The organism is Streptomyces sp. NBC_00038, from assembly GCF_026343635.1.
Taxonomy (GTDB): Bacteria; Actinomycetota; Actinomycetes; order Streptomycetales; family Streptomycetaceae; genus Streptomyces.
This window is the reverse complement of record NZ_JAPELQ010000001.1, coordinates 4,411,181-4,872,553: the sequence shown is the minus strand read 5'-3', so window position 1 is coordinate 4,872,553 and position 461,373 is coordinate 4,411,181. Positions and strand designations below refer to the sequence as shown.

Here is a 461,373-nt window from a genome sequence, read left to right as displayed (position 1 = left end):
AGTACCGGCACCGAGGCCGCCTCTGACAGCCGGCCCGAGACCGAACACGTACGTCGCCGCGAAGCCGACGGCGTAGCCGGTCAGCAGCCCGCCCGCGTAGATCGCCGCCGTCATCGCCAGTCCCCCGCTTCCTGCCAGCAGTGGGAACAGCGCCCACCCCGACGGCCCGATCGCCGTCGACCCCACCTTGTCCCCGAGCATCGCGAAGAAGCCGACGAAGGCGCCGCCCGCCGCCCCGCCCGCGCAGGCCGTCAGGAACGGGCGGCCGAGGGGGAGTGAGACGCCGTAGATGAGGGGTTCACCCACGCCCAGCAGCCCCGCCGGGAGCGCCGACTTGATCGTCGTACGCATGGAGTGGTCGTGGCGGAGGCGGACGTAGACCGCCAGGGCCGCGCCGACCTGGCCCGCGCCCGCCATCGCCAGGATGGGCAGCAGGACCGTGTAGCCCTGCTGCTCGATGAGGGTGGTGTGGATGGGGATGAGGGCCTGGTGCAGGCCGAGCATGACGAGGGGGAGGAAGAGGCCGCCGAGGATGAGGCCCGCGAAGGCGCCGGTGGTGGACAGGAGCCAGTTCGCGGCCGTGCCGATGGCGGAGGACAGCTCGCCGGCCGCGTACATGAGGGCGTACAGCGTGACCAGGCCGGTGAGCAGGACCGTGAGGGTGGGGGTGAGCAGGACGTCCAGGGCCTCCGGGACCCAGCTGCGGCACCACTTCTCGACGTACGTGCCGAGGACCGCGGCGGCCAGTGCGCCGAGTACGCCGCCCTGGCCCGGCGCCAGCGTCATCCCGAACACCGTCACCTTCGCGACCCCCGCGTACACGATGACCGCCGCCACAGCGCCGCCCAGGATCGGGGTGCCGCCGAACTCCTTCGCCGTGTTGTAGCCGACGAAGACGGCGATCAGCGCCATGAAGCCGGAGGCGATGGCGGCGAGGGCGGGGGTGATCGCGTCCAGTCGGCCCAGGTTGATCAGCAGGCCGTTGAGGCCCGCGATGATTCCGCAGCCGATGAGGGCGGGGATCAGGGGGACGAAGATGTTCGCGACGCGGCGCAGGAGGAGCTTGGTGGGGGTGGCGTTGCGCTGCCGTCTTGCTTCCTTCAACTCGGCGCCGTGTGACGCCAGTTCATCGGCCGTGGTGACGTTGACAGCCGTCGCCGTCGCCAGCAGTGCCTCGAACTCCGGGGTCACGCGGGCGACCGTGCCCGGGCCCAGGACGATCTGGTACGTGTCGTCGTCCGTGACCAGGCCGAGTACGGCGGGGAGGGCTCGCACGGCCTCGTCCTGGACCAGGGTCCGGTCCTGCAGGCCCACGCGCAGGCGGGTCATGCAGTGGGCCACGGAGGTGATGTTCGCGGGGCCGCCGAGGAGGGGGAGCAGGGCTGCCGCGGTGGCGGTGGGGTCGTTCGGTGTGCGCACTCCCCGAGGGTGCTGGTCAGCGGGGCGCCGCCGCGAGCGCCGCGCGCAAGTGGCCGTGGCTCTCCTCCAGAAGGCGGGCGGCCGTCGGCCCGTCGACGCCGCCCAGGATGGTGAGGATCGCGTTCTTCACCTCGTCGTCCGTGGCGGCGAGGGCGCGCTCGATCTCCTCGTCCGTGGCGCCCGTCGCGAGTGCCACGATGCGGCGGGAGCGGGCGCGGAGCTTCTCGTTCGAGGCGCGTACGTCGACCATCAGGTTCCCGTACGTCTTGCCCAGGCGGATCATCGTGATCGTCGAGAGCATGTTCAGGACCAGCTTCTGGGCCGTGCCCGCCTTCAGGCGTGTCGAGCCCGTCAGCAGCTCCGGGCCGACGACGACCTCGATGCCGTGGTCGGCGGCGGCTGCCAGCGCGCTGTCCGCGTTGCAGGACAGGCCGATCGTCAACGCGCCCTGTGCGCGGGCGTGTTCGACCGCGCCGATGGCGTACGGGGTGCGTCCCGAGGCGGATACGCCGACCACGGTGTCGTCGGAGGTCAGCGCGAGTTCCGTGAGGTCACGCGCGGCCAGCTCCTTGGAGTCCTCCGCCCCCTCGATCGACGTGACCATCGCGCTCGGGCCGCCCGCGATCAGGCCCACGACCTCGGACGGGGCGGTGTTGAAGGTGGGCGGGCACTCGGACGCGTCCAGGACACCGAGGCGGCCCGCGGTGCCCGCGCCCGCGTAGACCAGGCGCCCGCCGCGGGACATCCGCTCCGCGATGTCGTCGATCGCGGCGGCGATGAGCGGGAGCCGCGCGGCGACGGCCGTCGGCACGGTCGCGTCCTCGCCGTTCATGAGCCGGGCGATCTCAACCGTCGGCAACTGGTCGATCTCGGCAAGCTCGGGCCGAAACGCCTCGGTGGTGAGGGTCTCCAACTCGGAACGCAGGTCACGGTAGTTGGCGTTGGAGGTCATGGGCGGCGGCTCTTTCCGGTGCAGGGTGCTGAAGGCGCCCCTTTTAGGGGCGCGGGGAACTGCGCGACCAGCCACTGACGGCCCGCAGTCTTCCTACGACATCGAGTGTCGCGTTAGCGCGTACGCCCCCGAGGGCTGTGTCGGTGGGCAAGCGCCTCGTACGACGCCGACAACGCGGGCGCAGCCTTCTCGTACGTCCGCTGGGCGACCCCCACGAACAGGCAGTCCACCACCAGCAACTGACTCGTTCGGGACGACATCGCCGCGGGCCGCAGCTCGCTCTCGCGGGCCGTCGAGGTGGTGAGGATGTGGTCCGCGTACTGCGTCACGGGCCCGTTCGGGCGGCCGGTGATCGCGACCGTCGTCGCGCCGTGTTCGAAGGCGACCCGGAGGGGTTCGATGACGTCGCCGGTCGAGCCGGAGTGGGTGATGGATATCGCCACGTCCTTGGCGCGCAGCTGCACCGCGTTGGTGACGGCGAGGTGCGGGTCGCTGTGCGCGTGGGCTATGAGCCCGATGCGGAGCAGCTTCTGGGCGAGGTCCTGGGCGACCAGGCCGGACGCCCCCTGCCCGTAGATGTCGATACGGCGGGCCGTGGAGAGCGCGGTGACCGCCGCGCTGAGCTGGGCCATGTCGAGCCCGGCCGCGGTGTCGGCGAGGGTCTGCTGCTCGTCGTACGCGAGCTTGGCGACCACGTCGGCGATGGGGTCGTCGACCGCGATGTCCGCGGTGACGGCGGGGGCGCGGCCCGACTGCTGCTGGGCGGCGAGCCCGGCCAGGGCGAGGCGCAGGTCGCGGTAGCCGGGGTAGCCGAGGAGGCGGGAGGTGCGGACCACCGTCGCCTCGCTGGTGCCGGTGAGCTCGGCGAGGCCGGTGACCGTGAGGGCCGCACAGCCCGCCGGGTCGCCGGCGACGGCCTCCGCGACCCGCTGCATGGAGCGGGTCATCGACGGGGCGAGCGTCCGTACCTTGGCCGCCAGGGCGGCCGGGGCGGGCGGCGCCTCACCGGCGAAAATTTCCTTCACGTCACGGGTCACATCTGAAAGATATTTTCCATTGGGGCATACGGTCAAGGGTGCGCACAATAGGTGCATGAACCCCACCAGCGGCCCCGTCAGCCCCTTGGAGCAGGCCCTGCACGCGGCTCGCGCCCTCGTCCTCGCCGATCTCGCCGCGCGCGAGGTCGCGGACGCCGACGTGGTCTCGCTCGTCGAGGAGTCGGTGGTGCAGCGCCGCTGGTGGGTCGAGCAGTGGCCGGAGGGCGTGGAGTACGTGGCCGGGCTCGTCGCCCAGGACGTACAGGACGGCCTCCTCGAACGGCACGGGCGCTGGCCGCTGTGCCCCGTCTGCGGCTCCGGCGACCCGCACGCCCTGGAGGTCGAGCCCGAGCTCGGTCCCGACCCGCACTGGGTGTGCCACCAGGCGGGTGTGAAGGTGGCCTCGGTGGGGGCGCTGGGGGCGGCCGGCGGGACTCCGCCCTCGTGACCGTCTACATCGATCCGCCCACCTGGCCCGGGCACGGCCGCCTGTGGTCCCACCTGATCAGCGATGTCTCGTACGACGAACTGCACGCCTTCGCCGAGGAGTTGGGCGCCCCGCGGCGCGCCTTCGAGCGCGACCACTACGACATCCCCTCGCACCGGTACGAGGACGCCGTGCGCGCGGGCGCGGTGGAGGTCGGGAGCCGCGAGGTGGTGCGGCTGCTGCACGGGGCGGGGCTGCGCCGGCGGAAACGGGTCGGTCCGTGAAACCGGTCGGTCGGTGAAGGGGGTCAGTCGGTGAAGACCGGGTCGAGGCCGTGCCACCAGTTGGTGAGCGCCTCGGGGTCGGCTCCGGTGACCTGGAAGAGCGCGGGCCGGTCGTAGTACGTGCAGAAGATGACGTACTCGGTGGCGCTGCTGGCGTAGCAGGCCATGTCGCCGTCGGGAGTGGTGGAGTCGTTCTCGTACCAGCTGCCGCGGACGTTCTGTTCGTCGTCGCAGTTGCCCTCCGGGAGCCGTGCGGCATAACTCCAGTACACCTCCTGGAGTTTGCTCTTGGACGGGTACATCGCGATGCCCGCCTTGGTGGTGACGGTGCCGAGGTCGACGTCGTCCGTGGTCACCGTGCAGCGCAGCCCTGCGGTGGCGCCGGGGACCGTCACGTGTTCGCAGCTCTGCGGCTGCCACTGGTCGGTGTTGAGCGAGTCGCGCAGTTCCCGGTCGGCGGCGGTCAGGCCGTCGCCGTCCGGGTCGGCAGGGTCGTCCGGGTTCTCCGCGGGCGTCGTGACCTCGCTCGGGCTCGGGCTCGGACTGGGGCCGGGGCCCTGGCTCGTGGTGGAGTCGCTCGGGCCTGTGCCGCCGGCCGAGACATTGGTGTTGGACGCCTGCCGCCACTGCGTCACCAGGGGCAGCGCCCCCAACGCGGCGGTGACCAGCACGCCGATGATGGTCCAGCGCACGCTCTTGCGGGCCAGCAGATGAGCGGGATCCGGATTCGGCGGCCGGGGTGGCCCGGGCGGGCCCGGATGTCCGGGCGGCGTTGACGGGTCGTACTGGCTCATCGTGTTCCCCCGATCCACGATTTCACCGCGACGTGAAGCACCGCGGTGAAGGCATTATCGGGAGCGCGCGGGGCCCGAGGAGGGGAAACCTCCGGGGTTGGGCCGCGGGTACGTCGGAGCGCCGGGCGCGGCTGCGTCGTTGGGCGGGGCGGTCCCGGAGCGGAAGGGAGCCGGTCCCGGGTAGGTGGGCGCAGGGTCAGCCCTGCCGGGCGGGCGACAGCAAGGACCGGTCCGTCCCGCGAAGCTCGTACGCGAACTGCTCCCCGTCCTCGCTCACCCGCGTGAACCCGGCGCGTGAAATGACGCCCTGGGAAGGGGCGTTGTCCCGGTCGACGGCCGCGAACAGCACCTTCACGTCCTCGTGCGCGAGAGCCCGGCCGGCCAGGGTGCGCAGGGCCTCGGTCGCATAGCCGTTGCCGCGGGCCTTCTCCGCCAGGTCGTAGCCGACCTCGGCGCGGCCCTCGCCGTCCGGGGCGCCGTGGAAGCCCATGCCGCCGACCGCGCGGCCGTCCTCGGTGCGTACGAGGACGAAGAGGCCCCACTCGGGGCGGTGCACCCCGGCCTCGTACGCCTTCACGACCATCCCGGCGGCCTCCCGCGTGCCCTCGAAGGGGCCGCCCTCCACCCATGCGAAGCCGCCCGTGCCGCCCGCCCGCAGATCGGCGGCGGCTGCCGGAGTGACTCCCTGGAGCGTGAGCCGCTCGGACCCGATCACCAGGTTGTTGCTCCAGCGCCACTCGGTGACCGGGGCGCGGCCGGGCAGTTCGCCGCGGCCTGTCGCCCAGAGCAGGGTGCGCCAGTGGTCCGGGCCGGGCCTGACGTGCGGGAAGATCCGGGCGAGTGCGTCCTCGCAGAGCGCGGCCGCGGGCTCGTACGGGACGCCGAGGCCTTCGGCGATGTCGTGGGTGTGCAGCAGGACTTCGGCGACGCCCATCGCGGCGAAGCCCTCGCGGTTCGCGCTGCGGAAGGGGTACGGGTGGAAGGCGCGTACCTCGCGGGGTGTCGTGCGGACGGTCGCGGCGAGCAGGGCGCCGGTCGTCTCGATCACGTCGACGACGCCCGCGTTGTCCGTACCGTCCTCAATGGCGATCTCGAACGGGACGTACGCCTTGGTGGCCCGCCCCGCCAACTGTCCCGCGTACGCGATGAGATCGGAGCAGATGTGCACGGCGGTTTCGCGGCAACTCCACGCCAGGCGCCCCGCCTTGACCCCGTCCCAGTCCCGCTCGCTCACCGTCCGCAGCAGCGTCGCGCTGCTCGCCACGGCCTCCGACACCTGGTCCCCACCCATGTCTCCCATGGGGGTGAGGGTAGGCGCGACCACGGTCGCGTACGTACCCGATTTTTCAGCCGGGGGCGCTGCCGAGCTGTGTCAGCTCCGTCCGCAGGTTCTCGCGCGCCCGCTGTTCCCACTCCCGTTCGCCGTACGGGGTCCTGAACAGTCTCGGCAGGTCGAGGAGTTGGCGGAGGATCGCCGCTCTGCCCTCGCGGAACGCCTCGGCGGGGACGAAGGCGTACTCCTCGCGGACGGCCTTCGTGTAATCCGCGTACGCCGGTGCGGGCGCGGCCAGGATCGCCAGGTCGGCGTCGCAGAGGACCTGGCCGTTGCGGTCGTCGTCCGCGGGGGCGTGGGTGACGGTGAGGCGGACCAGGCGGGCGACCTCCGCCGTGTCGGGGGCGGTCAGCCCGGCTTCGGGGAGGGCGCGTTCGGCCAGGTGGGCCGAGCGTTCCTCGTTCTCGGAGCGGTTCGGGAGGTAGACGGCGTCGTGGAACCAGGCGGCCAGGCGCACCAGGTCGGGGGTGTCGGCGTGCTTCTCCAGGACGTCGATGTGGTCGAGGACCGCGGTGAGGTGGGTGAGGGTGTGGTAGCGGCGTTGGGGCTCCTGCCAGCGGGTGAGGAGGTTGTCCGCGTACGGGGTGGGGTCGGGGCCGCCGGGGGAGCGGGACCCTTCCAGGGCACGGGTCCAGCGGGGGCGGAGGGCGTCTGGGGCGGGGTCGAGGTGGTCGGGCATGGGCTCATTGTGCGGGTGCCGGGTGGGCTGGGTGGGGGTTGTTCGCCCCCTCCGCCCCTTCCCGTCCCGTTTCCGGGGGCTGCGCCCCCGGACCCCCCTGTCGCGCTGACGCGCTCGTCCTCAAACGCCGGACGGGCTGAAGATGCCGCCCCTGTGGGTGGGTGGGGGATCGGGATGGCGCCGCCTCGCCCGCTGGCGCCGGAGGGGCTGAAAGATCTCCTGACGGGCTGGAAGGTCTCCGCCCGGCTGGAGCCGGGTGCCCTGATCGCGGCGCCCGACCCACCGGCGTACGCTTTGATTGGACTAGACCTGTAGCCGCCCAAGGGAAGAGGTCCGATGAGTAAGCGTAGGCGCGCAGTCCTGGAGGTGATCGCCCTCGGTGTGGAGGACGCGGTCGCCGCTGAGGCCGGAGGCGCGGACCGCCTTGAGCTGGTCACCGACATGGCCGCGGACGGGCTCACCCCGGCCGTGGAGACCTTCGCGGGGATCCGGGCCGCTGTCGACGTCTCGCTGCGTGTGATGCTGCGGCTCGCGGACGGCTTCGCCGCCGGGGACGTCGACGCGCTGGTACGCGTCGCCGGTGAGCTGCGGACCGCGGGCGCCGACGAGTTCGTGCTCGGGTTCCTCGACGAGCACGGCGGCGTGGACCTGACCGCCGTGGAGCGGATCGTCGCCGAACTGGACGGCTGCCACTGGACCTTCCACCGCGCGATCGACCGCGCCGCCGACCGCGACGCCCTGCGCAAGCAACTCGCGGACCTGCCGGGCCTCGACGCCTACCTGACCGCCGGCTCCCCCGTCGGCGTCGACGACGGCCTGCCCACCCTCGTCGCCGAGGCCGCGCGCCGCGGTGAGCCCGGCTACGAGCCGCAGATCATGGTGGGCGGCGGACTGCGGCTCGACCACGTTCCGCAGCTGCGCGCCGCGGGCGTCGACGCCTTCCACATCGGCGGCGCCGCCCGGCCCGGCGGCTGGACCGGGCCGGTCTCGGCGGAGGCGGTAGGGGAGTGGCGGCGGGTGCTCGACGCGTAGACGGGCGGCCTCAGGGCCTGTCCGGCTCTAGTCCAGTTGGGCCGGCAGCGGTGCCGCGTGTGTCACGGTCAGGCCCGAGACCGCTCGGGTGAGGGTGACGTACAGGCGGCGCAGGCCCGTGCGTTCGTCGGGTTCGCCGTCGACCACGGCCTGTGGTTCGTCGAGGACCACGTAGTCGTACTCGAGGCCCTTGGCGAGCGAGGCCGGTACCAGGGTGAGACGGGTGTCGAGGGTCGTCTCCTCGCCCGGAGCGAGGTAGGTGATCCCGGCCTCCGTCAGCGCCTCGGCGAGGGCCGGGATCCGGGCGTCCGCGGCGATCAGGCCTGTCGAGCCCTCGTTGCGGAGCAACTCCTCGCAGGCGGCGACCACTTCACCGGTGGCCGTGATCGGGCGTACGTCGAAGAAGCCCGGGTTCTCGCGCACCGACGCCACCGGGGTCAGCCCGGGCGCGATGTGCGGCAGCAGCCTGGACGCGTACGTGATGACGTCCGTGGGGACGCGGAAACCGGCCGTCAGCTCCTCGACGACGGCGTCCCCCTTGCCGAGGTGGCCGAGCGCCTCGGCCCAACTCCGCGTCGCCCAGGGGGTCGTACCCTGCGCCAGGTCGCCGAGCACGGTCGCCGAACCGGTCGTGCAGCGCCGCCCGACCGCCCGGTACTGCATGGGGGAGAGGTCCTGCGCCTCGTCGAGCACGACGTGCCCGAGCGAGTGCGTCCGCTGGACGAGATCGGTCGCCTCGTCGATCAGCACGGCGTCGGCAGGGGCCCACTTGGTGGCCTTCACCGACCGCGCCGGCTTCTGCCAGAGGATCTCCTTCTGCTCGTCCTCGTCGAGGATTCCCGCCGCGTGCACGGCGAGGAAGTCCGCGTCGGTGAGCAGCCGGAGCACCAGCTTGGCGGGGTCCACGGGCGGCCAGATCGCCTTGACCGCGGCCTTCACGGCGGCGTTGCGGGCGACCGCGTCCTGCACCCGGTCGTCCGGTGCCTCGCCCGAGCGCTCCATCTGGACCAGCACCACATGCGCGATCCGCTGCGGAAGGGCCTCGCGGGCGGCCCCGTACCGGATGTCGCGGTCGAGCAACTCCCTGACGATCTCCTCCAGTTCGTACGCCGGGACACGCCAGCGCCGCGACCCGCGCACGACCATGACCGGCTCGGTCGGCAGCGTCACATGCGAACGGACGGCCCTGCGCAGCACCTCGGCCATCCGGGCGTCGCCCTTGACGACCGCGGCGGTGGCGCTGTCCGTGCCCCGGACCTCCACGTGGGCGACGAGGTCGTCGACCGTCGCCTGCTTGACCTCCAACTCGCCAAGGGCGGGGAGTACTTGCTCGATGTAGTGCAGGAAGGACTTGTTCGGCCCGATGACGAGGGTGCCGGTGCGGGCGAGCCGCTCGCGGTGGGCGTACAGCAGATACGCGACCCGGTGCAGGCCCACGGCCGTCTTGCCGGTGCCGGGACCGCCCTGCACGCAGACGGAGCCGGAGAGCCCCGCTCGTACGATCTCGTCCTGCTCCGGCTGGATGGTCGCCACGATGTCGCGCATCGGGCCGACGCGCGGGCGCTCGATCTCCTGCTGGAGCAGCTTGCTGGTGGCCGCGGTCTCTGTCGGGTCGGAGAGGTGCTCGTCCTCGTACGCGGTGAGGTCGCCGCCGGTGTAACCGAAGCGGCGCCTGAGCCCGACGTCCATCGGGTCCCGCTTCGAGGCCCGGTAGAACGGCTGCGACACCGGCGCGCGCCAGTCGATGACCATCGGATCGCCGTCGGCGTCGTGGACGTGCCGCCGCCCGATGTAGAAGCGCTCGCCCTCCGCACCCTCCGCCTTGTCGGCGCCCGGAGCGTGCAGGTAGTCGAGCCGCCCGAAGAACAGCGGGGTGTGGCTGAGGTCGGCGAGGGCCTTGATGCGCTCGTCGATCTGGTGCTGGAGGACCGCCGCGTTCACCCAGTTCGCGGTGACGTCCTTGATGTCGAGGTTCTCGACGTCCTCGCGCATCGCGCGCAGGGCGGCACGGGAGTCGCCGAGGTGGGTGCGTTCGCGGGAAAGGGGGTCGTAAGGGTCGTCGGACGGGCTGGACAAGGGGGTGCCTCCGGGAGACCTGATGCGTGGGTGATTCCTGGATGCCGTCCGGTTTCCGTCCGGGCGGCGGCGCTCCGTGCGGGGAGGCGGGCAAGAGCGGAGATTCTAGGCGAGCGGGGGATGCCGGGGCCAACTGTTTTTCGCGGCTCAGCGGTACGCCCGTTCTGCGCGGCTCAGGGGTACGCCCGCAGGACCCTAGGGGTCGGGGTCCGTCGTGAGGCGTACGAGGGGCGGCCTGCAGGCGTACGAGGGGGCCGCCGGGGTTCGGTCCGGAGGGCGACGCCATTCGGGGCCGCGAGTTCCACCATGGATACATGAGCGCAGCTACCTTCACCCCAGGCCCCCCTGTCCGCACCGGCGCGACCGCCGCCTCCGGCACCCACCACCGCCACCGCGTGGGCGACGCCCTGCGCGCCGTCAAGGTGTTCGCGGGCGCGGCCCTCAGCGTGGTCCTGCTCGGCGAGTACGGAGAGGAGGCGGGCGTACGGCGACGGTGAGCCGTATGCCTGGCTCGCAGCGGTGAGTCGTACGCCCGGCCCACAGCGATGAGCCGTCCGCCGGGCCGAACTGCCCGGACAGTAGGGTCACTCCGTGCTTCAACGGAAAGTGATCCGACGCTCACCCAGTGAAGTCGCCTCCGTGCGAACCCTGCTGATCGTCTCCCTCGCCGCCTTCTCCGCGCTGTGCGTCGTCACGCACGCCCCCATGGCCGACGTACTGGTCTACCGGGCCGAAGGCCAGGCCGTGGCGAACGGCACGGATCTCTACGGGTTCACCGTCACCGAGTGGCGGCTGCCCGCGACGTACCCGCCCTTCGCGGCGCTCCTCTTCGTACCGACGACCTGGCTCCCCGTCGGCGCGCTCAAACTGGCCTTCGCCGCAGGGAACGTGGCCCTGCTCGCCACGCTGGTCCGGCTCTCCTGCCGCCTCGCGGACCTGCCCGTGCGAGCCCCCGTCGTCTGCGCGGCCACCGCGCTCGCCCTCTGGCTCGAACCCGTCTTCCAGACCGTCCTGTTCGGCCAGATCAACCTCGCCCTCGCCTGCCTGATCCTCTGGGACCTGACCCGCCCGGCCGGCGCCCGGGGCAGGGGAATCGCGCTCGGCATCGCCGCCGGGGTGAAACTCACGCCGGCCCTCTTCATCGCGTACCTGCTGCTCAGGGGGAGACGACGGGAGGCGGCCACGGCCGCGTCGGCCTTCGCCGGGACCGTACTGCTCGGAGCTCTCGTACTTCCCGCCGCCAGCGTCGACTTCTTCACCCGGCGCCTTTACGAGACCGGCCGCGTCGGCAAGGCGTGGATCGTCGACAACCAGTCGCTCCAGGGGCTGATCGCCCGCGCACTGGGGGAACGGGAGCCGGGCCTCGCCTGGGCGCTGCCCGCGGTGGCCGTCGCCTGCGCGGGCCTCTGGCTCGCCCGCCGCGCCCCCCAGGAACGCTGGGGCATCCTGATCACCGCCACCACGGCCCTGCTCGTCTGCCCGATCAGCTGGTCGCACCACTGGGTGTGGTGCGTACCGCTGATCGCCGTGCTGCACGCCGAGAACCGCCCGCGCCTGGCCGCGACCGTCCTGCTGGTCTTCACGGCCCGTACTCTCTGGCTGGTCCCGCACCAGGGCGACCTGGATCTGCAACTCACCTGGTGGCAGCAGTTGTTGGCCTCGCCGTACCCCCTGCTGGGGCTGGCGGCCCTGCTGGCGGCTCAGCCGTCCTTGTCCGCCGCCAGCAGCTCATCGGCGTCCATGATCCGGTAGGCGTACCCCTGCTCCGCCAGGAACCGCTGCCGATGGGCGGCGAAGTCCTGGTCGATGGTGTCGCGGGCGACTACGGAGTAGAAGTGCGCCTGGTGACCGTCGGCCTTCGGCCGCAGCACCCGGCCGAGCCGCTGGGCCTCCTCCTGCCGCGAACCGAAGGTCCCCGACACCTGGATGGCGACGGTCGCCTCGGGCAGGTCGATGGAGAAGTTCGCGACCTTGGAGACGACAAGGACGCTGATCTCGCCCTCGCGGAACGCGCCGAACAGCTTCTCGCGCTGCGCGTTGCTCGTCTCGCCCTTGATGACAGGCGCGTTCAAGTGCTCGCCCAGCTCGTCGAGTTGGTCGATGTACTGGCCGATCACCAGGATCTGCTGCCCCGCGAACCGCCGTACCAGCGCCTCCGTCACCTTCCGCTTGGTCGCGGTCGTCGCACAGAAGCGGTACTTCTCCTCGGTCTCGGCGGTGGCGTAGGCGAGCCGCTCGGTCTCGGTGAGATTGACGCGGACCTCGACGCAGTCGGCGGGCGCGATGTACCCCTGCGCCTCGATCTCCTTCCAGGGCGCGTCGAACCGCTTCGGCCCGATGAGGGAGAAGACGTCCGACTCGCGGCCGTCCTCGCGTACGAGGGTGGCCGTCAGACCGAGACGGCGGCGCGCCTGGAGGTCGGCGGTGAACTTGAAGACGGGTGCGGGCAGCAGGTGCACCTCGTCGTAGAGGATGAGTCCCCAGTCGCGGGAGTCGAAGAGCTCCAGGTGCGGGTAGATGCCCTTCCGCTTCGTCGTCAGCACCTGGTACGTCGCGATGGTGACCGGGCGGATCTCCTTGCGCGTACCGCTGTACTCGCCGATCTCCTCCTCGGTCAGCGACGTCCGCTTCACCAGCTCGTGCTTCCACTGCCGGGCGGAGACGGTGTTCGTGACGAGGATGAGGGTGGTGGCCTTCGCCTCGGCCATCGCCCCGGCGCCGACGAGGGTCTTCCCGGCCCCACAGGGCAGTACGACGACCCCGCTGCCGCCGTGCCAGAAGTTCTCCACCGCCTGCCGCTGGTAGGGCCGCAGCGCCCAGCCGGTCTCGTCGAGGTCGATCGCGTGCGCCTCGCCGTCGACGTACCCGGCGAGGTCCTCGGCCGGCCAGCCCAGCTTCAGCAGCGTCTGCTTGATCTGCCCGCGCTCGGAGGGGTGCACGAGGACCGTGTCCGGGTCGATCCGGGCGCCGACCAGCGGCGCGACCCGCTTCGACCGCAGGATCTCCTCGAGGATCGGCCGGTCGGTGGTGGTGAGCACCAGGCCGTGGGCGGGGTGCTTGCTGAGGGTGAGCCGCCCGTAGCGGTCCATGGTCTCCGCGATGTCCACCAGCAGCGCGTGCGGCACGGGATAGCGGCTGAACTCGACGAGCGCGTCCACGACCTGCTCGGCGTCGTGCCCGGCCGCCCGCGCGTTCCACAGCCCGAGTGGTGTCACCCGGTAGGTGTGGATGTGCTCGGGCGCCCGCTCCAGTTCGGCGAAGGGCGCGATGGCCCGACGGCAGGCGTCGGCCTTCTCGTGGTCGACTTCGAGCAGGAGTGTTTTGTCGCTCTGGACGATGAGAGGTCCGTTCACGCCCGTACCTTTCTGCGCGGCGGCACCCACGCGCGGGTGCTCGGCCAAACGTCCAGTGTGCATCACCGGCGGACGTTCACGGCGGGGCGCAGCTCACACCCGACGAGCCCCGTGTGCAACCCCGGACCCCCGACGGCTGTCTTGACCTGCGGGAGCGGCGCAGGCGTGCGGCGCGGGGAGGAGCTCGCAGTGATGTCGGTACGCAGGTGCGGGGCGGGTCTGGGAGCCACCGCGGTGCTGGTGGCGACGGGCGTGTGGGTGCTGTGGCCGGCGGACGTCGACGCCCGTCTGTGGGGCGAGGTGCGGCCGGTGATCGAGGCCCGGCTCGCGGCCGACTCGCGGGGCAGCGGGTACGGCGAGACGGTGCCCGGTCTCGGGGCGCGCTGGTTCTGCCGGGCGGAGGCGGTGGACCTCACCGAGCGCGAGGGCCTCGTACGGGCGGGCGTCACCACGCTGTGCATGGAGTACGGGGTGCGCGGCGGCGCTCTGGTGGAGTGCGGCGGCTCCAGATACCCGCAGGTGGTCCGGCTGAAGCGGGAGACGGACGGCGGCTACCGCGTCGTGTCGCGGGAGGAACCGCCGGACGGCGCGGGCTACGCGCAGTGGGAGAAGGACCACTTCGGCTTCTTCACCGAATCCGAACTCGACGGCGCCATGTCGGACACCCCCCTGAAGACCGCCGCCCGCGCCCACTTCGGCCTCCCCGCGGACGCCCGGGTCACGGACTGCTGACCGGGTCCGCCGGTCAGCCGGCGTCCTCCGCGAGCTCGGCGACCCCCGTCACCCGGTGCAGCGGATACGTCCGGACCTCGTCCGCCGTGTGGTCGTACGCCGTGACGAAGCCGCCCTCGACGCGGATCGGGGCGATGACGCGCTGGGTGGCGGAGCCCTCGGCGTTGACGTAGCCGATCCAGAGGGCCTCGCCGGTGAGGACGGCGGCCTGCACGGTGGCGAGGGTCTCGGCGGGGCTGGTGCGGGGGAGGTCGGCGCTGCCGGGCCGGTCGTCGGCGTTGGGCTTGCGGGGTGTCGTGGAGGCCAGGTCGCCGGCGCGGATGGCGCGCACCGCGGCGCCGAGGAGGGTGGCGTCGGGGACCGGCGGGCCGTCCGTGACGGGCGCGGGTGCGGTCCGCGGCGGGGTGCGGTGGGCGTGCGCCCGGGTGATCAGGACGTCGCCCTCCGCGGACTCGGCGGCGGGCGCGAAGCCCATCGCGCGCAGCCCCTCCAGGAGGGCGGCCGGCTCGGCCTGCGCGGCGAGCACGGTGGGCGCGAGGCGTCTCAGGCGCAGCCCCTGTGACCGCTTGTCGGCGAGGATCTCGTTCAGCATCGAGTCGTCGTCGCACCGCACGTACGCCGACGCCGAGCCGATCCGCAGATGGCCGTGCCTGCGCGCCACGTCGTCGATCAGATAGGTGAGCGGCTGCGGGACCGGCGTCCGCGAGTGCGCGGCGAGGAACGCGTGCAGGTCCGATGCCGACCGGCCCGCGTCCAGCGCCCGCCGCACCGACCCCGGCGTGAAGCGGTACACCGTCGCCCCGCCCTTCGACTCGACGTCCGCGAGGACGCCGAGCGTGTCGGCGAGCGGGCGGTCCAGCGGGCCCGGCGCGACCGCGGTCAGGTCCGCCTGGAGGAGGACGTGGTCCAGGGGCTCGGGGAGCAGCGGGGCGAGGAGCCGGGCCGCCCGGGTGGCGGCCGCGGCCTGCTCGGCGGGGGAGTGGGCGGACTCGGGCGCCGGGTGCGGGCGCTTGTGGACGGGCAGCTTGTCGCCGGGGCCGACGGGCTCCGCGTCGTGCGGAGTCGCCGGCGGCAGGCCGAGCAGCGCCCGCCCCTGCGCCGACAGCGCCCCCCGGCCCGTCACGCCCAGCGACTCCGCCTCGGACAGGGTCCATCGGGCGAGGCGGGTGCGCAGGTCGTCCGTCGACTGGGGGCTTCTCAGGGGGCGTTCCCACTGGAGACGGGCGAGGACGGAGGCCTCGGTGGGGGAGGCGCCTTCGGGAAGGGCGGCCAGCAGGGCGAGGACGCGGTGGCGGACCTCGGCGGCCGCGGAGCGGTCCAGACCGGGGCCGAGCGCCGACAAGGTACGGTCCTTCGCGTCCCGCCCGCCGACCAGACCCGGCGTACGGGTGGCCGCCAGCCACGCCGAGGCGAGCCTGACCCAGCGCTCGGCTGCGGGCAGCTCCAGCCACTCGTCGTACCTGGGCGTCGCCGCGTACCGCTCCTCCGCCGCACCGTCCGACGCCAACAGGCCCGCCGCATAGGCGAGTTCGACCCAGAACGCGGCCACCGGCTCCGACACGTCCAGTGCCACCGCCGTCCGCTTCAGATCCCGCACACTCAGCCCGCCCGCGCGCAGCACGGCGGGACCACCCTCGTGCCAGTCCTTCAGCAGCTCCTCGACGGTGGCGAGGGCCGTGTACGCCTGGCCCGCCGCCGTGGTGTCCACAACCTGTGGACGGTGCGTCGCCGCGTGCGCGTGCTCGATGGATGGCCCCATCGGCTCCGTGACCCGGTGCGCGCGGCCCGCCCGCAGGTGCAGGGCCACCTCCCGGGGCAGTACGACCGTGCCGGGCGCCGTCGGCAGCAGCAGCCCCCGGCCGATCAGCCAGCGCAGATGGCGTGCCGGGTCGGCGGTCACCTGCCCGTACGGCGGCCCCCACACCAGCCGGGACAGCACGTCCACCGACTCGGCCGGGGCCTCGTCGAGAAGCGCCGACATCCTGGCGCGATCCGTGAACAGGCCGGTCAGGGACGCCACGGCCGACACGGAGTCATGGGTGCTCGGCAGCCCGGCCGCGGTCACGATCTCCTGGATCCGGCCCGGCGACATGCCCGCCGTGGCCTCCGCGACCGTCGGGCCGAGACCCGTCGGGGACGGGTGCTGCGGGGACGGCGCGAGCAGCTCACGGGCCGTGCGGACGAGCCGCAGCCGGTCGTCGGGCCCCCAGACGAGGGCCTGCTCGCGGAGCGTGCCGAGGGCCCGCGGGAACGCCCCGGTGACCGCCGGATCGCGGTCGTCGCCCGCCATCAGGGCGAGCAGCTCGTCGTACGCCGCCGGTTCGGGCGCCACGGCCAGCGCCTCCGCCGTCTGCAGGGCGAACCGGTCCAGACGCTCCAGGGCGCGGACGACCGAGGCGCGGGTGCCCGCCCGGGTCGCCAGCTGCGTGAGGTCCGTGGGGACGGGGGTGATCAGGTCGGGGCGGCTGCGGAGGAGGGCGGACAGTGAGGCGTCGTCGCGTGCGCGGAGGGCTTCCGCCAGCGAACGCGGAGCGTTCCCCGCGGGGGCGGGGTCCGTGGTGGGGTGCTCCTCGGTGCTCATCCGGCCAACGGTAGCGGGTTTCACCTCCTGCGCCCCTGACCTCCCCGGCCCGGGGCTCCGGTCCCGACCCCGTTCCGCGCGCGCCGGAAGGGCCCGAACCCTCGGGAGCGGCGGGTATGCAAAACCCGGTACCGTCGTGACCACGAGGTATCCAACGCGCGCCCCTCGGAGGGGACTTCGTGGGAATTGAGAGCGACCAGCTCGTCTTCGACTATCTGAGCCGGGTCGGAGACCTGGCCCAGCAGCGCCAGGTGCCGTCCGCCACGCGCATGCGGCTCGTGTCGGAACTGCGCAACGAGATCGACCGCCGCCGGGCGAAGGCCACCGCCGACAGCCCCGCCGCCGTCCGCCGGATCCTCGACCGGCTCGGCACCCCCGACGAGATCGTCGCCGCCGCGGGTGCGGGCACTCCGGGGGAGGCGGCCGGGACGGGGACCTGGGCCGCCGTCCCCACCCAGCGTCACACCGACGAACCGGCGCCCCGCCCCAAGGGCCTGCGCCGTGTCGTCCCCCGGCCGCGGCCCCCGGAGTCCGGTGCCGCCTCGGCGGCCGACGACGATGCTCCCGCGCCGCCGCATCTGGCGAGTGCGCAGGAGCTGGGGGACAGCGCCATGCAGCCGGACTGGTGGCGGGTGGGGACCACTCCGCTCGGGCTGGGGGAGAGCGTGCCGGGGTTTGTGGGCGGTGTGGAGATTCCGGAAATACTGAAGCCGCCGCCCGAGAAGGACGAGGCGGTTGTGGCCGGGGGCAAGGGCAAGGCCGCGGAGGCCGTCGCCGAGCCCGAGCCCGAGGTCTCGACCCCGCGCCGCCGTCTCGTCCGCCTCCCTCGCCTCGACGGCTGGAGCAACCCCCTCCTTCTCCTGGCCGCCGCTCTCCTCGTCGCGGGCGCCGCCCTCGGCAACTGGTTCGCCCTCGTCCTCGGCTGGCTCATCGCCTACGCCTCGCGGCGGCTGAGCCCCGCCGAGTCGAAGGGTGCCGTCCTCGTGCTGCCCGGCCTGGCGGCCGCGGGCGGAATCGTCTGGCTGTGGGGGCGGATGAACGACCGCTGGGGCGAGCCGATCGCCGAGGGGCACATGAACGAGGCGATCGGGGAGACGTGGCCGTGGGTTGTGCGGGGGGCGGCGGTGGGGTCGGCGCTGTATTTGGTTTGGCGGTCGCAGCGGCGGAGGGGGTGAGTGGGGGGCTGGGGGTGGGTTTTTTCGCCCCCTCCGCCCCTTCCCATTCCCGTCCCTTGGGGGCTCCGCCCCCAAACCCCCGCTCCTCAAACGCCGGAGGGGCTATCTCCAGCTCGTCCGGCGTTTGAGGACGAGGCCGTTCAGGCCGATGCGGGGGTCTGGGGGCGACAGCCCCCAGGTACGGGACGGGAAGGGGCGGAGGGGGCGAAAAACCCTCCCGCCACCCCCCTCGGCACAATGGCCCACATGACACCGCGCCCCCTCGCCCCCCTCACCGTCGGCTTCGACCTCGACATGACCCTGATCGACTCCCGGCCCGGGATCCACGCCTGCTACCAGGCGCTTTCGGCGAGGACGGGCACGTACATCGACTGCGACCTGGTGGTGACGCGGCTCGGGCCACCCCTGGAGGAGGAGCTCGTCAACTGGTTCCCGGCGGAGGAGGTCGCCGCGACAGCGGACGTCTACCGCGAGATGTACCCCGCGTACGCGATCACGGCCACGCCCGCGATGCCAGGCGCCCGCGAGGCCGTCGCGGCGGTCCAGGCCGCAGGCGGCCGCGCGGTCGTCGTCACCGCGAAGTGGGAGCCCAACGCCAAGCTGCACCTCCAGCACCTGCGCATCGAACCGGACGCGGTCGTCGGCAACCTGTGGGCGGAGCAGAAGGCGGAGGCGCTGCGCGAACACGGCGCGAGCGTGTACGTCGGCGACCACACCGGCGACGTACGCGGCGCGCACACCGCGGACGCGTACGCCGTCGCGGTACCCACCGGCCCCTGTGACGCGGAGGAACTCCGCGCGGCGGGCGCGGACGTGGTCCTCGCCGACCTGACGGAGTTCCCGGCCTGGCTGAGGGACTACTGCGGGACGCGGGCGGCGCGCGCCTGACGGCGTCCCGCGGCGAGCGACTGGAACACCCCCGCCCCGGCCATCAGGAAGCCGACGCCCATGAACATGCTCAATCCGAACATGTACGTCGGGAATGGCGTCGTATCGAGCAACAGCGGGGCCACGGTGACCAGAGTGGCCACGGCGCCGATGAAGAACACGATGGCACCGGCACGGATCAGCCGGTCGCCGGGTTCGGCGGAATTCGCTTGGGTTTTGTCACGCACCCGACCAGGGTAGTTCCCAGCGCGAAGGAACAATCCGGCGACGTCTTGTCAGCAGCCGCCGGACCATTAGCCTTGGTACCGGCGGGTCCGACGACCCGCTGTAGTGCTATCCAGAGCAGTTTCCGAGCAGTTGCCGTGCACGAGCCGAGCAGTTGCAAAGCGCTACCCAGCAAGTTTCCAGAGCAGTTTCCGACGAGTACGAGGACGAGGACAGACGTGCCTACCGGCAAGGTCAAATGGTTCAACAGCGAGAAGGGCTTCGGCTTTCTCTCCCGCGACGACGGCGGCGACGTCTTCGTTCATTCCTCTGTCCTGCCCGCCGGAGTCGAAGTCCTCAAGCCCGGCCAGCGAGTGGAGTTCGGCGTCGTCGCCGGCCAGCGCGGCGACCAGGCGCTTTCGGTGATCCTCCTGGACCCGACCCCCTCCGTCGCGGTCTCGCAGCGCCGCAAGCCGGACGAACTGGCCTCCATCGTCCAGGACTTGACGACCCTCCTCGAAAACATCACGCCGATGCTGGAGAGGGGCCGCTACCCCGACAAGGCCTCCGGCAGCAAGATCGCGGGCCTGCTGCGAGCGGTCGCCGACCAACTCGACGTATAGCCGACCGAGTCACCGACTACGGAAAGTTCAGCGCATCCGGCCCGAGGGGCGGCACCAGCCCCTCGGCCGCCGCCCGCGTCAGCAGCCCCCGCACAGCTGCGTATCCGTCGTCGCCAAGACCGGCCGTGAACTCGTTCACGTACAGGCCGATGTGCTGGTCGGCGACGGCCGGGTCCATCTCCTGGGCGTGTTCCAGGACGTAGGGGCGGGAGGCCTCCGGGTCGTCCCAGGCCATCCGGACCGACGTACGGGTCGCCGCTGCGAGCGCCGTCAGCCGCTCCTCGCCCAGCGAGCGCTTGGCGATGATGGCGCCCAGCGGAATGGGCAGCCCGGTCGTCCGCTCCCAGTGATCGCCCATGTCGGCGAGCTTGTGCAGCCCGTAGTTCTGGTACGTGAAACGCGCCTCGTGGATGACGAGTCCCGCGTCGACCTTCCCGTCCCGTACGGCGGGCATGATCTCGTGGAACGGCATGACCACGATCGAGCCGACCCCGCCGGGGAGCGTGTCCGCGGCCCAGAGCCGGAAGAGCAGATACGCCGTCGACCGCTCGCTCGGCACGGCGACCGTACCGCCCGTGAGGTCCGCGTTCTGCTCCCGGGCGAGCACCAGAGGGCCGCAGCCCCGGCCCAGCGCACCGCCGCACGGCAGCAGCGCGTACTCGTCGAGGACGTACGGCAGCACGGCGTACGACACCTTCAGCACGTCGAACTCGCCGCGCTCGGCCATGCCGTTGGTGATGTCGATGTCCGCGAAGGTGACGTCGAGCGCGGGCGCGTCCGGCACCCGGCCATGGGCCCAGGCGTCGAAGACGAAGGTGTCGTTCGGGCAGGGCGAGTACGCGATCTGCAGGGGCTCAGTGAGTGCGGTCATGTGGGTTCCAACTCTCCAGGACGGGCGCGAGCTTCCCGAAAGCCTCCGTGAGTGCCGCGAGGGCCTCGCCGATGCGCCAGGCGGCGCGGTCGCGCGGGCCGACGGGGTTGGAGACCGCGCGCAGCTCAAGGACGGGCACGCCGTGCGCGGCGGCGGCCTCGGCGACCCCGAAGCCCTCCATCGCCTCGGCGAGGGCGCGGGGGTGGCGGGCGCGCAGTTCGGCGGCGCGGGCGGCCGTGCCGGTCACGGTGGACACGGTCAGTACCGTCCCGGCGCGTCCACCCGTGGCCGCCGCGAGGTCTCGTACGAGTGTTTCCGGCGGACGGTGGCTGACGACCCCGAAGCCGAGTTCGGTGACGGGCACGAACCCGTCCGCGGTCTCCGCGCCCAGATCCGCCACCGTGATCTCGTCGGCGACGACGAGTGAACCGACGGGCGCGTCCGGCTGGAAACCGCCGGCGATGCCCGCCGAGACGACGAGGTCGTACGGGGTGTCAGACAGGGCGGCCGCGGTGAGGGCGGTGGCGGTCGACGCGGCGGCGAGGGCGGGGCCGACACCGGCGGTGAGCAGATCGTAGGCACCGGCCCGGTGGAGGGTCGCCCCGGGCATCGGGACCTCGACGAGGGGCCGGTGCGCGAACGCCCGGGCCACCGCGTCCCGTTCGACGGAGACCGCGGTGGCTACGAGGACGCGTGCCGCACGTACGGAAGACGTGGTCAGGAGTCCTTCTTGAGCGTGAAGGACCACAGACCGCTGACCGTCGTGTCGCCCTCCTTGATGGAGACGAGCGTGGAGGTGCCGCTCGCGCCGTACTGCGCGTTGAAGAACACGCTGCCCGGGATCGTGCGGTACGTCTTCTTGCTGGAGTCGGTCAGCGGCTGACCGTTCATCAGGATCGTCCAGCCCTTTTCGGCGATGTCGGGGTCCACACCGAACCGCACGGTCTCGTCGGGGTCGACCTTGATGGACTTGATGTCCTTGGCCTTGAGGCACTTGGCCAGGTCCGCGGCCTTCACCTCCTTGCCGTCGTTGTAGCAGTCGGTCTCGGAGCTGACCGAGTTGTCGCCGACCGTGATGGTGGCCAGCGGCGTCGGCTTGTCGCAGGCGGACAGCGTGAGAAGTCCGGCGGACACGGCTCCGACAACGGCAACGGCGCGACGGCGGCGCGCGGCGCTGAATCCAGAAGATCCATCGGATCCGGGAACAGATCCGGGAGCAGATTCATTAGCGGCTCTGCCGCGGGGCAGGGAGGTCATGGGCGAAGGCTATCGGGCAGGCCCACCGCTCCCCCCACCTGGGGTACGGCGTGCCGCACCCCACCTGAGCGCGTGCCGCGTCATGCCACGCGTGTCCGCGGACGACCCCCGTGCCGGGCCACCCCGATCAGCCCCCGCACGGTGGTGAGCCAGCCGGTGGCGACGATCGCGGCGGCCACGGAGAGGCCGAGCGTGCCGTTCAGGGGCAGCGCCATGCCGATGCCGCCGCCGATGACCCAGGCCATCTGCAGAATCGTCTCGGAGCGCGCGAAGGCCGACGTACGGACCAGCTCGGGCACGTCCCGCTGGATCAGCGCGTCCAGGGACAGCTTGGCCAGGGCCTGCGCGAACCCGGCGACCGCAGCCAGACAGGCCACCACGACCGCCCCGAAGAACACGGCCGCGGTGATCGCCGCCCCCAGCACGAACCCGACGACCGTCACGATGATGATCTCGGGAGCGCGTGATTTCAGCCAAGCTCCGACCGCTGTGCCGAGCGCGTTGCCCACCCCCGCCGAGACACCCACTATCGCCAGCGAGGCCGCCGCGCTCGCCCCGGCCAGCGGGTGCTCGCGCATCAGGAACGCGAGGAAGAAGATCAGGAAGCCGGACAGACAGCGCAGCGACGCGTTCGCGGCGAGCGCGTGCGTGACGGCCGTGCCGACCGTGCGCAGCCCCGGGCGCTTGACCTTCTTCAGGTGCGGCCCGTGCAGATGCTCCGGATCCGCCGCGAGGAGCGCCTTGTCCTCGCCCTTGGCCGAGTCGACCTTGGGCGGCAGCGAGAACGACAGGAACATCCCCGCGATGAAGATCACGAAGGCGCCGTAGAGCGGATAGCGCGGGCCGAGCGCCTGCAGCCCCGCCCCGATCGGCGCGGCCACACCGGTGGCGAGCAGACCGCCGAGGGTGACCCGGGAGTTCGCCTTCACCAGCGAGAACCCCGGTGGCAGCAGTCGTGGCACCACGGCGCTGCGCACCACCCCGTACGCCTTCGACGACACCAGCACGCCCAGCGCGGCGGGATACAGCTCGATACCGCCGGTCACCACCGCGCCCGACAGCAGCAGCGCGAGGAAGGCCCGGGCGAGCATCGCGCCCGCCATCGCGGCGCGGCGGCCGTGCGGGAGGCGGTCCAGGAGCGGCCCGATCACGGGGGCGAGGAGGGTGAAGGGCGCCATGGTGATGGCGAGGTACAGCGCGACGCGGCCTCGGGCCTCGTCCGTGGGCACCGAGAAGAAGACGGTGGACGCGAGGGCGACGGTGATCATGACGTCACCCGCGCCGTTCACCCCGTGCAGCTCGATCAGCTTCCCGAGCCCGGACTCGCCCGCCCCGTGCGCGTGCGTCGCCTTGCGGATGCCGCGCGCCGTCCCCGTCACCGGGAAGTGCAGGGCACGGCCGACCGCACGGACGGACCCGGTCACCCGGGTCGATCCGCCACTCCGGCTACTCCCCTTGGTCCCACCGATCCCGGTGGCTCCGTGGGGCGACCTTGCGGCTGCCACTCCGTCATAGTGCCCCGAGATGGGGGTGCGTAGTGCGGTTACCGCGCGTATGGGGGCCGAGTGGGGGGCTTGGGGGGTGGGGGGGCTCGGGCGGGATTTTGGCGGGGGCGTCCCCGGGCGGGATGCTTTCCGGTGCGCTGGCGGCGGCTCCGGCGCAGTCGGGTTTCTCGGTGCTTTCCAGCCGACCGAGACGGGCGGGTGGGTGGGAAAACCCGGCGCGGAGCGGCGGGAATCTGGCCGTGGAGCGGCGGGGAGCCGGGGCCGCGGAGCGGCGAAAAAGCTGGCGCGGAGCGCCGAAGAGGCCCGCCGGTGTGGGCCCAGGGGCCAGGAGAAGGTAGCGTGCGTAGCGCGCTAGTGGCGATTGTTCTCGGCCGCGCGCCTCTCGGCCATCCCGCAGAATGGATGACGTAGGTGCGCCCGAGCGCGATCGGGCGCGGACGTCGACGCGGTCCCCTGGTCCGCTCCGTCCGCACCCCCGCCGAGCAATGGCGCACCCGTGAGACGGCGTAGGAGAGAAGCGATACCTGTGAGCGCAGCGACCACGCGAAGCCGCACCCCCGACCGCCTGTGCGCCGAGGCAGTCGACCTCGCCCGCGCCGCCGCCGAGGAGGCGGCCGCACCCGGCGTCGTCGGCGAGCACGTGGAGATGGTCTCCGAAGGGGACCGCGTCGTCACGCACTTCTTCGAGTGCAAGGAGATGGGCTACCGCGGCTGGCGCTGGGCCGTGACCGTCGCCCGCGCCTCCCGGGCGAAGCTCGTCACCCTCGACGAAACCGTGCTGCTGCCCGGCCCGGACTCCCTCCTCGCCCCCGAGTGGGTGCCGTGGAGCGAGCGCCTGCGCCCCGGTGACCTGGGCCCGGGCGACCTGCTGCCCACCGACGCCGAGGATCTGCGCCTGGAGCCGGGTTACACCGGCGAGGACGAGCCCCCGCCGAACTCGCCCCTCTCCGAGGACATGGCCGAGCTGGTCGAGGCGGAGGACGCCGAGGTCTCGGGTGTGACGCCCGCGGGCCTGCTCCTCTCGCCGATGCGCGGTTCGATCGCGTCCGTCGCCGAGGAGCTGGGGCTGCGGCGTGCGCGCGTCCTGTCGCGGTACGGACTGCATGTCGCGGCCGACCGCTGGGAGGAGTCGTACGGGCCGAAGACGCCCATGGCGCAGGCCGCGCCGGCGTCGTGCGTCAGCTGTGGCTTCCTCAACCGGATCGGGGGGTCGCTCGGTCAGGCGTTCGGAGTCTGCGCGAACGAGTTCTCGCCGGCCGATGGGCACGTCGTCTCCCTCGCCTACGGATGCGGTGGCCACTCCGAGGCCGCGGTCATGCCCGCACCGCCGCGTCCGGCACCCCACGTGATCGACGAAACCAAGGTGGACCCCTTCCCGCTCCGCCCCGCCCCGGATTCCGGTTCGGTCTCGGTTACGGCGGACGAGTCTTCGGCGGAGCTGGGGCACTCGTAGGCGGGGCGGGGAGTTTTTCGCCCCCTCCGCCCCTACCCGTCCCTTGTTCCTGGGGCTCCGCCCCAGACCCCGCTCCTCAAACGCCGGAGGGGCTGAATCTTTCCCCGGCCGGCGCTAGAGATTTTTAGCCCGTCCGGCGTTTGAGGACGAGGCCGTCCAGGCCGATAGCGGGGGTCTGGGGGCGGCAGCCCCCAGGAACAAGGGACGGGTAGGGGCGGAGGGGGCGAAAAACTCCCCACCCCCGCACCAGCGCAGGGCGCCCCTCCGCCTCGCGGTACCTTCATGCGGCGACGGTCGACCCCAGCGTGCAGTCGCGGTACCGCAAGAGGAGAGTGACCACCGTGAGCAAGTTCGTGCGGCCGGCAGCCGAGGGCGCGGACCCGTTCGGGACGGCGCGCCTGCGACGCGGGGTGCTGGACGCCTGGGCGACCAGCCCGGCGAGGTTCCGCGAGGACGCCAACGCCGAGGAGGACCTCGTACTCGGCGGGTACCGCGACCGCCTGGTCGTCGAGCTCGCGCAGAACGCGGCCGACGCCGCGGCAAGGGCCGGAGTCCCGGGCCGCCTCAGGCTCACCCTCCGCGACGGAGTACTCGTCGCGGCCAACACCGGCGCCCCCCTCGACGCGACGGGCGTCGAGTCGCTCTCCACCCTCCGCGCCTCCGCGAAGCGGGACGCCGCCGACACCGCCGTCGGCCGCTTCGGTGTCGGCTTCGCCGCCGTCCTCGCGGTGACCGACGAGCCCGCCGTCGTGGGCCGGCACGGCGGCGTCCGCTGGTCCCTCGCCGAGGCCCGCGAACTGGCCTCGGACACCGCCCGCCACAGCCCGGGCCTGGGCGACGAGATCCGCCGCCGTGACGGCCATGTGCCCCTGCTCCGGCTGCCGTTCGCCGCCGAGGGCACCGCCCCGGACCCGTACGACACGGCCGTGATCCTCCCCCTGCGGGACCCCGCCGCCGAGGACCTCGCCGAACGCCTCCTGCAGAACCTCGACGACGCGCTGCTCCTCGCGCTGCCGGGCCTGGAAGAGGTCGTCGTCGAGATCGGCGACGACGAGGTCCGTACGCTGCGCCGCCGCGCCGACGAGCACGGCGCCGTCATCGAGGACTCCCGCGACGGCACCACCCGCTGGCGTACCGTCGCCCGCCACGGTGCCCTCGAACCCGCCCTGCTCGCCGACCGCCCGGTCGAGGAACGGCTGCGTCCGCACTGGTCGGTGACCTGGGCCGTCCCCGTGGACGCCGACGGCGCCCCGGCCCGCCCCCGCACCAGCCCCGTCGTGCACGCGCCCACGCCGAGCGACGAACCCCTGGGCGTACCGGCGCTGTTGATCGCCTCCCTCCCGCTCGACACCACCCGCCGCCACGCGGCGCCCGGCCCCCTCACCGGCTTCATCGTGGAGCGCGCGGCCGACGCGTACGCCGAACTGCTCGCCGCCTGGCGCCCGGTGGACGCGGGGATCATCGACCTCGTGCCCGGCCCGCTCGGCAAGGGCGAACTGGACGGTTCCCTGCGCCAGGCGATCCTGGAGCGACTCCCGCGCACCGCGTTCCTGCCGCCCGCCGCCCCGCCGGACACCGCCGTCCCGGAGACCCCCGTCGACTGGCCCGACGCAGGCACCAGCAGCGCGGAGAACCCCGCCGCGCTGCGCCCCCGCGACGCCGAGGTCGTCGAGGGCGCCGGGGCCGAGACCGTCGGTGTGCTCGCCGAGGTGCTGCCCAGCCTCCTGCCCGCCGGGCTCGAACGCCGGGCGGAGCTGCGGACGTTGGGCGTGGCCAGGGTCCCGCTCACCGAGGCCGTGGACCGGCTGGCGGGCCTGGAGAAGGACCCGGGCTGGTGGCGGCGGCTGTACGACAGCCTCGCCGGTGTCGACCCCGACCGGCTCTCCGGGCTGCCCGTGCCGCTCGCCGACGGCCGTACGACCATCGGCCCCCGGCAGGTCCTGCTGCCCGTCCCCGACGACGACCGGACCGCCGCGTCCCCCGACACCCTCGCCCGTCTCGGCCTCAAGGTCGCCCACCCGGACGCCGCCCACCCGCTCCTGGAGAAGCTGGGCGCCCTCCCGGCCACCCCCCGCGCGGTCCTCACCACCCCGCAGGTGCGTGCCGCCGTCGCGGCCTCGCTCGACGACGAGGGCGGCGGCTGGGACGAGGACGCCCCGGACACCGAGGAGCTGGCCGACACCGTCCTCGCACTCGTCCGCGGCGCCGGTCTCGAACCCGGCGACGAGCCCTGGCTCGGTGCCCTCGCCCTCCCCGACGAGGAGGGCGAGTTGGTGCCCGCGGGCGAACTCGTGCTGCCCGGCAGCCCGTTCGCCCAGGTCATGCGCGAGGACGAACTGGCCTTCGTCGACGCCGAACTGGCCGAGCGCTGGGGCGAGCAGCCGCTGGCCGCCTGTGGAGTCCTCGCCAACTTCACCCTCGTACGCGCCACCGATGTCGTCCTCGACCCGGACGAACTGGAGCCGCGCGACTCGGACTTCGCGGAGCCCGATGACGCGGGGCTCCTCGACGCCGTCGACGTGTGGTGCGAGGACGTCCTCGACCGGCTGCCCGACACACCTGTGCCGCCCGTCGCCACCGAGATCGTCGCCGTACGGGACCTGGATCTCGTGGACGACGAGCGCTGGCCGCAGGCCCTCGCCCTGCTGTCGCAGCCGCCCCTGCGGGACGCGCTCACGCAGCCGGTGCGGCTGCTGCTGCCGGACGGCACGCACGAGACCGTACGGCCGTACACGGCCTGGTGGCTGCGCGGTCACCCCGTCCTCGACGGACGTCGCCCGGCCGGGCTGCGGTCGGCCGGCGGCGACCCGCTGCTGCACGGTCTCTACGACGCCGCCGACGCGAGCGGTTTCGAGGACGAGCAGGTACTGAGGGCGCTGGGCGTACGGACCTCCGTGGCCGCCCTCCTCGACGAACCCGGCGGCGCGGCCGAGCTCCTGGACCGCCTCGCCGACCCCGACCGCGAGGTCTCCGGAGCCCAACTGCACGCCCTCTACGGCGCCTTGGCCGACCTCGACCCCGAGCAGGTCACGCTGCCGGACGAACTGCGGGCCGTCGTCGACGGGCAGGTCACCGTGGTGGACGCGGCCGACGCCATGGTCGTGGACTCGCCCGACCTGCTGCCCTTCACGAGCGGCGTGCCGCTGCTCCCCGTACGGCCTGCGCGGGCCGCCGAGCTCGCCGAGCTGTTCCAGGTGCGGCGGCTCAGCGAGTCGGTGACGGGCGAGGTCGACTCGGAGGGAGCCGAACACGACGTACCGGAGCCGGTGCGGGTGCTGCTCGGTCCCGCCACCCCGGCGTCGTACATCGAGCACGAGGAACTGATCGTCGACGGCGTGGAGTTGGACTGGCGCCGTACCCGGGACGGGGTGCTGCACGCCGCCACCCTGGAGGGTGTCGCCGCCGCCCTCGCCTGGGCGGCCGGGCAGTGGCCGCGCCGCTTCGAGGTCGCGGCCCTGCTCGAGGATCCGTCGCGGACGGAGGAGCTGGAGCGGGACCGCTGGTTCGACTGAGTCCTGGCCGACTCCCGCGGCGCGTACGGGAGTCGTCGAAAACGCACGCACGAAATCCGCACATCCGCACAACCGCTCGCCCCCGTCGCACATCTGACCACTTGAGTCATCAGACTCCACGATCGCTTGGGCCCCGTGTGACGACGAGCCGTCAAGGACGACCGCGCCAGGGGCCCCTGTTTTCACTGGGGGAAACTGTGCGGAAGCGCACCACCACCGTCGCCCTGCTCGCCGCCTTCACGGTGGCCGGCGCCGCGCTGGCGCCCGCGGCCTTCGCGGACGGCGGCGAGGGCGACACCGAGATCACCAAGGTCGTGGTGAACGGCGGCAAGAGCGTCGTCGTCGGCGCGGCGACCGTCAAGAAGTTCACGGTGTCCGTCACGGCGACGGACGACCAGGGCATCGACAGCGCCGAGATCGACCTCATCGGTCCGAACTCCGGCCTTCTCATCACGTCCGCGGTGAAGTGCGTGGTCTCCAGCACCAGCGCCACGACCTCCACCTGCTCGGCCGCCTTCACCGTGGACCCGCGGGTGTACGACGTCATCAACGGCGAGGCGGGCACCTGGTACGTCGACGCGTTGGTCAACGCCAAGGGCGACGACTCCAACTACGTCTGGAAGGAGAAGGCGGGCAGCTTCAAGGTCCAGCGCGCCTCCCAGGTGACGGTCAACGCCGCCCCCGAGCCGGTGAAGAAGGGCAAGACCATCACGGTCACCGGCAAGCTGACCCGCGCCAACTGGGAGACGGGCAAGAACGTGGCCCTCGCCAACCAGTCGGTGGCGCTGCAGTTCCGCAAGGCGGGCACCACCACCTACACCAACGTCAAGGGCATCAAGTCGACCTCGACGGGCGCCCTGAAGACCACGGTCAAGGCCTCGGTCGACGGCTTCTACCGCTACTCCTACGCGGGCATCACGACGACCGCGGGCGTCAGCGCCGCGGGCGACTACATCGACGTCAAGTAGGCGGAGTCGCGACCCGGTCGACCTTGCGGCAGACGCGGCCGAACTCGCAGTAGACACAGCCGAGTTGGCCGAACAGCAAGTAGCCGGACGTGAAGCGGAAGTGCCTTGCCGATGGCCCCCGGGTTTCCCCCGGGGGCCATTCGCCGTGCGCGACAAAAATCCGCATCACCCGTACAACCTTCACCCCATGTCGCGCATCTCCTCATGTGAGCCAACAGGCTCCGCAATCATTTGGGTCCCGCGCCGACTACGAGCCGTAGTAACGACCAGAGCCCGGGGCCCCTTTCACGTGGGGAACACATGCGCATACGAGCCACTGTGGCCGCCGTCACCGGCGCCCTGGCCCTCTCCGCCCTGGTCATCCCGGCGGCGCAGGCCGACTCGCAGGGTGCCACGAGCCTGGACCGTCCGAGCGCCGCGGAGCATTTCGGCGCCCCGTCCGCCAAGTCGGGGTTCAGCGCGGCCGCCGCCGCCCCGTTCACCATCTCCAACGTCACGGTGAACGCCGGCAAGGATGTCGTCGTCGGCACCACCGCCGCCAAGACCTTCACCGTCTCCGTGACCGCCAGCCACGCCAGCGGCGTCGTGGACGCCTACATGGACCTGTGGCACGGAACGAACGTCGAGGAGGGCCTCGACGGTTACCTCCCGCCGAACCAGGAGGCGGCCAGCTGCACGGCCTCCAGCGCCACGACGTCGAAGTGCACGCTCACCATCACGGCCACCCCCGGTCTGAACAGTGACAGCGGGATCGGCGACCTGTACGCCAACGCGCTGGCCGGTACCTGGCACGTCACCGTGGCCGTCCTGTCCGGTGACGGCGAGGTCTACGCGAACGACTTCTACAAGACCCAGAAGGTCCAGCGGCTGTCGAAGCTGACGGTCAACGCCGCACCGGAGCCGGTGAAGAAGGGCAAGACCATCACGGTCACCGGCAAGCTGACCCGCGCCGACTGGGAGACGAAGAAGTACGTCGGCCTCAGCGGCCAGTCGGTGGGCCTGCAGTTCCGCAAGGCGAGCAGCAGCACCTACACGAGCGTGAAGGGCATCAAGTCCACCACGGGCGGCGCCCTGAAGACCACGGTCAAGGCGTCCGTCGACGGTTTCCACCGCTTCAGCTACAAGGGCATCGCGAGCACCGCCGCGGTCACCACCGCCGGTGACTACGTCGACGTCAAGTAACCACCTGCAGCACCTGCACCACCTGCAGTACCGCTAGGCCGGAAAGCGGCGGTCGACCCATTTCCACATGAGCTCCAGGGCGGCCGCCGCCACCGCCGCGATGCCCACCGCGATCCACGGCATCGTCACCCCGACCAGCTTCAGCGCGAAGAAGTCCTGCAGCCACGGCACGACGAGCACCAGCAGGAACCCCGCGCCCATCGTCGCGACCAGGGCGACCCGCCACCAGGTGTACGGCCGGGCGATGATCGCCAGCACCCACATCGAGATCAGGAACAGCGTCAGTGTCGCGGCGCTCGTCTCCGCGTCCAACGCGCCGGTCCCGGTGTAGTGATGACGGGCGATCAGGTACGTGATGAACGTGGCCACCGCCGCGATCACGCCCCCCGGGATCGAGTACCGCATGACCCGGCGTACGAAGTGGGGCCTGGCCCGCTCCGTGTTCGGGGCGAGGGCGAGGAAGAACGCCGGGACACCGATCGTCAGGGTGGACAACAGGGTCAAGTGGCGGGGCAGGAACGGGTATTCGACCTGCCAGCACACCACCAGAATGGCCAGCAGCACCGAGTAGACCGTCTTCACCAGGAAGAGGGTCGCGACCCGGGTGATGTTCCCGATGACCCGCCGCCCCTCCGCGACCACCGAAGGCAGCGTCGCGAAGCTGTTGTTGAGTAGCACGATCTGCGCCACGGCGCGGGTCGCCTCGGAGCCCGAGCCCATGCTGACCCCGATGTCGGCGTCCTTCAGGGCCAGTACGTCGTTCACGCCGTCGCCCGTCATCGCCACGGTGTGCCCGTTCGACTGCAGCGCGCCCACCATGTCCCGCTTCTGCTGCGGGGTGACCCGCCCGAACACCGTGCCCTTGTCCAGCGACTTCGCCATCTCCGCCTGGTCGGTGGGGAGCTGGCGCGCGTCCACGACCTTCCCGCTGAGCCCCAGCTTCCCGGCCACCGCGCCCACCGACACCGCGTTGTCGCCGGAGATGACCTTGGCCTTGACGTTCTGCTCCTCGAAGTACCGCAGGGTGTCCGCCGCGTCGGGGCGCAGCCGCTGCTCCAGGACGACCAGCGCGGTGGGCTTCGAGCCCTCCTTGACGGCAGGATCGTCGAGGTCCCTGGTGACCCGGGTGAGCAGCAGCACCCGCAGCCCCTCCTCGTTGAGCCGCTCGGTCTCCGCGAGCGCCGGGTCCCCCTCGGACAGCAGCACATCGGGGGCGCCGAGGAGCCACGTGCTCGTTTCCCCGTTGCCCTCGCTGAACGACGCCCCGCTGTACTTGCGGGCCGAGGAGAAGGGCAGCGACTCCGTGCAGCGCCAGTCCTCGCTGTCCGGGTAGGCGTTGATGATCGCCTTCAGGGACGCGTTCGGCCGAGGGTCCGACTCACCGAGCGAGCCGAGGACCTTCCGTACGTAACTCTCGTCGCTGCCGCCCAGCGGACGCACCTCGGTGACGTCCATGCCGCCCTCGGTGAGCGTGCCCGTCTTGTCGAGGCAGACGGTGTCGACGCGCGCGAGCCCCTCGATGGCGGGCAGTTCCTGCACCAGGCACTGTTTCCGGCCAAGCCGGATGACCCCGATCGCGAAGGCCACGGAGGTGAGGAGCACCAGGCCCTCAGGGACCATCGGCACGATCCCGCCGACGGTCCGGGCGACGGAGTCCTTGAAGTCGTTCTGTTTGACCACCAGTTGGGTGATGACCAGGCCGATCGCACTCGGGATCATCATCCACGTCACGTACTTGAGGATCGTGGAGATGCCCGTCCGCAGCTCGGAGTGGACGAGCGTGAACCGTGACGCCTCCTCGGCGAGCTGCGCCGCGTACGCCTCCCGGCCCACCTTCGTCGCCGTGAACGCGCCGCCGCCCGCGACCACGAAGCTGCCCGACATCACCTGGTCGCCGGCCTGCTTCACCACCGGGTCGGCCTCACCGGTGAGCAGTGACTCGTCGATCTCCAGGCCGTCGGCCTCCACGCACGCGCCGTCGACGACGATCTTGTCCCCGGGCCCGATCTCGATCAGGTCCCCGAGCACGATCTCCGACGTACTGACCTCGGCGGCGATCCCGTCCCTGCGCACGGTCGGTTTCGCCTCGCCGATCACCGCGAGCGAGTCCAGGGTCTTCTTGGCCCGCCATTCCTGGATGATGCCGATCCCGGTGTTGGCGAGGATGACGTACCCGAACAGGCTGTCCTGGAACGGCGCCACGAACAGCATGATCAGCCAGAGCACGCCGATGATCGCGTTGAACCGGGTGAAGACGTTGGCGCGGACGATCTCGCGCACGGAGCGGCTGCTGCGCACCGGGACGTCGTTCACCTCGCCGCGCGCCACCCGTTCGGCCACCTCTGCGGCGGACAGCCCCAGCGCCCGCTCCGAGGGGGAGGCGGGTATGGGCACGGGGTGAACGGGATCGAGTTCGGCGCCCGCGTCGATGTGCGTCATGCGTTCGACGGTACGTGCGGATATACGGCTTCACCCGCTGAGTGCCCGAAAGATCCGACCAGGGGAGGACGGGGGAGGGCGGTCAATGATGCCGTGGTTGTAGGCGGGGCCTGGTTACTCCCCAGGAGAGTCGGCGGCGGCCTTGAGTGCGGCGTCCCGCTTCAGCGCCGCCTCCCGCCCGCGGACGTACCAGATGCCGATCAGGCCGAGACCCGCGCCGGCCAGGCAGGTCCACACCCACCAGGTGTGCCCGTGGTCGTCGAACCAGCCGTAGAACGGCAGCTGCACCAGGAAGAGGACGAACCAGAGAATCGTGAGGCCCGTGATGGTGGCGACAACGGGCCCCTCAAGGGGCTCCGGCGCCTCGTGCTTGGGGGTCCACTTCGCCATGGGGACAGCTTACGAGCACCCCGCGCGGGTTTCCGCGCAGGTCGGCACGGCCCTTGTATACCAAGGGTCTACGCGCGGAGATGGCGATTTATGACTCATATGTTCATACTGAAACCGCCTGAGTCTGGCTCTTTCTGTTCGTACGAAACAACAACGGAAACCTCCGGGAAACCCGTTGGTGATCACGCGCCAGCCAGACTCGATCAAGTTCCCAGCCCGGCGCCGTCCCGCCCGGCGCCCACTGGCCACCTGGCCCCCGCACGTATGAGGTCACGCATGTCCACCTCGGCCGCCACCAAGGCCCCCACCCCGGAGCAGCCGGAACCCCGGCCCGCGCAGGGTGCCCTCGACCGCTACTTCAAGATCTCCGAGCGGGGCAGCACGCTGCCGCGCGAGATCCGCGGCGGCTTCGCCACCTTCTTCGCGATGGCCTACATCATCGTGCTGAACCCGATCATCCTGGGCAGCGCGAAGGACATGTACGGGCACCAGCTGGACAACGGCCAGCTGGTCACCGCGACCGCGCTGACCGCGGCGTTCACCACGCTCCTGATGGGTGTCATCGGCAACGTGCCGATCGCGCTGGCCGCCGGTCTGGGTGTGAACACGGTTGTCGCGCTGCAGCTCGCGCCGCGGATGTCCTGGCCGGACGCCATGGGCATGGTGGTCCTCGCGGGCTTCGTGGTGATGCTCCTGGTCGCCACCGGTCTGCGTGAGCGCGTCATGAACGCCGTGCCGCTGGGCCTGCGCAAGGCCATCGCGATCGGTATCGGCCTGTTCATCATGCTGATCGGCCTGGTCGACTCCGGCTTCGTCTCGCGCATCCCGGACGTCGCGCAGACCACGGTCCCGCTCCAGCTCGGCAGCGACGGTCACCTCAACGGCTGGCCCGTCCTGATCTTCATCCTCGGCACGCTGCTCACGCTCGCGCTGATGGTGCGCAAGGTGTCCGGCGCGATCCTCATCTCGATCGTCTCGATGACCGTCCTCGCGGTGATCATCAACGCCGTCGCCGACATCCCGTCCTGGGGGCTGACCACCCCGGAGTGGCCCGGCAACCCGGTCTCCACCCCGGACTTCGGGCTCGTCGGCGAGGTCAGCCTCTTCGGCGGCTTCGGCAAGGTCGGCGTGCTGACCGGCGTCCTCTTCGTCTTCACCGTGCTGCTGTCGTGCTTCTTCGACGCGATGGGCACGATCATGGGCGTCAGCGACGAGGCCAAGCTGACCGACGCCCAGGGCAACATGCCCGGCATCAACAAGGTCCTCTTCGTCGACGGCATCGCGGTGGCCGCGGGCGGCGCCAGCTCATCCTCCGCCACCACCTGCTTCGTGGAGTCCACGGCGGGCGTCGGCGAGGGCGCGCGCACCGGCTTCGCGAACGTCGTCACCGGCGCGCTCTTCGCCGTGGCGCTCTTCCTGACCCCCGTCGCCACCATGGTCCCGTCGCAGGCGGCCACTCCCGCGCTGCTCGCGGTCGGCTTCATGATCCTGGCGGGGTCGATCAAGGAGATCGACTGGGCGGACTACACGATCGCCATCCCGGCCTTCGTCACGATGCTGATGATGCCGTTCACATACTCGATCACGAACGGCATCGGCTTCGGCTTCATCACCTTCGTGGTGCTGCGCCTGGCGGCGGGACGCGGCCGTGACGTGCCGGTCGCGATGTACGTGGTGGCGGCGGTGTTCGGGTTCTACTACCTGATGCCGGCGCTCGGCCTCACGTAGGCGGCCGTACGGGGCCGCTCACGTGACCCCGTAGAACTTCTCCGTCTCCTCGACCGCGGTCTGGAACCGCTCGTCGAAGTCGTCGCGAATGAGCGTCCGGACCACATAGTCCTGGACGCTCATTCCGCGTTTGGCGGCGTGGTGTCGGAGCCGGTCGAGCAGCTCCCCGTCTATCCGCAGGCTGAGCACGCTGGTCCCCATGGAGTCGAGGGTCGCCGTACCCCGCCGGGCGAGGGGTCACTTTCCGGATCCGGCTCACTCATATGAGTGACGTAAAGATTCAGTTTGCCGTTTCGCGGGCACTCCGGTGGTCTTTAGGGAGAGTAATGAGTTACGCTAAGGAACATGCCTGACCTCACCCATGGCGACGACGTTGCCGCCGTGAACTCCCTCCGCTCCGCAGTCATGCGGTTGTCGCGCCGGCTCAAGCACCAACGGGTCGACGAGTCGCTGAGCCCCACCGAGATCTCGGTGCTCGGCACCCTCGCCCGCTGTGGCAACGCCACGCCGGGCGAACTCGCCCGCAAAGAGCATGTGCAGCCGCCCTCGATGACCCGCATCGTCGCGCTGCTCGAAGCGAAGGGACTGGTCAGGCTAGAGCCGCACCCCGACGACCGGCGCCAGAAGGTCGTCACACAGACCGAGCAGGCCGAGGCCATCCTCGAAGAGAGCCGCCGCAAGCGGAACGCGTGGCTGGCCGGCCTGGCCGAGGGTCTCGACGAGGACGAGTGGGCCAAGCTCCGCGAGGCCGCTCCCGTCCTGGAGAAGCTCGCACAGATCTGACCCAAGCCGCAGTGACAGGACGTCGTCGTCCTGCACGCCACAGGACGACGACGTCCGACGTACGCCTAGGAGGCGAGCCCTTTTGAGTTCGGGACCCGGAGCAGACTCCGCCCCCGCACCAGCCACCCACGACTCCCCGCCCGCCCCCGACACCCACTCGTCGATGTTCAGCTCGCTGAAGGTCCGGAACTACCGCCTGTTCTTCATGGGCCAGGTCGTCTCCAACACCGGCACCTGGATGCAGCGCATCGCTCAGGACTGGCTGGTGCTGAGCCTGACCGGCTCCTCCGCCGCGGTCGGTTTCACCACTGCGCTGCAGTTCCTGCCGATGCTGCTGTTCGGGCTGTACGGCGGCGTCCTCGTCGACCGCCTCCGCAAGCGCCCGACCCTCCTTGCCACCCAGACGGCCATGGGCATCACCGGCCTCGCGCTCGCCTTCCTCACCCTCTCCGGACACGTCCAGGTCTGGCACGTCTACCTGGCCGCCTTCGTCGCGGGCCTCGTCACGGTCGTCGACAACCCGGCCCGCCAGTCCTTCGTCTCCGAGATGGTCGGCCCGGACCAGCTGCAGAACGCGGTCAGCCTCAACTCCGCCAACTTCCAGTCCGCCCGCCTGATCGGCCCCGCCGTCGCGGGCCTGCTGATCACCGGCGTGGGCACGGGCTGGGCGTTCCTCTTCAACGGCCTGTCGTTCGTCGCCCCCATCGCGGGCCTGCTGCTGATGCGCACCCGCGACCTGCAGTTCGTCAAGCGCGCCCCGCGCGCCAAGGGCCAGCTCCGCGAGGGCCTGCGCTATGTCGCGAACCGTCCCGAGCTGATCTGGCCGATCGTCCTCGTCGGCTTCATCGGCACCTTCGGCTTCAACTTCCCGGTGTTCCTATCGGCCTACGCCGACGACATCTTCCACGCGGGCGCCGGCGCGTACAGCCTCTTCAACACGCTGATGGCGGTCGGTTCCGTCGCCGGCGCGCTGCTCGCCGCCCGCCGCGGCACGGCCCGCCTGCGCGTCCTGATCGCGGCGGCCCTGGCCTTCGGCATCCTGGAGGTCGTGGCGGCCGCGGCCCCCTCGCTCTGGCTCTTCGCCCTCCTCATGGTCCCGATCGGCGTCTTCGGCCTCACGGTCAACGTCACCGCGAACACCTCGGTCCAGATGGCCACCGACCCCGCCATGCGCGGCCGCGTCATGGCCCTGTTCATGATGGTCTTCATGGGCGGTACGCCCCTGGGGGCGCCCCTCGTCGGCTGGGTCACCGACGCCTACGGCCCACGTGTCGGCTTCGCCCTCGGCGGTCTGATCTCGACGCTCTCCGCGCTCACCATCGGCCTGGTCCTGGCCCGCCTCGGCGACCTCCGCCTCTCGATGGGCTGGAACCACGGCCACCCGCACGTCCGCTTCGTACCGAGGCAGGAGCGGGAACAGCTGGCCACGGCGGTGTGACCCGGCGCGTGGCGCCGGGTCAGGTGACCACCTGTATGCGCTCCAGGGCCAGTCGGAACGCCGTCGGGCCGACCTTGAGCGCCCCGCTGAACGGGTAGTTGAACTCGTAGACGATGAGGAGCATGACGCCCACGGTGAAGGTGAGGGAGAAGACCACGCCCGCGTGGGCGCGCAGGCTCTCCATCCCGAAGAGGTAGACGAAGCCGATGGTGACGAGGGCGCCCATCAGGAGGGCGATCCACAGGAGGGTGGGGACTCCGGCGGTGGCCGCCTCGTTCACCCGCTCGCGGCGCGCGTCGCCGAGCTGTGCCACGGCGTCGAGGGCGCCCCCGTAGCGGACCTCGTCCGCGCTCGTCCCCGGCTCCAGCGTGTTGATCGTCTCCCGCATCTCGGTGAACTGCCGCCAGGCCACCGGATCGTCCCGCTGCACGGCCATCAGCGGCCACTCGTCGTCGATCACCCTGCCGGTGTACTCCTCGACCAGAGCGCCGAGCCGGCCGCGGTCGGGCTGCGGGAGCGTACGGCTGTACCAGGCGATCTGGAGCAGCGCGTTGGTCTCCGTGTACGTGTTCTCGTGCGCCTGCGAGCGGGTCTCCCACACCCCGACGACGACCATCGCGAGGACGACCGCGTAGATCACCCCGACCTGCGCGTAGACGAACCCCATCGCGTCGTTGTTGGCCTTGCGTTTCTCCAGCGGCACCGCCCGGGCGACGCCGAACACCGCCGCCGTCGCCACCACCGAGCCGGCCAGCAGCAGCAGGATTCCGAGCACCGGCATGTGGACGTCCCCCAGGTCGACGTGCGTATCTCCATCGTCCGGGAGGGTCGCCGGATGATCCATTCCCTGGAAGGGTGACGTCATGAGACTCTTCGCGGCTGTGCTGCCACCCGAGGACGTGGTGAGTGAACTCGGCTCGGTGGTGGACGAGTTGCACGGGCTGCCGGGGGCGGATGCGCTGCGCTGGAGCGGCCGCCCGGGGTGGCACGTCACGCTCGCGTTCTACGGCGAGGTCGACGAGGACGTCGTGCCCGACCTCTCGGAGAGGCTGGCCCGCGCGGCCCACCGTACGGACCCGTTCGCCCTCGCTCTGCGCGGCGGTGGCCACTTCGGCGGACGGGCGCTGTGGGCGGGGGTGTCGGGTGACGTCCCCGTCCTGCGGCTGCTCGCCGACCGGGCGGAGGCGGCGGCCAGGAAGGCGGGCATCCCGATGGAGAACCGCCGCTACCGGCCCCACCTCACGCTGGCCCGCAGCCGCGCCGACGCCGACTTCGAGGCGTACGTCACCGGCCTGGACGCCTTCGCCGGGCGGGCGTGGACGGTGGGGGAGCTGTGCCTCGTCCGCAGCAACCTGCCGAAGTCGGGCGTCCCGGGCGAGCAGCCGCGTTACGAGGTGGTCGCCCGCCGGCCCCTCGGCCCGGCCGGTTAGGCTCAAGGCGTGGACCCGAAAACCCGGAACCGGATCATGGCCGGTGTGCTTGTGCTGATGTTCCTCGTCGTCGCGGTGGCTGCCGCGGTCGGCGGGTAGGGCAGCGCCCCTGGTCGGGGCGCTGCCCTGACGTGCTCAGTTGGGCGGATCGATGTCCACCTTTAGGCCGTCGTCGCCGTAGAAGGTCACGTTGCCCCACTCCAGATCGCCTCTGCCGTGGTACTTCGCGATCTGGGCCATCTCCCATTCCGTGGAATGCCAGGGCTTGCCCGGTTGTCCGTTCGCCACGGCGAGGTCGAACCTCTGTTGATACGTGGTGCCGGTGAAGCCCTTCAGGCTCACGGCGATCTTGCCGTTGTTCCGCATCACGTCGGTGACTCCGGCCATCCACCCGGTCATCGGTGTGCCGTCGGGCAGATAGGCCTGCACCTCGTCCAACTTGGGATCCATGAAGTTGTACCCGTTGAGGCGGGTGGTCTCGTCCGCGGCGTGCTCGCGCACCGCAAGGACCAGGACCTTGCACTCGGAGTTGTGGACGAGGACCGGGGTGTCTCCGGCCAGGACGTAGAAGGAGTGCAGTCCCGCGACGGTGAGGCTGTAGGTGACGGTCGTACGGGTGTAGGCGCGGTTGGCGAGCACCGTGGCGGTTTCGCCGCTGTCCGTGCGCAGGGTGTCGCCCGGCCGCAGGTCTTCCGCGGGCACCCAGGACCGGAGGCTGGTGCTCCAGAAGGGGTGCTCGTAGGTGGCCGAGAGGTCGGCGCGCTCACCGGTCGGCCCTCGGATGGTCAGGGCGGCGAGGTGTTTGTCGTCGTCCGGGGTGACGATCTGCTGCGTGACCCGCCGGGCCGCGGTCTCGCCGGTGACCGGGTCGGTGGCCCGGACCAGGTCGCCCGCCCGGACCTTCTCGATCGGCAGGCTGCCGCCGTCCGCCATGAGGACGCGGGTGCCGGGCAGGAAGCACTGGGTGCAGCCGCGCTGCAGCGCCAGTAGCGACTTGTACGCGATGCCCACCATGCGGAACTTGGAGTTCATCACCATGTCGCGGCCCAGTTCCCAGCACGCTTCGAGATCGCCCTTCTGGGCGCAGTTCTCCAGCTGGGTGAGGCCGGTGACGGCCTGGACGAACTCGTTGAGCTGCTTCATGCTCGCCTCGAGGGCGGGCCCCTGGGAGAGGATGTCGCAGTAGACCTCGTTGTGCTGGCACCACCGCCCGGGGTTCTCGACCGCCTCGCAGCCGAGGATCCCGCACCGGTAGAGCTCGGCGGGCGTGAGGCCCTCCTTCTCCTGGGCCTCCTTCGCGGCGACGGCCGCGCGGCGGCGGGCTTCCTCCTCCTCGCGGTACTTCTGGATGGTGACCACGAACGCCTCGGTCGCGGCCTGGGCCGCTTCCGCGGCGCTCTTGCCGGCCCGCTCCGCCGAGGTCTGGGCCGCCGTGGCCGAGGCCCACGCGGAGGACGCGGAGTTCTGGGCGAGTTCCGCGGACACGGTCGCGTCGCTGGCGGACCTGGCGGCGTTCTGAGCGGCCGTGTCCGCCCTGTTCGCCGCGGCCCGCGCCGTCTTCGCCGACTCCGCGGCCTGCTGCGCGGAGGCCTCGGCGTCATCGGCGTACTGGTCGGCCTGGGTGGAGTAGTCGGCCGCGTCGTCGGCGGACGCCTTCGCCGCCGCCGCCCACTGCTGGGCCTTCTCCGACTCCTTGCGGGCCGTTGCCGCGGTGGCCTGGGCCTCGGCGGCGTCCTCCTGTGCCTTCGCGCCCACCTGGGCGGCTTCGGACACGAGCTGCTGGACCTGCAACTGGTGGGTCAGCGACAGGAGGTCCTGGCGCTGGGCGGTGTACCGCCCGGACACCACGAACCGGTGCAGCAGGTCCGCGGGACCCTCCAGGGCGATGCGCGCGGCGGCGCTCAGCTCCGGGTCACCGCTGTCGACCAGCTGGGCGGCGGTCACCCGGTCGTCCTGGACCTGGGCCTCGGCGAGGGTGCTGGTGAGGAAGGTGCGGTAGGCGTCGGTGGTACCGGCGCTCAGCGCGGCACGCGCCTTGTCCTGGACGTTCGGGCCTCCGGTGTCGGCCGCCTGGGCGACAGCGATCCGGAACGCCTCCCGGCCGGCCTCGTACTGTCCCTCGCGCAGGAACGCGCCGACCGTGGCCGCGACGCCGTCGAGTGCCGTCTCGGCCGCGTCGCGGACCTCCTTGACGGAGCTCTCCTCGGCGAGGCGTTCCACGTCCGCGCGGTCGTCCTGCTGCTGGGCCTCGGTGCGGCCGGTGCGCACATAGGCGACGACTCCGGCGGTGTCGTCGCCCAGTGCCTCCTGGGCGGCGGCGCGCAGCCAGGGCTTGCCGTCCTGCGTGTCGAGCAGGGCGAGCTTGCGGCCCTGCGCGGCGATCTCCTCGTCGTCGGTGCCGGACTGGGCCTGCTGCGCCAACTCCTCGGCGGTGGCCTGCCGTTCGGCGGTCTCGGCGGCGTCCTGCTCGCGCTGCTGCGCCGCGGCCGTCTCCTGGGCCTTGAGGTCGCGGGCGTTCTCGATGCCCGCGTTGGTGCGGCCGAGCAGTTCTGCCGCCTCGACCTCGCGGGCCAGCGTGTAGACGGTCTGGGCCTGCTCGGCGGCCTGCGTGGCGGCGTTCGCCGCTTCGGTCGCCGCGTTGGCGTGGGCGGTGGACTTCGCGGCTGCGGTGGCCGCGTCGCCCGCGCTGTCGGCGGCCTCCAGCGCGGCCGTCGCCGCGTTCCTGGCGTGTACGGCGGCCGACCGTGCGGAGTCCCGGGCATCCCCGGCCGCCGTGGCTGCCTTGCGGGCCAGTGATTCGGCCTGGCCTGCGGCCCGGTTGGCCTCCGCGGCCTGCCGGTGTGCCGAGGCCGCGGCGGCCCGGGCGTTCGCCGCGGCGGAGCTGCCCGCGCCGGCGTACTGGCTGGCCAGTACCGCCGCGTCGGCCGCGGCGGCGGCGTTGGTGCCCGCGCCGGCGGCGGACCTGGCGGCGTCACCGGCGGCGGTGGCGGCCTTCACCGCCTGGTCGGCGGCGTCCGCCGCCCGGTCGGCTCCCTTGGCCGCGTCACTGGCCTTGGTGGCTGCCTTCCTGGCCGCGTCCGCGTTGGCCGCGTCGGTCGCAGCGGCGGCGGCCGAGTTGCGCGCGTCGGAGGCCGCGTTGGCGGCGTTGACCGCCGCTGCCGCCGCCTGGGCCGCTGCCGCCGCCGCGGTCCGCGCGGACTGCTCGGCGGAGTTGGCCGCGGAGATGGCCCGCTGCGCGGCCTTCGCCGCCCCGGACGCGGCGCTCGCCGCCCGGTTCGCGGCGCGTGCCGCGTCGGCGGAGTCCTGCTGCGTGGCCTCGGCCTCCGCGGCCGCCTCCTGCGCGGCCTTCTTGGCCTGCGCGGCTGCCTCGACGGCCTCCGCGGAGGCGTCCTCGGCCTTCGCGGTCTCCTCCGCGGCGAGCTTTCCGGCCCGCTCCGCCTGGTCCGCGAGCTCCGCGATGCTCGCGTACTCCTGGTCGCGGTTGCGGGCGACGAACTGTCCGACGTCCAGGAACTCCCGTACGTCGTCGATGGTTCCGCTCAGTGCGAGCCGCCCGGCGGCCCGCACATTGGTGCCGCCTGCGGCGATGATCTGGGCCAGCAGAACCCGGTCGTCCTGCTCCTGGGCCTCCGTCATCCCGGTGCTCAGGAACGTCTGGATGTCCTCGGCGGTGCCGGCGAGTGCCGCCCGGCCGCGCTCCTGGACCTCGGGGCCGCCCGCGTCGATCGCCCGGGCGACCAGGACCCGCTGGTCCTGTTCCAAGGGCTCCTGCCAGCCCGACTTCATGAACAGGGCGAGGTCGCCCGAGTCGCCGGCCAGCGCGGTGCGGACGGCGGCGAGCGTGTTCTCCCCGCCGATGGCGGCCAGTTGGGCGGCCTCGACGCGGTAGTCCTGTAGCTGCTGGTCCCCGTAGGTCGTGAGGAAGGCTGCGATGTCGTCTGCGCTGCCGACCAGCGCGGCCTCGGCGGTCGACCGCACCTCGGTGCCCCCGGACGCCCAGAGGTCCACCGCCTGCTGACGGAGGGTGCGGGATATCGGTACGACGGTGTCGTCGGCCGTGTCGTCGGCGGCGGCCGGGTACGTGGCGAGCAGGCCGGCCAGCACGGCCAGGGCCAGGGAGCTCGCTGTGCGTCTGCGGGCGCTTCCGCGTTTCCCGGAGCGCCCGGGTGGCTTTCCTCTCATGGATGTCCTCGGTTCGTCGAAGGGCCGCGCGGCCGGCCGGACTTCGCGAGGACCGGAGGCTGCGTGCGGCGGAACGGGTCGGCTCCGTCCGGCAGCCGCGGACGTCGTCGACCGACGACCGACCGCTCCTTTTACCCCGGGAAATCAGCCGTACCAGGCTGCGACCCTTTTATCGAACGCCGGACATTGCCACCGGAGAGCATAACTGGATGGCCATGGAAAAGGGAGTGGAATTGGGAAGTCAATTCCTTGCCCAGCCATCCCGTCATCCCGTCATCCCGGAAAAGGGTATTGCGGAGAATTTACCGGGCCATCCCGTTCAGGGGTCGACATTCGTACGGTCAGTCGGACCCGTCGGGGTGCCCCGCGACGGCCGGACCGACGGAGTCCGGGAGGTTCGCCAGGGCGAGCGCCACCGCCTCTTCCACGGTGGGGGTCTCGCCGAGCAGTCCGGTGTTCGTGTGCCGCAGGACGATGTACCGTCCGCCGCCGTACTGCGGGCTGATCGCGACCTCGGTCCGGTAGCGGCGCCCGGTGCAGGAGCTGAAGGCGACCGTCCAGTGGCTGGTGAAGGGGAAGAGCTGCCGCAGTCGGGGTTCCGCGTGCGCCGCCTCAAGGAGCAGGCCGAACTCGGGGAAGCTCGGGGTGTCGGCAGCCAGCTCCTTCAGCCGGTCCCACTGCGCCTCGACCGCCGCGGCGGGTCCCCGCTCGTGGGCCTCGGCGATCGCGTCGTACAGGAGGGAGGGCAGCGCCTCACGCATCCGAGGCACGGGCGTGCCCGCCGCCCAGAGCGCACCCGCCTCGACCACGTCCCGGAGCTCCGGCACCTGCCCGGTGACGATGTCGACCTCCCTTGCCCGGCCGATGACGTGGAAGCCACGGGCGTCGGCGTCCGGGAACACCAGGAGCGGGAGCCGGCCGGGGGCCGTGGTGGCGATACCGACCGAATCGGGAATTTCATTTCGGCCAGGAACGAGAATGAGAGGGACACCGAGGTCGGCTGCCGATCGCTCCAGCGCGGCGGCCAGGCCACCGGCTTCGATCAGGTCCGGATAGAATTCGGAATTCACCTGGACATTGTGGCATTACGCGACCTGGAAATGAACCGCAGTTCTCCTTTCGGTCCTGTGACGGTCGGTGGTGGCGGGCGGCGGGCGCCCCGCGGTCTCCCGGGGGTGCCCGCCGCCCACACCTGCGGTACGGCGGAACAGGCCTACCGCGCCGCGTATCCGAAGCTGACGTCCGCGGCCGGGAGACCGCCCGCGCCCGGCTGGTACGTCGTGACCGCGGCGACCGTGCCACCGGCCGTCACGTTGGACAGCGGCAGGGCGTACAGCGAGCCGTAGACGGACGGACCGTAGGGCAGACCGACGTACAGGCTGGTGCCGGTGAAGTGGATGCTCCTGCCCAGGTACTGGTTGGCGCCCGGGGTGCCGGGGATGCCGTCGCCGTCGCCCGCCTCGATCCAGCGGTCGCTCGCACCGGGCGTGCCCAGGAGCGAGAAGGTGCTGATCGCGCCCGCGTTCGCCACCGTACCGATGGCCTCGCCCGGGGAACCGACCGCGAGCCTCATCGTCGCCGCGGTGCTCACCGCGCGCGGCGCGGTGTTCACGGCGGTCACGGCCGAGCCGAGCAGGTCGCCGGCCTCCGCGGTGCCGGACACGTCGTCCTCACCGCTGCCCGTCGTGTACGAGTTGAGCTGGCTGTAGGTGCCCGCGGCGGCCACGTGGAAGGTGAGAACGGTGCCCGTGTCGACCTTGTTGACCTCGTCGACGATCAGGTCCTCACCCGGTGAGCCGACCACGAGGATCGAGTCCGTGGCGGCTGCCGCGCCCGAGGTGCGGTAGGGCACCAGCGCCAGGGAGGTGCCGAACAGGTCGCCGGCCTCGGCGCCGCCGGAGACCGTGTCCAGATCCTGGTCGAGGCCGAACAGCGGGGTGGGCCTGCTCTCGGAGTTCAGCGTGTTGGGGTTGAAGACCGCCAGGTTGCCGGCGTCCGCGTCGGTGCCGATGGTCTCGTCGGGGGCGCCGACGGCGACGTGGTTGGCGTCGGCCGCGAGGACACTGCCGAAGCCGTCGTTCGCCTCCACCGCGCCCGGCACGTCCGTGCTGTCCTGGCTGATGGAGACATTGGTGGTGCCGTGCACGTAGAAGACCTGGCCCGCCTTGGCGACGGAGCCGATGGCCTCGCCGGGCGCGCCGAACACCACGAACGGTTCGCCCGCGACGGTGGTGCCGGCGGTGACGGCGTGGCCCAGACGGTCGCCGCTCTCGTTGGCGGACGCGCCCAGGGAACCGGTGCCGGCGGCCTGCTCGAAGTGGGTGTCCTTCGTCGTCCCCGTGCCGAGGCCGCCCGGGGCCCCGTGCAGGATGTCGGCCATGCCCGCGTCGGTGGCGGTGCCGAGGTCCTCGGCGGGGGTGCCGACGACCAGATCGGTGCAGCCGTCCTGGTCGTAGTCGACGGTGTCGATGGCCTCGCCGAACCCGTCGCTCGCCTCGGCGGAGCCGGAGACCCAGTCGAGGGCCTGGTTGATCTCGGCGGTGCCCTTGCCGCCGCCGTACACGATCCGCACCAGACCCGCCTTGGCGACCCCGCCGACGGTGCCCTCGGGATCGGAGACGGCGATGTCCTCGGTGCCGTCGCAGTTGAAGTCGCTCACGGGCGCCGCGCCGGTGGTGGCGGACACCCAGGCGGACAGGTCGTCGGAGCGGGCGGCGACCGCGCCGGTGCGGGTCTCCGTCTCTCCCAGGCAACCGCCCTGCCAGGACCGGCTGCCGACACCGACCAGCTGGGCGGTGCCGCTCGTCTCACGCAGCAGGGGGCCGCCGGTGTCGCCCTGGCACAGTGCGCCGTCCAGGCCGGTGACGGTGAGGTCGTCGGTGCCGACGGCGTCCACGCCGAAGGCGGTGGTGTGCGCGGTGTCCGTCACCCAGTCGGTGGCGGTGCGGCCGTAGCCGACCGCTCGCAGTTGCTCCCCCGCGGTGGGTGCGGTGGACGCGACGGTCACGGGGGTGACCCCGGTGACGGGCCGCGCGAGGCGGGCAAGGACCAGGTCACGGCCGGCCCGCGGCACGAGCTGCACCACGGCGCTGGTCTTGCCCGCGACGGTGGCGGTGGCCGACAGGGCGGGCTTGCCCGCGGCGACGGTGGGCACCTCGGGGTCGGTGGCGAAGCAACTCGCCGCGGTGAGGATCCAGTCGGAGGCGACGAGGGCGCCGCTGCAGGCGCGGGCCGTGTCGTCGGCGCCGAGGGACACCTTGGCGGTGAAGGCGTAGGAGCCGGCGGACACGGGGTCGCCCGCGACGGCGTGGGCCGGGACGGCGAGCAGGGCTCCGGCGGTGGCGACGGCCGTCACCAGCGCGGCGCCCGCGGAAGAACGCAGGGAGGTCACGTTTCTCGATTCCTTGACGCTGGGCACGGCCGGGTCAGCCGGTGACACGGATCTCGACGAGGACGGAGCGGGCGCCGCCCACGGTGCCCTCCCCGACGCTCTCGAAGCCGCCCTCGGCGACGGCGACGGTGGTCGTCGCGCCGTTCGCGGTGAGGTCGGCGCTGATCGGGTGGTCACCGGTCTCCAGGGCGAAGACCCGGGGCAGTTCGAGCGTGAGGTAACCGGACGCGGCGGTGGCCTTGAAGCAGTAGTCGCCCCTGCGGCCCGCGGTGCTGTCCGCCACGGTGTAGACCCTGATCTGGTCGGCCGAGCCGTCGCAGGTGACGAGCACGATGTGGCCGTCGCCCTTCTTCAGCAGGATGCCGTCGGACGCGAGGATGCCTGCCGCGCCGGGATAGGCGAACTGCTCCACCGCGACGGGCGGTGTGTCGGCCGCGGTGACCGCGGAATCGTCGGCGACGGCCATCGGAATTCCTACTGCCGCCCCCAGGATTCCGATGAGTCCGGCGAGACCGGCGAAAACTAGACTACGAGCGCGGAAATTCACCGCACCCTCCTTTCGGGTGCGGCATTTCCATGCCGAAAGCCGCGCCCCCCGCGAGCACTGAGTTAACAAAGATCGTCCACAACTTAACCACAAGTTCGCCCGCCGTCAATCTGTTTTCAAGGTGTCCAATCCGCTCCGTTCTGAGGTATTTGGCTGTGCTGGAATTGGGGAAATGGGCCATGAAGGATAATGATCGGCAAAATGCATAAATGCCGGGATCATGCACCGTCCACGCATCGCCGAGGGCCCGGTGAGGTGGCGAGAGCCCGCTCCCCGGTGCGACAGGCGGATGAAGCGCCGAGCGGAACCCTTGCTTCGAGCGGACTCGAAGGCGTTGGCTGGGGACTCATGAAGTACACGCAGCTCGGACGCACGGGACTCAAGGTCAGCCGGCTGGTCCTGGGGACCATGAACTTCGGACCGCAGACCGACGAGGCCGACAGTCACGCCATCATGGACGCCGCGCTGGACGCGGGACTCAATTTCTTCGACACGGCCAATGTGTATGGCTGGGGCGAGAACAAGGGCCGTACCGAGAGCATCATCGGCAATTGGTTCGCGAAGGGCGGCGACCGCCGCGACAAGGTCGTTCTCGCCACCAAGATGTACGGGAACATGGGCCCCGAGGGCGAGGCCTGGCCCAATCACGACCTGCTCTCCGCCCTCAACATCCGGCGCGCCGTCGACGCCAGCCTGAAGCGGCTGCAGACGGACTACATCGACGTCTACCAGTTCCACCACGTCGACCGCCGCACTCCTTTCGAGGAGATCTGGCAGGCCATCGACGTGCTCGTGCAGCAGGGGAAGATCCTCTACGTCGGGTCCTCCAACTTCCCCGGCTACAAGATCGCCCAGGCCAACGAGATCGCCGCCCGGCGCGGCGGCACCATCGGACTCGTCAGCGAGCAGTGCCTGTACAACCTCGCCGAGCGGCGCGCCGAGATGGAGGTGATCCCGGCGGCCCAGGAGTACGGGCTCGGGGTCATCCCCTGGTCGCCGCTGCAGGGCGGGCTGCTCGGCGGGGTCATCAAGAAGGAGGTCACGGGCGGGCGCCGGGCGAGCGGCCGGGCCGCCGACACCCTCGCCGACCCCTCCGCACGCGCGCAGATCCAGGCGTACGAGGACCTGCTCGGCAAACACGGGATCGAGCCCGGCGAGGCGGCCCTGGCCTGGCTGCTGACCCGGCCCGGCGTCACAGGACCGATCGTCGGTCCGCGCACGGCCGAACAGCTCGACTCCGCACTGCGCGCCCTCGAGCTGGAGCTGAGCGACGAACTGCTGGCCGGCCTCGACGAGATCTTCCCGGGTCCCGGACCGTCCCCGGAAGCGTTCGCCTGGTGATGTCCTGAGCGGGCGGCCACACCCGAGAGGGCTCGTGGCCGCCCGCTTTGTTTTGCGTTTTCCGGGAAGGTGTGGGCAAGAATATTCCGCACCCCTCCAATTCCCTTGAGATCACACTTCGGGCGGGAAATCAAACCGGATCAAAAACGGATCCCGATGTCTCTCGGGGTGTGTGCTCACAGTCCAGAGGCGTTCGTCAAGCGCGATAATTGCCACACCGGTGAGGTGCCCCTTGTGTGGCCGCCCGGGCGAAAATGGCTGGTAGGGTCGAGCTTCGTCCCGAGCCCCGTTGCGCCGTATCGGCGCCGAACCTCGGATTGCACCATGGGCGTTCCGTCTCGCCGGATCGATTCCGTTCGCCCTGTTTCTCTCGCGCAATGGAAGTTGACTCTTCGGGTCTTTTCCGTTCTCCGGGGAAATGCTTTCAATCCGCCTCTGGGTTTCCCGCCCGCCTTTGGAGTACTCCCATGTCTGCTGACAGCACCGCTGTCGTCGCCCCCGCGGGGCCGGATGCCTCCGGCCCCGGTCGCGTGTCCGGTGGACCGCATCTCGGACTCGCCCTGGTGGTGATCGCCGCGGCCCAGCTGATGGTGGTCCTCGACGCCACGATCACCAACATCGCCCTGCCCGCCATCCAGACCGACCTGGGCGTCTCCGACTCCAACCTGGCGTGGATCGTCAACTCGTACGCGCTGGCCTTCGGCGGACTCCTCCTGCTCGGCGGCAAGGCGGGAGACCTCTTCGGGCGCCGGAAGATGTTCCAGGCGGGCATCGCCGTCTTCACGCTCGCCTCGCTCCTTGGCGGGCTGGCCCCCAACGAGGGGCTGTTGATCGGCGCGCGCATTCTGCAGGGTGCGGGGGCGGCGCTGGCCGCGCCCAGTGCCCTGGCGCTGATCACCACCACGTTCCCGGCGGGCAAACCGCGCAACACGGCGATGGGCGTGTACGCCGGGATGGCCGGCATCGGTGCCACGGTCGGGCTGCTGATGGGCGGCGTACTCACCGACCTCCTGGACTGGCGGTGGGTGTTCTTCGTCAACATTCCCATCGGGCTTGCCGTGTTGGCCGGGACGCGGACCCTCGTCGAGGCCGAGCGGCACGCGGGACGGCTGGACGTGCCCGGCGCGATCACCGGCACCGGTGGGCTGATCGCCCTGGTCTACGGCATCACGCGGGGCGGCGAGCACGGCTGGACGGGCGGCCTCACGCTGGTCTCCTTCGGCGCGGCGGCCGTACTGCTCGCGGTCTTCCTGGTGGTCCAGGCCCGGACCACGCACCCGATGATGCCGCTGCGGCTGTTCAAGGACCGCAGCCGGTGGGGGAGTTACGCCACGATGCTGTTCATCGGCGCGGGCATGTTCGCCACCTTCTACTTCCTGACGCTGTACATGCAGCTGATCCTCGGCTACAGCCCGGTGAGGACCGGCTTCGCCTATCTGCCGTTCAGTTTCGGGATGGCGGCGGCCGCGGGTCTCAGCTCCAAGCTGGTCGCCCGGTTCGCCCCGCGGGTCATCGCCGGGCCCGGGCTGCTGGTCGCGGCCGTGGGCATGTGCTGGTTCGCGACCCTGGAACCGGACTCCTCGTACGCCGCACATCTGATGCCCGCCATGTTCGTCACGGCGCTGGGCCTCGGCGCGAGCTTCGTGCCGATGACGCTCGGCGCGGTCAGCGGTGTCTCCCACGAGGACACCGGGATCGCCTCCGCGCTGCTCAACACCGCCCAGCAGATCGGCGGCGCCCTCGGCCTCGCCGTCCTGTCGACGATCTCCACATCGGCCGCGAACGACAAGCTGCCCGAGGCGGCCACCGCTCTCTACCGTGGCCTGGCCACAAGGGACTTCGCCCTGACCGCCCGGGCGGGCGAGGCCGTGACCCACGGCTACACCATGGCGTTCGTCGCCGCCGCCGGCATGTTCCTGGCCGGCCTCGCCGTCACCGCGTTCGCCGTCAAAGCCGGGAAGCAGCAGCACGCCGAAGGCGCGGCTCCGGTCCACCTGGGCTGAGTTGCCTCAAGCGGAGGCGGAGTAGGGCTCGCCCAGGTCCCAGGCCTGGTACATCGCCTCCGCGAAGGCCTCCGCGATCCTGTGCTCGCCGCTCTCGTTCGGGTGCGTGCCGTCGTACGTGTCGAGGTGGACGTCGTACGAGGCCGGAGGCGACGCCAGGAGTAGGGGGGAGCGGGGTTCGTCGAGGTCGGCGACGGTCTTGGCGAGGAGTTCGTTGAACGCGGTGACCTCGGTGGCGAAGGGGGCGTCGGACTCGGCGCGGACGTTCGGGATCACCGGGAGCACGACCATGCGGACGCGGGGGTTCGCGGCGCGGGCCTCCGCGATGAAGGCCCGGGCGTTGTCGGCCGTCTGCACCGCGTTCGTGTAGAAGCCCAGGTCGATCAGGCCCAGGGTGACCAGCAGGATGTCGGCGCGCTGCGTGCGGACCGCCTCGCCGATCAGCGGGGTCATGTGGAGCCAGCCCTCGCCCCAGCCCGCGAGGTGGGCGCGGGGGAAGTCCGGGTCCGCGTACTCGTAGGAGTCGGGGGACTCCGTCGCCTTGTCGTAGAGCGTCTCGCGCGGGCCGACGATCCGGAACGGGCCCGCGTACGTCTCGCGCAGGTGCTGCCACATCCGGTAACGCCATGTGTGTTCGCCCGCGCTTCCGATCGTCTGGGAATCGCCGACGGGCATGAACCTGAGCATCCGCTCATCATGAACGATCGGCAGGGATGGCATGGGCGGTGCGGGTGTGAGGCTGGACACGCCTCGTGACCGGTCGGCCGGCCGGTCACGAAGGCCGATGTGAACGCCTGTCCGGGATGGCAGGCTTGGGGGCATGCGCCGACCGCTCGTGTTTCTCGCCGGGGTCCTTCTCGTGGGTGCGTTCGCCGCGCCCGCCTTCGCCGCCGACGGGGACGAGGACTTCACGATCAAGGACCCTCGCATCACGGAGTCCAGCGGCCTCGCCGCCTCCCGACAGCACCCCGGGATCTACTGGACGCACAACGACCAGGACAACGGCGCCTACCTCTACGCCGTCGACAGCAGCACCGGCGAGACCGTCGCGACGATCACCATGACCGGAGTGGGCACCCCGCGCGACGTCGAGGCCATCCAGATCGGCCCGGACAACCAGATCTACGTCGGTGACATCGGCGACAACGACGGCGTCGTCTGGGACTACGTATGGGTCTACCAGCTGCCCGAGCCCAAGGAGCTCAAGGACCAGACGATCCGCACCACGCAGTACGTGGTCAAGTACTCCGACGGACCCCGCGACGCCGAGTCGCTGATCGTGCACCCCAAGACCGGGCGGGTCTACATCATCGACAAGCAGGAGGACGGCGGGCACCTGTACGAGGGGCCCGCCAAGCTCTCCGCCTCCGGGACCAACGTCTTCAAGCCCGTCGTCCCCGTCGACCTGTGGGCCACCGACGCCGCCTTCTCCCCGGACGGCACGCAGCTCGCCGTACGCGGCTACTTCGGCGGGATCTCGTACGACTGGAACGACGGGAAGATCAAGAAGCTGGGGCGGATCAGTGTGCCCCTCGGGCAGGGGGAGTCCGTCAGCTACTCCACCGACGGGACCAAGCTCATGCTCGGCAGCGAAGGGGCCGGGAGTTCGGTCGTGGCCGAGGATGCCCCCGGGGACGCCGGCGAGGCATCCAAGTCGCCGTCCGGGAGCGGGAGTTCGGCACAGGGCGGCGATGGCGACAGCAACGGCTACAAAGTCGGCGCCCTGGCCCTCGCCATCGGTCTTGCCGTCGTCATCGGGTTCAAGCGGCTGCTGCGGCGGTCGTAGCCGAAGGTCAGTCTTCGGTCTTCTTCTCCTCCTCCACCGGCCGCACCTCGTAGTGCAGCGTCGGCGTCCGCATCACCTTGTGGGCCAGCGGCACGAACACCCCATGTGCGAAGGGGTACTTCTTCCGCAACAGCTGGGCCGCGTGCTTGTCCTCCGGGCTGCCGAGGTCCAGCAGCCGCGTCCGGGCGTGGATCTCGGGTCCTGTCGGGGCGCCGCGGACGGTGGAGGGGGCGATCTCCACCTCGGGGTTGTTGCGCAGGCGCTTGGCCTTCCAGGCGCTGCCCGGGGTGCGGAAGTACGCGTGGTCCCCCTCCACGGCGATGTTGACGGGGGTGCCGACGCCTGTGCCGTCCTTCTTGTGGCTGGTGAGGAGGACGGCCCATTGCTTGACGAAACGGGTGAGTTCGGGGCTCGTACTCGGAGTACTCATGCCTCCATACAGGCACTGATCGCTCGGTTTGTCACCCTTTGGCGCGCCGGGAGACGAACGTTTCGAGCCCGTCGAGGATCCGCTGCAGCCCGAACTCGAAGTGGTCGAATTCGGTACCGAAGGCGTCCTCGCTGAGGGAGGCGAGGAAGGGGTGGTTGCCGTCGGCCATGACCTTCTCGAAGACGGGGATGTGGGCCTGCCAGAACTCGGCGTCGGTCAGACCGGTCCTGCGCTCCGCCTCCTCCTGGTACACCTGCGTGCGGGCGGCCCCGACGACGTATCCGTCGATCATCACGATCGCCGAGACCAGCTCCGGATCGGACAGGCCCATCGGCTTGATGCGCGAGAGCATCTTCTCCATGCCGTCGAGCGCGCTCGGGCCGAGGATCGGGCGGGACTGGTTGACCTGGAGCAGCCAGGGGTGGCGCCGGTAGAGGGCGAGGGTCGCCCGGCCCAGGGCCTCCAGGGCCGAGCGCCAGCTCCCGTCGCCGAGGTCGGCGGGGTTCTCGGACGGCCTCTGGACCCGGTCGAGCATCAGGTCGAGCAGCTCACCCTTGCCGGGGACATAGCGGTAGAGGGACATCGCGCCGGTGCCGAGTTCGGTGCCGACCCGGCGCATCGAGACCGCGTCAAGGCCGTCGGCGTCCGCGACCAGGATCGCCGCCTCCACGATCCGCTCCAGCGTGAGACCCGGCTTGGGCCCGCGGCTGGGGCGCTTGCCGGTGTCCCACAGCAGTTCGAGGGTGCGCCGGATGTCGCCGCTGCCGCTGGTCTCCGTGCTGCTTGTCATGGGTGCAGCTTAGTTCCGTGGCGAAAAACTGGGTACGTCGTACGCGTAATCGGGTACGGTGTACTCAGTTAAGGGGAAGAGGGAGAAGGGGGAACCATGAGCGAGGGTTACGCGGTACGGGCCGAGGGCCTGGAGAAGCGGTACGGGGAGAAGCGCGCGCTCGACGGCTTCGATCTGGCGGTGCGGGAGGGGACGGTGCACGGCCTGCTCGGGCCGAACGGCGCGGGCAAGACCACCGCCGTCCGCATCCTGTCCACGCTCCTGCGGCTCGACGGCGGGAGTGCGACGGTGGCTGGCCTCGACGTGGCACGGCAGCCGCGGGAGGTGCGGGCGCGGATCGGGCTCACGGGGCAGTACGCCGCCGTGGACGAGGTGCTCACCGGGCGGCAGAACCTGGAGATGTTCGGCCGGCTGTTCCATCTGGGCGGACGCAGGGCGCGGCTGCGGGCGGGGGAGCTGCTTGAGCAGTTCGACCTCGTCGAGGCCGCCGACAAGGGAGTCGGGAAGTACAGCGGCGGCATGCGGCGCCGGCTCGACCTCGCCGCGTCGATGATCCTCACCCCGAGCGTGCTGTTCCTGGACGAGCCGACGACCGGGCTCGACCCCCGTGGCCGGGGTGAAGTCTGGGATTCCGTACGGGCGTTGGTGACCGGCGGTACGACCGTCCTGCTGACCACGCAGTACCTGGAGGAGGCCGACAAGCTCGCCTCGCACATCACCGTGATCGACCAGGGCCGGGCCATCGCGGACGACACTCCGGACGGGCTGAAGGACACGGTCGGCGGCGACCGCATCGAGGTCGTGGTGAGCGAACGCGCTGACATCCCGCGGGTGGTGAAGGTGGTGGCCCGGGTCGCGGACGGCGAACCCGAGTCGGACGAGACCGAACTCCGCGTCCACGCGCCGGTGACCGACCGGGTGGCCGCGCTCACCGACGTGGCGCGAACCCTCCAGGACGAGGGCGTCGCCGTCGAGGACATCGGACTGCGCAGGCCGAGCCTCGACGACGTGTTCCTGCGCCTGACCGGACACCGTACGGAGAGCTCTCCCGAGGACGAGGAAGTGGCCGCATGAGCGCGCTGGAGCTGACCGGACCGGGCGATCGCGGTCGTACGTACTGGGCACTTGTCGACTGCTGGAACGTCGTCCGGCGCGGACTGACCCACTATCAGCGCCAACCCATCAACATCGTCTGGCAGTTGGGCTTCCCGATCCTTTCCGTGCTGCTGTACGGGTACGTCTTCGGCAGCGCGATGAAGGTGCCGGGCGGCGGGGACTACAAGGACTTCCTGATGCCGGGCATGTTCGTGATGACGATGGCCTTCGGCTTCATCAACACCGCGACCGTCGTGGTCTACGACTCCACCAAGGGTGTCATCGACCGGTTCCGCTCGATGCCGATGGCGCCGTCCGCCGTGGTCGCCGGGCGCGGAGTCACCGATCTCATCGTCGCCTGCGCGGAGTTGACGATCCTGATGCTCACCGCGGTCGCCATGGGCTGGCGCCCCGACGGCGGATTCGGCTTCCTGGCGGCCTTCGGACTGCTGCTCTGGCTGCGCTTCTCACTGATCTGGCTCGGCGTGTGGCTCGGCCTGATGGTCCCCAACCCGGAGGCGGCGGGCGGGCTGTTCGCGGTCGCCTTCCCGCTGACGATGATCTCCAGCATCTTCGTCGCACCGCAGCTGATGCCGGACTGGCTCGGCTTCGTCGCGGCCTGGAACCCGATCTCGTCCACGGCGGCGGCCGCGCGCGACCTGTTCGGCACGCCGGTCGGCAGCGGGGACTCATGGGTCGAGCAGCACGCCCTGCTGATGGCGGGCGTGTGGCCGCTGGTCCTGACGCTGATCTTCCTGCCGCTCGCGGTGCGGCGGTTCAGGAAGCTCAGCCACTGACTCGGCACATGAGAAAGGGGCGCCCGGCGAGTGCCGGGCGCCCCCATCCTCGTACGAACGGTTACAGCTTCTCGATCACGTAGTCGATGCATTTCGTCAGCGCCTCGACGTCCGCCGGGTCGATGGCCGGGAACATCGCGACACGGAGCTGGTTGCGGCCCAGCTTGCGGTAGGGCTCGGTGTCGACGATGCCGTTGGCGCGCAGGACCTTGGCGACGGCGGCGGCGTCGATCTCGTCCGCGAAGTCGATCGTGCCGATGACCTGCGAGCGCTTGGCCGGGTCGGTGACGAACGGGGTCGCGTACTTGCTCTCCTCGGCCCAGGTGTAGAGGCGGGTGGAGGAGTCCTTGGTACGGCCCGCGGACCAGTCCAGCCCGCCCTGGCCGTTGATCCACTCCAGCTGCTCGTTGAGCAGGAAGAGAGTGGCGAGGGCCGGGGTGTTGTACGTCTGGTTCTTGCGGGAGTTGTCGATCGCCGTGGGGAGCGAGAAGAACTCCGGGATGTGACGCCCGCTCGCGTGGACCCGCTCGGCGCGCTCGATCGCGGCCGGGGAGAAGACGCCGATCCACAGGCCGCCGTCGGAGGCGAAGGACTTCTGCGGGGCGAAGTAGTAGACGTCGGTCTCGGCGATGTCGACCGGGAGGCCGCCGGCGCCGGAGGTGGCGTCCACCAGGACGAGGGAGCCCTCGTCGGCGCCGGCCACGCGCTTGACGGGGGCCGCGACGCCGGTGGAGGTCTCGTTGTGCGTGAAGGCGTAGACGTCGACGCCCACCTCGGCCTGCGGCTCGGGGTGCATGCCGGGGTCACTGCTGATCACGGTGGGCTCGGCGAGCCACGGCGCGAGCTTCGCGGCCTTCGCGAACTTCGAGCTGAACTCACCGAAGGTGAGGTGCTGCGACTTGTTCTCGATGAGCCCGGCGGCCGCGACGTCCCAGAACGCGGTGGAGCCACCGTTCCCGAGGACGACCTCGTACCCCTCGGGCAACGAGAACAGCGAGCTCACACCCTCGCGCACCTTGCCGACCAGGTTTTTCACCGGGGCCTGGCGGTGGGATGTCCCGAGCAGGGAACTGCCGGTCGCCGCGAGGGCGTCCAGCGCCTCCGTCCGCACCTTGGAGGGGCCCGCGCCGAAACGTCCGTCGGCGGGCTTGATGTCAGCGGGGATCTGGATATCAGCCACGATCGGGAGCCTAGCCGCTTCCGGAAACGTGGGTGAAACCTCGTCCGTCGGGTGAGACGGGGGTGGGGGTGACGCGGGGGTGTTTTTCCGCCCCCTCCGCCCCTTCCCGTCCCGTTCCTGGGGGCTGCCGCCCCCAGACCCCCGCTATCGGCCTGAACGGCCTCGTCCTCAAACGCCGGACGGGCTGGAGATAGCCCCTCCGGCGTTTGAGGAGCGGGGTCTGGGGCGGAGCCCCAGGAACAAGGGACGGGTAGGGGCGGAGGGGGCGAAAAAACTACGGTGCCGTCAGCCGCACCGGCAGCCCGAACAGATCATTCTGCGTGACCACCGGCTTGTTGCGGAGTTCGGTGGGCGGGACTGCCAGGTCGAGGGCGGGGAAGCGGTCGTAGAGGGCAGGGAGGGCCACGCCCGCCTCCAGGCGGGAGAGTGCCGCGCCGGGGCAGACGTGTGGGCCGTGGCCGAAGGAGATGTGGCGGTTCGTCGAGGTGCGGGCGATGTCGAAGTCGCCGGCGGTCGGACCGTGGGCGGCCTCGTCGCGGCCGATCGCTCCGTACGACACGATCAGCGCGTCCCCCGCGGGGATCACCTTGTCGCCGACGGGAACGTCCTCCGTCGCGAAGCGGATCAGGACGTGCGAGGTGGGCGTGGAGTAGCGGAGCGTCTCCTCGACCACCGCGGACCAGTCGGCCTCGCCGGAGAGGACGAGGGCGCGCTGGTCGGGGTGGAGTGACAGGTTGACCACGGCGTTGACGATGAGGGAGATCGTCGTCTCGTGGCCCGCCGCGACCATCAGCTGGAGGGTGGAGACGATCTCCGCGTCGGTGAGGTGGTCGCCGTCCTCGGAGGCGAGGATGAGGGCGGACGTCAGGTCGTCGCCGGGCTCGGCGCGCTTCGCCGCGACCGTCTCGGCCATGATGCCCGCGAGTTCCGTGAGCGTGGCGATGACCTCCGCCGGCGGCGTCTGCGTCGAGAAGAACTTCTCGAAGAGCTCCTTGAGGCGGGGGAGCTTCGACTCGTCGATGCCCATGAGGTCGGCGATGACGAACATGGGGAGCGGGTAGGCGAAGTCGGCCTTGAGGTCGACGACATCGGCGTCCGTCGGCAGGCCGTCGAGCAGCCCCTCCGTCAGCTTGGCGATCCGCTCCCGCATCTGCTCGACCCGGCGCGGGGTCAGCGCCTGCGCGACCAGCGTGCGCATCCGGCGATGGTCCGCACCGTCCACCGTGAGCATCGAACGGCCGGGGTTCGCGAGCCCGATCAGCGGCCAGTCCGGGGCTATCTCGCCGCGCTGCCAGGCACCCCAGACGTTGATGTCCTTCACCAGCCGGGGGTCGGTCAGCAGCTTCCTCGCCTCGGCGTGATGGGTGACCGCCCACACCGGGACACCGCCGGGCAGCTCCACGGCGGCGAGCGGACCCGCCTCGCGGAGGCGGGCGCTCTCACCTTCGAGGTCGGTGACGAACGGGTCCAGCGCGATACGAGTGGTCATGCGGGCGAGCCTCCCAGGGCCGGAGTCGGTGTGAATCTCACAGGCAGTTCGGTCAGCCCCCGCAGCCACGGGGAGGGCCGCCGGGTCAGCGACCCGGCGTCCACGGCGAGGTCGATGTCCGGCAGCCGGTCCAGTACGACCTCGATCCCGGTCCGCGCGATGACCTCCGCGACCTCCTGCGCCGGGAACGGACAGCGGTGTTCGCCGTGGCCGAAGGAGAAGTGGGCGTTGTTGCCGCCGGTGAGCGCAGAGCCGTCGGTGCGGACCTGGGGGTCGGAGTTGGCGCCCTGGAGGCCGAGGATGAGCAGGTCGCCGGAGCGGATGCGGCGGCCGCCGAGCTGGGTGTCGCGGGAGGTCCAGCGGCCTGCGATGTTCTGGGAGGGGGTGTCCTCCCACAGGACCTCGTTCATGGCCTCGGCGACGCTGTGCCGGCCGCCGAACAGCGAGGCCGCGAAACGGTCGTCGGTGAGCATCAGGCGCAGCGAGTTGCCGATCCAGTCGGCGGTCGGCTGGTGGCCCGCGGCCATCATGACCATCAGGTCCTGGGCGATCTCCTCGTCGGTGAAGCCGGAGGTGTCCTTGAGCATGCGGGACACGACGTCGTTCGAGGGCGCCGCCTTCCGGTCGGCGAGCAACTGCCCCATGGATGTGGCGAGATGCTGCTGACCTGCCAGCGCCCCCTCCCGCCCGTTGATCATGTCGTTGAGGGCGGTGACCAGGCCGGGGCCCTGCTCGTCCGAGAAGCCGAAGAGCGTCGCGAGGACGCGGACGGGCAGCAGCGCCGCGTAGTCCCCGACGAGGTCCGTCTCGCCCTTGGCGCACACCGTGTCGATGAGCTCGTCGGCGAACTTCTCGGCGTGGCCTCGCAGTTCGAAGGGGTCGACGGCTTCGAGCGCGTCGCTGATCATCGCGGCGCGCTCGCGGTGGCGTTCGCCGACCGTGTAGAGGATGGAGGGCTGCTTGCGGCCGATCATCGGAAGGAGCGGCCAGTCGTCCGGGATGTTCGGCCACTGGCTCCACAGGTCGGAGTCCCGGCTGAACAGCACGGGATCGCCGGTGACCTGGTGCAGTTCGCGGTAGCCGAGCACCAGCCACGCCGGTACGTCACCGTCGAGCACGACCGGCACCACGGACCCGTGGTCGCGCCGCATCTCCCGGTACAGCTCGGCGGGTTCGGTCTGGAACCGGGGCCCGCTGAGGGGCACGGGGACGGGGGTCACAGGGCCAACTCCGGGGATTTGAGGGGGGTTTTGCCGACGGCTCCGGGTGCGTTTCCAGCGGCGTACAAGCTCTGTATGTGCTCGATCAGCGTGATCAGCACCCGCTTGCCGGACTCCCGCGAGCGGGCGTCGCAGTCGAGCAGCGGGATGTGCGGGTCGAGGTCGAGGGCCTCGCGGATCTGGGCGGGGGTGTGTGCGGGACCGCCGAAGTCGTTGCAGGCCACGATGAACGGCATGCCGTGGTGCTCCAGGCGGTCGATGGCGTACCAGGAGTCGTCGATGCGCCGTGTGTCCACGAGCACGACCGCGCCGAGCGTGCCGGAGAACAGGCGGTCCCAGAGGAACCAGAACCGCTCCTGCCCGGGCGCGCCGAACAGGTACAGCACATTGCGGGCATCGAGTGTGATGCGCCCGAAGTCGAAGGCGACGGTGGTCGCGGACTTGCCGCGCACCTCGCTGATGTCGTCGATCGCCTCGCCCGCCTGGGTCATCGTCTCCTCGGTGTTGAGGGGACGTATCTCGCTCACCGAGCGGACCAGCGTCGTCTTGCCGACGCCGAAACCGCCGACGACGACGATCTTGAGGCCGTTGTCCGCCGACGCCGCGAGGGGCGTACGGGCGTCGGAGGCCGACACCGTCACCGGCGTACGGGCGTCAGAAGGCACCGACGGCGCCGATGGCGGCGTACCGGCGTCAGAGGTTACGGAGTCCAACGAGCACCTGCTCCAGGATGTCGGGATCGGGGAGGCCGGAAGAAGCGGCGGTGTGCGGGTGACGGGCGCTGACGCGGCCCGCGGCGAGCAGGTCGGCGAGCAGGATCTTCATGATGCTCACCGGCAGCCGCAGTTCGGCCGCGAGCTCGACGACCGCCGTGGGCCGCTGGGCGAACCGCAGGATCGCGGCGTGCTCCGACTGCATGCCCGCCACCGGATCGCACTCGGCGACCACCAGCGTCACCAGGTCGAACGGGGCGTCGGGACCGGACCGGCTGCGTCCTCCCGTGAGGGTGTACAGCCGGTCGGGCGAGTCGTCCCTGCCGGGACGGCTCATGACGAACGGGGCTGCGCGTTCAGGTGTTCGCCGAGTTGTTCCACCAGTTCGGTCATGTTGTGCCCGACCAGACCGGCGTCCGCGTCCTCGGTCGTGACCACCGCCAGGTGGGCGCCGTCGCCCGCCTCGACGATGAACAGGACTCCGCCGTAGAACTCGGCCATCGCGGACCGTACGCCTCCGCTGCCGTCGCCGAACTCCATGGACGCCCCGTGGGAGAGCGACTGGATGCCGGCGGCGATCGCGGAGAGCTGGTCGGCCTGGTCGACCGAGAGCTCCGGGGTGCGGCACAGCTTCAGGCCGTCGCGGGAGAGTACGAGCGCGTGCCGCGCGCCCGGGGTGCGCTCGAGGAGGCCCTCGATGAGCCAGGAGAGCTTCTCGTCGGCGGTGGTGGTGCCCGTCATGGGGTGGTGTGGCCTTCCGGGTGCGAGTGGGAGTGCGGGGACGGGGACACGGCGGCGGCCGTGTCCCGTACGGCTTTGCTGTCTTCAGCGGCTTCAGCGGCTTCAGCGGCTTCAGCGGCTACGGGGTCTCCGGGGTCGGGATCTCCGGCGTCGGCTGCAGTGGCGCGTACCGCCTGGCGGAAGCTGCTGAAGCGGTCGGCCCTGGCCTTGGCTCTGTCCGGGGTCCCGGGAGCGGGCGTACGGGCTTCCGCGTCGGCCGCCTGGCCGGTGGCGTGCGCGCGGCTGCGTTCGGCGTGCGCGAGGGTGCGGCCGCGGCGGCGCTTGGGGAGGCCGCCCGTCGACGGGGAGTCCGGCTCGTGCCGGGGCGAGTCGTGGGTGGGTACGGGGTCCGGGTCGAGGTCGTCGGCGGCGCGGGCGGCGGCGTACGACACCTCGGGGACCGGCACGGTCTCGGCGGGCTCGGGCTCCGGCTCGGGCCCGGACTCCGCGGGCAGTGGGACGGCCGGGAGAGTGGGGAGATTCGGCAGGGTGAGGAGGTCCTGGGGGATGAGCATCAGGACGCCCGTGCCGCCGCGTGCGGAGGGCCGGAAGGACACCTTCAGGCCGTGCTTGCGGGCGAGCCGGCCGACCACCGCGAGGCCCAGCCGGGTGCCGGTGAGCCCGCCCGGTTCGGCGCTGTCACCGGACACGGCACGTTCGGCGCGGCGCAGCTGCACGTCGCCCATGACCAGGCCGCTGTCCTCGACGGAGACGATGACTCCGGCCGGTACCTCCTCGACGTACACGTGTACTTCGGCGGTCGGCGGCGAGAAGTTCGCGGCGTTGTCGAGGAGTTCGGCGAGCGCGTGCATCACGCCCTCGGCGGCGTGCCCGGCGACGGCGGCCTCGCTGGCGGAGTGGACGCGGACGCGCTGGTAGCCGCCGATGCGGCCCATCGCGCCGCGCAGGATCGACTCCATGACGATGGGCCGCGCCCAGCGGCGGCCGGAGCGTGCGCCGGAGAGGACGGCGACGGAGTCGGCGAGGCGGCCCGCCTGCGCGGTGCGGTGGTCGAGGTACAGCAGGTCGGCGAGGACCTCCTCGTCGGAGTGCCGCTCTTCCATGGCGCGCAGGTCGGCGAGCATGCCGGTGGACAGCGCCTGCATCCGGCCTGCCGCGTTGGCGGTCGAGGCGAGCGCGGCGGCGCGGTCACCGATGGCCTGCCGGGCGCGCTCGGCCTGCCGGGTGTGCTCCTCGGTGAGGCGGTCCAGTTCTTCGGTGAGCTGCTGCCGCTCGGCGGCGAACTCCTCGGTGAGGCGCGTGCGTTCCCGGGCCGCGGACTCGGTGAGCCGTACGCGTTCCTGGGCAGCGGACTCGGCCAGTCGCGCCCGTTCACGGGCGACGTCGCCGGTCAGCCTGGCCTGCTCCTGGTTGAACTCCTCGGTCAGCCGGGCCCGTTCCTGGAGGAGCCGTCCGGCGTCCTCGGTCACGGCGTCGAGCCGGCGGCGTACCAGCTTCGATGTCTGTACGGAGTACGCGGCCACCGCGACGGCCGCGCACAGCAGTACGGCGGCGGCGCCCGCGCCCCAGGCGAGGGGGGCGCGCACCGAGTCGTCCGCCAGGTAGACCGCTTCGACGACCGCGGCGGCGGCCAGGACGGCGGTGATCAGGGGAGCGGGCGCGACGGCGCGGAGCGTGGGTCGTTCGCCGGAGGGGATGGGCGCGGTCATGAATCGTGTCCTCGGTCGTGTCCTGGGCGAGGTTCCTGTGCGCGGTTCCTGGTGCGAAGTTCCTGGGTGAGGTTCCTGCGCGCGATTCTTGTGCGCGGTTCCTGGGCGAGAAGCGACACCTGGTGCTCAACTCGCCGTCACTATATGAGAGTTCGTGATCAAATTGGGAAGGTTCCGGTTCTTGGCCTCATAATCCGACCATGATTCGGCCAGTCGAACACGGTCACTGTGCGGTGGCGTACGATCACTGTCAGTGCCTGGGGGCATCCTGGGGTGCATGACTGATCTCGGGGCACTGCGAGCGGGGTTGCGGAAGGCCGTGCGCGGCGAGGTGGCCTTCGACGCGACCGCGCGGGCGCTGACCACCATGGACGCGTCCAACTACCGGCGCGTCCCGCTCGGCGTGGTGTCCCCGCGCGACGCCGACGACGTGGCGGCCGCCCTCTCCGTGTGCCGCGAGCACGGTGTGCCGGTCGTGCCGCGCGGCGGCGGCACGTCGATCGCCGGGCAGGCGACGGGCACGGGCGTGGTCCTGGACTTCACACGCCACATGAACCGGATCGTGTCCCTGGACCCCGGATCGCGTACGGCGGTGGTCCAGCCCGGTGTCGTACTGGACCGCCTCCAGGACGCCGCCGCCCCGCACGGCCTGCGCTTCGGCCCCGACCCCTCGACCCACAGCCGCTGCACGCTCGGCGGGATGATCGGCAACAACTCGTGCGGCTCGCACTCGGTCGCCTGGGGCACGACGGCGGACAGCGTGCGGGAGCTGTCGGTCGTCACCGGGCAGGGGGCCGCCGTGCGCCTCGGGCAGGACTGGGCGGGCGCCCCCGACGGCCTCCGGCCCCTGGTGGAAGCCGAGTTGGCGCGCCTGCGCACCGGCTTCCCCGACCTTCCCCGCCGTATCTCCGGGTACGCCCTCGACGCCCTTCTCCCCGAGAGGGGCGCGGATGTCGCCCGGTCCTTCTGCGGCTCCGAGGGCACCTTGGGGGTGCTGACCGAGGCGGTCGTGCGACTGGTCGAGGCACCCCCCGCGCGGGCGCTGGCCGTGCTGGCGTACCCGGACGAGAGCGCGGCGGCGGAGGCGGCCGCCGGACTGCTGCCGCACGGCCCGCTGACGGTGGAGGGGATGGCCGCCGATCTCGTACGGGCCGACGCGGGGCTGCCGCGGGGCGGGGCCTGGCTCTTCGTGGAGACGGGCGGAGCGGACACGGGGGAAGCACGCGCGCGTGCCGACGCGATAGTGCGGGCCGCCGACGTGACCGGCTCCCTCGTGGTCACCGACCCGGCCGGACAGCGCGCCCTGTGGCGGCTGCGCGAGGACGCCAGCGGCACGGCGACCCGGATGCCGGACGGCAGCGAGGCCTGGCCCGGCTGGGAGGACTGCGCGGTGCCGCCGGCCCGGCTCGGACCGTATCTCCGCGACTTCCGGGCCCTGTTGACGGCCCACGGGCTGCGCGGCACACCGTACGGGCACTTCGGCGACGGCTGCATCCACGTACGCATCGACTTCGACCTGATGACGGGTGACGGCATCGGCCGCTTCCGGCGCTTCTCGGAGGAGCTCGCGGAGGTCGTCGTGTCCCACGGGGGCTCCCTGTCCGGCGAGCACGGGGACGGGCAGGCGCGGGCGGAGCTGCTCCCCAAGATGTACGGCGAGGAGATGGTCGGGCTCTTCGAGCGGGTCAAGGGCGTCTGGGACCCGGACGACCTGCTCAACCCCGGGATGCTGGTGCGGCCGCACCGGCTGGACGAGAACCTGCGGTTCGCGGTGCTGCCGAAGGAACCGGTGGACGTGGCCTTCGGGTATCCGGCGGACGGCGGGGACTTCTCGGCGGCGGTGCGCAGGTGTGTGGGGGTCGCCAAGTGCCGTACTCCGGTGGGGTCTTCGGCGGACGTCATGTGTCCGTCGTTCCGGGCCACCGGCGAGGAGGAGCACTCCACTCGGGGGCGGGCGCGGCTGCTGCACGAGATGCTCGCGGGCGAGGTCGTGACCGGCGGATGGCGTTCGACGGAGGTCCGCGACGCGCTGGACCTCTGCCTCTCCTGCAAGGGATGCAGGTCCGACTGCCCGGTCGGCGTCGACATGGCCACGTACAAGGCGGAGTTCCTCCACCACCACTACGAGGGGCGGCGGCGCCCCGCTGCCCACTACGCCATGGGGTGGCTGCCGCTCTGGCTCGGGCTCGTCGCCCGGACCCGTACGGCGCGGGCCGTCAACTACCTTGCTTCCGTACGGCCGTTGGCGGCGCTGGCCAAGAAGGTGGGCGGGATCGCGCCCGAACGGGGGCTTCCGGTGGTGGCCCGGGAGACCTTCAGCCGGTGGTGGGCGCGGAGGTTCCGGGCGCGGGTGCGGGGGTTCGTGCGGGATGTGAAGCGGGGGGTGCGGGGGCCGTTTCCGGGGTTTGGTTCCGGGGCCGGAGCCGGCTCGGGCTTCGGCTCCTCCGGCGAGGTCGTCGTCCTGTGGCCGGACACCTTCACCGAGCACCTCTCACCGTCCGTGGGCCGGGCCGCCGTACACGTCCTGGAGGCGGCGGGGCTGACGGTACTGCTGCCGCCGACGAAGGAGATGAGGTTCACGCCGGCGGGCGAGGGGGTGGGGGCGAGGGTGCCCAACGGGCCGATCGGGGACGGGACGTCACGTGGCCCGATCGGGGACGGCGTGACGAAGGGACCCATCGGTTTCGGCGCGTTCCTGCCGCGTCGCCGCCACCGCGTCTGCTGCGGCCTGACGTACGTCTCGACGGGCCAACTCGACCGCGCCCGCACCGTGATGCGCCGCACGCTGGACCTGATGGAGCCCTACGTGGAGATGGGCACCCCGGTCGTCGTCCTGGAACCGAGCTGCGCCGCCGCCCTCCGCACCGACCTGCCCGAGCTGCTGCACGACGACCCGCGAGCGGCGCGTCTGGCGGCGACGGTGACCACGTTCGCGGAAGCCCTGGAACGGCACGCCCCGCACTGGACCCCGCCCCGGCTGGACCGCCCGGCCGTCGGTCAGACCCACTGCCACCAGCACGCGGTCCTGGGCGACGCCGCCGACCGCCGCCTGCGCGAGGCAGCGGGTCTCACCGGCCCCCTCGCGAGCGGCTGCTGCGGCCTCGCCGGCAACTTCGGCTTCGAGAAGGGCCACTACGAGGTCTCGACGGCCTGCGCCGAGGAACAACTGCTCCCGGCCGTACGGGCGGCCACGGACGACACGGTGGTCCTGGCGGACGGCTTCTCCTGCCGCACGCAGCTGGAGCAGTTGGCGGGGACGAGGGGGAGGCATCTGGCGGAGGTGCTGGCGGAGGGGTTGAACGGAGCGTCTACGCGATAGGCGAACAGCGGGGCGGAGGCGGTGTGCGCGACGCGCTGGAAGCCGTCCTGGCCGAACCGGACGTTGCCGTCGACCCGCCGTAGCGCGTCGGGCACCGCGTCCGGGCGGCGGTGCTGTGTCAGCCGAGTGCGCGGTCGAGGTTGAAGGCGGCGCTGATCAGCGAGAGGTGGGTGAAGGCCTGGGGGAAGTTGCCGAGTTGTTCGCCGGTCGGGCCGATCTCCTCGGCGTACAGGCCGAGGTGGTTGGCGTAGGTGAGCATTTTCTCGAAAGCGAGCCGGGCCTCCTCCAGCCGGCCTGCGCGGGCCAGTGCCTCGACGTACCAGAAGGAGCAGATCGAGAACGTGCCCTCCTGGCCGTGCAGGCCGTCGGGGCTGGTGGCCGGGTCGTAGCGGTGGACAAGGGAGTCGGAGACCAGGTCTGCGGTGAGGGCGTCCAGGGTGGAGAGCCACTTGGGATCGGTGGGCGAGATGAACTTGGCCATCGGCATCATCAGCAGCGAGGCATCCAACTCCCCGTCGTCCAGGGACTGGACGAACGCGCCCCGCCGGTCCGACCAGCCGCGCCGCATGATCTGCCGGTAGATCGCGTCCCGGGACTGCCGCCAGCGGGGCAGGTCGGCCGGAAGGCCCCGGCGGTTCGCCATGCGTATCGCCCGCTCCAGTGCCACCCAGCACATCAGCCGCGAGTACACGAAGTTCCGCCGGCCCGCGCGGGTCTCCCAGATGCCCTCGTCGGGCTGGTCCCAGTGCTCGCAGAGCCAGTCCGCCATCGCACCGACCTCGTCCCAGTGGGCGCTGCTGATCGGCTGTCCCCACTTGTCGTACAGGTAGATCGAGTCGATCAGGGCTCCGTAGATGTCCAGCTGGAGCTGGCCGGTGGCGGCGTTGCCGACCCGGACCGGTGCGGAGCCGAGGTAGCCCTCCAGGTGCGGCAGCTCGTACTCGGGCAGCTCGCTCCGCCCGTCGATGCCGTACATGATCTGCAACGGACCGGTCGCACCGGTGCCGCCCGTGATGCCGCGCTCGCGGAGGAACCCCATGAACGCCTCGGCCTCCGAGGTGAACCCGAGGCGCAGCATGGCGTAGACGCAGAAGGCGGCGTCCCGGACCCAGACGTAGCGGTAGTCCCAGTTGCGCTCGCCGCCGATCTGCTCGGGCAGGCTGGTGGTCGGTGCGGCGACGATCGCACCGGTCGGCGCGTAGGTGAGCAGCTTGAGCACCAGAGCGGAACGGTTCACCATTTCCCGCCACCGCCCGTGGTAGCGCGAACCGGCCAGCCACTGGCGCCAGAACCTGACCGTCGCGTCGGCCTGCTCCTGCGCCTCGGCGCGTGGGCAGGACCGAGGGGCCACGTCGTCGCCGACCTGGTCGAGGGCGAACACGTGGGACTCGCCCTCGACGAGCTTGAAGTGCGACCACGCGTCCAGGCCGTCGCTCTCCAGGGGTGCGGTGGCGGTCAGCGCGAGCGTCAGTGACGGGGACCGGAACACCGCCTCGTTGCCTTCGAGTCGCGTGGTGTGTGCTTCGGCGCCGTAGCCGAAGCGGGGGGCGATCCGTGCCCTGAAGGGGAGGGTTCCGCGGACGCAGAGCACCCGCCGGATCAGCCGGTGCCGGGCCGCCTCGCGCGACTCGTCGACCACGGGCATGAAGTCCTGTATCTCGGCCACGCCGTCCGCGGCGAAGAACCGCGTGATCAGGACGTTCGTGTCGGGGAAGTAGAACTGCCTGGTGCGGGTCGGGACCTCGGCGGCCAGCTCGAACGAGCCGCCCCGGTCGGCGTCGAGGATGGACCCGAACACGCTGGGCGAGTCGAAGCGCGGGCAGCAGTACCAGTCGATGGTGCCGTTCGTGCCGACCAGGGCGGTCGTTCGAAGATCGCCGATCAGGCCGTGTTCGGGGATCGGTATGTAGCGGCCGCTGTCGGTCTGCCCGAAACCAGTCGTGTCGAACGCCATGCCGGCCTCCCTGCCGCTGCGGCGCGGGCCTGGGGATGAAGCATTGCCTTTCATGCTAAACCGCTACTCGATTACTCGATTACTCGATTACTCGATTACTCGATGCGAGGTGCCGGCCTGACGACCGGCCTGCCGGGTCGTCGCCCGGCGCACGCCGGTGGGTACGCGGTCGATCGAGCTAGGAACCGGGTTCGGCGACGTCGCACGGGGCGGATGTGGCGTCGCCGGGGGCAGCGGTCAAGTCCATGTCCCGGACGTCGCAGGCGATCCGGCTGAGCAGAGTCCGGAACGCTTGGCGCTCAGGCTCATCGAGCGTCTCAAGGAGCCGGTCTTCGACTTTCCGTACCCGCTGCCGCAGGTCCTGGAGGGTGATGACACCCCGGGCGGTGGCGACGATCTTGCGCTGGCGTCGATCGGCGGGGTTGAGCCGGCGCTCGACCAGGCCGGCCGTGACGAGGTCGTCGATCAGGTAGGTCATCACCGTGCGGTCGATCCCCAGGTACGTGGCCAGGGCGAGCTGATTCTGCTGGTCACCTCGGACGACGACGGCGAGTGTCTGGTAGCCGCGGGCGCCCTGCGGGACGTCATCGAGGGCCGATGCGACGACGGTCCGGTACGCGCGCGTCAGGACGAGGAGGGCGAGACCGAAGTCCCCCGCGAAGTCGACACCGTCGGCGCTCGGCGTGGCCGGTGTCTCGGTGCTCATAACAGGAATGGTACCCGTCCACCCGTTGTTGAACAGATCATCTGCACAGCAGGTGATCTGCTGGACAACCTACTTCCGTGCCGAAGCGCCGCAGATGAGAAGGCGAACGTCATGCTCGAGATCGGCAGCATCGCCGGCAGCACCCGCCCCAACCGCAATGGCGGCTACGTGGCCAAGCCCCAGATGGCACAACCCGGAACGGGCACAACCCGGATCGTGGACGACAGGAGTTCGACATGAGCGAAGCACTCGACCGGAACGCGAAGACCATCGCGGAGTTCCGGGCGAACGAGGGCAGGGTCGGCGGGGTCTTCGAGGGCGCTCCGCTGGTCCTCGTCCATCACCGGGGTCGCAAGAGCGGGCAGGAGCACGTCAGCCCGATGATGTACCTCCCGCACGACACCGCCCCGGACATCGTCTACGTCTTCGCGACCAAGGGCGGAGCACCCACCAACCCGGATTGGTACCGCAACCTGACCGCCGCCGGTGAGGGCACCGTCGAACGCGGCACGGAGACCTACCAGGTGACCGTCCACGAACTGACTGGCGCCGAACGCGACCGTGTCTACGCCGAGCAGGCGCGGCGTTACCCCGGCTTCGCCGAGTACGCACGCCGGACTGCCGGAATCCGCGTGATTCCCGTGCTCGAACTCCGGCGGGCGTAGGCCACACCCCTGTCAGCTTCGGCGAGTCGAAGGAGAGAGATCATGCCCAAGGCGGTCAGGTACGACGAGTTCGGCGGGATCGACGTGTTGCGGGTCGACGAGGTGGAACGCCCGGTGCCGGGGGACGGGCAGGTCCTCGTGCGCGTGAAAGCGGCCGGTATCAACCCCAGTGAGGCGGCCATCCGCACGGGGGCGGTGGCGGACCTGTTCCCGTCGACGTTCCCGTCCGGGCAGGGCAGCGACCTCGCCGGGGTCATCGAGGAGGCCGGCGCCGGGGTCGCCGGATTCTCGCCCGGCGACGAGGTGATCGGATTCAGCCAGAAGCGGTCCTCCCAGGCCGAGTTGGTCCTGGTCGAGGCCGGTGACCTCACGCGCAAGCCGGAGAAGGTCTCATGGGAGGTGGCCGGCAGCCTGTACGTCGTCGGCGTCACCGCATGGGGGGCGGTACACGCCGTCCAGCCCGAGGAGGGCGAGACCGTTGTCGTCTCCGGAGCCGCCGGGGGAGTCGGCTCGCTCGCCGTCCAGCTCGCGCGCCGTACGGGGGCCACGGTCATCGGCCTGGCGAGCGAGAGCAACCACGAGTGGCTGAAGAGCCACGACGTGATCCCGGTCGCCTACGGCGAGGGAGTCGCGGACCGCATCAGGGCCGCCGCGCCCAGCGGCGTGGACGCCTTCATCGACACCTTCGGAGACGGGTACGTCGAGCTGGCCCTCGCCCTCGGTGTCGCGACCGACCGGATCGACACGATCGCCGATTTCGCGGCCGCCGCGAAGTACGGGGTGAAGACCGACGGGGGCAGCGCGGCCGGGCCGGGCGCCGAGGTGCTCGCCGAGCTTGCCGGCCTGATCGCCGCCGGACACCTCGATGTGCCGATCGCGAACGTCTACCCGTTGGCGCAAGTCCGCGAGGCCTACACCGAGCTCGAACGCCGCCACACCCACGGCAAGATCGTCCTCAGGCCCCAGGTGCACTGACCCGCGAGGGTGGGGACCCGACAGAGCCGCGTGGTGGGGCCGGCACGACACGCTGACCGGGACCGGGGCGGCGAACTCCGTAAGTACGCTGGCAGATCCACCCACCACAGGGAGTGCCGCGTATGAGTCTCCGCCTGCAGGCGATCACCCGCGAAGAACATCTGGCGTTCGTCAGGACCCGCCCGTCCGCGAGCCATATGCAGGTGCCGTCCTGGGGTGACGTGAAGCCGGACTGGCGGGCGGAGAGTCTGGGCTGGTTCGACGGGGACGGGGGGCTCGTCGGGGTGGGGCTGGTGTTGATGCGGCCGCTGCCCAAGGTCAAGCGGTATCTCGCCTACCTGCCCGAGGGGCCGGTCATCGACTGGCACGCCGCGGATCTGGAACGCTGGCTCGATCCGATGCTGGGGTACCTCAAGACGCGGGGCGCGTTCTCGGTGAAGATGGGGCCGCCCGTGGTCGTACGCCGGTGGAACGCGGACGCGGTCAAGGCGGCGATCGCCGATCCGGCGGCGCGGCGGCTGGGGGACGCGGCGGCGACGACGTACGAGCCGAGGGCCTTCGAGATCGCGGAACGCCTGCGGCGGATGGGCTGGCAGCAGACCGAGCCGGGCGGTGAGGACGGGTTCGCGGCCGGGCAGCCGCGGTACGTGTTCCAGGTGCCGTTCGCCGGGCGGTCGCTTCAGGAGATCCACCAGGGCCTCAACCAGCAGTGGCGGCGCAACATCAAGAAGGCCGAGAAGGCCGGCGTGAAGGTGGTGCGGGGCGGTTACGAGGACCTGCCCGCCTTCTACGAGCTGTACGCGGAGACGGCCGGACGCGACCGTTTCATCCCGCGACCGCTGCCCTACTTCCAGCGCATGTGGACCGCGCTGACGGCCGAGGACCCGGACCGTATGCGCCTCTACCTCGCCCACCACGACGGCGACGTCCTCGCCGCCGCCACGATGCTGACCGTCGGCGGACACGTCTGGTACTCCTACGGCGCCTCCACCAGCCGCAAACGCGAGGTCCAGCCGAACAACGCCATCCAGTGGCGCATGATGTCCGACGCCCATGAACTGGGCGCCTCCGTCTACGACTTCCGCGGCATCACCGACACCCTGGACGAGACCAACCACCTCCTCGGCCTCCTCCGCTTCAAGGTCGGCGCGGGCGGCGAGGCAGCCGAGTACCTCGGCGAGTGGGACTTCCCCCTCAACCGCGTCCTCCACAAGGCGCTGGACCTGTACATGGCCCGCCGCGGGTGACTCATCGCCACCGCGGGTGACCCATTGCCGCCGCGGGTGACCCATCGCACCTCTCACGCCCTGCGGTAAGTGGTAAAAGAGGTTCACAGCCCTGACGTAGTCCATTACCCTGGACTGGAAAGTGCAGCAGGATAGACGAACAGCAGCGAACCCCCACCTGAACTTCCTGGACGGACCCCGTGAACCTCCCCAGCGCCGACGTGGCCACGACGGCGACCGAACCCGCAGTCGGCACAGCCGCAGTCGCGTCCGCAGCCGCTTCCACGGCGGGTTCGGGGCGATGGGGCGCTCTCGGCCCGCTGGGCCTGGTCCTCGCCGGGGGAATCTCGGTGCAGTTCGGCGCCGCGGTGGCCGTGACGCTGATGCCGCGCGTCGGGGCGCTCGGGGTCGTCGCTCTGCGCCTCGCCGTCGCCGCGATCGTGCTGGTCGCGGTCTGCCGGCCCAAGGTGCGCGGATACTCGCGTGCGGACTGGGGCACCATCGTCGTCTTCGGCGTCACGATGGCCGCGATGAACGGGCTGTTCTACCAGTCGGTCGACCGCATCCCGCTGGGCACCGCCGTCACCCTCGAGGTGCTCGGCCCCCTCGCGCTCTCCGTCCTCGCCTCCCGCCGCGCCGTGAACCTGGTCTGGGCGGGCCTCGCCCTCGGTGGCGTCTTCCTGCTCGGCGGCGGAGGCTTCACCAGCCTCGACCCCGTCGGCGTCGCCTTCGCCCTGTCGGCGGGCGCCATGTGGGCCACGTACATCGTCTTCAGTGCCCGTACGGGGCGACGCTTCCCCCAGGCCGACGGCCTCGCGCTCGCCATGGTGGTCGCGGCGGTGGTGTTCCTGCCCCTGGGGATCATCGAGTCCGGCTCGAAACTGCTGGCCCCCACGACGATCGCCCTGGGCGCCGCGGTCGCCGTCCTCTCCTCCGTCCTCCCCTACACCCTCGAACTCCTCGCCCTGCGCCGCCTCCCCGCCTCCACCTTCGCCATCCTCATGAGCCTAGAACCCGCCATCGCCGCAACCGCCGGCTTCCTCGTCCTCAACCAGGCCCTGTCCCTCACGGAGGCCTGCGCGATCACCCTCGTCATCGCGGCGAGCATGGGCGCGGTACGGACCCAGGTGGGGCGGGGGAAGGCGAGGGGGCTGGGCGCCGACTGAGGCCTGTCCGGCGGATCATGGTGATGTCAGAGTGTGTCCGTGAGTTACAGCATCTTCCTGCTCCGGTTCGTGGACGGCGAGGTCGTCGCCCTGGACGCCGAACGGCTGCGGCAGGTGACGGAGCCGTACGTGGTGGTGGGCGGCCCGGAGGAGGGCTTCTCCCAGCTGCGCGCGGAGGACGGGGGCGAGGCGGACATTTACCACGCGTCCCAGGACGAGGACGGGATGTCGTGCGTGACGGTGACGCACTTTGCCCTTGGTGCGATGAGCGGCGTGCTCGCCCGGCTGGCGGCAGTCCTCGGGGCCTCGATCGTGCCCCAGGACGGTGACGCGCTGATCTTCCACGAGGACGATCGGCGTCATCTTCCTGCGGACCTCCAGGGGAAGGCGGTTGTCATAGCCCCCACGGGGGACGCGCTCCAGGCGGCACTCGACGCGCTCTGAGCCTCTTCGCCGCGACAAGTGCGCTAGGTGTTCCGTCCGGCGGATCATGCCCTAGTCCGTGGCGGCCGGTTCCGGCAGGACGCCGCCCGGACGCGTACCGGGGACGGCCGGCTGTCGTTCCTCGCGCCTGGTCAGCGCCGCGAGGGTCAGGGTCACGGTGACCGATGCGGCTGCCATCAGGGTCATCGCCGTGGCCGGGGAGGTCAGTTGGGCCAGGGTGCCCGCGAGGACGGCGCCGACGCCCTGCAGGGCCGCCATGCCGGTGGCGTGCAGGCCGAGGGCCTGGCCCGTGAGGTCGTCGGGGGTGAGTGACATCAGGCGTTCCTGCAGGACCAGGCTCGCGGCGAAGCCGACGGAGGCGACGGTGACGGCCACGGCCGACAGCGCGACTCCCGGGCGGAGGAAGAAGAACAGGTAGGGGGCTGCGAGGAGCAGGCGCAGCGGGGTCGCGAGACGGGGGCGCAGCGCGGGCGGTACCAGGCGGCCCACCGCCATGTCGCCCACGAACATGCCGAGCGCCCCGCACGCGTACAGCGTGCCGGCGGCCCCGGGATCGTAGGAGACGTAGAGCGAATCGCTGCCGACGATCAGGCCGTTGGGGACCCACAGGCCCAGGTACACCAGGCGGCGGGGGCGTGAGGACCACAGGAGGGCGTTGGTCCGCCAGGTCGCCGAGACGGACGGGCGGCCCGCGGAGCGCGGCGCGCGGGCGGTGAGGCCCAGGCGGGTGACGAGGGCCGACACCACGTACAGCGCCGCGGCGAGGAGCAGGCAGGTCCGTGGGGACAGGAGCGCCAGCAGCGCGCCGCCCGTCGCGAAACCGGCCATCTGCGTCAGGCCCCAGAGCATGTTGTAGACCGAACGGCCCAGGACATATCCGTCCTTGGACAGGACCTCGTTCAGCAGCCCCCCGCGCACGCCGCCGCCCAGCGACGCGACCAGGCCCTGCAGGAGTACGACGGCGAAGACCGCCCAGATGGGCAGGCCGGGCAGCGCAAGCACCGCCGTGCCGGCCGCGAAGGCGAGGGCGAGGGCGGACAGGATCGCGCGCGGGGGCAGGCGGTCGGCGCCCGAGAGCAGGAACGCGCCCCCCAGCAACTGCGCCAGCTGCGGGCCGAACATGCTCACCGCCGACAGGAACGGGGAGCCGGTGGCCCGGAAGACCAGCGTGCCGAGGGCCAGACCGCCGATCGTCTGCGCCGCGGCGAAAGCGGCGAAGGACAGCAGGAACGGGGTGAACTCCGGGGTGCGGAACAGGGTCCGGTAGCTGCGCATGCGCCGAAGTCTCCGAGCCGCCCGGGGCCGTGTTTACTGTTTCGCCGACGCGCGAAAGGTCGCAGGCGTGGGCCTGTCGTACGCGTGGGCTTAGTGTCGCGCGCGGGTGGGCTTAGGGTCGCGCGCATGGGCTTATGGCAGATCAACACCGACACCCTCGCCCGCAGCCGGTTCGTCCTCTCGCCGTTCGCCGAGACCTTCGCGAGCCTGAAACTGCTGCACGCGGGGACCGGTGCCCATCCCGGCGAGGAGGCCTGGCTGCGCGCTCATCTGCCCGGCTACCGCGCGCGCCTCACGGCCGACCCGGTGGCCGCCCCGCTCGTTCAGGCGGCACTCGGCACGTCCTGGATCGCCGACTTCTTCTGCCCCACCTCGTGCGTCGGGGAGAGCTTCGAGGAGACCGTGGCCCGGGTGCGGACGGCCGGGGCCGGAGAGGCGCGCGCCAACCTCCGCGTGTCCCTCCGGGGCCCGCTCCCCGCCGCCCTGGAGCGCGACGACCTGCCCGAGCGGGCGACCGCGCTCCTGACGTACGTCTGGGAGGAGACCGTACGGCCGTACTGGCAGCGCCGGCGGCGCGTCCTGGAGGCCGACATGGTCGCGCGGACCGCGCGGGTGAGCCAGGGAGGCTGGGCGGCCGTGCTGGACTCGCTGAAGCCGGGCACACGTTGGCTCGGGGAGAGCCGGTTCCAGGTCAACGCGAACGCCTATCCGCCGCGGGAGATCGCCGCCGGGGCCGAGCTGCTGTTCATGCCGGTCACACCGAGGACCAGTTGGGTGTCGTGGGAGGGACGGGAACGGTACGCCGTCGTCTACCCGTGTCTCGGGGTACTCGCCGAGGACCACCACCGGCGACCCGTCCCGGCCGGACTCGGGGCGCTCATCGGTACCGCACGGGCCGCACTGCTGGCGCTGCTCGCGACTCCCATGAGCACGACCCAGCTGGTCGCCGTGACCGGGCAGGGGCTGGGTTCGGTGGGCAGGCATCTGCGGGTGCTGCTGCACGCGGGTCTGGTGGAGCGGCGGCGGGCCGGGCAGTCGGTGCTGTACGTGCGGACGGCGGCCGGGGGTGTGCTGGTGGAGGCGTCGGGGGGCGGTGCCGGTGACGGGGAGCCGGAGCCGGGGATCCACTCGGCGTCTTGAGCTGACGCCTGGGCCTGACGGGATCGGCCGAGCGGAACGGGCAAACCGGTCCGCGAGGGATTTCGGTGAACGCTAGAGTCGGGCTCAGGCTTGGACCTCCTCCGTGGCAGGCGAGAAAATGGAGAAGGGCAAGCCTGTCACTGGTACCGATGCGACGAAGGGGACGGCAGCGTGAGCGTTCAGCACGCCGAAGCGGCAGGCGACGGACCGCTGATCCCCCGCCCGGAGCGCACTCCGGCAGCACTCCGCGCTGCCTGCGCCGTCGTCGCTCCCCAGCTCCTTGCCGCCTACGACCAGGCCAAGGACCAGGCCCTCGCCGAGGCTGTGGAACACGGTTCCATCAAGCCCGTCCACGCGTACCTCCTCCACTGGGCCGCGCTCATCGAGATCGAGCGACACCCGGAGACGGCCAAGGCGTTTCACCGTGCCGAATACCTCGCTCATGTCGCGACCGAGCCGGATGAGGCTCGAAAGCATCTGACCACGACCAGTGGCATCTACCGCGACGCGGCCAAAGCGGTGCACGACGCGTGACCTGGCAGTGGGAAGACGTCCCGGACGAGGAGACGGTGGCTGCCGGTGCCCCACCCGCGTTCATCCACGAAGTGGAGAAGAAGGCGGACGAGCTGGTCAAGGCGGCTGAAGCCGTCCACCTCCACGGGCCTGCCTATCAGGGCGCGGATGAGGGAGCGAAGCATGCGTTCGTGGACGGCGGCTTCTTCGTTTACATGATCACGCCGCGAACGGAACTCGTCTCCATCTGGCAGATCACCGTCGACCCCCTTTCGTAGGGACAGCGGCGCCTCCTGCAAGAGCCCGTACACCACCTGCGCCCGATAGGTGGCGATGTTTTCGCCCTGGCCGCCATCTCCGCATACGGCTAGACCAATACGGCAGATGACTCCGCGGCACCAGCCCCATCAGCCCCACCAGCCGCGAGAACACCCCGCCTCCTTCAGCCCCGCCGACTCCCGAACGCGACTCGCGTGCGCTGCGTGGCGCCGCGCGGCGTGAATCAATAATGCAAGCACGCTTGCTTGTTTCTGTGGGCGCTGCCATGCTCCAGAACGCACCGCACCACCCCGCACACCGTCGTGCCCCGAGGGGAGCGCCATCGTGTTCGACCCGTCGTCCTTGATCGATGACATGCACCGGGAGAGCGAGGAACTCGACCGGTTGGTCGGGGAGTTGGGGGAGGACGGCTGGGCCCTTCCGACGCCCGCCGAGGGGTGGAGCATCGCCCACCAGATCGCGCATCTCGCCTGGACCGACCGGGCGGCACTGCTGGCCGTCACGGACGCGGAGGCGTTCGGACGGGAGACCGAGAAGGCGTTCGCGTCGCAGGGCTCCCTCGTGGACGAAGGTGCCGAGGAGGGGGCGCGCACGGCGCCCGCGCGGTTGCTCGCGACCTGGCGCGCAGGGCGCGCGGAACTGGAGCGAAAGCTGCGCTCCGCGCCCCCCGGCACGCGCATCCCCTGGTACGGGCCGCCCATGTCCGCCGCCTCCATGGCCACCGCCCGTCTCATGGAGACCTGGGCGCACGGACAGGACGTGGCCGACGCATTGGGTGTGATGCGCACACCCACGGACCGGCTCCAGCATGTGGTGCGCATCGGTGTGCGGACGCGGAACTTCGCCTTCGGGGTACGGGGACTCAGCGCGCCGAGTGAGGAGTTCCGAGTCGAACTCGTCGGACCCTCGGGCGAGTTGTGGACGTACGGCCCCGAGGGCGCCGCCCAGCGCGTCACCGGCCCCGCGCTCGACTTCTGCCTGCTGGTCACCCAGCGGGCGAACCGCGCCGACCTCGCCGTACGGGTGGAAGGCCCCGACGCCGACAAGTGGCTGGACATCGCGCAGGCGTTCGCGGGGCCGTCGGGGGCCGGGCGCGCACCGAAGGGGGCCGCACGGTGACCGTCGCGCCACTGCGCATCGGCAACGCCTCCGGCTTCTACGGCGACCGCTTCGACGCCATGCGCGAGATGCTCACCGGCGGCCCGCTGGACGTCCTCACCGGCGACTACCTCGCCGAGCTGACCATGCTCATCCTCGGACGGGACCGGCTGAAGGACCCCGGGCGCGGCTACGCCAAGACCTTCCTGGGTCAACTGGAGGAGTGCCTCGGCCTCGCGCACGAGCGCCGCGTACGCATCGTCGCGAACGCCGGCGGCCTCAACCCGGCCGGACTCGCCGACGCCGTACGGGAGTTGGCCGACCGGCTGGGCATCCCGGCGCGGGTCGCCCACGTCGAGGGCGACGACCTCACCCGGAACCACCCGAGGAGCCTCGCCGCACACGCCTACCTCGGCGGCGCCGGAATCGCCGCGTGTCTGCGCGAGGGCGCGGACATCGTCGTCACCGGGCGGGTGACGGACGCGGCGCTGGTCACCGGCCCCGCGGTGGCCCACTTCGGCTGGGCCCCGGACGCGTACGACCGGCTCGCGGGCGCCGTGGTCGCCGGGCACGTCCTGGAGTGCGGCACCCAGGCCACCGGCGGCAATTACGCCTTCTTCGCGGAGCACGACCCGGCGAGGCTCCGTCACCCCGGCTTCCCGCTCGCCGAACTCCACGAGGACGGCACGAGCGTCATCACCAAGCACGACGGCACCGGCGGCCTCGTCGACATCGGCACGGTCACCGCGCAGCTCCTGTACGAGACCGGGGGCGCCCGGTATGCGGGGCCCGACGTCACCGCCAGGCTCGACACCGTCCGGCTCACTCAGGAAGGCCCGGACCGGGTCCGGATCGAGGGCGTGCGCGGCGAGGCCCCGCCCCCCACCCTCAAGGTCGGCCTCAACCGGCTCGGCGGCTTCCGCAACGAGGTCGTGTTCGTGCTGACCGGGCTCGACATCGAGGCGAAGGCCGCGCTGGTCCGGGACCAGATGGAGGCAGCGCTCGACGCCGCCAAGTCCCGCCCGGCGGACGTCCGCTGGGACCTCGCCCGCACCGACCACCCCGACGCCCCCACCGAGGAGACCGCGAGCGCGCTCCTCCGGCTCGTCGTACGGGACCCGGACCAGCACGCGGTGGGGCGGGCGTTCAGCGGTGCAGCCATCGAACTCGCCCTCGCCAGCTACCCCGGATTCCATGTGATGGCGCCACCTGGAACGGGCGCGCCTTATGGGGTCTTCGAGGATGTGTACGTCCCTCATGGCTCCGTGGACCATGTGGCTGTCCTCGATGACGGACGCCGTATCCCTGTGGCTCCGGCCGGGGACAGCCTTGTACTGGAAACCCTGGAAGCGCCGCCGTTGCCCGAGCCTCTGCCCTCCGGGGCGCCCACCCGTCGGGCCGCCCTGGGGCTGGTCGTTGGCGCGCGCAGCGGGGACAAGGGCGGGAACGCAAACGTCGGGGTGTGGGCGCGGACGGACGAGGCCTGGCGGTGGATTACCCACGAGCTGACAACTGACAGATTTCAGAATCTGATATCTGAAAGTTGTCATCTGAAAGTTGTCCGTCACCTACTGCCCAACCTCCGCGCCCTGAACTTCGTCGTCGAAGGAATCCTCGGCGAGGGCGTCGCCTCGCAGGCCCGCTTCGACCCCCAGGCCAAGGCGCTGGGCGAATGGCTCCGCTCCCGCCACCTCGACATCCCGGAGTCCCTCCTGTGACCGTCATCTCGTCGTCCCTGGACACCAGGAGCCCCGACTACGCCGCCAACCGCGAAGCCATGCTCGCCAAGCTCACCGAGCTGGACGCCGAGCACGCCAAGGCGCTCGCGGGCGGCGGCGAGAAGTATGTCGCCCGGCACCGCAAACGCGGCAAGCTGCTCGCCCGCGAGCGCATCGAACTGCTGCTGGACCCCGACACACCGTTCCTGGAGCTGTCCCCGCTCGCGGCCTGGGGAAGCGACTACGCGGTCGGTGCCTCGCTGGTCACCGGGATCGGTGTCGTCGAGGGAGTGGAGTGCCTGATCACGGCGAACGACCCGACCGTGCGGGGAGGAGCCAGCAACCCGTGGAGCCTGAAGAAGGCCCTGCGGGCCAATGACATCGCCCTCGCCAACCGGCTGCCCTGCATCAGTCTCGTCGAGTCGGGCGGGGCCGATCTGCCGTCCCAGAAGGAGATCTTCATTCCCGGGGGCGCGATCTTCCGCGACCTCACGAGGCTGTCGGCGGCCGGAATCCCCACCGTGGCCGTCGTGTTCGGGAACTCCACCGCAGGCGGCGCGTACATCCCCGGCATGTCCGACCACGTGATCATGGTCAAGGAGCGGGCGAAGGTCTTCCTCGGCGGGCCGCCGCTGGTGAAGATGGCCACCGGCGAGGAGAGCGACGACGAGTCGCTGGGCGGCGCCGAGATGCACGCGCGCGTGTCGGGGCTCGCGGACTACTTCGCCGTCGACGAGCAGGACGCGATCCGGCAGACGCGACGGGTGGTGGCCCGCCTCAACCACCGCAAGGCGCACGTCGATCCGGGCCCGGCCGCCCCGCCGAAGTACGACGAGGACGAGCTCCTGGGGATCGTCCCGGGGGACCTCAGGCACCCCTTCGACCCGCGCGAGGTCGTCGCCCGCATCGTCGACGGCTCCGACTTCGACGAGTTCAAGCCCCTCTACGGGACGAGCCTGACGACCGGCTGGGCGACCCTCCACGGCTATCCCGTCGGCGTGCTGGCCAACGCCCAAGGAGTGCTGTTCAGCGCCGAGTCGCAGAAGGCGGCCCAGTTCATCCAGCTCGCCAACCAGCGCGACATCCCGCTCCTCTTCCTGCACAACACCACCGGCTACATGGTCGGCAAGGAGTACGAACAGGGCGGCATCATCAAGCACGGCGCGATGATGATCAACGCGGTGAGCAACAGCCGCGTACCTCACCTCTCCGTGCTCATGGGCGCCTCCTACGGAGCGGGCCACTACGGCATGTGCGGGCGCGCCTACGACCCGCGCTTCCTCTTCGCCTGGCCCAGCGCCAAGTCCGCCGTCATGGGCCCCCAGCAGCTCGCCGGCGTCCTCTCGATCGTCGCCCGGCAGTCGGCCGCCGCCAAGGGACAGCCCTACGACGATGACGCCGACGCCGCGCTGCGCGCCATGGTGGAGCAGCAGATCGAGTCCGAGTCCCTGCCGATGTTCCTGTCCGGGCGGCTGTACGACGACGGGGTCATCGATCCGCGCGACACCCGCACCGTGCTCGGCCTGTGCCTGTCCGCGATCCACACGGCGCCCTACGAGGGTGCGCGCGGTGGCTTCGGCGTCTTCCGGATGTGAGAGACCCAATGAACCCAGTGAAGCCAATGAATTCAGTGGACCCGGTGGACTCTGTGATTTCGACGCTCCTTGTCGCCAACCGTGGCGAGATCGCCTGCCGCGTCTTCCGCACCTGCCGGGAGCTGGGCATCCGAACCGTCGCCGTGCACTCGGACGCCGACGAGAACGCCCTCCACGCGCGCGTGGCCGACGCGGCGGTACGCCTGCCGGGCTCGGCCCCCTCGGAGACCTATCTGCGCGGCGACCTGATCGTGAAGGCGGCCCTGAGCGCGGGCGCGGACGCCGTGCACCCCGGGTACGGCTTCCTCTCCGAGAACGCCGACTTCGCGCGCGCCGTGATCGAAGCGGGCCTCATTTGGGTCGGGCCGCCGCCCGAGGCGATCGAGGCGATGGCGTCGAAGACGCGCGCCAAGAAGCTGATGGGGCTCGAACCCCTGTCTACGGTGACGGCCGGGGATCTCCCCGTGCTGGTGAAAGCGGCCGCGGGCGGCGGCGGGCGCGGCATGCGCGTCGTACGGGAACTCGCTGAACTCGACGCCGAGTTGACGGCCGCCCGCGCCGAGGCCCTGAGTGCCTTCGGTGACGGGGAGGTCTTCGTCGAGCCCTACGTGGAGGGCGGCCGGCATGTCGAGGTGCAGATCCTCGCCGACACGCACGGCACGGTGTGGGCGCTCGGCACCCGCGACTGCTCGCTGCAGCGGCGCCACCAGAAGGTGATCGAGGAGGCTCCGGCGCCCGGCCTCGCCCCCACGCTCGTGGAGGAACTCCACACGCTGGCCGTACGCGCCGCGCGCGCCGTCGACTACGTGGGCGCCGGGACGGTCGAGTTCCTGATCGCGGACGGCAGGGCCCACTTCCTGGAGATGAACACCCGCCTCCAGGTCGAACACCCCGTCACGGAAGCGGTCTTCGGCATCGACCTGGTGGCACTCCAGCTGCAGGTCGCCGAGGGTGCGGCACTCGAAAACGACCCTCCACGCGCGCGTGGGCACGCGATCGAGGCCCGCCTGTACGCCGAGGACCCGGCCCGCGCGTGGGCCCCGCAGACCGGCACCCTGGACCGCCTCGCCGTCCCGGAAGGCGTCCGCCTGGACACCGGCTACACCGACGGCGACCCCATCGGCATCCACTACGACCCGATGCTCGCCAAGGCCGTTGCCCACGCCCCCACGCGCGCGGAAGCCCTCCGTAAACTGTCGGGCGCCCTGGAGAGGGCCGAGATCCACGGCCCGGTCACCAACAGGGACCTTCTCGTACGGTCCCTGCGGCACCCGGAGTTCACCGGCGCCCGCATGGACACGGGCTTCTACGAGCGTCACCTGGAGGAGCTCACCCGGGCGACCCCGGACCCGTACGCACCGCTCGCCGCGGCCCTCTCCGACGCGCACGGCCGCTCCCGCTTCGGCGGCGGCTGGCGCAACCTCCCCTCCCAGCCGGTGACCAAGCGCTACCTCATGGCCGGCACCGAGCACGAGGTCCACTACCGCCATACCCGCGAAGGCCTCACCGCCGAAGGCGTACGCGTCGTACACGCCGACGCCCGTCTCGTCGTACTCGAAATCGACGGCGTACGCCGCAAGTTCGAGATCAGCCGCTACGGCGACCAGCTCCACGTGGGCCCCACGACCCTCACCGCACTGCCCCGCTTCCCCGACCCCACCACCCAGCAGGCCCCCGGCTCCCTGCTGGCCCCCATGCCGGGAACCGTCGTCCGGGTCGCCGAGGGACTGACCACCGGAGCCACCGTGACGGCCGGACAGCCCCTCGTCTGGCTGGAGGCGATGAAGATGGAACACAAGATCTCAGCGCCGACGGAGGGCATCCTGAGCGCCCTCCACGCGGCCCCCGGCCAACAGGTGGAGGTCGGAACCCTTCTGGCGGTCGTCCAGCCGAACGAGCCCCTTTAGGGGCGCGGGGCTGCTCACATATGCGGCTCCGCCGCGTGGGCGCGACCAGCCACAACGAATCCGCACTTTCCAGGAGACCCCATGACCCCCGTCACCGAATCCGACGAACACAAGGCCCTCCGATCAGCCGTAGCCGCCCTCGGCACCCGCTACGGCCGCGACTACATCAACAAGGTCATCGCCGACGGCACCCACCCGAACGAACTCTGGTCCGAGGCAGCCAAACTCGGCTACCTCGGCGTCAACCTGCCGGAGGCATACGGCGGCGGAGGCGGCGGCATCTCGGAACTCTCCATCGTCCTGGAGGAGTTGGGGACCGCAGGCTGCCCCCTGCTGATGATGCTTGTGTCGCCCGCGATCTGCGGCACGGTGATCGCCCGCTTCGGCACGGACTCGCAGAAACAGGAGTGGCTCCCCGCCCTGGCGGACGGCACCCGCATCATGGCCTTCGGCATCACCGAACCCGACGCGGGCTCCAACTCCCACCGCATCACCACCACCGCCCGCCGCGACGGCGACGAGTGGGTGCTGAGCGGCCGCAAGGTGTTCATCTCCGGAGTCGACATCGCCGACGCGACGCTCGTCGTCGGACGTACGGAGGACGCGCGGACCGGCCGCCTCAAGCCCTGCCTGTTCATCGTCCCGCGCGACGCCGAAGGTTTCGGGCGGCGGCAGATCGACATGGAACTCCACGGCGCGGAGAAGCAGTTCGAGCTCACCCTGGACGACGTACGGCTGCCCGCCGACGCGCTCGTCGGCGACGAGGACGCGGGCCTGCTCCAGCTCTTCGCCGGGCTCAACCCCGAGCGTGTGATGACGGCCGCGTTCGCGATCGGCATGGGCCGGTACGCCCTCTCCGTAGCGATCGGTTACGCCAAGGAGCGCACCGTCTGGAAGGACCCCATCGGCGCCCACCAGGCCATCGCGCACCCCCTCGCGCAAGCCCACATCGAGCTCGAACTCGCCCGCCTGATGATGCAGAAGGCGGCCCACCTGTACGACGTGGGGGACGACGCCGGGGCGGGGGAGGCCGCCAACATGGCCAAGTACGCGGCCGGTGAGGCCTGTGTGAAGGCCGTCGACCAGGCCGTGCAGACCCTCGGCGGCAACGGTCTGACGCGCGAGTTCGGCCTCGCCTCGCTGATCACGGCCTCGCGCGTGGCCCGTATCGCCCCGGTCAGCAGGGAGATGATCCTCAACTACATCTCCCACCAGACCCTGGGGCTGCCCAAGTCGTACTGAGCCGTGCTAGGCAGTGCGCCAGACAGTGCGCCCAGTGCGCCAGTCAGCGCGCCAGTAGTTGCCCAGCCGCCCCAGTCGTGCCAGTCGTGCCACTCGTGCCAGTCGTGCCAGGAGGAACCATGTTCCGCAGCCAGTACGCAGATGTCCCGGCCGTCGAGGAACCCATCCACGACGCGGTCCTCGGCCGCGCCGCCGAGCGCGGCGACCTGCCCGCGCTCATCGACGGCGTCGACGGCACCACGCTCACCTACGGCCAACTCGACCTGTTCCACCGCCGACTGGCCGCCGCGTTCGCCGAGGCGGGCGTCAACAAGGGCGACGTACTGGCCCTGCACAGCCCGAACACCATCGCCTTCCCGACGGCGTTCTACGCGGCCACGCGCGCGGGGGCGTCGGTCACCACCGTGCACCCGCTCGCCACGGCCGAGGAGTTCGCCAAGCAGCTGCGCGACAGCGCCGCCGGCTGGATCGTGACCGTCTCGCCCCTGCTGGACGTGGCACGCCAGGCCGCCGAACTCGCGGGCGGCGTAAGGGAGATCTTCGTCTGCGACAAAGCGCCCGGGCACCGTTCGCTGATGGACCTCCTCGGCACCACCGCGCCCGAACCGCAGATCGACATCGACCCCGTGGAGGACGTCGCGGCCCTCCCGTACTCCTCCGGCACCACCGGCATCCCCAAGGGCGTGATGCTCACCCACCGGTCCATCGCCACCAACCTCGCGCAGCTCTCGCCGCTCATGCCGACGGGCCCCGGCGACCGCATCCTCGCCGTGCTGCCCTTCTTCCACATATACGGGCTGACCGCCCTCATGAACGCGCCGCTCAGGCAGGGCGCCACCGTCGTCGTACTGCCCCGCTTCGACCTCGAAACCTTCCTCGCGGCCATCGAGAAACACCGCATCAACGCCCTCTACGTGGCCCCGCCGATCGTCCTCGCCCTCGCGAAGCACCCGGCCGTCGCCCAGTACGACCTGTCCTCCCTGAAATACATCATCTGCTCGGCGGCCCCCCTGGACGCCGCCCTGGCGACCGCCTGTTCACGGCGGCTCGGCCTGCCGCCCATCGGCCAGGCGTACGGCATGACGGAACTGTCGCCCGGCACACACGTCGTCCCCCTCGGCACCGAGAACCCGCCACCCGGGACCGTCGGCAAGCTCATCGCCGGCACGGAGATGCGCATCCTGTCCCTGGACGACCCCTCCAAGGACCTGGAAGTCGGAGAAGCGGGCGAGATCGCCATCCGCGGCCCCCAGGTCATGAAGGGCTACCTCGGACAGCCCGACGCCACCGCCGCGATGATCGACCCGGACGGCTGGCTGCACACCGGAGACGTCGGATACGTGGACGACGACGGCTGGCTCTTCGTCGTCGACCGCGTCAAGGAACTCATCAAGTACAAGGGCTTCCAGGTCGCCCCCGCCGAACTCGAAGCCCTGCTGCTCACCCACCCCGGCATCGCCGACGCCGCCGTCATCGGCGTCTACAACGAGGACAAGAACGAGGTCCCGCACGCGTACGTGGTGCGCCAGCCGTCCGCGACCGGCCTCTCCGAGGGCGAGGTCATGATGTACGTCGCCGAACGCGTCGCCCCGTACAAGAGGGTCCGCCAGGTCACCTTCATCGGCGATGTGCCGCGGGCCGCCTCCGGGAAGATCCTTCGCCGCCGGCTCCGGGAGCTCGCGTGACCCTTGTCCACACGGCGCACGACCGCGCCGTCACCACCCTCACCCTCGACTCGCCCGGCAACCGCAACGCCCTGTCGGCGGCACTGGTGGGCGACCTGGCGGACGCCCTCACGCGCTGCGGCAAGGACGGCGACGTACGCGCGGTCGTCCTCACCCACACCGGGAACACCTTCAGCGCGGGCGCCGACCTCCGCGACCCACCGCACCCCGACGCGCTCGTCGGGCTGCTCCGGCAGATCGTCGAACTGCCCAAGCCGGTGGTGGCCCGGGTGACCGGACACGTACGGGCGGGCGGCCTCGGTCTGCTCGGCGCCTGCGACATCGCGGTCGCTTCCCTGGACGCCACCTTCGCCTTCACGGAGGTACGCATCGGAGTCGCCCCCGCCGTCATCTCGCTGCCCCTGCTGCCCCGCACCGACCCCCGCGCACTCGCCCGCTACTACCTCACCGGCGAACGCTTCGACACCACCGAGGCCGTACGCACCGGGCTCCTGACGGCGGCGGGCGACGACGTCGACGTAACCCTGGCGCCCGTCCTCGACGGCCTGCGCAGGTCCTCCCCGCAAGGCCTCGCCGAGACGAAGTCGCTGCTCACGGCTAAGGTGCTGGAGGCCTTCGACCGGGACGCGGCCGATCTGACCGCGCTCTCGGCCCGGCTGTTCTCCTCCGCGCAGGCCCGCGAGGGAATGACGGCCTTCCTCGAAAGACGGGATCCCGCATGGGTGGTGTGACCGCCACGGACGGCACGACGGACGGCACGACCGGCGACGTGGCGGAAGCCACCACGGAGCCCGCCGCGCGTCCGCCGCACGTCCCCAAGCAGGACCGCAGCCGGGCCACCCGGCAGCGGCTCCTGGCGGCCGCCCTGGCCTGCCTCGCCGAACACGGCTGGGCGGGCTCCACCGTCTCCGTCGTCGCCGAACGCGCCGGCGTCTCCCGGGGCGCCGCCCAGCACCACTTCCCGACCCGCGAGGACCTCTTCACCGCCGCCGTCGAGTACGTCGCCGAAGAACGCTCCACCGCCCTGCGCGCCCTCTTCCCCCAGGGCGCCGCCGACCGCCGCGAGGTCGTGGCCGCCCTGGTCGACCTCTACACAGGACCCCTCTTCCGCGCCGCCCTCCACCTCTGGGTCGCCGCCTCCAACGAGGAACAACTCCGGCCCAGGGTCACCGAACTGGAAGCCCGCGTCGGCCGCGAGACCCACCGCATAGCCGTGGAACTGCTGGCCGCCGACGAGTCCCGCCCGGGGGTACGGGAGACCGTCCAGGGACTCCTCGACATGGCACGGGGTCTGGGTCTCGCCAACCTGCTCACCGACGACGGGGGACGGCGGGAGCGGGTGGTGACCCAGTGGGCCGTACTGCTGGACGAGGCGCTGGGGACCGGGTTCAGGGACTGAGCCGCTCCACCGTCCAGCTGCCGTCCGCCTCCGCCACGTACCGCAGCCGGTCGTGCAGCCGGTTCGCGCGCCCCTGCCAGAACTCGACCGTCTGCGGGGCGACCCGGAAGCCGCCCCAGTGAGGGGGGACCGGGACCTGCTCGCCCTCCGGGTAGCGGGCGCTCAACTCCGCGTACGAGGCGTCCAGTTCGGCGCGGGAGCGGATCACCGAGGACTGGGCGCTGGCCCAGGCACCGAGCTGGGAGCCGTGCGGCCGGGTGCGGAAGTACGCGGCGGTCTCGTCGCGGCCGGTGCGCCGTGCCGTGCCCGTGACGATGACCTGGCGGGCCATCGGGTGCCACGGGAAGAGCAGTGACACGTACGGGTTGGCGGCCAGGTCGCGGGCCTTGCGGGAGCCGTAGTTGGTGTAGAAGACGAAGCCCTGCTCGTCGTACTGCTTCAGCAGCACCGTGCGCGAGCTGGGCCGGCCCTCGGAGTCCGCCGTGGAGACGACCATGGCGTTGGGCTCGTACACCACACCCTGCGCCGCGGCCTGCGCGGCCTGACCGAACCAGCGCGCGAACTGTTCCATGGGGGTGGCGGCCAGCTCGCTCTCGGCGAGTCCCTCGGCCCGGTAGTGCTCGCGCATCGCGGCGGGGTCGAGGGTCGGGTCGAGGGCGGGATCACGATCATTCACATCGTCATCCTGCCGTATGGGCGCCCCGCGCCGCGGGGGTGTGCATCATCACTGAGGCGCACTTTGAGTGGCACTGAGTGCCGTGCACTCTCCCCAAAGGTGGCACTCAGGGATATCGTGCTGGTTCCGAAACGGTTGGGCGACCGGCCGGACGGGGCATCACCGGGGTGACGTACCGGACCGCGAGTCCACGAGGAGACCGCGGAACCGGACGTACGCCCCCCACCGCACACATATGGTCACGAGAGCCACCGAACCCCCCATAAGCATCTGTCGAACACATCATGAGGAGCCGCCTGATGTCCGACTTCGTACCCGGACTCGAAGGAGTCGTCGCTTTCGAGACGGAGATCGCCGAACCGGACAAGGAGGGCGGCGCCCTCCGGTACCGGGGCGTCGACATCGAGGATCTGGTCGGCCACGTCTCCTTCGGAAACGTCTGGGGACTGCTCGTCGACGGAGCCTTCAACCCCGGTCTGCCGCCCGCCGAGCCCTTCCCGATCCCCGTCCACTCCGGCGACATCCGCGTCGACGTCCAGTCCGCGCTGGCGATGCTCGCCCCCGTGTGGGGCCTGCGCCCCCTCCTCGACATCGACGAGCAGCAGGCCCGCGAGGACCTCGCCCGCGCCGCCGTCATGGCCCTGTCGTACGTCGCCCAGTCCGCCCGCGGCCAGGGCAACGCGATGGTCCCGCAGCGCGAGATCGACAAAGCGCATTCCGTCGTGGAGCGCTTCATGATCCGCTGGCGCGGCGAGCCGGACCCCAAGCACGTCGCCGCGGTCGACGCCTACTGGACGTCCGCCGCCGAACACGGCATGAACGCCTCCACCTTCACCGCCCGCGTCATCGCCTCCACCGGCGCGGACGTGGCGGCGGCCCTCTCCGGAGCCGTGGGCGCCATGTCGGGCCCGCTGCACGGCGGCGCCCCCTCCCGAGTCCTCGGCATGATCGAGGAGATCGAACGCACCGGCGACGCCGACGCGTACGTCAAGCAGGCCCTCGACAAGGGCGAACGCCTCATGGGCTTCGGCCACCGCGTCTACCGCGCCGAGGACCCACGCGCGCGCGTGCTCCGCCGCACAGCCCGCGAACTCGGCGCCCCCCGCTTCGAGATCGCCGAAGCCCTGGAGAAGGCCGCCCTCGCCGAACTCCACGCCCGCCGCCCGGACCGCGTCCTCGCGACGAACGTCGAGTTCTGGGCCGCCATCGTCCTCGACTTCGCCGAGGTCCCGGCACACATGTTCACCTCGATGTTCACCTGCGCCCGCACCGCCGGCTGGTCCGCTCACATCCTGGAACAGAAGCGCACCGGCCGCCTCGTACGCCCCTCCGCGCGCTACGTGGGCCCCAGCACCCGCGGCCCGCAGGAAATCGTGGGCTACGAGGACATCGTGCACTGACCGCACCGACTGCACCGACCCCTGAAAACGCAGGCGACCCGCGAGCTCTGGTCCCTCCGCCGTGCGGCGAAGGAGCCGGCCGGACGTACCGGCGAGCCCGCGGGTCGGGTGACTGCTGGAGATTGGGCCGGCTGCGCGTACAGATCACGCGCTGGTCCGGCACCGCACTGGGTGTGGTGACGGGCTACTAGCCCGCAGCCACCTCGCTCGTCCGGTTGCCATACATCTGCCGGATCACCTCCTTTCGTAGCGTGCGGCCCACCCTAGGAACCGATCGAGCGGGACTCAACCGGTTTTTCGAAAAGGCCCGGGCAAGGCTGCGCCGGACAGGGTTTCGCTTCTCGTTCGCTGCTCATGGGGCGCGCGGGGCGGAAATCCGGCGTACAACGATTTCGTCCAATCTTTGGGGAACCAGGTGTGGGCTGGGTCACGTTCGAGTTGAATGATGGTGAGTGAACGAACTGTCACGCCGTACGTGCGGACGCAGCCTGCAGGGGGTTCAGGTGAGTGCTTCCAGGCGTAGTGGGACTACCGATGAGCTGGGGCCGGACGAGCCCGAGCGGGATGGTTCGGATCTTCTTGCCGCGCTGCTTGACGGGATGGACGCGGCGTTGTGCGCCTTCGACGCCGATGGGGTCGTGACGCACTGGAACCGTGAGGCCGAGCGGATTCTCGGGTGGACGGCCGCCGAGGCAGTCGGGCGGCAGGGGTTCGCCGGGTGGGCCGTGCGGACCGCCGACGCCGAGGAGGTCGAGGGGCGGCTGCTGTCCGCCATGGAGGCTCCGGGGCGGCAGGTGAACGAGTTCGCCCTCCTCACCAAGGACGGCGGGCGAGTGCTCGTACGGACCCAGTCGGCTGCCGTGCGCGGCCCGGACGGGAAGCCCGCCGGGGTGTACTGCGCCTTCAGCGAGGTGCACGCGCAGATCGATCTGGAGCGGTCCATCGCCCTGAGCGAGGCGTTGTTCGAGGACGCCAGCTGGGGTGTGGTCCTGGTGGACGCCGATCTGCGGCCTGCCGTGGTGAACGCCCATGCGGCGCGGGCGCTGGGGATCGGGCGTACGGCGGTTCTCGGGCGTCCGCTGGGGGAGTTGCTCTCGCAGGGCGTCGAGGAGCTGGAGAGCGCGCTCACGCATGTGCTGGCCGAGGGTGCGCCGCCCGCTCCCGCCGAGATGTGGGTGAGCGTGCGGACACCGGAGGGTGAGTCGCGGAGGTGCTGGCGGAGCGGGTTCCTGCGGCTCTCCTCGCCGCTCACGGAGGAGCCCGTGCCGCTGGGTGTGGGGTGGCTCTTCCAGGATGTGACCGAGGCCAAGCAGACCGAGCAGGAGGCGGCGCTGCTGCGGTTCCGGGCCAACCAGCTGCACCGGGCGGCGCGGGCCGCTGCCGAGTGCGAGGACCCGGGCGAGGCAGCCACCGTACATCTGGACTTCTCGCTCGCCGGGTTCGCCGATCACGCGCTGATCGACCGGGTGGCGGGGGGTTCGGTGGTCGACGGTGACACGCCGGTGCGGCTCGTACGGGTCGCCGCCACGCCCTCCGGGGCGCCGGGGCCGAGCATGCCGACCGGGAAGGCCGGGCTGCCGGTGCGGTACGTGGACGGGCATCCGGCGCTGCAGTGCGTGGAGCGGGGCGGGGCCGTGCGGGCGAGTGCGCGGGAGTCCGACCCGGCGCGGGCGCGCGAGTGGGCCGTGGCGCGGCAGTGGCCGCCGGACTCGGTGCACGCGCTGTGTGCGGTGCTGCGTAGCCGGGGGCGGACGCTGGGCGTGGTGACGTTTCTGCGGGGTGCGGGGCGCAGCCAGTTCGAGCGTACGGATGCGACGTACGCGGAGGATGTGGCCGTACGGATCGCCATGGCGCTGGATCTGGAGGATCTGCGGGGACTGGCGGGGCGCCCCTGAGGGCTTGTGCGGGGCGACCCCAAGGGTGTGCCGGCTCAGTGCTGGTAGAAGATCCGGTCCCCGTACTCCGTCATCACGCGGTTGTTCCACTCGTGGCCGCCGTCCACGTTGCCCGAGCGCAGGAGCGGGGGCTCGATGCCGCGGTCGGCGAGGGCGCCCGCGGCCGTGGCCATGACGGCCTGGAGGAGGGCCGTGGTGACGACGGTGGAGGCGGGGCCGAAGGGGGCCTGGACGGTGTCCTGGGTGAGTTCGGCGTCGCCGATCGGGATCCTCGAGTCGAGGACGATGTCGCAGTGGTCCTTGAGGTAGGTCCCCGAGACGTGCCGGGACTGCGTTTCCGTGGTGTACGCGACCGAGGTCACGCCGATGACCTTGAGGCCGAGGGCGCGGGCGCTCATGGCCATCTCTACGGGGAGCGCGTTGCGGCCGGAGAGGGAGATGATCACGAGCAGGTCGCCGGAGCGGGCCGGGCTGGACTCCAGGACGACGCTCGCGAGGCCGTCGACCCGTTCCAGGGCCGAGCCCAGGGTCGCCGGCATGACGTCGACGCCCACGACGCCGGGTACGACGAGCAGGTTCATGAGGGCGAGGCCGCCCGCGCGGTAGACGATGTCCTGTGCGGCGAGGGAGGAGTGCCCGGCGCCGAACGCGAAGAGGCGTCCGCCGCCGGCGACGGTGTCGGCGATCAGGGTTCCGGCCGCCTGGATCTCTCCGGCGTCCTCGTCCCGCACCTGTTGCAGCAGGCCGATCGCCGCGTCGAAGAACTGTCCGGCCAGCTTGCTGTCGGTCATCGGCGAAGCCCCTTCGAAGTCTTGTCGAAGTCCCGTCGAAGTCTCGTCAGCGTCGACGCGTCGCGGATCACGTTGCGGTCTGGACCAGCGTGCTGTCAATACGGCGAGCAGTATGGCGAGCAGTACGTGGTGCAGGGCGGCGGGGCTCGCGGGCGGGGCTTGTATACGGGGCTTTCGCCCGGGTCGGGACCGCCGCTGAGGGTGGTCGGAGGCACTTGAAACCACATGGTTTCAACGGCGAGGCACGCTTGTCAGTGGTATGCGTCAGAATTGAGTCCAGGGCCAGCGCACAAGCCGGTGAGCCACGGAGCCTCCGGCAGAGCTAATCGAGGGGCACACATGTCCGGACTGATCGACACCACGGAGATGTATCTCCGCACCATCCTCGAGCTGGAGGAGGAAGGCGTCGTCCCCATGCGCGCCCGGATCGCGGAGCGGCTGGACCAGAGCGGGCCGACGGTCAGCCAGACGGTGGCGCGCATGGAGCGCGACGGCCTGGTGGCGGTCGCCAGCGACCGGCACCTCGAGCTGACCGACGAGGGGCGGCGGCTGGCCACGCGTGTCATGCGCAAGCACCGGCTCGCGGAGTGCCTCCTCGTCGACGTGATCGGTCTGGAGTGGGAGCAGGTGCACGCCGAGGCGTGTCGCTGGGAGCACGTGATGAGCGAGGCCGTGGAGCGCCGGGTGCTTGAGCTCCTGCGCCACCCGACGGAGTCGCCGTACGGCAACCCCATCCCGGGCCTGGAGGAGCTGGGCGAGAAGGACAGCGCGGACCCGTTCCTGGACGAGGGCATGGTGTCGCTGGCGGAGCTGGACCCGGGTGTCGACGGCAAGACCGTGGTCGTACGGCGTATCGGCGAGCCGATCCAGACGGACGCGCAGTTGATGTACACGCTGCGGCGGGCGGGCGTGCAGCCCGGCTCCGTGGTGAGCGTGACGGAGTCCGCGGGCGGGGTCCTGGTGGGCAGTGGTGGCGAGGCCGCGGAGCTGGAGTCGGACGTCGCTTCCCACGTGTTCGTCGCCAAGCGCTGAGGCGTCGGCGGGCACGTCAACTACCGCGACGGCAGAGGCAGTTGTGACACCTGCGTGACCTCACCGAAACCAAGATTCAGTGTGCCGAATCGCAGCGCTGGGACCATTTGCGTGCGAGGCTGTCGCGTGAGGCATATGACCTGAGAGCTCTTGACCGTGTCCGAGAGCGACGGCGCGCGGTCGGGGAGGGGGCGGAAGGATGTGCCGCAGTTGTGGAGAGGGCCCCGGCGCCGATTGGCGCCGGGGCCTGTCCTCCCCTTGTGCTGACCCGGAGCCCCGAGCTCCCAGGGTCATTCCCTTCGGACCGGTTTCCCCGAGCGGCCCGCCCCCCGCTGAAGATCTCCCCTCGGCGACGGCGGTCAATCCTTGAGCATGGTCACTCGAACGAGGGGTGTTGCCGCCGAGAAAGGCATTCTCGAAACCCCATTCGATAACGTGGCGGCGTAGCCGGGGTACCAGGGGTACTCGCAGGACAGCAGTCGGCAAAATCCCAGCATCGGTCGGCAGAATCCGGCACCAGTCGGCAGAATCCGGCATCAGTCAGTGGCAATCCAGTGCAAGCAGGCAGCAGGAGCAGCGGTACGACGAGGTAGGAAGCGGTAGGAGTGGACCGGCCGGCTCGAGCGGGAGCGAGGCGGTCCGAGCGAGCTAGGGGGGTGCCATTACCTGTGGTGCGGCGCATCGACGTGACGGGAGCGGGTGGCGTACGCCTCGCCGCCTGGGAGTTCGGTGATCCTCCCAAGACCGAGGAGGTCTCACGCGCGCCCGGCGTTCTCTTACTGCACGGCCTCATGGGCCGCGCCTCCCACTGGGCCTCCACCGCCCGCTGGCTCTCCGAACGGCACCGCGCCGTCGCGCTCGACCAGCGCGGCCACGGCCAGAGCGACAAGCCGCCCGAGGCCGCCTACACCCGCGAGGCCTACGTGGAGGACGCCGAGGCCGCTCTCGAACAGCTGGGCCTGGGCCCGGCCGTCCTCATCGGCCATGCGATGGGCGCGCTGACCGCCTGGCAGCTCGCCGCCAAGCGCCCCGATCTCGTCTCCGGCCTGATCATCTGCGACATGCGGGCGTCGGCGCTGGGCGCCGCCTCGCAGCGGGAGTGGGAGGACTGGTTCAAGGCCTGGCCCGTTCCCTTCGCGACGCTCGCCGACGTACGCAAGTGGTTCGGTGAGGACGATCCCTGGGTGGAGCGGCCGAATCCGTCCCGCGGCGAGTTCTACGCCGAGGTGATGCACGAGTCCGCCGACGGCTGGCGCCCGGTCTTCGAGCCCGCGCAGATGCTCAAGTCCCGCCAGACCTGGGTGTACGACGCCCACTGGGAGGAGCTCGCGCAGGTCCGGTGCCCCGCCCTGGTCGTACGGGGTCTCGACGGCGAACTCGGCCGGGCCGAGTCCCAGGAGATGGTCCGCGTCCTGCCGCACGGCCAGTACGCGGAGGTGGCCGACGCCGGCCACCTCGTGCACTACGACCAGCCGGACGCGTGGCGCGTGGCGATCGAACCGTTCCTGGACGGCGTCCTGACCCCCTGACCGGCTGACCCCGTGAGCGTCAGCCCTTGCTCACGGCCGTCAGGATCTCGGGCAACCGCGCCGCCGTCCGGGGCGCCGCCATCCGCAGTCCGCACCACGTGATCAGGGTGCCGTACACGGCGCCCAGCGGCAGCAGCAGCCACATCCACCTGTCGCCGTCCGCCGACGTGTTCAGCCAGATCGTGAGAACGATGACGGGAGCGGACAGCAGCGCGGCCGAGACCATGCCGCCGAAGATCGCGATCCAGGCGAGGCCGGCCTGACCGGGGGCCACGTTCTTGTAGCCCTCCTGAGGGATCGAGTACGGGAAGCGGGCCGAGGACCACGCGCCGGTCGCCAGCATCGCGCCGAGCAGCGCGAAGGAGAGGCCGAGCACCTCGGGCAGCGCGCTCCAGTCGTCGAGCATCGCCGTCGTCAGGACGGTCACCAGGGCCGTGTACGGCAGGGTGATCATCAGCAGTGCCAGCGCGCGCCCGCGCAGTTCGACGTACGCGTCCCGGGTGGACGAGATCGTCATCGCGACCATCCAGAACGCGGACGTGTCCTGCCCGAACTGGTTGTACATCTGGATGCCGAGCATCCCGGCCGCGAAGCACGCGAAGTAGATCGAGCCGGTGCCCTGCAGGGCGTTGAACACCGGCACGATCAGCCCGATGGCGAGTGAGGTCACCCACGCGGCCTTGGTCTTGGGATCGCGCCACACGTAGCGCAGGCTGCGCTCCATGACGGTCCCGGTGCGGCCCGCGGGCAGCAGCCGGCGCAGGCCGGAGGAACCCCGTTCCCGCGCCTCGGGCTCGTCCGCCCGCAGTGTCGACCCGTCCGGCGAGGTCATCAGCCGGGTCAGGTGATGGGACCAGAGCGCCAGCAGTCCCACCAACGCGGCCGCGCTCAAGGCGAGTTGGGCGGCTCCGATCCCGTACGACCCCTCACTCACCGCATGCACCGCGCCGATCGCCGACGCGGGCGGCACCCAGCTCAGCACATTCCCCAGCGTGTCGAGTTCGGACAGTCCGCCCGCCGAATTGAGCCGCTGGGCACCGAAGTTGACCACCTGCGCGCCGATCGCGATGAGCAGGCCGCTGAGCACCGCGAGGTCGCGGCCCCTGCGGCTGGTCAGCAGCCGGATGTTGGCGGCGGCGACGGCGCGTGCGAGGGCCACGCAGACGAGGAGCCCGAGGGCCGCGGCGAGGACGGCGGTGACGTACGCCGCCGTACCGTGGGCCACGGAGATCACGGATCCGGTGAGCACGCACAGCGTGAACAGCGGTCCGATGCCGACGAGTGAGGCCGCGAGCAGCGCCCGTACGAGCGGGCGTGGCCGCAGCGGCAGCATGACCAGGCGGGTCGGGTCGAGCGTCTCGTCGCCGCTGGCGAAGAAGAGCGGCATCACGGCCCAGCCGAGCGCCAGGAGCGCCACCAGCAGTGCGGCGACGGCGGTGGCGTGCGCGTTGCCGCGCAGCGCGATCAGGCCGAGCAGTTGGAGGGCCCCGAAGAGGAGGGCGAGGACGGCGGAGGCGACGTACGCGGCCCGCCGTCCGGACGACTGCCGCAGGCCGTTGCGCAGGAGCGACAGCTTCAGTCGTACGACGACGGGTGTGATCGACGCGGCGGAGACACCGGCGTTCGCGCTCATCGTGCCCCGCCGCCCAGCCAGTCCAGGTCGGCACCGGCGGCGCGGCCGTTCGCGCCGACCAGTTCCAGGAAGGCCTGCTGGAGGGAGGGGGCGCTGCCGCGTACGTCCGCGAGCGGGCCGTGGGCGCGGATGCGCCCCGCGGCCATCACGGCGACCCAGTCGCACAGCGACTCGACCAGTTCCATGACGTGGGAGGAGAAGACGACCGTGGCGCCCGATCCCGTGTACCGCTCCAGGACGCCGCGGATGATCTGGGCGGAGACCGGGTCGACGCCCTCGAACGGCTCGTCGAGGAAGAGGACTTCGGGGTTGTGGAGGAGGGCGCAGGCCAGGCCGATCTTCTTGCGCATGCCCGTCGAGTAGTCGACGACGAGTTTGTGCTGGGCGCCCGCGAGGTCGAGTACGTCGAGGAGCTGGGCGGACCGTTTGTCGACCTCGGCGCCGGGCAGGCCGCGCAACCGTCCGGTGTAGCCGAGGAGTTCGCGTCCGGAGAGCCGCTCGAAGAGCCGGAGCCCCTCGGGCAGGACACCGATCCGCGCCTTGACCTCCACGGGGTCGCTCCACACGTCGTGGCCGACGACCTCGACGGTGCCCATGTCGGGCCTGAGCAGCCCGGTCACCATCGAGAGGGTGGTGGTCTTGCCGGCCCCGTTCGGACCGACGAGCCCGATGAACTGCCCCGCGGGCAGCTCCAGATCGATCCCGGCGACGGCGACCTGCTCCCCGAACCGCTTCCAGAGCCCCCGCACACGCACGGCGGGCACGCCGCCCCTTGATCCCTCGGTCATACAGGCACCCTAGGGGCAACGCCCTGCTTTTAGGGGCGCGGGGAACTGCGCGATCAGCCACAGCGAAGCCGCGGAATATGAACGGAGCCGCGGAGGCTTACGAACGGCCTGCGGGCTGCATACGGCCTGCGGAAGCTATCGACGCCCTTCCCGCCCGCAGGCGTAGGCGAGCGGCGAGATCAACTCCTCCGCATCCGGCAGCCACCGGTTCGCGGGCGTGGGCCGACGCGCCCACTGCACGGCGCCCTGCGACCCGTACCGGGTGGGCGGCCCCGCCACGTACGACCCCTCGCCCAGGGCGACCAGGTCGAGCGAGGCCGGCGGCCACCCCAGCTTCCGTACAAGGTCGGAGACCTTCGCGGAGGCCCCCGGAAGAACGAAGAAGTGCATCCGCCGGTCCGGCGTGCAGGTGACCGGCCCGAGGGTCAGCTCCATCCGCTCCATGCGAGCGAGCGCGAGGAACCCGGCCGTCTCGGGCACGTCGATCGCGTCGAACGTACGCCCGGTCGGCAGCAGGATCGACGCCGTCGGCTGCTTCGCCCACAGACGGCGCGCGACGGTCGCACTGCCCGTGGCCTGCGTCGCCCAGTCCTCGCGCGCCGGGTGCGCGCCGGGTAGGGGGCACGCCGCCTCGCCGCAGGAGCAGCGCTGCACCCCGTCGACGGCTTCCAGCCAGGTGCCGGGGAACACGTCCCAGTGGCGCTCCTCGGCATAGCGCACGGCGGTGTCCTGCAGCGATTCGCCGCGCTGCTTGGGGATCTGTGCGGTCTCGGTGCCTGCGATGGTCTCGTCCACGTGGAACTCAACTCCCGCGTCCACCTCGGGTTACGGGGGACGCGCGCGCGGGGGAGGAGCATCGATTCCGCACGTGGGGCGCATGGATGCACGGGTGGGGGCGCGCATGGGGAAACGCGGCGGGGGCTGGGTAACCCACGTGAGGGGTGGGCCACTGCCTTTACCCCGGCAATCCTCACATGTCTCGCATCTTCGGTATGTCTGCGGGGCATTGATCTTCTTGGCCGAGTTCTTTCGCTGTTCTTCACTGGGTTCGGCCGCTGAGGACACGTCAACTCGGTGCGTGGGCAGGCACCGCAGCCACAGGGGGTACGCCAATGGCCGCAAGGCCGCTCGTCGCGCGGCAGCCGAACGAACGACTGCAGGCGCTCATCCAGGAAGCGGGTTGCTCGAACGCCGGGCTGGCCCGCCGGGTCAACATGTGCGGCGCGGAGCACGGTTTGGATCTGCGCTACGACAAGACGTCCGTGGCGCGCTGGCTGCGCGGACAGCAGCCGCGCGGGCGGGCGCCGGCGATCATCGCCGAGGCGCTCGGCCGCAAGCTCGGCCGTACGGTCACGATCGACGAGATCGGCATGGCCAACGGCAAGAACCTCGCGTCCGGCGTCGGTCTCCAGTTCTCGCCGACCGTACTGGGGGCCATCGAGCAGGTCTGCGAGCTGTGGCGCAGTGACGTCGGCCGCAGGGACTTCCTCTCCGGCTCGTCCGTCGCCGCCTCCGCGCTCGTCGAGCCCAGCCGCGACTGGCTGATCTCCTCGCCGGACTCCCAGGTGGCGCGCTCGGCGGGACCGCGGGTCGGCGTCTCGGACGTCGCGGCGGTCCGCGCGATGACCCAGGCGCTGGTGGACCTGGACCACCAGTACGGCAGCGGGCATGTACGCCCGGTCGTCGTCCACTACCTGAACAGCGTGGTCTCCGGGCTGCTCGCGGGCTCCTACCGGGAGGCGGTCGGGCGTGAACTGTTCGCCGCCGTGTCCCGGTTGACGGAACTCGCGGGCTACATGGCCATCGACACCGGTCAGCCGGGCCTCGCCCAGCGGTACTACATCCAGGCGCTGCGGCTCGCCCAGGCGGCCGGGGACCGGGCGTACGGCGGGTACGTACTCGCCGCGTCCATGAGCCACTTGGCGGCGCAGCTCGGCAACCCGCGCGAGATCGCGCAGTTGGCGCGTGCGGCGCAGGAGGGGGCGCGTGGGCGGGTGACACCGCGCGCGGAGTCGATGTTCTACGCCGCTGAGGCGCGCGGGCACGCGCTCCTCGGCGACGCGCGCGCCGCTCAGGTGGCGTCCGGCAGGGCCGTCAGCGCCCTGGAGTCGGCGGACGCGGCCTCCGGTGACGACCCGACGTGGATCGCGCACTTCGACGAGGCCTATCTGGCCGACGAGTTGGCGCACTGCCACCGGGACCTCGGACAGGCGGAGGCGGCCGCGCGCTGCGCGGAGGAGTCCCTCGCCGGGCTCCCCGAGTCGAAGGCCCGTCGGCGTGCGATCGGCTATGTACTGCTCGCCACCGCGCAGGTCCAGCAGCGCGAGGTGGAACAGGCGTGCCACACCGGGCTGCGCGCCGTCGAGTTGCTCGGCACGCTCCGTTCCAACCGGGGCGCCGACTATCTGGAGGACTTCCAGCAGCGCCTGGAGCCGTATCAGGACGAGCCGGTGGTACGGGAGTTCGGGGCGCGGATGGAGTTGCAGGCCGCGGCGTGAACGGCTGGTGCTCCAGGGCGTGAACGGAAGGGAAACGATCAAGAGGGGTGTGAGGAGAGGCATATATAGCGCAATGGGGAGTGGATCTGTTACCGCGGTCACAGAGGCGGAGGTCACGCCCTGTGCTGCGTGGCACGGGGTTGTGGGGACCCGGTAGCGTGAGCCGATGATTCCGAAGGTCCCCCATTCGTAGGAGTCCCGGTGACGCAGAGTGGACAGGGCGAAGAGCCCTCGCCGCGACCCGCGCGCGAAGGCATCGTGCTGCCCTCCGACGGCGGCGCGCCCCTGCTGCCGGGTACGACGGGCGACCGTACGACCCCGGCGGGCGGCCAGGCATGGGACCGGCCCTGGGGCCCCGACCAGCAGGCGGCCCCCGCCCCGCAGCCGGAGCAGCAGCCCGACCAGGGCTGGGGAGCGCCGGTGAACGGCACCCAGACCTGGGGAGCCGCCCCGGCGGCCGACTGGGGCACGCCCGACGCGTCCCAGGGCTGGGCTCCCTCGGAACCGAGACCGGGTTGGGGTGACAACCCGGCCCAGCAGCAGCCGATGCCCGATGGCGGGCAGCAGTCGCCGGGTGCGCATGCGGGGCAGCAACTGCCTGGAGCGTATGGGGCTCAGGAGCTGCCGGGCGCGTACGGGGCTCAGGAGTTGCCGGGTTCGCTGCCGGACTCGCGTGGAGCGCAGCAGCCGCAGGGTTTCGCGCCGCAGTCGCAGTCGCAGTCGCAGCCGGCGCCCGGTGCCGGGCCGCTGCCGCCCGAGGGCGCGTCGGCTCCGTCGTACGGGAACGCCCAGGCTCCGTCGTACGGGGGCGCTCAGGCTCCGTCGTACGGGGGTCATGACGGCGGTGTTCCGCAGGGACCCGCCGCCGCGCAGCCGCTGCCACCCGTGGACGCGGGTGTCGGTGGAGGCGCCGGTGCGGGGTCGAGTGTGCCGCTGCCGCCTACCGTCGAGGATGGTGCGACGCAGTACATACCGCACATACCGCCCGCCCCGGGCGCAGTCGAGGGTGCGACCCAGTACATCCCGCACATTCCGCCCGCCGCCTCCGTGCCCGCGCCGGCGGCCGTGCCCGATGAGGGTGCCACCCAGTACATCCCTCCGGTGGGCCCGGGGGCGCTGCCGCCCGAGGTGCAGGCCGACGCGACCCAGTTCCTGGGGCGGCCGCCGCAGGCCGGTGCCGGACCGCTGCCTCCCGCCGCGCACCCGGACGCCCAGGCCACGCAGTACATCCCGCCCGTGCCCGCGCAGTCGGGCGGGACGCCCTACGGGGTACGTCCGGGCGGGCCGGAGGACAGGCAGCCTCCGGCGGAGTTCGACAACCTGTTCCGCAGTGAGCCGGCGGCGCCCGCGTCGACGCAGCAGTTGCCGCGGTTCGACCCTTCGGCTCAGCACGGCGCGGGAGCCCCGCAGGGGGCGCACGCCTCGTACGGCGCGCAAGCTCCGGGCGGGTACGGCGGACAGAACCCGGGTGCCTACGGCGCGCAAGCCCCGGGCGCGCCCGGAGCGCCGGGCGGACGGGCTGCCGCGCGGCGCGGGGGCGCGAGTGACGGTGGTGGCGGACGCGGGGGGCGCGGCGGCTCGCGTGTTCCGCTGATCGCCGCGGTCGGCATCGGCATCGCCGTGCTCGGCATCGGCGCCGGTGCCCTGCTCAGCAGCGGCGGAGGCGACGACAGCGACGACAACAGCACGACCGTGTCGGCGACGTCCCCCGCCACGGAGGGCTCGAGTTCGGCGTCCGCCGCCGACCCCGCCAAGGCGCAGGCCGTCGAGCTGGACAAGCTCCTGGCGGACGCCAATGCCAGCCGCGACTCGGTGATCAGTGCCGTGGCGAACGTGACGGCGTGCAAGAACCTGGCCCAGGCGGCCAGCGATCTGCGGGCCGCGGCCAATCAGCGGGGTGAGCTGGTCACCCGGCTCGACGCCCTCTCGCTGGACAAGCTCCCGAACCACGCCGAGCTGACCACCGCGCTCACCAACGGCTGGAAGGCCTCCGAGTCGGCCGACAACCACTACGCGGCCTGGGCCGACCAGGCGGCCGGCAAGAAGGGCTGCAAGAACGGCCAGGCCCGCGGCACGGGCCAGAGCCAGGCGGCCGTCAAGGACAGCGGCACGGCGAGCACGGCCAAGGAGAAGGCCGCGAAGCTGTGGAACTCCATCGCATCGACCTACGGCCTGACGGAACGCACACGGACCCAGCTGTGAGCGCCGGTTCGCGCTGAGCCCCGTAAGGGGCGCGAGGCTGTGACATATATGCGGCTCCGCCGCGTGGGCGCGACCAGCCACGACGGACCCGCAGACGATGCACCGGACCCAGCGGAGCTAATCCGCACTCTCCAGCGTCTTCGACATGCTGACGAACCCCTTGCGCGCCGCGACCAGTTGGCCCTTGCTCACGACCTGGAAGGTGACGTCGGCGTTGATGAGGCGGGGGAAGTCGACGGCTGCGATCATGTCCTCGAAGCGCCAGCTGAGGGTCGGGGTGAGCCCGCCGGTGGTCACCTTGAGGCCGTTGTCGAGGGCCCGCCGGATCGTGAGCGCGGACACCTCGCCGTCGCCGAGCGAGTCGACGACCTTCTCCAGCACGGTGTAGGCGATCCAGGTCGTCTGCACTCCGGCGTCCGCGGGGTCGATCCGGTTGTCGCCGAAGGCGTACTTCTCGATCACGTTGCGCAGCGGGTCCCAGCCGGCGTCGCTCGCGGGCGGGTACCAGCCGGTGACGTACGCACCCTCGTACGGACTCGACGTGCCTCCGGTGGAGTTGATCACCGACTGGTCGACGCTGCCGAGGACCGTGCCCACGCCCACCTTCGAGTAGGCCTCGCGGTCGCGCCGGAAGGAGTCCATGAAGGTGTCCGTACGGTCTCCGAGCGCGGGCACCACACAACCGTTCTTGTACGGGTCGGAGGTCGCGTTCTCGAGGGACGTCTGTGTCTGCCGCGAGTACTCGGTCGCGTCGTCGGCGGCCCGCTGGTCGTTGGCGGACTCGTGGCCGGCCGCCCGCAGGCCGGAGTCGAGCAGCACCGGGAGTTCGTCACCGGCGATGGTGTCCGGACGTATCAGCGAGACCGGGCCGCAGGTCCTGCCGAGCTGCTCGCCGAGGCCGGCCAGCAGTGCGGGCTCGCCGCCGTTGACGGGGTAGGACAGGGGGCTGGTGAACTCGTCGTCGGTGACGCCGTAGCCGCCGATGTACGGGATGCCCGCGCCCTCCAGCGGGGCGAGGAAGGAGCGGCCGTGCTGGCTGTAGGAGCCGACGACCGCGACGACGTCCTCGTCGACGGCGCGCCGGGCGCAGTTGGCGGCGTCCACGCTGTCGTTGTGGTCGTTGCAGGTGAGAATGGTGAGCTTGCGGCCGTTGATGCCGCCACGGCTGTTGACCCAGCGGGCGTAGGCCTTCGCCATGGCCGGCATACCCGGCTTGTTGGTCGCGGCGGTCTGCTCGGGAGCCCACGTCATGACGGTGATGGAGTCATCCCCGGAGCCCCCCGTGGCACCAGGGATGACCCCACATCCGACGGCGATCGACGCACACGCCACCAGCGCGCCCGCGGACAGCAACGTGGCCTTGAGAGGCCGGGGGAGGACGGGAGAGACGGTGCGCGTGCGTCGACTGCCGGTCATGCTCACGCACGATTCCGTCACACCGCTAACCCGGGAGTGACCCCCGGTCAACATCGGGTGACTCAGAGGTGAATTGCGGGGGTGGACGATCTGCTTTTCGCGGGGAACGTACGATCGGTGACCGTGCAAGGTTCGGAGAACTCTTCCCGTCGCGGCCGTCGCTCGTCCACCATGGGCGACATGCCACTGAACGACATGCCGTGGTGGCGCTGGCGCAGCAATGTGCGCTCCGCGCTGCACATGCTTTCCGACACCGACTTCCAGCGGGGCGTCTGGCTCGCAGGCGTCGACGGGTACGGGGACGTCACCGACGCCGTGTACCGCCTGGTCGAGGACACCTGGCTGGACAACTGGTCCGCCGAGAAGTACGTCGGCACGATCTTCCGGGACTCCCAGGAGGCGGCGCTCGTCGACACCGCCGTGCTCCGCGTCCTGCGGATCATGCACCAGGTCGGACCCGACGCTCTCGTCTCCGCGTACCTCGACCACGACGGCTGGCCGGACGCGGTGCGCGCCGCGCGCGACGCGCACGTGCGCCTCGCGGTGAGCGACGGGGAGGACCCCGACATCCCACCGCGCACGCTCGAGGTGCTGAAGATCCTGACGCGGTCGGCGTAGACCCCGGCTTCCGGGCACGACCTCGGCTCCCGGCGACGACCCCGGCTCTCGGCCGCGGGTGGCCGGGCCCGTCCCGTGTCCTGACCTGGTCCGCCTGGCGGGACGGGCGCCCGTCGTGGGTGGGCGGTATGGGACCCTGTCCTGCATGAATGAGCAGTCCGTCCGCGGGGCCGCGCCCGCCGCCGAGCAGTACGTCCTGACCCTCTCCTGCCCGGACAAGCAGGGCATCGTGCACGCCGTGTCGAGCTACCTCTTCATGACCGGCTGCAACATCGAGGACAGTCAGCAGTTCGGCGACCACGACACGGGACTGTTCTTCATGCGCGTCCACTTCTCGGCGGAGGCGCCGGTGACCGTGGACAAACTGCGCGCGAGCTTCACGGCGATCGGCGACTCCTTCCACATGGACTGGCAGATCAACCGCGCCGAGGACAAGATGCGGATCGTGCTCCTTGTCAGCAAGTTCGGGCACTGCCTGAACGACCTGCTCTTCCGTGCGCGGACCGGAGCGCTGCCGGTCGAGATCGCGGCCGTGGTCTCCAACCACACGGACTTCGCCGAGCTCGTGGGCTCGTACGACATTCCCTTCCACCACATCGCGGTGACGAAGGACACGAAGGCGGAGGCCGAGGCGCAGCTCCTGGAGCTGGTCCGGGCCGAGAACGTCGAACTCGTCGTCCTCGCCCGCTATATGCAGGTGCTGTCGGACGACCTGTGCAAGCAGCTCAGCGGGCGGATCATCAACATCCACCACTCCTTCCTGCCGAGCTTCAAGGGCGCGAAGCCGTACCACCAGGCGCACGCCCGGGGTGTGAAGCTCATCGGTGCCACCGCGCACTACGTGACGGCCGACCTCGACGAGGGGCCGATCATCGAGCAGGAGGTCGAGCGGGTCGGGCACGGTGTGACGCCGGACCAGCTGGTCGCCATCGGGCGGGATGTCGAGTGCCAGGCGCTGGCGCGGGCGGTGAAGTGGCACGCCGAGCGGCGGATCCTGCTGAACGGTCGCCGGACGGTGGTGTTCGGGTAGGGCTGGAGATCTTTTAGCCCGTCCGGCGTTTGAGGACGAGGCCGTTCAGGCCGACAGCGGGGGTCTGGGGGCGGCAGCCCCCAGGTACGGGACGGGAAGGGGCGGAGGGGGCGAAAAACCCTCACGCCCACCCCCACCGCGTCCGGTCTACATCCGGCTCAACGACGCCGCCGCGAACAGCACATCCCTGATCGCCTCGCGGTCCCCGTCCTGCCCCGCGGCCGCCTCCTCCGGCGACACGTGCCCCGCCGCCAGGCGGCAGAACTCCACGCCGTCCAGCGCGACATGCGCGACCTCGCGCTCGGCGGACGCGACCGCGCCGGGCGAGTCGAGCGGGATGAGCCACTCGCCGCCGCCGGAGCCCTCGATCTCCAGACGGAGGCTGCGCCCGGGCGCGCCCGCCGTGACGAGATGGCGGGACGGCGCCGCGGAGAGCCCCGCCCGGCGCCGCTCGGCCAGCGAGCCGGGCAGCATCCGGGCGGCCAGATCGATCATGCCGTGCAGATGGCGCGGGGCCGGCGGCTCGTAGGGATAGTCCACCGCGTCCGCGATGTCCCCCGCGTGCACCCAGCACTCGAAGGCCCGGTCCAGCATTGAGTCGCTCAGCGGCAGCTCGAAGGCGCCGTACGGCACGGGCAGTCGCCCGGAGCCGCCGCCCGCGAACGACACCGTGCGGACGAGGTTGTGGCTCTGTTCCCGCCAGGGTCCGCGCACGGACCGGGTGGGCGGGAAGTGCGAGGCATTCCAGTACGCCTCCGTGCGGGCCGCCGGAGTCGCCTCGGCCGAGGGCGAGGCGAGCGGGTCCTCCAGGCCGAGGGCGACGGCGACGAGGCCGTCGACGCTCAGCAGATGGGCGATGACCCCGGCGACGGTCGTACGGCGGCTGGTGGGCACGTCGCCCTCGAACCAGCGCAGCCGCACGGGCGCGTGCCACTCGGCGTCGCCTATGTCCTGGAGGAGTGCGTCGAGCCGTGCGGCCTCCGCGTCGTACGGAGTCGCCCACTCGGGCACCGGAATCCGGGGCGGGCGCCGGCCGAGGCAGCCCTCCAGGACACGGGTGCGCAGCGCCGGGTCGAGGTCGAGGCTCTCGGCCGGGTGCAGCAGCCCGACCGCCTCGCGCAGCCGCAGCGCCTCGTCCGCGCAGGAGCCGCAGTCCCCGAGGTGCTCCTCGACGGCCACCGTCTCCTGCGCCGAGCAGGCGGCCAGCGCCCACGCGCCGAGGAGCGACTTCAGTACCGGGTGTTCCAGGACGAGGGGCGGGGGAGCGGGGGCGGGTACCGGCGTGGGCAGCGGCAGTCCGGTGTCCTCGACGGAGGAACGCGGCAGCGGTATGCGCGGTGGCCCTCCGGGCACGTCTTCCCGACCGCCCTCCGGCCGGTCGGGACCTTGCGGCCCACCAGGGCCCTCCGGCCCGCGACGATCTCCCGGCCGACCGGGCTCGCCGGGCACGCTGGGTTCCCCGGGCTCGCTGGGTTCAGCGGCGGCCGCACCGCCACCCTCGACACCTCCGACGCCCTCCTCCCGCTTCTCGTCCCCGTCCTTCCCCTCGTACCCGTCCTCGTTCTGGTCCCGCTCGTCGAACGCCTCGTACCGGTCCGCCCCTCCGCTCACCGGGCACCCCCGTATTCGGGCGGCGCCCCGGAGGTGCCGCCGGTGTCGTGGGCGGTGGACAGGAGCTGGAGGCCGAGGCGGAGCCGGCGGCGGGCCTCGTCCTCGGTGACGCCGAGGTCGGCGGCGGCCTGGCGGTAGTCGCGGCGCTGGAAGTAGGCGAGCTCCAGGGCGGCCCGCAGCGGGGCGGGCATGGACGTGACGATGTAGTCGGCGCGGGCGGCCACGGAGGCGCTGCGCACCTTGTGCTCCAGCTCCTCGGTGGTGCCGAGGCCGCCCCGGGCGAGCGCGGCGGTCTCCGTCGCGCGCAGCCGCTGGACGGCGAGGCGGTGGGTCAGTGTGGCGACCCAGGAACGCAGCGGGCCCTGCTTGGGGTCGTAGGCGTCGGGGTTCTCCCAGACGTGCGTGAACACCTCGCGTGTGATGCCGTCGGCGGCCCGCTCGTCCCCGAGCACGCGGTGGGCGAGTCCGTGCACCAGCGAGGCGAACCGGTCGTAGAGCTCACCGAGCGCGGCCGCCTCCCCGCGTGCGAGCCGCTGTTGCATCTTGCGGTCCCAGCGGGGCGGTGCGTTCTTCGTCGCCATGCGGCCCCCTCACCCTGGTCGTGCCCGGCGCCTGTCCCTGTGTCCAGCCTGCGTGTCCGCGTGCCCGTGCCGTGTCCAGCCTGCGCGCACCCGCTGTCTCGAATGTAGTCGGCACGTCTGTGAGCGCACGCCCCTTTGTGTCAATGTGCGCCCCCGGACGGTCCAGGAATGGTAGGCGCCTGCCCTGTACTGAACACATTGGAACGTACGCGACCGAAATGACTCGGTCATCGCGCGCTTTCGACCTTAGATCGACGTTTCTTCGGTCCCGGACCGGTGTTTCATGGAACGACAGTCGGGCAGTCGCGGGGAAGGGAAGCGTAGGAATCCCTTCCGTTTCCAGTGGGCGAGGCGAGCGAGAGGCGTGGCGGTGACACTCAAGGTGACCGACGGCGAAGAGGGCGAGTGGGCCGTGCTGCGGGTGTCCGGCGAGTTGGACCTCGTGACCTCGCCGGAGCTGCGCCAGCGGGTGCACGAGGCGGTGGCCGACGGCCGCCGCAGCCTCGTCCTCGACCTCTCCGAGGTCCTCTTCTGCGACTCCAGCGGCGTCGGCGTCCTCATCGCCACCCGCCGGCTCATCCGCTCCTGCCAGGGCCGCCTGCGCCTGATCCTGCCCGCACAGGGGGCGGTCGACGGTTCGCACGTCAACCGGGTCCTCGCGGCCCTCGGCGTCCGCCGCCTCTTCGACGTCTACCCGGACGTCGCCGCGGCCGTCGGCGAGGAATCGACCCCCTTGTCGGCCTGACGCCCTTGTCGGCCCGACCTTCCCGTCGGCCTGACCTTCCGTCCCGGCGGTGTGACTTTCCGTCACATGATCACGTGACGTGAAGAAGCCCTCACCCGGCGGGAGCGCCGCGCCACACCGTTGTCCCGGAATTCCCGCAGTCTTGGTACAAGCGTCGTTTTCCCGCTCCCCGGGCGCCTCTGACGTCGTACGCTCCGTTCCGGATGCACCCTCACGTGACGTAAGGCGGCCCGAAGGCAATGGCCAACAGCGAGTACGAGCGCAGGATCGCGGCCCGGTTCTCCGGCTTCGACCAGGACGGCAACGGCTACATCGACCGGGAGGACTTCAACGCCGCGACCAAGGCGGTCCTCGCCGAGTTCGGTACGACGGCGCGGTCGGACAAGGGTCAGGCCCTGTACGTCGGCGCCGAGGCCTTCTGGCAGGGCATGGCGGGGATAGCGGACCGTGACGGCGACCAGCGGATCACGCGTCAGGAGTTCGTGAACGGCGCGGTCAAGCGGCTGCGCGACAACCCCGAGCGCTTCGCCGAGATCGCCCGCCCCTTCCTGCACGCGGCCCTCGCCGTCGCGGACACCGACGGGGACGGCGCGGCCACGGTCGACGAGACCGCGCGCGTGCTCAAGGCCCTGGGCGCCCCCGAGGACGTCGCCGCCGCCGCGGCCGGAACCCTCGACGCGGACGCCGACGGCCGGATCGGCGAGGCGGAGATCGTGAGCGCCTTCGCCCGTTACTTCACGGTGCCTGAGTGATCCCCGCTGCTTCACGGTGCCCGAGTGGCACCCGAAGGCCGTGAAAAGCGCTCGCGCAGCTTGTACTTGAGCACCTTCCGCAAGGCCTCGTTGCGCGGAAGGGCGTCCACCACCTCCAGCTGCTCCGGCAGCTTGTGCACGGACAGCCCTTCCGCACGCAGGTAGGACGTGATCGCGGAGAGGTTCAACTCGTCCGCCCCGGGCGGCTGTTCGGCCGCTTCGATCACGGCGCAGACCCGTTCCCCGCGTTCGGCGTCCGGCAGTCCGATCACGGCGGCGTCCCCGACGGCCGGGTGCCGGTGCAGCAGATCTTCGATCTCCTTCGCCGAGATGTTCTCGCCCTTGCGGATGATGACGTCCTTCAGGCGGCCGGTGAGCACCAGGTGCCCGCTCTCCGTCAGATGCCCGACGTCACCGGTGATCAGGAACCCGTCCGCGTCGAAGGCCTCCGCCGTCTGCGCCGGGTCCAAGTACCCCTGGCAGACGGCCTCCCCGCGCAGCCGCACCTCCCCGTCCACGATCCGTATCTCCATGCCCTCGGGGGGCCGTCCCTCCGTCGTCGCGAGGTTCTCCACCGTGTCGTCCGGCGACCCCATCGTGATCATCGGGACCTCGGTCATCCCGTACCCATGGGTGAGCTGGACCCCCATCTCACGTACGACGCTGTGGTAGACCTCGGGCGGCTTCGGCGCCCCACCGCCCGCCAGGAGCCGCAGAGTCGGTATGAGCGGTTCCCCCGGCTGCTTGCGCTGCTCGGTGAGGAACATCGAGTAGAAGGCCGTCGAACCGCCGGCCACCGTCACGCCGTGCTTGCGGTATCCCTCCAGGGCGGCGGGCAGCGCGAACTGCTCGAACATGACGGCCGGGAAGCCGTACAGCAGCAGCATCACCGTGTAGTCCGGCCCGGCGATGTGCGCGTACGGGAAGGCCATCGAGCCCACGTCGTCGGCGGACAGATGCAGCGCGTGCGCCAGGCAGGAGCCGCCCGCGATCAGTGAACGGTCGGTGTGCAGAACGCCCTTGGGGTCGGAGGTGGTGCCCGAGGTCCAGTAGATCCAGCGGACCGAGGTGCCGTCGGAGGGCGGGGCGGGGAGTACGGAGGGATCGCCGTCCGGCAGTTGGTCGTACGCCTCGAAGACGCCCTTCGCGCCGAGCCGCCGAGCCATCGCCGTGTGGTCGAAGCCGCGCCACTCACCCGGTACGGCGAAGAACTCGGCCTTGGACTCCCGCAGGGCGAAGCCGACTTCACGGTCGCGGTAGAACGGGATCACCGGGGACTGCACGGCACCGAGCCGCGCCAGCGCGAAGGACAGCACGGCGGTCTCGATACGCGTGGGCAGCTGCCAGGCGACGACCGTGCCGGGGCGTACGCCCATGTCGTACAGGCCGGCCGCCACCCGCTCGGCGCGGTCGCGCAACTCGCCGAAGCTCAGGGAGCGGTCGTCCTGGAGGAGGACGGGCCGTTGGGGGGTGAGATCGGCGCGGCGGGCGACCAGTTCCCAGAGGGTGCGGGAGGAACCCAGGGCGTGTGCGGTGTCGTTCACTTCGGCCCCCTGGCTGCGGTTGGCGGACCTGACGGACAGTCAGATCGTGCGGAGAGCGTAGGGCTCACCGCCTTGTCGGTCCATAGGTGCGGGGCTAGCCTGCTTTCTGATGACCCATCAGATTCCAGTAGCGGACGGGGTTATGGATCTCGCCTACACGGAGGAAGAGGAAGACTTCCGCGCGCGGCTGCGCGAGTGGCTCGCCAAGGTGCTCCCCTCGCTGCCCCCGAAACCGTCCCCCGACGACTGGCCGGGGCGGCGCGCGTACGACCTCGGCTGGCAGCGGACGCTGTACGACGCCGGGTACGCGGGGCTGCACTGGCCCGTCGACGCGGGCGGCCGGGGCGCCACCCCCACGCAGCACCTCATCTACCTGGAGGAGACGGAAAAGGCGGGCGCACCCTACGTAGGGGCCAATTTCGTCGGACTGCTGCACGCCGGACCCACCATCGCGTCGGAAGGCACACCTGAGCAGCGGGCGCGCTGGCTGCCGCCCGTGCTGCGCGGCGAGGAGGTCTGGTGCCAGGGGTTCAGCGAGCCGGACGCCGGTTCGGACCTCGCGGCGCTGCGCACGCGCGCGTGGCGGGACGGCGACGACTACGTGGTGAGCGGATCCAAGATCTGGACCTCCCACGCGGAGGTCGCCGACTGGTGCGAGCTGCTGGTCCGCACCGACCCCTCGGCGCCCAAGCACCGGGGGATCTCATGGCTCGCGATGCCCATGGACGCCCCCGGGATCACGGTCCGGCCGCTGCGTACGCTCGCGGGCTCCACCGAGTTCGCGGAGGTCTTCCTCGACGAGGTGCGGGTGCCGGTCGCCAACCGTGTCGGCGCGGAGAACGACGGCTGGCGCGTGACCATGGTGACGCTGTCGTACGAGCGTGGCACCGCCTTCGTCGGAGAGGTCGTCGCCTGCCGCCGCGTGCTCGGCGAACTCGCCCGCGAGGCACGCGGGAACGGCCGCTGGGACGACGACGTGCTGCGCCGCCGCCTCGGCAGGCTGAACGCCGAGTTCCGCGCCCTGTGGCGGCTCACCCAGTGGAACGTGAGCGAGTCGCAGCGGACCGGGGGAGTGCCCGGCGTCGGCGGCAGCGTTTTCAAGCTGCGGTACTCGCATGCGCGGCAGGAGTTGTACGACGCCGCCGCCGAGGTTCTCGGTCCCGAGGCGCTCGACCTCCGGCACGAGTGGACCCTCGACCGGCTCTCCTCCCTCTCGTACACCATCGCGGCCGGTACCTCGCAGATCCAGTCGAACATCGTGGCCGAGCGGATCCTGGGCCTCCCGAAGGGACGGTGACGACCTCTCCGTGGACTTTCAACTCAACGAAGACCAGCGGGCGTTGAAGGCGGGCGTGCGTGAGCTGCTGACCGCGCGCTTCGGACACGAGGGCCTGCGGGCCGCCGTGGACAACGGGCCGGCGCTCGACCGGACCCTGTGGCGAGAGCTCGGCGAGGCGGGCTTCTTCGCGCTGCGACTGCCGGAGGCGGACGGCGGCGTCGGACTCGGCCTTCCGGAGTCCGTACTGGCCTTCGAGGAGGCCGGACGGGTGCTGCTGACCGGGCCGCTGATAGCCACCCACCTCGCGGCCGGCACGGTGGAAGGGGCTGCCACCGGTGAGACCGTGGTGGCCGCCGTCGACGGGGAACTGGTGGAGTGGCTGGCGGAGGCGGACGCCGTACGAGGGGACGCGACCGGCGCGGAGCCGCTGAGGTCGGTGGACCCGCTGACCCCACTGCACCGCGTGCCCGCCGCCGGAGCGCCCGACCCGGCGGCCGTACTCCCCACCTCCCTCCCCACCTCCCTCCTCACCTCGCTCTTCACCGCCGCCGAACAGCTCGGTACCGCCGCCCGTGTCTGTGAGCTGGCGGTGCAACACGCCCGGACGCGCGAGCAGTTCGGGCAGCCGATCGGGGCCTTCCAGGCGGTGAAGCACCTGTGTGCGCAGATGCTGGTGCGGGTGGAAGTGGCGCGCGCCGCCGTCTACGCGGCCGCCGTGACCGCCGACCCGCTGGACGTCGCGGCGGCCCGGCTGCTCGCCGACGAGGCCGCCGTACGCGGCGCCCGGGACTGCCTCCAGGTGCACGGCGGCATGGGCTTCACCTGGGGGGCAGACGTCCATCTGTATCTGAAGAGGGCGTGGGTTCGGACGCAGCGTACGGGTGGCGCGACACAGAGTGAGGACGCGTTGGCCGAGGATCTGCTCGCCGGAACGGCCCAGTAGGGCTCTGTGCAGGAACGGTTCGGGAAGCACCCGAAACGGATGTCGCGGATCGTGGCATACCGGAATTACGGAGCGTTGATACCGGGTTGTGTCCTAGGCGTGACTTGTCACGGCCTGGAGTCGGAGCCGTGCTCCGGTACCTTGTGTGGGATGCGAGTGGTTCTGAGCTTGAGCCATGCCGGTGTTGCCTCTGAGGCGGCGCCGGACCCGGCGATGCACGCCGCTCGCGAGGCAGGGCGGATCCCCGCGCCTGCCTGTTCGACTCCCCGTGGCGAGCGTCGCACAGTATCCCGCACGCGTACTCCTTCGCGCTGGAATATGCCCGAAGCGCTTGTTGGGGTGACTGTACGTCAACCATGCTGTCTCGCAAGGGAATCACGTTCCGTGATCCTTGTTCTGGCCATGCAGAAAATGGCTACGATCGTGGCCCTTGTGAGGCGCGAGGCGATGTGTCCGCCGGTTCGGATGGTGTGAGCGGTGCAGGTGCTTCAAGTGCAGCTGGAGATTCGGCCCGACCCCGCAGAGGTGGGGCGAGCCCGGAGGTGGGCGCGTTCACGGCTCGCTGGGTCCGGGATAGGTGTCGATGAGCCGCTCGCCGAGACGCTGATCCTGCTCGTCTCCGAACTCGTCACCAACGCCGTGGTGCACACCGGCTGTCCTGCCGTGGTGCGGATCTCCCTGCCGGGCGGGGCGGAGGCCACCACCGTCCGCCTGGAGGTGGCCGACTCCAGCACCCGGCCGCCGATCCCTCGGCATGCCGAGGGCGACGAGACCAACGGCCGCGGCCTGGAGCTGGTCGACGGCCTCGCGGACCGCTGGGGCTGGAGTCCCGAGGGCGCCGGCAAGCGCATCTGGTGCGAGGTGGACCGCTGTTCGCCGACCGCGACGACGGGGGCCGCGTATCCGGCGTACGAGGACTTCGCGTACGAAGCCGTCTGAAAGGCGCCTGAAGGTGCCCGAAGGCGTTTGGCCTTGAGGTACGGGTTCGTGCATTTATGCACGAACTCTGTTTCCGCGGCTTCGGATGTGGCTGAATGCGCCGGGCCGTGCTTCTGTGCGCGCCATCATGAATGGGACATAAGCAGTAAATCCCCGAGCAGGTGTTGACGTGGCGTGTCCGTTTGATCACGCTTATGTCCAGCGATTCGCCGCGAGGGGACGCCGAGGGTTCCGGTGACGGGAGCCCTCGGCGAGAGCGGGTCGCGACTCGGCGTCGGCTCCTGCGGGGCAGCGGGAGCGGGGCGGGAACGCCGGAGCCGGATGGCGGCGCGCGATGCCGTGCTCGGGGCGCGCAGTGGCGCGCCGCCAGCCGACGCCAGGTCACAGCAGGGCGACCGGGGCCACCGGGGTTCCCGTGCCGCCGACGAACGGCTCGGGCATCGCGGACAGCAGGAACGCGTAGCGCCCCTCTTCTCCACAGGCTGTGGACAACTCTTCGAGATTCCAGTTCTGTCCCTGCAGCATCCCCATTTCGACCAGATCGAGTGCATGCACGGGCAGCCAGAGGTCCTCGATCTCGGGCGGAAAGATCTCGAAGGTGAGGGTGTCGTTGGCGACGGCGGCGACATCGCGCGCGTGGAACCACTCCGGGGTACGCACGGAGAGGCCGGGTGACGGATACCCGTATCCCTGTTTGTCGCCCGCGAGACACACCTGGATCTGCCCCGTCCGTACGAGCACGATGTCGCCCGCCCGCACCCGCGTACCCGCCAACTCCTCGGCCGCTTCCAGGTCTTCGGGTGTCACGGCGTGTCCGCCGTCGAGCCGGTCCTTGCCCCGCGCGCGTGCGACGTCGAGCAGTACGCCCCGCGACACGATGTGCCGCGGCTTGTCGATGCCGCTGAACTGGGCACCGCCATGCGGGGTGATCGTGCCGGCCGGGCGGCCGTTGTAGAGCTTCCCGGAGTGCGAGACATGGGTGAGGGCGTCCCAGTGGGTCGCTGCCTGGAGCCCCATCGTCACGGCGTCGTCGCTGCACGCGACCGTGCCGGGGCCGAAGAGCTCCTGGTTGATCTGCACCATGACGTGCAGGGGGTTGACCCGCCCGGGGATCATGCCGGTCTGCACGCCGTCCTGCTGGAGGGGGAGGGCGAGGGGCACGCGCCGCCCGGTGCGGACGGTGGCGGCGGCCTCGCGCACGACCTCGTTGGTGATGAGATTTAGGGTTCCGATTTCGTCGTCGGTTCCCCAACGCCCCCAGTTGTTCACGCGCTTGGCGATGTCGTGGAACTCGGCCGGCAGTGACATGAGTCCTCCCCGGGGGCTTGTCTCCAGGTATCTGACGGGTCGTAGAATCCGAGTTGAATCTAACGGACCGTCAGAAACCGCGGGAAGGGGCCGGGCGTGGGGAACTTCCTGGCAGGCAAGGTCATCGCCGTCACGGGGGCGGGGCGGGGCATCGGACGTGCGGTCGCGCTGGCCGCGGCGGCCGAGGGCGCGCGCGTCGTCGTCAACGACTACGGGGTGTCCGTCGAGGGCGCCCAGCCGACGAGTTCGATCGCCGAAGCAGTCGTCAAGGAGATCGAGGCGGCGGGCGGCGACGCGGTCGCGGTGGCCGACGACATCTCGGCGATGGCGGGCGGCCAGCGGGTCGTCGACGCGGCGCTGACGTCGTACGGACGTATCGACGGCGTCGTGTGCGTCGCCGGGATCCTCCGCGAGCGGATGCTCTTCAACATGTCCGAGCAGGAGTGGGATCCGGTCCTCGCGACCCACCTGAAGGGCACGTTCACCGTCTTCCGGGCCGCGTCGGCGGTGATGCGCAAGCAGGGTTCGGGAACACTGATCGGCTTCACCAGCGGCAACCACCAGGGGTCCGTCTCCCAGGCCAACTACAGCGCCGCCAAGGGCGGGATCATCTCGCTCGTCCGGAGCGCGGCGCTGGGGCTGCACAAGTACGGGGTGACGGCGAACGCGGTGGCGCCCGTCGCGCGTACGCGTATGTCCGCGGGCGTTCCCATGGAGCTGACGGAGATCGGCGAACCGGAGGATGTGGCCGCGCTCGTCGTCTACCTGCTCTCGGACCGGGCCCGGGAGGAACGGATCACCGGGCAGGTGTACACCATCGCCGGGCCCAAGATCGCGGTGTGGGCGCAGCCTCGGGAGCTGCGGGCCGCGTACGCGGAGGGCTCCTGGACTCCGGAGCGGATCGCGGACTTTTTGCCGGGGACTGTGGGGGTGGATCCGATGCCGTTGCTGGAGCGGGTGGAGGAGATGGCTCGGGCGGCGGCGGAGAGGGCGCGGCCTAATGGGTGACGGGGGCTGTGGTGGGGGTGGGGTTTTTCGCCCCCTCCGCCCCTACCCGTCCCTTGTTCCTGGGGCTCCGCCCCAGACCCCGCCAAGGGGCTCCGCCCCCTGGACCCCCGCTCCTCAAACGCCGGAGGGGCTGAACACCTTCAGCCCGTCCGGCGTTTGAGGACGAGCGCGTCAGCGCGATACGGGGGTCTGGGGGCGGAGCCCCCAGGAACGGGACGGGAAGGGGCGGCGGGGGCGAGAAAAACCCACCCGAAACAACGTGAGGCGGAAACCGTGGAGTTCGGATTCGGTCCGGAGGACGAGGTCTTCCGGGGTGAGGCGCGAGCCTGGCTGGAGGAACACCTCGGTGGTCGCGACGTGTCCCGTCGGGAGTGGGAACGGGAGCTCGGCCGAGCCGGCTGGATCGGACTCGGCTGGGACGAGGACGGCCATGGCAACCGACGGGCGAGCCTGACCCAACAGGTCGTCTGGGCGGAGGAGTACGCCCGGGCGAACGCACCGGCCCGCTCGGGCCACATCGGCGAGAACCTGCTCGCGCCGACCCTCATCACCCACGGAACGGTCGAGCAGAAGTCCCGCTTCCTCCCTCCCGTCGCCCGAGGCGAGGAACTCTGGTGCCAGGGTTACAGCGAGCCCGGCGCGGGCTCGGACCTGGCGGCCGTACGGACAACTGCCGTACGGGACACGGGTGGTGCACCCGGGGACTCGTACCGCGTCACGGGCCAGAAGATCTGGACCTCGCTCGCCCACGAGGCCGACTGGTGCTTCGTACTCGCCCGCACGCAACCGCAGTCGCTCCGCCACCACGGCCTCACCTTCCTCCTCGTCCCGATGGACCAGCCGGGCCGGATCGAGGTCCGCCCGATCCGCCAGCTGACCGGCACGAGTGAGTTCAACGAGGTCTTCTTCGACGGAGCGGTGGCGCGTGCCGAGCATGTGGTGGGCGGCGAGGGCAACGGCTGGCGCGTCGCGATGAGCCTCCTCGGCTACGAGCGGGGCGTGTCGACGCTGGCTCAACAGATCGGCTTCGCCGAGGAGTTGGGGCGGGTCGTGGAGGCGGCTGTCGCGAACGGCGCCGTCGACGATCCCGTCGTACGCGATTGCCTTGTACGGCTGTGGGCGGAGCTGCGGACGATGCGGTGGAACGCGCTGCGGACGTTGGGGAGTTCGGCCGATCCAGAAGGTCCGGGGGGTCACGGGGGGCCAGGGGGCTCAGGTGACGCGGGGGCGCCCAGCGTGGCCAAGCTGCTGTGGGGGCGGTGGCATCAGCGGCTCGGGGAGCTGGCGGTGCGGGTGCGGGGTGTCGCGGCCGCGGTGGGGCCGACGGACTGGACGACCTCGTCGCCGTACGAACTGGACGCGTTCCAGCACCTGTTCCTGTTCAGCCGGGCCGACACGATCTACGGCGGTTCGGACGAGATCCAGCGCACGATCATCGCCGAGCGTGTGCTCGGCCTGCCGAAGGAACCCAGGGGATAGGGAGGCGGAGCGATGCCGGGACCGATGCGGGGCGTGATCTTCGACGGCAAGCAGACCCAGGTCGTGGACGATCTGGAGGTACGGGATCCAGGGCCCGGCGAGGTGCAGGTCGCGATCTCCGCGGCCGGGCTGTGCCACAGCGACCTGTCCGTGGTGGACGGGACCATACCCTTCCCCGTTCCTGTGGTGCTCGGCCATGAGGGCGCGGGGATCGTGGAAGCGGTGGGTGTGGGCGTCACCCATGTCCAGCCCGGTGACCATGTGTCGCTGTCCACGCTCGCCAACTGCGGGACCTGCGCCGAGTGCGACCGGGGGCGGCCGACGATGTGCCGCAAGGCGATCGGGATGCCGCAGCAGCCGTTCGCGCGGGGAGGCCGGCCGCTGTACCAGTTCGCGGCCAACTCGGCTTTCGCGGAACGGACGTTGGTGAAGGCGGTCCAGGCGGTCCGTATCCCCGAGGACATTCCCCTGCCGTCGGCCGCGCTGATCGGCTGCGGAGTGCTGACGGGGGTGGGGGCCGTGCTCAACCGCGCGCGGGTGGACCGGGGCGACACCGTCCTGGTGATCGGCACGGGCGGCATCGGCCTCAACGTCATCCAGGGCGCGCGGATCGCGGGCGCACTGAAGATCGTCGCGGTCGATTCCAACCCGGCGAAGGAGGAGGTGGCCCGCCAGTTCGGCGCGACCCACTTCCTGACCTCGACGGACACCGTCAAGGACATCCTCCCCACCGGCGCGAACCACGCCTTCGAGTGCGTGGGCCGCGTCGAACTCATCCGCCAGGCCATCGACCTGCTGGACCGCCACGGCCAGGCGGTACTCCTCGGCGTACCCCCCTCGACCGCCGAGGCCTCCTTCCTCGTCTCCTCCATGTACCTGGACAAGTCGATCCTGGGCTGCCGCTACGGATCCTCCCGCCCGCAACGCGACATCGCCCTGTACGCGGAGCTGTACCGGGAGGGCCGCCTGCTGCTGGACGAGCTGGTGACGGAGACGTATCCGGTGGAGGACTTCGAGAAGGCGGTGGCGGATGCGCAGGGGGGGAGGGTGGCGCGGGCGGTGCTGACGTTCTAGACGCCGATCCCGGCACGGAAGGTGCGGCGGTACGCGGTGGGGGTGACGCCGAGGGCTGTTTGCAGGTGCTGGCGCATCGACTGGGGTGTGCCGAAGCCGGCTTCGTGGGCCACCTGGTCGATGGACAGGGTGCTGGACTCCAGTAGGTGGCGGGCGCGTTCGACGCGTTGCTGGGTGAGCCACTGGCCGGGGCTCACACCCACCTCCTCGCGGAAGCGGCGCGTGAAGGTGCGTACGGACATGGACTCCTGCTCGGCCATGTCGCGGAGCTGGAGCGGTTCGGCCAGGCGGGCGAGGGCCCAGGCGCGGGCGGCGGTGGTGGTGGCCGCCTGCGCTTCCGGGACCGGACGCTGGACGTACTGCGCCTGACCGCCCTCGCGGTGCGGCGGTACGACGGTGCGGCGGGCCACGTCGTTGGCGACGGCGACGCCGTGGTCGCGGCGTACGAGATGGACGCACAGGTCGATACCGGCCGCGACCCCGGCGGAGGTGAGGACGTCGCCGTCGTCGACGAAGAGGACGTCGGCGTCGACCCTGACCTTCGGGAAGAGCTCCTGGAAGTGCTCCGCGTGCATCCAGTGCGTGGTGGCCGGGCGGCCGTCGAGATAACCGGCCGCGGCGAGGACGTATCCGCCGGTGCAGATGGAGACGAGGCGGGTGCCGGGGCGGATGTGGGCGAGGGCGGCGGCCAGCTCGGGGGTGAGTACGCCTTCGTCGTGGACGGGGCCGAGCTCGTACGAGGCGGGGATCACGACGGTGTCGGCGGTGGCCAGCGCCTCGGGGCCGTGTCCGACGAGGACGGCGAAGTCGGCGTCCGTCTCGACGAGGCCGGGCGGGCGGATCGAGCAGGTGACGATGTCGTACAGGCTCCTGCCGTCCGCATCGCGCGCCTTGCCGAAGATGCGCTGCGGGATGCCGAGCTCGAAGGGCAGCAGGCCGTCGAGGGCGAGGACGACGATGCGGTGCCTGGGGGAGGGCTGGTGGTGCGGGGCGGGCTGGTGCTCGGGTGCCTGCCGGTCGGACGTGTGCCGCGGGGGTGCCTGCTCGTCGGACGTCTGCTGCGGAGGTGCCTGTTCGTCGGCCATGGCCCGATCCTAACGAATGCTGTCCTTCGGGCCACTCGTTCGCGGAGATCGCAGGACCGAAGCTCTATGACGTGACCCAGACGACCGAAGCCGCAGAGGCCGTTCAGAAGCCCCGTACCAGCAGACGGCACCGCATCCACCGCGCGTGGTTCGTCGCCGCAGTCACCTTCGTGACGATCATCGGCGCGGCGGCCTTCCGCTCGCTGCCGGGGCTGCTGATCAACCCGCTGCACCAGGAGTTCCACTGGTCGCGCGGCACGATCGGCCTGGCGGTGTCGATCAACCTCGCGCTGTACGGGCTGACGGCGCCGTTCGCCGCCGCGCTGATGGACCGCTTCGGGATACGGCGGGTGGTCGCGATCGCCCTGATCGTGATCGCGCTCGGTTCGGGTCTGACGGTGTGGATGACGGCGGTCTGGCAGCTGCTGCTGTGCTGGGGGCTGCTGGTGGGGCTCGGCTCCGGCTCGATGGCGCTCGCCTTCGCGGCGACGGTCACCAACCGCTGGTTCACGACGCGGCGGGGCCTGGTGACGGGCATCCTCACCGCGGCCTCGGCCTCCGGCCAGCTGATCTTCCTGCCGCTGCTGTCGTGGATCGTCACGGAGCACGACTGGCGGCCCGCGGCCGTGACGGTGTCCCTCGCGGCCCTCGCGGTGGTCCCCTTCGTCTGGCTGCTGCTGCGGGACCACCCGGCGGACGTGGGCCAGAAGCCGTACGGGGCAACGGAGTTCGTCGAGAAGCCGCCCCCCGTGCCGGGCGCCGCCCGCCGCGCGGTGACGGTCCTCCTCTCCGCCGTCCGCACCGGCCCCTTCTGGCTGCTCGCCGGAACCTTCGCGATCTGCGGCGCCTCCACGAACGGCCTGATCCAGACGCACTTCGTGCCCGCCGCGCACGACCACGGCATGCCGATCACGGCGGCGGCCTCGCTCCTCGCGGTCATCGGCGTCTTCGACGTCGTCGGAACGGTGGCCTCCGGCTGGTTCACCGACCGCTTCGACCCGCGCCGGCTGCTGGCGGTGTACTACGCCCTGCGCGGCGTCTCGCTCCTCTTCCTGCCGATGCTGCTTGCCGAGACCGTGCACCCGCCGATGATCTTCTTCATCGTCTTCTACGGCCTCGACTGGGTCGCCACGGTCCCGCCCACCCTGGCCCTGTGCCGCGAGCAGTACGGCGAGGACAGCGCCATCGTCTTCGGCTGGGTCCTGGCCTCGCACCAGATCGGCGCCGCCCTCGTCGCCTTCCTCGGCGGCGTCGCCCGGGACACCTTCGGCTCGTACAACGTGGTCTGGTACGCGTCGGGAGCGCTGTGCGCGGCGGCGGCGCTGATGGCGCTGGTGATCCGGCGCCGACGGCCGGCCGCTGCGGTGCTCGCGGTCTGACGGCACCCGGTGCGCTCAGGCGAACCGGCCCTTGTGGAACAGCAGCGGGGCCGCGGCGTCGTCGCCTGTGCCGAGCGCCTCCACCCGTCCCACCACGATCAGATGGTCCCCGCCCGTGTGCACCGCGTGGATCGTGCAGTCGATCCAGGCCGTGGCGTCCGCGAGGCGGGGGGAGCCGGTGACGGGCGCCGCGTCGTACACGACCCCGGTGAACTTGTCCCCGCCGCGCACCGCGAAGCCGCGGCACAACTCGCCCTGGTGCGCCCCCAGTACGTTGACGCAGAAGACGCCCGCGCGAGCGATCCGCGGCCATGTCGTCGACGTACGGCCGACCATGAAGCAGACCAGCGGAGGGTCGAGCGAGAGGGAGGAGAAGGACTGGCAGGCGAAGCCGGCGGGGTCGGCTGGGCCGGCGGGGCCGGTTCCTGAGCCCGAGCCCGAGCCCGGGCCTTCGCCGACGCCGGTGGCCGGTGCCGTCACGACCGTCACCCCGGTCGCGAAGTTCCCCAGTACGCGGCGGAATTCGGCCTGGTCGACGGGTGCCCGTTCGTCCTCGCCGACCGCCCGCAGTTCCGGGCGCGGCAGCGCTTCGACCGGCTCCGCGACCGTGGGTGCGCCGACCGACCTGAGGTATCGGACGGCGGTGGCCGCCATCCCTGCGTGTCCCATCACAGCACCCATTGAAGCTGACGGATCGTCAGAAGTGAATGCTGCCAGCCGTTTTGGTCGGAACCTGCGCCAGCGTCCTCCGTACCTCAACGCCCCCGGTACTTCGGATCCCGCCGCTCCACGAAACTCGCGACCCCCTCGTTCGCGTCCGCCGTCGTCATGTTGATCTCCTGCGCCGCCGCCTCCGCGGCGAAGGCGGTCGCGCGGTCACTGTCCAGGGACGCGTTGACCAGCTGCTTCGTGAGAGCGAGCGCGCGGGTCGGGCCGGTGGCCAGCCGCTCGGCCCACTCGCGCGCGGTCTTCTCCAACTCCTCAGGCAGTACGACCCTGTTGACGAGCCCGAACCGCTCCGCGTCCGCCGCCGCCAGCGCGTCGCCGAAGAACATCAGCTCCTTGGCGCGCTGCGGGCCGATCAGACGGGGGAGGAGGTACGCCCCGCCGCCGTCCGGGACCAGGCCCCGGCGTACGAACACCTCGATGAACCTGGCCGAATCCGCCGCGAGCACGAGGTCGCACGCGAACGCGAGGTGCGCGCCGATCCCGGCCGCCGTGCCGTTCACCGCCGCGATCACCGGCTTCTCGCAGTCGAGGACGGCGGAGACGAGCCGCTGGGCGCCGAGCCGGATCGTACGGGCCACGTCGCCGGGCACCCGATCCCCGGCCGACGGGCCCCCGCGCAGGTCCGCGCCCGCGCAGAAGCCGCGGCCCGTCCCCGTGATCACGACGGCCCGTACGTCCGGGTCGGCGGAGGCTTCCGCGAGCAGTCCGATCACGCGTTCCCGCTGGTCCCAGGTGAGGGCGTTCATCGTCTCGGGCCGGTTGAGGGTGATCCGGGCGACCGCGTTGTCAGTGGCGTGAAGTATCAATGAGTCGAGGGACTTTTCGGGAGATACATGGGGGGAGTCGGACATGGGGGTACTCCGTTTCGTACGAGGAGTGGTGGGCCCTTTCGTACGAGGGGTGGTGGGCCTTTTCGTGCGAGGAGCAGTGGCTCTCCTGCGAGGAGCAGCGGTTTCCGTACGAGGAGCAGCGGTTTCCGTACGAGGACCAGCGGTTTCCGTACGAGGACCAGCGGTTTCCGTACGAGGACCAGCGGTTTCCGTACGAGGAGCGGTCGGCCTCCTGGGCGGGAGGTGCGGCCGCTCAGCGGCACATCACCAGCGCGTCCAACGCCACCGCCCCCTGCCCCCGGGGCAGCACCATCAGCGGATTGATGTCCAGCTCCGCGATGTCGTCCCCGAGTTCGAGCGCCATGCGCTGGACCCGGATGACGACCTCCACCAGCGCGTCGATGTCGACGGGCGGAGCCCCGCGGACCCCGTCGAGCAGCGCCCGCCCGCGCAGTTCGGCGAGCATGGCGCGGGCCTGGTCGTCACCGAAGGGCGGCACGCGGACGGCCGCGTCCCGGAGCACCTCGACGAGGACGCCGCCGAGACCGACGGTCACGGTCGGCCCGAAGAGCTCGTCGTGCGTGACGCCGACGACCATCTCGACGCCCCGTTCGACCATCTGGCACACGAGGACCCCGTCGAGCGAGATCCCCTCGTAGCGCGCGATGTCGGTCAGCTCGCGATAGGCGTCGCGGACCTGGCTCGCGGAGGTCAGAGGGAGCTTCACCAGGCCGAGTTCGGTCTTGTGGGCGATCTGCGCGCCGGAGGCCTTCATCACGAGGGGGTAGCCGATCAGGCTCGCCGCGCGCACGGCCGCCGCCGCGCTGGTCACCAACTGCTCGCGCGGCACCCGGATCCCGTACGCCCGCAGCAGCTGCTTCGCCGCGTGCTCGCTCAGCTGCTGCCCGGGCCGCATCAGCGCCTGCGCCTTGCGGAAGGAGGGCGAGGGGGTGCGGGGCGCCTCGTCGAAGGGGGAGCGGTAGGAGGCGGCGAACCGGTGGTGGTCCAGATAGGCGCGTACGGCGGTGATGCAGTTGGCGAACGTACGGAAGGTGGCTACCCGGGACGACCCGAGCAGCGTCTCGCGGTACGCGGCCTCCGTGCCGACCGGCGACCCCCACACCACGCAGACCAGCTTGTCCGTCTGCTCCGCCGCGTCCACCAGATCCTGCGCCAGCTTGTCGCTCATCGGCGGGAAGGGCCCGGTGATGGGGCAGATAAGCACACCGACGGAGGGGTCGGCGAGGATCGCGTCGATGATCTTGCGGCCGCGCCAGTCGCCCACCGGGTGACCGCCGTTGTCGACGGGGTTGGCGACGTTCAGGTACTCGGGTATCCACTCGTGCAGCTCGGCCTGCTTGTCGGGCGACAGCGGGGGCAGGGAGAGTCCGGCCTCGCTCGCCAGGTCCGCGAAGTGCGCGCCCGTGCCGCCCGAGATCGAATACACGACGACCCCGTCGGCCTGCGGGGCCCGGGCGCGGGCCAACAGGGCCGCGGTGTCCTGGAGTTCGTCGAGTCCGTCGACGCGGATCACGCCGAACTGCCGCATCGCCGCGTCCACCACCGTGTCGGCGCCGGTCAGTTTGCCGGTGTGTGAGGCGGCCGTGCGGGCGCCGGTCTCGGTGCGGCCGACCTTGACCGCGACGACGGGTACGCCGCGCCGGGCGGCGCGGTCGGCGGCGAGCAGAAAGGAGCGGCCGTCCTTGAGGCCCTCGACGTAGCAGGCGATGGCACCGACCTCGGGCCGCTCGGAGAAGTAGGAGATGAAGTCGGCGGTCTCCAGGTCGGCCTCGTTGCCGGTGGGCGCCCAGTGGGAGAGCCGTACGCCCAACTCCTGCATCGCGAACACCGGCCGGCCCTGGTGCCCGGACTGCGTGATGAGCGCGATCGCCGGACCGTCGAGGTCGTCGCGGAACTTCTCGAAGGCGTTGAGGTTGGTGTTGGGCCCGAGCAGCCGCAGCCCCGAGCCGGCGACGGCCGTGGCGAGCCGGGCCTGTGCGAGGGCGCCCTCGGCTCCGGTCTCGGCGAACCCGGAGGCGAAGGCGACCGCGAACTTCACCTTGGCCTCGGCCAGCTTCTCGATCACGGGAAGGGGGTCGCCGACCAGCAGCACGGCCAGGTCGACCTGTTCGGGCAGGTCGGAGATGGAAGGGAGGCACGGTATGCCGAAGACGGACTGACGGGTGGGGTGCACCGGGTGCAGCCGCGCGCCGACCCGCTCGGCCCAGGCGATCAGCTGTCGCGTGATGCCGGTGTTCGGCCGCCCCTCGGCGTCCGAGGCGCCGATCACGGCCACGGACTCGGGACGGAAGAAACGGTCCAGATCGGGTACGCCCGCATAGAGCGGACGGCCGCTGACGTCCAGGTCGTGGACCTCGGCCGGCCGGCCGTGCACGACGGGTGAGGGTTGCTCGCCGCAGGCGATGACCCGGGCCCGGCGGGAGTCGGTGGTGAGGGTGCCGTGGGTTGATCCAAGCATCGGTCCGCCCGCTCCTGTGTGACAGCCAATTAACTGACGCATAGTCAGATTACTTAACTGACGCCGTGTCAGGAACCGTTGTGCACGCAAAGACACGTGGAGGATGCTTGGTTGTGGGTTCTCAACGCTGTCGCCCGGTCCTCGGCAGAGGCGCCCGGCGCCCACCCGCAGTCTCAGGTGTACCCGCGTGAGTCATGACCTGACCCCTCCGTCGTGTGGCAAACCTTCCGGTGACGCAAGGGGAGATATTTGTCCCGTCAAGCATAGCGCTTGACGCGTCAAGTAAGTATGGTGATGCCTGTGTCCAGCGCCGAGCAGCCCGCTGCAACCTATGTCCGCACCGATTAGGGCCCTCACCGATTAGGGCCTATGCCCGCCCGCTCGCAGCCGTCGCGTCGCGCAGGTTGCGCAGCCGCCTCGGTTCGGCGGTGACGATGACCAACTCCGATGCTCCCGTCCGCGTCTTCCAGTGTTTCGCCACTCTCGGCGCTGTTCCCGGCGACCGGTGCGGGTTTTCCTGACGGTACGAGTCGGGGCTTCCGCTCTCACGGGCTCCACGATTGAAAGGCTATTGAGATGAGTCTGCCGTTTCGTGACGACCAGGATCCGAATTATCTGAAGAGTGGAGCTTTGTACGTCCCCGCGGGAGGGGGGCCGAGTAAATGGTTCTCCGGGGATACGTACACGATCAAGGCGTCAAGTGAGACCACGAATGGCTCACTCGGACTCGTGGAAGCCACGGTTCCCCCGGGCAATGGACCGGTCGCTCATGTCCACACCAAGACTGACGAGGCGTTCTACGTTCTCAACGGAGAAGTGGAGATCCTGGACGGTGAGCGAACGTTTACGGCCGGCACGGGCGACTTCGTTTTCGTCCCGCGAGGAACGCGGCATCGGTTCAAGAATACCGGCGTGCACGCTGCCAGGATTTTGTTCATGTTCACTCCGCCCGGCGAGGAACGCGTATTCATGTACGGCGACGAAGCGCAGCCCGGTCAGTCGCCGATCCGCTGGACGCTGGAGCGTTTCGCCACTCCGGAGATTCTGAAGTTCAACGAGGAATCCGGTGTCGTCATTCTCCCTGAGGTCGACTGAACCCCGGCGAGCACGATTTCAAAGTCATGGCGATCACGGATGCGTCCTGGCGCTCTGTCCACAGCTTTGCCGCGTGTGATCGTCGAGCGAAACAGATTCTCCAGTCGCGAGAGGAATGAACGCAATGGGAATAGATGCCAGGGGTCTGGCCGAGGGACTTTTCCAGATCCTCGTGACGGGTGATCCGGCGCTGGCCGCCGACGTGGTGGGCGACGACTTCCACAACCGCGAAGCGGCCGTGTCGCCCCCGGCCTGTTCACTTCCCGGGCCTGCGGGGGTTCTCGCCTCGGGTGCATGGATGCGGTCGGCCTTCAGTGACCTGCGCTTCCCCGTCGTCGGTATGACCGGCAACGACGACCAGGTCTGGGTGCGGCTGCGTATGCAGGGCCACCACACCGGCCCGTTCGTCCGCTTCCGCGACGGCGCCCTCGACCAGGCCATACCCCCCACGCGGCGCGAAATCGACTTCGAGCAGATTCACGTTCTCGACATCCGCGACGGCAGGGTGGTCCGACATGAAGCGGTGCGCGACGACATGACCATGCTGGGCCAGCTCGGCATCTTTCCTCCAGCACCGGCCACCGCGCTGAGCATGCTCGCCTGGCGGGTGTCCGGACGAGCCGCTCGCGCGGCCGCTGACGTCACGGCACAGGCGGCCGAAGCGGCCGCCCTGCTGCGGCGAAACCAGATCTGACTGGCCGATCTCGTCGAACCGGCGATTCCCCTCAGCCCGCAGATCGCCGGGTCACAGACGTCCTTGCGGCGCCCGGTCTCCGGCGTCGTGCCCGGCCGGTCGATGCTGGTCGTGAACGTGGCGACCAGCCGACACCGCGGTCAAAGGCCAACGGGGGCGAGGGAATTCGGAAACAGCGGCCCTCAAGGCTCGGACGCCGACCGACATCCAGCGGGACCTCGCCCTCACCTCACAGGGCGTGAGCTCAGCCGGCGCGCAGCGGGGCCAATGTCTGACTCCATGCCACGACCTGGTCCAGCGTGGTGGTGAGTGCGTTGCGCTGGAAGTCGGTGGGCTTGAACACGCTGAAGTTCTCGAAGTCGGTGAACAGGGACAGTGCGACCTGGGCGCGCACGTCGGCCATCTGGAGTTCGCCGGCTATCAGGCGCAGGTGCTCCACGGCGCGGGTGCCGCCGGCCGAGCCGTAGCTGACGAACCCGACGGCCTTGTTGTTCCACTCGGCGTAGAGGAAGTCGATGGCGTTCTTCAGCGCACCGGAGGTGGAGTGATTGTACTCCGGCGTCACCATGACGTAGCCGTCGAACGAGGCGATCTTCTTGGCCCAGCTCAGGGTGTGCGGCTGCGTGTACTGGCCCAGCGACGGCGGGTACGCCTCGTCGAGGTGGGGGAGCTTGTAGTCGAGCAGGTCGACGAGCTCGAACTCCGCGTCGGTGCGCTGTGCGGCGACCTCGTGCACCCACTGGGCGACGGCCGCCCCGTTGCGTCCGGGGCGGGTGCTGCCGAGGATGATCCCGATCTTGGTCATAGCGCTACGCCTTCCCATTGATCCATCCGCGAATATGCTTGTTCCGTCAAGTAATCACATAGCCCTTGATTCGTCAAACAAGTAAGATGGGAGGCATGCCGACCTCCGAGCAGCCACTGCAACCCATGAGTACGGACGAGGAAGCCCTCGTGCGCGAGCTCAGCCGGGTGATGATCGCCCTTCCTCGCGTGGTCGACGCCGACATGATGCGAGAGCAGCACATGCAACTCTCCGAGTACACGACGCTGATGTTTCTGTCCGAGGCCCCGCACCGGCTGATGCGCATGAGCGAGCTCGCCGCCACCGGCACCCTCTCGCTGAGCGGGATGACCCGCATCGTCACCCGCCTGGAGAAACAGGGGCTGGTCGAACGGGTCAGGTGCGCCGAGGACGCCCGAGGGTGGAACGCCGTCCTCACGGATGCGGGCCTCGCCCGGCTGGAACAGGCATGGCCCGCCCACCTGGCCAGCGTCCGGCGCCACATCCTCGACCACGTCGAGGGCGCCGACCTGACCCAACTCATCAGCGCACTGCGGCACTTCGCGACCTGACCCGCCTGCTGATGCGCGCCGGCGCGAGAACCCGAGGAGCACGACCATGACCGACCACTCGATCGACCGAACCGGTGACGGAGACATCACGCTCGGCCTTGACACGTTCGGTGACGTGACGAACGACGCCGACGGCGCACCGCTCACGCACGGCCAGACCATTCGCGGTCTGGTCGAGGAAGGTGTCCTCGCCGACCAGGTCGGCCTGGACCACTTCGCCATCGGCGAGCACCACACGGAGTCCATGCCGCTGTCGGCCGCCGACATCGTGCTCGCGGCCGTCGCGGCACGCACGTCACGTATCCGCCTGGGCTCGGCGGTCACGGTGATCAGCTCCGACGACCCCGTCCGGGTCTTTCAGCGCTACGCCACCCTCGACGGCGTCTCCGGCGGTCGCGCCGAGGTGATCCTCGGCAGGGGATCGAGCACCGAGTCCTTCCCGATCTTCGGCTATGACCTGAACGACTACGAGGAGCTGTTCGAGGAGAAGCTCGGCCTCTTCGCCGAGTTGCTGCGGGAGAAGCCGGTCACCTGGTCGGGCAGGACCCGCGCGTCGCTCGACGGCCTCGCCATCTACCCGCACAGCGAGTCGGGAGCGATCCCGACCTGGGTCGGCGTCGGCGGCAGCCCCCAGTCGGTCGTCCGAACAGCCCGGTACGGGTTCTCGCTGATGCTCGCGATCATCGGGGGCGACACGGGCCGGTTCGCGCCGTTCTCCCAGTTGTTCCAGCAGGCGTTGGAGAAGTTCGGACAGCCCCGGCGGCCCGTCGGCATTCATGCGCCCGGCCATGTCGCGGCCACGGACGAGCAGGCGCAGGAGGAATTCCTGCCCGCCTTCGAAGCCGTGATCCGTAGCGTGGCCGCGCAGCGCGGTTTCCGCACTCCCACCCGCGAGAGCCTCCTGCGCGACGTGGGCCCCGGCGGCGCGCTGCATGTCGGATCCCCCGAAACCGTGGCCCGCAAGATCGCGGCGACGCTCAAGGAACTCGGCGCTACGCGCTTCGACCTGAAGTACGGCATGAACGGAATGCCGCACGACGCGCTCATGACCAACATCGAGCTGTACGGCACCCAGGTGGCACCTCTGGTGCACGAGATGATGGGCTCCTGACGCCTCGGCGTTCATTGGCCCTGCGGCGCGGTCTGCCCCGACTTCTACATATTCGGCGCGGTCCGCACCCTGCACGCCGCGGATGAACTGGTACACAGCCTGTCCGGACGCGTCCTCGCCGAGCGCACCGTGTCCTGACCGGTCGCGGACGTGGTGCCCGCCGGGCGCAGACCGCTCGGCGGGCACCACGTGGCTCGCCGCTTCACTGGCAGAGAGACGCTCATGGGCAGACGCTCATGAGTATCCGGGGCCGTCCGAAGTGCCCGTCAGAGCACCGCCAGGATCTCCTTCGCCACCCGCTCGCCGGAGCGGACGGCGCCGTCCATGTAGCCGTTCCAGTAGGTGGAGGTCTCGGTGCCGGCCCAGTGGATGCCGCCGGTGGGGCGGCGGAGGGCGGGGCCGTACTGGGTGAGGACGCCGGGCGGGGCGTAGGCGACCGGGCCGCCGCGGGAGAAGCCCTCGTTGTCCCAGCGCTGGAGTACGAAGGAGGTGGGGGACTTGGCCTTGTCACCGAAGTAGGTGACGTAGTCCTTCAGTACGGCCGCTTTGACCTCGTCGGCCGTGGCCGAGTCGAACGCGCGCATCTCGTCGGCCTCGATGAAGCCCATCAGGGCACCGTAGGAGGCGTCCTGCGGTGAGTTGTCGAAGGTGGAGCGGACCGCGCCGGTGTCGCTGACGACCTGGCCGTTGAGGCCGTCGGCGCGCCAGAACGGGGTGTCGTACACGGCCACGGCCTTCCCGACCGAGCCCATCGGCATCCGCTGGCTGAGCTGGTCGCGGTCGGCGGGCAGTAGCGGGTCGTACGAGATGCGCGAGGCCAGCGGCGGTGGCAGGGCGACGACGACGCGGCGGGCGCTGACACTCACTCCGTCCGCCGTCACCGTGTACCGGCCGCCGGAGAGGGTGATGGAGCGGACGGGCGCGTTCAGGACCACGCGGTCCCCGAGGGTGGCGGCGAGCTTCACCGGGACCTGGTGCGAGCCGCCGACGAAGCGGGTCTCCTGGGCGCCGTTCGCGGTCTCGGTGAGGCGTTCCAGGGTGCCGGGGGTCGAGGCGTTGCCCGCGGAGGCGATGTAGAAGAGGACGTAGAGGAGGGAGAGTTCGCGGGGTTTGGCCGAGAAGAGGGAGGTGCAGGCGACGTCGAGGAGGAACTTCGCCGAGGGGATGACGGCGTTGGCCTTCAGCCAGGTCTCGAAGGTCTGCTGGTCCCACTCGACGGCTTTCTCGGCGGTCCAGGGTGCGTCGACGGGCACCTTCGTGGCCATGTCGTCGAGCATGGCCTGCAGGGCGGCGGCGTTGGCGAGCCCGGCCAGGTCGACGGGCGGGACCGAGCCGAGGAGGCCGTCGGTGGCGTACGGGGTGCGCTTGCCGTCCTTGTAGAGCACGTTCTTGCCGGTGTTGTACGTGGCGAAGGTCGCCACGCCCAGGTCGTCGGCGAGGGCCTTGATGCGGTCCTGGGTGGGGCCGATGAACTCGCCGCCGCCTTCGGTGACACCGCCGTTCGCCAGTTTCAGGTTGACGACCCGGCCGCCGACGCGGTCGCGGGCCTCCAGGACGACGACTGTCCTGCCCGCCGCCACCAGGTCACGGGCTGCGGTGAGTCCGGCGAGCCCGCCGCCGACGACGGCGACGTCGGCTTCGCGGGTGGCCGCGGACGCGGTGCCGGCGGCTGCACCGGTGAGGGCGACACCGGTCGCGGCGGCGCCGCCGATCAGGGAGCGCCGGGAGAGCTGTCTTTCTCGGGCCACGTTCATCCTCCGTCGAATGCGCGAGGTGGATGGAGCTGGAAAGTGAGCAGGGCTCGCATTCTGGCCCCCGTGGCTGGATCGGTACAGCACTCTCGCCACATCTGACGCACCAGTAACACCCCGGGTACATCAGGAAGTTGAGAGTCCCTACGTCAGGGAGGTGATCGGGTCAGTGTGCGGCCGAGGACGGTTTCCGGGTCGGGGAGTTGCGGGCGACGGCCTTCGCGATCTTCTCCGCGTCGATCGACAGTTCGCGGAACATTCCGGAGATGGGGTTGGTGAAACCGCTGAAGTAGAGGCCTGGTGCGTTCCTCGGGGTGCGGGCGCCGTGGACGACCGGGCGGCCGCGCGCGTCCAGCACGTCGAGGTGGCCGACGAGACCCTCCAGGGCGCGGACGTAACCGGTCGCGGCGATCACGACGTCCGGGCCGATCCGGTCCCCGTCGGCCAGGGCGACCTTGCCGTCCTCGAAGCCGTCCACCGCGGCCACGATCTCGACCCGGCCCTTGCGGACGGCGTCGATGAGACCGACGTCCTGGACGGGGATGGAGCCCTCGTTGACGCGCGAGTAGAGGCCGGTGTCGGGGCGGGGCAGCCCCTTCTCGGACAGGTCCGGGACGCTCAGCTTGGCCATCGGTCCTGCGAGGCGGTCGACGAGGCCGACCGGCAGCCGCCGTACGGCGATGCCCGTGAACTGGGCGGCCCACCCGGCCGTCGAGCGGCGCACGATGTGCGGCGCGGTGCGGACGGACAGGCGCACGCGGGAGGCGCCGCCCTCGATCAGGTCCACGGCGATCTCGGCGCCCGTGTTGCCGATGCCGACGACGAGGACGTCGCGGCCGGTGTAGGGGGCGGGGTTGCGGTAGTCGCCGGCGTGCAGGAGTTCGCCGGTGTAGCCGTCGCGGCCGGGCCAGTCGGGGATGTGGGGCGTGTGGTTGTAGCCGGTGGCGACGACCACCGCGCTGCCCGTCAGCTCACGGCCGCCGGTGGCGTGCAGCAGCCAGCCGTCGCCGCCCGGGGCGGGTTCGATGCGCGAGACCTCGACGCCCGTCACGATCTCCAGCTGGTGGAACTCGGCGTACTTCTCCAGGTAGCGCACCACGTTGTCCCGCGACACCCACCGCCCGAACGCGCGCGGCATCGCCAGCCCCGGCAGCGAGGACAGCCGCCGGGTGGTGTGCAGGTGCAGCCGGTCGTAGTGGCGCCGCCAGGACGCCCCGACCCGCTCGGACTTCTCCAGCACGACGGCGCGTACGCCCTGCGCGCGCAGCGCGTACGCCGCGGCGAGTCCGCCGGGGCCGCCGCCGATGACGTACACGGGGCGGTCTTCGTGGGACGGCACCGGGTGGGGCGTCGAGGAAGCAGTGGAGTCGGCCATGAGCGCGAGCGTAATCACGTGGTCAATTGATAGGTCTCGGTCAAGCCCGGAATCGGTTGCGAACTGATCACGGCTGTAGGAGGAGTGGGTGGGGCTGGTGGCGTAGGTCACCTGGTTGTGTGCGGGGTGTGGAGGGGGACACTCGCGGCGGAGTGTGGGCGTGGGTGTGTACGCCTCTTGCGTAGGTGCTCTCCGATGCGTTGAACTGACGTACCGTCAGATGCGTCTTGTCGGCAGGAGGTTCGGGCATGGACACGAACTGGCTCAGTGGGGCGGAGCGGCCGGCCGTGCTCCGTATCGGGTTCGGGCTGTTCTCGTGAGTGGCGCGCGCTTCGATCTGCCTGAGGTGGACGCCTTCACACGGCCGTACTGGGACGCGGCGGCGGAGGGCCGGCTGCTGGTGCGGCGCTGCGGGGGGTGCGGACGGGCCCACCACTACCCCCGGGAGTTCTGCCCGCACTGCTGGAGCGAGGACGTGGAGTGGGAGCGGGTGAGCGGCCGCGCCACGCTCTACACCTGGTCCGTCGTCCACCGCAACGACCTCCCGCCGTTCGGCGAGCGCGTCCCGTACGTCGCAGCGGTCGTCGATCTCGCGGAGGGTCCGCGCATGATGACCGAGGTCGTGGAGTGCGGGGAGGGGGCGCTGCGGGTGGGGATGGGGCTGGACGTGACGTTCCGGGGGGTGGGGGGCGTGTGCGTGCCGGTGTTCCGGCCCTGGGGGTGAGTCGTGCGCGGGGTGGGTCGTAGGCGTGTGCACGGCAGGTGTTGCGGCCCCTTGTGTGGGTGAGTGCGTGGTCGATGGTTGCGCCCCGGGTGGGGGTCGTACGGGCTGAGGGGTTTCAATGGGGTGATGGCCGACGTCCACGAGCATTACGCCATCCATCCCTTCCCGGAGCAGCGCGGGCACGGGCTTCGGCTGCGTTCCTGGAACGCGGAGTCCGACGTCGATGTCGCGGCGTGGCTGCGCGGGCTGTCCGACCCGGAGTTCCAGCGGTGGAACACGCCGCTGAGGATGGTGCGGGACATCGACGGCGCCCGTGAGTCGCTGCGTGCGCGTGCGGGGGCCGCGGTGGACGGGAGCGGGGTGTCGTTCTGTGTCACGGAGGCGGACACCGGCGAGCTGCTCGGGCACATCGGCGTCAACGAGATCGACCACGTCGTGCGCTGCGCCCGCGTCGGCTACTGGGTCCTCCCCGAGGCCCGCGGCCGCCAGGTGGCCACCCGCGCCCTGCTCCTCGCCACCCGCTTCGCCTTCACCGACCTCGGCCTGCACCGCCTGGAACTGGGCCACGCCCTCGGCCACGACGCGTCCTGCCACGTCGCCGAGCGCTGCGGGTTCCGGTACGAGGGGACGCTGCGGGGCGCGATGTTCGAGGCGGGGCGGCATGACGCGTTCCGGGATGTGCATCTGCATGGGCGGATCGCTTCGGATGCGGAGCCGCCGGGCGTGGCGTAGGTACGAGCCGGCGGCCCCGCACCGCCTGTGCCCTGGAATTCGGAGGCGCTGAAGAGGCGCGTGCGGGAAAATAAGACATGCGCCCTGCTGAGCGAGAACTCACCGCAGACTGGACCCTCACCGAAGACCTCGAAGCTTTCCTGGACCGCGCCGGAGGCTTCCTCCGCTCGCATCCCGCGCGGCACACCGTGCCGCTCACCGTGACCGAGACCTTGCGCAGGCTCGGGCCACATGCGTACGGGGACGGGGTGCCGGTCTTCGGTCTGCTGGAGCGGGCAGGTGCCGTGCGGGCGGCCTTCTTCCGTACGCCGCCGCGCAGGCCGAACCTCACGTCCCTGTCCGGGCAGGACGCGGACGCGCTCGCCGACCGGCTGGCGGATCTCGGGCACAGCCTGCCCGGTGTCACTGCCGACCGCGAGACCGCCGCGGCCTTCGCCGAGGCTTGGGAGCGGCGCACGGGAGCGGCGGCAGTGCTGCGACGGCGGGAGCGCCTGTACCGCCTCGGCACGTTGACGGCGCCGGAGCCCGCCCCGCCCGGCCGGGCCAGGGTCGCGAGCGAGGCGGATCGGTCTCGACTCACAGCCTGGCACGGAGAGTTCGCCGAGGCCGTCGGTGAACACGGGCCCCGCGACAGCGGCACCTGGGCCGACGACCGGATCGCCTACGGCGGCATCACGCTCTGGGAGACCCCCGACGGCACCCCGGCCGCCATGGCCGGTGCCACCCGCCCGATCGCCGGGCAGCTCCGCATCGGCCCCGTGTACACCCCCGCCCACCTCCGTGGCCGCGGATACGCCGGTGCCGCAACCGTGGAGGTCAGCCGCGCCGCGCTCGCCTCGGGCGTCGACGAGGTGCTGCTCTTCACCGACCTCGCCAACCCGACCAGCAACGGCCTCTACCAGCGGATCGGTTACCAGCCGGTGGCGGACTTCGCGACGTACGAGTTCACCGCGCACGACATCACGGCCACAGCAGCTCCTTGATCCAGCCGGATGGCGAACCGGGCTCTGTTCGGCGGTAGTTGAGGCGTACGTGGCGTCTACGGGCGTCTCCCTGGAAGAACTCCGCCTCGTCCGGGCGGAGGTGGTAAAGGGTCCAGGTGGGGACGGGGGTGGTGGGTTCGCGCTGGGCCTGGGACCAGGCCGCGTCCGAGCGGCGTTCCAGCTCCTCCTGTGATGGGAGGACTTCGCTCTGGTGGCCGACGAGGGCGGCGGCCAGTGCGCCGGTGGAGCGGGCGTGCAGGTCCGCCTGGCCCGCCTCGGCCGGGGCGACGGTGACTGGTCCGCGGAGGCGGATCTGGCGTCCCTGCGAGGGCCAGTAGAAGCCGAGGGCGGCGTACGGGCGGGCCGCCAGCTGCCGGCCCTTGCGGCTCGTCGCGTGGGACGCGAAGGACCAGCCCTCGGCGTCCGCCCCGTGCAGCATCACCGTACGGACGTCCGGCAGCCCGTCCTCGTCCGCCGTGGCGAGGGACACCGTGTGCGGCTCGGTCTGGCCCGCCGCCACCGCCTCCGCGAACCACCGCTCGAACAGCGGCAGCGGCTCGTCGGGTGCCGCGCCCGGATCGAAGGGGGGCAGCTCGGTGTCCCAGACCCGCTGGGACCGGAGCAGGCGGACGAACTCGGATGACGCGTCGGCACTCATGGCCTGATTGTCACGTGCGGTCCACCTACCCCGCTCGCACCCCTACTCACCGGGAGATCTCACAACGAGCCGAGGTCGGACGAGACCCAGCGCTCCGGACGCATGCGGACGACGACCTGCGCGCCGTGTTCCTTCCAGGCGGAGTCGACGTAGGCATCGACCTTGTCGGCCGGGAGGTAGCGGGCCGAGATCTCCTGGAGCTGTTCGCGGGTGGCGGGGGCCGTGTCGACGACAGGCCCCTCGACCGACACGTACCGGATGGTGGGTTCGAGCCGGTCGACCATCAGGGAGAACCGGCCCGCCGTCTCGATCAGCTCGTTCTTGCGGGAGTCGAGCCCTGTCATGATCCAGACGGTGCCGTCGGGTTCGTACTGGTACCAGATCGGCACGGTCAGCGGGGCCCTTCCCGCCCCCGCGTCGACCGAGAACGCGGCGACGTGCGGCTCGGCGAGAAAGGCTTCGCGCTCTTCGCGGGGCAGGGCCATGTCGGTCTCCTCCTGGCTGCGAACAGTTGATGTCCGATTCAGCGTGACCCGTACCTCTTCGTATTCCGGAATCGATGGGTGCCCGGCGGGGTTGGCCTCTAACAGGAACTTCTCGGGTGACCCCCGGCCCATGGTGGGGCTAGCTCCACCAAGGGTTCGGGAGTCCGCCTCCTCGTGCTGAGGAGCGGGTGACGACATCGTTGAACCCAGTTGATCCCGGCTGAATTCAACTGAACTCAGCTGAACGCAACTGGTCCCAGAGGTTCACGGTCCCCGGAAGGAATCCCCCATGACAGCGCTGCTCCTGTCGAAGCCGGAGACGGCGTTCGCGGCGCGGGGTTCCGAGCCGGCGGAGAAGACCGGCCCGAGCGTCGTACGCCGGCTCCCGGTGACCTCGGTGACCCCGGTCGCCCCGGCCCTCCACAGACCGGGACCGCTCGCCTCCTTCGCGCGGTTCGTCCTGTTCGGCGGCGGTGTCGGGGTGCTCTCCAGCGCCGCCGTGGCAGGGCTCGCCGGGGTGCTGCCCTGGGCCCTGGCGAACGCGGTGATCACCGTCGCCTCCACCCTCCTCTGCACGGAGTTGCACGCACGCTTCACCTTCGGGGCCGGGCGGCATGCCGGATGGCGCCAGCACTGGCAGTCCGCGGGATCGGCCGCGGCCGCCTTCGCGGTGACCTCCGCGGCGATGCTCGTACTGCACCTGGTGCAGGCCTCGCCCGGGATGCTGACGGAGCAGATCGTCTACCTCAGCGCCTCCGGGCTGGCCGGAATCGGACGCTTCCTGGTGCTGCGCCTGTACGTCTTCGCAAGCGGCCGGAACCGGACCACGGAGCCGGGCGGGACTCCCGCCGTCAGGCGGCCGCGACTCACCTCCATCAGCCGGCCGCGACTCACCCCCGCCCCAGCACCACCGTCGCCGAAGAGCAGAACCAACCGCCCGTCCCGGAGGCGACCGCCAGCTCCGGCAGGCGCCCGCCGGCCTTCCGTACCTGGCGTTCGCCGGCCTCTCCGCGCAACTGCCGTACCGCCTCCACCAGGAGGAACAGTCCCCGCATCCCGGGGTGTTGGGCGGACAGCCCGCCCCCGTCCGTGTTGACCGGCAGCTCCCCGCCCACCAGCAACCGGCCCTTCGCGGCGTCCACGAACGAGCCCCCCTCGCCCTTCTCGCAGAAGCCGAGGTCCTCCAGCGTGACCAGCGTCATGTACGTGAAGGCGTCGTAGATCTCGGCCAGGTCGATCTCGTCCGGGCGGACCCCGGCGCGGGAGAAGGCGAGGCGGCCGCTCACCGCCGCCGGGGAGACGGTGAAGTCCGCCCACTCGGACATGGTGGTGTGCGAGACGTGCTCGCCGGTGCCGAGGACCCAGACAGGGGCGGTACGGCAGTCCCGTACGTACTCCTCGGCCGCAAGCAGGACCGCCGCGCCGCCGTCGGAGCGGATACAGCAGTGGAGCTTGGTGAAGGGGTCGGCGATCATCGGGCCCGACAGGACGTCGTCGACGGTGACCGGGGTGCGGAACATCGCCTCCGGGTTCGCCGCCGCGTTCGCCCGGGCCTGCACGGCGACCGAGGCGAGCTGCTCCAGCGTCGTGCCGTACTCGTGCATGTGGCGGCGGGCGGCCATCGCGTACTTGGCGATGAGGGTGTGGCCGTAGGGGACCTCGAACTGGAGGGGACCCCGGGCGCCGAAGGACAGGTTGCCGGTGCGGCGGCCCGCCTTGATGTCGGCGCGGGCCGTGGAGCCGTAGACCAGCAGGACGGCGTTCGCGTGGCCGGCCGCGATCGCGTCGGCCGCGTGGGCGGCCATGACCTCCCAGGTGGAGCCGCCGACGGAGGTGGAGTCCACCCAGGTCGGGCGCAGCCCCAGATACTCGGCCACCTCGACGGGCGGCAGCGTGCCGAGACCCGCCGACGCGAAACCGTCGACCACCTCGCGTCCGAGCCCCGAGTCTGCCAGCGCGCGGCGGGCGGCCTGGGCGTGCAGGGCGTACGGCGTCGCCTCCTCCATGCGGCCGCAGTCGGAGAGGGATATGCCGACGACGGCGACCTTGCGTCTGCCCTTACCGGAAGTCCTTGGAGTTCCTGGCGTCATGAATCTGACGGTACATCAGACAATGTGGGCGGGGGAGGCCGTCGCGGGCCTGTGCATCTGGCTGCCGCAGCCCTAACATGACGCTCCGTCAGATCCGGAGGAGCCCCCCATGGATGCCAGCTTCACCGCCGAACAGGACGAGATCCGCCGCACCTTGCGGGAGTTGCTGCTCAAGCGCTGCGGTCCGGAAGACCTGCGGGCGGCCGTGCTGACGCCCGCCGGGTACGACCCCGCGCTCTGGGAGGCGCTTGCGCGACAGCTCGGGCTGCCCGGGCTCGCCCTCCCCGAGGCGTACGGCGGTGTCGGCTGCTCGGCGACCGAACTGGCCCTCGCCTGCGAGGAGTCGGGCCGCTCGCTCGCTCCCTCTCCACTCCTGGCCACGGCCGTACTCGCGGCCCCGCTGGTGCTGGCCCTCGGCACCGTGACCCAGCGCGCCGAGCTGCTGCCCCGCCTCGCCTCCGGCGAGCTGACCGCCGCCCTCGCGGTGCCGGGCGCCGCGCTCGCGACGGCGCTCGGGCTGGTGGGCGACAACGGCGGCGACTGGGCAGGGGGAGGTCGCGCGGGTGGCGTACAGGCGCGACGGGTCGATGGCACGTGGCGTCTCTATGGGCAGGCGGCACAGGTGCTCGACGGACATAGTGCGGGGCTGCTTGTGGTGGCTGCGCACACAGGGGGGTTCGCACGGTCGCGGACACTGCTGTATCTCGTACGGGACGGGGGCGCAGGGCTCGTACGGGTGCGGCAGACGTCCCTGGACGAGACGCGGCCCCAGGCCCGGATCGAACTCCGTGATGTGGAGGCCGAGTTGCTGGGTGACGAGGACGCCGATGTGACCGGCGCGCTCGCCGGTGTCGGGGACATGGCCGCCGCCGTGCTCGCCACCGAGGCCGTGGGCGCCGCCGACCGGGCACTGGAGAGGACGGTCGAGTACGTGCGGCAGCGGGAGCAGTTCGGGCGGGCGATCGGGTCGTTCCAGGCGGTGAAGCACCGGCTGGCGGATGTGTACGTGGAGGTGCAGGCGGCGCGGTCGGCGGCGTACTACGCGGCTTGGGCGGCCGGTACCGGTACCGACGGAGGTGCCGGTGGTGAGCGGGTCGGCGGGCTCGCCCTCGCGCAGGCCCTGGAAGCGCTGCGCCGCGCGGCAGGGGAGGGGATCCAGCTGCACGGCGGCATCGGGTTCACCTGGGAACACGACGCCCACCTGTACTTCAAGCGGGCGGCGGGCGACGAATCGCTCTTCGGGCCGGTGCATCGGCTACGGGGGTACGCCGCCGAAGTGGCACGCCTGTTCGATTGTGATGATGGCGGCCATGGCGGTCGCGCGGAGGTGACCGTCTGATGGCCGCGCGCAGGGTTCCAGGGGTTCGGCTGGTGCAGAAGGTGTCCTCGACCCCGATGTTCGCGCGGATCGCGCCGCATCTCATCCCCGCCCTGGACCGGGTGGTGCACCGGCTGACGCGCGGCAAGGTGCTGCTCAGCGCGCAGATGCTGCCGGGGGTCGTCCTCACGGTGCGTGGCGCCAGGAGCGGGGTGGAGCGGCGTACGCCGTTGGCGTGCATGCCCGAGGACTCCACAGGCGCCGGAACCTCCGGAGGCGGTGCCGGTCCGGTGAGCTGGATCCTCATCGGCTCCAACTTCGGGCGGCGGGATCACCCCGCCTGGACCGCCAATCTCCGCGCGCATCCGGACGCTGAGATCAGCTGGAAGGGCGAGGACATCGCCGTAACCGCCCATCTCCTCGACGGGGAGGAGCGGGACGCGGCGTGGAAGGCGGCGGTGGCGTTCTGGCCGCCGTACGTCACGTATCAGGAGCGGGTCGACCGGGAGATCCGGCTGTTCCGGATCGTGCGGCGCTGAGCCGAGCCCCCCGCCCGCACCCTCCGCCCAAACAGCGCAGCAGGCGGCAGCCCGCATCGGTGGACTGCCGCCTGCATGACAGGAGTTGCAAAATAGGTGTGGGGTGCTACTTCGTCGGCTTCTTGCCGGTCACGCCGAGGTGCACCAACAGCGCCAGATTCGGCTTGAGTTCAGCCTGTTTGACGCCCCACGACTGGAACCCCTTCTGGTGCGAGGCCACCGCCGCGAGCATGGCGACGAGGGAACCGGCCATCGCCGCCGGGTTCACGTCCTTGTCGACCTTGCCCTTGGACTGGAGCTCGGTGACCGTGTCCGTAAGGGAGTTGTTCACGGAGTTCAGGATCTTCATACGGATTTTGTAGAACCGCTTGTCGCCCTCGGCGGCGCCCAGATCGACGACCCTGAGGATCGCGTCGTTCCGCCGCCAGAACTCCAGGAAGCCGTCGACGAGTTCCTGCGCGGTCTGCCAGCCGGCCTTGCCGACCCAGGAACGCCCGTCGAGCAGTTGGGTCAACTCGGCGCCCTCCGCGGCCATTTGCTCGGCGATCTCCAGGACGGCGCCTTCGACGTCCGGGAAGTACTGGTAGAAGGTCGCGGGTGAAGTGCCCGCCTTACGGGCGACATCAATGACTTTGACGTCACGGTAGGGCGAGGAGCTGAGCATCTCGCTGAGGCATTCCAGCAGCTTCTGCCGGGTCGCCTGCCCACGCCGCCCGGCCACGCGGCCGTCGACGGTACGTACTTGTCCTGTCATGCCGTCAGCTTACCGAGGGGTGATCGGAGCGCGATTCGGCCGACTGCAAATGGGGTGCGGCTGCTCATCACAGGGGTGCGTGTGCCTGTTCACACAGGGTGCGGGTCGCCCTTTCGCGCGGGGGCCCGTGTGCCCGTGCACAAAGGGATGCGCATGCTCTGCGGGATGCGTGAAGGCCCGTTAGCTTGGCCGCATGGCCGAATCCGCCGCTTTGCCCGAGGGACCCGCCGCTTTCCCCGAGGGCGTCCCCTGCTGGGTCGACGCGCAGCTCGCCGACGTCGCGGCGGGCAAGCGCTTCTACGGCGAGCTGTTCGGGTGGACCTTCGAAGGGGGCCACCACCCGGACGAACCCGGGGCTCGGGCGGTGGGGGCCGTGCGGGCGCACCGTGACGGTGAGCCGGTCGCCGCCCTGGTACCCAAGCGGGACGGCCGGATGCCCACCGTATGGACGGTGTACTTCGCGACGCCGGACGCCGCCGCGCTCGCCGACCGGATCAGGGCGGAGGGCGGCCAGGTGATCACCGCGCCGACGCCGGTGCGCGACTTCGGCACGAGGGCTCTCGCGGCCGATCCGGAGGGCGCCGTTTTCGGCCTCTGGCAGGCCGGCACCCACCCCGGCTTCGGCAAGCGGTACGAGCCGGGCACCTTCTGCTGGGCCGAGCTGTACGCCCGCGACATGGCGGCCGTCGACCAGTTCTACGGCACCCTCTTCCTGGAGGCGCTCTTCGGCGCCGACGCCTCCCCCGACTTCGGCCGGGCCCCGGTGTCCGACGTCTTCCCGGCCGAGATGCCGCCGCATTTCCTCGTCCACTTCGGCGTCGAGGACTGCGACGCCGTACTCGGGACGGTGAACCGGCTCGGCGGCCGTGTCCAGGCTGCACCCTTCGACACGTCGTACGGACGGGTGGCGGTGGTCACCGACAATCAGGGGGCGTCGTTCGCCGTACTTCAGCGGTCCTAGCCGTGGCGCGGCGGTTGTAATAGACGTGGAGCATCGGCTGTAGGCCGTTCCTGACCGGGTCCTGACCGGGCCATGGGCTGGCGGTGCCCGAAACGTGCGGTCATTTTGCCCCAGGACACCCCGATCCGCCCCCGGGTTCGCAACCATCGGCTCGGACAGGAAGAATCGGGGTGCGTGCCGCCATGGCGGTGCGGTGGTGAGACGCTGCACGGGGCCGCGTTCATTACGTGGATGACGTGGCTCGTACGGGGAGGTGGCAGGCAAGTGGTGGATCAGCTGACGCAGCACGATCCGCGTCGGATCGGGCCGTTCGAGGTGCTGGGGCGGCTGGGTGCCGGCGGCATGGGGCTGGTCTATCTCGCGCGCTCGGCTTCCGGCCGGCGGGTGGCGATCAAGACGGTCAGGACGGAGCTCGCCGAGGACCAACTGTTCCGGGTGCGCTTCTCGCGTGAGGTCGAGGCGGCCCGGGCCGTGTCCGGCTTCTACACGGCGGCCGTGGTCGACGCCGACGCGCGAGCTGCCGTGCCGTGGCTGGCCACCGCTTACGTGCCCGCGCCCTCGCTCGAAGAAATAGTGAATGAGTGCGGGCCGATGCCGGCCCAGGCGGTGCGCTGGCTCGCGGCGGGCGTGGCGGAGGCGCTGCAGTCCATCCACGGCGCCGGGCTCGTCCACCGCGACCTGAAGCCCTCGAACGTCCTGGTTGTCGAGGACGGACCGCGAGTGATCGACTTCGGTATCGCCTCTGGCGTCTCGAACACCCGTCTGACCATGACGAACGTCGCCGTCGGTACGCCCGCGTACATGTCGCCCGAGCAGGCGAAGGACTCGCGCAGCGTGACCGGCGCGAGTGACGTCTTCTCGCTCGGTTCGATGCTCGTCTTCGCCGCCACCGGCCACGCCCCCTTCCACGGTGCGAACCCCGTCGAGACGGTCTTCATGCTGCTCAGGGAGGGCCCCGACCTCGAAGGCCTGCCCGACGAGCTGCGCCCGCTCATCGAGTCCTGCATGCAGATGGAGGCGACCGGCCGCCCCAACCCCGCCGACCTCCAGGCCCAGCTGGCACCGCACCTCTTCGGCTCCGGATCCGACGACAGCGGTACGGCGTCGGCGTGGCTGCCCGAGCGCGCGGTGAGCCTGATCGAGGCGCGCCGCGGAGGCCGTCCGCCCGCGAAACCGTCGTCCGGCGGCCGTAGCGGGGGGCGCGGAGCGGTCCCGCCCCCGCCCTCGCACGCCCCCGTGCCCGTCGGGGCGCCCGACACGGGCCCCGTGCGCCTCGCGGGCGGCCAGGTGCCCATCGGCCCAGGTCCGCGCGTCGCCGACGCCCGCGCCGCCGCCGTCAAGGCACCCCCTCCGGAAGCGGGCCTCGCCGCATCCTGGTCCCGGCCGCGCGCCGGCGTGAACGGCGCGGACCCCGCGCCCGTCGCCGCGCCCCCCGCGCCGGACTCCCCGGCCGGCTGGCGGCCGTGGCGCTTCCGTATGTCGAACGACGTCTGGGGTACGCCCGCGGTCGCCGACGACCTCGTCTACGTCACCTCCTTCGAGGTGCACGCCCTGGACGTCGCGACGGGCCGGCGCCGTTTCAAGACGCGGGACGTGGCCTGGTCCATGTCGGTGGCGGACGGACGTATCCACGCCTCCGACGGCCCCACCCTCTTCGCCCTGAACGCCCGGGAGGGCGGTGACCTGTGGCGTCTGTCGACCGACGCCTGGGTGTACTCCCTCAAGGCCGACCGGGGCACCGTCGTCACCGGCACGCGCGGCGGCGGCGTACAGGCCTGGGAGGCCGCCAACGGCCACAAGCTGTGGGAGATCAGCGGCGCCCAGACCGACTTCGAGTCCCCGGAGGCCGGGCCCGCCGTCCACGACGGCACCGTGTACGTCTGGCAGGACGCCCGGCTGCGTGCCCTGGAGGCCCGTACCGGCGAGGAGCGCTGGTCCTATCCGATCGGTGACGCGGCCTCCTGCGGGGGTGTGCCGGTGCGGATCGCTTCGGCGCCCGACGGATACGTGTACGTCTCCGCGGGCACCCGGGTCCTCGCCATCGACGTGGCGAACGGGCACGTCCGCTGGCACTTCGAGGCCCCCGCGGTCTTCCTCTGCCCGCCCGCCTTCGCGCCCGGTCCCGCCGTCACCGGCGGTGGCGTCTACCTCGCCGACTACCTCGGCACCGTGTACGCCCTCGACGCCACCGACGGTCGCGACCGCTGGCGTATCGCGACCGAGTCCCGCGCCTCGATCGAGCCGGTCCTCGTCGCCGCCGGTCACGTCCACGTCGGCAGCGGCAAGGGTCTCTACACCCTCGACGCCGTCACCGGCACCCCCAAGTGGCGCTTCCAGGCGGGCGGCGACCTCGTCGGCGCCCCGGCCGTCGCCGACGGCCGCATCCACTTCGGTTCCACCGACCATCTGCTGTACACGCTGAAGTCGGACGACGGGCGGTTGCGGTGGAAGCTCGCCACCGGGGGTGAGATCACCGGGGCTCCGGTCGTGAAGGACGGGGTCGTGTACGCGTGCAGCAAGGACCGGTGCGTGTACGCGTTGGACGCGGAGAAGGGGACGGGGACGGCGAGGACGGTGTAGGGGTTTGTTCGCCCCCTCCGCCCCTACCCGTCCCTTGCTTCCTGGGGGCTGCCGCCCCCAGACCCCCGCTGTCGGCCTGAACGGCCTCGTCCTCAAACGCCGGACGGGCTGGAAATAGCCCCTCCGGCGTTTGAGGAGCGGGGTCTGGGGCGGAGCCCCAGGAACGGGACGGGTAGGGGCGGAGGGGGCGAAAAAACCCACCCCCAGCCCCCGCCCATCAGCGGGTCCTGAAAGCCGATCGCCGGGCGGTGAACAGGCTCGCCTGGTGTTCGTTCGGCAGGTTGCCGAGGGAGACGAGGTACGGGGCGTGGGCGAGGGCCTGGGTGCGGGCCACCTCCGTCGCCGACCACAGGGCACGCACGGTGCCCTGCACGGCCTCGGCCGGATACGAGGCGATGACGGCGGCGCACGACACGGCCGCCGCCAACGCCCCACCGGACGCGGTGAGTTCCGACACCAGCCCCACCTCGTACGCCCGCCGCGCGGACACCCGCTCGGCGGTCCCCATCAACGCCATCCGCGCCACCTCCCCGAACGGCATCCGCTGCGCCATGTAGATGGACTCGTACGCGCTGACCATGCCGTACGTGGTGTGCGGATCGAAGAAGGTAGCCGTCTCGTCCGCGACGACGAACTCCGACTCCCCCAGCAGATAGAAGGCACCCCCGCAGGCCATCCCGTTCACGGCGGCGATCACCGGCTTCCACAGGTCGTTGGCCTTCGGCCCGATCGCGACGAGCGGATCGTCCACCATGTAGGGGGAGTTGGGCTGCGGAACGTCGGCACCCCGATCGAGCCCCGTGGAGAAGGCCCGCTCACCCGCCCCGGTGATGACCAGGGCTCGTACGGAGTCGTCGAACCGGAACTCCCGCCACGCCGAGGCGAGTTCCGCCGCCAGTCCGAGATCGATGGCGTTGAGCTTCTCCGGCCGGTCGAGGGTGAGGACGGCGACCCCGGAGTCCTTGTCGACGCTGACGCGCAGACCACCGCCGCTGCCGCTCATGACCGCTCCAGAACCCACCGGGGCACGGACACCCCGGCGAGGTCGGTGACCTCGGTGAACACGGCCTGCACGCGCGCACCGATCCGAATCCGTTCCACTGCAACGGAGTTGAGCGGCGCGCCGGGCCCGCTCACCAGATTCCCCACGAGCCGTATCCGGGGGGCCTCCACGAGCTCAACTACGATCGCGTTGTACGGGGCCTGCGCGGCGTAGGCGGGAAGCAGCGGCGGATGCGGGACGACGTACGACCAGACCCGCCCCCTCCCGATCATCTTCCGCCACTCGCTGGCGAAGGAGTGGCAGTGCGGGCAGCAGGGTCGGGGCGGGAAGCGGAGTTCGCCGCAGTCGGCGCAGGCCTGGATCCGGAGTTCGCCCTGGGCGGCGTACTGCCAGAAGGGGGCGCCGTCGTCGTCGGGGACGGGGGAGAGGAGGGTGGTCTCGTCGTCGTTCATCGTCGGTCAACTCCTCAGGAGGAGAGCGGAAGTCGGGACACCTTCGCCGGCCGTGACCAGACAGGTGGCGGCGCCCGGCACCTGGGCGGTACTCGTGCCCCGCAACTGCTTCACTCCCTCATTGATGAGGTTGAAGCCGTGCACGTACGCCTCGGAGAGACCGCCTCCCCCCGTGTTCATCGGCAGCCGCCCCCCGATCTCCAGCGCCCCGCCCTCCGTGAACCCCGCGCCCTCGCCCTTCCCGCAGAAGCCGTACCCCTCCAGGGAGAGCGGTATCAGGGGCGTGAACGCGTCGTAGATCTGCGCGACGTCCACGTCCTCCGGCGTGAAGTCGGCGTGTTTCCACAGGTGTCGGGCGGCGGTCCAGGCGGGCCCTGTGAGGGGGTCGTCGTTCCAGTAGTTGACCATGCCGTGGTGCTGGGCGGGCAGGCCCTGGGCGGCGGAGTGGACGTACACGGGCCGCCGCCGGCAGTCGCGTGCCCGCTCGGCGGAGACGACGACGCACGCCAACGCCCCATCCGTTTCGAGGCAGTTGTCGAAGAGGCAGAGGGGTTCGCTGATCCAGCGGGAGGTCATGTACATCTCGCGGGTGAGGGGCCGCTCGTACATGATCGCGGCCGGGTTCTGGTTGGCGCGGTTGCGGCAGGCGAGGGCGACGTTGAAGAGGTGGTCGCGGGTCGCGCCGTACTCGTGCATGTAGCGGCGCGCGAGCATGCCGATCTCGTCGGCCGGCCTGAGCAGCCCGAAGGGGCGGGTCCACTGGGCGGGGGTGGGGAGTTGGACGGTGGTGTTCTTCCACGGGCGGGGACCGGAACCCCGCTTCCGTGACCGCCAGGCGACGCCGACCGTGGCCTGCCCGGTGGCGACCGCGGCGGCGAGATGCGCGACGGTGGCGCACGAACCCCCGCCGCCGTACCCGACCTTGCTGAAGAAGCTGAGGTCACCGAACCCGACGGCCTTCGCCACCTCCACCTCGTCCGTCTCCTCCATCGTGTAGGAGGCGAGCCCGTCGACCTCCGCGGGCGCGATCCCGGCGTCGTCGAGGGCGGCGAGGATCGCACGACAGGCCAAGGTCTTCTCGGACTCGGGGAGTTGCTTGGCGAAGTCGGTCTGGCCGATCCCGACGATAGCCGTGGCGTCCTTGATCCCCGGCATCGTCCTGGGGGTGGCCCTTTTCGTTGCTCTTGTCGCGGTCCTTGCCATGTGCGCGCACCTCCGCACGGAGTCCCGACTGCTGACAGGGCGTCAGGCTACAGCTAATCTGACGGTCAGTCAGCTAGTGGGTTTCGGGTGCAGGGAGGCGTGAGATGCGCGGAGACCTGGAGTGGGGCAGCATCCCGGGACTGGTCCGGTCGGCGGCCGAACGGTACGCCGACGTCGAGGCGGTCGTCGACGGACGTACGCGCATCTCGTACGAGGAGCTGGGCGCCCGCGTCGAACGCGCGGCCGCGGCCTGTCTCGCGAGCGGGGTGCGGATGGGCGACCGGGTGGCCATCTGGGCTCCGAACACCCTCGACTGGATCGTCTCCGCCCTGGGCGCGGTGTCGGCGGGGGCCGTCCTGGTCCCGCTGAACACGCGCTTCAAGGGGACGGAGGCGGCGTACGTACTGGCCCGCAGCCGGGCCCGGCTGCTGTTCGTGACGGGCACTTTCCTCGGCACCTCGTACGTGGCCTCGCTGCGGCGGGCCGCGGGGGAGGGGGAGGGCGCGGGCCCGCTCCCCGGCCTCCCGCACCTCGAACAGGTGGTCGTGCTCTCGGACGACGCCCCCGCCGACTTCCGTACCTGGAAGGACTTCCTCGCGGGCGGGGAGGGGGTGGGAGCGGCCGAGGTACGGGAGCGCGAGGCCGCCCTCTCCGGGGCCTCCCCCTCCGACATCGTCTTCACGTCCGGGACGACGGGCCGTCCGAAGGGCGCGGTGATCACCCACGCGCAGACGCTTCGCGCGTATGCCGTGTGGAGCGAACTGTCGGGCCTGCGCGAGGGCGACCGCTACCTGATCGTGAACCCCTTCTTCCACACCTTCGGCTACAAGGCCGGGATCATCGCCTGCCTGATGCGCGGCGCGACGATGGTCCCGCAGCCGGTGTTCAACGTCGACACGGTCCTCGCCAATGTCGCCTCGGAACGAATATCGGTCCTCCCTGGCCCCCCGACCCTCCACCAGTCCCTGCTGGACCACCCCTCCCGCGACGCGCACGACCTCTCCGCCCTCCGGCTCGTCGTGACGGGCGCGGCCGTGGTCCCCCTCCGCCTCGTGGAACGCCTGAAGTCGGAGCTGAAGATCGAGACCGTCCTGACCGCGTACGGGCTGTCCGAGGCGAGCGGCATCGTCACGATGTGCCGCCGGGGAGACGCCCCGACGGTGATCGCCTCCACCTCGGGGCGGGCGATCCCGGACACCGAGGTACGGGTGGTCGGGCCGACTGGGGCGCCTCTTGAGCCGGGTTCCCCCGGGGAGATCCTGGTCCGCGGCTTCAACGTCATGCAGGGCTACTTCGAGGACGCGGAGGCGACGGCCGCCGTTCTGGGAACGGACGGCTGGCTGCGGACGGGGGACGTGGGGGTGATCGACGGCGCCGGCAACCTCCGCATCACCGACCGCATCAAGGACATGTTCATCGTGGGCGGCTTCAACGCGTACCCCGCCGAGATAGAGCAGCTGCTGGGGCTGCATCCGGACGTTGCCGATGTGGCGGTGATCGGGGTTCCGGACGGGCGGCTGGGGGAGGTGGGTAAGGCGTATGTGGTCCGCCGGCGGGGTTCTGTGGTCACCGGGGACGACCTGGTCGCCTGGTCGCGGCGCGAGATGGCGAACTACAAGGTGCCGCGGGTGGTGGAGTTCGTGGGGGAGCTGCCTCGGAATGCGAGTGGGAAGGTGGTGAAGGGGGAGTTGCGGGGGCGGTGAGGGGTTATACGGGCCAGGGGGTGACCTGGGGCGAGACTTTTCAGCATGCCTCACAGAGGGTGTGGAACGCGTAATACGGTCCTGGCCATGGGCAGTCACAGGGAAATCCCGCTCCGGGATCTCAGCCGGCAGGCCTCGCGGGTCATGGCCCGGGTCGAGGCGGGGGAGACCGTCACCATCACCAAGGACGGCGTGCCGATAGGGGACATTGTTCCCCACGGTTTGCGTGACGGGGTTCGTACGGGGCGGCCCGTGTACGCCTTCAGGACCGACCCGATGGGGCTGCTGGACCTCCCCGACCTTGGTGGACCGGCTATTGGTGACGACGCGATCAACGACACGTTGCGAGGGATGGGCGCAGGCGGCGACTGAGCCCATGCCGAGCAAGGGGAAGCTATGTTTCCGTGCTTCCTGAGCCGGGGAACGCGCGGATCTCGGGGAGCGTGCCGAGCTTGATGAGGGCGGCGTGGATCTCCTCGATGACTTGGGCGGGGCGTCCGAAGACGTCCGCCGCGGTGTATCGGAGGAGGAGACGGACCTCCGGGCACTGGAGGACCTGGTTGTAGCGGGCGATGTCCCGGTGGTGGGACTCGCGGGTGCCGTGATAGGCGTGTCCCTCGATCTCGACGGCCAGACCTTCGGCCCGGAAGAGGAAGTCCAGGAGGCAACGGCGGCCGCCGGGGGTGAGGAGTTCGGCCTGGGGCTCCGGACGGAGGCCCGCGTCGTGCATGCGCAGACGTGCCATTGTCTCTGCGGGTGAGCCGGCGTACGGGTCGGCGAGCTTCAGCCGACGGCGGGCCCTGGCTGCCCCGAGCAGAGGAGCTTCCAACGCGGCTGCGATCACGTCGCGAGTGTGAGTGGTGCGCGGCGGATTCCGTCGACCCTGCGCCAGGTGAGGGCCGACTCTGTGGCGACGAGCGCGTCGTCCCTCGGCCCGGCTCGCAGCAGATCCGCGAGCGTGCGGCCGATACCCGTGATCCGCAGGCTCCCTAGCTCCACCACATCGCCCCGCGTGAGGGGCAGCCGGTACACGCGCACTCCTTTGCCCTCCCGCCGGATGGACAGACTCGGGTCGCAGAACTCCAGGGCTGTTTCTTGCGCCGCCCCCTGTGGAGTCGTCCCCCGTGCCGTCGTCCTCTGCGTCGCTCCTTGGGGCAGGTTCAGCACCTCGATTCCCCACAGCGCGGCCGCCGAACGATGGCTGATCACGAGCTGCGGTTTGAGTAGCTGCATGGCGCGGAGCCGGGTGGAAAGATCCACGCTTCGCCCCGGCTCGGCCCAGGCCCCGGCCCGAACCCGGGTCCACCCCTCCGCCCCAAGCTTCCGGAAGAGACTCTGCCTAGGCCACCCACCCTCAAGAGCACGCGAGACAAGCAAAACCCCGTCATCAACAATCCCACCCAACGCCACCCGCTCCACACCTCCACTCTCCCGCATCACCCCCACCCCCACTCGCCCCTGTGGATAACTGAGGCCGGGCCGGGTGTTGAGGGGATTGGCAGATGTGTCCCAGGGGTGGGATGCGCCACCAGGCGTTTTCGCGACGGTAGGTGGGACGAATCTGCCAATCGTCTACGCGTGGCTTGTGGGGTGGTGTTTCAGGGTTGAGAGGAAAGGGGTCCAGGCTGTGGCCGAGAAGAGGAGTACGGGGCCCGTCTGGGACTTGGAGTCGCGGACGGGGATTACTCCGGGGAGGCCGGGGGCGACCTCGACGCAGTTTCCGCCGTCGCCGTTGCTGTAGCTGCTCTTCCTCCAGCGCGCGGTGTTCAAGTCAAAGTCGGTGCTGGCCATTTCGGTAGTCCTCAGCCGCTTGCTCGATCAGGGTGAGGGACGCCTCTGGCGGCAGTGCGGCGGCCCTGAGCCGATCGTATGCCTTGCGGTACTGCTTCACGAGGGCCGGATCGTCGACGGTATCGCCGCTGTAGGACGACTCCGTGTAGACCAGTGGCGGGGCGTCGGGGAAGGCCAAGACCGTAATGGCACCGAGCATCAGGGGATGCGCCCCGCAATTCCACGGAAGAATCTGTGGCGTGATCCGGCGTCGACGGGCCAACGAGGCGATGTGATCGAGCTGCTCGGCCATCTCCGCCGACGGGAGGATGGGGAGCCGGAGCAGGGACTCGTGCAGGACCGCCCAGTACTCGGGTGTCGTGTGGTCGCCCTCGAGGAGGTGAGCGCGCGCGAGCCGGGCGTAGACCTTCGTGTCCGTCTTCTCCTGCGGTTCCAGGGGATGTGAGGACCGGACGACGGCGTGGGCGTACGCCTCGGTCTGGAGGAGCCCGGGGATGAGGGTGGGGCACCACTCCTCGATGACCTCGGCGTGCTTCTCGGCCTCCAGGACTTTCTCGAAGTACCAGGCGTGACCTGCCCTGCGGGCCTTGCGGACGTCCTCGCAGCGGCGCCCGAAGAAGCCGTCGGTCTTGAGGACTTGGTCCACGTGCTCTGCCAGGTCGCGCGGCATGCGACGCTCCCCGCGCTCGATCTCGCTGAGGTGACTCTGGCCGTAGAAGCTCCCCTCGACCAATTGCTGAAGGGTGAGTCCGGACTCCTCCCGCTTCCACCGCAACTCCTTGCCGTAGAAGGTAGGGACGCTTTCCGAGCCGTCGATGTCCTTACGCCGAACCATGGCTTTCCGCCCATTCCACAACTGCCGTGCCCAGTTCCACAGTTCGCGCCAGGGAGCCCAAACCCCTTTTACGGTACGCAACTTCACGTCACCGTGTGACTGGTTCATCACGGAACGTACGGACGCACGCACCGGAGGCGTATCCCATGCAAGACCCCCAACCCGCCGATCCCCCCCACCGCCGACGACGTGGAACGCCGCGTGGACGAACTCCGCGCCGCCCTCGCCGCCCACGGCATCACGCTCCCCTCTCTGCGCGTGGACCTGCCGAGCTTCGCGGGTACGTATCCGTCTCCGGCGGGACTGGTCGCACTCGGCAACTGCAGCACGGCCACCGCGCTCACGCTCACCGCGGTGCTCCGGAAGGCGGCCGAACGGTGAACGCGCCGCCGCATCTTGAGCTCGACCTGCTCGCCTTCCCCAAGGCCGTTCCCGACCTGCGTCGTACCGTGCGCCAGTACCTGGACGCGCCTTGTGTCGATGTTCAGCTGTGCGTCACCGAGCTGGTCGGCAACGTCATCCGGCACCTGGGGGAGGGCACGCCGGTCCGCGTACGGGTGGTGCGTGCGGAAGGCCGGACGCGGGTCGAGGTCGCCGATCCCGACCCGCGAGCCCTTCCCGTCCTCGTGTGCGCCACGGGCGACGACGAGTCCGGGCGAGGCCTGGCGCTGCTCGACGCGGTGGCGCTGCGGTGGGGCGTGGAGCAGGGGGCTGCCGGCAAGATGGTGTGGTGTGAGCTGGAGGAGGCGTAGGGGTGCGCTTTTGCTGTCGCGTCTCATCGCGCTGTTTGCCCGCCCCTACTAACGCGCGGCGGAGAGGCACTGACTCCAGCGCGCAGCCGTTTGGCGCTGGAGGGGGTGGAGCCGGGGCCTGCGGTCATTCACGGCGTCCCTGCTGCCGGGGGACCGGGCGGCTGGTTGCGGGAATAGAGAGGCCTTGCGCCGGTGGGGCTGGAGGCGGCGATGGGGCCGAGCTTGTTCGGCTCGGCCCCATCGGGGAGTGGCTGAGTTACGGGGCGTGGTTGTCCAGCGGGGCCACGACGGTGTCCTGCGGGCTCACGGGTGCGTGGTTGTCGGCCAGTGCCGGGCTCGCGGCGGCGGCGGTGGCGCCGAGCACCAGGGCGATGGTGGCGACGATCTTCTTGGTACGGGTCATTCCAGCTCCTGTGGGAGAGGGGACTGCCGGACACCAAGTGACGCTAGCGGCAGGGGGGGCGATTGTTCGAGGGGCTCGAACGGTTCCCGCCATGGATTGGCTTGAACCTCTGCTGGGCGTGTCCTGGACATGCCTCGGCCGCGGTGGCTCCCCCTCCGCGCCACCGCGGCCGATCCCCGTCGAGATGAAGGTCTACTTGTTGTCCAGGTCCAGCGCTGGCGGGGCGGGTGAGTGGCTGTCAAGTGTGGTGATGTCGCTCGGCGGTGCGGGCGAGTGACTGTCGAGTGTGGTGATGGTGTCGTCGCTCGGCGGAGCGGGTGAGTGACTGTCCAGCGTGGTGATCTCTTCATCGCTGGGCGGGGCAGGCGAGTGGCTGTCCTGCGTGGTGAGGTCCTGGTCCTTCTTGGCGTCACTCATGGTTGAGAACTCCTGTGGAATTGACGGTCCGCGGGTCGGGAACGCCCGTTCAGCAACTCCCCCGAGGGCTGCCGAACGGGCGTTCTGTGAGGCCGTCCACCTTATCCGTGGGGCCCGTGTGATCCGTCTGCCCCCCGACGCGACGGATCGATGGGATGAGACTGGCAGGACCTCATAAACGTTCGATGAACGACGTCCAGCTTCGCTTCAGGCAGCTGCGAGGGGCGTCAACAGGGCCCGTACAGAATCGGCTTCAGGTGCGGATGTGCTTTCGTAAATCGCCAGTGCTTCACGCCAGCAGGCACGAGCCCGATCGGATTGGCCGAGCGCCTCCAGCGACCTGCCCAGGAGTGTGAGTGCGTTGGCGCGCATCCAGTCGCCGCCGATGCATCCTGTCGCAAGTGCCTGCTCCGCGTGCTGTGCTGCCTGCGCAGGGCGACGCGCCAGAAGGTGCACCTGGGCGATGCGGAAGTGCGTGGTGCCCTCCCAAAGACGCTGACGGTTCTCCGCGAAGATTCGCACCGCCTCGGCGAGCTCGCCCATGGCCTCGGAGAGCCGCCCGGACTGCGTAAGGGCGATGCCCAACGCGTACCGGGCATTCGCCAGGCGAACGGTCAGGCCCAACTCGTCGTAGATGCGGGTCCCTTCCCGCGCCAGCTCGACGGCGCGTGACAGATTCCCCATTGGAGCGAGAACCCGGGAGAGGTTGCACAGCGCGCTGGCCTCGCCAGGGCGGTTGCCGTCAGCGCGAAAGGCGTCGATGGCCTTGAGCAAATGAGCTTCGCCATCGGCATAGCGGTTGGTGCAATTGGCGATGATCCCCAGCTCGTTCGGGGCGTTGCTGCTGGTCCATGGGTCATTGGCTCTCAAACCAAGTGCCGTCGCTCGCAGGGCTTCCGCCTCGGCGGTGTCGAAACGCCCCGCGTTGCTGTGCACCTGGGTGAGAGTGACCCGGGCACGCCCCTCGGCATGAGCGTCACCCGCGGCTTGAGAAGCCTTGCAGGCTGCCAAGGTGGCCCCTTCGTACCTGCGTGAACTCGCACCCGACTCGGCCAGGTCCTTGGCGGCCAGCAATAGGTCCACCGCCCGACGTAGCGTCGGTCCTTGGAGCGACTGGTGGGCGCAGGCCAACAAGCAGTCGGCCTCTGTATGCAGCCAGTCCAAGGCTTCGGCATCATTGATGAACTCTCGGCCCGGATACCGGGTTTCCTCCAGGTGCGAGACTGTTCGATCCCCCGGACGCTCAGTCGCATAAACTTCCGCAGCCGTAGCCAGGTAGAAGTCCAGCAGTCTCGACATGGCCGCATCCCGCTCACTCGGCGGTTGTTCATCCCTCTCCGCACAAGCACGCGCGTAGAGCCGCACCAGGTCGTGATACCGGTACCGACCAGGCGCCGCCGACTCCACCAACGACGTGTCGACGAGGGACTCCAGCATGTCCTCCGTCTCCTCCACCGGAAGATCCAGCACGGCCGCAGCAGCAGCCAGCGAGATATCCGGCCCATCCGCCAGCCCCAACAACCGGAACGCCCGAGCCTGCGCCGGCTCCAACTGCCCGTACCCCAGCTCGAAAGTCGCCTTGACCGCGAGGTCGCCCGCCTGGAGCTCATCCAACCGCCGCCGCTCGTCCCCGAGCTTCGCCGCCAGCACGGACACCGTCCACGTACGCCGGGCGGCCAGCCGCGACGCGGCGATGCGGATCGCGAGCGGCAGGAATCCGCAAGCCGCCACCACATCCAGCGCGGCCTCGCGTTCGGACTCCACCCGCTCCCGCCCCACGATCTTCGTGAAGAGCTGGAGGGCCTCCTCGGGGGACATCACGTCCAGGTCCACGAGATGCGCGCCCGCGAGGTCCACCATCCGCACTCGGGAGGTGACGAGGGCCGCGCAGCCCTCCGTCCCGGGGAGCAGTGGACGCACCTGGGCGGCATCCCGGGCGTTGTCCAGCAGGACCAGTACCCGTCGCCCGTCCAGTGTCGAGCGGTAGAGCGCCGAGCGCTCCTCCAGGGAGTCCGGGATGGCGGAGTCCAGTGTCCCCAGCGCTCGCAGGAACGCCCCGAGTACCGTCTCCGGCTCGGCAGCCCGCGACCCCGCGCCCTGCAGGTCCACGTACAACTGCCCATCGGGGAAGGCGCCCCGAGCCTGATGGGCCACGTGCACGGCCAGGGTGGTCTTCCCCACGCCGCCGATCCCCGCAAGCGCCGAGACGGCCATGACCCGGCCCTCGCCTTCGTTGGAGGAGGCGGAGGCGAGGACCTCGCTCAGCTCGTTGACGAAGGAGACGCGGCCGGTGAAGTCGGTGACCGTGGCGGGGAGTTGGTGGGGGCGGACCGGTGCCGTCGCGGGCTCCGCCGCCGGAGCGGAGGGTTCCGCGAGCCCCGGGTCCGCCTGGAGGATGCGCTGCTGGAGTTCCTTCAGACCCGCCCGGGGGTCCACGCCCAGTTCGTCGGCCAGCAGGCGCCGCGTGTCCGCGTACACGGCCAGGGCCTCCGCCTGCCGCCCGCTCCGGTACAGCGCGAGCATCAGCAGCTCGCGCAGGCGCTCCCGGAGCGGATGCGCGGCGGTGAGTGCGGTCAGCTCCGACACGGCCTCCGCGTGGCAGCCCTGTTCGAGGTCCATGTCGAGGCGGGATTCCAGGAGTTGAAGCCGCAGCTCGTCCAGCCGCGCACGCTGGGTGTCCGCGAACGGACCCGGCACGCTCGCCAGCGGCTCCCCTTCCCACAGGCTCAGCGCGCGCCGCAGTACCTCACGGGCGTGGCAGAGATCCCCGGCGCTGCGGGCCTTCTCGGCGTCGGCCGCGAGTTCCTGGGCCTGCGTGAGGTCGAGCGTGCCGCCCGTGCCGGACAGCCGGATCGCGTAGCCGCCGGCCTCGCCGACCAGGATCTCGGGGCCCAGCGTCTTCTTCAGCCGTGAGGCGTACGTCCGTACCGTGGCCAGGGCCTGGGCCGGGGGCTCGTCGCCCCACAGGGCGTCGATCAGCTCCGAGGCGGTGGCCGTACGGCCTTCGCGGAGCAACAGGGCCGCCAGCATGGCGCGTTGCTGCGGGGACCCCGCCGGAAGGAGATCCTCCCCGCGCCAGGCGCGCACCGGACCGAGCACGCTGAAGCGCAGAGTCGCCGATTCCTCGCGACGCCACTGCTCCGGTACTCGCGGCACACCGTCCATCGCTGCCCCCTGCCGAACTGTCAACACTAGGAAGCCAGTTTGCCTTGTTCATGGCGGATGCGTCAGCTTCGGGAGACGTCGATCACAGGCCGCCGTGCCAAGCCCCGCAGGCTCTCACAATGCCCACACGTAGCCCCCGCAATCCAGCAGTCTCTCACCAGGGAGCTGACGGACCGTCAGATCAGCGCTACCGTAAAAGACATGGAGACCCTCCCGACCTTTCCGAAGATCATCTCGGTGGACGACCACACGGTGGAGCCCCCCGACGTCTGGCGGGACCGGCTCCCGTCCAAGTACCAGGACCGAGGCCCTCGCATCCTCCGCGCACCGCTGCGGGAGATGACGTTCCTCGGCGGCAAGTTCGCGCCCGTCATGGGCAATCCGGGCGACGACGGGCCGATCGGGGACTGGTGGGTGTACGAAGACCTCCACCGGCCCCTCACCCGTCTCGACACCGCCGTCGGGTACGACAGGGACGAGATCAAGCTCGAGGTCATCACGTACGAGCAGATGCGGCCCGGTTCGTACGACGTGCCGCTGCGTCTCGCCGACATGGACGTCAACCATGTCCAGTCCGCGCTCTGCTTCCCGACCTTCCCCCGCTTCTGCGGACAGACCTTCACCGAGGCCAAGGACCGTGAGCTGGCCCTGCTGTGCGTGCGGGCCTACAACGACTGGATGGTGGACGAGTGGTGCGGGCCGCTGGCCGCGGGACGCCTGATACCACTGACCCTCATCCCCCTCTGGGATCCCCGGCTCGCCGCGGCGGAAGTGCGCCGCAACGCCGCCCGTGGCGTACGTGCCGTGGCCTTCTCCGAGATCCCGCCCCACCTCGGACTGCCCTCCATCCACACCGACGAGTGGGACCCCTTCCTCGCCGCCTGCGACGAGACCGGCACGGTCATCGCCATGCACATCGGGTCCAGCAGCAAGATGCCCTCGACGTCCGCCGACGCCCCGCCGGCCGTCGGCTCCACCATCACCTTCGCCAACTGCTGCTTCTCGATGGTGGACTGGCTGATGAGCGGGAAGTTCGAGCGCTTCCCGAATCTCAAAGTCATGTACGCGGAGGGGCAGATCGGGTGGATCCCCTACATCCTCGAGCGCGCCGATGTGGTCTGGGAGGAGAACCGCGGGTGGGGCGGCGTCGCCGACAAGGTCCACCGGCCGCCGTCCGAACTCTTCACCGAGCACGTGTACGGCTGCTTCTTCGACGACGCCTTCGGGCTCAGGAACCTCGATGACATCGGGGTGGGCAACGTCCTGTACGAGACCGACTACCCGCACTCCGACTCGACCTGGCCGAAGTCCAGGGAGGTCGGCGAGGCCCAGATGGGTCACCTCGACGCGGACGTGGTCGACCGGATCGTACGGGGGAACGCGATCCAGCTCCTCGGGCTCACGGAGGACGGGTTGTGGGCCGGTCCGGGCGGTGCGCGTTCTGGTGGTGCACGTTGAGCACGGGCGGGTCTCTGCTGTACGGGATGCAGCTCCCGATCCAGTCGCAGAGCACCATCTACGCCGAGCCGTGGGAGGCGGGCGCGGGCCCCGGCGACCTCGTCGAGATCGCCCGCGCCGCCGACCGCTCCGGGTTCGCGTATGTCGCGAGCTGCGACCACGTCGCCATCCCGCGCCGGCTCGCGAGCGCCATGAGCACCGTCTGGTACGACCCCGTCGCCACCCTCGCCCACCTGGCGGCCGTGACCGAGCGCGTACGGCTGCTCAGTCATGTCGCGATCGTCGGGCTGCGGCATCCGCTGATCACCGCCAAGCAGTACGCGACCCTCGACCATCTGAGCGGGGGGCGGCTGATCCTCGGCGTCGGGGCCGGGCACGTACAGGAGGAGTTCGAGGTGCTCGGGGTGGACTTCGAGCGGCGGGGGGCGGTCCTCGACGAGTCCATCGACGCCCTCAGGGCCGCGCTCGGGCCGGATGAATTCCCCGTACATCACGGCAAGTTGTACGACTTCGAGGGGCTCGGACAACTGCCCAGGCCCGCGCAGGAGCGGGTGCCCGTCTGGGTCGGCGGGTCCTCGCCCGCCGCCGTGCGCCGGGCCGCGCAGCGCGGCGACGGGTGGCTGCCGCAGGGTGATCCGCGCGACCGGCTGCCCGAGCAGATCGACCGGCTGAAGCGCCTGCGGGAACAGGCGGGCGTCGAGGAGCCCCTCACCATCGGTGCCATCACCGAGACGCTGTACGTCGGTGAGCCCGGCTGGGATGTCGGGCGGCGCACGTTGCACGGGGCGCCCGAGGAGCTCGCCGAGTCGCTGCGGGCGTACCGCGCGATGGGCGTGCACCAGATACAGGTGCGGTTCCGCAGTCGCAGCCGCACCGAACTCACCGATCAGATGGCCGCGTTCGGCACGGAGGTGGGACCGCTGCTGGGGGAGGCGTAGGCCGACCGGTGAACCGGCGGGAGCCGTGGGCCGACCTGTCAGACAGCCCGGCATTTCTTTCTTGAACCTTTGAACATGTCCACGCCGAGTCTCGTATGTACGGACGTACGGACGTTATGGCTCCGGCGGAAGGACCCCAGAAGTGCGATCCTCCCAACGACTCTTAGTCGCCCTGGCCTCCGCCGGGGGCACCTGGCCGCACGACGACTGGCCGGCCCCTGACGATCCGTACGTGGGCCGGGTGCTGCCCGTCTCCCCGCCCTACCGAGGGCTGCGGGAGACCGAGGCGGACGTCGTCGTGCTGCACTGCGAGGATCCGGGGGCTTCCTTTCCGGGGCTGCTGGAGGCTCTCCGTGCCCGGAGTGTGCCGGTGCTCGTGGTGAGTCCACGGCAGGACACCGAAGCGGTGGTCGAGGCGTTCCGGGAAGGGGCGGGCTATCTGGTCGAGGGCGACCACTGCGAACAGATGTTGTCCTCGGCGGTCATGGCGGCCAAGGTCGGGCACACCTACCTCTCGCCGTCCGCGTGCGCCGCCCTGCGGGAGGGGGCCCGGCGGATGCCCGCGACCGGTGACGGTGGCGCGACGGGGCGGCTGCGGGGCCTGCTCTCGCCGCGCGAGAAGCAGATCATGGAGCTGCTGTCGACCGGCCTGTGCGCGCAGGAGATCGGGCTGCGGCTGCGGCTGAGCGAGAAGACCGTCCGCAACAACCTCAGCAACATCTACGCCAAGCTGGATGCCAGGGGCGGCACGGACGCGGTCCTGCGGTGGCTGGGAGCCACGCCCGTGCTTCGCACCTGAGAACGGATCGGACCTCTTGCCGCCGCTCCCCTTCTACGGGATCAGGGGGCTGGAATCTCCGTCAGCGGGATTTCCACGTCGCTGACGTTGCCGCCGCCCTCACCGAATCCGGGTTCTGTCCGGATGCTGTTCCCCGAGTTCTGGATTCCGGATGCCTCGGCGGTTCCGCATTTCACGTTGCGCAGCCACAGTCGCCCGTCGGGAGTTCCGTTCTTCAGGATCTGCGGATAGAAGACGTGCACGGTCGCGCCGCCCTCGCTCGGGGAGAAGAACACCGTCTGGCCGTCCTGCGCCTCCTTGTACGTGGCCTTGAGGAATCCGCTCACGTCGGTGCGTTTGTGGGACCACATGAAGAAGGCGATGCTGTCCGCCTGCACGGTGTCCGTCCGGGTGAACTCCAGGCCGGTCGCCGTGACGTCACGCGAGATGTTGTATTCCGTGGTGCTGAACTTCGCGCCGATCTCGAAGAACGAGTTCCCCAGTTTCGAGTCCGCCGAGGCGCTGAATCCGTCCTCCAGCTCAATGGTTCTGGTGACGCTCGCGCTCACGCTGAAGGACTTCGACGCGGTGCCCGTCGAACCGCAGTTGTCGGTCACCGCGGAAACGCGCTCGTTGGGTCCGAGGCTGTCGGCCTTGAACTGGACGTCGACGAACTCACAGTTCTCCAGCTTGTCGGAGTCCGCGGCGCAGTCGGCGGTCACCTCGGAGGGGGTGGCGGCACCCGCCTGGTTCATCAACGGGACGATCACCGCGAGCGCCGCCACGGGGGCCAGGGCGAGGGTGATGCGCTTCTTCTTGCTCCGGTGGCTTCTCGTGCGGCTGGTCCCGGTCATTGGTGTCTCCTGTGTGGTGTACGAGTGTTGACCTGCGGCTTCAGTGCGTTCGTGCGGGTCGGTCGGAGGCTCAGCAGTCCTCCAGGACCGCCTTGGAGGTGCCGTCCGCCACACCGGGAGCGCCCGCGGCGCCCGGCAGGATGACGGGTCCCTCGACGACTTCCGGAGCCACGAAGTTCTGCTCGGGGGAGGGGTTCACGGCGAAGCTGCCGGGATCGGCGTCGATACGCACCCGCCATTCGCCGGTCATGCGCTGGATCTTCGGCGTGAACTCCATGTGGAGCACCTTGCCGACCGGTACCTCCCGCTGTTCCGTGTCGCCCGCCGTCGCGGACTTCACGGTCATGTCCAGGGTTCCCTTGTGCTTGACCCAGGACCCGCTCAGGAATCCGAAGAGGCCACCGCCGGCGCCCTGTTGGGTGGAGGTGTACTTGCCCTGTCCCTGGGCGGCCGTCGCCGACCAGGTGATGGAGACCGTGGCCGGTTCGGTGGCGTTCGGCTCGCAGTTCGGGAAATCGATGGACGACTTCTCGGTGGGGCCGTCGAAGGTCTCGAAGTTCGTCTCGACGTAGTCGCAGTTGTCGGCCTGGAAACCGTCCGCGAAGGCGCCCCCGAAATCCTCCACCGACCGTTCGTCGCCGTTGACCACAGCGGACCTTTCGCACATGGTCATGATCTGATCGGGCGTTTTCGCGTCGGCCGCGTTCGCCGACGGTAGCAGGGCGACGACCACTCCGCCGGTGGCCAGTGCCGCGCCGACCGCGACGAAGCGGATCTTCTTGTTCTTCAGTCTCCTCTTGGCCATGTCTGCTCCATCCTTGGGGGTGGCTTTACCTCGCCGTGAAGGATTATTGGGTTTCACGGAGGATGCGGACAGAGTCAAATGTCCCTACTTGCCGGTCACTTGGTATGTGCTGATGCAACGCCCCGACCGGTATCTGACGTGTAGTCAGATATGGCGGTACGATGCTGAACTCCATCGATGCCAAAGGGGGCCCGCATGGGCACGCTCGACGGACGTGTCGTCCTGATCACCGGAGCGGCGCGCGGTCAGGGGGAGCAGGAGGCCCGGCTGTTCCGGGCGGAAGGGGCCGACGTCGTGGTCGCCGACGTCCTCGACGATCAGGGCGAGGATCTCGCCAAGGATCTCGGCGCGCTGTACGTCCATCTCGACGTGGGCCGCGAAGCCGACTGGACGGCCGCGGTCGCCGCCGCGAAGGAGGCGTACGGGAAGGTCGACGGGCTGGTCAACAACGCGGGCATCCTGCGGTTCAACACCCTCGTGGACACCCCGCTCGACGAGTTCATGCAGGTCGTGCAGGTCAATCAGGTCGGCTGCTTCCTCGGAATCAAGGCGGTGGCCGGGGAGTTGGCGCAGGCCGGCGGCGGCACGATCGTCAACACCGCCTCGTACACGGCGGTGACGGGCATGGCGGCGGTGGGCGCGTACGCGGCGAGCAAGCACGCGATCCTGGGGCTCACCCGGGTCGCCGCACTGGAGCTGGCGCCCAAGGGGATACGGGTGAACGCCATGTGTCCCGGGGCGATCGACACGGCCATGAGCAACCCGGCGCAGCTCGATCCGAACGCCGACACCGAGGAGATGGCGCGGGCCATCGACGGCCTCTACCGCAAGCTCGTGCCGCTCGGGCGGATCGGCAGGCCCGAGGAGGTGGCGCGGCTCGCGCTCTTCCTCACCGGTGAGGACTCCTCGTACATCACCGGGCAGCCGTTCGTGATCGACGGCGGCTGGCTCGCGGGCGTCAGCGTCTTCTGACCTCCGACTCCCCGATGACCCCTGTTTCTGACTGAACGTCAACTATTGACGCTCAAGGGGCTCGGTGGAACAGTCGACTGAGTGGATCTGACGGTTCGTCAGATCGCTTCGGAAGAGACTCTTGGGGACGGTGAACCTCCTTGGAATTCGGGCTCTTTGTACAGGGATACGTGGGTAAGCGGGCCGAGACCGACCCGCTCGCGGAGCACAAGGCGCTGATGGAGGAGACCGAGTACGTCATCCAGGCGGACAAGTCCGGCTTCAAGTACGCCTGGGCGTCCGAGCACCACTTCCTGGAGGAGTACTCGCACCTCTCGGCCAACGACGTCTTCCTCGGCTACCTCGCGCACGCCACCGAGCGCATCCACCTCGGCTCCGGGATCTTCAACCCGCTCGCCCAGGTCAACCACCCGGTGAAGGTCGCCGAGAAGGTCGCCATGCTCGACCATCTCACCGAGAACCGCTTCGAGTTCGGCAGCGGGCGCGGTGCGGGAAGCCACGAGATCCTCGGCTTCCTTCCGGGCATCACGGACATGAACTACACCAAGGAGATCTGGGAAGAGACCATCGCCGAGTTCCCGAAGATGTGGCTCCAGGACGAGTACGTCGGGTTCCAGGGCAAGCACTGGCAGCTCCCGCCGCGCAAGGTGCTGCCCAAGCCGTACGGGAAGTCGCACCCCGCGATGTGGTACGCCGCCGGGTCGCCGCCCTCGTACGCGATGGCCGCCCGCAAGGGGCTCGGGGTGCTCGGGTTCAGCGTGCAGAAGGTCTCCGACATGGAGTGGGTCCTGGAGCAGTACAAGACGGCGGTCGTCGACGCGCAGCCGATCGGGGACTTCGTCAACGACAACGTGATGGTGACGACGACCGCGATCTGCGCGCCGACGCACGAGGAGGCGATACGGATCGCGGTCAGCGGCGGGCTGCACTACCTCCCCTCCCTCGTCTTCCGCTACCACGACACCTTCCCGCGGCCCGAGGGCTTCCCCGTGTGGCCCGAGACGCTCCCCGAGTACAACGAGGAGTTCGTCGAACTCCTCATCGAGGAGGAGCTGTTGATCTGCGGTGACCCGGACGAGGTGCTCACCCAGTGCAAGCGGTGGGAGCAGGCGGGCGCCGACCAGCTCTCCTTCGGCCTGCCGGTCGGGGTCGCGCGCGATTACACGCTGCAGACGATCAAGCTGATCGGCGAGCACGTGATTCCGAAGATCGACACGGATCCGGTGCACCGGACGACCCGGTTCCGTCAAACCGTCTAGGGGGTTCCTCCTCGATGCTCGACCATCTGATCAAGGGCGCGACCGTCGTGGACGGCACGGGCGCCCCCGCGTACACCGCCGATGTGGGGATACGCGAAGGCCGTATCGCCGTCATCGGCGAGGTGACGGAAGACGCCAGGACGAGCGAGGACGCGCACGGGCTCGTCCTCGCCCCCGGGTTCGTCGACCCGCACACGCACTACGACGCCCAGCTCTTCTGGGACCCGTACGCCACCCCGTCCCTGAACCATGGGGTGACGACCGTCGCGGGCGGCAACTGCGGCTTCACGCTTGCTCCCTTGAACCCCGACCGGCCCGAGGACGCCGACTACACGCGCCGCATGATGTCCAAGGTCGAGGGCATGTCCCTGGTCGCCTTGGAGGAGGGCGCGCCCTGGAGCTGGCACAGTTTCGGGGAGTATCTGGACGCCCTTGAGGGGCGGATCGCCGTCAACGCGGGCTTCATGGTGGGGCATTGCGCGCTGCGGCGGTACGTGATGGGCGCGGAGGCGGTGGGCGGGCAGCCGACCGAGGAGCAGTTGGGCGAGATGCTCGCCCTCTTCAACGAGGCGATGGCGGCGGGTGCTTGGGGCCTGTCCACCACCCAGTCCTCCACGCACTCCGACGGCGACGGTAAGCCGGTCGCCTCCCGGCATGCGAAACCGGCGGAGCTGCTGGCGCTGAGCCGGGCCGTCGGCGAGCACGAGGGCACCCAGATCGAGGCGATCGTCGCGGGCTGCCTCGACCAGTTCAGCGACGACGAGATCGATCTGTTCGTCGAGATGAGCGCGGCGGCCGGCCGTCCCCTGAACTGGAACGTGCTCACCATCGACGCCGCCGTCCCCGAGCGCGTCCCCCGGCAACTGGAGGCGAGCGAACGCGCCCGCAAGTCCGGCGGCCGCATTGTCGCCCTCACCATGCCGATCCTAACCCCGATGAACATGTCGCTCGGCACCTTCTGCGCGCTGAACCTCATCCCCGGCTGGGGCGAGGTGCTCGCCCTCCCCGTGCCCGAGCGGATCGCCCGCCTGCGCGATGCGGACGTACGGGCCGAGATGCTGCGGAGAGCCACCAGTAAGGAAGCCGGCGTCTTCCGGCGGCTCGCCAACTTCGGGCGGTACGTCATCGGGGACACCTACAGCGCCGCGAACGAGGGCCTGACGGGGCGGGTCGTGAAGGACATCGCCGCCGAGCGCGGCCAGGAGCCGTTCGAGTGCCTCGTGGAGATCTGCGCGGCCGACGAGATGCGGACGGTGCTGTGGCCTATGCCGACCGACAATGATCCCGACTCGTGGTCGTTGCGGCAGGAGACCTGGCGGCACGAGGACGTCATGCTCGGCGGCTCCGACGCGGGCGCGCATCTGGACCGCATGTGCGGGGCCCCGTACACGACCCGTTTCATCGGTGACTGCCTGCGCGGGCGGAAGCTGGTGACGCTGGAGCAGGCCGTGAAGATGCTGACCGACGACCCGGCGCGGCTCTTCGGGCTGCGCGAGCGGGGGCGCCTGGAGGTGGGCTGGCATGCGGATCTCGTCCTCTTCGACCCGGAACGGATCGACGCCGGCAAGGCCACCCTGGTGCACGACCTGCCGGGTGACAGTCCGCGCCTCGACTCGAAGGCGATCGGCATAACGGCCGTGTGGGTCAACGGCGTTGAGGCGATCCGGGGCGACGAGGTGTCGGGTGCGGTGCCGGGGAAGGTGCTCAGGTCCGGACGGGACACGCGGACGGTGAGCACCAGGTGACCGACCCAGTGCCCGAGGAGCAGCGGTTGTTCATCGGCGGCTCGTGGGTGGTGCCCGACCACGGGTTCTACGAGGTGACCGACCCGGCGAGCGAGGGTGTCGTCGGGCTGGCGCCGGAGGCCTCGCGGGAGCAGGTGCGGGCGGCCGCCGCCGCGGCCCGCGAGGCCTTCGGGCCGTGGTCCCGCACGCCCGCCGAGGAGCGCGCCGCCGTCCTCGGCAGGGCCGCCGGGATCATCCGGCGCAACCTTCTCCCGTACGCCGAACTTGCTCAGGCCGAGAGTGGTGCCACCACCGGGACGGCGCGCGCGATGCAGGTGGGCGTGGGCATGGCCCGCTTCCACCGCTACGCGCGGGTCGAACCGGTCGAGCAGCCGCTGCCGCCGCAGATCAACGAGGCCGGGCCCTTCGGCGGAGCGGCCGTGATGGGCGCCCTGGCCGTACGCCAGCCCGTCGGCGTCGTCACCTGCATCACCTCGTACAACAACCCCTGGGCCAACCCGGCCGGCAAGATCGCCCCGGCCCTCGCCATGGGCAACACGGTGGTCGTGAAGCCCGCCCCGCAGGACCCCCTCTCCGTGTACCGGATGGCGGAGGCCCTGGAGGCGGCGGGCGTCCCGCCGGGGGTCGTGAACGTGGTGAGCGGAACGGGGGCGGAGGTCGGCGAGGCCGCGGTCGACTCCCCGGACGTCGACATGGTCAGCTTCACCGGCTCGACCGCCGTCGGGCAGCGCATCGCCGAGGTGTGCGGGCGCGGGATGAAGCGGCAGCTGATGGAGCTGGGCGGAAAGGGCGCGGCGCTCGTCTTCGACGACGCCGACCTGGAGTCTGCGGTGTCGGGGATCGGGACGACGTTCTCCTTCTACAGCGGGCAGATCTGCACGGCGCCGACACGGGTGCTGGTGCAGCGGGGTGTGCACGACCGTCTGGTCGAGCAACTCGCCGCGTATGCAGGCCACTTGAAGGTCGGGGATCCGCGGGAGCCGGGGACGGTGGTCGGCCCAGTCATCTCCGCGGCCCATCGCGACCGGGTCGAGTCCTACGTCGAACTCGGGCGGAAGGAGGGGGCGCGGGTGGTCGCGGGTGGTCAACGGCCGCCGTACGAGCGCGGGTTCTACGTCGCCCCCACCCTCCTGGCCGACTGCACCCCGGACATGCGGGTGGTCCGGGAGGAGATCTTCGGCCCCGTCGTCGTGGTCGTCCCCTTCGACGACGAGGAGGAGGGCATCGCCCTCGCCAACGACAGCGACTACGGGCTCATCGACTACGTCTGGTCCGGCGACATCGCCCGCGCCTTCCGCGTCGCCCGACGGCTCCGCGCGGGCGGCGTCGGCGTCAACACCGTCGGACGCAACATGGAGGCGCCGTTCGGCGGCTTCAAGAAGAGCGGCGTGGGGAGGGACGTGGGGTCGTACGCCCTGCACGCGTACAGCGAGGTGCAGGCGATCGTTTGGCCGGGGTGAGCTGCCCGTAGCGGTGTTACGGCTGCCGGGCACTGCATGGGTAGCGTTGCTACCGTTTTGGTGTTAGCGTTGTTCCTGTCGGGGTGCGAAAGCCGCTACCCCAGTCGGGACAGGGAGCAACGTCATGAGTGAGCAGTCGAGTGCCTCCACTCGCCGTGTGGCCGTCGTCACCGGCGGTTCGCGCGGGATCGGCCGCGAGACCGCCGAGCGTCTTGCCGCCGAGGGATTCGCCGTCGTCGTCAATTACGCGGGCAATGAGGCGGAGGCCGACAAGGCCGTCGCCGCGATCACCGAGAAGGGCGGGGCGGCGGTCGCCGTGCGTGCCGACGTGGCCGACGAGAGCGAGGTCGCGGCCCTCTTCGACGCGGCGGAGAACACGTACGGCGGGGTCGACGTCGTCGTCCACGCGGCCGGTGTCATGACGCTGGCCCCGCTCGTCGACCTCGACCTCGACGCCCTCGACCGGATGCACCGCACCAACATCCGCGGCACGTTCGTCGTCGACCAGCAGGCCGCGCGCCGGCTGCGCGCGGGCGGCGCGATCATCAACTTCTCCAGCTCCGTGCTGGCGCTCGCGATCCCCGGATACAGCGCGTACGCCGCCACCAAGGGCGCCGTCGAGGCCGTCACCCTGATCCTCGCCCGCGAGATGCGCGGCCGGGACATCACCGTCAACGCGGTGGCGCCAGGACCGACCGCCACCGCCCTGTTCCTGGACGGCAAGGACGAGGAGACCATCGCGAGGATGGCCGCCCAGCCGCCGCTGGAGCGCCTCGGCACCCCCGAGGACATCGCCGGGGTCGTCTCCTTCCTCGCCGGTCCTGCCGGCCGCTGGGTCAACGGCCAGGTGCTCCGGGCCAACGGCGGCATCGTTTAAGTCACTTGAATCACTCAGGAGTTCAGTCATGAACAAGGTGATCGTCATCACCGGCGCCGGTTCCGGTTTCGGCGCCCTCTCCGCCCGCGCACTCGCCCGCGCCGGGCACACGGTCTACGCCGCGATGCGCGACATATCCGGCCGCAACGCGGACCGGGTCGCGGAGGCCGAGGCGTACGCCGCCGAGCACCAGGTGGACCTGCGTACGGTCGAACTGGACGTCCTCTCCCAGGAGTCGGCCGACGCCGCCGTCGCCACGATCCTCGCGGAGGCGGGCCGCCTGGACGTGCTCGTGCACAACGCGGGCCACATGGTGACCGGCCCCACGGAGGCCTTCACACCGGAGGAACTCGCGGCGGTGTACGACACGAACGTGCTGGGCACCCAGCGCGTCAACCGGGCCGCACTGCCGCACCTGCGGGCACAGGGCCACGGCCTCGTCCTGTGGGTCGGCTCCACGTCCAGCAGGGGCGGCACCCCGCCGTATCTCGCCCCGTACTTCGCCGCGAAGGCCGCGATGGACTCGCTCGCGGTGTCGTACGCCGCCGAACTCGCCCGCTTCGACATCGAGACCACCATCGTCGTGCCGGGTTCCTTCACCTCCGGCACCAACCACTTCGCCACCGGCGGACACCCCGCCGAGCAGACCGTCGTTCCCGCCTACGAGGAGCGCTACGCGGGCCTGATGGACCAGGTGTCCCAACGCCTGGCCGCCCTCGCGCCCGCCGACGCGGACGTCTCCCAGGTGGCCGACGCGATCGTCGACATCGTCGGCACCCCGCACGGCGAGCGGCCCTTCCGGGTCCACGTCGACCCGGCGAACGACGGCTCCGAAGAGGTCAGCCGGGTCGCGGACCGCATCCGCGCCGAGTTCCTGAAGCGGATAGGCCTGGAAGACCTGCTCGCCCCGCACGCGGAGTCCGTGTGACCTCGGATAGCGTCGCTACCGTGAGTACGAAAACGCGCATCCTCGAAGTGGCGGCCGCGCTGGTCGCCGAGTCCCCGGACGGGGACGTCTCGACCCGGGCGGTCTGCGAGGCCGCCGGGGTCGGTGCCCCGGCGCTCTACCGCCACTTCGGGGACAAGGAGGGCCTGCTGTCGGCGGTCGTCGACCACGGCTGGGACAAGTACCTGGCGACCAAACGCCACCGCGACCCCGGCACGGACCCCGTCCAGGACCTGCGCGACGGCTGGGACACCCACACCGAGTTCGCCCTCCAGAACCCGAACCTCTACCGCCTGATGAACTCCCCGGCGATGCGCACACCCCCCGCCGCGGCCCTGGAGGCCCACCAGATCCTCACCTCGGACCTCCAACGAGCCGCTGAACAGGGCAAGTTGCGCCTCGCTCCGGAACTCGCCGCCCAGATCATCATGTCCGCCAACGTCGGCATCGCCCTGATGCTGGTCTCGCGCCCGGCGACCTTCACCGACAAGACGGTGTCGCGGCGGGTACGGGACGCGGTGCACGCCGTGGTCTTCATACCGGAGGTGATGACACCGAGCGCGTCGCCCGAGGCCGAACAGGAGGTACGGGTCCCTGCCACGGCCGCCCGCCTCAGCGCCCTCCTGAGCCAGTCCACGCCTCCCGGCCTCACCCCCGCCGAAACGACTCTCCTGACGGAGTGGCTGAACCGTCTCTCGAACGAGTAGCGAGTAACGAGTAACGAGTGAGGGTGCGGGTGACGGGGGAGAGGCGTCAGATGACACAGTCCACGTTTCGTATCGGCGGCGACCTGACCGTGGGGAGGCTCGGGTTCGGAGCGATGCGCCTGCCGACCGAGCCGGGACCGGACCGCGAGGCCGCCATCGGAGTCGCCCGGCGGGCCGTCGAACTGGGGATCACGCTGATCGACACCGCCCACCTGTACGGCGGGGGAGCCAACGAGGAACTCCTCGCCGAGGCCCTTCACCCCTACCCGGACGGGCTGTTGATCACCACCAAGGTCGGTGTCGCACGCTCGGAGGCGACGGGGGAGTGGGGTCTCGACGGCCGCCCCGCCGTGCTGCGCGCCCAGGTCGACATGGCCCTGCGCCGGCTTCGCGTCGACCGGATCGAGCTGCTCCAGCTCCACCGCATCGATCCGGAGACCCCGCTCGCCGACCAGCTCGGCACGCTGCGGGAGCTCCGGGCCGAGGGCAAGGTGGGCCGGATCGGCCTCTCCGAGGTGACCGTCGCCGAACTCGAACGGTCGCGGGAGATCGTCGACATCGCCACCGTCCAGAACCGCTACAACCTGCTCGACCGCGAGCACGAGCCGGTGCTCGCGGCCTGTGAGGCCGCGGGGATCGCGTTCCTGCCGTGGCGGCCGGTCGCGGCGGGAGACTTCGGCGCGCGGGCCGAGGTCGCCGCCGTGGCGTCCGAACTCGACGCCACCCCCACGCAACTCTCCCTGGCCTGGCTCCTGGCCCACTCGCCGGTCGTCCTCCCGATCCCGGGCACCGCCCGCATCGACCACCTAGAAGAGAACCTCGCCGCCACGCACCTCCAACCAACCCCGGAGCAACTGGCCCGCCTCGACGGGCTGTTCGAGCAGGGATAGGCGCTGCTTCGGGCAGGGGCAGCGGCTACGAGGCCACAACGAGGGTGCAACGAGTGGGCGGCGGCGCCGCGGCTCGACGCGGGCCGTCCCTACCATCGGCGGTCAGGGGGTACCAAGCGCGGTTCCCTCGGGCAGGGGGATTCTGTGCGGTCGACCGTTTCATGGCCGGTGTTCCGGCGTTTCGTCGGCGCCGTCGCGACAGGCGTGGCCCTGGCCGCAAGCTCGGGGTGCACGGTGCCCGTCGATGCCGTCGCCGGCATCTCCGTGACCGACGACGGCAAGCTGCTCGGCGTCATGATGGTCTGCGGGCATCAGATCGACGGCGCGACCCTCTACGTGGACAGCGCCGACGCCGACAGCGAGGAGACGGTCGGTTCATGGACCGCCGACCGGTCCCTCAAGGCCGGTCTCACCACCTGGCCCCTCGAATCCCCTTCCGCAGGCTGGACCGCGACCACATCTCTCAAGCCGCTCACCGCCAAGACCACCTATGCCCTCTACGGCTGGACCAAGGACGACTCGTCGTCATCGAGCAGCGTCTCCTTCACTCTGACCGACCGGGACCGGCTCGCCCCGGGAACGGTCCGCTACTACGACGCCTCGGGCGCCGGCGACGGATCCGCGATCACCGTCCCCCTGGCGGAGTTCAAAGCCAGGGCCTGCGACGACAGTTGATACCGTCCACGAGGTTCAGCGCCGGGTTCTCGACCAGCCGCAGGAGCCACCACAGAGATGATCTCTCTCCGCGAAGTGCGTGACAGCGACCTGTCCACTTTTTGGGAGCACCTGTCCGACCCCGCGGCGCAGCAGCTTGCCGCGTTCACCGGGAAGTACCACTACGACCGGGGGCTCTTCGACAGCCACTGGGCGAAGATCCGATCCAACCCCGAGAACCTGATACGCACCGTACTTGCCGACGACGAGGTGGTCGGCCACGTCTCGGTGCACGGGCCGCCGGACGAACGCGAGGTCACGTACTGGATCGCCCAGGCGCACTGGGGACGCGGAATAGCCACGGCGGCCCTCAAGGCGTTGCTCGAACTCGACGACACCCGGCCGTTGCACGCTCAGGCGGCAGCCGACAACACGGGCTCGATCCGCGTACTGGAGAAGTGCGGCTTCGTCATCACCGGGCACGGCAGAGGCTTCGCCCTGGCGCGCGAGGGTGAGATCGACGAAGTGCTTCTCACCCTGAACTGAAGGAGGTCTGTAGGGATGGGGTCTGAGGCGGAGTGGTACGTGCTTGTCGAGCGCAACAAAGGCTCGAGCGACACGGAGTGGACGCTGAGGGAGAAGATCCACGCGGAGGGCGGGCGTGATGCGGCCTTGGTCAAGGCGGAGGAGCTGACCAGGTCCTATCTCGAACGCGGCTTCTATAGTCTCGGCGACACAGGCCGCAGCGTGTTCCGGATCTCCGAGACCAGCTGGCTGGTGGAGGTGTCCTACTCGCGCTGGCCCGAGGGGGCGATGAGACCCGTGACCTCCTCGTCGCACATCCGCATCTCCGTAGCAGAACTCGTGTACTTCAAGGAAACGCCCCCCGTCGAGCCGCCGCCCGCGACGGGCGGCAGTCCGGGCCGCGCGTTCAGGCGGGGCTGACGGGTGTGCCGTCCGTCAGATCCACCCGTACCGTCAGCAGGTTCGTGCCGAGCGCGCGCACCGCGACGCTGTTGAGCCGGGGCAGGGACCTGAGCCGTTCGCCGGCGTCGTCCTGGGTCAGCAGGTGGGCCGTGCCTTGGTGCCAACGCCCCTTGACGCGGACCCGGACGCGCGGGTCGGCCTTGATGTTCCGCACGTACTGCGACTTGTCGCCGTACTCGGACACGATCCAGAACTCCCGCCCGACTCGCCGCCCGCCGACCGGGGTCCGGCGCGGCAGCCCCGACTTCCGCCCCGTGGTCTCCAGGAGCGTCTGGAACGGCAGCAACTTGGTGACCGGGTTGCCGATCCGCCGCTGGAACGACGTGACCAGCCGGAACTTGAGGTCGTGATCGCGGGGCATGTGGGGGCTCTTCCGTTGGGGGACGGGGTCGACAGTATGGCTGGCGGTGGTCACCCCGCCTTCGCCGGGTCGATCCCGTACAAGGCGGCGGCGGACACGGCCTGTTGCACAGCGCAGGCCTTCTGCTCGTCCGCCGGGGCGGCCCACAGCGGTATCAGGCGGGACGCGGAGGACGAGGAGTCCATCCGCAGGTAGTGGCAGGCACCGTTGATACGCAGGGCGACGACGTACACGTCATCGCCGTCGGCCTTGCCGGAGACCTTGTCCACGGTGTCCCCGGCGGCGACCAGCCCCTTGTCCTTCAGGAAGTCCGTGGCGCCCTGCGGGGTGTGCGGATATCCCGACGTCGACATTGCCCGGTACGCGTTCGTGCCGGTGGGCTGCTGTGAGAGCAGTACGCCCAGCTGCGCCGCGAGGCTGCCGGGTGTGCCGTCGGCGCGCGTGGCCGGGCAGGTCATGGGGGACTGTTCCACGCTGTGTGAGCCGAGACTGAAGGTGTAGCGGTAGCAGCGGACGGGGTAGGCGTCGGCGGCGACGGTCTCCTTGCCGGGCGGCACCAGGCCCAGCATCACCGTCGCCGTGTGCACGCTGAGGCTGCCGGGCTCGCCCTTCGCCGTGCCGGAGCTCAGCACCGCTCCGCCGTGTGCCTCGACTTGAGCGACGATCGTGCCCTCGGTGAACTGGCCCCCGTAGGTCCCACCCCCCGAGTAAAAACCTGCGTTCAGGTCCTGCCGCAGGGCCTCGGCGACATCGGCGGCCTGTCCGTCGACGGCGGACGTGTCCGGAGCGTCGCCTCTCTGGTAGAGCAAGGTGCCCCCCACTCCCGCGGATCCGGCGACGAGCGCCGTCACCGCGAACAGCAGGGCCCGCAACCCGGCGCCGCGTCTGCGCGCCGCCCCGGAACCGGGCGGCCGGTCCTGCTGAGCCTCCACAACGTCCGTCGCCATGTCTTCCCCCTGCCGGTTGGCCGCCTCAACTCGCGTGCTGCCGCCGAATACTGCCAGTTGCCGGTGCCACCCAATTTCTTTTTTACTGATCGTTTCAGAATGCTTTTCGGAGCCGCCCAAGGCAGCTCATGCACGGCGGCGGTACTTGTCCACAGGCCTTCCGGTAGCTGATCAACTGGGCGTAATCTCCATGCCACACAAGATCTTCACGCCACGGTCAGGGGGAGGCCGGATGCAGCGCAGTTCCACGCCACTCGCAAGGACTCTGGGGGCGACGGCCCTGTTGTCGACAGCCGTCGCATGGGGCGCGGCCGCCTTCCGGTACGACCTGCACGGCCCCCGCTGGGACGTTCTCGTGCCGCTGGTCCTGGCGGCGGTGTCCGTCGTGGGCTGGCTGCTGGTCTCTCGGTCGGCACCACCCGCGAAGTTGCTGCCGACGACCGCTCCTCCTCGGGCGACGATCCCCGGCAAGCTGGGAGTGCTGCGCCGTGACTGGGGGCTGATCGCGACGGCCTACGTCATCGTCTGGACGCCGTACGTGGCGGCCAACAGCGCCTACGACGGCCGGGGTTCAAAGCTCGGCGCCGTGTACTGCCTGCTCACCTTCATCCTCGGCGCCGTGTTGTCCGTGGTCAATCTCATCCTGGTTCAGGGCAACCTCGGCCGTATGCAGCGCATGCTCAAGGAGGACGCCGCCGCGGGCGGTGTCCACGCGGTCCGCGTCCGGTTCGGTACCCCGGTCCTTGAGACGTACCGGTACCCGACAGGGCAGGGTGTCGGCAAGATCGCCGCCGCCACCACCTACGGCGTCGATCTGGTGCACGAGGGTGCCACCGGCACACAACGGACCGTCCGGCTCCAGGCCATGACGGGGGCCGGCCACAGCAACACCGTCGGCGACAAGCACCTCGTCCATGCCGCCGCCCGACTCGTGGGCCACGAGGGCTGGTTGTGCTGGCCGACCCGGTGGCGGGACATCGCGGGCACGAACAAGGAGCGCACGGTCTCCGCAGCCTTCGTCTCCGACTCCGGTCACGTGGTCTGGGGCATGACGCAGGAGGACGACTACTCGTACTACCTGCGCGCCGATGCCGCACCCCTGTGCGAGACGGACCCCTCGGTCGCCGTCGCACCGATTCCCCGTCCGTCCCGGTACCTCCCGAACGAGCATGCCTCCCACCTGCGCGTCGCGGCGGTCGGCGTCCTCCTCGCCGTACCGTTCCTGCTGGATGTCGTCCCGTACTGGGCCGCCCTGCTGCTGGGCGTGCTCTCGGGGGCCGTGGGGCTCCTCGCGGGAGCGACGATGGACAGCGTCAGCATGGACAAGGAAGGGTGGACCGTGCGCGAGAAGTCCCATCCGTCGCTGCGGTGAGCATGACGGCTCCCGACTGCTACGTGTGCGCCAAGGAAGCGCGGTTCCACGAGCTTCCGCCCCGCGAGTGCGTCGCATTCGACGAGCACTGGCGGGTGGCCCATGTGTTCGACACCGCGTTGCCCGGCTGGCTGGTGCTGCTGCCCCGGCGCCACGTCACGGCCGTCCATGAACTCACCGATGCCGAGGCGGCCGCCCTGGGAGCCTGGCAGGTCAGGCTCTCCCGGGCGCTGCGCGGCGTGACCGGTTGCGTCAAGACGTACGTCGTGCAGTTCGCGGAAGCCGAAGGCTTCGCCCACGTCCACTTCCACATCGTGCCGCGTATGGCGAATCTGCCGGAAGGCCAACGTGGGCCGGGTGTCTTCGAGTTGCTTCGGGGCCCGGAGCACGAGCGGGTGCCGGCCGACCAGGCTGACCAGCTGGCCCATGCTCTTCGGGCCCAGCTTCTTCGTCCCGCCACCAGGCCCCAGTCACCTTGACATTGCGTCGGGACGCGGAGTCATGCTGGAGGGGTGACCGAACCAGCCAGGCGGGTTCTGCTGGCGGCCGTCGCCGGGGCGGCGGCCGCTGTCGCGGGCTGTACGAGCGGCGCCAAGGAGCCCACGCCGACGGGGAGTTCGCCGGATACACGGCCTCCCAGTACTGGTAACAGCCCCTCTCCGCCCCCGCCCGACCCCCTCCCCACCGCATCCCCCTGGCCCTTCGTCCGTACCGAGGTCGAACCCCAGGCCAAAGGGGCGGCCGTACGACTCCTGGAAGCACTCGGCACCTGGCCGCGCGGGCAGGAAGGGGTCGCCCCGGCGAAGGAGCGGGCCGCGGCGCAGGACGTGCCCGCAGGTTCGGTCCCGCACCTCGTCACGCAGGCACAGCCCCTGCTCGACGCCGGGCCCGAGGCCACCACCCGTGTGATCGCCGCCCAGTACGGAGGACTGCTGAGCGCGCGGGCCAGTGTCCTGGTCGCGCTCCGGCAGTGGGGGAGGGCGGCGGACGGGACGGTCGAGGACGGCGGGGTCACCGTCGACGTACGGCTGACCCGGGCGGCGTCCGGGTGGGAGGTCAGCGAGCTGTATCCGTCCCGTGCCGCGAAGCCGCTCGCCCGGCCCGGCACGCTGATCGAGCAGGTCGTCGGACACGACCGGATCCGGCTGCCGCCCGCCGCCGAGGCCGACGTCCGGGCCGGGCAGCTGCGTCCCAAGCCGCTGCGGGCGCTGCTGACGCTGGCGGAGACGTACGAGATCGACGTGAGCGTCGTCCACACCGGGCACCCGCGCAACGTCTTCGGTACGGACCGGCTCAGCGACCACACCCGTATGCGCGCCTTCGACGTGTGGGCCGTCGACGGGCACGCGGTGATCGACCCCGCGACCTCCGACGCGCTCGTCGACGGCTTCATGCGGGCGGCGGCGAAGGCGGGGGCGTACAACGTGGGCGGGCCGCGGCAGCTCGGGCTTCCGGGGTTCTTCTCGGACCGGGTGCATCGAGATCATCTGCACGTCGCCTTCGACAGTGACGTGTAGGGGTACTTCGGTCGTTCGCTGACTGCGGGTCGGTTGTGGTTGCTCGCGCAGTTCCCCGCGCCCCTGACGGGGCACTCCCTATGGGGTGTTGTAAGGCTCGCCGCTTGTTCGCCACACGTCGGCCAGGATCTCGCGGGCCTCGCTGCCGGCCGGATCCAGGAAGTACGGCACGTGTCGCGCCCCGATCGCCACCGGCAGCAGCTGGGCCGCCATCGCCTTCGCTCCCCAGAACACCAGCTCAAGGACCACCCCCTGCTGGACCTCGCGGGAGAAGGTCATGTCGAAGACGAAGTTGCCCAGTGAGTGGGCGACGAGTGAGCCCTTGTACAGCTCCATGCCCTGCACCCAGTGCGGATGCGAGGCGATGACCGCGTCGGCGCCCGCGTCGACGAGCCGGCGGGCCACCGTGTGCTGGGCGGCGACCGGGCTGTGCGTGTACTGCTCGCCCCAGTGCGGGCAGACGACCACCACGTCGGCGCGGGCGCGCAGGGCGCGGACCGAGGTTTCCAGGGCGGCCAGGTCGGAGGCGGAGAGGGGACCGGTGCGGGGCGGCATCCGCAGCCGGACCGCGCCCGCGCTCGTGGGGCCCGCCGCCGGGGTCTCGCCGATCGCGTTGAAGGCGAGGATTCCGAAACGTACGGCTCCCACGCGGACGACGGCCGGTTCGCGGGCGGCGGTCAGGTTCTCGCCCGCCCCGACGGTCGTGAACCCGGCGGACCGGGCGCTGCTCACCGTGCGCCGCAGGGCCTCCGCGCCGAAGTCGCCGAGGTGGTTGTTGGCCAGCGTCAGGACGTCGAAACCGGCCTCGCGCAGGCCGGAGAGAGCGGCCGGGTCGGCGGCGAAGGAGTCGCCGCCCTGGGTGGCGGGCCCCGCCCGGGACAGGGTGCACTCCAGGTTCCCCACGGTCAGGTCGGCCGCCGCGAGGCGACGCGCGGTCCGGGAGAAGGGGAGCACCGGGTCACCGGACGCGGCGATCTCGGTGCCGACGCGCCGGCCCAGCATGATGTCGCCGGTCCAGAGGGTCGTGGCGACCGCGCCCGGACCGGCCTCGGCGTCGACCGTCACGGGGTAGCCGCGGGGGTCCGTCACGGGGTCATGGCCGTCGACGGGCAGCGCCGCTACGCCGGGGCCGAGTGCGTCCGCCCGTACGACGGCCACGGTGTCGGGGTCGCGCTGTACGGCCAGTACGGCGTCCGTGTCGGAGGAGGCCGCGGATCCCTCCGCGTGCGGCCCGCGTACGACCCGCGCGACTCCGCCCGTGCCGCCCAACTGCTCCCAGGTGAGCCGCAGTCCGGACCGTACGTCGTCGAAGAGCGCCCGGTCGGCGGAGAGTCCGACGGCCCGCGTCGGGTGGACGGCCAGGACGAGCGGGAGACGGGGAGTGGCCGAAGGGGACGGGGGCGCGGGCGAGGACGTACTCGGTCGTGGCCGACGGTCCTGGGAACCGTCGCCGCACCCGGCCAGCGCGGCGGCGGCCCCCAACGCCAGCAGTTCCCGCCGGGACCGCACTCCCGCGCCACCTCCTCATACAGTCAGGTTCAACGCCCCAGAAAGATCGGATTGGTGAACGCCGCCAACGCCCCCGGCAGCGGCGCGAGCACCACCTCGTGGCGCAACTCGGCCCGTACGTACGCCGCGTACGAAGCCGTCGTGTGCCACTCGACCGTGCCGGAGCCGTCCACAGGCAGGGGGTCGCTGGTGAACAGGACGCCCTGGTCGGTGACGAGGCGGACCGTGCAGCGGGGGGCGCCGGTGGCTTCCAGGCGGATGGTGACCGGGGTGTCCTTGTCGACCTTCAACCGTTCGCCGATTCCCGCGTGTTCGCCCTTGGAGCCGGACGCGGTGAAGGCCAGCGACACCGACTGGGACTCGGCCACGTAGGAGCGGCCGGCCCGGATGCCCTCCTGGACGGCCTCGCGGGTCAGGTCGTCGGCGAGGACGACCGTCTGGGGGCGGCCGACCGGGTCGGGGTCGCGGTGGGCGTCGCTGTTGCCCATCGCCGGGATCCAGTCGCGGCCCTCCCGCACGGAGGCGACCAGCATGCCGTCCCAGTCCGCGAGGGCGACCTCGTCGTCGGGGGTGTACGCGCCGTTCCACACCTCGACCGCGTCCGCCTCCCCGAACCCGAACTTCCAGTTGCAGCCGATGCAGGTGGCGTGCGGGTGGGCGGGTACGACGAGGCCGCCGGAGCGGCGGATCTCCCGCGCGTACTTGCCGAAGCGGTTGTCGCGGGCGCGGTAGCGCCAGTCGATGAAGGTGCCGGGGTCGGTGCCGAGGGCGAGGACGTGACCGTTGCGCGTCGTGACCTCCTCGCCGAGCATGATGAGCAGGTCGTCGCCCGCCTGGTCCGCCCAATGGGCGTGCGCGGAATGGGTGTTGTGCTCGGACGTGTTGATGAAGTCCAGGCCCGCGGCACGGGCGAGGGCCGCGATCTCGGCCGGGGTGCGGCGGCCGTCGGAGTACCAGGAGTGCAGGTGGCAGTCGCCGCGGTACCAGGCGCGGCCCCTGCCCTTCGCGCGCGAGGGCGGGTACACCGGCTTCACGGCGGGACTCGGCTCCCCGTAGGCGAGCGTGATCGTGATCTCGTACGGCAGTCCCTGCGGAGCCACCGTGTACGGGCCGAGGGCGATGTGCCAGGTGCCCTCGCGGACCGGTCCGGGGAGGTAGCCCGGCGTCGCGTCGTCCGCGCGGATGAAGAACTCCGTGCGGGCGCCGCCCGACCAGCCGCGGAAGCCCTTGCCGCCCAGTGCGGTGCCGCGTTCGTCGAAGATGCCGATGTCGAGGGCGTTGCCCTGGGTGCCGAGGGGGACGGACGGTCTCTCGTAGGTGTACGCGACCTTGATCTCCCGTACGCCGGACGGGACTTCGACGGGCAGGTACACGAAGTCAGGCGAACCGGTGGGCAGCGTGCCGCGCACCGTCCTCGTCTCCAGCTCGCTCGCCGCTTCCGCGTCGTACCCGGGTGAGAAGGTCACGCTTCCCAACGTAAGCGCAGCGGTCGCTCCCGTCACGATCAGAGCGCGTCTGCCCATGACATCCATGCCGTGGTCGTCCTCACACATGCTGCTGCTCCCAAGACGTCGTGAATGACATGAGGGGTGGGGGATGGCGTGCAGGTGGCATGTACAGGTTCGTATCCGGCCGTGAACTGCGGTGCAAGGGAAGGGGATGGGCAGCTTTCGGTCAGACGCAGAGGGAGTGCTCTCAGCTCTGCGTGCCCTTCCAATAGGGCGGGCACTCGGTCTTGGCTGCCTCGGCCCAGTTGCTGTCGATGATCTTGCGCATGCGGGTGAGCTCCGTCCCGCTGGACGCATCCGCCTCCAGGTCCTCGCGGACCGGGACCACGAGGAGCAGATGCTGTCCTTTGCTGAAGGGCTCCTCGACCGCTGCCACGGTCGGGTCGACCAGGTCGAGTTCGACCGTGCTCTCGCCCTGGCCGGGCTTGATCCAGTCGTCCACGGCGAAGGTGAGCAGGACCCGGCCCGCCTGCGGAGCCTGACGCACGTCGAGTACGTCTCCCTCGACGATGAGGCGGGCGCAGGCGATGCCCTCGGCGTAGGTCTGGCCCACGCTGCCTTCGTCCTCCGCGGGACCGGTCGTACGGGTCGCACCGGACTGCGTGTCGCGGAACCAGGTGTCGTTGGTCAGCAGGGCCGCCGCGCACAGGACCGCGGCGGCCAGCGCGCCGCCGACGAGAGCGAGGCGCCGGCGCGGGAGGGACGCGCGCCCGGGCGGCCGTACCGGGGGCGGGCTCGCGGACGACCGTACCGGGGACGAACTCGCGTGGGGCGCGGGTGGCCGTACCGGGTCGAGACCGGTGGGGCCCGCGGTTGCGGCTGCCGGGTCCGGGCCCGCGGCGGCGTCCCCGATCAGCGCGAGGGCGGCACGGAGCCGCTCCTCCTCCCGTGCCGTCGGCTCCGCCATGTCAGATCCCCTCCACGTCGAGCAGTTCGGTTCGCAGCGCCGCCACGGCGTGGTGCAGCCGGCTCTTGACGGTGCCCTCGGGCACATCGAGGAGCCGGGCGATGTCGCGGACGGTGAGGTCCGTGTAGTAGCGCAGCACCAACGCCTGGCGCTGCTGGGCGGGCAGCCGCTCCAGACCCTCGGCGACCACCTGGGCCAGGAGCACCTCTTCCTCCGGGTGTTCCACCGGGGGCCGTACGGACCAGAGGAGGGACAGACGTTCCCGCAGACCCATGTCCCTGGCCCGCCCGCGATGCCAGTCGACGGCGATCCGGGAGGCGACCACCGCGGCCCAGGCCTCGGGGTTGCGGATCAGCGGCTGGCCCGGCTTGGAACGCTCCTCCAGGAGTTTCAGCCGCACCTGCTGGACGCCGTCCTCGAGTTCGTTCCAGGGAACCCCGCCCATGAGCAGGATGGCGCGCAGCTTCTCGGTGTTCACCGTCTCCTGCACCGGCACAGGCTCACCGGTCGGCCCTCCAGCCATCCAAGCCCGCCCTTTCTCGTCATCTCTACGACGGAGCCGCCGCCGGCAACGTTCACCCGGGGGCGGGGTCATGAGGCCTATGCGCCCGGAGCCGCCCGTTCCAGTGACACCGTGTAACGACCTGCGGTGCGGGACGAACCGGGCACTCAAGTCGGCCCTGATCGCCTCGAACGTATGCTCAATGGATGACGACTTCCGCGACCTCCGGAACCGGTCCCACCGAGAACTCGCTGCGTCGCGCCCTCAAACGTGCTCGTGACGGCGTCGCCCTCGACGTCACCGAGGCCGCGGTGCTGCTCCAGGCCCGCGGCGCCGACCTCGACGACCTCACGGCGTCCGCGGCCCGGGTGCGGGACGCGGGCCTGGAGGCGGCGGGGCGCCCCGGTGTCATCACGTACTCCAAGAGCGTCTTCATCCCGCTCACCCGCCTGTGCCGGGACAAATGCCACTACTGCACCTTCGTCACGGTCCCCGGCAAGCTGCGCCGGGCGGGCCACGGGATGTTCATGTCCCCGGACGAGGTCCTCGACATCGCCCGCCGCGGCGCCGAACTCGGCTGCAAGGAAGCGCTGATCACCCTCGGCGACAAGCCCGAGGACCGCTGGCCCGAGGCGCGTGAGTGGCTGGACGCGCACGGGTACGACGACACGATCGCGTACGTACGGGCCATCTCGATCCGCATCCTGGAGGAGACGGGGCTGCTGCCCCACCTCAACCCGGGGGTCATGTCCTGGACCGACTTCCAGCGCCTCAAGCCGGTCGCGCCGAGCATGGGCATGATGCTGGAGACGACCGCGACCCGCCTGTGGTCCGAGCCAGGCGGTCCGCACTACGGCTCACCGGACAAGGAGCCCGCCGTACGGCTGCGGGTGCTGGAGGACGCCGGCCGGTCCTCCGTGCCGTTCACCAGCGGGATCCTGATCGGGATCGGGGAGACGTACGAGGAGCGCGCGGAGTCGCTGTTCGCGCTGCGCCGCGTGTCCCGCTCGTACCACGGCATCCAGGAACTGATCATCCAGAACTTCCGCGCCAAGCCGGACACGGCGATGCGCGGCATGCCGGACGCCGAGCTGGACGAGCTGATCGCCACGGTCGCCGTCGCCCGGCACATCATGGGGCCCGCCGCCTGCCTCCAGGCGCCGCCGAACCTGGTGGACTCCGAGTACGGGCGGCTGATCGGCGCGGGGATCGACGACTGGGGCGGGGTTTCGCCGCTCACGATCGACCACGTGAACCCCGAACGCCCCTGGCCGCAGATCGACCTTCTGCGTGAGCAGTCCGCCGAGGCCGGCTTCGAACTGCGTGAACGCCTCTGCGTCTACCCGGAGTTCGTGCAGCGGGGCGAGCCGTGGCTGGACCCGCGGCTGCTGCCGCACGTACGGGCGCTGGCGGACGCGGAGACGGGGCTGGCGCGTGAGGACGCCGTCGTCGAGGGGCACCCGTGGCAGGAGCCCGAGGAGGCGTTCACGTCTTCGGGGCGTACGGATCTGCATGTGTCGATCGACACCGAGGGCCGTACCGGCGACCGCCGCGAGGACTTCGACCTCGTGTACGGCGACTGGGAGTCGCTGCGGGAGGCGGCGGCGCCCGGGATGGTGCCCTCGCGCATCGACACGGACGTCCGGGCCGCGCTCGCGACGGCGGCCGACGACCCGACCCGGCTGACCGACGACGAGGCACTGGCGCTGCTGCACGCGGACGGCCCCGCCCTGGACGCCCTCTGCCGCATCGCCGACGACGTCCGCAAGTCGGTGGTCGGCGACGACGTCACCTACATCGTCACCCGGAACATCAACTTCACCAACGTCTGCTACACCGGCTGCCGCTTCTGCGCCTTCGCCCAGCGCCGCACGGACGCCGACGCGTACACGCTCTCCCTCGACCAGGTCGCCGACCGGGCCCAGCAGGCGTGGGACGTCGGCGCGATCGAGGTCTGCATGCAGGGCGGGATCCACCCCGACCTGCCCGGGACGGCGTACTTCGACATCGCACGGGCGGTGAAGGAACGCGTCCCCGGGATGCACGTGCACGCCTTCTCCCCCATGGAGGTGGTGAACGGCGCCACCCGCACCGGCATGTCCATCCGCGAATGGCTGTCGGCGGCGAAGGAGGCGGGCCTCGACTCCATCCCCGGCACCGCCGCCGAGATCCTCGACGACGAGGTCCGCTGGGTCCTGACCAAGGGCAAGCTGCCGACAGCGACATGGATCGAGGTCGTCACGACGGCCCATGAACTCGGCATCCGCTCCTCGTCCACGATGATGTACGGCCATGTCGACCAGCCCCGCCACTGGCTCGGCCACTTCCGCACCCTGTCCCGGATCCAGCAACAGACCGGCGGATTCACGGAGTTCGTGACCCTTCCGTTCATCCACACCAACGCGCCGGTGTACCTGGCGGGGATCGCACGCCCCGGCCCGACCATGCGGGACAACCGCGCGGTCGTGGCCATGGCCCGCCTCCTCCTCCACCCGCACATCCCCAACATCCAGACCAGCTGGGTGAAACTGGGCACCGAGGGCGCCGCGGAGATGCTTCGCTCCGGCGCGAACGACCTGGGCGGCACGCTGATGGAGGAGACCATCTCCCGTATGGCCGGGTCGAGTTACGGCTCGTACAAGTCCGTCAAGGACCTGATCGCGGTGGCGGAGGCGGCGGGGCGTCCGGCGAAGCCGCGTACCACCCTGTACGGCGAGGTGCCGGAGGAACGGCAGCGGGCGGCGGCGGCTTCGGACGGGCATCTGCCGGAGCTGTTGCCGGTGTTGGAGTAAAAGGAGGGGCGGCGGCGGGGGGTCAGTCGGGCAGCCGGTCGAGTACTTCCGCCATCCGCGGCGGGACCTCGGCATCGGCACTCGTGCCGACCTCCACCGCATCGCCCAGACCCTCCTTCCACCAGTGCACGCCGGAGATGCCTGTGACGGAGTTGTCGAGGGGGTGTCCGTCCGGGCTCAGGTCCCGGAGCGCGTTCAGCGTGCCCAGGGCCCGCGTGCGGCGAACGATCCTGTGGAACGCGAAGAGGTCGGGCGATCCGAGGATTCCCACCAGCACCCCGTGCGGGGCCGGCCCGTCGATCAGTTCGCCGAGCCGGACCAGGTGGCCCATTCCGAACCGGTCGTCCGAGGAGACGAAGGTCAGCTCCGCCCCCGCGGCCACGACGGTGTTCAGCCGTACGGGTTCGGAACGCAGGTTGTGCAGGGCGGAGTCCCACAAGGTCACGGGATCCACGCCGAGGTTCCTCGCCTCCTGGCCGGTGACCATTCGCGTTCCCTCCGGCGCCCGTGCGGCCAGCACCGTCACCACCCCGTCCGACCACCTCCGGACCAGGATGTCGACCATGCCGGCGGTGTCCTCCAGGGGCACCGGGACCGGCAGCAGGAGCGGGCGCAGGAGCTCCTCGCTCGTCGTGGCGCGCAGCATCCGGGGTGCGCGTTCGGTCTGGAACGCGAGCTCCCGCCTGATGGCCTTGACCCACATGCCGGGATCGAGGAGACAGGTGTCGTACAGCAGCGGGCCGACGTGGAGGTCGATCCGGCGTCCGGAGACATGGGCGTAGCTCAGCGGGATGCGTCCGGTGCGCCGCCATCGGATGTACCTGCCGTCGCCGTACTCCCCGAGCACCTGCTGCACACACCGTGCACCCAGGGCCCACTGCTCGGCACTCAACTCGTCACACCACCGGGGTACCCGCCCCCGCGCGAACCAGCTCACGTACGGCTCCCCCCGCTGCGTGGCCCATGAATCCAGCATCGGCCCTGGGCCATCCCTTGGCCAGCGTGCTGTCGGCGGATCCTCGCGGCTCGCGATGAAGCCGGAAACTCACTCGGAACCGTTCACCGTCCGTTGCTACTCTCCTGCGGCCCGTCGAAGATCGGCGGGTTCGACAGGGGAGGGAATCAACTTGGCCAGACACAGCCGAGTGAGACAGGCCCTGGTGGCGGCATTCGCCGCCGCCACGGCCTTATCGGCACCGGGAACGGCCGCGGCCGCGGACAACACGCCGCCCGCGCGACCGCTCGTGAAGGACCTGCTCACGGGGAGCAAGGCGTGTGCGGCGGGGGAGGAGGCGCGGCCGTACGTCAGGTTCGCGCCGCAGCTGAGCGCGGTGTTGTACGACCCCGACGGCACCCAGGTCAGTGGTGAGTTCGAGGTCTGGTGGACGGACGCCGAGGGCGCCGAGCAGCGCCGGACGTACACGACCAGCGCGAAGCGCTCGGGCAGCACGTTCACCGTGCAGCTTCCGGCCGACATCGCGTCGGCCACCGTCGTCTCCTGGCGGGTGCGCGCCAACGACGGTACGGCTGCCTCTCCTTGGAGCTCCGAGGGTGACGGCGGTTCGGCCTGCGAGTTCGTGTACGACACCGTGGCTCCGCAGAAGGCCGTCGTCAGCTCCGCCGATTACCCCGACAACGGGGAGTGGACGGACGGTGTGGGTGTGTACGGCGGCTTCACGCTGGACTCGCCTTCCGACGACGTCGTGATGTACCAGTACCACTTTCTGGGCGGCACTCTCCAGACCGTGCAGCCCGAGGAGCCGGGCGGCGCGGTGACCTTGCGGTATCTGCCGCTCAGGAGCAGCGTCGACCGCATCACCGTCCAGGCGTTCGACCGTGCGGGCAACGGCAGCCCCTCGACCGACTACACCTTCAAGGTGCAGTCCGGCCGCGCCCCGGTCGCCCACTGGAAGCTCGGCGACGCGGCGGGCGCCACCAGCGCGGCCGCCGAGTCGGGCACCGACGCGCGGGCCGGCTCCGGAGTGACCTTCGGGGGAACCGCCCCGGCCGGCACCGGCCTCACCACCACGGCCCACCTCGACGGCGGTGACCAGGCGTTCCTGACGCCCGACTCCCCGGCCGTCGACACCGGCGGAACCTTCGCGATCGGCGCGTGGGTACGCCCGGAGCGCACCGACCGGGACATGGCGGTGGCGGGCCAGGGCTCCGGCACGGGCGCCTTGCTCGGCCTGCGGAGCGGTGGGGAGGGCCCGGCGTGGTCGTTCACCGTCGCCGGTCAGGAGGTCTCGGGCGGCGCTCCGGAGAGCGGCGAGTGGGCCTACGTCCTGGGCCTGTACGACGCCGAGACCGGCTTGGCGCAGCTGTACGTCAACGGCTACGAGGCCGGTACGAAGACGGCGGCGGCGCCGGCGCAGACCACTGACGCCTTCCGGATCGGCCAGGGCGCCGGGGTGTCGGCGTGGCAGGGCGAGATCGGCGGCGTACGCGCCTACGACCGCGTGGTGGTACCCGCCGAAGCCACTGAACTCGCTCTCCGCAAGCCGCAGTTGCTGGGCCACTGGTCCCTGGAGACGGCGTCGGACGGCGTCAGCCCCGAGCAGAGCGGCGGAGTGCCGCTGAAGCTCGGCGCGGGTGCGGTGATCCACCGCGGGCCGGACAACTCCTGCCTGCCGGAAATCGACCCGGACTGCCCGGACGTGCCGTACGCCCTCGTCGGTGACGGTCACCTCCAACTGGACGGCGACACGGCCTACGCGGCCACGGACGCCGCCCTCCTGGACACCTCGGACAGCTTCACCATCGGCGTCGTCGTACGGCTGACGGACTCCGAGCCCGCCGGCCCGATGACGGTGCTGTCGCAGGCGGGCGAGCACACGGACGCCTTCAAGGTCCGCTACGAGCCCTCCGCGCATGCCTGGCAGCTGGTCGTGCCGGAGAAGGACGAGGCGGGTGCCGCCGAGACCGTGGTCTCCCAGATCTCGGTGGCGGACGGCGGCGAGGGGCAGGGCCACCGGCTCGCGGTCGTCTACGACGACGCCACCGACCGGATCAAGCTCTACCTGGACGGCTGGACCAACGCGGACGCGACCGCGACCCTCCCGAACGGCTGGCACAGCTCCGGCCCGCTCCAGGTGGGCCGCGCGCATGTCGGCGACGGTTGGGGCGAGTATCTCCACGGCGATGTCGACGAAGTCCACGCGTTCAGCGGGGTCTTGAGCGACAGCAGCATCCGGCAACTGGGCGGAGGCGCCGAGCCCTGCCTGTGCTGAGCCCGGCAGGGCGTTGAACCTGGGCCCGGTCGTCCCCGTTCTCGTGAACGGCGGGGGCGACCGGGTTCCGTGGATCAAGGATCCGGTCGCCGGCGCCTTAAAGCCTTAAAGCCTTAAAAAGGAGCGCCCCAGTACAAATATTCGCATTATGGTCAAGTCACGGCAAACTGTAGGAGTGCATGTGCCGCTGGCCCCCTCCGTGGCACGGGTCTCGCGTGGGTGAGAACGGTCGTGATCGTGGATCGAATCGTGTCGCCGCAGGCAGGCAGCAGGACCGGCATTTTCATCGTTCTGCTCGTCTACATCGGGCTGCTCTCGATTGCGCAGATCCCCACGTCACAGGGCGGGGTGACCAGGCTCGGCGGCTTCTCCATCCTGGCCCCGCTCGTGGCGAGCGCGCTCCTGTCGTACCGGCGGACGCTGATCGTCTGCGGTGTGACCATGGCGGCGCTCCTGTTCCTCTACGGAGGCGTCGTCCCAGGACTTCCGGTTGTGCAACGCGTGGTCACCATCACCCTGGTCTCGCTGGGGACGGCCGCCAGCCTCCTGGTGTGCCGTGTCCGCATCCAGCGTGAGGAACGCATCAGACGGCTCATGATCGCCCGGGACCGGCTCACCCTCCTCACGGAGGCAGGAGAGCGGGTGGGCTCGACCCTCGACGTCTCCCGCACCGCCCAGGAGCTGGCCGACATCGCCGTTCCGCGGTTCGCCGACCTTGCTGCCGTCGACCTCTTCGACACCATGCTCTCCGGCAACGAACCGCCCACGCTGCCCACCACGGAACCGGTCACCCTGCAGAGGATGGCCTGCACCGCATCGAGGGCGCAGTCCACCCCGGATACCGGTCCGCGCCCCGGCGACCTGCACGCCCACCCGCTCGATTCCGTGCCCGGCCGGGCCCTCGTCTCGGGCCGTCCGGTCCGCGCCTCGATCACGGATACGGCCGACGCTGCGGCCGGGCTCGGTGCGGCGGGTCCACGGGCGGAGGGCCCACAGGCGGAAGGTCCGCGGGCGGACGCTCTCACCACCGGACCGGGTCTGGACCCCGGACCGGGTCTGGATCCCGGTCTCGGTCTGGATCCCGGTCTCGGTCCGGACCCCGGCCCCGGCTACGGCTCCTGCATCGCCGTGCCCCTGCGCGCCCGCGGCACCACCCTCGGAGTGGCGATCTTCGCCCGGGAGACGCACCGCGAGCCGTTCGACGCCGACGACCTGCTGCTGGCGGAGGAGATCGGGGCACGCTCCGCCGTGTGCGTGGACAATGCTCGTCGCTACACCCGGGAACACCTCACGGCCCTGGCCCTCCAGCACAGCCTGCTGCCGCCCGGCCTGCCCGAACAGAGCGCCATCGAGGCCGCGTACCGCTATCTGCCCGCGAAGCTGGGGGCCGGCGGCGACTGGTACGACGTCATCCCGCTGTCCGGCGCCCGTGTGGCGCTGGTCGTGGGGGACGTCATGGGCCATGGCCTGCATGCCGCCGCCACCATGGGGCGACTGCGCACCGCAGTGGCCAACTACGCCGCCCTCGACCTTCCGCCCGAGGACCTGCTCGCGAACCTCGGCGATCTCGTGGGCCGTTTCGGCCTGGAGGACTACTTCGCCACCTGTCTGTACGGGGTGTACGACCCGGTGGCCCGCCTCTGCACCTTCGCCAGGGCCGGCCATCCGCCGCCCGCCCTGGTGCTTCCCGACGGCACGGTGAAGTTCCCCGACATCCCGGCCGGGCCGCCGCTCGGCGTGGGCGGCACGCCCTTCGAGTCGGTGGAGGTGGCGGTTCCCGAGGGCACCCGGCTGGCCCTCTACACCGACGGTCTTATCGAGCTGCGCGACCGCCAGATCGACACCGGGATGGACATGCTCCGCAGTGCCCTGGCCGACCGGCCGGACCGCTCCCCGGACGAGATGTGCGCGGCGGTGATGGAGACGATGCTGGACGGCCACTCCCGGGACGACGTGGCTCTGCTCATCGTCCGTACGCAGGGCCTCGACGCCGACCGGTGGACGGACTGGGAGGTGCCCGACGATCCGGCGGCCGTCTCCGGTGCGCGTGACAAGGCACTCAGGAAGCTGGAGGAGTGGGGTCTGACGGAACAGGCGTTCAGCACCGAGTTGATCGTCAGCGAACTGGTGACCAATGCCATCCGGTACGCCGGCCCGCCCATCTCCCTGCGGTTGCTGCGCGACGACCATGCCCTGATCTGCGAAGTGTCGGACGGCAGCAGCACCTCGCCCCGCCTGCGCCGGGCCGACGTGGCGGACGAGGGCGGCCGCGGCCTGTTCCTGATCGCCCAACTGGCCCAGCGCTGGGGCACCCGCTACACCCCGAAGGGCAAGATCATCTGGACGGAGCAGCAACTGAGCGACTGACGCAGACACCCGCAGCGCGCCGCCCGCCTCCACGAACTGGAGCGGAACGTGGATGCGGGCGGGCAGGAGCCGGCCGGGGCCATCGCTGAGATCTGTGCGCTGCAGGTGGCGGTCGAGGCGGAGACGGGGCCTCGGCCTCCCCGACGTCACCTGGTGCGACCGACCGTCAGCCAGAACTCCCCGTACGGCTCTCCTGCGTGCCCGTTCCGAACGGCAGGTGGATGGCCAGCAGCACGATCCCGCTGAGCAGGAACACCCGCATGGCGGCGTCCAGTCCGTTCCAGTCGCCCGACTGCCACATGACGAACCACTCGCCGCCGATGCCGATGAAGCCGGCGCCGAAGAGGAGCAGGAGCATCAGCAGGCCGAGGGTGGAGACGGAGCGGGCTCGGGTGTGGTCGGGGCGGGTCCAGAGGTAGGTGGCGGCGAGGAGGACGAGGGCGGCGAGGGTCTCCCACGCGATGATCGCGATGTAGGCCGCGTCCTGCCAGGTGCGTGACGTGATGGCCCGCCACATGAGGTCGTCGTCCTTGAACGTGGTGTCCATCGCGAGGACATGGCGGACGAACTGCTGGTTGGTGCCGAAGTCCGTGATGTTGCTGAAGGCGACGAGGGTGATGTAGAGCGCGACCGTTGCGGTGAGGAGGGTGGAGGTGAGGCGGAGGACGGTGGAGTGGGGGGTTCTGGATACAGGCATGATCCCAATATGGCCCCGTGGGACGGTCAACAACCATGCCTCTTCAGGTGGGTTGGGCCAGACTGGAGCCCGGTCCGGGCAGGCGATTGCGGAGGAGACGGGCGGATGGTGCGGGCGCGGCCTTCGATGCGGGACCTGATCACGGGCCGCACGCGGCGCGGGTTCGTCGGGCGGGGTGCGGAGCGCGCCGCGTTCCGGGAGAACCTGGAGCTGGCGCCGGAGGACGAGCGGCACCGGTTCCTGTTCCATGTGCACGGTAACGCCGGGGTCGGAAAGACCTTTCTCGTACGGGAGTTGGAGCAGCTCGCGCGAGAGCGCGGGGCGCTGACCGCGTACGTCGACGAGAGCGTGGGCAGCGTGCCCGAGGCGATGGCCGCCATCAGCGACCGGTTCGCGCGGCAGGGGCAACGGTTCAAGGAACTCGACCGGTTGCTGGCCACTCATCGGGAGCGGCGGCACGAGGCCGAGTCGACGGTCGTGGAGACCGTCGAGATGCTCGAACCCCAGCCGTCGCAGGCGAGCATGACCGCCGCCCGCGCGGGCCTCGTCGGGCTGGGACTCGTGCCCGGCGTCGGTGCGTTCGCCGGGGCCATCGATCCGGCCCAACTCGCCCAGGGAGCCGACCGGTTGCGTGCGGGTCTGAGTGCCCGCTTCCGCAACCAGGAGGACGTACAGCTGGTGCTGTCGCCCGAGCGCGTCCTCACGCCCGTCCTGCTCAACGAACTCGCCGACGCCGCCGACGCGGCCCCTTGGCTCGTGCTGTTCTTCGACACGTACGAGCGGACCGGACCCTTCCTCGACGGCTGGCTGCACGACGTGATGACGACGGACCGGTACGGCGGCTCACTGCCGGCCAACACCGTGGTCGTGACGGCCGGTCAGCGGGACTTCGACACCGCCCGCTGGGGCGGCTTCGCGGACTTCGTGACGGACCTCCCGCTGGGGCCGTTCACGGAGGCCGAGGCGCGGGGGCTGCTGGCCGACAGGGGCGTGGTGGCCGAGCCGGTCGTGGAGGAAGTGCTGCGGCTCACGGGCGGGTTGCCGGTGCTGGTGTCCACGCTGGCCGAGGCGCGGCCCGCCGACCCGGACGATGTGGGCGACCCGAGTGCCACGGCCGTAGAACGCTTTCTGAAGTGGGAGCAGGACCCGGTGCGCCGGGCCGCCGCCCTCGCCTGTGCGTTGCCCCGGCGCCTGGACGCGGACGTCTTCCGGGCCGCGGTCGGCTGCCCGGAGGAAGAGGCCGACGCGCTGTTCGGCTGGCTGCGGTCACTGCCCTTCGTCAGCGACCGCGGCGACCGGGTCCAGTACCACGACGTCGTACGCGCCCCGATGCTGCGGTTGCAGCGGCGGCACTCCCCACGCGGGTGGGCCGAGCGGCACGCGCGGCTCGCGGAGACCTTCGGAGGGTGGCGGGCCGAGGCCGAAGGCGGCCTGGACACAGATGAGTTGTGGGCGGACGCGGCATGGCGCGAGCTTCGGCTCGCGGAGTCGTACCACTTGCTGTGTGCGGGGGCGCGGGCCGCGCTGCCCGTGGTGCTGCGGGACTTCGTCGACGCCTGCGACAGCGGTGACGTCTCCGCCCGTCGCTGGGCCGTGGCGATGGCGGAGGCGGGCGAGGACACGGACGCGGAGGCCGTACGGAAGTGGGGGCGGGACCTGCTGGGGTCGCTCGGCGAAGGCGGGGTGGTGACCGCGCTCGGGCTGCTCCTCGACCGGGCCGGAGGGCTCGACGAACCGCGACAGGCTCTCGCCCGGGTGGTGCGGGGCCGCGCGCTGCGGCACGGCGGCGCGTACGAGGAGGCGGTGGCGGAGTGTGGCCGGGCCATCGCGCTCGATCCGGAACTGGCGGGGGCCTACCGTGGCAGGGCGTTCAGCCGCGGCGGCCTGGGCGACTACGAGGCGGGGATCGCCGACCTGGACCGGGCCGACACGCTCGCACCCGACCATGCCGCGACCGTCTCCGTACGAGGCGAGTATCGCCGTGTCCTGGGGCACGGCGCCGAGGCGATCAGGGATCTGGACCGGGGGATCGAGCTCGACCCGTCACACCATTTCGCCTGGGCCTCCAGGGGTGCCATCCGTCAGACACTCGGACGGCTCGACGACGCTCTCGCGGATCTGAACCGTGCGCTGGAGATCAGGCCGGACTACCCGTTCGCGCTGATCCGCAGGGCCCGCGTGTGGCGGGCTCTCGGCGAGCATGAACGCCAGATCGCGGACCTCGATCACATGGTCCGCCTGGATCCCGACGGGACCTGGGGCTTCGGCGAACGGGGAGACGCCCTCTGCTCCGTGGGCCGCTACGAGGAGGCTCTCGCCGACTTCGACCGGGCCATCCAACTCGACAGCGACTACGCGTCGGCCCACGCGAGCCGGGGTGCCTGCCTCAGTGAACTGGGCCGGCTCGACGAGGGCCTGGCCGACCTGGACCGGGCCGTCGCACTCAGGCCCGGGTACCCCTGGGCGCTGTGGAAGAGGTCGGAGATCCATCTCCAACAGCATGACTACGTACGGGCGTTGGCCGACACCGACCGGGCGGTAGCGCTCCAGCCCGACGACGCGGAGATCCTCGTATGCCGGGCCCGGGCGCTGATCGGCGTGGAGCGGTTCGCCGAGGCCCGTGCCGACCTGGATCGCGCGGTCGAACTCATGCGGTCCATGTCGTCGGACTGGGCCGGCCTGGCTCCACTCCTGGACCGGATCGACGCGGCGCGACGGGACGCGCGGTAGTCCTCGACCCACCTCCGCACACCGGAAAACCCCACCGAACGCCGGTCAAAAGTGATCAGTAGGGCCACATTTCGCATAACGTTCCGCCTCTAAACCGACCGTTCCCGTTCGATTACAGTGCTGACCAGTCGGACGTACGGACGGTGCCTGGGAGGTCTCGGTGGGTGCGACAGCCGGTGCCGTCTGGGGCCGTGCCGAACAGCAGGACTTCCGTAGCCGGGTGCGCGGGACGCTGCTGGGTACGGCCGTCGGCGACGCGCTGGGTGCGCCGCTCGACGGGCTCACCCTGGAGGAGGTCCGGGAGGCGTACGGCGCCGAGGGCCTCACCGACCTGGCCTTCGGGCACGGCAGGCGCGGCGCGGTCACCCACCTCACACAGCTCACGCTCTTCACCCTCGACGGGCTGATCCGCGCCCAGGTACGCCGTGACACCGGCGCCTGGCACCCGCCCACCGACCTCCACCGGGCCTACCGCCGCTGGGCGGCGACCCAGAGCGACTGGGGGCCCGACGAGCGCCGCAAGGACGACGGCTGGCTGGCCCGCGAGGAGTGGCTGTACGCCCGCCGCGACCCGGCCCGCTCCTGTCTGCTCGGCTTCGGCGACGAGACCATGGGCACGCTGGACGCCCCCAAGAACCCGGGCGAGCCCGGCCCCGAGGCCGCCGCCCGATCCGCGCCCTTCGGGCTCCTCGTCGGCTGGGAGCCGCAGCTCGTGATGCAGCTCGCCGTCGAGTGCGCCGCGCAGACCCACGGGCATGTGACGGCGTACCTGTCGGCGGGCGCGTACGCCGTCATCGTGCACGGCCTTGCCCGCGGCGAGAGCCTCGACGGGGCCGTGCAGCGGGCCCTGGGGATGCTCTCCGCGCGTCCGGGGCAGCAGGCGGTCACCGAGGCGCTCCAGCACGCCCTGGGCGCCGTACGGCAGGGGATGCCGACGCCTACCCGGGTCGAGGAGCTCGCCGGGGACGGTACGGCGGAGGGGCTGCTCTCCGTTGCCGTGTACTGCGCTCTGGTCGGTGAGGACGTTCGGCACGGGCTGTGTCTTGCGGTGAACCACGGGGGGCCCTCGGGTGCCGCGGGTGCCCTCACCGGGGGGCTGCTGGGTGCCCTGCACGGCGAAACGGCCCTTCCGCCGGCCTGGCTGGCCGAGCTGGAGGGCCGTCCCACGATGCTTGTCCTGGCGGACGACTTCGCGATGGAGATGACTCAGGGGCCCGCGTTGCACGGGCCCGGGGGGTCGTCGCCCGGGTGGCTCGGGCGGTATCCGCGGGGGTGAGGGGGGAGGGTTTTTCGCCCCCTCCGCCCCTTCCCGTCCCGTTTCTGGGGGCTGCCGCCCCCAGACCCCCGCTGTCGGCCTGGACGGCCTCGTCCTCAAACGCCGGACGGGCTGAAACCGGGCGTAGCCCGGAAGTGCGGGACGGGTAGGGGCGGAGGGGGCGAAAAACTCCCCACCCCCACCCGCCCCCGGATCACCAGGGCCGCCCCTAAAGACTCCCCGCCCCCGACGGGCTCCCCGCGTCCGCCTGCGCCGGGATCGCCGCCGCTGCCGACCCCGAACCGCCGTCGTCGCTGTTGATCTTCGCGATGAGCTCGTCCCGTTCCGGTGTGTCCTCCGGCTTCACGTAGCCGATGAGGATGTAGAGGACGAGCGAGACCGCCAGCGGGATCGACACCTGGTACTGGAGCGGGACTCCGCCGTCGACGTTCCAGCTGATCGGGTAGTTGACCAGCCAGAAGGTGAGCAGGCCGAGGCCCCAGCTGATCAGGGCGGCGGTGGGACCGCTCTTGCGGAACCAGGGGAGCAGGCCCAGCATCAGCGGGATCGCGATCGGGCCCATCAGCCCGGCGACCCACTTGATGACCACCGTGATGATGTCGCCGAAGAAGTCGGAGTTGACCTGCGTCGCGATGGACATCGAGAGACCGAGGAAGAGCAGCGTGCTCAGGCGTGCGGCCAGCAGCCCGGCCCGGGTGTCCCACTCGCGTGCCTTCCGCGAGACGGCTGGCATGATGTCGCGGGTGACGACGGCGGAGATCGCGTTGGCGTCGGAGGAGCACATCGCCATCGTGTGGGAGAAGAAACCGACGATGACCAGGCCCAGCAGCCCGTGCGGCAGCAGCTTCTCGGCCATCAGCGCGTACGAGTCCGACGGCACGTCCGTCTTGATGATCAGCGGCGCGACCCACATGGGGAAGAACAGCACCAGCGGCCAGACCAGCCAGAGCGAGGCGGACAGGACGCCCGAACGCGTGGCGGACTTCGCGGAGTCGGTGGCCATGTAGCGCTGGGCCTGGTTCCACATGCCGCCGTTGTACTCGAAGGTCTTGATGAAGAGATAGGCGATCAGGAAGACCATCAGGTACGGGCCTGCCAGCGGCTTGGTGTGGCCGTCGAGCGCCGGAGCGTCCCAGACGTTCCACAGCTGGCTGAAGCCGCCCAGCTCGGCCAGGACCGCGACGAGCATCGCGATACCGGCGATGAACTGGATGATGAACTGGCCGAGTTCGGTGAGCGCGTCGGCCCACAGCCCGCCCACCGTGCAGTAAATGGCGGTCACCGCACCGGTGATGAGGATGCCCATGTTCAGCGAGACGCCCGTGAACACGGACAACAGGGTCGCGATGGCGGCCCACTTGGCACCGACGTCCACGATCTTCAGCAGGACGCCCGACCAGGCGAGGGCCTGCTGGGTGGGCAGGTTGTAGCGGTTCTTCAGGTATTCGAGCGGCGAGGCCACGTGCAGCCGTGAGCGCACCCGGTTGAGCCGCGGGGCGAAGAGCTTCGCGCCGATCGCGATGCCGATGGCGATGGGGAAGGACCAGGTGACGTACGAGGTGATGCCGTAGGTGTAGGCGATCGCCGCGTACCCGGTGAACATCACCGCGCTGTAGCCGGACATGTGGTGCGAGATGCCGGACAGCCACCACGGCATCTTTCCTCCGGCCGTGAAGAAGTCGCTGACGTTGTCCACCCGCTTGTGGGACCAGACACCGATCGCGACCATCACACCGAAGTAGCCGATGAGCACGGCCCAGTCGAGACTGTTCATATGCCCCCTCCCAGGGTCCGCCTTGTGAACTGCGATGACGTGCACGGCACTTCGCCGACGCAGCCCAAGGAGGCCGCGAAGTGCCCGCTCATCGTGAGTTCGCTGGCATGGCGGCGACAACAGCCCGTAGGGTCAAGAGGGAGTAAAAATGTTCTGGTTGTTGACCTCGGTTCATATGTGTGGACGGCTGGAGGGGGTCACATCGGCGGCTAACGCATCAATTCGCCCGCGTTGACCAGCAGCGACTGTCCCGTGATCGCCCGGGCCCGGTCGGACGCCAGGAACACCGCGGCGTCCGCGACGTCCCCGTCCGTGGCCAGCTCAGGCAGCGCCATCCGCTCGGTGAGCCGCGCAAGGACCTCCGCCTCCGGTACGCCCTCGGTGTGCGCGGTGAATTGGACGAACGCCTGGACCGGCGGGCCCCACATCCACCCCGGCAGCACGGTGTTGACCCGTATCCGATGCGGGCCGAGCTCCCGCGCGAGCGAGTACATCGCACTCGTCAGCGCGCCCTTCGACGCCGCGTACGCCGCCTGCCACACCTGCGACGGCGCGGCCACCGCCGACTGCGTCCCGATGATGACGACCGAACCGCCGCCCGCCTTCAGCGCGGGCAGGCAGGCGCGGGTCATCCGCAGCGTCCCCAGCAGATTGACGTCGATGATCGACTGCCAGGTGGCGAAGTCGGCGTCCTCGAGGCCCCCGAAGTAGCTGTCCCAGGCGGCCACATGGACGACGCCGTCGATCCCTCCGAAGCGCTCCACGGCGAGCGCGGCGAGTTCCTCGCACTGGCCCTCGTTCGTGATGTCCGTCGCCCGGTACGCCGAGTGTGCGCCGTCCGGATCGAGTTCGGCCGCGCACTTGGCGAGATTCGCCTCCGTACGCGCCCCGAGGACCGCGTTGCCCCCGTCCCGTACGACGGCCGCCGCGACCTGATGGCCGAGCCCGGCCCCGACTCCCGACACGACGACGGTCTTGCCCGTGAGCAGTGACATCCGAGGCCTCCCCGGCTCTGGCGCATTGTCTGACGGGGCGTCAGAGTATTTGCGTCGACCGGAGGAAGGAAGGGGAGCGACGTGAGTGAGGAGACCCGCAGTGAGGTGTACGCGGAGCTGGCCGCCGTCGGCCCGTACGGCGTCCACCCGGGCCATGCGCTGATCACGATGGTGGAACCGCACCCGGGCCACGAGTACGCGTACAACCGCTGGTACGAGGACGACCACTACTACGCCGGCGCGATGGCGATGCCCTGGATGTCCGCGGGCCGCCGCTGGGTCGCCACCCGCGACCTCCAACTCCTGCGCCACCCCGAGAAGTCGGCGGTCGCCCAGCCCGTCACCGCCGGCTGCTACCTCTCCACGTACTGGGTCACCGAAGGCCGCTACGACGACCACATGAAGTGGACCGTCGGCATCAACAAGCGGCTCAACCGCGACGGGCGCGTCTACCAGGACCGTACGCACGTCTTCACGGCCTTCCAGGACCACGAGGCGACGGTGTACCGCGACGGAGCCGCCGGGCCGCGCGACTTCCACGCCCTGGACCACCCGTACGCGGGCCTCGTGCTGGAGGTCATCGACGCCGAATCCCCCGAACAGCGGGCCGAGTTGCTGGAGTGGCTGCGCTCCCGTCACCTGCCGAAACGGCTCGCGGGCTCCCCGTCCGCGATGGTCACGATCTTCCGCCCGACGCCGCTGCCCGGCGACCGCATGACGTACGTCAAGCAGGTCGAAGGGGTGGACACGCGCCTGACGCTGCTGTGGTTCCTGGAGGCGGATCCGCGGGACTGCTGGGAGGGGTACTTCGCGGGGCTGGACGAGGCGGTCGCCGAAGCGGGCCTGGGGAAGGTCGAGTTGTTGGCGCCGTTCATTCCCACGGTGCCGGGGACGGACAAGTACGTGGACCGGCTCCGCTAGCGGAGTGGCAAGTGGCAACCGGGTATCCGGGTATCCGGGAAAAAGCCGAGCCCCCTCGGCTAGGACGGCGGGCCAGTCGAGAGGGCTCTGTCGGTGGTGCGTATGCGGTTGGTCGGTGCAGTTGTGGTGGTGGGCGGTATCTGTGCATCAGGCGAGGTGGGAAGCCCCCCGGCTCACCTCTGCCACGAAGGCGTTCCACGAGTCCGTGGGAAACGCGAGCGTGGGACCCTCGGGGACCTTGGAATCCCGTACGGCCATCGCCGCCAGAAGAGGGGACTTGACCTCGACGCATGCGCCGTTGCCGGTGGAGTACGAGGACTTGGTCCAGGTGTTCAGGGCGCCTTGCTGGATTGCCATGTTCGCTCCGGTAGCCAGTTGTTGAGTTGCTGTCACCGCACGGCGGGTTCCTTGTGGAACCCGCGGTTCGGTTTGCGCCAACGTTGTTGCTCGATGGCGTGATCGACGCTACTCGCCAACATCGGCGGGCGAATGAAGTATTCACTCGACCGGATGGCATATTCCCCTGGGTCTTCCGCTCCGCTGTGACGAAGGTGTACAGTCCGGCACCCTCGCGACGGAGGTGGCTCCCTGAGTCTCAGCGCGCGTACTCTTTGGCGATATCCGCGATGAATTGCCGCGATTGCTCCACGTTGAGGGCCTGTGCCCGCAAATGCTCGTACATCACGCTGTACTTCTGGACGTCGTTCGCCTTCTCCAGGTACAGGTCGCTGGTGACGCCCTCGATGTAGACGACGCTCGAGTCCGCCGCGTCGGGGAACTCCAGGATCGCGTACTGCCCGTTCAGTCCCGGATGCGCGCCCATCTCGAACGGGATCACCTGCACGGTGACGTGCGGAAGCTGCGACTGCTCGACGAGGTGCTCCAACTGCTCACGCATCAGGGAGCGGTTGCCGACGACCCGGCGCAGGGCGGCCTCGTCCAGGACGGTCCACAGCCGGAGCGGGTTCTCCGGGGCGGAGATACGTTCCTGTCGGCGCAGTCGTACCTGGACGCGCTTGTCGATGTCGCCGGATGCCGTCTCCGGCAGCGCACCGGAGACCAGGGCCTCCGCGTACGGCCGGGTCTGCAACAGGCCGGGGACGACCTGGGGGTCGTACACGCGCAGGCTCGCGGCGTCGGTTTCCAGCCCGATGTAGACGCTGTACGGGATGTCGCCGAAGGAGTGCCACCAGCCCTGCTGGCGCGAGTCCTTGGCCATCTGCATCAGGGAGTCGACGATGCGGACGTCCTCGACCTCGTAGACCCCGCACAGGTCGCGGACGTCGCGCTGGCTGATGCTGCGCCGCCCGTTCTCCAGGCGGCTGATCTTCGACTGGGAGACCAGCAGTCTCTCGGCGACCTCTTCGGCCGTCATGCCCTTGAGCTCGCGGAGCCGGCGCAGCTCCTGGCCCAGCCGACGTCGCCGGACTGTGGGATTGACACTTGACGCCACGGGACGTGCACCTCCGGCTGCGGGGCCTGTACTTGCCACTATGCGTATCTGCTGTTGAGCAGACTGCCACCAAGGTGCTTTCTACCGCTGGGAAACAGTGGATATGCGCTGCGCAGGCGCCAGTTCGGGGTTCCGGCCGGTATCTGGCTGGTAAGAGCGCCTGCATGTGGGGCCGCGGCAGGTCATGGTTGAGTCCTGCATAGGGACCCTGCATATGCGGGTGCGAGGTCCTGAGATCGCAGATCCTGAAAATCGCAGGTCCTGACATCGCAGGTCCTGAAAATGCGGCCGCGCGGGGCGGTGGGGCCGTGTCGTCGTCCGGACGTACGGTCTCATCGCCCCGCGCGAGCCAGCGGCTCCCGAACCGGATCCTGGGGACTGCGGTGCGGCGCTGGTGGTGCGGTCCTGCGGGCCCTGCGGTCCTGCTGTTGTGCCGTGGAACTGCGGCTCAGTGGGCCACGGCGCGCGCCATGGAACTGTGGCGCGGTTGCATCGGAACACCGCGGGCGGGTTCCGGTGCGGACCTGACTCCGGCGGTGGCCGGACGGCCTGCCGGTGCCGGGCTGCGGCGTGGCTGAGCGGCCACACCGTTCTGGACGTCCATGACCGCGTGTGCCACGAGGCCGCCCATGGGGTCGTGCCTGATCAGATCCCGTAGCCGGGAGCGGGACGAGCGCCCCTCATTACCCGGATACAGGTGCTTGCCGAGTCCGACCGCGTGGGCCAGTGCGGCGAGCGCCGCGGTCCGCGGGTCCGGCGGGACGCCGGTGCGGATCGCGCTGTCCAGCCGGGCCTTGATCTCCCGGCTGATCGCCGTGTCCGTCGCTTGGTAGCGAGTCGTCGGCAGCACCCCGCACATCTGGCCGGCCACGGCATGGACCATGCCGCACCTCTCCAGATGCGAGAGATAGGTCTGGCGCAGCCCCAGGCGGGGTCCGCCAATCCAGTTCACTGCGCGTACGGGTGCTCCGCGTCGGCGAAGCAGTTCCAACGCACAGTCCAGTGTTGGATCTCCAGTCGGCCGTGGTACTACCACAGCGATACGATCCCCGTCCGGGGCTATCCGTCCGGCCAGTGCCAGCTCCACTAGCTGTGCTCCGGCCAGACCGAGGTCGAGCGACTGCGGCTGTGCGGTGGTACCCGTGGTCGGGTCCAGCGCCAGCAGAAGAAGCTCTTCCGGAATTGATCTGCGGCTCCTGCCCATCCATGCCTCCCCGCGTGGATGAATGACAGGGTGACCCCTCTCACATTGGTCTGTCGAGAGGGCGTGACCGGTTCGTAGTGGAACCAGTAGGTATGTCGTTCTCGTCTACCGCGGGGGACATGCCCTCACACAGGACACTGGTACATGGTTCGGACAGTGGTGTCCGGGCGGCGGTTCAAGGGTTTTCACGGGTTTTCGCGGGTTTCACGGTTCGGATTGGCGCACTGCGGGTGTGCGCCGCACGAGGAGGCATCGGTGGCGGGCGAGTCCCCCGACAGGTCGAAGCAGCACGAGTCGTCGGCATCGGCGTCGTCGGGAGAACCGACGCCGGGGACGGCGGCCGCGGTTCCAGGTCCGACGCGGGGGTCCGGGCCTTCGGCCCCGGCCGACCCGCGTTTGGCGGTGGCCCGTGAGCGGGCGGCTACGGTGCGGGTCGATCAGGCTACGGCGGTCTTCTCGACGCGGGCGTTGACCGACGGAGCGGTCGGGACGGGGGCCGGCGGTTCGTCGGGTGCCGGTGGATCGTTGGGGTCCGACGGTGCGTCGGGTGCCGGTGGTTCGCTGGGCTCCGACGGTTCGTCGGGGTCGGAGCGGTCTGGAGACGTCGGTACGGAGGGGGCCGAGAGTGGGTCGCCCGGTGACGCGCGGCTTCGGGCGGCGGTTGCCGCGTGGGTTGCGGGGGCGGATACGGACCCGGAGGCGGACCCGGAGGCGGGGGAGTCCTCGGGTGACGCCGAGGGCGGGGGCGCTGACGCGGCTGCGGTGAGTGGCGCTTCGGGTGATTCGGGTGAGGTGTCCACGGCCGGCGAGGAGCCGGGTGCCGCGGGCGATGGCGATGCGGCCGGTGGCGGCCGGTCCTCGCAGGGCGGTGCCTCCGCGTCTGTCGGTGCGACGGACGCCGGCGAGGTGCCGGAGGGGGATGCCCTGTCCGAGACGGGTGCCGAGGCGAAGGACGCCGACGGAACCGCGAGTGCGGCGGGTGCCGCGACGAAGGGCGCCGGGGAGTCCGGCGACGCCGATGAGTCGCAGACTGCCGTCGGCTCCGAGAGCGCGTCCGCGACAGGGACCGACGGCGATACGGATGCCGATGTGGTGCCTGCTGACGCCGAGCCTGAGGCGGATGCCGGGCGGGCCGCTGCGGCTTCCGATGCGGGGAGTGCGTCCGAGCCTGCCGTGAGCGCAGGCACTGGGACCGAGCCTGAGGTGGCCGCCGGGCGGCCCGCTGACGCTGCTGATGCGGAGAGTGCGTCCGGGCGTGAGACGGATGCCGGGACCGGGCCTGAGGCGGATGCCGGGCGGGCCTCTGACGCTTCCGATGCGGAGAGCGCGTCCGCCAGTGACGCGGACGCCGGTGCGGAGCCTGCCGCGAGCGCCAGCGCTGGGACCGAGGCTGGCGCCAGCCCCAGCCCCAGCCCCAGCCGCAGCCCCGAGCCTGGGGTGGCCGCCGAGCGGCCCGTTGACGCTGCCGATGCCAAGGGCGCATCCGGGCCTGAGGCGGATGCCGGCACCGGCACCGGTGTCAGCCCCGGCACCGAGCCCGAGGGAGACGCCGAGCGGCCCGCTAGCGCTGCTGACGCGGAGAGCGCGTCCGGGCGTGAGACGGACGCCGGCGCGGAGCCTGCCGCGAGCGCCAGTGCCGGGACTGAGCCTGCCGCCAGCCCCAGCCCTGACCCTGAGGTGGCCGCCGAGCGGCCCTCTGACGCTTCCGACATGGAGAGCGCGTCCGCCCGTGACGCGGATGCCGACGCCGCCGAGCCCGAGGCGGCTGCCGAGTCGCCCGCTGCCGAGGCCGTGTCCGCGTCGGACCCCGACGCTGCCTCCAAGCCCGCCGGGCGTGACTCCGGCGAAGCCTCTGACGAGGGCACCGAGCCCGGCCCGAAGGACTCCCCGAAGGACTCCCCGAAGGGCCCCGCCGAGGAGCCCAAGGCCCCCAAGCCCCTCGTGGACCAGCCCACCGGCGTCTTCAGGGCCCCCCGCCCCCCGGCCGTGGACCAGCCCACCACCATGCTCAAGCTGGGCAGCACCAAGCCCACTGACAAGCCGACCGACAAGCCGACCGACAAGCCCGAGCCCCCCGCCGAACGCACCAGCAAGTTCGTCGCGCTCAAGCCCCTCGACGAACCCTCACCGGCGAGGCCGAAGGCAACCCCGCCCCCCGCACCCGGGGTCACCGCCGCGCTCCCGCAGGTCGGTCCCGAGCGCACCACGCAGCAGCCGCTGCCGCCCAAGCCGCCGCTGGACCTGCTGGCCGAGCTGACGAACACGCCGCCGCCCCGGCAGACTCCGGTGCGGACGATCGTGCGGCGGGTCAAGATCTGGACCCCGCTGGTCGTGCTGCTCGCGGTGATCTTTGCAGTCGTACAGGCTGTGCGCCCGCTTCCGGCGGCGGGCCTCACGCTCACCGCCGACGCGACCTACACCTTCGAGGGCGGCACGCTCGACCTGCCCTGGCCCGGTCAGGGCCAGTCGGCGATCGAGGTCGAGGGAGTCGGCAGCCTCGGTACCGACGGCAAGCAGACCGCCGCCCCCATCGCGAGCGTCGCGAAGATCATGACGGCGTACGTGATCCTTCAGGACCACCCGCTGAAGGGGGACGAGGGCGGCGAGAAGATCACCGTCGACCAGCAGGCCGAGGACGAGTCGAAGAGCGTGGACGAGTCGACGGCGCCCATGACGAAGGGACAGCAGTTCACGGAGCGCCAGATGCTCCAGCTGCTGATGATCCCGTCGGGCAACAACGCGGCACGCCTGCTTGCCCGTTGGGACTCCGACGACAAGACCTTCGTCGCCAAGATGAACGACGCCGCGAAGAAGCTCGGCATGACGAACTCGACGTACACGGACCCGAGCGGTCTGGAGAAGACGACGGTGAGCACCGCCACCGACCAGCTCAAGCTGGCCAAGGAGGTCATGCAGAACCCGGTGTTCGCGAGCATCGTCGGGATGGCCAGCGCGAAGATCCCCGGGCTCGACGGCACCATCTACAACAACAACGACCTGCTGGTGAACCAGGTCGGCGTGATCGGTCTCAAGACGGGCTCGTCGACGCCGGCGGGCGGCAACCTGGTGTGGGCCGCGACCAAGACCGTGAACGGCAAGACGCAGACGATCTACGGCGCGGTCCTCGGCCAGAACGCGGGCACGGGCAAGGTCTGGGACAGCCTCAAACTGGCGCTCACCAACAGCCAGGAGCTGATCGACAAGGTCCAGCAGAGCCTGACGTCGGCCACGGTGGTGAAGAAGGGCGACGTCGTCGGCTACGTGGACGATCAGCTCGGCGGTCAGACCCCCGTCGTCGCCACCAAGAACATGACGGCGGTCGGCTGGCCCGGTCTGAAGACGAAGCTCGCTATCGGCACCGCCGGTGGCGATACGGTTCCGCACTCCGGCAAGGCGGGCACGGTCGTCGGCGAGCTGACGGTCGGCGACGGTTCCAGTCACGCCGTGAAGATCCCCGTCGCGCTCCAGTCGGACCTGGCCGAACCGGGCTTCGGGGCCAAGCTGACCCGAGTCGGCTGACCGGGGCGAAACCGGCTCGCACCAGCGGAACGGGCGTACGCCGGAGGGCGCCCGCGAATCGCGGGAACACCGCGTGAACGCCCTCCGAACGCCCCGTACCCCGCCGATGACGCCCCACCCGGGCGCTCACCGGCGGGGTGCGTGCTAGCGTCGCTAAGCGGCCTGGTCGCGGGCCGCAGGTCCCGGCCGAAGAACGGAAAACGGGACACTGGGAGTGCCTTGCAGTGGCGACAGCGGAGCCGACACACGCCGATGACGCCGATCCGGGCAGCCCAGGATCAGGCCCGCGAATACCACTGCCCGCCCGCACGCGCCACGACGAGCCCCGTACGCAGGACAACGGGTCCCGTACGCAGGACAACGGGTCCCGTACGCAGGACGACAAGCCCCGTACGCACAACGACGCGGACGCCGTCGCGCCCGCCAACGCGCCCGCCGAAGCGCAAGACGAGACGTCCAGCACCCGACACCACCACCCGCTGACCGCTCTCCTCCTCCGCCACCCCATCATCCTCGCCACCGCCCTCGCGGGCGTACTCCACGTCGTCTGGTTCTTCACGTTCGCGAACAGTGGCGGGGACCTCGCGGCGCAGGACGCGTGGGCCGAGTTCGTGGGCCAGCATCCGGACTCGGCGTACAACCTCGCCTGGTACGGCGGGATGCACCCGGTGTCGTACAGCGTGGTGTCGCCGTATCTGATGTCCGTGCTCGGCGTCCGTACGACGATGATGATCGCGGGGACGATCTCGGCGGGCCTGCTGACGTTGATCCTGATCCGCAGCAAGGCGGTGCGGCAGCCGCTGTGGCCCGCGCTCGCCGGCGTGTTCGCCCTCCTCTGCAACGCCGCCTCGGGCCGGGTGACGTACGGCCTGGGCATGGTGTTCGCGCTCGCCGCGACCGCCGTCGTCTTCTGCTGGCCGTACCGCTGGCGCTACAAACGCTGGGCGAAGGCCCTGTGCGCGGCGCCGCTCGCCGCGCTCGCCACCGCCTCGTCGCCGGTGGCGGGCCTGTTCGTCGGCCTGGTCGCGGTGGCGCTGTTCCTCCAGAAACGCCGCCCGGGCGCGTACGCCCTCGGCATCGCGCCGACCGTCGTAGTAGCCCTCTCGGCCTGGCTGTTCCCCTTCTCCGGCACCCAGCCGATGGCGATCGGCTCGGCCTCGCTGCCCTTCGCGTCCGCCGTGGCCGTCTACCTCCTCGTCCCCAAGGAGTGGAAGACGGTACGGATCACGGCGGCGGTGTACGGCCTCTCCGTACTCCTCGTCTGGCTGATCAGCTCCCAGATCGGCTCCAACATCACGCGACTGGCGATGCTGTTCGCGGGTGTCGTGCTGCTGGCCGCGCTGCCGTACACCGTGCCGCGCTCGCGCAAGTGGTACGCCGTCGTCCTCGCCTTCGTCGGATTCACCGGGTGGATCGGCTTCAAGTCGGTCGACGACGTCGTGCATACGACACCGGCGGCGTCCTGGGCGCGCGAGCTCGCGCCGCTGGTGAACCAGCTCCAGGTCGTCGGCGCCGAGAAGGGCCGGGTGGAGGTGGTCCCGGCCCGCTCCCACCGGGAGGCCTCCGCCCTCGCCCCGTACGTCAACCTCGCCCGCGGCTGGAACCGCCAGGCGGACATGGAGCGCAACCCCCTCTTCTACGACGACACCCTCAACTCAGCGAACTACCACGAGTGGCTGCAGCGCTGGGCCGTCCACTACGTGGTGGTGCCGAAGGGGGAGCCCGACGGGGACGGCGCCGAACGCGAACGTGAGCTCGTGCAGCGTGGGATGCCGTACCTCGAGCAGATCTGGGGCGATGCCAACTGGCAGCTCTTCGCCGTGACCGATCCGGCGCCGCTCGCCGAGCCCAACGCCGTCGTCGAGCGGGCCGAACAGGGCGAGATGACCCTCCAGGTGAAGAAGGCCGGCCGCATCCTCATCCGCATCCCGTACTCCCCGTGGCTGAGCGTCGTCGACGCCGAAGGCAAGAGCCTGAAGCCTCCGCAGGAGACGGAGGCGTCCAAGGACCGTGCGGACGACGACGACACCCCGAAGACGTACGACAACATCAACGGCTGCCTGATGCAGGCCGAGGAGAACGCCTCCGGCGACAAGTGGACGGAGCTACTGGCCCCCACACCGGGGACTTACCGCCTGGCGGCGCCGTACCAGCTGCCGCGGGGGACGCCTTGCCCGGAGGAGTTGCGGTAGTTGGCAGGTTGCCGGCCTCCCACAATCCTGTGTGTCACACCCCAGTGGCAGACTGGCGGCACAACGAAGCTCCGGAGGGGCGGGGCGATGCGGCAGGGTCACCCGTCGAGCGCCACTGCTCGGGGGCGGCCGGTGCCACGGGGGGAGATGCGCGGCTGTGATCTTCGACAGTCTTGATGTGTCGTACGGCAACATGTGGGGTTCTCTGCAGGGAATGACCCATCCGGACCCGATGTCGCGCGCGCTCGCGGCACGCAAGCATGCTGCCGGGGTGGATTACGCGGTTCTGCTGTCCGCGCGGGAGCGACCGCTGGCACTGGTCGAATACTGGCCGCGCCGGATGTGGCGTGTGTATCTGTTCGACGACAGGTCCTGGCGCATGCAGATGATCGACCTCAAGCCGCACAGCACGGGGATGTTGCTGGCTCAGCGGAACACCCGATGGCAGTTTTCCAACGAGCAGGAGCACTCGTCCGGTAAGTGGGATGTTCAGGAGACCACGACCGTCTCGGCCGACGGGCAGGTCGAGGTGAGGTCCGAGTTCGCCGGGCCGAGGGGAGCGTCGACGGAGCCACTGCACGCTCGAACATCCGGCCCGTCGAGCGTCCCTGTGCGGCGGTTCCCGGCGCCCGTCGAAAGCTTCCTGTGCCCCGTACCGGAATTCGGCGACTGGCAGGTGTTCGCGCCGTTCCTCGCCCAACAGGGCCACGAGCCCGCCACGACCGTAGTCCTGAACGACGTGTCGGTGGACGAAGGATCGGGACCGCTACGCGCCACCGGAATCGAGCAACTGTTCAGTCCGGGCGCCTGCGACACTCCGGATGGGCCGGCCGTCGTCGAGTCCGTTGACGCCGGCCTGCTGCGGATCACGTCAGGGCAGCTGGTGGTCTCGGACCCCGGCTGGATCGGAGAGACCCCGCGGACCGTCGCTGTGCCACCGGGTGAGTTCCCGGTCACGCTGTCGCTTTTGCGCACGACACGCGGGGCCGGTGTCGCCGCGGCCAGGGTGACGTTCCTGGACATCCCGCCCCGCGAGTGGGAAATGGCCCTACTGCCCGACGAGGACCTGGGGCTGCTCGGCGAGGGCGAGTTCTACGGGGTTGGCGTGGATACCGGCACAGTGGCTTTCGTGGATGCGACTCGGACGGTGATCGAAGACCAGCTGGACGAGGACCTGTTCATACCCCTCGACAGCCATTTCACCGTCGAACTGCCCAGCACGGAGCCCGAGCCGAACCTCATCGCCTTCCGTGCCGGCCGGGGCGACGGGGCCTACCCCGTCTGGATCGGCCGCACCGATGACGGACAGGTTGGTTGCGTCGTCGTCGACTTCCAGCTCCATTCCGCCGACGGGGGAGAGTAAGGAGCCGCCGACCATCGGCGCGAGGCCGCACTGCCCGAGACTGGGACCACGGCGAACCTCCAGAGTGCACACGGTGATTGAGAAGCTCGACAACGCACACTGGAGCCGCCTTCGGTGGGATCGACGTCAGCCCAATCGCCCGGCCGACGACGGACTGCGTTTCGTCACTCGCACAGCTCCATTTCGCCGGTACGCCGTTGGGGGCCGGGGGTGGGTTTTTCGCCCCCTCCGCCCCGGTTTCAGCCCGTCCGGCGTTTGAGGACGAGGCCGTTCAGGCCGAAGCAGGGGTCTGGGGGCGGCAGCCCCCAGGAACGGGACGGGAAGGGGCGGAGGGGGCGAAAAACCACCCCCCACCCCCCGGCCCGTCACCTCACTTCACCGGAAACGCCACATCACACACCACATCCTCCGGCCCCGCCGCATCCCAGTCGGCGAAGTACACCTCCCGGCAGGGACCGTCGTACGACAGCCCCTGCTCACCCATCCACGCCTCGACCGCCTCGAACGCCGCAAGGATCTGCGGATGCGCGACCTGCGCCTTGGTGATCCGGGTGTAGGCGAGCCGCCGAGCGGGCTCGACCCGCACCCGGGTCTCCCAGGCGCGCCCGGCCGAAGACGCCCACGCCCGCGCAGCGACTTCGTCGGCGACGGGCACGCACGACTCGGCGGGCCCGTCACTCTCCTGGGACACCTCGGCGTGGTAGACGACGAAGGGCGCCGCGGTGACCCCACCGCAGGCCCGCGCCCCCTCCTCCAGCCGCCCCAGCGACGCACCGATCCACGCGGGCAACTCGGCGGCGAGAGTATGCCGCGTCTCCGCAAGGACCACCCGCTCGGGTACGTCCACCGTCTCGACCACGAACTTCCCGTACATCTCGGAACTCCTTCCCGACAGCCGTCCACGGAGGTACTCGGCAAGCGTCCGCTGCGAAGCGAACCTCGCCTCCGCGTCCGCCCAGTACGAGGCGAGGATCGCGTCGGCCGAAGAGCCCTCCGCGTCGACGACCTCGGCGATACGCGAGAGGGGCATGTCGAGCTGGCGCAGGAGCGCGACCACGCGGGCGCGTTCGGCCTGGTCGGCGCGGTAGTAGCGGTAACCGCTGACCTCGTCGACGTACGCGGGGGCCAGCAGCCCGAGCCGGTCGTACAGCCGAAGCGCCTTGGGCGAGAGCCGCGACCGGGCGGCGAACGCGCCGATCGTGAGCAGCTCGCTCAGGCCCTGAGCGTCTTCAGAGCGTTCCTGGTCCACGACCCCATCCTCCGTCACCGGGCGCCTTCCACCCGGTGACACAGGACGGTGGCCCCTGCCCCAGGGGCAAGGTCAACCGACAGATCGACCGGCAGGTCAACCGACGGGTCGACCGACAGCTCAGCCGATCGCCTTCGCCACCGCGGCCACGACCTCCGCCGACTCCGGCTCGGCCTGCGGCGAGAACCGCGCCACCACCGCCCCGTCACGTCCGATCAGGAACTTCTCGAAGTTCCAGCGGATGTCCCCGCTGTGCCCGTCGGCGTCCTCCGTGCCCACGAGGCGCTCGTACAGCCCGTGCCGCCCGTCCCCGTTCACATCGACCTTCTCGGTCAGCGGGAAGGTCACGCCGTACGTCGCAGAGCAGAACTCGGCGATCTCCTCGGAGGTCCCGGGCTCCTGCCCCATGAACTGGTTGCAGGGCACCCCGAGGACGGTGAACCCCTGGTCGGCATACCGTTCCTGCAGCCGCTCAAGGCCGGCGTACTGCGGGGTCAGCCCGCACTTGGAGGCCACGTTCACGATGAGCACGGCCTTGCCCCGGTACTGCCCGAGATCCGCGGAACCGCCCTGCAGGGAATCGATCTCGACATTGAGTACAGAGTTGTCAGTAGTCATAAACGGATGCTAACTCCGTTTATCTCACAGGTGCGGCGCGACCTCGGTGGCCAGCAGATCCAGGTGGTCGAGGTCGGAGAGATCGCGCAGGCGTACGTACACGCGGGACGTGCCGAGGGCGGCGTACTCGCCGAGCAGGTCCACGATCTTCGCGGGAGAGCCGTGCAGGGGTTCCTCCGGGGGGAGGCGGGACGGCTCCTCCAGGAGGGCGAGGCGGGTGTCGATCTCCGCCTCGGTGCGGCCGGAGGCGATGCCCAGGCACACCGAGAGGATCAAGGGAGGACCGCCCGCGGCGGTTCTGGCGGCCCGCGCCCCGGCGTACAGCTCGGCGCTCTGCGCGGGTGAGGTGAACGGCAGGTTGAACTCGTCGGCGTAGCGCGCGGCGAGGGCCGGTGTGCGGCGGGGGCCCCGGCCGCCTACGATCAGTGGCACCCGGGGCCGCTGCACAGGCTTCGGCAGGGCGGGCGAATCCGTCAGACGGTAGTGGCGGCCCTCGTACGAGAACTGCTCGCCGGGCGGCGTGGCCCACAGACCGGTGATCACCTGGAACTGCTCCTCCATCCGCTCGAAGCGCTCGGCGGGCGGCGGGAACGGGATGCCGTACGCACTGTGGTCCAGGGCGAACCACCCGGCACCCAGGCCGAGTTCGAGTCTGCCGCCGCTCATCGCGTCGACCTGGGCGGCGATGACCGCGAGCGCGCCCGGCTGCCGGAAGGTGGCCGAGGACATCAGCGTGCCGAGGCGGATCGTCGAGGTCTCGCGGGCCAGTCCGGCCAGCGTGGTCCAGGCGTCGGTGGGGCCGGGCAGGGCGTCGGTGAAGTGCATGGGGTGGTAGTGGTCGGCGACGAAGAAGCCGTCGAAGCCGCACTCTTCCGCGTGCCGGGCGGCGCGCAGCAGTTCGTCGTAGGTGGCTCCGTGGTACGGCTCGGTGAAGAGGCGCAGCTCCATCTCGCGCTCACACCCCTGTCTTGTGGCTGGCCAGCAGCAGGTCGTGGAGTTCGGCGCGGCAGCGGGCGAGTTCGGTGGCGTGGGCGTCGTGGCCCAGGGAGCGGGGCCGAGGGACCGGCACGTCCAGGACCGTACGGACCTGGCCCGGGCGCGGGCTGAGCACCACGACCCGGTCGGCGAGCAGTACCGCCTCCTCGATGGAGTGGGTGACCAGGACGACCGTGGAGCCGTGCTCCATGTGCACGCGTTGCAGCACCTCGCACAACTCCTCGCGGGTCAGGGCGTCCAGGGCCGAGAAGGGCTCGTCCATCAGCATGACGCGGGGGCGCTGGATGAGGGACCGGCACAGTGCCACCCGCTGCTGCATGCCGCCGGACAGTTCGTGCGGCAGGCGTTTGTGGAAGGGGGCGTCGAGGCCGACCGTCGTCAGCAACCGGCGTGCGCTTTCCCGGTGTTCGGGGCGGGGGCGGCCGTGCACCTCGATGGGCAGGAGCACGTTGTCGAGCGCCGACCGCCAGGGCAGCAGGGCCGGGCGCTGGAAGAGGATGGCGACGTCCCGGCGGGGTTCGCGCACCGGCTCGCCGGCGATCCGTACCTCGCCGGAGGTGGCCGGGAGCAGCCCCGCGATCACCCTCAGCAGGGTGGATTTGCCGCAGCCGGAACGGCCCAGAACGGCGACGAACTCCCCGTCCTCGACGTCCAGTTGGATACCGCGCAGGGCTTCGACGGTCCCCCTGCGGCCGTCGAAGGTCTTCGACACGCCGCGTACTCGGATCACGGGAGCCCCCCAACACCGGTTCACCCGAGGATAGGTCGGCGCATCCTGTGATCAACCGGTCGATCGATGTTTGTTACATGACAACCGGCTCTGTGGTCTCGACAACTTCCCCTTGAACGACTCCACTTGAGTTCCATGAGCCTTTGCATTTCGAAAAGGACATCACGGCTGCTCGCTGCGCTCCTGGCCGTCCTGATGACGGCGGCGCTCTCCACGGCCTGCGGCTCCGACGACGACAGCGGGAGCGGCGGCGGCTCCGCTCCGGACAAGGTCACCTACATCACCGGGTTCGGCACCTTCGGGCGCGAGGCGTACGCCTATGTGGCCCAGGACAAGGGCTACTTCAGCGACGCGGGCGTGACGGTCACCATCCAGCCCGGCCAGGGCAGCGGCAACAGTCTGGCCGCGCTCGCCGGCGGCAGCGCACAGTTCGCCCCCGTCGACCTCAGCAGCACCATCATGCAGCTCGGCGACGGCAAGGTCTCCGGGGTCACGGCGGTCGCGGCCGTCCACCAGACCACGGACGCGGCCGTCATGGCGCTGGCCGACAGCGGCATCAGCAAGCCGGCCGACCTGGAGGGCAAGAAGATCGCCGACCCGGCCGGGTCGGTCATCGGAGCCCTCTTCCCCGCGTACGCCAAGCTCGCGGGCATCGACGCCAAGAAGGTCGAATTCGTCGCCCTGGAAGCCCAGCAGCTCGGGGTCAACCTGGCGACCGGCTCGGTCGACGCCGTCGGCCAGTACCGGGTGGGCCGCCCCAACATCGAGAACGCGGTCAAGGGCAAGGAGGTCGTCGTACTGCCCTTCGGCGAGTACCTCACCGAGAGCTACGGCGCCGCGATCACGACGACCACGAAGATCGCCGAGGACGATCCCGACCTGGTGAAACGCTTCACCGGGGCGCTGTTCAAGGGCATGCGGTACGCGATCGACCACCCGGACGAAGCCGCGGCGCTGATGGCCGAGAAGTTCCCGACGCTGAACAAGGAGACCGCCGCCGCCGAGATCGAGCTCGTGGGGACCGCCGTACAGCCGAAGGAGGATGGAGCACCGATCGGCACCATGGACCGCGAGCGCGTGGCCGGGGCGATCAAGGCGCTGGAGGACGCGGGAGCCGTGCAGCCCGGGCTGACGCCCGAGGAGCTGGTCTCCTTCGACCTGGTGCCGAAGTCCTGACGTGACGCGAAGTCCACAAGTATTCAGGCGGGTCGGGGAGTTCGGCTGGCCGGTGCTCGGGCTGGCGACGGTGGTCGGAGCCTGGGCGCTCGCCGCGGCCGTCCTCGACGTACCGGAGATCATCCTGCCGTCCCCCGCGGACGTCCTCGACGCCTTCCTCCGCGTCCCCGGCTATCTCCTCGACGAGGCGATGGGCACGCTCCTGGTCATCGTGCTGGGTTTCGCGCTCGCCGTGGGCGCGGGGCTGGTGATCGGGGTGGCGCTCGCGGCATCCCGGATCGTGGAGCTGATGTTCGCGCCGCTCCTGGTGGCGTTCAACGCCGTGCCCAAGGTGGCGCTGGCCCCGCTCCTCGTGGTGTGGATGGGCTTCGGGTCGCAGCCGAAGGTGGTCATGGCCCTGCTCGTCTGCTTCTTCCCCGTCGTCCTGTCGGTCGCGGGCGGACTCACCTCGACACCGGTCGAACTCGTGGAGCTGGCCCGGTCGTTGCGTGCCTCCCGCGCCCAGACCTTTCTGCGCTTCCGCTTTCCCAGCGCGCTGCCGCAGATCTTCGTCGGGCTGAAGGTGGCCATGCCGCTCGCGGCCGTCGGCGCGGTCATCGGCGAGTTCAGCGCAGGCGACGAGGGCCTCGGCTTCGTCATCATGCAGTCCGGCGCGAACTCGGACACGGCACTGGCGTTCGCGGCGATCGCGCTCCTCGGGGTGGTGAGCGTGGCACTGTTCTACGCCCTCGTGCTGGCGGAGCGGACGCTGCTGCCGTGGGTGAGGGAGACGACGTCCCAGCGGTAGGGGGCTCTCAGCCGCGGGCAAGCTTGAGGAACGCCGTCCAGGTGGTGGGGGTGACGGCGAGGGCGGGGCCGTCGGTGTTCTTGGAGTCGCGGACGTGGATGGTGCGGGGGGAGGTGGCGACTTCGAGGCAGGCGCCGCCTTGTTCGCTGCTGTAGCTGGACTTGCGCCAGGCGTATGCGACTTCGAGGCAGTCTCCGCCCTGGCTGCCGCTGTAGCTCGATTTGAACCACTGCAATGCGGTGCTCATTGCTCTCCTAGCAAACGGTCCAACAGGCCCTTGGTCTTCTGGGGGTTGAGAGCCTGAGTCCGCAGCATCGCATATTTGCGCTCCAGGATGGACACCTCGTCCGGGCTCGCGATCATCCTGCCGTTGAGCTGCCCCTCGACGTAGGCCACGCGCTGGTGGTCCTGCGTTTCGATGAGGACGAACGGTCCGTCGAGTGCGGCGTGGAAGTCCCTGCCCAACGGCATGACTTGGAGCGTGACGCCGGGCAGATCGGCCCACTCGCGAAGGCGGCGAAGCTGCTCGACGTAGACCTCGTCGCCGCCAAGCCGGTCCTTCAGCGTCGCCTCGGAGATGATGAAACTGGCGGTCGGCGGGTTCTTTCGGTGCAGGACCTCCTGTCGCTCCACGCGTGCTGTGACGCGCTGCTCGATTTCGTCCTCGGAGAGGGCGGGGACGTCGTTCAGGAAGACCGCGCGGGCGTATGCCTTGGTCTGAAGAAGTCCTGGTAAGGCCTGATTCTGGTACGAGGAAAGCGCCAGCGCCTCCCGCTCAAGATCGATGTACTCCTCGGCCCACCGCGGAAACAGATCCACCTCGGGCATGTTCTCCACCGCGACGGCCAACGCCCCCTTGGTGTCGAGGAGTTCATCCAGAAACACCGCGTACTCGGTTCTCAGTGACCGTCTGCCCTGTTCGATGGAGGCGAGGGTCTGCTCGTCCACCCGCAACCGCTCGGCCAGCTCCCGCTGGGTGTATCCGGCTGTTCTCCGGAACACGCTGATCAACGCCCCCACCATCTTCATGGCCGACGCGTTCTTCCTGCGACTCTTGCCGCTCCCGCTGTTCACCATGACGAACTCCCCACCCAAAGCCGTACGTTCACCCCGGCACACCCGTACAACGGAATCCGTACGGGTTTCGCGGCAGGATTGAGGTGCAGTCGCCGACCAGCAAGGGGGAACCGTGTCGCACAACTCCGAGGAGTGGCCCTCGCGCAGCCTGCTGGGTGTGCTGCCGCCGGTGGCGCGACAGGAACTGCTCGGTCTGGGCGTCGAGACACGGTTCGAGGCGGGGGAGGTGCTGCTGAGCGAGGGCGCGCGGGACCGGCACGTCCTGTTGCTTCTCTCCGGGTTCGCCAAGGTGACCGCGACGGTGGAGAACGGTGAGACATCCCTGTTGGCAGTTCGTGTTGGAGGGGACACGGTCGGGGAGATGGCGGCGATGGACGGGGCGCCGCGCTCGGCCACGGTGACGGCGTGCGGCTCGATGACCGTGCGTCTGCTGCAACACGGCGTCCTGCACGGCCTGTTGACCCGGCGCCCGGAGGTGGCCATGGCGCTGACGGGCATCGTCTCGGACCGGTTGCGGTGGGCCAACCGGCGGCGGCTGGACTTCCGGGGCTATCCGGCCAAAGTGCGGCTGGCCCGGCTCCTGGTGGAACTGGCCACCGCGTACGGGCGTACGGGGGAGAGCGGTGTGGTCATCGGCTGCCGGCTGACACAGCCGGAGATGGCCGCGCTGACCGGAGCCGCGGAGACGACGATCCACAAGGGGCTGCGCGAACTGCGCGAGGACGGTCTGCTGGAGACCGGGTACCGGTCCACGACCATCTGCGACCTGTCCAGGCTCCGGCAGGTGGCCGATCTGGCGCACGAGGAGTGAGGCAGTCCGCCCAGCACCTGGGCGGCGTCAGGTCAGTGCCGGCCGCAGGACCACGAACAGTCCGGCGCTGGCGCCCATCACGGTCGTGCACACCACGGCGCCGGTGAGGAACCGGTACTTCCGCAGCGCGACGCGGGCCAGGAACCTGACCGTCTGCGACAACTCCCGCCGGTCCACGGTCTCGTCGGCGCCGCCCGGGTTTTCGGCGGGCAGGATGTCCGGGCCGGCGGAGAGGTGGACGAAGCTGTATCTGTTGGCGCCGGAAGGGTGCAGCACACGAGGCCGAAGCGTCGCCGCCAGACATACCGCGCCACCGAACATCCCGCAGACGAACAGCGCGAACAGCGTCCCGGCCAGCGCGCCCGCCGTCCCGCCCCGCTCCACGGCGTGCAGGGCCTGTCGGCTCCATGAGTCCGCCGTGCCGACCAGTGCCGCCTGCGCGGCCGCCAGGATCCCGGCCTTGGTGTCCGCGTGCTGATGGGTGGTCTGAAGGGCAGTGAACATGTACTGCGCGGGACGGTTGTCGGGCGTGGCACCGCTGGGCGGCATACGGGTCCTTCCTGGGGTCGGCGGGCGCGACCCCTCCAGTAAGGACCTGCTCCGGTATACGAACCAGTCACTTCTATGGATTCCCGCATCTTGCTGCATCCCGTACTTCCACGGGGTCCGGCCCGCGCGGGGCGTGTACGACTGGCGTGTACCGGCGTCCGCCTCTGGGGGAGCGGACGCCGGTACCCACGAACAGTGCCTTGAACGTAATTGAGTACGGACACGAGGGATGTCATGACGATGAACGGTGCGGGCGGACCGGGCGCCATGGGAACGTTCGGACGCAGACTGCTGCTGGCGGTCGACGCGAAGGGGTACGGCGGCGTTGACGTACTGACGCAGACGCAGTTGCAGGAGGCGATTCAGCGACTGCTGGGGCAGGCGGCCGACGCGGCCGGGCTGGAACGAGAGCGGTGGGCGACGCAGGAGGCCGGGGACTCGGTGTTCGCGGTGCTGCCCGAGGGTGCCTCGGAACCGGCTCTCGTCGACACGTTCATGCGCAACCTCGACGCCGGCCTGCGGGCTTTCAACCACGGCCGGGTGCCCGCGGCGTGGCTGCGGCTCAGGGCAGCCGTGCACTTCGGTACGGCGTCACCCGCGGCCAACGGGTTCGCCGGCAGGGCGCCGGTCGAGATCGGCCGGATCTGCGACAGCGCGGTGCTGAAGTCCGCCCTGGCCGCGGCGCCGGACGCCTGCCTGGCCGTGGCGGTCTCGGCCACCGTCTTCAACGATGTGGTCCGCGAGGCGTACACCACCATCCGGTCACAGGAGTTCCTCCAGGTACGGATCGATGAGAAGGAGTACGTGGGGCGGGCCTGGATCTGGGTGCCCGGACATGACGTGCGGGGGCTCTCGCTGCAGGGCGGCTCGGGGGGTGCTTCGGAGCCCGAGGGGGGCGCGGGCGCTGCCGGGGGTGGTGAATCAGTAGCCGCGCGCCCCCAGAGTGCTCCAACTACTCAGTCGGACACGGTCGTTCAGAACTTCCACGGAACCGTGAACGCCGAAGGTGCCGTCTTCGGAATCTCCAAGTAGCCCCCGATCGACGGCAGAGGATGAACCAGGAACAGCGCGAAGAACCTCCGGAGCAGGAACAACCCGAGGGCGCGGCCGGAGAGGAACAGCCCGGAAACGAGAGGTCCGAAGACAAGAGGTCCGAAGACGAGCGGCCCGGACCCGGACCCGGCGCCGCCGAGGCGGAGGGCGCAGGCACCCGCGACGACACGCCTCCGCCCGGACAGCCCGGCACCGACCGGCCGAATCCGGCGCCCCACAACAACGCGCCCCACAACAACGCGCCCCACAACAACGTCAACCAGTACTTCCTCGGCGCCCTCGACGCCCGTCAGGCTCACTTCGGCATCGGCGGCCACGGCGGCGCGGACACCCCGAACGCCCGCCGTACGGCCGTCGGACGGCTCGACGCCGGCGAGGCGGACGCGATCCTGGAGTCGTACGTCGAACCGCGCCGATTCGACGAGGCGGTGGCTGCCCTCGACCGGGACAGCGTGGTGGTGCTGGTCGGGCCGTCCGGAGTGGGCAAGCGCTCGGGCGCCGTGGCCCTTCTCAACGCGGTCGCCGACGGTACGGAGTACGTGGTGCTCTCGCCGGGCCGGAGCCTGGATGAACTCGCCACGGGCCGCCCCGCCTTCGAGAAGGGCGTCGGTTATGTGCTGCTCGACCGGATGAACGAGGGCTCGTCCGGGACCGCGGACTTCGACTGGAGGCGTGTACGGGACGCGGTGCGCGAGCAGGGCGCGCACCTGGTGGTCACCACCGTGCACACCATCGCGGGGAAGTCCCCCGAGTCCGTACGCCATGTGCCCTGGCGCGCACCTGACCTGGCGGACGTGCTGCGGCTGCGGTTGCGGAAGGCGGGCTGTGCCGAAACCGTCGTCGAGGAGGCCGTCGATCTGTTGCCCGCCGAGTGCCTGATCGCCGAGGTGACCGCCGCGGCGGCGCGGATCGCGCGGGGTGCCGACCCCGCCGGGGTCTGGAAGGAATACGGAAGCAGCGCGGCGCAGCCCGTGCGCGACTGGTTCGCTGTCGACCGCTCGCTCCAGGAGACCGCCGAGGTGACGGTGCTCGCCTTCACCATCGGCACCGGGTACCGCGAGTTCGAGTCGTGGCAGGAACGGCTGGAGCCGCGTATCGCGCCGGCCTTCCCGAAGCCGGTGCAGCCTGATGAGGTCCAATCGGCCGCGCTCCAGCCCGCCGTCGACCGTCGGCGTTCCCTGGCCCGCAACCGGCTGGCCGCCACCGAGGAGCAGAAGCACGGCGCGCTCACCCGGACCGTGCTTGTCTTCCCGAATCCGCAGTACCGCCAGTGGGTCCTGGAGGAGCTGTGGACGAACCACTCGAAGTCGTACTGGGACGGCGTACAGGACTGGCTGACCGAGATCATCCTGACCGATCCCGGAACCGGCCCGCACCTGTCCGTCGCCTCCGGTCTGGCCCTGCTCGCCAGGCCCGCCTTCGACGAGGTCGCCGAGTCCTATCTGGAGCCCTGGGCACGCGGCGAGGCGGGCCCGGCCGGACAGTCCATGGCCACCCTGGTCCTGTGCTGGATGTGCCTGGACGAGAACCTCGACGCCACCGCTCTTGCTCTCGCCCGTAGTTGGGTCCTGTCCCGCGACCCTGGGCTGCGTTCGACGGCGGCGGCCGCGTTCGGCGGGGAACTGGGGGTTCGCTTCCCCACCGACGCCGTGAAGCTGCTGTGGCATCTGATCAGTCGGCGGAGCGGCCAGTCCAAGGAGGCGATGTTCGCCCTGGCCGATCTCGTCGCCGTGCTCGCGGAGTGCCGGGAGGACGCGGGCGTGGTCTTCCGGGCCCTGGCGCACCGGCTGGGTGTCCAGCGCAGGACCAACGTGGCCACCCAGCTGAGGGAGAACACCTTCGACGCCGTCCTGGCCGTTCTGACGGTGGGCGACCTGCGTACGGGGCAGCCCGTGGGCGCCACTCTGATGGAGCGACAGCCCCAACTGATAGGCAGGCTCGGGGAGTTGTGGGCAGGCCTGCTGTGCAACCGGCCGCGGCGGACCTTGGCGCTGCGGGCTCTGTACGACACCCTGCGCACGCTGTCGGCCGTGGGCGAGGAGCCCCGGACCACCGCCGGACAGTTCGGCCGCAGCGTGGGCGCCGCGCTCCCGCCGGACGAACGCCGACTCCTGGCCGCGGCCCTGCGCCCCGCCGCGGTCCGCTCGGGCAGCACCACCGCGGCACTCATCGACACCTTCCTCACCACCGTACTGAGCACAGAGGACTGACACATATGGCTGAGAGTTACCCGCTCGTCGAACAGCGGGAGTACGGGCGGCCGCAGCAAGGCGGCGGGTGGTTCAAGAAGCGCCCCATCAGGGGCGAGGACGATCTGCCGCTGCTGGCCGCGCACGAGGTGCGGATCTTCAGGGTCGGCGAGGAGTACATCGAGGACCACGGCGGGCTGCGTCCCGACGACCCCGTGGTGGTCGCCGCGAGCTCGGTCACGGTCGTCGACCGGAGCGTCGGCGTGCCCGTCGTCGTGGAGATGCGCATCCCCTCCGCGGAGGCGGGCGACTTCACCGTGCGGACGACCTTCCACTGCACGGTCTCGGACGCGCGCACGGTCGTACGGGACGGGGTCACCGATGTGGAGGCCCTGCTCCTGGACTTTCTCCGCTCGGTCCCGGGCCTCGCCGAGCAGGGCGGCGACCTGCCGATCGTCGACTCTGCCGTCGTGCGCCGCCGTATCGACGCACGACTCACCGCGTACCAGGAGATGCGGCCGCATGTCGTCTCGGGCCTGAAGGCGTACCCCCGCGCGGTGGAGGTCTTCACGCCCGAGGAACTCGCCGCGCACGTACGCGAGGTCGAGGAGGCCAGGCGCGTCCGGGAGAAGCAACGCCTCCGGGAGGAGCTTGAGCGGGAACAGGCCCTGGCCCTTGCCGAGGAGGAGCGCGTACGCGAGGAGATCCGGCGTGAGGAGGCGCTGCGCAAGGAGCGCAACCGTCAGGAGTACGAGAGTCTGCGCACGCGCTACGAGCACGTCGTCAGCGCCGAGGGGCAGGACCACGACCTCATGCTCAAGGCGCAGCAGAACGGGTTCGTCCGGAACGAGATGGCCGAGGACCTCAGGCTCATCGGCAACGACCCCATCGCCGCCGACTTCAACGCCTACCGCAACGGGGACATCTCCGCCGACACGCTCGCCGACAGGCTGCGCGCGGCCGAGGCACGTCGCGTCGACCGGGCGGACGCCCTGACGAAGCTTGAGCGGGAATACCTGGAGCGGCGGGCCACCCTCGAACGGGACGATCAGCGCTGGCAGGTCGAACGGGAGGACAAGTACAAGGAGTTGGCGCGTGCGGACCGGCGCGAGGAGACGGCCGCCGGGCGGAAGGAGGAGTCCCGCCGCTGGGAGCAGGAGCGCGACGACAAGCTGCGCGAACACCAGGAGCGGCGACAGGACGCGCAGCAGCTGAGCAAGGAGCAGCGCGAGTGGGCGGAGCGGCGCCTGGTGGTCAACCACGACATCGGCAAGCGGCTCATCGACCGCGGCCTGGTCGACAACACCATCGTCGACCCGGGCGCCTTCATCAACAGCGTGGGGGAGATCCCCCAGTACGGCCCCCAGGCACTCGCCCAGGGCGCGGCAGTACAGACGGCGTCGGCGGAAAGGCTCGACAAGCGGCCCACGGACACCGACGTGGTCGACGCCGAGGCGGATCACGAGAGCGACAAGCACCTGGATCCGGACCCGGACGGCGGCGACGACAGCGACCTCGACCTCGGCACCGGTGACATGGAGGCGCACATTGGCCACTGATCTGCCGGTCCACCCCGCCGACCGTGCTCCGCTCTCCGAGATGACGGTGCCCTTCCGCCCGGAGCGTCCCGACTCGGGCCCCGCGGTCCGGATGCGCCGGGTGATCGGCATCCGTGAGGACGTACTGGACTGGGTGCCGGAGGAACGCCCCCGCTACACCTGGTACGGCGTCATCGTCGTCAACACCGCGTTGCTCGCCGGAGCCTCCATGGCCGTCGCGCTCGCCACCATCCGGCCCGACCTTCCGCTTCCCGCCGTGCTCGTGGTGGCCGGGGTCTGGCTCTGGCTGATCCTCGCGCTGGACAGCTGGCTGGTGTCCAGCACCCACGGTGCGCTGACGGCGGCCAAGAGTCCCCTGCGGGTGCTGCTGCCCCGGTTGGCGCTCTCCGCGCTCCTCGGCATCTTCATCGCCGAACCGCTCCTCTTCCAGATCTTCGACAGGGAGATCCGGCAGGAGATCGCGGTCGGCAACGAGCGGAACGTCGCGGACTACCGGGGCATGCTCGTGGACTGCAACCCCAGCGACGGTGAGCGGACCACCGACCGCCCCGAATGCGGGGACTACCAGCTGAAGGTGCCGGGATCGCCGGTCGAACTGGGCGAGCAGATCAAGAGCAACACCGCCCGGACGAAGGCCATGCGGACTCAGGTCGACTCGATCAACAAGACCCTGAACGGCAAGATGGCCACCGAGCAGCGCGAGTGCGCCCGCGACAAATGGATCTGGTGGGGCGGCTACGCCGACGTCAGCCAGACGTGCGAGCGCGCCCGCGCGGACTCCTCGGCCTACCGCACGACCAGCGAGATCAAGAAGTACGAGAGCGACCTGGCGGCGCTGGTGGCGGCGGGCCACACCCTGGCCGGGAAGAAGGACACGGCCGCCGAGGCCTACCAGCCTGCTCTGCAGCGCGCCATCGACGACAAGACGCGGCAGCGGGAGACCGACCTCGACGACGACGGGATCCTGACCAGGGCGCACGCGCTCAAGGCCGTCGCCTGGTCCGACTGGTACGCCGGTTCCGTGGCCCTCGTGCTGCACCTCCTGCTCCTCGTCGTCGACGCCATGCCCATCCTGGCCAAGCTCATGAGCGGATCCACGACCTACGACCGCCTGATCACCGCACGCTTCGAAGCGAGCCGTCGACTGCACGCCGACGACCTCCAGGTCCAGCACGCCTGCGCCACCATGGAGTACGAGGTGCAGCGGCACCGTACGAAGCTGGACACGACCGACCGCATGGAGCACCTCGAGCACGACTACCGCCTCGCCCACGCCGAGCGTGCCCTCCGCTTCCGTACCGAACTCGACGCCCGAACGGCCCGGATCCTTCAGGGGGAGGGCGACTGAAAGGGGCGGGTCGCCGGAAGGAGATCTCCCGGCGGCCCGCCCCACAGGGGTGGACGGTCGGCTCAGCCGACGTCGGAGGCGTCCAGGCGGTACAGGCCGGTGGACGAGCTCGACGTGGACGAGCTGGTGGAACTGGAACTGGAGCTGTACGCAGAGGAGTTGACGGCCGTGCCGTTCGCCTCGACCCACGCCGTGATCTCCGAGTCCGTGCCCTGGCCGCCGTCGCTGCTGACGATGATGTAGTGCAACTGGCCGGACTTCACCAGGGACTTGAGCTTGGCGAGGGTCATGGCGTTGTCGGTGCCTGACCAGCCGCCCATGGAGATGACGGGCTGGCCGGACTCCAGGATGATCGAGGCCGCCGTCTGATCGGTGGCCACCGCGATGAGCCAGGTGGCGCCGTCCTGGTTCTTCTCCAGGTACGTGATCATCTCGGAGGAGACCTGAGTGCCGCCGCCGGCTCCGCCGCCCATCTGGCCGCCGCTGGACTGCGTACCGGATTCGGCGCCAGAGGCCTCGGTGCCGGACTCGGAGGACGAACTGCCGCTGGACGACGAGCCGTTGGTGCCCGCCGGAGGCTCACCCATGGACTGGCCGCCGGTGCCGGTCGGCGCGCTGCCGGTCCTGCCGCCGGCACCGGACGGCGCACCGCCGCCCCCGCCTCCGCCGCCACCCATACCGCCGCCCGTGCTCGGACCGGCCGTCGGATTGGTGCCGTTGTTCGAAGCAGTCGTAGCGGCCGAGGCCGAGTACGCGGCCGGACCGGCCAGCAGGGCCACGACCGCCGCGAGGGCCGCGAAGCCCAGCAGCCGCTGCCGCTTCAGGAACCGCCCGGCGAGCAGCCCGAGCACGGAGACCGCGCCCGCGAGGCCGGCCACGATTTCGGCGACGGTGTAGAGGGTGCCGGAGCCCGACACCCGCTGGAGCAGCACGACCGCCCAGAGGGCGCTGCTCGCGACGGCCAGCGGCAGGACCCAGCCCCACTTCGCCGCCGAGCCCTCACGGAACGCCCGGTACAGCATCACGCCGCCGATGCCGGCCAGGGCCGCGATGCCCGGGGCCATGGCGGTGACGTAGTACGGGTGGAAGGTGCCCTCGGCGAGGGCGAAGGTCAGATAGTGCACGACGAACCAGCCGCCCCACAGCATCAGCGCCGCGCGCCTGGCGTCCGTACGAGGAGCCCGCCCGCGCAGCACAAGGCCGCCGACGAGGGCGATCGCGGCGAAGGGGATGAGCCAGGAGATCTGGCCGCCCATGACGTCGTTGAACATGCGGTAGATCGACGCGGTGCCGCCGAAGCTGGCACCGTTGCCGGCCGAGCCGGTGGAGGAACTCGCCCCGAAGATACGGCCGAAGCCGTTGTAGCCGATGACGAGGTCCCAGACGGTGTTGTCGGTCGAGCCGCCGATGTAGGGGCGCGAGGACGCGGGCCACAGGTCGACGACCACCATCCACCAGGCGCTGGAGACGACGAGCGCGACCGTGGCGACGGCGAGGTTGCGGATCCGCCTGCCGAGTGAGGCGTTGGCGGCCCAGAGGTAGACGAGGAAGAAGACCGGCAGGACGACGTACGCCTGCATCATCTTCGTGTTGAACGCGAACCCGATCGCGACCGCCGACCACACCAGCGGCATCAGCCGCCCGCCCCGTACGGCCTTCATCAGCCCGGCCGCGCCGAGGAGCATCAGGAAGACGAGGACCGGGTCCGGGTTGGTGTCACGTGTAATGGCGACGGTGATCGGGGTCAGGGTGAGCGCGAGCGCGGCGATCGTCCCCGCCACCGCCCCGAAGTCCCGCTTGACCATCCGGTACAACAGCGCCACGGATCCCGTGCCCAGCGCGACCATCGGCAGCGCCAACTGCCAGGTCCCGAAGCCGAATACGCGGGCCGAGATGCCCATCACCCACAGCGCGAACGGCGGCTTGTCGACGGTGATGAAGCTGCCCGAGTCCAGCGCGCCGAAGAAGAACGCCTTCCAGCTCTTGGTGCCGCTGTAGACGGCGGCGTTGTAGAAGGTGTTGCCGGTGATGGACGAGATGTTCCAGGCGTACAGGCCGACAGCCAGGACCAGGATCGCCCACAGGGTGGGCCGGGCCCAGCGCGGATCGTCGGGCGGGCCGGTGAAGAGCCTGCGGGTGCGGGCCTTGACACCGCCGTCGGCGGGCGGCCCGGCCCGGTGCGAGTGCTGCCGGACCCCTTCGTCGCGGGTCGGCGGGGCGAGGGTCGTCATGACAGGCACTCCAGGGTGGGAGAGGGATGGCTGGGAGTGGAGCTGTTGGGCTTGGTGGTTCTGCCGGGGCTGCTCATCGGGAGGGGCCTGCCGGGCCCGCTTGGACTGTCGGGCCCGCCTGGCCTGCCGGGCCTGCTCATCGGGAGCTCGCGGCGGCGGGTATGGCCTGGGGTGACTCGGCCGGTGCGTGACCGGCGGTCTCGCGCACCGCGCCGCCCCGCACCCGCGGGAGCCCGACCCTGCGCGGTACGGCGGCGACCCTGGCGCGTCCGGTCACCGTCCGCCTCGCCATCCGCGCCATGCCCTTGAGGTCGTCGACGGCCGTACGCACCAGGTCGACGCGGCTGTCGGGATCGTCGACCCAGTCGACCGGCACCTCGTGGACGCGCAGCCCGTTGCGCTGGGCCAGCACGAGCAGTTCGGTGTCGAAGAACCAGGCGTTGTCCTCGATGTGCGGGGCGAGCGCCCGGAAGACGTCGGTGCGTACGGCCTTGAAACCGCACTGCGCGTCGGAGAAGCGGGCGGCGAGCCCCAGCTTCAGCAGCAGGTTGTAGGACCGCGAGATGAACTCCCGCTTCGGCCCGCGCACCACGTCGGCCTGCCGGTGCAGCCGGCTGCCGATGGCGATGTCGCTGTGACCGGACAGCAGGGGCGCGACGAGCGGCAGGAACGCGTCGAGCCCCGTGGACAGATCGACGTCCATGTACGCGACCACATCCGCCGCCGACCTGCTCCACACGTACTTCAGGGCCCGGCCGCGCCCCTTGGCGTCCAGGCGGACGGCGTGCACATGGGGAAGCCGGTGCGTCAGGCCGACGGCCGCCTGCCACGTGCCGTCCGTACTCGCGTTGTCCGCGACGGTGATCCGGAACGGGAACGGGAAGGAGCTTTCGAGATAGGCGTGGAGACGGTTGACGCTGTCGTCGAGGACGTGAGCCTCGTTGTGAACCGGCACCACGATCTCGACCGACCGCCGCCGGACGCCTCCTGCGTTCGTTTCGTTCATAGCGGCGACCATCCGGTCCTCGTCTGGGGCATCGGTGAGTCCGCGCTGAGGGAAGAATGAGAATCAGGGAACTCACAGGAAGCGCACAGTGCGGTCAGGCGGAACGCCAAGGCTCCGGCGGGAACCGGCGGTTGCGTGCGGCCGTCCGCGTGACCCTGTGCCGCTGTCAGTGGGGCGGCCTACTGTGGTGAGTCGGAGGTTCCTATGACGACCCTGCACGACCGGCCGAACGCCGCGCTCCTCATCATCGACGTCCAGAACGGGGTGGTGGCGGACGCCCATGACCGCGACCGCGTGATCGCGAACATCAACACCCTGGTCGACAAGGCCCGCGCGGAGCAGGTGCCCGTGGTCTGGGTGCAGCACTCCGACGACGAGCTCAAACGGGACAGCGAGAACTGGAGTTACGTGCCGGAGCTGGTGCGCCGCGACACGGAACCCCTCGTCCACAAGAACTACGGCGACTCCTTCGAGGCCACCGAACTGGAAGCGCTGCTCGCCGAGCGCGGCGTTGGCCGGCTGGTCGTCACGGGAGCCCAGACCGACGCGTGCATCCGCTCGACCATCCACGGCGCCTTCGTCCGGGGGTACGACGTGACCCTGGTCGCCGACGCCCACACGACGGAGGACCTCACCGCGTACGGCGCACCGCCTCCGGACCAGGTCATCGCGCACACCAATCTCTACTGGCAGGAGCAGGCGGCGCCCGGACGGACCGGGGGGATTGCGGACGCGGCGGAAGTCGCCTTCTGAGACAGGACATCCGCGACATCCGATCCGCACACTTCCGTTACGACAGGCACCCTTGACAGGGTGCGTACCTTTCGCGACGTTTGAGCCCCTGGGGCAAGGAAGTGGTGGGACGGACGCGCAGGGCGCGTCATGGGGGAGATGGGCGTCATGGGGGAATTGGGGGAGCGGTCGTCTATGCGATCTTCTGATGCGGCAATCACGATCCACAGACCGGAAGAGCTGAGCGCCTCGCTGTGCCAGGACTGGCACCGGGCGATGGACGAGTCACCGGACTACGCCAACCCGTTCCTGGCACCGGAGTTCGCGGCCGGGATCGGCAGACACCGCAGCGGGGCGCGGGTGGCGGTCCTGCACCAGAACGGTGAGGCCGTCGGCTTCTTCCCGTACGAACGCAACGCCTTCGGCGTCGGCCGGGCCATCGGCCTCGGCCTCTCCGACTGCCAGGCCTTGGTGCACCGCCCCGGGGTCACCTGGGACCCCCAGCAACTGCTGAAGGCCTGCGGTCTCTCCGTCTTCGAGTTCGACCACCTCGTCGAGGAGCAGAGACCGTTCGGCAGATACGTCACGGGGACCTTCGCCTCACCGGTCCTCGACCTCAAGGTCGGCGACGGCAGCTACGCGGAATGGCTGCGCGGCGCCTACCCCGGGCTGGCCAAGACGACGCTGAAGAAGGAACGCCGCCTGGGGCGCGACCTGGGCGAGATGCGGTTCGTCTACGACGAGCGCGACCCGAAGATGCTGCACCAACTAATGGAGTGGAAGTCCGCCCAGTACCGCAGGACGGGACGGATGGACCGGTTCGCGCGGCCGTGGATCGTGGACCTGGTGGACCACCTGTTCCACGTCCGCGAGGAGCACTTCACCGGCGTGCTGTCCGTGGTGTACGCCGGTGACCGGCCGGTGGCCGCGCACTTCGGCCCGACCTCGCGCACGGTGTTCGCGGCCTGGTTCACGGCGTACGACCCCGAACTCCGCTACTACTCGCCCGGGTTGATCATGCACCTCCGGATGGCCGAGGCGGCGGGCCGGCAGGGCGTGCGGCTCATGGACATGGGGCGCGGCGACAAGGAGTACAAGGACTGGCTCAAGACCCGCGAGCTGCGCGTCGGCGAAGGGTTCGCGACCCGCCCCAGCCCGGTGGCGGCGGCGCACCGACTGTGGCGCAGGCCGGTGCGCGGCCTGCGGAACACGGTCCTGGCCCACCCCGCGCTGCGGGAACCGGCGGACCGCCTGCTGAAGACGGCCGGCACGCTGCGCACCTCGGGCCGCCCGGGCTCGGCCAGAGCGGAACCCCGCCCACGCTGAGCTAGTTCGTCGTCTCCCCCCACCCCCGTCGGATCACAGGCAAGTGAAACGGAACGGAAGAGGTGACGATGACGACGCCGTACGGATCGCGGCTCGCCGCGACGATGTCACGGAGGCTCGGACGCGAATGCGTCTACACGCCCTCGGCAAGGCTGGCCCTGTACCTGGCGCTGCGACGCTGGTGCCGGCCGGGCGCACGGGTGCTGATGTCGCCGGTGAACGACGACGTGATCCTCTTCGTCGTCCTCGCGGCCGGGCTGCGACCGGTGCAGGCCCCGGTGTCCGCATGGGACGGCAACATCGACCCGGCCGCCGTACCGGAATCGACCTGGCGGAACGTGGACGCCGTCCTCACCACGAACCTGTACGGGATGCCCGACCGGGTCGCCGAACTGCGCCTCCGCTGCGAGGAGTTGGGGATACCCCTGTTCGAGGACGCGGCGCACGCGATCGGCACGCGAGTGGACGGGCAGCCGATCGGGACGTTCGGGAAGGCGGCGGTGTTCAGCCTGTCCAAGCACGCGGCATCGACGTCCGGCGGTTTCCTCGCCGTCGAAGACGCGCGCACCCGACGGGAGTTGGAGACCCTGCGCGACGAACTCCTCGCGCCGCGCCGCCTCCGCGACGACCTCACCGCGACGCTCCGGCCGCTGGCGCGTTCGACCGTACGCGGCCTCCACCTGGTGCGTCCCGTCTGGCGGACGCTGCAGCGCCTCGGGCTGCTGGAGCGCGACGACTACCGCATGGCCCTGCGCGCGCCGCAGCTCGCCGAAAGCGCGCGTGAGGCCCCGAGCCTCGCCGCGTACGAGCCATGGGTACGCGTCGACCTGCACGGCTTCCGGTCCCGCCACGGAGCCCTGGTGCGCGGGCAGTTGGAGCTGCGGATGGCGGCTCTCGACGGCAACCTGAGCCGACGCGAGGCCGGTGTCTCGCTCCTCGCCGACACCCGCTGGGCCTCCCCGGCACTCCGCGAACGGGTGGCGGACCACGGCCCTCTCCCGCTCTTCCGGGTTCCACTCCTGGTGCACGACCGCGACGCCCTCATAGACCGTCTGGTGAGTCACGGCGTGGTCACCGGATACGTCTACGACCCGCCGCTCGACGACTACGCGGGCGCGGAGTTCGTCGAACCGTCCCCCGACCCGTCGGCCGCCCGCTGGTTCGCCTCCCACGTGCTCCCGGCCGACCCACTCGTGGCCCGCAAGATCACCACGGCCCTGACCGAGGAACGGACGACCCCCGCGTCCTGGCAGGCCCAGCCCCAGCCCCAGGCCCAGCCCCAGGCCGAGCGGGCGGACGCCGACTGAGCTGCCCTGCCGCCCTCCCGTCCATCGTCACCCCTTTCACAGTGGGAACACAGGGGACGTGAAGAGGGGGCACAGTCGCGCACGGTCGGATCGGTACCCAGAAGTCTCGACCGACCCATCGGCCGTACTTTTGCCCACCGCGCAATCGGGTAGTCGAGCACTTCTACGGTTTGTGGACCTACAGGTTGCTGAGTACACCGAATTGTTCCGGGCGACGCAGTGGGCAGGCGGAAGGCGATCCTCTTCATGGGCAGGGCACCGAGCGGGCAAGTGACGACCGGAGACCGGGAAGGGGAGGTGAAGGAGGATTCCCCGGGGCGTTCACCTGGCCATTCACCTGCGCCGGAGTCCTCCAGAAGATGGACTTCGGCTTCGGGCAGGGGCTTTCCGTCGGCGGCCGCGCGCAGCGGCCGGGTGGGCGGGCTGGACGGCCTGCGGACCCTGGCGGTGCTGATGGTCATCGTCTACCACGTGGAGTCGGGCCTGCTGCCGGGCGGCTCCGTCGCGGTGGACGTGTTCTTCACCATCAGCGGCTTCGTCATCACCCGGCTGCTGCTCGCCGAGTACGCCCGCACGGGCGGCCTCGACCTCCTGGGCTTCTACCGGCGCCGCTGGCTGCGACTGGTCCCCGCCCTGCTCGTGGTCTGCGCGGTGTGCGCGGTGCTGGAGCTCACCACCTCGCTGTGGTCCTTCGACAGCTCGTGGGAGGCCGCCGGACTGGCCGCGCTGTTCGTGGTGAACATCGTGCGGGCCGCGCAGCCCGGGACCTACTCCGACCTGACCGGGCCGCTGGGCCACACCTGGTCGCTCGGCGTCGAGGAGCAGTTCTACTTCCTTTGGCCGCTCCTGCTCCTGGTCCTGCTGAGGTGGCTGCGCGCCCGTACGGTGCTGATCTGCACGGCGGTTGTGTGCGTGCTCCCAGTGCTGTGGCGGTGGGTGCTGTGGAACCCCGAGGCGGCCCACCGCATCTACAACGGCACGGACACCCGCGCCGACCAGCTGCTCGCCGGCGCCCTCGTCGCGGTGGTCCTGGCCCGGCTGCGCGCGGACGATCCCCGGCTGCGAAGGCTGCGTACGTGGGCCGGACGGCTGGCCTGGCCCGCCTTCGGCACGCTGCTGCTGATCGCCTGCTTCGTGCCGATCACCGGACATGCGGGCTGGTGGACGCCGGTCTGGTACACCGTCGGATTCCTGGCGGTGGCGGTGGTGTCCGCCACGCTGGTGGCGGGGCTCGAACTGCGACCGGACGGACGGCTGTCCCGGCTGCTGGCGGTGGCACCGCTCGCCTGGGTCGGCCGCAACCTCAGCTACGGGATGTATCTGTGGCACTACCCGGTCGTGCGGCTGCTCGCCTCCCTCGGCGTGGAGCAGGGGCGACTGGCGGCGACGCTGGTGCTGACCGTCGTCATGGCCCTGCTGTCGTACGTCCTGGTCGAGGAGCCGCTGATGCGCCGCGGCAGGAAGAGCCGCCCGAAGGCCGCACAGCCTCAGACCCGCTGATTCTGGTCCTGGTCCTGGTCCTGTTTCGGGTTCTGACGTGATCGCGCGTCGTGTGCGCTGGCGTCGACGAGGGCCCGGTCGACGCCTTCCAAGTCGGCGATTCCAGGGGGAAGCGTGTCGATGTCCGGCCTGGCCCGAAGGCCGTCGATGAGGATGGCGAGGTAGCGGCGCCAGGCATCGGATCCCGCGTCGAACTCGCTGACCGCGGCGGTCATCAATTGCAGGACCGGGAAGTCGGACGGGACCACATCGGCGCGGAGCTTGCCCTGCTCCTGGGCCCGCGCCAGCAGCCGCTGCACGGCGGGATTCAAGCGCCCGTGTATCTGTGCCTGGCGGGCCGGTCCGTTCCCGGTGCCCAGCATGACCTCGCGCAGGCCCCGGTCGAAGGACTGGACTTCGCAGACCTGCTGCAGGCAGCGCGTCAGCCCCAGCCAGGCATCCTCCTCGGCCAGTGCCTCGGTGAGGTAGCGGTCGACGGTGTCGACCATGTCGCCGAAGAGCGCGTCGACGAGCTCCTCCTTGTTGGCGAAGCGCCGGTACACCGTGCCGACGCCCAGATGCGCGTGATGGGCGACGTCATTGAGCGTCGCGGCGACCCCGCGATCGCGGAAGACCTCCCGTGCCGCCGCCAGGATCAGCCGGCGGTTGCGCTCCGCGTCCCTGCGCAGGGGCGGCTGCCGGGGCTTGTCGGCGGTCATGGCTTCGCTCCGTGGCAGCGGGCAGTGGGAGATCGGGCTGACTCATGGTAGCCGCGCACCCGAGTGAGACATGTTCACCGCAGGGCAGTAAGTGGATGCTATCTATCCACTTAGTTGCTAGACTTCGAGCGAACCGGATACCTGATATCCGTTTCCTTGGATGCACATTGAATACACGGAAGGAGCGAGTCATGGCCATGCGGAGCCGCCTCGCCATCACTGTCACTGTCCCCGGAGCCGTTGTCCTGGGGCTGCTGCTCACCGCCTGTTCCTCGGGTTCGAGCAGCGCCGGATCCAGCTCTTCCTCGCCGGCGCTCGGCGCCTGCCCCCGGGAATCCACGCCGACCGCGGCCCCCGAGGGCGGTGGAACATCGGCGGGAGCGGCGATCCAGCTCTCCAAGACGGTGAAGGCCACGGACACCAGCACCAGCACGGTCATCGATCCGACGGGACCGCAGATCCAGTGCGGGCAGGCAGACCTTTCGATCCGCAAGGACATCGTCTACTCCTCGCCGACCACGGGCGGGAAGAAGACCGACCTCAAGCTGGACCTCCAGGTGCCGAAGGGCTCCGAGGCGAAGCCCCTGGTCGTGTACATCACCGGCGGCGGCTTCGTCACGGACGACAAGACGGCGAACCTCGCGCAGCGCACCTATGTCGCCGAGCAGGGCTACGCCGTGGCGAGCATCGAATACCGCACGATCGGCAACGGCGCGACCTACAGGGACGGGGTCGCCGACGTGAAGTCGGCCATCCGCTATCTCCGCGCGCACGCCGACGAGTACGGCATCGACGGCACCAAGGTCGCCGTCTGGGGCCAGTCCGCGGGCGGATACCTCGCGGCCATGGCGGGCACCACCAACGGCGACAAGCAGTTCGACATCGGTGACAACCTGGACCAGAGCAGCGAAGTGCAGGCCGTCGTCGACGAGTTCGGGGCGGGTGACCTGTCGAAGATCGCCGACGACCTCGACGTGGCGACGCAGAAGGCGTACAACGCCCCGGGCAGCTTCGTCAACGCCTACGTCTTCGGGCCGGGCTCCAAGAAGACAGTCACCAGTGACGCGGCGGCCAACGCGGCCGCGAACCCGGCGAGTTACAGCAACTCCAAGACCGCGCCGTTCATCCTGCTCCAGGGCGACAACGACCACATCATCTCCCCCGGCCAGTCGCTCATCCTCGCCGACGCCCTCAAGGCCAAGGGCGTCGACGCGACCAGGTACGTGGTCAAGGGCGCCGACCATGGCGACATGTCCTTCCTCGGCGACCCCGAGGCGGGCATCCCCTGGTCCACCCAGAAGGTCATGGGCACCATCACCGGCTTCCTGGACGAGCGGATCGGCGGCTGACCTCCGGCCGGCGGGGCGCCGCGGTTCAGCGGCTGCCGGTGCCGCTGCTCCGGCCCACCGGTACGCGCATCAGGTCCTCGCCCAGGATCATCCGGCCACCGAAGTCGGCGCGGCGGGCACTGTCGCGCAGGAGCCGGCGCCAGGTGGCGTCCGGGGTGGCGGCCGGATTTCCGGGGCTGAGGTGGGTGGCGACCAGTGTCTTCACCCCGGACTCGGCGGCGATCCGCCCGAGTTCGGACACGTCGGTGTGCGTGGCCAGGATGTGGTCGATGAGGTACTGCGGCAGGCCGAGGGCCGCGAGCCCGTCGGGGTGGAGGGCCTCGTGCACCAGGACGTCGGCGCCCCGGGCGAGCCCGATGACGTTCGGCGTCGGGGTCGTGTCGCCGGAGAAGACGACGCTGCCGTGGTCGGTGTCGAAGCGGTACGCGTAGGCGGGGTAGACCGCGCCGTGCGGGACCAGCACGGCGGTGACCTTCACATCGTCGTTCTCCATGACCGTGAAGGGCGCCATCACGGGGACGGTGTTCGCGGCGGAGGCGCCGGTGCCCGCCGGCGGAAGCACGTCGTGCACCCGTAGCAGGGAAGCCGGGTCGATGCCGATGTGCTCGGTCATGAAGAAGGTGGGGGCGGCGGCGTACGCCTGTCCCGCCAGCCTCGTCATGTCGACGGTGCCGGGAACGGGCCCGGGGGCTCCGGCGACGGTCGAAGCGATGCCCGCCGGCCCGGGGCCGTACACGTCGATCGGACTCCGGAAGCCCTGCGTGCCCGAAGCACCGGCCGCGAGCATCGGGAAGGCGTAGTAGTCGACTACATGGTCGGCGTGCAGGTGGGTGAGGAAGACGGCCGCCAGCGAGGGCATCGACAGCCCGGCACGCATGTACTGGCTCACCGCGCCCCGCCCGCAATCGACCACGTACGTCCGGCCGTTGACCACCAGCGCCTGCGAGATCCCGTACCGGGCCGCGAGCGGCGGCGGCCCGGAGTTGGTGCCGAGGAGGGTGAGCGACAGCCTCGTGTCGGAGGAGGTGTCCGAGGTCGCAGCCGCGGCTGCCTCCCCGCTCAGCAGCGGCACGGTGACGGCCGCCGCGGACGCGGCCACCACGCCGAGCAGGGTCCTACGAGATGTCGATGTCGACGCCGATGTCGATGCCGACGCGCCTGTGCACTCGTTCGAGGATTCACACATGAGGTATTTGCTCCTTCGCGGCTCCTGGTACGCGGAGCCACCCTCACCAGGACGCGAGCGCCTGTCCACAGCCCGGCCCGAACTCGGGCTTCGCGGCACGCACCTTGAGATTGCGCACCGCGAACGGCCTGCCCGGGGAGGGGGATGCCGGGGCTGAGTCCGGGTGGGGCGTCCCGAAGTCCTCAGGCCGGGACGCCTGTCACGCCGCCCGGTCCAGCGCACTGAGAATCAGGGCTTCGAGCTGCTGTGCGACCTGGTCCAGGGGCTTCATGCTGCGCTTGGCACGGCACATGGCGATGGCGCCTTCGACGGATGCCACGATGAGGGTCGCGAGCCCGGGAGCCCGGTCGGCTGCGGCGCCGTGCTCGCGCAGCGCCTCGGTGAGCAACTCCTCCCAGCGGTCGAATGCCTCGGCCGCGGCGACGAGAGCGGGCGGGGTCTCGTCGGCAGGCGGCTCCTCGACGGCGACGGCCAGCACGGGGCAGCCGGCGCGGAAGTCGCTCGCGAGGACGATGCCGCGCCACAGTGCGAGGAAGGCGTGCAGCCCGGCGACCGGGCCCGCGTCCAGCTCCTTGCGCAGGATGCGGGCGACTGCCGCATCCGCGTACCGCACCGCCTCGGTGGCCAGCTGCTGCTTGCCCTCGGGGAAGTAGTGGTACGTCGAGCCGAGCGGTGCTTTGGCGTGTTTGGCCAGGTCACGGATGCTGGTGCCGTTCAGGCCGCGCCTGCTGATCATGTCGGCGGCACCGGCCACGATGCGCTCGCGCGACGGCGCGCTGGGTCTGGTCAAGGCCGTGCTCTCCTCTGGCTATAACGCTCGTCATAGTCTAGCGTGACCTCCCGTTATAACGACCGTTATAGAGCGGCTGTGTGAACAGCCCAAGGGGACGAGGGAGACTCCGTCATGCCGATGATCCGGCTCACCGTTCCGGCCGGTTCGCTCACCGAAGGGGGACGCGAGAGCGTCCAGAGCGACCTGGCCGCCGTACTGCTGCGCTGGGAGGGAGCGCCCGACACGGCGTTCTTCCGAGCCCAGGCGTGGAGCTACCTGATCGAGCTGCCCGAAGGGGCGGGGACCACCGCCGAGGACGACGAGCCGCGCTTCCTGGTGGACGTCACCGTTCCGCAGGGCGCCCTGTCCGACCGCCGCAAGGCGGGCTTGGCCGAGGACGTGACGAAGACCGTGCTCGACGCCGCCGGACTCTCCCCGAACGACGCGCTGAGGGTGTGGGTGCTGGTGCACGAGCAGCCTGAGGGCACTTGGGGCGCCGGCGGCTCGGTCATCCGCTACGCCGACCTGGTGGCACTGGCGAAGGGGCCCCGAGCCGATGCGTGAACTGACCTACGTCGCGAAGCGCACCGTCGAGTGGCGCGAGGCGCCCGACCCCAAGCTCCAGTCGGACCAGGAGGCGATCGTCGCCCCGGTCGCGGCCACCTCCTGCGACGTGGACTCGATGATCCTGGCGGGCCACGGCTTCATCGACCCTCCCTTCGCCCTCGGCCATGAATGCGTGGCCAGGGTCGTCGAGACCGGCGACGCGGTGACCGCCGCAGCCCCCGGCGACCTGGTGGTCGTCCCCTGGTCCATCAACTGCGGCACCTGCGACAACTGCCGCGCCGGACTCACCGCCCACTGCACGGCCGTACCGCACATGGCCATGTACGGCGCACCGATCGGCGGAAGCTGGGGCGGTCTCTTCTCCGACCTGGTCCGCGTGCCCTTCGCGGACGCCATGCTCGTACCCCTGCCCGCGGGCCTCGACCCGGTCGCCATGGCCTCGGCCAGCGACAATTGGTCCCTGTCCTGGCGCCTGGTCGCACCCCATCTGAAGAACAGGCCCGGGGCCCGGGTCCTGGTCGTCGCCCGCGGCAGCATCGGCCTGTATGTGTGCGACATCGCCCGCGCACTCGGCGCCTCCGACGTCCTGTACGTCGACCCGGACCCCGAACACCGCCGGATCGCCGAGAGCTACGGCGCCCGTACGGCCGAGGCGATCGAGCCCGTACGCCATGGCTTCGACCTCGCCGTCGAGGCCACCGGCCGCGTCGACCAGCTCGCTCTCACCGTCAAGTCCCTTGCCCCGGAAGGGATCTGCGAGTCCGCCGGCAACCACTTCCGCCCCGGCGAACTGCCCCTGCTCGACATGTACCTCACCGGCGTCACGCTGCGCATCGCCCGCGACAACGTCCGCGCCCACATCCCCGACGCCCTCGACCTCGCCCGCTCCGGCCGGGTCGACCCCGCCCGGGTCGTCTCCCACGTCCTCGACTGGGAGCAACTCCCCGACGCACTACCCGAGAACCACCTCAAGCCCGTCTTCGTCCGCACCGACGGCTGACGGCGCGATCGAAAGATCTTGGACGGCATGTCATGAGAACGCCGTGCCCGTACCTCTCTTCTGTGAACGGCCACCGCGCCTCCCGGGCGCCAATGGCCCACATCGCAAGGGAGGTTGGACGGTGGAGCTCACTGCTGCACTCTTGTCCGTGGTCGCCCCTCTGGCCCCTGCAATCAAGGGCTGGCTCGACAGCGTGGCACGTCGCAACCGGTCCTTGGCCCGGGCCGAGATCATCCGGGCCCGGTCGGCAGGTCCGAGCGACTCGTCGGACGGGCACCGGAACCGGGAGGAAGGCAATGGCTGAGCGGGAGGCGGTGACCGCTGAGGCCTTGGGCGCTCTGTACGAGAAGTACCGGGGCAGTCTGACGGCGACCGCTCGGCAGGCGCTCCTTGCTCGCGGCGTGCCGGAGTCGGTTGTCTCGGCCGAGGACATCGTGCAGAGCGCCTTCGCCACGGCCCTGCGCAATCCGGCATCCATCGAGCATCCGATCAGCTACCTGCGTGTGGTGATCCGCACCGAGGTGGCCAACCGGGCCCGAAAGCAGGCTGATCACAGGCGAATCGAAGCCCATCGTGCGGCCGACCCTTTGCGCTTCGACCCAGTGGAGTGCGCGGACTTCTCCGCATTGGTCGCCAACCGCTGTGCCATCGAGCAGGCCCTGGCCGGGCTGTCTCTCGCGCAGCGCACTTCGGTATGGGTGACGAAAGCGCTGGACTGTACCCAGGGCGAGGCTGCGACCCTCATGGGCAGAGCCCCGGGCACGGTCGCCACCCACGTCTCCCGCGGCATGGGTCTGCTGCGGGCGAGCCTCGGCCCCGCCGTGGTTGCCGCCATCGTGTGTGTGGCGAGCCGTCTCATCGGCGGTCGGCTGCAACGCACTGATCCGGCGCGGGAACCCGGTGAGGGGGCGGGTACATCGCCCACTCGGTGGTGGTACGAGGGACGGGCCGTGCTGGCTGCGCTGTACGGGCGTTGGCCTGAGGTCGCTGTGCTGTCGGGCCTGGCTGCGTGCGGCATCCTCTGGTGGGTCTGGAGGCGCTGCCCGGCCATAGGGTCCGGGACGTTTCTCGACAGGTGGCTGAGCGTACGGAGAACGAGGCGGGTGTGGCTGAGCGCTACGAGCGGCCTCGGACTGTCCTTCATCGCGCGCAGCATCACCCGCGACGTCATCGTCTTCACGGCGCCGAGCGACTCCGATTCCGATGCCATATCGAAGGGTATGGAACGGGTCTCCCTCCATATGGAGCGAAAGCTCGGCCGTGTTGTACGCCTGGAGTTGTCCGGCGGGCCTCCCCGTAAGCAGCCCTTCACTCCCAACACCCGCCTGCAAGACCTGCTCAGCCTGGCCGGCTGGTCCAGGGGCGAACTCGCCAGACTGGTGAACCGGCAGGCGGCTGCCATGGGGCGCCCACAGCTGTCGACCGACACCTCGCGGGTGCGGCGGTGGATCGACATGGGAGAGATCCCGCGCGATCCCGTACCGCGGGCGCTGGCGGCCCTGTTCACCGAGCGTCTCGGCCGCGTCGTGACCATCGAGGACCTCGGGCTGGTCAGACGCGGGCGCTCGGGGAAACGGCAAGGCGGCGCGAGTGCGGAGTATCCCGGAGGTGTGCCGTGGGCCCCCGAGCGGACTGCTGCGGTCCTCACCGAATTCACGGGAACGGACCTCGTGCTCAACCGACGCGGCTCGGTGGTCGCGGGTGCCTCGTTCGCCGCGGGAACCGCACATCGCACAACCCGGGAAGCCCTCAAGATCCTGGAAGTTGTCACGCGTGCACCGCATGGGGTGGCGTCTCGGGCACAGATCGCCCGCTCCCTGAGGACGTTCGGCACGGTCGAGTCAGCAACCCTGTCGATGCTGATCCGCCAGGGCTACCTCCAACAACTCCCGGACAACAGGTACGCCGCCGGCGGGCAGGACTTGGGCAGACTCGCCATCGGCCGAGACTCCGGAAGGCCATTGCCCATGGCGCCGTTGAGTCCGCACAGCATGCGCCCGCTCACCCGTCGTATGGAACGAGTGGCAGGAGGGGGCGGCGGCCGCCGGGGCGGCTGAGGAGTCCTCGTGATGTGGTCTCTCCCCCGGCTGGGGGAGAGGGTTCCCTCGCGCGCGGGATCTCCCCGTGCCGTCGGCCGAATGTACTGAGGCAATCGGCACCGGAAAGGAATCGCATGCGCACCCTCACGAGCCTCACGAGACGACGTCTGCTCACCACTGCCGTATCGGCGGCCTCGGCCGCGGGCCTGGCCGCCGTGCCCGCGCGGGCCGCGGACCGGGCGCGTGCGGGGGCCGATGACGTGGTGGACGCCCTGCGGGCGCTTCCGGGCCTGCGGGTCATCGAGGAACGGCCGGGAGCCGAGCCCGGATACCGCTTCTTCGTGCTCGGCCTGCGCCAACCGGTCGACCACGACGACCCCGGGGCCGGGACCTTCGAGCAGCGCCTCACCCTGCTCCATACCGCCACCGACCGACCCACCGTCCTGTTCAGCACCGGATACGAAGTGCCGCTCATTCCACGGCGGACCGAACCGGCCGTCCTCCTCGGCGGTAACCAACTCGGCGTCGAGCACCGCTTCTTCGGCACCTCGCGTCCGGCATCCCTCGACCTCACTCACCTGACGATCCGCCAGGCCGCCGATGACCACCACCGCGTGGTCCGCCTCTTCCGCCGGCTGTACCCCGGCGCGTGGATCTCCACCGGCGGCAGCAAGGGCGGCATGGCCAGCGTGTACCACCGCCGCTTCCACCCCCACGACGTGGACGGCACCGTCGCCTACTCCGCCCCGAACAACGTCGACGACCGCGAGGACTCCGCCTACGTGCGATTCCTGGAGCACGTGGGCACCGCCCCCGCCCGCGACGCCCTGAAGAAGGCACAGCGACAGATGCTGCTGCGCCGCGCAGACATGGTCGCCCGCTACGAGGCCTGGGCGGCCGCCACCGGTGACACCTTCCGGATCGTCGGCAGTGCCGACAAGGCACTGGAGATCGCCGTCCTGCGGGTGCCGTTCATGTTCTGGCAGAACCGCACAGCTGCGGACGCCACTGCGATCCCCGGCCCGGACGCCTCCACCGACGCGCTGTACGCATGGCTGGAAGAGACGGCCGCCCTGCCCGTCTACGCAGACTCCACGGCCCGGGACTTCATCCCCTACTGGTATCAACTCGGCACACAAATGGGCTACTTGGACGTTCCCACCCGCCATCTGGACGGACTCCTGAAGTACCCGGACGCCATCGAACCCCGCAGTTTCGTGCCGCCCGACGTCCCGATGCACTTCGACGCCGAGGCCATGCCCGACATCGACCGCTGGGTGCGTCGGCGCGGCGGCCAACTGCTCTTCGTCAACGGCACCCAGGACCCGTCCGTCGCCGAACCCTTCAGGCCCGGCCCTCGCGACGCCCGCACGCTGTGGGTACAGGGCGGCAACCACCACGTCACGATCGCGGACCTGGCCCCCGCCGACCGCACGGAGGCTGTCGCAACGCTTCACCGGTGGTCGTACTGTGGACTCGCTGAATATGGCCTGGCACAGTCTTCGTGTGACGATCGAGATATGGGTAGCGATCATTTCGGGAGCTGTGGCGTTGACCAGCGCAACAGTTGGAACCTATAGCGCAGTCCTGTCGGCACGAATCCAACGCGAGATGGAGGTGCGCCGCCACCTCGTAAGAAAAGAAGAAGAAATAGAAAACGTCATGAGTCGGTTCAGGGAACCTTTCCTGCGAGCCGCCTTCGAACTGCAGACTCGCATTCACAACATTGCAGATACTGATTTCGTGCCGCGCGTGTCCGGCGACGGTAGCCACGCGGAACCAGGGTATGTCCGCTCCAGCACGCTGTTCAGATTGGCCCAGTATTTCGGATGGGTCGAAATTCTGCGAAAAAGTGTTCAATTCTTAGACCTGGGAGACCAGGAGCGGACCAGACAGCTGTCGGAAAAACTGGACCGCATCGGTCTGGCTTTTGCTGAAACCACTTCGTATCCCGAGAATGCCGCATTCCGACTCTACCGTGATGAGCAGCGAGCACTCGGTGAGCTGATGATAGAGCGAACCCCCGGTGCCGCTCGCGAGCTTCAGTGCATGAACTACGTTCAATTCGTGGAAGAGCTGGAGAGCAACCCAACCTTTTCTCGATGGTTCGGCCGCCTGAGTGACGAAATCGATCGACTTGCCGATGCGCCACCCGGATACCTGGACAGAATGGTGAAAGTCAAGGACGAATTGTCCACTCTCCTTGCTTTCCTTGACCCGGACGGTGTCAGATTTCCGTCGATCCATCCGGGGGATTCGTTGAGGAATTAACACCACGGCAGCCCGCCGACGCCGGCCTGGCCGGGCGGATACCTACGTCTGTGGGATGCCCACGAGGCAAGCGGTGTCCGGCTCACCGGCGGCTCGCCGGGCCCGCCGTGCCGTGCCGGGGCGGCGTGCGGGGATACCGTCGGCGCCATGGACGGTGATCGCCGAGGGTGGCGCCAGTGTTTGCTCGGCGGGGCCGTGTTCGCCGTGTGCATGGCCGGCACCACGCTGCCGACCCCTCTCTACGGCCTCTACCAGGAGAAGTTCGGCTTCTCCGAGCTGACGGTCACCGTCGTGTACGCCGTGTACGCCTTCGGGGTCATCGGCGTGCTGCTGCTGGCGGGCAACGCGTCGGACGCCGTGGGCCGGCGTCAAGTGCTGCTGTGGGGCCTGGGATTCGCGGCGGCCAGCGCCGTCTGCTTCCTGTGCGCCACCGGGCTGGGCTGGCTGTACGCGGGGAGGCTGCTGTCGGGACTGTCCGCAGGCCTGTTCACCGGTGCTGCCACGGCGTACGTGATGGAACTGGCACCGCACGGCGGAACCTCCCGGGCCACGTTCGTGGCGACGGCCGCCAACATGGGCGGGCTGGGCTGCGGTCCGCTGCTCGCCGGCCTGCTCGCGCAGTACGCTCCCTGGCCGCTGTACCTGCCGTTCGTCGTACACCTCGCCCTGGTGGCCTGCTCGGCCACCGTCCTGCTGTGGCTCCCGGAGACCGTACGGGAGCGGCGTCCGCTGAGCACCGTACGGCCGCAGCGGCCCGGCCTGCCCCCGCAGGTGCGGGCGGTGTTCGGACCGGCGGCGATCGCTTCGTTCGTGGGGTTCGCACTGTTCGGGGTGTTCACATCGGTCAGCCCGGCGTTCCTCGCGGAGTCCCTGGACGTGCACAACCACGCCGTGAGCGGCCTGGTCGTCGCACTGGCCTTCTTCGCCTCGACCGCAGGCCAACTGGCCGTCGGCTGGGTCGGGGTGGAGCGATCGCTGCCACTGGGCTGCGCCGCACTCCTCGCCGGACTGGCACTGCTCGCGGGCGCGCTGCGGTGGGACCTGCTGCTCCTGGTGGTACTGAGCGCGATCGTCGGCGGCTGCGGCCAGGGGCTGGCATTCCGCGGGGCGCTGTCCGCAGTGGCCGAGGCGTCTCCCGCGGACCGGCGCGCGGCGGTCATCTCGACGCTGTTCGTGGTGGCTTACGCGGGCATCTCGGTACCGGTGATCGGAGTGGGGCTACTGTCGGGCCCGATCGGCCTGGAGGGCGCGGGGCTGGTGTTCATCGCGTGCATGGCCGTGCTGGTCTCGACAGCGGCTGTCTACCTGCTCCGGCGGCCGGTGCCGACGAGGACGTGAAGGCGTACGGACGCGTCAGTGCACCTCGGGCAACCCGGACGCGCGGGGGTGTGGCTTTCAGAAGTCCCACTCCGCCGCCCCGCCGGTCACATCCACAGCACGCCCTCGTCCTCGTGTTCGCGCACGCGGAACGCGATCATCCGGCGCAGCAGCTCGCCCGGCACGGGCCGGTCGTACGGGAGCTTGACCGAGCCCTTGCCGGTGCCGAAGTCGGCGAGGTCGACGTCGAAGGCCTCGCGCGTGCTGGGCGTGAACACGACGTTCGCGTGCTTCGCATGACCACTGACCATGAACAGGATCGTCCCGGACGGGTGAACCCACGCGGGATGACCCCACTTGATCGCCTCGCTCGCCGCGGGCACCGCGTCGAGGGCCAGCGCCCGTACCTGCGCAAGCACCTCGCGGCCCGGCTCCGCGAAGCGGTCGATGTACTCATCGATCGTCTGCGGTTTTCCCATGGCGGCAGTGTGGCACTGCCCACTTTTCATGGCACGGCAGGGGACACGCAGTCCTCAGTCGGAGCTTGTCGTGGTCGTCCGAGGGACTGGAGACGCGCGTCCCTCTGCTGGCCCACCAACTCGTGGAGTCGAGCGCCGTTGTGTGTCAAGGCCGGTTGGAACGAGGACCACCCTGGCGTGATGGAGGGTCGAGCGGCTGCGAACAGAGCTCGTAGCCGTTCGCGTGCGCTACCCGGCGAGGCGGGCGCGGACTCCGAGCGCGACGGCGGGCGGGTCTTGCCGGTGCCCGGCGGTCCGAGCAGGATCACGCCCTCGCGGGCGTGGATGGGGTCGAGCTGTCCGAGGTGCTCGACGGGTCCATCCACATGACCTGCCAGCCGTGGCCGTCGAGGTCGTAGAAGCTGCGTGAGTACATGAAGCCGTGGTCCTCGGGGCCATCCGCCTCGGAGCCGCCCGCGGCGAGCGCCGCCTCAGCGACCGTGTCGACCTCGTCGCGGGCCGACACGCTGAAGCAGTAGAGCGCCAGCGTGTGCGTGGTGGGATCGGCCATCGGCAGCTTCGCGAACTGCGCGAACGTCTCGTGGCTGAGCAGCATGACGGAGGCTTGCTCGCCGACGAGCATGCACGCGGCGGTCTCGTCGGTGAACATCGGGTTGTAGCTGAACCCGAGCCGCGCGAAGAACGCCTTGCTGCGCTCGATGTCCGCCACGGGGATGTTCACGAACAGCATGCGCCCGGCGTGTGCGGGAGTGGTCATGGTGGGTCTCCAGTCCGAGGTTCGACGGTGTACGACGGAGTAGACCGGCCCAGTCTGCAGAACTCATCGGTGGATTTCGGAACTCGCAGCGACCGACAGACCGAAGCCGGAATGGGAGCTCCCCGCGCACACCACTTCGGGCCCGCAGTCGCGAACGACGCCCTCTCTCCCGGTGTCGGCCGATCCCCTGCCGGAGCCGTCGTTCTGGCCGTTGCTTGCCCCTCTGGGACTATGCGCAGGGCGGGCCAGTTGCCTCTGTGGGGCTTGAACTCATGTGCACAGCCTGGGAGTTCGGCTCTTTGGCGCTGCGCAAGGGGCAGGCGGAGCACAGGTCGAGCGGTGCGCCACGTCACTGGATGGCAGGTGACGCAGTGCCGCCCCGGATCGCCTGATCGTCGAGACCGCAGGCGCCCCGGGCATGGCGACGTCCCACACGGCTCTAGGCTGCACGACGTGATCGCCAACCATGCTCCTGCCTGTTCCTGTTGCGGAACACCCACTCTGGACGAGAAGCGAATAGATGTCCGGTTCGGGCTGCCCGATGTTGCTCTGGCGGTGGGCGAGGACTCCCGGCACGAAGTCGGCGTCGGCGCTCTTCTCCGGGTCGACGGTGTCGGCTGCTTCATGCGCTGTCTGCTGCCGGTCCGACTCACCGACGACATCGAGCTCGTATTCGGTACCTGGCTGGAGATCAGCGACGCCGAGCTGGATCGCGCCCACACCATTTGGAAGGACCCTGCCTACGCGGACTTGACCCTCCGTGGGGCGCTGGCCAATTCCATCAAACCCTGGGGCGACGGACTGCTCGGCGCAACGGCCACCGTCGAGGTCCGCAACCCTGACGAGATTCCGTACGTCGTCACCAGCGACCAGCACCTCCTCGCGCACGTCCTGGCAGGAACCTGGGACCGGCACGACGTCCTGAGTTGCCTGGGCCATCCGTTGCCCGTGGCCGTGCGTACGCACCTGGACGAGCACTGGTCCATCGAACGAACCGCCGGCCTGGCGGCGCGGGTCGTAGAAGGCACCTCACAGTTCGCAGCGCCGGACCGTAACGTGCAGGCCGATCTGTTCTCCGGCAGCGCCGGCGACAGCCCAGAGGAATTCCTCGCCTCGCTACTGGTCGGCGCACCCACAGTGCCGTCCGAACAACAGCTCACGGAACAGATCCCGGACGGAGTGCGGCACGCTTTCTGGCTCACCTCGGGCTCGCAGAGCCACGAGCGGCACGAGCTGTACGGATTCACCGTCCACAACAGCGGCACTGGCGCCGGGGTCTACTGCACGTGGGATGCGCCGGAGGACCTCCCATGGGCCCAGCACGTCTGGCGCTCGCTGCACCGAGGCGCAGAGGACGAGACCAGAACGACCGACAGAGGCTGACACAACGAGTGGAACCGTCGCCACTTGATCCGGCTCATGCCGCCCTGTATCGGGCCGTCCGCTCACGCATCGCCCACGCGCTGCCGGCTGCTGAGCAGCGCGCGGGTCAGATCGGGCCGAGGTCGATCTCCACAGGGAACGGGGCCGCTGCCTTGAGGACGCCGGTGAACACGTCTCCGTCCCGGTAGGTCTTCGTCGCGGGGTCGAGAACGTAGGTGTACACGAGAGGAACGCCTGTCGCGGCCTGCTCGATCCGCCAGTAGAAGCCGATGCCTGCCTTCGCGTACTGGTCGACCTTCACGATCCGGTCGGTGGTCTCCGAGCTTGGCGACACCACCTCCGTCGAAGCCTGTGTCGGCGTTCCACTCCGGGCCCGCGGTGGCATCCAGGGTGTTCGCCAGAATCCGGGCCAGCCGGTTGTGCCACTTGGACGCCCTCGAACTGACGACGACCATCCCGTCCACGACCTCGATGCCGGCGCACTGCTCCTCGGACCAGGACTCGTACTCCTCGGCAGTGATCTGCTCATGCATCACCCGGTGGCCCACCCCGGAGAGCGCGGCAACGGCCCGCCCGGCGAGTCCCGGCACAACGGCCGAGAGGACGCCGCCACCTCACTGATGTCCTCGAAGTGCTGGTGTGCGCGGCGCCGGTCGCATCGGTGAGCGCTGCACCACCCGGCGACGTGATCGTCGCGGAACCCTGGGCGGCAGGACGCACCGAACGCCGAACGGCGATTGGATTCGACGGCTCTGGCGTGAACGGATCGGGCACACGGGCCGTATGCATATCCGATCGAGGTGCGTATCCGGACGAATTGCTCGATCTTCATGGGTTAGTGCGCACGGCCGCGAGTGCAGCGGCCACGGGGGATGCGAGGAAAGCATGACGGTGGCGAGTAACACGGTGCGCAGAGGCACCGTGCTTCCGGTGGACGCGGCGCGCTGGGCGATGTGGACCTTCGTCATCGTCAACGCGGTGATCGTCGAGGTGCTGTTCCTCAGCGCCGGTTCGGGCAAGAACGGCGTGCTCACGGTCGCCAAGTTCTTCGGACTGCACGCAGCCCTGCTGATGCTGTTCCAACTGCTGCTGGTGGCCCGGCTGCCCTGGCTGGACCGCCGCATCGGGATGGACCGGCTCACGGTGTGGCACCGCTGGGTCGGCTTCACCCTGCTGTGGACCGTCCTCACCCACGCCACGCTGGTGGTGCTCGGCTACGCGACGCTCGACGACACGTCCATGGCGAAGACGTTCGTCGCGCTGAGCGGGGTGCCGGCCTCCCTGCTGGGCATGCTGGCCGCGGCCGTCATCGTCGTGATCGGCGTGATCTCCACCCGGCCTCTGCGGCGGCGACTGCCGTACGAGGTCTGGCACGGTCTGCACCTGCTGCTCTACGTGGCCCTGGGCCTGGCGTTCGTCCACCAACTGGAGGAGACCACGACGTTCACGTCTTCCGCGTTCGCCACGGCCTACTGGTGGATTCTGTGGCTGTTCTCCTTCGGCGCCCTGCTGACCGGCCGTGTCGCCATGCCGCTGTGGCGCAACGCCTATCACCGGTTCCGCGTCACGGCCGTGGTACCGGAGTCGGACGACGTGGTCTCCGTGTACGTCACCGGCCGACACCTCGACAAACTCCCGGCCAGGGCTGGGCAGTTCTGCATCTGGCGGTTCCCCGGGCACAACCACTGGTGGCTGGCCAACCCCTTCTCGCTGTCGGCGGCGCCGGACGGACAAGGGTTGCGCCTCACGGCGAAGGCGGCGGGCAGCGCCAGCGCCGGCCTGCGCAACGTCCCGGTCGGCAGCCGCGCCTTCGTCGAGGGACCGTACGGGGCGTTCACCTCGCTGCACCGGACCCGGACCGGCACCCTGCTGATCGCCGGGGGTGTGGGGATCACGCCCGTGCGGGCCATGCTGGAAGAGGAGGCGCTCGGCGACGTCGTCGTGTTGTACCGGGTTCGCAGCGAGGCCGACGCCGTGCTGCTGAACGAGGTGCGCCACCTGGTCGCGCTACGGGGCAGACGGCTGCACCTGCTCACCGGCAGAACCGGCGAGGGCATCACCCCGCCGTTCGACCCGGGCAACCTGCACCGGCTGGTCCCCGACATCACTGAACGCGACGTGTACGTCTGCGGGCCACCCGCCATGACCAGGGCCGTGCTCGCCGGCCTACGAGACCTGCGGGTCCCTGCGCGACAGGTGCACGCCGAGAAGTTCGGTCTGGCCTGAACCGGAAAGGGCTCCGACGTCCAGACCCACACACACGGACCCGCTACAGGCCGAACAGCACCGTCGCTCACGCAAACGGCCCCGGACGAGGAGTCCGAGGCCGAATGGAGCGCCTCCCTGGGAGAGAAACCCCAGGTCAGACATGTAATGCGCTGTGCCCTCGGCAGGATTCGAACCTGCGACACCGGCTTTAGGAGAGCCGTGCTCTATCCCCTGAGCTACGAAGGCGGGGATCTGTCGGAAAACGTGTCTGAAGTGGGTTCGCTGGTGAGCGAAACCGTCCAGATGGGATCCCAGCAGTGTTGTGGCGGCGCGGCCCGTGAAGGGCTGTTCCACCGCCGACAGTGTAGCGGGTGGCGTCCTGGTGGCTGTCGACGAGTGGGTGACGTTGGTGGTGGGCGGCCCGGGAGTCAGGCGGCCCTTGCTGAAGGGGGCCGGGGCAGGGGCGGCCGGTGGTTTCGGCGCCGTCTCGGAAGGCGGTGGCGAGGAGTTCGCCGGGCTCCTACGCGGTGTCGAGCAGTCCGGTGGTTCGAGGAGCTGGGTGGCTACCCGCCCGCCCTGGCCGCCTTCAGCGCGTGTCGAGCGGCCGCAGCAGGCGGAGGATCATTTCGACGGTGCGCTCGATGGGGCGGGTTCGGGTCGTGGCGGTGAAGAGGAGTGTGCGGGTCAGGACGGCGCCGAGGAGCATGTCGAAGACGTCGTCCGGGTCCACGTCGGGGTCGACGGTGCCGGGTGGTGCGGCGCGCAGGATGTCCTGGAACTGCGGTCGTGCCGACACGCGCACGTACAGTTCCGGCGGCCGGGTGCGGTCCGAGGCCTGGGCGTGTGCGAAGAGTCCGGCCGCGGCCGCGCGGGCCGCGGGGGCGCTGAAGGCCGCCATGTAGGCGCGGATGAACCGGCGGAGATCGCGGGGGAGGTCCCCCGTCGGCTCGACGCTCAGCGGGCTCAGCCCCGGGAACGTGGCCTCCTCGATCAGCTCGATCCGGGACGGCCAGCGCCGGTAGATCGCGGAGGCGTGCACACCGGAGTGCTCCGCTACTGCCTGGATCGTCGTCGCGTCGAAACCGCGTTGGACAAGCAGCTCGCGGGTTGCCGCGAGAGCCCGTTCGTTGATGCTCGTGTCGCGTGGACGGCCCGGGCGACGGGGCGGTTCTGCCATGCCGGCGATTGTAGTGAGCGATCGCAGTGACCAGGCAGGACTCCGGTTCAGGAGATGGTGCGGCCCTTGCCGATTGGGTCATTTATAGGATGCGGTCTTCTATAAGTCGCGTGGCGTCACTACAGTCCCGAGACGGAGGCGGGCCCGCTGTCCGCCGCCAGGGAGGCGTGGCTGATGCGTGCTGCTGTGCTGCGGGGCGGGACGGTCGAGGCGCGGGTCGTCGACGATCCGGTTCCTGGGCCGGGGCAGCTTCTCGTCCCGGATCCCGATCGGTACGCGGGTCAGCTCCCTGCCGGTGCTGACCACCGCGGGCGGCCGCAGGATCATCGGCCAGAACCCCGACTCGCCCGGCGGCTTCGGCGAGTACCTCCTGCTGACCGAGGCCATCACCCGAGTCGTGGCCTCGGACCTCCCGAGCGAGATCGTGTGCGTCGCCGACGCGATCTCGGTCGGCTGGTCCACCGCGTCGCGCGCCCAGGTGACGACGAAGGAGGTGCCGCTGGTCATCGGCTGCGGCGCCGTCGCCCTGTCGGCGATCGCCCGGCTCAGACGCCTTGGCGTGGGCCCGATCGTGGCGGTCGACTTCGTGGCCTCGCGCCGGGCGACCGCGCTGGCCATGGGGGCCGACGTGGTGATCGATCCGGCCGAGGTCTCGCCGTACCGGGCCTGGCGCGATGTGGCCGCCCAGGCCCGGTACGGCGAGACCTCGGCCGAGCCGATGAACACCACGGACGGGATAAAGACCTCATGGCCGCGGCCCCGGCGGCAGCAGCAGCCGCCGGCCCGCCCGGCTGCTGTCGTCTTCGAGTGCGCAGGCGTCCCGGGCGTCCTCGACTCGATCGTCATGGGCTGCGAGCGCGGCACCCGGATCTTCTCCGTCGGCGGTCCACCCGAGGGCGATCACCTGCACACCCTGACCGCCAAGCGGAAGGGCCTCAACATCCAGTTCGGCGGCGGCCCTTCGATGGCCCACTGGGACGAGGCGTTCGAGGCGGTCTGCTCCGGCGGCCTCGATGTCGGGCCCCTCCTGGGCGGGACCGTCGGACTCGACGAGGTCCCCGCCGCGCTCGACGCCGCCCGCGACGCCAACGGGCCGGCCCGCATCGTCGTCGTGCCCTGAGCAGAGCTCCCGAACCGACCGGAAGGGGCCACGCCCCATGACCGAGACCGACACCGAGACCGACACCGAGACCGAGACCGAGACCGAGACCGAGACCGACACCGAGACCGACACCGAGACCGAGACCGAGACCGACACCGAGACCGACACCGAGACCGACGAACTACGTGCCGTAGCTGCCGTATCCGCCGCACTCAACACCCTCGCGGCAAAGCTGCAAGCCCTCCAGGACCAGGTCGACATCATGCAACTCGTCGCCCAGTACGGTCCCGCCGTCGACAGCGGTTCGGGCGAGGCCGCGGCGGCCCTCTGGACCGACGACGGCACGTTCGACGCCATCCCCCACCTGCGGATGCGGGGCCGGGACGACATCACCGGCATGGTCCACGGCGACGGCCACCAGAGCCTCATCCACAACGGCGTCGGCCATGTCCTGACCGCGCCGCACATCGAGGTCGACGGCGACCGGGCGACGGGGCGAAGTCACGCGCTGCACCTCCGCTGGGACGCCGACGCGGGCCGGTTCTGGGTGTTCCAGGTCTCCGCGAACACCTGGCGCTGGGCGCGTACTCCGCAGGGGTGGCGCATCGCCGAGCGGATCAACGCCAACCTCGACGGCACCGCCGCGCACCGCGAGATGCTGGCGCCGCCCGCGGGCCGAGGCCCTCTGGAAGACGGAACACACGGTGGCTGAGACTCTGACGGGCAAGTACGGGCCGTGGGGCATCGTCGCCGGCGGATCCGACGGGGTGGGTGCCGCGTTCGCGCACGGGATGGCCTCCCGGGGCATGAACGTCGTGCTGGTCGCCCGGCGCCCGCCCGTCCTGGAGGCGTCCGCCGACGACATCCGGGCGCGGCACGGCGTCGAGGTCCGCACGGTCGCGCTCGACCTGAGCACCCCGGCCGCCCTGGCCGAACTCACGGACAAGACCGCCGACTTGGAGGTGGGCCTCTTCGTGTACAACGCCGGTGGCGACGACCGCAGCACCGCGTTCCTCGACAAGGACCTCGACACCCACCTGGTGCTGGTCCAGCGCAACTGCGTCGGCCCGCTCGAAGCGGCGTACCGCTTCGGTGCCCCGATGGTGGCGCGGGGGCGGGGGGCCGTGGTCCTTGTGACGTCGGGCGCCGCCTGGGCCGGTGGCGCCACGCTCACCGCGTACGGGGCCACGAAGGCGTTCGATCTCATCCTCGCGGAGAGCCTGTGGGCGGAGTGGCGCACCAGCGGGGTGGACGTCCTGGGGCTCGTACTCGGCAGGACCGACACCCCGTCGCTGCGACGGGCGTTCGTCGCCGACGGCGGCCCGCACGGAGACCTCGCCGACCCCCGTGAGGTCGCCGAGGAGGCACTCGACCACCTCGGCGACGGGCCCACCTGGATCCACGGGAGCGACACCCCGACCGGCGGTTCACCGTTCGGCGCGCTGCCCCGCCGCGACGCGGTCCTCGCGATGAGCCGGGGCGCGTCCGCACACAGCCGGAGAGCCGACAGCCAATGACCGGCAACCAGGAACTCAGGCCACCGGCACGCGCCTGAAGCTCCCCGCGACCCGCAGGTCCGCCTCGATCCGGCCTGCCGCGGCGTGGAGTTCGGGCAGGATGTCGCGGACGCACTCCTCGGCGGTACGGCGGCTGCTGTGCATGGCGACGTTCACCGCGGCGACGACCTGCCCGCCGCGCTGCCGCACCGGAACGGCGACGGACAGGAGCCCGTGCTCCAACTCCTCGTCGACCAGGGCGTATCCGGCTTCCCGTACGTGGTCCAGTTCGGCCCGCAGCCGTGCGGGATCGGTGATGGTACGAGGGGTCAGCGGGAGCAGTTCCGGAAGGTGGGGGTCGGGGAGGCCGGCGAGCAGTACGCGGCCGAGCGAGGTCGGGTACGCGGGCAGCCGGGTGCCGACGGTGATGTTGACGCTCATGACGCGGCTGGTGGCGACGCGGCCCGTGTACTGGATCTCGTCGCCGGTCAGGACCGCGAGAGACGCCGATTCGTGCAGCCGGTGCGCGAGTTCGGTGAGGTGCGGGGCCGCGATGTCGGGGAGCGAGGTCCGGGACAGCGGAGGGAAGCCGAGGCCAAGCACGCGCGGGGTGAGCCGGAAGACGCGGCCGTGCGTGGTGACGTAACCGAGGTGTTCCAGGGTGATCAGGGCGCGCCGGGCGGTCGCGCGGGCGAGGCCTGTGGCCTGGGCGACCTCCGTGAGGGTCAGCTCGGCGCGGCCCTCGCCGAAGGAGGTGATCACGGTCAGGCCGCGGGCCAGTGACTCGATGAACTCCCGGCCCAGTTCCTGCTTGGATGCGCCGGTCCAGGCCGCGAGACCGGAAGGAGCGGCGGGTTCGGCGGGCGGGGCCTCGCGCAGTTCCCGTTCCATCGCGGCCACCGCCACCCGCAGCCGCGGCAGGAGCGTGTCCCGCAGGCCGGCCGCGGTGTGCCGGCTGGTATGACTCACCACGCTCACCACGCAGGCGATGGCCCCCGCTGCCCGTACCGGCAGCGAGAGGGCGACGAGCCCCGGCTCGATGAGCTGGTCGTCGAGCGACCATCCGTCCTTCCGCGCCTCGTCCGTACGCACCTCGAAGTCGTCGCCCACAGTGGCGAGTTGGGTGGGCGGGGCGCCACGGGCCGCTCGGTCACGGTCTGCCGACTCGCCCGGCCCGGACGGGACTTCGGCGTACGGCCGGCTCCGTGCGGGTACGGCGGGGAACCCCCGGTCCTCCGGATCGGCCGCCCGGCGTTCGTGCCACCGCGCCCACTCCGTCTCGCCCCACTCGGTGGCGAACAGCGGGCCGGGGGCGGTGCGTTCGGCGGGCAGCAGGTCGCCGATGCGGAAGCTCAGGGACATGGCGCGGCGCCGGGTGGCCTGGTGGATGAAGCGGATGCCGTCCCGGTCGCCGACCGCGAGGGACACCGACTCGTCGAGTTCGTCGGCGAGGGCGTCGGCGTGCGCGTCCAGGAGACGGGGGAGGCGGAGGGCGCCGAGATAGGCGTTGCCGAGCTCCATCAGACGCGGGGCGAGTACGGCGTCCCGGCCGTCGAGTCGTACGTACCCCATGCGCGCGAGTGTGGCGGTGATCCGGTCGACGGTGGAACGCGCGAGCCCGGTGGCCCGCTCGAGCCCGCTGAGACTGGACACCCCGTCGGCCTCGGTCAGCCGCCGCAGGACGGCGATACCGCGCATGAGGGGAGTGACGGCCTCCGCGGGCACGGCGGTCCCGGTCAACACGGTTCCGCTTCCGGTCCCGCTCCCTCCCTGGGTTCCGTCTTCGCTCCCGTCCTCGTTCTCGTCCTCGGGTGCCGGCACGACGTTCGATGGCATGGGCTCTCCGTTTGCGGCGCTCAGAAGAGACACGGTAGTGCTTGCCCGGCCACCTCAGCAGGTCCTGAGCAGGGCAGCGGCGCAGCAGCGGGCCCGGCCGGCTCAGCGTCGGGTGACGTACACCCGGTAGTTCCCCGAGAGATCCACTCCCGTCACCGTGATCACGACGCCGGTCTTGGGGTCCTTGAAGGATTCGCCGGGGGAGAAGGGTGCGTCGGAGAGTTCCGCGTGGACGTTGGGGGAGCGGGTGCAGCCGCCGCTGTTGCGGTGGGAGTCGTACACGGTGACCGGGCCGTTGCCGGTGTCGACGTTCGCGTCGACCTTGTAGATGAGGATGCCGGGACGGCAGACGGCGGCGTCGTTGCCGTCGCGGGTGCGCAGTTCGAGGGCGTACCCCGTCCTGGCGCTGGTCGGCACGAAGACGAGTTTCGCGCCGCCGGTCCTGGCCAGCGGGGTGAGCGTGTACTCGGTGGTGCCGGACGACGCCGCGCAGGCGACCTGCGTCTCGTCGAGCCAGCCGAGCTTCCACTTGTGCCAGCCGAGCAGATCGTTGCCGGCCCCCCAGTCCTCGCTCATGATGTCCCAGTGCCCGACCGCGCCCCCGCCGTCCTGGGTGTACAGGTCGGGCAGGCCGAAGGTGTGGCCGTTCTCGTGGGGGAGTACCCGGTAGCCGGTCTCGGAGTAGGAGCCCGAGCCGTCGTCCTGGCGGCTGTAGACGAAGGACGCGTTGGAGACGGCGACGCCGTCGGCGACCGGAGCCTCGGTGTTGCCGGCGAAGGTCACGGACAGGACGGTGTCCAGGGCGGAGGGTCCGGCGTTCGGCGTGACCAGCACGTTCAGGAGGTCGTAACTGCGGAAGTCCACGGTGGGGTCGGCGGCGGCCACGATGTCCTGGACCAGTTCGCGGTACCCGGGGTCGAAGGGCGCGCCGCGCTCTATGCCGTACGCCTTGAACGGCTTGGGCATCCGCAGCCAGTGCCGTACGGGCGTCTCGGGACGGTAGTCGAGGCGGCCGTACGAGCCGGTCCTGAACCATTCCTGGGTCTGCGGGAAGAACTCCGCGAGGCGGTCGAGCGCGCTGCCCTGGCCGGGCGCGTCGGAGAAGTCGACCATCAGGGTGAGGGCGCGGACGGTGCCGGTGGAGCGGGCGTACCCGGGGGGCGTCGGGACGCCCTCGCCCATCTGTACGCCCAGCGCGCCGTTGATCATGCAGGGGCCGAGCGCCGTGGAGCGGGCCAGCGCGATGGAGCCCGCCGTCGTGGAGCCCGCCGTCAGATGTCCGGTGCCGGCGGAGGTGCTGACCGCCAGCGTCAGAACGGCCACCGAGGCGAGCGCGACCACGCGGCGCGGGCGTATCCGACGGCTGGTCGGCGGCATACGGGACCCCTTCGCTCGACGGCAGCCGCCGGTCACCGGCTGCACCCTTTCGATCACCCTGTGGCGAGGGGTGCGCGGGCGCGCGCTGGAGGAGCCCGATCGTGGGTTTCTTGCCGGGGGAGATGTGACTCAGGTCACACTGAAGGTGGGAAATAACCGGGGATCGTTTCCCCGTTTAGCCAGGTGTCCGAGTGAAGCGGGGAGTGAATCCCCGGATCGCAAACCGGCCGTCATCCAGGTGAACGGCCGCCTACCACCTACGAGGAGTACGCCGTGGAGACCGCAACCCGAGTGCAGCGTCGAGTGCCCCGGCCGCGTGCCGATGCCCTGCGCAACCGGGAGCGGATCGTCGCCGCCGCTCGCGAGATGTTCGTCGAGTTCGGCCCCGAGGTGCCGTTCGACGAGATCGCCCGCCGGGCCGGTGTCGGCAACGCCACGGTGTACCGCAACTTCCCCGACCGCGACGCACTGGCGCGCGAGGTCGTCTGCTCGGTCATGGACCGCACTTCGGAGCGGGCCGAGGCGGCGATCGCCGAGGGGGGCGACGCCTTCGAGGCGCTGAGCGACTTCGTGCACTTCTCGGCGGACGAGCGGATCGGCGCCCTGTGCCCGATGCTCTCCGAGGGCTTCGACCAGAACCACCCGGACCTCGTCGCCGCGCGCGACCGGACCACGGGACTGATCGAGGAGCTCATGGCCCGCGCCCGCAAGGCCGGCCAACTGCGCCCCGACGTCGAGTTCGGCGACCTCATGATCGCCGTCACCCAGCTCACCAGGCCGCTGCCCGGTGGGGCGTGCCAGGGCATCGACCGCTTCGTGCACCGTCATCTGCAGCTGTTCCTGGACGGTATGCGGGCACCGGCCCGCTCCGAACTGACCGGAGTGGCCGCGACCGTGGAGGACATGCGACGACGAGCGTGAGCGATCGGTGACGACGAGCGTGAGCGATTAGTCCCAGGCGGAGCGCCGGTCAGAACCTCAGACCTCAAAAGACCTCAGACCTCAGGCTTCGAAGACGCAGACCTCAGGCCTCAAAGACTCAAGACCAAGACCTTCAGTCCTCAGAACTCTCTCTCATCCTTCTCGTCCTTATTTTTCGCTACGAAGTCCCGGAGTGGGTATCCCCATGTCTGAAACAGGAACGTCGACAGCAATGTCCGACGCCGGCTCAGCACATTCGAACCGCTGGAAAGCGCTCACCTTCATCGCGCTCGCCCAGCTGATGGTCGTCCTCGACGCCACCATCGTGAACATCGCGTTGCCCTCCGCCCAGCAGGACCTCGGGATATCGGACGGCAACCGTCAGTGGGTCATCACGGCCTACGCCCTTGCCTTCGGTGGTCTGCTGCTCTTCGGCGGACGCATCGCCGACCTGTGGGGCCGCAAGCGCACCTTTGTCGCCGGTCTGATCGGCTTCGCCGGCGCGTCCGCCATCGGCGGCGCCGCCACGAACGAGGCGATGATGCTGGGCGCCCGCGCCCTGCAGGGTGCCTTCGGCGCACTGCTCGCGCCCGCCGCGCTCTCGCTGCTCGCGGTGATGTTCACGGAGCCCAAGGAGCGCGCCAAGGCGTTCGGCATCTACGGCGCGATCGCCGGTGGTGGCGGTGCCGTGGGCTTCATCCTCGGCGGTGTCCTCACCGAGTACCTCGACTGGCGCTGGACGTTCTTCGTGAACATCCCGTTCGCGATCATCGCCGCCGTCGGCGCGTACTTCGTCATCCGTGAGCCGGCCGGCGGCCGCAACCGCTCGCCGCTCGACATCCCCGGCGTCGTCCTCTCCGTCCTCGGTCTGGTCACGCTCGTCTACGCCTTCACCCGCGCCGAGTCCGACGGCTGGGGCGACTCCGTGACGCTCAGCCTGTTCGTCGCCTCGGTGGTGCTGCTCGCCGGGTTCGTCTTCACCGAGTCGAAGGTCAAGGCCCCGCTGCTGCCGCTCCGCGTCATCACCGAGCGCAACCGCGGTGGCGTCTACCTCTCGCTCGGCCTCGCGATCATCGCGATGTTCGGCCTGTTCCTCTTCCTGACCTACTACCTGCAGATCGTGAAGGGCTACTCGCCGGTCAAGACCGGCTTCGCCTTCCTGCCGATGATCGCGGGCATGATGGTGGGCTCCACCCAGATCGGCACCCGCCTGATGACCCGGGTCGCACCGCGCCTGCTGATGGGCCCGGGCTTCCTGGTCGCCGCGGTCGGCATGCTGTTCCTGACCCAGCTGGAGATCGGCTCCTCGTACTCCGCCGTGATCCTGCCCGGCATGGTGCTGCTCGGTCTCGGCATGGGTACGGCGTTCATGCCCGCCATGTCCCTGGCCACGTTCGGCATCGAGCCGCGTGACGCCGGTGTCGCCTCCGCGATGGTCAACACCTCGCAGCAGGTGGGCGGCGCGATCGGTACGGCCCTGCTGAACACGATCGCCGCCTCCGCGACGACCGCGTACATCAAGGACCACATCGGCGGCGCCGGTTCCCAGGCCCAGCAGCAGCTGGTCCAGCTGGAGGGCCAGGTGCACGGCTACACCAACGCGATCTGGTTCGCCGTCGGCATCCTCGTGCTCGCCGCGACGGTCGCCGTGACCCTCATCAACACCGGCCGCCCGGACGTCACTTCGGCCTCCGGCGAGGGTGCGGGCGAGGGTTCCGAGGACGAGCTGAAGGTGCCGGTGATCGCCCACTGACGCCGGCTGTTCGTACGCCGTCGTACCCCGGGTACTTCGTACTTCGCGTACGGGCGAGGGGTGGGGACGCCTCACCCGTACGAGTCCCAGGGTCCGCCCCGGTTCCGCACACAGCGGAGCCGGGGCGGACCCGCGTCCGGGCCCTGGCACCCTGCCGCATGAGAGCTCCCCACGAGTGAGCCCTGCATGAAAGGGCCTAGCGAAGCCAGGGCAGGTCGGCGCCCGCGTCCTTCGGCTGGAGCCCTTCGGCGATGATCCGCATGGCCTCGCCGAGGGCCTTCTGCTGGTCGGGGGAGAGCCGGTCGAAGAGTGCCTGGCGCACGGCGGCCACATGGCCCGGCGCGGTCCGGCTCAGGACTTCGTAGCCCTCGTCCGTCAGGACCGCGAACTGTCCCCGCTTGTCGGAGGGGCAGTCCTCGCGCCGCACCCAGCCGCTCTTCTCCAGGCGCGCCACCGCATGGGAGAGGCGGGAGCGGGTGATCTTCGCGTTCATGGCCAGCTCGGTCATCCGCAGTCTCCTGCGCGGCGCCTCGGCGAGCTGCACGAGCAGGCCGTAGTAGACGTGCGGCATGCCCGCGTCACGCTGGAGCTGGCGGTCGAGGTGGTCCTCGAGGAGTGTGGAGGCGTGCATGTAGGCACGCCACGTGCGCTGTTCCTCGTCAGTGAGCCAGCGCGTCTCTTGAGCGGATGCCGTGTTCATGTACTCCACTGTACGAGCCCCTCCTTGAAAATTAAACAAATGGGGACTAAGCTCAGATGTTGATATTGAGAGTTCAAGTATCGAGTCCTTCGGGTCGCTGGTCGAACCCCTGGGGCGTGTGATCGAATCCGTTGGGAGGGAGCCGCCGCCGTGTCCGCCGTCACGTCCGTCGCCACCGAGGAGCGTGCCCCGCTGGAGCGCATGCCCGCCCTCTATCTCAGTCATGGTGCCCCTCCGCTCGCCGACGACCCGGTCTGGCCCGGCCAGCTCGCCGAGTGGTCCGCCGACCTGCCGCGCCCCAAGGCGATCCTCATGGTCTCCGCCCACTGGGAAGAGGCCCCCCTCGCCCTCGGTGCCGTCGAGACCGTCCCCCTCGTCTACGACTTCTGGGGCTTCCCCCAGCACTACTACCAGGTGCGGTACGCGGCTCCCGGCGCCCCCCGACTCGCCGAGTCCGTACGGAAGTTGCTGCGCGCCCCTGGCATCCCCGTGCAGGACATCCCGGACCGCGGACTCGACCACGGCGCGTACGTCCCGCTCGTCGAGATGTTCCCCGGGGCCGACATCCCGGTCCTGCAGATCTCCATGCCGACCCTCGACCCGGTCCGGCTGATGGAGATCGGCCGGAAGCTGGCGCCGCTGCGCGACGAGGGCGTCCTGATCGTGGGCTCCGGCTTCTTCACGCACAACCTCGCGGCCCTGCGGCACACCGGCGGCGGTGTGCCGTCCTGGTCGAGCGAGTTCGACGACTGGGGCCACCGAGCCCTGGACTCCGGTGACGTGGACGCGCTGCTCGACTTCGAGCGCAAGTCCCCGGCGGGCCGTCTCGCCCACCCGCGCACCGAGCACTTCGCGCCCCTCTTCGTGACCATGGGCGCGGCGGACGCGGCCGGCGAGCTGGACGGTCAGAAGTCGGTGATCGACGGCTTCTGGATGGGGATGGCGAAGCGGTCGGTGCAGTTCGGCTGAGCCGGCGCCCACGGGTCCCGCGTGTACGGGGTCACAGCTCCTTCTCGTACCAGGCCACATCCCAGTACCGGCCGAACTTGCGGCCCACCTCCCGGTACGTGCCGACGTGCCGGAACCCGAAGCGTTCGTGCAGCCGCGCGGACGCTTCGTTGGGCTGGGCGATGCCCGCATAGGCGCGGTGCAGATCCTCGTCGGCCAGGGCCTCGAAGAGGGCCTTGTAGAGGAGGGTGCCGATGCCACGCCCTGCCGCGTCGGGGGCGAGGTAGATCGTGACCTCGACCGAGGTGGCGTACGCCGGTTTGGCGCGGAACGGGCTGCTGGTGGCGTACCCGTGAATCGCCTGTGAGTGTGCGTCGGCGGCAACCATCAGACGGTGTGGTCCGTCTTCAGGGTGGGAGAGCAGCCACGAGCGACGCTCTTCCGCAGTGAAGACAGCGGTATCGAATGTGATCGGCGTCTCACGCACGTAGTGGTTGTAGATGGCCGTGAGGGCATCGAGGTCCCCCTCGAATCCCGGCCTGACCAGCACTTCTGTACGTTCTGTCGTCATCTGCCACCCCTCTGTGGCGGCACAGGGTACTGCATGATCAGAAAAATCGAGGGGCGGGTTGGGAATTCTGTCCGGATTCCAGTCGTTGTTTCCTTCGGATGCAGGGCACCCGGGAGGGTAGCCCAAAGTGTCCGGACCGACCCGCAAGCCCACCATCGCAAGGGAGCACGCATGGCAACCCGTGCCGTCGCCCGTCGTAAGTCCGCCTCCGGCGAGACCAGCGACGGCGCACGCAGTGTTCGCGTCGTAGGCGGCGAGATCGCCGACCGCGACCTGGTCGGCATGTACCTCGACGAGATCGCGCGTACGCCGCTGCTCGACGCCGCCAAGGAAGTCGAGCTGTCCCAGACCATCGAGGCGGGTGTGTTCGCACGGCAGATCCTCGAAGGCGGGGAGCAGGCCAAGGCGGACGCGTCCCGCGAGGAGCTGGAGGCGCTGGTCGCCGAGAGCGAGCGGGCGAAGGACGTCTTCATCCGCTCGAACCTGCGCCTTGTCGTCGCCGTGGCCCGGCGCTATCCGCGCAGCGGCCTGCCCCTGCTCGACCTGATCCAGGAGGGCAACGCGGGCCTGGTGCGCGCGGTCGAGAAGTTCGACTACCGCAAGGGCTTCAAGTTCTCCACGTACGCCACCTGGTGGATCCGCCAGGCCATCACCCGCTCCATCGCGGACCAGTCCCGCACGATCCGCCTCCCCGTCCACCTGGTCGAGGAACTGGGCCGGATCCGGCGCGTGCAGCGCGAGTTCAACCGCAGGAACGGGCGGGAGCCCGAGCACGCGGAGATCGCCGCCGAGCTGGACACGACCGAGGCGCGCGTCGGCGACGTCCTGGACTGGGCCCGCGACCCGGTCTCGCTGAACATGGCGGTGGACGACAACGGGGACACCCAGTTCGGTGACCTCCTCGAAGACACCTCCGCAGTCTCTCCCGAGCAGTCGGTGATGACGCTGCTGCGCAGCGAGGAGCTGGACGACCTGATCGGCCGCCTCGACCAGCGCACGGCCTCCATCATCAAGATGCGGTACGGCATCGAGGACGGCCGGGAGCGCACGCTCACCGAGGTCGGCAAGGAGCACGGCCTCACGCGCGAGCGGATCCGCCAGATCGAGAAGCACGCGCTCCTCGAACTGAAGAAGCTGGCACGTGACACCGGGTTCGACGCGGCGGCGTGAGTCGTCCCCGCACGGGATCGGTCCTCCGTCGTAGGGTCCGTACGGGCCCTGCGGCTCGGATCCTCGCCGCGTCGACCGGTCGGCCCTTGTCCGACGCTTCGGTACCGACAGAAGTCGGCCACAAGTCGACCGGACATGGCCGTCTAAGGCCGCTTCAACTCGCTGGGCTCTGGGAACAAGACTTCAGGGCCCAGGGTTAGGCATCGGGGCCCCGGGCATACGCCCTTGGCCCCCCTAAGCCGAGTCCCGACGCACACCCCCCCCCGCGCCGGGACTCTTCCAGAGCCGAGCTCCGGCGCCTTCCCCCCCCCTGGCGCCGGGGCTCGGTTCCATTTTGTGCGGGGTTCGGAGCATGCTGCGGGTGCGTGTGGTGCCTGCCGACGAGACAGAGGCGTTCCTGCCGACGAGGCAGGGGCGGAAGGCCCGGGTGGCTCGCGCGTGGGAGGCTGTTTCCGGGCAGGTTCTTTGACGGGCCACCCCGAACCTGAACCCCGGGGTGACCCGAATGGCAGATTCTGCCACAGGGGCATAACCTGCCGTCCGTGAGCGGTACCAAACGCGCGGCACGCGCCTCAGCCGACGCGACGGCCACGGCTTCCGGCCCTCGGGCGTCCACGGATGCTCCGGGCTCCTCGTCCTCCTCGGCCTCCTCCTCCGGCTCGTCCGAGTCCGTACCTGCCGGAAGTGCGGCCAGGTCCTCCGTCGGCCCGCGCTCGGCCGAGCGCCCGGCACGCGCCGCTGCCGGCCGGGCGTCGTCCGGCGAACGGCCCCCGAGCTCCCCGCCCGAGGGGCAGCGCCCCACGCTGATCGAGCGGCGCAAGGCCGCCACCCGTATGGAGATCGCCCGGGCCGCCGCCGGGCTCTTCATGCGCAACGGCCTGCGCGCCACCCGCGCCGAGGACATCGCCCGCGCCGCCGGTATCGCCCCGCGCACCTTCTACCGCTACTTCGCGAGCAAGGAGGAGTCCCTCGGCCCCCTCTTCGCCGCCGGTTCCCAGAGATGGGCCGAGATGGTCCGCGACGCCCCGGCCCACCTGACCGTCCCCGAGGCCCTCCACCACGCGGTGGTCCAGACGCTGACGCCCGGCGTCGGGGTGCGCCCGGAGTCCCTGCAGTGGGTCCGCTCCCTGCTCCGGCTGGCCGAGGAGAGCCCTGCTCTGCTGAGGGTGTGGGGCGAGGCCTGCCATACGGCGGAGCGCACGCTGGCGGAGGTGCTGGCGGCGCGGACCCCCGCCGCGGACGGGGCGGGGGCTCAGCCCGCCGGGGCGCCCGAGCCCGGCGACCAGCCGCCAGACGATCAGCCGCCTGGCGACCAGCCGCCCGGCGACCGATCGTCCGGCGGCAACCCGCTGCCCTACCCCGAGCTGTCCCCCGAGCTCCGTCTCAGCGCCGCCGTGGCCAGCGCGGCGGTGCGCGTCGCGGTGGAGGCATGGGCCGCAGGCGACGCCCCGGTGACCGGACCGGCCGGGCCCGTCGCGCTCGCGCTGCGCAATCTCGGGTCCCTCCGCGACTTTCCGTGGCACGCCGGGCAGTCGACGAACTGAGCGGCACGCCGTACGCGTGGATCAACGGGGTCACCAAGTGCGTGACGGGCCGGGGAAGTTGACGTACGAGATCCCGTGCCACCGCGCGGCGCGAGTCCCGTACGCCAACCGGGCGCCGCATGTCCCGTGCGTCACGACCCGGTAGGGACCCCGCACGTCACGACGCGCCCCTGCCCGCCCCCCGAGTCAACCGCGCCCCCAACTCCCGCAGACACACCACGAGTTCCGTCGGCTCCCGCACCGTGAACTCGCAGTCGGCCATCGCGAGCCGGACCGCAAGCCACTCCACGGCGTCCCCGGCGGAGGAGCGCAGCCGGCAGCTGTGCTCGTCGATCGGCTCGGGTGTCCCGAGCCAGGCGGGCAGTCGCGCGGCGACGAACTCGGCGGGCGCGGCGAAGGTGACGTCGAAGTCGTACGTCTCCTGGCGCCGGTACATCGACTGCCGCAGATACTCCGCAGCGCTGCCCGTCGGCAACTCGCGCGGAGTGAAGCGGGCCCCGGTCGCGAAGGGCTCGGCGACCCGGTCGACGCGGAACGTACGCCAGTCCTCGCGGTCGAGGTCGTACGCGACGAGGTACCAGCGGCGGCCGGTGGAGACGAGCCGGTACGGCTCGGTCAGCCGCCGCGACGGTGTCCCGTCCTTGGCGCGGTACGCGAACCGCAGCCGCTCGTGGCCGGCCACCGTGGAGGCCATGACGGTCAGCGTCTCGGGCGCGATGTTCGCCCCGTCCCCGCTGGTCAGCAGGGTGGTCGCCGCCTGCAGCGTGGACACCCGGTGCCGCAGCCGCGAGGGCAGCACCTGCTCCAGTTTGGCGAGCGCCCGTACGGACGCCTCCTCGACGCCCTCGACCGCGTGCCCGGCGCCGGCCCGCAGCCCCACGGCGATCGCCACCGCCTCCTCGTCGTCGAGCACGAGCGGCGGCATCGCCTTCCCCGCCACCAGCCGGTACCCGCCGTCGGACCCCTTGGTCGCCTGCACCGGATAGCCCAGTTCGCGGAGCCGGTCGATGTCCCGCCGGACGGTACGACGGGACACCCCGAGCCGATCGGACAGCTCACCGCCGGGCCACTCGCGGGGCGTCTGGAGCAGGGAGAGGAGCTGGAGCAGCCGGGCCGGCGTATCCGTAGTCATGTTTTCCAGAGTGCCGTAGAACTAGGACACGATCTGACCTATTGGCGCACTAACTTCGATGCATGACCTCCACCCAGACCACTTTCAACAGCCCGGCCCCCGTGGCCGACCGGCGTCGTTGGTTCGCACTCGCGATCGTGATGACCGCGGCCTTCATGGACCTGGTCGACGTCACGATCGTCAACATCGCGATCCCGTCGATCCAGCGGGACGCGGGTGCTTCGTTCAGCCAGATCCAGTGGATTACAGCGGGCTACGCGCTGGCCTTCGCCGCAGGGCTCATCACCGGAGGGCGGCTCGGCGACATCCACGGCCGCAAGCGGCTCTTCCTGGTCGGCATAAGCGGATTCACGATCGCATCGGCCCTGTGCGGTTTCGCCGCGAACCCGGAGATGCTCGTCGCCTCCCGCATCCTCCAGGGCGGGATGGCCGCGCTGATGGTGCCGCAGGTGCTGTCGATCGTGCACGCGACCTTCCCGGCGCACGAGCGGGGCAAGGTGTTCGGTCTGTTCGGTGCGGTCGTGGGACTGGGTGCCGTGTCCGGCCCGCTGCTCGGCGCGCTGCTCACCGAGTGGAACCTGTTCGGTCTGGAGTGGCGGCCGATCTTCCTCATCAACCTCCCGGTCGGCATCGCGGGCCTGATCCTGGGCCGCCGTTTCATCACCGAGTCCAAGGCCCCGCGGGCCCTCAAGCTGGACCTCGTCGGCGTCGCCCTCGTCACGCTGGGACTGCTGATGCTGCTCTACCCGCTGACGCGCGGCGAGGAACTGGGCTGGCCGCTGTGGGGTTACGCGTCGATGATCGGTGCCCTCGTCGTCTTCGCGGCGCTGGTGGCGTACGAGAAGCGGAAGGCGCGGATCGACGGTTCGCCGCTCGTCGAACTCTCCCTCTTCAAGGTGAAGAGCTTCGCCGCGGGCATCGCCGTACAGACCGTCTTCGGTGTCGGGCTCGGCATCTTCTTCCTGGTGTGGACGCTGTACATGCAGACAGGTCTGGGATGGAGCCCGCTGCGGGCCGGTCTGACCGGGGTTCCGTTCTCGATCGCGGTGTCCGCGGCGGCGGGCATGTCGGTGCAGCTGCTGGTCCCGCGCTTCGGGCGCAAGGTGCTCCAGGCGGGCGCGCTGACCATGGCGGCCGGTGTACTGCTCTACATCTGGGAGTCCGAGCGGTACGGCATGTCCATCGCCTCCTGGCAGATGGCGCTCCCGCTGGTGGTCATGGGCGTGGGGATGGGCTTCATCGTGGCGCCGCTGACGGACGCGGTGCTGTCGGAGGTGCCGCGCGAGCACGCCGGTTCGGCGTCCGGCCTCATCAACACCGTGCAGCAGATGGGCAACGCGCTGGGCCTCGGCCTGGTGTCCGTCGTCTTCTTCGGCACGATGGGGGACCGGCTGACCCCGGCCGAGGTGAGCCCGGCCTTCGTGAACGCCTTCGAGTACGCGCTGGGCTGGGTCGCGGCGGTCATGACGGTCATCTTCCTGCTGATGTTCGCGCTGCCGAAGCGGCCTGCGCAGCATGTGGAGGGTGCGGCGAACGTCGCGTCCGGTGAGGCTGTGAAGGAGCCCGAGCTCGTTTCGTGAGCCACGGCTGAAGGGGCCCGGCACCTCAGGTGCCGGGCCCCTTTGCGCTGCCTTCGGGGGAGGGCAGGAGGTCGAAAGTCCGTTCATGCCCGGATCACGCCCGAACCTGTTTACTTTCTGGAAATCCGGGCGTAGCCTCCGAGTGAAACCACAGGTTCGGGCATAACTCGGAGGTGAACGGACATGTACGCACCGGAGCGGCAGCAGGAGATCCTCCGGCTCGCCCGTGACGGCGGCAGGGTGGACGTGGTGTCACTGGCCGAGGAGTTCCAGGTCACCGCGGAGACCATCCGCCGGGATCTGAAGACCCTGGACCGCGCGGGTCTCGTACGCCGGGTGCACGGTGGCGCGATACCGGCCGGGCGCCTGGACTTCGAGCCCGACCTCGCCGAACGCGAGTACACGGCGGCCGACGAGAAGGACCGCGTCGCCCAGGCCGCCGTCGCCGAACTGCCCCACGACGGCACGGTGATCCTGGACGCCGGCTCGACGATCGCCCGGCTCGCCGGAGCGCTCCCGCTGGAGGCGACGCTCACCGTCGTCACCCACAGCCTGCCGATCGCGGCCCGCCTCGCGGACCACCCCGGCATCCAACTCCATCTCGTCGGGGGGCGCGTGAGGCACCGTACGCGCGCCGCCGTGGACGCCTGGGCGCTCCGCGCCTACAGCGAGATCCGCGCCGACGTCCTCTTCATCGCCGCCAACGGTTTCTCCGTCTCGTACGGCCTGACCACCCCCGACCTCGCCGAGGCCGCCGTCAAGCGCGCGACCATGCGCGCCGCGCGCCGTGTGGTGCTCCTCGCCGACTCCTCCAAGCACGGCCAGGAGCACTTCGCCCGCTTCGGCGACCTGAGCGATGTGGACCTGCTGATCACCGACCGCGGGCTGAGCCCGGAAGACGCCACCGCCATCGAGCGCGGCGGCACCGAAGTGCTGTGTGTATAGAGCCTGTGTGTCCAGAGCGGCAAGTGGCACCCAGGTGTTGTGACCTGGTCCTGAGAAACGAGTGCGCATGATCCTCACTGTCACCCCCAACCCCTCCCTCGACCGTACGTACGAGGTCCCGTCGCTCGACCGCGGCGAGGTCATCCGGGCCACCGGCGAACGCATGGACCCGGGCGGCAAGGGCGTGAACGTCTCGCGCGCGGTCGCGGCCGCAGGACAGCGCACGATCGCCGTCCTGCCCCTGGGTGGTGCGCCCGGCGCGGTCGTCGCCGACCTGCTCGACGCGCAGGGCATAGAGGTCGCGCCGGTCCCGATCGCCGGAGCCACCCGCTCGAACATCTCGGTCGCCGAACCCGACGGCACCATGACGAAGATCAACGCACCCGGCCCCGAACTCTCCGCCACCGAGGCCGAACTGCTCCTGGAGACCGTCCGCTCCCAGTACCGCTCCGGCGAAACCGACTGGATCACCTGCTGCGGCAGCCTGCCGCGCGGGCTCGGGCCTTCCTGGTACGCCGATCTCGTCGCCCGTGCGCACGCGGCGGGCGCCCGGATCGCGCTGGACACCTCAGGTCCTGCACTGCTCGCGGCGCTGCGCGAGCGGCCCGACGTGGTGAAGCCCAACGCCGAGGAGCTCGCGGAAGCCGTCGGGCGCCCCCTCGCCACGGTGGGCGACGCGGTCAAGGCGGCCGAGGAGTTGCGCGAGCTGGGCGCGCGCGCCGTGCTCGCGAGCCTGGGCGCCGACGGCCAGTTGCTCGTGGACGGCTCGGGCGCCTGGTTCGCGAGCGCGCGGGTGGATGCCGTACGCAGCAATGTGGGCGCCGGTGACTCCTCGCTCGCCGGTTTCCTGATCGCCGGCGGCAACGGTCCGAATGCCCTGGCCTCCGCCGTCGCCCACGGCGCCGCGGCCGTCCAACTCCCCGGCAGCGTGATGCCGGGCCCGGCCGACCTCGACCCCTCCGCCGTGACGGTCACCGCGGAGATCCCGGTGGACCGCGTGCTGACGGAGCCCGTGTCATGACCGCGCGCGCCACGGGACGACCGGCCGGGCCTCGATTCGGTCGCGGACTCACTGGTCCTGGTCTCACTGGCCCCGGACTTACCGGTCGCGGTTTCACCGGTCCTGGTCTCACTGGTCGCGGTCTCGCTGGCCCCGGCCTCACCGGTCGCGGCCTCACAGGCCCCGGACTCACCGGCCCCGGCCCCGTCGGTCCCGAGCCCAATGGTTCCGGACCCCCTGAACAGGCCCTGAGGCGGCGAGGTCTCCCCTTCCTCGCCGCAGCCATACGGCAACGGGACTTGCCCGGTCCCGAAGCCGAGGGGAGGCGGGGCTTCACCCGCCCCGCCTCCACCGCCCCGGCAACTCGCCGCAGTTCCAGTCACAGTCCCAGTCCCAGTCCCCGCACCCCCGTCCCCACGTTCAGCTTCACCCCTGTCCCCACCCCCGCCCCCGCCCACGACTTCCCCCGGGCGATACGCGTGCGAAGGAGCCCGCGATGAGCGAGATGATCACCGCGGACCTGGTCGACCTCGACCTGTCCGCCGAAACGAAGGAAGCGGCGGCCCGAGCCCTCGCCGAGCGCATGGTGGCCAAGGGCCGGGTGACCGACCTCGACGGCTTCCTCGCCGACGTGGCCGCTCGCGAAGCCCAGATGCCGACCGGCCTCGACGGCGGCATCGGCATCCCGCACTGCCGGAGCGAACACGTCACCGAACCGACGCTCGCCTTCGGCCGCAGCGCGGCGGGGATCGACTTCGGCGCGCCGGACGGGCCCGCCGACCTGATCTTCCTGATCGCCGCCCCGGCGGGCGCGGACGACGCCCACCTCACGATCCTGTCGTCGCTCGCCCGGCACCTGATGAACGCCGAGTTCACGTCCGCGCTGCGGGCCGTGGACGACGCGGCGGCCGCGGCCGCGCTGATCCGGGGCGACGAGCCCCCGGCGGCTCCGGCCGCCTCCGATGACTCCGCGGCGGAGTCGAACGCGGCGGCCTCCGCCGACTCCGCCACGGACGGCACGGCCCCGGCACCGGGTGCGACCGTCGAGGACGGACCCGCCCCGGCGCCGGGCGCCACCGCGGGCGGCGAACCCTTCCGTATTGTCGCCGTCACCTCGTGCCCCACCGGCATCGCGCACACCTACATGGCGGCCGAGTCGCTGGAGAACGCGGGACGCGAGGCCGGCGTCGAACTCGTCGTCGAGACGCAGGGCTCGGCCGGGTTCACCCGGCTCGACCCCGCGGTCATCGCGGCGGCGGACGGCGTGATCTTCGCGCACGACGTCCCCGTACGCGACAAGGACCGCTTCGCCGGGAAGCCGACCATCGACGTCGGCGTGAAGGCGGGCATCAACCGTCCCACCGAGCTGATCTCCGAGGTCCGCGGCAAGGCGGAGCGCGGCGAGGTCACCGCCGGCTCCGCGCCCGGCACACCGGTCGAGCGCGCCGGTGAGTCCGGCGAGGGCTACGGCACGAAGCTCCGCAAGTGGCTGATGAGCGGCGTGAGTTACATGGTGCCGTTCGTCGCCGCGGGCGGTCTGCTGATCGCCCTGGGCTTCGCGATCGGCGGCTACAAGATCAACAGTGCGCCGTCGGTCATGGACCACTTCATCTGGACCCAGGCGGACAGCTGGGGCGCACTGCTCTTCCAGATCGGCGCCGTGTCCTTCGGCTTCCTCGTCCCGGTGCTCGCCGGCTACATCGCCTACGGCATGGCGGACCGGCCAGGTCTGGTCCCCGGATTCGTCGGCGGCGCGATCTCCCTCACCATCAACGCGGGCTTCCTCGGCGGTCTGGCCGCAGGTCTCATCGCCGGTGCGGTGGTGCTCGCGATCCAGAAGGTCAACATCCCCAAGTCGCTGCGCGGCATCATGCCGGTGGTGGTGATCCCGCTGATCTCCTCGGCGATCGTCGGGTTCCTGATGTTCGTGGTCATCGGCAAACCCATCGCCTCCGCGCAGAAGGGCATGACCGACTGGCTCAACGGCCTCACCGGCACCAACGCCATCCTGCTCGGCACCCTGCTCGGCCTGATGATGTGCTTCGACCTCGGCGGCCCGGTCAACAAGGTCGCGTACACCTTCGCCACGGCGGGTATCGCGGTCGCGAGCCCGAGCGACTCGGCGATGAAGATCATGGCCGCGGTGATGGCGGCCGGCATGGTCCCGCCGCTCGCCATGGCCCTGGCCACGACCGTCCGCGCGAAGCTCTTCACCCAGACCGAGCGCGAGAACGGCAAGGCCGCCTGGGTCCTGGGTGCTTCCTTCATCTCCGAGGGTGCGATCCCGTTCGCCGCGGCGGATCCGCTGAGGGTCATCCCGGCCTCGATGGCGGGCGGCGCTGTCACCGGCGCCCTGTCGATGGCCTTCGGCGCCACCCTGCGCGCTCCGCACGGCGGCATCTTCGTGGTCCCGCTGATCGGCAACCCGTTCCTCTACCTGGTCGCCATCGCGGCGGGCGTCTGTGTCACCACCGCCCTGGTGGTCGTCCTGAAGGGCATGCGCAAGCAGGCTCCCGAGGGCGCAGGTGCAGGGGTCGCCGACGCTCCGATATCGGCGAAGGCCGAACGCAAGGAGCCGGTGGCAGCCGCCTGAAGAGCCAACCGCCTGCCCCTTTAGGGCATTGGTGAGCTGTTCACCGCATCTGTGAGCTGTTCGCTGCATCTGCGAGATGCGTCACGGTCCGGGACCAAAGTCCCGGACCGTGGTGTCTACTGGGGCGCATGCCCGATCACGTGTCGATCCTCCAGCTGACCGGCGTGGCCGCCCTCGCCCTGGCGACCGTCATCTGGGTCGTCGGCCTGGTACGCCTTCTGCGCCGGGGCCGCTCCGAAGTCGCCCCCCGGCGTCATGGCGACGCGCTGAGGGCCCTGCCCCGCCAACGACGGTCCGGTCCCGACACCGAGTCCGTCGAACTGACCCCGGAGGAGCACGCCGCCTTCGCCGGCCTGGTACGCCAGTTCAGCGACAGCCGCCCGTAACCGCCCCCTGGCTGTTCCCCGGTGCTGTGTCAGCCGAGCCGAGCCGCGCGCCGCTCCATCGCATCCCGCGCCGCGTCCTCGGTGGCGTACACCTCGCACATGTGCCGCCGGTCGGGCGTCGCCGTGTGCTCGACCTCCCACAGGGAGATCTCCTGTCCGTCACGGAGCAGGAACGCGTGCTCGTAGAGCGAGAAGGCCATCCCCGGCCGGCCTGTCCGGCAGGGGCGGCCGAAGGCCTGGGTGATCTGATGCGCGAACGCCTCGCGCAGCAGCAGTGTCGCGATGTCGGCCCCCGGCTGGTCCGTGTTCTCCGCCCGCCGCAGCAGCCGTCGCGCGTGATCCGGCGAGTCGTCGGGCACGTACTCGTGCCGCGGCTCGGGAATCGGCGACAGCTGCACCAGTACGGCCAGTTCGAAGTCCGGCGTGTCCGCCGGAAGCGGCAGCCTGGCCGTGGCGGCGTGCAGCTCCTCGTCGTCGACGTACACCTCGTGCTGCGGATCGCTGCCGGGCGCCGTGTTGTGCACGAGCTCCCACAGCGTGACCGCGGAGCCGTCGGCGAGCAGCCACGTGTGGCGGTACGTCTCGCGGTGCAGCCCTGCGCTGTGGTGCGCGGAGTGCAGCGAACTGTCGTGCGCCAGCGCACAGTCGAGCCGCCGTATCGTCTCGTCCGGCAGTTCGAAGGAATTCAGGGCACGACCGAGGAGTCGCGCGAGATGCTCCTCCGGAGACTCGGGCGACTCGGGTGGTTCGTACGCTGCTGTCTCGTACGGAACGCTCAAGGTTTCTCCCGGCGTTGCTGCATGTCACCTTGTGGGTGCATACCGTAGCCCCTCGGTCGGACATCATGTCCGTGAACCGAGAAAACGTACGGCTGGAAAACGGGCGGGCCGCGCGGCAAGTTCCCACGCGGCCCGACTGTGCGTCAAAAAGCCCTCGTCAGACGGCACTTCCCGCGGTCCACGCGCTCCACGACAAGTTCCAGCCGTTGAGCCCGTTGTCCGGCGAGACGGTCTTGTCGGGGGAGTTCTCGACGGTCACGACGTCCCCGATGAGGGAGTTGTCGTAGAACCACTTGGCGTTCGTGTCCCCCTGCGCACCCTGTACATCGGCCAGCCCCACACAGCCGTGACTGGTGCCCTCCCGGCCGAAGGGCGGATTGCCCTTGTTGTACCAGTAGTTGCCGTGGATGAAGGTGCCGGAGGTGGTCAGGCGCATCGCGTGCGGCACGTCCGGGATGTCGTACTCGCCGCCCAGCCCGACCGTCCGGCTGTTCATCCGCGTCTGCGTGAACTTCTCGGAGATCACCATCTGCCCGTTGTACGTGGTGTGGTCCGGGCTGCCCGCCGAGATCGGGACCTTCTTGAGGGTCTTCCCGTCCCGCACGACCGTCATGGTCTGCGTGTCGACGTCGACGGTGGACACCTGGGAACGCCCGATGGTGAAGGTGACGGTCTTCTTCTGCACCCCATAGACGCCGTTCGCGCCCTCGACCCCATCCAGGTCGATCTTCATCGTGACCTTGGAACCGGCCTTCCAGTACTCCTCGGGCCGGAAGTCGAGCCGCTGCGCCCCGAACCAGTGCCCCACCACCTGCTGCCCACTGCTGGAGGAGACCGTGATGTGCGACTGCACGGCCTTCTTGTCGCTGATCACCTTGTCGAAGTTGAAGGAGACCGGCATCCCGACGCCGACCGTGGTGCCGTTGTCGGGCGTGTACGTGCCGATGAAGCTGTTGCTGGAAGTGACCGTCGTGAAGATGGAGTTGGCGGCGGAGGTGCGCCCGCTCGCATCCTTCGCGGTGGCCGATATCTGGTACTTCGTCCCACGCTCCAGCTGCTCGTCGGGCTTCCAGGAGCCGCCGTCCGCGGATATCGCGCCGGCTACGGCCGCCCCGGTCCCCGACACCGTCATCTTCACGTCGGTGAGCTTGCCGCCGCTGACCTTCACGCCGGTCGCGTTGATGGACGCGTCCGTCGAACCGTCCTTGGCGGAGATGACGAGTTTCGCCGTGGACGTCTTGGCCGAACTCCCGCCGTTCCCGGAGTCCTTGCCGTTCTTGCTGTCCGCGTTCGCGTTGCCACCGCAGGCGGTGAGGGTGAGGGCGCCGACCATCAGGGCGGCACAGGCCCCCAGTGCGCGCCGCGCAGTTATGTCCGGCGTTGCCACGGGCTGCTCCAGATTCTTGTGATGTGCGTGATCCGCTCCAGTACGTCGAGAAAGAGCGAGCGGCGCCGGGAAGGGTTCCCTCCGTCGGCGGTCAACACCATCACGTGACAGAACCGGGACAATCACCCAACACCCGCCCCCGGAACGCCCACCCCGCCCCCTCCGGCTCCTAACCCCTACCGCCCGCCCCCTCGCCGAACGCCCCGCAGCGGCCCACCGGCGGGAGGGGGCGTGCCGGTACGTCTAAAGCCCGTCGCGTACGTTCGCGTCACCGGACGTTTCACCACTCGCCCAACGTCTGATCCGGCGGCGACGGGCGGACGTACCGGCACGCCCCCGACCCACCCACCCGGCGTCAACCCCCGCCCCCCCCCGCCCCTCCGCCCCCCGCCCCCCGGCCCCCCGAACACCTCCAACGCCCACGCCGGCCCAGCCCCCACGCCCCCGGCAAGCCTCCCGCCTACCGGCCTCCGTACAACTCCTCGTACGCCGGCCACACCCCACCCGCCCCGTCCACCGACTCCGCCGCCCGCACCGCCCGTACGATCGCGCGCGCCACCACGTCCGCGCCCGCCGCAAGAATCTCGTTGAGCGCGAGGGGGTGCTCGGCGAGCGGCCGGGCGCCCGTGGCCAGCGCGAACACCGTGTCCCCGTCGTTCATCAGGTGCACCGGACGCACCGCGCGCGCGATCCCGTCGTGCGCCGTGCCCGCAAGCTTCTGCGCCTGCGCGCGCGAGATGTCGGCGTCGGTGGCGACGACCGCGAGCGTGGTGTTCAGCGGGGGAGCCCCGTTCCTCGCCGCGGCCTCGGCCAGCCGCCGCTGCGCCGCCTCGTGCACCTCCACCGCCGGATACGGCGTACGCCCCTGCAACAACTCCCCGAACAGCGCCCCCGTTTCAGGCTGAATCACCGACCCCGCCGAGTTGGCCACCACCAGCGCGGCCACCGTGATCCCCGAGTCGAGCACGACGCTCGCGGTGCCGATGCCGCCCTTGACCGTGCCGGCCACCGCCCCGGTACCGGCGCCCACACAGCCCTCCCGCACCGGAGTACCGGGCTCGCTCGCGTCGGCCGCCTCGACCGCCGCGCGCCCCGTGGAGGCGTCCGGCCTGGCCCGGAAGTCGCCGCCGCGGCCCAGGTCGAAGACGGCGGCGGCGGGAACGACCGGCACGACGTGCGCCGGATCGGCACCCACCCGCACCCCGCGCCCGCGCTCCTCCAGCCAGGCCATCACGCCGGACGCCGAGTCCAGCCCGTACGCGCTGCCCCCGGTCAGTACGACCGCCTCGACCTTCTGCACCAGGTTGCGCGGGTCGAGCGCGTCGGTCTCCTTGGTGCCCGGCCCGCCGCCGCGCACGTCCACGGCCGCGGTGGCACCGCCCGGAGGGGCGAGCACGACCGTGGTGCCGGTGAGCCAACCGTCGCCGGTACATGTCGCGTGCCCCACCCGCAGACCCACGACATCCGTCAGAGCGTCAACTGTCATGGCGACAGTGTTTCCCGCTACGCGGCCCGCGCCTCCTCCCGCGTGACCATCCGCGCCGTCAACGTCACCCCGACCACCACCGACAGTGCCGATACGACGCCCGCCGCGAGCACCGCCCAGTCACCCAGGAACGTGCAGAGGATGACCAGCAAGGCGGTGGTCGGCAGGACGGCCTGCTGGGCGATGCCCACCTTGAAGTGGCGTGAATGCAGCAGCCAGACGGTGAGGAGGTACAGCGCCGTCGGCAGTGTCACAGCGGCGGACGCGGAGAGCGTCGAGATGTGCGCCTTGCCGACCGCCTGCTCGACCGCCACCTCCAGTCCCGCGCCGATCGCGGCTGCCGACGCGAAGACCAGGTAGTGGCCGTAGCCCCACAGGAACGCCTGTCTGTTGGTCCGCAGATGCCCGTGGATGGGCACCACGAAGTAGATCCACCACGCGGAGAAGACGATCAGCAGCCCGCCCGCGGCGATCGGCAGCAGTTCTCCGAGCGCCTCGTTCTCGTCCGCGCCCGACTTCACGGCGACCGTGGCCGCGGCGATCGTCTCGCCCAGGACGATGATCGTGAACAGGCCGTACCGCTCGGAGATGTGGTGCGGATGCCAGGACGACTTGGCGTCCTTCTCCGCGAACACGGGGACGCACAACTCGGCGACGGCCATCACCAGGAACACCCAGGGCCGCGCGGACTCCGGCAGGACCAGCAGCCCCAGCCAGCCGACCTGGCACAGCAGCACGCCTCCCGCGTACCGCAGTGCCATGGTTCTCTCGGCCCCTTCGGTGGACCGCGCCACCCGCAGCCACTGCGCGATCATGGCGAACCGCATGATCGCGTACCCGAGCCAGACGAGCAGGAACTCGTGCTCGTCGGCCGCCCGCGACACCCCGGCGGCGAGTACGAGGACGCCGGCGATCTGCACCAAGGTGACGACCCGGTAGAGCGCGTCGTCGTTGTCGTACGCCGAGGCGAACCAGGTGAAGTTCATCCAGGCCCACCAGATCGCGAAGAAGATCATCGCGTAGTTGAGGATGCCCTCACCCGCGTGTCCCTCGGCCACGGCGTGCACCAGTTGGACGCCCGCCTGGGCGATGGCCACGACGAAACACAGGTCGAAGAAGAGCTCCAGCGGCGAAGCGACCCGGTGTGCCTCGTCGCGGCCACGAGCAGTCATTCTGCGCAGCGGCCCACGGCTGGAAGGCCGTGGAGCCGGAGCGGACGCGGAACTGGCACCGGATCTCGAACCGGAACTGGAGCTGGAACTGGAGCGGGACGTCATACGGCCAAGCACAGCAGAAAAGTCCCGGAAATTCTTGTGAATGCGTTCACAACCGGACTCGGGCCCGGCGTGCCCCAGGGATGACCTGGTCGGACGGGGCAGGGCGACCAGTGCCTGGGGGTGGGCCGCTGCCTCGGCGTACCCTGAAGGCATGAGTACCGCCCCCGCCCCCGAACCGCGCGGTCCCAAGCCTGCCGCGCTGGTCTTCGACGACCCGCTGAGCCAGCAGTCCTCGGACGATACGGACCGTGGGTGGGGCGAGCGGCCCGGCGGCGACAGCGACAGCGCGGCGGACCTGAAGCGCTTCCTCGACGAGAAGCCGCCCCACCACATCTGAGCCCCGCCCCACCACCGTCGGGCGCCGGCCCACAGCCGTGCCGTTAGTTCTCGCGGTGCCCCGAACCGCGCTGCGCCACCAAGGCGTCGCGGATCTCCTTCAGCACCTCCAGCTCGGTCACCTCCATGACCTCCTGCGTGCCCTCCTTCGCCTTCTGGCGGGCCGCCTGCCGGGCCAGGTACTTGGACATGGGCAGGACCATCAGGAAGTAGACGACGGCCGCGGTGATCAAGAACGTGAGCGTGGCGCTGAGGACGGTGCCCCACATGATCGGGATGCCGCTCGTGGCCGTGCCCGTCGCCTCGTCGAACTTGCACGGCGACTGCAGGCAAGAGCTGTACTGGTTGAGGTCCTTGGTCCCGAACGCGCCCACCAGCGGGTTGATGATTCCCTTCACCACCGAGTTGACGATGTTGGTGAAGGCCGCGCCGATGACCACCGCGACTGCCAGGTCGACGACGTTCCCCCGCATCAGGAAGGCCTTGAAGCCTTCCAGGACACTGGGTTTCTTCTTCTCGCTCACCGAGGGGCCCCTCTGCACAAGTTGTGGAACAAACAGCTCCGCAACCTACGTCAGGGCGTGCCGGGCCTGTCCAATTCGCTAGCTCGAACGAGGGACTTGACACCGATTCGTCACTTGGGGCGTCGCCGTAGGGCACGTTATTCACCACAGAGTCACCGCCAGCCGTGAGGTCGCACCCGCGCCGGCCAGCCGCGCAGCCGTGGCCCGCGGAACGGAGAGGACGACCAGCGCCCCGGTCTCGGTGGCGTCGACTTCCGGTACCTCGGTCACCCGGACCCCGGCCGCGACCACCCGTGCCTCGCCGCCGTTGTCCGCCGCGACGACATCGACCCGGTCCCCGCGCCGCAACAACCGCACCGTGGCCGCGTCGGCGATCCGCACCGGCGCAGTCACCATCTCGGCCGCGCGGCGCTCGCGTACGGGAGCCGATGCCGACGCGGAAGAGGAGGTGGCGGCGCTCGCGGGATGCCCCCGCGCCCGCTCGGCCTCCCGAGGACCGGCCGCGATGAGCGCGGCCGCTGTGACCGCGAGCCCCGCGGCCACGGCCCGCCGCTTGTGCCGGGTGAGGCGGCGCAGTTGATACCGCCCGCCGCGCACACGCACGGGAGCGAAGTGAGGCACCTCGCAGGTCGGAGGCGCGTCCGCGCCCGGCGGGCGTACGGGAGGAGGGAGAGGAGCGAGCGGAGAGGGCTGTGCCATCGTGACCACCACCTGCGACGAGAGATCGGCTTGCGATCCCACGATGAGGCTTCGCGGCCGAGCCCGCCGGAGCCCGTGGACCACCGACGGGTTGTGGACAACTCCCTCACCCGAACGGGAAGTTCCGCCCTCCCGCGACGTGCTGAACGACCGCAGGGGCCCCGCGCTACGGCAGCGCGAACCCCGGGTCCATCCCGCCGAGCGCCGTCGTGCACAGACAGTCCCGCGTCCCGTTCGCCGGCAGCCCCGCGACCGCGTCGAAGAGCACGCCCCGCAGCCGGTCCACATTCGCCGCGAACACCTTCAGCACATCGTCGTGCGAGACGCCCTCGCCGGTCTCGGCGCCCGCGTCGAGATCGGTGACGAGGGTCAACGACGTGTAGCAGAGCTCCAGTTCGCGCGCGAGCGCCGCCTCGGGGTGGCCGGTCATGCCCACCACGGACCAGCCCTGAGCCCGGTGCCAGAGCGATTCGGCTCGGGTGGAGAACCGCGGGCCCTCGATCACCACGAGGGTGCCTCCGTCCACCGGCTCCCAGTCCCGCCCGCGCGCCGCTTCGAGGGCGGCCTTGCGTCCGACGGGGCAGTACGGGTCGGCCAGCGACACATGCACCACGTTCGGCACGGTGCCGTCCGGCAGCGGAAGCCCGTCGAAGTACGACTGCGACCGCGCCTTCGTACGGTCGACCAGCTGGTCCGGCACCAGCAGTGTCCCCGGCCCGTACTCCGGCCGCAGACCGCCCACCGCGCAGGGCCCGAGGATCTGCCGTGCGCCGACGGAACGCAGCGCCCACAGGTTGGCCCGGTAGTTGATGCGGTGCGGCGGCAGATGGTGGCCGCGGCCGTGACGGGGGAGGAAGGCGACCCGCCGCCCGGCGATCTCGCCGAGGAACAGGGAGTCGCTGGGCGGCCCGTAGGGGGTGTCGACCTGTATCTCGGTCACGTCATCGAGGAAGGAGTAGAACCCCGAGCCGCCGATGACCCCGATCTCGGCCCTGTCCGCCGTCTGTTCTCCGGCCGGGCTCTGCGCATTCTCCGTGTTCGCCATGGACGGCACCCTAACCGGGCCGGGAAACGCCGAAGACCCTGTCGTCGTACGACGACAGGGTCCCGTAAGAACAAGCCTTACGCGGCGGAGCTGCTGCTGGACGAGCCGGACGAGCCGGTGCCCGACGACTTCGAGTCCGAAGAGGACGACGAAGTGGTCGAGGGTGTCGACGACGGCTTCGAAGCAGGCGTGGACGACGGCGAGGTGCTCGACGACGAACCGCGGCTGTCATTGCGGTAGAAGCCGGAGCCCTTGAAGACAATGCCGACGGCCGAGAACACCTTCTTCAGGCGGCCACCGCAGTTGGGGCACTCGGTCAGGGCATCGTCGGTGAACTTCTGCACCGCCTCGAGGCCCTCGCCACATTCGGTGCACTGATACTGGTAGGTCGGCACTGGCTCTTCCTCCTGGCACTCTCACTCAATGAGTGCTAACGACGGTCCATAGTGACGTATTCCGAGAGATCAGTCCACCGTCACCGGAACTCGGTGACCCACGCCACGTGCGACGGTGCGGCTCGTGGGCCGCGTCGCCAACCGGGAACGCAGGGCCACCAGCGTCGCCAGAGCCAGTGCCGTACCGGCCATCGGCACCAGGAAACCGGCACCGCCCCAGAAGCGGTCCTCAAGTTGTCCGGAGACCGTGACGGCCACCGCCTGACCGAGCGCGACCGCGCCGGTGAGCCAGGTGAAGGCCTCGGTGCGGGCGCCGGCCGGCACCAAACCCTCGACCAGGGTGTAGCCGGTGATCAGGGCCGGAGCGATGCACATGCCGACCAGGAGGCCGATCCCCGCGAGCACGATCACGGAGTGGGCGGCCCACAGCCCGGAGGCGGTGAGCGCCAGGGCCGCGTACCCGAGGACGAGCCGCCGCTGCGGGGCCACCTTCCAGGCGATGGCGCCGCAGACGACGCCGGAGAGCATGTTGCCCGCGGCGAAGACGCCGTACAGGACACCGTTCAGGCCGGGCTCGCCGATCGACTCGCTGAACGCGGCGAGGGACACCTGCATGCCGCCGAAGACGGAACCGATGCCCAGGAAGGCCACGATCAGAACCCGCACACCGGGGACGCGCAGTGCCGAAACGTGCTCCACGCGCGCGTGCCCGTCAAAAGCGACAGAGGGCTGCGTGCTCTTCTGCGCGGCGAACAGAAGACCGCCGACCAGCGTCAGCGCGGCCTCGGTCAGCAGGCCGGCGGCCGGGTCCACGGCCGTGCACAGTGCGGTCGCCACCAGCGGGCCGAACACGAAGGTCAGCTCGTCGGTGACGGACTCGAAGGCCGCCGCGGTGGTCATCAGCGGCGAGCCCTGGAGCTTCACGCCCCAGCGGGCGCGCACCATCGGGCCGATCTGGGGAACCGAGGCGCCGGTCGGCACGGCGGCGGCGAAAAGGGCCCACAAGGGGGCGTCCGCCAGCGCGAGCGCGGTCAGGGAGAGGCCCGACAGGGTGTGCACCAGGACGCCGGGGAGCAGCACCGCCCGCTGCCCGAGCCGGTCGGCGAGGCGCCCCGTGAAGGGCGCGAACAGTGCCATGGAGACACCGGTCACGGCGGCGACGGCGCCGGCGGCTCCGTACGAGCCGGTGGTGTGCTGCACGAGCAGCACGATGGAGATGGTCAGCATCGCGAACGGCTGGCGTGCGGCGAAGCCGGGGAGCAGGAACGTCCAGGCGCCGCGGGTGCGCAGCAGCTGTCCGTACCCGGGGCGGGAGGTGACCGTGGATGCCACGGCCCGTGCCTTTCTGCCACCTGGTAGCGCGCCCGTGCGGGGGGCGCCGAGAGCTGTCCTCTTGCGCGGAACTGCGGTAGATACCGGCTGCCCACTGCGAGGGCACCGCGGCCGCCATACGGTCGCGCCAGCTCTGCGTCAGGCAGAGTTGGTTCGATCAAAGTCTGCCTTCATCGTACAGGGATGAACGATCCAGTGCCTGTGAAAACGAGCACCACGGCAGCGTTCGCCTGCGAATGCATATGGACGCTTAAGGCCCTGTTCGCCTTGATGTCCCAGCCGACGTTCTAGGCGATGCCCCAGCCGACGTCCCGCTCAACGGTCGTCACCTTCGCCCCCAGGTCCCAGCCAGCCGGCCAGCTTGCCGCCCTGGCCCACCGCGCGCAGCCGCCTCTCGGCCGCGTCCCGGACGGGATCGGTGGCCACCACGAGGAGCTCGTCGCCGCGCCGCAGCACGGTCGTGGGCAGCGGTACGAAGGACTTCCCGTCGCGTACGACGAGGGTGACGGCAGCGCCCGCCGGCAGGCGCAGCTCGCCCACCTCGACGCCGTGCATGCGCGAACCCTTCGGGATCGCGACGGACAGCAGATGGCCGCGCAGCCGCTCCAGGGGGGCTGATTCGATGCCGAGGTCGGCGGCCTCCCCGGACTCGCCGAGCCGCAGCTTGCGGGCCAGCCAGGGCAGTGTGGGGCCCTGGATGAGGGTGTAGACGACGACCAGTACGAAGACGATGTTGAAGATGCGACGGCTTTCCTCGACGCCGCTCACCATCGGGATGGTCGCCAGGATGATGGGCACGGCGCCGCGCAGCCCGGCCCAGGACATCAGCGTCTGTTCCTGCCACGGTATGCGGAACGGCAGCAGACTCAGCACGACGCTGAGCGGCCGCGCCACCATGGTCAGGACCAGGCCTATGACGAGCGCGGGCCAGATGTCGTCGCCCATCTCGTGCGGCGTGACCAGCAGGCCGAGCAGCACGAACATGCCGATCTGGGCGATCCAGCCGAGCCCTTCGGCGAAACCGCGCGTGGCGGGCCAGTGCGGCAGCTTCGCGTTGCCCAGCAGCATCGACGCGAGGTACACGGCGAGGAAGCCGCTGCCGTGGGCCAGCGCGCCTGCGGCGTACGCCACGACCGCGATCGCCATCACGGCGATGGGGTAGAGGCCGGAGGCGGGCAGTGCCACATGCCGCAGCCCGTACGAGCCGAGGAAGCCCACCGCGATGCCGATGGCCGCGCCGATGGCCAGCTCCAGAGCTATCTCGCCGAGCAGCGCGTACCAGTGCTCCACCGGGCCCGCTGTGGAGAACGCGACGACGAGGATGACCACAGGAGCGTCGTTGAAGCCCGACTCGGCCTCCAGAACGCCCGTCACGCGCGCGGGGAGGGGCAGTTTCCGCAGGACCGAGAAGACCGCCGCCGCGTCCGTCGAGGACACCACCGCCCCGATGATGAGCGCCTGCCGCCACTCCAGCCCGATCAGATAGTGAGCGGCTGTGGCCGTCACTCCGACGCTCACCGCGACACCGGCCAGTGCCAGCGAGGTGGCGGCCGGAAGGGCCGGCTTGATCTCTTTCCACTTCGTGCCGAGGCCGCCCTCGGCCAGGATCACGACCAGGGCCGCGTACCCGATGACCTGGGTCAGCTCGGCATTGTTGAAGTGGACGTCGCCGATCCCGTCCTGGCCCATCGCGACGCCGATGCCCAGGTAAACGAGCAGGGTGGGGAGCCCGCTGCGCGAAGAGATCCGAACCGCTGCCACCGCGACGAGCAGAACGAGCGAGCACACGAGCAGGAGTTGGTTGAGGTGGTGGACAGTCAGCGGCCGTTCCTTCCTCGTCAATCCGGTCACTCGGATCAGAACGCTCAGATCGGCACACGCGGATCGGAACCCTCGGATCAGAACACCGGAAGCCGAGCACTTCCGTGCAAGTACTTCGTTACCTTACCTAACTCTTGACGCTTTCTTGACGTTCCTGCGGGCAAGATCGAACGCTCGTCCGTTCGGTACCCGACTCCGCGTCAAGGTGCGGTGGGCCCTGCGCCTATGGTTGCTCCAGCACTCCAGGACCGCCTGCCGCTCGCGTTAGGACAGCAAGGACAGCGATGCCCCCCAACACCACCGCCTCTTCCGGCCAAAAGCCCGGCAAGTCCGGCAGGAAGAAGGGGCGCAAAGCCCGACTGTTCTTGATCGTCCTGGTTCTGGCCATCATCGGCGGCGTCGCCTTCGGCGCGTTCTGGACCGTCAGCACGGTGCGTGCCTCCCTCCCGCAGACCACGGGTGAGATCACGCTCGACGGTCTGTCAGGACCCGTGGACGTCAAGCGGGACAGCTACGGAATCCCGCAGATCTACGCCTCGTCCGACGAGGACCTCTTCATGGCGCAGGGCTTCGTCCAGGCGCAGGACCGGTTCTACGAGATGGACGTACGCCGTCACATGACCTCGGGCCGGCTGTCCGAGATGTTCGGCTCGGGGCAGGTCGAGGACGACGAGTTCCTGCGCACGATGGGCTGGGACCGGGTCGCGCAGGAGGAGTACGACACCAAGCTGTCGGCCTCCACGAAGAAGTACCTCCAGGCATACGCCAAGGGAGTCAACGCCTACCTGAAGGGCAAGGACGGCAAGGACATCTCCCTGGAGTACGCGGCCCTCGGCTTCAGGAACGACTACAAGCCCCAGGAGTGGACCCCGGTCGACTCGGTGGCCTGGCTGAAGGCGATGGCCTGGGACCTGCGCGGCAACATGCAGGACGAGATCGACCGCTCCCTGATGACCAGCCGTCTCGGCCCGCAGCAGATCGCGGACCTGTACCCCGATTACCCGTACAGCCGGAACCAGACGATCGTCCAGGAGGGCGAGTACGACGACGCCACCCAGTCGTGGGTGCAGGGCGACAGCACCGCCACGACGGGCTCGGTGGCGGGCACCGGGCTCGCGGGCAACACCACGGCGCCCGCCGGCCTGGAGAGCCAGCTCTCGGGGCTCTACGACGTCCTCGACGACCTGCCCACGGCCGTCGGAGTGAACGGCAACGGCATCGGCTCCAACTCCTGGGTGGTCGACGGCGACCACACCATCACCGGCAAGCCACTGCTGGCCAACGACCCGCACCTGTCGCCCTCGCTGCCCTCGGTCTGGTACCAGATGGGCCTGCACTGCACCACCGTCTCCGCCACCTGCCAGTACGACGTCTCCGGCTACACCTTCGCGGGCATGCCCGGTGTGATCATCGGCCACAACCAGGACATCTCCTGGGGCATGACCAACTCCGGCGCCGACGTCACCGACCTCTACCTGGAGAAGCTCACCGGCGACGGTTACCAGGTCGACGGCAAGGTGAAGCCCTTCACGACGCGCAAGGAGACCATCAAGGTCGCGGGCGGCGAGTCCAAGACGATCGTCGTCCGGGAGACCGACAACGGGCCACTGCTGTCCGACCGCTACGACGACCTCGTCAAGGTCGGCGAGAAGGCCACCGTCGACTCCGCGGCACCCGACCGCGGCGACGGCTACGGCGTCTCGCTGCGCTGGACCGCGCTGGAACCGGGCAACTCCATGGACGCCGTCTTCGAGTTGGACAAGGCCTCCAACTGGACCGAGTTCCGCAACGCGTCCGCGTCCTTCGACGTCCCCTCGCAGAACCTGACCTACGCCGACACCGCGGGCAACATCGGCTACCAGCTGCCCGGCAAGATCCCCACGCGCGGCAAGGGCGACGGCTCGCTCCCGGCGCCGGGCTGGGACTCCGAGTACAACTGGACCGGCTACATCAAGCAGGCCGAGCTGCCCTACGAGTACAACCCGGACCGCGGCTACATCGTGACCGCCAACCAGGCCGTCGTCGACGAGGACAAGTACCCCTACACGCTCACCACGGACTGGGGCTACGGAACGCGCAGCCAGCGGATCTCCGACCTGATCGAGTCGAAGATCAAGGACGGCGGCAAGATCTCGACCGAGGACATGCGCCAGATGCAGCTCGACAACAGCAGCGAGATCGCCAAGCTCCTGGTGCCCAAACTGCTCAAGATCGACGTAGCCGACCCTGACGTCCGCGAGGCGCAGAAGCTCCTGGAGGGCTGGGACTACACCCAGGACGCCGACTCCGCGGCCGCCGCCTACTTCAACTCGGTCTGGCGCAACATCCTCAAGCTCGCTTTCGGTAACAAGCTGCCCAAGGAGCTGCGGGTCGAGGGCCAGTGCCTGAACGTGGCCCCGGTCGACACCACCGGTCCCGCCGACGAGGACCAGACGGTCCGTGAGTGCGGCCAGCGCGCCGCGGACCAGGCGCAGCCGGACGGCGGCGACCGCTGGTTCGAGGTGGTCCGCAACATCATCGACGACGAGGACAACGACTGGTGGAAGGCGCCCAAGACGCGCCTGGACAAGGCCACGGACACCCGTGACGAGCTGTTCGGGCGGGCCATGAAGGACGCCCGCTGGGAGCTGACCGCCAAGCTCGGCAAGGACATCGACACCTGGAACTGGGGCCGGCTGCACCGTCTGTTCCTGAAGAACCAGACCCTGGGTACCGAAGGCCCCGCCTACGTGCAGTACATGCTCAACCGCGGCCCCTGGAAGCTCAGCGGCGGCGAGGCGACGGTCAATGCGACCGGCTGGAACGCGGCGGGCGGCTACGGAGTGGTCTGGGTGCCGTCCATGCGGATGGTGGTCAACCTCGGGGACCTCGACAAGTCCAAGTGGATCAACCTCACCGGCGCCTCCGGGCACGCCTACAGCGCCCACTACACCGACCAGACGGAGATCTGGGCCGAGGGACAACTGCTGGACTGGTCCTTCTCCAAGGACGCGGTCGACAAGGGGACGAGCGACACCCTGGTCCTGAAACCGTGATGCGCTGACCTGTCGAAAGGGCCCTCCACGCGCGCGTGGAGGGCCCTTTCGCGTCGCCGGAGGCGCCGGTGGAAGACCTCAGCGGAAGCGCCGCACGCCCGACGGGGTCACCACCGCGTGGACGGGCCGGTCGTGCGCCTCCTCGGGGACCCGCTCGACGACCTCGGAGTCGTACAGCAGCACCACCAGCGCGGGATCGGCACCCGCGCGCTCCAGACGGGCCAGTACGCGGTCGTACGAGCCCCCGCCGCGCCCCAGACGCATTCCGCGCGCGTCGACGGCGAGACCGGGCAGCAGGACGGCATCGGCCTCCTGGACGGCCGCGCTCCCCAGCCGCTCGCCCGCCGGCTCCAAGAGGGCCATCTTTCCGCCGTGTTGGACGCGCGCGAGGGAGCTCACTCCGGCATACGTCCCCCAGTCCAGGTCGTTGTCCGCCAGCAGGACCGGAAGCAGGACGCGCACGCCCCGCGCACGGAGCGCGTCCAGGAGTGCGAGGGTGCCGGGCTCACTCCCCACCGAGACGTACGCCGCCACCGTGCGCGCGTGCGCCAGCTCGGGCAGTTCCAGGGCGCGGGCGGCGAGAGCCGCGGTCGTCTCCCGCACGTCATCGGCTGTCAACCCGTTTCTCACCGTGAGGAATTCTCGCCGCAACTTTCTCTTGTCAGGCTCTGACTCGGACCCAACGTGACTCACAGGTCGCTCCTGTAACTTCCTAATACGCTCATATGAGAGTGAATTAACCGGAGCTACAGATTCCGCACATAGCCACCGGATATGGTTGCGGGCATGACTGAGTCACACCCCAGGATCAGCAAGGCTGTCATCCCCGCAGCAGGTCTCGGTACCCGGTTCCTGCCGGCAACCAAAGCCACTCCCAAGGAGATGCTGCCGGTCGTCGACAAGCCGGCGATCCAGTACGTGGTCGAAGAGGCCGCGGCTGCGGGTCTTGACGACGTCCTGATGATCACAGGCCGCAACAAGCGCCCCCTCGAGGACCACTTCGACCGCAACTACGAGCTCGAATCGGCCCTCCAGAAGAAGGGCGACGCCGACCGGCTCGCCAGGGTCCAGGAGTCCAGCGACCTCGCCACCATGCACTACGTGCGCCAGGGCGACCCCAAGGGCCTTGGCCACGCCGTCCTGTGCGCGGCCCCGCACGTCGGCCACGAGCCTTTCGCGGTGCTCCTCGGAGACGACCTGATCGACCCGCGCGACCCCCTGCTCTCACGCATGGTCGAGGTCCAGGAGCAGCACGGCGGCAGCGTCATCGCGCTCATGGAGGTCGCACCCGAGCAGATCCACCTCTACGGGTGTGCCGCCGTCGAGTCCACCGACGAGAGCGACCTGGTGAAGGTGACCGGTCTGGTCGAGAAGCCGGACCCGGCGGACGCCCCCAGTAACTACGCCATCATCGGGCGATACGTCCTGGACCCGCACGTCTTCGACATACTGCGCAAGACCGAGCCGGGCCGCGGCGGCGAGATCCAGCTCACCGACGCCCTCCAGCAGCTCGCCACCGACGAGAAGGTCGGCGGCCCCGTGCACGGCGTCGTCTTCCGGGGCCGCCGCTATGACACCGGGGACCGCGGCGACTACCTGCGTGCCATTGTCCGACTCGCATGCGAACGTGAAGACCTGGGCCCGGACTTCCGGACCTGGCTTCGCAGTTACGTAGCCGAGGAGATGTAGCGATTTTGAGCACCGCCGCGACCCGCGTCACCGGCCAGGACCACCTCTGGTCGGTGACCGAGCACCTGGAGGACATCCTCGCGACCGTTCGCCCCCTCGACCCCATCGAGCTGCAGCTCCTCGACGCCCAGGGCTGCGTCCTGGTCGAGGACGTGACGGTGCCGGTCTCCCTGCCGCCGTTCCACAACAGCTCGATGGACGGGTACGCGGTACGGGTCGCGGATGTCGCGGGCGCGAGCGAGGAGTTCCCGGCCGCTCTGACGGTCGTCGGAGATGTCGCGGCGGGCCAGGCGGAGCTGCTCCACGTGGGCCCCGGCCAGGCCGCCCGCATCATGACGGGCGCCCCGATGCCTCCCGGCGCCGAGGCCGTCGTCCCCGTGGAGTGGACCGACGGCGGCCTGGGCGAGGGCCCGGTCTCGGGGATGCGCGCCCACAGCGCGGCCCCCGAGGGCGCCTTCGGACAGGTGCAGGTCCACCGCCCGGCCCAGGCACGCGCGCATGTACGCGCGAAGGGCAGCGACGTGAGGGCAGGCGACCGCGCTCTCGAAGCGGGCACGGTCCTCGGCCCGCCGCAGATCGGCCTGCTCGCCGCGATCGGCCGCGGCACCGTACGCGTACGCCCGCGCCCGCGCGTGGTCGTCATGTCCACCGGCAGCGAACTCGTCCAGCCCGACGAGGAGTTGGGCCCCGGCCAGATCTACGACTCCAACAGCTTCGCCCTCTGCGCCGCCGCCCGCGACGCCGGAGCCATCGCCTACCGGGTGGGCGCGGTCGCCGACGACGCCGAGACCCTCCGCGCCACCATCGAGGACCAGCTCATCCGAGCGGACCTGCTGGTCACCACGGGCGGGGTCAGCGTCGGCGCGTACGACGTCGTCAAGGAAGCCCTCTCCTCCGTCGGCGACGAGGACGAGGAGGGCAGCGGCATCGAGTTCCGCAAGCTCGCCATGCAGCCCGGCAAACCCCAGGGCTTCGGCACCATCGGCCCCGACCACACCCCGCTGCTCGCCCTCCCGGGCAACCCCGTCTCGTCGTACGTCTCCTTCGAGCTCTTCGTACGCCCCGCGATCCGCACGCTGATGGGCCTGGAGGACGTCCACCGCCCGACCGTCCGGGCCCTGCTCGCGACCGACAAGGCACTGACCTCGCCCGCCGGACGCCGGCAGTTCCTGCGGGGGAAGTATGCGGACGGCCGGGTGACGCCCGTCGGCGGCGCCGGATCCCACCTGGTCGCGGCCCTCGCACACGCCGACGCCCTCATCGTCGTCCCCGAGAACAACACCTCGATCGAGCCCGGCACCGAGGTCGACGTGGTCCTGCTCGGCTGATCGCCCCGAGTTGGCGGTACCGTGTCGCGCACAACAGGCCCGACCGGGAGCGCCGCAGCACATGACAGTTCCAGCCCGGGGGGAGACCCCCGGACCCCATGTACAGAACCGGCTGACGCACATCGACGAGGCGGGCGCCGCCCGCATGGTCGACGTGTCCGGCAAGGACGTGACCGCGCGCACCGCCCGTGCCAGCGGACGCGTCCTGGTCTCACCGCGTGTGATCGAGCTGCTGCGCGGCGAGGGCGTCCCCAAGGGCGACGCCCTCGCGACCGCGCGCATCGCGGGCATCATGGGCGCCAAGCGCACGCCGGACCTGATCCCGCTGTGCCACCCCTTGTCGGTGTCGGGTGTCAAGCTTGATCTGTCGGTCACGGACGACGCCGTCGAGATCCTCGCCACCGTGAAGACCACGGACCGTACGGGCGTCGAGATGGAGGCCCTCACCGCGGTCAGCGTGGCGGCCCTCACCGTGATCGACATGGTCAAGGCGGTCGACAAGGGAGCGGTCATCACGGACGTACGCGTGGAGGAGAAGACGGGCGGAAAGTCGGGCCACTGGAGTCGGGCATGACGGCACCGTCGTACCGTGCTCTTGTGGTCACCGCCTCCAACCGGGCCGCCGCGGGGGTCTACGAGGACAAGGGCGGACCCCTGATCGCCGCGGGGCTGGCCTCGTACGGCTTCGCCGTCGACGGTCCGCGGGTCGTCCCGGACGGGGACCCCGTCGAGGCCGCGCTGCGCGATGGTGTCGAGGCCGGCTACGACGTCATCCTCACCACCGGCGGCACCGGCATCTCACCCACCGACCGCACCCCGGAAGCCACGCTCAAGGTTCTCGACCACGAGATCCCGGGCATTCCCGAGGCCATCAGGGCGTTCGGAAGAGAGAAGGTTCCGACGGCGGCCTTGTCCCGGGGGCTCGCCGGAGTCGCGGGACGCACGCTGATCGTCAACCTGCCGGGCTCCTCCGGCGGGGTGAAGGACGGACTGGCCGTTCTGGAGCCTCTGCTGACTCACGCCGTCGACCAGATCCGCGGCGGCGACCACCCCAGACCCAGCGACAGCGGGGGTGTGAGCTGAACAGCCCATCCTGGCCCGTCGAGCTGGTGGACGGCGATGTCGTCCTCCGGCCGATAAAGGTGCGCGACCAGCGGGTCTGGCGCGAGGTCAACCGGCGCAACCGGGACTGGCTGCGGCCCTGGGAAGCGACCATTCCGCCGCCCACGCCCAGCGGCCCGATCGCGCACCGGCCGACCTACCGCCAGATGGTCCGGCACCTGCGCGCCGAGGCCAACGCGGGCCGCATGCTGCCCTTCGTCATCGAGTACCAGGGGCGGCTCGTCGGGCAGCTGACCGTCGCCGGGATCACCTGGGGCTCGATGTGCTCCGGGCACATCGGCTACTGGGTGGACCAGTCGGTGGCGGGCCGCGGAGTGATGCCGACGGCCGTGGCGCTCGTGACCGACCACTGCTTCCGGTCCGTCGGACTGCACCGCATCGAAGTCTGTATTCGCCCCGAGAACGGGCCCAGTCGCAGGGTCGTGGAGAAACTCGGATTCCGCGAGGAAGGACTTCGTCCACGTTATCTTCACATCGACGGAGCCTGGCGCGACCATCTTGTCTTCGCACTCACCGCCGAAGAGGTACCGGAGGGGTTGCTCGGGCGCTGGCAGCGGGCGCGCGCGGAGCGGGCGCGCTCCGAACAGGCGCGATTGGACCAGACCAGGTCGGGTCAAGTAGGGCACGAACAGGTGCGACCCGGGCAGACGGGCGCGCAGAACCCGAGTAAGCCGGGCAACGCGAGTAAATGAAATGGGTGTTCGAAATTGATCGCTCGGCGATCGTCTCCGGGCATTAAATTCGCGGTCCCGGTGGCCTGTTGATCGCATCGGTCACAAAAAAAGCTCGAAATATCAGCCAGATCGTGCGACACACCGGCGCAATTGGCAGATGGCCTCACGCAAACCCCTCTACCGTGTGAGGCGTGAGCAGCAGCGGCCTCATCTACGCAGTCATCGTCGGGGCCTGGGCCGCCTACTTGGTGCCGATGTGGCTCCGTAGGCAGGACGAGCTGAACGAAGCCCGTCCGACGGAACGCTTCAGCACCGCCATCCGGCTGCTGTCCGGACGGGCGGGCATGGAGCGCCGATACGCCAAGGACCTGCGGGCGCGCTCCACCGAAGAGGGGGAGCCCAGCGCCGATCCGGACGGCGTCACCGACTCGGTGGACGTCCGGGCCTTCGCCATGCCTCCGGCCCAGTCGCAAGCGCCGGCCCAGCAGCGGCCGCAGGCGCACGCGCAGGCCCGGTCCCGACCGCAGGTGCGGGCGCGGGTTCAGGAGCAGCCCCCGGCGCAGCCGAAGTCGGATTCGGCGCCGCAGGGTGCGGGCAGAGCGGACGCCCAGCACGGGGCACCGGCGCACGCTCCGGCGCGCACGGCGCAGGCCGCCCCCAGACCCGTACCGAAGCAGTCGGCCAGGCCCAAGTCCGAGCCCGAGTCCAAGCCCGCGTCCCGGCAGACGCCTGCAGCGCGGCGTGCCTCCTCGGCGGAGGCCGCGGCGCGCGCCCGGCGCTCGAAGGTGCTCGCGCGCCGGCGGCGTACGACGGTGATGCTCTTCATCGCCTTCACGCTCGGCGCGATCGTGGCGGCCGTCGGGGGGCTCGCGTTCCTGTGGGCGCCCGGCGTACCGGCCGTGATGCTGAGCGGGTACATCGTGTATCTGCGCACCCACGAGCGGCGCCGCTTCACCTACACGATGGACAGGCGCCGGGCCGAGGCCGCGGCGCAGCGACTGCGGGAACGGCAGCCGCGACGGCGGCCGGCCGTCGACCCCGGGGCCGACGAGCCGGACGAGGGACCGGAGCCGGTGACCGACCCCGGTCTCTCCGCGCTCGCGGCCGACCGCCGCGCGCTCGTCGAGCAGACCGACCACGCGGAGTGGGTCGACCAGCAGCGCGAGCGCCAGCGGGGCCCCGGCCGCGGTGACAGCTGGGATCCGGTGCCGGTTCCGCTGCCGACGTACGTGACCGCGCCGGTCGCGCCCCGGGCCACGTCCAGCGTCGACCTGGGGGCGCCGGACGCGTGGAGTTCCGCGCGGTCCAGCACCGTCGAACCGAGCGTGTCGGAGGCGGAGCGCGTCGCCGAGGAGCAGTGCGAGGACGACGCGGATGCCGACGCCGCGGACTGCGCCGACGGCGACGGTCGCAGCGACGCCCGTCGCGCGGCGTCCGCCCGGCGCGCTCGCGAGCGTGGCCGCACCCCGTTGTTCGACCAGTACGAGGACGGGGACCGGCCGCGCGCGGCCAACGAGTGACGGTGCCGTGACGGGCACTCGGGGCCACTGGCTGACCAGCCAGGAACGGATTTCCGGGCACCCTGATGGGGATGCTAGAGTTTCACTCGTTGCAAGGGCCTGTGGCGCAGTCTGGTAGCGCACCTCGTTCGCATCGAGGGGGTCTGGGGTTCAAATCCCCACAGGTCCACACTGGGCCGTTCGTGGGTTCGCCTGCGAACTGTTCACGAGATCCCGATCCGACGGTCACCGTCGGATCGGGATCTCGTCGTTTGGGCCTCTAGTTGTGTGAAAGTCGGCCTGCCGGGCCGCCGGGAAACGCGGCGACCCGCGTCGGAACGGACCGGGGATAGAGATGCGGGCATGCCGCAGGGACCGCAGGCGTGGAGTCAGACTCCTGCAGTCTCGCGACGTGTCGATCTTCAATTGCGGGGTGTCTGCCCGGTCAGGGGCTGCGGCTCAACACCCGGGGGTGGGGCGTGATTGGCTCCTCAGCCCTCGGGTAGGGCGGGAGGACATCGCTCGGCTCGAGGTCGAGGCCGGTGACGGGACTCATCTTGCTGGCGACCAGGTACTGCTCAAGTTCCTTGATGTTGTGCACCATGACGGTGATGGCGGACAGGAGAGTCTGCGCGACGCGGCCTCGCGGCTGACGTCTCTCACGGGCATGCAAGGTGGAGTCGACAGATTTCAGTCGCCCGTTGCCGCCCTCGATGTGCGCGCGCAGTGTCTGGTAAGCCAAGGCCCAGGAAGGTGTCTGCCAGGGCAGTTCCTGTCGCGTACGGGGCATGACGTGTGCCTGCACCGTGACAGAGGACTGGCGACAGCACTTAGGGCGTTCGTCGATGGGAAGGTCGGGGGGTGCGACGGTGGGCCGGTTGGCGGGGTGCGCAGCGCGCTCCCTATGGGCGTCAAGATTGATGACGACCGGTACGGGCCCCTTCTTCTTCGGTGTGCCGTTGCCCTCACGCTCTTGTGCCCAAGGGCAATTGAGCTTGGTGATGGGGCAGGCGAACCGCTCGGTGCCGCGGTAGTCGAGGGTGTCCTTGCGAGTGAGCGTGTACGGCTCGATCTCCTGCAACCGCTCTCGCAGCGGTATGCGCTCACGCTCGTTCTTGGCGCTGCGAATCTGCCCGTAGAGGTCGAGCAGGCGGCGCGGGGTGAGGGGACAGAACAGCCGACCTACTTTGGCGATGGCGCCTTGGTGGTGGCCCTCCGCCCCATCGGCGACCTGGGTCTTGGTGAAGTCGAGCACGGGCATGTAGCCGAGGACGCGCATCGGCCGGTGGAAGTTCTCGGGAAGGAGCTTTGTGTACGCACGGTCGGCCGCCGTGAAGCCGCGGAGCTCGGTGAGTTGGGCCAGGACAGCGCTGACGTACTGAGCATGGCGACCCATGTCCTTCTCAGGCGTGTGCAGCACCATGCCGAGGATGAGCTGGGGGTAGCGGCCAGCTCGGTCCGGGTCGGCATGGGCCGCGATGGCGAGTGTGGCGCTGTAGCCGAACTCCCGGTCACCGCCGCCCTTGTAATGCCAGTTGGCGCTCGCCTCCAGCGCGGACCGCTTGCGGGTGTGGGGCCGGGCCCAAGTCGGCACGCAGGTGGTGTCAATCGCTGTGTCGCCACGCCAGTGGCGCATCAGGCCTTTGGCGAAGGCGGTGCGCACCGGGGCGGTGACCAGCCGGTTGGCAAGCTCTTCCAGATGGCGGAGGGCCGGCTGTCCGCGATCGCCGTTCCAGCGGGCAGCTACTTTCCGTCCTGCGGCTCTGGGGAGCCGGCTGCGGCGCTGGTGCGGCGCCGCGTCCAGCAGACGGTTCATGCGTGTCCATGCACGGTGGAAGCGGTTGTACAACGCGTTGACCGCGTCCTGATCCTCGATGTCGCAGGTGGGGATGGAGAGTTCGACGCGCAGCCGCTCACTGGTGCCGAACGTAATGACCTCGAAGGCGTCGTCGAGATTACTGCTGGTTCTCTCGTAGCTTGCGCAGACCAGGCCGAGCAGAACGAGACGGATGGGGTAGCCGGGCGGGCCCGGCAGTCCTGCAAACTGTGCCTCGACCATGTCCACGACGCCGCTCTGTTCGAGAGTACGACGAAGCTTCTTAACCTTGCTGTCAGACATTTCGGACGGCTCGTGTGAACGCGGGTAGGGGCGGCGGGGACGGCCATTGCCGGGTTGATAGCGGGGGTCGTCGGCGGGAGTTCTCATGCGGAGCCACGCAGCATGCGGGTGGCGGCCGCGGTGGTGAGTGGGGGGACCGACGCGCGGTAGGGGGCCAGCGCGGCCGTCGATTTCATGCCCGCCGCCGCAGCGATGACATCCTCCGGGGCGCGCTGGCGCAGCAGCTCGACAATCCAGGTGCTGCGCAGCCGGGCCAACTTCAGATCGGGAAGTCCGGAAGCGCCCTTAAGTGTCCGCTTCGCCCAGTTGGACACACCGTTCTTCGGGTCGGTGACCTGGCGTTGGGGCAGGAACAGGTACCCGTCGCCGACAGTGCGAGCCCGCGCAGCGAGGTCTTCCTCCCACATCGCCCGGCAGACCACCAGCCGCTCGCTGCCTGGCACTGCTACGACCACCGCCTCGGACGGCAGTACGGTGATGTCGGTGCCACGGGTAGCCAGCACTTCTCGGTGTGCCAGCCCGCAGCCGGCACCGAGGGCCAGCAGAGCCAGGGCACTGCCGCCGAGGGCGGATGTAGAGGGCAGGCCGCGGGCCCACATCAGGTAGCGGGCGAGTTCCGGCGGGGTATAGGGGGCGGCGCGCTGCCGCTTGGCGCTCATCCGAGGTGTGGGTTGCTGCCCGTACTCCAGCCACAGCAGCGCCTCACGGATACGCAGCAGGATGCTCCGGTACGTCTGGATGGAACTGCCTTCGAGTTTCGTCCGCGCGAGCAGGTAACGCGTCATCACCTCTGGTGCCAGCCAGGCCAGCGGGTCGCGGGCAATGCCGACGCGCTCGGCGTACACAGCGAGTCCGGAGAGCGCGAGCATCAGCTTCGGCACCGGGTACGGGACGGAATCGCAGGTCGCGGCCGCCACCATGCGAACCCCATCGGCGACCAAGGGCCATTCCGATGGTTCCTCCGACGGCTGGTAGCCGAGGATCGCGCCGCTCATGTCCGTCTCCAAAGGAACACACCACGAGTAGTGGCTACACAAATGGCCACTTGTTTCGTGAGTGTGCACTTCGACAGTCAGGAGCGCATGCGCATGACCGGAGGGCGAGGCCGCAGTGTGCCGCCGCGGGAGCTGGCTCGGGACCCGGAGAACTGGCCCGAGGCGACGTTCGTTGACCACCCCCAGGCCAGGGTGGTGCAGGCCGTCGCACAGGCTCTGACCAGGCAGATGACCATCCAGGGACTGGGGCTGCGGCGCGTAGCAACTCTCAGCGGCGTCAACCGCCAGGCCGTCGCGAATCTTCTCGCCGGCAGTAGCTGGCCGGATGTGGCGACGCTGAGCCGTCTGGAGGACGGGCTCGGTGTTGGTCTCTACCCGGGCACCAATGATCCGGGATCGATGCATTGCTGAACCTCCGGAACCCGCACGGTATCTGCGCAGGCAGGATGGATTGGGCTCAGCACGCCACAGGTAGCCCAGCGGTGGGCTACCCTCAAAAACGGCATGCAGAAGCCCCTAACCGGACTCACATGCTCGGTGCCGCCGAGACTGATCCCTTGGCGGCACCACCAATTCACCCTCGTCCACGCCGTGCTGATCCTTCACGACGGTGGACGTGTTGCTAAGCGGCGCTTCCTATTGCTTCACCTCCGTGCCGACGTACAGGCCTGGTCCAACCTGCTGCAGGTATCCCTTGGTCACCAGGCGGTTAAGCCGGTGGCGCATCCGTTCCATTTCTGTTCGAGGTGCACCCTTGTCGACCAGAGGGATGACGACGTCCTTGGGGCTCATTGGTCGATCTGCCGAGGCCACCAGTGTGACGATCTTCCGGTTCAGCTCCGTAAGTGAGCCAGAGGGCATCGAAGCCTGCTGCTTGCCGAGGTCCGACTCTTCATGCAGCCTGTTGGTTTCTGAAGCGTTATCCATGGAGGGTCGCGGAGAAGTCCCGCTGCCATTCTCGGGGGGACGCCCGCTCTCAGTAGCGTGCTCCGGGGGTACCTCTTCGAGGAGCTGGGCTGCAGTACGCCGCGTGATTGCCAGTGCGGCCAACCGCTCCTCCACCTCGGCGATCTCCGCGCGCAGTCGGCTGGCCAGCTCCCGAGCGGCGTGCTCCTCCGCGTCGAGACGCTGAAAGAGCATCTCACTCATGGACTAACTCCACATCAGAAGCTGCTCTGCTAGGCCAGTTGCGCGCAAGCTTTTCCGCACCTTGCAAGCAACCCTCACTCTAGAGCCAGCGCATGGCCTTGCGCGGGGCCTTGCAGGATTTGGCCCTGCGCAAGAGGTACTTCCCCAACGAGTCGCATCCGAAGAGCTTGCAGACCTGGCCCGCCGTGGTGACGACGAGGTTTGCGTGGGCAGACTGGAAGTTGCCGTGCGGCGGATGGTTCGCTCACCCTGTTGTCGTAAGTGGCTTTCAACAGAGGGTGATTGGCCCGTCCGGCGGGCAGGGTTCTGGTTGGAGGCGCGTTGTGGGCAACCGGGGTCAAGGCCAGCTTGCGTGGATGCCGCGCAGCGCGCCCGCAGTCAGCGAGCCACGCTTGCGGTGGTGGACCAGCCCTACCTCGATGCCCGCGAAGCCGCCCCCCGCCTCGTCGCGGAGATCGGAAGTCTGCGCAGACAACTGGAGGCCGGCGGCGATCATCTCACCGGGTGTCGACGTAGGCGCGGGACCGGGTCGCTCGGTTCTTCTCCAGGAGTGGTGACGGCGGCTCGGCCGAGGGGGAACTGAGCCTGTCTCGACAGGAGTTGATTGCGCCTCGTGAGTCCGGCGACGAACTGGCCGCAGCAAACATCAAGGCTGGGTGCCGCACCCGGTTACGGCGAGCCCTGCAGGATGATCCCGAGGCAGCGGAAGAACTGCGGTTGATCCTCTCAGGGTTGGCTGCGGGGCCGGGGAGAGAGTCGACGGTCTCCGTGCACAACAGCATCAGCGGGGGTGTGCAGCAGGGCCCGGTGTTTCAGGGGCAGAGCTTCTCCGGGCTGACGTTCAACACCCCGGGGACGGCCCCGCCCGGGCAGGGCGCGGGGGCGGAGTGATGGGCGAAGTCGGGCCCCGCCCAGGGGAGCCGCGTGTCAGGAATGAGCCGTTCAGGAACGTCAACGGCTGACATCAGGTGAGCGTCGTCCAGGGGGCCAGCACAGCGCCAGCGGCCGTCGACGCTAACGGCGCCTACCCGCGAGCCGTGGCAACTCCCGCTTGCGGAGCGATTCTTCGTGCAGCGGCGGCCGTGATCTGTTCGGGGGTGAACTCGGCCACCAGTCGATCCAATACTGCGTCCAGGCGAGCATCTGTGTCAGCCTGATCGCGGGCGACGGCATCCAGCAGCGACTGCTTCACGTACTCGTCCGGATCCTGCCCGGCGACCGCGGCAGCATCCTGCACCCTTGCCTGAACCTCTTCGCTCACCTGCACGCTGAGCAAATGCATGCCGTCCTTGTCCGCGTACGCGGTCCACAAAGCATCGATAGGCAGCAGGTTCTCCAGGGCCGCCCAGACACCGCGCAGTGCGGCCTGCCGGTTTGCCGCGCAGATCACGGTCAATAGCCGGACCTGGTCCGCGGAAGCCGCGAGCGGCAGCCGGCTTTCGCGGCGAGCGGCTTTGAGCTCCTTCTTTACTGCTGGGCGGACCAACGTGATCTCGATGGCGTGGAGGGACATATCCGTTCCTATTCCTGAGGGAATGATCCGGCGTGCCCTCCAGCGAGGGGTTCAGTCGCGGGTGGGAGGCCGTCGGGCAGGCGTACTCAGCGGAGTCATCGGCCGGAAGAGGCGCGAACCAGATGCGTAACAGCCCATGGCTGGTCTCAGCGAAGGGTGATCGGACCGTCTGGCAGCCACCCGTTGAGGTAGCCGTGGACAAGATCAGTGGTGCTGTCGACATGTGCTTCCTGCAGGACATGGTCCAGGGTCGCGCGCGGCGTCCAGACGGTGGTTGGGCCGGGATGGTCCACAGTGACCGAGCTTGAGTATGGGGAAGACCCGGCGCGAGCGAGGAAGACGCGCTCTTCCACTCGTACGAGTGATGGATCATCAGGAGGAGGGGCCCAGCGCCGTCCGACCACTGACCCCCACCGCAGGGGTCGGCCAATGAACCAGTGTGCTGCCACCCGGATAGCGGCTTCTGCGTAGGACTCCGAGAGCCTGACATTGGCCTGCGGCAAGGCCCAGTGTCCGGAGGCGTAGCCAGGATGGTGGAAAAGAGCCACCTGCTCGTCGGCGTCGATAACGACGAGAGTGGCCATGCGGCGGAATCGAGGACCGGGAAGACCCATGAGAACAGCATCGGCGTATGGCTAGACAAATAGCCAACCGGGTGGGCTGAAAGGGCTACAGGGGCGAATCTCAAGCGACCTGGGTTCTGGCGCCCGCGAAGAGGCCGCGGTTCGCGTTGCGCGAGGCATGGGGCGGCTGCGGTGTTGGTGCCGCGCTGGATGACATGCGCCCGGGCCCACTGGTGGCGCGGGCGCATGTCGGACGGCGTTACTGCTGGACGAGGCCCAATGCAGTCTCCTTGTCGAGGCCGCCCCAGCTGTCCGGGGTGCGCCACAGGACGTGGACGCCGAAGACGTTGTGGACGGTGTCGGCCGACCAGTCTTCTACGGGCGGTTCGCACAGGACCAGGTAGAGGCCGGTGGCCGGGACGGGGAGCGTGTGGTTGATCTCGAGGAGGCGGGTCGCTCCGGAGCGGAGGTCCTCATACATGGAGCGGCCGGCCCCAAGGACCTCGTAGATGAACAGGCCCTCGCTGGTGACGCAGCTGACGTCGACGACCGCGGAGTCGGCCGGCTGCAGGTCCGACCACAACAGGGCCGACTTCAGCGCGTGGCGCACTGCCTCGTGCTTCCTGCATGTGCGATCGGCAGCCGCCGACGTCTCCAGCGCGCGCAGGAAGCCCTCCTTCGTGGTCGCTGCCTGTGTGGCGGGGACTTCTTCGACGGCGGTCACGGGTTCGGTTTCCTTCTGCTCGGGTTGATGGGCAGCGGTGGCAGGGGTGTTCTCGAAGTCCGGTTCGGCCGCGGCGGCAAGGCGCGCCTTGAGCGTTTCCCGTGCTTCAGCCAGGGCCTGGGCCCAGCCTGAACTCGCAAGGCTCTCCCGGAGACGACTCATGTCCGGCCCCTCGTCCTTGAGCGCACGGTTCGTGCTTGCCGCGAGGTCGCGCAGCACGCTCAGTCGGTGCCTGTCCGGGGAACCGAGCACGCGCCGTACGTCCACCCAGTCCGCCTGGTCGCGGCGGAGGACGCGGTTGGCCATGCCCTGTAGCTCGGAGAGGCGGCCGCGGGCATCCTCCGAAACAGTGCCGCCGTCACCGCCGGTCAGTTCGTCGAGAACGCCGAGCGCCGCGACATAGCGTTCCGCCATCCTCAGTGAGATGGGCTGGCGGCCCCGCTGGTCGGCTGTGAGCACGCTCTGGTTCGTCTCGTTGGCGAACACCCAGCAGTCCAGGTCCTCGCCCGGACGCGGGGAAACCGAGCCGTGCCGGATGGTCAGGACCAGCGTGCGGTCGATGGCGGGAGATAGGGCCTTGACCTTGTAGCGGCCGCCGGGCTCAGGGCCGATGACCCGGACCCGGATGTCGGCCCCGATCTCGGGGACGTCACCCGGTCCTGTGTTGGCTTCGGCTTCGGTGGGTGGTGGTTCGGTGGTGTCATCGGTGTTCGTGAGGCTCTCCGGGAGCGGGGAGGTGTGCAGCACGGTCAGGCTCTGCGTGCTGCGGGTGAGGGCGATGTAGAGCTGAGGCAGGCCCGCCGGGCCGCGATCGGCGATGGTGGTGGGTTCGACGACAAGGACGTGGTCGTACTCCATGCCCTTGGCCTGGGCCGCGGCCAGTACGGACACCGCCTCACGGCTCTGGCCGGTGATGTCGGCACTCTGATCCAAGTGGCGGCTGATCTCGTCGAGCCAGCCTGAGTCGTCGGGGACGATGACGGCCACCGAGCGCAGGGTGTGCCCGTCGCTTGTGCCCACCAGGCGAGTGGTCTGGGCGACGGTGTCGTCGAGGAGCTTCCACGGCTCCGTCGACACGGTTCGTACAGCGTCCTCGCCGGCTTCGCGCACAGCCTGCGGGTAGGGCAGCGCCGGGGCGACCGCACGGGCCAGGGGCGCCACGAACTCCATGATCTCGGCGGGTACGCGGTAGCTCGTGTTCAGCTGGGCGACGCGCCAGTCGCCGTGGTCGGAGAGGAGGGTGCCGAGGCGGTCCCAGTCCACGTACGTGTGGGGCCCGGTGGCCTGGGCGAGGTCGCCGAGGACCGTCATGGAGCCGTTCACCGCGCAGCGGCGGCGCAGGGAGCGGGCCTGCATGGGGGTAAGGTCCTGCGCCTCGTCAACGACGATGTGCCCGTAGCGCCGTGGGGTTTCCCCGGTGATGAGGTACCGGAGTTCTTCGAGGCAGACGCGGTCGTCGAGGGTCCAGGGGTCGTCGGCGGCGGTGGCCGCCCGGGGGCGGTGCAGGGCGGCCTGTTCCTCGTCGGCGAGGATGCCGTCGGCGCACGTGCGCAGGAGGTCCGGCGAGTCGTAGAGGCTCCGGAGCGCTTCCCTGGCGCCCGGTGACGGCCAGACGCGTTCGATGAGGCGCTCGACTCGGCGGTTGCGTTCCAGGTCGCGGCGGATGGTGTCGTCGCCGCGGCGGCGCGGGGCAACGGCCATGAGTTCCTGCAGAAGGCGGTCGACGAGCAGGCTGCGGAAGCGGTCGCGCCGATCACGGTAGGCGCCGTCGCCGCCGCGGGCCTCGTCGAGGAGTGCGAGGAGTTCGGAGCGCGGGATGCGCACGGTCGTGCTGCCTGCTGTGACGGTGAACGCTGCTTCGTCGCCCTCGTAGGAGGGGGCGGTGGTGAGTGTGTCGAGGGCCTCGGGACGGCACTCGTTCTCGACCCGTCGCCTCAGGACGGCCGCCATACGCTCGTCGGACTTCACCAGCCGCGCCTGCGGGGAGTCGGAACCGAGGATCTCGCCGTCCCACAACCGGGTCAGCTGCACGGCGTTGACGTCGCGGGTGCCGAGGGTGGGCAGGACCTGACCGACGTAGTCGAGGAACCGCTGGTGAGGGCCGACGACGAGAATGTCCTGGGCCTTGAAGTGCTTGTTGTTGACCAGCCACGTCACGCGGTGCAGGCCGACCGCGGACTTGCCGGTGCCTGGGCCGCCCTGCACGACGAGGATGTCGGAGGGTGATCCAGTGACCAGATCCATCTGGTCGCGGCGGATGGTCTCGACGATGTCCCGCATGCTGCCGCTGCGCGAGCGCTGGAGTTCACGCAGGAGGAAGTCGTCGGGCTGCAGCGGCTTCTGGGGCAGGACACGGGTGATGTCGGCAGGTGTGGGGACGGGCGGGCGCGGTGTTCCGCCCGCCTGGGTGACGGTGGCGGGCGCTGCGGGCTCGGCGTCCACCGCTGGCCGCGGCTGCGGAACGGTGGCGGTGGCGGTGGCGGCAATCTCGTCGAAGTAGTCCTCGACGAGATTCCGTACACAGCGCAGTTGCCGCCGCAGGAGCACCTCGCCCGGGGCGTCGGGCTGAGCCTCGAACCACTTCTTGGCCAGCGGGCTGGTCCACAGGAGGACCACACGGTCGCTGGTCGCGGGGTCGCTGACGCCACGTCGTCCCACATACCAGGGCTTGTGCTCGTCCTGTACGTCGATGCGGCTGATGACCAGCGATTCATTGCCGAGTCCGTCGTATGCCGCGGCCCGCTCCTCGGCCTCGACCCGGTTGGCGATGCTGTCCTTGCCGCTGGCCGAAGCCGAGACGACGGACCCCTCGGTCATTTCGGCCAGCCGCGCGGCGTAGCAGTCATAGGCGCGGTCAACCGCCTTCTGCTCGATGGCGATGGTCTCGTCGCGCGTAACGGTGCCCATGTGTATTCCCCTCCCTCGCAGCACCCGAAGGACGCTGCGACGGGCATACGCCCGTCCCCCGACGGAATAACTATCAGATACCTTCCGATGACAAACAGTCAGAGGGCCAACGCCCCGACCAACTCGCCGACTTCCGTCCGCCAGGTGAGGACCTGGTCTTGCGTGGGGCCGATCTCGTACTGGTGGTAGTGGCATCCCAGGCAGAGGTGCGACCACACGGCGTTGGTGCGGCGCGCGGTCTCCGCCGCGGTGTAGCAGCCCAGGCACAGCATCTTGGCGCGCATCGTGGTAGCTGCGAGCCCCGGCACTGCGGCGTCGAGCACACGGTCGATGGAGATCTCCAGGGCGGTCCGCAGAGCGAGGGAGGCTCCGCGGTGGCGGCCGGCGGCCGTGGCGCCCGTGCGGGCGGCAAGCAGCTGATCGGCCGTCAGCAGGAGCTCCTCGACCGAGGTGGTGGGAGTACTCATCACACGGTCACCGCCGGCTTGCGCACCTTCTGCGCCATGATCTTGATGTCGTCCACGAAGCCGTGGGGGTCGGTGATCTGCGCTCCCACAGCGTGGGCGCCGTCCTGGCACTTCTTGAGGAGGTCCACCGCACGCGGTCCGCAAAGGGTGCCCAGTTCCCGGTAGACGTCGCCGGTCCGCCCAGCGTCGCCGAACAGGGCCAGGGCCGCGACTTTCATGAGCTTGTCAGCACCGCCGACGGCGGTCTGTAGTGCGTGCTCGGGTGCGCCGGAACGGTGGTGCCGGATCCAGGCGGCCTCAAGGAAGGCGTTCTCCAGGGCTATACGGCACAGACTGGGCAGCACGTGGGTCCGTGCCGCCGTCGGCAGGTCGCTGGTACTGGCGATGGCCCGCGCGTCGTCGAGCGCCTGCCCTACCGGGTCGGTCACCGGCTTGACCTTCACCTTGGACGACTCGGCCCGCTCGACCTCGAACACCGTCACCGGCAGATCCTGACTGGTGAACGCCCGCTGGAGCCGGGTGTCGTGGGTGAACACGACGACCTGCCGGTGCTCGCCGAGCTCGTGCAGGACCTGGGCAAGTCCGTTGACCTTGGCGGGGTCCATGGACTGTACGGGGTCGTCGATGACGATGAAGCCGAACGGGCTGTCGGCGGTGGCGGCCCGGGGCAGGAACAGGGACAGCGCGAGGGAGTGCTGCTCGCCCTGGCTCATGACGCTGAGAGCCGAGGCCTCCTGGCCGTCGACGGAGACATCCATGACGAGCTTGCGGACAGTGGCCTTCTCGCTGCCCTTCAGGCTCACGGCCTTGAGGTCGATGTTGCTCTCCTGGCGGAGCCGCTCCCAGATCCGCTGCGACTGGTCGGCGAAGCCTTCCATGCGCTGTTCCCGCAACTCGGCGGCCAGCGCCTTGATCCAGGTGCTCGCCTTCCTGATGTCCCGCAGCCGAGGCTTGTTCGCCTCCACGGAACGGGCTCTCTTCGCCCAGCCCGCCAGGCGGATGACGAGCCCGCGCCAGCGTTCGTCCCGCTTCTCCAGCTCCCTGACGGCGTTCTCCTTGACCGCGGCACAGGCATCGGCCAAGGGCGCGGCGGCCTCGTGGGCGCGCCGGGCGAGCTCGTCGGGATCGCTGATCGTCCGGCAGGCGGTCCAGGCGCGCCACGGGTCGGCGAGGGCGGCGGGGATCCGCGGGGGCGTGTGAACGAGGTCCTGCACGGCCCGTGCGGCTGACCGGAGTTCGCTGCGCGCGCCCGCGGCTGCCTCCGCTTCCTGCCGCAGTGCGGCGATCTGAGCGATGGCGTCCGCAGCCCATACCGCGTCCAGTAGTCCGTCGGTCCCGCATACGGGGCAGGAGCCCGCGTCGGGGTGACGGTCGTTGTGCGCCACAGCCCGTTCGAGGAGTTCCGCACGCTGCAGGGCGTCTTCGGTGCCGGTGCCGCGCAGGTCCTCGACGTCGGCGAGAGCTCTGCGCAGGCGGTCCACGGTCGTGCGGACCTGCGCCATCTCGGGTCCCCGCACCTCTGCCTCGGTGCGCAGCCGGGCGAGCAGGCCATCGTCCGTGTCGGCGGGCAGACCGGCGATCAGGGCTTCAACGGTCTCGAAGTCGGGCGTTCCCGCTGTGTCGACGGCGACGAGTGCCTGGACCGCGCGGTCGTCGTCCTCCAGCTCGTACAGGGCCTCTTTGAGGCCCGGCAGCTCCGCCTTCGCCACCTTCTCCGCGTCTTCGAGCGCCTTGGCCTCCTGGCGGAGCCGGCTGTCGGCGGCGCTGAGCTGCCCCAGGCCGAGGATGGTGGCGATGGAGTCGTACATCTCGGAGGGCTTGCCACTGATCATGCGGTCGAGATCGACGTACGACAGGAAGGGCCGGAAGTCCCGCAGGGCCTGCTTCCAGTCCACCTGGTCGAGGGGTGCGCGGCCGTGTCCGGGGCGCTTGAGCTCGGCCTGGGAGTCGTCGAAGTCGTCGCCCTCCCAGGTGCGGGTGAGTGTGCTGCGGCCGGTGTCGCCCTTGATGGCGAGCTTGACCTCGATCTCCGGCCTGCCGTCGGTGTCGTGGAGGTTGCGCCAGTTGCTGCTGCGCGTCGGGTGCTGCCCCTGCCACCGCATGTTCACGCCGGTGAAGGCCGTCTCGATGCCCTCAGCGATGCTGGACTTGCCGGAACCGTTGCGGCCCACGACCAGGTTCACGCCGGGCCGGGGGCTGAGCTTGAGCAAGGCGCGCGGTCCGATGCCGCGGAACCGGGCGACGGCGACTGACTCGAGGTAGATCCGGCCGACCGTGGAGGTCTCACCGCTCTCGCTGTCGCCCAGTGCCTCCTTCAGGAGCGCCTTCACGGGCTCGGTGAGTGCCACCTCGCCCAGGCGGGTCCGCACCAGCTCGGGCACGGGCACGGGCTGGTCGGCGGGGGGCGGCTGAGCGGGGTCGGTGGGGTGGTCCGCGTTCCGCTGGGGCTGTTCCGTCACGGTCATGTGCTGTCTCCCGGGGGCCGGATGCTGGTTCGGAGGATGGGTCGGACACCGGCACTCGGTCGGTGAGGACGATGCCCCCGGCGTTCGCGTCGGGTGGGCGGCGGGGTTGCTCCGTTGTGCGGTGGTGGTTACTGCGGTCGCGCAGTCCCCGCTTCCACTTGGAAGCAAAACTAGATAAGCACATCACTGAAAGCATCGTCAAACAGCTTTACAGGCTTGACGACCGCTGTAATGTGTTTACTGTTCGCTACCGACTGGCCCGAGAGGAGCAGCACCCCACGCCATGCCCCAGCAGCCCGCAGCCCAACTGCCCACCTCGGCGCACGTGACCGCCGCCGAGATCTCCCGCGTCGCAGGGGTCACGCGCGCCACCGTCAGCAACTGGCGCCGTCGCCACGACGACTTCCCCGCTCCCAGCGGGGGCACGGAGAGCAGCCCGCTCTACGACCTGACGGCTGTCCAGGCATGGCTGCGGGGGCGCGGGCACACCTCCGCCGCCTCGCCGGCCGAGGAGTTGCGTACGGCGCTGCGTCTGCTCGGGCCCGGCTCGGGTGCGGCGGCGCGGCTGTTCCCGCTGGTGGTGGCCATGTCCCGCCTCGCGCCCGAGGAACTGGCCGAACTCGCCACCGCATCCGACGACCAGTTGACCGCCCGCATGGAGAAGGCCGCAGCCCAGCTCCCCGCGGCTGTGCCCGAGGCCGAGCCGGTCCGTTACGGCCCGGACGATGCGGGCGCGGTCCGCGCCCTGCTGGGCTGTGTCCGTGAGGCCGGAGCGCAGGCCGCCCTCGATGTCCTCGCTGAGCGCGAGTTGGACGAGGGTGCCGCCAGCGGCGTCTACCAGACCCCAGAGGGCCTGGCTTTGCTCATGGCGCGGCTCCTGCCCGCCGGCGCGGCCCGTGTCCTCGATCCGGCCTGCGGCAGCGGCACTCTCCTCGCTGCCGCTGCCCGGCAGGGCGCACAGGAGCTATTCGGGCAGGACACGCTCCCAGTCCAGGCTCAGCGCAGCGCAGTTCGGCTCCTGCTTGCCGCGCCCGGGGCCGACGTGGCGATCCGCGTCGGCGACAGCCTGCGCAACGACGCCTTCCCCGAGGTCACGGTCGACGCCGTCCTGTCCAACCCGCCTTTCGGCGACCGTGATTGGGGTCACGACGAGCTGGCGTACGACCCGAGGTGGGCGTACGGGGTCCCGCCGCGCTTCGAATCCGAGTTGGCCTGGGTGCAGCACGCCCTCGCGCATCTGGAGGCCGGCGGCCACGCGGTCATGCTGCTGCCGCCCGCGCTCGCCTTCCGCTCCTCCGGCCGCCGCATCCGCGCTGAGCTCATCCGCAGCGGGGCCTTGCGAGCAGTCATTTCACTCCCGGCGCGTGCCGCGTATCCGCTCCACATCGGTCTGCAGATCTGGGTGCTCCAGCGCCCCGAGCCGGGCGGCGCGGACCGTACGCCGGTGCTGTTCGTCGACGGCGAGGGCGAGCAGCGGGACGCCACCACGGGAACGCCTGGCGTGACCGTTGCGGCCACGGCCGGCTTCGGCACACGCGGTGGCTCGCGCCCTGGCCGGTCCGGCTCTTCCTCTTCCGCCGCATCCACTTCCTCTGGTTCCACCTTCGACTGGGCGGGACTGACCGGCAGGGTCCTCACCCAGTGGGCCGCGTTCACCGCAGCCCCCGATGCCTACACCGGCGAACCCGGCGTCGCTCGCGCGGTGCCGCTCGTCGACCTCCTCGACGACGTCGTCGACGTAACCCCGGCCCGCCATGTGAGGGCTACGGCAGCTGACATCGACCCAGTAGCCCTGGCCCGGCGCGTCGCCGAGCTGCACGGGCAACTGGCCAAGCAGGTCGCTGCCCTGGCAGGCGCCTCCGAGTCCGGCGGCTGGCAGCCGTCCGGGGCGTCAGCCCGCGAGTGGCGTACGGCGACCGTCTCCGACCTTGCGCGCGGCGGGGCCCTGACCGTGCTGCGGGCGGCGACGCCCGGGACGCGAGGCTCCAAGGGCGCCGCCACCCCTGCCTCAGACCGGCCGGTCCTCACAGCCCTGGACATCTCAGCCGGAAACCCGCCGTCCGGCGGCGCCGACGACGTCCACGCGGACGCCACGCAGCCCGTCGCCGCCGGTGACGTCCTCGTACGCGCCGTCGCGGGCGGCGGCGACGCGGCCGCGATGACCCGGGTCGCGGACGACCGGGACGCCGGAGCCCTGCTCGGTCCGAACGTCCACCTCCTGCGCCCCGACCCGGCACGCCTCGACCCGTGGTTCCTGGCCGGGTTCCTCGGCGCCGAGGACAACATCGCCTCGGCATCCACCGGCAGCACCCTCGTGCACGTCACACCGGGCCGCCTGCGCGTACCGCTGCTGCCCCTGAAGGAACAGCGGCGCTACGGGGAAGCCTTCCGCCGCGTGTACGAGCTGCGCGCGGCCGTTCGCCGAACCGCCGACCTCGCCGCCGACACAGCGGCCACCCTGACCACCGGCCTCACCGCCGGCGTACTTCTGCCACCGGACACTCCGGAGGCCCCGGACAGCCGTTCCGCCTGAAAAGCCCTACACGTCCCACCCCGCACGACCAAACTGGATCCCTGCCGTCCCATGCCCGGGCGGCGCTCTTCGGAAGGAAGCCGGGACCTCTTGAACAGCAGTAAGCACACGGAGCTGGCGAACCACGCCTGGTCCGTCGCCGATCTCCTGCGCGGCGACTACAAGCAGTCCGACTACGGCAAGGTCATTCTGCCGTTCACCGTGCTGCGCCGCCTGGAGTGCGTCCTGGAGCCGACGCGCGACAAGGTCGTCGAGACTGTCGCCAAGTTCGCAGGCCAGGAGATCGACACCGACCACTTTTTGCGCAAGGCCTCGGGCCACTCCTTCTACAACAAGAGCGACCTCACGCTGCGGAAGATCGCGGCCGACCCGCAGAACGCGGCGAAGAACCTCCAGATCTACGTCGGCGCTCTCTCCGACAACGCCCGCGAGGTCCTCGACAAGTACGAGTTCAACCAGCAGGTCAGGAAGCTGGACGGCGCGAACCTCCTCTACCAGGTCATCGGCAAGTTCACCGACCTGGACCTGCACCCCGATGTCGTGCCCAACCACAACATGGGCTACATCTTCGAGGAGTTGATCCGCCGCTTCGCCGAGCAGTCGAACGAGACCGCGGGTGAGCACTTCACCCCGCGCGAGGTCATCAAGCTGATGGTCAACCTGCTGGTGGCGCCCGATGCGGACGCCCTCAGCCTGCCCGGTGTCGTCCGCACGGTTATGGACCCGGCCTGCGGCACGGGCGGCATGCTCAGCGCCGCCGACGACCGCATCACGGCCCTCAACCCGGACGCGACGGTCGAGGTGTACGGGCAGGAACTTAACCCCGAGTCCTGGGCGATCTGCCGGTCCGACCTCATGATCAAGGGCCAGGACCCGGAGAACATCCGCTTCGGCAACTCCTTCTCCGACGACGGCCACGCCCGCCGCAGGTTCGACTACATCCTCGCCAACCCGCCGTTCGGCGTGGAGTGGAAGAAGGTCAAGGAGGAGGTCGAGTACGAGCACAGCTCACTGGGCGACGCCGGCCGCTTCGGCGCGGGCCTGCCGCGCATCAACGACGGCTCGCTGCTCTTCCTCCAGCACATGATCTCGAAGATGAAGCCGGTGGACGTGAACGGCGGGGGCGGCTCCCGCATCGCCATCGTCTTCAACGGCTCCCCGCTGTTCACGGGCGCGGCCGAGTCCGGCGAGTCCAACATCCGCCGCTGGATCCTAGAGAACGACTGGCTGGAGGCGGTCGTCGCGCTCCCGGACCAGCTCTTCTACAACACCGCCATCTCCACATACTTCTGGATCCTCACCAACCGTAAAGACGCCGACCACAAGGGCAAGGTCGTCCTGCTGGACGCGCGCGACCAGTGGCAGAAGATGCGCAAGTCGCTCGGCGACAAACGCAAGGAGCTCGGCGACGGAACGAACGGCCGCCCCGACCACATCGCAGACATCACCCGGTTGTACGCGGAGGCCGCCCAGGTCGCGAAGGACCCCGAGCACCCGCTGCATGGCAAGGTCAAGGTCTTCGCCAACGAGGACTTCGGCTACCAGCGCATCACCGTCGAACGCCCCCTGAAGCTGCGCTTCGAGGTGACGGAGGAGACGTTGGCGGCGCTGGCGGAGGCCAAGCCGGTGGCGCGGCTGGAGCGGAGTGAGGAGTTCGTCGCGGCTGTGCGTAGGTTGCTCGGCTCGTCCTGGACGACGAAGTCCGAGGCGTTCATCGCGCTCAAGGACGCGGTGGTCGCAACCGGCCTGACCTGGCCGTCGGGAGCGCCGTTCGCGAAGGCGGCACGGGAGACGATCGGCGTCCGGGATTCGGAGGGCGAGGTCCAGAAAGTGAAGGGTGCCCCGGAGGCGGACTCGGACCTGCGGGACTACGAGGATGTCCCGCTCGGCGAGAACGTTGAGGACTACCTCAAGCGCGAGGTGCTGCCGCACGTGCCGGACGCTTGGATCGACCACTCGAAGACGAAGATCGGCTACGAGATCCCGTTCACGCGGCACTTCTACGTGTACAAGCCGCCGAGGCCGCTGGCGGAGATCGACGCGGAGCTTAAGTCACTGGAGGCGGAAATTCAGGCGCTGTTGGGGGAGGTGACGGAGTGACCTCTACTTGGAGGACCCTCCCGTTGTGGTCTCTGACCACGGTAGAGCGAGAAATCGTCGAACCGACCGACCTTGGTGATGAGGTCGTCCACTACAGCATTCCGTCGGTGGACTCGACAGGCACTGGGCAGATCGAGGAGTCGGATTCCATCAAGTCCGCGAAGTTTCGCCTCAGCGGCGGCGAAGTACTGATTAGCAAGCTGAACCCGCGCAAGAGCCGTGTGGTATCAGTGGCGGCATCGTCCCTTCCGATCGTTTCATCGACAGAATTCGTCGGATTGCGAGCGGGTGACGCGCTGGATTCGCGCTACCTCGCTTACCTGTTGCAATCCGATTTCGTTCGCCAGGATTTGGATGCTCGCGTTCAGTCCGTCACAAGAAGCCATCAGCGAGTTGCCCCTGAAGACATCACGCACCTCAACGTCACCGTAGCCCCGTCGGCGGAGCAGCGCCACATCGCCGACTTCCTCGATGCCGAGACCGGCCGCATCGACCGGTTGGTGCGCGCGCGTGAAGCCCAAATCGGCTTGTTGGGCCAGAGGCTCGCACAATTGGTGGACGGCATCGTCGCGGGCGAGCTGGAGGTGCTCGACAGCATCGGCGCACGATTCGACAGTGACAACTGGGGCCATGGGAAGATTTCACGCTTCTGCGAGGTTATCCCCGGCTATGCATTTCCGAGCTCAGCATTCGTAACGGATGGATCGGGAATTCGCCTGCTTCGCGGTATTAATGTGGGAGTGGGCGACCTTGTCTGGGAGGATGTCGTCTCATGGGATGCGGCAACCTATCCCGTTCCGGAACGATTCCATTTGCGTGCCGGTGATCTTGTGTTGGGAATGGACCGCCCTTGGATTTCCAGTGGAATGCGGATAAACCTTATTGACGAGAGCAACGTACCTGCGCTTCTCCTTCAGCGAGTCGCATGCCTGCGGCCGAAGTCGCCGAACATCAATATCCGTTTCATCCATTGGGTGCTGCGGTCTACTCAATTTCGCCTGGGCGTTGAGTCCGAGATGACTGGGGTTTCCGTTCCTCACCTCAGTGGTGAACAAATTGGAACCTTCAGTTTCTCGCTCCCCACCCTTGACGAGCAAACACGGCTCGCCGCATCTCTCGAGCACCATGCTTCGAGCACGCGCAGGCTCCAAGCGACTATGACTAGGCAGGTCTCGTTGCTCGTCGAACGCCGCCAAGCCCTCATCACCGCCGCCGTAACCGGCCAGTTCGACGTAGCTACTGTCAGCGGACGCAACGCAACGGACGGAGTGAGCGCGTAGCCATGAGCCCCATCCACACGGAGTCCGCCTTCGGTGACGCCATCGTCGGCGCCATGGTCGAGCGCGGCTGGCGCGAGGCGCGCCCGCAGGACTACCGGGCCGATCTCGGCCTGGACACCAACGAGTTGTTCACCTTCATCGGGGCGACGCAGCCCGACGAGTGGAGCGAGCTGCTCACCGTCTACGGGGGCGACCCGAACGAGGCGCAGCGCGGGTTCGCCGGTCGCCTCGACCAGGCCATCGCCACCAACGGGCTCCTCGATGTCCTCCGCAACGGGGTCAAGGACCGCGGCGTCCTGCTCCGCGTCGCCTACTTCAAACCGAACCTCGTCGCCCACGACTCCGTGCTCGACGGCTACCGGGCCAACCGCCTTACCGTCGTCCGCGAACTCGAGTACGCGACGAAGCAGGCCGACTGGGGCAACCGGCTCGACCTCACCCTCTTCCTCAACGGAATCCCCGTCGCCACGGCCGAGTTGAAGAACCCGCTGACCAAACAGGGCGTGGAGCAGGCCAAGGAGCAGTACCGCACCGACCGTGACCCCACAGAGCTGATCTTCACCCGCCGGGTCGTCGCGAACTTCGCTGTGGACCCGGACCTGGTCTTCGTGGCCACCCAGCTCAAGGGCAAGAACACCCGCTTCCTCCCGTTCAACACCGGCTCCAACGGCCCCGGTCAGCCGGGCGGCGCAGGCAACCCGGACCCGACCGCCTTCGGCACGTACGCGACCTCGTACCTCTGGGAGCACGTCTGGCAGCCGGACAACTGGCTGGACCTGCTCCAGCGGTTCGTGCACCTGCACAAGAGCAAGTCGCCCGGCGGCGGCACGACGAAGACGATGGTCTTCCCGCGGTTCCAGCAGTGGGACGCGGTCAAGAAGCTCACCGCGCACGCCGCAACGCACGGCGCGGGCCACGACTACCTGGTCATGGCCTCGGCCGGGTCGGGCAAGTCGAACACCATCGGCTGGCTCGCGCACCGCCTCAGCGACCTGCACACCCCGACTGACCCCCGCGAACTCGACGCCGAGGCCATGGCCAAGGGCCTCAAGCCGGGCGTGCCGGTCTTCGACAAGGTCATCGTCATCACCGACCGCCGCAACCTGGACGCCCAACTCCGGGAAACTGTCGGCAATTTCGAGCAGACCGCAGGCCTCGTCGTGAAGATCGACGAGAAGCACGGGGCGAAGGGCGAGCAGCTCGCCAAGGCACTCTCCCGCGACACCGGGAAGATCGTCACCGTCACCCTGCACTCCTTCCCGGCGCTGCTGGACTACCTTCAGCGCAACCCGACCGAGATCCAGGGCAGCCACTTCGCGATCATCGTGGACGAGGCGCACTCCTCGCAGTCCGGCGACGCAGCCACCGCCGTACGGTCCGCCCTGCGCGACCTTGGCCTGGACTCCGACTCGGATGACGCGGGCGCGACCACGGTCAAGGCCCCGGCCGCCGCCGCCCTTGACGAGCAGCTCAAGAAGAGGGCCGAGCAGCGTTCCCGCGCCGCGAACCTCTCCTACTTCGCGTTCACCGCCACGCCGAAGGCCAAGACGCTCGAACTCTTCGGCACGCTCCAGGACATCGACGGCAAGGCGACCTACCGGCCCTTCCACACGTACTCCATGCGGCAGGCGATCGAGGAGGGCTTCATCCTCGACCCGCTGCGCAACTACGTCACGTACAACACGTACTGGAAGCTGGTGAACCAGAACCCCGGGGAGCGGGAGGTCGACCCGGCGAAGGCGAACGGCCTGCTCGCCCGGTACGCGCTGACCCATGACTCGACGGTCGCCCAGCACGCCCAGGTGATCGTGGAGCACTTCGTGGCGCACAGCCGTGGCCGTCTCGGCGGGCGGGCCAAGTCGATGGTGGTGACCGCCTCGCGGCAGTCCGCCGTGCAGATGGCGCGCGCGATCAAGAGCTACATCAAGGACCGGGACTACGACACCAAGTACCCCGACCTGGGCGTCCTGGTCGCGTTCTCCGGCTCGCTCACCGTCGACGGTGAGGAGACCACCGAGCCGAAGGAGAACGGCGGGCTGTCGGAGAGCGCGCTGCCGAAGGCGTTCGCGTACACGCGTGCCGACGACAAGGCCGCCCGAGCCGGCGGTGCGGGCCAGCGTGAGTACAGGATCCTCGTCGTGGCGGAGAAGTACCAGACCGGGTTCGACCAGCCGCTGCTGACGACGATGTACGTCAATAAGACGCTGACCGGCATCTCCGCCGTCCAGACCCTGTCCCGGCTGAACCGGACCGCTGAGCGCAAGGCCCAGGCGGACCTGGCGGTCCTGGACTTCGTCAACGACGCCGACGACATACAGGACTCCTTCCGCCCGTACTTCGAGGAGGCGAACACCCTCCCCTCCGACCCCAACCTGCTCTATACCGCGCAGAGCCGGGTCATGCAGGCGCCGATCCTGTCCGGGCAGGAGATGGACGAGTTCGCCGCCGCGTACTTCGCCGCCAAGGAGAAGGCGGCAGGCTCACAGTCCAAGTGGGAGAAGCTGCACGCCGAGTTGTACCGGCTGCTGTCCCCCGCGGTCGCCCGCTTCACGCCCCTGCTCGAAAGCGAGGACGAGGACGACCAGGAGACGGCGGAGGGCTTCCGCGCCGACCTCAACGACTACGTCAGGAAGTACGGCTTCCTCGCGCAGATCGTCCCCTACCGGGACGCCGAGCTGGAGCGGCTGCACCTCTACGGCCGCTACCTCCTCAACCGGCTGCCGCGCCGCGCGGACGGCGGCGTGGACATAGGGGAGGTCGACCTCAGCCACATGCGGGTGGAGAAGACCGGTGAGTACGACGTCTCCCTCACCGCCGAGGGGCCGACGACGATGCAGGGCTTCGGCGACGGCTCGGGCGGTGCGAAGGAGGCGGAGAAGTCGCTGCTGTCGCAGCTGATCGACAAGTTCAACGAACGCTTCGGCACCGAGTTCACCGAGCAGGACGTCATCCGGCCCTTCGAGGAGGCCAAGGCCGACCCGAAGGTGCGGGCGGCGGCCGTCGTCAACGACGAGGACAACTTCGGCCTGGTCTTCGACAACGTCTTCGCGGACAAGATGGCCGACCACATCGACACCATCGTGGGCATGGGCCGCCAGTACTTCGGCCCCGACAAGGGTTTCAAGTCCGGTTTGGACCGCAGCGCCCGCAAGGCCGCGTGGCGGATGATCCGCCGCGAGGAGGGCTTGGACGACGACGTCTGATGCGTACGCCCGGCTGGATACGCAGGCCGGGGCACCCTTCGGCCTTCGCTCTCGATTCGTCTCCGGCCCGACGGCCGTGGGTGATCTGGTGGATGCCCCTGGTGATCGTCAGTTCACCGGCTGACAGCGGCCGTAACCGAATACGCGAGCTTCGTACCGTTCTTGTCGAACACCAGCCACAGGCTGTTGTTGGAAAACAAAGGGAGACGATGACTGACGACCGCAAGACGACCGTGCCCGTGTGGACGCTGGCGACCGCTGATGTCCGAGTGCCAGGGTTGACTACGGGCGAGTCGATGACGGCTGAGCGCCTGGCTGAACTACGCGGAGTGCTGGCCGTCCTGGCCGACGAGCCGATCGTCACACTTGAGGTGCATCCGCTGCCCGACAAGATCGACCGCGGCCGTGGCATCCCGCTCGACGCCGCGAGTCCCTTGGCGCAGCACCTGTCACAGTTCATCACGGAATCGACGCGAAGTTCCCTTACGGCGGCCAGAGCGACCGCTTCCGGCGAGAGTCTGTATCGCATGGTTGTCCCGGCGAAGGTCGCCGCCCAGTTCGGGCAGGGCATCGTTTGCTCGATGCCGTCGAAGGCGGCGGCCGGTGGCATCCACGGTGCACTCATGAACTCAACGGGCATCGCTGCCAATGCGACGTTCGTGCCGGTCGGAGGAGCGGCAGCGGCGGGCGCAGTCGGTGGAGCCGGTGCAACAGCAGGCGTCGCGGTCGCCGGCGGCGCGGCGCTCACCGTGGCCGCTCCGCTCGTGCTCATGGCCGTGGCGGTGGGGGTGAGCGCGCATGCAGACCACGAGCGCCAGCAGGCCATCGCGCACATCACGGAACTGCTGGAGCAACTTCAGGAGGACAAGCTCGACGACGAGCACAGCGGACTCAACGGCTGCCGTGCCGCCATCGATAAGGCCACGGCCATCCTGCTCGATCAGGGCAAGCTCGGTGCCTCGCTGGGACTCGACTCGGCGGTGCACACCATCGACACGGCGCTGAGCAAAGCCGACATCCGCCTGGCCCGATGGCAGAGCGCGCTCGACAGACTCCCCGAGGGCAAGGCCGTCGAACTCGGCACGCTGACCAAGGCGTTCCCCGGCATCGACGACGAGGGCGGCATGTTCCGCACCCACCTCGAACTCGCTTCCCTGGCCATCGCGCTGATGCGGCGGGTAGTCGTCCTCCAAGCCGTCGAGCACGCCCAGAGCGACCCCGGCAATCCGTTCGAGAACTTCACCCGCGCACTCAAGCGCGACCACCAGCGCCTCGGCGAACTGGAGTCGAGCATCGCCGGTGTCCTGCAACGCCTGTCGGCGCTGGAGCTGGCAGGCCCGCAAGGGTTGCGGCCCGTCTTCACGACCGGTGAAGTCGATCGCTTGATGCGCGCGGCAAGCCGGATTCACAAGCTGGGCGACGGCGTCACGGTCAACAGCCGCACGACAGACGTGGCGATTGAGATCGCCCGCAGCAAGGACGGCTCGGTCGTCGTGTTCCCTGCGCTGCCCGTGTAGGTGTGGGCGCGCTCGCACTCACTTTGTGGCGTGGGGTGGCCCGAAACCTCAGTGCGGACGTCATCACCTTCGGTGTCCGCACCTGCCCACCGGTTGCTGCCGAACCGGCCGCCGCACCCTCCCGCTCGTCGTCCACTGCCGCGCCCACGCCCTGTCGCAGCGCGAACGCTGGACGGCAGATCGACGCAGCGGTCACACTTGACCCCTGACCGTGACTGTTCATCACGCACACCGGGGGCAAGGTGCCGCAGGAGGCGATCTCCGACCGTTACGAACTCCTGGAGGAGCTCAGCCACGGCGGCATGGGGGACGTGTGGCGCGGCTACGACGCCGTGCTCGACCGGCCCGTCGCGGTGAAGCTCATCCGGCAGGCGTCGGTCACCTCCCCGCAGCTGGCCGAGGAGTTCGCCAAGCGCTTCCGCCGCGAGGCCCGCATCACCGCGCGCATCCAGCACCCCGGAGTGCCGCAGGTGTATGACGCGGTGCTCGACGCGTCGTACGAGCGTCTGTTCCTGGTGATGGAGCTCGTCGACGGCGTACCGCTGTCCGCCTACCTCGACCCCGGCCGGCCGCTGCCGGTCAGCTGGGCGGCAGCCGTCGCCGCGCAGATCGCGACCGTGCTGTCGTACGCGCACGATGTGCCGGTGATCCACCGGGACCTCAAGCCGGGCAACATCCTCGTCGCACGCGACGGCACCGTGAAGGTCCTCGACTTCGGTATCGCGGCGATCCTGCGCACCGACGTCACCAAGCTGACCGTCACCGGCAGCCCCATCGGCACCCACCAGTACATGTCGCCCGAGCAGGTCCGCGGCGGACGCATCACCCCGCAGACCGATCTGTACGCGCTGGGCTGCGTGCTGCACGAACTCCTCAGCGGGCGCCTCGTGTTCGAGGCGGAGAGCGAGTACCTGCTGATGTACCAGCACGTCAACGCCGCCCCCACCCCGCTGCGACAGCTGCGGCCCGACGTCCCCGAGGCGCTGGAGGAGCTCGTGCTGCACCTGCTGCGCAAGGCGCCCGAGGCGCGGCCCGCCGACACGCAGGAGGTGTACGCGCGGCTGCTGCCGTTCCTCCCGCCGCCAGGTGGAGAACCCGGCACGGCCGATGCCGGGCCGGCCGGCGCGCCCGACCCGACGGGCGTGTTCCGTCACCCCTTCGCGCCCCGCGCCCGCGCCCAGGCGCCCGCACCTGGTGGTTTGCCGCCCACGGCCGTCCTTCCGGGGGCCCAGCCGGTGCCCGTCCCCGCCCAGTTGCGTGAGGACATCAAGGAGGCGTACGCCCACTCCGACGCCCTGCTGGAGGAGGAGCGGTTCGCTCAGGCCGCCGAGGTGCTCGGCGAGATCATCGAACCCGCGGCCCTCGCCCTCGGCTTCGAGAGCAAGCCGGTCCTGGCGCTGCGCCGCCAGCGAGCGGCGATCCGCCTCCTCGGCGGCGACTATCGGGCCGCCCTGCCCGAGTTCGAGGCCCTCGCCGACGCGTACGCCCGCATCGCCGGACCCACCGGCGAACAGACCCGCGCCTGCCGCGCCCAGGCGGCCCGGTGCCGCGCCGAACTCGGCCAGGTCACCGACGCGCTCGCCGCACTCCAGGGCGTGCTGAATGTCGTACGGGCCGTCGACAGCGACGTGAGCGAGGAAGCCGTGGAGCTACGGCACAACATCGGGATGCTGCTGCTCGCCCAGGGCCGGACCGTCGAAGCCCGGCAGGTCCTCGAACCGCTCCATCAGGACATGTGCATGGTGTTCGGCCCCGACGACGAGATGACCGTCGAGATCTCCGAGGCGCTGGCCCTGATCCGCCTCGACCTCGACGGCGACGCCGTCGGGTAACCCGCTCGAACACCTCGCAGGCACTTCGACAGAACTTGTGGCGCTGCTCGACGGGGGCCGGCGGGGACCGTACAGGTGCCGGTGCCGGGGCTGATCGTGCGGGGGAGCACCGGGGCGACGCGGGAGGCGGTGGACCGGACCCTCCACGGGCATTGCGTTGAGCCGCGCCGTCTCGTCGGCAGCCTCCCGTGAAATTTGGTGCGATGTTCGCTGATTTTGCTGATTTTACGGACACCGAACGGGAATACCGGTATCTATGGTGTTCATCGGACCGCACGTGCTCCGGACGCTGAGAGCGCGGTGAGGTCCGGATCGGGGCGCGGGTACATCTCGGGGGGCAGGCTGTGGCTTGCGGCAACAATCATGTCGGTGGATCTCATCTGTCTCAGGCTCCTACGCCTGTCCAAGACCTGGGACGCATCGCGGTCGAGGAAGCCCTGCGGTCGGAGCGTGCCGCCGCGGTGAAGAGGACTATCGCGAACTGGCGGGCGACGACAGCCCAGGGCGTCGCCCCCGAAGGCATGCGGCTGAAGAACCCTCAAAACCCTCAACAGGATCCGTCTTACTCCCACATGGGCGACTGGAAGGGCGGCAACCCGGTTCCCGGCACGGAGAAGCTCGTCCACACGTGGCACGACGAGCACGGACAGCCGGTGCAGGGAAACGCCTACCCCCACATCCACGTGATTCACGATCCTTACAAGGGCGAGGTGAGGGTTGAACTCCGCCGTCTCAAGGGTCCCGAATCCATCAAGGTCCGGAAGCCCAAGGCCGGGATCGAGACCGCGACGATTCCCATCGACGAGAATTTCAGCGGCACGCAGGTGAACGAGGCGATCGAGAGACTCGCCGGCATCCTGCGCAACAGTGGACCGTACCGGTGACGGGTCCCGCCGGGGCACTGGACGCAGAGATCCTGCGGTCGCTGGCCCTCACATACGTCAGCCGGTGGTCCGCGTCCGTGCGCGAGCTCCTGCTCGCCCCCGCCGCGCACGGCACCGCGCACAGTCTCGAAGACGCGCGTGAGGCATTACGGCGTGTGGTGCCGGACGCTCTGGCCTCCTCGCTGGTCCCCCTGGCGGTCGTCGACGAAGCCTCCCTGGCCTGTGTGGTGCTGAACCCCCTGAGCGACGGCGACCGTGCGCTCGCTCCCGGCACTGTCGTACGACTGTTCCTCGGCGAGGTGGCGCCGGAGCATCAGCTCGCCGTTCTGGACGTCGATCCACTGCTCTACATCGCGTCGCTGGATGAGGAACTCCTGGCGCGGGAGGCCGGGCTCACCCGCATGCTCGACGAGATCGGCCCGGCCTACGAGCACGCCTTCATCGACCGTGACCGGAGGCCGCGCGACTTCGTCGTCCGGCCCGTGCGGCTGGCCTGCCAGAACGTCGTCGTCGGCTATGCCGCCATCGCCCAGGACAGCGCCTTCGACGGTCTGTCGGTGCCCGCGTGGATGACAGCCGAAGTGCCGCATGTCGCCACGCACGAGGCCAACCGCGCCATGGCGGCGCTGACGCTGTGCGACGCCTTCGCGCGCGGCGGCACCATGGAAGTCCGCTTCGACCGGCCGGCGTCGGTGAACCTCGACGGACGCACGATCCGCTACGCCGGCCATCCCGAGGGACGTGTTCCCGCCGGCCTTCGCCGGTACGGACGAGCCACCGGTGTGCCCCTGGGAGTCGACGATCCCGCGTCGATCAGCCCGGCCGAGGCGAGGGCGCTGTTCCTGGCAGTGACGCCCATGACCCGGGGGTTGCGTGCCCGGGTCGGAGCGGCCGTGGCCGCGGACGGAATCAGCCCCGAACGCATCTGCTACGCCCTGTTGTCCCAGGTGTGGCGTGAGCTCGAACTGGAACTCCTGCTGGCGACGAGTGAGTACGGCGCGTCCGTCCTGGCCGGCGGCGCCGCCTGGACTCACCGATCCCTGCGGCAGGCGGAAGCCGACGTCTGTCGTGGGGCCCTCATGGCCGGTATGTACTTCCGCCGGCTCAACGGCCGCGACAGTGCGGGTGCCACGGACGACGTACGGGTCGTGGAGGACGTCAGCGCCGGAGTGACCTGGACGGTCCACGAGGACACCGCCGCCGTCGAATACCACCTGTCCGACCCGACGGTCCCGCCCTGGGCGGCCGGTGACAGCGCCCTTCCTGTCGCCGACGTTTCTCTCACAGTCCTGCCCCGGGTCCATGTGAGCGACCGCGATCTCGCCGTCGTACGGGCGTTGCGCACCCGCGGCACAGCCGCGGCGCTGCTGATTCCGCAGGACGCCTGGCTGCCCGCGCAAGCCGACGTGCCCGTACTTCGCTGTCCGGACCGCCTGGCCGACCTGGATCGCGCGATCGAGGACAAACTACTCACGTCGAGGCTCGCACGCGGATGACGGCAACCACTCACACCACCACGCTCGTGTCCCTGACTGCGGACGGCCCGCTCCGCACGCTGGTGGGGGACATCGCCACGGCCGCCCTGCGTTCGACCACGACCGAACCGGGCGACCGGACCGACGTCGTCCGCTACGAACGGCTGTGCTCCCAGCTGGAGAGCCACGCCTGGCGCGCCGCCGCAGGGGGCGCCCCCTGCCTCGTCCTGGACGAGGCGCCCGACGGCCCCGGACTGCCGGTGGCCGCCCACGACATGGCGGATCCGCTCGGTTCCGCACTGGCAGACCGCGTGTCCCACCAGGCGGCGCGGCTGGTTCGGCACTGGCTGGCCGAGCAGACCGTCGTCGTCGCTCTCACGGTTCCCTTCGCGCCCGGCGGCTCGGGCTTCCCCCCGACCGACCGGGAGCCCGCCCCCGACGTGGCCGCTCCCTGGCGCGCTCCCGAGGGCGTGGAGGGACGTCGGGCCGTGGAAGCGCGGTTCCGGGACCAAGTGGCGGCTGCCGTCGGCCCGGACGCGGCCGGCCGGCAGCCCGTCAGTCCTTCCGGGGTGCACAACCGGGTGCTGACCGAGGTACTGCGGCAGTACGTTGCCGGACACCCCGACCGGCGTGTCGACGTGCCCATCGCCTACCGGGACGGCTCCGCCGCCGCTGACCCGTTTCCCCTGCGGTGTCTGCGGCCGGCCGACGGGCTGCCCGCACAGGCCGACGTCACCTTGCGTCTGGCACTGCTGTCGATCCGGCACACCGAGATGGACGCCCGCATCGACGGTGCGTGGCTGCGCAACGCCGAGGTCTCCCGGCCCCGGCCCGCCGCGCAGACCGACGAGTTCGTGTACGCCACGAGCCTGGAGCAGCTGGCGGCCCTCACCGACCACGGGCGGCGCAGCGCGGTCCTACACCTGTACCAGACGGGACTGGACTGCGCGGTCGTCGGGTTCTACCGGGCCGTGACCGTCCATCTGCTGCGTCATCCCGGGTCTGTGGCCGTCGTTCCGATGTTCGCGGCGACAGGCCGGCCGGGCGGCCCCGACCAGACAGTGTTCCATCAGGGCGAGCCATGGACCGCGGAAGGACTGCGATGACCACTGAGACTCCCCGTGGCTCCTCCCTGCCGGACATGCGCCGCGCGGTGTGCAAGGACTGCGCCCGCGAGGTCGCCGCCGGCGACCGTCCGGCGGGCACCGAGTACTTCACCTATCCCGAGGCCTGGGCCGGCGGGCAGCTCGAACGCGGTGGTTCGCGCTCGGACCGCTGCCGGGAGCACCGTGCCGCCCACGTGGGGCACATCTCCGGCCTCTCCGTGGCCTACATCGACCTGCGGACCACCGGCGAGGTCGCCGACCGGAGTAACCCCACCGGTCCCCTCGGGGCGCTCGGTCCGCTGCCCGAGGCCCACACCGTGGCCGACACCGCCCCCGTAGATCTGGGGGCGTTCGGGTTCGGCATGGACGAGTCCCACATCCGGCAGATGCTCGATTCCCTGGCCGACCCCAGGAGGCGGGTCCTGGTCGTCAAGGCCGGCACCGGCACGGGCAAGTCCACATACATGCCCTACCGGCTCCTCGATCCACCCGAGGGCTGTTATCGCCTCATCGACAACGGACCGATCATCGTCACCGAGCCCCGAGCCCCGAGCCCCGAGTCCAGGCCACGGTCGGAGTGGCCACCTTCGTCGGTGAGCTCCTCTCCGGTGCCGGCGGGGTCGGCCCCGGCTATCCGGTGGGCTACCAGGTGTCCGGCGACCGTCATCACGACGCGGCGTGCCGACTGGTGTACGTGACCGACGGCACCATGATCAACTGGCTGCGGGAAGGGCGACTGGCCAGTATCGGCACGGTCATTGTCGACGAGGCGCACGAGCGGTCGACCAACATCGACTTCATCATGGGATACCTGCGCCGTGAACTGGACCGGTACCCCCACCTGCGGGTGATCATCACGTCCGCGACCTTCGACGAGGACTTCTACCAGCATTACTTCGGCGGGGAGGGCGTCGCCGGCAAGGTCGTCGTCCCCGCGGTCAAGTCGATCGGTTACGGGTGGCCGCTGTTCCCGGAGCTGGACGCCCCACCCGACCCCGCGCTGGTGGAGGCTTGGCGGCGGATGGCGCCCGAACTACGCCTGGCGGAAGGGCCACAGGCCACTGCCGAGGATGAGCTCGTCGCCGGCGCATGGCCTCGGTTCGCCCCGGCGCTCAAGGAGAGCGAAGCCGTCGACAGCGCCGACGTGGGGTATGTCGAGGACCTGCACGCCACCACCCGCGCGCTGCTTCCGCTGCGCGCATCCAAGCCGCTACCCGAGAAGCAGTGGCAGCGCGAGATGCCCTCCGTGCTGGCGGAGTTCGTGGTCCGGCTCACCCGCGGGCTGGACGCCGCGGACATCTTCGGCGACATTCTCAGCTTCCTCCCCACCGCCAAGGCGATCGAGGAGGCCTGCGACCTGATCCGTGCCGGACTGGGGGACACCGTCGACGTGTACGCGCTGCTGTCGTCCTTGCCGGTGGAGGACAAGCGCGCCGCGCTGGCCGCGCGCCGCAAGGGCGACCGCCGCAAGATCGTCGTGTCCACCAACCTCGCGGAAACGTCCCTGACCGTCGAAGGGGTCCGGTTCGTCGTCGACTCCGGCCTCATCGCCCAGTCGGAGTGGGACGTGGAGTCGGCCCAGGGGAGCATCAGGACCAAGGCACACTCCCAGGCCGGGATCAAGCAGCGCTGGGGACGGGTCGGGCGCAAAGCGCCAGGCTGGGTGTTTCCCCTGTACAGCAAGGAACAGTTACTGAAGCTCGCCGAGGACACCGCGCCGGGATCCACCCGTGAGAACCTCGAACGCCTGGTGATGACGGCCAAGATGGGTGGCTTGGACTCCGTCGGCGACTTTCCCTGGCCGGCCGCGTTCGTGCCCGAGCCGCCCCTCGCGCTCGACGAGGCAGCCGAAGCGTCCCGGAAAACCTTCGTCGACGAGCTGCGCCGCGCCGACCAGGCTCTTCGGACCAATGGCTCGCTCGACGTGGGAGGCCATCCCACCACGTTCGGCAAGGAGCTCAGCCGCCTCCAGGTGCTGGGCTCCACCGGTGCCGCTCTGGCCGTCATGCACGCCGACCGTCTGGCCTGTCTGCCCGAGGTGACCTCCCTTCTGGCGCTGCTCACCACGCCCGCGCGCCTCGTTGGACCCACCGGTCTGCTCATGACTGACTTCTCTTGGCCGGACGAATGGCGGCATGAAGCCGCAGAGCGCCATCGTGCCCTGGCCAGTGTCTGCGAGGACGACGCGGAACTGGTGCTGCAGATCGTCGCCGGCTGGGAACGCGCCGACCCCGCCACCCCACCGTGGGAGCCCTCCCCCGCACGGACCGAATGGGCGCGGCGCTGGTGGGTCAGTGACGACCGGTTGCTGACCGCGGCCGTGACCCGCCGGGACATCATCGGCGATCTGTCCCCCGCCATGAAGGAGGAAGTCAAACGGTTCGTCGAGCCTTCGCTCCTGCGCCGCGCCCGTGGGGCCATCACCCGGGCCTTCGCCAACCTGGAGCACGTGCTGGACGGCACGGCCGGTGGCACTGATACCAGCACCGGCATCGACTACATCGCCGTGCACGGCGACCAGACCACGCCGTGCGCCGTTCATGCCGGGCATCTGACCGGACGGCCCGAACGAGTCATCCCCCTCGCGCGCCTCCGGGGCCGCGACGGGACCCGGCTGGCGCACCTCGTCACCGCCGAGCCGTGGGCAGGGGGTGGGGCATCCGACAGCACGGGGCCCGCGGACGCCGCCCGCCTCCTGGTCCTCAGCGCCCTCCACGCCCGGCCCGAACGGAGGCGCGAGGTCATCGCCGCCCTGCTGGAGGCGTGGCCGGCCGGCACCCGGGCTCTGCTGCTCCTCGACCGGGACGCGACCGGTCGGCCGGTCGCCGGACACGTCGAAGCCCGGCACGCGCCGGCTCCCCTCCCCCTGGCCGCACAGGAACTCGCCGAACTGGACGCTGAGGACGAGCTGGCACACGGCGGGGCGGCAACGCTTGTGGACGCCGCCCCGGAAACCGATCACAGCTGGCCCACGAACGCCGAGCCCATCCCCGACGTCGAGGCCATGGCCCGTACCGCTGTCCTCGATCACCGCGACGTCGAAGCGGACGAGACGGCTTGCGGGCGGTGTCCCCGTTGCCTCGCCGGTGAGTTGGCCGCGTGCGAGACACCGCGGGTGGCCGTAGGCGGTCGGGTGCCCGGCACCCTTCCAGGGCACGGGCAGGCACCGTCGGCCGGGGGGATCGACGTCTCCCGGCCGTTCGTCCTGGCACAGGAGGGTGGCCTGAACGGGGACGGCTGGTACGAGGTCGTCGGCTACCACGTCACCCCCGACGGCGAACCGCTGGTCTGTCTGCGTCCCGACTGGCGCCGTCCCGAGGACACCGACGGTCCCGGGGCTCACCCCGATCTGCAGGCCGGTGACCACATCGAGGTGGTGGTCGGTCCCATGGTCAGCGATCACGACGGGGAATTGCGGGTCCTGACGCGTGCCGACGCCCGCGGGCGGTTCCTGCTGCGAGAGGCCGATCCGAATCCGCCGCGGCAGGACGAGCGGGCCCAGCTCGCTGTGTCTCTTCACCGCCGGGACACCAGGCAGCTGGCCGACCTCCTAGAGGGGGCCACCGTGACCGCGACAGTCCTGCCGCGCAGTCAGACGGGGCATTTCACCGTCACGCTCGTGGACCTGGCCCACCAGCACGTCAAGGCGGCCACCAACGGGGCTCGTGATGTGGCCGGCGTGGTCACCGGCGCTCCGAATGGCGCCGGGTACGTGGAGGTCCGTCTGCTGGCCCACGACAGCCGGACCGGGCTGCGCCACGTGATCAGCGCATCGGGCGGGGAGTCACCGCCCGAGCCCGAGTTACCCGTCGTCGTACACCTGTACCAGGAACGCTCTCGTCTGTCCTTGCAGGGCCGGTCGTTGCGTCCCGTCGCGGACGTCGCCGAGCATCTGACGGACGCGTCCCTGATCGGCTTGCCGGACGGGCCCCTGCCGGAAGTGGGGGGCAGCGGCGTCTTCCTGAAGGCGGACCGGGTCCTCAGCCGGGGCAGTGCCATCGAACTCGCCGAGCTGGACATGGACGCCACCTGGGTCCGCGACGTCTGGTTGTGGTGGGCGAGGAGCCGTCACCACACCCCGTCCCGTACGGAACCCGTGCTGCGTGCCGGCATCGACCGCGAGCCCGTCGACCTGCCCGCCACCGTCCGAGTGGAACTGCCTTCGGAACTGCGTCTGCCAGGGGCCGAGGTCACCGCCATGCATCCCGTGGGCACGCGGGTCAGCGCCGTAGTGACGGCCGTCAAGGCGGAGTTGGGCCGCGCCTGGCTGCGCCTGTTCGACGGCATCCCCGCCAGTGTCGCCGAGCGTGACCTGGGGCTCGGACAGGGCACGATCGCCCAGACCCTCGTCGTGGGAGCCGAGTTCACCGGGCTCGTGACAGGTGTCTTCGACCGGCAGGGATACGGCATGCTCACGCTCGGTCCGTTGAAGGGCTCCGCAGAACCCCGCACGACCGATACGGGACCGGGCAGGACCACCACCGGTCCCGCCGGGCAGGGAGTCGGCGGTGAGGCGAGGCCGGAGTCCGACCGGTACAGCGGCCCAGGACAGGGCGAACCGGCCAACGGCAGGAGGGAACCGGTCCTCACCCTGGCGGAGGCCTGCGCACGCTACCCGGTCGGGTCATGGGTCGGCGCCGTGGTCCACCGCGTCAGCGCCGAGCTCCGCCGTGCGTGGCTTCGGCTGCCGGACGGGCTGACGGCGACGGTGGTCGCCGCCGACGTGGGCAGCCACGCGGTCCTGGTCCTGCCGCACGTCCTGACGCCGGAGCAGCAGGTGATCGGCACGGTGAAGGCGGTCACCCTGCACCGGGGCGCACCGCAGATCCAGCTGGATCTACGGAACGTGGACACTCCCTCCTTGGGGCAGCAGCTCGACGACGCGGGGGTGCGGGAGGGCGCCGTTCTCACCGGCCGCGTGCGCAACGCTCTCGACTCCGTGGGGGTGTTCGTCGAGGTGCTCCCCGGTTTCAACGGTCTGATCCGGGCACGTGACCTGGCACCGGGACGGCCGCCCTCCTCCTATGCGCGGGGCACGGAGCTGACGGTCTGCGTCGACGCGATCCACGAGGACCGCAAGCGTCCCGGCTTCCCCGCCTTCGGTCTCAGTCTTGACTAGTGAGCCGGGGGTGCCGGGGAAAGCAGACCGGGTCAGCCCGTCGTGGTGCGGTCGCGCTGGACCTCCGCCAGGAAGAGCCGGCAGAAGGCGCGGGCGGTCTCGTCGCGCCCGTGGTCGGCGAGATGGTCCAGGATGCTCCAGTAGTGCTCGTCCTGAGCACCGCGCAACGAGAGGGTGAACGACGAGACGTCGTCGCTCCAACGCCGGATACGGCCGATGCCCTTCACCGCGTGGAAGATGGTGAGGGCTTCGAGGCTGTCGGCGAGAACCTCCGCCGCACGGGGCACCGGCAGCCCGAACTCGTCTAGGGCGGCCAGGTAGGTGTCGTACAACTCTTCCCGTAACGCCCAGCCTTCCTCGTCGAAGGGCAGCAGGGGAAGGTCGTCGATGACCGTGACGGCTTCCTGCAGCAGCGGGAGGGTCTTCTCGGATTCCACGTCGATGAGAACCAGGCCGCCGTGGGGGGTGAGGATCCAGTTTCCGGGGTGGGGGTCCTTCTTGGCCACCACGGGCCTGCCAGGCGCCCCGAGCGGCTCTACCAGGTCCAGGAGCGCCTTCCGCAGGCCGGGGGACGCGTCGAGTTTGTTGCAGGCCTTGGTCACCTGGTCGGCCCAGTCGCTGGCGTGTTGAGGGGTCGCCGTGCGGGGGGTGTCCGCGTCGTCCAGGACGCGCCAGGCCTGGAAAGCGGCGAGGTAACGCAGAGCCTCGGCGAAGTGGGGGAGCGGATCTTCGCCCCGGCCCGTGAGCCGGTCGGTCACGGTCGCTCCCAGGAGCCGTCCCTGCATGCGCCGCATGACATAGACGGCGTCCTGTTCATGGGGTGCTTCCAGCGGGATCAGCCCGAGGGGCTCGGGCAGTTGCCAGTGCACGGGAGCGTGCCGGTCGGTGAGCCACTGGCGCAGGCGTTGCGTCCATTCCCATTCCCGTGCTGCCTCTCCGGCGGCCAGTCGCTTGAGGACGATGGTCTGCTCGATCAGCCGGTGACTGTCGTTGAGGACAAAGACGCCCTGTTCCCCGGACCTCCGCTGTCCGCCGAGGACGGACGCAGCGAACTCGCGGTTGCGTGCGGCCAGTCCGGCCGCATGCGCGAGGAGTTCCGACCGGTCGCCCGCGAGGAGCGGCGCGGACAGGAAGGCGGGCGGCAGACCGGCCAGGCGGGACGGGTCGAGGGCCTCGTACCGACGCGCGAGGTCGGCGAGCTGCAGCACCGGCCAGGGCCAGGCAGGGTCGCAAGTCGCCGCCTGGAGTGCGCATCCAGCACTCCGGGTGAGCTGGGTGTCGTCCGCGGTGATGCGGTGCAGCCGCTCGGCGGCAGCGGCGGCGAGACTGCGGTTCTCGCGGGCCCGGTTGCCGTCGGTGTAGGTCTCTTCCTTAAGCGCGAGGGCGCGCTCAAGGTCCTCGGCGTCGCGGTTCCTCGTGCCTCGCCGGTAGTAGGCGTCTCCCAGGTGGCCGAGGATCGCGGTCCGGTCCCGTTCCGGCCGGAGATCCACCGCCTCCACGTCGAGCGACTCGAGTGCCAGCGACTCCTCCAGGTTCTTGATCGCCAGTTCGAGCATGCGTTCGGTGGGGTTGAGGGAGTAGGAACGTAGGGCGGCCTCGCCCAGTCGGCTGTGGACGATGACCGGGTCGTAGTTGGGACGCACCACGGACGAGGGATTGCGGGCCTTGGTCAGTGACTTCTCCAGCCAATCGACCGCCTCGCGCAGCAATCCGCTCGCGTCCTCGCTGTCGGCGTCGTCGCCGACAGCCAGTGCTTTGGCCAGGTCCAGAGCGCAGGCACCGGCATCGGCGTAGGCATCGGTGCCGGCGGGGGCGTCCAACGCGTCGAAGCTGATCCGGTACAGGGTCAGGGCCCGGTCGAGCGCGGCGGGTACGACCTCTTCCTCGGTCCGCGCGAGCATCCGGGCGATGAGGGCGGCGTGGCCCGCCACGTGGCGGTGACCGGACGGCAGCAGGTGCGGGTGGATGACGTCGGTTTCGATGCGGTCGAGCGCGTCCTCCAGCAGCAGACGGCTCCGGTCGGTGCCCTCCCCGGCGACCACGCTCCGGCACGCGCGGGACAGGGCCGCACTCGGAATGGGGGCGTCGGACGGCAGCCGGATGATCTCCCGGGCGAGTCGGCGCACGGCGTCGGTGTCCCTCTCCTCCACGGCACGGTCCACCGCCTCGTCGAGTTCCTGGACGCGCACCTGCGCGGCGAGGCGAGCCGATTCCGGCGAGGTGCCCAGCATGGCGCGCGCCCGGTCCAGGTCGGCGGCCGAACCAGCCCGGTCGCGTCGTCGCTGCCGAACCCGGGAACGGTCCAGCAGGGCCGCGGCGATCACTCGCTCACTCATGTGCCCGGCGGCTTCGGAAGCGAGCAGATCGCTGAGCGCGTCCTCGAGCCGTGCGCTGCCGCGGCGGCCGACGGCGTCGACATCGAAGCGGTAGAGCTGGTGCCGTACGTGCCCGCGCCGGGCCAGGAGGTATCCGGGGTGGGCACCCTGGGCGTTCGGCGGTCCGGCCGTGTCCTGGGCCTCGGTGTACGCGGCTTCCGCGTCGCGCAGCAGCCGGAGCCCTTCGTCGAACTGCCCGCTGCGCAGCCGGACGAGGCCGAGCCCGGCCAGGACGTCCGCCCTCGTCGTCCGCAGCTTTCTCGAGGTCGGCGGACGACGGAGCCCACGCAGGATGGTGTGCGCCTTCTCGAGGTGAGCGGGGGTGCGGTCGGCACGGAACAGACGGAGATGGATCTCGGCCCGGTAGGCGAAGTGTTCCTCGCCGTCGTCCTTTTGTTCGGCGAAGGCCGAGTGGTGTTCGGCGCGCCGCAGCAGATCGACGGCCTCGGGGTCGGTCTCGTCCAGGTCCCGGGCGAGCAGGACGCGTGCGACGGCGAGCTGGCCGTTCCACTTGCAGCGCTCGACGATCGGCATGCGCTGTCCGTTGCGGTCAACCCATTCGAGGGCGAGAACGGCCTCACGCAGCAGGAAGCGGCCGGGCTCGCGTTGTCCGTCCATGAAGAGCTTCTGCCCGAGGTGGAAGTGTTTGCTGCCGAGCTGACGGGTGACCTCGCGCCGGGTGCCCATCAGGTACATCCCTGCGGCCCCCAGCGCGTCCTCAAGACCCGGACCGGGCAGGGAGAAGTGCTCCCGGAACATGTGCAGCAGAGGAATCCACACCACCTCGCGTGGTTCCTTGTCCCGGTGCTTTTTGGTGGCCTTCCAGGCTTGTACCAGGTCGTCGGGCGCCGGGTCCGCGGAGACGGCGTCGAGCTTCGCGGGGCGCACGCACTGGCGCATGGCCCGTGACAGATCTCCCGGCAAGGGGACGCCGTTTGTCCGCAGGTCCCTGATGATGGTGTCGAGGGGGGATGGCTGGGTGGCCCGGCGTGTCGGCCGGTCGCTGTCCGTCACCCGGCCATCGTGGCAGGCGAGTTGGGACCGGGCAAACGATCTGGACGGCAGAGCGGGGAAGGTGCTACCGGGACACTTCGGTACGGGCGCGGTCGACGAACCGGCGCACCGCCTCGCGCGTCAGGTCGGAGCGCTCCTTCATGGTGTCCATGTTCCCTGCCTTCTTGATCGACGAAACGGTCTCCCTTGCGGTTGTGGCCGATTGCCGTATGTCCTCGTCCCCGGCGAGCAGGACGACACGGTAGTAGGCGGTCCACATGGTGCTGCGGGCCGAGTAGACCGGGGTGGAGTCGTGGACGGCGCCGTCGCGTTCGACGAACCAGCGGTCCATGAGTTCCCTGCGGAACTCCATGACCGCCTCCGCGAAGGCGACGTAGGCCGAGATGCGCTCCTCGTGCAGACGGGCCAGGGAGGCGTTGCGCCGCTGCAGGAAATGCGTGACGAACGCACCGACCGCGGTGCCCAGCAAGGCCCCGCCGATCCCGGTCAGAGCGGAAACCATGTCAGCCATGGGGAGTACCTGTTCAACCGGCGCGCTCTTCAATCGCGGCGCCCGGCTTTCTGTCGATCTAAAACTGGCAGCTGATCGCCGTCCCCGATGCCCGCTATCACGACCTTGGCACCGACTGGTACGAGCGCCGCACCCGTGAACTCGTCCGCCAGCTCGAACGCCTGGGCAACACCGTCACCCTGACTCCCAGCCCGGCCTGACCGAATGCCTCCCCCGGCTCCGCCATCAACACCCCGAGCGCGGAGCAAGCATCAGCACGCCCTCGAGCCTTGTGATTTTCCGGCCAGAGGTCCTGTTCGTTCACATCACTTCACCGATTTCCGCATGCAACGATCAGTTTGTTCACGGGCTCTTGCCGATCGAGCGGTTTGTGTGGTCGAACAGGGTTCCTGATCGGGTGATCGCGACGTCGCTCGCTCCTCAATCTATTGGCGTGAGGCCGTCCGATACCCATGGGTGCGACGGCGCCGATCTTGAACCTGAAGGGGATGGCCTGCCGGTCGAGCAGTCAGCGGCACCCTCGGGCTGAGCGTCGCTGCGCGATCCCCGGTATGGGGATAAATCATGATTGCTAGGAATTGGGACGCCGTTGCGCTGTCTTCTTGGCGACTCGCCGTGCTGGCCCCGTCTGGTCGCCCGCGCGGTCTGGTGGCATGGCCGGCGTTACTCCCAGAACCTCAGACGCGAAGGTCAACCACGCCTGCGCGTCGGCGCCGTTGAGGTCGTCCGTCCATATGAGCGAACCGTTGCGTCCGCCGCCTTGGTTGTGCGGAAGGATGCCGTTGTCTGCGTACCAGGCCTTCTTGAGCTCCCACTTCCGGGCGTAGTCGGGTAGGTCGAGCATGCCTGCGTGCTCCCAGTAGACCGTGCGGCCATCGCTGGCTGAGATCGTGAAGTCGGGCCGGACGACGCGTCCGTCGGCACCGGTGAAAGACCCCTCGTATTGCCAGTGACCTGGGGCGAGTTGGTCGAGGAGGCCAGCGATGATGACTTCGTTCTTCGACGCCATCGGGATGCCGCTCGCCGACACATGCATGAGCTTCCGGTCGAAGCGGCGGGCCGTGCCCTGGATCTCGAGGGCTACCGGGTGTGGTGCGTCGAACAGGTCGGTCAGTCGTCGGGCCGTTTCCGAGCGCCAAGGCTGTGCAAGATCGCGTAGATCGGAGAGCGTGCCCTCGTGGAGGATGACGACCTTGTCCTTCTGCCTGGTCAGGGCGGTGTACATGAGTTCCCGGGAGACGTTCGCCCGGGAAGGGAGAATGAGGAAGGTCGTGCCGAACTCCGATCCCTGCGACTTGTGGACGGTAACGGCCCATGCGAGTTCCAGTAGCGCGTCATCGGAGTCCGTCGGCCAGTACGAGTACTGAAACCCGGTTTGGGAAGAGAACTCGACGCTGAGGCGCAGCTGGGACTTGGGCGTCTTCGTCGCTGGCGTGACGAATCCGATCGCGACGCCGATCTCACCGTTCGCAACGTAGTTCATCGCGTTCTGCTTGGGCCACGCGTGCAGGCGCTTGTTGGTGGTCTGCATGACCTTGTCGCCGCGAACGATCAGCTCGGGTCCGATCGGTTTCGGGATGTTGCCGCGACGGGTGTCTCGTTGTGCCCACGTGGTGTCGTTTGACCGGTACGTGCGCTTGATGTGACGGTTGAGCTCGACTGTGCCGAATGCCCGAGAGCGGGTCGGGGAGAGGATCTGCCAGTCCTCGGCATGTTCGCCCGCGCCCACCTGCCAGTTGAGGTACGCGCCGTTGATGACGCCGCCATAGGTGAGGGCGAAGGCTCGCGCTGGGTCCGGGTCGCCATCGAGAACCAAGTTGTGCTTGAGCTCGTCGGTCAGCGCCTCGACGGCAGTTCTGTCGCCCCAGGGCACGTATCGCACGGTGGGCAAGTCGGGGTTGGTGGCCAGCTCTGCCCAGATGGCTTCGTCGCCTGCGCCCCGTGTGTTGTCGCCGAACCAGGCTGCCAGCTCAAGGTCGTGTCGGTTGCCGTGGCTCCCGTCGGCGAGTTGGCGCCGAGGCACCTGGAGTTCGACGTAGCCCGGTGCCACCCGCACCCAGCCACTGAAACTGTCGGGTCGCAGCTTGTTGACGAGGTCGACGAAGGGGCGGCCTGCGCCGATCGGTGGGAGTTGGCGTGGGTCGCCGACGAGGATGAGTCGTTTGACCCCGGTGAAGGAGTCGAGGGTGGCTGCGAGCATCTCCTCGGTGAGCATCGATGCTTCGTCAATGACGACCAAGGCGTAGTTGTGTCGTGGTTGCTGGTCTCCCCACACGAGGTACCGGCCGGTCTCTCCGTCGTACCTGTGAGTGGCGCTCAGGTGCGACGCCAGAGTCTTGGCGGGCAGCTTCACCTTGGTCTCCAGCTGGACCTTCGCCTTGCCGGTGGGAGCGAGAAGCAGCACATTGCCTGCGGGGACACCGGGATACTCGACCAAGGCGCGCAGCAGGGTTGTCTTGCCCGTTCCGGCCGGCCCGATGAGCACCGAGAGCGGGGCGTCATGAAGGGCCGAGAGGCCGGCGACCTTCTCGGTGCGAGCGCGTTCCTCCAATTCGTCGAGCTCTCCAGTGACGTTCTGGTTCCGGTCGAGCGCCCTGTCCAACACCGTTCTGGCGTCCGCGACCCGCCCGAGGCTGTCCCGGTTCTCTTGAGTGCTGATCCAGTCCCGGATGACGGAAGAGGTCTCGTCGAACCGTGTGAGCTTGTACGCCGGAGTGCCGTCCGCGAGCGACACGCTTGTCAGGGGTGACCACTCACTCCACTCGTTGACGCCGTCATGGTCCAGATCGAGACCCGCCAGGATGGTCTTGGTCAGCGCTAGCGGTTGAGCGAGCGGAATGTCCATTGCCAGAGCAATGGTCTCGCCTTCCGGTACGACTGTGTCGCCCTGCCGGCCTTGTCGTTCGAGCACGTCGGTCAGCAATGCTTCGATCCGACGTCGATCGAGGTGGCCCTCCAGTTTGACGTCGTCGGGAACCGGAGGCTTCCAGGTGACGTGGGTCGGGGGGAGGAGGGCGCGGTCAATGGTCGTGAACGGCACGTGTTCCGCGATGCCGTAGGTGCACGTCGAAGCGAAGTACGGGTTTTGCAGTAGGTCCTCGGCCGTCATCTCGACCTCCGTGGCGCCTTCAAGCAGCATTTGCACCTGTGCCGGGGAGATGTCGAAGCCGGAGAGCAGACGCAGCACAGCCTGACGCTCTGGCGTCACCTTCTTCCAGATCCTGGCCTGGAGAGCGCCGATGTGCGCTCTTATCCCACTCGGCGCGCAGGACGGTTCGGCAAAGACAGCCTGGAGGAGGTCCCACGGGTCGGTGTCGTCACCCACCTCTGCCATCACCGCTCGCGCTGCCACGTACGGCTGCTGGACGCCGATCACCTTGAGGAAACCCGGCAGGCCGGGGACAGGGCCGCGTAGCTGCCAGAGTCGCTCGATCTGGGCCTGTAGCCATTCGTAGCCGGTGTCAGGCAGGTCCACACCCAGTTCGCGCATGCCATCGGCGGCCGACTGCAGCGAGGTGAGCGCCTCGATGGCGGCATCGTCGGACAGGTGCTCGGTGACGTACGAGAACTCGACAATGCGGCCCTCAGGGGCCCACGCGAGCGCCTTGTCGACGTCAATGCCCTCGTCCATAAGGGAGACGAGTTGCTGGTAGGGCAGCAAGAGCCCGTCGGTCATATCGGCGCGGAGCGAGTGCTCGACAACCGTTTCCCACATGGCGGAACTGAAAGGCGGGTTCCCCGATTGGTTCCACATTGGCGGCGGGGTGACGCGGGTGACCCGTGCGGCGCCCACCAACAGCCGGTCGGTGCGCTGCTCCTGAAACGGTGAGTGCTTCAGATAGGCGAAGACCAACGAGTCACCCGGGGCGACGGGCTCGAAGAAGGCATCCAAGATGGCACGTTGGTTGCCTCCATCCATCACCCACGGCGGGTTGGAGTGCAGCGCGGCGTCAACGGCATCCTCCGCGACCTGGTTGAACAAGGGGGCTCGCTCATGGCCGACCTCCTGCGCGAAGACCTCGCGGTTCATCCAGCGGAAGGGAACCGCCTCGAAGGCGTAGCCGGGGAGCGTGACGTGAGTGTCGTGGAGCATCCCCTGTAGCGCACGGCTGTGTCGGTACGGATGTTGCTTGACGACCGTGTAGCCGAGCGGAGACATGAACGTCGCGCGCTCGCTGAGGCAGGGGAGCTGGTTCTGATCGAGGGCGTCGATCCCGGCACCGGCGTGGGCGACCTCGAACGAGTCGTCCCGGCCCTTGCCGATCGCGGTGAGCAACGTACATGACGAGTTCCCCAACGGGTCGTCGCAGATGAACTGGTCCCAGGGGCGGTCCCGCCACGGAACCCTCATCGACAGGTGTTGAATGCCAGCCATACAGGAGGTCTATCACCTGGTACGGACGCACAGTCCGGCTTTCCGACCCTTTGTGGTCGTTCACCGCGTTCGCCCGTGAGTGGTGGCGCATCCGGTGACCGCCCTCCCAGAAGAGAAGCTGCACGGTCCAGGCGGTCAACCCGATGCGGTCGCTCACTCGAGCCAGCGGCAGACGTCTCGTAGATCGATCTTCCCGCTGGCGCACCGCGTCATTACGTCGAGCTCCCCGAACCGGCCGACCAAACATATGCATGGTGTGTGCAAGTTGTCGGGAAATGATCTCCGCCTGATTGGGAAGGTCCTGGAGAACGTGCTCGTATCCCCAGCTCAGACCCACCCGTGAACGGCCCACACTGCGACCTGTTGATGGGTCAGATCGTCAACAGATCTTGAAATCCCGTCCAGTTCATTGAACTGGGCGGGATTTCTGTCTGTCGGCCTGTCAGTGCAGCGGCTTTGCGAAGCAGCGGCTCATGGGTGAGTGGCGGTAGTGGCCGAACTTGGCGCACGGCTCGTAGCCGCTCGATGTGTACAGGGCGATCGCCTCCGGCTGCTCGGTGCCCGTCTCGAGGACCATGCGGGTGCGTCCCGCCGTGCGGGCGTCCGACTCCAGTGCGGCCAGGATGCGGCGGGCGAGGCCGAGGCCGCGGGCCTGTGGGACCACGTACATGCGCTTGAGTTCGGCGTCGCCGTCCGAGTACCCCTCGTCGTTCTCGTCCTGGGTGCGCCAGCCCCCGGTGGCCACCGGCCGGTCCTGCTCGTCGTACGCGATGAGGTACCGGCCGAGCGGCGGCTCGAACATCGACGCGTCGAGCGGTGTGACGTCGCCCTCGTCGCCGTAGCGCTCGGCGTATTCGGCCTGTACCTGGTCGTTGAGTTTGACGGCGTCGGGGTGGTCGAAGGGGACCGGGCGGATATTCATGCGAACCATCGTACTTCTATGCGTAGGGTGGGTGGTAGGCATTAAGTATCGTGCCCGAGTGCTGACTATTACCTCTGTGAACGTGAACGGGCTCCGGGCCGCCGCGAAGAAGGGTTTCGTGGAGTGGCTCGCGGAGACCTCCGCGGATGTGCTGTGCCTCCAGGAGGTGCGCGCCGAGCCGCAGCAGCTGCCGGACGAGGTCCGCGCGCCCGACGGCTGGCACGTCGTGCACGCGCCCGCCGCAGCCAAGGGGCGCGCGGGCGTGTCCCTGTACACGCGGCGCGAGCCCGACCGTGTGCAGGTCGGGTTCGGGTCCGAGGAGTTCGACTCCAGCGGGCGGTACGTCGAGGCCGACCTCCCGGGCGTCACCGTCGCCAGCCTCTATCTGCCCTCGGGCGAGGTCGGGACCGAGCGGCAGGACGAGAAGATCCGGTTCATGGGGGAGTTCCTCGCCTATCTGAAGGGGCTGCGCGATCGCGCCGCCGCCGACGGGCGTGAGGTCGTCGTGTGCGGCGACTGGAACATCGCCCACCAGGAGGCCGACCTCAAGAACTGGAAGGCGAACAAGAAGAACTCCGGGTTCCTGCCCGAGGAGCGGGAGTGGCTGGGACGGGTCTTCGACGCGGCCGAGGGCGGGTACGTCGATGTCGTGCGGGCGCTGCATCCGGATGTGGAGGGGCCGTACTCGTGGTGGTCTTACCGGGGGCGGGCCTTCGATAATGATTCAGGGTGGAGGATCGACCTGGCTGTCGCTACGGCGGGTCTCGCCGGGCGCGCGGTCAAGGGGTTTGTGGAGCGGGCCGCCCGGCATGAGGAGCGGTGGTCGGACCATGCTCCGGTGACCGTGGTTTTCCAGACCTGACGGGTGCGGGGTGTGCCGCCCCGGTCGACATGGCACGCCCCACCGAGTCCTCAGTTGACTCACCTCGCGGTGTGACATTCCCCGATCGTGAAGGTCAGGCGCGAGGTGTCCGGCCCGGTCAGTCGACTGGGGCCGCCCCCAGGGCGGCCTTTGCTGACGGTGACCCGGACAGCGCTGAGGAGCAGGTGTTCCCGGGTTACCTCAGCTTCCGCGGTGAGCGTCTGGAGGTAGTGGTTGACCACGTATTCCTCGAGCCAGTCGGAGCGGATGGCGGCGGGGGCGGGGCATACCTCGCCTCGGGCGGTGGCACGACACGCGTAGTCGCCGTACGGATATCCCTTTCGCGCGGCGAAGTACATGCGTCCCCCGCAGCCTGCGCAGTGCGCCACCCTGGTGAGCAGGGCCGTAGTCGTCCGGCGCTCGCTGCGAGTGCCGTTTGAACGCGCCAGAAGGATGTCCTGCAGAGCATCGAACTCGTCCTCGGTGAGCAGCGGCGGACCAATCAGCACGGGTGCACCCTCTACGTCGCGAACGGTCTGTGTCCGGTGCACGCGATGGCCCATCAGCGATGGGCTGCGCAGCACCTTGGACAGGGTTCCGGGCGTCCAGCGGAAGTGTTCGAAGTCGCGTCCATGGCGCCGGCCACCCAGCGGCCGTCCTTGGAGTTGGGCGTGGCGGTCGCGCGGCACCAGTACACCCGTCTCGTTGAGTCGGCGCGCGATGGCGAGCAGGGAGCGACCCGCATGCACCTCTTCCACGATCATGCGGACGACAGGTGTGGTTTCGGGATCAGGGGTCAAACACCAGCCGCTGCCGGAGGGGTGCAACGCCTTTCGGTAGCCGAAGGGGACCAGACCGCCTCCGTAGCGACCAGCCGCGCGCAGCGCTTCGTGGCTGTCGGTGAGACGGTTGGAAATGGTGCGGGCCTCTTGCTCGGCGGCGCGGGCAAGATCCATACACCGCCGGATCGCGGTGCCGGTCGACTGCGGTGTCACCATGAGCGGGCGATCCGCCTCGGGCATCCCGAAGACGAGTGTCCGGTCGTGCTGCCTCCCCCAAGTGATCAACTCGGCCATGTGCGCCACGGATCGGACGGCACGGTCCACGTGGGACCAGACGACGGCGTTGTACTCCTGGGGGCGACGTAGCCAGGAGGACAGGGACGGCCTTTCGAAGGGGGACGTCCTGCGGGCTGAGATGCCGAGGTCCGATGCCTCGCCGATCAGGGTGAAGTCGAGCTGCTCGGCGCAGAGTTGGATGGCGGCGCGTTGTCGGCCAGGTGAAGTCGTCACACTCGTCAGACAGCTGAGGCGCAGGGCGGCGAGTGCTCTGGGTTGCCCGGCGGAAAGCGAAGTCGGCGAAGCCTGCTGGGAACTAGGCTTGAGCATGTTGGCACTCCTCGACAGTGTCGGCCGCGCCCCGGGGCTGGTAGGACAGCCGCCGGGGTCTATTCGGTCTCACTCTCGGAGTGTGAACTGGTGTCTGTCTTCCGTTGGCCGGAATGTACTTCGATGGAGTGAACGTCCAGGGTTCTGTCAGTGATCTCGCGAAAACCTGACTAAACGGTATTTTTCGGGTGCTGGCAGCAGCTGTGCGGCGGCGCGAGTCGACCGCCGGATTCCTGGGGAAGATGAGCATCGGTGCGGACCAGATGCGAGTTGTCGACATGAGGACGCTGAGATGGCTGAGAACCCGCAACCTCCGGCTGGGCTTCCGCCGGTGGAGTTGGCCCGCTGGGTTCAAGGTCAGCTCACAGCCGGGATGGAGTGGTCCGAAAGCCGCAGAGCGCGTTTCCGTCGGTCCGCCTCGATGGTCAAGTTGCTGTCCTTGGCTTTCTCCGTTGCCTCGACAGTCATCCTGGGACTGCAGGACCTCAACTTCTGGGCCAGTCTGGCCTTTTCCCTGGGTGCCGTCGGGGTCGCTGTAAATGCGGTCGAACCCTTCTTCAACTGGAGAGCCCGTTGGGTTCTCATGGAGGAGTCGGAGGTCAGGCTGCGCCGCATCAGAGACGAACTGGACTACCTCCTCGTACGGACGGCGCCTGACCTCATACGTGTCGAGGACGTCGACCCGTTCTTCCAGAGAGCGCAGGAAGTGTGGGCCGACATCAGTCGCCGATGGCTCGATCAGCGACATGCGGACCAGCGGGATACCTGATTCCCCGACCAGGCCGCGCGGCGCCTGCTCCGCGGTAGTCGCTCAAGCCTCCGGCCGACGGTTGAGCCGCCTGTCCAACGCCATCGACAGCTCCGCCTCCACCACGCTCTTCGCCAGTGGGCGCAGGCGTTGGAGGTCCTCCGGGGTGCGGTTCTCCGTGAGGGCGAGGGTGATGAAGAGGTCGGCGAGGGCGTCGGCGTGGGCGCGTACGCGGCGGGCTGTTGCGAGGACGTCCGTGAGGGGGATGCCCTCGCGGACCAGGGCGGCCGAGGCGTCGAGGAGGCGGCGGCTGATGTGGACGAGTTCGCCGCCGTCGGTGCCGAGGTAGCCGAGGTCGAGGGAGGCGGCGAGGTTCTCCGGGGTGGCCTGGCCGGCGAAGACGTCGGCGAGTTCCTCGGGGGAGAGGCGTACCGGGGTCTCCTCGGTGGGCCCGCCGAGGCCGAGCAGCTCACCCACGTTGCGGCCGTGGTCGAAGGCCTCCGCCAGTTCCGCGATGCCGTTCAGGGTGTGGCCGCGTTCCAGGAGCGCCGAGATCGTGCGCAGGCGGGCCAGGTGGGTGTCGTCGTACCAGGCGATACGGCCCTCGCGGCGCGGTGGCGGAATCAGTTTGCGCTCGCGGTAGAAGCGCAGGGTGCGCACGGTGATGCCGGCCTCCTTGGCCAGCTCCGCCATCCGGTACTCGTGCTTCTCCGTCACGTCGGCACCCTACGTCGTACCCTCGGTAACTTTCATTGCCGCGCCCCCTACCCATGAGTACGTACCTGCCCTACTCTCCCCATTGCGCCAGTGTTCACTGGCGCGGTCGTGCGGCTAGGGAGGCGTCGGGATGACCGAGCACGAGCATGTGCGAGTCGCGGTTGTCGGGTCCGGGTTCGGTGGGCTGGGGGCCGCTGTGCGGCTGCGGCGTGAAGGGGTCACCGACTTCGTCGTCCTGGAGCGGGCCGACAGCGTGGGCGGCACGTGGCGGGACAACAGCTATCCCGGGTGCGCCTGCGACGTACCGTCCCATCTGTACTCGTTCTCGTTCGCGCCCCATCCCGACTGGCCGCGCACCTTCTCCGGGCAGGAGCACATCCGGGCCTATCTGGAGCACGTGGCGGACGTCTTCCGGCTGCGGTCGCATCTTCGGTTCAACTCCGAAGTGAAGATGATGACTTGGGACGCGGAGAAGCTGCGGTGGGGGATCGAGACCAGTAGTGGGTTCCTGACCGCCGATGTCGTTGTCTCGGCCACTGGGCCGCTGTCCGATCCCAAGATCCCGGACATTCCCGGGATCGACACCTTTCCCGGCAAGGTCTTCCACTCCGCCCGCTGGGACCACGACTACGACCTGCGCGGCAAGCGCGTCGCCATGATCGGTACGGGGGCCTCGGCCATTCAGATCGTGCCGGCCGTGCAGTCGGAGGTCGCGCACCTCACGCTCTTCCAGCGGACCCCGCCGTGGGTGATGCCGCGCGTCGACCGGGCCATCAGCGGTGCCGAGCGGTGGCTGCACCGGCAGCTGCCGTTCACGGCGCAGGCCAGGCGTGGACTGCTGTGGGGGATCAGGGAGTTGCAGGTCCAGGCGTTCACCAAGCGTCCCAACGAGCTGGGGATGGTGGAGCGGTTGGCGAAGCGCAATATCGCCCGTGCCATCAAGGACCCCGCCCTGCGGGCCAAGTTGACCCCGGACTACCGGATCGGCTGCAAGCGGATCCTGCTCTCCAACACGTACTATCCGGCGCTCGCCCAGCCCCATGTGGACGTGGTGGCGAGCGGCCTGAGTGAGATCAGGGGGTCCACCCTCGTCGCCGCCGACGGCAGCGAGGCCGAGGTCGACGCGATCGTCTTCGGTACCGGCTTCCATGTCACCGACATGCCGATCGCCGACCGGGTCGTCGGCGCGGACGGCCGGACGCTCGCCGAGTCCTGGAAGGACGGCATGAAGTCGCTGCGCGGTGCCAGCGCCGCCGGGTTCCCCAACTGGATGACGATCATCGGGCCCAACACGGGTCTCGGGAACTCGAGCATGATCCTGATGATCGAGTCCCAGCTGAACTACATGGCCGACTTCGTACGGCAGTTGGGCGTTCTCGGCGGGCGGGCCGCGCTCGACGCCCGGCCCGGCGCCGTGGACTCCTGGAACCGCGGGGTCCAGGAGCGCATGAAGCGCACGGTCTGGAACACCGGCGGCTGCGACAGCTGGTACCTCGACGCCAACGGGGTCAACACGACCGTCTGGCCGGGGACCACGACCGAGTTCCGCAGGGCGACGCGGCGTGTCGAGTTGGCGGAGTACGACGTCCTGCGACCCCCGGTGGCAGAAGAGTCCCCTGCGAGCAAGGCCGCAGGAAAGTCCCGTACCGACAAGAAGGTGGAGGCCGGAGCATGAGCCGACTCATGCATGTGTCGCACGGGCCCTATGCCCCGCCCGTTCCGGGGCGCGAGCTGACCGCCGTCTCCGCAGACGGGGCGCGGCTGCATGTCGAGGTGCACGGGCCCGAGGGGTTGCCTGCTGTCGTCCTCGCGCACGGCTGGAGCTGTTCAACCGCCTTCTGGGCGGCGCAGATCCGGGACCTCGCGGCCGACCACCGGGTCATCGCGTACGACCAGCGCGGGCACGGGCGCAGTCCCGCCAGTGACGCGTGCGGTACGGACGCGCTCGCCGACGATCTGGAGGCGGTGCTCGCGGCCACGCTCGCGCCGGGCGAGAAGGCCGTGCTTGTGGGGCACTCGATGGGCGGGATGACGTTGATGGCGGCCTCCGCGCGGCCGCGTTTCCGGGAGCACGCGGCGGCTGTACTGCTGTGCAGCACGGGGAGTTCGAGGCTGGTCGACGAGTCGCGGGTGGTGCCGATGCGTGCCGGGCGGCTGCGGACCCGGATCACCAAGTCGGTTCTCGGCTCGCGGGCGCCGCTGGGGCCGGTCACGCCGCTCGCCAGGCGGATCCTCAAGTACGCGACCATGGGCCCCGGTTCGTCGCCGGGCATGGTCGACGCGTGCGCGCGGATCGTGCACGCGTGTCCTCGGCGGGTGCGGCACGCCTGGTCGGTGGTGCTCGATCTGCTCGATCTCGACGACGGCGTACGGGAGTTGGTGGTGCCGACCGCCGTGCTGGTGGGTACGGCGGACCGGATGACGCCGGCCGTGCACGCGCGTGCCCTGGTGGCCGCGCTGCCGAACTGCGTCGGGCTCACCGAGCTGACCGGGCTCGGGCACATGACGCCGGTGGAGGCGCCGGAGCTGGTGACCGGGCGGATACGCGAAATGACGTCCACGTATGTACAGGTCAAGGAGGGCGCATGAGCAGGGTGAGTCTCGAAGGGCAGGTCGCGGTCGTCACGGGAGCGGCGCGGGGTGTCGGTGAGCTCCTCGCCCGCAAGCTCTCCGCACGCGGTGCGAAGGTCGCGCTCGTCGGTCTTGAGGCGGACGAGCTCAAGCGGGTCTCGGAGCGGCTGCACGGCGAGAGCGGTCACTGGTACGCCGATGTCACCGACCACGAGGCGATGGCGCGGGTCGCGGAGGAGGTGAAGGAGCGGTTCGGGAAGGTGGACATCGTCGTCGCCAACGCGGGGGTGGCCAGTGGCGGGCCCTTCGTCGAGTCTGACCCGGTCGCCTGGCGGCGCGTGATCGAGGTCAACCTCATCGGCTCGGCGGTGACGGCCCGTGCCTTCCTGCCCGTACTGATGGAGAGCCGCGGGTATCTGCTCCAGATCGCCTCGCTCGCCGCGATCACGCCGGCCCCGATGATGACCGCGTACTGCGCGTCCAAGTCGGGTGTGGAGGCGTACGCGCACAGTCTGCGTGCCGAGGTCGGGTACAAGGGGGTGCGGGTCGGGGTCGGGTACCTGTCCTGGACCGATACCGACATGGTGCGCGGGGCGGACCAGGACGAGGTGATGCGCGAGCTGCGGCAGCGGTTGCCGTGGCCGGCCAACAAGACGTATCCGCTGGGGCCGGCCGTCGACCGTATCGTCGCCGGGATCGAGCGGCGGTCGAGCCATGTGTACGCGCAGTGGTGGCTGCGGGGGTCGCAGGGCATCCGCGGGTATCTGCCCGGGATCATCGCGGCGGTCGGGGAGCGGGAGATGCGGCGGTTGGAGCCGCGGCTCAAGGGTGTGGGTACGGGGCTCGTGGGGGCCGGTGGAGTGGCGGACGAGCAGGAGCGACAGGGCACCTCACCTTGAGTTACTCGCTGTACCTCACCGTGCGTTATTGATCGAAATGCGTGCTTTATGCCCCCGTGTAAGTCTGGTCGAGCCCCGATCCCCTCACCCACAAACGGGAGTGAAACCTCATGGGCATGAAGGACCAGTTCCAGGACAAGGCCGAAGAGATGAAGCAGCAGGCCAAGAAGAAGATGGGCGAGAACCAGGACGAGATGGACGAGCGTTCCTCGCAGCAGCGTGAGCCCGGCCGGGAGCAGCGTGACCGTAACCAGAAGGACACGGAACGCGCGCAGCAGGAGGCTCAGGACCGCTTCGACCAGGACTACGACGTCTGATCGTTGAGCGGCACGAGCTGTACGCGAGAGTGGGGCGCCCTCTTCAACGAGGGCGCCCCACTCGGGCGTTCAGCCGCGCGGCGGCAGCTTCGGCCTCGTCCGGTCCGGCACGTTCGAGTAGTCCGGCGGAGACGCCGCCGGCTGGGTGCCCAGCAGGTCCAGGGCCAGCTGCACGGCGTCGTCGAGTTGCGCGTGGCGGCCCTCCGCCCAGTCCAGCGGCGTGCGGAGGATCTCCAGGTCCGGGTAGACGCCCTTGTTCTCGATGGACCAGCCGTACGCGTCGAACCAGGCGGCGTTCATCGGCACCGTGATCACCGTCCCGTCGCCGAGGCGGTGGCGCCCGGTCATGCCGACGACCCCGCCCCAGGTGCGCTGGCCGACGACCGGGCCCAGCTTCAGCAGCTTGAAGGCCGCGGTGATCATGTCGCCGTCGGAGGAGGTCGCTTCGTCCGCGAGGGCGACCACCGGACCGCGCGGGGCGTTGGAGGCGTACGACACCGGCTGGGCGTTGCGTGTCAGGTCCCAGCCGAGGATCTTGCGGGTCAGCTTCTCGACGACCAGTTCGCTGATGTGGCCGCCCGCGTTGCCGCGCACGTCGACGATGAGCGCGGGCCGGGACACCTCCAGGCGCAGGTCGCGGTTGAACTGGGCCCAGCCCGAGCCGCCCATGTCGGGGATGTGCAGGTAGCCGCAGCGCCCACCGCTCAACTCCCGTACGACGTCGCGGCGTTTGGCCACCCAGTCCTGGTAGCGCAGCGGCCGCTCGTCGATGAGCGGGACCACGGCGACCCGGCGTGACCGTCCCTCGCCCTCCGCCGGTGTGAACGTCAGCTCCACCGTCGTACCGCCCGCTCCCGCCAGCAGCGGATACGGGCCCGTGACCGGGTCCACCGGCCGGCCATCGACGTGGGTGAGCACCGCGCCCTCGCGGATCCCCGTACCGGCGAGGGGTGAACGTGCCTTGGAGTCCGAGGAGTCGCCGGGGAGGATCCGCTTGAGCATCCAAGTCCCGTCCCTGCGGACGAAGTTGGCGCCGAGGAGGCCCTGCCAGCGCTGGTAGTGCGCCGGGCCTTCGTTGCGGCGGGCCGCCGAGACGTACGCGTGCGAGGTGCCCAGTTCGCCCAGCACCTCGCGGAGCAGATCCGCGAACTCGTCGGGGGACGCGACCCGTTCGACCAGCGGGCGGTACTGCGCGAGGACCGCGTCCCAGTCGATGCCGCACATGCGCGGCTCCCAGTAGTACGCGCGGATGATGCGGCCCGCCTCTTCGTAGGCTTGGCGCCACTCGGCGGGCGGGTCCGCCTCGTGCAGGATGCGGCGCAGGTCGATCCAGACGGTGGAGTCGCCGTCGCCCGACTCGGTGGAGGGGACCGCGCGCAGGTCGCCCTCGTCGACCACGACAAGGCGGCTGCCGTCGCCGCTCACCGCGAACCAGTCGAGATGGTCGACGAGTTCGGACTTCTTCGCCTTGGCGATGTTGAAGTACTCCAGGGTGGGGCGGCCGGACGTGTCGTCCGGGTTGGCGAAGGTCTCGCCGAGCGCGCCCGAGATCGGCCAGCGCAGCCAGACCAGGCCGCCGCCCGAAACCGGGTACAGCGCCGAGTACTTGGAGGCGGTGACCGGGAACGGCGTCACCCGGCTCTCCAGGCCCTCGACCTCGACGGTCACCGTGCTGCCGTCGCCGGACTCGTCCTCGACCGGGTCCAGGCCCCCGGCGACCGGCCGCCCGTCGGGGTTCAGCGCGAAGGGAGAGGGGGTCGCGGACGACAGGGGCACCAGATAGGGCCGGCAGCCGAGCGGGAAGGACAGGTCCCCGGTGTGGACGTCGTACACCGGGTCGAAGCCGCGCCAGGACAGGAAGGCCAGATAGCGGCCGTCGCTGGTGAACACCGGATTCTCGTCCTCGAAGCGGCCGTTCGTGACGTCGACGATCAGGCGGTCCTTTATGCGGGCCATCTTGATCTGGCGCAGGGAGCGGCCGATCCCGGGGTGCGCCCAGGTCAGCCAGGCCCCGTCGGGCGAGAACACGAGATCGCGCACCGGCCCGTTGATGGACCGGATGAGCTCGGTGACCTCGCCGTTCGACTCCTCCGAAGCGTCCAGGAGCAGCAGGCGCCCGTCGTTCGACGCGATCGCGAGGCGCTCGCCCTGCGGGTCCGACACCAGTTCCTGTACGCGGCCCAGTTCGCCGGAGGCCAGGCGGCGCGGTTCGCGTTCGCCGCTCGCGCGCGGGAGGTAGGCGATCTCGACGGCGTCCTCACCCTCCGCGTCGGTGACGTAGGCGACCTGGCCGCCGGAGCCGAGCATCTCGGGGAGCCGGACCCGTACGCCGGGGGTGTCCGCGATGGTGCGCGCGGGGCCGTCGCGGTGGGTGAGCCAGTACAGGCTGCCGCGTACGACGACGGCGCTGGCCCGGCCCGTCTCGTCCACGGAGATGCCGTCGACGTGCTGGGTGGCCGGCACCTGGTACGTACGGCGTCCCGCGCGCGGCCCGCCGAGCCGGACGTCGAGACGGCGCGGGACCGAGTCGGCGGACAGGTCGTCGACGATCCACAGGTCGCCCGCGCACTGGTAGACGACACGGGTGCCGTCGCTCGACGCGTGCCGGGCGTAGTACGCGTCGTGGTCGGTGTGGCGGCGCAGGTCGGAGCCGTCGTAAGCGCACGAGTACAGGTTCCCGACGCCTTCGTGGTCGGAGAGGAAGGCGATGCGGCCGCCGACGAACATGGGGGTGTCGAGGTGGCCTTCGAGGTCGGGGAGAAGGCGTCTGCCGTGCAGCCAGAGCCGTCCTGTGGCGCCGCCGCGGTAGCGCTTCCAGGCGGCAGGCTCGTGCGGCGGGGTGCCGGTGAGCAGCAGGGTCCGGCGCTCGTCGCCGATGTCGGCGACCGCGATGTCGGAGACCGGGCCCCAGGGGAGCTTGCCGCCGGGGTCGCCGTTGGTGGGGACGCTGTAGGCCCAGGTGAAGTACGAGAAGGGCTGGCCGTGCGAGGCGACGGCGAGGATGTCGCCGTCGGGGGACCAGCCGCAGACCTGGGTGTCGGCGCTGCCCCAGTAGGTGAGCCGTCGGCCGGGGCCGCCGTCCACCGGCGCGAGATGGATCTCCGGGGCGATGCTGCGCCAGCTCGTGTACGCGATGTGGCGGCCGTCGGGGGAGAAGCGGGGGTGGCCGACCTTGGTGCGGTCCACGGTGACGCGCCAGGCCCGGCCCGGGCCGTCGAGGGGGGCCACCCACAGGTCGTCCTCGGCCGCGAAGCACAGCCGGTCGCCGCTGAGGTGCGGGAAGCGCAGGTATCCGGGGGCGTTTTCCCCGGGGGTCGCGTTCTCGTACTCGTCGCTCACCTACCCATGCTTTTCCGCTCGGAGGGCCTCGGCAACTTGTGCATGGGTGTCGGTTGCGGGGGTTGAGCGGAGGACTCGTGACACAGGACACGTACGAAACGGTTTCGTTTCGCTCGTTCTCAGGGTATCTTCAGAGACGTACGAAGGTGATGTACGACGTCGACGTACCCAGTCGGCGCATGAATCCGTCGGAGCAGGAGAAGGTGAGTGGGATGACTGAAGCCGCAACGGTGCGACGCAGTCGGATCACGCCCGAGCGTGAGGCCGAGCTGTACACGGCCGTGCTCGATCTGCTCCGGGAAGTCGGCTACGACGCCCTGACCATGGACGCCGTCGCCGCCCGCACCAAGTCGAGCAAGGCCACCCTCTACCGCCAGTGGGGTGGCAAGGCCGAGCTGGTCGTCAAGGCGATGCGGCACCAGAAGCCGGTCAATGTGGGTGACGTCGACACGGGATCCCTGCGGGGTGACTTCCACGCGATGGTGACGCGTGACGACGACTGTCACATGGAGCAGAACTCCGCGCTGATGCGGGGTCTCGCCGTGGCGATGCACGCGAACCCCGACCTCCTGCGCGCCTTCCGGGAACTGCTCATCGAGCCGGAGATGGCGGACGTGCGGCGCGTGATCCAGCGCGCCATCGACCGGGGCGAGATCCGTCCGGACAACCCCGCGGTCGACTACGTGATGCACATGCTGATCGGTGGCTTCGCGGCCCGGACGATGATCGACGAACTGCCGCCGAGTCAGGCCTTCCTCACCTCGTACGTCGACGCCGTCGTCCTCCCTGCCCTCGGCGCCTGATTCCCTTAACCCCCTTACCTGCACCTGACGCGACCGCTCACGTCGTCGGGCTGATCCCTCCTGCCCTCTCCCGTTCCCCAGCGGGTGATCGCACCAGCCCCTTGCCATCCAACGACCTGACCGGGAGTACGCCCTCGTGGCTACATTTCTCTATAAACTCGGCCGACTCGCCTTCAGGCGACGGCACTTCGTCGCCCTGATCTGGGTTGCGCTGCTGACGCTCGCGGGCGTCGGAGCGGCAAGCGCACCCGCCGCGGGCACCAGTTCGTTCTCGATACCCGGCACCGAGGCGCAGAAGGCCTTCGACCTGCTGGAACAGCGCAACCCCGGCAGCAGCGCCGACGGTGCGACCGCGCGTGTCGTCTTCAAGGCGCCCAGCGGCGAGAAGATGGAGGACGCGGCCAACAAGGCGACCGTCGAGAAGACCGTCGAGGCGCTCGGAGACGGCTCCGAAGTCACCTCCGTCACCGACCCGTACGAGAACAAGTCGATCTCCAAGGACGGGACGGTCGCGTACGCGCAGGTCTCGTACAAGGTCTCCGGCATGGAGTTGAAGGACTCCTCGAAGGAGGCACTGGAGGACGCGGCGAAGGAAGCGCGGGCCGGCGGGATGACCGTCGAGATCGGCGGTGACGCACTCCAGGCGACGCCCGAGACCGGGTCCACCGAGATCATCGGTATCGCGGTCGCCGCGGTCGTCCTCGTCATCACCTTCGGTTCGCTGATCGCGGCCGGGCTGCCGCTGCTGACCGCACTGATCGGCGTGGGCATCGGTATCTCGACCATCACGGCTTTGGCGAAGGCGCTCGACCTCGGCACCACCACCTCCACCCTCGCGATGATGATCGGCCTCGCGGTCGGCATCGACTACGCGCTGTTCATCGTCTCGCGCTATCGAGCCGAACTGGCCGAGGGCCGCGAGCGCGAGGAGGCGGCCGGGCGAGCGGTCGGCACGGCGGGCTCGGCGGTGGTCTTCGCGGGCCTGACGGTCGTGATCGCGCTGGTCGGGCTGTCCGTCGTGAACATCCCGATGCTGACGAAGATGGGCATCGCGGCGGCCGGCACGGTCGTGATCGCGGTGCTGATCGCCCTCACCATGATCCCGGCGCTGCTCGGTTACGCGGGCAAGAAGGTCCAGCCCGCGGGCAAGAAGAGCAAGCTTCTCGGAGGGGGCCGGGCCGCCAAGAAGGAGGGCAAGCCCAACATGGGCACCCGCTGGGCGAGCTTCGTCGTACGCCGTCCGGTCGCCGTCCTCCTCTTCGGTGTCGTCGCGCTCGGCGCCGCCGCGATCCCGGCGACCTCGCTCGAACTGGGCCTGGGCGACGACGGTTCGCAGCCCACGTCCACGACCCAGCGCCGGGCCTACGACACGCTGTCCGACGGCTTCGGCCCCGGCTTCAACGGCCCGCTGATGATCGTCGCGGACGTGAAGTCGAGCGACGACCCGGACGCCGCCGTCACCACGGTGACCGACCGGATCAAGGGCCTCGACGACGTCGTGTCGGTGACTCCCTCACCGCTCAACGAGGCCGGGGACACCGCGACGATCACCGTGATCCCGGACTCCAAGCCCTCCTCGATCACCACCGAGGACCTGGTGCACGCCATCCGCGGCGAGGCCGGCGACATCAAGGCGGACACCGGCGCGGAGGTGCTGGTCACCGGTACCACGGCGATGAACATCGACTTCTCGCAGAAGCTCAACGACGCGCTGATCCCGTACCTGGCGCTGGTCGTCGGGCTGGCCTTCCTGCTCCTGATCGTGGTCTTCCGCTCGATCCTGGTCCCGCTGAAGGCGGCCCTCGGCTTCCTGCTCTCGGTGCTGGCCGCGCTCGGCGCAGTCGTCGCGGTCTTCCAGTGGGGCTGGCTCGCCGGCCTGATGGGCGTCGAGGAGACCGGCCCGATCATGTCGATGATGCCGATCTTCATGGTGGGCGTCGTCTTCGGTCTCGCCATGGACTACGAGGTCTTCCTCGTGACCCGCATGCGCGAGGCGTACGTCCACGGCGAGAAGCCCAACCAGGCGATCGTCACCGGCTTCAACCACGGCGCCCGCGTCGTGACCGCCGCCGCCGTCATCATGATGGCCGTCTTCGGCGGCTTCATCGGCTCCACCGAGTCGATGATCAAGATGATCGGCTTCGGCCTCGCGATCGCCGTCTTCTTCGACGCCTTCGTGGTCCGCATGGCGATCGTCCCGGCGGTCCTCTCCCTGCTCGGCAAGAAGGCCTGGTGGCTGCCTAAGTGGCTCGACCGCGCCCTTCCCAACGTCGACGTCGAGGGCGAGGGGCTGCGCAAGCTGGATGAGGAGCGGCGCGACGAGGACCGGGAGTTGGTCCGCGCATAACGGTTCTACGGGCCTGAGGCTCGCGTAACGGCTGACAGGGCGTCCCACGTTTGAGGTGGGGCGCCTTGTCCTGTGTACGGCTCTTACGGCTGCCGGTCTTGTGGGTGCCGGGCCATGCCTACGTCCACCTCTGCCCAGACCGTTTTGCGTGGCGGCAGTCCCGATGTCACGCCCCAGCGGTCCGCCAGCGCGTCCACGAGCAGCAGGCCGCGCCCCGACTCCGCGTGCGCCTCCGCCTGGTTGAGCCGGGGGAGGCGGTCACCGCGTGTGTCCGTGACCTCGATACGGAGCGTGTCGCCTACGACGTACAGCGTCAGTCGGAAGTCGCGGCCCGGGATCCGGCCGTGGGTGGCCGCGTTGGCCGCGAGTTCGGCGACGATCTGGCTCGGCTCCTCCAACGGCAGCTCCCAGCTGCGGAGTTGTTCGGCGGCGAGGAGGCGGGCCAGGCGGGCGCCGCGGGGTGTGGGGGACAGAAGGATGCTGAAGTTGCGGATGGGGTGGTCGAGTTGGGGGCGAGGGGTGGCGGTCTCTTGATTCATGTCACTCAGCGTGGCCGACTCTGCGTACGGTGAGGAGTCGCGGCGCGTGTGCGTACCGTTACTGTCCGGCGTTTGTCTCGGGCTGTCTCGGCTGTCTCCGTGCCATGCGGGTACGAGTGCGCGTTGGAGGTGGGCGATGAGCGAGGGCGTGGGCGAGGGCGTGGACGAGGCGGGCTGGGGCATCGAGCCCGGGGACGAGATGGCGCCGATGATCGAGGTCGTCGGCGGGGTGATCAAGTTCCACCGGGAGGCCGCGGGGATGAGTGCGGTCGACTTCGGGGAGGCGATGGGGTACGGGGAGGACATGATCCGCAAGATCGAGCGTGGGGTGCGGATTCCACGGCTGGAGTTCCTGTACCAGGCGGATGAGGTGCTTGACGCGAGCGGGGCGATCAAAGCGCTGCGGGTGCACACGGACAAGGCCCGGTATCCGAAGAAGGTGCGGGAGTTGGCTCAACTGGAGGCTCGGGCTGTTGAGTCGGCGTGGTACCGCAACCACAACATCCATGGACTGTTGCAGACACCGGAGTACGCGAAGGCGCTGTTCGAGACGAGGCAGCCCGCGCTCTCGCCGGACGTGGTGGCGCGGGAGACCGATGCGCGCATGGCGCGAAAGGTGATCTTCGAACGGGATCCTGCCCCGACGCTCGGCTTTGTCCAGGAACAGGTGACGCTGGAGCGCCCCATCGGAGGGAAGATGGTGTTGCGGCGACAGCTTGAGCACCTACTGGAGGCGGCCCAGCTTCGGAACGTCACGTTTCAGGTCATGCCGACCGATCGGGAGGACCATGCCGGAATGGACGGACTGATCGACGTGCTGAAGTTCCAGGACGGTACGGCGGTCGGTCGTTCCGACGGGGCGTTCAATGGCCGACCGGTCTCAACTCCTAGGGATCTTCGGATCCTTGAGCTGCGCTATAGCATGATCCGGGCGCAGGCTCTCACGCCGAGGGAGTCGCGAGCCTTCATCGAGCAACTGCTGGGGAGACTATGAGCACCACGGAACTCCACTGGTTCAAGAGCAGCTACAGCGACAGCAGCGAACCCGGCGACTGCGTCGAGATAGCCGTGGCCCCCGCCACCATCCACGTCCGTGACTCCAAGAACACCCAAGGCCCCTGCCTCACCGTGGACCCCACCACGTGGACGGACTTCGTGGCGCACGTATCGGGGATGTAGACCCGCAGCACCCTCACCTGTCCAGAACGTGAGTGTGACCCATCACGACTCTGTCACGATCCGAGTGTGTGCAGGTCAGAGGATTGCAGCGAGCGTTAGTTGCGATATGCCCGTTACGAGGACAGCGTTGAGACAAGGTCTCCATGGGTGCTTCACAGATGTCGGGGGGTAACCGGTTGTCGCCTCCTGGAAGTCAAGAGCGTTCCCGCTGTTCAGAGGTCACTTTGGAGTGACGGTGGACTTCTTGCGGAGTCCCTTCACAGGTTCCTGACTTTTGATCACGCCACTCGTGGCGCATTTGGCGTCATGACGTGATCACAGGAGTTGTGTTGAGGCTCAAGGGGAGATGGGTCCCAGGCGCGAGGCGGCGGGGGAGACCGTCGCGCGCCGCGTTGAGACGTACGGGGCTCGCAGTCGCCGCAGTGCTGGCGGCGGAAGCGGCGCTGGTGTCGCTGGAGACGGGTGCGGTGTTCGCGGCCGACTCCGGTACGACGGAGGTCACGGCGACGTCGGACGAGACGAAGTCGGCTGCGTCGTCGGCGGATTCGGTGTCGGCGGCGTTGTTGATGGCCCGGTTGCAGGACCGGAAGATCGAGGTGCTGTCGGAGCGTTCGGCGACTTCGACGACGTATGCGCTGCCGTCCGGTGAGCTGCAGACGTCCACCTACGCGGGGCCGATTCGGCAGAAGGTGGACGGCAGTTGGCGGGTCATTGATACCTCGCTGTCGGACACGGGTGCGTCGCTGGAGCCGGGTGTGGCGGCGGCGGACATCGCGGTCTCCGACGGTGGGGACACGGCGCTGGTGTCGGTGGACAAGGGCGATAAGTCCTTCGGGCTTGGCTGGGGAGACAAGCTGCCGACGCCGTCGGTGAAGGGCGACACCGCCTCGTACGACCTGGGGGACGACCAGACGCTGACGGTGACCGCGCTGGCGCAGGGCTTCAGCCAGAACGTGATCCTGGACGCCGCGCCCGAGGGGGGCCTGGAGTACCGCATTCCGTTGAATCTCAAGGGACTTGAGGTGTCGGAGGCTGATTCGGGCCACCTGCTCCTCAAGGACTCCGACGGCAAGCTGGTGGCGGAGGCCCCGGCGCCGATGATGTGGGACTCGTCCAAGGACGACGCGTCGGGCGAGTCGAAGCATCAGGCGAAGGTGGCGACGGAGGTCGAGACGGCCGACGACGGCACCCAGACCCTCGTACTGACCCCGGATGCCGACTACTTCACGCAGGATCTGACCTACCCGGTCACCGTCGACCCGACGTCCACGCTCGCGGTGACCACGGACACCTGGGTGGCGACCAACTACACCGACTCGCAGGTCTCCTCGACGGAGTTGAAGTCGGGTACGTACGACGCGGGTACGACCGTGGCGCGTTCGTATCTGAAGTTCGATGTGTCGGCGTTCAAGGGCAAGCACATCACCGACACCAACCTGGCGCTGTACTCGTACTACGCCTCGACCTGCGCCACGACGGGTGCGGGGACGCAGGTGCAGCGGATCACCGGGTCGTGGACGTCGTCGGACATCACCTGGGCGGCTCAGCCGGCCACCACGGCGACGGGTGCCATCACCAACACGGCGGCCCTGGGTTACAGCACCGCCTGCCCGGCCGGGACGATGAACTTCGACATCGACGCCATAACCCAGGCGTGGGCGGACGGTTCCACCAACTACGGTGTCCGTGTCGCGGGTGCGTCCGAGACGGACTCGCTGACCTGGAGGCGCTTCTACTCGGCGAACTACGTCTCCGGGGACGGCTCGAGTGAGCCTCACCTGACGGTGACGTACAACTCCTATCCCTCGACACCGTCTTCGGCGGCGATCGCGCCGTCACAGTTGAACGCCTACAACGGCAAGCGGTATGTCACCTCGCTGACCCCGACCCTGTCCGCGAAGGTCACCGACCCGGACGGCTCCAGCACCAAGGGCCAGTTCGAGATCACGGCGGACCCGGCCTACGCGGACACCACCTACGCGTACACGGGCACTTCGGCGTCGGTGGCCTCGGGTTCGACGGCGAAGCTGACGATCGCCTCGGCCAACGCGTTCCCGGCGGGCACGCATCTGCGGTACCGGGTGCGGGCGTACGACGGGACGGACTACGGGGCGTGGACCGGCTACACGACGTTCGTGATGAACACGGGCAAGCCGGTTGCACCCACCGTCTCCTGTGCCACGTATACGGAGAGCGGCTGGACGGCCAAGGCGGACGCCGCCGTGTCCTGCACCATCGACACCACCTCCGGGGACGGCGCCGGCTACCACTGGGGCCTCGACAACTCCTCGCTGCCGAACAAGAAGCTGGACACCACCGACGGCAACGGCGGTGACTCGGCGACCGTGTCCATCGACCCGGCGAACGGGTGGCACACGCTGTACGCGCGCACGGTCGACTCCGGAGGAAACCTTTCTGCTGCCACTACCGCATATTCCTTCGGTGTCGGCGCGGACGGCGCGGCGATCCTGTCTCCGCAGGACGGCGACGACACCGCCAGGCGACTGACCCTGGCCGCCAAGGGCCTCACCTCCTACACCGGAGTGACCTGGCAGTACCGGCGTGGTGAGACCGACTCCTGGCACACCGTCCCGGTCGGCGACGTCACCGCCTCCGGCAACGCAGTCTCGGCCTGGCCGGTCGCCGTCACCAGCGGCACCGCGACCAAACTGGTGTGGAACACGGTCTCGACCCTCGCCGAGGACGGCGCGATCGAACTGCGCGCAGCGTTCACCGACGGGACGACCACCGGGCATTCGCAGACCGTTGAGGTCACGCTCGACCGGGATGCGGGCACCGCGCCCGCTGCCGGAGTGGGTCCGGGTGAGGTGAACGAACTCACCGGTGACTACACGTTGTCGGCCACCGACGCCTCGGCGTTCGACGCGAGCGTGGAGCGCTCCTACTCCTCGCGGGCCAACGACACCGACACCGAAGGCCAGGCGGAGATCTTCGGGTCCGGCTGGTCCTCCTCCGTCAGCAGCGCGGCGAGCGACTACACGCAGATCCGCAAGACCTCCGACACATCCGTGGAACTGCTGAGTGCGGACGGCAGTGCGGTCGCTTTCACCGCGACCAGTGACGGTGGCTGGCAGCCGGAGACCGGCGCCGAGTCCCTGAGCCTGACGGGCACGCTCAGCGGTTCGAAATTCACGCTGACCGACACCGACGCCACCACGACGGTGTTCGCCAAGGTCGCTGATGCGGCGGCGACTTGGACGCTGTCCTCGTCGGCCTCGGCGGTCGACGACTCCACCGTCACCGTCGCCTCCGAAACGGTCACGTCGGGCAGTTCGACGCTGGCCCGTCCGAAGTACGTGATCTCCCCGACCGGCGCGGTCACCACGGCCACCTGCCAGGCCACCCCGACCACCAAGGGCTGCCGGGTCCTGGAGTTCGTGTACGCCACTTCCACCACCGCCACCTCCAGCGCAGTCGGCGACTACACGGGCCAGGTCAAGGCGATCAAGCTGTGGGCCACCAGTCCAGGCGCCTCCGCCGCGACCGCCGAGACGGTCGAGTCCTACGCGTACGACAGCTCCGGTCGGCTCGCCCAGGCCTGGGACCCGCGCATCAGCCCCGCGCTGAAGACCGCATACACCTACGACACCGACGGCCGCGTCGCCACCCTCACCGAACCCGGCGAACTGCCGTGGACCTTCACGTACGGCAAGGCGGGCTCGGCGCTGACAGCCGGTGCGGGCATGCTGCTCAAGGCGTCCCGCTCGGCCCTGACGGAGGGCACCAGCAGCACCGTCTCGGGTACGGCGGCCACCACGGTCGTCTACGACGTGCCGCTCTCCGGCACCACCGCCCCCAACCAGATGGACGCCACCACGGTTGCCACCTGGGCCCAGGGCGAGGCCCCCACGGACGCGACGGCCGTCTTCCCGGCCGACTCCGTCCCCACCTCCAGCACCGGCAGTGACCTCACGTCGACCTCGTACGACCGTGCCACCGTCACCTACATCGACGCCAGCGGCGCGGAGACCAACACCGCGAGCCCTGGCGGCTCGATCACCACGACCGAGTACGACGTGCACGGCAACGTGGCGGCTGAACTCACCGCCACCAACCGCGAACTCGCCCTCGGAACCTCCACCGGCGCGTCCGACAAGCTGGCCGCACTCGGCCTGACTGACCTGTCCACCACCGACCGTGCCCAGCAACTCGCTACGGTCTCCGAGTACTCGGCGGACAGCCAGCGCCTCACCGACGAGTACGGGCCGCTCCACGAGGTCACCCTCACCAAGGAACTCACCGGTACCACCACGGAGTCCACCCTCGCCGCGGGCACGGTGATCCCGGCCCGCGCCCACACCGCGTACACCTACGACGCGGACCGTCCGAGTGACGCGGCAGTCTCCGGGCTGGTCACCTCGATCGTGACGGGTGCGGCGATCCCCGGCTACGCCACCGACGCCGACACCAAGGGTTCGACCGCGACCTACGACTGGTCAACCGGACAGCAGAAATCCACGAGCGGGGGCGACACCAGCGCCCTTGTGACGGCGTACGACGATGCGGGCCGGGTGGCGACCACCCGCACCAACGGCTCGTCGGGCTCGGACGCGGGCGCGCTGGCGTACACCTACTACAGCGCGAGCGCTACGGGCACCTGCTCCTCGGCGATCTGGGCCGGGCTCCTCTGCAAGACGGCGCCCGCAGCCACGATCACCGGCGGCGGCAGCAACCCGACGGCGGCTGTCACCACTGTCTACACGTACGACCGCTGGGGCCGGTCCGCGACGAAGGCGGAGACCGCCAACGACGTGACCCGCACCACCACCAACACCGTGGACAGCGCGGGCCGCGTGACCAAGTCGGCGATCACCGGCGGCACCGGGGAAGCCACCCCGGCCACCACGATCACCTACAACGCGGACAACGGCCGGATCGCCACCCAGGCGTCCAACGGTCAGACGATCGCGTACACCTATGACGCCCTGGGGCGTCAGACCTCCTACGCCGACGGTGCGGGCAACACCACCACCATGGCGTACGACATCCTGAATCGGCCGCTGAAGACCACCGACTCGGCCCCATCCACCGTGACGTACGCCTACGGCACCGCGGGCAACGTCAAAACCCTGACCGACTCGGTCGCGGGCACCTTCACCGCCACCTACGACGCCGACGGCACTCTCACGACAGAGACCCTGCCAGGCGACTACACCCTGACCGTCACCACCGACACGACCGGCCAGGAGACCGGTCGCGAGTACACCACTTCGGACGGCACCACCGTCGCCTCCGACACCGCCGGCTACACCGTTACCGGCCTCCAGGCCGGCCACACCCAGACCGACGGCTCGACCACCCAGTCCGACTACACCTACGACAGTGCCGGCCGCCTCACCCAGGCCACCGACACCACCGCCACCGGCTGCACCACCCGCGCCTATACCTTCGACGCGAACAGCAACCGCACGGCCCTGACGGCCAGTTCCGACGACTGCGACAGCAGCACCGAGGACACCACCACGGCGACCACGTCGTACGCCTACGACAGCGCCGACCGTCTGGTGAACTCGGGCTACGCCTATGACGCCTTCGGCCGCACCACCACCAGCGGCGACACAACCCTGTCGTACTACACCAACGACCTGGTCGCCTCGGAGACCGTCGGCACCAGCCGCAACACGTGGACCCTGGACGCCACCGGTCGTCTCGCCGTCCAGCAGGCTCAGACCCAGGCCACCGACGGCACCTGGAGCACCAGCAGCACGACAACCAGCCACTACAGCGGCGGTGGCGACAGCCCCGCCTGGACCAAGACCGGCGACACCATCGGCCGCAACGTCGGCGACCTCACGGGCGGGCTGAGCGCGACGACAACAGCCAGTGGAGGCACGGTCCTGCAACTCGCCAACATCCACGGCGACATCACGGTCCAGCTGCCGCTGGACACCACGGTCGCAGCGACCGTTCAGCACTACGACGAATATGGCAACGCGTCCGGAGCAACAGCAGTCTCTGCCTACGGTGCTCTCGGCGGCTACCAGAGGTTCTCCCAGACTCTGAGCGGCGTGATTCTGATGGGCGTCCGCCTCTACGACCCCGCCACTGGCCGGTTCCTTAGCGTGGACCCGGTGTACGGCGTCAACGCCAATGCGTACTCCTACCCGACCGACCCCGTGAACATGTACGACCTCGACGGGCGGAAGCCCATTGCGAAGTACAACAAGAACAAGGTTTCGTGCGGTTACTTCAATTGCACGATAAAGATGAGTCGAAAAAGAACCAAACGGCTCGTCGATGTTCTTACAGGGGTGAGTGTCGGGGCGGGCAGTATCGCTGGAATACTCGGTGGGGCCACACTAGGCGGCGTAGTTCCCGCAGGGATAGCTGCGCTCATATTCTCGATCATTTCGGCCGCTGCGGGGGGGATTGCGTATTATTTGACCACTCTTCTGAACTGGTATCCGAGGCGGGGAACGAAAATACAGATTTACTACTACGCTTGGGTTTGGTACGCCTGGCGTCAGTCATAGATCGCTTCTATTGCGGGTAGCCCATGGGTGTTCCCCGGGCTACCCGCCCTTTCGTGAATCAGTGGCTTGCCAGTCCTATCGGCGCCGTTCGGTTGGTTATCGAGAAAAGGGAGTGTTATGGAGCGTGAAATATCGAAGACGATCCGGATCGTTTGTTTCGTCCTCTTGGCTTCGGGATTGATGTTGTCCGTTTGTGCCGGCATCTGGATGACACTCACGTGGGGCGAGGATCGTGGGCCCGTTCCACCGATACTGGGACTGTCGGGGGGTGTTTGCGCAGGCCTGTCCATGGTGCTGTGGGAGAAATTCGGTCGAAAGTAAGTACAGATTTCCGCTTACGTGAAACAAGAATGGAGCTAGCTGTCTCTGGAGGGAAATCTCATGAAGTGCAAAGAGTTTTGGGTGGCCTCTCCCGGAACTTGGTGAAAAAGCGGCCCCGCCGAGCCGATCGATCCTGTTGTCAGCTAGGGGAAGATTGGCGGGTCCTCCTTTCCGCTTCTTACCACAAGCGTGATCGTTAGCTGCGCGAGTGCCTGATCCGAACGGCCGGCCCGCACCCCGTGGCGGCCGACCGTTCGGCGTTCCGTTCACGCCGTGGCATATAAAAAAATTCGTCCCGGTAGATGAAAGGAAATCTATACATGAGGCAGCTTTCGTCCACCGCTACGGGAAAGGCGTCAATCGCCTTTGTCCTCGTGGCGGTGACACTGCTCGCAATCGGTTCCGTGTGGGGATTGATCGCGGACGGTGAGAGGCGGTTCGATCTGGCTATGGGCGTCCTCAAGGGCGGCAATCTCCTGGCAGCGATCGGGTTCCTTCTCGCAGTGCAGCACCGTGCCGAAGTGCGACGGCGGGGCAGGTAGCGGCGGGTCGCCCAGGCGGTCGGGGTACCCCGACCGCATCCTCAGCCCACGTCAGTGAGCCACCGGCGCCGCCGTCGCCATGTACGTACGCCGAAGGAACCGCAGCAGCGTCTTCGACTCGAACTGCACCACCGCCACCCCCTCCGTGGAGTGGAACTCCATGACGGCTTGGACGCGGCCGCACGGCCAGACGCGGATGTCGCCGTTGCTGACGGGGGCGCGGAGGCCCTGTTCCAGCAACTCGCGGGCGAAGACCCACTCGTGGGGGCCGGGGAGGGTGACGTGCACCTGGCGGGGGTCGGCGTCGGGGTCGTAGCGGAGGGCGATGGGGACGGCCCGGTGTTCGTCGTCGGCGGTGTCTGCGGAGTCGGTGACGATGTGGGCGCGTGCGTACTGTTCGACAGCGGACATGGGCCGACTCCTTACGCTGCGTAACCTGTGCGGAATCTGTGAATCCGTCACCTATCCAATGTCGCACACTCCGCAGGATCCGCCCCCGGGCCGGGTGTGCGCCCGACCTCCCCGGTGCGCCTGCCCGACCTCCGCCCGGTTATTCATATACGCATCGCTCTTGCAAGACGTTCGCAACAAGGCGCTATCCTCGTACGGTGCATGTGCCTGACGGATTCATCAACGCCCCGGTCTCCGCGGTCACCGGAGTAGTCGCCGCCGGTGCCATCGCCGTGAGCCTCAAGGGGGCCCGCCGCGAGCTGGACGAGAAGACCGCGCCGCTCGCCGGCCTGGTCGCCGCCTTCATCTTCGCCGTACAGATGCTGAACTTCCCGGTCGCGGCCGGGACCAGCGGACATCTGCTGGGAGGTGCGCTGGCGGCGATACTCGTCGGGCCCTACACAGGGGTCCTCTGCGTCTCCGTGGTCCTGCTGATGCAGGGCATCCTCTTCGCGGACGGCGGTCTCACCGCGCTCGGCGTGAACATCACGGACATGGCGATCGTCACGACGGTCGTCGCGTACGCCGTCTTCCGCGGCCTGGTGAAGGTGCTCCCGCGCGGGCGCCGCTCCATCACCGTCGCCGCCTTCGTCTCCGCGCTCCTTTCCGTGCCGGCCGCCGCCGTCGCCTTCACCCTCCTCTACGCGCTCGGCGGCACCACCGACGTCTCGATCGACAAGGTCGCCACCGCCATGGTCGGCGTCCACATCCTCATCGGCCTCGGCGAGGCGGCGATCACCGCGCTCACGGTCGGCGCCGTCATCGCCGTACGACCGGATCTGGTGTACGGAGCGCGGGGCCTCACCCAGCAGCTGAAGCTGCGCGTCAACGGCGAACTCGTCGACGCGCCCACGGCCGCCCCGACCCCCGTCGCCGCCCGCACCTCCCACCGCAAGGTGTGGATCACCGGACTCGTCACCTCCCTCGTCCTCGCCGGGTTCGTCAGCTTCTACGCCTCTGCCAACCCCGACGGCCTGGAGAAGGTCGCCGAGGACCAGGGCATCGCCGAGGCGGCGAAGGAGCATGCCGCCGCCGACTCCCCGCTCGCCGACTACGGCGTCAAGGACGTCTCGGACGCCCGGATCTCCGGCGGCCTCGCGGGCGTGATCGGCGTCGGCGTCACCGTCGTCGCGGGCACCGGCGTCTTCTGGGCGGTCCGCAGGCGCCGTACGGCCGACGCCGCCGAAGTGTCGCCTTCGCAGGTCGCCTGACATGGGCGCCGGCCACGCCCACAAGCTCTACCGGCACGGGCACTCGCCCGTGCACGCCCTGCCGCCGCACACCAAGCTCGCGGCCACCTTCGCCTTCGTGGTCGTGGTCGTCTCCACCCCGCGCGAGGCGATGTGGGCGTTCGGGCTGTACGCCGTACTCCTCGCCGGGGTCGCCCACCAGGCCCGGGTGCCCGCCCCCTTCCTGCTGAAGCGGCTGCTCATCGAGGTGCCGTTCGTCGCCTTCGCGGTACTCATGCCGTTCGTGGCGGAGGGCGAGCGCGTCGACGTCCTGGGCATGTCGCTGAGCGTGAACGGCCTGTGGGGCGCCTGGAACGTCCTCGCCAAGGGAACCCTGGGCGTCGCCGCCTCCGTACTCCTCGCCTCCACCACCGAACTGCGCGAACTGCTGCTGGGACTGCAGCGGTTGAAGCTTCCGCCCCTCCTCGTGCAGATCGCGTCCTTCATGATCCGGTACGGCGATGTCATCACCGATGAGATGCGGCGGATGCGGATCGCGCGGGAGTCGCGCGGGTTCGAGGCGAGCGGGATCAAGCACTGGGGGGTGCTCGCGAAATCCGCGGGCGCGCTGTTCATCCGCTCCTACGAGCGCGGTGAGCGCGTGCATCTCGCCATGGTGAGCCGGGGATACGCCGGTTCCATGCCGGTCATCGACGAGGTGACCGCGTCCCGGGCGCAGTGGTCGTACGCCTTCGCCCTCCCGTTCGCCGCTCTTGTCGTATGTCTGCTGGGATGGATGCTGTGACCCCCTCTCTGGAAGTCTCCGGACTGGCCTTCGCCTACCCCGACGGGCATCAGGCCCTCTTCGGCGTCGACTTCACCGTCGGGCGCGGCGAGCGCGTCGCGCTGCTCGGGCCGAACGGCGCGGGCAAGACCACCCTCGTACTGCACCTCAACGGCATCCTGAGCGGCGGCGCCGGGACCGTGACGGTGGCCGGACTCCCCGTCGGCAAGCGGCACATGGCGGAGATCCGGCGCAAGGTCGGCATCGTCTTCCAGGACCCGGACGACCAGCTGTTCATGCCGAGCGTGCGCGAGGACGTCGCCTTCGGTCCGGCCGCGGCCGGGATGAAGGGCGCCGAGCTGGAGGACCGTGTCCGTACGGCGCTCGCGCAGGTCGGCATGGCGGACTTCGCCGACCGGCCGCCGCACCACCTCTCCTTCGGGCAGCGGCGCCGGGTCGCGGTCGCCACCGTCCTCGCGATGGAGCCGGAGATCCTCGTCCTCGACGAGCCGTCCTCCAACCTCGACCCCGCCTCGCGCCGCGAACTAGCCGACATCCTGCGGTCGTTGGACGTGACCGTCCTCATGGTCACGCACGACCTCCCGTACGCCCTCGAACTCTGCCCCCGCGCCCTCATCCTCAGCGACGGCGTGATCGCGGCCGACGGCAGGACCGGCGAGCTGCTCTCCGACGACGAGCTGATGCGCAGCCACCGGCTGGAGCTGCCCTTCGGGTTCGACCCGCGCTCCGTGACGATGGGCGCGTGAGCGAGGCCATCGCCGAGAAGGCCCGCTGACGCCCTCCGGCGTTGGGTTACCCGCGGTTTCTACCCCCTGGTAACAAGGTGTCGCGTGTCAGTCGGTACCTTGTGCGCGATGCACTTGCACACTTGTGCCGCCCGCCCCGGGGGAGGTCCCGCCATGACCGACGGCAGCGCTGTCGACACCCGCCCGACGAAGATCATGTACGTCGCCGAGGCCACCGCGCACGGCGGCCGGGACGGCTACGTCACCAGCCAGGACGGCCAGCTCGAACTGAAGGTCGCGATGCCGCCGGCGCTCGGCGGGGACGGCAACGGCACGAACCCGGAGCAGCTGTTCGCGGCCGGCTACAGCGCCTGTTTCCACAACGCGCTGGTGATGGTGGGCCGCCGCTCCGGCTTCGACCTCTCCGGCTCCACGGTCGCCGCGAAGGTCGGCATCGGCCCCAACAAGCGGCGCGGATACGGCCTCGCGGTCGCCCTGAGCGTCTCGCTCCCTGTCGTCGACGAGGGCGTCGCGGCCAAGCTCGTGGACGAGGCCCACGACGCCTGCCCGTACTCCAACGCCACCCGCGGCAACATCGAGGTCACGATCCTGCTGGGGTAGGAATCGCCGCCTTTGGGTGCGCGTTGCACACACTGTTGGCAGGCATGCGGCGACAGGGAGTGCGGACGTGGACGTGAACGGCACAGTGGCCGAGGGCTTCGAGCCGGTCAGGGACGCGTTCCTGCGGAACTTCGACGCGCTCGGGGACCGGGGCGCCGCCGTCGCCGTGTACCGCGACGGGCACAAGGTCGTCGACCTGTGGGGCGGCACGCGGGACGTCGACGGCGCCGAGCCCTGGGAGCGGGGCACCGCGCAGATCATGCGCTCGGCGACGAAGGGCGTCGCCGCCGCCGTACTGCTCATGCTGACCGAGCGCGGTCTGCTGGACCTCGACGCCCCGGTCGGCGCGTACTGGCCGGAGTACAAGGCGCGCGGCAAGGAACGGACGCTCGTACGGCATGTCCTCGCGCACCGGGCCGGCGTACCCGTCCTCGACCGCCCGCTGACACCGGCCGAGGCGGCGGATCCCGGTCTCGGGGCCGCGGCGGTGGCCGCGCAGGCGCCGGTGTGGGAGCCGGGGACTGACCACGGGTATCACGCGCAGACGTACAGCTGGCTGACCGGGGAGCTGGTGCGGCGGGTGACCGGGCGCTCGATCGGCGACTGGATCGCCGACGAGATCTCCCGGCCGCTGGGCCTGGACCTGTGGGTCGGGCTGCCGGAGGCGGTGGCAGGGCGCGTGGGGCGGGTCGGGCAGATCGAGGCCCCGTCCGCGGCGGGCGGTCTGCGGACCCGGCCCAAGCGGTCGGTCTCCGAGGCGTACGCGGACCCCTCCTCGCTGACCCGCCGCGCCTTCGCCGCGATCACCCCGCTGCCGGACGAGAACGACGCCGCGTACCGGGCCGCCGTCCTGCCCGCCTCCAACGGGATCGCCACGGCGGAGGGTCTCGCGCGCTTCTACGCCTCGCTGATCGGGGAGGTGGGCGGCGTACGGCTGCTCGCTCCGGCCACCGTCTCGGCGGCCCGTACCGAACACTCCGCCGGGCCCGACCGCGTCCTGGTCGTCGGCACCCGTTTCGGGCTGGGGTACATGCTGCACGGCACGGCTTCCCCGCTACTGTCCCCGGGCTCCTTCGGGCACCCAGGCCGGGGCGGCGCCCTCGGCTTTGCCGACCCCGAGTCGGGGATCGCCTTCGGGTATGTGACGAACGGGTTCCGCAAGAGCGTGACGGCGGATGCGCGGGCGCAGGCGTTGGTGCGGGCGGTTCGGGGGGCTGTGGCGCGCTAGCGACTGGGCCTGGTCCCTTCGATGTACGCCGCCAGGTTGGCCAGCGAGGAGGCGATCCCGGCCTCGTGGACGGCTTGGTCGATGCCGGGTGGCACGTCCGTGGCGGTGACGGTCACCTCGGTCCCGTCACCGGCGGCGGCGAGGTGCCAGGTCATCGTCATGGTGCCCGCGTACGCCGGGTCGTCGGCCTCGAACACCGCCCGCTGCACCACGCGCACCGGTGGCACCAGATCGGCGAAGGCGACATCGACGACATCCGTCGCGTCCGAAGTCTTGCCGGGGCCGCCGGTCGTGTCGAGGTAGGTGAGGACCATCCGGAACCCGCCACCAGGCCGGGGATCCCACCGCTCGACCCGCCCGCGCATGCCGTCCGGCGGCAACCAGGCCTCGATGGACTCGCGGTCGAGGAGGGCGCCGTAGACGGTCGCCGGGGGTGCGGCGATCAGCCGACTGGCGCGGTCGGTTCTGTCCATGGGGCGAGTCTAGGACCGGAACTCCGTCGGGGCGGGGCGGGGCGAGGCCATCGGCGAGGTCGAGGCGGTGTCGGCCGGCCGGGCAGCAGGCCGCGCCCGGTCCGCGGAGCTCGCCCTCGCCGAAGTCGCGCCGTGCTCCTGCTCGTCCTTGCTCCGTGTCGCGCGCAGCCCGCGACGGGCGCCCGGCAATCCGCTCAGCGGCCATGCGCGTCAGTCTTCAACCCCGGCCAACCACTCACCCCGTGTGCAGCATCAGCCCGATCCCCACCACCAGCAGCCCCGCCGCCGCGATCCGGGGCGCTCCGAACCGTTCCTTGAAGAAGATCGCCCCGATGGCCGCGCCGACGATGATCGAGGACTCGCGCAGGGCCGCGATGGGGGCGAGCTCGGCGCGGGTCTGGGCCCACAGGACCAGCCCGTACGCCGCGACGGAGAGCGCCGCGCCGAGCAGGCCGATTCCGGCGAACGGGCGCAGCACGGTGACCAGTTCACCGCGCCAGCGGTACAGCGCGTACACCGGGATCACGAAGCCCTCGATGGCCATCAGCCAGGCGATGTACCCGAGGGAGGAGCCGGAGGCGCGCACGCCCAGGCCGTCCACGACGGTGTACGCGGCGATCGACACCCCCGTCGCCAACGCCGCGCCGATCGCCGCCCAGTTGGGCCGGCGCCCCCGCAGCCCCCACAGCGCGACACCCGTCAGCCCCGCGCAGGACAGCACGACGCCCGCGGCCACCCACCCGTCGGGCACCTCGTGCGCGAAGACCGCCGCGAGTGCTGTGACGATCAGCGGAGCGGTCCCGCGGGCGATCGGGTACGCCTGTCCGAAGTCGCCCAGCCGGAAGGAGCGCATCAGCAGCACGTAGTACACGATGTGGATCACGGCCGACGCGAACAGGTAGGGCCACGCCCCGGACGCCGGGAACGCGACGAACGGCACCATGGCGAGGCCGATCAGCATGCCGCCGCCCGCGATCAGCGTGAAGCCGACCAGCTTGTCGGTGATGCGGTGCGCGATGGCGTTCCAGCACGCGTGGGTGACCGCGGCGAGCAGGACGGCCGCGGTGACCAGCGGGGTCACTGCGCCTGCTCGCGCACGTCCACCAGCGTGCCGCCCGCGTGGGCGATCAGGGTCTTGGGGTCCATCGGGAAGACGGCGTACGGGGTGCCGGCGGCGGCCCACACCGTTTCGTGGTCGAGGAGCGAACGGTCCGCCAGGACGCGGGTCTTGGAGGCGTGGCCGAAGGGCGGTACGCCGCCGATCGCGTACCCCGTCGTCTCCCGCACCAAATCCACCTTCGCGCGCGTCACCTTCTCGGCGCCCAACTCCCGTCGTACGAGCTCCACATCGACTCGGGACGCGCCGTCCATCAGCACCAGTACCGGGACGCCGTCCGCCGCGAAGATCAGTGACTTGCAGATCTGGCTCAGGTCGCAGCCGATCGCGGCGGCTGCCTCCTGTGCGGTGCGGGTCGCTTCCGGGAAGCGCCGGACCAGGGGGAGGAGGTCGTCGAGGCCCTGCTCGCGCAAGGCCTCGGCGAAACGGGGGTGGGCGGCGTTTTCTTCGGGGGCGGTCATGAGAGGCACCGTAGCGGTGGGTGTACGGGGCATGCGACCGAGTTCCGGTGGGTGGGCCGGGGGTGGGGCTGACGTCGGGGTGGGTGCGCAGCCCGGCGCTTGCGGGGTGCCGCTGCGCCCACCCGTGCCGCCCCTAGCGGCACGCATGCCCGCAGCTATGACGGGCTGCACGCATGCCCGCAGTTGGAGCGGGTGGCTAGCTGGCCGCCTTGAGCAGCGCCGCCACGATCGGGCCCGCCGTGTCGCCGCCGTGGCCGCCCTGTTGTACGACGCCCGCTGCCGCCAAGTCGCCCTTGTACGCGGTGAACCAGCCGTTGGGCTTCTCCTGGCCGTCGACCTCGGCGGAGCCGGTCTTCGCGCCGTAGTCGGGGCCGAGGCCGGACATCGCCTCGGCGGCGGTGCCGTACGCGGCGGTGTACTGCATGAGTTCGCGGAGCTGGGAGAGGGTGTCGGCCGACAGGGTGCGGGAAGCCGTGGCCAGCTTGCGGTCGTCCACCGACGGCGCCACCAGGTACGGCTGGTGGAACACACCCGCCGCCACCGTGGAGGCGACCGACGCCATGTTCAGCGGGTTCATGCGGACCCCGCCCTGGCCGATCAGCGAGGCCGCCATCTGCGCGTCGGACTGCACGGGCACCGCGCCGTCGAAGGACGGGACGCCGATGGCCCAGTTGTCCATGCCGAGGCCGAAGACCTGCTGGGCCTGCTTGGTGAGGCTGTTGTTCTCCAGCTCGGGGGCCTGGCTGATGAAGGCGGTGTTGCAGGAGCGCGCGAAGCTCGCCTTGAACGTGCCGTTCTTGATCTCGAAGTCGTCGTCGTTGTGGAACTTCCAGTGGCCGTACGTGAACGTCTTGGGGCACACGTGCTGCTTGTCGGCCGAGGCGAGGCCCTCGTCGATGAGCAGCGAGGAGGTGATGACCTTCATCGTGGAGCCGGGGGCGAGGGAGCCCTGGAAGGCGGTGTTGAAGCCGTGGCTCTGGTTGGCGACCGCGAGGATCTCGCCGGTCGACGGGATCATCAGGACCACCGACGACTTGGCCTTCTTCGCGACTTCCTTCTCGGCGGCGGCCTGGAGGGTCGGACTGAGCGTCGTCTTCACGGTCCCCGGCGTGCCCTTGCTGAGCGTGAGCAGCGTCTTGTCGGGGGTCTTCTCCTCGCCCTTCGCCGCGGCCTTGCGGATCACCTGGAGCTCGACGCCCGCCTTGCCGCCGGCCGTTTTGCCGTACTTCTCGCGCAGTCCGTCCAACACCGTGCCCAGGGACGGGTACTTGGCCGTGGTCAGCTCGCCGCCGTGCTTGTCGAGGGCCTTGATCGGGGGCGTACCGGACTCGCCGGTGACCAGCCGGTCGCCGTCCTGGAGGTCCGGGTGCACGACGGAGGGCTTCCAGCTCACCAGCGGAACACCGTCCTTGGCCCGGCGTACGACCGTCAGCTTCGACTCGTACGAGAGCGGCTTGCTGCTGTCCTTGTAGGTGACGGTGCCCTTGACGGAGAACGGGACGGCGGCCCCCGACCGCGTGCCGCTCGTCAGGGTCACGCCGGTGATGTGGGCGTCCTTGGTGTAGCCGGTCAGCAGGGTCTTCGCGGCGGCCGGGTCGTCCGTGGCGGCGGCCGCCGTCGCGACCGCACCGCTCTGCCAGGCGGTGAGGAACTTGGTGGCCGCGGTGGTCACCTCGACGGCCGACAGCGGGCCGGTCTTCACGGCCTTCTGGTCGGCGGCCGTCGAGGTCCTGTCCTCGGCCGCCGCGTCACCGCCGTACAGGCTGTAGGCGCCGAAGGCCCCGCCGGCGACGACCACGGCGATCACTCCGCCGAGGACGGCGGGCTTCTTCTTGCTGCTCTTGCCCTCGGCGACGCGTCTTCTGTTGCCCACAGCTAACAATCCTCCGCTGGTTCCCCTGGTGCCCCCGTGCCCACACGCTCCTCAACGAGAGGCACCACCCTAGGGTCCCGCCCTGTGAGGAGTGACTTCAGCCACCAGTTCGTAGCACACCTGCGACGATCGGACCGGCCGCGTCGCCTCCGTGGCCGCCTCCCTGGACGAGCGCGGCGGCCGCGATGTCGTTCCGGTAGCCGGTGAACCAGCTGTCGGACACGGCCTTGCCGTCGATCTCGGCGGAGCCGGTCTTGGCGCCGATGCTGCCGCCGAGCCCGGCCATGGCCTTGGCGGCGGTGCCGCTGACCGCGGTGGCGTTCATCATCGAGCGGAGCTGCGAGACCGTGTTCGAGGGCAGCCCCTTGGCGGTGGCCAGCTGGCGGTCGTCGAGCTCGGGCGACACGATGACCGGCTGCCGGAAGGTGCCGGTCATGGCGGTCGCCGTCACCGAGGCCAGGTTCAGCGGGTTCATCTGGACCTGGCCCTGGCCGATCGCGTTCGCCGCGCGGTCCGAGCCGCCGGAGGCCGGAACGCTGCCGTCGAAGGACGCGATGCCGGTCTTCCAGTTGTCCTGGCCCAGACCGAACCGGGTCTGCGCCTCGGTCGTCAGCGACTCGTCGGTGAGCCGGTTCGCGTCGGTGCCGTCGATGAGATTGATGAAGCCGGTGTTGCAGGACCGCATGAAGTCGTTGGCGAGGCTCGCGTTCTCGTTGGGCTCCATGCCCGTGAGGTTCTTGAAGGTCTGGCTCTGCCAGACGGCGGTCGGCGTGCAGGGCGCCGGGCCGTTCATCGTGGCCACGCCGTTGTCTATGAGCATCGCCGCCGTGATGATCTTCATCGTGGAGCCGGGTGCCACCCTGCCGAGGAACGCCGCGTTGAAGGCGTCCTTGCGGTTGTTGGCGACCGCGAGCACCTCACCGGTGCTCGGCTTCACGGCGACCACGGACGACTGGTCGTACTCCTTGACCGCCTTCTCGGCCGCCGCCTGCACACTCGCGCTGAGCGTCGTCTTCAGCTTGCCCGGCTCGCCCTTGGCGAGGGTCAGGAGCGTGGTGTCGCCCGCGTTCTCGTCCTCGTGCCGGATGGCCAGCTCGACCCCGGCCGTGCCACCCGCGGACTCGCCGTACTTGCCGCGCAGTTCGTCCAGGATCGGGCCCAGCGACGGGTACTTCTCGGCGGTCAGGACAACGTTGTTCCGGTCCACGGCCTCGATCGGCGGGTTCGCCGCCTCGCCCGTGACGAACGTGTCGCCCTTCCCCAGCTCGGGATGGATGACGGACGGCTTCCAGTCCACCAGCGCCTTCCCGGTGGTGAGCCCGCGTACGACGGTCAGTTCGGAGTCGTACGAGAGCGGCTTGCTCTTCCCGTCGAACGACACCGTCGCCTTGACCGAGAACGGCACGGACGCCCCCGACGGCGTGCCCGGCGTGATCTGCACCTTGGCGATGCGTCCCGCGTCGCCGAAGCTGGTCAGCACCGGGTCCGCATCCGCGTCGTTGTTCGTCAGCTCCGCCGCCGTCACCGCGTCGCCCTTCTCCCAGGCCGCGAAGAACTTGCCCGACGCCTCCTTGACCTCGTCGGCACTGGGCGGCCCGGTCTTCACCGGCGCGGGCCCGGACGCCCCGCTGGTCCCCCCGTCCCCGCTGATCGCGGTCACCACGTTGTAGGCGCCGTATCCGGCACCCCCCACCATCACCGCGAACACACCGCCGACGATGGCGGCCTTCGCCCCCTTGCGCATCGGTCGTTCCCCTCCCCGTAGACCCCTTCCAGAACTTCTGAACGCGTTCAGAAAGGTGATCTGGGTGCACTCTATGCGGGAGAAGTGACGCGTGGGAGCGGTGTTCCCTGATTGTTAACCCCGGTCGACGGGCCGGACGTCAGACCCAGGTGTCCAGCCACATCCGCGACCGCCAGCTGTCGATCGGAATCGCCTGCCCTGTGTACAGAGGCCAGAAATAAATGAAGTTCCAGGCGATCAGCAGTACCAGGACGCCCGCTGCTGTGGCGCCGATGACTCGGCGGCGTTCGTTGGAGCCCGGTGGGCCGATGATCGCGCCGAGGAGCATGGCTACGGCCAGGCAGAGGAAGGGTACGAAGACGACGGCGTAGAAGAAGAAGATCGTGCGTTCCTGGTACATGAACCAGGGGAGGTAGCCGGCCGCGATGCCGCAGGCGATCGCGCCCGCGCGCCAGTCGCGGCGGAAGGCCCAGCGCCACAGGACGTAGAGGATCGCGAAGCAGGCCACCCACCACAGGAGCGGGGTGCCGAGGGCCAGGACCTCACGGGCGCACTTCTCGCCCGCGTCCGTGGGGCAGCCGTCGGTGCCGGGGGCCGGGGACTCGTAGAAGTAGGAGACCGGGCGGCCCAGGACGAGCCAGCTCCACGGGTTCGACTGGTAGGTGTGCGGGGACGAGAGGCCGACGTGGAACTCGTAGACCTCGTGCTCGTAGTGCCACAGGCTGCGCAGCCAGTCGGGGAGGAAGGTCCAGCTGCCGCCCTTGCCGTCGGTCGCCGCCCAGTTGCGGAAGTAGCCGCCGGTGCCGTCCGCCGGGGAGAGGATCCAGCCGGTCCAGGAGACCAGGTACGTGAGGATCGCGACCGGGACCGTGGCCAGGAACGTGATGCCCGTGTCGTGCTTGAGGGCGGCCGCGTACGGGTGGCGGGCGCCGGCGACGCGGCGTGAGGCGGCGTCCCAGAGGACGGCCATCAGGCAGAACGCGGCGAGGACGTAGAGGGCGTTCCACTTGGTGCCGAGGGCCAGGCCCAGCATGAGGCCGGCTCCCCAGCGCCAGGGGCGCCAGCCGAGGCGGGTGGTCTCGGCGGTGTGCGCGTCGGGGCGTACGAGGCCGTCCTCGTCCGGCGGGAGTGCCGCCGCCAGTTTGGCGCGGGCCTTGTCGCGGTCGACGACCAGGCAGCCGAACGCGGCGAGGATGAAGAACATGAGCACGCCGTCGAGGAGCGAGGTGCGGCTCATCACGAAGTGCAGGCCGTCGACCGCCATCAGCGCGCCCGCCAGGCAGCCCAGGAAGGTCGAACGGAACAGGCGGCGCCCGATGCGGCACAGCAGCAGCACCGACAGTGTGCCGAGCACCGCCGTCATGAAGCGCCAGCCGAAGGGGTTGAACCCGAACATCCACTCGCCGAGCCCGATGACGTACTTGCCGACCGGCGGGTGCACGACGTAGGCGGCGTCGGTCGGGATCCGGATGTCGCCGTTGCCCTGGAGGATCAGGTCGTTGGCGTCCTTGGCCCAGTTGACCTCGTAGCCGCGGTTGATCAGCGCCCAGGCGTCCTTGGCGTAGTACGTCTCGTCGAATATCACCGCCTTGGGACTGCCCAGGTTCCAGAACCGCATCAGCCCGGCGAGCAGCGTCACCAGGAGCGGGCCGCCCCACCCCGACCAGCGCGTGACGCGCTCGGCCAGCTCGTGGCGCAGCCCGAGCGTGGCCCAGATGCGCGGGCTGGGCTCGGCGTACGGCGGCACAAGCCGGTCGCGTACGTCGATGGGCGGCCTCGCCGTGTATCCGAAGCGGCGCAGCCGCTGCTGCCACGACGGCCGCTGGTCTTCGGCGGCCTGGCCCTGCCGGGTGTCCGTGGAGGACGCGGTACTGGTCACCGCGCCATCGTAGGGAACCCTTCTGTGGGAGTCCCGCGCCCGTGCCCTTCCGGCCGGATGAGGTTGTCCCGCCGGGGCCCTGCGAGGATGGGTCCGTGACAGGAATCCTTGTGTTGGCAGGCACCCCCATTGGCGACATCTCGGACGCGCCGCCCCGGCTCGCCCGGGAACTGGCCGGGGCCGATGTCGTCGCCGCCGAGGACACCCGGCGGCTGCGGCGGCTCACCCAGGCGCTCGGCGTGCAGGTCGGCGGGCGCGTGGTGTCGTACTTCGAGGGGAACGAGGCGGCCCGTACGCCCGAGCTGGTCGAGGCGCTGGTGGGCGGGGCGCGGGTGGTGCTCGTGACCGACGCGGGGATGCCGTCCGTGTCGGACCCGGGGTACCGGCTGGTCGCCGCCGCCGTCGAGAAGGACATCAAGGTCACCGCCGTACCCGGCCCGTCCGCCGTGCTGACCGCGCTCGCGATGTCCGGGCTGCCCGTCGACCGCTTCTGCTTCGAGGGCTTCCTGCCGAGGAAGGCCGGTGAGCGGCTGTCCCGGCTGCGCGAAGTCGCCGACGAGCGTCGCACGCTGGTCTACTTCGAGGCACCCCACCGCCTCGACGACACCCTCGCCGCGATGGCCGAGGCCTTCGGCGCCGGGCGCCGCGCCGCCGTCTGCCGCGAACTGACGAAGACGTACGAGGAGGTCAAGCGCGGCCCGCTGGCCGAGCTGGCCGCCTGGGCCGCCGAGGGCGTACGCGGTGAGATCACCGTCGTCGTCGAGGGCGCCCCCGAGAAGGCCGAGCAGTTGGACGCCGCCGAGCTGGTGCGCAGGGTCCAGGTGCGGGAGGAGGCGGGGGAGCGGCGCAAGGAGGCGATCGCCGTGGTGGCGGCCGAGGCGGGGCTTCCGAAGCGGGAGGTCTTCGACGCGGTGGTCGCGGCGAAGAACGCGGCTCGGACCGGCGCCCCGTAGACCCCACGAGAGCCGTCCCGTAGCTGCCGTGACAACGGCCCCGCAGACCCCCATAAGGACGGCGCTAGGACTGCCCCAAAGGCGGGCAAAGGGCTATCGTGAAAGGCAAAGCGCAGGCCCGCCACCAGGAGTCTTGTGGCAAGGAACGGCCAAGACGGCTCCAACAGTCGACAGGTCTCGTGCACTCGCGCCGGGAGAAGCGTCCACTGGATGAAGGGACGCACCGTCCCTCCGCCTCCGCAGGCCGGAGGCGCTTGTCCAGCGGACAAAGGAGCTGGCATGAGTGAGATCGCAGGACAGACCGGTCCCCGCAGCGCCGCGGCCACCGCCGTCGTCAACGAGTCGTATTCGTTCGCCTGCATGCGCTGTGGGCACGGGTGGGAGCAGTCGTACGAGATAGAGCACCACCTCGACGCCGAGGGCAACGAGTTCGTGATGTACGTCGCGGACGGTCATGTCGTGCCGTCGCCGCTGAGCCGGCCGACCTGCCTGAACTGCGACAACCATGTGGTGCGCATCATGCGCGCCGGTCAGGTCTCCTCCGTCCAGGACTCCATCCACCGCATGCAGCGAACCCAGCAGCGGCGCAAGCCCGAGGCGGCGCAGAGCGAGGCGGCGCAGGACGAGGGCTTTGGGGAGCCCCGGCCGGCGCCCGATGAGCCGCACCACTGGCACCTCTCGGATCTGCTGCACCCGTTCGCGCACCGCAAGGCCGGGTGACCCGGCGCGGGACCGGGCTCGGGTGATGCCGGGCATGCCCCTTTCGTAGGATCGGGGCATGCCCTCCTCCGCTGCCGAAGCCCCGCCCCTCCCCGCGCCGCTGCGCGTGCCCGTAGCCGACTCGCACACCCACCTCGACATGCAGTCGGGCACGGTGGACGAGGGCCTCGCCAAGGCCGCCTCCGTCGGGGTGACGACGGTCGTCCAGGTCGGCTGCGACGTGAACGGCTCCCGCTGGGCCGCCGAGACGGCTGCCGCGTACGACGCCGTCCACGCGACGGTCGCGCTGCACCCCAACGAAGCGCCCCGTATCGTCCACGGCGACCCCGACGGATGGTCCCGGCAGGGGGAGCGGGCGCCGGGCGGCGACGGTGCGCTGGACGAGGCGCTCGCCGAGATCGACCGGCTGGCCGCTCTGCCGCAGGTCAAGGGTGTCGGCGAGACCGGGCTCGACCACTTCCGCACCGGCCCCGAGGGCAAGGCCGCGCAGGAACGGTCCTTCCGGGCCCACATCGAGATCGCCAAGCGGCACGGCAAGGCCCTGGTCATCCACGACCGCGACGCCCACACCGACGTACTGCGCATCCTCAAGGAGGAGGGCGCCCCCGAGCGGACCGTCTTCCACTGCTACTCCGGTGACGCCGCGATGGCCGAAGTCTGCGCCCGTGCCGGTTACTTCATGTCCTTCGCCGGCAACATGACCTTCAAGAACGCCCAGCCGCTGCGTGACGCGCTCGCCGTCGCGCCCCTGGAGCTCGTCCTCGTCGAGACCGACGCGCCCTTCCTGACCCCCGCGCCGTACCGCGGACGGCCTAACGCGCCGTATCTCATTCCGGTCACGGTCCGCGCGATGGCCGCGGTGCGAGGCATCGACGAGGATGCGCTGGCGACCTCGATCTCCGCGAACACCGCGCGTGCGTTTGATTACTGACGCATAACGCTTCCGGGGGTTCTTCCCGGTCGCACCTCAGGGCAGTGTCGCGACACAGCGTAGCCGCGTTGCTTTGGAGAGTGACGACCGCTCCGCTAGGTTCTGGTCGCCCACCCGTCTCCCGCCACCACCCTGAACGAGCCCTGCGGGCGCACCTCTTACTCCACCGGACTCCCTGGAGCGTGTCGTCGTGAGCAACTCGCAGTACGAGACGTACGGAACGACTGGAACAGCCGGTACGACGGGAGCGGTCGGCCCGTCGTACGAGGACTACGAGCCGTCTGCCGGCCACGGCTACCCGGACACGTACGAGCCCGCGTACGAGGCGTACGCGGGCTCGTACGCGCCGGAGTCCGACCTTCCCACTGAGCCCCGGCTGCCCCGGCAGGTCGCCGCCGAGGGCGCCGCTCCGCGGCCCGGCGGGCGTGCCGAAGCCCGGCGTGCGGCCCGGCGCAGGCGCACCGGCGAGCTTCCCGACCCGCTGCGGCGGCTGCTCCCGCAGGCGCTGGTCGTAGCGTTCCTGGCCGGCGGCACCTCCGCCTTCGTCGCCAACGACAAGGCGATCGAGCTCAGCGTCGACGGGAAGCCGCGCACGCTGCACACCTTCGCGGACGACGTGACCGAACTGCTCGCCGACGAGGGCGTGGACGTGGGAGCGCACGACGTCGTGGCGCCCGCCCCCGGCTCGGCGCTCGCGAGCGGTGACGAGGTCGCGGTCCACTACGGGCGCCCTGTGCGCCTCACCCTCGACGGGCAGCGGCGCCAGGTGTGGACGACGGCGCACACGGTGGACGGGGCGCTCAGGCAGCTCGGGGTGCGTGCGGAGGGGGCGTACCTGTCGACTTCGCGCTCCCAGCGGATCGGTCGCGCCGGGCTGGCCCTCGACGTCCGCACCGAGCGCACGGTGACGATCATGGCGGACGGGCGGGCGCGGACGATCCGTACGAACGCGGCGAGCGTGCGCGAGGCCCTCGACGAGGCCGGGATCACGCTGCACGGGCAGGACACCACCTCCGTCGCGCCCGGGAGCTTCCCGCGCGACGGGCAGACCGTCACCGTCATGCGGGTCACCGGGACCAAGGAGGTCCGCGAGGAGCCGATTCCGTTCGAGGTGGAGCGGAGTCAGGACTCCTCGCTGTTCCGGGGGACCGAGGTGGTCGAGCGGGCCGGGCAGCCGGGGGCGCGGCGGGTCACGTATCTCCTGCGGACCGTGAACGGGGTCAAGCAGAAGCCTCGGCGGGTGAAGTCCGAGGTGGTGCGGGAGCCTCGGGCGCAGGTGGTGAAGGTCGGGACGAAGCCGCTGCCTACGTCCGTCGGCGGGGCCGATCATCTGAACTGGTCGGGGCTTGCTGCGTGTGAGTCGGGTGGGCGGCCCGGGGCGGTGGATCCCTCCGGTACGTACGGCGGGCTCTATCAGTTCGACACTCGGACGTGGCAGGGGCTCGGTGGTGCGGGGCGGCCGCAGGACGCGCCTGCGGCGGAGCAGACGTTTCGGGCGAAGAAGCTGTATGTGCGGCGGGGGGCGAGTCCTTGGCCGCATTGTGGGGCGCGGTTGCGGGGGTGAGGGGTGGGTTTTTTCGCCCCCTCCGCCCCTTCCCGTCCCGTTCCTGGGGGCTCCGCCCCCAGACCCCCGCTCGCCCGAAGGGCTCGCCCTCAAACGCCGGACGGGCTGAAACCGGGCGTAGCCCGGAAGTGCGGGACGGGTAGGGGCGGAGGGGGCGAAAAACCACCCCGCCCCGCTCCACCCGTACCCTTACTCCGTGACCAGCCCCACCCCCGACGCCCTCCTGGGCCCCGCCGACATCCGCGAACTCGCGGGAGCCCTCGGCGTGCGGCCCACCAAGCAGCGCGGCCAGAACTTCGTGATCGACGCGAACACGGTGCGCCGCATCGTGCGTACCGCCGGTGTACGCCCGGACGATGTGGTCGTCGAGGTGGGCCCAGGGCTCGGCTCGCTGACCCTCGCGCTGCTGGAGGCCGCCGACGCGGTCGTCGCCGTGGAGATCGACGACGTACTCGCCGGAGCGCTCCCCGCGACCATCGCCGCGCGCATGCCGACCCGTGCCGGGCGCTTCTCGCTCGTGCACTCCGACGCGATGCAGGTACGGGAGCTGCCCGGCGCCGCGCCCACGGCGCTGGTCGCGAACCTGCCGTACAACGTCGCCGTTCCCGTGCTGCTGCACATGCTCGAAACCTTCCCCACCATCGAGCGCACGCTCGTGATGGTGCAGGCCGAGGTGGCGGACCGGCTCGCGGCCCCGCCCGGCTCGAAGGTGTACGGCGTCCCGTCGGTGAAGGCCAACTGGTACGCGGACGTGAAGCGGGCCGGTTCCATCGGGCGCAACGTCTTCTGGCCGGCGCCCAACGTCGACAGCGGGCTCGTGGCGCTCACCAGGCGGACCGAGCCGATCAAGACCACGGCGTCCAGGCGCGAGGTGTTCGCGGTGGTGGACGCGGCGTTCGCGCAGCGGCGCAAGACGCTCAGGGCCGCCCTCGCAGGGTGGGCCGGGTCCGCCGCGGCCGCCGAGACCGCGCTCGTCGCCGCCGGGGTCTCGCCGCAGGCACGCGGCGAGTCCCTCACCGTCGAAGAGTTCGCCCGCATCGCCGAGAACCGTGTCGTCGAGAACGAGGAGTCCACGGCCAAGTGACCGAGACCGTGACCGTACGCGTCCCCGCCAAGGTCAACGTCCAGCTCGCGGTGGGCGGCGCCCGCCCCGACGGCTTCCACGACCTGGCCAACGTCTTTCTCGCGGTCGGCCTGTACGACGAGGTCACGGTGACGGCGGCGGACCGGCTGAGCGTCACCTGCTCGGGCCCGGACGCCGACCAGGTCCCCCTCGACGCGACGAACCTGGCGGCCAGGGCGGCCATCGAGCTCGGCCGAAGGTACGGCGTGGACCCCCACGTGCACATCCACATCGCCAAGGACATCCCCGTCGCGGGCGGCATGGCGGGCGGCAGCGCCGACGGAGCCGGCGCGCTGCTCGCCTGCGACACCCTGTGGGGTACGAACGCCTCGCGCGAGGAACTCCTCGACATCTGCGCCGAGTTGGGCAGCGACGTGCCGTTCAGCCTGGTGGGCGGGGCGGCGCTGGGCCTCGGTCGGGGCGAGCGGCTGCGGGCGCTCGATGTCGGCGGGACCTTCCACTGGGTGTTCGCGATGGCCGGACGCGGGCTGTCCACCCCGGCGGTGTTCCGGGAGTTCGACCGGATGAACGAGGGGGTACGGATCCCCGAGCCCGTCGCCTCGCAGGAGTTGCTCGACGCTCTCGCGAAGGGGGACGCCGCCGCGCTCGCCGCAGCGGTCTCCAACGACCTTCAGCCCGCCGCGCTTTCGCTCTTCCCGGAGCTCGCCGAAACCCTGGCCGCCGGCCGCGCCGCCGGTGCCCTCGTCGCACTCGTCTCGGGTTCGGGCCCGACCACGGCGTTCCTCGCCCGGGATCCGGAGTCGGCGGCCAAGGTGGCCGAGGCGCTTTCGGCCACCGGCACCTGCCGGACGGTGCGCACGGCGTCGGGAGCGGTGCCGGGCGCCACGGTGCTCGGTCACTGACCTGACCTGCATCTGACCTGCATAAATATGCAGAGCCTCGTGTAACCTACGTCACCGTAGTTTTATTCTCATCTATCGCCCCCCATGGTCCCTTTCGCGCCATCTGCCCCTCAGCGGAGGCTGGCATGATCAGGCGTCCCCGGTCTCCTGTTACCGGCGGTACTTCCGTGTGCGCGGCCATGCCCGCTCGCCGGACGAGAGGGGTTTCCCCATGGGACACATGGACCACTTCAGCGCCGGATGGGTCACTCCGGTTCTGTCCTACGCCATGGCCTGCGTCGGTTCGGCGCTCGGACTGCGCTGCACGGTCAGGGCACTTGAGGCCGACGGCGCCTCGAAACGCAACTGGCTGCTGATGGCCTCCATCGCCATCGGCTCCGGCATCTGGACCATGCACTTCATCGCGATGATGGGCTTCTCCGTCGACGGGACACCGATCCGGTACGACGTCCCGCTCACCGTGCTCAGCCTGCTGATGGCGGTCGCGGTCGTCGGCGCGGGCGTCTTCACCGCCGGGTACGGGCGCTCCCGCGTACGGGCCGTGACGCTCGGCGGGATCGGCACCGGGCTCGGCGTCGCCGCCATGCACTACACCGGCATGGCCGCGCTCAACCTGAACGCCACGGTCGAGTACGACCCCACGCTCGTCATCGCCTCCGTCATCATCGCCGTCGTCGCCGCGAGCGCCGCGCTGACGCTCACCCTCATCGTGCGCGGGCCCGTCCTCGCGACCCTCGCAGCGCTCGTCATGGGTCTCGCGGTCGTGAGCATGCACTACACCGGGATGTGGGCCGTGAGTATCAGCCTCGCGCCCAGCAGCGCGACGCTTTCCGGGGCCACGGCAACCGAGTTCATCTTCCCGCTCGCCGTGGTGCTCGGTTCGTTCCTCTTCCTGACCTCCGCGTACGTCGCACTGTCCCCGACCGGCAAGCGACACGAGTCGGCCGCCGCCGCCGAACTGCTCCGCCAGGTCGAGCTGTCCACCGCCTGATCTGTCCGCCGCTTCAGCTGTCCCTCACTTCAGCTGTCCCTCACTTGAGCTCTTCAAGGTCTGGGCGCCCGCACCGCCCGTACGTGCCTGAACTCCCCCCTTCCGTACGTCGCTTGAACTCCCCCTGAACGAGGTCCCCCCATGCGTGTTCTCCGCACGCCCGACCGGCTGCGTCCCAGATCCGTTCGCGCGAAGATCGTCGCCCTGCTCATGCTGCCCATCGTGTCCCTGATGGCACTGTGGGGCTTCGCCGCCGTGACCACGGCGTCCAGCATCGGCGACCTGGAACGGGCCAAGGACGTCAACTCCGAACTCCTCACCCCCGTCGGCGACTTCGTCACCACCCTGCAGGGCGAGCGGACCGCCACCCTGCGCTACGTGGCCGCACCGGGCGCAGGCAGCCTCGCCGCCCTGGAGACCGCGCGGGCCGCCACCGACAAGGCCGCCACCGCGCTGCTCACCGGTGTCGACGCGAGCGGCTCCGACGCCGAGTTGCTCAACGCGGCGCTGCCCGGCCGACTCGACCGCCTCGAATCCGACGCGGGCGGGCTGTCGGCCCTGCGCACCGAGGTCGGCGTGGAGGGGGCGAAGCCCTCCGCCGCGTTCACGAAGTACTCCGCGATCGTCGAGCACGGCTTCTCCGTCACCGGCGCGCTCACCGGCGACGAGACCACCGACGCGACCTCCGAGGCCCGCGTCGTCCTCGAACTCTCCCGCAGCCGCGAGGCCCTCGCCCAGGAACAGGCGCTGCTCGCCGCCGGGAGCGGGGCCGGGTCGCTGACGACCGACCAGTACGCGCTGTTCGCCGGGGCCGTCGCCACGCAGCGCTCGCTGCTGAAGCCCGCGGTCGCCGACCTGAAGGCCGCGCACCGGGCGGCGTACAACACCGTTCTGACGGGCGGCAGTTACGGGAAGCTGCAGGCCGTCGAGAACCGGGTGCGCAGCGCCGGGCCCGGGGCCTCCGCTGTGTCGGGCGGTCTTCTGGCGGGCTGGGACGACTCCGTCTCCGCCGTGCTGAAGGGGCTGGCCAAGGCCGAGGCGGGGGCCGGTACCGCCGCCGCCGCGAAGGCGAACCCGTTCGGCTGGGCCACGCTCGGCGCGTCCGGCGTCGCGATGCTCCTGGGGCTGATCGGCGTACTGCTGTCGCTGCTCGTCTCCGTGCTCGTCGGACGCGGGCTCATCGTCGAACTGCTCGACCTGCGGAACTCCGCGCTGGAGGTCGCGGGTCGTCGGCTGCCGCAGGCCATGCGCCGGCTGCACGCCGGGCAGGGCGTCGACATCGACGCCGAGGCGCCCATGCGGCGACTCGTGGGTGACGAACTGGCCCAGGTGGGCACCGCGTTGACCGCCGTGCAGCGCGCCGCGCTCAAGGCCGCGTCCGAGCGGGCCGAGCTGCTGAGCGGGATCTCCGGGGTGTACGTCAGCCTCGCCCGGCGCAGCCAGGTGCTGCTGCACCGGCAGCTGGATCTGCTGTCCGCCATGGAGCAACGGCAGCGGGACGCGATGGAGTTGCAGGACCTGTACCGGGTCGACTACCTCGCCACCCGGATGCGGCGGCACTCCGAGAGTCTGCTCATCCTCTCCGGGATCGCGCCGGGGCGTGGGTGGCGTACGCCGATCGCGCTGTCCGACGTACTGCGTGCCGCCGTCGCCGAGATCGAGGACGCCACGCGCGTCCAGATCTGGGCCGTACCCCGTGTCTCGGTCGCCGGCGGCTCGGTCGCCGACGTGATCCACCTTCTCGCCGAGCTCGTCGAGAACGCCGCCGCCTTCTCGCCGCCCAGCACCAAGGTGCAGCTGAAGGCCGCCCGGCTGCGGGACGGTGTGCTCGTCGAGGTCGAGGACAGCGGCTTCGGCATGAACGAGGAGGCGATGGCCGAGGCGAACCGGAAGATCCAGGCCCAGCGGGTCGACCTTCTCGACGCCAAGCAGATCGGGCTGTTCGTGGTGAACCGGCTGGCCGAGCGGCAGGGTCTGCGGGTCGAACTCCGGCAGACGCCGAACGGGGGTGTCACCGGGGCCGTCTTCATCCCGGAGAGCCTGATGCGGGACGACATGCCTGTGCACGACCGGTCGATCGCCGAGGGTGGTGGGCAGGGGCGGTCGCTGGCTCCGGCGTCGGCGCTGATCCCGCGACAGCGGCTTTCTGGCGGGGGCGCCTGAGGAACGGCGGTTTTTCGCCCCCTCCGCCCCTACCCGTCCCGTTCCTGGGGGCTCCGCCCCCAGACCCCCGTATCGCGCTGACGCGCTCGTCCTCAAACGCCGGACGGGCTGAAAAATTCAGCCCCTCCGGCGTTTGAGGAGCGGGGGTCCAGGGGGCGGAGCCCCTTGGCGGGGTCTGGGGCGGAGCCCCAGGAACAAGGGACGGGTAGGGGCGGAGGGGGCGAAGAAAGCCTCGGCTCAGCCCATGGCGGCTCGCGGACTACCCTTGAGGGTCGATCGTCCCCCTTGTCAGGAGAGAAATGGCCGTCAACCTGGTCAATGTGGAGTCCGTCAGCAAGGTGTACGGCACACGTGCACTGCTCGACGGAGTCTCCCTCGGCGTCAGCGAGGGCGACCGCATCGGCGTGGTCGGCCGCAACGGCGACGGGAAGACGACCCTCATCCGGATGATCGCCAAGCTGGAGGAGGCGGACACCGGGCGGGTCACGCACTCCGGCGGGCTGACCCTCGGCGTACTGACGCAGCACGACTCCCTCGACCCCGAGGCCACCGTCCGGCACGAGGTCATCCGGGACATGGCCGACCACGAGTGGGCGGGCAACGCCAAGATCAGGGACGTACTGACGGGCCTGTTCGGCGGCCTCGACCTGCCCGGTTTCCCGCAGGGACTCGACACCGTCATCGGCCCGCTGTCAGGTGGCGAGCGCCGCCGCATCGCCCTGGCGAAGCTGCTCATCGAGGACCAGGACCTGGTCATCCTCGACGAGCCGACCAACCATCTGGACGTGGAGGGCATCTCCTGGCTCGCCCGGCACCTGAGCGAGCGCCGCTCGGCCCTCGTCTGCGTCACCCACGACCGCTGGTTCCTCGACCAGGTCTGCACACGCATGTGGGACGTGCAGAAGGGCGACGTGTACGAGTACGAGGGCGGCTACTCGGACTACGTCTTCGCGCGCGCCGAGCGTGAGCGCATCGCCGCCACGGAGGAAGTGAAGCGGCAGAACCTGGTGCGCAAGGAGCTGGCCTGGCTGCGGCGCGGCGCCCCCGCCCGTACGTCCAAGCCGCGCTTCCGCGTCGAGGCCGCCAACGAACTGATCGCGGACGTGCCGCCGCCGCGGGACAGCTCCGAGCTGATGAAGTTCGCCAGCTCCCGGCTCGGCAGGACCGTCTTCGACCTCAAGGACGTCACCGTCCAGGCCGGTCCCAAGGTGCTGCTCAAGCACCTGACCTGGCACCTCGGCCCCGGCGACCGGGTGGGCCTCGTCGGTGTCAACGGAGCCGGCAAGACCTCGCTCCTGAAGGCCATGGCCGAGGCCGCCCGCAGCGACGGCGAGAAGCAGCCCGTCGCCGGACAGATCATCACCGGCAAGACCGTCAAGCTCGCCTACCTCTCCCAGGAAGTCGCCGAACTCGACCCCACCTGGCGGGTGTTGCAGGCCGTCCAGGCCGTCCGCGACCGGGTCGACCTCGGCAAGGGGCGCGAGCTGACCGCGGGGCAGCTCTGCGAGACGTTCGGCTTCAACAAGGACAAGCAGTGGACGCCCGTCGGGGACCTCTCCGGTGGTGAGCGGCGGCGGCTTCAGCTGCTGCGCCTGCTGATGGACGAGCCCAACGTCCTCTTCCTCGACGAGCCCACCAACGACCTCGACATCGAGACCCTCACCCAGCTGGAGGACCTGCTCGACGGGTGGCCCGGTTCGATGATCGTGATCTCCCACGACCGGTTCTTCATCGAGCGGACGACGGACAACGTGTTCGCGCTGCTCGGCGACGCCACGCTGCGGATGCTGCCGCGCGGGATCGACGAGTACCTGGAGCGCCGCAGGAAGATGGAGGAGGTCGCGGCCGCCGCCGTGCTCGCCGCCGTGCCGGCGACCACCACCAAGGCCGCCTCCTCCGCGGACGCCCGCGCCGCCAAGAAGGAGCTTCAGAAGATCGAGCGCCAGTTGGACAAGGTCTCCGACAAGGAGACCAAGCTGCACGCCCAAATCGCCGACAACGCCACGGACTTCGCGAAGGTCGCCAAACTCGACGCCGAGCTGCGGGAGTTGGTGGGCGAGCGCGAGGAGCTGGAGATGCGCTGGCTGGAGCTGGCGGAGGACGCTTAGGTCGGGGCGGGTGCGCGTAACACCAGCGGGCGCGGAGGACGCGTAAGCCGGGGCGCGTGCGCCGTGCACGCCGGGCGGGCGCAATTCGCTTGCCGCGCACGGTAGTTGCCCGCGCCCCGCGCGTGCCTCACGACACCCGCGCGTGTTGCCCCCGCGAGGGTGCCGCGCGCAGGGCGTGAAGGCCCCGTGAAGGCGCGTAACGAGGGCATCACGGGCCGGTCCTCCCTTGGGAACAGGGGGAGCACCGGCCCGGTGTCATGGGCCGTCACAGTGATAGAAAGAGCCGTCTGAGAAAAGTCTGAGAACCACCGGGTATGGCGGGAATCCAGCGCCGCCGGTGGGGCGCCACATCAGTGAAGAGGGGGACGCGCTGATGAGTCAGCCGCCGAGTCAGCCGCCGCAGGGCGGCTTCGGAGCACCGCAGGACCAGCCGGGGGAAGGTGGTTTCGGCGCGCCGCAGGATCCGCGGGCGCAGGGCGGTTTCGGCGCGCCCCCGAACACGCCGCCAGGTACCCCTCCGGGCCCGCCGCAAGGCGCTTCGCAAGGCGCTCCGCCGCCCCCCGCGCAACCCCCGCACGCCCCCGCGCCCGCGCAGACTCCGCCGCCCCCCGGCGCACCCCAGCCCGGCTACGGCTACCCCCAACAGCCCGGCCCCTACGGCCAACCGGGCCCGTACGGCCAGCCGCCGCAGCAGCCGGGACCCTACGGCCAGCCGCAGCAGCCGGGCCCGTACGGACAGCCAGGCCCCTACGGCCAGCACCCCGGCTACGGCTATCCGCCCCAGGCGCAGTACCCGGGCGCACCGGGCACCCCGCCCCCCGGCGGTTCCAAGAACCCCTTCCGCGGCAAGCCCGCGGTGATCATCGGCGCCGCGGTGGCCGCGCTGCTCGTCATCGGCGGCACCGTGTTCGCCGTCAGCAGCAGCGGCGGTGACGACGGCAAGAAGCCGGTCGCGGACAAGAGTGCCGACGACGGCAAGGCCACCGGCTCCGGCGACCCGGTCAACCCGGGTGACGGCAGCGGCGACGGCGGCGAGGACCCCGAGAACCTCAACGAGGGCCGGCAGGCCGGTGAGGCGAAGGTGCTCTGGTACAAGGAGGCGCCCGACGCCCCCGGTTCCGGCGCCGACGCTCCTGGCCTGTGGATCACCGACAAGGTCGCGGTGAAGGCGGCGTACAAGCAGCTCTTCGCGTACAACGTCGGTGACGGGCAGCCCGCTTGGGACGCGCTCGCGTTCCCGCAGAAGATCTGCGCGGTCACCCCGCAGAAGACGTCCGACGAGAAGATCGTCGTCGCCTACATGAGCGGTGCGAGCGACAGCGCCAAGTGCAACCAGCTCCAGGAGATCGACCTCGCCACCGGTGCGAAGGGCTGGACCGCGAAGGTCGCCGACGGCGCGCTCTTCGACAGTGCGCTGTCCATCGAGCTCTCCCTCGTCGGCGACACCCTGATGGTGGGCCGTTCGATGTCGGGCACCGCGTACGACGCCGCCACCGGCAAGAAGCTGTGGGACAAGGAGAAGTACGGGCAGGCCTGCTACCCCTCCGCGTTCACCGGCGGCACCAAGCTGCTCTCCGTCGCCTCCTGCGGCGCCGGCAACGACAACGAGCACGACGAGGTGCAGGAGCTCGACCCGAAGACCGGCAAGGTCAAGTGGACCAAGACGATCCCCAAGGGCTGGACGGTCGCGCGCACTTACTCCGTCGACCCCGTCGTCCTCTACCTCACCAATGAGGAGAAGGACCAGTGGAACGTCTCCACGCTGAAGAACGACGGCACGCTCCGTTCCCAGGTCGACGTCGACGAGTCCTTCGCGCCGGAGTGCGGCTGGGCCATCCTCGCCCGTGACCTCCAGGGCTGTGCGGGTACGGCCGCCGACGCCAACACCCTCTACCTGCCGACCGAGGCGACGACCGGACCCAACGAGATCGTCGCGATCAGCCTGGACACCGGCAAGGAGAAGTGGCGCGTCAAGTCCCCGGCGGAGGAGTCGATGCTGCCGCTGAGGATGGACGGCACGAATCTCCTCGCGTACGTCCAGCCGTCGTACGACGGCGGTGGCCAGGTCGTGTCGATCCCGACGACCGGCAGCAGCCACAAGGCCACGAAGCTGCTGCAGAACCCGGCGGGCACCGCGGACATCGAGAACGGCTTCTACTCGAAGACGGTCGACTACGTGGACGGGCGCTTCTACATCTCCACCACCCGCCTGACGGGCACGGGCGAGGAGAAGGAGAAGCTGATGCTGGCGTTCGGCGAGTGACCGGCCTCGACCTCAGCTCTCAGATCTCCCCGCCCACCTCCTCCTTCGTCCCCACTCCCGAGGTACACACGTCATGACCCAGCCGCCGCCCCCGCCGCCCCCGAACCAGCCCCCGCAGGGCGGCTTCGGCGCGCCCCAGGACCCGCCCCCGGGTGGTTTCGGCGCACCGCAGGACCCGCCTCCGGGTGGTTTCGGCGCGCCGCAGAGCACGCCCCCGGGAGGCTTCGGCGCCCCGACGCCCCCGCCGCCGCCCGCGCAGGGCCCTGGGTACGGCTACCCGCAGGCGGCCCCGCCCACCCCGCCGCAGCAGTCGTACGGCTATCCGCAGAACCCGCCCCCGGCGGGCCAGCCGGGGCCCGGCTACGGCTACCCGGGCCAGCAGCAGCCGCCGTACGGCTACCCGCAGCAGCAGCCTCCCTACGCGCCGCAGCCCCAAGGCGGAGGCGGCGGGGGGAAGTTCAACAGCTCGGTGGTCATCATCGTGGCGGCCGTGGTGGCCGTCGCGCTGATCGTCGGCGGCGGTGTCTGGTACGCGAACTCCTCCGGCACGGACGGCGGGGACGACAGCAAGAACAACTCCTCGGACACCACCGGCGGCACCGGCGGCAAGGACGACACGGGCGAGGACAGCTCGGGCGGCACCGGCCTGGAGAAGGCTCCGGCCGACCCGGCCGCCAAGGTCCTCTTCCAGGTGCCCGCGCCGGAGGTCAAGGACGACCAGATCGACAGCGTCGTGGGCTCCTGGCTCACCGACTCGGTGTACGCCAAGAGCGGCGTCAACGAGATCGTGGGCTACGACCCGGACACCGGCAGTGAGAAGTGGACGCTCCCGCTGTCCGGCCAGACCTGCGCGGGCTCGCGGGAGGTCACCGCGGACGGGATCGCCGCCGTGGTCACCGAGGGGGCCAAGCGCAACAGCGAGGGCGATCACCAGGACTGCACGCAGGTCACCGCCTTCGACGTGAGTACCGGCAAGCAGCTCTGGACGAAGACCGCGGCGATCAGCGGCCGGAAGGCGGCGTTCGAGGAAGTCACCATCTCCGGCACCACCGTCGCGGTCGGCGGCGGCTACGACGGCGGAGCCGCCTTCGAGGTGAAGTCCGGCAAGGCGCTGTGGCAGCCGAAGGTCGACACGTGCGCGGACGTCGGCTACGCGGGCGGGGAACAGCTGGTCGCGGTCCGCAAGTGCGGTGACTACGGCAGTGAGACGTACGAGGTTCAGCTGCTCGACCCGAAGTCGGGCAGCGTGAAGTGGACCTACAAGCTGCCCAGCGGCATCGACAACGCCAAGGTGATCTCCACCAAGCCCGTCGTCTTCGGTGTGGACTCCGCCGACATCACGGCCTCCGGTGCCTCGGACGTCTTCTCGCTGGACGACAACGGAAAGCTGCGGGTCAAGATCACGCTGGAGGACGGCAAGTACGACCACGACTGCGGTGTCGGAGAGGTGTACGCCTGCAAGGCGATCGTGGTGGGCAACGACAAGCTCTACGTTCCGACCAGGCAGCACGACGGCTCCGGCGAGTACGGCCTGACCAACGAGATCATCTCCTTTTCGCTGGCCACCGGTAAGACCACCGGCGACAAGATCGACGCGGGCGACGGCAACGAGATCTTCCCGTTCCGCATGGACGGCGGCAACGTCCTTGTGTACAAGGACGGTTCGACCGACGTCGGCCCGCAGGTCATCTCCGTGGACGGCGAGTCGCTGAAGCAGACGACGATGCTGGAGACCCCGGCCGGCGACAGCGTGCTGAGCGCGATCAGCGGAATGGTCCCCAAGAGCTCCGAGCTGCTGTTCACCGGCGGTCGCCTCTTCATGGGCAAGGACCTGATCAGCAAGCCGTACTCGGCGGACGAGAAGGAGTACACGGCGCTCGGGTTCGGCACCCGGTAGGCGGCGGACCCGGCCGCGTCGGTCTGAACCTCTCATCACTCCCGAATGCGAGGAATTTCGGTAATCCGGGGCACTTCTCTCCAGTAGGGGAAGCGCAACGTCGAACAAGCGTGTAGCTTCCGGGTGATGGAGAGCCGGGGGGCTCCTAATCCACGGGGAACCAGTGGGGATGCTTGGGGGAACTGGGGGGTTGCTCGATGGGAGTGCGGCTCATGGTGGTCGACGACCACCGACTGCTCGCCGAGGCCTTGGCTTCGGCGTTGAAGTTGCGCGGGCACCGGGTGCTGGCCGCGGCCGCGCCCGCCGCGGGGGCGGCGGAGCTGGTGATCACACGGGCACCCGAGGTGTGCCTGATCGGTACGGCGACGCCCGCCGAGCCGGGAATCTTCGACCCGGTGGTGAGGATCAAGAAGGAGCGCCCGCAGGTGGCGGTCCTGGTACTGGGCCCGGTCCCGAACCCGCGCGGCATCGCCGCCGCGTTCGCGGCCGGCGCCTCCGGATACGTACGCCACGACGAACGCATAGAGGGCGTCGAGCGCGCGATCATGAAGGCGAGAGCGGGGGAGGCGGCCGTCGCCCCGCAGTTGCTCCAGGGCGCCTTCAGCGAACTGCTCAATCCGGCGGCACAGCCCGACGACGAGGGTCAGCGGCTGCTCCAGATGCTGACGCCGAGGGAGGTCGAGGTCCTGGTGCGGGTCGCGGACGGTGAGGACACGCGGCTCATCGCGGCCGGCATGGGGATCGCACCGTCCACGGCACGGACCCATGTCCAGCGGGTGCTGATGAAGCTGGGGGTGGGCTCACGCCTGGAGGCGGCGGCGCTGGCGGCCCGTACGGGGTTGCTGGACCGGGCGGGGCCGGTGACGCTGTCGTCCGTCGACGTCCCGCACCCGCAGGATCCGAGGCATACGCCGTAGCCGCGCGGTAGCGGTAGCGGTAACCACGCCGGGGCGTGGCCGGACGATACGTCCGGCCCTCCCCGGCGCTCGTGGTGGGCGGCCCCGGGCCGCCCTAGTCGATGGGCGTGAAGAGCAGATTCCGCGTGCCCTTCGGCCGGGGCTCGGTCGACGGAACGAGCGCCCCGTCGGCTTCGGCGATCCAGTTGCACTCGTAGCCGAGCGGGCCGAACTCATCGAGGAGCGGGTCCAGCGGCGCGTTGACCAGCGCCTCCAGGATCACGTTCGGCCGGTCGCGCTTCAGTACCTGCCGGGCGCCCTTCAGGACCGACATCTCGTGTCCCTCGACGTCGATCTTGATGAGGTCCAGCTTGGTGTCGGCGAACAGTTCGTCGAGGGTCAGCAGCTGGATGCGCTTCAGTTCGGCGCCGTCGGGGACCTGCTCCAGGGACGAGCCCGTCGACAGGAGGTTCGCCGAGAAGCGGACGCTGATGTCGGCCCAACCGGCCTCGCTGGATATGCCCGCCTGGTAACGCTTCACGTTTTGGGCGCCGTTCGACCGTACGTTCACCGCGAGGCGGGCGTGAACCTGGTCCACCGGCTCGAACGAGTGCACCTTCGCGGCGGGGTTGGCGAGCGCCGCGATCATCGAGAAGTACCCGACGTGCGCACCGACGTCGGCGATCGTCGCGCTCTGCTCGGCCAGCCGTGCCCAGGTGCCGAGCGTGCCGGGCTCGTAGCCGAAATGCCCGTTCCACAGCGTTTCGAGGGCGACCGCGTCATCGTTCACACAGAACATGACGAACGGCGGACAGTACGGAGAGTCGATCTCGACGTAGCCGCGGTACGGGTACTTCTTGCGGTGAGTACGGATGATCTCGCCCGCAGCGACCGGCCGGACGGTGGTGGAGTGGGCCAACGTACGGGCGTTGGCTTCTTCGAGCTCGGAGAGGCGCATTACGCGATCGTAGAGCTGTGGCCATGGCCTGTCGCCTGCTTGGGGAATCCCAGTGGATGAACGTAAACGGTCGTCCCGGTGGCGAGTTCGGAAACGGTTCGCAGCTCCCGACTTCATGCAGCGGAGGAGTTGGGCGAGACGAGCGGGCCCGGAAGGAATGTTCCTTCCGGGCCCGTTGGAACTGGTGGATCAGCGGATCGCCATGCCGAAGGCCTTGCCGGTGAGGGGCATGCCGCCCAGGCCGGGCTGGTACGTCGTCACCGTTCCGACCGTGCCGCCCGTCAAGTTCGACCACGGCAGGCCGTGGACGGCGCCGCGTTCGGCCGGGCCGTGCGGCATGCCGATCCACAGGTGCGTGCCGGTGGCGTTGAGGTATTTGCCCACGAACTGCGATGCGCCCGGGGTGCCGGGCAGACCGGTCGCATTGCCGGCCTCCGCCCAGTGGTCGGTGTCGCCGGGCGCGCCCAGGAGCGAGAAGGTCTGCACGATGCCCGCGTCTGCGACCGTGCCGATGTCCTTACCCGGTACACCGACCGCCAGCAGCATGGTCGAGGCCGTGCCGGTCGCGTTCGGCGCCGTGTTCGCGGCGGCTACCTGCGTGCCGAAACCGTCACCGGTCGCGGAGCCCCCGTTCACGCCCGCGGTTCCCTGGTGGATGCTGGCCAGCTCGGTGACCGCGCCCGCCGCGCCGACCCGGACCGTGGTCACCAACCCAGCCTGCGGGAAGGAGTTCGTGCCGACCCACAGGGTCTCTCCGGGCGCACCGATCGCGAGGACCGAGTCGGTCGCCGTGGCGGCGCCGGAAGGGCGGTGGGCGACCATCGAGAGCGACGAGCCGAACAGGTCGCCGGCCTCGCCCGCGTCGCTGACGCCGGTGCTGTCCTGGGTGATGCTTTCCACCGGGTGGGGAATGCCGCTGCCGTCCCAGGCCATCTCGTGCACGAAGACTGCCGCCAAGCCGACGTCGGCGTTGGTGCCGACCGTCTCGCCCGGGGCGCCGATCGCGATGTGGTTCGGCGAGCCCGCGACCGAGGCGCCGAACTGGTCGCCGGCGCTGATGGAGCCCGTCACGCCGTCCGAGTCCAGGTGGATCGAGACGCTGGAGAATCCGCGCAGGTAGTAGGCGAGTCCCGCGTCCACATGACCCTTGAGGTTCTTGCCGGGTACGCCGATGAGCAGGTACGGCTGACCGATGGCGGTCTGACCGGCGGCCAGCGAGCTGCCCATCCGGTCGTCCGTCTCGGACGGCCGCGCCAGCATGTCGCCCGTGCCGGTGCTGCCCTGCTGGAGGTTGAGCGCGGGCTTGTCCTGGCCCACTCCGTTCGGGGAGCCGTAGAGGATGGTCACCCAGCCGGTGTCCGTCTCCACGACGAGGTCCTCCAGGGGGGTGCCGACCACCAGGTCGGTGCAGCCGTCCTCGTCGTAGTCGACCACGGCAAGCGCGGTGCCGAATTCGTCGCCCGCCTCGGCACCGCCCGGCACGTAGCTGAGGTCCTGGGTGAGGGTTTCGTTGCCCTTGCCCGCGCCGTAGACGACCTTGACCAGGCCGGCTTGCGCCAGGCCGGCCACGGAGGCCTTGGGGTCACCGGCCGCCACGTCCTCGACGCCGTCGCAGTTGAAGTCGGTCACGCGGGTCGCGCCGACCTTGTCGGCGACCCAGGCGACCAGGTCGTCGGTGCGGGAGGAGAGGGCGCCGGTGCGTGTTTCCTTCTCGTTGTAGCAACCACCCTGCCAGGAGCGGCTGTTGACGCCTACGAGCTGGGTGGTGCCGCCTGTCTCGCGAAGCAGTGGGCCGCCGGTGTCGCCCTTGCAGAGGGCTGCGTCCACTCCGGTGGCGGCGATGTCGTCGGCCCCCACCGAGTCCACGGTGAACGCGGCGGTGTGCTGCGTGCCGGGCACCCATTCGGTCTTGGTGCGGCCGAACCCGGTGGCTTTGAGCTGCTCTCCGGCGGTGGCGGGGGTGGCCGACAGGGTGACCGGGGTGATCCCGGTGAGAGGGCGGGCGAGGCGGGCCAGCACGACGTCACGGCCGGCGCGTGGCACCAGTTCCACGACCGCGCCGGTCTGCCCGGCGACCCTGGCGGTGGTCTTGAGCGCGGGTTTGCCCGCGGCGACGGTGGCGGTCTCGGGGTCGGTGGCGAAGCAGCTCGCGGCGGTGAGGATCCACTGCGGGTCCACGAGGGATCCGGTGCAGGAGCGGGCGCTCTCGTCGGCGCCGATGGCCAGGTCGGCGGTGAAGGCGTAGCTGTCGGCGGGGGCGGCGTCGCCGGAAACGGCGTTGGCCGGGGCGGTGACCAGGGCACTCGCGGCGACGGCGGCCAGCAGGGCGGCGGTCGTGGCGCGTCTGGGACGTACGGAGTTCACGTTTCTCGCTTCCTTGACGGTGGGCGCGGCCGGGTCAGCCGGTGACGCGGATCTCGACAAGGACGGATCGGGCGCCGCCGAGGACGCCTTCGCCCACGCTTTCGAAGTCGTCCACGGGGACGTCGACGGTGGTGGTGGCGCCGTTCGCGGTGAGGTCGGCGCTGATGGGGTGGGTGCCGGTCTCCAGGCCGAAGACGCGGGGCAGTTCGAGGGTGAGGTATCCGGTGGTGGCGGTGGCCTGGAAGCAGTACTCGCCCTTACGGCCGACCGAGTCGTCGCGGATCGTGTAGACGGTGATCTGGTCGGGCACGGTGTCGCACTCCACGAGCAGGACGTGTCCGTCGCCCCGCTTCAGCTGGATGCCCTCGGTCGTGAGGATGTCGGCGGCGCCGGGGTAGTTGTAGTCCTCCACCGCGACGGGCGGGACGTCTGCCGCAGCCTGCGCGGCGGAGTCGTCGGCGATGGCAAGCGGAATTCCGAATACCGCGGCGAGGGCGCAGATAACTCCGGAAATCAGGAATCTTCGAGTGCGGATGGTCACCGCACACTCCTTTCGGGCACGGCGGGTCGAATAACCCAAGGCCGTCGCCTGATAAGTAACGAAAACGTAAAGTCGGTCTGCAGAATAGTCGTCCGTTTTGTCGATCGTCAAGCGAATTCTTGCCGCGCAGAGAGTCGGCGAACTATCCACTATCTACCAGTAATTGACGAACTTTCACCTGCTCATCTGTGTAGTTCGGCAAGGTCTGGTGGGGCCTATTCGCGGATGCCCGCACCGAAAGTCGGATTGATGGGCAGAATGGGGAGGAAAGGTAAAGTGTGGCTCATTCTGCTTGATCAACCCAGTGGCTGGGATATTTGTTTCGACGTAAAATCGCGAGCGTTATACGCGCGTCGCGGATATTCAGCGAACGGCGGTGTGTGTTGCCGATGGCGGAGAAAGGTTCCTGATGAATCGAAGAACGAACGGGTCGGGTCTGGCAGGGAGGGCTTCGGGCGTGATACGCGCGATGGCACTGGGCCTGTTGCCCCTGGTCCTTGCCGCGGGCCTGTTGGGGTCCTCGCCCGTCGCGGCTGAGGAACTCCCCGCGGACAGTGCGGAGATCGCCGCGCTGGCGGCGGTTACACCGACGAACCGCGGCCGGGTCGTGGATCTGTGGAAATCCAAGGGCCCCGGTGTCAAGGCAGCCGCCGAGGCCGCGCTGACCGGCAGCGACGCGGACGTGGTGGCCTTTCTGACGGCAGTGGACGGCATCGCTTTCCAGGACAACCGTGTGTCCGCCGCCCAACTCGCCTCCGTGGGCGGCACGCAGCTGATCGGGGCCGCCCGTACGGCGCTTGCCGGTTCCGCGACCGACCTGCGGCTGTTCCTCCAGTCGGGCTGGCAGGCTCCGATGGAGCAGGACGACCGGGTCCGGGTTGCCCAGATCATCGACGCGGGTGGGCCCGTCGTGCAGGACGCCGGGCGGGCCGCGTTGAACGGTACGGCGGAGGATGTCCGGGCGTTTCTGACGGAGGGGCAGTACGTCCAGCGTGAGCAGGACGAGCGGGTGCAGCTCGTTCAGGTCATCAGTGTGGGTGGCACGAATGTGCGGGCGGCCGGGCGGCTCGCGTTGAACGGAAGTGCAGAGGACATCCGGGAGTTCCTGGAGGTCGGTCAGTTCGTGGCTCTGGCGAAGGACCAGGAGCACGCGACCGTCGCGCAGCTCGCCGAGCAGGCGAAGGAGGCGGGTCGGCAGGCCGCGAAGGAGACCGCGGCGGCCAAGACCGAGTCGGCCAAGGCGGTGCAGGCCTCGCAGCTGGCGAAGGAAGCGGCGCTGCTGGCGGCGTCCGAGGCGGAGGCCGCCAAGGATGACACCGCGAAGGCGGCGAGTGCGGCCAAGCGTGCTGCCACGGCGGCGTCTCAGGCCGCCGCGGCGGCGCAGCGGGCGATCGAGGCTTCCAACGCCGCGAACAACTCGGCGCGTGTCGCGGCCAACGCGGCTTCTCAGGCGGCCGCGGCTGCGGCCGGTGCTTCCCAGGCGGCGTCGCGGGCTCGCAGTGCGGCCGCCGATGCCGCGGTGGACGCGGGCAACGCGGATGCCGCGCGGCAGGCTGCCGAGAACGCCGAGAAGGCTGCCGATGGTGCCGACCTCGCCGCCGACGCGGCCGACCAGGCAGCCGTAGCGGCCGATGCGGCCGGGGATGCCGCCCACTCGGCGGCGGGCGCGGGCGCCAATGCCACACTCGCCGCCAACGCGGCGGTGGAAGCCGGCAACTACGCCGGCCAGTCCAGCGCGGCCGCAGCCCAGGCACGGGCCGCCGCGGCGACCGCCAAGCGGCATGCCGATGAGGCCAACCGTGCCGCGTCCGCCGCTGAAGCGCTGGCCCGTAAGGCGGCCACCGCGGCCCGCGAGGCGCGGGACGCCGCCAGATCGGCGGCCACACACGCCAACAACGCCGCCGCCGCCGCGAGGGACGCGGCCGAACACGCGGGTGACGCCGCGCAGGCGGCGACCCGGTCCACGGCGCACGCCAACGCCGCGACCGAGGCCGCGAACGCGGCGTCCGCGGCTGTGGTCAAGGCTCAGCAGATCTTCACGCTCGCCCGCGAGGTGGAGACCGAGGAGCTGCTCGGCCGCACCAACGCCGGCATCGAGCTCGCCAAGGACTACAAGGCGGCGGACGAGGCCCAGACCGCCGCACAGGCCGAGCTGGAGAAGGCGGCCACCGACCGGGACACGGAGCGGGACCGGCTGATGGTGGAGGCCGCCAAGCCGGAAGCCGATCTCGCGGCCGTTGCGGATCAGGGTCGTGACCTCGCCGTGCTGACGATGAAGGACGGGACGGCGTGGGGCCGTGCCGCGGCCGAGGCCGCGCTCGGCGGTCCCGACGAGGTCGTGATCGACTACCTGCGCAACGGCTGGCGGACCGCCGCGGAGCAGGAAGACCGTTCCTACGTCGAGCGCCTTGCCGAGGAGAGCGAGGTCGGCGCGGTACGTGACGCGGCCGAGGCAGCCCTCGACGGCGATGCCGCCGCGATCACCGCGTTCATAGTCAACGGCCAGTACCAGGCCGCCGCCGAGAGCATGCGTGTCGCCATCGCCCAGACCCTCGACGGTGCCGGTCCGGTCCTCACCGACGCCGGCCGCGCGGCCCTGGCCACCGGGGACCCGAAGAAGTACAGCGTGTTCCTCCTGACCACCCAGCACACCGCGCGGACCCAGGACGAGCGGGTCAGGGCTGCGCAGCTGATCGACTCAGGCAGTCCGGAGGTGAAGTCTGCGGCCCGGGTCGCGCTGGAGGGCTCGCCGCAGACGCTGCACGCCTTCATCGTCTCGGGCCAGTTCAAGGCCCAGCGCAAGGACCATCTCACCGCCACCCACGTGGCCGAGGTCCAGAAGATGATCGCGGACGCGGCCAAGATCGCGGCCACCGCGCAGCAGAACGCCGCGACCGCCCAGAAGGTGGCGGCCACTGCTCGCAAGGCGGCCGCAGAGGCCACTGAGTGGGCGAAGAAGGCCAACGACTCCGCGGCTCAGGCCCAGGACTATGCCGATGAGGCCACCCAGTACGCCAAGGACGCCGAGGCGTCGGCGGCAAGCGCCGCGGCGTCCGCCAAGACGGCCCGTGCCGCGGCGAACAGCGCGGATGTCGCCGCCTCGGATGCCGCCCGGTCGGCAGCCGATGCCACGCTCTCCTCGGAATCGGCGCAGGCGTCCGCGTCCAACGCGGCGTACTACGCCGCCGAGGCGAGGCAGTCGGCGATCGCGGCTGGCAAGGACGCGGACGCCGCGCTCAAGGCGGCCACGGATGCCTTCACCATCGCGGTGACGAAGTACCGGGAGGAGGAAGAGGCGCGGCGCAAGGCCGCCGTCGAGGCCAAGGAGAAGGCGAAGAACGACGAAGGGGCCCGCGCCCGCGCGCTCTACCGGTGCGGTCAGGGAATTGTTCCCTGCGAGCCGGAAGAGTTCGCCCGCTGGTGCCAGCAGAGCGAGATCTACTGCGGCATCCTGGCCCATGGCGAGGAGTTCGGCGACGCCATGGAGGACCTGTGGAACCTTGAGAAGGAGCTCCTGGGCCTCGGCGAGTTCGAAGCCTGCCTTCAGAAGAAGGACTTCGAGCACTGCAGCGGCCTCGCGGTGGACGCCCTCATCGGCGCCAAGCTGAAGACGCTGGACAGGATCTACGACGAACTCAAGCTGCTGAAGCGCGGCTGCACCAACTGCTTCCCGGCCGGCACCAAGGTCCTCATGGGAGACGGCTCCAGCAAGAACATCGAGGATGTCCACCCGGGTGACCAGGTGCTGGCCACCGACCCGGTCTCCGGGCGGACAGCCGTCAGCGAGGTGACCCGGCAGATCGTCACCGAGGACGACAAGAGCTTCAACGAGCTGACGATCGCCACCCGCGCCGGTCCCGAGAAGCTCACCGCGACGCACGAGCACCCGTTCTGGAGCCCGTCGCAGAACAATTGGATCGACGCGGGCGCCCTCACCCCGGGCATGTCCCTCCTGAGCAACGACAAGTCCACGCTCCAGGTACAGGACAACCGCTCCTTCACACAACGGCAGACCACCTACAACCTCACCGTCGCGGACCTTCACACCTTCTACGTGCTGGCGGGCCCGACCCCGGTCCTCGTCCACAACTCGGTGTGCGACCCGCTCTTCGAGGGAGAGGGGTTCCAGCACGCTCTCCAGAACCACGTGATCGGCAGTCCGGGCGCCTCGTTGGACAAGACCGTGTTCTCGGGCTACATGGATGCGGACGAGATCGGTGACCTGATCATCGAAGCGGTACGGACCACGACGGGCAGGCCCAACACGGTTGACCCCGCGACCGGTCTGCCCCGGGACGGACTCATCCACACGCTGGAGTTCGACTTCCCGGTCGGCACCACCCAGGGGAGCAATCCGGACCTGCTCTACTTCGTAGAGGTGATCGTCAACCCGAACGGATCGATCCGCACCGCGTATCCGAAGTAGGAAGCAGCCATGGCAGAGAAGACGGAACATATGCGCTGGCAGCTACGCGCGCCTGGAGGTGCCACCTGGCACTGGAGTGTCGCGGGTGAGGACTTGGAGGTCCACACGACGTACGTCGGTGACGCCCTCAAAAGCGTCCTGCGGTCCGCCCGTGACCTCCAGCTTGGATCCGGTTCGTCCATCGCGCTCCTCCTGAGCGAGCCCGGAGGCACACGGGTCTTCTTCTCCGGTGCGGAGGAGGAGGTCTACGTCCAGGTCGTTCAGTTCAGCGATCTGCAGTCCATGGACAACCGGTGGGCCGGCGGGCAGCCCAGATGGGCAGGGCGCATCTCCACGAGCGGCTTCATCGACGACGTCCGGTCGATGGCCGAACAACTATTGTCCGAGGTCGGTGAATCCCGCTACCTGAAGGAGTGGGGTCACCCGTTCCCCAGTCGCGAGCTGCAGGCCTTGCACGGACACACACCCGCAAACTGACGGGACGCTCTGTGAGAAAGACGGCCGCCCGCCGGAGTCTCTCCGGCGGGCGGCCGTCTTTCGTACGCCCGACTTCACGCCCGCGTGCCGAGCCTGCCCGTCTTTATGTGGTGAAGGAGGTGGGCCAGGGGGACGGGGGTGGTGGTGAGGTGGGTGGTGGGGGTGTCGCTTTCGCGGAGGTGGACCAACTGGGCGGCGGTGGTGGCCAGTTCCACGCAGGTGTTGCCGTCGCCGCCGTCGGAGAAGGTGGACTTCTGCCAGCGCACGCCCTGAGTCATGGAAGCGCCTCACAGTTCCTTCGACAGACGGTGGATGAAGTCCCGCGACGCCGTGGGGTCCAGCGCCGCATTCTCCACCCTACGGAACAGCGTTCGAAGTTGCTTCAGTTGGGGTTCGGCATCGATGAACGCGGTGCCCGTCGGGGCATCGCGCAGACCAGTGTCCAGCGGGGATACCGGCCCGCCGGTGTACATCATCGAGGCTCCGGCGCCCGCGAAGCCGTCCTGGTCGGTGGGGATGACGCGCACGGTGGCGTGACCACACTCGATCTGGTCCAGGATTTCCCGGAGTTGAGCGCGGGCGATGGGGCGATCGGATACCCGGATGCGCAGGGCGAACTCGTGGACGAGCGTCTCGTACGGGATGGGGCTGTCGCGTTCGATGACAGCTCGTCGTCTCAGCCGGTGTTCCACGCGAGGCTCCAATTCGCTTTCGGGGAGCCCCGGAACCATGTACGAGTACACGGCGCGGGCGTAGTCCGGGGTTTGCAGAAGTCCAGGTACGTGAGTGATGACCACCTCTCGCAGGGAAGTTGCGTGGTGCTCCAACTCGGCGACATCCAGGAACACCGGCGGGAGCACCCCTCGGTACTCCTCCCACCAGCCCCGAGTGCGGTCGGTCGCCATTGCCGTCAGGGCTTCGATCAGCGTCTCGTCCGTGCAGGCGTAATGGGCGGCGAGACGGCGCACGCGTTCAGCACTCACGCCCGCCGTGCCGAACTCAATCTGACTCACCTGTGCCGAGTCCGTACCGAGCAGTGCGGCGGCTTCAAGTCCCTTGAGTCCCGCGGCCTCACGCAGTTTCCGCAGCTCAGTGCCCAGGCGCTGCTGACGTGCGGTCGGCTGTTGCCTGCGCGCCATGACTTCCTCCTTGCCCCAACTGCCGTGAGGCAGTGACTCGTTCGAGGGGCAGATTACGGCAGCGGCTTGCGCGGTCCCAAATTGTGGCTCTACCGTCAGTGACGCGACGCACACGCTGCGGAACCCCCGGGACCCCGGAAGCGCACCACCCCGCCATGCCACGGCGGCCGTGAAACTGCCACCGCCCACCACCCGCCGCGCCCCCTCAACCCCCCTCACCCCAACCGGAGTTCACGCATGCCCAAAACAGAGACCGAACCCTGGGAGTACGTACTCCACATCCCCCACGACCCCCGCGCCGTCCCCGTCTGCCGCCGCACCGTCCGTCTGGTCCTCACCCTGCACGGCCTGATCCGACTCGTGGACGTCGCCGAGCTGCTGGCGGCGGAGCTGGTCTCCAATGCCGTACGCCATACGAAGGGCCCCGCGGCCCTACGCCTGCAGTGCCGGAACGGAGTGCTCCGTATCGGCGCGTGGGACGCGAGCCCCGAACCGCCCCCGTACGAGCTGACGGTGACCCCCGACGGAGAAGCGGGCCGCGGCCTCGCCCTCGTCCGGGCCTGTGCCGACGACTGGGGCTGGCATCCGCTGCGGCAGGGCGGCGACACGGGCAAGTACGTGTGGTGTGACCTTGATGCCGCGTAGCGACGTGCGGGGCCGGAGTCCGCTCAGCGAACCCCGGCCCCGCACAAGAGGGTTACTCCGACGGCGGAGGCGGCGGTGCCTCCCCGTCAACCACCGGCGGCACGGTCGGCCGGAGCTTCAGCCAGACCAGGAAGAACACCCCCAGGGCGAGCATCGAGAGCCCCGTCCAGAGGTTGATGTTGATGTCCTGGGCCTTTTCGAGGTCGGCGTCGGACGGGGAGATGCCGGCGATCGTGACGATGATGCCGTAGACGACGAACAGGCCGCCGATGATGCGGCGGATGTCGAAGAGGCGGAAGGCCGTCGCGGACTTGCTCTGAAGTTCGGTGACTTCCCGCTGGACGTCCTTCTCGGAAAACTCGGACATGGTTTCTCCAATCCTCCTCGATCAGAACGAGAACGGGATGTAGCAGATGGCCGCGAGGACGATCGCGCTCCAGCCCAGCAGAGCCGGCTTGCGGTACCACGCGTCGTCGCCGGGGGCGGGCGCCTCGGTCATGCCGGGCGAGGTGGTGCCGTACACCAGGCCCTGCAGTTCTTCGGTCGTCTTCGGCTTGGTGAACAGCGACACGGCGACCATGACCACCGCACCCGCCACGAAGCCCGCGATCGCCGACACGAAGTTCGCGCCCTGGTCGGTGGGGATGCCGACGATGTCCTGCTTGTAGAGGACGAAGTAGTTGACCATCGCGGCCGTCGTACCGGCGAGCAGACCCCAGAAGCCGGACTTCTTGGACGCGCGCTTCCAGAACATGCCGACGATGAAGACGACGAACATCGGCACGTTGAAGAAGGAGAAGAGCGTCTGGAGGTAGCTCATGATGTTCGAGAAGGACGAGGCCAGGAACGCCGTGCCGATCGAGGCCATGACGCCGATGACGGTGATGAGCCGACCGAAGCGCACGTAGTAGGAGTCCTCGCGGTCCTTCACCACGTACCTCGCCCAGATGTCGGTGGTGAACACCGTGTTGAAGGACGAGATGTTGGCCGCCATGCCCGCCATGAAGGCGGCGAGCAGACCCGTCACCGCGATGCCGAGCACGCCGTTGGGCAGCAACTGCTCCATCAGGTACGGGATCGCGTCGTTGTACTGGAGATCCGAGCCGGACGTACCGATCTTCGGCACCAGGACCGCGGCGACCAGGCCCGGGATCATCACCAGGAACACGATGAAGATCTTCGGGAACGCGGCGATCAGCGGGGTGCGCTGGGCGGCCGAGAGGTTCTTCGCGGACAGGGCACGCTGCACCTCGGCGAAGTTGGTCGTCCAGTAGCCGAAGGACAGCACGAAGCCGAGACCGAGGACGATGGTCAGCCAGTTGGCGCCCAGCGGGTTGGCGCTGCCGATGCCGGTGCCGCCCCAGGCGGTCGTGAAGTCGTGGCCGTGGCTCGCGTCGAGCGAGTCGGTCAGACCGTCCCAGCCGCCGACCCTCTTCAGGCTCAGCACGACGAGCGGGATGAGCGCGGCGAGGATGACGAAGAACTGCAGTACCTCGTTGTAGATCGCCGAGGACAGACCGCCGAGGGTGATGTAGGCGAGGACGAAGAAGCCGGCGACCACGATGGCCACCCACTGCGGCCAGCCGAGCAGCGCCTCGACGACGATCGCGAGGGCGTACAGGTTCACGCCGGCGATGAGGACGGCGGCGAAGGCGAACAGGGCCGAACTCAGCAGGTGCGCCCACTTGTCGAAGCGCAGCAGCAGGAACTCGGGGACCGAGCGGACCTTGGAGCCGTAATAGAAGGGCATCATCACCAGGCCCAGGAAGACCATGGCCGGGATGGCGCCGATCCAGTACCAGTGCACGGTGTACGCGCCGTACTGCGCGCTGTTGGCGGCCATGCCCAGGATCTCGGTCGCGGCCAGGTTGGCCGAGACGAACGCGAGACCGGTGATCCAGGCGGGCAGTGAGCGCCCGGAGAGGAAGAAGTCGAGGCTCGTCTTCACCGAGCGCTTGGCGGCGAAGCCGATGCCCAGCACGACGACGAAGTAGATGCCGAGGATTGTGTAGTCGAGTGCGTTGGTGGGGAGCCGCAGCTCGGCCGCGAGGTTGACGCCCGATGCGGTCAGGTGGTCGATGCCGGATGCGGCCAGATGGGTGGGGGGCTGCAGATGCGTGGGGGACTGCATAGAGAACTCGCTTCGTTGCGCGAACTGATCCAACCGGAACCTACGCCTCCACCTTCAAGAAATGAACACTTCTGGTGGTGTCCTTTGTTTGATTGTGATGTTGACGTAGGTGGTGTTTAATGGTTTGTTGTGTTCGGTTCTGTTTGAAGCTCTGATGTGGCGCGGATGGGGAGTCCGACTGTGAAGAAGACCTCGACCCGGCTGGCCGACGGTCGTGAGCTCATCTACTACGACTCACGCGACGACGCGGTGCGCGACGCGGTCGACCGGCGTCCACTGGACCCGACCGTCACCACTTCGGAGGTGCGCCGCGACCCGCTGCTCGGCGATTCGGTCGCGATCGCCTCGCACCGGCAGGGCCGCACCTACCACCCGCCGGCGAACGAGTGCCCGCTGTGCCCCTCCGAGGGCGACCGGCTCAGCGAGATCCCGGACTCCTCGTACGACGTCGTCGTCTTCGAGAACCGATTCCCCTCCCTGGCCGGTGACTCCGGCCGCTGCGAGGTCGTCTGCTTCACCTCCGACCACGACTCCTCCTTCGCCGACCTGACGGAGGAACAGGCGGGTCTGGTCCTGGAGGCATGGACGGACAGGACGGCCGAGCTGTCGCACCTGCCCGCCGTCGAGCAGGTCTTCTGCTTCGAGAACCGCGGTGCCGAGATCGGCGTCACGCTCGGCCACCCGCACGGGCAGATCTACGCGTACCCCTTCACCACCCCGCGTACGGCGCTGATGCTGCGCTCGCTCGCCGCGCACAAGGAGGCGACCGGCGGCGAGAACCTGTTCGACGAGGTCGTCGCCCGGGAGCTGGCGGACGGTTCGCGGGTCGTCCTGTCGAGTGACCACTGGGTGGCCTTCGTGCCGTACGCCGCGCACTGGCCGTACGAGGTCCACCTGTACCCGCGCCGCCGCGTGCCGGATCTGCTCGGGCTCGACGAGGACGCCCGCACAGAGTTCCCCAAGGTCTATCTGGAACTCTTGAGGCGCTTCGACCGGATCTTCGGCGAGGGTGAGCCTGCGACGCCGTACATCTCCGGCTGGCACCAGGCACCCTTCGGCGCGCTGGAGGAGTTCGAAGGCGTCAACCGGGACGACTTCGCGCTCCACCTCGAGCTTTTCACCATTCGCCGTACGTCCGGCAAGCTGAAGTTCCTCGCGGGCTCCGAGTCGGGGATGAGCGTGTTCATCAACGACATCCAGCCGGAGTCCGCGGCTCAGCGACTGCGAGAGGTAGCGAGTTCATGAGTGGGAAGTACCTGGTCACGGGTGGCGCGGGCTATGTCGGCAGCGTGGTCGCGCAGCACCTGATCGAGGCCGGACACGAGGTCACGGTCCTCGACAACCTCTCGACCGGCTTCCGCGAGGGCGTCCCCGCCGGGGCGACCTTCGTCGAGGGCGACATCCGCGACGCCGCCAAGTGGCTGGACTCGTCGTACGACGCCGTGCTCCACTTCGCCGCCTTCTCCCAGGTCGGCGAGTCCGTCGTGAAGCCCGAGAAGTACTGGGACAACAACGTCGGCGGCACCATGGCGCTGCTCGCCGCGATGCGCGAGGCGGGCGTCCGCAAGCTGGTCTTCTCCTCCACGGCCGCGACCTACGGCGAGCCGGAGGAGGTCCCGATCGTCGAGACCGCGCGCACCTCCCCGACCAACCCCTACGGCGCCACCAAGCTCGCCGTCGACCACATGATCACGAGCGAGGCCAACGCCCACGGCCTCGGTGCGGTCTCGCTCCGCTACTTCAACGTGGCGGGCGCGTACGGCAGTTGCGGCGAGCGTCACGACCCCGAGTCGCACCTCATCCCGCTGGTGCTCCAGGTCGCGCAGGGCCGCCGCGAGGCGATCTCCGTCTTCGGCGACGACTACCCGACGCCGGACGGCACCTGCGTACGCGACTACATCCACGTCGCCGACCTGGCGGACGCGCACCTGCTGGCTCTCACCGCCGCCCGGTCCGGCGAGCACCTGATCTGCAACCTCGGCAACGGCGAGGGCTTCTCCGTCCGCCAGGTCATCGAGACCGTCCGCCAGGTCACCGGGCACTCGATCCCCGAGGTCCTGGCCCCGCGCCGGGCCGGCGACCCGGCATCGCTGGTCGCCTCGGCCGCGACCGCCCGCGAGCGGCTCGGCTGGAACCCGTCCCGCGCGGATCTCGCGGGGATCGTCGCGGACGCGTGGGCGTTCGCGCAGAACATCGCAGGCAGCGCAAGCATCGCAAGGGAGCAGTAGGTGGGGGTTCGAGAGGGTTTCGAGGAGCTGTACGGGGCTGCCCCTGAGGGCGTCTGGGCGGCGCCGGGCCGGGTCAACCTGATCGGCGAGTACACGGACTTCAACGAGGGTTTCGTGATGCCGCTCGCGCTGCCGCACACGGCGGTGGCGGCGGTGTCGCGCCGCGACGACGGTGTACTCCGGCTGCACTCGGCGGACATCGAGGGGCCGATCGTCGAACTGCATCTCGACAGGCTTCAGCCGCTGACGAACACCAGTTGGGCCGCGTACCCGGCCGGTGTGGTGTGGGCGCTGCGCGAGGCGGGCCACACCTCGGTCACCGGCGCGGACGTGCACCTCGCCTCCACCGTTCCGACCGGCGCGGGCCTCTCCTCCTCGGCCGCGCTGGAGGTCGTGATCGCGCTCGCCCTCAACGACCTGTACGAACTGGGCCTCACCCGGCCCGAGCTGGCCAAGCTCTCCCAGCACGCCGAGAACGACTTCGTCGGTGTGCCCTGCGGGATCATGGACCAGACCGCGTCCGCGTGCTGCACCGACGGGCACGCGCTGCACCTCGACTGCCGGGACCTGTCCATCCGCCAGGTCCCCTTCGACCTGGCCGCCCAGGGGCTGTCCCTTCTGGTCGTCGACACTCGCGTCAAGCACGCGCTCGGCGACGGGGAGTACGCCGAGCGGCGCGAAGGGTGCGAGGAGGGCGCGCGGTTGCTCGGGGTCTCGCATCTGCGGGATGTGGCATACGAGGGGCTCGATGCGGCGCTCGCGCGCCTGTCCGACGAGCGTGTACGCCGTTACGTACGCCATGTCGTGTCCGACGACCACCGGGTCGAGCAGGTCATCGGGCTGCTGGACGCCGGTGACGTCCGGGGCATCGGGCCCGTCCTCACCGAGGGGCACGCGTCCCTCCGGGACGATCTGCGGATCTCCTGCGACGAGCTGGATCTCGTGGTCGCCACGGCCAACTCCGCGGGGGCGCTCGGCTCCCGGATGACCGGGGGTGGCTTCGGGGGGTCGGCGATCGTGCTCGTCGAGGTCTCCGACGTCGACACGGTCACCAAGGCGGTGGAGGAAGCGTTCGCGGCTGCGGGCTTCACAGCGCCTCGGGTGTTCCCGGCGGTGCCTTCGGCTGGCGCCCGGCGCTTGAGCTGAGGTTTGGGTTTTTCGCCCCCTCCGCCCCTACCCATTCCCGTCACTTGGGGGCTCCGCCCCCAAACCCCCGCTCCTCAAACGCCGGAGGGGCTATTTCTAGCCCGTCCGGCGTTTGAGGACGAGCGCGTCAGCGCGACAGCGGGGGTCTGGGGGCGGCAGCCCCCAGGAAGCAAGGGACGGGTAGGGGCGGAGGGGGCGAAAAACCCTTTCGCTCAGCCCAGTCGCTTCGTCAGCGTGTACTCCGTGATCCCCGGTGGATAGTCCGGGATCACGCACACCACCTCGTAGCCCTGCTTCTTGTAGAAGTCGGGCGCCTGGAAGTCCCACGTCTCCAGACGGGCGGCCCGGCAGCCGCGGTCCTCGATGGCGAGGCGCTCGCCCTCGGCGAGGAGACGGGAGCCGAGGCCCGTGCCGCGGTGGCGGGCGTCGACCCAGAGGTAGGTGACGTGGAGCCAGGTCGTCCAGGTGTGGCCGACCAGGCCGCCCGCGAGGGCGCTGGTGGAGTCCAACGCCCATATGTGGAGCGGAAGTTCACGTTCACCCGGGGTCCCGCGCAGCGCGCGGAGGACGGGAGACGCCGCCGTGTTGGTGTCCCGCAGTTGCCTGCGGAGCAGTTCGCGGCGTTCTTTGTCGTCTCCTGTCTCAATACGAAACATACGGCTCACCATAAACGGGCCGGCCAACCAGTTCTGCAAATTACCTTCCCCTCCCGGCCCCCGGCCTTACCCTGATGAACAGTGCCGGTGGGGGCCGGTGCTGATCAGGGGGCGAGACAGTCGGGTACGACGCCCGAAGTGGGGGTAGCAGTTACGGCACGGCGGCGGCCGTGCGGCTGCGGCACCCCGCCTTCCGGGGTCGCACATGCGGCTTCGGAATCACTTCGGGCGCCGTACCCGCACCGGTCGTCCCCCGACAGTGGGGGTTTCAGTGGTTCGCATCCGAGTACTGGTCGTCGACGACCACCGCATCTTCGCCGAGTCGCTCGCAGCCGCCCTCGCGGCCGAGCCGGACGTCGATGTGTCCGCCGCGGGAAGCGGTCCCGCAGCTCTGCGCTGCCTGGAGCGGGCCGCGGCGGAAGGCCGCAGATTCGACGTACTGCTCGTCGACGCGGACCTGGGCGGCAACGTGCCCGGTATGCGTCCGGCCGTGCCCGTCCAGGAGAGCAACGAGGACGGGCTCGTGGACGGGATCTCGCTCGTCGCGGGTGTCCGGTCCGGCCAGCCGTCGGTGCGGACCGTCGTGCTCGCCGAGAAGGACGATCCGCGCCGGGCCGCGCTCGCCCTGCAGGCCGGAGCCTCGGGCTGGGTCGCCAAGGACTGTTCGCTGTCGCGACTGCTCACCGTCATACGGGGTGTGCTGCGCGACGAGACCCATCTTCCGCCCGCCCTGCTCACCGGGGTGCTGCGCGAACTGACCGCCGCACGCAAGCACCGCACCGAGAGTGAGCGGCTCGTCGAGTCGCTCACGCCGAGGGAGCGGGAGGTGCTGCGGTGCATGGTCGCAGGGCTGGGGCGGAAAGCCGTGGCCGAGCGGCTCTTCCTCTCTCCGCACACCGTCCGTACCCATATGCAGAACGTGCTCGGGAAGTTGGGCGTGCACTCCACCCTCGCCGCCGTCGCGCTCGCCCGCCGCGCGGGGGTCGGGCCCGTCGACCTAACCGGGGATGTTGTCGAACGGGGCGGTCAACTGGCGTAGCAGGCCCGCGAGTTCACCGCGCTGCGCCCTGCTCAGCTCCGCCAGGATCGCTCGCTCCTGCTCCAACAGGCCCGCCAGCGCCTGGTCGGCGCGGTCGCGGCCTTCGTCCGTCAGGCGTACCAGCACGCCCCGGCGGTCGCTCGGGTCGGGGAGCCGCTCCACCAGGTCCTTCTTCGTCAGCCGGTCGATGCGGTTCGTCATCGTGCCGGAGGTGACGAGGGTCTGTGTGAGCAGTTGGCCGGGGGAGAGCTGGTACGGACTCCCGGCGCGCCTGAGCGCGGTCAGGACGTCGAACTCCCAGGGCTCCAGGCTGTGCTCGGAGAACGCCAGCCGTCGGGCGCGGTCCAGATGCCGGGCCAGCCTGCTCACCCGGCTGAGCACCTCGAGTGGTTCCACGTCGAGGTCAGGGCGCTCCCGGCGCCATGCTGCGACCAGCCGATCGACCTCGTCCTCCATGACGATCAGTGTAGTGGTTGTGTCGACATGAAGTCTCTTGACGTCAAGATACTTCGGGTGTGAGGCTGAGGGCCTGCCCGAATGATCCCCTCAACGGTGACTTCCTGGAGGCCCATCCATGCCTGCCGCCACCACCCCCACCTGGGACCCGAGCCAGTACCTCCGCCATGCGGACCACCGCGCCCGCCCCTTCGCCGACCTCCTCGCCCGTGTCCCCGAACTGCCCCGCGACCCCGCCCGCATCGCCGACCTCGGCTGCGGACCCGGCAACGTCACGGCCCTGCTCGCCGAACGCTGGCCCGCCGCGCACATCACCGGCTACGACAACTCCCCGGAGATGCTGGCCAAGGCCGAGCCCCTCGCCGGCCCCACCTCCGGCGGCGGTCGCCTCGACTTCGCCCCCGGTGACGCCCGGACCTGGACGCCTTCGGACCCGTACGACCTGATCATCAGCAACGCGACCCTGCAGTGGGTCCCCGGGCACACCGACTCCTTCCCCGCCTGGGTGGCGGGCCTGGCGCCCGGCGGCGCCTTCGCCTTCCAGGTCCCCGGCAACTTCGACGCCCCCAGCCACCGGCTGATGCGCGAACTCGCCCACTCCGCCCGCTGGAAGGACCGCCTGGCCGACGCCCTGCGCCACGACGACGCCGTACACACCCCGGCCGCCTACCTCGGCCACCTCACCGCCCTCGGCTGCGAGACCGACGTCTGGGAGACGACGTACCTCCATCTCCTGCAGGGCGAGGACCCGGTCCTGGACTGGGTGAAGGGAACGGGACTGCGGCCCGTCCTCACCGAACTGGGTTCGGAGGCGGACGCCTTCGTCGCCGAATACCGGGCCGCACTGCGCGAGGCCTACCCGGCCACGGAACACGGCACGGTGTTCCCGTTCCGCCGCATCTTCGCGGTGGCGAGGCGGGCCGCCTGACGCTCGGGGCACGCGGTGCTGTGACGAGCTGTCGATGCTGTCGATGTTGTGCACATTATTGACTGCCGTCATGTCGGCGCCTATCTTCGCGATGTCCTTCCCCCGGTCAAGGGAGACCGCGATGCCTTCGTCCCCAACCGATTTCCCGCCCGCTTCACATCCCGCACGAACCCCCGAATCCGTCCGGCAGCTGCGACGCGTCGCGTTGTCCGGACTCCTCGGTACCGCCGTGGAGTTCTACGACTTCCTCGTCTACGGAACGGTCGCCGCGCTCGTCTTCGGCGAGCTGTTCTTCCCCGGTGCCGACCCTGCCGTCGGCACCATCGCGGCCTTCGGCACCTTCGCTGCCGGTTATGTCGCCCGGCCGCTCGGCGGCATCCTCTTCGGTCACTTCGGGGACCGGCTCGGCCGCAAGTCCATGCTGTTGCTGACCATGGGACTGATGGGCGGCGCCAGCTTCCTGATCGGGGTGCTGCCCACGTACGACACCGTCGGCGTCTGGGCACCCGTGCTGCTGATCACGCTGCGCGTCGTGCAGGGCCTCGCCATCGGCGGGGAGTGGGGCGGCGCCACCCTGATGGTCGTCGAGCACGCCGGAGAGCGGCGGCGCGGACTGTGGTCCAGCTTCACGCAGATGGGAGCCCCGCTCGGCTCGCTGCTGTCCTCGGCCGTGGTCACACTCGTCGTCACCCTCCCCAAGGACGAGTTCGCCGCCTGGGGCTGGCGTGTGCCGTTCCTGCTCAGCGTGGTCCTGCTCGCGGTCGGCTTCTTCGTACGGCTGAAGGTGGTCGAGAGCCCGCTGTTCGCCGAGGTGAAGAAGGAGCGCACGGAGGCCCGGCTGCCGGTCGTCGAGGTGCTGCGGCGTCCGCGGGCACTGCTGCTCGCCTGCTGCGTCGGCATCGGCGCCTTCACCGCCCAGTCGCTGCTGACCAGCTACATGATCGCGTACGCCACGGGCATCGGCTACGCCCGCTCGCAGGTACTGACGGCGCTCACCGTCTCCGCCTGCGTCGCGCTCGTCATGCTGCCCTGCGCCTCCGCGCTGTCCGACCGGATCGGGCGCCGCCCGGTGGTCCTCACCGGTGCCGTCGCCTCCGCCGCGCTGGCCTTCCCCGTGCTCGCGCTCGTCGACTCGAAGTCCCCGGGGCTGCTGATCCTGGCCGTCGCCCTCGGCCACGGCGTCGCCCAGTCCATGATGTACGGCCCGCTCGGGGCGCTGCTCACCGAGATGTTCGGCACCCGGGTCCGCTACACCGGCGCCTCCCTCGGCTACCAGCTGGCCACTCTGGTCGGTGCCGGGTTCTCGCCGCTGATCGCGGGCAGCCTGGTCGCCGCGGACGGCGGCGGCAGTACGCCGGTCGCGCTGCTGCTGTGCGGCGGTGCCACCGTCACCGCCCTGACCGTCTGGTTCCTGCGCGAGACGCACCGGGATTCGCTGACCGAAGGCGGCACCCCCGCCACCGCGGCGGAGAGGGAGCAAGTCGCCTCGACGTTCAGTGACCGGTGACCTCGTACCGCCCGCCGGACCTCCGGCGGGCGGTCGTACGCTTGCCTCCGTGGAGGACGACAACCCGGTCGAGCCGGTGGACGAGCCGGACGGTACGCAGCTGCGCCCCCAGTCGCTCGTACTCGCCTTCTTCGGCAACCACGTGCTCGACGAGGGCGATCTGTGCGTCTACTCCGGCAGCATCATCGACGTGCTCGCCCGGGCGGGGACGGGGGAGCAGGCCGTGCGCTCCACCCTGACCCGCATGGTCAACCGGGGCCTGCTGCTGCGCCAGCGCGAGGGCCGCAAGATGTTCTTCGGGCTCACCCCGCAGGCGACGCGGATCCTGCGGGACGGCAGTCGGCGGATCTGGCGGGACGGCGCGGTCAACGAGGACTGGGACGGCACCTGGACCCTGCTGGGTTTCTCCCTGCCCGAGTCCTGGCAGCGCCAGCGCCACGATCTGCGCTCCCAGCTCAGCTGGTCGGGGTTCGGCGCCCTCTACAGCGGACTGTGGGTCGCACCGGGCCGGGTCGACGTCCACGGACTCGTCTCCGAGCTCGGCCTCGCCGCTCACGTCAAGGTCTTCCACGCCCAGGCGGACCAGGCCACCGACATCGGCCTGATGATCCGCGAGAGCTGGGACCTGGAGTCCATCGCCGCACGGTACGTCGCCTTCGACAAGCGCTGGACCGCCGACCAGGACGCCGGCTCGCGCGACCCGGTCACGGCCCGGCTGCGGCTGGTCGGCGAATGGCTGCGGATCATCCGTACGGATCCGAGGCTCCCGGTCCAGCACCTGCCGCCCGGCTGGCCGGCCCGTCAGGCCCAGGAGACCTTCCGGCGCGTCGCCGAGGAGACCGCCGAGTCCGCGGAGCGGATGGCGCGGGAGCTGCTGGAGACCACGCCGCTGCGGGACGCGTAAGAACCTCTCGCCGAACCCTGCTCATCAGGCCTTGCGGTGGCCTATCAGGCGAGGCTTCGCCTCCAGACCGTCCAAGCCGTGCCACGCCAGGTTCACCAGATGCGCCGCGACCTCCGCCTTGCGCGGCTTGCGGACGTCCAGCCACCACTGGCCGGTCAGGGCCACCATGCCGACCAGGGCCTGGGCGTACAGGGGGGCCAGCTTGGAGTCGAAGCCGCGGTTCTTGAACTCGCGGCCCAGGATGTCCTCGACCTGCGTCGCGATGTCCGAGATCAGGGAGGCGAAGGAGCCTGTGGACTGGGGGATCGGGGAGTCGCGGACCAGGATGCGGAAGCCGTCGGTGTACTCCTCGATGTAGTCGAGGAGTGCGAAGGCCGCCTGTTCGCACAGTTCGCGGGGGTGGCCCGCCGTCAGGGAGCTGGTCACCATGTCGAGGAGGCGGCGCATCTCGCGGTCCACCACCACCGCGTACAGGCCCTCCTTGCCGCCGAAGTGCTCGTAGACCACTGGTTTGGAGACGCCGGCCTTCGCCGCGATCTCCTCCACCGAGGTGCCCTCGAAACCCTTGGCCGCGAAGAGGGTGCGGCCGATCTCCAGCAGCTGCTGACGGCGCTCGGCGCCGGTCATGCGGGTGCGGCGAGCGCGCCGCGGTTTTTCATTGCTGCTCGGGGTGCTGCTGGAGTCGGTCGCCACGCCGTCAATCATGCCGCTTCGGCTGCTTCCGTCTTGCGGCGGGAGTCCGGCCCGTCCGTATTCCGGCGGGAATCGATACGCGAGCGTGACGGCCAGCGCACGTCGTACGCCCAGCCGAGCTGCTCGCACCAGCGGATGATCCGGGCCGAGGAGTCCAGCTGGCCGCGCTCCACACCGTGCCGCGCCGAGGTCGGGTCGGCGTGGTGCAGGTTGTGCCAGGACTCGCCGCAGGAGAGCACGGCCAGCCACCACACGTTGCCCGAGCGGTCACGCGACTTGAAGGGGCGCTTGCCCACCGCGTGGCAGATCGAGTTGATCGACCAGGTCACGTGGTGCAGCAGCGCCACTCGAACGAGTGAGCCCCAGAAGAAACCGGTGAACGCGCCCCACCAGGACATCGTCGCCAGACCGCCGATCAGCGCGGGGAGGGCGAGGGAGAGCATCGTCCAGTAGATGAAGTGACGCGAGATCGTGCGGATCGCCGAGTCCTTGATCAGATCCGGTGCGTACTTCTCCTGCGGAGTCCGCTCCTCGTCGAACATCCAGGCGATGTGCGCCCACCACAGGCCCTTCATCAGCGCCGGAAGGGTCTCGCCGAAGCGCCACGGCGAGTGCGGGTCGCCCTCCGCGTCGGAGTACTTGTGGTGCTTGCGGTGGTCGGCGACCCAGCGGACCAGAGGCCCCTCGACCGCCATCGAACCGGCGACCGCGAGCGCGATCCGCAGCGGGCGTTTCGCCTTGAAGGCGCCGTGGGTGAAGTAGCGGTGGAAGCCGATCGTGACGCCGTGGCAACCCAGGTAGTAGAAGAAGACCAGCAGGCCGAGGTCGAGCCAGCTCACTCCGCCCCAGTTCCAGGCCAGCGGCACCGCGGCCACCAGTGCGAGGAACGGGACGACGATGAAGAGGAGAAGCGCGATCTGCTCGAGCGACCCCTTCTTCTCGCCGCCCAGCGTGGCGGGGGGAAGCGAGCCGTCGTCGTTGTTCGCCTGCGGGGCGTCGTCGATCACATCGGAGCTCGTGGTCATGGGCGTCCCCTGTGGGGTTCGAGGGTGGAGACAGATGTCCGGGGTGAGAGTTGAGCCAGATGCCCGGGGTGCGGATCCCGGGGTCTTCAGGGTCCTCAGGTCCTCCCGGTACCGGGGTACGGAACCCAGGATGCTCCCTGTATCTGACGGGATTCCCTACGCTTCCGTAACCTACGGCGTCGTAAGTATGGCAGCGCGTAGCCCGGCGGCAAGAGCCCGTGAGCCTGCGCGTCCGTGTGGACACCTATCCTTGGAGTCGGTCGGACAGCGCGGTCCGTTCTGATTAATTCCCGGATGCCACGTTCCTAAGCGGCACCCGCCGCGCGGTCGCCACCCGGGTTCCCTCCCAGACGAGCTTCAGACGAGCTTCCACACTCTTCAGACGAGCTTCAACACTGCAAGGAGCCGCACCTGTGAGCAGTGCCGACGACCAGACCACGACGACCAGCAGCGAGCTGCGCGCCGATATCCGCCGGTTGGGTGACCTGCTGGGCGAGACCCTGGTCCGCCAGGAGGGTCCCGAGCTCCTCGAACTGGTCGAGAAGGTCCGCCGACTCACCCGCGAGGACGGTGAGGCCGCCGCCGAGCTGCTGCGCGGAACCGAACTGGAGACCGCGGCCAAGCTGGTCCGCGCCTTCTCGACCTACTTCCACCTCGCCAACGTCACCGAGCAGGTGCACCGCGGCCGCGAACTGCGCGCCAAGCGCGCCGCCGAGGGCAGCCTCCTCGCCCGTACGGCGGACCGGCTCAAGGACGCCGACCCCGACCACCTGCGCGAGACGGTCAAGAACCTGAACGTGCGCCCGGTCTTCACGGCGCACCCGACGGAGGCCGCGCGCCGCTCGGTCCTCAACAAGCTGCGCCGCATCGCCGCGCTTCTGGAGACCCCGGTCATCGAGGCCGACCGCCGCCGCTACGACACCCGCCTGGCCGAGAACATCGACCTGGTGTGGCAGACGGACGAGCTGCGCGTCGTACGCCCCGAGCCCGCCGACGAGGCACGCAACGCCATCTACTACCTCGACGAGCTGCACGCCGGCGCCGTCGGGGACGTACTGGAGGACCTCACCGCCGAGCTGGAGCGCGTCGGGGTCACCCTCCCGGACGAGACCCGCCCGCTCACCTTCGGCACCTGGATCGGCGGCGACCGGGACGGCAACCCGAACGTCACCCCCGACGTCACCTGGGACGTCCTGATCCTCCAGCACGAGCACGGCATCAACGACGCCCTGGAGCTGATCGACGAGCTCCGCGGCTTCCTGTCGAACTCGATCAGGTACACCGGCGCCACCGAGGAGCTCCTCACCTCCCTCCAGACCGACCTGGAGCGGCTCCCCGAGATCAGCCCCCGCTACAAGCGGCTGAACGCCGAGGAGCCCTACCGGCTCAAGGCCACCTGCATCCGCCAGAAGCTGGAGAACACCAAGAAGCGGCTGGCCGCGAGCACCCCGCACGAGGCCGGACGCGACTACCTCGGCACCGCCGAGCTCCTCCACGACCTGACCCAGATCCAGTCCTCGCTGCGCGAGCACCGCGGCGCGCTGTTCGCCGACGGCCGCATGAACCGTACGATCCGTACGCTCGCCGCCTTCGGCCTCCAGCTCGCCACCATGGACGTACGCGAGCACGCGGACGCCCACCACCACGCGCTCGGCCAGCTCTTCGACCGCCTCGGCGAGGAGTCCTGGCGCTACACCGACATGCCCCGCGACTACCGCACCAAGCTCCTCGCCAAGGAGCTCAGGTCCCGGCGCCCGCTGGCCCCGACGCCGGCTCCGCTGGACGCCGCCGGTCAGAAGACCCTGGGCGTGTTCGAGACGGTCAAGCGGGCCCTGAAGATCTTCGGGCCCGAGGTCATCGAGTCGTACATCATCTCGATGTGCCAGGGCGCGGACGACGTCTTCGCGGCGGCGGTGCTCGCCCGCGAGGCCGGTCTCCTCGACCTGCACGGCGGCTGGGCGAAGATCGGCATCGTGCCGCTCCTGGAGACGACGGACGAGCTCAAGGCCGCCGACACCATCCTGGAGGACATGCTCTCCGACCCCTCCTACCGGCGCCTCGTCGCGCTGCGCGGAGACGTCCAGGAGGTCATGCTCGGCTACTCCGACTCCTCCAAGTTCGGCGGCATCACGACCTCGCAGTGGGAGATCCACCGGGCGCAGCGGCGCCTGCGCGACGTCGCCCACCGCTACGGGGTCAGGCTCCGGCTCTTCCACGGCCGCGGCGGCACCGTCGGCCGTGGCGGCGGCCCCTCGCACGACGCGATCCTCGCGCAGCCCTGGGGCACGCTGGAGGGCGAGATCAAGGTGACCGAGCAAGGCGAGGTCATCTCGGACAAGTACCTGGTGCCCTCGCTGGCCCGCGAGAACCTGGAGCTGACCGTCGCGGCCACGCTGCAGGCCTCCGCCCTGCACACCTCGCCGCGCCAGTCGGACGAGGCGCTGGCCCGCTGGGACGCGGCGATGGACGTCGTCTCCGACGCGGCGCACCAGGAGTACCGCCGGCTCGTCGAGGACCCCGACCTGCCGACCTACTTCCTCGCCTCCACGCCGGTCGACCAGCTCGCCGACCTGCACCTGGGCTCACGGCCCTCCCGCCGCCCCGGCTCGGGCGTCTCGCTCGACGGACTGCGCGCCATTCCCTGGGTCTTCGGCTGGACCCAGTCCCGGCAGATCGTCCCCGGCTGGTACGGCGTCGGCTCCGGCCTCAAGGCCCTGCGCGAGGCCGGCCTCGACACCGTGCTCGACGAGATGCACGACCAGTGGCACTTCTTCCGCAACTTCCTCTCCAACGTCGAGATGACGCTGGCCAAGACCGACCTGCGGATCGCCGGCCACTACGTCGACACTCTCGTACCGGACGAGCTCAAGCACGTCTTCGACGCCATCCGCGCCGAGCACGAGCTCACCGTCCGCGAGGTGCTGCGCATCACCGGCGGAGAGAAGCTGCTCGACACCCACCCCGTCCTCCAGCAGACCTTCTCCATCCGCGACGCCTACCTGGACCCGATCTCCTACCTCCAGGTCGCCCTCCTCAAGCGTCAGCGCGACGAGGCGGCGGCCGGCTCCGCCCCCGACCCGCTGCTGTCCAGGGCCCTGCTCCTGACGGTCAACGGCGTGGCGGCGGGACTGCGCAACACCGGCTGACCGCCGGTCGTACGACGGCGCCCCCGTGTTCGTGGGAACACGGGGGCGCCGTCATTCATACAGGTCGTTCATACAGGTCACAGGGCCAGGAACGTCACCGTCAGCTGCACGAAGCCCGCCCCCGCCAGCAGCCACGCCAGCCGGGTGAGCCGCAGGCCGCCCGCGACCACCACCGAGGCGAGCAGCAGGGCGCCGCCGAGCGGGATCCAGGCGTAGAGGAGTCCGGCCGGGCCCGAGCGGACCACGTCATCGCTGCCCGGCTTCACGGTGACCGAGTAGATCTGGCCCTTCTTCACCGCGACCGACTCCTCGATCGTGACGCGGTCCCGCGCCTCCGATCCCGTCGACGTGGGCGTGTACGGACCCGTGCAGGTCTCGCCCGAGCAGGCCGTGACGGTCATCGTCCCCTGCTCCCGGCCCTTGCCCAGCATCACGTGCTGAGCCGTGCCCCAGGAGCCCCAGATGCCCGCGATCAGGATCAGCGCCGCGACCGTACCCATCGTCGCGAGCTGTCCGAACCGCAGGGCCGCGTACGCGTTCTGGCGGGAGCCCTGACTTGAGATGACGGCAGGCATGGCGGGGATCATTGGCCATGGCCGTGCGCTCGGTCAACTCCGGTGGGGGACAAGTCCCGAGTTGTGCGTACCTTTCGGTGCGGCGCGCCGGGCGGTCGCCCTCAGGAGTTGTAAGAGCTCTGCGCCCGCTCCAGGCCGTCGATGACCAGACACTCCACGGCGTCCGACGCGCGGTCCACGAGGTAGTCGAGCTCCTTGCGCTCCGCCGACGAGAAGTCCTTCAGTACGAAATCGGCGACCTGCATACGCCCCGGAGGACGCCCGATGCCGAACCGCACCCGGTGGTAGTCCGGGCCCATCACCTTCGTCATCGACTTCAGCCCGTTGTGGCCGTTGTCGCCGCCGCCGAGCTTGAGGCGCAGGACGCCGTAGTCGATGTCCAGCTCGTCGTGGATCGCGACTACATGCGCGAGCGGCACCTTGTAGAAGTCGCGCAGCGCGTTCACCGGGCCGCCGGACAGGTTCATGTACGACATCGGCTTGGCCAGGATCACCCGCCGGTTCGCCGGTCCGGGCGGGCCGATGCGCCCCTCGATCACCTGCGCCTGCGCCTTGCCGGCCCGCTTGAACTTCCCGCCGATCCGCTCCGCCAGCAGATCGGCCACCATGAAGCCCACGTTGTGCCGGTTCATGGCGTACTCGGGCCCGGGGTTCCCGAGCCCCACGATCAGCCAGGGGGCGGCTGCGTCGGTCGTCGTCGTCACGTCCGTGTCTCCCATGCGTCCTTGATACGCGTCAGCCGCCGCTCCCGGGGGAGCGGCGGCCGGCGAACTATGACCCGGTGAGGATCAGGCCTCGGTGGTCTCGGCCTCTTCCGCGGAGGCCTCCTCCGCCTGGGCGGCCAGGACCTGGAGGACGACCGCGTCCTCGTCGATCACCAGCGTGGTGCCCTCGGGAAGCGGGATGTCCTTGGCGAGGATGGCCGCGCCGGCCTCGAGGCCCGCGATGGAGACGGTGACCGACTCGGGGATGTGGGTGGCCTCGGCCTCGACCGTCAGCGTGCTCAGCACGTGCTCGAGCAGGTACGCGCCCGGGGCCAGCTCGCCCTCGGTGTGGACGTAGACCTCGACGGTGACCTTCTCGCCGCTCTTCACGGTGAGCAGGTCGACGTGCACGAGGGAGCCCCGGATCGCGTCACGCTGGACGGCCTTCGGGATCGCCAGCTCGGTCTTGCCGTCGATGTCCAGGGTGAGCAGGACGTTCGCGGTACGCAGGGCGAGCTGCAGCTGGTGGCCCGGCAGCGTGACGTGGACGGGCTCGGCGCCGTGACCGTAGACAACGGCAGGAACCTTGTTCTCGCGACGGATGCGGCGGGCGGCGCCCTTGCCGAACTCGGTGCGGGTCTCGGCGGCGAGCTTGACGTCGGCCATGTTCACTCCTCGTAGATCAAATGGGGAAGGTGGTCACCCGGCCGAACATCGGCCTGCTACGAAGAGCGCGTCGATAACGGACCGCCGTACGCCTTTGAAAGCGGTACGGCCTCCCTCGCCGAGCAACTGTGACAGCTTACTGGGCGGGAAGGCCGTACCAGAAATCGATCTACGACGGCGGAGGCCGGCGGCTCCTACTGCTCTTCGAAGAGGCTCGTGACCGAACCGTCCTCGAAGACCTCGCGGACCGCGTTCGCGATGGTCGGCGCGATGGACAGCACCGTGATCTTGTCGAGCTCCAGCTCGCCCGGGGTCGGCAGGGTGTCCGTGAAGATGAACTCGCTGACCTTGGAGTTCTTCAGACGGTCGGCCGCCGGGCCGGAGAGCACACCGTGCGTGGCGGTGACGATGACGTCCTCGGCGCCGTGCGCGAACAGGGCGTCGGCGGCGGCGCAGATCGTGCCACCGGTGTCGATCATGTCGTCGACCAGGACGCAGACGCGGCCCTTCACGTCACCCACGACCTCGTGGACGGTGACCTGGTTGGCGACGTCCTTGTCACGGCGCTTGTGCACGATCGCGAGGGGGGCGTCGAGGCGGTCGCACCAGCGGTCGGCGACGCGCACGCGGCCGGCGTCGGGGGAGACGACGGTCAGCTTGTCGCGGTCGACCTTCGCGCCCACGTAGTCCGCGAGGATCGGCAGCGCGAACAGATGGTCCACCGGGCCGTCGAAGAAGCCCTGGATCTGGTCGGTGTGCAGGTCGACCGTGAGGATGCGGTGGGCACCTGCGGTCTTCATCAGGTCGGCGATCAGACGTGCCGAGATGGGTTCACGTCCACGGTGCTTCTTGTCCTGCCGGGCGTAACCGTAGAAGGGCACGATCACGGTGATGCTCCGGGCGGAGGCCCGCTTCAGAGCGTCGATCATGATCAACTGCTCCATGATCCACTTGTTGATGGGAGCCGTGTGGCTCTGCATCAGGAAGCAGTCGGCGCCGCGCGCGGACTCCTCGTAGCGGATGTAGATCTCGCCGTTGGCGAAGTCGAAGGCCTTCGTCGGGACTACCCCGACACCCAGCTTGTGGGCGACCTCCTCGGCAAGCTCGGGGTGGGCGCGGCCGGAGAAGAACATCATCTTCTTCTCGCCGGTCGTCTTGATCCCGGTCACAGCACAGTCTCCTCAGAGGTGTCTCAGCTGGGTGTTGAGAGGTGGTCTCAGCTGGGGTGTTGGGTGCACGGTGCGGGTGTGCATTTATCACGGTACGCCGTGTCGGACGCACCGGTTTCCGGTCAGGCGTCGCCTTCCGGCTCCCGGGAAGCCACCTCGGCCGCCTTCGCGGCCGCGCTCCCCGGACGCTTGCGAGCCACCCAACCCTCGATATTCCGCTGCTGGCCACGGGCCACGGCCAGCGAACCGGGCGGTACGTCCTTGGTGATGACCGACCCCGCCGCGGTGTAGGCGCCGTCCCCGATGGTGACAGGTGCCACAAACATGTTGTCCGATCCGGTGCGGCAGTGCGAGCCGATCGTCGTGTGGTGCTTGTCCTTGCCGTCGTAGTTCACGAAGACGCTGGCCGCACCGATGTTGGAGTACTCGCCGATCGTCGCGTCACCCACGTACGACAGGTGCGGGATCTTCGTGCCCTCGCCGATCGTCGCGTTCTTCGTCTCGACGTACGTGCCGACCTTGGCCTTGAGACCGATGCGGGTGCCGGGGCGGAGATACGCGAACGGGCCGACGTTCGCCTGCGGGCCCACCTCGGCGTCGTTCGCGACCGTGTTGTCGACGCGGGCTCCCGCGCCCACCCTGGTGTCCTTCAGACGGGAGTTGGGGCCGACCTCGGCGCCCTCGGCGAGATGCGTGGCGCCCTGGAGCTGGGTGCCCGGGTGCACGATCGCGTCCCGCTCGAAGGTGACGGTGACGTCGACCCAGGTGGAGGCCGGGTCGATGATGCTCACCCCGGCGAGCATGGCCTGCGTGAGCAGCCGGTCGTTGAGGATGCGGCGGGCCTCGGCGAGCTGGACGCGGTTGTTGATACCGGCGATCTCGCGGTGGTCGCCGGCGATCGAGGCGCCGACCCGGTGCCCAGCCTCGCGCAGGATGCCCAGGACGTCGGTCAGGTACTCCTCGCCCTGGCTGTTGTCCGTACGCACCTTGCCGAGGGCGTCCGCCAGGAGCTGCCCGTCGAAGGCGAAGACACCCGAGTTGATCTCACGGATGGCGCGCTGGGACCCGTCGGCGTCCTTGTGCTCGACGATCGCGGTGACCGCGCCGCTGACGCCGTCGCGGACGATGCGGCCGTAGCCGGTCGCGTCCGGGACCTCGGCGGTCAGTACGGTGACCGCGTTGCCGTCCGTGCTGTGGGTCGCGGCGAGGTTCTTCAGCGTCTCCCCGGTGAGCAGCGGGGTGTCGCCGCACACGACGACCACCGTGCCGTCGACGCCGCCGCCCAACTCCTCCAGGCCCATTCGCACCGCGTGCCCGGTGCCGTTCTGCTCCGCCTGCACTGCGGTGCGCACACCCGGGTCGATCTCACCGAGGTGCGCGACGACCTTCTCGCGGGCGTGACCCACCACGACGACCAGGTTCTCGGGCTCCAACTCGCGCGCTGCCGCGAGCACATGACCCACCAGGGAACGGCCACACAGTTCGTGCAGAACCTTCGGTGTGGCCGACTTCATACGGGTGCCCTCACCCGCTGCGAGTACGACGACGGCTGCCGGGCGATTGGCGCTCACGGGGTATGTCCTTCGGTGCGGATGGCTGGGGTGTGGACATCCGCAGGATACCGGGGTGTTTCAGGGGGGATATGAGAGTGGGCCCTGACTTGGCTGTCAGGACCCGAACCGTGCTATTGCTCCCCCGCCAGGACTCGAACCCGGACAGATGGCACCAAAAGCCACAGTGCTGCCAATTACACCACGGGGGATCAAACTCGACTGAACCGGACAATTGGTCGGGTCGCCGAGTGGGCACCCAACACTATGCCGTACCAGGTGCCTTCCGTGCGACGGTACAACTCCGGGCCCGCTCACCTGCGCCGAGCAATGCTGAGTGATACCGGGCGGTTTCGCTTCCGTTCGATTTTGGGGTGTGGTGTAGGCCAGTAGCCGAAACTCACCGGAAAAGGGGCGGGGGGCGACCGTAGGCTGGAGGCATGACCACGACGGGGGAAGAGCACACCGCGGCCGGTACCGGGCCGTGGTGGTGGGTCAGGTGGCGTAGTGCCGTGCTGGACGCGGGGCTCGCGGGGGTGTCTGCCGCCGAGTGCGGCATCGAGGGGGTTCCCTTCGCGCACGACGCGGGGCTGCCGGTTCCGGTCGGGGTGGCGTTCGGGGTGCTCGCCGGGCTGACGCTGCTGCTGCGGCGGAAGTGGCCCATCGCCGTCGTCCTGGTGTCGATCGCCATCACGCCCGCCCAGATGGGCTTCGTGATGGGGCTCGTCGGGCTGTACACGCTGGCCGCGTCCGAGCTGCCGCGGCGGATCATCGGGGCGCTGGCGGCGATGTCGTTCGCCGGGATGCTCATCGTGACGTTCGTGCGGGCGCACCAGGGTGTGGTGCGCGGGGATGTGGCGATGGGGGACTGGTTCGTCCCCTTCATCTCGCTCACCACCGCTCTGGGGATGACCGCCCCGCCCGTACTGCTCGGGCTGTACGTCGGGGCGCGGCGGCGGCTGATGGAGAGCCTGCGGGAGCGGGCGGACTCGCTGGAGCGGGAGCTGCAGTTGCTTGCCGAGCGGGCGGAGGAGCGGGCGCAGTGGGCGCGCAACGAGGAGCGGACGCGGATCGCCCGTGAGATGCACGACGTGGTCGCGCACCGGGTGAGTCTGATGGTGGTGCACGCCGCGGCGCTTCAGGCCGTCGCGCGGAAGGATCCCGAGAAGGCCGTGCGGAACGCGGCGCTCGTGGGGGACATGGGGCGTCAGGCGCTGACCGAGCTGCGCGAGATGCTGGGTGTGCTGCGTACGGAGGAGGGGCTGGACTCGCGGGTTCAGCCGATGCCGCTTGCGGCGGTGGCCGTGGCGGCTGCGGCTGCGGCGTCGCGGGTCGCGGATTCCGTTGCCCTGGACGGGCCGTCGCTCGCCGAGCTCGATGAGCTCATCGGGCAGTCGGCGGCTGCGGGGATGGTGGTCGATCTGTCGGTCGAGGGTGACTCGCCGGGGTATGTGGCCGAGGTCGAGCAGACCGCGTATCGCGTTGTCCAGGAGGCTCTTACCAACGTTCACAAGCATGCGGCGGGGGCTAAGACGCATGTGCGGTTGGCGCACCGGGTGTCCGAGATCGCGATGCAGGTGGAGAACGAGTGTCCGCCGGAGCCGGGGGCGGCTTCTTCTGTGCATCTGCCCAGTGGGGGGAACGGGTTGCTGGGGATGAAGGAGCGGGTGAGTGCGCTCGGGGGGGTTTTTGTTTCGGGGCCTACGGATGCGGGTGGGTTTCGGGTGTCTGCGGTTATTCCGGCGGGTGGGTGAGGGGCCGTGCCTGCCGCCGGGTGGGTGGGTGGGTGGGTCGGGGGCGTGCCGGTACGTCCCGCCCGTCGCCGCCGGATCAGACGTGGGGCTAGTGGCGAGGGTCCGGTGACGCGAACGTACGCGACGGGCATTTGGACGTACCGGCACGCCCCCTTCCGTTGTCATTCGGCTGCGGGGCTCCGCCCTTCCTTCTTCGGCTCCGGCCGGGGGAGATCTTTCGGTCCGTCCGGCGTTTGAGGGTGAGGTGGTGTCATCCCGATTCCCCACCCGCCCGTGGGGGCCGCGCTCTTGGCTCCGGGCCGGGGGGATCTTTCGGCCTGTCCGGTGTTTGAGGGCGAGGTGGTGCCGTCCCGATCCCCCACCCACCCGTGGGGGCCGCACTCTTAGCCCCGGGCTGGGGAAAATCCTTTAGCCCGTCCGGCGTTTGAGGACGAGGCCGTTCAGGCCGATGCGGGGGTCTGGGGGCGGCAGCCCCCAGGTACGGGATGGGTAGGGGCGGAGGGGGCGAAAGAACGTCTCTGGGGGCTCGGGCTAGCCGGCGGTCAGGCGGACTGGGGTGATGCCTGACAGGAGTGTGGTGAGGGCGGCGTCCATGTCGGGGCCTAGGAACCAGTCGCCGGTGTGGTCCAGGGCGTAGACGCGGCCTTCGGCGTCGATGGCCAGGAGGGCTCGGCTGTCGGCCTCCTCGCCGAGGGGGCAGACCTCGGTGTCGAGGGCGCGGCCGAGGTCGCCGAGGGTGCGGGCCAGGTGGAGGCCGTGGAGGGGGTCGAAGTGGAGCGTGGAGGGGGCGATCTGGCGGCCGGGTCCGGACGAGGTGACGTGGAGGCCGCCGAACTCCGCCCATGCCTCCACCGCCGCGGGGAACACGGCGTGCTGGTGCCCGGCAGGCGACTCGTGCCCGCGCAGGGCATCGGCCCAGTACTCGGCCTGCTTTATGTCCCAGCGCCCGGGCTGCCACCCGGCAGAGCGCAGCGCGGCGTCCACGGGGACGGAGAAGCGTGTGGTGGAGGTGCGGTCGGCGTGCATCTGCCCTTCGTTCGTCGAGTGTCAGGGAGGCGGGGGCGGCCGTCGGGGAGCGGGCGCCGTCGCCGTCGTACGTGAGCGGGGGGAGTGGTTGTGGTTCAGGCGTCGGGGGCCGTCGGGTCGACGACGCGGACGCCGAAGTGGTCGCTGAGTGCCGTACAGGAGCGGCAGGGCGCGGCGAAGCTGCCGTGCAGCGGATCGCCGTCCTCGCGGATGCGGCGGGCGGTGAGCTTGGCCTGCTTGAGCGCCTTGCGGGCCTCGCCGTTCGTCATCGGCTTGCGTCCGGCGCGCTTGCTGCGGGCGGCGTCGACGGAGGCGATGTGGCGGGAGATCAGGATCGCCTCGGCGCAGCGGCCGGTGAAGCGGTCGCGTTGTGCGCTGGTGAGGGTGTCGAGGAAGTCCTGCACCAGCGGGTGGAGGGCGGGTGGCTGGTCGCCGCGGGCCGCCGTGCCGGTGAGGGTCTCGCCGCGTACGGAGAGGGCGGCGGCCACGGTCGGGAGTATGCCGTCGCGGCGGTGCAGGAGGGCAGGGATGTGCGGCGCCTCGGCGCTGCTCCAGCCGACCCGCGGGTCCCCGGACGTGCCGATATGAGTCGCGTTCATGATCGTTTTTCCCTCCCGTGCATCCCCCGGTGCGGAGACAGACTGCCAAATGGCGTGGTGGGTGGGGAAGCTGGGGCCACGCGACACGCCCGGTCTTCGTCGCACCGTCACGGCGGGGTGACGGCAGGTCACGGAACCGGAGGCCCGGTGACCGGTGTCGTCCAACCGCATAGGCTGTCGACATCCGCGATCCATACCGCTATTGACGACGCCGCAGGGGGCAACCGCCATGACGACAGGTCGGCTCGGGCAGCAAGCCGCGCCGCCGAACGCGGCATACGCCGGGCAGGTCGTACATTTCCCGGACCCGGTCCGGGCGGCCCGTCACCCCAGAGGGGTGCGGATCGACGAGTACGGCTATCCCGATTTCTCGGCGTATGCGCGTGCCGCCGCGGAGATCGCCGAGCCCCCGGAGGGCTTCGGCGTGGACGAGTTGAGGCTCACGGACTACGTCTCCGCGAACGCCGCGCTCGCCGCCTCAGGACACGACCTGTGGGACACGATCCCCGCGGTGGCGACCCCGCACGGCTGGACCTGGCACCACGTGCCGGGCACCCGGCGGCTCGAACTGGTCCCCGTGGACGTGAAGGCGCTGCTGCGGCACCACGGCGGGCTCGCGACCGCGCCGGTGGATCAGGACAAGCGGGGTACGCGGCCGTTGCAGGAGACGCGGCCCGTGCATTTCGGGCTGCAGAAGTCGTCGGTCGCGGTGACCGAGCAGCAGGTGCAGGGAGTTGAGGAGGACCTCGGCTACCGGCTGCCCGGTGCGTACCGGTCCTTCCTGAAGGCGGCCGGGGGCTGCGCGCCGGTGGGCGCCGCGCTCGACGCCGAGTTGGGGCTGCTCGTCGACCAGCCCCTCTTCACCGTGCGCGACGAGGCCGCCCTCAACGACCTCGTCTACATCAACAAGTGCCTGCGCGACCATCTGACCAAGGACTACCTGTGCGTCGGATTCGTGCAGGGCGGTCTGCTCGCCGTGAAGGTGAAGGGCGACGCGGTCGGTTCGGTCTGGTTCTGCGCGTACGACGATGTCCGCGATCAGGATGCCTGGCCGCCGGCGGAGCGGGTGGCGCGGTTGCTGCTGCCCTGCGGCGCTGACTTCGACCAGTTCCTGTCCCGGCTCGCGGGCAATCCGCCGGAGCTGGAGACGGTGGCGAACCTGATGGTGGACGGCGGCTTCGCGCGTGCTGTTCCCGTCTCGGCGGCGGCTGCCGGTTCGGGGTCTGCGGTGGCTTCTGCGTCTTCGGTGGGGGAGTGAGCGTTCGATGGTGACCTTCGCGCAGGCGCAGGAGCGCGCGGAAGAGTGGATCAACGGGGATGTGGTCGCGTATCAGCACCGTGAGGTGCGGGTACGGGAGTTCGAACTCGGGTTCGTGGTGTGGGCCGAGGACCGGGCCGGCGGTCCGCGTTCCGACGGGGGCGCGCAGCGGCTGGTCATCGCCCGCGACAGCGGGGAGGCCACGTTGTGGCCCTCGCTGCCGGTGGGTGAGGTCATCCGCCGGTACGAGGAGCAGTACGGGGTGCCGGACGCGGCTCCGGAAACGGCGGCGCCGGCTCCTCCGGCTCGTGTCGACCTGAACCAGACGTCCTTCTTGTTGAGTCCCCCCGAGTGGTTGCAGGAGGCCGCGGACAAGTTGGGGATTCCGGATCGGCGGGGTGGGGGTGGGGGTGGGGCTTCGGACGGGGCGGGGGCTCGTGCTGCCGCCGGTTCCGGTGCGGATTCGGGCTCGGGTGTGAGTGAGGGTGCGGGTGGGGTGGCTTCCGCGCCGGGGGCGTACGGTGCGTCCGCCGGGGGCGGAGTGCCGAACGGGGCCTCTGGGGCCGGGGCGCACTCGACGCCGTCTCCGGCCGACGCGCCACCGGCCGACGCTCCCCCGGCGCACTTCGTGCCGGGTGCGCCCTCGGCTCCCGGTGGGGGTACGGCGTGGCCCGCGGCCGGCGGCGCTCAGGACGCGGGGGCACCGGGCGTGCCTGCCGACGCGACCCCCTGGGCGGGGACCGACACCAACGCGGACGCCGGCGACGACCGTTCCGTACCGCTGCCGGCGACCGTGTTCGCGCCGCCGCTGACCGACGTCAACGACGCCGGAACCCCGCCCGGTCCGGCGCCGGATGCCAAGACCGCCCTCATGTCCGGGGGCAGCCAACTTCCGCCCACGGCTCAGGCTCCGGCGGTCGGCGGCCCCAACTCCCCTCGGCCGTCCGCCTTCTCGCAGGGGCCGAACGCGCCGCAGGGTCCGGGTGCGCCGCCCAGTGCCCCGCCCTCGTACGGCTATCCGCAGGGTCCCGGCGGTCCGCAGGGCACGCCCCCTCCGGGCGCGCCTTCGTACGGCTATCCGCAGGGGCCGGGCGGAGTCCCGGGGACTCCGCCGCCCGGCGTGCCGCAGGGGTCGGCCGTTCCCGGTACGCCGCCGCCCGGTGCTCCGGTTGCGGGTGGGCCGCAGGGCGCGCCTCCTCAGGGTGCGCCCGCGTACGGGTTCCCGCAGGGGCCCGGTGGTGTGCCCGGGACTCCGCCGCCCGGCGCGCCGCAGGTTCCGGGCGCTCCTGGTACGCCGCCCGCCGCGCCCTCGCGCCCCAACGCCGGTGACATCGCCGACGCCGCGACCAGCAAGGCGCAGCCTCCGAGGGGTGCGCGGAGTGGGGCGAGCGCCCCGCCTCCGCCGAGTGCGCCGGGAGTGCCGGGCGCGCGGCCCGGGAATGCGCCGCCGCCTCCGCAATCCGGGCCCGGTGCCCCGGGTACTCCCGCGGGCGGGTATGTGCCGACCCAGCTTGTCTCGCAGCTCGGGCCGGACGGGCCGGGCGGGCCCGAGGGGCCTGCAGGGGCGCGTGTGCCCGGTGCGCCCGCGGCACCTGGCGCTCCGGGGCAGCCCGGTGCGCCCGGTGGTCCGAACACTCCGGGCGGTGTTCATCACGCCGCGACGATGTTGTCGGGGCCGGCTGTCGGGGGCCCCGGGGCGCCCCAGCCGCCGGGCGCTCCGGGTACGCCTGGTGCTCCCAAGCCGCCGGGCGTCCCTGGTGTACCCGCCGCGCCGAACCCCGCCGGTGGTACGCCCCCCGGCGCTGTCCACCACGCCGCGACCGTGCTCTCGGGCCCGCCCGTCGGGGGCCCTGGCGCACCGCCGCTCCCGCACGCCCCTGGAATGCCCCCGGGTGCGCCCCAGCCGCTGCCCGGACAGCCGTTGGGCGGTCAGCCCATGCCGGGTCAGCCGGGGAGTCCCGGTCAGCAGCCCCCGGCGTACGGCTATCCGCAGGCGGGGCAGCCGACCGTCGGGCCCGGGTATCAGGCCGTACTGCGTTATCGGGCGCAGGACGGTTCCGAGCAGCAGTTGATCCGGCGTTCGGCGCCGGGGACGCCGCATCCGGAGTGGCAGATGCTGCATGAGCTGCGGGCGATGAACGTGCCGCCGCAGCAGGTGCTGGAGCTGCACACGGAGTTGGAGTCCTGTGAGCTGCCGGGTGCGTACTGCGCGCGGATGATCAGGGAGACGTGGCCGCAGGCGCGGATCACGAGCATCGCGCCGTACGGCACGGACCATGCGAGCCGCCAGCAGGGGATGCATCAACTCCTCGCTCACCAGGGCGAGCTGCACCAGGTGGCGGACGGGCCGGCGCGGCCCGCGCCGGTGCGGGCGCCGATTCCGCCGGTGCAGCCCGCGCCGCCGATCGCGCCCGAGGCGATCGGGCAGGAGCTGGCTGCGGCGTTCGGGCCGGGGGTGTTCCGGTTCGACCAGGTGGCCGTGTCGCGGCAGGGTGTGCCGAACATCGTGGCGCACACGCTGGTGGTGGCCGGGCTTCCGGTCGACCTGGGGCCGTTCTTCTGGGCGCAGGCCCAGCCGGGCCGGCCGGTGCCGACGCTGGCCGAGCTGGCGGCGGAGCGCGGGGTGCAGCCGGCCTCGGACGCGGGCTCGTACCTAGTGATGGGCAGTGACTTCGGCAAGGCGATCTGTGTCCAGTACGGCACGGCGAACATCGTGGCCGTGCCGGTGGAGGCGGGGCCGGGCGGTGCCTCGGTGGCGCCGCAGTTCGTGAACACGGGGCTGCCCGAGTTCGCGCGCTGCCTGGCCCTCCTCGGCCGGATGTGGCGGCTGCGCTTCGGGCTGAACCAGGAGCAGGCGGGCCGCTGGACCGTCGACTTCCAGGCCCAGCTCGCCTCCCTCGACCCGGCGGCCCTCGGGTCGCCGGAGAGCTGGTGGTCGGTGCTGCTCGAACAGATGTGGGACGGCCTGCTGTAGGGCGGCTGGAGCCGGCGTACGTACGAACGGGGCGCTCGACCTGCGGGAAAGGTCGGGCGCCTCGATCATGCGGTCATGAGTACGCGGCCCGAACAGCGAGAGCGCCGGCGTGAGAGTCGCGGTGGGCGCCGGTGGCTCAAGCGGCTGGCGCTGGCACTGCTGACCCTGGTGCTGGTCGTCGTCGCGTACGGAATCGGCCTGTACTTCTGGGGGGATTCGCGTCTGCGGCACGCGGACGCGTTCGACACGTACGCCGATCGACCGAGCGCGGACCGCGGGGCGGACTGGCTGCTGATCGGGACCGACAGCCGTTCCGAACTGACCCCCGAGCAGCGCAAGAAGCTGCACGTCGGCAACGACGAGGTGTTCAACACCGACACGATCATGGTCCTGCACTACGGGGACAGCGGCCCGTATCTGGTGTCGATCCCGAGGGACTCCTACGTCGCCATCCCGGGGCACGGGAAGAACAAGATCAACGCGGCGTACGCGCTCGGCGGTCCCAAGCTCCTCACCCGCACCGTCGAACGGGCCACCGGGCTGAAACTCGACCACTACGCCGAGGTGGACTTCCTCGGCTTCGTCGACGTGGTCGACTCGCTCGGCGGCGTCACCATCTGCGTGGCGAAGGGCGGGCTGCACGACACGAAGTCGGGGGCCGACTTCGACGCCGGGTGCCAGCGGATGGACGGTACGCAGGCACTGGAGTACGTCCGCGCCCGGTACTCGGATCCGCTGGGGGACCTGGGGAGGGTGCGGCGGCAGCGGCAGTTGGTGAGCGCGGTCGCGGACAAGGCGATGAGCGCGGCTGTGGTGGTGCCGCCGTGGCGGCTGATTCCGTGGCTCGGGGCCTCGTTCGACGCGCTCACCGTGGACGACGGGACCGGGGTGCGGGACCTGGCGCAGATGGGGCTGCGGATGAAGGAGCTCGCGGGCGGGGAGGGGGCCACGACGACCGTTCCGGTGGGGGAGGAGACCACCGTCGAAGGGGTTGGTGATGTCGTCGAGTGGGACTCCGTGAAGGCCGAACAGCTCTTCTCCGCACTTCGCGACGACAGGACGATTCCGGCTTCTGACCTCAAATGACTCACCTTTGACCGGACAGATGGGCGGAGTGTCGCGTTATGAACACTTCCGTGTGATCCATCAAGATGTGCGCGAAATCATTCGTCATTTCGTGTGTGTCCGGCGGAGAGGGGTTCAAGGATGAGCAGCGCATCGGAGCCGCCGTACGGCTTCATGGCCGTACGGGGGCGTGGTTACCGTCCCGAGCAGGTCGACGCGTACGCCGCGGCGCTCTCCCGGTACCGCGACGCCGCCTGGGAGCGGGCCGCCCGGCTGACCGTGCTGGCCAGGGAGATGGAGGCGGAGGCGGAGCGGCTGCGGGAGGTCGTGGCGACGCTCGCCCCGCAGACCTACGAGACGCTCGGTGAAGGCGCCCGGCAGATCTTCGCGCTCGGCGAGGAGGAGGCCGCGTCCGTACGGGACACCGCACGCCTGGAGGTCCAGCGGGTCGTCGACGAGGCCGAGGCGGCGGGGCAGCGCGTGCGCGAGGCCGCGGCGGCGTACGCCGCCGAGGTGCGCGGCGAGGCCGAGGAACGCGCCCGGCAGCGGCTTCTCGCCGCCCGTGCCGAGGCCGACGACCTGCGGATCTCCGCCCGGCGGGACATCAAGGAGAACCGCGGTGAGGCCCTCGCCGCGCTGCGGGAGGTGCGGCAGCGGACGGAGGGGCTGCTCGCCGAGCAGGAGAAGGAGCACGCGGAGCGCTGGGAGGAGGCCTCTCGTGCCGCCGCCGAGCGGGAGGCCGCGCTCGACGCGCAGTACGCGGAGCGGGTTGCGTGCGCCGAGGCTGCGTTGTCCGAGGCCGAGCGGGCCTTTGCCGAGGCCGAGGAGTCGGCTCGGCACGGGGAGGAGGAGGCGGGGGCGCGGGCCGGCGAGGTGCTGGCGGAGGCGCGGGTGCGGGAGGATCTGATCGCTCGGGAGACCGAGCGGGTGCTGCGGGATCATGGGGAGCGGTGGGATGACGTACGGGCCCATATGGACCACGTGCGGTCGAGTCTGACCACCCTGACTGGGCGGGCGCCGGCGGAGTAGCCGGGGTTGGGCCCCGGTGGGGATCTTCGCCGCTCCGCGGCGGGTTTGCTCGCCCACCCGCCCGACTCGCCCTGTCGGAAGGGCGCCCTCTGCCCGCTCCGCGGGCTCCTCTTCGCCGCTCCGCGGCGTGTTTCCCGCCCACCCGCCCGTCTCGGTACGTTGGCAGGCGCAACTCGCCAATCCAGCTCCGCGTCACCCCCTCCCCGCATCACCCCCTCCCCCGCATCACCCCCTCCTCCGCACCGCCCCCGCCAGAATCCACCCCTCCACCGCCTCGTACTGCTTCCTCTGTTCCACCGCCTTCCTCCGGCCCGAGGCCACCGTCCCCAGCCACCCGTACGCGAACCCCAGCGGGATCGACACGAGCCCGGTCGTCGTGAACGGGAACCAGTTGAAGTCGGCGTTCGGGAAGGCGGCGGCGGGGGAGCCGGAGACGAGGTTGGTGCCGGGCATGAGGAGGAGGACTGTGAGGGTGCCGCCGATGAGGGTGGCGAGGAGGCCGGTTCGGGTGTAGCGGCGCCAGAAGAGGGTGTAGATCAGGGCGGGGGCCAGGGCGGAGGCGCCCAGGCAGAAGGAGAGGGTGATCAGGGGCTGGAGGCTGCGGTGTTGGACGAGGGTGGCCAGGAGAATGGCGACCGCGCCGACCGCCAGGGCGGATACACGGGCCAGGAGCATCTCGCGGCGCGGGGAGAGCTCGTCGGTGTGGCGGCGGTTCCCGCGGAAGACCCGGGCGTGTGCGAACAGGTCGTGGGCGAGGGAGTTGGCGCAGGCCAGGATCATTCCGGCGACCGAGGCGAGCAGCGTCAGGAAGATCGCCGTGGTGACGGTGGTGAAGATGAGGGTCTCGGCCGTCGAGACGTCCGGGCCGAAGGCGGCCTGCGATCCCAGCAGATACGCCGTGTTGCCCTGAGGGTCGGCGCCGGCGATCGTCGCGCTGCCGATCAGGGCCGTCGCGCCGAAGCCGATGACGGTGACGACGAGCACGAACAGCGCCACGCACGGCACCGCCCAGGACAGTGAGCGGCGCACCTGACGGGCGCTCCTCGCGGTGTACATGCGCATGGTGACGTGCGGCAGGCACGCGCCGCCGAGGACCACGGTGAGTTCCGAACTGATCATGTCCAGGCGGGGGTTGGCGCCGCCCGAGAACTGCAGTCCGGACTGCAGGAAGGCCTCTCCCGCGCCGCTGCCCTGCGCCGCCGCGTCCAGCAGCGCGCCCGGATTCCAGTCGAAGCGGTTCAGGATGAGTACGGCGACGACGGCGCCCGAGCCGAGCAGCATCACGATCTTCATGATCTGGATCAGCGCGGTGCCCTTCATGCCGCCGACGGCCGCGTAGCTGATCATCAGCGCGCCGAGGCCGATGACGCAGCCCGTTTTGAGGGAGTCGTTGGAGAATCCGAGGATGAAGGCCAACAGGTCGCCGGAACCCGCCAGTTGGACCAGCATCAGCGGCAGCAGCGCGATGATCGTCGTGGCGCACGCGGCGATGCGCACGGCGCGCCCCGGCATCCGCCGTGCGAGTGCGTCCCCCATCGTGAACCGGCCCGCGTTCCGCAGGGGTTCGGCCAGCAGGAACATCAGCAGCACGAGGGAGAGGCAGACGCTCAAGGTCAGTACGACCCCGTCGTACCCGGCGAGCGCGATGACCCCGCACCCGCTCAGCACCGTGGCCGCGGAGATGTAATCCCCGGCGATGGCAAGGCCGTTGCGCATCGGCGACAGCGTCCGGGACCCGGTGTAGAACTCGTCGAGGTCGTCGCGGTCAGGGCCCGTCAGCACGCACAGCAGCAGCGTGATCGTCACCACCGTCGTGAACGCCACAAGCGACATCGCCTGCGCCGAACTGCTGAACCCGCTCATCGTGCCGCCTCCCGCTTGGCGTCCAGCTCGGTCTGCTTGCGGATCCGGTCCGCGATCGGGTCGACACTCCGGCGCGCCGTGTACTCGTACAGCCAGATCGCCAGGCAGGCCACGGGGACTTGGAGCAGACCGAGCAGCAGCCCGGCCGACAGCCCGCCGGAGACCCTGCTCGTCATCAGGCCCGGCGCGAACGCCGACAGGAGCAGGAAGAGGACGAAGTATCCGAGCGCCGTGAGCGTCGCCACGCGCCGCTGTCTGCGATACGCGGTCCGGAGCAGACGCATGTCGCTGTGCCGGCCGAGTGCGTGGTGACGTGGGGTGCGTCTCCTCACGGGCTCCGGCGGCGGTGGCTGCCAGGGGTAAGTGAGGTAGGAGGGGGAGGAGTTGTGGGGCGGATCGGGCGGCTGGGGCGGATCGGGTGGCTCGGACGGGTAGTCCAGGTAGTCCGGGTAGTCCTGCGGGTACGGGTGCTGGTCCGGATACGCGTGCTGATCGGGGCGCTGGTGCTGGTCCGGGTGCTGGTTCGGCGGTTGGTACTCCGGGGACGAGAACGAGTCAGGCATCCCGTTTCTCCTTGCGTGGTGCGGGTTCCGGTGCGGACCGCAGGGAGCTGGGGGGTGGGCGAGGCACGCTACTCGCTGGTAGACGGGGTGCGGGAGTCTTTCGCCGAACTGGGTGGTCGGTATGCGCTTACTTCGGTGACCAGGGGTTTCACTCCCCCCTCTCCCGCAACTGTGGGTTCTCTGCGGGGGAAAGGTGAGGCTTGATCGCGGCGGGAGCCCAAGTGACCGTCTGCTTACCGGAGTTGAATCAGTGACACCGACGGCGGCACCGTCTCGCCGTCGAGTGTCGCGGTGAAGTCCAGGCGGTGGTCGGTCCGGTGTGCCACCGTGCGGCCCGCGGTGATCGTGAATTCCAGCGTCGTACGGCCCTGGGGCGGGACCTCGACCCGGGCCGGACCGGCCGTCCGTACCCACCAACCCCCGGCGGGACGGGCCCTCACGGTCACCGTCCGTGAGGTGGACGTGAAGTTGTAGACGTCCAGGGACATCCGGGTGCGGCGGGACAGGCGGTAGCCCAGCGGGGGTTCGGCGTCGCCGTTGTCCTTGTTGGGGGCGGCGTTCCGGGCGGGATAGCGCTGGCTGAGGACGATGTGTTCGGCGGGGGAGAGGGAGGGCCGGTGGGGTGGGGTCGGGTGGGCCTTCGGGCGGGCAGCGGTCGCGGTGACCACGTACACGGGGTCCCGGGACACGGTCACTTCGGCGGAGGCCGTCGCCATCTGCCCGCCCATGATGTCGTGCACGGTCGCCCCCGGCACCGGGATCCGCACCGGCTTCGCCGCCCACAGCACCCGTACCGACTCGCCCCGCCCCGAGTCGAATTCGAAGCCGACCGCCCCGGCGGGCAACCCGCTCACCGGATCGACGAAGTGCGCCTCGCCCAGCAACGACGTCAGCGCCGCGCACGCGCTGTACGCGGGCAGTGGCTGGAACTCCCGGCTCAGCAGCCCGAAGTACACGCCGTCGTCGTGCAGCGGTGGACCCGCGAACCAGAACTGCCGACCGTTCCCCGCCGCCAGCCCCTCCACCATCGAGCGGACCAAGTAGCGGGCCTGGACGGCTTGTTGGCCGGGCGTGAGATCGACGCCCGGCCGCACCGCGAAGAACGCGCCGCATTCCGTCATCCACCGCGGTACCTCACCCGCACCGAGCCGCTCGGCCAGTTCGCGCTGCTCGTCCGCCGCTCCCGGGAAGGCCGGTTCGTCCTGCTCGGCCGGGGCCGGGTAGCCGTGGAACGCCCAGACGTCCGCGTACCGCACGACGTCGTTCGCCAGCATCAGGTCCTGGAAGTGGCCCGCCTGCGCGATGCCCGGCAGGACGACGAGCGGCCGGTCGGGGGTGTCCGCGATGCCCAGTGCCGCCGCCTTCACGAAGGCCGCGTGGGCGTCGCCGGTGCTGCTGGTGACGTCCACGTCGGGTTCGTTGGAGAGCTGGACGGCGGCGGGGCGGCCGGAGGCGAGGCGGCGGGCGTAGCGGTACGCATGCCGCAGGTCCGCGGGGAGGGGGAGCGAGGCGGTCGTCATGGCCCACTCGGGGGCGGGTGACATGACCTCCAGGGGCGAGAGGCCGTGACGGCGCATCGTCCGTGTGACCCGGTCGTGGTGTTCCGTGTCGTACGTGCCCGGGGTCGGCTCGGCCGCGGGCCATGCCTGGCCGTCCCGTATCCAGCCCGCGCCCATGTCCCGCATGGCGGCGGCGAAGGCGTCCAGGCGGGAGGGGGGTATGAGGGAGGTGGCCCAGACGTTTACGCCGAAGCGGTTGGCGTCGCCGGACGGGGCGGGGCGAGCGGGCAGACAGGCGAAGTGGCCCACCACCCCTTCGGCATCACTGGCGTCGGCGCCGGATGCGGCAACCCGGTAGTTTCCGGGCGGGAGTTGGGGGAGCGGGATCTTCACCGTCGTCTCGCCGGCCGCGATCGTCGCGTACCCCTCCGCGACCCGTTCCCCGAAGTAGTCGACCACGGTGTAGCGCACGCGGTACGGGTCGTCGTGGCGGCCGTGCAGGCCTAGGGTCAGGCTCGCGGGCTCCCCGTACCGGTACGTGCCCAGCGTGCCGTCGCCGCCCGCGCGGACCTCGCTCAGCTCCACCCCCTCCCGTCGTCGCAGCGTGAAGCGGTCCAGCGCGAGCGCGTACGCCGTCCCGGTCTCCAGGACCGCCGGTTCCGTCACCCGGAACGTCAACGTGTTCTCCCCGCGCCGGAGTTCGAGCTCGCCGAGGTCGAGGACGGAGAGCCGGCCCCAGGCCGGCTTCGACTCATACCAGTACGGCTGGGAGCGGGCGATCTCGATGAACCGGCACTCTTTGAGGGCGAGTTGGAGGTACGAGGCCGTCGCCTCGGTGTGCGGTGTCTCGACCGGGGCCGTGGCGACCGCGGTCAGCGCGTACACGCCCGCCTCGGGGGCCCGGACCGCGTACGTGGCGTACCAACCCTCCTTCGGGGGCTTCTTCTTGGTGTTCAGAGCGAGGTAACGGCCCCCGGACGCGCGGCGGTCCCGTACGACCGGGGCCGGGATGTTCGTCCGGACCGCCGCCTCGCCCTGGACCGTGAGCACCGGGGGCTTCGAAGTGCCCTGTGTGCCCTGTGTGCCCTGCGCTCGTGCCGAGTTCAGACCCATCGCTGACGCCGCGGCCGTCAGGAGGCCCGCCTTCATCGCCGTACGCCTGTTCAAGCCCATGGATCCAGCACACATGGGCCGGGCTGCGGTCCGCCTCCTGCGCGAGGCGGACCGTACCCGGACAAGGGACTCGGGGGTGCCCCCGGCTAACGCCTCTTGTACCTCGCGGTCACCTCGACCTCGACGAGCCAGCCCGGGACGGGCAGCGAGGCGACCTCCGTCGACACCCGGGCCGGGCGGGCGTCGTTGGCGAGCAGCGGGGCCTTGGCGGGCGAGGTGCCCATGGGTACCGGTACGACCTCGTGCGACTTCAGGTCGATGTTGGCGAAGTACTGCCGGTACGCACGGTTCCAGCCCGCGTAGTCGGCGATCTCCGCGCCCGGCGGATTGGAAAGATAGGCCTTCATCGTGATGACGTCGGCCGGGGTCAGGCCCGCGGCCTCCAGGTTGGTCTTGATGTTGCGCAGAACGACGAGGGCCTGGGCCTCGGTGATCGTGACACCCGTGGCCCCCTCGGTGAGAGCGGGGTCGGTGAAGCTCTCGGGAGTGCCCGCCGGTGCGCTCGGGTTCAGCGCGGTCGGGCCGAGGCCGCTGCTCTGGTAGACGGCCACCTCCCCGCCCAGCGCCACGCCGTTCGCGATGGACGGGTTGGTCTGCCCCTCGGGCAGCATCACGCGTACCGTCTTCGGGCCGGGCCACCAGCTCCCGGCGTCGGCGAGCGCGGTGCCGCCGGTGAGGAGCGTGCCGGTCAGGGCCGTGGCGGTCAGGATCTTCGTACGCCGCTTCATGCGGCCATCACCCTTTCGTGGATGTCAGTGACGACCTTGCGGGCCGAGGTGAACGCACCGTGCTGCCAGGCGATGACATGGCTGAGCCAGTCGCCGGCGAAGTGGACATGGCCCGCGGGCTTGTTGAGCAGTGTGTACTCCGGGCCGGTCTGCGAGGGCCAGCCCACCCAGCCGGCCTCGATGTCGGGCGTGCGGTGCCAGGCCACGCTGAAGGAGCGGTCGAGTTCGGTGCGGTACTTGGCTCCGTGGATCTTCACGCCCCGGCTCAGCGCCCGCTCCACCCGCTGGGCGTGCGGCAGGTCGCTGTAGGCGACGGCGTTGGCGCCGAAGTTGTAGTAGCCGATGAGCGTGCCGCGGCGGCCCTGGTAGCCGTACGAGGGATACCAGATGGTGGCCAGGTCGGTGTCGGTCGGCGTGATGCCGCCGTAGATGTGCTCGTCCGTTTCCCACCAGCGGCTGCGGTATTCGAGGCCCACCTTGCCGACCGGCGTCGCGACGGGGTACTTCAGCGCCGCGGTGATGTCCGCGCCCAGGTTGTGCTTGACCCGGGCCATGACCATGGGCGGGACCGCTGCCACGACGAAGTCGGCGCGCCGGCTGCGGGTCCGGCCCTGTGCGTCCTTGTAGACGACCTCGGCACCGTCGGGGAGGTCCTTGACCTCCGTCGCCTCGGCGCCGTAGGTGATCCGGTCCTGGCCGACAGCCTTCGCCAGCGCGTACGGGATCGCGTCCATCCCGCCCACCGGCTGGAACATCAGCATGGCCTGGTCGTAGCCGAACTCGAAGGAGAAGCGCTGCCCGACGCCGCTCCCGATGACGTCTGACAACGATGGCACCGGGCCGAGTACCGTGCCCTCCTCGAAGGCCGCACCCGGCTCGACCGAGTAGCCGCGCCGGTCGGAGCCCGTGTAGGCGAAGCCGTCGGCCTTGCCTTTGATGGCACCGAAGTTCTGCAGGAACGCGATCAGCCGCTCCTTGTCGTCGGCGGTGAGCTCCGTGTCCAGGGATCCCTGGTCGGTGGCTTTCGCGAGCAGTTCGGAGACATATCCGTAGGCGTCGGCCTTCGCGGTGCGCCAGCGGATCGGCTTGCCCGCCAGGGCGGCGCTGTTCTCGTGGTAGATGTACGCGTTGGCGTTCTGGTTGGTGAACACCTCCAGCGGAACGCCGAGTTCGCGGCAGTATTCGAGCGTGACGTGGGACTGCGGCAGCCGGGCCGGGCCCGCGTTCATGTACTGGCCCTTGGTGAAGGACGCTGTCTGGGTGCGCCCGTCCAGGTCGGTGAGCGTGGTGCCGCCGCGGACCGTCCAGTTGCGGCCGCCGGGGCGGTCCTTCGCCTCCAGGATCCGGCAGTCGTAGCCCGCCTTGCCCAGCTCGTACGCCGTTGCCAGGCCGGCTATGCCGCCGCCGAGTATCAGGACCTTCTTGCCGTTCTTGCCGCTCTGTCCGGTGAGCGTGAAGTCGCTCTTCCGGGGCGGCCGGTACGCCTCCGCCCGTGCTTCCGGGACCGGGGCCAGCCCCAGCGCGCCCATCGCCGAGTAGAGCATTCCGGCGCCGCCCGCGACTCCGACGGATCTCAGGAAGTTGCGTCTGGATGCTTCTTGGGTCATCAGTGTCTCCTCACCCGCGGCCCTCGGCCCGCGACCTGCCTGGGCTGGGGGCTGCGTCCGATCGAACCCGGCCACGTGGGGGGTGAGTTGCTGGTGAGCCGGAAGGTGCTCCACGAGCCTCCAACAGGAGTGTTACGGCCCCATGCCAATGACGTCTCCACGGCATGAGCATGCCGGTCCCTCAGTACTCCGGATGCCTCAGTCCTCCGGGTGCCTCAGTCCTCCGGGCCCTTCTTCACAGGGAAGCGGCGCGGTGCCACCAACAGCAGGACCAGGAAGGCGAGTCCGGCCGCGGATGCCGCGCCGAAGTAGACGGAGTGGACGGCCTCCGCGACCGCTCGGCGTACGTGCTCGTCAGGGGTTCCCGAGTCCAGGGACTTCGTCACCGAGTCCAGGTCGCCCGCGCCGCCGAGCCGGGCGGCCAGTACCCCGTTGGCGACCGCGCCGAAGAGTGCGGCGCCGATCGTCTGGCCGGTCTGGCGGCAGAAGAGTACGGACGCGGTGGCCGTGCCGCGCTCGGACCAGCCGACGGTCGACTGGACGCCGACGAGCAGCGGGAGTTGGAAGAGACCGAGCGCGCCGCCGAGCAGGAGCATCAGGAGCGTCGGCTGCCAGGCCTCGCCGGGGTACGGGAGGAAGGGGAAGGCGAACAGGATCAGCGTGGCCGTGCCGATGCCGAGCATCGCCGTGTTGCGGAAGCCGATGCGACGGTAGACGTGCTGGCTGAGGGCCGCCGAGACCGGCCAGCTCAACGTCCATACGGAGAGCACGAATCCGGCGGTGATCGGGGCGAGGCCGAGCACCGACTGTGCGTACGTCGGGAGGAAGACCGTCGGGGCGACCATCAGGAGGCCCAGCGCGCCGAGTGCCAGGTTCACGGCGGCGATCGTGCGGCGGCGCCAGACCCAGCCGGGGATGATCGGTTCGGCAGCCCGGCGTTCGATGAGGACCAGAGCGGCGATCAGGGCAAGTCCCGTACCGAACAAGCCCATTGATGGTGGCGAGAGCCATGGCCAGGCCACCCCTCCCTGGACGAGGGCCGTCAGGAGTACGCCGCCGCAGGCGAAGACCGTGAGGGCGCCGGCCCAGTCGATGCGGGGGCGCTCGGTGGTCTTCCGTTCGCGCTGGGGCTCGTGGAGGTGGCGGATCAGCAGCCAGAGGGCGACCGCGCCGATCGGCAGGTTGATGAGGAAGATCCAGCGCCAGTCGGCGTACGCGGCGAGTACCCCGCCGAGCGCCGGGCCCGCGACCGCCGAGGTGGCCCAGACCGTGGACAGCTTGGCCTGGATCTTGGGGCGTTGTTCGAGCGGGTAGAGGTCGGCGGCGAGTGTCTGCACCGTGCCCTGGAGGGCGCCGCCGCCCAGGCCCTGGACGACGCGGAAGGCGATGAGCGCGGCCATGTTCCAGGCGGTGGCGCAGAGCAGCGAGCCGACGAGGAAGAGGACGGAGCCCGCGATCAGCACCGGCTTGCGGCCGAAGGTGTCGGAGAGCTTGCCGTAGACGGGGAGCGTGACGGTCACGGCCAGCAGATAGCCCGAGAACAGCCAGGAGAAGACCGAGAAGCCGCCCAGGTCCCCGACGATCTGCGGTACGGCCGTCGCCACGATGGTGGAGTCGAGGGCGACCAGCGCCATGGAGAGCATGAGGGCGGCGACGACGGCGCCGCGTCTGTCGGTACCGGTACCGGAACCGGGCTGCTGAGCGGCGTCGCGTATCGCAGGTCGGGTACGGCCCACTGGATTCCTTCCGTTGCTTTGATCATCAAGTGATCTCAGTAATCCCGGTGTTTCCACCAGAATGGTCCGTAACGGTGTCACCAGAGTGTGAGTTGAGCCCTGGTGGCTTGTTGACGGTCTCCCGTTTCCTTCCCGGCCCGGGGGCTGGGGATTGCGCCACCTGCCCGCCCCGCCTGGGCCTTGCGGCGCGGGCAGGTGGTGCGGGTCTTGCGGTCGGCTCCACGGGGCTTCGACTCCGCCTTGGCGTTGTCCAGGTCTCCGGCCACTCCGGTACCTGTCGTGCGGGCCGCGAGAGCGGCCAGGTTGTGTCCGGCGTTAGCGTCCCGGTCCAGGACGAGGCCGCAGTTGTCGCACTCGAAGACGCGCGTGCTGAGGGGCAGTTTGGCTTTCACCGCACCGCAGCGTGAGCAGGTCTTCGAGGAGGGGAACCAGCGGTCGGCGACGACGAGTCGCGTGCTGTGCCGACGGGTCTTGTAGGTGAGCTGGCGTCGGATCTCGCCGAACGCGGCATCCGCGATCCGGCGGGACAGGCGGCGGTTGCGGCCCATGCCGGCGACGTTGAGGTCTTCGACGACGATCGTGCCGTACTCGCAGGCGAGGCGGGTCGTCATCTTGTGGAGGGTGTCCTCGCGGAGGTTCGCGACCCGGTGATGGATCTTGTTCCGTGCCTGGTTGGCCTTCTCCCAGCGCTTCGACGCCTGTTGCCCGGTACGCCGGTCGGGGCCTTGGCGGCGGGAGACGACCCGGCTGGCGCAGCGCAGTTGTTTCTGCGCGCGGTCGAGGTGGCATGGGTTGGGCTCCTCGCTGAGCACACCATCGCTGTCCGCGTAGACGGCCAGCGTCTTGATGCCGAGGTCGATACCGACCGCCGCCTCCGGGCGGGCGACCTTCACCAGCTGGTGCTTCTCCTCGGTCTGGAGCGACACGAACCAGCGGCCCCGGTCCAGACGTACGGTCGCGGACAGGATGCGTATGTGCCCGGCCTCGATGAGGGACCGCAGGCGGGACACGTCCTCGTGGAGGCGGACCGTGCCGATCCTGGGCAGGGCGATGTGCCGTCCGTCAGGCTCGATACGGATCGTTCCGGTGGTGAACCGGCAGGTCAGACGTGCTTTTCGCTTCGACTTGAAGCGGGGGACGCCCATCTTTGGGCCTTTGCGCTTACCGCTCTTCGACTTCGCGTAGTTGTCGAACGCCGTCGACGCGTTTGCCAGGCCGGTGTTGTATGCCTCCTTGGAGTTCTCCTCCCACCAGCCGGCGAAGCGCGGGGCGGTGCGTTTGTCCTCGTTGAACGCCTTCCGCAGCGAGGGCAGCGACCACGACCGCCACGGCGTCAGCTCGTCCTCGCAGATGCCGTACGACTCCTCGGCCCTGCGCTGCCACCACACGGCGGTGACGTACGCAACTGCCCAGTTGTACGCGGCCCGTGCGGCACCTGCGTGCGAGTGCAGGCGGCCCTCAGCCGTGGCGTTCGGGTCCAGTGCGAGCTTGTGCGCGAGGACGGTGAAGCCCGGCCGCGGCGTGAACTTCTTCACCCGGCCACCTCCGGACCGGTCACGGCGGCGACGGCCCGGGCGGCGCGGTTCTTCGCGGAGCGGCGGCCGTACAGACGGGCGCACATCGAGGTCAGAACCTCGGTGATGTCCCCTGCGAGGTCGTCGGTGGTTTCTGCCGGGTCGAGGACGACCAGGCGCCGTCCGGTGGCCGAGAGAGCCGCTTCGAGGTGCTCGACGCCGAACCGGGCGAGGCGGTCCCGGTGCTCGACCACGATCGTTCCCACACCCGGGTCGGCGAGCAGGCGGTGCAGCTTGCGGCGGCGCCCGTCCACGCTGGAGCCGACCTCCGTCACCACGCCGACGACCGCGAGGCCCTGGGCCGTTGCGCCCTGCACGGTCCGGGCGACCTGGCGCTCCAGTTCTGCTTTCTGGTCACCGGACGAGACGCGGCAGTACGCCACGACCCGCCCGGCGGCTTGCGGGGCGGGCTCGGACACGAGCCATGTACCGGACGGCGTCTGGACGACCGGGACCGGCATACGGCCCTCTTTCGCCCAGGTCCACGCGGTCTGGTAGTGCACGCCATTGCGTGCCGCCCACTCGGAGAGCTTCACGACACCAAGATATTCACTGAAGATACTGGATATCCATTGAAACAAATGGGAACTGTTGTTCAATCTCCTCCTGCATCCATCTGTCGGAGGTCACTCCCGCGCTTGACCCTCACGTCGCGGCAGGGTGGACGCTGAGCCGGGTCCGGAGGTGGAGACGCCCCTGAGAACAACTCCACCGAAGGGTGGACGGCCCCTAGGGGTACCTCCGTACCAGGGCTCGGGGAGGGGTCGTACCGGCGGAGGACGAGACGGGGCGGGGTGCGTCCTTAACCTGGCTTTACGCCGTTGAGGGCGGTGCGACGGCACCGCGGAGGACGGCGGACCCGCACGGCTGGGGACGGCGGACCCGCACCGCTGAGGGCGGTGACCGCACCTCGGAGGGTGGGGTTTTCCCCCGCAGAAGACGGGGCCGGGCACCAGCGCGCCGGACCCCCTCCCGCAAGCAGACTCATCCATGAAGCACTTCAGGCGATTCACCCGCTGACCGACTTAGGAGACTTACCGTGACTTCGGCTGTAACCATTCCCAGGCACGGGGGCACTGGAGGGCGTACGGCCGTTGCCGCACGGGCGCGGCAGGTCGTGAAGGCGTACGGGTCCGGAGAGACCCGCGTCGTCGCCCTGGACCAGGTCGACGTGGACATCGCGCGGGGCAGGTTCACCGCGATCATGGGCCCCTCGGGGTCCGGCAAGTCCACGCTGATGCACTGCCTCGCCGGGCTCGACACCGTGTCGAGCGGCCAGATCCACCTCGACGAGACCGAGATCACCGGCCTCAAGGACAAGAAGCTCACGCAGCTGCGCCGGGACCGGATCGGGTTCATCTTCCAGGCGTTCAACCTGCTGCCGACGCTCAACGCGATCGAGAACATCACGCTGCCGATGGACATCGCCGGGCGCAAGCCCGACAAGGGCTGGCTGGCCCAGGTCGTCGAGACCGTCGGGCTCGCCGACCGCCTCAAGCACCGGCCGAACCAGCTCTCCGGCGGCCAGCAGCAACGCGTCGCCGTGGCACGGGCGTTGGCCGCCCGCCCCGAGATCATCTTCGGTGACGAGCCGACCGGAAACCTGGACTCCCGTGCGGGCGCCGAGGTGCTGGGCTTCCTGCGCCGCTCCGTGGACGAGCTCGGCCAGACCATCGTGATCGTCACGCACGACCCGGTGGCGGCCTCGTACTCGGACCGCGTGCTGTATCTCGCGGACGGCCGGATCGTCGACGAGATGCACCAGCCGACGGCCGATCAGGTCCTGGACCGCATGAAGGACTTCGACGCCCGGGGGCGTACGTCATGACTGTCATGAAGACCTCCAGGCGCAACTTCTTCGCGCACAAGGGGCGAATGGCCCTGTCGGCCGTGGCGGTCATGCTGTCGGTGGCGTTCGTCTGCGGCACGCTCGTCTTCACCGACACGATGAACACGACGTTCGACAAGCTGTTCGCGGCGACCTCCTCCGATGTGACGGTCAGTGCCAAGGACGCCTCGGACACCGGCGAGACCCAGTCCGACAACGGCAGGCCGCCGGTCATACCCGCCTCCGTGCTCGGTGAGGTGAAGAAGGCCGGCGGTGTGAAGTCGGCCGAGGGCACCGTCTTCTCGACCTCGGTGACCGTCGTCGACGCCGACAAGGACAGCCTGTCGCCCTCCAGCGGCGCACCGACCATCGTCGGCAGCTGGAACAGCAACGACGCCCGCACCATGAAGATCACCTCCGGTGCGGCGCCCAAGGGCGCGGACCAGGTCATGGTCGACGCCGACACCGCCGACAAGCACCACCTGAAGCTGGGTGACGAGATCGGCGTCATCAGCGCGGTGGGCACCCACCTCGCGAAGATCTCCGGGATCGCCGACTTCACCGTCACCAACCCCGGTGCCGCGATCTTCTACCTGGACACGAAGACCGCCCAGCAGACCCTGGTCGGGCAGTCCGACGTGTACACGAACGTCAACGTCACCGCGGCCTCCGGTATCACCGACGCCCAGCTGAAGCAGAACGTCGTGGCCGAACTCGGCGGCGGCTACCAGGTGCAGACCGCCAAGGAACTCTCGGACGCCAACGCCAAGGACGTCGAGAGCTTCATGAGCGTGATGAAGTACGCGATGCTCGGCTTCGCCGGGATCGCCTTCCTCGTCGGCATCTTCCTGATCATCAACACCTTCTCGATGCTGGTCGCCCAGCGCACCCGCGAGATCGGCCTGATGCGTGCCATCGGCTCCTCCCGCAGGCAGGTCAACCTGTCGGTGCTCGTCGAGTCGCTGCTGCTCGGCTTCTTCGGCTCGGTACTCGGGGTCGGCGCGGGCGTCGGCATCGCCGTCGGGCTGATGAAGCTCATGGGCTCCATGGGCATGAAGCTGTCGACGTCCGACCTGACCGTCGCCTGGACGACCCCGGTGGCCGGGCTGCTGCTCGGCGTGCTGGTCACGGTGTTCGCGGCGTACGTACCCGCCCGGCGGGCCGGGAAGGTCTCGCCGATGGCCGCGCTGCGCGACGCCGGTACGCCGGCGGACGGCAAGGCAGGCCTCGTACGCGGTCTGATCGGTCTGGTCCTCACCGGTGCCGGAGCCGCCGCGCTCTACGCGGCGTCGACGGCCGACAAGGCGAGCGAGGGCTCGCTCGTCCTCGGTGCCGGTGTGGTGCTGACCCTCATCGGGTTCGTCATCATCGGCCCGCTGCTCGCGGGCATCGTGGTCCGCGTGCTCAGTGTGGTGGTGCTGCGTGCCTTCGGCCCGGTCGGGCGGATGGCCGAGCGCAACGCGCTGCGCAACCCGCGCCGCACCGGTGCCACCGGAGCGGCCCTGATGATCGGCCTCGCGCTGGTCGCCTGCCTCTCCGTGGTCAGCTCCTCGATGGTCGCCTCCGCCACGGATCAGCTCGACAAGACCGTCGGCACGGACTTCATCATCCAGTCCGACAGCGGCCAGCTGGTCACCCCGCAGGCTGTGCAGGCCGTCAAGGCGACGAAGGGGCTTGAGGGGGTCACCGAGTACAAGTGGACCAAGGGTGACTTCACCACCCCCGACGGCGAGACCCTCAAGGGCACGGCGATCACCGCGGCCGATCCGTCGTACGCGGAGGACCTGGCCACCAAGACGGTCGCCGGTAACCTCGCGGACGCCTACAAGCCCAACTCGATGTCCGTCCACGAGACCTTCGCCAAGGACCACGGCATCAAGCTCGGGTCCAGGATCGGCGTCGACTTCGAGGACGGCTCCGAGGCCCAGCTCACGGTCCGTGCGATCACCAGCAGCGACGTCGTCATCGACGCGGGTGCGATGTACACGTCGATCGACACGCTCGCCAAGTACGTCCCCGCCGACAAGATGCCCCTCGACGAGATGGTCTTCGCCTCGGCGAAGGACGGCCAGGAAGCGGCCGCCTACAAGTCCCTCAAGTCGGCGCTGCACGACTATCCGCAGTACACGGTCCGCGACCAGACCGACTACAAGGAGGCGATGAAGGACCAGATCAGCCAGCTCCTCAACATCATCTACGGGCTGCTGGCCCTGGCGATCATCGTCGCGGTCCTGGGCGTCGTGAACACCCTGGCCCTGTCGGTGGTGGAGCGGACCCGTGAGATCGGCCTGATGCGCGCCATCGGCCTCTCCCGCCGCCAGCTGCGCCGCATGATCCGACTGGAGTCGGTCGTCATCGCCCTCTTCGGCGCCCTCCTCGGCCTCGGTCTGGGCATGGGCTGGGGTGCGACCGCCCAGAAGCTGCTGGCTCTGGAAGGCCTGAAGATCCTTGAGATCCCCTGGCCGACCATCATCTCCGTCTTCATCGGCTCCGCGTTCGTGGGCCTCTTCGCCGCCCTGGTCCCGGCCTTCCGGGCGGGCCGGATGAACGTCCTGAACGCGATCGCCACCGAATAGCCACCGCGTACGGGGGTCGCGGGGAACGGGCCCGGTGGCCGGAGGAGATGTCCTCCGGCCACCGGGCCCGCGGTCGTGTCCGCAAGCGTTTCGTCCGCCTTGTTACGTCCGCCGCTTTAGGAGTACGTATCCGTAGGCGGCGCCCGTCACCTCGTACTCGGCGCGCGGGTGCAGCTGACGGGCGTACGCCTGGACGTCCTTGACCCAGCCCGACCTGTTGTCGAGGGCGATGAAGTCCGGCGCGATCCCGTCGGTGCGGCCGACCCAGAAGACCCGGCAGCGCGAGGTGAGCCGGCTGCCCGGGCCGGTGTTCGCCTCGACGCTCGCCCCGTCCGGGATCAGTGCCAGCATCCGTTCCACGGCACTCACCCGCGCGGGCTTGCGATAGGCGTCGGGCTCGGTCAGCGCGGACAGGGGGAGCGTGGTCGTCAGTGCGAGGGCGGCCGCGACGGAGGCGGCCGGGAGGTGGAGGGCGTACGAGCGCAGCCACGGGCGGGGGCTGTAACGGGTGCGGGCGAGTGCGTCGGCGAGGGCGAGGGAGAGCACCGGCATCAGGACCGCGCTGTAGTGCCAGTCCGTGCCCCAGTAGTGCTCGTCGGAGGACAGGAAGCGCCAGGTGAGGGTCGGCGCGGCGACGAGGAGGAGCGGGGAGCGCAGGGCGAGGAGGCCGGTGGTGGGGATCAGCAGCCAGGCGAGGGTGTGGAGTTTGGTGCCGATGCCGGTCAAGGGGCCACCGCCGACCTTGTCCCAGTATTCGTAGCTGTCGGTGGTGTTGAAGGCCGGGATCAGTACGGTGAAGGTGAGTACGGCGGCCAGTGCGCCGAAGGCGGCTACGGCGAGTGCGTACAGCGCCGCCCGGGGGGAATCGCGCCGGGCTCGCAGCGCGACCACCAGGGCGATCGCGGCCAGCGTCAGCCCGAGATCCTCCTTGACCAGCACCAGCGGAAGCGCCCACAGCAGGGCCCGGCGCCGGCGGTGTGCGAGGACGGCCTCCAGGGAGTAGGCGATCAGCGGGACCGCGAAGCAGATCTCGTGGAAGTCGAAGTCCACCGCACCCTGGATCCCCCAGGACAGCCCGTACGCCACCCCGAGCGCGAGACCCCGGGCACGGCCCAGGAGCCCCGCCGCCGCCCGGGTGACCGGCACGGCGGACAGCGCGAACAGCGCGGCCTGCGCCACGAGGAGGGTGACGGGGGTGGGGAAGAGGCGGTACGCGGGTGCGAGCAGCGCGATGACCGGGCTGAAGTGGTCGCCGAGGATGTTGAAACCCGGGCCCTTGAGATCGGCGACGGGAGCCTGGAGGTGGGCGTACGCACGGACGGCCTGCTCGAAGATGCCGAGGTCCCAGGAACGGGTGGCGAGATGCCGGTAGCGGCAGACCGAGAGCGCCGCGTACGCCGTGAACAGCACGGCTGCCAGGAGGTACGGGTCGCGGGGGCGCCGGTCACGGGTGGGCGTGACCGGCGAGGGTATCCAGGGGGCGTGGTCGGGCGGGGTCTCGGTGAGGGGTGCGGGCACGTGCGGGTCCTTGGGCGGCGGGCGTCGGGGGCGTCGGCGGGGTGAGCATATGCATCGGGGATGTGTGCGCCTTGCGCGCGGTGGGTGGGTCGGGGCCGTGCCGGAGCATCCGTCCTCGGTCTGGCGCGGAATGGGTTGCTTACCAACGTGCCGGTGTTGACGCGCCAGCCGCTGCGGGCGGACGTTCCGGCACGTCCCCTTCCGCCGGTGGGCGGCTGCGGGTCGCATCTCTTCCAGCTCCGGACCCGTCCCGATCTCCGGCCTACCCGTGGCCCCATTTTTCAGCTCCGGGGAGAGATCTTTCAGCCCGTCCGGCGTCCGGTGGGCGGGGCGGTGCCGTCCCGATCCCCCGCCCACCCGTGGGGGCTGCGCTTTTCAGCCCGGGTCAGGTATCTCCAGCCCGTCCGGCGTTTGAGGACGAGCCCTTCGGGCGAACGGGGGTCTGGGGGCGGAGCCCCCGGAGACGCCCACAGCGGTGCCGGGTGCGTTTCGGGCGGGGCCCAGGGTGAGGCCAGGGCCAGGGCGCGGGCCTGGGGGAGGGCAGGGCCAGGACGGGGGTCAAGGTGAGGGAGGACCGGGGTCGAGCCCCGGAGACCTATTGCACCCGACGGCGAGCGCAGCGTCGACGTACGCTGGAGGCCCCCGGCCCGGAACACGTGTCGGGCGGTTCGCGTTGCCCACTCCCCGGGATGGAACTCCTTCATGAGCCTGCACGGTCTGCTCGACGCCGTCGTCAAGGACACCGCCCTCAAGGAAGCGGTGAAGGCCGCCGCCGACGGCAACCGGATGCACATCGACCTGGTCGGCCCGCCCGCCGCCCGCCCCTTCGCGGTGGCCGCGCTGGCCCGCGAGGCCGGCCGGCCCGTACTGGCGGTGACGGCGACTGGCCGCGAGGCCGAGGACCTGGCCGCCGCGCTGCGCTCCCTCCTCCCGTCCGAGGGAATCGTGGAGTACCCGTCGTGGGAGACGCTCCCGCACGAGCGGCTTTCCCCGAGGTCCGACACGGTGGGCCGCCGCCTGGCCGTGCTGCGCCGCCTGGCGCATCCGCGACCCGACGACCCGGAGACCGGCCCGGTCTCCGTCGTCGTCGCCCCCATCCGCTCCGTACTCCAGCCGCAGGTCAAGGGCCTCGGCGACCTGGAGCCCGTCGCCCTGCGCACGGGGCAGAGTGCCGACCTCGGCGAGATCGTCGAAGCGCTCGCGGCAGCCGCGTACTCCCGGGTCGAACTCGTCGAGAGGCGCGGCGAGTTCGCGGTCCGCGGCGGCATCCTCGACGTCTTCCCGCCCACCGAGGAGCACCCCCTCCGGGTGGAGTTCTGGGGCGACGACGTCGAGGAGATCCGTTACTTCAAGGTCGCCGACCAGCGTTCGCTGGAGGTCGCCGAGCACGGGCTGTGGGCCGCGCCCTGCCGTGAACTGCTGCTCACGGACGACGTACGGGAGCGGGCCGCGCGGCTGGCGGAGGAGCACCCGGAGCTGGGCGAGCTGCTCGGCAAGATCGCCGAGGGTATCGCCGTAGAGGGAATGGAATCGCTGGCTCCGGTTCTGGTCGATGAGATGGAGCTGCTGATCGACGTCCTGCCCGAGGGCTCGATGGCCGTGGTGTGCGATCCGGAGCGGGTGCGGACGCGGGCCTCGGACCTGGTGGCGACCTCGCAGGAGTTCCTCCAGGCGTCCTGGGCGGCGACCGCGGGCGGCGGCGAGGCACCCATCGACGTCGACGCGGCATCCCTGTGGTCCATCGCGGACGTACGGGACCGGGCGCGCGAGCTGGACATGATGTGGTGGTCGGTCTCGCCCTTCGCGGCGGACGACGAGCTGGACGCCGACACGCTGAAGCTCGGCATGCACGCCCCCGAGACCTATCGCGGCGACACCGCCAGGGCGCTGGCCGACACCAAGGGCTGGCTGGCCGACGGCTGGCACACGGTGTACGTCACCGAGGCGCACGGTCCCGCCGCCCGTACCGTCGAGGTTCTGGGCGGGGAGGGCATCGCGGCCCGCCTCGACGCGGAACTGGCGGAGCTGACGCCCGGGGTGGTGCAGGTCGCCTGCGGCTCGATCGACTACGGCTTCATCGAACCGGCCCTCAAGCTCGCCGTCCTCACGGAGACCGACCTCTCCGGCCAGAAGGCGGCCGGCAAGGACGGCGCCCGGATGCCGGCCCGCCGCCGCAAGACCATCGACCCGCTGACCCTGGAGACCGGCGACTACATCGTCCACGAGCAGCACGGTGTCGGCCGCTACATCGAGATGGTGCAGCGCACCGTCCAGGGCGCCACCCGCGAGTACCTGGTCGTCGAGTACGCCCCCGCCAAGCGCGGCCAGCCCGGCGACCGTCTCTACATTCCGACGGATCAGCTGGAACAGATCACCAAGTACGTGGGCGGAGAGGCCCCCACCCTGCACCGGCTCGGCGGCGCGGACTGGACGAAGACCAAGGCGCGGGCGAAGAAGGCCGTCAAGGAGATCGCGGCCGACCTCATCAAGCTGTACTCGGCGCGTATGGCCGCTCCCGGGCACGCCTTCGGACCCGACACCCCGTGGCAGCGCGAGCTGGAGGACGCCTTCCCGTACGCGGAGACGCCCGACCAGCTCACCACCATCGCCGAGGTCAAGGACGACATGGAGAAGACGGTCCCGATGGACCGTCTGGTCTGCGGCGACGTCGGCTACGGCAAGACGGAGATCGCCGTCCGCGCCGCCTTCAAGGCCGTCCAGGACGGCAAGCAGGTCGCGGTCCTCGTGCCCACCACCCTGCTGGTGCAGCAGCACTTCGGGACCTTCTCCGAGCGCTACTCCCAATTCCCGGTGAACGTACGGGCGTTGTCCCGCTTCCAGACGGACACGGAGGCGAAGGCGGTCCTGGAGGGCCTGCGCGAGGGCTCGGTGGACCTCGTCATCGGCACCCACCGGCTCTTCTCCGCGGAGACCAAGTTCAAGGACCTGGGCCTGGTCATCGTCGACGAGGAGCAGCGGTTCGGCGTCGAGCACAAGGAGCAGCTGAAGAAGCTGCGCGCGAACGTGGATGTGCTGACGATGTCGGCGACCCCGATCCCGCGAACCCTGGAGATGGCGGTGACGGGCATCCGCGAGATGTCGACGATCACCACCCCGCCGGAGGAGCGGCACCCGGTCCTCACCTTCGTCGGCCCGTACGAGGAGAAGCAGATCGGCGCCGCGATCCGCCGCGAACTGCTGCGCGAGGGCCAGGTCTTCTACATCCACAACCGGGTCGAGTCCATCGACCGCGCGGCGGCCAGGTTGCGGGAGATCGTCCCGGAGGCGCGCATCGCCACCGCCCACGGCCAGATGTCGGAGCAGTCCCTGGAACAGGTGGTCGTCGACTTCTGGGAGAACAAGTTCGACGTGCTCGTCTCGACGACGATCGTCGAATCGGGCATCGACATCTCCAACGCCAACACGCTCATCGTGGAGCGCGGCGACAACTTCGGCCTCTCGCAACTGCACCAGCTGCGGGGGCGCGTCGGCCGAGGCCGCGAGCGCGGTTACGCGTACTTCCTGTACCCGCCGGAGAAGCCGCTGACCGAGACCGCGCACGAGCGCCTCGCGACCATCGCCCAGCACACCGAGATGGGTGCGGGCATGTACGTCGCCATGAAGGACCTGGAGATCCGCGGCGCGGGAAACCTGCTCGGCGGCGAGCAGTCCGGCCACATCGCGGGCGTCGGCTTCGACCTCTACGTACGCATGGTGGGCGAGGCGGTCGCCGACTATCGGGCCTCCCTGGAAGGCGCCGTCGAGGAGGAACTGCCCCTGGAGGTCAAGATCGAACTCCCGGTCGACGCCCACGTCCCGCACGACTACGCGCCCGGCGAACGGCTCCGCCTCCAGGCCTACCGCGCCATCGCCTCCGCCAACACGGAGGAGGACGTCAAGGCCGTACGCGAGGAACTCGTCGACCGCTACGGCAAGTTGCCGGAGCCGGTGGAGAACCTGCTGCTCGTCGCGGGCCTGCGGATGCTCGCCCGCGCCTGCGGAGTCGGCGAGGTCGTCCTCCAGGGCAACAACATCCGCTTCGCACCGGTGGAGTTGAGGGAGTCCCAGGAACTGCGACTGAAGCGGCTGTACCCGGGCACGGTCATCAAGCCGACCGCGCATCAGGTGCTGGTGCCGCGTCCCAAGACGGCGAAGGTCGGGGGGAAGCCGTTGGTGGGGCGGGAGTTGCTGGGGTGGACCGGGGAGTTCTTGGCTACGGTTCTTGGGTCGTAGGAGCTTGGGGAAGCGGTGAGTCCGGTCCGGTCAGGGTGACTTGGGCTGGAACAGCATCCCCGTCAGCGTCCGGAAGACCTCCTCGGGATTCTGGTCGCCGACCGGGTCGTCCAGGTTGTGGCTGAGGAGCAGGGTGGCGAAGCCGTGGGCCAGGGACCAGGCGGCTACTCCGGCGAGGCGGGGGTCGGTGCCGCGGCCCCCCGGCGGGGCCGTGGAGACGGCGGTGCGCAGGCGTTCGCCCGCGAGGGTCCGGGCGGTGGTCAGCTCCAGGTCGTTCGCGCGGAGCAGCTCCGGCGTGAACATCACCTGGAAGTGAGCCGGGTGCTCGCGCGCGAAGCGTACGTAGTGGACGCCCGCGTCCTTGAGGTCCGGGGCCTGCGCCAGCGTGGCCGCCAGCAGTTCGTAACCCTCGGCCGCGATCGCGGTGAGCAGGCCGGTGCGGTCCTTGAAGTGGTGGGCCGGCGCGGCGTGCGAGACGCCCGCGCGGCGGGCCAGGTCGCGCAGGCTCAGTGCGGACGGGCCGTCGGCGCTGATGACGTCGAGCGCGGTGTTGAGGATCGCGCGGCGTAGGTCGCCGTGGTGGTAGGGGCGGGGGGTGCCAGAGGTGTCAGGGGTGCCAGGGGTGTCAGCGGTCTTGGCGCTGGCGCTGGAACTGGCGTTGGAACTGGCGTCGGCATCGGTATTGGCAGGGGCCATGGTCAGCAGCGTACGCGGAATCTAGGCATTGACAAGTTGTGCGGGCTCGGGCAATCTTGTCAGTGTCAAGTTGTGGGTGGGTTGGAACCTGGCGAGGGGTGAGTCATGTCGGGAAAGGTCAGCGGGACGAGCGGGACGGAAGAGAGTGTCGACGTGGGTGCGGGTGTCGAGCTGGGCCGGGTGCGCCAGATGTGGCACCTGCTGGAGCCCCTGCACGCCGTCCTCTACTACGCGCCGGAGGCCTTCGAGGAGGCGGCCGCGCTCGGGTACGGCACCGAGGAGCGCTGGCCGAGCTACTTCCCGTATCGCGCCGCGCCGTTGGGGGCGGTCGGGAGCGAGCGCGTGACCTCCGCCTTCTACAGCTTCAGCCCGCGCATGGTCGCCGCACACGTGGACTCCGCTTGGCGGACGGCGAGTCCGGACGAGGTGCTGAAGGCGCGGGAGCGGGCCGTCGACCGGGCGTACCGCGCGATATTCGGCGACCGAATATCCAGCCCCGAACTCGCGCAGGCCGCCGCGCTGGCCCGTCGCGCCGCCGAGGCCGCGAACACCGCCGGCCGCCCGCTGGCCGCCGCCAACGCGGAGTTGGCTTGGCCCGAGGCTCCGCACCTCCAGCTGTGGCATGCCGCGACGATCCTGCGCGAGCACCGGGGGGACGGCCACCTCGCGGCCCTGCTCGTCGCGGGCCTGGACCCCGTCGAATCCCTCGTCTCCTTCGCGGCGATCGGCGCGGCCTCCGTGGAGCGCTTCGAGAGCCGCGGGTGGACCCCCGAGGAGTGGACCGCCGCACGCCAACGGCTCGTCGGGCGCGGCCTGCTGACCGAGGACGGCACCGCCACGGACGCCGGCCGCGAACTGCGCCGCCAGGTCGAACAGCACACGGACGAACTGGCCGCCGCTCCCTGGCAGGCGCTCGGTCCGGACGCCGTGGGACAACTCGCGGATCTTGTCGGAGAGTTCTGGGTCGCGGTGCTCGGCTCCGGTCTGCTGCCTTCGGAGACGACGCTGGGAATCGGCAAGGTCTGACGTGCAAGAAGCGCGAGGGAGGGGGTACACGCGGGTGGAGGTGGTGACTCGCCACCAGCGATACACCGGCGTGCATCTCTTGCCCGTTGAGGGCGGGTATGGCCGCGGTTCCCCGGCGGCTACCTTGAGGCCAGGGGACACGCGCTCGAACAGGGTGCCACCCGGGTGGGCAAAGGGAGGGGCGTCGTCGTGCGTCTGAGGGGTGGGGGTGCCGCGTCCGCGCTGGTGCTGTTCGTGGTCGGTGTGAGCGTCGGCGTCAGCGGCTGCAAGATCGATTCCGAGGAGGGTTCCGCGGGCCCGGAGGAGACGGCGGTCGGCGGTGCCGCTCTCACCGCCGTGGACTCACTGACCGTCAAGGGGCGCGCGCCCAAGACGGGCTACACCAGGGAGAAGTTCGGCACGGCCTGGGCCGACACGGACTCGAACCACTGCGACACCCGCGTTATCTCTATGGTTCGGCGGGCTGCTGAGATATTTGCGCAGTTCATACGGGGAGGGGTGCTCTGTGCTGTCTGAGAGGCACGTGAGGCACAAGGGCATGGTGCGGGGGTCACTTCTCCTCAGGGTGTCGGCCTTGGCGGCTGCCCTAGCTTTTGTCGCCGGGTGCGAAGGCCTCGACGACGGCAGTCCTTCGACGGGAGCCGGAGCAGGGGCGCCGGACGGGCACGCGGTGAGCCCGCTGAAGAACCCGGACGGAACGAAGCCTGGCCTCGCGCCTGTGACGTCCGATGCGGACAAGGCTGCTGCCCGGAAGCTCATCGAGACCCTCTCCACCAAGGGTCGAGGTCCTCAAACCGGCTACGACCGGGACAAGTTCGGCTACGCCTGGATGGACACGGCAGACGGGGTGCCCCTCGCGCGGAATGGTTGTGACACGCGAAACGATCTCATCCATCGCGATGGTCAGGACCTTCAATTCCGATCCGGTTCTGACTGCGTCGTCATATCCATGACGCTGCATGATCCGTACACGGGAAAGACCATCGAGTGGCGCAAGCAGGACGCTTCCGAGGTGCAGATAGACCACGTGGTCCCGCTGTCGTACAGCTGGCAGATGGGCTCCTCGCGATGGCCGCTGAGCGAGCGCAAGCAGCTTGCGAACGACGTGCTGAATCTGATCCCGGTCGACGGCCGCACCAACTCGGCCAAGGGCGATTCAGGACCTGCCTCCTGGCTTCCGCCGAACAAGCAGATCCGGTGCGCCTACGCGGCCCGTTTCGCCCAAGTCGCCATCAAGTACGAGATGCCGGTGACCGCGCCGGACAAGCAGATGATGCTGAAGCAGTGCGGTGGATGACCCGGAGCTGAGGCCTCAGGCGCGAGCGATCACCAGGAGCTCTCCGTCCCCGGCGCCCGCGGGCTCCCGGTTCCATCCTCCGTAGATGTGCTCGATGCGGAAGCCAGCGTTGTGGAGCGAGGAGCGGATGTCCGCTTCCGCGCGAAAGCGGAGCGTGGCAGTGCTCAGAAGTTCCTGACCGTCGGGGAACGTGTAGTGGTGAGTGAAGCTGACAGCGCCGTCCCGGACGGCTGTGACCTCAGTCCACGCGGTTACCACCCCGCTGTCCGGCAGCGTGATCCGCCGCCGAGAGTCGACCGGATTCCACTGCTCCCAGCGGCGGTCCCGTGGATCGCGAGTGTCGAAGAAGAGTCGGCCGCCCGGCAAGAGGGAGCGCCTGAGGTCGGCGAGAGTCCGTGCCCATTCGTCGTCCTTGACGAAGAACTGTGCGACGTGGCTGGTCATGACTGCCACGCCGAACGACGCGTCAGGCAGGTTCGACGAGGTGCCCTCCACCCAGACGACCCGCCCGGCGCCTGGCTTGGCACACGCCGCGTCGAGTGACGCCCGTGCCGGGTCGACTCCCGTCACCGCGTGGCCTGCGGCCGCGATGCCGAGGGTGAGCCGACCTGTGCCACAGCCCAGATCGAGTACTTGTGAGCCGGGAGTCTCGTTGACAACGGACAGAAAGAAGTCGTCCTCTCGTGACCACGGGCATTCAGCGTCATAGACCGTCACGAGGCGCGGGTCGTGGAACTCGGCGTGCAGCACCGGCGGATGGTAGCCAGAGCCGTGCAGGTGGGTCCACACGTTTATCTCCCCGGATCCGGGGAGAGCTGGGAAGATGGCAGAGGCGGCCTGCGTGAGGTCACTTCGAGGGCACCGCCCGCAGCGCGCGGCGGAGGCCGGCCCGAGCAGCAGTGAGGTCGTCCTCTGAATCCTGCAGACGCTGCTCCAGAGTGGTTAGCCGGTCCCGGGCATCCGACAACTCGTGATTGAGGTCCGTGTTCCGCTGCTCCAACTGCTGGATCCGCTCGACCAGCTGACGGCGGTCCACGTCATCCAGCTCCGCACCGAGAGTGAGCCGGACGCGTTCCCGGAGCCGGTCTCGTTCCTTCTTCAGGTCCTTGATCTCGTCGCGGGCCAGGGCGAGTTCGGTGTACAGACCGGCCGGGGTGACCGGCTGTCTGCTTCCAGACCCGGAGACTTGGCGCCCTTGTTCGTGCTGTTCGCGCATGGCGGCCTGTACGGCGTCCCGCACCTGGGCCTGGTTGTAGACGAACCAGGTGGACACCGACGCCTCGCGGGCGACGCGGGCGCAACTGATCCGCTGGCCGGAGGCGAGGAGGTCGCGGACAACGTTCAAGGTGCGGGCCGTCTTGGCCTCGCTGTCTCGGGTGCGGGCGGCTTGAAGCCGCCTGACCCGCGCATCCCGCGTCGCGCTGTCGGAAGGGGCGGTACGGCTCACGGGGCGCTCCGGGTAGTCAGCGACTGTACGGGGATGAACGCGGCGGCCGAGCGGGCCTTGCGCAGTTCACGGGAGGCGGCCTCCACGCGGTCCCGCTCGTCCTCCGGCATCTCTTCCAGCCTGCGGCGCATCTCGTCGGCCGACTTCGAGTACGCGCTGATCTGGTCGTCGAAGTTGCGTACGACCCAGTCAGCTGCGTCCATGGCCAGGGCGGCCTCTTTGTCGGCCCGTAAATCGGCTACCTGCTGTTCCAACGCGGGGAGGTAGGAGGGGTCTGGCCGATAGAAGTCGCAGCCGGCGCACTGGAAGCGGATACGACAGTGCCCGCCGCCCGCTCTAACGTTGCTGGGCTCGGTGCAGCCGCCGTAGGGGACCGCGACGCTCTCGACCTCGTATGTCAGCGAGTCGCCGAAGCCCTGCGGGGTGCCGTGCCGGTCGACGGCGAGTTTCGCCACTGTTCTGACGGCCTCCTGCTTCCGGCTCAGCGAAACCTTGTAGTAGCCCATGGTGACGTCGAGTGAACGATGGTCCATGAGCTCCTTGAGGACATCTGGTCGGGTCCCGGCGTCAGCATGCCGCTGGGCGTAGGCGTGCCGGAAGCCGTACGGGACGATCTGGGTGCGGTCGTAGGCGAGCGGATTGCCGTTGTCGTCCAGGCGCTCGTCCACGAGGTCTGGGACCAGTTCGTCGACCCAGTCGCGGAAGATCCGGTTGCAGAACTGTGGGGAGGTCAGATGACCTCGTCGAGGTCGATTGCGCTGGCCTGGCGAGGGGAACAGCCACTGTTCACAGGCCGGTACGAGCGGCAGCCGGTCCAGTTCCTTCTTCCACGCCTCGATCTCCTGGGCGGTCGCTTCGCTGATGGGGAGTCGCCTGCCGTGACGGCGCCGCTTGTGGTTGTCGTAGATCAAAGTCGGCTTGCCATCGATCCACTCCAGGCAGCTGCGGTGCAGGCTGGTGACCTCGCCCGGGCGTCGCCCGGTATCCCGGAGCACCTTGTAGACCACCCGGTACATCTGCGCGAAGTCGGCGGCCGTCCAGCCTCCACTTTCGTATGCGGTCGAGGTGCCGAGCAGGGGGATCTGGGCGTCGAGTTGGGCAATGACATGCTCCGGGATGGCCCGGCCGATGTCGTCTTCGGAAGCCTCAATCGCAGCGATGCTGTGGTACTTGGGATTGAGCGCGAACCCGCCCGGCACGTGGTCCATCATCCCGGCTTGGCGCGCGTACTCCAGGAACGTCCGCCACAGACGGAGGAGCGACCGGCGGTGGCTCGTTGAGTAGTCGCGATCATCGGCGCGTTTCGCCACGCGGAACGCGTCCACTACTGCGCTCATATCTGATATCGACAGTTCCTCCGGCTTGTCGCCGTGAGGACGGTCGGCCAGCGCCGTGGACGCGATCGAGGCTGCGTACAGGGTCTGCCTCAGATCCAGCACGTTGGGACGAGCAGTGCGTCCGTACTCCTTGACCAGCTCCCGTAGCCACTGTTGCTGAACGGGCCGGAAGTCGATGACGCCGTGGACAGCGGCGTACTTGCGGCCGCGGCCGGCGGTGAGGCCCACCAAAGAGCTCTGCCAGACGTCCCCTGATGTGGCGTCGCCGCCGTCGAACTGTAGGCGAGCACGCTGGACATGAAGAAGAACGCCGTTCAAGAAGCCGGCGGCGGCGGCAGGGAGGTCACAGGCAAAGCTCTCGTCCAGCTCCAGGAGAGATGACAAGCCAGGCGGTAGCCCGGCAACAACACGACGGACACGCTGGGGCACGAGGTTAATCCCGGCGGCATCGCGCTGCTGGATTCCGTACAGGATTTCCCGCCGCACGGCCGAAGAGACACCGTTGAGCGAGAACTGGGAAACGCCAGGCAGGAGCCCGTCCGAGACATTGGGGCGGCGACGTGACGAGTCAGGTACGTAGGTCTCGTCGAAGTCTGATGGGTTGCCACGAGCCCAGCGAGCCCTGCTGCAGGCACTGCAGCGGCCGCCGTTGTGGGCCACGTGCGTGGCGCATGCGCTCACTCTGCAGATGAACACGCTGGTCGCTGGATTGCCTGGAACCGCGGTGAAGAGCAGCGCGCTCCCGTCCCACTCGGCCGCTCGCCAGCCGGGGAGAAGGCGTTCCGCGAGCCAGGCAGCCCAAGTAGGACCCACCTGGTGAGGCAGTAGGGCCAGAGCCAAGTTGGCAGCCGGCGTCATCGGATCACCGGCGAGACACGATCGACAGCGGCTCGGAGGTCCTCGTCCTGGGCGTGCAGATAGACGGCGGTACTCGCCGATGAGGCGTGACCCAAAAGCGTCTGAACGACGTCCGGTGCAACTCCGCTGCGAATCCACTGCGTTGCTGCGGTGTGCCGCATCATGTGTGGCCGGGCGCGGAATCTGCAGCGTTCCCCGATCCGCTCGACGATCTGCTTGGCATTCGAGTACGACATCGGCCTGCCGGCGTGCTCGCCGACGAGGTTCACGAACACGTAGTCACAGCCAACGGCTTCGGCCACCTTCTCCCGCTCGGAGAGGTGGTCGCGATACCGGTGGACCGTCCCTTCTGCCAGCGGGACCATTCGGTGGCGGCCCGCCTTGGCCCGTGCACCGTTCACGTTGTCCTGGCGCGGTCGGACATGGAGATGAGCGCCACGAGTCCGGCAGCCCAGGTGCGTGGAGTCGGGCAGTAGATGCATGTCCTCCCGCCGCAGCCCGAGGGCCTCACCGATCCGCAGCCCACCTTCCACAAGCACGGTCAGAAGGAGCCGATCCCTGGCGGTGCGGGACGCATCCAGCACTCGGCTCACCTGGGAGGAGGTCAGCGTCGCCGGTGCCATCTCGATCTCGGGTGCTTTCAGCACGCGAGCCTTGACCATGAGGTGCTGGCCGCCCTCGCCCGGGTCGAAGCCGATCGGTGCCGAAGCCAGGAAGCGCGGCTCGCTCAGCCGGGCGGCCACTTCGTGGTCGACGTGTCCCTGAACGGCGCAGAACCGGAGGAACTCACAGACCGCGGTGAGTACGGCGTTGACCGTCTTGCCGGACGGGAGCGGCCCTCGCCGCGTGGGCGTTTGCTCGGTGTGGAACTTGAACCGCGCCATATCCCCGAGTGAGGCAGCCTTCCAGTCGGTCCCCTGTTCCGCGCACCAATTGAGGAAGCGCCCGATCCGAGGGATGTAGGCGCGCTGTGTCTGTGGTGAGCGTCCCGCGCCGCGTAGATATAGAGAGAACTCCCGGGCCTCGGAGTGCGGACGGTATGTGTCCCCGTCGACGAGTAGCCAGGTGATCTCCCCGGTAGTGGGCGAGATGGCCTTCTCGGTGTGTAATCCCACTGGATCCTCCTCTTTGCTGCGATGTCACTCATGTGCCTCTCGGCATGACTGATAACGGCGAGGCACAGAAAGAGGACACGGCTGTCACTCATGTGAATCGGAGAGAAGGAGAGGGTGCAGATAACCCGCGACGACATCCTCAAGCGGGACCTGAAGGACGTGAAGTTCAGCGACGGCGACTGCAAGGTGTCCTCCGGGGTTCTCGACCCGGATCTGTACACCGGCAAGGAGGTGACGTTCACCCGTGGCCGCAGCCTGGTGGACATAGACCACGTCGTCGCGCTCTCGGACGCCTGGCAGAAGGGCGCCAAGTACTGGGACGCGAGCAAGCGGATAGCGCTGGCCAACGATCCGCTCAACCTCCGTGCCGTCGACTCGAGCACCAACCGCAGCAAGGGCGACGGCGACACGGCGACCTGGCTCCCGCCCAGCAAGGCGTACCGCTGCACATATGTCGCCGCCCAGGTGGCCGTCAAGAAGAAGTACGAGCTGTGGGTCACCAGCAGCGAGAAGGCCGCGATGAAGAAGGTGCTCTCCAGCTGCCCCGACCAGAAGATCCCGTCGGGCGGCAACCCGACGAACGCGCCGGCACGCTTCCACGCGGACTGAGGCATCACCGGCAGCATCACCGCAGGGCGCCCGAGATGGGTGGCAGGGCGCGCCCGAGATGGGTGCAAAACCGTTTCGTTGTGGACCGCCGCCGCCTACGGTGACTGGCATGCAGCTGAAGGTGTCGAGTCTCGCCGAGCGCCCGGAGATGCTCGGCCAGGTGGTCGGGATGGCCAACACCTGGCCGGAGTTCCTGCTCCACGACCCGGTGGGCAACGCGCATTACGGCCGGATCGCCACCGAGCTCCCTGAGTACGTGCTGTTCGCCGAGGACGAGCACGGGGACGTGGTCGCGCACGCGTACAGCGTTCCCTTCGCACTCGCCGACGAGGAGGACGGGGACGAGGACGGGGACGAGGACGGGGCTGGGGACGACGAGGCTGTCCGTGACGAAGGGCCCGCCCGGGGCGAGTTGCCCGCGCGGGGCTGGGACGACGTGCTGGCCCGCGCGTTCGCCGACCGGCGGCACGGCACACCCCCCGACACGGTGAGTGCCATTTCGATCGTGGTCGCCCCACACGTCCAGGGTGGTGGCCTGTCGGGCCGGATGCTCTCGGCGATGCGGGACAACGCCCGTGCGCACGGCTTCGGCGAGGTCGTCGCCCCGGTCCGCCCCAGCGCCAAGCACCTGGAACCCCGGACGCCGATGCACGAGTACGCGTTCCGGAAGCGTGCCGACGGACTGCCGCACGACCCGTGGCTACGCGTCCACGTCCGGGCGGGCGGCGTCATCGAGGCGGTGGCGCCGGCGTCCATGACCGTGGCGGCCTCGCTGGAGGAGTGGCGCGACTGGACGGGGCTGCCCTTCGACACGGAAGGCCTTGTCGAGGTGCCCGGTGCGCTGGTGCCGGTGCACTGTGAACCGGGGCGCGGATACGCCGTGTACGTCGAGCCCAATGTGTGGGTGCGGCACACCCTTTGAGCTCGACGTATGGCTGACGTTTCTGTTCCGGCTGATCCGGCCGTTCCGGCTGATGTGAACCGGTCTGTGCTGAGCCGGTCTGTGCGGAGCCGATCCGCGCTGAGCCGATCTGCGTTGACCTGATCTGCGCTGCGGCGAAGAAGAGTGGGGGGTGGTGGAACGTGGGGGGTGAGGGTGGAGACGGGCCGGCCCGCTGCCGTCAGGCGGTCTTCTTCCAGTCCTTGCAGCCCGTGGTCTTGAAGTAGGCGTCGCCGGCGCCGATGGTGACGACCGCGGTACCGGACACGTTGTTGTTGGCGATGATCGAGTCCATGGACTGCGAGGCGTCCTTGGTGCGCTCCCAGTAGCACATGTCGTCGGTGTTGCCGGTGGACTTGTAGGTGCCGGGAGCGATGTCGGCGCCGACTCTGAACATGCCGCCATCGCCCTTCATCTGCGAGGCCGGTGTGCCGGACGCCTTCGCGTCGACGGCCTCCCAGTCCTTGCAGTCGCTGGACGTGAAGAGCTTGTCGCTCGCCTCGATGGTCACGTAACTGGTGCCGCTGACGTTGTCGTTGGCGATGAGGGAGTCCACCTCGCCCGAGGCGTCCTTGGCACGCTCCCAGTAGCACATGCCGTCGGTGTTGCCCGTGGTCCGGTAGGTGCCGGGCTTGACGTCGGTGCCGACCTCGAACTCGCCGTCCCCCTCGAACGCGATCTTCTTCTCGGCCGCCTGCTCGGCCTCGTCGCCCTTGGTGTCGTCCGGCTTGCCGGACTCGCGCTCGGCGGAGGCGGAGCTGTCCTTGCTCTTGTCGCCGGAACCGCCGTCGCTGTTGCCGCCCGCGTTCGCCGACACCGCGCCGATGACGACGATGCCGACCACTGCGCCCAGTGCGATCTTGCCCTTCGTACCCATGACAGTTCCCTCCCCAAGGCGGCTGCCGCCTCTTTTCGGCGGCTGCTCGTTCGATGGGTCAATAACAACAGAGCTTGTGAACCGAGTCAACATGATTCACGGGGATGGTTGTGTACACGCATGTGAAGGGGTGGATCCCGCGTGCGCCGGTATGCTCGGCGTCACAGACGGCGTAGGCGGTGACGCCGCGAACCGGGCGACACCGCGGACCGCGACCGACCGCGGGCCGGGACGACGCCGCAGAGCAGGGCGAGAGGAGTCGGGTGGTGCAGGACAACGCGACAGAGGTGACCGCTGCCGGGATCGCGCGGCTCGCCGGAGTCGGCCGTGCCGCCGTCAGCAACTGGCGCCGCCGCCACGCCGACTTCCCCAAGCCGGTCGGCGGCACCGAGACCAGCCCCTCCTTCGCTCTCGCCGAAGTCGAATCATGGCTCCGTGACCAGGGCAAACTCGCCGAAGTCCCGCTGCGCGAACGCGTCTGGCAGCAGCTCGCCGGACACCCCGACGGCCCGGTCACCGCCCTCGTGCACGCCGGCTGCGCCCTCCTGCTCATCCACGACCGCCCCACCGACTGGCTGGAGCTGAGCGCGGGCTCCGACGAACGCCTCGCCGCCCTCTTGCCCGCCGCGCTCGACCAGGTGATCACCCCCCGTTTCGGCCCGCCCCGCGAGCGCGCTGTGAACACCCCGAACACCCATCCCGGCCCGGCGCGCGCTGTGAACACCCCGAAAACTCATCTCGGCCCCGCGCACGCTGTGAACACCCCCAACACCAACCCCGGCCCACCGCGCGCTGTGAACACCCCGACCGGCCCCGAGCTTCTCCCCTCCGTCCCGCTCCTGCGTGGCGCCGCCGAGCTCGCGGCCGGGCTGGGCGCGCGGCAGACGTACGAGTTCTTGCTCGGGCGGCACCTCGACGCCAACCCGCGCCAGTACACGCTCACCCCGAGCGGGCTCGCCGAACTCATGGCCGAACTCGCCGGACCCGCCCGCACCGTGCTCGACCCGGCGTGCGGCACCGGCGCACTGCTGCGCGCCGTGGCGCCCAAGCCCGATCAGGCGTTGTACGGCCAGGACAGTGCACCCGAACTGGCCGCGCTCTCCGGGCTGCGGCTCGCCCTGCACGCGAACGCCGGTGTCCGCACCGCCGCCGGGGACAGCCTGCGTACGGACGCGTACGGAGACTTCGAGGCCGACGCCGTGCTGTGCCACCCCCCGTTCAACGAACGCAACTGGGGCCACGACGAACTCGCCTACGACGCCCGCTGGGAGTACGGCTTCCCGGCCCGCACCGAGTCCGAACTGGCCTGGGTCCAGCATGCGTTGGCCCACCTCAAGGACGGCGGCAGCGCCGTCGTCCTCATGCCGCCCGCCGCCGCCTCCCGCCGCTCGGGCCGCCGCATCCGCGCCGACCTGTTGCGCCGCGGCGCGCTGCGCGCCGTGATCGCCCTCCCGATCGGGGCGGCACCCCCGTACAACATCCCGCTCCATGTGTGGGTGCTGCGCCGCCCCGAAAAGGCACCGGTGCAGCCCGAGTTGCTGCTCGTCGACACCGGCGCGCTGGCCGCCGAAGGCAGGGGTGGCCTCGACTGGGGGCCCGTGCGCACCGCCGTCCTCGACGTCTGGCGGACCTTCGAGCGCACCGGCACCGCGCAGGAGGAGCCGGGGTTCAGCCGCGCGGTGCCCGTCATCGAACTCCTCGACGACGACGTCGACCTGGCGCCCGCCCGTCATCTGCCGCCGCCCGGCGCGGGGGGCGGCACCGAGGGGCTCGCGACCGTACGTGAGCGGCTCGGCGCGACCCTGCGCCTGACCGCCGGCCTCACGCCCCCCGAGCCCGCGTACGCGCCGTCCGCACGCTGGCCCCTCATCACGGTCGGTGAACTCGTACGCGGGGGCGCACTACTGATGCGTACGGGCGGAAACAACGCCCCCGCGCGCGTGCCCGTACTCACCGACCACGACGTCCACGCCGGAACCGCGCCCTCCGGCAGCCTCCCCGAAACCGACGGGGGCGAGGAAGCGGTACTGGTCGAGACGGGCGATGTCGTCGTCCCGGTACTCGGCGGCGGCTCCACCGCGCGCGTGGTCGACGACCTGACGGCCGGAGCCGTCCTGGGGCGCAACCTCGCCCTCCTGCGCCCCGATCCGGCCGCCCTCGACCCGTGGTTCCTGGCCGGATTCCTGCGCGGCACCGCCAACAACCGCCAGGCCAGCAGCTATGCGTCCACCGCCACCAGGCTCGACGTACGCCGCCTCCAACTGCCCCGGCTGCCGCTCGAGGAACAGCGCACGTACGGCGAACGGTTCCGCGCGCTCGCCGAGTTCGAGGACGCGCTCAGGCGTGCGGGCCGCCTCGGCGAACAGCTGGTGCGCGGCATGTACGACGGTCTGACGGACGGGACGGTCGCGCCCGGCTGAGCCCTCGTCGAGTCTCGCGGGGCGGACGATGTGAGCGTCACGACAACGGTTCGGTACAACCCGGGACCGGTTGTCCTTGTCGGCCTATACGCTCGGACTTCGAACTCGTACGTCCGTCCTCATCAGGTCACCGGGAGCAGTCATGTACGGCCACGGCGCGGCGCCGCCCTCCCGCAGCTCGGGTACGGTCATCACCCTCCGTGTGCTGTTCACCGCTGTCGGGTTCCTCACGTGCGGCCTGCTCGCGTGCGTCCCGCTGTTCCGGGTGGCCATGCTGCGCGGCAAGTGGTTCGACTGGGCGCTGGCCTGGGTGAGTCTGCCCCTGGCGATCGGCGGTCTCGCGGTGATCGGCACGCTGCCCGAGTCGGACCCGAGGACCGATGTCGCGCTGGCCGTCGTGCTGTTGCTGGGCGCGTTCAGCGCCGTGTACTTCCTGTCCGTGGACATCGAGCACCACCGCTCGCGGCCCCCGTTCCCGGGCTACGTGCCGCCGCAGCCGCCCCCGACCGGATACGGCTACCCGCAGCCCGCGTCCCCGTACACCGCCACGCACCCGCAGCCGCCGGTGCAGTCGACTCCCGTTCCCCAGGCTCCCGTTCACCGGGCTCCCGTTCCTCAGACCCCCGTGCCCCAGACCCCCGTGCCCCAGACCCCCGTGCCCCAGACCCCCGTTCCGCCGCCCGCGCCGCCTCAGCGCCCCACGCCCGTCCGGATCGACCAGGTGCGCGCCGAACTCGACGAGCTCAGCGACTACCTGCGCAAGCACGAGGGCAACCACGAGGGCAACCACGAGGACGGCAGATGAGCGTCGCCACAAGGCGCGTGGTCGCCGACCGCTACGAACTTTCCACGCTCATCGGCCAGGGCGGCATGGGCCAGGTGTGGACGGCCTACGACCAGCGACTGGACCGGCGTGTCGCCGTCAAGCTGCTGCGCCCCGACAAGGTCGCGGGCCAGGAGGCCGACGAACTGCGCCGCCGATTCGTGCGCGAGTGCCGCGTCACCGCGCAGGTCGACCACCCCGGCCTGGTCACGGTCCACGACGCGGGCACGCATGACGAGGAGCTGTTCCTCGTCATGCAGTACGTCGACGGGGCCGACCTCTCCGACCACCTCGCCGAACACGACCCCTACCCGTGGCAGTGGGCGGTCGCGGTCGCCGCGCAACTGTGCGCCGTGCTGAGCGCCGTGCACGCCGTCCCGATCGTCCACCGCGACCTGAAACCGCGGAACGTGATGGTCAAGCAGGACGGCACGGTCACCGTCCTCGACCTCGGCGTCGCCTCCGTCATGGACACCGACACCACCCGCCTGACCCACACCGGCTCACCAATCGGCAGCCCCGCCTACATGGCACCCGAACAGGCGATGGGCGGCGCGGTCGGCCCGTACACCGACCTGTACGCACTCGGCGTACTCCTCCATGAACTCCTCAGCGGAGACGTGCCGTTCGCGGGCTCGACCGCCCTCGGTGTGCTGCACCGGCACCTCTACGAGCCGCCGCTCCCGGTGCGTCGGCTGCGCCCCGAGGTACCGCCCGCCCTGGAGGGTCTCGTCCTGCGCCTGCTCTCCAAGGACCCGCAGCACCGGCCGGCGTCCGCGCAGGAGACGTACGAGCAGCTGCTCCCGCTGCTCCCGGCGCGCGGCATGCCCACGGGTGCCCCACTCGACCCCACGCGCCCCTTCCTGCGCCCGCACGCCCCCTGGCCGGACCGCGCGCGCATCCCCGCGTCCCAGCCGCAGGCCGCGCTCGCCGTGGAGAAGGCCGACGTCGTGGGCGCCGTCGACGAGGTCAAGCGACTCCTCGGCGAGGGACGCATCACGCAGGCCGTCGACATCCTCGGCGCGATCCTCCCGGCGGCCGCCGCCGAGCACGGCGCGCACTCTCCCGTCGTACGGACCCTGCGCAAGCAGTACGCGGCCACGCTCATGGACGACGGCCAGTACCGGCGCGCGCTGCCCGAACTGCGCCGTCTCGCCGACGAACGCGCCGCCGAGGCCGGGCAGTCCGACCCGCAGTCCCTGCGCTTCCGCTACGAGGCCGCCCAGTGCCTGGAACAGCTGGGCGAACCCGCCGCCGCGCTCGCGGAGTACCGCGCGCTGCTGCCGTACTACGAGAACCAGTACGTCGCCGGTGACCCCGAACTCTCCCTCGAAGTCCGCCGCCGCATAGGCCACTTGCTCCTCGCCCTCGGCGACCGCGCCGCCGCCCACGACACACTGGCCCGGCTGCTCCACGACGTGGAACGCCTGCGCGGGCCCGGGCATCCGATGGCGACGGAGGTCCGGCGGACGCTGCAGTGGCTGGGGCAGGTGCGCGGCTAGGCCGTGGTTGGTACGCGGCTGGTCCGCGCACAGGTTTTGCTCCCGCTTGGCCGAACCATGTGGTGATCAAGGCACGGGGTTTCCCGAACGCGGATGCGACACCGGATACGTTGCGATCCGTCTCCGTATCGAAGGATCCGTATCGAAGGATCCGCATCGACGGGGACGCAAATTCGGCGCACAACCAGCGCACAAGCCGGCGCGCGATTCAGCGCGCAATCCGGTGTGCACTCGGCGCGCAATCGGAGCTCAACCAGGGGTGGGGTCACGCATGTCCAACCATCGTCAGTCGAAGAAGCGCAGATACGTCACCTGGGCCGCGGCCGGCGCCGCCGTGGTCGCCGGAGCCGGCATCGCCGCGCAGAACTCGATGGCGGCCACCACGTGGCCCGCCCAACGCACGTACACCGGCCGCGCCTTCGACACCTGCGCCGCACCCTCACTCAACGCGATGAAGGCCTGGCACGGCGGACTCTACGGCGCCGCCGCCGTCTACATCGGCGGCAAGAACCGCGGCTGCGCCCAGCCCAACCTCACCGCGTCCTGGGTGAAATCGGTCAGCACGGTCGGCTGGAAACTCATCCCGCTGTACGTCGGCGCCCAGCCGCCCTGCCAGACCGGCTCCAGCCCCGAGAAGATCACCGCCGCCACCGCCGCCTCACTCGGCGCCACCGACGCCGCGGACGCCGTGAGCAAGGCCTCGGCCCTCGGCATGAAGGCCGGCAGCCCCGTCTACCTGGACATGGAGGCGTACGACATCACCAACACGGCCTGCAACAAGGCGGTGCTGACGTACGTACGCGCCTTCGACAAGGCCCTGCGCGCCAAGACCTACCGAAGCGGCTACTACGGCTTCACCAGCTCCAGCGCCAAGGCCATCGCCGCCGCGACCGACCGCACGGACCTGCCGGGCAACATGTGGTACGCCCTGTGGGACAAGCAGAACACCACCACGGCCGACTGGCCGTTCGCCGCCACCCTGTGGACCAACCACAGCCGCGCCCACCAGTACCTGGTGAACAGCAAGGAGACCCGCGGCGGTTACACGATCACCGTGGACCGGGACGCGTGGGACGCGCCGGTGGCGATCACCGGCTGAGGTGAGCCGGAGCGGACTGGAGCGGGCCGGAGGCGGCTGAGGGCGATCTGCCGGTGCGGCGGTGCCTGAACTGCTTGCGAATCGTTGGTCGAATGGGTGGCCGAGAGCTGAGCCACTGCCTAACATCGATCACCGCAAGACTTTGTGCACCGCCGCACAATCTCCTCGGGAGGCTTCCTTGCACCGCCGCCGTCGCACCGCGCTCGTCCTCTCCGCCGCGATCGTCGCCGCGGCCCCCCTGCTCACCGCCTGCGGCAGCGAGGCACATCCCGGTGCCGCGGCCGTCGTCGGCGGGCAGCGCATCACCATCGCGCAGCTGGAGAGCCGCGTGAACGAGGTGCGTACGGCACAGCGCGCCGCCACCACGGACGAGGCCCAGTACGAGCAGGCCGTCTCCAAGACCGCCGGCCTCACCCGCAACACCCTGCACACCATGGTCCTCGACAAGGTTCTGGACGAGGCCGCGGAGACCGCGGGCGTCAGCGTCACCCGCAAGGACACCCAGCAACTGCGGACGTCCCTGGAGCAGCAGGCGGGCGGCGCGAAGGAGCTGGAGGCGGCCTGGCTCACCCAGTACGGGGTGGCGCCCAAGCGTCTCGACGAAAGCCTCCGCACCGAGATCGAGGCCCAGAAGCTCGCCGCCGCGATCGGCGCCGACATGAACACCACCGAGGGCCAGGCCACCTTCTGGAAGGCGATGTCCGAGGCCTCCAAGAAACTGGACGTCGACCTCAACCCGCGCTACGGCGCCTGGGACGTCAAGCAGAGCAGCCGCGTCGACGTGAAGACGCCGTGGCTGCGGGAGGTCACGGCGGCCCAGACGCAGGAGACGGCGTAACGGGCCTTGCCGCGGGCGGGGGCTGTGGATAAACGGTTCGGCCGCGGGGCGCACGGAGCGCGCGGGGCTCGCGGATAGGACCAGGTACTCGCGGACAGGTTGGTGCAGCCGCCCGGCCTGTGGATAACCGCGGGGGCTGTCGGCGCCGTGGGTTACGTTCGATGGGTGAACGCAACCAGCTTCGACGGCGACCCGAACGCGACGACCGGGCCCGACGGCGCCCCGACCGCCACCGGCCTCGGCTCCGACCCGACCGCCACCGGCTCGGACTCCGTCACCTCCGCCCCCGGCCGTATCGTCCTGCTCACCACCAGCCACCGCGTCGCCCCCGGCCTGCTGTCCTGGCCCGCCTGGCAGGCCCTGCGCGGCGCCGACCAGGTCCTGTGCGCGGACGGCACGCACCCCCAGCTGCCCTACCTCCGCGAGGCGGGCATCACCGTCGACGAGACCGCCCCCAACGCCCAGGAACTGGTCGACGCCTGCGCCGGCGGCCGCACCGTGGTCGTCGTCGCCACCGGAGAGGGCGAGCCGCGGCTCACCGACGGCCTGGCCCGGCTCGCGGGCTCCGGCCGCATACAGATGCCCGACCTGGAACTGCTGCCCGCCTCGTACGACCTCCCGGGCGCCCGCCTCCTCGACCTCGTCCAGGTCATGGACCGCATCCGCCTCGAATGCCCCTGGTCCTCCCAGCAGACCCACAAGGGCCTGGCGAAGTACGGCATCGAGGAGGCGTACGAGCTGGTCGAGGCGATCGAGGAGGGCGACCGGGACGAGCTGCGGGAAGAGCTCGGCGACGTCCTGCTCCAGGTCGTCTTCCACGCCCGCATCGCCGAGGAGGGCGGTCCGGAGGACGACGACGCCCCCTTCTCCATCGACGACGTCGCCGGCGGCATCGTCACCAAGCTGATCCACCGCCACCCGCACGTCTTCGGCGACGAGACCGCCACGACCCCCGAGGAGGTCAAGGAGCACTGGCTGCGCACCAAGGCCGAGGAGAAGCAGCGCACCTCCGTGACAGAGGGAATCCCCCTCGGCCAGCCGGGCCTGGCCCTGGCGGCGAAGCTGGCATCCCGGGTGCGTACGGCAGGCCTCGACGTCGAGCTTCCCCGAGGCGAGGGCGTCGGCTACGAACTGCTGGCCATAGCGACGCGCGCCGAGGCCGAGGGAGTGGACCCGGAAGCGGCGCTACGAGCGGCGGCACGGGCGTACCGGGACGCGATCCGCGCGACGGAACGACCTGCGGAGGGCTGAGGGCTGGCGTCGGGGGGCTTGCGGAGGGACGTGAGCGGGAGCCGGGCGACCCGCGGAGGAATGAGAGCCCGGCGTCGGGGAGCCAGCACAGGGACGCGAGCCGGAGCCGAGCGGCACGCAGACGCATGAGAACCCGGCGTCGGCGTCACGCGCCCGGCGCGCGGCTCGACGGGTTGTGCCAGTTCGGCTGCGGACGGTCGAGCAGCCACTCCGCCGTGCCCAGCGGCCGGGTCAGGCCCTCACCGGTCGGCGCCAGGAGATCGTGGAAGATCCGCTCGGCCGGAGCACCCAGCGCCGGAAGCTCGCCGCTGATCTCGTCGACGAGCTTGGGCGGACCGGCCAGATAGACGTCACTCCGCTCCCAGCCCGCGCGGTTGCCCAGCGCGGTCAGCAGCCGCTCGGTCGCCTGAGCCTTGGGCCGACCGGGCGCGGGAGTGATGAACGTGACCGAAAGCAGAGGCAGTCGGG

Annotated in this window: 375 protein-coding genes, 3 tRNA genes and 7 pseudogenes (2 of these 385 only partly in view); 212 read left to right on the top strand and 173 right to left on the bottom strand. The window is 70.1% G+C overall.

Features of this window, described 5'->3' with window-relative positions; genetic code table 11:
• From OG219_RS21875 to OG219_RS21865, 3 genes are all read right to left on the bottom strand, one after another.
• A protein-coding gene (locus tag OG219_RS21875; RefSeq protein ID WP_266828998.1) for a PTS transporter subunit EIIC crosses the window boundary here: on the bottom strand, window positions 1–1,419 show its 5' portion. The gene continues 123 nt to the left of window position 1, outside the view; the window shows 1,419 of its 1,542 coding nt (coding positions 1–1,419); it begins with the start codon at window positions 1,417–1,419; its stop codon lies beyond the left edge, outside the window.
• Between the two features lie 16 nt (window positions 1,420–1,435).
• The gene (murQ, locus tag OG219_RS21870; RefSeq protein ID WP_266828996.1) at window positions 1,436–2,371 is read right to left on the bottom strand and encodes an N-acetylmuramic acid 6-phosphate etherase; all 936 of its coding nucleotides are present in this window, start codon (window positions 2,369–2,371) and stop codon (window positions 1,436–1,438) included.
• 113 nt (window positions 2,372–2,484) lie between these two features.
• A complete protein-coding gene (locus OG219_RS21865) occupies window positions 2,485–3,408 on the bottom strand; it encodes a MurR/RpiR family transcriptional regulator (RefSeq protein WP_266828994.1) in 924 nt (307 codons plus the stop codon).
• A 55-nt stretch (window positions 3,409–3,463) separates the two neighbouring features.
• On the opposite strand from OG219_RS21865, the gene OG219_RS21860 reads away from it, so the two are divergent.
• Window positions 3,464–3,856, top strand: a complete 393-nt coding sequence (locus tag OG219_RS21860) for a hypothetical protein (protein ID WP_266828992.1) — start codon at window positions 3,464–3,466, stop codon at window positions 3,854–3,856.
• Window positions 3,853–4,119: a DUF4031 domain-containing protein gene (locus OG219_RS21855; protein WP_266828990.1), complete on the top strand. Its 267-nt coding sequence runs from the start codon at window positions 3,853–3,855 to the stop codon at window positions 4,117–4,119. Before OG219_RS21860 ends, OG219_RS21855 begins: the two co-directional genes overlap by 4 nt.
• A 23-nt stretch (window positions 4,120–4,142) precedes the next feature.
• On the opposite strand, the gene OG219_RS21850 is transcribed toward OG219_RS21855, so the two are convergent.
• From OG219_RS21850 to OG219_RS21840, 3 genes are all read right to left on the bottom strand, one after another.
• A complete protein-coding gene (locus OG219_RS21850) occupies window positions 4,143–4,913 on the bottom strand; it encodes a hypothetical protein (protein WP_266828988.1) in 771 nt (256 codons plus the stop codon).
• Window positions 4,914–5,109: 196 nt separating this feature from the next.
• Window positions 5,110–6,213 (bottom strand): GNAT family N-acetyltransferase, encoded by a 1,104-nt coding sequence (locus tag OG219_RS21845; protein ID WP_266828986.1) that lies wholly within the window; start codon window positions 6,211–6,213, stop codon window positions 5,110–5,112.
• 46 nt (window positions 6,214–6,259) lie between these two features.
• Window positions 6,260–6,925, bottom strand: coding sequence for a hypothetical protein (locus OG219_RS21840; RefSeq protein WP_266828984.1), 666 nt, complete (start codon window positions 6,923–6,925; stop codon window positions 6,260–6,262).
• Window positions 6,926–7,261: 336 nt separating this feature from the next.
• Here OG219_RS21840 and OG219_RS21835 point away from each other — a divergent pair, with 336 nt between their 5' ends.
• The gene (locus tag OG219_RS21835; RefSeq protein WP_266828982.1) at window positions 7,262–7,957 is read left to right on the top strand and encodes a copper homeostasis protein CutC; all 696 of its coding nucleotides are present in this window, start codon (window positions 7,262–7,264) and stop codon (window positions 7,955–7,957) included.
• A gap of 27 nt (window positions 7,958–7,984) precedes the next feature.
• Here the strand turns inward: OG219_RS21835 and OG219_RS21830 are convergent, their stop codons facing one another.
• The gene (locus OG219_RS21830) at window positions 7,985–10,033 is read right to left on the bottom strand and encodes an AAA family ATPase (protein ID WP_266828980.1); all 2,049 of its coding nucleotides are present in this window, start codon (window positions 10,031–10,033) and stop codon (window positions 7,985–7,987) included.
• 314 nt (window positions 10,034–10,347) lie between these two features.
• Between OG219_RS21830 and OG219_RS21825 the strand changes: the two genes are divergently transcribed.
• Together OG219_RS21825 and OG219_RS21820 are read left to right on the top strand one after the other, a co-directional pair.
• Complete coding sequence (locus OG219_RS21825) at window positions 10,348–10,530, top strand: hypothetical protein (protein WP_266828978.1); 183 nt, start codon at window positions 10,348–10,350, stop codon at window positions 10,528–10,530.
• Window positions 10,531–10,681: 151 nt separating this feature from the next.
• Window positions 10,682–11,785 (top strand): glycosyltransferase 87 family protein, encoded by a 1,104-nt coding sequence (locus tag OG219_RS21820; protein ID WP_266836178.1) that lies wholly within the window; start codon window positions 10,682–10,684, stop codon window positions 11,783–11,785.
• Here the strand turns inward: OG219_RS21820 and OG219_RS21815 are convergent.
• Window positions 11,734–13,386: a DNA repair helicase XPB gene (locus tag OG219_RS21815; RefSeq protein ID WP_266828976.1), complete on the bottom strand. Its 1,653-nt coding sequence runs from the start codon at window positions 13,384–13,386 to the stop codon at window positions 11,734–11,736. The two genes, OG219_RS21820 and OG219_RS21815, sit on opposite strands and share 52 nt — an antisense overlap.
• Before the next feature lie 192 nt (window positions 13,387–13,578).
• On the opposite strand from OG219_RS21815, the gene OG219_RS21810 reads away from it, so the two are divergent.
• Window positions 13,579–14,118, top strand: a complete 540-nt coding sequence (locus OG219_RS21810) for a hypothetical protein (RefSeq protein ID WP_266828974.1) — start codon at window positions 13,579–13,581, stop codon at window positions 14,116–14,118.
• A 13-nt stretch (window positions 14,119–14,131) separates the two neighbouring features.
• On the opposite strand, the gene OG219_RS21805 is transcribed toward OG219_RS21810, so the two are convergent.
• Window positions 14,132–16,699: a helicase C-terminal domain-containing protein gene (locus tag OG219_RS21805; RefSeq protein WP_266828972.1), complete on the bottom strand. Its 2,568-nt coding sequence runs from the start codon at window positions 16,697–16,699 to the stop codon at window positions 14,132–14,134.
• A 179-nt stretch (window positions 16,700–16,878) separates the two neighbouring features.
• On the opposite strand from OG219_RS21805, the gene OG219_RS21800 reads away from it, so the two are divergent.
• Together OG219_RS21800 and OG219_RS21795 are read left to right on the top strand one after the other, a co-directional pair.
• Entirely contained in the window at window positions 16,879–17,874 is a 996-nt protein-coding gene (locus tag OG219_RS21800; protein ID WP_266828970.1) for a hypothetical protein, read from the top strand.
• Between the two features lie 237 nt (window positions 17,875–18,111).
• Complete coding sequence (locus OG219_RS21795) at window positions 18,112–18,762, top strand: HAD family hydrolase (protein ID WP_266828968.1); 651 nt, start codon at window positions 18,112–18,114, stop codon at window positions 18,760–18,762.
• Here the strand turns inward: OG219_RS21795 and OG219_RS21790 are convergent.
• Window positions 18,732–18,989, bottom strand: coding sequence for a hypothetical protein (locus OG219_RS21790; protein ID WP_266828966.1), 258 nt, complete (start codon window positions 18,987–18,989; stop codon window positions 18,732–18,734). The genes OG219_RS21795 and OG219_RS21790 overlap by 31 nt on opposite strands.
• Window positions 18,990–19,205: 216 nt before the next feature.
• On the opposite strand from OG219_RS21790, the gene OG219_RS48170 reads away from it, so the two are divergent.
• Window positions 19,206–19,589: a cold-shock protein gene (locus tag OG219_RS48170; RefSeq protein WP_323183290.1), complete on the top strand. Its 384-nt coding sequence runs from the start codon at window positions 19,206–19,208 to the stop codon at window positions 19,587–19,589.
• 16 nt (window positions 19,590–19,605) lie between these two features.
• On the opposite strand, the gene OG219_RS21780 is transcribed toward OG219_RS48170, so the two are convergent.
• The 4 genes from OG219_RS21780 to OG219_RS21765 all read right to left on the bottom strand — a co-directional run bounded on the left by OG219_RS21780 (window position 19,606) and on the right by OG219_RS21765 (window position 23,222).
• Window positions 19,606–20,460, bottom strand: a complete 855-nt coding sequence (locus tag OG219_RS21780; protein WP_266828964.1) for a 1,4-dihydroxy-6-naphthoate synthase — start codon at window positions 20,458–20,460, stop codon at window positions 19,606–19,608.
• Entirely contained in the window at window positions 20,444–21,208 is a 765-nt protein-coding gene (locus OG219_RS21775; protein WP_266828962.1) for a futalosine hydrolase, read from the bottom strand. Before OG219_RS21775 ends, OG219_RS21780 begins: the two co-directional genes overlap by 17 nt.
• Window positions 21,178–21,717 (bottom strand): DUF2771 domain-containing protein, encoded by a 540-nt coding sequence (locus OG219_RS21770; protein ID WP_266828960.1) that lies wholly within the window; start codon window positions 21,715–21,717, stop codon window positions 21,178–21,180. The genes OG219_RS21775 and OG219_RS21770 overlap by 31 nt, the downstream gene beginning before the upstream one ends.
• Before the next feature lie 80 nt (window positions 21,718–21,797).
• The gene (locus tag OG219_RS21765; protein WP_266828958.1) at window positions 21,798–23,222 is read right to left on the bottom strand and encodes an MFS transporter; all 1,425 of its coding nucleotides are present in this window, start codon (window positions 23,220–23,222) and stop codon (window positions 21,798–21,800) included.
• 526 nt (window positions 23,223–23,748) lie between these two features.
• Here OG219_RS21765 and OG219_RS21760 point away from each other — a divergent pair.
• The 4 genes from OG219_RS21760 to OG219_RS21745 all read left to right on the top strand — a co-directional run bounded on the left by OG219_RS21760 (window position 23,749) and on the right by OG219_RS21745 (window position 30,337).
• Window positions 23,749–24,675, top strand: a complete 927-nt coding sequence (locus OG219_RS21760; protein WP_266828956.1) for a DUF3027 domain-containing protein — start codon at window positions 23,749–23,751, stop codon at window positions 24,673–24,675.
• 341 nt (window positions 24,676–25,016) lie between these two features.
• Window positions 25,017–28,187 (top strand): sacsin N-terminal ATP-binding-like domain-containing protein, encoded by a 3,171-nt coding sequence (locus tag OG219_RS21755; RefSeq protein ID WP_266828954.1) that lies wholly within the window; start codon window positions 25,017–25,019, stop codon window positions 28,185–28,187.
• Between the two features lie 197 nt (window positions 28,188–28,384).
• Window positions 28,385–29,155, top strand: coding sequence for a calcium-binding protein (locus OG219_RS21750; protein ID WP_266828952.1), 771 nt, complete (start codon window positions 28,385–28,387; stop codon window positions 29,153–29,155).
• Window positions 29,156–29,455: 300 nt separating this feature from the next.
• Entirely contained in the window at window positions 29,456–30,337 is an 882-nt protein-coding gene (locus OG219_RS21745) for a calcium-binding protein (protein WP_266828950.1), read from the top strand.
• A 33-nt stretch (window positions 30,338–30,370) separates the two neighbouring features.
• Here OG219_RS21745 and OG219_RS21740 read toward each other — a convergent pair whose 3' ends face one another.
• Window positions 30,371–32,776, bottom strand: a complete 2,406-nt coding sequence (locus tag OG219_RS21740; RefSeq protein WP_266828948.1) for an HAD-IC family P-type ATPase — start codon at window positions 32,774–32,776, stop codon at window positions 30,371–30,373.
• A gap of 114 nt (window positions 32,777–32,890) precedes the next feature.
• Window positions 32,891–33,166 carry a DUF2530 domain-containing protein gene (locus tag OG219_RS21735; RefSeq protein ID WP_266828946.1) on the bottom strand — a complete coding sequence of 92 codons (276 nt, stop codon included), beginning with the start codon at window positions 33,164–33,166 and terminating at the stop codon, window positions 32,891–32,893.
• Window positions 33,167–33,442: 276 nt separating this feature from the next.
• On the opposite strand from OG219_RS21735, the gene OG219_RS21730 reads away from it, so the two are divergent.
• On the top strand, window positions 33,443–34,894 hold the full coding sequence (locus OG219_RS21730) for an NCS2 family permease (RefSeq protein WP_266828944.1): 1,452 nt from the start codon (window positions 33,443–33,445) through the stop codon (window positions 34,892–34,894).
• An 18-nt stretch (window positions 34,895–34,912) separates the two neighbouring features.
• Here the strand turns inward: OG219_RS21730 and OG219_RS21725 are convergent, their stop codons facing one another.
• A complete protein-coding gene (locus tag OG219_RS21725) occupies window positions 34,913–35,095 on the bottom strand; it encodes a hypothetical protein (RefSeq protein ID WP_054235178.1) in 183 nt (60 codons plus the stop codon).
• A gap of 144 nt (window positions 35,096–35,239) precedes the next feature.
• Between OG219_RS21725 and OG219_RS21720 the strand changes: the two genes are divergently transcribed.
• Together OG219_RS21720 and OG219_RS21715 are read left to right on the top strand one after the other, a co-directional pair.
• Window positions 35,240–35,677 (top strand): MarR family winged helix-turn-helix transcriptional regulator, encoded by a 438-nt coding sequence (locus OG219_RS21720; RefSeq protein ID WP_266459617.1) that lies wholly within the window; start codon window positions 35,240–35,242, stop codon window positions 35,675–35,677.
• Between the two features lie 163 nt (window positions 35,678–35,840).
• Window positions 35,841–37,115 (top strand): MFS transporter, encoded by a 1,275-nt coding sequence (locus OG219_RS21715; protein ID WP_323183289.1) that lies wholly within the window; start codon window positions 35,841–35,843, stop codon window positions 37,113–37,115.
• 19 nt (window positions 37,116–37,134) lie between these two features.
• Here OG219_RS21715 and OG219_RS21710 read toward each other — a convergent pair whose 3' ends face one another.
• Window positions 37,135–37,980 carry a DUF4239 domain-containing protein gene (locus OG219_RS21710; protein ID WP_266828939.1) on the bottom strand — a complete coding sequence of 282 codons (846 nt, stop codon included), beginning with the start codon at window positions 37,978–37,980 and terminating at the stop codon, window positions 37,135–37,137.
• On the opposite strand from OG219_RS21710, the gene thpR reads away from it, so the two are divergent.
• A complete protein-coding gene (thpR, locus tag OG219_RS21705; protein ID WP_266828937.1) occupies window positions 37,979–38,545 on the top strand; it encodes an RNA 2',3'-cyclic phosphodiesterase in 567 nt (188 codons plus the stop codon). The two genes, OG219_RS21710 and thpR, sit on opposite strands and share 2 nt — an antisense overlap.
• A 135-nt stretch (window positions 38,546–38,680) precedes the next feature.
• Here the strand turns inward: thpR and OG219_RS21700 are convergent, their stop codons facing one another.
• The 4 genes from OG219_RS21700 to OG219_RS21685 all read right to left on the bottom strand — a co-directional run bounded on the left by OG219_RS21700 (window position 38,681) and on the right by OG219_RS21685 (window position 46,584).
• Complete coding sequence (locus OG219_RS21700) at window positions 38,681–42,727, bottom strand: polymorphic toxin-type HINT domain-containing protein (protein ID WP_266828935.1); 4,047 nt, start codon at window positions 42,725–42,727, stop codon at window positions 38,681–38,683.
• Between the two features lie 341 nt (window positions 42,728–43,068).
• The gene (locus tag OG219_RS21695) at window positions 43,069–43,797 is read right to left on the bottom strand and encodes a DUF6193 family natural product biosynthesis protein (RefSeq protein WP_266828933.1); all 729 of its coding nucleotides are present in this window, start codon (window positions 43,795–43,797) and stop codon (window positions 43,069–43,071) included.
• 143 nt (window positions 43,798–43,940) lie between these two features.
• Window positions 43,941–46,118, bottom strand: a complete 2,178-nt coding sequence (locus OG219_RS21690; RefSeq protein WP_266828931.1) for a S1 family peptidase — start codon at window positions 46,116–46,118, stop codon at window positions 43,941–43,943.
• 34 nt (window positions 46,119–46,152) lie between these two features.
• A complete protein-coding gene (locus OG219_RS21685) occupies window positions 46,153–46,584 on the bottom strand; it encodes a hypothetical protein (RefSeq protein WP_266828929.1) in 432 nt (143 codons plus the stop codon).
• A 429-nt stretch (window positions 46,585–47,013) separates the two neighbouring features.
• Between OG219_RS21685 and OG219_RS21680 the strand changes: the two genes are divergently transcribed.
• Both OG219_RS21680 and OG219_RS21675 read left to right on the top strand, forming a co-directional pair.
• Window positions 47,014–48,006: an aldo/keto reductase gene (locus OG219_RS21680; RefSeq protein WP_266828927.1), complete on the top strand. Its 993-nt coding sequence runs from the start codon at window positions 47,014–47,016 to the stop codon at window positions 48,004–48,006.
• 467 nt (window positions 48,007–48,473) lie between these two features.
• Window positions 48,474–50,009 (top strand): MFS transporter, encoded by a 1,536-nt coding sequence (locus OG219_RS21675; RefSeq protein WP_266828925.1) that lies wholly within the window; start codon window positions 48,474–48,476, stop codon window positions 50,007–50,009.
• A gap of 6 nt (window positions 50,010–50,015) precedes the next feature.
• Here OG219_RS21675 and OG219_RS21670 read toward each other — a convergent pair whose 3' ends face one another.
• Window positions 50,016–50,696, bottom strand: a complete 681-nt coding sequence (locus tag OG219_RS21670; protein ID WP_266828923.1) for an SGNH/GDSL hydrolase family protein — start codon at window positions 50,694–50,696, stop codon at window positions 50,016–50,018.
• A 133-nt stretch (window positions 50,697–50,829) separates the two neighbouring features.
• Here OG219_RS21670 and OG219_RS21665 point away from each other — a divergent pair, with 133 nt between their 5' ends.
• The gene (locus OG219_RS21665) at window positions 50,830–51,795 is read left to right on the top strand and encodes a WD40 repeat domain-containing protein (protein WP_266828921.1); all 966 of its coding nucleotides are present in this window, start codon (window positions 50,830–50,832) and stop codon (window positions 51,793–51,795) included.
• Window positions 51,796–51,802: 7 nt separating this feature from the next.
• Here the strand turns inward: OG219_RS21665 and OG219_RS21660 are convergent, their stop codons facing one another.
• On the bottom strand, window positions 51,803–52,225 hold the full coding sequence (locus tag OG219_RS21660) for a PPOX class F420-dependent oxidoreductase (protein WP_266828919.1): 423 nt from the start codon (window positions 52,223–52,225) through the stop codon (window positions 51,803–51,805).
• A gap of 31 nt (window positions 52,226–52,256) precedes the next feature.
• Window positions 52,257–53,015, bottom strand: a complete 759-nt coding sequence (locus OG219_RS21655) for a TetR/AcrR family transcriptional regulator (protein WP_266828917.1) — start codon at window positions 53,013–53,015, stop codon at window positions 52,257–52,259.
• Window positions 53,016–53,111: 96 nt separating this feature from the next.
• Between OG219_RS21655 and OG219_RS21650 the strand changes: the two genes are divergently transcribed.
• Window positions 53,112–54,089 carry an ATP-binding cassette domain-containing protein gene (locus OG219_RS21650; RefSeq protein ID WP_266828915.1) on the top strand — a complete coding sequence of 326 codons (978 nt, stop codon included), beginning with the start codon at window positions 53,112–53,114 and terminating at the stop codon, window positions 54,087–54,089.
• The gene (locus OG219_RS21645) at window positions 54,086–54,907 is read left to right on the top strand and encodes an ABC transporter permease (protein ID WP_266828913.1); all 822 of its coding nucleotides are present in this window, start codon (window positions 54,086–54,088) and stop codon (window positions 54,905–54,907) included. The genes OG219_RS21650 and OG219_RS21645 overlap by 4 nt, the downstream gene beginning before the upstream one ends.
• A 61-nt stretch (window positions 54,908–54,968) precedes the next feature.
• Here the strand turns inward: OG219_RS21645 and serC are convergent, their stop codons facing one another.
• From serC to OG219_RS21610, 7 genes are all read right to left on the bottom strand, one after another.
• Entirely contained in the window at window positions 54,969–56,087 is a 1,119-nt protein-coding gene (serC, locus tag OG219_RS21640) for a phosphoserine transaminase (protein ID WP_266828911.1), read from the bottom strand.
• A 274-nt stretch (window positions 56,088–56,361) separates the two neighbouring features.
• Window positions 56,362–57,576, bottom strand: a complete 1,215-nt coding sequence (locus tag OG219_RS21635; protein ID WP_266828909.1) for a cytochrome P450 — start codon at window positions 57,574–57,576, stop codon at window positions 56,362–56,364.
• Window positions 57,573–58,796 carry a cytochrome P450 gene (locus tag OG219_RS21630; protein ID WP_266828907.1) on the bottom strand — a complete coding sequence of 408 codons (1,224 nt, stop codon included), beginning with the start codon at window positions 58,794–58,796 and terminating at the stop codon, window positions 57,573–57,575. The genes OG219_RS21635 and OG219_RS21630 overlap by 4 nt, the downstream gene beginning before the upstream one ends.
• Window positions 58,793–59,461 carry an ATP/GTP-binding protein gene (locus OG219_RS21625; protein WP_266828905.1) on the bottom strand — a complete coding sequence of 223 codons (669 nt, stop codon included), beginning with the start codon at window positions 59,459–59,461 and terminating at the stop codon, window positions 58,793–58,795. Before OG219_RS21625 ends, OG219_RS21630 begins: the two co-directional genes overlap by 4 nt.
• Before the next feature lie 28 nt (window positions 59,462–59,489).
• Window positions 59,490–59,846 carry a DUF742 domain-containing protein gene (locus tag OG219_RS21620; protein WP_266828903.1) on the bottom strand — a complete coding sequence of 119 codons (357 nt, stop codon included), beginning with the start codon at window positions 59,844–59,846 and terminating at the stop codon, window positions 59,490–59,492.
• Entirely contained in the window at window positions 59,843–60,250 is a 408-nt protein-coding gene (locus OG219_RS21615; protein ID WP_266828901.1) for a roadblock/LC7 domain-containing protein, read from the bottom strand. The genes OG219_RS21620 and OG219_RS21615 overlap by 4 nt, the downstream gene beginning before the upstream one ends.
• Complete coding sequence (locus OG219_RS21610; protein ID WP_266828899.1) at window positions 60,247–61,959, bottom strand: sensor histidine kinase KdpD; 1,713 nt, start codon at window positions 61,957–61,959, stop codon at window positions 60,247–60,249. Before OG219_RS21610 ends, OG219_RS21615 begins: the two co-directional genes overlap by 4 nt.
• A 277-nt stretch (window positions 61,960–62,236) precedes the next feature.
• On the opposite strand from OG219_RS21610, the gene OG219_RS21605 reads away from it, so the two are divergent.
• The gene (locus tag OG219_RS21605) at window positions 62,237–65,278 is read left to right on the top strand and encodes an FAD-binding and (Fe-S)-binding domain-containing protein (protein WP_266828897.1); all 3,042 of its coding nucleotides are present in this window, start codon (window positions 62,237–62,239) and stop codon (window positions 65,276–65,278) included.
• A gap of 118 nt (window positions 65,279–65,396) precedes the next feature.
• Here the strand turns inward: OG219_RS21605 and OG219_RS21600 are convergent, their stop codons facing one another.
• Both OG219_RS21600 and OG219_RS21595 read right to left on the bottom strand, forming a co-directional pair.
• Window positions 65,397–67,232, bottom strand: coding sequence for a glycoside hydrolase family 15 protein (locus OG219_RS21600; RefSeq protein WP_266828895.1), 1,836 nt, complete (start codon window positions 67,230–67,232; stop codon window positions 65,397–65,399).
• A gap of 178 nt (window positions 67,233–67,410) precedes the next feature.
• A complete protein-coding gene (locus OG219_RS21595; protein WP_266828893.1) occupies window positions 67,411–67,938 on the bottom strand; it encodes a MarR family winged helix-turn-helix transcriptional regulator in 528 nt (175 codons plus the stop codon).
• Window positions 67,939–68,049: 111 nt separating this feature from the next.
• On the opposite strand from OG219_RS21595, the gene OG219_RS21590 reads away from it, so the two are divergent.
• The 6 genes from OG219_RS21590 to OG219_RS21565 all read left to right on the top strand — a co-directional run bounded on the left by OG219_RS21590 (window position 68,050) and on the right by OG219_RS21565 (window position 72,414).
• Window positions 68,050–68,178: a hypothetical protein gene (locus OG219_RS21590; RefSeq protein ID WP_266828891.1), complete on the top strand. Its 129-nt coding sequence runs from the start codon at window positions 68,050–68,052 to the stop codon at window positions 68,176–68,178.
• Window positions 68,175–68,603, top strand: coding sequence for a nitroreductase family deazaflavin-dependent oxidoreductase (locus tag OG219_RS21585; RefSeq protein WP_266828889.1), 429 nt, complete (start codon window positions 68,175–68,177; stop codon window positions 68,601–68,603). The genes OG219_RS21590 and OG219_RS21585 overlap by 4 nt, the downstream gene beginning before the upstream one ends.
• 42 nt (window positions 68,604–68,645) lie before the next feature.
• Entirely contained in the window at window positions 68,646–69,578 is a 933-nt protein-coding gene (locus OG219_RS21580; RefSeq protein ID WP_266828887.1) for an NADP-dependent oxidoreductase, read from the top strand.
• A 122-nt stretch (window positions 69,579–69,700) separates the two neighbouring features.
• Entirely contained in the window at window positions 69,701–70,825 is a 1,125-nt protein-coding gene (locus OG219_RS21575; protein ID WP_266828885.1) for a peptidoglycan bridge formation glycyltransferase FemA/FemB family protein, read from the top strand.
• A gap of 179 nt (window positions 70,826–71,004) precedes the next feature.
• Window positions 71,005–71,970 (top strand): DMT family transporter, encoded by a 966-nt coding sequence (locus OG219_RS21570; RefSeq protein ID WP_266828883.1) that lies wholly within the window; start codon window positions 71,005–71,007, stop codon window positions 71,968–71,970.
• A gap of 39 nt (window positions 71,971–72,009) precedes the next feature.
• Complete coding sequence (locus OG219_RS21565; protein WP_266828881.1) at window positions 72,010–72,414, top strand: hypothetical protein; 405 nt, start codon at window positions 72,010–72,012, stop codon at window positions 72,412–72,414.
• 51 nt (window positions 72,415–72,465) lie between these two features.
• Here OG219_RS21565 and OG219_RS21560 read toward each other — a convergent pair whose 3' ends face one another.
• Window positions 72,466–73,689, bottom strand: coding sequence for an MFS transporter (locus OG219_RS21560; protein ID WP_266828879.1), 1,224 nt, complete (start codon window positions 73,687–73,689; stop codon window positions 72,466–72,468).
• A 126-nt stretch (window positions 73,690–73,815) separates the two neighbouring features.
• Here OG219_RS21560 and OG219_RS21555 point away from each other — a divergent pair, with 126 nt between their 5' ends.
• From OG219_RS21555 to OG219_RS21505, 11 genes are all read left to right on the top strand, one after another.
• Window positions 73,816–74,829 (top strand): helix-turn-helix domain-containing protein, encoded by a 1,014-nt coding sequence (locus OG219_RS21555; protein ID WP_266828877.1) that lies wholly within the window; start codon window positions 73,816–73,818, stop codon window positions 74,827–74,829.
• 171 nt (window positions 74,830–75,000) lie between these two features.
• Window positions 75,001–75,363: a DUF6247 family protein gene (locus OG219_RS21550; RefSeq protein WP_266828875.1), complete on the top strand. Its 363-nt coding sequence runs from the start codon at window positions 75,001–75,003 to the stop codon at window positions 75,361–75,363.
• Window positions 75,360–75,620: a hypothetical protein gene (locus OG219_RS21545; protein WP_266828873.1), complete on the top strand. Its 261-nt coding sequence runs from the start codon at window positions 75,360–75,362 to the stop codon at window positions 75,618–75,620. Before OG219_RS21550 ends, OG219_RS21545 begins: the two co-directional genes overlap by 4 nt.
• A gap of 325 nt (window positions 75,621–75,945) precedes the next feature.
• Window positions 75,946–76,740 carry a TIGR03084 family metal-binding protein gene (locus OG219_RS21540; protein ID WP_266828871.1) on the top strand — a complete coding sequence of 265 codons (795 nt, stop codon included), beginning with the start codon at window positions 75,946–75,948 and terminating at the stop codon, window positions 76,738–76,740.
• Window positions 76,737–78,437 (top strand): acyclic terpene utilization AtuA family protein, encoded by a 1,701-nt coding sequence (locus OG219_RS21535; RefSeq protein ID WP_266828869.1) that lies wholly within the window; start codon window positions 76,737–76,739, stop codon window positions 78,435–78,437. Before OG219_RS21540 ends, OG219_RS21535 begins: the two co-directional genes overlap by 4 nt.
• The gene (locus tag OG219_RS21530) at window positions 78,434–80,032 is read left to right on the top strand and encodes an acyl-CoA carboxylase subunit beta (protein WP_266828867.1); all 1,599 of its coding nucleotides are present in this window, start codon (window positions 78,434–78,436) and stop codon (window positions 80,030–80,032) included. The genes OG219_RS21535 and OG219_RS21530 overlap by 4 nt, the downstream gene beginning before the upstream one ends.
• A gap of 53 nt (window positions 80,033–80,085) precedes the next feature.
• Window positions 80,086–81,939, top strand: a complete 1,854-nt coding sequence (locus OG219_RS21525; RefSeq protein WP_266836177.1) for a biotin carboxylase N-terminal domain-containing protein — start codon at window positions 80,086–80,088, stop codon at window positions 81,937–81,939.
• Between the two features lie 81 nt (window positions 81,940–82,020).
• Entirely contained in the window at window positions 82,021–83,181 is a 1,161-nt protein-coding gene (locus OG219_RS21520; RefSeq protein ID WP_266828865.1) for an acyl-CoA dehydrogenase family protein, read from the top strand.
• 119 nt (window positions 83,182–83,300) lie between these two features.
• A complete protein-coding gene (locus OG219_RS21515; RefSeq protein ID WP_266828863.1) occupies window positions 83,301–84,866 on the top strand; it encodes a 4-coumarate--CoA ligase family protein in 1,566 nt (521 codons plus the stop codon).
• Window positions 84,863–85,597: an enoyl-CoA hydratase family protein gene (locus tag OG219_RS21510; RefSeq protein WP_266828861.1), complete on the top strand. Its 735-nt coding sequence runs from the start codon at window positions 84,863–84,865 to the stop codon at window positions 85,595–85,597. The genes OG219_RS21515 and OG219_RS21510 overlap by 4 nt, the downstream gene beginning before the upstream one ends.
• Entirely contained in the window at window positions 85,585–86,265 is a 681-nt protein-coding gene (locus OG219_RS21505) for a TetR/AcrR family transcriptional regulator (RefSeq protein WP_266828859.1), read from the top strand. Before OG219_RS21510 ends, OG219_RS21505 begins: the two co-directional genes overlap by 13 nt.
• On the opposite strand, the gene pdxH is transcribed toward OG219_RS21505, so the two are convergent.
• Complete coding sequence (pdxH, locus tag OG219_RS21500) at window positions 86,255–86,893, bottom strand: pyridoxamine 5'-phosphate oxidase (protein WP_266836176.1); 639 nt, start codon at window positions 86,891–86,893, stop codon at window positions 86,255–86,257. The genes OG219_RS21505 and pdxH overlap by 11 nt on opposite strands.
• A 347-nt stretch (window positions 86,894–87,240) precedes the next feature.
• Here pdxH and OG219_RS21495 point away from each other — a divergent pair, with 347 nt between their 5' ends.
• Both OG219_RS21495 and OG219_RS21490 read left to right on the top strand, forming a co-directional pair.
• Window positions 87,241–88,341, top strand: a complete 1,101-nt coding sequence (locus tag OG219_RS21495) for a citrate synthase 2 (protein WP_266828857.1) — start codon at window positions 87,241–87,243, stop codon at window positions 88,339–88,341.
• 503 nt (window positions 88,342–88,844) lie between these two features.
• On the top strand, window positions 88,845–90,236 hold the full coding sequence (locus OG219_RS21490) for a PAS domain-containing protein (RefSeq protein WP_266828855.1): 1,392 nt from the start codon (window positions 88,845–88,847) through the stop codon (window positions 90,234–90,236).
• 35 nt (window positions 90,237–90,271) lie between these two features.
• On the opposite strand, the gene OG219_RS21485 is transcribed toward OG219_RS21490, so the two are convergent.
• A complete protein-coding gene (locus OG219_RS21485) occupies window positions 90,272–91,027 on the bottom strand; it encodes an SIS domain-containing protein (protein WP_266828853.1) in 756 nt (251 codons plus the stop codon).
• 339 nt (window positions 91,028–91,366) lie between these two features.
• Here OG219_RS21485 and OG219_RS21480 point away from each other — a divergent pair, with 339 nt between their 5' ends.
• Together OG219_RS21480 and OG219_RS21475 are read left to right on the top strand one after the other, a co-directional pair.
• Window positions 91,367–92,059: a metal-dependent transcriptional regulator gene (locus OG219_RS21480; RefSeq protein WP_266828851.1), complete on the top strand. Its 693-nt coding sequence runs from the start codon at window positions 91,367–91,369 to the stop codon at window positions 92,057–92,059.
• Window positions 92,060–92,727: 668 nt separating this feature from the next.
• On the top strand, window positions 92,728–93,588 hold the full coding sequence (locus tag OG219_RS21475) for an alpha/beta fold hydrolase (protein WP_266836175.1): 861 nt from the start codon (window positions 92,728–92,730) through the stop codon (window positions 93,586–93,588).
• A 19-nt stretch (window positions 93,589–93,607) separates the two neighbouring features.
• Here the strand turns inward: OG219_RS21475 and OG219_RS21470 are convergent, their stop codons facing one another.
• The 3 genes from OG219_RS21470 to OG219_RS21460 form a co-directional block, all read right to left on the bottom strand.
• Window positions 93,608–95,221, bottom strand: a complete 1,614-nt coding sequence (locus tag OG219_RS21470) for a transporter (protein ID WP_266828849.1) — start codon at window positions 95,219–95,221, stop codon at window positions 93,608–93,610.
• A complete protein-coding gene (locus OG219_RS21465) occupies window positions 95,218–96,009 on the bottom strand; it encodes an ABC transporter ATP-binding protein (protein WP_266828847.1) in 792 nt (263 codons plus the stop codon). The genes OG219_RS21470 and OG219_RS21465 overlap by 4 nt, the downstream gene beginning before the upstream one ends.
• Window positions 96,010–96,144: 135 nt before the next feature.
• Window positions 96,145–96,804 carry a bifunctional DNA primase/polymerase gene (locus OG219_RS21460; RefSeq protein WP_266459739.1) on the bottom strand — a complete coding sequence of 220 codons (660 nt, stop codon included), beginning with the start codon at window positions 96,802–96,804 and terminating at the stop codon, window positions 96,145–96,147.
• A 317-nt stretch (window positions 96,805–97,121) separates the two neighbouring features.
• Between OG219_RS21460 and OG219_RS21455 the strand changes: the two genes are divergently transcribed.
• Both OG219_RS21455 and OG219_RS21450 read left to right on the top strand, forming a co-directional pair.
• Window positions 97,122–98,507, top strand: a complete 1,386-nt coding sequence (locus OG219_RS21455) for a transcriptional regulator (protein ID WP_266828845.1) — start codon at window positions 97,122–97,124, stop codon at window positions 98,505–98,507.
• A gap of 201 nt (window positions 98,508–98,708) precedes the next feature.
• A complete protein-coding gene (locus tag OG219_RS21450; protein ID WP_266828843.1) occupies window positions 98,709–100,709 on the top strand; it encodes a hypothetical protein in 2,001 nt (666 codons plus the stop codon).
• 117 nt (window positions 100,710–100,826) lie between these two features.
• On the opposite strand, the gene OG219_RS21445 is transcribed toward OG219_RS21450, so the two are convergent.
• On the bottom strand, window positions 100,827–102,125 hold the full coding sequence (locus OG219_RS21445; RefSeq protein ID WP_266828841.1) for an ABC transporter substrate-binding protein: 1,299 nt from the start codon (window positions 102,123–102,125) through the stop codon (window positions 100,827–100,829).
• A gap of 117 nt (window positions 102,126–102,242) precedes the next feature.
• Between OG219_RS21445 and OG219_RS21440 the strand changes: the two genes are divergently transcribed.
• Window positions 102,243–102,743: a hypothetical protein gene (locus tag OG219_RS21440; RefSeq protein ID WP_266828839.1), complete on the top strand. Its 501-nt coding sequence runs from the start codon at window positions 102,243–102,245 to the stop codon at window positions 102,741–102,743.
• Between the two features lie 145 nt (window positions 102,744–102,888).
• Window positions 102,889–103,773: a formyltetrahydrofolate deformylase gene (gene purU, locus OG219_RS21435; RefSeq protein ID WP_266828837.1), complete on the top strand. Its 885-nt coding sequence runs from the start codon at window positions 102,889–102,891 to the stop codon at window positions 103,771–103,773.
• Between the two features lie 147 nt (window positions 103,774–103,920).
• Here purU and OG219_RS21430 read toward each other — a convergent pair whose 3' ends face one another.
• Both OG219_RS21430 and OG219_RS21425 read right to left on the bottom strand, forming a co-directional pair.
• Window positions 103,921–105,126 carry a maleylpyruvate isomerase N-terminal domain-containing protein gene (locus OG219_RS21430; protein ID WP_266836174.1) on the bottom strand — a complete coding sequence of 402 codons (1,206 nt, stop codon included), beginning with the start codon at window positions 105,124–105,126 and terminating at the stop codon, window positions 103,921–103,923.
• Window positions 105,127–105,380: 254 nt separating this feature from the next.
• Complete coding sequence (locus OG219_RS21425) at window positions 105,381–105,965, bottom strand: sigma-70 family RNA polymerase sigma factor (protein WP_266828835.1); 585 nt, start codon at window positions 105,963–105,965, stop codon at window positions 105,381–105,383.
• 364 nt (window positions 105,966–106,329) lie between these two features.
• Between OG219_RS21425 and OG219_RS21420 the strand changes: the two genes are divergently transcribed.
• Together OG219_RS21420 and OG219_RS21415 are read left to right on the top strand one after the other, a co-directional pair.
• Window positions 106,330–106,710: an STAS domain-containing protein gene (locus OG219_RS21420; RefSeq protein WP_266828833.1), complete on the top strand. Its 381-nt coding sequence runs from the start codon at window positions 106,330–106,332 to the stop codon at window positions 106,708–106,710.
• A gap of 239 nt (window positions 106,711–106,949) precedes the next feature.
• Complete coding sequence (locus tag OG219_RS21415) at window positions 106,950–107,462, top strand: EF-hand domain-containing protein (RefSeq protein WP_266828831.1); 513 nt, start codon at window positions 106,950–106,952, stop codon at window positions 107,460–107,462.
• 11 nt (window positions 107,463–107,473) lie between these two features.
• Here the strand turns inward: OG219_RS21415 and OG219_RS21410 are convergent, their stop codons facing one another.
• Complete coding sequence (locus tag OG219_RS21410) at window positions 107,474–109,006, bottom strand: class I adenylate-forming enzyme family protein (RefSeq protein ID WP_266828829.1); 1,533 nt, start codon at window positions 109,004–109,006, stop codon at window positions 107,474–107,476.
• Between the two features lie 142 nt (window positions 109,007–109,148).
• On the opposite strand from OG219_RS21410, the gene OG219_RS21405 reads away from it, so the two are divergent.
• From OG219_RS21405 to OG219_RS21395, 3 genes are all read left to right on the top strand, one after another.
• A complete protein-coding gene (locus OG219_RS21405; protein ID WP_266836173.1) occupies window positions 109,149–110,303 on the top strand; it encodes an acyl-CoA dehydrogenase in 1,155 nt (384 codons plus the stop codon).
• Between the two features lie 10 nt (window positions 110,304–110,313).
• The gene (locus OG219_RS21400; protein ID WP_266828827.1) at window positions 110,314–111,228 is read left to right on the top strand and encodes an acyl-CoA dehydrogenase family protein; all 915 of its coding nucleotides are present in this window, start codon (window positions 110,314–110,316) and stop codon (window positions 111,226–111,228) included.
• Between the two features lie 477 nt (window positions 111,229–111,705).
• Window positions 111,706–112,167: an ATP-binding protein gene (locus OG219_RS21395; protein ID WP_266828825.1), complete on the top strand. Its 462-nt coding sequence runs from the start codon at window positions 111,706–111,708 to the stop codon at window positions 112,165–112,167.
• Between the two features lie 381 nt (window positions 112,168–112,548).
• Here OG219_RS21395 and OG219_RS21390 read toward each other — a convergent pair whose 3' ends face one another.
• Window positions 112,549–113,475, bottom strand: a complete 927-nt coding sequence (locus tag OG219_RS21390; RefSeq protein WP_266828823.1) for a cyclase family protein — start codon at window positions 113,473–113,475, stop codon at window positions 112,549–112,551.
• Window positions 113,476–113,571: 96 nt separating this feature from the next.
• On the opposite strand from OG219_RS21390, the gene OG219_RS21385 reads away from it, so the two are divergent.
• The 3 genes from OG219_RS21385 (at window position 113,572) to OG219_RS21375 (ending at window position 117,036) form a co-directional block, all read left to right on the top strand.
• Window positions 113,572–114,483 carry an SDR family oxidoreductase gene (locus tag OG219_RS21385; RefSeq protein ID WP_266828821.1) on the top strand — a complete coding sequence of 304 codons (912 nt, stop codon included), beginning with the start codon at window positions 113,572–113,574 and terminating at the stop codon, window positions 114,481–114,483.
• 273 nt (window positions 114,484–114,756) lie between these two features.
• The gene (locus OG219_RS21380; protein ID WP_266828819.1) at window positions 114,757–115,962 is read left to right on the top strand and encodes an acyl-CoA dehydrogenase family protein; all 1,206 of its coding nucleotides are present in this window, start codon (window positions 114,757–114,759) and stop codon (window positions 115,960–115,962) included.
• A 24-nt stretch (window positions 115,963–115,986) separates the two neighbouring features.
• Window positions 115,987–117,036 (top strand): Zn-dependent alcohol dehydrogenase, encoded by a 1,050-nt coding sequence (locus OG219_RS21375; RefSeq protein ID WP_266836172.1) that lies wholly within the window; start codon window positions 115,987–115,989, stop codon window positions 117,034–117,036.
• Here the strand turns inward: OG219_RS21375 and OG219_RS21370 are convergent.
• A complete protein-coding gene (locus OG219_RS21370; RefSeq protein ID WP_266828817.1) occupies window positions 117,033–118,121 on the bottom strand; it encodes a GlxA family transcriptional regulator in 1,089 nt (362 codons plus the stop codon). The genes OG219_RS21375 and OG219_RS21370 overlap by 4 nt on opposite strands.
• Before the next feature lie 71 nt (window positions 118,122–118,192).
• Here OG219_RS21370 and OG219_RS21365 point away from each other — a divergent pair, with 71 nt between their 5' ends.
• Window positions 118,193–119,500, top strand: coding sequence for an MFS transporter (locus OG219_RS21365; protein ID WP_266828815.1), 1,308 nt, complete (start codon window positions 118,193–118,195; stop codon window positions 119,498–119,500).
• Window positions 119,501–119,515: 15 nt separating this feature from the next.
• Here OG219_RS21365 and OG219_RS21360 read toward each other — a convergent pair whose 3' ends face one another.
• From OG219_RS21360 to OG219_RS21350, 3 genes are all read right to left on the bottom strand, one after another.
• A complete protein-coding gene (locus OG219_RS21360; protein WP_266836171.1) occupies window positions 119,516–120,169 on the bottom strand; it encodes a flavin reductase family protein in 654 nt (217 codons plus the stop codon).
• Window positions 120,170–120,255: 86 nt separating this feature from the next.
• A complete protein-coding gene (locus OG219_RS21355) occupies window positions 120,256–121,080 on the bottom strand; it encodes an enoyl-CoA hydratase/isomerase family protein (RefSeq protein ID WP_266828813.1) in 825 nt (274 codons plus the stop codon).
• A gap of 232 nt (window positions 121,081–121,312) precedes the next feature.
• The gene (locus tag OG219_RS21350; RefSeq protein ID WP_266828811.1) at window positions 121,313–123,538 is read right to left on the bottom strand and encodes an acetate--CoA ligase family protein; all 2,226 of its coding nucleotides are present in this window, start codon (window positions 123,536–123,538) and stop codon (window positions 121,313–121,315) included.
• Between the two features lie 576 nt (window positions 123,539–124,114).
• Between OG219_RS21350 and OG219_RS21345 the strand changes: the two genes are divergently transcribed.
• Both OG219_RS21345 and OG219_RS21340 read left to right on the top strand, forming a co-directional pair.
• The gene (locus tag OG219_RS21345) at window positions 124,115–124,633 is read left to right on the top strand and encodes a cupin domain-containing protein (RefSeq protein WP_266828809.1); all 519 of its coding nucleotides are present in this window, start codon (window positions 124,115–124,117) and stop codon (window positions 124,631–124,633) included.
• 124 nt (window positions 124,634–124,757) lie between these two features.
• The gene (locus OG219_RS21340; protein WP_266828807.1) at window positions 124,758–125,327 is read left to right on the top strand and encodes an ester cyclase; all 570 of its coding nucleotides are present in this window, start codon (window positions 124,758–124,760) and stop codon (window positions 125,325–125,327) included.
• 244 nt (window positions 125,328–125,571) lie between these two features.
• On the opposite strand, the gene OG219_RS21335 is transcribed toward OG219_RS21340, so the two are convergent.
• Entirely contained in the window at window positions 125,572–126,132 is a 561-nt protein-coding gene (locus OG219_RS21335; RefSeq protein WP_266828805.1) for an NADPH-dependent FMN reductase, read from the bottom strand.
• A 95-nt stretch (window positions 126,133–126,227) separates the two neighbouring features.
• On the opposite strand from OG219_RS21335, the gene OG219_RS21330 reads away from it, so the two are divergent.
• Together OG219_RS21330 and OG219_RS21325 are read left to right on the top strand one after the other, a co-directional pair.
• Window positions 126,228–126,683, top strand: a complete 456-nt coding sequence (locus tag OG219_RS21330; RefSeq protein ID WP_266459811.1) for a MarR family winged helix-turn-helix transcriptional regulator — start codon at window positions 126,228–126,230, stop codon at window positions 126,681–126,683.
• Window positions 126,684–126,729: 46 nt separating this feature from the next.
• Window positions 126,730–127,794 (top strand): LLM class flavin-dependent oxidoreductase, encoded by a 1,065-nt coding sequence (locus OG219_RS21325; RefSeq protein ID WP_266828803.1) that lies wholly within the window; start codon window positions 126,730–126,732, stop codon window positions 127,792–127,794.
• Between the two features lie 266 nt (window positions 127,795–128,060).
• On the opposite strand, the gene OG219_RS21320 is transcribed toward OG219_RS21325, so the two are convergent.
• On the bottom strand, window positions 128,061–129,548 hold the full coding sequence (locus OG219_RS21320) for an FAD-dependent oxidoreductase (RefSeq protein ID WP_266828801.1): 1,488 nt from the start codon (window positions 129,546–129,548) through the stop codon (window positions 128,061–128,063).
• A gap of 163 nt (window positions 129,549–129,711) precedes the next feature.
• Entirely contained in the window at window positions 129,712–130,920 is a 1,209-nt protein-coding gene (locus OG219_RS21315) for an NAD(P)/FAD-dependent oxidoreductase (protein ID WP_266828799.1), read from the bottom strand.
• A gap of 316 nt (window positions 130,921–131,236) precedes the next feature.
• Between OG219_RS21315 and OG219_RS21310 the strand changes: the two genes are divergently transcribed.
• The 3 genes from OG219_RS21310 to OG219_RS21300 all read left to right on the top strand — a co-directional run bounded on the left by OG219_RS21310 (window position 131,237) and on the right by OG219_RS21300 (window position 133,359).
• Entirely contained in the window at window positions 131,237–131,644 is a 408-nt protein-coding gene (locus tag OG219_RS21310) for a Zn-ribbon domain-containing OB-fold protein (protein WP_266828797.1), read from the top strand.
• 126 nt (window positions 131,645–131,770) lie between these two features.
• Entirely contained in the window at window positions 131,771–132,376 is a 606-nt protein-coding gene (locus tag OG219_RS21305; protein ID WP_266828795.1) for a GNAT family N-acetyltransferase, read from the top strand.
• Between the two features lie 77 nt (window positions 132,377–132,453).
• Window positions 132,454–133,359, top strand: coding sequence for a GNAT family N-acetyltransferase (locus OG219_RS21300; RefSeq protein ID WP_266828793.1), 906 nt, complete (start codon window positions 132,454–132,456; stop codon window positions 133,357–133,359).
• Here the strand turns inward: OG219_RS21300 and OG219_RS21295 are convergent.
• The 3 genes from OG219_RS21295 to OG219_RS21285 all read right to left on the bottom strand — a co-directional run bounded on the left by OG219_RS21295 (window position 133,337) and on the right by OG219_RS21285 (window position 135,054).
• Window positions 133,337–134,017 carry a pyridoxal 5'-phosphate synthase gene (locus OG219_RS21295; RefSeq protein WP_266828791.1) on the bottom strand — a complete coding sequence of 227 codons (681 nt, stop codon included), beginning with the start codon at window positions 134,015–134,017 and terminating at the stop codon, window positions 133,337–133,339. The two genes, OG219_RS21300 and OG219_RS21295, sit on opposite strands and share 23 nt — an antisense overlap.
• Window positions 134,018–134,076: 59 nt before the next feature.
• Complete coding sequence (locus tag OG219_RS21290) at window positions 134,077–134,502, bottom strand: pyridoxamine 5'-phosphate oxidase family protein (RefSeq protein ID WP_266828789.1); 426 nt, start codon at window positions 134,500–134,502, stop codon at window positions 134,077–134,079.
• Between the two features lie 264 nt (window positions 134,503–134,766).
• The gene (locus OG219_RS21285) at window positions 134,767–135,054 is read right to left on the bottom strand and encodes a hypothetical protein (protein ID WP_266836433.1); all 288 of its coding nucleotides are present in this window, start codon (window positions 135,052–135,054) and stop codon (window positions 134,767–134,769) included.
• Between OG219_RS21285 and OG219_RS21280 the strand changes: the two are divergent.
• Window positions 134,984–135,325 (top strand): annotated as a pseudogene (locus tag OG219_RS21280) (GtrA family protein); the annotation flags it as partial. The gene OG219_RS21285 and the pseudogene OG219_RS21280 overlap by 71 nt on opposite strands.
• A 67-nt stretch (window positions 135,326–135,392) precedes the next feature.
• Here the strand turns inward: OG219_RS21280 and OG219_RS21275 are convergent.
• Window positions 135,393–136,592: an acetyl-CoA acetyltransferase gene (locus tag OG219_RS21275; protein ID WP_266828787.1), complete on the bottom strand. Its 1,200-nt coding sequence runs from the start codon at window positions 136,590–136,592 to the stop codon at window positions 135,393–135,395.
• Between the two features lie 109 nt (window positions 136,593–136,701).
• On the opposite strand from OG219_RS21275, the gene OG219_RS21270 reads away from it, so the two are divergent.
• Entirely contained in the window at window positions 136,702–137,931 is a 1,230-nt protein-coding gene (locus tag OG219_RS21270) for an acyl-CoA dehydrogenase family protein (RefSeq protein ID WP_266828785.1), read from the top strand.
• Window positions 137,931–138,449, top strand: a complete 519-nt coding sequence (locus tag OG219_RS21265) for a nitroreductase family deazaflavin-dependent oxidoreductase (protein WP_266828783.1) — start codon at window positions 137,931–137,933, stop codon at window positions 138,447–138,449. The genes OG219_RS21270 and OG219_RS21265 overlap by 1 nt, the downstream gene beginning before the upstream one ends.
• 106 nt (window positions 138,450–138,555) lie before the next feature.
• Here the strand turns inward: OG219_RS21265 and OG219_RS21260 are convergent, their stop codons facing one another.
• Window positions 138,556–139,203: a TetR family transcriptional regulator gene (locus OG219_RS21260; protein ID WP_266828781.1), complete on the bottom strand. Its 648-nt coding sequence runs from the start codon at window positions 139,201–139,203 to the stop codon at window positions 138,556–138,558.
• A 193-nt stretch (window positions 139,204–139,396) separates the two neighbouring features.
• Between OG219_RS21260 and OG219_RS21255 the strand changes: the two genes are divergently transcribed.
• Together OG219_RS21255 and OG219_RS21250 are read left to right on the top strand one after the other, a co-directional pair.
• The gene (locus tag OG219_RS21255) at window positions 139,397–140,164 is read left to right on the top strand and encodes a VOC family protein (protein ID WP_266828779.1); all 768 of its coding nucleotides are present in this window, start codon (window positions 139,397–139,399) and stop codon (window positions 140,162–140,164) included.
• Window positions 140,165–140,428: 264 nt separating this feature from the next.
• A complete protein-coding gene (locus OG219_RS21250) occupies window positions 140,429–142,744 on the top strand; it encodes a PQQ-binding-like beta-propeller repeat protein (protein ID WP_266828777.1) in 2,316 nt (771 codons plus the stop codon).
• A gap of 217 nt (window positions 142,745–142,961) precedes the next feature.
• On the opposite strand, the gene OG219_RS21245 is transcribed toward OG219_RS21250, so the two are convergent.
• From OG219_RS21245 to OG219_RS21235, 3 genes are read right to left on the bottom strand one after another with little or no spacing between them, the layout of a single operon-like run.
• A complete protein-coding gene (locus OG219_RS21245; protein WP_266828775.1) occupies window positions 142,962–143,747 on the bottom strand; it encodes an enoyl-CoA hydratase/isomerase family protein in 786 nt (261 codons plus the stop codon).
• Complete coding sequence (locus OG219_RS21240) at window positions 143,744–144,199, bottom strand: Zn-ribbon domain-containing OB-fold protein (protein WP_266828773.1); 456 nt, start codon at window positions 144,197–144,199, stop codon at window positions 143,744–143,746. The genes OG219_RS21245 and OG219_RS21240 overlap by 4 nt, the downstream gene beginning before the upstream one ends.
• A 6-nt stretch (window positions 144,200–144,205) precedes the next feature.
• Entirely contained in the window at window positions 144,206–145,354 is a 1,149-nt protein-coding gene (locus OG219_RS21235) for a lipid-transfer protein (RefSeq protein ID WP_266828771.1), read from the bottom strand.
• Window positions 145,355–145,506: 152 nt separating this feature from the next.
• Here OG219_RS21235 and OG219_RS21230 point away from each other — a divergent pair, with 152 nt between their 5' ends.
• On the top strand, window positions 145,507–147,105 hold the full coding sequence (locus tag OG219_RS21230; protein WP_266828769.1) for a FadD3 family acyl-CoA ligase: 1,599 nt from the start codon (window positions 145,507–145,509) through the stop codon (window positions 147,103–147,105).
• Between the two features lie 87 nt (window positions 147,106–147,192).
• Window positions 147,193–147,477, top strand: a complete 285-nt coding sequence (locus tag OG219_RS21225) for a type II toxin-antitoxin system Phd/YefM family antitoxin (protein ID WP_266828767.1) — start codon at window positions 147,193–147,195, stop codon at window positions 147,475–147,477.
• A 22-nt stretch (window positions 147,478–147,499) separates the two neighbouring features.
• On the opposite strand, the gene OG219_RS21220 is transcribed toward OG219_RS21225, so the two are convergent.
• The 4 genes from OG219_RS21220 to OG219_RS21205 form a co-directional block, all read right to left on the bottom strand.
• The gene (locus OG219_RS21220; protein ID WP_266828765.1) at window positions 147,500–147,949 is read right to left on the bottom strand and encodes an endonuclease domain-containing protein; all 450 of its coding nucleotides are present in this window, start codon (window positions 147,947–147,949) and stop codon (window positions 147,500–147,502) included.
• Entirely contained in the window at window positions 147,946–148,365 is a 420-nt protein-coding gene (locus OG219_RS21215) for a hypothetical protein (protein WP_266828763.1), read from the bottom strand. Before OG219_RS21215 ends, OG219_RS21220 begins: the two co-directional genes overlap by 4 nt.
• Before the next feature lie 312 nt (window positions 148,366–148,677).
• Window positions 148,678–148,896 (bottom strand): DUF397 domain-containing protein, encoded by a 219-nt coding sequence (locus OG219_RS21210; protein ID WP_266828761.1) that lies wholly within the window; start codon window positions 148,894–148,896, stop codon window positions 148,678–148,680.
• Window positions 148,877–149,731, bottom strand: coding sequence for a helix-turn-helix transcriptional regulator (locus OG219_RS21205; RefSeq protein ID WP_266828759.1), 855 nt, complete (start codon window positions 149,729–149,731; stop codon window positions 148,877–148,879). The genes OG219_RS21210 and OG219_RS21205 overlap by 20 nt, the downstream gene beginning before the upstream one ends.
• Before the next feature lie 168 nt (window positions 149,732–149,899).
• Here OG219_RS21205 and OG219_RS21200 point away from each other — a divergent pair, with 168 nt between their 5' ends.
• Window positions 149,900–150,112: a hypothetical protein gene (locus OG219_RS21200; RefSeq protein WP_266836170.1), complete on the top strand. Its 213-nt coding sequence runs from the start codon at window positions 149,900–149,902 to the stop codon at window positions 150,110–150,112.
• On the top strand, window positions 150,109–150,483 hold the full coding sequence (locus tag OG219_RS21195) for an ATP-binding protein (protein ID WP_266828757.1): 375 nt from the start codon (window positions 150,109–150,111) through the stop codon (window positions 150,481–150,483). Before OG219_RS21200 ends, OG219_RS21195 begins: the two co-directional genes overlap by 4 nt.
• Window positions 150,484–150,739: 256 nt before the next feature.
• On the opposite strand, the gene OG219_RS21190 is transcribed toward OG219_RS21195, so the two are convergent.
• The 3 genes from OG219_RS21190 to OG219_RS21180 form a co-directional block, all read right to left on the bottom strand.
• On the bottom strand, window positions 150,740–150,886 hold the full coding sequence (locus tag OG219_RS21190; protein ID WP_266828755.1) for a hypothetical protein: 147 nt from the start codon (window positions 150,884–150,886) through the stop codon (window positions 150,740–150,742).
• 192 nt (window positions 150,887–151,078) lie between these two features.
• On the bottom strand, window positions 151,079–151,303 hold the full coding sequence (locus OG219_RS21185; protein WP_266828754.1) for a sigma-like protein: 225 nt from the start codon (window positions 151,301–151,303) through the stop codon (window positions 151,079–151,081).
• Window positions 151,304–151,510: 207 nt separating this feature from the next.
• Window positions 151,511–154,468 (bottom strand): AfsR/SARP family transcriptional regulator, encoded by a 2,958-nt coding sequence (locus OG219_RS21180; protein WP_266828753.1) that lies wholly within the window; start codon window positions 154,466–154,468, stop codon window positions 151,511–151,513.
• Window positions 154,469–154,669: 201 nt separating this feature from the next.
• Here OG219_RS21180 and OG219_RS21175 point away from each other — a divergent pair, with 201 nt between their 5' ends.
• The 3 genes from OG219_RS21175 to OG219_RS21165 all read left to right on the top strand — a co-directional run bounded on the left by OG219_RS21175 (window position 154,670) and on the right by OG219_RS21165 (window position 157,663).
• Window positions 154,670–155,926 (top strand): amidohydrolase family protein, encoded by a 1,257-nt coding sequence (locus tag OG219_RS21175; RefSeq protein WP_266828751.1) that lies wholly within the window; start codon window positions 154,670–154,672, stop codon window positions 155,924–155,926.
• Window positions 155,927–155,952: 26 nt separating this feature from the next.
• Entirely contained in the window at window positions 155,953–156,864 is a 912-nt protein-coding gene (locus OG219_RS21170; protein WP_266828749.1) for an LLM class F420-dependent oxidoreductase, read from the top strand.
• A gap of 142 nt (window positions 156,865–157,006) precedes the next feature.
• Window positions 157,007–157,663 carry a response regulator transcription factor gene (locus OG219_RS21165; protein WP_266828747.1) on the top strand — a complete coding sequence of 219 codons (657 nt, stop codon included), beginning with the start codon at window positions 157,007–157,009 and terminating at the stop codon, window positions 157,661–157,663.
• A gap of 41 nt (window positions 157,664–157,704) precedes the next feature.
• On the opposite strand, the gene OG219_RS21160 is transcribed toward OG219_RS21165, so the two are convergent.
• Complete coding sequence (locus OG219_RS21160) at window positions 157,705–158,496, bottom strand: hypothetical protein (RefSeq protein ID WP_266828745.1); 792 nt, start codon at window positions 158,494–158,496, stop codon at window positions 157,705–157,707.
• Between the two features lie 70 nt (window positions 158,497–158,566).
• Window positions 158,567–159,301: a hypothetical protein gene (locus OG219_RS21155; RefSeq protein ID WP_266828743.1), complete on the bottom strand. Its 735-nt coding sequence runs from the start codon at window positions 159,299–159,301 to the stop codon at window positions 158,567–158,569.
• Window positions 159,302–159,496: 195 nt separating this feature from the next.
• Between OG219_RS21155 and OG219_RS21150 the strand changes: the two genes are divergently transcribed.
• The 11 genes from OG219_RS21150 to OG219_RS21100 all read left to right on the top strand — a co-directional run bounded on the left by OG219_RS21150 (window position 159,497) and on the right by OG219_RS21100 (window position 169,756).
• On the top strand, window positions 159,497–160,273 hold the full coding sequence (locus OG219_RS21150) for an SDR family NAD(P)-dependent oxidoreductase (RefSeq protein WP_266828741.1): 777 nt from the start codon (window positions 159,497–159,499) through the stop codon (window positions 160,271–160,273).
• A 140-nt stretch (window positions 160,274–160,413) separates the two neighbouring features.
• Window positions 160,414–161,532 (top strand): LLM class flavin-dependent oxidoreductase, encoded by a 1,119-nt coding sequence (locus OG219_RS21145; protein WP_323183288.1) that lies wholly within the window; start codon window positions 160,414–160,416, stop codon window positions 161,530–161,532.
• A gap of 14 nt (window positions 161,533–161,546) precedes the next feature.
• On the top strand, window positions 161,547–163,277 hold the full coding sequence (locus tag OG219_RS21140; RefSeq protein WP_266828737.1) for an amidohydrolase family protein: 1,731 nt from the start codon (window positions 161,547–161,549) through the stop codon (window positions 163,275–163,277).
• A complete protein-coding gene (locus tag OG219_RS21135; RefSeq protein WP_266828735.1) occupies window positions 163,274–164,737 on the top strand; it encodes an aldehyde dehydrogenase family protein in 1,464 nt (487 codons plus the stop codon). Before OG219_RS21140 ends, OG219_RS21135 begins: the two co-directional genes overlap by 4 nt.
• A gap of 124 nt (window positions 164,738–164,861) precedes the next feature.
• Window positions 164,862–165,614, top strand: a complete 753-nt coding sequence (locus OG219_RS21130) for an SDR family oxidoreductase (protein WP_266828733.1) — start codon at window positions 164,862–164,864, stop codon at window positions 165,612–165,614.
• A gap of 28 nt (window positions 165,615–165,642) precedes the next feature.
• Window positions 165,643–166,542, top strand: a complete 900-nt coding sequence (locus tag OG219_RS21125; protein WP_266828731.1) for an SDR family oxidoreductase — start codon at window positions 165,643–165,645, stop codon at window positions 166,540–166,542.
• Window positions 166,543–166,562: 20 nt separating this feature from the next.
• Window positions 166,563–167,267, top strand: a complete 705-nt coding sequence (locus OG219_RS21120) for a TetR/AcrR family transcriptional regulator (protein WP_266828729.1) — start codon at window positions 166,563–166,565, stop codon at window positions 167,265–167,267.
• A gap of 50 nt (window positions 167,268–167,317) precedes the next feature.
• On the top strand, window positions 167,318–168,157 hold the full coding sequence (locus OG219_RS21115; protein ID WP_266828727.1) for an aldo/keto reductase: 840 nt from the start codon (window positions 167,318–167,320) through the stop codon (window positions 168,155–168,157).
• 144 nt (window positions 168,158–168,301) lie between these two features.
• The gene (locus OG219_RS21110; protein ID WP_266828725.1) at window positions 168,302–168,832 is read left to right on the top strand and encodes a hypothetical protein; all 531 of its coding nucleotides are present in this window, start codon (window positions 168,302–168,304) and stop codon (window positions 168,830–168,832) included.
• Between the two features lie 57 nt (window positions 168,833–168,889).
• Window positions 168,890–169,357, top strand: coding sequence for a GNAT family N-acetyltransferase (locus tag OG219_RS21105; RefSeq protein WP_266828723.1), 468 nt, complete (start codon window positions 168,890–168,892; stop codon window positions 169,355–169,357).
• A gap of 15 nt (window positions 169,358–169,372) precedes the next feature.
• Complete coding sequence (locus OG219_RS21100) at window positions 169,373–169,756, top strand: hypothetical protein (protein ID WP_266828721.1); 384 nt, start codon at window positions 169,373–169,375, stop codon at window positions 169,754–169,756.
• Here OG219_RS21100 and OG219_RS21095 read toward each other — a convergent pair.
• Together OG219_RS21095 and OG219_RS21090 are read right to left on the bottom strand one after the other, a co-directional pair.
• Window positions 169,743–170,159: a nitroreductase/quinone reductase family protein gene (locus OG219_RS21095; protein WP_266828719.1), complete on the bottom strand. Its 417-nt coding sequence runs from the start codon at window positions 170,157–170,159 to the stop codon at window positions 169,743–169,745. The two genes, OG219_RS21100 and OG219_RS21095, sit on opposite strands and share 14 nt — an antisense overlap.
• Before the next feature lie 50 nt (window positions 170,160–170,209).
• Entirely contained in the window at window positions 170,210–171,106 is an 897-nt protein-coding gene (locus OG219_RS21090) for a hypothetical protein (protein ID WP_266828717.1), read from the bottom strand.
• Between the two features lie 232 nt (window positions 171,107–171,338).
• Here OG219_RS21090 and OG219_RS21085 point away from each other — a divergent pair, with 232 nt between their 5' ends.
• Genes OG219_RS21085 through OG219_RS21075 form a run of 3 tightly spaced genes read left to right on the top strand, consistent with a single transcriptional unit; the run spans window position 171,339 to window position 173,995 of the window.
• Entirely contained in the window at window positions 171,339–172,478 is a 1,140-nt protein-coding gene (locus tag OG219_RS21085) for a hypothetical protein (RefSeq protein WP_266828715.1), read from the top strand.
• 2 nt (window positions 172,479–172,480) lie between these two features.
• A complete protein-coding gene (locus tag OG219_RS21080) occupies window positions 172,481–172,957 on the top strand; it encodes an HIT family protein (protein WP_266828713.1) in 477 nt (158 codons plus the stop codon).
• Window positions 172,958–172,990: 33 nt separating this feature from the next.
• Entirely contained in the window at window positions 172,991–173,995 is a 1,005-nt protein-coding gene (locus tag OG219_RS21075; protein WP_266828711.1) for a hypothetical protein, read from the top strand.
• Between the two features lie 78 nt (window positions 173,996–174,073).
• Here OG219_RS21075 and OG219_RS21070 read toward each other — a convergent pair whose 3' ends face one another.
• The 4 genes from OG219_RS21070 to OG219_RS21055 form a co-directional block, all read right to left on the bottom strand.
• Window positions 174,074–175,504 carry a CapA family protein gene (locus tag OG219_RS21070; protein WP_266828709.1) on the bottom strand — a complete coding sequence of 477 codons (1,431 nt, stop codon included), beginning with the start codon at window positions 175,502–175,504 and terminating at the stop codon, window positions 174,074–174,076.
• Window positions 175,505–175,533: 29 nt separating this feature from the next.
• Window positions 175,534–177,057 (bottom strand): CehA/McbA family metallohydrolase, encoded by a 1,524-nt coding sequence (locus tag OG219_RS21065; protein ID WP_266828707.1) that lies wholly within the window; start codon window positions 177,055–177,057, stop codon window positions 175,534–175,536.
• A 142-nt stretch (window positions 177,058–177,199) separates the two neighbouring features.
• Window positions 177,200–177,919, bottom strand: coding sequence for a hypothetical protein (locus tag OG219_RS21060; protein WP_266828705.1), 720 nt, complete (start codon window positions 177,917–177,919; stop codon window positions 177,200–177,202).
• A gap of 1 nt (window position 177,920) precedes the next feature.
• On the bottom strand, window positions 177,921–178,442 hold the full coding sequence (locus OG219_RS21055) for an RNA polymerase sigma factor (protein WP_266828703.1): 522 nt from the start codon (window positions 178,440–178,442) through the stop codon (window positions 177,921–177,923).
• Between the two features lie 185 nt (window positions 178,443–178,627).
• Between OG219_RS21055 and OG219_RS21050 the strand changes: the two genes are divergently transcribed.
• On the top strand, window positions 178,628–181,213 hold the full coding sequence (locus OG219_RS21050) for a bifunctional FO biosynthesis protein CofGH (RefSeq protein WP_266828701.1): 2,586 nt from the start codon (window positions 178,628–178,630) through the stop codon (window positions 181,211–181,213).
• 22 nt (window positions 181,214–181,235) lie between these two features.
• Here OG219_RS21050 and OG219_RS21045 read toward each other — a convergent pair whose 3' ends face one another.
• Window positions 181,236–182,150 carry a hypothetical protein gene (locus OG219_RS21045; RefSeq protein WP_266828699.1) on the bottom strand — a complete coding sequence of 305 codons (915 nt, stop codon included), beginning with the start codon at window positions 182,148–182,150 and terminating at the stop codon, window positions 181,236–181,238.
• 208 nt (window positions 182,151–182,358) lie between these two features.
• Between OG219_RS21045 and OG219_RS21040 the strand changes: the two genes are divergently transcribed.
• Window positions 182,359–184,443, top strand: coding sequence for a LamG domain-containing protein (locus OG219_RS21040; protein WP_266828697.1), 2,085 nt, complete (start codon window positions 182,359–182,361; stop codon window positions 184,441–184,443).
• A gap of 237 nt (window positions 184,444–184,680) precedes the next feature.
• Window positions 184,681–186,810: a SpoIIE family protein phosphatase gene (locus OG219_RS21035; RefSeq protein ID WP_266828695.1), complete on the top strand. Its 2,130-nt coding sequence runs from the start codon at window positions 184,681–184,683 to the stop codon at window positions 186,808–186,810.
• A gap of 166 nt (window positions 186,811–186,976) precedes the next feature.
• Here OG219_RS21035 and OG219_RS21030 read toward each other — a convergent pair whose 3' ends face one another.
• Window positions 186,977–187,507: a DUF2165 domain-containing protein gene (locus OG219_RS21030; RefSeq protein WP_266828693.1), complete on the bottom strand. Its 531-nt coding sequence runs from the start codon at window positions 187,505–187,507 to the stop codon at window positions 186,977–186,979.
• 105 nt (window positions 187,508–187,612) lie between these two features.
• Between OG219_RS21030 and OG219_RS21025 the strand changes: the two genes are divergently transcribed.
• The gene (locus OG219_RS21025; protein ID WP_266828691.1) at window positions 187,613–190,237 is read left to right on the top strand and encodes an ATP-binding protein; all 2,625 of its coding nucleotides are present in this window, start codon (window positions 187,613–187,615) and stop codon (window positions 190,235–190,237) included.
• 160 nt (window positions 190,238–190,397) lie between these two features.
• On the top strand, window positions 190,398–191,513 hold the full coding sequence (locus tag OG219_RS21020; RefSeq protein ID WP_266828689.1) for an ADP-ribosylglycohydrolase family protein: 1,116 nt from the start codon (window positions 190,398–190,400) through the stop codon (window positions 191,511–191,513).
• 208 nt (window positions 191,514–191,721) lie between these two features.
• Here OG219_RS21020 and OG219_RS21015 read toward each other — a convergent pair whose 3' ends face one another.
• Together OG219_RS21015 and OG219_RS21010 are read right to left on the bottom strand one after the other, a co-directional pair.
• Window positions 191,722–193,287: a sodium:solute symporter family protein gene (locus OG219_RS21015; protein WP_266828687.1), complete on the bottom strand. Its 1,566-nt coding sequence runs from the start codon at window positions 193,285–193,287 to the stop codon at window positions 191,722–191,724.
• A 209-nt stretch (window positions 193,288–193,496) separates the two neighbouring features.
• Window positions 193,497–194,282 carry an SDR family oxidoreductase gene (locus OG219_RS21010; RefSeq protein WP_266828685.1) on the bottom strand — a complete coding sequence of 262 codons (786 nt, stop codon included), beginning with the start codon at window positions 194,280–194,282 and terminating at the stop codon, window positions 193,497–193,499.
• A gap of 81 nt (window positions 194,283–194,363) precedes the next feature.
• Here OG219_RS21010 and OG219_RS21005 point away from each other — a divergent pair, with 81 nt between their 5' ends.
• A complete protein-coding gene (locus OG219_RS21005) occupies window positions 194,364–195,203 on the top strand; it encodes a hypothetical protein (protein ID WP_266828683.1) in 840 nt (279 codons plus the stop codon).
• Between the two features lie 147 nt (window positions 195,204–195,350).
• On the opposite strand, the gene OG219_RS21000 is transcribed toward OG219_RS21005, so the two are convergent.
• From OG219_RS21000 to OG219_RS20990, 3 genes are all read right to left on the bottom strand, one after another.
• Window positions 195,351–195,560, bottom strand: a complete 210-nt coding sequence (locus OG219_RS21000) for a DUF397 domain-containing protein (RefSeq protein WP_266828681.1) — start codon at window positions 195,558–195,560, stop codon at window positions 195,351–195,353.
• 238 nt (window positions 195,561–195,798) lie between these two features.
• Window positions 195,799–196,656 (bottom strand): helix-turn-helix transcriptional regulator, encoded by an 858-nt coding sequence (locus tag OG219_RS20995; RefSeq protein WP_266828679.1) that lies wholly within the window; start codon window positions 196,654–196,656, stop codon window positions 195,799–195,801.
• Between the two features lie 448 nt (window positions 196,657–197,104).
• Window positions 197,105–197,860 carry a GPP34 family phosphoprotein gene (locus OG219_RS20990; RefSeq protein ID WP_266828677.1) on the bottom strand — a complete coding sequence of 252 codons (756 nt, stop codon included), beginning with the start codon at window positions 197,858–197,860 and terminating at the stop codon, window positions 197,105–197,107.
• Window positions 197,861–199,570: 1,710 nt separating this feature from the next.
• Here OG219_RS20990 and OG219_RS20985 point away from each other — a divergent pair.
• From OG219_RS20985 to OG219_RS20975, 3 genes are all read left to right on the top strand, one after another.
• Window positions 199,571–201,379 (top strand): D-alanyl-D-alanine carboxypeptidase family protein, encoded by a 1,809-nt coding sequence (locus tag OG219_RS20985; RefSeq protein WP_266828675.1) that lies wholly within the window; start codon window positions 199,571–199,573, stop codon window positions 201,377–201,379.
• Window positions 201,380–201,603: 224 nt separating this feature from the next.
• The gene (locus tag OG219_RS20980; RefSeq protein ID WP_266828673.1) at window positions 201,604–203,571 is read left to right on the top strand and encodes a DMT family transporter; all 1,968 of its coding nucleotides are present in this window, start codon (window positions 201,604–201,606) and stop codon (window positions 203,569–203,571) included.
• Window positions 203,572–203,728: 157 nt separating this feature from the next.
• Window positions 203,729–204,934: a DUF4241 domain-containing protein gene (locus OG219_RS20975; protein ID WP_266828671.1), complete on the top strand. Its 1,206-nt coding sequence runs from the start codon at window positions 203,729–203,731 to the stop codon at window positions 204,932–204,934.
• Window positions 204,935–205,304: 370 nt separating this feature from the next.
• Here the strand turns inward: OG219_RS20975 and OG219_RS20970 are convergent, their stop codons facing one another.
• The 4 genes from OG219_RS20970 to OG219_RS20955 all read right to left on the bottom strand — a co-directional run bounded on the left by OG219_RS20970 (window position 205,305) and on the right by OG219_RS20955 (window position 208,527).
• Window positions 205,305–206,183 carry a MerR family transcriptional regulator gene (locus OG219_RS20970; protein ID WP_266828669.1) on the bottom strand — a complete coding sequence of 293 codons (879 nt, stop codon included), beginning with the start codon at window positions 206,181–206,183 and terminating at the stop codon, window positions 205,305–205,307.
• A 120-nt stretch (window positions 206,184–206,303) separates the two neighbouring features.
• The gene (locus tag OG219_RS20965; protein WP_266828667.1) at window positions 206,304–206,801 is read right to left on the bottom strand and encodes a glutathione peroxidase; all 498 of its coding nucleotides are present in this window, start codon (window positions 206,799–206,801) and stop codon (window positions 206,304–206,306) included.
• A gap of 24 nt (window positions 206,802–206,825) precedes the next feature.
• Window positions 206,826–207,749, bottom strand: coding sequence for an LLM class F420-dependent oxidoreductase (locus tag OG219_RS20960; protein ID WP_266828665.1), 924 nt, complete (start codon window positions 207,747–207,749; stop codon window positions 206,826–206,828).
• 7 nt (window positions 207,750–207,756) lie between these two features.
• Window positions 207,757–208,527: an ABC transporter ATP-binding protein gene (locus OG219_RS20955; protein ID WP_266828663.1), complete on the bottom strand. Its 771-nt coding sequence runs from the start codon at window positions 208,525–208,527 to the stop codon at window positions 207,757–207,759.
• A 135-nt stretch (window positions 208,528–208,662) separates the two neighbouring features.
• On the opposite strand from OG219_RS20955, the gene OG219_RS20950 reads away from it, so the two are divergent.
• Window positions 208,663–209,703, top strand: coding sequence for an ABC transporter substrate-binding protein (locus OG219_RS20950; protein ID WP_266828661.1), 1,041 nt, complete (start codon window positions 208,663–208,665; stop codon window positions 209,701–209,703).
• Between the two features lies 1 nt (window position 209,704).
• The gene (locus OG219_RS20945) at window positions 209,705–210,490 is read left to right on the top strand and encodes an ABC transporter permease (RefSeq protein WP_266828659.1); all 786 of its coding nucleotides are present in this window, start codon (window positions 209,705–209,707) and stop codon (window positions 210,488–210,490) included.
• 7 nt (window positions 210,491–210,497) lie between these two features.
• On the opposite strand, the gene OG219_RS20940 is transcribed toward OG219_RS20945, so the two are convergent.
• Together OG219_RS20940 and OG219_RS20935 are read right to left on the bottom strand one after the other, a co-directional pair.
• Window positions 210,498–210,737: a DUF397 domain-containing protein gene (locus OG219_RS20940; RefSeq protein WP_266828657.1), complete on the bottom strand. Its 240-nt coding sequence runs from the start codon at window positions 210,735–210,737 to the stop codon at window positions 210,498–210,500.
• Window positions 210,734–211,567: a helix-turn-helix transcriptional regulator gene (locus tag OG219_RS20935; protein WP_266828655.1), complete on the bottom strand. Its 834-nt coding sequence runs from the start codon at window positions 211,565–211,567 to the stop codon at window positions 210,734–210,736. Before OG219_RS20935 ends, OG219_RS20940 begins: the two co-directional genes overlap by 4 nt.
• Window positions 211,568–211,679: 112 nt before the next feature.
• On the opposite strand from OG219_RS20935, the gene OG219_RS20930 reads away from it, so the two are divergent.
• Window positions 211,680–212,378 carry a Crp/Fnr family transcriptional regulator gene (locus OG219_RS20930; protein WP_266828653.1) on the top strand — a complete coding sequence of 233 codons (699 nt, stop codon included), beginning with the start codon at window positions 211,680–211,682 and terminating at the stop codon, window positions 212,376–212,378.
• Window positions 212,379–212,405: 27 nt separating this feature from the next.
• Here OG219_RS20930 and OG219_RS20925 read toward each other — a convergent pair whose 3' ends face one another.
• Window positions 212,406–212,927, bottom strand: coding sequence for a hypothetical protein (locus tag OG219_RS20925; protein WP_266828651.1), 522 nt, complete (start codon window positions 212,925–212,927; stop codon window positions 212,406–212,408).
• 234 nt (window positions 212,928–213,161) lie between these two features.
• On the opposite strand from OG219_RS20925, the gene OG219_RS20920 reads away from it, so the two are divergent.
• The 4 genes from OG219_RS20920 to OG219_RS20905 are packed head-to-tail and all read left to right on the top strand — an operon-like array spanning window position 213,162 to window position 219,076.
• A complete protein-coding gene (locus OG219_RS20920; protein ID WP_266828649.1) occupies window positions 213,162–213,959 on the top strand; it encodes a hypothetical protein in 798 nt (265 codons plus the stop codon).
• Between the two features lie 20 nt (window positions 213,960–213,979).
• On the top strand, window positions 213,980–216,190 hold the full coding sequence (locus OG219_RS20915; protein ID WP_266828647.1) for a hypothetical protein: 2,211 nt from the start codon (window positions 213,980–213,982) through the stop codon (window positions 216,188–216,190).
• A 5-nt stretch (window positions 216,191–216,195) separates the two neighbouring features.
• The gene (locus OG219_RS20910) at window positions 216,196–217,728 is read left to right on the top strand and encodes a hypothetical protein (RefSeq protein ID WP_266828645.1); all 1,533 of its coding nucleotides are present in this window, start codon (window positions 216,196–216,198) and stop codon (window positions 217,726–217,728) included.
• Window positions 217,718–219,076 (top strand): DUF4407 domain-containing protein, encoded by a 1,359-nt coding sequence (locus OG219_RS20905; RefSeq protein WP_266828643.1) that lies wholly within the window; start codon window positions 217,718–217,720, stop codon window positions 219,074–219,076. Before OG219_RS20910 ends, OG219_RS20905 begins: the two co-directional genes overlap by 11 nt.
• A gap of 62 nt (window positions 219,077–219,138) precedes the next feature.
• Here OG219_RS20905 and OG219_RS20900 read toward each other — a convergent pair whose 3' ends face one another.
• Together OG219_RS20900 and OG219_RS20895 are read right to left on the bottom strand one after the other, a co-directional pair.
• Window positions 219,139–221,307: a glycosyltransferase family 39 protein gene (locus OG219_RS20900; protein ID WP_266828641.1), complete on the bottom strand. Its 2,169-nt coding sequence runs from the start codon at window positions 221,305–221,307 to the stop codon at window positions 219,139–219,141.
• 136 nt (window positions 221,308–221,443) lie between these two features.
• Window positions 221,444–222,313, bottom strand: coding sequence for a dolichyl-phosphate beta-glucosyltransferase (locus OG219_RS20895; protein WP_266828639.1), 870 nt, complete (start codon window positions 222,311–222,313; stop codon window positions 221,444–221,446).
• Window positions 222,314–222,517: 204 nt separating this feature from the next.
• Here OG219_RS20895 and OG219_RS20890 point away from each other — a divergent pair, with 204 nt between their 5' ends.
• The 4 genes from OG219_RS20890 (at window position 222,518) to OG219_RS20875 (ending at window position 227,178) form a co-directional block, all read left to right on the top strand.
• Window positions 222,518–223,066: an isochorismatase family protein gene (locus tag OG219_RS20890; protein ID WP_266828637.1), complete on the top strand. Its 549-nt coding sequence runs from the start codon at window positions 222,518–222,520 to the stop codon at window positions 223,064–223,066.
• 174 nt (window positions 223,067–223,240) lie between these two features.
• Window positions 223,241–224,371 carry a GNAT family N-acetyltransferase gene (locus OG219_RS20885; RefSeq protein ID WP_266828635.1) on the top strand — a complete coding sequence of 377 codons (1,131 nt, stop codon included), beginning with the start codon at window positions 223,241–223,243 and terminating at the stop codon, window positions 224,369–224,371.
• A gap of 68 nt (window positions 224,372–224,439) precedes the next feature.
• Window positions 224,440–225,678, top strand: coding sequence for a DegT/DnrJ/EryC1/StrS family aminotransferase (locus tag OG219_RS20880; RefSeq protein ID WP_266828633.1), 1,239 nt, complete (start codon window positions 224,440–224,442; stop codon window positions 225,676–225,678).
• Window positions 225,679–226,092: 414 nt separating this feature from the next.
• Window positions 226,093–227,178: an acyltransferase gene (locus OG219_RS20875; protein WP_266828631.1), complete on the top strand. Its 1,086-nt coding sequence runs from the start codon at window positions 226,093–226,095 to the stop codon at window positions 227,176–227,178.
• Here the strand turns inward: OG219_RS20875 and OG219_RS20870 are convergent.
• Window positions 227,166–227,876 (bottom strand): TetR/AcrR family transcriptional regulator, encoded by a 711-nt coding sequence (locus OG219_RS20870; protein WP_266828629.1) that lies wholly within the window; start codon window positions 227,874–227,876, stop codon window positions 227,166–227,168. The two genes, OG219_RS20875 and OG219_RS20870, sit on opposite strands and share 13 nt — an antisense overlap.
• 191 nt (window positions 227,877–228,067) lie before the next feature.
• On the opposite strand from OG219_RS20870, the gene OG219_RS20865 reads away from it, so the two are divergent.
• On the top strand, window positions 228,068–229,225 hold the full coding sequence (locus tag OG219_RS20865) for an alpha/beta hydrolase (protein WP_266828627.1): 1,158 nt from the start codon (window positions 228,068–228,070) through the stop codon (window positions 229,223–229,225).
• Between the two features lie 25 nt (window positions 229,226–229,250).
• Here OG219_RS20865 and OG219_RS20860 read toward each other — a convergent pair whose 3' ends face one another.
• Together OG219_RS20860 and OG219_RS20855 are read right to left on the bottom strand one after the other, a co-directional pair.
• Window positions 229,251–230,327, bottom strand: coding sequence for an MBL fold metallo-hydrolase (locus OG219_RS20860; protein WP_266828625.1), 1,077 nt, complete (start codon window positions 230,325–230,327; stop codon window positions 229,251–229,253).
• A 283-nt stretch (window positions 230,328–230,610) separates the two neighbouring features.
• Complete coding sequence (locus OG219_RS20855) at window positions 230,611–231,201, bottom strand: TetR/AcrR family transcriptional regulator (protein WP_266828623.1); 591 nt, start codon at window positions 231,199–231,201, stop codon at window positions 230,611–230,613.
• Window positions 231,202–231,315: 114 nt separating this feature from the next.
• Here OG219_RS20855 and OG219_RS20850 point away from each other — a divergent pair, with 114 nt between their 5' ends.
• The 7 genes and pseudogenes from OG219_RS20850 (at window position 231,316) to OG219_RS20825 (ending at window position 238,398) form a co-directional block, all read left to right on the top strand.
• Window positions 231,316–231,747 (top strand): tautomerase family protein, encoded by a 432-nt coding sequence (locus OG219_RS20850; protein WP_266828621.1) that lies wholly within the window; start codon window positions 231,316–231,318, stop codon window positions 231,745–231,747.
• Complete coding sequence (locus tag OG219_RS20845) at window positions 231,740–232,750, top strand: zinc-binding dehydrogenase (RefSeq protein ID WP_266828619.1); 1,011 nt, start codon at window positions 231,740–231,742, stop codon at window positions 232,748–232,750. The genes OG219_RS20850 and OG219_RS20845 overlap by 8 nt, the downstream gene beginning before the upstream one ends.
• A 32-nt stretch (window positions 232,751–232,782) precedes the next feature.
• Window positions 232,783–233,529: pseudogene (locus OG219_RS48165) on the top strand (RNA polymerase sigma factor); the annotation flags it as partial.
• A gap of 498 nt (window positions 233,530–234,027) precedes the next feature.
• Window positions 234,028–234,477 (top strand): annotated as a pseudogene (locus tag OG219_RS20840) (hypothetical protein); the annotation flags it as partial.
• 446 nt (window positions 234,478–234,923) lie between these two features.
• Window positions 234,924–236,369, top strand: a complete 1,446-nt coding sequence (locus OG219_RS20835) for a S28 family serine protease (RefSeq protein WP_266828617.1) — start codon at window positions 234,924–234,926, stop codon at window positions 236,367–236,369.
• Window positions 236,296–237,060 carry a hypothetical protein gene (locus OG219_RS20830; protein ID WP_266828616.1) on the top strand — a complete coding sequence of 255 codons (765 nt, stop codon included), beginning with the start codon at window positions 236,296–236,298 and terminating at the stop codon, window positions 237,058–237,060. Before OG219_RS20835 ends, OG219_RS20830 begins: the two co-directional genes overlap by 74 nt.
• Window positions 237,061–237,207: 147 nt before the next feature.
• Window positions 237,208–238,398: an MFS transporter gene (locus OG219_RS20825; RefSeq protein ID WP_266828614.1), complete on the top strand. Its 1,191-nt coding sequence runs from the start codon at window positions 237,208–237,210 to the stop codon at window positions 238,396–238,398.
• An 86-nt stretch (window positions 238,399–238,484) separates the two neighbouring features.
• On the opposite strand, the gene OG219_RS20820 is transcribed toward OG219_RS20825, so the two are convergent.
• Window positions 238,485–238,856: an iron chaperone gene (locus OG219_RS20820; protein WP_266828612.1), complete on the bottom strand. Its 372-nt coding sequence runs from the start codon at window positions 238,854–238,856 to the stop codon at window positions 238,485–238,487.
• Window positions 238,857–239,160: 304 nt separating this feature from the next.
• Entirely contained in the window at window positions 239,161–239,613 is a 453-nt protein-coding gene (locus OG219_RS20815) for a VOC family protein (RefSeq protein WP_266828610.1), read from the bottom strand.
• Between the two features lie 453 nt (window positions 239,614–240,066).
• On the opposite strand from OG219_RS20815, the gene OG219_RS20810 reads away from it, so the two are divergent.
• A complete protein-coding gene (locus tag OG219_RS20810) occupies window positions 240,067–240,996 on the top strand; it encodes a DUF2199 domain-containing protein (RefSeq protein WP_266828608.1) in 930 nt (309 codons plus the stop codon).
• A gap of 106 nt (window positions 240,997–241,102) precedes the next feature.
• On the opposite strand, the pseudogene OG219_RS20805 reads toward OG219_RS20810, so the two are convergent.
• Window positions 241,103–241,529 (bottom strand): annotated as a pseudogene (locus tag OG219_RS20805) (Uma2 family endonuclease).
• A 352-nt stretch (window positions 241,530–241,881) separates the two neighbouring features.
• Between OG219_RS20805 and OG219_RS20800 the strand changes: the two are divergent.
• Complete coding sequence (locus OG219_RS20800; protein ID WP_266828606.1) at window positions 241,882–243,222, top strand: ferredoxin reductase family protein; 1,341 nt, start codon at window positions 241,882–241,884, stop codon at window positions 243,220–243,222.
• Window positions 243,223–243,377: 155 nt separating this feature from the next.
• On the opposite strand, the gene OG219_RS20795 is transcribed toward OG219_RS20800, so the two are convergent.
• Window positions 243,378–243,450 (bottom strand) — tRNA-Arg (locus OG219_RS20795).
• A gap of 340 nt (window positions 243,451–243,790) precedes the next feature.
• Window positions 243,791–244,381 carry a helix-turn-helix domain-containing protein gene (locus OG219_RS20790; RefSeq protein WP_266828604.1) on the bottom strand — a complete coding sequence of 197 codons (591 nt, stop codon included), beginning with the start codon at window positions 244,379–244,381 and terminating at the stop codon, window positions 243,791–243,793.
• A 178-nt stretch (window positions 244,382–244,559) separates the two neighbouring features.
• On the opposite strand from OG219_RS20790, the gene OG219_RS20785 reads away from it, so the two are divergent.
• From OG219_RS20785 to OG219_RS20775, 3 genes are read left to right on the top strand one after another with little or no spacing between them, the layout of a single operon-like run.
• Window positions 244,560–245,501, top strand: a complete 942-nt coding sequence (locus OG219_RS20785) for a zinc-binding dehydrogenase (protein WP_266828602.1) — start codon at window positions 244,560–244,562, stop codon at window positions 245,499–245,501.
• A gap of 37 nt (window positions 245,502–245,538) precedes the next feature.
• The gene (locus OG219_RS20780; RefSeq protein WP_266828600.1) at window positions 245,539–246,195 is read left to right on the top strand and encodes a nuclear transport factor 2 family protein; all 657 of its coding nucleotides are present in this window, start codon (window positions 245,539–245,541) and stop codon (window positions 246,193–246,195) included.
• Entirely contained in the window at window positions 246,188–247,000 is an 813-nt protein-coding gene (locus OG219_RS20775; protein ID WP_266828598.1) for an SDR family oxidoreductase, read from the top strand. The genes OG219_RS20780 and OG219_RS20775 overlap by 8 nt, the downstream gene beginning before the upstream one ends.
• A gap of 15 nt (window positions 247,001–247,015) precedes the next feature.
• Here OG219_RS20775 and OG219_RS20770 read toward each other — a convergent pair whose 3' ends face one another.
• Together OG219_RS20770 and OG219_RS20765 are read right to left on the bottom strand one after the other, a co-directional pair.
• On the bottom strand, window positions 247,016–248,677 hold the full coding sequence (locus OG219_RS20770) for an IclR family transcriptional regulator C-terminal domain-containing protein (RefSeq protein WP_266836169.1): 1,662 nt from the start codon (window positions 248,675–248,677) through the stop codon (window positions 247,016–247,018).
• A gap of 240 nt (window positions 248,678–248,917) precedes the next feature.
• Window positions 248,918–250,192, bottom strand: coding sequence for a M6 family metalloprotease domain-containing protein (locus tag OG219_RS20765; protein WP_266828596.1), 1,275 nt, complete (start codon window positions 250,190–250,192; stop codon window positions 248,918–248,920).
• 273 nt (window positions 250,193–250,465) lie between these two features.
• Here OG219_RS20765 and OG219_RS20760 point away from each other — a divergent pair, with 273 nt between their 5' ends.
• The gene (locus OG219_RS20760) at window positions 250,466–251,113 is read left to right on the top strand and encodes a TetR/AcrR family transcriptional regulator (protein ID WP_266828594.1); all 648 of its coding nucleotides are present in this window, start codon (window positions 250,466–250,468) and stop codon (window positions 251,111–251,113) included.
• A gap of 205 nt (window positions 251,114–251,318) precedes the next feature.
• Window positions 251,319–252,866 carry an MFS transporter gene (locus OG219_RS20755; protein ID WP_266828592.1) on the top strand — a complete coding sequence of 516 codons (1,548 nt, stop codon included), beginning with the start codon at window positions 251,319–251,321 and terminating at the stop codon, window positions 252,864–252,866.
• A 196-nt stretch (window positions 252,867–253,062) separates the two neighbouring features.
• Here the strand turns inward: OG219_RS20755 and OG219_RS20750 are convergent, their stop codons facing one another.
• A complete protein-coding gene (locus OG219_RS20750) occupies window positions 253,063–253,566 on the bottom strand; it encodes a MarR family winged helix-turn-helix transcriptional regulator (RefSeq protein WP_266828590.1) in 504 nt (167 codons plus the stop codon).
• A 201-nt stretch (window positions 253,567–253,767) separates the two neighbouring features.
• Between OG219_RS20750 and OG219_RS20745 the strand changes: the two genes are divergently transcribed.
• Window positions 253,768–254,535 (top strand): dioxygenase, encoded by a 768-nt coding sequence (locus OG219_RS20745; RefSeq protein ID WP_266836168.1) that lies wholly within the window; start codon window positions 253,768–253,770, stop codon window positions 254,533–254,535.
• A gap of 31 nt (window positions 254,536–254,566) precedes the next feature.
• On the opposite strand, the gene OG219_RS20740 is transcribed toward OG219_RS20745, so the two are convergent.
• A complete protein-coding gene (locus OG219_RS20740) occupies window positions 254,567–255,085 on the bottom strand; it encodes a GNAT family N-acetyltransferase (protein WP_266828588.1) in 519 nt (172 codons plus the stop codon).
• A gap of 171 nt (window positions 255,086–255,256) precedes the next feature.
• Here OG219_RS20740 and OG219_RS20735 point away from each other — a divergent pair, with 171 nt between their 5' ends.
• Both OG219_RS20735 and OG219_RS20730 read left to right on the top strand, forming a co-directional pair.
• Window positions 255,257–256,255 carry an RNA polymerase sigma factor RpoD/SigA gene (locus tag OG219_RS20735; RefSeq protein ID WP_266828586.1) on the top strand — a complete coding sequence of 333 codons (999 nt, stop codon included), beginning with the start codon at window positions 255,257–255,259 and terminating at the stop codon, window positions 256,253–256,255.
• 833 nt (window positions 256,256–257,088) lie between these two features.
• Window positions 257,089–257,799, top strand: coding sequence for a TetR/AcrR family transcriptional regulator (locus OG219_RS20730; RefSeq protein WP_266836167.1), 711 nt, complete (start codon window positions 257,089–257,091; stop codon window positions 257,797–257,799).
• A gap of 157 nt (window positions 257,800–257,956) precedes the next feature.
• Here the strand turns inward: OG219_RS20730 and OG219_RS20725 are convergent, their stop codons facing one another.
• On the bottom strand, window positions 257,957–258,931 hold the full coding sequence (locus OG219_RS20725) for a YafY family protein (RefSeq protein WP_266828584.1): 975 nt from the start codon (window positions 258,929–258,931) through the stop codon (window positions 257,957–257,959).
• A 62-nt stretch (window positions 258,932–258,993) separates the two neighbouring features.
• Between OG219_RS20725 and OG219_RS20720 the strand changes: the two genes are divergently transcribed.
• The 5 genes from OG219_RS20720 to OG219_RS20700 all read left to right on the top strand — a co-directional run bounded on the left by OG219_RS20720 (window position 258,994) and on the right by OG219_RS20700 (window position 265,435).
• The gene (locus tag OG219_RS20720; RefSeq protein WP_266828583.1) at window positions 258,994–260,511 is read left to right on the top strand and encodes an MFS transporter; all 1,518 of its coding nucleotides are present in this window, start codon (window positions 258,994–258,996) and stop codon (window positions 260,509–260,511) included.
• A 183-nt stretch (window positions 260,512–260,694) separates the two neighbouring features.
• Complete coding sequence (locus OG219_RS20715; RefSeq protein ID WP_266828582.1) at window positions 260,695–261,456, top strand: DeoR/GlpR family DNA-binding transcription regulator; 762 nt, start codon at window positions 260,695–260,697, stop codon at window positions 261,454–261,456.
• 67 nt (window positions 261,457–261,523) lie between these two features.
• Window positions 261,524–262,477 (top strand): 1-phosphofructokinase, encoded by a 954-nt coding sequence (gene pfkB / locus OG219_RS20710; protein WP_266828580.1) that lies wholly within the window; start codon window positions 261,524–261,526, stop codon window positions 262,475–262,477.
• Window positions 262,478–262,952: 475 nt separating this feature from the next.
• On the top strand, window positions 262,953–265,049 hold the full coding sequence (locus OG219_RS20705) for a fructose-specific PTS transporter subunit EIIC (protein WP_266828578.1): 2,097 nt from the start codon (window positions 262,953–262,955) through the stop codon (window positions 265,047–265,049).
• Window positions 265,050–265,177: 128 nt separating this feature from the next.
• Window positions 265,178–265,435 carry a hypothetical protein gene (locus OG219_RS20700; protein ID WP_266828576.1) on the top strand — a complete coding sequence of 86 codons (258 nt, stop codon included), beginning with the start codon at window positions 265,178–265,180 and terminating at the stop codon, window positions 265,433–265,435.
• A 29-nt stretch (window positions 265,436–265,464) separates the two neighbouring features.
• Here the strand turns inward: OG219_RS20700 and OG219_RS20695 are convergent, their stop codons facing one another.
• From OG219_RS20695 to OG219_RS20680, 4 genes are all read right to left on the bottom strand, one after another.
• Window positions 265,465–266,214: a DUF6227 family protein gene (locus OG219_RS20695; protein WP_266828574.1), complete on the bottom strand. Its 750-nt coding sequence runs from the start codon at window positions 266,212–266,214 to the stop codon at window positions 265,465–265,467.
• Window positions 266,215–266,371: 157 nt separating this feature from the next.
• Window positions 266,372–267,601, bottom strand: coding sequence for an Ig-like domain-containing protein (locus tag OG219_RS20690; protein WP_266828572.1), 1,230 nt, complete (start codon window positions 267,599–267,601; stop codon window positions 266,372–266,374).
• Window positions 267,602–268,061: 460 nt separating this feature from the next.
• Window positions 268,062–269,087 (bottom strand): P1 family peptidase, encoded by a 1,026-nt coding sequence (locus OG219_RS20685; RefSeq protein ID WP_266828570.1) that lies wholly within the window; start codon window positions 269,085–269,087, stop codon window positions 268,062–268,064.
• Window positions 269,088–269,104: 17 nt separating this feature from the next.
• On the bottom strand, window positions 269,105–270,259 hold the full coding sequence (locus tag OG219_RS20680; RefSeq protein ID WP_266828568.1) for a low temperature requirement protein A: 1,155 nt from the start codon (window positions 270,257–270,259) through the stop codon (window positions 269,105–269,107).
• A gap of 256 nt (window positions 270,260–270,515) precedes the next feature.
• Here OG219_RS20680 and OG219_RS20675 point away from each other — a divergent pair, with 256 nt between their 5' ends.
• The gene (locus tag OG219_RS20675) at window positions 270,516–270,701 is read left to right on the top strand and encodes a hypothetical protein (protein WP_266828566.1); all 186 of its coding nucleotides are present in this window, start codon (window positions 270,516–270,518) and stop codon (window positions 270,699–270,701) included.
• A gap of 43 nt (window positions 270,702–270,744) precedes the next feature.
• Here the strand turns inward: OG219_RS20675 and mscL are convergent, their stop codons facing one another.
• The 6 genes from mscL to OG219_RS20645 all read right to left on the bottom strand — a co-directional run bounded on the left by mscL (window position 270,745) and on the right by OG219_RS20645 (window position 276,552).
• On the bottom strand, window positions 270,745–271,224 hold the full coding sequence (gene mscL, locus OG219_RS20670; protein WP_266828564.1) for a large conductance mechanosensitive channel protein MscL: 480 nt from the start codon (window positions 271,222–271,224) through the stop codon (window positions 270,745–270,747).
• Between the two features lie 141 nt (window positions 271,225–271,365).
• Window positions 271,366–271,923: a hypothetical protein gene (locus tag OG219_RS20665; protein ID WP_266828562.1), complete on the bottom strand. Its 558-nt coding sequence runs from the start codon at window positions 271,921–271,923 to the stop codon at window positions 271,366–271,368.
• A 166-nt stretch (window positions 271,924–272,089) separates the two neighbouring features.
• Window positions 272,090–272,968, bottom strand: coding sequence for an S-methyl-5'-thioadenosine phosphorylase (locus tag OG219_RS20660; protein ID WP_266828560.1), 879 nt, complete (start codon window positions 272,966–272,968; stop codon window positions 272,090–272,092).
• Window positions 272,969–273,045: 77 nt separating this feature from the next.
• Window positions 273,046–273,363, bottom strand: a complete 318-nt coding sequence (locus tag OG219_RS20655; RefSeq protein WP_266828558.1) for an FmdB family zinc ribbon protein — start codon at window positions 273,361–273,363, stop codon at window positions 273,046–273,048.
• A gap of 69 nt (window positions 273,364–273,432) precedes the next feature.
• Window positions 273,433–274,695, bottom strand: a complete 1,263-nt coding sequence (locus tag OG219_RS20650; RefSeq protein ID WP_266828556.1) for an MFS transporter — start codon at window positions 274,693–274,695, stop codon at window positions 273,433–273,435.
• 315 nt (window positions 274,696–275,010) lie between these two features.
• Window positions 275,011–276,552, bottom strand: a complete 1,542-nt coding sequence (locus OG219_RS20645; RefSeq protein WP_266836166.1) for a potassium/proton antiporter — start codon at window positions 276,550–276,552, stop codon at window positions 275,011–275,013.
• Window positions 276,553–276,800: 248 nt separating this feature from the next.
• Between OG219_RS20645 and OG219_RS20640 the strand changes: the two genes are divergently transcribed.
• Window positions 276,801–279,551, top strand: coding sequence for a penicillin acylase family protein (locus OG219_RS20640; RefSeq protein ID WP_266828554.1), 2,751 nt, complete (start codon window positions 276,801–276,803; stop codon window positions 279,549–279,551).
• A gap of 78 nt (window positions 279,552–279,629) precedes the next feature.
• Here the strand turns inward: OG219_RS20640 and OG219_RS20635 are convergent, their stop codons facing one another.
• The gene (locus OG219_RS20635; protein WP_266828552.1) at window positions 279,630–280,244 is read right to left on the bottom strand and encodes a 5-formyltetrahydrofolate cyclo-ligase; all 615 of its coding nucleotides are present in this window, start codon (window positions 280,242–280,244) and stop codon (window positions 279,630–279,632) included.
• Between the two features lie 93 nt (window positions 280,245–280,337).
• Between OG219_RS20635 and galU the strand changes: the two genes are divergently transcribed.
• The 7 genes from galU to OG219_RS20600 all read left to right on the top strand — a co-directional run bounded on the left by galU (window position 280,338) and on the right by OG219_RS20600 (window position 286,053).
• Window positions 280,338–281,240: a UTP--glucose-1-phosphate uridylyltransferase GalU gene (gene galU, locus OG219_RS20630; protein WP_266460212.1), complete on the top strand. Its 903-nt coding sequence runs from the start codon at window positions 280,338–280,340 to the stop codon at window positions 281,238–281,240.
• A 5-nt stretch (window positions 281,241–281,245) separates the two neighbouring features.
• Complete coding sequence (gene glp / locus OG219_RS20625) at window positions 281,246–282,568, top strand: gephyrin-like molybdotransferase Glp (protein WP_266828550.1); 1,323 nt, start codon at window positions 281,246–281,248, stop codon at window positions 282,566–282,568.
• 61 nt (window positions 282,569–282,629) lie between these two features.
• A complete protein-coding gene (moaC, locus tag OG219_RS20620; protein WP_266828548.1) occupies window positions 282,630–283,142 on the top strand; it encodes a cyclic pyranopterin monophosphate synthase MoaC in 513 nt (170 codons plus the stop codon).
• Window positions 283,139–283,651 carry a molybdenum cofactor biosynthesis protein B gene (locus OG219_RS20615; RefSeq protein ID WP_266828546.1) on the top strand — a complete coding sequence of 171 codons (513 nt, stop codon included), beginning with the start codon at window positions 283,139–283,141 and terminating at the stop codon, window positions 283,649–283,651. The genes moaC and OG219_RS20615 overlap by 4 nt, the downstream gene beginning before the upstream one ends.
• Window positions 283,648–284,382 carry a GNAT family N-acetyltransferase gene (locus OG219_RS20610; RefSeq protein ID WP_266836165.1) on the top strand — a complete coding sequence of 245 codons (735 nt, stop codon included), beginning with the start codon at window positions 283,648–283,650 and terminating at the stop codon, window positions 284,380–284,382. The genes OG219_RS20615 and OG219_RS20610 overlap by 4 nt, the downstream gene beginning before the upstream one ends.
• A gap of 173 nt (window positions 284,383–284,555) precedes the next feature.
• Complete coding sequence (glpR, locus tag OG219_RS20605) at window positions 284,556–285,884, top strand: gephyrin-like molybdotransferase receptor GlpR (protein WP_266828544.1); 1,329 nt, start codon at window positions 284,556–284,558, stop codon at window positions 285,882–285,884.
• Between the two features lie 95 nt (window positions 285,885–285,979).
• Window positions 285,980–286,053 (top strand) — tRNA-Ala (locus tag OG219_RS20600).
• Between the two features lie 255 nt (window positions 286,054–286,308).
• Here the strand turns inward: OG219_RS20600 and OG219_RS20595 are convergent.
• The gene (locus OG219_RS20595; protein ID WP_266828542.1) at window positions 286,309–288,069 is read right to left on the bottom strand and encodes a hypothetical protein; all 1,761 of its coding nucleotides are present in this window, start codon (window positions 288,067–288,069) and stop codon (window positions 286,309–286,311) included.
• On the bottom strand, window positions 288,066–288,977 hold the full coding sequence (locus OG219_RS20590; protein WP_266828540.1) for a hypothetical protein: 912 nt from the start codon (window positions 288,975–288,977) through the stop codon (window positions 288,066–288,068). The genes OG219_RS20595 and OG219_RS20590 overlap by 4 nt, the downstream gene beginning before the upstream one ends.
• 93 nt (window positions 288,978–289,070) lie before the next feature.
• Between OG219_RS20590 and OG219_RS20585 the strand changes: the two genes are divergently transcribed.
• Entirely contained in the window at window positions 289,071–289,388 is a 318-nt protein-coding gene (locus OG219_RS20585; RefSeq protein WP_266828538.1) for a helix-turn-helix transcriptional regulator, read from the top strand.
• Between the two features lie 225 nt (window positions 289,389–289,613).
• On the opposite strand, the gene OG219_RS20580 is transcribed toward OG219_RS20585, so the two are convergent.
• The 6 genes from OG219_RS20580 to OG219_RS20555 all read right to left on the bottom strand — a co-directional run bounded on the left by OG219_RS20580 (window position 289,614) and on the right by OG219_RS20555 (window position 298,765).
• Window positions 289,614–290,126, bottom strand: coding sequence for a hypothetical protein (locus OG219_RS20580; protein ID WP_266828537.1), 513 nt, complete (start codon window positions 290,124–290,126; stop codon window positions 289,614–289,616).
• A 337-nt stretch (window positions 290,127–290,463) separates the two neighbouring features.
• Window positions 290,464–290,622, bottom strand: coding sequence for a hypothetical protein (locus OG219_RS20575; RefSeq protein WP_266828535.1), 159 nt, complete (start codon window positions 290,620–290,622; stop codon window positions 290,464–290,466).
• A 528-nt stretch (window positions 290,623–291,150) separates the two neighbouring features.
• Window positions 291,151–291,639: a hypothetical protein gene (locus tag OG219_RS20570; RefSeq protein WP_266828533.1), complete on the bottom strand. Its 489-nt coding sequence runs from the start codon at window positions 291,637–291,639 to the stop codon at window positions 291,151–291,153.
• Between the two features lie 822 nt (window positions 291,640–292,461).
• On the bottom strand, window positions 292,462–295,833 hold the full coding sequence (locus tag OG219_RS20565) for an AAA family ATPase (protein ID WP_266828531.1): 3,372 nt from the start codon (window positions 295,831–295,833) through the stop codon (window positions 292,462–292,464).
• Between the two features lie 98 nt (window positions 295,834–295,931).
• On the bottom strand, window positions 295,932–296,300 hold the full coding sequence (locus OG219_RS20560; RefSeq protein ID WP_266828529.1) for a hypothetical protein: 369 nt from the start codon (window positions 296,298–296,300) through the stop codon (window positions 295,932–295,934).
• Complete coding sequence (locus OG219_RS20555; protein ID WP_266828527.1) at window positions 296,300–298,765, bottom strand: AAA family ATPase; 2,466 nt, start codon at window positions 298,763–298,765, stop codon at window positions 296,300–296,302. Before OG219_RS20555 ends, OG219_RS20560 begins: the two co-directional genes overlap by 1 nt.
• A 283-nt stretch (window positions 298,766–299,048) precedes the next feature.
• Between OG219_RS20555 and OG219_RS20550 the strand changes: the two genes are divergently transcribed.
• The 11 genes from OG219_RS20550 (at window position 299,049) to OG219_RS20500 (ending at window position 319,814) form a co-directional block, all read left to right on the top strand.
• Window positions 299,049–301,298, top strand: a complete 2,250-nt coding sequence (locus OG219_RS20550) for an N-6 DNA methylase (RefSeq protein ID WP_266828525.1) — start codon at window positions 299,049–299,051, stop codon at window positions 301,296–301,298.
• 90 nt (window positions 301,299–301,388) lie between these two features.
• Window positions 301,389–303,398, top strand: a complete 2,010-nt coding sequence (locus OG219_RS20545; protein WP_266828523.1) for a class I SAM-dependent DNA methyltransferase — start codon at window positions 301,389–301,391, stop codon at window positions 303,396–303,398.
• Window positions 303,399–303,421: 23 nt separating this feature from the next.
• Complete coding sequence (locus OG219_RS20540; protein WP_266828521.1) at window positions 303,422–304,678, top strand: restriction endonuclease subunit S; 1,257 nt, start codon at window positions 303,422–303,424, stop codon at window positions 304,676–304,678.
• Between the two features lie 2 nt (window positions 304,679–304,680).
• A complete protein-coding gene (locus OG219_RS20535; RefSeq protein WP_266828519.1) occupies window positions 304,681–307,881 on the top strand; it encodes a type I restriction endonuclease subunit R in 3,201 nt (1,066 codons plus the stop codon).
• Window positions 307,882–308,090: 209 nt separating this feature from the next.
• Complete coding sequence (locus OG219_RS20530; RefSeq protein WP_266828517.1) at window positions 308,091–309,398, top strand: hypothetical protein; 1,308 nt, start codon at window positions 308,091–308,093, stop codon at window positions 309,396–309,398.
• A 242-nt stretch (window positions 309,399–309,640) separates the two neighbouring features.
• Window positions 309,641–311,230, top strand: coding sequence for a serine/threonine-protein kinase (locus OG219_RS20525; protein ID WP_266828515.1), 1,590 nt, complete (start codon window positions 309,641–309,643; stop codon window positions 311,228–311,230).
• Window positions 311,231–311,574: 344 nt separating this feature from the next.
• Window positions 311,575–312,114 (top strand): hypothetical protein, encoded by a 540-nt coding sequence (locus tag OG219_RS20520; protein ID WP_266828513.1) that lies wholly within the window; start codon window positions 311,575–311,577, stop codon window positions 312,112–312,114.
• Window positions 312,111–313,610: a hypothetical protein gene (locus OG219_RS20515; RefSeq protein WP_266828512.1), complete on the top strand. Its 1,500-nt coding sequence runs from the start codon at window positions 312,111–312,113 to the stop codon at window positions 313,608–313,610. Before OG219_RS20520 ends, OG219_RS20515 begins: the two co-directional genes overlap by 4 nt.
• Complete coding sequence (locus tag OG219_RS20510; protein WP_266828511.1) at window positions 313,607–314,695, top strand: hypothetical protein; 1,089 nt, start codon at window positions 313,607–313,609, stop codon at window positions 314,693–314,695. The genes OG219_RS20515 and OG219_RS20510 overlap by 4 nt, the downstream gene beginning before the upstream one ends.
• Window positions 314,692–315,393 (top strand): hypothetical protein, encoded by a 702-nt coding sequence (locus OG219_RS20505; protein WP_266828509.1) that lies wholly within the window; start codon window positions 314,692–314,694, stop codon window positions 315,391–315,393. The genes OG219_RS20510 and OG219_RS20505 overlap by 4 nt, the downstream gene beginning before the upstream one ends.
• An 11-nt stretch (window positions 315,394–315,404) precedes the next feature.
• Window positions 315,405–319,814: a helicase-related protein gene (locus tag OG219_RS20500; protein WP_323183351.1), complete on the top strand. Its 4,410-nt coding sequence runs from the start codon at window positions 315,405–315,407 to the stop codon at window positions 319,812–319,814.
• 32 nt (window positions 319,815–319,846) lie between these two features.
• Here OG219_RS20500 and OG219_RS20495 read toward each other — a convergent pair whose 3' ends face one another.
• The 4 genes from OG219_RS20495 to OG219_RS20480 all read right to left on the bottom strand — a co-directional run bounded on the left by OG219_RS20495 (window position 319,847) and on the right by OG219_RS20480 (window position 329,011).
• A complete protein-coding gene (locus tag OG219_RS20495) occupies window positions 319,847–323,203 on the bottom strand; it encodes a hypothetical protein (protein ID WP_266828507.1) in 3,357 nt (1,118 codons plus the stop codon).
• A 64-nt stretch (window positions 323,204–323,267) separates the two neighbouring features.
• Complete coding sequence (locus tag OG219_RS20490) at window positions 323,268–323,714, bottom strand: hypothetical protein (RefSeq protein ID WP_266828505.1); 447 nt, start codon at window positions 323,712–323,714, stop codon at window positions 323,268–323,270.
• Between the two features lie 571 nt (window positions 323,715–324,285).
• The gene (locus OG219_RS20485) at window positions 324,286–328,089 is read right to left on the bottom strand and encodes an AAA family ATPase (RefSeq protein ID WP_266828503.1); all 3,804 of its coding nucleotides are present in this window, start codon (window positions 328,087–328,089) and stop codon (window positions 324,286–324,288) included.
• Window positions 328,090–328,531: 442 nt separating this feature from the next.
• A complete protein-coding gene (locus OG219_RS20480; RefSeq protein ID WP_266828501.1) occupies window positions 328,532–329,011 on the bottom strand; it encodes a GNAT family N-acetyltransferase in 480 nt (159 codons plus the stop codon).
• On the opposite strand from OG219_RS20480, the gene OG219_RS20475 reads away from it, so the two are divergent.
• Window positions 329,010–329,873: an exodeoxyribonuclease III gene (locus OG219_RS20475; protein WP_266828499.1), complete on the top strand. Its 864-nt coding sequence runs from the start codon at window positions 329,010–329,012 to the stop codon at window positions 329,871–329,873. The genes OG219_RS20480 and OG219_RS20475 overlap by 2 nt on opposite strands.
• A 59-nt stretch (window positions 329,874–329,932) precedes the next feature.
• Here the strand turns inward: OG219_RS20475 and OG219_RS20470 are convergent, their stop codons facing one another.
• Window positions 329,933–331,261 carry a recombinase family protein gene (locus OG219_RS20470; RefSeq protein ID WP_266828497.1) on the bottom strand — a complete coding sequence of 443 codons (1,329 nt, stop codon included), beginning with the start codon at window positions 331,259–331,261 and terminating at the stop codon, window positions 329,933–329,935.
• A 292-nt stretch (window positions 331,262–331,553) separates the two neighbouring features.
• Here OG219_RS20470 and OG219_RS20465 point away from each other — a divergent pair, with 292 nt between their 5' ends.
• Window positions 331,554–332,030: a DUF4231 domain-containing protein gene (locus tag OG219_RS20465; protein WP_266828495.1), complete on the top strand. Its 477-nt coding sequence runs from the start codon at window positions 331,554–331,556 to the stop codon at window positions 332,028–332,030.
• Window positions 332,031–332,072: 42 nt separating this feature from the next.
• Here OG219_RS20465 and OG219_RS20460 read toward each other — a convergent pair whose 3' ends face one another.
• Window positions 332,073–332,702, bottom strand: coding sequence for a MerR family transcriptional regulator (locus OG219_RS20460; RefSeq protein ID WP_266836163.1), 630 nt, complete (start codon window positions 332,700–332,702; stop codon window positions 332,073–332,075).
• Window positions 332,703–332,856: 154 nt separating this feature from the next.
• Here OG219_RS20460 and OG219_RS20455 point away from each other — a divergent pair, with 154 nt between their 5' ends.
• The 4 genes from OG219_RS20455 to OG219_RS20440 all read left to right on the top strand — a co-directional run bounded on the left by OG219_RS20455 (window position 332,857) and on the right by OG219_RS20440 (window position 336,513).
• A complete protein-coding gene (locus OG219_RS20455) occupies window positions 332,857–334,401 on the top strand; it encodes an NAD(P)/FAD-dependent oxidoreductase (protein ID WP_266828493.1) in 1,545 nt (514 codons plus the stop codon).
• Window positions 334,398–335,315: an alpha/beta fold hydrolase gene (locus OG219_RS20450; protein ID WP_266828491.1), complete on the top strand. Its 918-nt coding sequence runs from the start codon at window positions 334,398–334,400 to the stop codon at window positions 335,313–335,315. The genes OG219_RS20455 and OG219_RS20450 overlap by 4 nt, the downstream gene beginning before the upstream one ends.
• Window positions 335,312–336,196 (top strand): SDR family oxidoreductase, encoded by an 885-nt coding sequence (locus OG219_RS20445; protein WP_266828489.1) that lies wholly within the window; start codon window positions 335,312–335,314, stop codon window positions 336,194–336,196. Before OG219_RS20450 ends, OG219_RS20445 begins: the two co-directional genes overlap by 4 nt.
• A gap of 116 nt (window positions 336,197–336,312) precedes the next feature.
• Complete coding sequence (locus OG219_RS20440) at window positions 336,313–336,513, top strand: hypothetical protein (RefSeq protein WP_323183287.1); 201 nt, start codon at window positions 336,313–336,315, stop codon at window positions 336,511–336,513.
• A 69-nt stretch (window positions 336,514–336,582) separates the two neighbouring features.
• Here OG219_RS20440 and OG219_RS20435 read toward each other — a convergent pair whose 3' ends face one another.
• The gene (locus OG219_RS20435) at window positions 336,583–339,852 is read right to left on the bottom strand and encodes a S41 family peptidase (protein ID WP_266828485.1); all 3,270 of its coding nucleotides are present in this window, start codon (window positions 339,850–339,852) and stop codon (window positions 336,583–336,585) included.
• A gap of 212 nt (window positions 339,853–340,064) precedes the next feature.
• On the opposite strand from OG219_RS20435, the gene OG219_RS20430 reads away from it, so the two are divergent.
• Both OG219_RS20430 and OG219_RS20425 read left to right on the top strand, forming a co-directional pair.
• Window positions 340,065–340,655 (top strand): TetR/AcrR family transcriptional regulator, encoded by a 591-nt coding sequence (locus OG219_RS20430; RefSeq protein WP_266828483.1) that lies wholly within the window; start codon window positions 340,065–340,067, stop codon window positions 340,653–340,655.
• A gap of 136 nt (window positions 340,656–340,791) precedes the next feature.
• Complete coding sequence (locus tag OG219_RS20425; protein ID WP_266828481.1) at window positions 340,792–343,002, top strand: MMPL family transporter; 2,211 nt, start codon at window positions 340,792–340,794, stop codon at window positions 343,000–343,002.
• An 83-nt stretch (window positions 343,003–343,085) separates the two neighbouring features.
• On the opposite strand, the gene OG219_RS20420 is transcribed toward OG219_RS20425, so the two are convergent.
• Entirely contained in the window at window positions 343,086–343,541 is a 456-nt protein-coding gene (locus OG219_RS20420; RefSeq protein ID WP_266828479.1) for an ATP-binding protein, read from the bottom strand.
• 136 nt (window positions 343,542–343,677) lie between these two features.
• Here OG219_RS20420 and OG219_RS20415 point away from each other — a divergent pair, with 136 nt between their 5' ends.
• The 3 genes from OG219_RS20415 (at window position 343,678) to OG219_RS20405 (ending at window position 351,214) form a co-directional block, all read left to right on the top strand.
• Window positions 343,678–344,535, top strand: coding sequence for a helix-turn-helix transcriptional regulator (locus tag OG219_RS20415; RefSeq protein WP_266828477.1), 858 nt, complete (start codon window positions 343,678–343,680; stop codon window positions 344,533–344,535).
• The gene (locus OG219_RS20410; protein WP_266828475.1) at window positions 344,532–344,720 is read left to right on the top strand and encodes a DUF397 domain-containing protein; all 189 of its coding nucleotides are present in this window, start codon (window positions 344,532–344,534) and stop codon (window positions 344,718–344,720) included. Before OG219_RS20415 ends, OG219_RS20410 begins: the two co-directional genes overlap by 4 nt.
• A gap of 422 nt (window positions 344,721–345,142) precedes the next feature.
• Window positions 345,143–351,214, top strand: coding sequence for a DNRLRE domain-containing protein (locus OG219_RS20405; RefSeq protein WP_323183286.1), 6,072 nt, complete (start codon window positions 345,143–345,145; stop codon window positions 351,212–351,214).
• A gap of 914 nt (window positions 351,215–352,128) precedes the next feature.
• On the opposite strand, the gene OG219_RS20400 is transcribed toward OG219_RS20405, so the two are convergent.
• A complete protein-coding gene (locus OG219_RS20400; RefSeq protein WP_266828473.1) occupies window positions 352,129–352,488 on the bottom strand; it encodes an SsgA family sporulation/cell division regulator in 360 nt (119 codons plus the stop codon).
• 197 nt (window positions 352,489–352,685) lie between these two features.
• Here OG219_RS20400 and OG219_RS20395 point away from each other — a divergent pair, with 197 nt between their 5' ends.
• From OG219_RS20395 to OG219_RS20375, 5 genes are all read left to right on the top strand, one after another.
• Window positions 352,686–353,738 carry an energy-coupling factor ABC transporter permease gene (locus tag OG219_RS20395; protein ID WP_266828471.1) on the top strand — a complete coding sequence of 351 codons (1,053 nt, stop codon included), beginning with the start codon at window positions 352,686–352,688 and terminating at the stop codon, window positions 353,736–353,738.
• 1 nt (window position 353,739) lies between these two features.
• Window positions 353,740–354,501, top strand: coding sequence for a cobalt ECF transporter T component CbiQ (cbiQ, locus tag OG219_RS20390; RefSeq protein ID WP_266828469.1), 762 nt, complete (start codon window positions 353,740–353,742; stop codon window positions 354,499–354,501).
• Entirely contained in the window at window positions 354,489–355,247 is a 759-nt protein-coding gene (locus OG219_RS20385) for an energy-coupling factor ABC transporter ATP-binding protein (RefSeq protein ID WP_266828467.1), read from the top strand. The genes cbiQ and OG219_RS20385 overlap by 13 nt, the downstream gene beginning before the upstream one ends.
• 153 nt (window positions 355,248–355,400) lie before the next feature.
• On the top strand, window positions 355,401–355,847 hold the full coding sequence (locus OG219_RS20380) for an organic hydroperoxide resistance protein (protein WP_266828465.1): 447 nt from the start codon (window positions 355,401–355,403) through the stop codon (window positions 355,845–355,847).
• 67 nt (window positions 355,848–355,914) lie between these two features.
• The gene (locus tag OG219_RS20375) at window positions 355,915–357,075 is read left to right on the top strand and encodes a serine hydrolase domain-containing protein (RefSeq protein ID WP_266828463.1); all 1,161 of its coding nucleotides are present in this window, start codon (window positions 355,915–355,917) and stop codon (window positions 357,073–357,075) included.
• Here OG219_RS20375 and OG219_RS20370 read toward each other — a convergent pair.
• From OG219_RS20370 to OG219_RS20345, 6 genes are all read right to left on the bottom strand, one after another.
• Window positions 357,072–357,548, bottom strand: a complete 477-nt coding sequence (locus tag OG219_RS20370) for an SRPBCC family protein (RefSeq protein ID WP_266828461.1) — start codon at window positions 357,546–357,548, stop codon at window positions 357,072–357,074. The genes OG219_RS20375 and OG219_RS20370 overlap by 4 nt on opposite strands.
• A 235-nt stretch (window positions 357,549–357,783) precedes the next feature.
• Complete coding sequence (locus tag OG219_RS20365) at window positions 357,784–358,629, bottom strand: DMT family transporter (protein WP_266828459.1); 846 nt, start codon at window positions 358,627–358,629, stop codon at window positions 357,784–357,786.
• On the bottom strand, window positions 358,626–359,126 hold the full coding sequence (locus OG219_RS20360) for a YbaK/EbsC family protein (RefSeq protein WP_266828457.1): 501 nt from the start codon (window positions 359,124–359,126) through the stop codon (window positions 358,626–358,628). Before OG219_RS20360 ends, OG219_RS20365 begins: the two co-directional genes overlap by 4 nt.
• A gap of 196 nt (window positions 359,127–359,322) precedes the next feature.
• Window positions 359,323–360,999, bottom strand: coding sequence for a penicillin-binding transpeptidase domain-containing protein (locus tag OG219_RS20355; protein ID WP_266828455.1), 1,677 nt, complete (start codon window positions 360,997–360,999; stop codon window positions 359,323–359,325).
• A gap of 97 nt (window positions 361,000–361,096) precedes the next feature.
• On the bottom strand, window positions 361,097–362,743 hold the full coding sequence (locus OG219_RS20350; protein WP_266828453.1) for a penicillin-binding transpeptidase domain-containing protein: 1,647 nt from the start codon (window positions 362,741–362,743) through the stop codon (window positions 361,097–361,099).
• A 139-nt stretch (window positions 362,744–362,882) separates the two neighbouring features.
• Window positions 362,883–364,622: a dolichyl-phosphate-mannose--protein mannosyltransferase gene (locus OG219_RS20345; RefSeq protein WP_266828451.1), complete on the bottom strand. Its 1,740-nt coding sequence runs from the start codon at window positions 364,620–364,622 to the stop codon at window positions 362,883–362,885.
• Between the two features lie 95 nt (window positions 364,623–364,717).
• Here OG219_RS20345 and rsmI point away from each other — a divergent pair, with 95 nt between their 5' ends.
• From rsmI to OG219_RS20285, 12 genes are all read left to right on the top strand, one after another.
• Window positions 364,718–365,575, top strand: coding sequence for a 16S rRNA (cytidine(1402)-2'-O)-methyltransferase (gene rsmI / locus OG219_RS20340; protein WP_266828449.1), 858 nt, complete (start codon window positions 364,718–364,720; stop codon window positions 365,573–365,575).
• A gap of 279 nt (window positions 365,576–365,854) precedes the next feature.
• Window positions 365,855–366,295 (top strand): hypothetical protein, encoded by a 441-nt coding sequence (locus tag OG219_RS20335; RefSeq protein ID WP_266828447.1) that lies wholly within the window; start codon window positions 365,855–365,857, stop codon window positions 366,293–366,295.
• A 58-nt stretch (window positions 366,296–366,353) separates the two neighbouring features.
• Entirely contained in the window at window positions 366,354–367,226 is an 873-nt protein-coding gene (locus tag OG219_RS20330; RefSeq protein ID WP_266828445.1) for a TatD family hydrolase, read from the top strand.
• Window positions 367,227–367,416: 190 nt separating this feature from the next.
• Window positions 367,417–368,790 carry a resuscitation-promoting factor gene (locus OG219_RS20325; protein WP_266828443.1) on the top strand — a complete coding sequence of 458 codons (1,374 nt, stop codon included), beginning with the start codon at window positions 367,417–367,419 and terminating at the stop codon, window positions 368,788–368,790.
• Window positions 368,791–368,986: 196 nt separating this feature from the next.
• Entirely contained in the window at window positions 368,987–369,874 is an 888-nt protein-coding gene (gene rsmA, locus OG219_RS20320; protein WP_266828441.1) for a 16S rRNA (adenine(1518)-N(6)/adenine(1519)-N(6))-dimethyltransferase RsmA, read from the top strand.
• Window positions 369,871–370,776 carry a 4-(cytidine 5'-diphospho)-2-C-methyl-D-erythritol kinase gene (locus tag OG219_RS20315; RefSeq protein ID WP_266828439.1) on the top strand — a complete coding sequence of 302 codons (906 nt, stop codon included), beginning with the start codon at window positions 369,871–369,873 and terminating at the stop codon, window positions 370,774–370,776. The genes rsmA and OG219_RS20315 overlap by 4 nt, the downstream gene beginning before the upstream one ends.
• Before the next feature lie 211 nt (window positions 370,777–370,987).
• Window positions 370,988–371,767 carry an MHYT domain-containing protein gene (locus OG219_RS20310; RefSeq protein ID WP_266828437.1) on the top strand — a complete coding sequence of 260 codons (780 nt, stop codon included), beginning with the start codon at window positions 370,988–370,990 and terminating at the stop codon, window positions 371,765–371,767.
• A 141-nt stretch (window positions 371,768–371,908) separates the two neighbouring features.
• The gene (locus OG219_RS20305; RefSeq protein WP_266828435.1) at window positions 371,909–373,930 is read left to right on the top strand and encodes a nitrate- and nitrite sensing domain-containing protein; all 2,022 of its coding nucleotides are present in this window, start codon (window positions 371,909–371,911) and stop codon (window positions 373,928–373,930) included.
• A gap of 299 nt (window positions 373,931–374,229) precedes the next feature.
• Window positions 374,230–376,038, top strand: a complete 1,809-nt coding sequence (locus tag OG219_RS20300) for an ABC-F family ATP-binding cassette domain-containing protein (RefSeq protein WP_266828433.1) — start codon at window positions 374,230–374,232, stop codon at window positions 376,036–376,038.
• Between the two features lie 373 nt (window positions 376,039–376,411).
• The gene (locus OG219_RS20295; RefSeq protein WP_266828431.1) at window positions 376,412–378,301 is read left to right on the top strand and encodes a PQQ-binding-like beta-propeller repeat protein; all 1,890 of its coding nucleotides are present in this window, start codon (window positions 376,412–376,414) and stop codon (window positions 378,299–378,301) included.
• Between the two features lie 73 nt (window positions 378,302–378,374).
• Window positions 378,375–380,198, top strand: coding sequence for a PQQ-binding-like beta-propeller repeat protein (locus tag OG219_RS20290; protein WP_266828429.1), 1,824 nt, complete (start codon window positions 378,375–378,377; stop codon window positions 380,196–380,198).
• Window positions 380,199–380,395: 197 nt separating this feature from the next.
• Complete coding sequence (locus OG219_RS20285) at window positions 380,396–381,115, top strand: response regulator transcription factor (RefSeq protein ID WP_266828427.1); 720 nt, start codon at window positions 380,396–380,398, stop codon at window positions 381,113–381,115.
• Between the two features lie 94 nt (window positions 381,116–381,209).
• Here the strand turns inward: OG219_RS20285 and OG219_RS20280 are convergent, their stop codons facing one another.
• The 3 genes from OG219_RS20280 to OG219_RS20270 all read right to left on the bottom strand — a co-directional run bounded on the left by OG219_RS20280 (window position 381,210) and on the right by OG219_RS20270 (window position 384,957).
• On the bottom strand, window positions 381,210–382,052 hold the full coding sequence (locus tag OG219_RS20280) for an FkbM family methyltransferase (RefSeq protein ID WP_266828425.1): 843 nt from the start codon (window positions 382,050–382,052) through the stop codon (window positions 381,210–381,212).
• 189 nt (window positions 382,053–382,241) lie between these two features.
• Complete coding sequence (locus tag OG219_RS20275) at window positions 382,242–384,416, bottom strand: trypsin-like serine protease (RefSeq protein ID WP_266828423.1); 2,175 nt, start codon at window positions 384,414–384,416, stop codon at window positions 382,242–382,244.
• A 34-nt stretch (window positions 384,417–384,450) separates the two neighbouring features.
• Window positions 384,451–384,957, bottom strand: coding sequence for a hypothetical protein (locus OG219_RS20270; RefSeq protein ID WP_266828421.1), 507 nt, complete (start codon window positions 384,955–384,957; stop codon window positions 384,451–384,453).
• Window positions 384,958–385,414: 457 nt separating this feature from the next.
• On the opposite strand from OG219_RS20270, the gene OG219_RS20265 reads away from it, so the two are divergent.
• Both OG219_RS20265 and OG219_RS20260 read left to right on the top strand, forming a co-directional pair.
• Window positions 385,415–389,383, top strand: a complete 3,969-nt coding sequence (locus tag OG219_RS20265) for a polymorphic toxin-type HINT domain-containing protein (RefSeq protein ID WP_266828419.1) — start codon at window positions 385,415–385,417, stop codon at window positions 389,381–389,383.
• 9 nt (window positions 389,384–389,392) lie between these two features.
• Window positions 389,393–389,860, top strand: a complete 468-nt coding sequence (locus tag OG219_RS20260; RefSeq protein ID WP_266828417.1) for a hypothetical protein — start codon at window positions 389,393–389,395, stop codon at window positions 389,858–389,860.
• A gap of 74 nt (window positions 389,861–389,934) precedes the next feature.
• On the opposite strand, the gene OG219_RS20255 is transcribed toward OG219_RS20260, so the two are convergent.
• The gene (locus tag OG219_RS20255; protein ID WP_266828415.1) at window positions 389,935–390,138 is read right to left on the bottom strand and encodes a DUF397 domain-containing protein; all 204 of its coding nucleotides are present in this window, start codon (window positions 390,136–390,138) and stop codon (window positions 389,935–389,937) included.
• Between the two features lie 9 nt (window positions 390,139–390,147).
• On the bottom strand, window positions 390,148–390,999 hold the full coding sequence (locus OG219_RS20250) for a helix-turn-helix transcriptional regulator (protein ID WP_266828413.1): 852 nt from the start codon (window positions 390,997–390,999) through the stop codon (window positions 390,148–390,150).
• 237 nt (window positions 391,000–391,236) lie between these two features.
• Here OG219_RS20250 and OG219_RS20245 point away from each other — a divergent pair, with 237 nt between their 5' ends.
• On the top strand, window positions 391,237–391,644 hold the full coding sequence (locus OG219_RS20245; protein ID WP_266828411.1) for an ATP-binding protein: 408 nt from the start codon (window positions 391,237–391,239) through the stop codon (window positions 391,642–391,644).
• 52 nt (window positions 391,645–391,696) lie between these two features.
• Here the strand turns inward: OG219_RS20245 and OG219_RS20240 are convergent, their stop codons facing one another.
• Window positions 391,697–392,011 carry a hypothetical protein gene (locus OG219_RS20240; RefSeq protein WP_266828409.1) on the bottom strand — a complete coding sequence of 105 codons (315 nt, stop codon included), beginning with the start codon at window positions 392,009–392,011 and terminating at the stop codon, window positions 391,697–391,699.
• A gap of 21 nt (window positions 392,012–392,032) precedes the next feature.
• The gene (locus tag OG219_RS20235; RefSeq protein ID WP_266828407.1) at window positions 392,033–393,775 is read right to left on the bottom strand and encodes a sodium:solute symporter family protein; all 1,743 of its coding nucleotides are present in this window, start codon (window positions 393,773–393,775) and stop codon (window positions 392,033–392,035) included.
• Between the two features lie 180 nt (window positions 393,776–393,955).
• On the opposite strand from OG219_RS20235, the gene galT reads away from it, so the two are divergent.
• Genes galT through galK form a run of 3 tightly spaced genes read left to right on the top strand, consistent with a single transcriptional unit; the run spans window position 393,956 to window position 397,149 of the window.
• Complete coding sequence (gene galT, locus OG219_RS20230; protein ID WP_266828405.1) at window positions 393,956–395,020, top strand: galactose-1-phosphate uridylyltransferase; 1,065 nt, start codon at window positions 393,956–393,958, stop codon at window positions 395,018–395,020.
• Window positions 395,017–396,003, top strand: coding sequence for a UDP-glucose 4-epimerase GalE (galE, locus tag OG219_RS20225; RefSeq protein ID WP_266828403.1), 987 nt, complete (start codon window positions 395,017–395,019; stop codon window positions 396,001–396,003). The genes galT and galE overlap by 4 nt, the downstream gene beginning before the upstream one ends.
• On the top strand, window positions 396,004–397,149 hold the full coding sequence (gene galK / locus OG219_RS20220; RefSeq protein ID WP_266828401.1) for a galactokinase: 1,146 nt from the start codon (window positions 396,004–396,006) through the stop codon (window positions 397,147–397,149). It abuts the gene before it with no gap.
• Between the two features lie 212 nt (window positions 397,150–397,361).
• Here galK and OG219_RS20215 read toward each other — a convergent pair whose 3' ends face one another.
• A complete protein-coding gene (locus tag OG219_RS20215) occupies window positions 397,362–397,817 on the bottom strand; it encodes an N-acetyltransferase (protein WP_266828399.1) in 456 nt (151 codons plus the stop codon).
• A gap of 259 nt (window positions 397,818–398,076) precedes the next feature.
• Here OG219_RS20215 and OG219_RS20210 point away from each other — a divergent pair, with 259 nt between their 5' ends.
• Entirely contained in the window at window positions 398,077–398,844 is a 768-nt protein-coding gene (locus OG219_RS20210) for a response regulator transcription factor (protein ID WP_266460377.1), read from the top strand.
• Here the strand turns inward: OG219_RS20210 and tamR are convergent.
• Window positions 398,803–399,300, bottom strand: a complete 498-nt coding sequence (gene tamR / locus OG219_RS20205) for a MarR family transcriptional regulator TamR (protein WP_266460380.1) — start codon at window positions 399,298–399,300, stop codon at window positions 398,803–398,805. The two genes, OG219_RS20210 and tamR, sit on opposite strands and share 42 nt — an antisense overlap.
• A 118-nt stretch (window positions 399,301–399,418) precedes the next feature.
• Here tamR and OG219_RS20200 point away from each other — a divergent pair, with 118 nt between their 5' ends.
• The 3 genes from OG219_RS20200 to OG219_RS20190 all read left to right on the top strand — a co-directional run bounded on the left by OG219_RS20200 (window position 399,419) and on the right by OG219_RS20190 (window position 402,639).
• Window positions 399,419–400,228, top strand: coding sequence for a trans-aconitate 2-methyltransferase (locus OG219_RS20200; RefSeq protein WP_266828396.1), 810 nt, complete (start codon window positions 399,419–399,421; stop codon window positions 400,226–400,228).
• 121 nt (window positions 400,229–400,349) lie between these two features.
• The gene (locus tag OG219_RS20195) at window positions 400,350–401,735 is read left to right on the top strand and encodes an MFS transporter (protein ID WP_266828394.1); all 1,386 of its coding nucleotides are present in this window, start codon (window positions 400,350–400,352) and stop codon (window positions 401,733–401,735) included.
• 49 nt (window positions 401,736–401,784) lie between these two features.
• Window positions 401,785–402,639, top strand: coding sequence for a PaaX family transcriptional regulator C-terminal domain-containing protein (locus OG219_RS20190; RefSeq protein ID WP_266828392.1), 855 nt, complete (start codon window positions 401,785–401,787; stop codon window positions 402,637–402,639).
• Window positions 402,640–402,663: 24 nt separating this feature from the next.
• Here OG219_RS20190 and OG219_RS20185 read toward each other — a convergent pair whose 3' ends face one another.
• Together OG219_RS20185 and OG219_RS20180 are read right to left on the bottom strand one after the other, a co-directional pair.
• Window positions 402,664–403,344, bottom strand: coding sequence for a TetR/AcrR family transcriptional regulator (locus tag OG219_RS20185; RefSeq protein WP_266828390.1), 681 nt, complete (start codon window positions 403,342–403,344; stop codon window positions 402,664–402,666).
• Complete coding sequence (locus OG219_RS20180; RefSeq protein ID WP_266828388.1) at window positions 403,341–404,357, bottom strand: fatty acid desaturase; 1,017 nt, start codon at window positions 404,355–404,357, stop codon at window positions 403,341–403,343. Before OG219_RS20180 ends, OG219_RS20185 begins: the two co-directional genes overlap by 4 nt.
• Before the next feature lie 413 nt (window positions 404,358–404,770).
• Between OG219_RS20180 and ppc the strand changes: the two genes are divergently transcribed.
• Entirely contained in the window at window positions 404,771–407,503 is a 2,733-nt protein-coding gene (ppc, locus tag OG219_RS20175) for a phosphoenolpyruvate carboxylase (RefSeq protein ID WP_266828386.1), read from the top strand.
• Window positions 407,504–407,580: 77 nt separating this feature from the next.
• Here the strand turns inward: ppc and OG219_RS20170 are convergent, their stop codons facing one another.
• The 6 genes from OG219_RS20170 to OG219_RS20145 form a co-directional block, all read right to left on the bottom strand.
• Window positions 407,581–408,078 carry a hypothetical protein gene (locus OG219_RS20170; RefSeq protein ID WP_266828384.1) on the bottom strand — a complete coding sequence of 166 codons (498 nt, stop codon included), beginning with the start codon at window positions 408,076–408,078 and terminating at the stop codon, window positions 407,581–407,583.
• Between the two features lie 101 nt (window positions 408,079–408,179).
• Window positions 408,180–408,782, bottom strand: coding sequence for an aminoacyl-tRNA hydrolase (gene pth / locus OG219_RS20165; protein WP_266836161.1), 603 nt, complete (start codon window positions 408,780–408,782; stop codon window positions 408,180–408,182).
• Between the two features lie 84 nt (window positions 408,783–408,866).
• Entirely contained in the window at window positions 408,867–409,448 is a 582-nt protein-coding gene (locus tag OG219_RS20160; protein ID WP_266828382.1) for a 50S ribosomal protein L25/general stress protein Ctc, read from the bottom strand.
• Between the two features lie 194 nt (window positions 409,449–409,642).
• Complete coding sequence (locus tag OG219_RS20155; protein WP_266828380.1) at window positions 409,643–410,617, bottom strand: ribose-phosphate diphosphokinase; 975 nt, start codon at window positions 410,615–410,617, stop codon at window positions 409,643–409,645.
• 122 nt (window positions 410,618–410,739) lie between these two features.
• Complete coding sequence (gene glmU, locus OG219_RS20150; protein WP_266828378.1) at window positions 410,740–412,188, bottom strand: bifunctional UDP-N-acetylglucosamine diphosphorylase/glucosamine-1-phosphate N-acetyltransferase GlmU; 1,449 nt, start codon at window positions 412,186–412,188, stop codon at window positions 410,740–410,742.
• A 119-nt stretch (window positions 412,189–412,307) separates the two neighbouring features.
• Window positions 412,308–412,379 (bottom strand) — tRNA-Gln (locus OG219_RS20145).
• 228 nt (window positions 412,380–412,607) lie between these two features.
• On the opposite strand from OG219_RS20145, the gene OG219_RS20140 reads away from it, so the two are divergent.
• Complete coding sequence (locus OG219_RS20140) at window positions 412,608–413,921, top strand: sensor histidine kinase (RefSeq protein ID WP_266828376.1); 1,314 nt, start codon at window positions 412,608–412,610, stop codon at window positions 413,919–413,921.
• Window positions 413,922–414,452: 531 nt separating this feature from the next.
• Here OG219_RS20140 and OG219_RS20135 read toward each other — a convergent pair.
• Together OG219_RS20135 and OG219_RS20130 are read right to left on the bottom strand one after the other, a co-directional pair.
• Window positions 414,453–414,947 (bottom strand): SUKH-3 domain-containing protein, encoded by a 495-nt coding sequence (locus OG219_RS20135; protein WP_266828374.1) that lies wholly within the window; start codon window positions 414,945–414,947, stop codon window positions 414,453–414,455.
• Between the two features lie 95 nt (window positions 414,948–415,042).
• A complete protein-coding gene (locus OG219_RS20130) occupies window positions 415,043–415,546 on the bottom strand; it encodes a YwqJ-related putative deaminase (protein WP_266828372.1) in 504 nt (167 codons plus the stop codon).
• A 229-nt stretch (window positions 415,547–415,775) separates the two neighbouring features.
• Between OG219_RS20130 and OG219_RS20125 the strand changes: the two genes are divergently transcribed.
• From OG219_RS20125 to OG219_RS20110, 4 genes are all read left to right on the top strand, one after another.
• Window positions 415,776–416,804, top strand: a complete 1,029-nt coding sequence (locus tag OG219_RS20125) for an SMI1/KNR4 family protein (protein WP_266828370.1) — start codon at window positions 415,776–415,778, stop codon at window positions 416,802–416,804.
• A 7-nt stretch (window positions 416,805–416,811) separates the two neighbouring features.
• Complete coding sequence (locus tag OG219_RS20120; protein WP_266828368.1) at window positions 416,812–419,778, top strand: SUKH-4 family immunity protein; 2,967 nt, start codon at window positions 416,812–416,814, stop codon at window positions 419,776–419,778.
• 75 nt (window positions 419,779–419,853) lie between these two features.
• A complete protein-coding gene (locus tag OG219_RS20115) occupies window positions 419,854–420,864 on the top strand; it encodes an LCP family protein (protein WP_266828366.1) in 1,011 nt (336 codons plus the stop codon).
• A 120-nt stretch (window positions 420,865–420,984) separates the two neighbouring features.
• A complete protein-coding gene (locus tag OG219_RS20110) occupies window positions 420,985–421,872 on the top strand; it encodes a cellulose-binding protein (protein ID WP_266828364.1) in 888 nt (295 codons plus the stop codon).
• 231 nt (window positions 421,873–422,103) lie between these two features.
• On the opposite strand, the pseudogene OG219_RS20105 reads toward OG219_RS20110, so the two are convergent.
• The 8 genes and pseudogenes from OG219_RS20105 to OG219_RS20070 all read right to left on the bottom strand — a co-directional run.
• Window positions 422,104–423,735: pseudogene (locus OG219_RS20105) on the bottom strand (cation acetate symporter); the annotation flags it as partial.
• The gene (locus tag OG219_RS20100; protein ID WP_266836160.1) at window positions 423,732–424,175 is read right to left on the bottom strand and encodes a DUF485 domain-containing protein; all 444 of its coding nucleotides are present in this window, start codon (window positions 424,173–424,175) and stop codon (window positions 423,732–423,734) included. The gene OG219_RS20100 and the pseudogene OG219_RS20105, both read right to left, overlap by 4 nt.
• A 356-nt stretch (window positions 424,176–424,531) precedes the next feature.
• Window positions 424,532–426,970: a hypothetical protein gene (locus OG219_RS20095; RefSeq protein ID WP_266828362.1), complete on the bottom strand. Its 2,439-nt coding sequence runs from the start codon at window positions 426,968–426,970 to the stop codon at window positions 424,532–424,534.
• 86 nt (window positions 426,971–427,056) lie between these two features.
• Window positions 427,057–427,698, bottom strand: coding sequence for a Rid family hydrolase (locus OG219_RS20090; RefSeq protein ID WP_266828360.1), 642 nt, complete (start codon window positions 427,696–427,698; stop codon window positions 427,057–427,059).
• Window positions 427,695–429,305 (bottom strand): flavin monoamine oxidase family protein, encoded by a 1,611-nt coding sequence (locus tag OG219_RS20085; RefSeq protein ID WP_266828358.1) that lies wholly within the window; start codon window positions 429,303–429,305, stop codon window positions 427,695–427,697. Before OG219_RS20085 ends, OG219_RS20090 begins: the two co-directional genes overlap by 4 nt.
• Before the next feature lie 215 nt (window positions 429,306–429,520).
• Window positions 429,521–431,041, bottom strand: coding sequence for an MFS transporter (locus tag OG219_RS20080; RefSeq protein WP_266828356.1), 1,521 nt, complete (start codon window positions 431,039–431,041; stop codon window positions 429,521–429,523).
• Between the two features lie 77 nt (window positions 431,042–431,118).
• A complete protein-coding gene (gene tnpB, locus OG219_RS20075; RefSeq protein WP_266828354.1) occupies window positions 431,119–432,576 on the bottom strand; it encodes an IS607 family element RNA-guided endonuclease TnpB in 1,458 nt (485 codons plus the stop codon).
• Complete coding sequence (locus OG219_RS20070) at window positions 432,573–433,151, bottom strand: IS607 family transposase (RefSeq protein ID WP_266828352.1); 579 nt, start codon at window positions 433,149–433,151, stop codon at window positions 432,573–432,575. Before OG219_RS20070 ends, tnpB begins: the two co-directional genes overlap by 4 nt.
• Window positions 433,152–433,654: 503 nt before the next feature.
• Between OG219_RS20070 and OG219_RS20065 the strand changes: the two genes are divergently transcribed.
• Entirely contained in the window at window positions 433,655–434,443 is a 789-nt protein-coding gene (locus OG219_RS20065; protein ID WP_266828350.1) for an ABC transporter ATP-binding protein, read from the top strand.
• Entirely contained in the window at window positions 434,440–437,019 is a 2,580-nt protein-coding gene (locus OG219_RS20060) for an ABC transporter permease (protein WP_266828348.1), read from the top strand. The genes OG219_RS20065 and OG219_RS20060 overlap by 4 nt, the downstream gene beginning before the upstream one ends.
• A 102-nt stretch (window positions 437,020–437,121) precedes the next feature.
• Here the strand turns inward: OG219_RS20060 and OG219_RS20055 are convergent, their stop codons facing one another.
• Window positions 437,122–438,492 carry a DUF2079 domain-containing protein gene (locus OG219_RS20055; protein ID WP_266836159.1) on the bottom strand — a complete coding sequence of 457 codons (1,371 nt, stop codon included), beginning with the start codon at window positions 438,490–438,492 and terminating at the stop codon, window positions 437,122–437,124.
• Window positions 438,493–439,239: 747 nt separating this feature from the next.
• Between OG219_RS20055 and mfd the strand changes: the two genes are divergently transcribed.
• The gene (gene mfd / locus OG219_RS20050; protein WP_266828346.1) at window positions 439,240–442,770 is read left to right on the top strand and encodes a transcription-repair coupling factor; all 3,531 of its coding nucleotides are present in this window, start codon (window positions 439,240–439,242) and stop codon (window positions 442,768–442,770) included.
• A gap of 30 nt (window positions 442,771–442,800) precedes the next feature.
• Here the strand turns inward: mfd and OG219_RS20045 are convergent, their stop codons facing one another.
• Window positions 442,801–443,466, bottom strand: coding sequence for a TetR/AcrR family transcriptional regulator (locus tag OG219_RS20045; RefSeq protein WP_266828344.1), 666 nt, complete (start codon window positions 443,464–443,466; stop codon window positions 442,801–442,803).
• Window positions 443,467–443,571: 105 nt separating this feature from the next.
• Here OG219_RS20045 and OG219_RS20040 point away from each other — a divergent pair, with 105 nt between their 5' ends.
• The 3 genes and pseudogenes from OG219_RS20040 to OG219_RS20030 all read left to right on the top strand — a co-directional run bounded on the left by OG219_RS20040 (window position 443,572) and on the right by OG219_RS20030 (window position 445,789).
• Window positions 443,572–444,492, top strand: a complete 921-nt coding sequence (locus OG219_RS20040; RefSeq protein WP_266828342.1) for a hypothetical protein — start codon at window positions 443,572–443,574, stop codon at window positions 444,490–444,492.
• Window positions 444,493–444,681: 189 nt separating this feature from the next.
• Window positions 444,682–444,933: pseudogene (locus OG219_RS20035) on the top strand (hypothetical protein); the annotation flags it as partial.
• Between the two features lie 97 nt (window positions 444,934–445,030).
• Window positions 445,031–445,789 carry an HNH endonuclease family protein gene (locus OG219_RS20030; protein ID WP_266836158.1) on the top strand — a complete coding sequence of 253 codons (759 nt, stop codon included), beginning with the start codon at window positions 445,031–445,033 and terminating at the stop codon, window positions 445,787–445,789.
• A gap of 15 nt (window positions 445,790–445,804) precedes the next feature.
• Here the strand turns inward: OG219_RS20030 and OG219_RS20025 are convergent, their stop codons facing one another.
• The 4 genes from OG219_RS20025 to OG219_RS20010 all read right to left on the bottom strand — a co-directional run bounded on the left by OG219_RS20025 (window position 445,805) and on the right by OG219_RS20010 (window position 450,546).
• Complete coding sequence (locus OG219_RS20025) at window positions 445,805–446,539, bottom strand: class I SAM-dependent methyltransferase (RefSeq protein ID WP_266828340.1); 735 nt, start codon at window positions 446,537–446,539, stop codon at window positions 445,805–445,807.
• A gap of 97 nt (window positions 446,540–446,636) precedes the next feature.
• Complete coding sequence (locus OG219_RS20020) at window positions 446,637–447,236, bottom strand: DUF6262 family protein (protein WP_266828339.1); 600 nt, start codon at window positions 447,234–447,236, stop codon at window positions 446,637–446,639.
• On the bottom strand, window positions 447,233–449,059 hold the full coding sequence (locus tag OG219_RS20015) for a tyrosine-type recombinase/integrase (RefSeq protein WP_266828338.1): 1,827 nt from the start codon (window positions 449,057–449,059) through the stop codon (window positions 447,233–447,235). Before OG219_RS20015 ends, OG219_RS20020 begins: the two co-directional genes overlap by 4 nt.
• A 368-nt stretch (window positions 449,060–449,427) precedes the next feature.
• Complete coding sequence (locus tag OG219_RS20010; protein WP_266828337.1) at window positions 449,428–450,546, bottom strand: tyrosine-type recombinase/integrase; 1,119 nt, start codon at window positions 450,544–450,546, stop codon at window positions 449,428–449,430.
• A 123-nt stretch (window positions 450,547–450,669) separates the two neighbouring features.
• Here OG219_RS20010 and OG219_RS20005 point away from each other — a divergent pair.
• Window positions 450,670–451,155 (top strand): annotated as a pseudogene (locus tag OG219_RS20005) (HNH endonuclease family protein); the annotation flags it as partial.
• Window positions 451,156–451,264: 109 nt separating this feature from the next.
• On the top strand, window positions 451,265–452,077 hold the full coding sequence (locus OG219_RS20000) for an N-acetyltransferase (RefSeq protein WP_266828336.1): 813 nt from the start codon (window positions 451,265–451,267) through the stop codon (window positions 452,075–452,077).
• 199 nt (window positions 452,078–452,276) lie between these two features.
• Here the strand turns inward: OG219_RS20000 and OG219_RS19995 are convergent, their stop codons facing one another.
• Window positions 452,277–452,972 carry a hypothetical protein gene (locus OG219_RS19995; RefSeq protein ID WP_266828335.1) on the bottom strand — a complete coding sequence of 232 codons (696 nt, stop codon included), beginning with the start codon at window positions 452,970–452,972 and terminating at the stop codon, window positions 452,277–452,279.
• Between the two features lie 266 nt (window positions 452,973–453,238).
• On the opposite strand from OG219_RS19995, the gene OG219_RS19990 reads away from it, so the two are divergent.
• The 6 genes from OG219_RS19990 to OG219_RS19965 all read left to right on the top strand — a co-directional run bounded on the left by OG219_RS19990 (window position 453,239) and on the right by OG219_RS19965 (window position 460,905).
• Window positions 453,239–455,392 carry an N-6 DNA methylase gene (locus OG219_RS19990; protein WP_266828334.1) on the top strand — a complete coding sequence of 718 codons (2,154 nt, stop codon included), beginning with the start codon at window positions 453,239–453,241 and terminating at the stop codon, window positions 455,390–455,392.
• Between the two features lie 142 nt (window positions 455,393–455,534).
• The gene (locus tag OG219_RS19985) at window positions 455,535–456,197 is read left to right on the top strand and encodes a hypothetical protein (protein ID WP_266828333.1); all 663 of its coding nucleotides are present in this window, start codon (window positions 455,535–455,537) and stop codon (window positions 456,195–456,197) included.
• Entirely contained in the window at window positions 456,194–457,717 is a 1,524-nt protein-coding gene (locus OG219_RS19980; protein ID WP_266828332.1) for a serine/threonine-protein kinase, read from the top strand. Before OG219_RS19985 ends, OG219_RS19980 begins: the two co-directional genes overlap by 4 nt.
• A 271-nt stretch (window positions 457,718–457,988) precedes the next feature.
• Window positions 457,989–458,816: a glycoside hydrolase domain-containing protein gene (locus OG219_RS19975; protein WP_266828331.1), complete on the top strand. Its 828-nt coding sequence runs from the start codon at window positions 457,989–457,991 to the stop codon at window positions 458,814–458,816.
• A 178-nt stretch (window positions 458,817–458,994) separates the two neighbouring features.
• The gene (locus OG219_RS19970; RefSeq protein WP_266828330.1) at window positions 458,995–459,654 is read left to right on the top strand and encodes a SurA N-terminal domain-containing protein; all 660 of its coding nucleotides are present in this window, start codon (window positions 458,995–458,997) and stop codon (window positions 459,652–459,654) included.
• A gap of 165 nt (window positions 459,655–459,819) precedes the next feature.
• Entirely contained in the window at window positions 459,820–460,905 is a 1,086-nt protein-coding gene (locus tag OG219_RS19965) for a nucleoside triphosphate pyrophosphohydrolase (protein ID WP_266828329.1), read from the top strand.
• Between the two features lie 145 nt (window positions 460,906–461,050).
• On the opposite strand, the gene OG219_RS19960 is transcribed toward OG219_RS19965, so the two are convergent.
• Window positions 461,051–461,373: the 3' portion of a globin domain-containing protein gene (locus tag OG219_RS19960; protein ID WP_266828328.1), read on the bottom strand. 889 nt of this gene lie beyond the right edge of the window; 323 of the gene's 1,212 nt are visible here — the last part of the coding sequence; its start codon lies beyond the right edge, outside the window; its stop codon occupies window positions 461,051–461,053.

What these genes read in the sequence shown, in the direction of transcription:
- OG219_RS21635 (WP_266828909.1), bottom strand. Translation starts at nt 57,576, where the DNA reads ATGACCACTCGTATCGCGCTGGACCCGTTCGTCACCGACCTCGAAGGT.
- OG219_RS21170 (WP_266828749.1), top strand. Translation starts at nt 155,953, where the DNA reads ATGCAGCTCCCGATCCAGTCGCAGAGCACCATCTACGCCGAGCCGTGG.
- OG219_RS21655 (WP_266828917.1), bottom strand. Translation starts at nt 53,015, where the DNA reads ATGACAAGCAGCACGGAGACCAGCGGCAGCGGCGACATCCGGCGCACC.
- OG219_RS20960 (WP_266828665.1), bottom strand. Translation starts at nt 207,749, where the DNA reads ATGGAGCTGCGCCTCTTCACCGAGCCGTACCACGGAGCCACCTACGAC.
- OG219_RS21735 (WP_266828946.1), bottom strand. Translation starts at nt 33,166, where the DNA reads ATGGCGAAGTGGACCCCCAAGCACGAGGCGCCGGAGCCCCTTGAGGGG.
- OG219_RS20215 (WP_266828399.1), bottom strand. Translation starts at nt 397,817, where the DNA reads ATGGTGAGCCGTATGTTTCGTATTGAGACAGGAGACGACAAAGAACGC.
- OG219_RS20385 (WP_266828467.1), top strand. Translation starts at nt 354,489, where the DNA reads ATGGATGCTGTGACCCCCTCTCTGGAAGTCTCCGGACTGGCCTTCGCC.
- OG219_RS20475 (WP_266828499.1), top strand. Translation starts at nt 329,010, where the DNA reads ATGCGAACCATCGTACTTCTATGCGTAGGGTGGGTGGTAGGCATTAAG.
- OG219_RS20400 (WP_266828473.1), bottom strand. Translation starts at nt 352,488, where the DNA reads ATGTCCGCTGTCGAACAGTACGCACGCGCCCACATCGTCACCGACTCC.
- OG219_RS20510 (WP_266828511.1), top strand. Translation starts at nt 313,607, where the DNA reads ATGACGGCAACCACTCACACCACCACGCTCGTGTCCCTGACTGCGGAC.
- OG219_RS20720 (WP_266828583.1), top strand. Translation starts at nt 258,994, where the DNA reads ATGACCTCCACCCAGACCACTTTCAACAGCCCGGCCCCCGTGGCCGAC.
- OG219_RS20660 (WP_266828560.1), bottom strand. Translation starts at nt 272,968, where the DNA reads ATGGCGAACACGGAGAATGCGCAGAGCCCGGCCGGAGAACAGACGGCG.
- OG219_RS21590 (WP_266828891.1), top strand. Translation starts at nt 68,050, where the DNA reads ATGCTCGAGATCGGCAGCATCGCCGGCAGCACCCGCCCCAACCGCAAT.
- OG219_RS20200 (WP_266828396.1), top strand. Translation starts at nt 399,419, where the DNA reads ATGCCTGCCGCCACCACCCCCACCTGGGACCCGAGCCAGTACCTCCGC.
- OG219_RS20685 (WP_266828570.1), bottom strand. Translation starts at nt 269,087, where the DNA reads ATGACAGTTGACGCTCTGACGGATGTCGTGGGTCTGCGGGTGGGGCAC.
- OG219_RS21580 (WP_266828887.1), top strand. Translation starts at nt 68,646, where the DNA reads ATGCCCAAGGCGGTCAGGTACGACGAGTTCGGCGGGATCGACGTGTTG.
- OG219_RS20420 (WP_266828479.1), bottom strand. Translation starts at nt 343,541, where the DNA reads ATGAATCAAGAGACCGCCACCCCTCGCCCCCAACTCGACCACCCCATC.
- OG219_RS20485 (WP_266828503.1), bottom strand. Translation starts at nt 328,089, where the DNA reads ATGGCTGGCATTCAACACCTGTCGATGAGGGTTCCGTGGCGGGACCGC.
- OG219_RS20745 (WP_266836168.1), top strand. Translation starts at nt 253,768, where the DNA reads ATGCCCGCCCTCTATCTCAGTCATGGTGCCCCTCCGCTCGCCGACGAC.
- OG219_RS20170 (WP_266828384.1), bottom strand. Translation starts at nt 408,078, where the DNA reads ATGCCTGCCGTCATCTCAAGTCAGGGCTCCCGCCAGAACGCGTACGCG.
- OG219_RS21030 (WP_266828693.1), bottom strand. Translation starts at nt 187,507, where the DNA reads ATGCCTGTATCCAGAACCCCCCACTCCACCGTCCTCCGCCTCACCTCC.
- OG219_RS20700 (WP_266828576.1), top strand. Translation starts at nt 265,178, where the DNA reads ATGCCCGATCACGTGTCGATCCTCCAGCTGACCGGCGTGGCCGCCCTC.
- OG219_RS20895 (WP_266828639.1), bottom strand. Translation starts at nt 222,313, where the DNA reads ATGAACGAAACGAACGCAGGAGGCGTCCGGCGGCGGTCGGTCGAGATC.
- OG219_RS20300 (WP_266828433.1), top strand. Translation starts at nt 374,230, where the DNA reads ATGGCCGTCAACCTGGTCAATGTGGAGTCCGTCAGCAAGGTGTACGGC.
- OG219_RS21715 (WP_323183289.1), top strand. Translation starts at nt 35,841, where the DNA reads ATGTTCAGCTCGCTGAAGGTCCGGAACTACCGCCTGTTCTTCATGGGC.
- OG219_RS21725 (WP_054235178.1), bottom strand. Translation starts at nt 35,095, where the DNA reads ATGGGGACCAGCGTGCTCAGCCTGCGGATAGACGGGGAGCTGCTCGAC.
- OG219_RS21770 (WP_266828960.1), bottom strand. Translation starts at nt 21,717, where the DNA reads ATGACCTCCCTGCCCCGCGGCAGAGCCGCTAATGAATCTGCTCCCGGA.
- OG219_RS21745 (WP_266828950.1), top strand. Translation starts at nt 29,456, where the DNA reads ATGCGCATACGAGCCACTGTGGCCGCCGTCACCGGCGCCCTGGCCCTC.
- OG219_RS21390 (WP_266828823.1), bottom strand. Translation starts at nt 113,475, where the DNA reads ATGTCACTGCCGGCCGAGTTCCACGACATCGCCAAGCGCGTGAACAAC.
- OG219_RS21290 (WP_266828789.1), bottom strand. Translation starts at nt 134,502, where the DNA reads ATGGCCCTGCCCCGCGAAGAGCGCGAAGCCTTTCTCGCCGAGCCGCAC.
- tamR (WP_266460380.1), bottom strand. Translation starts at nt 399,300, where the DNA reads ATGGAGGACGAGGTCGATCGGCTGGTCGCAGCATGGCGCCGGGAGCGC.
- OG219_RS20445 (WP_266828489.1), top strand. Translation starts at nt 335,312, where the DNA reads ATGAGCAGGGTGAGTCTCGAAGGGCAGGTCGCGGTCGTCACGGGAGCG.
- OG219_RS21685 (WP_266828929.1), bottom strand. Translation starts at nt 46,584, where the DNA reads ATGGCCGTCGCCGACGATTCCGCGGTCACCGCGGCCGACACACCGCCC.
- OG219_RS21275 (WP_266828787.1), bottom strand. Translation starts at nt 136,592, where the DNA reads ATGACGCCAGGAACTCCAAGGACTTCCGGTAAGGGCAGACGCAAGGTC.
- OG219_RS21180 (WP_266828753.1), bottom strand. Translation starts at nt 154,468, where the DNA reads ATGGACGGTGTGCCGCGAGTACCGGAGCAGTGGCGTCGCGAGGAATCG.
- OG219_RS21660 (WP_266828919.1), bottom strand. Translation starts at nt 52,225, where the DNA reads ATGAGTACTCCGAGTACGAGCCCCGAACTCACCCGTTTCGTCAAGCAA.
- OG219_RS21190 (WP_266828755.1), bottom strand. Translation starts at nt 150,886, where the DNA reads ATGACCCGTACCAAGAAGATCGTCGCCACCATCGCCCTGGTGCTCGGC.
- OG219_RS20850 (WP_266828621.1), top strand. Translation starts at nt 231,316, where the DNA reads ATGCCGATGATCCGGCTCACCGTTCCGGCCGGTTCGCTCACCGAAGGG.
- OG219_RS21065 (WP_266828707.1), bottom strand. Translation starts at nt 177,057, where the DNA reads ATGTGTGAGGACGACCACGGCATGGATGTCATGGGCAGACGCGCTCTG.
- OG219_RS21025 (WP_266828691.1), top strand. Translation starts at nt 187,613, where the DNA reads ATGGTGCGGGCGCGGCCTTCGATGCGGGACCTGATCACGGGCCGCACG.
- OG219_RS20490 (WP_266828505.1), bottom strand. Translation starts at nt 323,714, where the DNA reads ATGGCTGACATGGTTTCCGCTCTGACCGGGATCGGCGGGGCCTTGCTG.
- OG219_RS21150 (WP_266828741.1), top strand. Translation starts at nt 159,497, where the DNA reads ATGGGCACGCTCGACGGACGTGTCGTCCTGATCACCGGAGCGGCGCGC.
- OG219_RS20280 (WP_266828425.1), bottom strand. Translation starts at nt 382,052, where the DNA reads ATGCGCCTCTCCGAGCTCGAAGAAGCCAACGCCCGTACGTTGGCCCAC.
- OG219_RS20455 (WP_266828493.1), top strand. Translation starts at nt 332,857, where the DNA reads ATGACCGAGCACGAGCATGTGCGAGTCGCGGTTGTCGGGTCCGGGTTC.
- OG219_RS21085 (WP_266828715.1), top strand. Translation starts at nt 171,339, where the DNA reads ATGCAGCGCAGTTCCACGCCACTCGCAAGGACTCTGGGGGCGACGGCC.
- OG219_RS20180 (WP_266828388.1), bottom strand. Translation starts at nt 404,357, where the DNA reads ATGACCACGAGCTCCGATGTGATCGACGACGCCCCGCAGGCGAACAAC.
- OG219_RS21680 (WP_266828927.1), top strand. Translation starts at nt 47,014, where the DNA reads ATGAAGTACACGCAGCTCGGACGCACGGGACTCAAGGTCAGCCGGCTG.
- OG219_RS21265 (WP_266828783.1), top strand. Translation starts at nt 137,931, where the DNA reads ATGGCCGCGCGCAGGGTTCCAGGGGTTCGGCTGGTGCAGAAGGTGTCC.
- OG219_RS21000 (WP_266828681.1), bottom strand. Translation starts at nt 195,560, where the DNA reads ATGGCAATCCAGCAAGGCGCCCTGAACACCTGGACCAAGTCCTCGTAC.
- OG219_RS21375 (WP_266836172.1), top strand. Translation starts at nt 115,987, where the DNA reads ATGCGGGGCGTGATCTTCGACGGCAAGCAGACCCAGGTCGTGGACGAT.
- OG219_RS20500 (WP_323183351.1), top strand. Translation starts at nt 315,405, where the DNA reads ATGATCAACTGGCTGCGGGAAGGGCGACTGGCCAGTATCGGCACGGTC.
- OG219_RS20920 (WP_266828649.1), top strand. Translation starts at nt 213,162, where the DNA reads ATGACGATGAACGGTGCGGGCGGACCGGGCGCCATGGGAACGTTCGGA.
- OG219_RS20470 (WP_266828497.1), bottom strand. Translation starts at nt 331,261, where the DNA reads ATGCTCAAGCCTAGTTCCCAGCAGGCTTCGCCGACTTCGCTTTCCGCC.
- OG219_RS20135 (WP_266828374.1), bottom strand. Translation starts at nt 414,947, where the DNA reads ATGCACGCCGACCGCACCTCCACCACACGCTTCTCCGTCCCCGTGGAC.
- OG219_RS21340 (WP_266828807.1), top strand. Translation starts at nt 124,758, where the DNA reads ATGGGAATAGATGCCAGGGGTCTGGCCGAGGGACTTTTCCAGATCCTC.
- OG219_RS20780 (WP_266828600.1), top strand. Translation starts at nt 245,539, where the DNA reads ATGACCGAGACCGACACCGAGACCGACACCGAGACCGAGACCGAGACC.
- OG219_RS20935 (WP_266828655.1), bottom strand. Translation starts at nt 211,567, where the DNA reads ATGGTGAACAGCGGGAGCGGCAAGAGTCGCAGGAAGAACGCGTCGGCC.
- OG219_RS21050 (WP_266828701.1), top strand. Translation starts at nt 178,628, where the DNA reads ATGACGACTTCCGCGACCTCCGGAACCGGTCCCACCGAGAACTCGCTG.
- OG219_RS21345 (WP_266828809.1), top strand. Translation starts at nt 124,115, where the DNA reads ATGAGTCTGCCGTTTCGTGACGACCAGGATCCGAATTATCTGAAGAGT.
- OG219_RS21465 (WP_266828847.1), bottom strand. Translation starts at nt 96,009, where the DNA reads ATGACCGAGGGATCAAGGGGCGGCGTGCCCGCCGTGCGTGTGCGGGGG.
- OG219_RS20000 (WP_266828336.1), top strand. Translation starts at nt 451,265, where the DNA reads ATGCAGCTGAAGGTGTCGAGTCTCGCCGAGCGCCCGGAGATGCTCGGC.
- OG219_RS21555 (WP_266828877.1), top strand. Translation starts at nt 73,816, where the DNA reads ATGGGCTTATGGCAGATCAACACCGACACCCTCGCCCGCAGCCGGTTC.
- OG219_RS20985 (WP_266828675.1), top strand. Translation starts at nt 199,571, where the DNA reads ATGGAGAGCGCGTCCGCCCGTGACGCGGATGCCGACGCCGCCGAGCCC.
- OG219_RS21055 (WP_266828703.1), bottom strand. Translation starts at nt 178,442, where the DNA reads ATGGCTGGAGGGCCGACCGGTGAGCCTGTGCCGGTGCAGGAGACGGTG.
- OG219_RS21455 (WP_266828845.1), top strand. Translation starts at nt 97,122, where the DNA reads ATGGCCGCAAGGCCGCTCGTCGCGCGGCAGCCGAACGAACGACTGCAG.
- OG219_RS21105 (WP_266828723.1), top strand. Translation starts at nt 168,890, where the DNA reads ATGATCTCTCTCCGCGAAGTGCGTGACAGCGACCTGTCCACTTTTTGG.
- OG219_RS20295 (WP_266828431.1), top strand. Translation starts at nt 376,412, where the DNA reads ATGAGTCAGCCGCCGAGTCAGCCGCCGCAGGGCGGCTTCGGAGCACCG.
- OG219_RS20725 (WP_266828584.1), bottom strand. Translation starts at nt 258,931, where the DNA reads ATGACTACGGATACGCCGGCCCGGCTGCTCCAGCTCCTCTCCCTGCTC.
- OG219_RS21700 (WP_266828935.1), bottom strand. Translation starts at nt 42,727, where the DNA reads ATGAGAGGAAAGCCACCCGGGCGCTCCGGGAAACGCGGAAGCGCCCGC.
- OG219_RS20910 (WP_266828645.1), top strand. Translation starts at nt 216,196, where the DNA reads ATGGCTGAGAGTTACCCGCTCGTCGAACAGCGGGAGTACGGGCGGCCG.
- OG219_RS21605 (WP_266828897.1), top strand. Translation starts at nt 62,237, where the DNA reads ATGACTGATCTCGGGGCACTGCGAGCGGGGTTGCGGAAGGCCGTGCGC.
- OG219_RS21240 (WP_266828773.1), bottom strand. Translation starts at nt 144,199, where the DNA reads ATGAACGACGACGAGACCACCCTCCTCTCCCCCGTCCCCGACGACGAC.
- OG219_RS20570 (WP_266828533.1), bottom strand. Translation starts at nt 291,639, where the DNA reads ATGTCCCTCCACGCCATCGAGATCACGTTGGTCCGCCCAGCAGTAAAG.
- OG219_RS21235 (WP_266828771.1), bottom strand. Translation starts at nt 145,354, where the DNA reads ATGCCGGGGATCAAGGACGCCACGGCTATCGTCGGGATCGGCCAGACC.
- OG219_RS21350 (WP_266828811.1), bottom strand. Translation starts at nt 123,538, where the DNA reads ATGCTTGGATCAACCCACGGCACCCTCACCACCGACTCCCGCCGGGCC.
- OG219_RS20990 (WP_266828677.1), bottom strand. Translation starts at nt 197,860, where the DNA reads ATGGGCAGGAGCCGCAGATCAATTCCGGAAGAGCTTCTTCTGCTGGCG.
- mfd (WP_266828346.1), top strand. Translation starts at nt 439,240, where the DNA reads ATGAGCCTGCACGGTCTGCTCGACGCCGTCGTCAAGGACACCGCCCTC.
- OG219_RS21315 (WP_266828799.1), bottom strand. Translation starts at nt 130,920, where the DNA reads ATGGCCGACTCCACTGCTTCCTCGACGCCCCACCCGGTGCCGTCCCAC.
- OG219_RS20950 (WP_266828661.1), top strand. Translation starts at nt 208,663, where the DNA reads ATGAGCCTTTGCATTTCGAAAAGGACATCACGGCTGCTCGCTGCGCTC.
- OG219_RS20640 (WP_266828554.1), top strand. Translation starts at nt 276,801, where the DNA reads ATGCCCCCCAACACCACCGCCTCTTCCGGCCAAAAGCCCGGCAAGTCC.
- OG219_RS19995 (WP_266828335.1), bottom strand. Translation starts at nt 452,972, where the DNA reads ATGGGTACGAAGGGCAAGATCGCACTGGGCGCAGTGGTCGGCATCGTC.
- OG219_RS21140 (WP_266828737.1), top strand. Translation starts at nt 161,547, where the DNA reads ATGCTCGACCATCTGATCAAGGGCGCGACCGTCGTGGACGGCACGGGC.
- OG219_RS20575 (WP_266828535.1), bottom strand. Translation starts at nt 290,622, where the DNA reads ATGATCGCCGCCGGCCTCCAGTTGTCTGCGCAGACTTCCGATCTCCGC.
- OG219_RS20750 (WP_266828590.1), bottom strand. Translation starts at nt 253,566, where the DNA reads ATGAACACGGCATCCGCTCAAGAGACGCGCTGGCTCACTGACGAGGAA.
- OG219_RS20370 (WP_266828461.1), bottom strand. Translation starts at nt 357,548, where the DNA reads ATGGACAGAACCGACCGCGCCAGTCGGCTGATCGCCGCACCCCCGGCG.
- OG219_RS20735 (WP_266828586.1), top strand. Translation starts at nt 255,257, where the DNA reads ATGGCAACCCGTGCCGTCGCCCGTCGTAAGTCCGCCTCCGGCGAGACC.
- OG219_RS20925 (WP_266828651.1), bottom strand. Translation starts at nt 212,927, where the DNA reads ATGCCGCCCAGCGGTGCCACGCCCGACAACCGTCCCGCGCAGTACATG.
- OG219_RS21305 (WP_266828795.1), top strand. Translation starts at nt 131,771, where the DNA reads ATGGCCGACGTCCACGAGCATTACGCCATCCATCCCTTCCCGGAGCAG.
- OG219_RS19980 (WP_266828332.1), top strand. Translation starts at nt 456,194, where the DNA reads ATGAGCGTCGCCACAAGGCGCGTGGTCGCCGACCGCTACGAACTTTCC.
- thpR (WP_266828937.1), top strand. Translation starts at nt 37,979, where the DNA reads ATGAGACTCTTCGCGGCTGTGCTGCCACCCGAGGACGTGGTGAGTGAA.
- OG219_RS21845 (WP_266828986.1), bottom strand. Translation starts at nt 6,213, where the DNA reads ATGGGAGACATGGGTGGGGACCAGGTGTCGGAGGCCGTGGCGAGCAGC.
- OG219_RS20755 (WP_266828592.1), top strand. Translation starts at nt 251,319, where the DNA reads ATGTCTGAAACAGGAACGTCGACAGCAATGTCCGACGCCGGCTCAGCA.
- pdxH (WP_266836176.1), bottom strand. Translation starts at nt 86,893, where the DNA reads ATGCGCGAGCACTACCGGGCCGAGGGACTCGCCGAGAGCGAGCTGGCC.
- OG219_RS21595 (WP_266828893.1), bottom strand. Translation starts at nt 67,938, where the DNA reads ATGAGCACCGAGACACCGGCCACGCCGAGCGCCGACGGTGTCGACTTC.
- OG219_RS21710 (WP_266828939.1), bottom strand. Translation starts at nt 37,980, where the DNA reads ATGACGTCACCCTTCCAGGGAATGGATCATCCGGCGACCCTCCCGGAC.
- OG219_RS21330 (WP_266459811.1), top strand. Translation starts at nt 126,228, where the DNA reads ATGCCGACCTCCGAGCAGCCACTGCAACCCATGAGTACGGACGAGGAA.
- OG219_RS21480 (WP_266828851.1), top strand. Translation starts at nt 91,367, where the DNA reads ATGTCCGGACTGATCGACACCACGGAGATGTATCTCCGCACCATCCTC.
- OG219_RS21600 (WP_266828895.1), bottom strand. Translation starts at nt 67,232, where the DNA reads ATGGCGTTCGACACGACTGGTTTCGGGCAGACCGACAGCGGCCGCTAC.
- OG219_RS21155 (WP_266828743.1), bottom strand. Translation starts at nt 159,301, where the DNA reads ATGGCCAAGAGGAGACTGAAGAACAAGAAGATCCGCTTCGTCGCGGTC.
- OG219_RS20580 (WP_266828537.1), bottom strand. Translation starts at nt 290,126, where the DNA reads ATGAGTGAGATGCTCTTTCAGCGTCTCGACGCGGAGGAGCACGCCGCT.
- OG219_RS20090 (WP_266828360.1), bottom strand. Translation starts at nt 427,698, where the DNA reads ATGAAGCGGCGTACGAAGATCCTGACCGCCACGGCCCTGACCGGCACG.
- OG219_RS21795 (WP_266828968.1), top strand. Translation starts at nt 18,112, where the DNA reads ATGGCCCACATGACACCGCGCCCCCTCGCCCCCCTCACCGTCGGCTTC.
- OG219_RS20885 (WP_266828635.1), top strand. Translation starts at nt 223,241, where the DNA reads ATGCGATCTTCTGATGCGGCAATCACGATCCACAGACCGGAAGAGCTG.
- OG219_RS20030 (WP_266836158.1), top strand. Translation starts at nt 445,031, where the DNA reads ATGGTGCGGGGGTCACTTCTCCTCAGGGTGTCGGCCTTGGCGGCTGCC.
- OG219_RS21840 (WP_266828984.1), bottom strand. Translation starts at nt 6,925, where the DNA reads ATGCCCGACCACCTCGACCCCGCCCCAGACGCCCTCCGCCCCCGCTGG.
- OG219_RS21185 (WP_266828754.1), bottom strand. Translation starts at nt 151,303, where the DNA reads ATGAGTGACGCCAAGAAGGACCAGGACCTCACCACGCAGGACAGCCAC.
- OG219_RS20595 (WP_266828542.1), bottom strand. Translation starts at nt 288,069, where the DNA reads ATGAGAACTCCCGCCGACGACCCCCGCTATCAACCCGGCAATGGCCGT.
- galU (WP_266460212.1), top strand. Translation starts at nt 280,338, where the DNA reads ATGACTGAGTCACACCCCAGGATCAGCAAGGCTGTCATCCCCGCAGCA.
- OG219_RS20845 (WP_266828619.1), top strand. Translation starts at nt 231,740, where the DNA reads ATGCGTGAACTGACCTACGTCGCGAAGCGCACCGTCGAGTGGCGCGAG.
- OG219_RS21115 (WP_266828727.1), top strand. Translation starts at nt 167,318, where the DNA reads ATGACACAGTCCACGTTTCGTATCGGCGGCGACCTGACCGTGGGGAGG.
- OG219_RS20415 (WP_266828477.1), top strand. Translation starts at nt 343,678, where the DNA reads ATGAGCGAGGGCGTGGGCGAGGGCGTGGACGAGGCGGGCTGGGGCATC.
- OG219_RS21090 (WP_266828717.1), bottom strand. Translation starts at nt 171,106, where the DNA reads ATGGCGACGGACGTTGTGGAGGCTCAGCAGGACCGGCCGCCCGGTTCC.
- OG219_RS20560 (WP_266828529.1), bottom strand. Translation starts at nt 296,300, where the DNA reads ATGAGTACTCCCACCACCTCGGTCGAGGAGCTCCTGCTGACGGCCGAT.
- OG219_RS19985 (WP_266828333.1), top strand. Translation starts at nt 455,535, where the DNA reads ATGTACGGCCACGGCGCGGCGCCGCCCTCCCGCAGCTCGGGTACGGTC.
- OG219_RS20900 (WP_266828641.1), bottom strand. Translation starts at nt 221,307, where the DNA reads ATGACGACCCTCGCCCCGCCGACCCGCGACGAAGGGGTCCGGCAGCAC.
- OG219_RS21335 (WP_266828805.1), bottom strand. Translation starts at nt 126,132, where the DNA reads ATGACCAAGATCGGGATCATCCTCGGCAGCACCCGCCCCGGACGCAAC.
- OG219_RS20870 (WP_266828629.1), bottom strand. Translation starts at nt 227,876, where the DNA reads ATGACCGCCGACAAGCCCCGGCAGCCGCCCCTGCGCAGGGACGCGGAG.
- OG219_RS21245 (WP_266828775.1), bottom strand. Translation starts at nt 143,747, where the DNA reads ATGAGCGGCAGCGGCGGTGGTCTGCGCGTCAGCGTCGACAAGGACTCC.
- OG219_RS20480 (WP_266828501.1), bottom strand. Translation starts at nt 329,011, where the DNA reads ATGAATATCCGCCCGGTCCCCTTCGACCACCCCGACGCCGTCAAACTC.
- OG219_RS20195 (WP_266828394.1), top strand. Translation starts at nt 400,350, where the DNA reads ATGCCTTCGTCCCCAACCGATTTCCCGCCCGCTTCACATCCCGCACGA.
- OG219_RS21095 (WP_266828719.1), bottom strand. Translation starts at nt 170,159, where the DNA reads ATGCCCCGCGATCACGACCTCAAGTTCCGGCTGGTCACGTCGTTCCAG.
- OG219_RS21515 (WP_266828863.1), top strand. Translation starts at nt 83,301, where the DNA reads ATGTTCCGCAGCCAGTACGCAGATGTCCCGGCCGTCGAGGAACCCATC.
- OG219_RS20350 (WP_266828453.1), bottom strand. Translation starts at nt 362,743, where the DNA reads ATGCGCAAGGGGGCGAAGGCCGCCATCGTCGGCGGTGTGTTCGCGGTG.
- OG219_RS21405 (WP_266836173.1), top strand. Translation starts at nt 109,149, where the DNA reads ATGGATCTCGCCTACACGGAGGAAGAGGAAGACTTCCGCGCGCGGCTG.
- OG219_RS21270 (WP_266828785.1), top strand. Translation starts at nt 136,702, where the DNA reads ATGGATGCCAGCTTCACCGCCGAACAGGACGAGATCCGCCGCACCTTG.
- OG219_RS20120 (WP_266828368.1), top strand. Translation starts at nt 416,812, where the DNA reads ATGGTGACCTTCGCGCAGGCGCAGGAGCGCGCGGAAGAGTGGATCAAC.
- OG219_RS20125 (WP_266828370.1), top strand. Translation starts at nt 415,776, where the DNA reads ATGACGACAGGTCGGCTCGGGCAGCAAGCCGCGCCGCCGAACGCGGCA.
- pfkB (WP_266828580.1), top strand. Translation starts at nt 261,524, where the DNA reads ATGATCCTCACTGTCACCCCCAACCCCTCCCTCGACCGTACGTACGAG.
- OG219_RS20565 (WP_266828531.1), bottom strand. Translation starts at nt 295,833, where the DNA reads ATGGGCACCGTTACGCGCGACGAGACCATCGCCATCGAGCAGAAGGCG.
- OG219_RS21720 (WP_266459617.1), top strand. Translation starts at nt 35,240, where the DNA reads ATGCCTGACCTCACCCATGGCGACGACGTTGCCGCCGTGAACTCCCTC.
- OG219_RS20915 (WP_266828647.1), top strand. Translation starts at nt 213,980, where the DNA reads ATGAACCAGGAACAGCGCGAAGAACCTCCGGAGCAGGAACAACCCGAG.
- OG219_RS21425 (WP_266828835.1), bottom strand. Translation starts at nt 105,965, where the DNA reads ATGGCGACGAAGAACGCACCGCCCCGCTGGGACCGCAAGATGCAACAG.
- OG219_RS21060 (WP_266828705.1), bottom strand. Translation starts at nt 177,919, where the DNA reads ATGGCGGAGCCGACGGCACGGGAGGAGGAGCGGCTCCGTGCCGCCCTC.
- OG219_RS20790 (WP_266828604.1), bottom strand. Translation starts at nt 244,381, where the DNA reads ATGGCAGAACCGCCCCGTCGCCCGGGCCGTCCACGCGACACGAGCATC.
- OG219_RS21300 (WP_266828793.1), top strand. Translation starts at nt 132,454, where the DNA reads ATGCGCCCTGCTGAGCGAGAACTCACCGCAGACTGGACCCTCACCGAA.
- OG219_RS21505 (WP_266828859.1), top strand. Translation starts at nt 85,585, where the DNA reads ATGGGTGGTGTGACCGCCACGGACGGCACGACGGACGGCACGACCGGC.
- OG219_RS20115 (WP_266828366.1), top strand. Translation starts at nt 419,854, where the DNA reads ATGAGTACGCGGCCCGAACAGCGAGAGCGCCGGCGTGAGAGTCGCGGT.
- OG219_RS21805 (WP_266828972.1), bottom strand. Translation starts at nt 16,699, where the DNA reads ATGAGCACCGAGGAGCACCCCACCACGGACCCCGCCCCCGCGGGGAAC.
- OG219_RS20705 (WP_266828578.1), top strand. Translation starts at nt 262,953, where the DNA reads ATGAGCGAGATGATCACCGCGGACCTGGTCGACCTCGACCTGTCCGCC.
- OG219_RS20535 (WP_266828519.1), top strand. Translation starts at nt 304,681, where the DNA reads ATGAGCCCCATCCACACGGAGTCCGCCTTCGGTGACGCCATCGTCGGC.
- OG219_RS21210 (WP_266828761.1), bottom strand. Translation starts at nt 148,896, where the DNA reads ATGGCCAGCACCGACTTTGACTTGAACACCGCGCGCTGGAGGAAGAGC.
- OG219_RS21615 (WP_266828901.1), bottom strand. Translation starts at nt 60,250, where the DNA reads ATGACGGGCACCACCACCGCCGACGAGAAGCTCTCCTGGCTCATCGAG.
- murQ (WP_266828996.1), bottom strand. Translation starts at nt 2,371, where the DNA reads ATGACCTCCAACGCCAACTACCGTGACCTGCGTTCCGAGTTGGAGACC.
- OG219_RS20450 (WP_266828491.1), top strand. Translation starts at nt 334,398, where the DNA reads ATGAGCCGACTCATGCATGTGTCGCACGGGCCCTATGCCCCGCCCGTT.
- OG219_RS21225 (WP_266828767.1), top strand. Translation starts at nt 147,193, where the DNA reads ATGGGCAGTCACAGGGAAATCCCGCTCCGGGATCTCAGCCGGCAGGCC.
- OG219_RS20460 (WP_266836163.1), bottom strand. Translation starts at nt 332,702, where the DNA reads ATGGCGGAGCTGGCCAAGGAGGCCGGCATCACCGTGCGCACCCTGCGC.
- OG219_RS20440 (WP_323183287.1), top strand. Translation starts at nt 336,313, where the DNA reads ATGAAGGACCAGTTCCAGGACAAGGCCGAAGAGATGAAGCAGCAGGCC.
- OG219_RS21675 (WP_266828925.1), top strand. Translation starts at nt 48,474, where the DNA reads ATGTCTGCTGACAGCACCGCTGTCGTCGCCCCCGCGGGGCCGGATGCC.
- OG219_RS21445 (WP_266828841.1), bottom strand. Translation starts at nt 102,125, where the DNA reads ATGACCGGCAGTCGACGCACGCGCACCGTCTCTCCCGTCCTCCCCCGG.
- OG219_RS21485 (WP_266828853.1), bottom strand. Translation starts at nt 91,027, where the DNA reads ATGACCGACAGCAAGCTGGCCGGACAGTTCTTCGACGCGGCGATCGGC.
- OG219_RS20585 (WP_266828538.1), top strand. Translation starts at nt 289,071, where the DNA reads ATGACCGGAGGGCGAGGCCGCAGTGTGCCGCCGCGGGAGCTGGCTCGG.
- OG219_RS21010 (WP_266828685.1), bottom strand. Translation starts at nt 194,282, where the DNA reads ATGTCACTGCTCACGGGCAAGACCGTCGTCGTGTCGGGAGTCGGGGCC.
- OG219_RS21470 (WP_266828849.1), bottom strand. Translation starts at nt 95,221, where the DNA reads ATGAGCGCGAACGCCGGTGTCTCCGCCGCGTCGATCACACCCGTCGTC.
- OG219_RS21780 (WP_266828964.1), bottom strand. Translation starts at nt 20,460, where the DNA reads ATGACCGCACTCACTGAGCCCCTGCAGATCGCGTACTCGCCCTGCCCG.
- OG219_RS20110 (WP_266828364.1), top strand. Translation starts at nt 420,985, where the DNA reads ATGAGCAGCGCATCGGAGCCGCCGTACGGCTTCATGGCCGTACGGGGG.
- OG219_RS21175 (WP_266828751.1), top strand. Translation starts at nt 154,670, where the DNA reads ATGGAGACCCTCCCGACCTTTCCGAAGATCATCTCGGTGGACGACCAC.
- OG219_RS21160 (WP_266828745.1), bottom strand. Translation starts at nt 158,496, where the DNA reads ATGACCGGGACCAGCCGCACGAGAAGCCACCGGAGCAAGAAGAAGCGC.
- OG219_RS20430 (WP_266828483.1), top strand. Translation starts at nt 340,065, where the DNA reads ATGACTGAAGCCGCAACGGTGCGACGCAGTCGGATCACGCCCGAGCGT.
- OG219_RS21740 (WP_266828948.1), bottom strand. Translation starts at nt 32,776, where the DNA reads ATGACGCACATCGACGCGGGCGCCGAACTCGATCCCGTTCACCCCGTG.
- OG219_RS21665 (WP_266828921.1), top strand. Translation starts at nt 50,830, where the DNA reads ATGCGCCGACCGCTCGTGTTTCTCGCCGGGGTCCTTCTCGTGGGTGCG.
- OG219_RS20550 (WP_266828525.1), top strand. Translation starts at nt 299,049, where the DNA reads ATGCCCCAGCAGCCCGCAGCCCAACTGCCCACCTCGGCGCACGTGACC.
- OG219_RS21645 (WP_266828913.1), top strand. Translation starts at nt 54,086, where the DNA reads ATGAGCGCGCTGGAGCTGACCGGACCGGGCGATCGCGGTCGTACGTAC.
- OG219_RS21850 (WP_266828988.1), bottom strand. Translation starts at nt 4,913, where the DNA reads ATGAGCCAGTACGACCCGTCAACGCCGCCCGGACATCCGGGCCCGCCC.
- OG219_RS20505 (WP_266828509.1), top strand. Translation starts at nt 314,692, where the DNA reads ATGACCACTGAGACTCCCCGTGGCTCCTCCCTGCCGGACATGCGCCGC.
- OG219_RS21320 (WP_266828801.1), bottom strand. Translation starts at nt 129,548, where the DNA reads ATGAACGTGGCCCGAGAAAGACAGCTCTCCCGGCGCTCCCTGATCGGC.
- OG219_RS20820 (WP_266828612.1), bottom strand. Translation starts at nt 238,856, where the DNA reads ATGGGAAAACCGCAGACGATCGATGAGTACATCGACCGCTTCGCGGAG.
- OG219_RS21585 (WP_266828889.1), top strand. Translation starts at nt 68,175, where the DNA reads ATGAGCGAAGCACTCGACCGGAACGCGAAGACCATCGCGGAGTTCCGG.
- OG219_RS21325 (WP_266828803.1), top strand. Translation starts at nt 126,730, where the DNA reads ATGACCGACCACTCGATCGACCGAACCGGTGACGGAGACATCACGCTC.
- OG219_RS21255 (WP_266828779.1), top strand. Translation starts at nt 139,397, where the DNA reads ATGGCCGAATCCGCCGCTTTGCCCGAGGGACCCGCCGCTTTCCCCGAG.
- OG219_RS20740 (WP_266828588.1), bottom strand. Translation starts at nt 255,085, where the DNA reads ATGACGACAGAACGTACAGAAGTGCTGGTCAGGCCGGGATTCGAGGGG.
- OG219_RS20880 (WP_266828633.1), top strand. Translation starts at nt 224,440, where the DNA reads ATGACGACGCCGTACGGATCGCGGCTCGCCGCGACGATGTCACGGAGG.
- OG219_RS20825 (WP_266828614.1), top strand. Translation starts at nt 237,208, where the DNA reads ATGGACGGTGATCGCCGAGGGTGGCGCCAGTGTTTGCTCGGCGGGGCC.
- OG219_RS21610 (WP_266828899.1), bottom strand. Translation starts at nt 61,959, where the DNA reads ATGACCGCGCCCATCCCCTCCGGCGAACGACCCACGCTCCGCGCCGTC.
- OG219_RS20235 (WP_266828407.1), bottom strand. Translation starts at nt 393,775, where the DNA reads ATGCAGTCCCCCACGCATCTGCAGCCCCCCACCCATCTGGCCGCATCC.
- OG219_RS20715 (WP_266828582.1), top strand. Translation starts at nt 260,695, where the DNA reads ATGTACGCACCGGAGCGGCAGCAGGAGATCCTCCGGCTCGCCCGTGAC.
- OG219_RS20260 (WP_266828417.1), top strand. Translation starts at nt 389,393, where the DNA reads ATGGCAGAGAAGACGGAACATATGCGCTGGCAGCTACGCGCGCCTGGA.
- OG219_RS20675 (WP_266828566.1), top strand. Translation starts at nt 270,516, where the DNA reads ATGAGTACCGCCCCCGCCCCCGAACCGCGCGGTCCCAAGCCTGCCGCG.
- OG219_RS20555 (WP_266828527.1), bottom strand. Translation starts at nt 298,765, where the DNA reads ATGACCGTGACGGAACAGCCCCAGCGGAACGCGGACCACCCCACCGAC.
- OG219_RS20360 (WP_266828457.1), bottom strand. Translation starts at nt 359,126, where the DNA reads ATGACCGCCCCCGAAGAAAACGCCGCCCACCCCCGTTTCGCCGAGGCC.
- OG219_RS20770 (WP_266836169.1), bottom strand. Translation starts at nt 248,677, where the DNA reads ATGCGCGGTATCGCCGTCCTGCGGCGGCTGACCGAGGCCGACGGGGTG.
- OG219_RS21560 (WP_266828879.1), bottom strand. Translation starts at nt 73,689, where the DNA reads ATGCGCAGCTACCGGACCCTGTTCCGCACCCCGGAGTTCACCCCGTTC.
- moaC (WP_266828548.1), top strand. Translation starts at nt 282,630, where the DNA reads ATGACAGTTCCAGCCCGGGGGGAGACCCCCGGACCCCATGTACAGAAC.
- OG219_RS20085 (WP_266828358.1), bottom strand. Translation starts at nt 429,305, where the DNA reads ATGACCCAAGAAGCATCCAGACGCAACTTCCTGAGATCCGTCGGAGTC.
- OG219_RS21730 (WP_266828944.1), top strand. Translation starts at nt 33,443, where the DNA reads ATGTCCACCTCGGCCGCCACCAAGGCCCCCACCCCGGAGCAGCCGGAA.
- OG219_RS20185 (WP_266828390.1), bottom strand. Translation starts at nt 403,344, where the DNA reads ATGATTGACGGCGTGGCGACCGACTCCAGCAGCACCCCGAGCAGCAAT.
- OG219_RS21650 (WP_266828915.1), top strand. Translation starts at nt 53,112, where the DNA reads ATGAGCGAGGGTTACGCGGTACGGGCCGAGGGCCTGGAGAAGCGGTAC.
- galE (WP_266828403.1), top strand. Translation starts at nt 395,017, where the DNA reads ATGAGTGGGAAGTACCTGGTCACGGGTGGCGCGGGCTATGTCGGCAGC.
- OG219_RS20890 (WP_266828637.1), top strand. Translation starts at nt 222,518, where the DNA reads ATGACGACCCTGCACGACCGGCCGAACGCCGCGCTCCTCATCATCGAC.
- OG219_RS21130 (WP_266828733.1), top strand. Translation starts at nt 164,862, where the DNA reads ATGAGTGAGCAGTCGAGTGCCTCCACTCGCCGTGTGGCCGTCGTCACC.
- OG219_RS21810 (WP_266828974.1), top strand. Translation starts at nt 13,579, where the DNA reads ATGTCGGTACGCAGGTGCGGGGCGGGTCTGGGAGCCACCGCGGTGCTG.
- OG219_RS20765 (WP_266828596.1), bottom strand. Translation starts at nt 250,192, where the DNA reads ATGCCGCCGACCAGCCGTCGGATACGCCCGCGCCGCGTGGTCGCGCTC.
- OG219_RS20290 (WP_266828429.1), top strand. Translation starts at nt 378,375, where the DNA reads ATGACCCAGCCGCCGCCCCCGCCGCCCCCGAACCAGCCCCCGCAGGGC.
- OG219_RS21620 (WP_266828903.1), bottom strand. Translation starts at nt 59,846, where the DNA reads ATGAGCCGTCCCGGCAGGGACGACTCGCCCGACCGGCTGTACACCCTC.
- OG219_RS20730 (WP_266836167.1), top strand. Translation starts at nt 257,089, where the DNA reads ATGGAGATCGCCCGGGCCGCCGCCGGGCTCTTCATGCGCAACGGCCTG.
- OG219_RS20250 (WP_266828413.1), bottom strand. Translation starts at nt 390,999, where the DNA reads ATGGCGCGCAGGCAACAGCCGACCGCACGTCAGCAGCGCCTGGGCACT.
- OG219_RS21015 (WP_266828687.1), bottom strand. Translation starts at nt 193,287, where the DNA reads ATGAACAGTCTCGACTGGGCCGTGCTCATCGGCTACTTCGGTGTGATG.
- OG219_RS21575 (WP_266828885.1), top strand. Translation starts at nt 69,701, where the DNA reads ATGAGTCTCCGCCTGCAGGCGATCACCCGCGAAGAACATCTGGCGTTC.
- OG219_RS21080 (WP_266828713.1), top strand. Translation starts at nt 172,481, where the DNA reads ATGACGGCTCCCGACTGCTACGTGTGCGCCAAGGAAGCGCGGTTCCAC.
- OG219_RS21355 (WP_266828813.1), bottom strand. Translation starts at nt 121,080, where the DNA reads ATGTCCGACTCCCCCCATGTATCTCCCGAAAAGTCCCTCGACTCATTG.
- OG219_RS20380 (WP_266828465.1), top strand. Translation starts at nt 355,401, where the DNA reads ATGACCGACGGCAGCGCTGTCGACACCCGCCCGACGAAGATCATGTAC.
- OG219_RS20130 (WP_266828372.1), bottom strand. Translation starts at nt 415,546, where the DNA reads ATGAACGCGACTCATATCGGCACGTCCGGGGACCCGCGGGTCGGCTGG.
- OG219_RS20305 (WP_266828435.1), top strand. Translation starts at nt 371,909, where the DNA reads ATGCGTGTTCTCCGCACGCCCGACCGGCTGCGTCCCAGATCCGTTCGC.
- cbiQ (WP_266828469.1), top strand. Translation starts at nt 353,740, where the DNA reads ATGGGCGCCGGCCACGCCCACAAGCTCTACCGGCACGGGCACTCGCCC.
- OG219_RS21230 (WP_266828769.1), top strand. Translation starts at nt 145,507, where the DNA reads ATGCGCGGAGACCTGGAGTGGGGCAGCATCCCGGGACTGGTCCGGTCG.
- OG219_RS20310 (WP_266828437.1), top strand. Translation starts at nt 370,988, where the DNA reads ATGGGACACATGGACCACTTCAGCGCCGGATGGGTCACTCCGGTTCTG.
- OG219_RS21205 (WP_266828759.1), bottom strand. Translation starts at nt 149,731, where the DNA reads ATGGTTCGGCGTAAGGACATCGACGGCTCGGAAAGCGTCCCTACCTTC.
- OG219_RS20965 (WP_266828667.1), bottom strand. Translation starts at nt 206,801, where the DNA reads ATGACTACTGACAACTCTGTACTCAATGTCGAGATCGATTCCCTGCAG.
- OG219_RS20665 (WP_266828562.1), bottom strand. Translation starts at nt 271,923, where the DNA reads ATGGCACAGCCCTCTCCGCTCGCTCCTCTCCCTCCTCCCGTACGCCCG.
- OG219_RS20285 (WP_266828427.1), top strand. Translation starts at nt 380,396, where the DNA reads ATGGGAGTGCGGCTCATGGTGGTCGACGACCACCGACTGCTCGCCGAG.
- OG219_RS20095 (WP_266828362.1), bottom strand. Translation starts at nt 426,970, where the DNA reads ATGGGCTTGAACAGGCGTACGGCGATGAAGGCGGGCCTCCTGACGGCC.
- OG219_RS21360 (WP_266836171.1), bottom strand. Translation starts at nt 120,169, where the DNA reads ATGGGACACGCAGGGATGGCGGCCACCGCCGTCCGATACCTCAGGTCG.
- OG219_RS21825 (WP_266828978.1), top strand. Translation starts at nt 10,348, where the DNA reads ATGAGCGCAGCTACCTTCACCCCAGGCCCCCCTGTCCGCACCGGCGCG.
- OG219_RS21860 (WP_266828992.1), top strand. Translation starts at nt 3,464, where the DNA reads ATGAACCCCACCAGCGGCCCCGTCAGCCCCTTGGAGCAGGCCCTGCAC.
- OG219_RS21835 (WP_266828982.1), top strand. Translation starts at nt 7,262, where the DNA reads ATGAGTAAGCGTAGGCGCGCAGTCCTGGAGGTGATCGCCCTCGGTGTG.
- OG219_RS20800 (WP_266828606.1), top strand. Translation starts at nt 241,882, where the DNA reads ATGACGGTGGCGAGTAACACGGTGCGCAGAGGCACCGTGCTTCCGGTG.
- OG219_RS20615 (WP_266828546.1), top strand. Translation starts at nt 283,139, where the DNA reads ATGACGGCACCGTCGTACCGTGCTCTTGTGGTCACCGCCTCCAACCGG.
- OG219_RS20045 (WP_266828344.1), bottom strand. Translation starts at nt 443,466, where the DNA reads ATGGCCCCTGCCAATACCGATGCCGACGCCAGTTCCAACGCCAGTTCC.
- OG219_RS21295 (WP_266828791.1), bottom strand. Translation starts at nt 134,017, where the DNA reads ATGAGTGCCGACGCGTCATCCGAGTTCGTCCGCCTGCTCCGGTCCCAG.
- OG219_RS21670 (WP_266828923.1), bottom strand. Translation starts at nt 50,696, where the DNA reads ATGCTCAGGTTCATGCCCGTCGGCGATTCCCAGACGATCGGAAGCGCG.
- OG219_RS21520 (WP_266828865.1), top strand. Translation starts at nt 82,021, where the DNA reads ATGACCCCCGTCACCGAATCCGACGAACACAAGGCCCTCCGATCAGCC.
- OG219_RS20410 (WP_266828475.1), top strand. Translation starts at nt 344,532, where the DNA reads ATGAGCACCACGGAACTCCACTGGTTCAAGAGCAGCTACAGCGACAGC.
- OG219_RS20865 (WP_266828627.1), top strand. Translation starts at nt 228,068, where the DNA reads ATGGCCATGCGGAGCCGCCTCGCCATCACTGTCACTGTCCCCGGAGCC.
- OG219_RS20330 (WP_266828445.1), top strand. Translation starts at nt 366,354, where the DNA reads ATGCCCTCCTCCGCTGCCGAAGCCCCGCCCCTCCCCGCGCCGCTGCGC.
- OG219_RS20040 (WP_266828342.1), top strand. Translation starts at nt 443,572, where the DNA reads ATGTCGGGAAAGGTCAGCGGGACGAGCGGGACGGAAGAGAGTGTCGAC.
- OG219_RS19975 (WP_266828331.1), top strand. Translation starts at nt 457,989, where the DNA reads ATGTCCAACCATCGTCAGTCGAAGAAGCGCAGATACGTCACCTGGGCC.
- OG219_RS21415 (WP_266828831.1), top strand. Translation starts at nt 106,950, where the DNA reads ATGGCCAACAGCGAGTACGAGCGCAGGATCGCGGCCCGGTTCTCCGGC.
- OG219_RS20245 (WP_266828411.1), top strand. Translation starts at nt 391,237, where the DNA reads ATGCCCAAAACAGAGACCGAACCCTGGGAGTACGTACTCCACATCCCC.
- OG219_RS21100 (WP_266828721.1), top strand. Translation starts at nt 169,373, where the DNA reads ATGGGGTCTGAGGCGGAGTGGTACGTGCTTGTCGAGCGCAACAAAGGC.
- OG219_RS20530 (WP_266828517.1), top strand. Translation starts at nt 308,091, where the DNA reads ATGACTGACGACCGCAAGACGACCGTGCCCGTGTGGACGCTGGCGACC.
- OG219_RS21495 (WP_266828857.1), top strand. Translation starts at nt 87,241, where the DNA reads ATGTCCGACTTCGTACCCGGACTCGAAGGAGTCGTCGCTTTCGAGACG.
- OG219_RS20160 (WP_266828382.1), bottom strand. Translation starts at nt 409,448, where the DNA reads ATGGCCGACGTCAAGCTCGCCGCCGAGACCCGCACCGAGTTCGGCAAG.
- OG219_RS20060 (WP_266828348.1), top strand. Translation starts at nt 434,440, where the DNA reads ATGACTGTCATGAAGACCTCCAGGCGCAACTTCTTCGCGCACAAGGGG.
- purU (WP_266828837.1), top strand. Translation starts at nt 102,889, where the DNA reads ATGAATGAGCAGTCCGTCCGCGGGGCCGCGCCCGCCGCCGAGCAGTAC.
- OG219_RS21125 (WP_266828731.1), top strand. Translation starts at nt 165,643, where the DNA reads ATGAACAAGGTGATCGTCATCACCGGCGCCGGTTCCGGTTTCGGCGCC.
- OG219_RS20835 (WP_266828617.1), top strand. Translation starts at nt 234,924, where the DNA reads ATGCGCACCCTCACGAGCCTCACGAGACGACGTCTGCTCACCACTGCC.
- OG219_RS20140 (WP_266828376.1), top strand. Translation starts at nt 412,608, where the DNA reads ATGACCACGACGGGGGAAGAGCACACCGCGGCCGGTACCGGGCCGTGG.
- OG219_RS20815 (WP_266828610.1), bottom strand. Translation starts at nt 239,613, where the DNA reads ATGACCACTCCCGCACACGCCGGGCGCATGCTGTTCGTGAACATCCCC.
- OG219_RS20465 (WP_266828495.1), top strand. Translation starts at nt 331,554, where the DNA reads ATGGCTGAGAACCCGCAACCTCCGGCTGGGCTTCCGCCGGTGGAGTTG.
- OG219_RS20255 (WP_266828415.1), bottom strand. Translation starts at nt 390,138, where the DNA reads ATGACTCAGGGCGTGCGCTGGCAGAAGTCCACCTTCTCCGACGGCGGC.
- OG219_RS20940 (WP_266828657.1), bottom strand. Translation starts at nt 210,737, where the DNA reads ATGAGCACCGCATTGCAGTGGTTCAAATCGAGCTACAGCGGCAGCCAG.
- OG219_RS20240 (WP_266828409.1), bottom strand. Translation starts at nt 392,011, where the DNA reads ATGTCCGAGTTTTCCGAGAAGGACGTCCAGCGGGAAGTCACCGAACTT.
- OG219_RS20590 (WP_266828540.1), bottom strand. Translation starts at nt 288,977, where the DNA reads ATGAGCGGCGCGATCCTCGGCTACCAGCCGTCGGAGGAACCATCGGAA.
- OG219_RS21370 (WP_266828817.1), bottom strand. Translation starts at nt 118,121, where the DNA reads ATGGCCGACGAACAGGCACCTCCGCAGCAGACGTCCGACGAGCAGGCA.
- OG219_RS20680 (WP_266828568.1), bottom strand. Translation starts at nt 270,259, where the DNA reads ATGACTGCTCGTGGCCGCGACGAGGCACACCGGGTCGCTTCGCCGCTG.
- OG219_RS21260 (WP_266828781.1), bottom strand. Translation starts at nt 139,203, where the DNA reads ATGACAGGACAAGTACGTACCGTCGACGGCCGCGTGGCCGGGCGGCGT.
- OG219_RS20335 (WP_266828447.1), top strand. Translation starts at nt 365,855, where the DNA reads ATGAGTGAGATCGCAGGACAGACCGGTCCCCGCAGCGCCGCGGCCACC.